Origin of the sequence: Solwaraspora sp. WMMD792 (genome assembly GCF_029626105.1) — a bacterium.
In the GTDB taxonomy this organism is placed as follows: Bacteria; Actinomycetota; Actinomycetes; order Mycobacteriales; family Micromonosporaceae; genus Micromonospora_E.
On sequence record NZ_JARUBH010000009.1, the window covers coordinates 747947 to 1209319 of the forward strand.

At 71.5% G+C, this 461373-nt stretch carries 421 protein-coding genes and 8 pseudogenes (2 of these 429 only partly in view); 255 read left to right on the forward strand and 174 right to left on the reverse strand.

What is annotated here, in order from left to right:
* The 3 genes and pseudogenes from O7629_RS04905 to O7629_RS04915 form a co-directional block, all read left to right on the forward strand.
* Positions 1–417: the 3' portion of a DUF4262 domain-containing protein gene (locus O7629_RS04905; protein ID WP_278167753.1), read on the forward strand. Its footprint begins 114 nt before the window's first position; the window shows 417 of its 531 coding nt (coding positions 115–531); its start codon lies off the left edge, out of view; it ends in the stop codon at positions 415–417.
* Positions 418–708: 291 nt separating this feature from the next.
* Positions 709–891: pseudogene (locus tag O7629_RS04910) on the forward strand (DUF397 domain-containing protein); the annotation flags it as partial.
* Between the two features lie 211 nt (positions 892–1102).
* On the forward strand, positions 1103–2206 hold the full coding sequence (locus O7629_RS04915) for a D-alanine--D-alanine ligase family protein (protein WP_278167754.1): 1104 nt from the start codon (positions 1103–1105) through the stop codon (positions 2204–2206).
* Positions 2207–2268: 62 nt separating this feature from the next.
* Here the strand turns inward: O7629_RS04915 and O7629_RS04920 are convergent, their stop codons facing one another.
* Together O7629_RS04920 and O7629_RS04925 are read right to left on the reverse strand one after the other, a co-directional pair.
* A complete protein-coding gene (locus tag O7629_RS04920) occupies positions 2269–2955 on the reverse strand; it encodes a DUF3515 family protein (RefSeq protein WP_278167755.1) in 687 nt (228 codons plus the stop codon).
* The gene (locus tag O7629_RS04925; RefSeq protein WP_123600471.1) at positions 2952–3185 is read right to left on the reverse strand and encodes an Lrp/AsnC ligand binding domain-containing protein; all 234 of its coding nucleotides are present in this window, start codon (positions 3183–3185) and stop codon (positions 2952–2954) included. Before O7629_RS04925 ends, O7629_RS04920 begins: the two co-directional genes overlap by 4 nt.
* A gap of 112 nt (positions 3186–3297) precedes the next feature.
* Here O7629_RS04925 and O7629_RS04930 point away from each other — a divergent pair, with 112 nt between their 5' ends.
* Together O7629_RS04930 and O7629_RS04935 are read left to right on the forward strand one after the other, a co-directional pair.
* Positions 3298–4236 (forward strand): thiamine-phosphate kinase, encoded by a 939-nt coding sequence (locus O7629_RS04930; RefSeq protein ID WP_278167756.1) that lies wholly within the window; start codon positions 3298–3300, stop codon positions 4234–4236.
* Positions 4237–4299: 63 nt separating this feature from the next.
* Positions 4300–4785 carry a GNAT family N-acetyltransferase gene (locus tag O7629_RS04935; RefSeq protein WP_278174408.1) on the forward strand — a complete coding sequence of 162 codons (486 nt, stop codon included), beginning with the start codon at positions 4300–4302 and terminating at the stop codon, positions 4783–4785.
* 96 nt (positions 4786–4881) lie between these two features.
* On the opposite strand, the gene rpmB is transcribed toward O7629_RS04935, so the two are convergent.
* Positions 4882–5076 carry a 50S ribosomal protein L28 gene (gene rpmB, locus O7629_RS04940; protein ID WP_123600473.1) on the reverse strand — a complete coding sequence of 65 codons (195 nt, stop codon included), beginning with the start codon at positions 5074–5076 and terminating at the stop codon, positions 4882–4884.
* 196 nt (positions 5077–5272) lie between these two features.
* On the opposite strand from rpmB, the gene O7629_RS04945 reads away from it, so the two are divergent.
* Together O7629_RS04945 and recG are read left to right on the forward strand one after the other, a co-directional pair.
* Positions 5273–6997, forward strand: coding sequence for a DAK2 domain-containing protein (locus O7629_RS04945; protein ID WP_278167757.1), 1725 nt, complete (start codon positions 5273–5275; stop codon positions 6995–6997).
* A gap of 22 nt (positions 6998–7019) precedes the next feature.
* Entirely contained in the window at positions 7020–9233 is a 2214-nt protein-coding gene (recG, locus tag O7629_RS04950) for an ATP-dependent DNA helicase RecG (protein ID WP_278167758.1), read from the forward strand.
* A 191-nt stretch (positions 9234–9424) separates the two neighbouring features.
* On the opposite strand, the gene O7629_RS04955 is transcribed toward recG, so the two are convergent.
* Positions 9425–10582, reverse strand: a complete 1158-nt coding sequence (locus O7629_RS04955; protein WP_278167759.1) for a cell wall anchor protein — start codon at positions 10580–10582, stop codon at positions 9425–9427.
* Between the two features lie 400 nt (positions 10583–10982).
* Here O7629_RS04955 and rsmD point away from each other — a divergent pair, with 400 nt between their 5' ends.
* The 8 genes from rsmD to mutM all read left to right on the forward strand — a co-directional run bounded on the left by rsmD (position 10983) and on the right by mutM (position 16504).
* Entirely contained in the window at positions 10983–11546 is a 564-nt protein-coding gene (gene rsmD, locus O7629_RS04960; RefSeq protein ID WP_278167760.1) for a 16S rRNA (guanine(966)-N(2))-methyltransferase RsmD, read from the forward strand.
* A complete protein-coding gene (gene coaD, locus O7629_RS04965; RefSeq protein ID WP_278167761.1) occupies positions 11543–12037 on the forward strand; it encodes a pantetheine-phosphate adenylyltransferase in 495 nt (164 codons plus the stop codon). Before rsmD ends, coaD begins: the two co-directional genes overlap by 4 nt.
* 218 nt (positions 12038–12255) lie before the next feature.
* Entirely contained in the window at positions 12256–12753 is a 498-nt protein-coding gene (locus tag O7629_RS04970; RefSeq protein ID WP_123604406.1) for a hypothetical protein, read from the forward strand.
* Between the two features lie 159 nt (positions 12754–12912).
* Positions 12913–13476, forward strand: a complete 564-nt coding sequence (locus O7629_RS04975) for a YceD family protein (protein ID WP_123600479.1) — start codon at positions 12913–12915, stop codon at positions 13474–13476.
* A 5-nt stretch (positions 13477–13481) separates the two neighbouring features.
* Entirely contained in the window at positions 13482–13655 is a 174-nt protein-coding gene (gene rpmF / locus O7629_RS04980) for a 50S ribosomal protein L32 (RefSeq protein WP_123600480.1), read from the forward strand.
* A 133-nt stretch (positions 13656–13788) separates the two neighbouring features.
* Positions 13789–14751 (forward strand): phosphate acyltransferase PlsX, encoded by a 963-nt coding sequence (locus O7629_RS04985; RefSeq protein ID WP_278174409.1) that lies wholly within the window; start codon positions 13789–13791, stop codon positions 14749–14751.
* A complete protein-coding gene (gene rnc / locus O7629_RS04990) occupies positions 14748–15608 on the forward strand; it encodes a ribonuclease III (RefSeq protein ID WP_278167762.1) in 861 nt (286 codons plus the stop codon). Before O7629_RS04985 ends, rnc begins: the two co-directional genes overlap by 4 nt.
* A 41-nt stretch (positions 15609–15649) precedes the next feature.
* Complete coding sequence (gene mutM, locus O7629_RS04995; RefSeq protein WP_278167764.1) at positions 15650–16504, forward strand: bifunctional DNA-formamidopyrimidine glycosylase/DNA-(apurinic or apyrimidinic site) lyase; 855 nt, start codon at positions 15650–15652, stop codon at positions 16502–16504.
* Between the two features lie 11 nt (positions 16505–16515).
* Here the strand turns inward: mutM and O7629_RS05000 are convergent, their stop codons facing one another.
* Positions 16516–18123, reverse strand: a complete 1608-nt coding sequence (locus tag O7629_RS05000; RefSeq protein WP_278167766.1) for a CAP domain-containing protein — start codon at positions 18121–18123, stop codon at positions 16516–16518.
* Between the two features lie 417 nt (positions 18124–18540).
* On the opposite strand from O7629_RS05000, the gene O7629_RS05005 reads away from it, so the two are divergent.
* Positions 18541–18735, forward strand: a complete 195-nt coding sequence (locus O7629_RS05005) for a hypothetical protein (RefSeq protein ID WP_123600485.1) — start codon at positions 18541–18543, stop codon at positions 18733–18735.
* A gap of 292 nt (positions 18736–19027) precedes the next feature.
* A pseudogene (smc, locus tag O7629_RS05010) lies at positions 19028–22588 on the forward strand (chromosome segregation protein SMC); the annotation flags it as partial.
* A gap of 94 nt (positions 22589–22682) precedes the next feature.
* On the opposite strand, the gene O7629_RS05015 reads toward smc, so the two are convergent.
* A complete protein-coding gene (locus tag O7629_RS05015; RefSeq protein WP_278167767.1) occupies positions 22683–24512 on the reverse strand; it encodes an alkaline phosphatase D family protein in 1830 nt (609 codons plus the stop codon).
* A gap of 250 nt (positions 24513–24762) precedes the next feature.
* On the opposite strand from O7629_RS05015, the gene ftsY reads away from it, so the two are divergent.
* The 20 genes from ftsY to O7629_RS05115 all read left to right on the forward strand — a co-directional run bounded on the left by ftsY (position 24763) and on the right by O7629_RS05115 (position 43337).
* Entirely contained in the window at positions 24763–25974 is a 1212-nt protein-coding gene (gene ftsY, locus O7629_RS05020) for a signal recognition particle-docking protein FtsY (protein WP_278167768.1), read from the forward strand.
* 6 nt (positions 25975–25980) lie between these two features.
* A complete protein-coding gene (locus tag O7629_RS05025; RefSeq protein ID WP_199757471.1) occupies positions 25981–26811 on the forward strand; it encodes an aminoglycoside phosphotransferase family protein in 831 nt (276 codons plus the stop codon).
* A gap of 357 nt (positions 26812–27168) precedes the next feature.
* On the forward strand, positions 27169–28422 hold the full coding sequence (locus O7629_RS05030; RefSeq protein ID WP_278174410.1) for an ammonium transporter: 1254 nt from the start codon (positions 27169–27171) through the stop codon (positions 28420–28422).
* Between the two features lie 24 nt (positions 28423–28446).
* Entirely contained in the window at positions 28447–28785 is a 339-nt protein-coding gene (locus O7629_RS05035; protein WP_199757473.1) for a P-II family nitrogen regulator, read from the forward strand.
* A gap of 34 nt (positions 28786–28819) precedes the next feature.
* A complete protein-coding gene (locus tag O7629_RS05040) occupies positions 28820–31075 on the forward strand; it encodes a [protein-PII] uridylyltransferase (RefSeq protein ID WP_278167769.1) in 2256 nt (751 codons plus the stop codon).
* Positions 31076–31274: 199 nt separating this feature from the next.
* Positions 31275–32834, forward strand: coding sequence for a signal recognition particle protein (ffh, locus tag O7629_RS05045; protein WP_278167770.1), 1560 nt, complete (start codon positions 31275–31277; stop codon positions 32832–32834).
* Positions 32835–32854: 20 nt separating this feature from the next.
* Positions 32855–33934, forward strand: coding sequence for an amidohydrolase family protein (locus O7629_RS05050; RefSeq protein WP_278167771.1), 1080 nt, complete (start codon positions 32855–32857; stop codon positions 33932–33934).
* 81 nt (positions 33935–34015) lie between these two features.
* Positions 34016–35422, forward strand: a complete 1407-nt coding sequence (gene proS / locus O7629_RS05055; protein WP_278167772.1) for a proline--tRNA ligase — start codon at positions 34016–34018, stop codon at positions 35420–35422.
* A gap of 139 nt (positions 35423–35561) precedes the next feature.
* Complete coding sequence (locus tag O7629_RS05060; RefSeq protein ID WP_278167773.1) at positions 35562–36212, forward strand: DUF402 domain-containing protein; 651 nt, start codon at positions 35562–35564, stop codon at positions 36210–36212.
* A gap of 230 nt (positions 36213–36442) precedes the next feature.
* Positions 36443–36940: a 30S ribosomal protein S16 gene (gene rpsP, locus O7629_RS05065; RefSeq protein WP_278167774.1), complete on the forward strand. Its 498-nt coding sequence runs from the start codon at positions 36443–36445 to the stop codon at positions 36938–36940.
* A complete protein-coding gene (locus O7629_RS05070; RefSeq protein ID WP_199757474.1) occupies positions 36915–37175 on the forward strand; it encodes an RNA-binding protein in 261 nt (86 codons plus the stop codon). Before rpsP ends, O7629_RS05070 begins: the two co-directional genes overlap by 26 nt.
* Positions 37176–37177: 2 nt before the next feature.
* Positions 37178–37744 (forward strand): ribosome maturation factor RimM, encoded by a 567-nt coding sequence (gene rimM / locus O7629_RS05075; protein ID WP_278174411.1) that lies wholly within the window; start codon positions 37178–37180, stop codon positions 37742–37744.
* Between the two features lie 29 nt (positions 37745–37773).
* A complete protein-coding gene (gene trmD / locus O7629_RS05080) occupies positions 37774–38547 on the forward strand; it encodes a tRNA (guanosine(37)-N1)-methyltransferase TrmD (protein WP_278174412.1) in 774 nt (257 codons plus the stop codon).
* A gap of 171 nt (positions 38548–38718) precedes the next feature.
* Positions 38719–39075, forward strand: coding sequence for a 50S ribosomal protein L19 (gene rplS, locus O7629_RS05085; RefSeq protein WP_278167775.1), 357 nt, complete (start codon positions 38719–38721; stop codon positions 39073–39075).
* Between the two features lie 320 nt (positions 39076–39395).
* Positions 39396–40244: a signal peptidase I gene (lepB, locus tag O7629_RS05090; RefSeq protein WP_278174413.1), complete on the forward strand. Its 849-nt coding sequence runs from the start codon at positions 39396–39398 to the stop codon at positions 40242–40244.
* Positions 40241–40882: a signal peptidase I gene (gene lepB, locus O7629_RS05095; RefSeq protein ID WP_278167776.1), complete on the forward strand. Its 642-nt coding sequence runs from the start codon at positions 40241–40243 to the stop codon at positions 40880–40882. The genes lepB (O7629_RS05090) and lepB (O7629_RS05095) overlap by 4 nt, the downstream gene beginning before the upstream one ends.
* Positions 40883–40967: 85 nt before the next feature.
* Positions 40968–41468 (forward strand): NUDIX domain-containing protein, encoded by a 501-nt coding sequence (locus O7629_RS05100; protein ID WP_278167777.1) that lies wholly within the window; start codon positions 40968–40970, stop codon positions 41466–41468.
* Positions 41462–42334: a ribonuclease HII gene (locus O7629_RS05105; protein ID WP_278167778.1), complete on the forward strand. Its 873-nt coding sequence runs from the start codon at positions 41462–41464 to the stop codon at positions 42332–42334. Before O7629_RS05100 ends, O7629_RS05105 begins: the two co-directional genes overlap by 7 nt.
* Complete coding sequence (locus O7629_RS05110; protein ID WP_123604412.1) at positions 42331–42654, forward strand: DUF2469 domain-containing protein; 324 nt, start codon at positions 42331–42333, stop codon at positions 42652–42654. Before O7629_RS05105 ends, O7629_RS05110 begins: the two co-directional genes overlap by 4 nt.
* A gap of 125 nt (positions 42655–42779) precedes the next feature.
* Complete coding sequence (locus O7629_RS05115) at positions 42780–43337, forward strand: M23 family metallopeptidase (protein WP_278167779.1); 558 nt, start codon at positions 42780–42782, stop codon at positions 43335–43337.
* Here O7629_RS05115 and O7629_RS05120 read toward each other — a convergent pair.
* From O7629_RS05120 to O7629_RS05140, 5 genes are all read right to left on the reverse strand, one after another.
* Positions 43320–44522, reverse strand: coding sequence for an aminotransferase class V-fold PLP-dependent enzyme (locus tag O7629_RS05120; protein WP_278167780.1), 1203 nt, complete (start codon positions 44520–44522; stop codon positions 43320–43322). The two genes, O7629_RS05115 and O7629_RS05120, sit on opposite strands and share 18 nt — an antisense overlap.
* 424 nt (positions 44523–44946) lie before the next feature.
* Positions 44947–45948: a tyrosine recombinase XerC gene (locus tag O7629_RS05125; RefSeq protein WP_278167781.1), complete on the reverse strand. Its 1002-nt coding sequence runs from the start codon at positions 45946–45948 to the stop codon at positions 44947–44949.
* A complete protein-coding gene (dprA, locus tag O7629_RS05130) occupies positions 45945–47201 on the reverse strand; it encodes a DNA-processing protein DprA (protein ID WP_278167782.1) in 1257 nt (418 codons plus the stop codon). Before dprA ends, O7629_RS05125 begins: the two co-directional genes overlap by 4 nt.
* Entirely contained in the window at positions 47201–48718 is a 1518-nt protein-coding gene (locus O7629_RS05135) for a YifB family Mg chelatase-like AAA ATPase (protein ID WP_278167783.1), read from the reverse strand. The genes dprA and O7629_RS05135 overlap by 1 nt, the downstream gene beginning before the upstream one ends.
* A gap of 238 nt (positions 48719–48956) precedes the next feature.
* Positions 48957–49319, reverse strand: coding sequence for a YraN family protein (locus tag O7629_RS05140; protein ID WP_278167784.1), 363 nt, complete (start codon positions 49317–49319; stop codon positions 48957–48959).
* A 206-nt stretch (positions 49320–49525) separates the two neighbouring features.
* Between O7629_RS05140 and O7629_RS05145 the strand changes: the two genes are divergently transcribed.
* From O7629_RS05145 to O7629_RS05180, 8 genes are all read left to right on the forward strand, one after another.
* Positions 49526–50401 (forward strand): hypothetical protein, encoded by an 876-nt coding sequence (locus O7629_RS05145; RefSeq protein ID WP_278167785.1) that lies wholly within the window; start codon positions 49526–49528, stop codon positions 50399–50401.
* Between the two features lie 223 nt (positions 50402–50624).
* Positions 50625–51473 (forward strand): 30S ribosomal protein S2, encoded by an 849-nt coding sequence (gene rpsB, locus O7629_RS05150; RefSeq protein ID WP_123600508.1) that lies wholly within the window; start codon positions 50625–50627, stop codon positions 51471–51473.
* A gap of 39 nt (positions 51474–51512) precedes the next feature.
* Positions 51513–52343, forward strand: coding sequence for a translation elongation factor Ts (gene tsf, locus O7629_RS05155; RefSeq protein WP_278167786.1), 831 nt, complete (start codon positions 51513–51515; stop codon positions 52341–52343).
* A gap of 208 nt (positions 52344–52551) precedes the next feature.
* Complete coding sequence (pyrH, locus tag O7629_RS05160) at positions 52552–53307, forward strand: UMP kinase (RefSeq protein ID WP_123600510.1); 756 nt, start codon at positions 52552–52554, stop codon at positions 53305–53307.
* 82 nt (positions 53308–53389) lie between these two features.
* A complete protein-coding gene (gene frr, locus O7629_RS05165; RefSeq protein ID WP_123604413.1) occupies positions 53390–53947 on the forward strand; it encodes a ribosome recycling factor in 558 nt (185 codons plus the stop codon).
* Positions 53947–55350: a phosphatidate cytidylyltransferase gene (locus O7629_RS05170; RefSeq protein WP_278167787.1), complete on the forward strand. Its 1404-nt coding sequence runs from the start codon at positions 53947–53949 to the stop codon at positions 55348–55350. The genes frr and O7629_RS05170 overlap by 1 nt, the downstream gene beginning before the upstream one ends.
* A gap of 84 nt (positions 55351–55434) precedes the next feature.
* Positions 55435–56562: a 23S rRNA (adenine(2503)-C(2))-methyltransferase RlmN gene (gene rlmN, locus O7629_RS05175; protein ID WP_278167789.1), complete on the forward strand. Its 1128-nt coding sequence runs from the start codon at positions 55435–55437 to the stop codon at positions 56560–56562.
* Positions 56563–56599: 37 nt separating this feature from the next.
* Positions 56600–57745, forward strand: a complete 1146-nt coding sequence (locus tag O7629_RS05180; protein WP_278167791.1) for a DivIVA domain-containing protein — start codon at positions 56600–56602, stop codon at positions 57743–57745.
* Positions 57746–57801: 56 nt separating this feature from the next.
* Here O7629_RS05180 and O7629_RS05185 read toward each other — a convergent pair whose 3' ends face one another.
* Positions 57802–58023: a DUF2631 domain-containing protein gene (locus O7629_RS05185; RefSeq protein ID WP_278167793.1), complete on the reverse strand. Its 222-nt coding sequence runs from the start codon at positions 58021–58023 to the stop codon at positions 57802–57804.
* 231 nt (positions 58024–58254) lie between these two features.
* Between O7629_RS05185 and O7629_RS05190 the strand changes: the two genes are divergently transcribed.
* A complete protein-coding gene (locus O7629_RS05190) occupies positions 58255–59847 on the forward strand; it encodes a Rieske 2Fe-2S domain-containing protein (RefSeq protein ID WP_278167795.1) in 1593 nt (530 codons plus the stop codon).
* A gap of 37 nt (positions 59848–59884) precedes the next feature.
* On the opposite strand, the gene O7629_RS05195 is transcribed toward O7629_RS05190, so the two are convergent.
* Entirely contained in the window at positions 59885–61495 is a 1611-nt protein-coding gene (locus O7629_RS05195) for an NAD(P)/FAD-dependent oxidoreductase (RefSeq protein WP_278167797.1), read from the reverse strand.
* Positions 61496–61549: 54 nt separating this feature from the next.
* Here O7629_RS05195 and O7629_RS05200 point away from each other — a divergent pair, with 54 nt between their 5' ends.
* The gene (locus O7629_RS05200) at positions 61550–63745 is read left to right on the forward strand and encodes an MMPL family transporter (protein WP_278167798.1); all 2196 of its coding nucleotides are present in this window, start codon (positions 61550–61552) and stop codon (positions 63743–63745) included.
* On the opposite strand, the pseudogene O7629_RS05205 reads toward O7629_RS05200, so the two are convergent.
* Positions 63732–64559: pseudogene (locus O7629_RS05205) on the reverse strand (YhjD/YihY/BrkB family envelope integrity protein); the annotation flags it as partial. The gene O7629_RS05200 and the pseudogene O7629_RS05205 sit on opposite strands and share 14 nt — an antisense overlap.
* Before the next feature lie 163 nt (positions 64560–64722).
* On the opposite strand from O7629_RS05205, the gene O7629_RS05210 reads away from it, so the two are divergent.
* The 5 genes from O7629_RS05210 (at position 64723) to O7629_RS05230 (ending at position 71489) form a co-directional block, all read left to right on the forward strand.
* Positions 64723–65346 (forward strand): Uma2 family endonuclease, encoded by a 624-nt coding sequence (locus tag O7629_RS05210; RefSeq protein ID WP_278167801.1) that lies wholly within the window; start codon positions 64723–64725, stop codon positions 65344–65346.
* Positions 65347–65439: 93 nt separating this feature from the next.
* Entirely contained in the window at positions 65440–66633 is a 1194-nt protein-coding gene (dxr, locus tag O7629_RS05215) for a 1-deoxy-D-xylulose-5-phosphate reductoisomerase (RefSeq protein ID WP_278174414.1), read from the forward strand.
* Positions 66633–67880, forward strand: coding sequence for a site-2 protease family protein (locus O7629_RS05220; RefSeq protein WP_278167803.1), 1248 nt, complete (start codon positions 66633–66635; stop codon positions 67878–67880). Before dxr ends, O7629_RS05220 begins: the two co-directional genes overlap by 1 nt.
* Positions 67881–67886: 6 nt before the next feature.
* Positions 67887–69059 (forward strand): flavodoxin-dependent (E)-4-hydroxy-3-methylbut-2-enyl-diphosphate synthase, encoded by a 1173-nt coding sequence (gene ispG, locus O7629_RS05225; RefSeq protein ID WP_278167805.1) that lies wholly within the window; start codon positions 67887–67889, stop codon positions 69057–69059.
* Between the two features lie 285 nt (positions 69060–69344).
* Positions 69345–71489 carry a cellulase family glycosylhydrolase gene (locus O7629_RS05230; RefSeq protein WP_278167806.1) on the forward strand — a complete coding sequence of 715 codons (2145 nt, stop codon included), beginning with the start codon at positions 69345–69347 and terminating at the stop codon, positions 71487–71489.
* A gap of 153 nt (positions 71490–71642) precedes the next feature.
* Here O7629_RS05230 and O7629_RS05235 read toward each other — a convergent pair whose 3' ends face one another.
* Positions 71643–72152 (reverse strand): MerR family transcriptional regulator, encoded by a 510-nt coding sequence (locus tag O7629_RS05235; RefSeq protein WP_278167807.1) that lies wholly within the window; start codon positions 72150–72152, stop codon positions 71643–71645.
* Between the two features lie 87 nt (positions 72153–72239).
* Here O7629_RS05235 and O7629_RS05240 point away from each other — a divergent pair, with 87 nt between their 5' ends.
* Complete coding sequence (locus O7629_RS05240; protein ID WP_278167808.1) at positions 72240–72776, forward strand: DinB family protein; 537 nt, start codon at positions 72240–72242, stop codon at positions 72774–72776.
* 47 nt (positions 72777–72823) lie between these two features.
* On the opposite strand, the gene O7629_RS05245 is transcribed toward O7629_RS05240, so the two are convergent.
* Both O7629_RS05245 and O7629_RS05250 read right to left on the reverse strand, forming a co-directional pair.
* A complete protein-coding gene (locus tag O7629_RS05245) occupies positions 72824–75268 on the reverse strand; it encodes a low temperature requirement protein A (RefSeq protein WP_278167810.1) in 2445 nt (814 codons plus the stop codon).
* Positions 75269–75350: 82 nt separating this feature from the next.
* On the reverse strand, positions 75351–76073 hold the full coding sequence (locus O7629_RS05250; protein WP_278167811.1) for a GntR family transcriptional regulator: 723 nt from the start codon (positions 76071–76073) through the stop codon (positions 75351–75353).
* Between the two features lie 238 nt (positions 76074–76311).
* Between O7629_RS05250 and O7629_RS05255 the strand changes: the two genes are divergently transcribed.
* Genes O7629_RS05255 through O7629_RS05265 form a run of 3 tightly spaced genes read left to right on the forward strand, consistent with a single transcriptional unit; the run spans position 76312 to position 79012 of the window.
* The gene (locus O7629_RS05255; RefSeq protein ID WP_278167813.1) at positions 76312–77316 is read left to right on the forward strand and encodes an ABC transporter substrate-binding protein; all 1005 of its coding nucleotides are present in this window, start codon (positions 76312–76314) and stop codon (positions 77314–77316) included.
* Positions 77317–77353: 37 nt separating this feature from the next.
* Positions 77354–78136, forward strand: a complete 783-nt coding sequence (locus O7629_RS05260; protein ID WP_278167814.1) for an ABC transporter permease — start codon at positions 77354–77356, stop codon at positions 78134–78136.
* 51 nt (positions 78137–78187) lie between these two features.
* A complete protein-coding gene (locus tag O7629_RS05265; protein WP_278167816.1) occupies positions 78188–79012 on the forward strand; it encodes an ABC transporter ATP-binding protein in 825 nt (274 codons plus the stop codon).
* Positions 79013–79124: 112 nt separating this feature from the next.
* On the opposite strand, the gene O7629_RS05270 is transcribed toward O7629_RS05265, so the two are convergent.
* The 3 genes from O7629_RS05270 to O7629_RS05280 form a co-directional block, all read right to left on the reverse strand.
* A complete protein-coding gene (locus O7629_RS05270) occupies positions 79125–80606 on the reverse strand; it encodes an IS1634 family transposase (RefSeq protein WP_278167817.1) in 1482 nt (493 codons plus the stop codon).
* A gap of 418 nt (positions 80607–81024) precedes the next feature.
* On the reverse strand, positions 81025–82710 hold the full coding sequence (locus tag O7629_RS05275; protein ID WP_278167818.1) for a sodium:solute symporter family protein: 1686 nt from the start codon (positions 82708–82710) through the stop codon (positions 81025–81027).
* The gene (locus O7629_RS05280; protein WP_278167819.1) at positions 82707–83048 is read right to left on the reverse strand and encodes a DUF4212 domain-containing protein; all 342 of its coding nucleotides are present in this window, start codon (positions 83046–83048) and stop codon (positions 82707–82709) included. Before O7629_RS05280 ends, O7629_RS05275 begins: the two co-directional genes overlap by 4 nt.
* 390 nt (positions 83049–83438) lie before the next feature.
* On the opposite strand from O7629_RS05280, the gene O7629_RS05285 reads away from it, so the two are divergent.
* Together O7629_RS05285 and O7629_RS05290 are read left to right on the forward strand one after the other, a co-directional pair.
* Positions 83439–83852, forward strand: coding sequence for a hypothetical protein (locus O7629_RS05285; RefSeq protein WP_278167820.1), 414 nt, complete (start codon positions 83439–83441; stop codon positions 83850–83852).
* Between the two features lie 108 nt (positions 83853–83960).
* The gene (locus O7629_RS05290; RefSeq protein ID WP_278167821.1) at positions 83961–84362 is read left to right on the forward strand and encodes a hypothetical protein; all 402 of its coding nucleotides are present in this window, start codon (positions 83961–83963) and stop codon (positions 84360–84362) included.
* A gap of 82 nt (positions 84363–84444) precedes the next feature.
* Here the strand turns inward: O7629_RS05290 and O7629_RS05295 are convergent, their stop codons facing one another.
* The 5 genes from O7629_RS05295 to O7629_RS05315 form a co-directional block, all read right to left on the reverse strand.
* Positions 84445–85059 (reverse strand): hypothetical protein, encoded by a 615-nt coding sequence (locus O7629_RS05295; protein ID WP_278167822.1) that lies wholly within the window; start codon positions 85057–85059, stop codon positions 84445–84447.
* Complete coding sequence (locus tag O7629_RS05300; RefSeq protein ID WP_278167823.1) at positions 85056–86468, reverse strand: hypothetical protein; 1413 nt, start codon at positions 86466–86468, stop codon at positions 85056–85058. The genes O7629_RS05295 and O7629_RS05300 overlap by 4 nt, the downstream gene beginning before the upstream one ends.
* Before the next feature lie 346 nt (positions 86469–86814).
* On the reverse strand, positions 86815–87615 hold the full coding sequence (locus tag O7629_RS05305) for an ABC transporter ATP-binding protein (RefSeq protein WP_278174415.1): 801 nt from the start codon (positions 87613–87615) through the stop codon (positions 86815–86817).
* A 110-nt stretch (positions 87616–87725) separates the two neighbouring features.
* Positions 87726–88535: a zf-HC2 domain-containing protein gene (locus tag O7629_RS05310; protein ID WP_278167824.1), complete on the reverse strand. Its 810-nt coding sequence runs from the start codon at positions 88533–88535 to the stop codon at positions 87726–87728.
* The gene (locus O7629_RS05315; protein WP_199757477.1) at positions 88532–89083 is read right to left on the reverse strand and encodes an RNA polymerase sigma factor; all 552 of its coding nucleotides are present in this window, start codon (positions 89081–89083) and stop codon (positions 88532–88534) included. Before O7629_RS05315 ends, O7629_RS05310 begins: the two co-directional genes overlap by 4 nt.
* Positions 89084–89284: 201 nt before the next feature.
* Here O7629_RS05315 and O7629_RS05320 point away from each other — a divergent pair, with 201 nt between their 5' ends.
* On the forward strand, positions 89285–90754 hold the full coding sequence (locus O7629_RS05320) for an SDR family NAD(P)-dependent oxidoreductase (RefSeq protein WP_278167826.1): 1470 nt from the start codon (positions 89285–89287) through the stop codon (positions 90752–90754).
* Here O7629_RS05320 and O7629_RS05325 read toward each other — a convergent pair.
* Both O7629_RS05325 and O7629_RS05330 read right to left on the reverse strand, forming a co-directional pair.
* Positions 90733–92163, reverse strand: a complete 1431-nt coding sequence (locus O7629_RS05325; protein WP_278167828.1) for a hypothetical protein — start codon at positions 92161–92163, stop codon at positions 90733–90735. The two genes, O7629_RS05320 and O7629_RS05325, sit on opposite strands and share 22 nt — an antisense overlap.
* Positions 92163–92594: a hypothetical protein gene (locus O7629_RS05330; RefSeq protein WP_278167829.1), complete on the reverse strand. Its 432-nt coding sequence runs from the start codon at positions 92592–92594 to the stop codon at positions 92163–92165. The genes O7629_RS05325 and O7629_RS05330 overlap by 1 nt, the downstream gene beginning before the upstream one ends.
* 116 nt (positions 92595–92710) lie before the next feature.
* Here O7629_RS05330 and O7629_RS05335 point away from each other — a divergent pair, with 116 nt between their 5' ends.
* Both O7629_RS05335 and O7629_RS05340 read left to right on the forward strand, forming a co-directional pair.
* A complete protein-coding gene (locus O7629_RS05335) occupies positions 92711–92893 on the forward strand; it encodes a hypothetical protein (RefSeq protein WP_278167830.1) in 183 nt (60 codons plus the stop codon).
* A 236-nt stretch (positions 92894–93129) separates the two neighbouring features.
* Positions 93130–93588 (forward strand): DUF5980 family protein, encoded by a 459-nt coding sequence (locus tag O7629_RS05340; RefSeq protein ID WP_278174416.1) that lies wholly within the window; start codon positions 93130–93132, stop codon positions 93586–93588.
* 177 nt (positions 93589–93765) lie between these two features.
* On the opposite strand, the gene O7629_RS05345 is transcribed toward O7629_RS05340, so the two are convergent.
* Positions 93766–94608, reverse strand: coding sequence for an enoyl-CoA hydratase/isomerase family protein (locus O7629_RS05345; protein ID WP_278167832.1), 843 nt, complete (start codon positions 94606–94608; stop codon positions 93766–93768).
* Positions 94609–94691: 83 nt separating this feature from the next.
* Positions 94692–95708 (reverse strand): Lrp/AsnC family transcriptional regulator, encoded by a 1017-nt coding sequence (locus tag O7629_RS05350; protein ID WP_278167833.1) that lies wholly within the window; start codon positions 95706–95708, stop codon positions 94692–94694.
* A 154-nt stretch (positions 95709–95862) separates the two neighbouring features.
* On the opposite strand from O7629_RS05350, the gene O7629_RS05355 reads away from it, so the two are divergent.
* The 8 genes and pseudogenes from O7629_RS05355 (at position 95863) to O7629_RS05385 (ending at position 103857) form a co-directional block, all read left to right on the forward strand.
* Positions 95863–97167 (forward strand): amidohydrolase family protein, encoded by a 1305-nt coding sequence (locus O7629_RS05355; RefSeq protein WP_278167835.1) that lies wholly within the window; start codon positions 95863–95865, stop codon positions 97165–97167.
* A 117-nt stretch (positions 97168–97284) separates the two neighbouring features.
* Complete coding sequence (locus tag O7629_RS05360) at positions 97285–98643, forward strand: MFS transporter (protein WP_278174417.1); 1359 nt, start codon at positions 97285–97287, stop codon at positions 98641–98643.
* A pseudogene (locus O7629_RS33590) lies at positions 98609–99028 on the forward strand (RidA family protein); the annotation flags it as partial. The gene O7629_RS05360 and the pseudogene O7629_RS33590, both read left to right, overlap by 35 nt.
* A 75-nt stretch (positions 99029–99103) precedes the next feature.
* Positions 99104–100045 carry a threonine/serine dehydratase gene (locus O7629_RS05365; protein ID WP_347403716.1) on the forward strand — a complete coding sequence of 314 codons (942 nt, stop codon included), beginning with the start codon at positions 99104–99106 and terminating at the stop codon, positions 100043–100045.
* Between the two features lie 68 nt (positions 100046–100113).
* Positions 100114–100647 carry a hypothetical protein gene (locus O7629_RS05370; protein WP_278167838.1) on the forward strand — a complete coding sequence of 178 codons (534 nt, stop codon included), beginning with the start codon at positions 100114–100116 and terminating at the stop codon, positions 100645–100647.
* Positions 100647–101237 carry a thiamine pyrophosphate-dependent enzyme gene (locus O7629_RS05375; RefSeq protein ID WP_278167840.1) on the forward strand — a complete coding sequence of 197 codons (591 nt, stop codon included), beginning with the start codon at positions 100647–100649 and terminating at the stop codon, positions 101235–101237. Before O7629_RS05370 ends, O7629_RS05375 begins: the two co-directional genes overlap by 1 nt.
* A gap of 5 nt (positions 101238–101242) precedes the next feature.
* Positions 101243–102640, forward strand: a complete 1398-nt coding sequence (locus O7629_RS05380; RefSeq protein ID WP_278174418.1) for an aldehyde dehydrogenase family protein — start codon at positions 101243–101245, stop codon at positions 102638–102640.
* The gene (locus tag O7629_RS05385) at positions 102637–103857 is read left to right on the forward strand and encodes a pyridoxal phosphate-dependent aminotransferase (RefSeq protein ID WP_278167842.1); all 1221 of its coding nucleotides are present in this window, start codon (positions 102637–102639) and stop codon (positions 103855–103857) included. Before O7629_RS05380 ends, O7629_RS05385 begins: the two co-directional genes overlap by 4 nt.
* 25 nt (positions 103858–103882) lie before the next feature.
* On the opposite strand, the gene O7629_RS05390 is transcribed toward O7629_RS05385, so the two are convergent.
* Positions 103883–104524 (reverse strand): TetR/AcrR family transcriptional regulator, encoded by a 642-nt coding sequence (locus O7629_RS05390; RefSeq protein ID WP_278167844.1) that lies wholly within the window; start codon positions 104522–104524, stop codon positions 103883–103885.
* A gap of 122 nt (positions 104525–104646) precedes the next feature.
* On the opposite strand from O7629_RS05390, the gene O7629_RS05395 reads away from it, so the two are divergent.
* The 4 genes from O7629_RS05395 (at position 104647) to O7629_RS05410 (ending at position 108021) form a co-directional block, all read left to right on the forward strand.
* Positions 104647–105420, forward strand: coding sequence for a hypothetical protein (locus O7629_RS05395; RefSeq protein WP_278167845.1), 774 nt, complete (start codon positions 104647–104649; stop codon positions 105418–105420).
* 76 nt (positions 105421–105496) lie between these two features.
* The gene (locus tag O7629_RS05400; RefSeq protein WP_278167846.1) at positions 105497–106447 is read left to right on the forward strand and encodes an ABC transporter ATP-binding protein; all 951 of its coding nucleotides are present in this window, start codon (positions 105497–105499) and stop codon (positions 106445–106447) included.
* Positions 106444–107199 carry an ABC transporter permease gene (locus O7629_RS05405; protein WP_278167848.1) on the forward strand — a complete coding sequence of 252 codons (756 nt, stop codon included), beginning with the start codon at positions 106444–106446 and terminating at the stop codon, positions 107197–107199. The genes O7629_RS05400 and O7629_RS05405 overlap by 4 nt, the downstream gene beginning before the upstream one ends.
* A 204-nt stretch (positions 107200–107403) precedes the next feature.
* The gene (locus tag O7629_RS05410) at positions 107404–108021 is read left to right on the forward strand and encodes a hypothetical protein (RefSeq protein ID WP_278167849.1); all 618 of its coding nucleotides are present in this window, start codon (positions 107404–107406) and stop codon (positions 108019–108021) included.
* A 134-nt stretch (positions 108022–108155) separates the two neighbouring features.
* Here O7629_RS05410 and O7629_RS05415 read toward each other — a convergent pair whose 3' ends face one another.
* The 3 genes from O7629_RS05415 to O7629_RS05425 all read right to left on the reverse strand — a co-directional run bounded on the left by O7629_RS05415 (position 108156) and on the right by O7629_RS05425 (position 109938).
* A complete protein-coding gene (locus tag O7629_RS05415) occupies positions 108156–108353 on the reverse strand; it encodes a DUF397 domain-containing protein (protein ID WP_278167851.1) in 198 nt (65 codons plus the stop codon).
* Positions 108350–108571 carry a DUF488 domain-containing protein gene (locus tag O7629_RS05420; protein ID WP_278167853.1) on the reverse strand — a complete coding sequence of 74 codons (222 nt, stop codon included), beginning with the start codon at positions 108569–108571 and terminating at the stop codon, positions 108350–108352. The genes O7629_RS05415 and O7629_RS05420 overlap by 4 nt, the downstream gene beginning before the upstream one ends.
* Positions 108572–108678: 107 nt before the next feature.
* A complete protein-coding gene (locus O7629_RS05425) occupies positions 108679–109938 on the reverse strand; it encodes a hypothetical protein (protein WP_278167855.1) in 1260 nt (419 codons plus the stop codon).
* Between the two features lie 97 nt (positions 109939–110035).
* Here O7629_RS05425 and O7629_RS05430 point away from each other — a divergent pair, with 97 nt between their 5' ends.
* Positions 110036–112927, forward strand: coding sequence for a tetratricopeptide repeat protein (locus tag O7629_RS05430; protein WP_278167857.1), 2892 nt, complete (start codon positions 110036–110038; stop codon positions 112925–112927).
* A 40-nt stretch (positions 112928–112967) separates the two neighbouring features.
* Here the strand turns inward: O7629_RS05430 and O7629_RS05435 are convergent, their stop codons facing one another.
* Together O7629_RS05435 and O7629_RS05440 are read right to left on the reverse strand one after the other, a co-directional pair.
* Positions 112968–114032, reverse strand: coding sequence for a glycosyl hydrolase (locus O7629_RS05435; protein WP_278167859.1), 1065 nt, complete (start codon positions 114030–114032; stop codon positions 112968–112970).
* Positions 114033–114097: 65 nt separating this feature from the next.
* Complete coding sequence (locus O7629_RS05440; RefSeq protein ID WP_278167861.1) at positions 114098–115219, reverse strand: hypothetical protein; 1122 nt, start codon at positions 115217–115219, stop codon at positions 114098–114100.
* 284 nt (positions 115220–115503) lie between these two features.
* Between O7629_RS05440 and O7629_RS05445 the strand changes: the two genes are divergently transcribed.
* Positions 115504–116961 (forward strand): hypothetical protein, encoded by a 1458-nt coding sequence (locus tag O7629_RS05445; protein ID WP_278167862.1) that lies wholly within the window; start codon positions 115504–115506, stop codon positions 116959–116961.
* A 90-nt stretch (positions 116962–117051) separates the two neighbouring features.
* Here the strand turns inward: O7629_RS05445 and O7629_RS05450 are convergent, their stop codons facing one another.
* Positions 117052–118116, reverse strand: a complete 1065-nt coding sequence (locus O7629_RS05450; protein ID WP_278167863.1) for a cellulose-binding domain-containing protein — start codon at positions 118114–118116, stop codon at positions 117052–117054.
* A 211-nt stretch (positions 118117–118327) separates the two neighbouring features.
* Here O7629_RS05450 and O7629_RS05455 point away from each other — a divergent pair, with 211 nt between their 5' ends.
* Complete coding sequence (locus O7629_RS05455) at positions 118328–119212, forward strand: PaaX family transcriptional regulator C-terminal domain-containing protein (RefSeq protein ID WP_278167864.1); 885 nt, start codon at positions 118328–118330, stop codon at positions 119210–119212.
* Between the two features lie 102 nt (positions 119213–119314).
* Here the strand turns inward: O7629_RS05455 and O7629_RS05460 are convergent, their stop codons facing one another.
* From O7629_RS05460 to O7629_RS05470, 3 genes are all read right to left on the reverse strand, one after another.
* Positions 119315–120925, reverse strand: coding sequence for an arabinogalactan endo-1,4-beta-galactosidase (locus O7629_RS05460; protein ID WP_278167865.1), 1611 nt, complete (start codon positions 120923–120925; stop codon positions 119315–119317).
* On the reverse strand, positions 120922–122520 hold the full coding sequence (locus O7629_RS05465) for an arabinogalactan endo-1,4-beta-galactosidase (RefSeq protein ID WP_278167866.1): 1599 nt from the start codon (positions 122518–122520) through the stop codon (positions 120922–120924). The genes O7629_RS05460 and O7629_RS05465 overlap by 4 nt, the downstream gene beginning before the upstream one ends.
* A 157-nt stretch (positions 122521–122677) precedes the next feature.
* Positions 122678–124720 (reverse strand): beta-galactosidase, encoded by a 2043-nt coding sequence (locus O7629_RS05470; RefSeq protein ID WP_278167867.1) that lies wholly within the window; start codon positions 124718–124720, stop codon positions 122678–122680.
* A 180-nt stretch (positions 124721–124900) separates the two neighbouring features.
* Between O7629_RS05470 and O7629_RS05475 the strand changes: the two genes are divergently transcribed.
* The 6 genes from O7629_RS05475 (at position 124901) to O7629_RS05500 (ending at position 131178) form a co-directional block, all read left to right on the forward strand.
* On the forward strand, positions 124901–126199 hold the full coding sequence (locus O7629_RS05475) for an extracellular solute-binding protein (RefSeq protein WP_278167868.1): 1299 nt from the start codon (positions 124901–124903) through the stop codon (positions 126197–126199).
* A 7-nt stretch (positions 126200–126206) separates the two neighbouring features.
* A complete protein-coding gene (locus O7629_RS05480) occupies positions 126207–127178 on the forward strand; it encodes a sugar ABC transporter permease (protein ID WP_278167869.1) in 972 nt (323 codons plus the stop codon).
* On the forward strand, positions 127178–128062 hold the full coding sequence (locus O7629_RS05485) for a carbohydrate ABC transporter permease (RefSeq protein WP_278167871.1): 885 nt from the start codon (positions 127178–127180) through the stop codon (positions 128060–128062). Before O7629_RS05480 ends, O7629_RS05485 begins: the two co-directional genes overlap by 1 nt.
* A 16-nt stretch (positions 128063–128078) precedes the next feature.
* Complete coding sequence (locus O7629_RS05490; RefSeq protein WP_278167873.1) at positions 128079–129107, forward strand: LacI family DNA-binding transcriptional regulator; 1029 nt, start codon at positions 128079–128081, stop codon at positions 129105–129107.
* 57 nt (positions 129108–129164) lie between these two features.
* On the forward strand, positions 129165–130004 hold the full coding sequence (locus tag O7629_RS05495) for a DUF4081 domain-containing GNAT family N-acetyltransferase (protein ID WP_278167875.1): 840 nt from the start codon (positions 129165–129167) through the stop codon (positions 130002–130004).
* 259 nt (positions 130005–130263) lie between these two features.
* On the forward strand, positions 130264–131178 hold the full coding sequence (locus O7629_RS05500; RefSeq protein WP_278167877.1) for an alpha/beta hydrolase: 915 nt from the start codon (positions 130264–130266) through the stop codon (positions 131176–131178).
* Here the strand turns inward: O7629_RS05500 and O7629_RS05505 are convergent.
* From O7629_RS05505 to O7629_RS05515, 3 genes are read right to left on the reverse strand one after another with little or no spacing between them, the layout of a single operon-like run.
* Entirely contained in the window at positions 131167–132819 is a 1653-nt protein-coding gene (locus O7629_RS05505) for a hypothetical protein (protein ID WP_278167879.1), read from the reverse strand. The genes O7629_RS05500 and O7629_RS05505 overlap by 12 nt on opposite strands.
* Positions 132816–133901, reverse strand: coding sequence for a glycosyltransferase (locus O7629_RS05510; protein WP_278167880.1), 1086 nt, complete (start codon positions 133899–133901; stop codon positions 132816–132818). Before O7629_RS05510 ends, O7629_RS05505 begins: the two co-directional genes overlap by 4 nt.
* Complete coding sequence (locus tag O7629_RS05515) at positions 133880–135025, reverse strand: FAD-dependent oxidoreductase (RefSeq protein ID WP_278167881.1); 1146 nt, start codon at positions 135023–135025, stop codon at positions 133880–133882. The genes O7629_RS05510 and O7629_RS05515 overlap by 22 nt, the downstream gene beginning before the upstream one ends.
* Before the next feature lie 55 nt (positions 135026–135080).
* Between O7629_RS05515 and O7629_RS05520 the strand changes: the two genes are divergently transcribed.
* From O7629_RS05520 to O7629_RS05530, 3 genes are read left to right on the forward strand one after another with little or no spacing between them, the layout of a single operon-like run.
* Positions 135081–135899 (forward strand): hypothetical protein, encoded by an 819-nt coding sequence (locus O7629_RS05520; protein ID WP_278167882.1) that lies wholly within the window; start codon positions 135081–135083, stop codon positions 135897–135899.
* Positions 135899–136729, forward strand: coding sequence for a sugar phosphate isomerase/epimerase family protein (locus tag O7629_RS05525; protein ID WP_278167884.1), 831 nt, complete (start codon positions 135899–135901; stop codon positions 136727–136729). The genes O7629_RS05520 and O7629_RS05525 overlap by 1 nt, the downstream gene beginning before the upstream one ends.
* On the forward strand, positions 136726–137577 hold the full coding sequence (locus O7629_RS05530; RefSeq protein WP_278167887.1) for a glycosyltransferase family 2 protein: 852 nt from the start codon (positions 136726–136728) through the stop codon (positions 137575–137577). The genes O7629_RS05525 and O7629_RS05530 overlap by 4 nt, the downstream gene beginning before the upstream one ends.
* A gap of 56 nt (positions 137578–137633) precedes the next feature.
* Here the strand turns inward: O7629_RS05530 and O7629_RS05535 are convergent, their stop codons facing one another.
* Genes O7629_RS05535 through O7629_RS05555 form a run of 5 tightly spaced genes read right to left on the reverse strand, consistent with a single transcriptional unit; the run spans position 137634 to position 141040 of the window.
* Positions 137634–139178 carry a serine hydrolase domain-containing protein gene (locus tag O7629_RS05535; protein WP_278167889.1) on the reverse strand — a complete coding sequence of 515 codons (1545 nt, stop codon included), beginning with the start codon at positions 139176–139178 and terminating at the stop codon, positions 137634–137636.
* The gene (locus tag O7629_RS05540; RefSeq protein WP_278167891.1) at positions 139175–139732 is read right to left on the reverse strand and encodes a helix-turn-helix domain-containing protein; all 558 of its coding nucleotides are present in this window, start codon (positions 139730–139732) and stop codon (positions 139175–139177) included. The genes O7629_RS05535 and O7629_RS05540 overlap by 4 nt, the downstream gene beginning before the upstream one ends.
* 10 nt (positions 139733–139742) lie before the next feature.
* On the reverse strand, positions 139743–140375 hold the full coding sequence (locus O7629_RS05545) for a DUF998 domain-containing protein (protein WP_278167893.1): 633 nt from the start codon (positions 140373–140375) through the stop codon (positions 139743–139745).
* A gap of 43 nt (positions 140376–140418) precedes the next feature.
* On the reverse strand, positions 140419–140736 hold the full coding sequence (locus O7629_RS05550) for a hypothetical protein (RefSeq protein WP_278167894.1): 318 nt from the start codon (positions 140734–140736) through the stop codon (positions 140419–140421).
* Complete coding sequence (locus O7629_RS05555) at positions 140729–141040, reverse strand: hypothetical protein (RefSeq protein ID WP_278167895.1); 312 nt, start codon at positions 141038–141040, stop codon at positions 140729–140731. Before O7629_RS05555 ends, O7629_RS05550 begins: the two co-directional genes overlap by 8 nt.
* 141 nt (positions 141041–141181) lie before the next feature.
* On the opposite strand from O7629_RS05555, the gene O7629_RS05560 reads away from it, so the two are divergent.
* Both O7629_RS05560 and O7629_RS05565 read left to right on the forward strand, forming a co-directional pair.
* Positions 141182–141985 carry a Scr1 family TA system antitoxin-like transcriptional regulator gene (locus O7629_RS05560; RefSeq protein ID WP_278167897.1) on the forward strand — a complete coding sequence of 268 codons (804 nt, stop codon included), beginning with the start codon at positions 141182–141184 and terminating at the stop codon, positions 141983–141985.
* Positions 141982–142164, forward strand: coding sequence for a DUF397 domain-containing protein (locus tag O7629_RS05565; RefSeq protein WP_123600565.1), 183 nt, complete (start codon positions 141982–141984; stop codon positions 142162–142164). Before O7629_RS05560 ends, O7629_RS05565 begins: the two co-directional genes overlap by 4 nt.
* 82 nt (positions 142165–142246) lie before the next feature.
* Here the strand turns inward: O7629_RS05565 and O7629_RS05570 are convergent, their stop codons facing one another.
* The 5 genes from O7629_RS05570 to O7629_RS05590 form a co-directional block, all read right to left on the reverse strand.
* Positions 142247–147805, reverse strand: coding sequence for an NACHT domain-containing protein (locus tag O7629_RS05570; protein WP_278167898.1), 5559 nt, complete (start codon positions 147803–147805; stop codon positions 142247–142249).
* Between the two features lie 104 nt (positions 147806–147909).
* On the reverse strand, positions 147910–148260 hold the full coding sequence (locus tag O7629_RS05575; RefSeq protein ID WP_278167899.1) for a hypothetical protein: 351 nt from the start codon (positions 148258–148260) through the stop codon (positions 147910–147912).
* Between the two features lie 24 nt (positions 148261–148284).
* On the reverse strand, positions 148285–148512 hold the full coding sequence (locus tag O7629_RS05580) for a hypothetical protein (RefSeq protein ID WP_278167900.1): 228 nt from the start codon (positions 148510–148512) through the stop codon (positions 148285–148287).
* Between the two features lie 188 nt (positions 148513–148700).
* Positions 148701–150110 (reverse strand): MFS transporter, encoded by a 1410-nt coding sequence (locus O7629_RS05585; RefSeq protein ID WP_278167901.1) that lies wholly within the window; start codon positions 150108–150110, stop codon positions 148701–148703.
* Entirely contained in the window at positions 150107–150856 is a 750-nt protein-coding gene (locus tag O7629_RS05590) for a glucose 1-dehydrogenase (protein WP_278167902.1), read from the reverse strand. Before O7629_RS05590 ends, O7629_RS05585 begins: the two co-directional genes overlap by 4 nt.
* Positions 150857–150926: 70 nt before the next feature.
* Between O7629_RS05590 and O7629_RS05595 the strand changes: the two genes are divergently transcribed.
* Positions 150927–151838, forward strand: a complete 912-nt coding sequence (locus O7629_RS05595; protein WP_278167904.1) for a LysR substrate-binding domain-containing protein — start codon at positions 150927–150929, stop codon at positions 151836–151838.
* Between the two features lie 31 nt (positions 151839–151869).
* Here the strand turns inward: O7629_RS05595 and O7629_RS05600 are convergent, their stop codons facing one another.
* Positions 151870–152865: an aldo/keto reductase gene (locus tag O7629_RS05600; protein ID WP_278167915.1), complete on the reverse strand. Its 996-nt coding sequence runs from the start codon at positions 152863–152865 to the stop codon at positions 151870–151872.
* A 113-nt stretch (positions 152866–152978) separates the two neighbouring features.
* On the opposite strand from O7629_RS05600, the gene O7629_RS05605 reads away from it, so the two are divergent.
* On the forward strand, positions 152979–153818 hold the full coding sequence (locus tag O7629_RS05605) for a helix-turn-helix transcriptional regulator (RefSeq protein WP_278167917.1): 840 nt from the start codon (positions 152979–152981) through the stop codon (positions 153816–153818).
* Here O7629_RS05605 and O7629_RS05610 read toward each other — a convergent pair.
* Positions 153811–154587, reverse strand: coding sequence for an NADPH-dependent F420 reductase (locus O7629_RS05610; protein ID WP_278167919.1), 777 nt, complete (start codon positions 154585–154587; stop codon positions 153811–153813). The genes O7629_RS05605 and O7629_RS05610 overlap by 8 nt on opposite strands.
* A 95-nt stretch (positions 154588–154682) precedes the next feature.
* Between O7629_RS05610 and O7629_RS05615 the strand changes: the two genes are divergently transcribed.
* Complete coding sequence (locus O7629_RS05615; protein WP_278167921.1) at positions 154683–155063, forward strand: MerR family transcriptional regulator; 381 nt, start codon at positions 154683–154685, stop codon at positions 155061–155063.
* A gap of 29 nt (positions 155064–155092) precedes the next feature.
* Here O7629_RS05615 and O7629_RS05620 read toward each other — a convergent pair whose 3' ends face one another.
* From O7629_RS05620 to O7629_RS05630, 3 genes are all read right to left on the reverse strand, one after another.
* Complete coding sequence (locus O7629_RS05620) at positions 155093–156466, reverse strand: hypothetical protein (RefSeq protein ID WP_278167922.1); 1374 nt, start codon at positions 156464–156466, stop codon at positions 155093–155095.
* Between the two features lie 92 nt (positions 156467–156558).
* Complete coding sequence (locus O7629_RS05625) at positions 156559–156909, reverse strand: hypothetical protein (protein ID WP_278167923.1); 351 nt, start codon at positions 156907–156909, stop codon at positions 156559–156561.
* Between the two features lie 125 nt (positions 156910–157034).
* Complete coding sequence (locus tag O7629_RS05630) at positions 157035–157694, reverse strand: TetR/AcrR family transcriptional regulator (protein WP_278167924.1); 660 nt, start codon at positions 157692–157694, stop codon at positions 157035–157037.
* 81 nt (positions 157695–157775) lie between these two features.
* On the opposite strand from O7629_RS05630, the gene O7629_RS05635 reads away from it, so the two are divergent.
* The gene (locus O7629_RS05635; protein ID WP_278167925.1) at positions 157776–159185 is read left to right on the forward strand and encodes an MFS transporter; all 1410 of its coding nucleotides are present in this window, start codon (positions 157776–157778) and stop codon (positions 159183–159185) included.
* A 144-nt stretch (positions 159186–159329) separates the two neighbouring features.
* Here the strand turns inward: O7629_RS05635 and rnhA are convergent, their stop codons facing one another.
* From rnhA to O7629_RS05690, 11 genes are all read right to left on the reverse strand, one after another.
* Positions 159330–159842 (reverse strand): ribonuclease HI, encoded by a 513-nt coding sequence (gene rnhA, locus O7629_RS05640; protein ID WP_278174419.1) that lies wholly within the window; start codon positions 159840–159842, stop codon positions 159330–159332.
* Positions 159839–160456, reverse strand: a complete 618-nt coding sequence (locus O7629_RS05645; protein ID WP_278167927.1) for a hypothetical protein — start codon at positions 160454–160456, stop codon at positions 159839–159841. Before O7629_RS05645 ends, rnhA begins: the two co-directional genes overlap by 4 nt.
* A gap of 61 nt (positions 160457–160517) precedes the next feature.
* Positions 160518–161324: an IclR family transcriptional regulator C-terminal domain-containing protein gene (locus tag O7629_RS05650; RefSeq protein ID WP_278167928.1), complete on the reverse strand. Its 807-nt coding sequence runs from the start codon at positions 161322–161324 to the stop codon at positions 160518–160520.
* A 29-nt stretch (positions 161325–161353) separates the two neighbouring features.
* The gene (gene pcaC, locus O7629_RS05655; protein ID WP_278167929.1) at positions 161354–161833 is read right to left on the reverse strand and encodes a 4-carboxymuconolactone decarboxylase; all 480 of its coding nucleotides are present in this window, start codon (positions 161831–161833) and stop codon (positions 161354–161356) included.
* Positions 161811–162629, reverse strand: coding sequence for a 3-oxoadipate enol-lactonase (gene pcaD / locus O7629_RS05660; RefSeq protein ID WP_278167930.1), 819 nt, complete (start codon positions 162627–162629; stop codon positions 161811–161813). The genes pcaC and pcaD overlap by 23 nt, the downstream gene beginning before the upstream one ends.
* Positions 162629–164056, reverse strand: coding sequence for a 3-carboxy-cis,cis-muconate cycloisomerase (pcaB, locus tag O7629_RS05665; RefSeq protein ID WP_278167931.1), 1428 nt, complete (start codon positions 164054–164056; stop codon positions 162629–162631). The genes pcaD and pcaB overlap by 1 nt, the downstream gene beginning before the upstream one ends.
* On the reverse strand, positions 164031–164618 hold the full coding sequence (gene pcaG / locus O7629_RS05670) for a protocatechuate 3,4-dioxygenase subunit alpha (protein WP_278167932.1): 588 nt from the start codon (positions 164616–164618) through the stop codon (positions 164031–164033). Before pcaG ends, pcaB begins: the two co-directional genes overlap by 26 nt.
* Positions 164615–165361, reverse strand: coding sequence for a protocatechuate 3,4-dioxygenase subunit beta (gene pcaH, locus O7629_RS05675; protein WP_278167933.1), 747 nt, complete (start codon positions 165359–165361; stop codon positions 164615–164617). Before pcaH ends, pcaG begins: the two co-directional genes overlap by 4 nt.
* A 35-nt stretch (positions 165362–165396) precedes the next feature.
* Complete coding sequence (locus tag O7629_RS05680) at positions 165397–166122, reverse strand: CoA-transferase (protein ID WP_347403717.1); 726 nt, start codon at positions 166120–166122, stop codon at positions 165397–165399.
* 38 nt (positions 166123–166160) lie between these two features.
* Positions 166161–167000: a CoA transferase subunit A gene (locus O7629_RS05685; RefSeq protein WP_278167935.1), complete on the reverse strand. Its 840-nt coding sequence runs from the start codon at positions 166998–167000 to the stop codon at positions 166161–166163.
* Between the two features lie 36 nt (positions 167001–167036).
* The gene (locus tag O7629_RS05690; protein ID WP_278167936.1) at positions 167037–168260 is read right to left on the reverse strand and encodes a 4-hydroxybenzoate 3-monooxygenase; all 1224 of its coding nucleotides are present in this window, start codon (positions 168258–168260) and stop codon (positions 167037–167039) included.
* Positions 168261–168414: 154 nt separating this feature from the next.
* Between O7629_RS05690 and O7629_RS05695 the strand changes: the two genes are divergently transcribed.
* The 7 genes from O7629_RS05695 to O7629_RS05725 all read left to right on the forward strand — a co-directional run bounded on the left by O7629_RS05695 (position 168415) and on the right by O7629_RS05725 (position 176301).
* On the forward strand, positions 168415–169377 hold the full coding sequence (locus O7629_RS05695; RefSeq protein WP_278167937.1) for an ABC transporter substrate-binding protein: 963 nt from the start codon (positions 168415–168417) through the stop codon (positions 169375–169377).
* Positions 169374–170243 carry an ABC transporter permease gene (locus O7629_RS05700; RefSeq protein WP_278167938.1) on the forward strand — a complete coding sequence of 290 codons (870 nt, stop codon included), beginning with the start codon at positions 169374–169376 and terminating at the stop codon, positions 170241–170243. Before O7629_RS05695 ends, O7629_RS05700 begins: the two co-directional genes overlap by 4 nt.
* Complete coding sequence (locus tag O7629_RS05705) at positions 170240–171022, forward strand: ABC transporter permease (protein WP_278167939.1); 783 nt, start codon at positions 170240–170242, stop codon at positions 171020–171022. The genes O7629_RS05700 and O7629_RS05705 overlap by 4 nt, the downstream gene beginning before the upstream one ends.
* Positions 171023–171085: 63 nt before the next feature.
* On the forward strand, positions 171086–171883 hold the full coding sequence (locus O7629_RS05710; RefSeq protein ID WP_278167940.1) for an ABC transporter ATP-binding protein: 798 nt from the start codon (positions 171086–171088) through the stop codon (positions 171881–171883).
* Between the two features lie 30 nt (positions 171884–171913).
* Complete coding sequence (gene pcaF / locus O7629_RS05715) at positions 171914–173119, forward strand: 3-oxoadipyl-CoA thiolase (protein ID WP_278167941.1); 1206 nt, start codon at positions 171914–171916, stop codon at positions 173117–173119.
* A gap of 195 nt (positions 173120–173314) precedes the next feature.
* Positions 173315–174136 carry an SAM-dependent methyltransferase gene (locus tag O7629_RS05720; RefSeq protein ID WP_278167942.1) on the forward strand — a complete coding sequence of 274 codons (822 nt, stop codon included), beginning with the start codon at positions 173315–173317 and terminating at the stop codon, positions 174134–174136.
* A 2-nt stretch (positions 174137–174138) separates the two neighbouring features.
* A complete protein-coding gene (locus O7629_RS05725; RefSeq protein ID WP_278167943.1) occupies positions 174139–176301 on the forward strand; it encodes an EAL domain-containing protein in 2163 nt (720 codons plus the stop codon).
* Here the strand turns inward: O7629_RS05725 and O7629_RS05730 are convergent.
* A complete protein-coding gene (locus O7629_RS05730) occupies positions 176252–176770 on the reverse strand; it encodes a DUF309 domain-containing protein (protein ID WP_278167944.1) in 519 nt (172 codons plus the stop codon). The genes O7629_RS05725 and O7629_RS05730 overlap by 50 nt on opposite strands.
* A gap of 35 nt (positions 176771–176805) precedes the next feature.
* Positions 176806–177747: a hypothetical protein gene (locus O7629_RS05735; RefSeq protein WP_278167945.1), complete on the reverse strand. Its 942-nt coding sequence runs from the start codon at positions 177745–177747 to the stop codon at positions 176806–176808.
* A 201-nt stretch (positions 177748–177948) separates the two neighbouring features.
* Between O7629_RS05735 and O7629_RS05740 the strand changes: the two genes are divergently transcribed.
* Positions 177949–178503: a pyridoxamine 5'-phosphate oxidase family protein gene (locus O7629_RS05740; protein WP_278167946.1), complete on the forward strand. Its 555-nt coding sequence runs from the start codon at positions 177949–177951 to the stop codon at positions 178501–178503.
* A 161-nt stretch (positions 178504–178664) separates the two neighbouring features.
* A complete protein-coding gene (locus O7629_RS05745) occupies positions 178665–182393 on the forward strand; it encodes a SpoIIE family protein phosphatase (protein WP_278167947.1) in 3729 nt (1242 codons plus the stop codon).
* On the opposite strand, the gene O7629_RS05750 is transcribed toward O7629_RS05745, so the two are convergent.
* Complete coding sequence (locus tag O7629_RS05750; RefSeq protein ID WP_278167948.1) at positions 182350–182736, reverse strand: STAS domain-containing protein; 387 nt, start codon at positions 182734–182736, stop codon at positions 182350–182352. The two genes, O7629_RS05745 and O7629_RS05750, sit on opposite strands and share 44 nt — an antisense overlap.
* Positions 182737–182864: 128 nt before the next feature.
* Here O7629_RS05750 and map point away from each other — a divergent pair, with 128 nt between their 5' ends.
* On the forward strand, positions 182865–183725 hold the full coding sequence (map, locus tag O7629_RS05755; protein WP_278167949.1) for a type I methionyl aminopeptidase: 861 nt from the start codon (positions 182865–182867) through the stop codon (positions 183723–183725).
* On the opposite strand, the gene O7629_RS05760 is transcribed toward map, so the two are convergent.
* From O7629_RS05760 to O7629_RS05770, 3 genes are all read right to left on the reverse strand, one after another.
* Positions 183712–184239, reverse strand: coding sequence for a PadR family transcriptional regulator (locus O7629_RS05760; protein WP_278167950.1), 528 nt, complete (start codon positions 184237–184239; stop codon positions 183712–183714). The genes map and O7629_RS05760 overlap by 14 nt on opposite strands.
* 128 nt (positions 184240–184367) lie before the next feature.
* The gene (locus O7629_RS05765) at positions 184368–184781 is read right to left on the reverse strand and encodes a ferritin-like domain-containing protein (protein ID WP_278167951.1); all 414 of its coding nucleotides are present in this window, start codon (positions 184779–184781) and stop codon (positions 184368–184370) included.
* A 33-nt stretch (positions 184782–184814) separates the two neighbouring features.
* Positions 184815–185420: a hypothetical protein gene (locus tag O7629_RS05770; protein WP_278167952.1), complete on the reverse strand. Its 606-nt coding sequence runs from the start codon at positions 185418–185420 to the stop codon at positions 184815–184817.
* Between the two features lie 290 nt (positions 185421–185710).
* On the opposite strand from O7629_RS05770, the gene rimP reads away from it, so the two are divergent.
* The 16 genes from rimP (at position 185711) to dapB (ending at position 202744) form a co-directional block, all read left to right on the forward strand.
* Positions 185711–186358: a ribosome maturation factor RimP gene (gene rimP, locus O7629_RS05775; protein WP_278167953.1), complete on the forward strand. Its 648-nt coding sequence runs from the start codon at positions 185711–185713 to the stop codon at positions 186356–186358.
* Positions 186355–187392, forward strand: a complete 1038-nt coding sequence (gene nusA / locus O7629_RS05780; protein ID WP_278167954.1) for a transcription termination factor NusA — start codon at positions 186355–186357, stop codon at positions 187390–187392. The genes rimP and nusA overlap by 4 nt, the downstream gene beginning before the upstream one ends.
* A 42-nt stretch (positions 187393–187434) precedes the next feature.
* Positions 187435–187734, forward strand: coding sequence for a YlxR family protein (locus tag O7629_RS05785; RefSeq protein WP_278174420.1), 300 nt, complete (start codon positions 187435–187437; stop codon positions 187732–187734).
* 93 nt (positions 187735–187827) lie between these two features.
* Positions 187828–190788 carry a translation initiation factor IF-2 gene (gene infB / locus O7629_RS05790; RefSeq protein WP_278167955.1) on the forward strand — a complete coding sequence of 987 codons (2961 nt, stop codon included), beginning with the start codon at positions 187828–187830 and terminating at the stop codon, positions 190786–190788.
* A gap of 189 nt (positions 190789–190977) precedes the next feature.
* Positions 190978–191271 (forward strand): DUF503 domain-containing protein, encoded by a 294-nt coding sequence (locus tag O7629_RS05795; protein ID WP_278167956.1) that lies wholly within the window; start codon positions 190978–190980, stop codon positions 191269–191271.
* A gap of 100 nt (positions 191272–191371) precedes the next feature.
* Positions 191372–191905, forward strand: coding sequence for a 30S ribosome-binding factor RbfA (rbfA, locus tag O7629_RS05800; protein WP_278167957.1), 534 nt, complete (start codon positions 191372–191374; stop codon positions 191903–191905).
* Positions 191902–192936 carry a bifunctional oligoribonuclease/PAP phosphatase NrnA gene (locus O7629_RS05805; RefSeq protein WP_278167958.1) on the forward strand — a complete coding sequence of 345 codons (1035 nt, stop codon included), beginning with the start codon at positions 191902–191904 and terminating at the stop codon, positions 192934–192936. Before rbfA ends, O7629_RS05805 begins: the two co-directional genes overlap by 4 nt.
* A gap of 122 nt (positions 192937–193058) precedes the next feature.
* Entirely contained in the window at positions 193059–193466 is a 408-nt protein-coding gene (locus O7629_RS05810) for a hypothetical protein (RefSeq protein WP_278167959.1), read from the forward strand.
* Positions 193463–193681, forward strand: a complete 219-nt coding sequence (locus O7629_RS05815; protein WP_278167960.1) for a DUF6186 family protein — start codon at positions 193463–193465, stop codon at positions 193679–193681. Before O7629_RS05810 ends, O7629_RS05815 begins: the two co-directional genes overlap by 4 nt.
* Before the next feature lie 420 nt (positions 193682–194101).
* Positions 194102–195466, forward strand: a complete 1365-nt coding sequence (locus O7629_RS05820; protein WP_278167961.1) for an MATE family efflux transporter — start codon at positions 194102–194104, stop codon at positions 195464–195466.
* A 68-nt stretch (positions 195467–195534) separates the two neighbouring features.
* Positions 195535–196419 carry a tRNA pseudouridine(55) synthase TruB gene (gene truB, locus O7629_RS05825; RefSeq protein WP_278167962.1) on the forward strand — a complete coding sequence of 295 codons (885 nt, stop codon included), beginning with the start codon at positions 195535–195537 and terminating at the stop codon, positions 196417–196419.
* 62 nt (positions 196420–196481) lie between these two features.
* Entirely contained in the window at positions 196482–197444 is a 963-nt protein-coding gene (locus O7629_RS05830; RefSeq protein WP_278167963.1) for a bifunctional riboflavin kinase/FAD synthetase, read from the forward strand.
* Positions 197445–197650: 206 nt separating this feature from the next.
* Complete coding sequence (gene rpsO / locus O7629_RS05835) at positions 197651–197920, forward strand: 30S ribosomal protein S15 (protein WP_123600601.1); 270 nt, start codon at positions 197651–197653, stop codon at positions 197918–197920.
* Positions 197921–198159: 239 nt separating this feature from the next.
* Positions 198160–200505: a polyribonucleotide nucleotidyltransferase gene (locus O7629_RS05840; RefSeq protein WP_278167964.1), complete on the forward strand. Its 2346-nt coding sequence runs from the start codon at positions 198160–198162 to the stop codon at positions 200503–200505.
* Positions 200506–200516: 11 nt separating this feature from the next.
* Positions 200517–201884: a pitrilysin family protein gene (locus O7629_RS05845; RefSeq protein ID WP_278167965.1), complete on the forward strand. Its 1368-nt coding sequence runs from the start codon at positions 200517–200519 to the stop codon at positions 201882–201884.
* 95 nt (positions 201885–201979) lie between these two features.
* Entirely contained in the window at positions 201980–202744 is a 765-nt protein-coding gene (gene dapB / locus O7629_RS05850) for a 4-hydroxy-tetrahydrodipicolinate reductase (RefSeq protein WP_278174421.1), read from the forward strand.
* Between the two features lie 50 nt (positions 202745–202794).
* Here the strand turns inward: dapB and O7629_RS05855 are convergent, their stop codons facing one another.
* Entirely contained in the window at positions 202795–203373 is a 579-nt protein-coding gene (locus O7629_RS05855) for a GNAT family N-acetyltransferase (RefSeq protein ID WP_278167966.1), read from the reverse strand.
* 31 nt (positions 203374–203404) lie between these two features.
* Between O7629_RS05855 and O7629_RS05860 the strand changes: the two genes are divergently transcribed.
* A complete protein-coding gene (locus O7629_RS05860) occupies positions 203405–204649 on the forward strand; it encodes a glycosyltransferase 87 family protein (protein ID WP_278167967.1) in 1245 nt (414 codons plus the stop codon).
* Positions 204650–204712: 63 nt separating this feature from the next.
* Here the strand turns inward: O7629_RS05860 and O7629_RS05865 are convergent, their stop codons facing one another.
* The 8 genes from O7629_RS05865 to O7629_RS05900 all read right to left on the reverse strand — a co-directional run bounded on the left by O7629_RS05865 (position 204713) and on the right by O7629_RS05900 (position 210699).
* Positions 204713–205360, reverse strand: coding sequence for a GNAT family N-acetyltransferase (locus O7629_RS05865; protein WP_278167968.1), 648 nt, complete (start codon positions 205358–205360; stop codon positions 204713–204715).
* On the reverse strand, positions 205357–206121 hold the full coding sequence (locus tag O7629_RS05870) for a GPP34 family phosphoprotein (RefSeq protein WP_278167969.1): 765 nt from the start codon (positions 206119–206121) through the stop codon (positions 205357–205359). The genes O7629_RS05865 and O7629_RS05870 overlap by 4 nt, the downstream gene beginning before the upstream one ends.
* On the reverse strand, positions 206118–206366 hold the full coding sequence (locus O7629_RS05875; RefSeq protein ID WP_278167970.1) for a hypothetical protein: 249 nt from the start codon (positions 206364–206366) through the stop codon (positions 206118–206120). Before O7629_RS05875 ends, O7629_RS05870 begins: the two co-directional genes overlap by 4 nt.
* A complete protein-coding gene (locus O7629_RS05880) occupies positions 206363–206497 on the reverse strand; it encodes a hypothetical protein (RefSeq protein WP_278167971.1) in 135 nt (44 codons plus the stop codon). Before O7629_RS05880 ends, O7629_RS05875 begins: the two co-directional genes overlap by 4 nt.
* Positions 206498–206814: 317 nt before the next feature.
* Complete coding sequence (locus O7629_RS05885) at positions 206815–207345, reverse strand: GNAT family N-acetyltransferase (RefSeq protein WP_278167972.1); 531 nt, start codon at positions 207343–207345, stop codon at positions 206815–206817.
* A 391-nt stretch (positions 207346–207736) separates the two neighbouring features.
* Complete coding sequence (locus O7629_RS05890) at positions 207737–208762, reverse strand: hypothetical protein (RefSeq protein ID WP_278167973.1); 1026 nt, start codon at positions 208760–208762, stop codon at positions 207737–207739.
* A 183-nt stretch (positions 208763–208945) separates the two neighbouring features.
* Entirely contained in the window at positions 208946–209521 is a 576-nt protein-coding gene (locus O7629_RS05895) for a GNAT family N-acetyltransferase (RefSeq protein WP_278167974.1), read from the reverse strand.
* Between the two features lie 110 nt (positions 209522–209631).
* On the reverse strand, positions 209632–210699 hold the full coding sequence (locus tag O7629_RS05900) for a DUF2855 family protein (protein ID WP_278167975.1): 1068 nt from the start codon (positions 210697–210699) through the stop codon (positions 209632–209634).
* A gap of 138 nt (positions 210700–210837) precedes the next feature.
* Between O7629_RS05900 and O7629_RS05905 the strand changes: the two genes are divergently transcribed.
* From O7629_RS05905 to O7629_RS05940, 8 genes are all read left to right on the forward strand, one after another.
* The gene (locus tag O7629_RS05905) at positions 210838–211731 is read left to right on the forward strand and encodes an alpha/beta hydrolase (RefSeq protein WP_123600609.1); all 894 of its coding nucleotides are present in this window, start codon (positions 210838–210840) and stop codon (positions 211729–211731) included.
* A 148-nt stretch (positions 211732–211879) separates the two neighbouring features.
* Positions 211880–213103 carry an acyl-CoA dehydrogenase family protein gene (locus O7629_RS05910; RefSeq protein ID WP_278167976.1) on the forward strand — a complete coding sequence of 408 codons (1224 nt, stop codon included), beginning with the start codon at positions 211880–211882 and terminating at the stop codon, positions 213101–213103.
* A complete protein-coding gene (locus O7629_RS05915) occupies positions 213100–214287 on the forward strand; it encodes an acyl-CoA dehydrogenase family protein (protein ID WP_278167977.1) in 1188 nt (395 codons plus the stop codon). The genes O7629_RS05910 and O7629_RS05915 overlap by 4 nt, the downstream gene beginning before the upstream one ends.
* 214 nt (positions 214288–214501) lie before the next feature.
* On the forward strand, positions 214502–215344 hold the full coding sequence (locus tag O7629_RS05920; protein WP_278167978.1) for an ABC transporter ATP-binding protein: 843 nt from the start codon (positions 214502–214504) through the stop codon (positions 215342–215344).
* 4 nt (positions 215345–215348) lie between these two features.
* Entirely contained in the window at positions 215349–216071 is a 723-nt protein-coding gene (locus O7629_RS05925; RefSeq protein WP_278167979.1) for an ABC transporter ATP-binding protein, read from the forward strand.
* A 40-nt stretch (positions 216072–216111) separates the two neighbouring features.
* The gene (locus tag O7629_RS05930; protein ID WP_278167980.1) at positions 216112–216990 is read left to right on the forward strand and encodes a branched-chain amino acid ABC transporter permease; all 879 of its coding nucleotides are present in this window, start codon (positions 216112–216114) and stop codon (positions 216988–216990) included.
* On the forward strand, positions 216987–218039 hold the full coding sequence (locus tag O7629_RS05935; RefSeq protein ID WP_278167981.1) for a branched-chain amino acid ABC transporter permease: 1053 nt from the start codon (positions 216987–216989) through the stop codon (positions 218037–218039). The genes O7629_RS05930 and O7629_RS05935 overlap by 4 nt, the downstream gene beginning before the upstream one ends.
* 164 nt (positions 218040–218203) lie before the next feature.
* Positions 218204–219481, forward strand: coding sequence for an ABC transporter substrate-binding protein (locus O7629_RS05940; RefSeq protein WP_278167982.1), 1278 nt, complete (start codon positions 218204–218206; stop codon positions 219479–219481).
* 17 nt (positions 219482–219498) lie between these two features.
* On the opposite strand, the gene O7629_RS05945 is transcribed toward O7629_RS05940, so the two are convergent.
* A complete protein-coding gene (locus O7629_RS05945) occupies positions 219499–220707 on the reverse strand; it encodes an acetyl-CoA C-acetyltransferase (protein ID WP_278167983.1) in 1209 nt (402 codons plus the stop codon).
* Positions 220708–220855: 148 nt separating this feature from the next.
* Here O7629_RS05945 and O7629_RS05950 point away from each other — a divergent pair, with 148 nt between their 5' ends.
* The 6 genes from O7629_RS05950 to O7629_RS05975 all read left to right on the forward strand — a co-directional run bounded on the left by O7629_RS05950 (position 220856) and on the right by O7629_RS05975 (position 228399).
* The gene (locus O7629_RS05950; RefSeq protein ID WP_278167984.1) at positions 220856–221626 is read left to right on the forward strand and encodes an SDR family oxidoreductase; all 771 of its coding nucleotides are present in this window, start codon (positions 220856–220858) and stop codon (positions 221624–221626) included.
* Positions 221623–222531 (forward strand): SDR family oxidoreductase, encoded by a 909-nt coding sequence (locus tag O7629_RS05955; protein ID WP_278167985.1) that lies wholly within the window; start codon positions 221623–221625, stop codon positions 222529–222531. The genes O7629_RS05950 and O7629_RS05955 overlap by 4 nt, the downstream gene beginning before the upstream one ends.
* Entirely contained in the window at positions 222524–223603 is a 1080-nt protein-coding gene (locus O7629_RS05960) for a phosphotransferase family protein (protein ID WP_278167986.1), read from the forward strand. Before O7629_RS05955 ends, O7629_RS05960 begins: the two co-directional genes overlap by 8 nt.
* Positions 223603–224829 (forward strand): acyl-CoA dehydrogenase family protein, encoded by a 1227-nt coding sequence (locus tag O7629_RS05965; RefSeq protein WP_278167987.1) that lies wholly within the window; start codon positions 223603–223605, stop codon positions 224827–224829. Before O7629_RS05960 ends, O7629_RS05965 begins: the two co-directional genes overlap by 1 nt.
* Positions 224830–224922: 93 nt before the next feature.
* Entirely contained in the window at positions 224923–225543 is a 621-nt protein-coding gene (locus O7629_RS05970) for a TetR/AcrR family transcriptional regulator (RefSeq protein ID WP_278167988.1), read from the forward strand.
* Positions 225544–225591: 48 nt separating this feature from the next.
* Positions 225592–228399 carry a LuxR family transcriptional regulator gene (locus O7629_RS05975; RefSeq protein WP_278167989.1) on the forward strand — a complete coding sequence of 936 codons (2808 nt, stop codon included), beginning with the start codon at positions 225592–225594 and terminating at the stop codon, positions 228397–228399.
* A 91-nt stretch (positions 228400–228490) separates the two neighbouring features.
* Here the strand turns inward: O7629_RS05975 and O7629_RS05980 are convergent, their stop codons facing one another.
* From O7629_RS05980 to O7629_RS05990, 3 genes are read right to left on the reverse strand one after another with little or no spacing between them, the layout of a single operon-like run.
* A complete protein-coding gene (locus tag O7629_RS05980; RefSeq protein WP_278167990.1) occupies positions 228491–229609 on the reverse strand; it encodes an alcohol dehydrogenase catalytic domain-containing protein in 1119 nt (372 codons plus the stop codon).
* Positions 229606–231024, reverse strand: coding sequence for an aldehyde dehydrogenase family protein (locus O7629_RS05985; protein WP_278167991.1), 1419 nt, complete (start codon positions 231022–231024; stop codon positions 229606–229608). Before O7629_RS05985 ends, O7629_RS05980 begins: the two co-directional genes overlap by 4 nt.
* A gap of 42 nt (positions 231025–231066) precedes the next feature.
* The gene (locus O7629_RS05990; RefSeq protein ID WP_278167992.1) at positions 231067–231732 is read right to left on the reverse strand and encodes a TetR/AcrR family transcriptional regulator; all 666 of its coding nucleotides are present in this window, start codon (positions 231730–231732) and stop codon (positions 231067–231069) included.
* A gap of 95 nt (positions 231733–231827) precedes the next feature.
* Between O7629_RS05990 and O7629_RS05995 the strand changes: the two genes are divergently transcribed.
* Genes O7629_RS05995 through O7629_RS06015 form a run of 5 tightly spaced genes read left to right on the forward strand, consistent with a single transcriptional unit; the run spans position 231828 to position 236992 of the window.
* On the forward strand, positions 231828–232997 hold the full coding sequence (locus O7629_RS05995) for an acyl-CoA dehydrogenase family protein (protein WP_278167993.1): 1170 nt from the start codon (positions 231828–231830) through the stop codon (positions 232995–232997).
* Positions 232998–233010: 13 nt separating this feature from the next.
* Positions 233011–233769: a 3-oxoacyl-ACP reductase FabG gene (gene fabG / locus O7629_RS06000; RefSeq protein WP_278167994.1), complete on the forward strand. Its 759-nt coding sequence runs from the start codon at positions 233011–233013 to the stop codon at positions 233767–233769.
* A 24-nt stretch (positions 233770–233793) separates the two neighbouring features.
* Positions 233794–234966 carry an acyl-CoA dehydrogenase family protein gene (locus O7629_RS06005; protein ID WP_278167995.1) on the forward strand — a complete coding sequence of 391 codons (1173 nt, stop codon included), beginning with the start codon at positions 233794–233796 and terminating at the stop codon, positions 234964–234966.
* Complete coding sequence (locus O7629_RS06010) at positions 234963–235427, forward strand: MaoC family dehydratase (RefSeq protein ID WP_278167996.1); 465 nt, start codon at positions 234963–234965, stop codon at positions 235425–235427. Before O7629_RS06005 ends, O7629_RS06010 begins: the two co-directional genes overlap by 4 nt.
* The gene (locus O7629_RS06015) at positions 235424–236992 is read left to right on the forward strand and encodes a long-chain fatty acid--CoA ligase (RefSeq protein ID WP_278167997.1); all 1569 of its coding nucleotides are present in this window, start codon (positions 235424–235426) and stop codon (positions 236990–236992) included. The genes O7629_RS06010 and O7629_RS06015 overlap by 4 nt, the downstream gene beginning before the upstream one ends.
* 51 nt (positions 236993–237043) lie before the next feature.
* Here the strand turns inward: O7629_RS06015 and O7629_RS06020 are convergent, their stop codons facing one another.
* Positions 237044–237322: a YggT family protein gene (locus O7629_RS06020; RefSeq protein ID WP_278167998.1), complete on the reverse strand. Its 279-nt coding sequence runs from the start codon at positions 237320–237322 to the stop codon at positions 237044–237046.
* A gap of 163 nt (positions 237323–237485) precedes the next feature.
* Between O7629_RS06020 and O7629_RS06025 the strand changes: the two genes are divergently transcribed.
* From O7629_RS06025 to O7629_RS06065, 9 genes are all read left to right on the forward strand, one after another.
* A complete protein-coding gene (locus O7629_RS06025; protein ID WP_278167999.1) occupies positions 237486–238733 on the forward strand; it encodes a crosslink repair DNA glycosylase YcaQ family protein in 1248 nt (415 codons plus the stop codon).
* An 89-nt stretch (positions 238734–238822) separates the two neighbouring features.
* Complete coding sequence (locus O7629_RS06030; RefSeq protein ID WP_278168000.1) at positions 238823–239401, forward strand: DUF2752 domain-containing protein; 579 nt, start codon at positions 238823–238825, stop codon at positions 239399–239401.
* An 82-nt stretch (positions 239402–239483) separates the two neighbouring features.
* Positions 239484–240239 carry an FAD-dependent thymidylate synthase gene (gene thyX, locus O7629_RS06035; RefSeq protein WP_278168001.1) on the forward strand — a complete coding sequence of 252 codons (756 nt, stop codon included), beginning with the start codon at positions 239484–239486 and terminating at the stop codon, positions 240237–240239.
* 60 nt (positions 240240–240299) lie between these two features.
* Positions 240300–241223 (forward strand): 4-hydroxy-tetrahydrodipicolinate synthase, encoded by a 924-nt coding sequence (dapA, locus tag O7629_RS06040; RefSeq protein ID WP_278168002.1) that lies wholly within the window; start codon positions 240300–240302, stop codon positions 241221–241223.
* Positions 241220–242908: a ribonuclease J gene (locus O7629_RS06045; protein WP_278168003.1), complete on the forward strand. Its 1689-nt coding sequence runs from the start codon at positions 241220–241222 to the stop codon at positions 242906–242908. The genes dapA and O7629_RS06045 overlap by 4 nt, the downstream gene beginning before the upstream one ends.
* 92 nt (positions 242909–243000) lie before the next feature.
* Positions 243001–243918 carry a helix-turn-helix transcriptional regulator gene (locus O7629_RS06050; RefSeq protein ID WP_278168004.1) on the forward strand — a complete coding sequence of 306 codons (918 nt, stop codon included), beginning with the start codon at positions 243001–243003 and terminating at the stop codon, positions 243916–243918.
* A 92-nt stretch (positions 243919–244010) separates the two neighbouring features.
* Positions 244011–244205: a DUF397 domain-containing protein gene (locus tag O7629_RS06055; RefSeq protein WP_278168005.1), complete on the forward strand. Its 195-nt coding sequence runs from the start codon at positions 244011–244013 to the stop codon at positions 244203–244205.
* A gap of 176 nt (positions 244206–244381) precedes the next feature.
* Entirely contained in the window at positions 244382–245959 is a 1578-nt protein-coding gene (locus O7629_RS06060; protein WP_278168006.1) for a S1 family peptidase, read from the forward strand.
* A 130-nt stretch (positions 245960–246089) separates the two neighbouring features.
* Entirely contained in the window at positions 246090–246464 is a 375-nt protein-coding gene (locus O7629_RS06065) for a DUF2784 domain-containing protein (RefSeq protein WP_278168007.1), read from the forward strand.
* Here the strand turns inward: O7629_RS06065 and O7629_RS06070 are convergent.
* The 3 genes from O7629_RS06070 to O7629_RS06080 are packed head-to-tail and all read right to left on the reverse strand — an operon-like array spanning position 246421 to position 250291.
* The gene (locus tag O7629_RS06070) at positions 246421–247992 is read right to left on the reverse strand and encodes a YbjN domain-containing protein (RefSeq protein WP_278168008.1); all 1572 of its coding nucleotides are present in this window, start codon (positions 247990–247992) and stop codon (positions 246421–246423) included. The two genes, O7629_RS06065 and O7629_RS06070, sit on opposite strands and share 44 nt — an antisense overlap.
* On the reverse strand, positions 247989–249815 hold the full coding sequence (locus O7629_RS06075) for an HSP90 family protein (protein ID WP_278168009.1): 1827 nt from the start codon (positions 249813–249815) through the stop codon (positions 247989–247991). The genes O7629_RS06070 and O7629_RS06075 overlap by 4 nt, the downstream gene beginning before the upstream one ends.
* A gap of 5 nt (positions 249816–249820) precedes the next feature.
* Positions 249821–250291, reverse strand: coding sequence for a YbjN domain-containing protein (locus O7629_RS06080; protein WP_278168010.1), 471 nt, complete (start codon positions 250289–250291; stop codon positions 249821–249823).
* A gap of 236 nt (positions 250292–250527) precedes the next feature.
* On the opposite strand from O7629_RS06080, the gene O7629_RS06085 reads away from it, so the two are divergent.
* The 7 genes from O7629_RS06085 to O7629_RS06115 all read left to right on the forward strand — a co-directional run bounded on the left by O7629_RS06085 (position 250528) and on the right by O7629_RS06115 (position 258573).
* On the forward strand, positions 250528–253041 hold the full coding sequence (locus O7629_RS06085; RefSeq protein ID WP_278168011.1) for a DNA translocase FtsK: 2514 nt from the start codon (positions 250528–250530) through the stop codon (positions 253039–253041).
* Positions 253042–253129: 88 nt separating this feature from the next.
* A complete protein-coding gene (rimO, locus tag O7629_RS06090; RefSeq protein ID WP_278168012.1) occupies positions 253130–254641 on the forward strand; it encodes a 30S ribosomal protein S12 methylthiotransferase RimO in 1512 nt (503 codons plus the stop codon).
* Positions 254642–254645: 4 nt separating this feature from the next.
* On the forward strand, positions 254646–255248 hold the full coding sequence (gene pgsA / locus O7629_RS06095) for a CDP-diacylglycerol--glycerol-3-phosphate 3-phosphatidyltransferase (RefSeq protein WP_278168013.1): 603 nt from the start codon (positions 254646–254648) through the stop codon (positions 255246–255248).
* Between the two features lie 104 nt (positions 255249–255352).
* Entirely contained in the window at positions 255353–255850 is a 498-nt protein-coding gene (locus tag O7629_RS06100; protein ID WP_278174422.1) for a CinA family protein, read from the forward strand.
* A gap of 166 nt (positions 255851–256016) precedes the next feature.
* Entirely contained in the window at positions 256017–256541 is a 525-nt protein-coding gene (locus O7629_RS06105; RefSeq protein ID WP_278168014.1) for a helix-turn-helix transcriptional regulator, read from the forward strand.
* A 232-nt stretch (positions 256542–256773) separates the two neighbouring features.
* On the forward strand, positions 256774–257655 hold the full coding sequence (locus tag O7629_RS06110) for a PspA/IM30 family protein (protein WP_278168016.1): 882 nt from the start codon (positions 256774–256776) through the stop codon (positions 257653–257655).
* 132 nt (positions 257656–257787) lie between these two features.
* A complete protein-coding gene (locus tag O7629_RS06115) occupies positions 257788–258573 on the forward strand; it encodes a hypothetical protein (RefSeq protein WP_278168018.1) in 786 nt (261 codons plus the stop codon).
* Here the strand turns inward: O7629_RS06115 and O7629_RS06120 are convergent.
* The 4 genes from O7629_RS06120 to O7629_RS06135 all read right to left on the reverse strand — a co-directional run bounded on the left by O7629_RS06120 (position 258476) and on the right by O7629_RS06135 (position 265506).
* Complete coding sequence (locus O7629_RS06120) at positions 258476–259321, reverse strand: DNA-formamidopyrimidine glycosylase family protein (protein ID WP_278168019.1); 846 nt, start codon at positions 259319–259321, stop codon at positions 258476–258478. The two genes, O7629_RS06115 and O7629_RS06120, sit on opposite strands and share 98 nt — an antisense overlap.
* 98 nt (positions 259322–259419) lie before the next feature.
* Positions 259420–260151 carry a DUF4142 domain-containing protein gene (locus O7629_RS06125; RefSeq protein ID WP_123600648.1) on the reverse strand — a complete coding sequence of 244 codons (732 nt, stop codon included), beginning with the start codon at positions 260149–260151 and terminating at the stop codon, positions 259420–259422.
* A gap of 336 nt (positions 260152–260487) precedes the next feature.
* Positions 260488–260727: a CPCC family cysteine-rich protein gene (locus O7629_RS06130; RefSeq protein ID WP_278168020.1), complete on the reverse strand. Its 240-nt coding sequence runs from the start codon at positions 260725–260727 to the stop codon at positions 260488–260490.
* Between the two features lie 138 nt (positions 260728–260865).
* Entirely contained in the window at positions 260866–265506 is a 4641-nt protein-coding gene (locus tag O7629_RS06135; protein ID WP_278168021.1) for an ATP-dependent helicase, read from the reverse strand.
* A 261-nt stretch (positions 265507–265767) separates the two neighbouring features.
* Here O7629_RS06135 and O7629_RS06140 point away from each other — a divergent pair, with 261 nt between their 5' ends.
* The 10 genes from O7629_RS06140 to O7629_RS06185 all read left to right on the forward strand — a co-directional run bounded on the left by O7629_RS06140 (position 265768) and on the right by O7629_RS06185 (position 275663).
* Positions 265768–266055: a hypothetical protein gene (locus O7629_RS06140; protein WP_278168022.1), complete on the forward strand. Its 288-nt coding sequence runs from the start codon at positions 265768–265770 to the stop codon at positions 266053–266055.
* A gap of 165 nt (positions 266056–266220) precedes the next feature.
* Positions 266221–266667, forward strand: coding sequence for a hypothetical protein (locus tag O7629_RS06145; RefSeq protein WP_278168023.1), 447 nt, complete (start codon positions 266221–266223; stop codon positions 266665–266667).
* 180 nt (positions 266668–266847) lie between these two features.
* On the forward strand, positions 266848–269745 hold the full coding sequence (locus tag O7629_RS06150) for a Na+/H+ antiporter subunit A (protein WP_278168024.1): 2898 nt from the start codon (positions 266848–266850) through the stop codon (positions 269743–269745).
* A gap of 1 nt (position 269746) precedes the next feature.
* On the forward strand, positions 269747–270232 hold the full coding sequence (locus tag O7629_RS06155) for a Na(+)/H(+) antiporter subunit C (protein ID WP_278168025.1): 486 nt from the start codon (positions 269747–269749) through the stop codon (positions 270230–270232).
* Positions 270229–271893: a Na+/H+ antiporter subunit D gene (locus tag O7629_RS06160; RefSeq protein WP_278168026.1), complete on the forward strand. Its 1665-nt coding sequence runs from the start codon at positions 270229–270231 to the stop codon at positions 271891–271893. The genes O7629_RS06155 and O7629_RS06160 overlap by 4 nt, the downstream gene beginning before the upstream one ends.
* Entirely contained in the window at positions 271890–272492 is a 603-nt protein-coding gene (locus tag O7629_RS06165; protein ID WP_278168027.1) for a Na+/H+ antiporter subunit E, read from the forward strand. The genes O7629_RS06160 and O7629_RS06165 overlap by 4 nt, the downstream gene beginning before the upstream one ends.
* Entirely contained in the window at positions 272489–272779 is a 291-nt protein-coding gene (locus O7629_RS06170) for a monovalent cation/H+ antiporter complex subunit F (protein ID WP_123600656.1), read from the forward strand. Before O7629_RS06165 ends, O7629_RS06170 begins: the two co-directional genes overlap by 4 nt.
* Positions 272776–273159, forward strand: a complete 384-nt coding sequence (gene mnhG, locus O7629_RS06175) for a monovalent cation/H(+) antiporter subunit G (protein WP_278168028.1) — start codon at positions 272776–272778, stop codon at positions 273157–273159. The genes O7629_RS06170 and mnhG overlap by 4 nt, the downstream gene beginning before the upstream one ends.
* 105 nt (positions 273160–273264) lie before the next feature.
* Complete coding sequence (locus tag O7629_RS06180; protein WP_278168029.1) at positions 273265–274602, forward strand: hemolysin family protein; 1338 nt, start codon at positions 273265–273267, stop codon at positions 274600–274602.
* Positions 274599–275663 carry a hemolysin family protein gene (locus tag O7629_RS06185; RefSeq protein WP_278168030.1) on the forward strand — a complete coding sequence of 355 codons (1065 nt, stop codon included), beginning with the start codon at positions 274599–274601 and terminating at the stop codon, positions 275661–275663. Before O7629_RS06180 ends, O7629_RS06185 begins: the two co-directional genes overlap by 4 nt.
* Positions 275664–275747: 84 nt before the next feature.
* On the opposite strand, the gene leuE is transcribed toward O7629_RS06185, so the two are convergent.
* Both leuE and O7629_RS06195 read right to left on the reverse strand, forming a co-directional pair.
* Positions 275748–276422, reverse strand: a complete 675-nt coding sequence (gene leuE, locus O7629_RS06190; RefSeq protein WP_278168031.1) for a leucine efflux protein LeuE — start codon at positions 276420–276422, stop codon at positions 275748–275750.
* 43 nt (positions 276423–276465) lie between these two features.
* The gene (locus tag O7629_RS06195) at positions 276466–277161 is read right to left on the reverse strand and encodes a pyridoxamine 5'-phosphate oxidase family protein (RefSeq protein ID WP_347403658.1); all 696 of its coding nucleotides are present in this window, start codon (positions 277159–277161) and stop codon (positions 276466–276468) included.
* 38 nt (positions 277162–277199) lie between these two features.
* On the opposite strand from O7629_RS06195, the gene O7629_RS06200 reads away from it, so the two are divergent.
* The 7 genes from O7629_RS06200 to rny all read left to right on the forward strand — a co-directional run bounded on the left by O7629_RS06200 (position 277200) and on the right by rny (position 285393).
* Entirely contained in the window at positions 277200–278549 is a 1350-nt protein-coding gene (locus tag O7629_RS06200; RefSeq protein ID WP_278168032.1) for an aminotransferase class I/II-fold pyridoxal phosphate-dependent enzyme, read from the forward strand.
* A gap of 71 nt (positions 278550–278620) precedes the next feature.
* On the forward strand, positions 278621–279316 hold the full coding sequence (locus O7629_RS06205) for a UdgX family uracil-DNA binding protein (RefSeq protein WP_278168034.1): 696 nt from the start codon (positions 278621–278623) through the stop codon (positions 279314–279316).
* The gene (locus tag O7629_RS06210) at positions 279313–280629 is read left to right on the forward strand and encodes an MFS transporter (RefSeq protein WP_278168035.1); all 1317 of its coding nucleotides are present in this window, start codon (positions 279313–279315) and stop codon (positions 280627–280629) included. Before O7629_RS06205 ends, O7629_RS06210 begins: the two co-directional genes overlap by 4 nt.
* A 10-nt stretch (positions 280630–280639) precedes the next feature.
* Positions 280640–280840, forward strand: a complete 201-nt coding sequence (locus O7629_RS06215; protein ID WP_278168037.1) for a DUF3046 domain-containing protein — start codon at positions 280640–280642, stop codon at positions 280838–280840.
* 521 nt (positions 280841–281361) lie between these two features.
* Positions 281362–282408 (forward strand): recombinase RecA, encoded by a 1047-nt coding sequence (gene recA / locus O7629_RS06220; RefSeq protein ID WP_278168039.1) that lies wholly within the window; start codon positions 281362–281364, stop codon positions 282406–282408.
* A 5-nt stretch (positions 282409–282413) separates the two neighbouring features.
* Positions 282414–283115: a regulatory protein RecX gene (locus tag O7629_RS06225; protein ID WP_278168041.1), complete on the forward strand. Its 702-nt coding sequence runs from the start codon at positions 282414–282416 to the stop codon at positions 283113–283115.
* 499 nt (positions 283116–283614) lie between these two features.
* Positions 283615–285393, forward strand: coding sequence for a ribonuclease Y (gene rny / locus O7629_RS06230; protein ID WP_278168043.1), 1779 nt, complete (start codon positions 283615–283617; stop codon positions 285391–285393).
* 36 nt (positions 285394–285429) lie between these two features.
* Here rny and O7629_RS06235 read toward each other — a convergent pair whose 3' ends face one another.
* The 4 genes from O7629_RS06235 to O7629_RS06250 form a co-directional block, all read right to left on the reverse strand.
* Positions 285430–286458 carry an amino acid ABC transporter permease gene (locus O7629_RS06235; RefSeq protein ID WP_278168045.1) on the reverse strand — a complete coding sequence of 343 codons (1029 nt, stop codon included), beginning with the start codon at positions 286456–286458 and terminating at the stop codon, positions 285430–285432.
* Between the two features lie 49 nt (positions 286459–286507).
* Entirely contained in the window at positions 286508–287215 is a 708-nt protein-coding gene (locus O7629_RS06240; protein ID WP_278168046.1) for an amino acid ABC transporter permease, read from the reverse strand.
* Between the two features lie 99 nt (positions 287216–287314).
* On the reverse strand, positions 287315–288205 hold the full coding sequence (locus O7629_RS06245; RefSeq protein WP_278168047.1) for a glutamate ABC transporter substrate-binding protein: 891 nt from the start codon (positions 288203–288205) through the stop codon (positions 287315–287317).
* Between the two features lie 101 nt (positions 288206–288306).
* Positions 288307–289059: an amino acid ABC transporter ATP-binding protein gene (locus O7629_RS06250; RefSeq protein WP_278168048.1), complete on the reverse strand. Its 753-nt coding sequence runs from the start codon at positions 289057–289059 to the stop codon at positions 288307–288309.
* Positions 289060–289223: 164 nt separating this feature from the next.
* On the opposite strand from O7629_RS06250, the gene O7629_RS06255 reads away from it, so the two are divergent.
* Both O7629_RS06255 and miaB read left to right on the forward strand, forming a co-directional pair.
* On the forward strand, positions 289224–289721 hold the full coding sequence (locus O7629_RS06255; RefSeq protein ID WP_278168050.1) for a hypothetical protein: 498 nt from the start codon (positions 289224–289226) through the stop codon (positions 289719–289721).
* A gap of 37 nt (positions 289722–289758) precedes the next feature.
* The gene (miaB, locus tag O7629_RS06260) at positions 289759–291258 is read left to right on the forward strand and encodes a tRNA (N6-isopentenyl adenosine(37)-C2)-methylthiotransferase MiaB (protein WP_278168052.1); all 1500 of its coding nucleotides are present in this window, start codon (positions 289759–289761) and stop codon (positions 291256–291258) included.
* Between the two features lie 84 nt (positions 291259–291342).
* Here the strand turns inward: miaB and O7629_RS06265 are convergent, their stop codons facing one another.
* Together O7629_RS06265 and O7629_RS06270 are read right to left on the reverse strand one after the other, a co-directional pair.
* Positions 291343–292704, reverse strand: coding sequence for a cellulose binding domain-containing protein (locus O7629_RS06265; RefSeq protein WP_278168054.1), 1362 nt, complete (start codon positions 292702–292704; stop codon positions 291343–291345).
* 286 nt (positions 292705–292990) lie between these two features.
* Positions 292991–294199: a DUF349 domain-containing protein gene (locus tag O7629_RS06270; RefSeq protein WP_278168056.1), complete on the reverse strand. Its 1209-nt coding sequence runs from the start codon at positions 294197–294199 to the stop codon at positions 292991–292993.
* Positions 294200–294464: 265 nt separating this feature from the next.
* On the opposite strand from O7629_RS06270, the gene O7629_RS06275 reads away from it, so the two are divergent.
* Positions 294465–295358: a hypothetical protein gene (locus O7629_RS06275; protein ID WP_347403659.1), complete on the forward strand. Its 894-nt coding sequence runs from the start codon at positions 294465–294467 to the stop codon at positions 295356–295358.
* A complete protein-coding gene (gene miaA, locus O7629_RS06280) occupies positions 295355–296311 on the forward strand; it encodes a tRNA (adenosine(37)-N6)-dimethylallyltransferase MiaA (protein ID WP_278174423.1) in 957 nt (318 codons plus the stop codon). Before O7629_RS06275 ends, miaA begins: the two co-directional genes overlap by 4 nt.
* Positions 296312–296494: 183 nt before the next feature.
* On the opposite strand, the pseudogene O7629_RS06285 reads toward miaA, so the two are convergent.
* Positions 296495–297880: pseudogene (locus tag O7629_RS06285) on the reverse strand (NAD-dependent malic enzyme); the annotation flags it as partial.
* Between the two features lie 385 nt (positions 297881–298265).
* Here O7629_RS06285 and hflX point away from each other — a divergent pair.
* Together hflX and O7629_RS06295 are read left to right on the forward strand one after the other, a co-directional pair.
* Positions 298266–299669 (forward strand): GTPase HflX, encoded by a 1404-nt coding sequence (hflX, locus tag O7629_RS06290; protein ID WP_278174424.1) that lies wholly within the window; start codon positions 298266–298268, stop codon positions 299667–299669.
* 94 nt (positions 299670–299763) lie between these two features.
* Positions 299764–301581 carry a hypothetical protein gene (locus tag O7629_RS06295; RefSeq protein WP_278168058.1) on the forward strand — a complete coding sequence of 606 codons (1818 nt, stop codon included), beginning with the start codon at positions 299764–299766 and terminating at the stop codon, positions 301579–301581.
* Positions 301582–301624: 43 nt separating this feature from the next.
* On the opposite strand, the gene lexA is transcribed toward O7629_RS06295, so the two are convergent.
* Entirely contained in the window at positions 301625–302338 is a 714-nt protein-coding gene (lexA, locus tag O7629_RS06300; protein WP_278174425.1) for a transcriptional repressor LexA, read from the reverse strand.
* A gap of 582 nt (positions 302339–302920) precedes the next feature.
* On the opposite strand from lexA, the gene nrdR reads away from it, so the two are divergent.
* The 5 genes and pseudogenes from nrdR to O7629_RS06315 all read left to right on the forward strand — a co-directional run bounded on the left by nrdR (position 302921) and on the right by O7629_RS06315 (position 309925).
* Complete coding sequence (gene nrdR / locus O7629_RS06305; protein ID WP_278168059.1) at positions 302921–303418, forward strand: transcriptional regulator NrdR; 498 nt, start codon at positions 302921–302923, stop codon at positions 303416–303418.
* 329 nt (positions 303419–303747) lie between these two features.
* Positions 303748–304161 (forward strand): annotated as a pseudogene (locus tag O7629_RS33595) (vitamin B12-dependent ribonucleotide reductase); the annotation flags it as partial.
* An 18-nt stretch (positions 304162–304179) separates the two neighbouring features.
* Positions 304180–305043, forward strand: a pseudogene (locus tag O7629_RS33600) (LAGLIDADG family homing endonuclease); the annotation flags it as partial.
* A gap of 123 nt (positions 305044–305166) precedes the next feature.
* Complete coding sequence (locus O7629_RS06310; protein ID WP_347403718.1) at positions 305167–308892, forward strand: vitamin B12-dependent ribonucleotide reductase; 3726 nt, start codon at positions 305167–305169, stop codon at positions 308890–308892.
* Positions 308893–308986: 94 nt separating this feature from the next.
* On the forward strand, positions 308987–309925 hold the full coding sequence (locus tag O7629_RS06315) for a DUF2332 domain-containing protein (RefSeq protein WP_278168060.1): 939 nt from the start codon (positions 308987–308989) through the stop codon (positions 309923–309925).
* A gap of 10 nt (positions 309926–309935) precedes the next feature.
* On the opposite strand, the gene O7629_RS06320 is transcribed toward O7629_RS06315, so the two are convergent.
* The 4 genes from O7629_RS06320 to O7629_RS06335 all read right to left on the reverse strand — a co-directional run bounded on the left by O7629_RS06320 (position 309936) and on the right by O7629_RS06335 (position 312563).
* Positions 309936–311159 (reverse strand): MFS transporter, encoded by a 1224-nt coding sequence (locus O7629_RS06320; protein WP_278168062.1) that lies wholly within the window; start codon positions 311157–311159, stop codon positions 309936–309938.
* 99 nt (positions 311160–311258) lie between these two features.
* Positions 311259–312002, reverse strand: a complete 744-nt coding sequence (locus tag O7629_RS06325) for a hypothetical protein (protein ID WP_278168064.1) — start codon at positions 312000–312002, stop codon at positions 311259–311261.
* Between the two features lies 1 nt (position 312003).
* Complete coding sequence (locus tag O7629_RS06330; RefSeq protein ID WP_278168066.1) at positions 312004–312318, reverse strand: type II toxin-antitoxin system PemK/MazF family toxin; 315 nt, start codon at positions 312316–312318, stop codon at positions 312004–312006.
* Positions 312315–312563, reverse strand: coding sequence for a hypothetical protein (locus O7629_RS06335; RefSeq protein ID WP_278168067.1), 249 nt, complete (start codon positions 312561–312563; stop codon positions 312315–312317). The genes O7629_RS06330 and O7629_RS06335 overlap by 4 nt, the downstream gene beginning before the upstream one ends.
* Positions 312564–312629: 66 nt before the next feature.
* On the opposite strand from O7629_RS06335, the gene O7629_RS06340 reads away from it, so the two are divergent.
* The 7 genes and pseudogenes from O7629_RS06340 to O7629_RS06370 form a co-directional block, all read left to right on the forward strand.
* Positions 312630–313595: a helix-turn-helix domain-containing protein gene (locus tag O7629_RS06340; RefSeq protein ID WP_278168068.1), complete on the forward strand. Its 966-nt coding sequence runs from the start codon at positions 312630–312632 to the stop codon at positions 313593–313595.
* Between the two features lie 85 nt (positions 313596–313680).
* Positions 313681–314688, forward strand: a complete 1008-nt coding sequence (locus tag O7629_RS06345; protein ID WP_278168069.1) for a helix-turn-helix domain-containing protein — start codon at positions 313681–313683, stop codon at positions 314686–314688.
* A gap of 119 nt (positions 314689–314807) precedes the next feature.
* Positions 314808–315647, forward strand: coding sequence for an alpha/beta hydrolase (locus tag O7629_RS06350; protein ID WP_278168071.1), 840 nt, complete (start codon positions 314808–314810; stop codon positions 315645–315647).
* On the forward strand, positions 315647–316483 hold the full coding sequence (locus O7629_RS06355; RefSeq protein ID WP_278168072.1) for an alpha/beta hydrolase: 837 nt from the start codon (positions 315647–315649) through the stop codon (positions 316481–316483). The genes O7629_RS06350 and O7629_RS06355 overlap by 1 nt, the downstream gene beginning before the upstream one ends.
* Positions 316484–316521: 38 nt before the next feature.
* Positions 316522–317316: an alpha/beta hydrolase gene (locus O7629_RS06360; protein ID WP_278168073.1), complete on the forward strand. Its 795-nt coding sequence runs from the start codon at positions 316522–316524 to the stop codon at positions 317314–317316.
* Positions 317313–318158, forward strand: coding sequence for an MBL fold metallo-hydrolase (locus tag O7629_RS06365; protein WP_278168074.1), 846 nt, complete (start codon positions 317313–317315; stop codon positions 318156–318158). The genes O7629_RS06360 and O7629_RS06365 overlap by 4 nt, the downstream gene beginning before the upstream one ends.
* A 212-nt stretch (positions 318159–318370) precedes the next feature.
* Positions 318371–318829, forward strand: a pseudogene (locus O7629_RS06370) (sigma-70 family RNA polymerase sigma factor); the annotation flags it as partial.
* Between the two features lie 221 nt (positions 318830–319050).
* On the opposite strand, the gene O7629_RS06375 reads toward O7629_RS06370, so the two are convergent.
* Together O7629_RS06375 and O7629_RS06380 are read right to left on the reverse strand one after the other, a co-directional pair.
* Positions 319051–320133: a TauD/TfdA family dioxygenase gene (locus O7629_RS06375; protein WP_278168078.1), complete on the reverse strand. Its 1083-nt coding sequence runs from the start codon at positions 320131–320133 to the stop codon at positions 319051–319053.
* Between the two features lie 290 nt (positions 320134–320423).
* Complete coding sequence (locus tag O7629_RS06380; RefSeq protein WP_278168079.1) at positions 320424–320552, reverse strand: hypothetical protein; 129 nt, start codon at positions 320550–320552, stop codon at positions 320424–320426.
* A 481-nt stretch (positions 320553–321033) separates the two neighbouring features.
* Here O7629_RS06380 and O7629_RS06385 point away from each other — a divergent pair, with 481 nt between their 5' ends.
* The 7 genes from O7629_RS06385 to O7629_RS06415 all read left to right on the forward strand — a co-directional run bounded on the left by O7629_RS06385 (position 321034) and on the right by O7629_RS06415 (position 326042).
* Positions 321034–321999 (forward strand): ABC transporter substrate-binding protein, encoded by a 966-nt coding sequence (locus tag O7629_RS06385; protein WP_278168080.1) that lies wholly within the window; start codon positions 321034–321036, stop codon positions 321997–321999.
* Positions 322000–322044: 45 nt separating this feature from the next.
* The gene (locus tag O7629_RS06390) at positions 322045–322905 is read left to right on the forward strand and encodes an ABC transporter permease (protein WP_278168081.1); all 861 of its coding nucleotides are present in this window, start codon (positions 322045–322047) and stop codon (positions 322903–322905) included.
* Positions 322902–323747: an ABC transporter permease gene (locus O7629_RS06395; RefSeq protein ID WP_278168082.1), complete on the forward strand. Its 846-nt coding sequence runs from the start codon at positions 322902–322904 to the stop codon at positions 323745–323747. Before O7629_RS06390 ends, O7629_RS06395 begins: the two co-directional genes overlap by 4 nt.
* Positions 323748–323808: 61 nt before the next feature.
* Positions 323809–324654 carry an ABC transporter ATP-binding protein gene (locus O7629_RS06400; RefSeq protein WP_278168083.1) on the forward strand — a complete coding sequence of 282 codons (846 nt, stop codon included), beginning with the start codon at positions 323809–323811 and terminating at the stop codon, positions 324652–324654.
* Between the two features lie 111 nt (positions 324655–324765).
* Positions 324766–325002: a hypothetical protein gene (locus O7629_RS06405; RefSeq protein ID WP_278168084.1), complete on the forward strand. Its 237-nt coding sequence runs from the start codon at positions 324766–324768 to the stop codon at positions 325000–325002.
* 96 nt (positions 325003–325098) lie between these two features.
* The gene (locus tag O7629_RS06410) at positions 325099–325371 is read left to right on the forward strand and encodes a hypothetical protein (RefSeq protein ID WP_278168086.1); all 273 of its coding nucleotides are present in this window, start codon (positions 325099–325101) and stop codon (positions 325369–325371) included.
* A 17-nt stretch (positions 325372–325388) separates the two neighbouring features.
* Positions 325389–326042, forward strand: a complete 654-nt coding sequence (locus tag O7629_RS06415) for a response regulator transcription factor (protein ID WP_278174427.1) — start codon at positions 325389–325391, stop codon at positions 326040–326042.
* Positions 326043–326113: 71 nt separating this feature from the next.
* Here the strand turns inward: O7629_RS06415 and O7629_RS06420 are convergent, their stop codons facing one another.
* Positions 326114–326683: an ImmA/IrrE family metallo-endopeptidase gene (locus tag O7629_RS06420; RefSeq protein WP_278168087.1), complete on the reverse strand. Its 570-nt coding sequence runs from the start codon at positions 326681–326683 to the stop codon at positions 326114–326116.
* Between the two features lie 21 nt (positions 326684–326704).
* Positions 326705–327175 carry a hypothetical protein gene (locus tag O7629_RS06425; protein WP_278168089.1) on the reverse strand — a complete coding sequence of 157 codons (471 nt, stop codon included), beginning with the start codon at positions 327173–327175 and terminating at the stop codon, positions 326705–326707.
* A 189-nt stretch (positions 327176–327364) separates the two neighbouring features.
* Between O7629_RS06425 and O7629_RS06430 the strand changes: the two genes are divergently transcribed.
* Genes O7629_RS06430 through O7629_RS06450 form a run of 5 tightly spaced genes read left to right on the forward strand, consistent with a single transcriptional unit; the run spans position 327365 to position 331134 of the window.
* Positions 327365–328339: an AAA family ATPase gene (locus tag O7629_RS06430; protein ID WP_278168090.1), complete on the forward strand. Its 975-nt coding sequence runs from the start codon at positions 327365–327367 to the stop codon at positions 328337–328339.
* A 26-nt stretch (positions 328340–328365) separates the two neighbouring features.
* A complete protein-coding gene (locus O7629_RS06435) occupies positions 328366–328806 on the forward strand; it encodes a hypothetical protein (protein ID WP_278168092.1) in 441 nt (146 codons plus the stop codon).
* Complete coding sequence (locus O7629_RS06440) at positions 328803–329321, forward strand: hypothetical protein (protein ID WP_278168094.1); 519 nt, start codon at positions 328803–328805, stop codon at positions 329319–329321. The genes O7629_RS06435 and O7629_RS06440 overlap by 4 nt, the downstream gene beginning before the upstream one ends.
* Complete coding sequence (locus O7629_RS06445; RefSeq protein ID WP_278168095.1) at positions 329321–330217, forward strand: CBASS oligonucleotide cyclase; 897 nt, start codon at positions 329321–329323, stop codon at positions 330215–330217. Before O7629_RS06440 ends, O7629_RS06445 begins: the two co-directional genes overlap by 1 nt.
* Entirely contained in the window at positions 330214–331134 is a 921-nt protein-coding gene (locus O7629_RS06450; RefSeq protein ID WP_278168096.1) for an S-4TM family putative pore-forming effector, read from the forward strand. Before O7629_RS06445 ends, O7629_RS06450 begins: the two co-directional genes overlap by 4 nt.
* A 54-nt stretch (positions 331135–331188) precedes the next feature.
* On the opposite strand, the gene O7629_RS06455 is transcribed toward O7629_RS06450, so the two are convergent.
* On the reverse strand, positions 331189–331725 hold the full coding sequence (locus O7629_RS06455; protein ID WP_278168097.1) for a flavoprotein: 537 nt from the start codon (positions 331723–331725) through the stop codon (positions 331189–331191).
* Between the two features lie 2 nt (positions 331726–331727).
* Positions 331728–333002: a helix-turn-helix transcriptional regulator gene (locus O7629_RS06460; RefSeq protein WP_278168099.1), complete on the reverse strand. Its 1275-nt coding sequence runs from the start codon at positions 333000–333002 to the stop codon at positions 331728–331730.
* 415 nt (positions 333003–333417) lie between these two features.
* Between O7629_RS06460 and O7629_RS06465 the strand changes: the two genes are divergently transcribed.
* On the forward strand, positions 333418–333804 hold the full coding sequence (locus O7629_RS06465) for a hypothetical protein (protein WP_278168101.1): 387 nt from the start codon (positions 333418–333420) through the stop codon (positions 333802–333804).
* Positions 333801–334565 carry a GPP34 family phosphoprotein gene (locus tag O7629_RS06470; RefSeq protein WP_278168103.1) on the forward strand — a complete coding sequence of 255 codons (765 nt, stop codon included), beginning with the start codon at positions 333801–333803 and terminating at the stop codon, positions 334563–334565. Before O7629_RS06465 ends, O7629_RS06470 begins: the two co-directional genes overlap by 4 nt.
* A 77-nt stretch (positions 334566–334642) precedes the next feature.
* On the opposite strand, the gene O7629_RS06475 is transcribed toward O7629_RS06470, so the two are convergent.
* Both O7629_RS06475 and O7629_RS06480 read right to left on the reverse strand, forming a co-directional pair.
* Entirely contained in the window at positions 334643–335791 is a 1149-nt protein-coding gene (locus O7629_RS06475) for a glycoside hydrolase family 11 protein (protein WP_278168104.1), read from the reverse strand.
* 304 nt (positions 335792–336095) lie between these two features.
* Complete coding sequence (locus O7629_RS06480; protein ID WP_278168106.1) at positions 336096–337106, reverse strand: DUF1152 domain-containing protein; 1011 nt, start codon at positions 337104–337106, stop codon at positions 336096–336098.
* A 411-nt stretch (positions 337107–337517) separates the two neighbouring features.
* On the opposite strand from O7629_RS06480, the gene O7629_RS06485 reads away from it, so the two are divergent.
* The 5 genes from O7629_RS06485 (at position 337518) to O7629_RS06505 (ending at position 341852) form a co-directional block, all read left to right on the forward strand.
* Positions 337518–339122, forward strand: a complete 1605-nt coding sequence (locus tag O7629_RS06485) for a ricin-type beta-trefoil lectin domain protein (protein WP_278174428.1) — start codon at positions 337518–337520, stop codon at positions 339120–339122.
* Between the two features lie 45 nt (positions 339123–339167).
* Positions 339168–340520, forward strand: coding sequence for a cellulose binding domain-containing protein (locus O7629_RS06490; protein ID WP_278168107.1), 1353 nt, complete (start codon positions 339168–339170; stop codon positions 340518–340520).
* Between the two features lie 200 nt (positions 340521–340720).
* Positions 340721–341143: a DUF2089 domain-containing protein gene (locus O7629_RS06495; RefSeq protein WP_278168108.1), complete on the forward strand. Its 423-nt coding sequence runs from the start codon at positions 340721–340723 to the stop codon at positions 341141–341143.
* The gene (locus tag O7629_RS06500) at positions 341140–341400 is read left to right on the forward strand and encodes a hypothetical protein (RefSeq protein WP_278168110.1); all 261 of its coding nucleotides are present in this window, start codon (positions 341140–341142) and stop codon (positions 341398–341400) included. Before O7629_RS06495 ends, O7629_RS06500 begins: the two co-directional genes overlap by 4 nt.
* A gap of 20 nt (positions 341401–341420) precedes the next feature.
* A complete protein-coding gene (locus O7629_RS06505; protein WP_278168112.1) occupies positions 341421–341852 on the forward strand; it encodes a hypothetical protein in 432 nt (143 codons plus the stop codon).
* A 177-nt stretch (positions 341853–342029) separates the two neighbouring features.
* Here the strand turns inward: O7629_RS06505 and O7629_RS06510 are convergent, their stop codons facing one another.
* Entirely contained in the window at positions 342030–342740 is a 711-nt protein-coding gene (locus O7629_RS06510) for a DNA alkylation repair protein (RefSeq protein ID WP_278168113.1), read from the reverse strand.
* A 12-nt stretch (positions 342741–342752) separates the two neighbouring features.
* Positions 342753–344945 carry an RNA polymerase recycling motor ATPase HelR gene (gene helR / locus O7629_RS06515; RefSeq protein ID WP_278168114.1) on the reverse strand — a complete coding sequence of 731 codons (2193 nt, stop codon included), beginning with the start codon at positions 344943–344945 and terminating at the stop codon, positions 342753–342755.
* Positions 344946–345153: 208 nt separating this feature from the next.
* On the opposite strand from helR, the gene O7629_RS06520 reads away from it, so the two are divergent.
* A complete protein-coding gene (locus tag O7629_RS06520) occupies positions 345154–345558 on the forward strand; it encodes a hypothetical protein (protein ID WP_278168115.1) in 405 nt (134 codons plus the stop codon).
* Positions 345540–345974, forward strand: coding sequence for a PIN domain-containing protein (locus tag O7629_RS06525; RefSeq protein ID WP_278168117.1), 435 nt, complete (start codon positions 345540–345542; stop codon positions 345972–345974). The genes O7629_RS06520 and O7629_RS06525 overlap by 19 nt, the downstream gene beginning before the upstream one ends.
* A 103-nt stretch (positions 345975–346077) precedes the next feature.
* Here O7629_RS06525 and O7629_RS06530 read toward each other — a convergent pair whose 3' ends face one another.
* The 7 genes from O7629_RS06530 to O7629_RS06560 form a co-directional block, all read right to left on the reverse strand.
* A complete protein-coding gene (locus O7629_RS06530) occupies positions 346078–347490 on the reverse strand; it encodes an MFS transporter (protein ID WP_278168119.1) in 1413 nt (470 codons plus the stop codon).
* A complete protein-coding gene (locus tag O7629_RS06535) occupies positions 347487–348647 on the reverse strand; it encodes an AMP-binding protein (protein WP_278168121.1) in 1161 nt (386 codons plus the stop codon). Before O7629_RS06535 ends, O7629_RS06530 begins: the two co-directional genes overlap by 4 nt.
* Positions 348644–349669 (reverse strand): hypothetical protein, encoded by a 1026-nt coding sequence (locus O7629_RS06540; protein ID WP_278168122.1) that lies wholly within the window; start codon positions 349667–349669, stop codon positions 348644–348646. The genes O7629_RS06535 and O7629_RS06540 overlap by 4 nt, the downstream gene beginning before the upstream one ends.
* Before the next feature lie 73 nt (positions 349670–349742).
* Positions 349743–350567: an alpha/beta hydrolase gene (locus tag O7629_RS06545; RefSeq protein ID WP_278168123.1), complete on the reverse strand. Its 825-nt coding sequence runs from the start codon at positions 350565–350567 to the stop codon at positions 349743–349745.
* Entirely contained in the window at positions 350564–352042 is a 1479-nt protein-coding gene (locus tag O7629_RS06550) for an AMP-binding protein (RefSeq protein WP_278168125.1), read from the reverse strand. The genes O7629_RS06545 and O7629_RS06550 overlap by 4 nt, the downstream gene beginning before the upstream one ends.
* The gene (locus O7629_RS06555) at positions 352039–352707 is read right to left on the reverse strand and encodes a class I SAM-dependent methyltransferase (protein WP_278168127.1); all 669 of its coding nucleotides are present in this window, start codon (positions 352705–352707) and stop codon (positions 352039–352041) included. Before O7629_RS06555 ends, O7629_RS06550 begins: the two co-directional genes overlap by 4 nt.
* A gap of 267 nt (positions 352708–352974) precedes the next feature.
* The gene (locus O7629_RS06560; RefSeq protein WP_278168129.1) at positions 352975–354102 is read right to left on the reverse strand and encodes an SAM-dependent methyltransferase; all 1128 of its coding nucleotides are present in this window, start codon (positions 354100–354102) and stop codon (positions 352975–352977) included.
* Between the two features lie 79 nt (positions 354103–354181).
* Here O7629_RS06560 and O7629_RS06565 point away from each other — a divergent pair, with 79 nt between their 5' ends.
* On the forward strand, positions 354182–354430 hold the full coding sequence (locus O7629_RS06565) for a DUF5522 domain-containing protein (protein ID WP_278168130.1): 249 nt from the start codon (positions 354182–354184) through the stop codon (positions 354428–354430).
* 124 nt (positions 354431–354554) lie between these two features.
* A complete protein-coding gene (locus tag O7629_RS06570) occupies positions 354555–355166 on the forward strand; it encodes a hypothetical protein (protein WP_278168132.1) in 612 nt (203 codons plus the stop codon).
* A gap of 76 nt (positions 355167–355242) precedes the next feature.
* On the opposite strand, the gene O7629_RS06575 is transcribed toward O7629_RS06570, so the two are convergent.
* On the reverse strand, positions 355243–355974 hold the full coding sequence (locus O7629_RS06575) for a metal-dependent transcriptional regulator (protein WP_278174429.1): 732 nt from the start codon (positions 355972–355974) through the stop codon (positions 355243–355245).
* A gap of 101 nt (positions 355975–356075) precedes the next feature.
* On the opposite strand from O7629_RS06575, the gene O7629_RS06580 reads away from it, so the two are divergent.
* The 3 genes from O7629_RS06580 (at position 356076) to O7629_RS06590 (ending at position 360791) form a co-directional block, all read left to right on the forward strand.
* The gene (locus tag O7629_RS06580) at positions 356076–356930 is read left to right on the forward strand and encodes a sulfurtransferase (RefSeq protein ID WP_278168134.1); all 855 of its coding nucleotides are present in this window, start codon (positions 356076–356078) and stop codon (positions 356928–356930) included.
* Positions 356931–356991: 61 nt separating this feature from the next.
* The gene (locus O7629_RS06585; protein WP_278168136.1) at positions 356992–358230 is read left to right on the forward strand and encodes an acetoin utilization protein AcuC; all 1239 of its coding nucleotides are present in this window, start codon (positions 356992–356994) and stop codon (positions 358228–358230) included.
* 2 nt (positions 358231–358232) lie between these two features.
* Positions 358233–360791, forward strand: coding sequence for a bifunctional GNAT family N-acetyltransferase/acetate--CoA ligase family protein (locus tag O7629_RS06590; protein WP_278168137.1), 2559 nt, complete (start codon positions 358233–358235; stop codon positions 360789–360791).
* Between the two features lie 163 nt (positions 360792–360954).
* On the opposite strand, the gene sigB is transcribed toward O7629_RS06590, so the two are convergent.
* From sigB to O7629_RS06605, 3 genes are all read right to left on the reverse strand, one after another.
* Entirely contained in the window at positions 360955–361932 is a 978-nt protein-coding gene (gene sigB, locus O7629_RS06595) for an RNA polymerase sigma factor SigB (protein WP_278174430.1), read from the reverse strand.
* A 195-nt stretch (positions 361933–362127) separates the two neighbouring features.
* Positions 362128–362574, reverse strand: a complete 447-nt coding sequence (gene dtd / locus O7629_RS06600) for a D-aminoacyl-tRNA deacylase (protein WP_278168138.1) — start codon at positions 362572–362574, stop codon at positions 362128–362130.
* A gap of 103 nt (positions 362575–362677) precedes the next feature.
* Complete coding sequence (locus O7629_RS06605; protein ID WP_278174431.1) at positions 362678–364162, reverse strand: methyltransferase; 1485 nt, start codon at positions 364160–364162, stop codon at positions 362678–362680.
* Between the two features lie 111 nt (positions 364163–364273).
* Here O7629_RS06605 and O7629_RS06610 point away from each other — a divergent pair, with 111 nt between their 5' ends.
* Positions 364274–364849: an HhH-GPD-type base excision DNA repair protein gene (locus tag O7629_RS06610; protein WP_278168140.1), complete on the forward strand. Its 576-nt coding sequence runs from the start codon at positions 364274–364276 to the stop codon at positions 364847–364849.
* 94 nt (positions 364850–364943) lie between these two features.
* Positions 364944–365306, forward strand: a complete 363-nt coding sequence (locus O7629_RS06615; RefSeq protein WP_278168141.1) for a DUF3099 domain-containing protein — start codon at positions 364944–364946, stop codon at positions 365304–365306.
* Here the strand turns inward: O7629_RS06615 and O7629_RS06620 are convergent.
* Positions 365274–366224, reverse strand: a complete 951-nt coding sequence (locus O7629_RS06620) for a carbohydrate kinase family protein (protein ID WP_278168142.1) — start codon at positions 366222–366224, stop codon at positions 365274–365276. The genes O7629_RS06615 and O7629_RS06620 overlap by 33 nt on opposite strands.
* 11 nt (positions 366225–366235) lie before the next feature.
* Entirely contained in the window at positions 366236–367237 is a 1002-nt protein-coding gene (locus O7629_RS06625) for a pseudouridine-5'-phosphate glycosidase (protein WP_278168144.1), read from the reverse strand.
* A 90-nt stretch (positions 367238–367327) separates the two neighbouring features.
* Between O7629_RS06625 and O7629_RS06630 the strand changes: the two genes are divergently transcribed.
* Positions 367328–367552: a DUF3039 domain-containing protein gene (locus O7629_RS06630; RefSeq protein WP_123600724.1), complete on the forward strand. Its 225-nt coding sequence runs from the start codon at positions 367328–367330 to the stop codon at positions 367550–367552.
* Between the two features lie 162 nt (positions 367553–367714).
* On the forward strand, positions 367715–369427 hold the full coding sequence (locus O7629_RS06635) for a DEAD/DEAH box helicase (RefSeq protein WP_278174432.1): 1713 nt from the start codon (positions 367715–367717) through the stop codon (positions 369425–369427).
* Positions 369428–369443: 16 nt separating this feature from the next.
* Here the strand turns inward: O7629_RS06635 and O7629_RS06640 are convergent, their stop codons facing one another.
* The 4 genes from O7629_RS06640 to O7629_RS06655 form a co-directional block, all read right to left on the reverse strand.
* Positions 369444–369947, reverse strand: a complete 504-nt coding sequence (locus O7629_RS06640; RefSeq protein ID WP_278168147.1) for an SRPBCC family protein — start codon at positions 369945–369947, stop codon at positions 369444–369446.
* Positions 369944–370330 (reverse strand): metalloregulator ArsR/SmtB family transcription factor, encoded by a 387-nt coding sequence (locus O7629_RS06645; protein ID WP_278168148.1) that lies wholly within the window; start codon positions 370328–370330, stop codon positions 369944–369946. Before O7629_RS06645 ends, O7629_RS06640 begins: the two co-directional genes overlap by 4 nt.
* Before the next feature lie 170 nt (positions 370331–370500).
* Complete coding sequence (locus O7629_RS06650) at positions 370501–370731, reverse strand: hypothetical protein (RefSeq protein WP_123604458.1); 231 nt, start codon at positions 370729–370731, stop codon at positions 370501–370503.
* A gap of 242 nt (positions 370732–370973) precedes the next feature.
* Complete coding sequence (locus O7629_RS06655) at positions 370974–372662, reverse strand: RNA polymerase sigma factor (RefSeq protein WP_278168149.1); 1689 nt, start codon at positions 372660–372662, stop codon at positions 370974–370976.
* Between the two features lie 360 nt (positions 372663–373022).
* Here O7629_RS06655 and O7629_RS06660 point away from each other — a divergent pair, with 360 nt between their 5' ends.
* Positions 373023–373835: an inositol monophosphatase family protein gene (locus O7629_RS06660; protein ID WP_278174433.1), complete on the forward strand. Its 813-nt coding sequence runs from the start codon at positions 373023–373025 to the stop codon at positions 373833–373835.
* Positions 373836–373866: 31 nt separating this feature from the next.
* On the opposite strand, the gene O7629_RS06665 is transcribed toward O7629_RS06660, so the two are convergent.
* Positions 373867–374385, reverse strand: coding sequence for a LytR C-terminal domain-containing protein (locus O7629_RS06665; RefSeq protein ID WP_278168150.1), 519 nt, complete (start codon positions 374383–374385; stop codon positions 373867–373869).
* Between the two features lie 435 nt (positions 374386–374820).
* Between O7629_RS06665 and O7629_RS06670 the strand changes: the two genes are divergently transcribed.
* Positions 374821–375117: a DUF4193 domain-containing protein gene (locus O7629_RS06670; RefSeq protein ID WP_123600728.1), complete on the forward strand. Its 297-nt coding sequence runs from the start codon at positions 374821–374823 to the stop codon at positions 375115–375117.
* A gap of 95 nt (positions 375118–375212) precedes the next feature.
* Positions 375213–376037, forward strand: coding sequence for a hypothetical protein (locus tag O7629_RS06675; protein ID WP_278168151.1), 825 nt, complete (start codon positions 375213–375215; stop codon positions 376035–376037).
* Positions 376038–376047: 10 nt separating this feature from the next.
* Here O7629_RS06675 and O7629_RS06680 read toward each other — a convergent pair whose 3' ends face one another.
* Entirely contained in the window at positions 376048–376605 is a 558-nt protein-coding gene (locus tag O7629_RS06680) for a DUF3093 domain-containing protein (RefSeq protein WP_278168152.1), read from the reverse strand.
* 97 nt (positions 376606–376702) lie between these two features.
* Between O7629_RS06680 and dut the strand changes: the two genes are divergently transcribed.
* The 4 genes from dut (at position 376703) to O7629_RS06700 (ending at position 379168) form a co-directional block, all read left to right on the forward strand.
* Positions 376703–377200: a dUTP diphosphatase gene (dut, locus tag O7629_RS06685; protein ID WP_278168153.1), complete on the forward strand. Its 498-nt coding sequence runs from the start codon at positions 376703–376705 to the stop codon at positions 377198–377200.
* Positions 377201–377231: 31 nt separating this feature from the next.
* Entirely contained in the window at positions 377232–377870 is a 639-nt protein-coding gene (locus O7629_RS06690) for a DUF3710 domain-containing protein (protein WP_278168154.1), read from the forward strand.
* A gap of 184 nt (positions 377871–378054) precedes the next feature.
* On the forward strand, positions 378055–378435 hold the full coding sequence (locus O7629_RS06695; protein ID WP_278168155.1) for an OB-fold nucleic acid binding domain-containing protein: 381 nt from the start codon (positions 378055–378057) through the stop codon (positions 378433–378435).
* A gap of 49 nt (positions 378436–378484) precedes the next feature.
* Positions 378485–379168, forward strand: coding sequence for a DUF3159 domain-containing protein (locus tag O7629_RS06700; protein ID WP_278168156.1), 684 nt, complete (start codon positions 378485–378487; stop codon positions 379166–379168).
* Between the two features lie 37 nt (positions 379169–379205).
* Here O7629_RS06700 and O7629_RS06705 read toward each other — a convergent pair whose 3' ends face one another.
* Together O7629_RS06705 and O7629_RS06710 are read right to left on the reverse strand one after the other, a co-directional pair.
* Positions 379206–379940 carry a TrkA family potassium uptake protein gene (locus O7629_RS06705; protein ID WP_278168157.1) on the reverse strand — a complete coding sequence of 245 codons (735 nt, stop codon included), beginning with the start codon at positions 379938–379940 and terminating at the stop codon, positions 379206–379208.
* Positions 379940–380605, reverse strand: coding sequence for a TrkA family potassium uptake protein (locus tag O7629_RS06710; RefSeq protein WP_278168158.1), 666 nt, complete (start codon positions 380603–380605; stop codon positions 379940–379942). Before O7629_RS06710 ends, O7629_RS06705 begins: the two co-directional genes overlap by 1 nt.
* Before the next feature lie 175 nt (positions 380606–380780).
* Between O7629_RS06710 and O7629_RS06715 the strand changes: the two genes are divergently transcribed.
* Positions 380781–382907 carry an APC family permease gene (locus O7629_RS06715; RefSeq protein ID WP_278168159.1) on the forward strand — a complete coding sequence of 709 codons (2127 nt, stop codon included), beginning with the start codon at positions 380781–380783 and terminating at the stop codon, positions 382905–382907.
* A 22-nt stretch (positions 382908–382929) separates the two neighbouring features.
* Positions 382930–384249: a TRAM domain-containing protein gene (locus tag O7629_RS06720; protein ID WP_278168160.1), complete on the forward strand. Its 1320-nt coding sequence runs from the start codon at positions 382930–382932 to the stop codon at positions 384247–384249.
* Here O7629_RS06720 and O7629_RS06725 read toward each other — a convergent pair.
* Positions 384227–384361, reverse strand: coding sequence for a hypothetical protein (locus O7629_RS06725; protein ID WP_278168161.1), 135 nt, complete (start codon positions 384359–384361; stop codon positions 384227–384229). The two genes, O7629_RS06720 and O7629_RS06725, sit on opposite strands and share 23 nt — an antisense overlap.
* A 93-nt stretch (positions 384362–384454) precedes the next feature.
* On the opposite strand from O7629_RS06725, the gene dxs reads away from it, so the two are divergent.
* Positions 384455–386446 carry a 1-deoxy-D-xylulose-5-phosphate synthase gene (gene dxs, locus O7629_RS06730; RefSeq protein ID WP_278168163.1) on the forward strand — a complete coding sequence of 664 codons (1992 nt, stop codon included), beginning with the start codon at positions 384455–384457 and terminating at the stop codon, positions 386444–386446.
* Positions 386447–386748: 302 nt separating this feature from the next.
* Here dxs and O7629_RS06735 read toward each other — a convergent pair whose 3' ends face one another.
* On the reverse strand, positions 386749–389286 hold the full coding sequence (locus O7629_RS06735; RefSeq protein WP_278168165.1) for a non-reducing end alpha-L-arabinofuranosidase family hydrolase: 2538 nt from the start codon (positions 389284–389286) through the stop codon (positions 386749–386751).
* Positions 389287–390062: 776 nt separating this feature from the next.
* Positions 390063–392183 (reverse strand): cellulase family glycosylhydrolase, encoded by a 2121-nt coding sequence (locus tag O7629_RS06740; protein WP_278168166.1) that lies wholly within the window; start codon positions 392181–392183, stop codon positions 390063–390065.
* Between the two features lie 479 nt (positions 392184–392662).
* Here O7629_RS06740 and O7629_RS06745 point away from each other — a divergent pair, with 479 nt between their 5' ends.
* From O7629_RS06745 to O7629_RS06765, 5 genes are all read left to right on the forward strand, one after another.
* Entirely contained in the window at positions 392663–393718 is a 1056-nt protein-coding gene (locus O7629_RS06745; RefSeq protein WP_278168167.1) for a LacI family DNA-binding transcriptional regulator, read from the forward strand.
* A 74-nt stretch (positions 393719–393792) separates the two neighbouring features.
* A complete protein-coding gene (locus tag O7629_RS06750) occupies positions 393793–395196 on the forward strand; it encodes a hypothetical protein (RefSeq protein ID WP_278168168.1) in 1404 nt (467 codons plus the stop codon).
* Positions 395197–395277: 81 nt separating this feature from the next.
* On the forward strand, positions 395278–395964 hold the full coding sequence (locus O7629_RS06755) for a response regulator transcription factor (protein WP_278168170.1): 687 nt from the start codon (positions 395278–395280) through the stop codon (positions 395962–395964).
* 68 nt (positions 395965–396032) lie between these two features.
* Complete coding sequence (locus tag O7629_RS06760; RefSeq protein ID WP_278174434.1) at positions 396033–397208, forward strand: HAMP domain-containing sensor histidine kinase; 1176 nt, start codon at positions 396033–396035, stop codon at positions 397206–397208.
* A 412-nt stretch (positions 397209–397620) separates the two neighbouring features.
* Positions 397621–397923 (forward strand): DUF6342 family protein, encoded by a 303-nt coding sequence (locus O7629_RS06765; RefSeq protein ID WP_278168171.1) that lies wholly within the window; start codon positions 397621–397623, stop codon positions 397921–397923.
* Positions 397924–398018: 95 nt separating this feature from the next.
* On the opposite strand, the gene O7629_RS06770 is transcribed toward O7629_RS06765, so the two are convergent.
* Both O7629_RS06770 and O7629_RS06775 read right to left on the reverse strand, forming a co-directional pair.
* Positions 398019–400091 (reverse strand): 3-hydroxyacyl-CoA dehydrogenase NAD-binding domain-containing protein, encoded by a 2073-nt coding sequence (locus O7629_RS06770; RefSeq protein ID WP_278174435.1) that lies wholly within the window; start codon positions 400089–400091, stop codon positions 398019–398021.
* Positions 400088–401299 carry a thiolase family protein gene (locus tag O7629_RS06775; RefSeq protein WP_278168172.1) on the reverse strand — a complete coding sequence of 404 codons (1212 nt, stop codon included), beginning with the start codon at positions 401297–401299 and terminating at the stop codon, positions 400088–400090. The genes O7629_RS06770 and O7629_RS06775 overlap by 4 nt, the downstream gene beginning before the upstream one ends.
* 262 nt (positions 401300–401561) lie before the next feature.
* On the opposite strand from O7629_RS06775, the gene galE reads away from it, so the two are divergent.
* The gene (galE, locus tag O7629_RS06780) at positions 401562–402563 is read left to right on the forward strand and encodes a UDP-glucose 4-epimerase GalE (protein ID WP_278168173.1); all 1002 of its coding nucleotides are present in this window, start codon (positions 401562–401564) and stop codon (positions 402561–402563) included.
* Between the two features lie 66 nt (positions 402564–402629).
* Here the strand turns inward: galE and O7629_RS06785 are convergent, their stop codons facing one another.
* Entirely contained in the window at positions 402630–403934 is a 1305-nt protein-coding gene (locus O7629_RS06785) for an HRDC domain-containing protein (RefSeq protein WP_278174436.1), read from the reverse strand.
* 248 nt (positions 403935–404182) lie between these two features.
* Between O7629_RS06785 and O7629_RS06790 the strand changes: the two genes are divergently transcribed.
* Entirely contained in the window at positions 404183–405271 is a 1089-nt protein-coding gene (locus tag O7629_RS06790; RefSeq protein ID WP_278168175.1) for a S1C family serine protease, read from the forward strand.
* Positions 405272–405276: 5 nt separating this feature from the next.
* On the opposite strand, the gene O7629_RS06795 is transcribed toward O7629_RS06790, so the two are convergent.
* Positions 405277–405852 carry a DUF3000 domain-containing protein gene (locus tag O7629_RS06795; RefSeq protein WP_278168176.1) on the reverse strand — a complete coding sequence of 192 codons (576 nt, stop codon included), beginning with the start codon at positions 405850–405852 and terminating at the stop codon, positions 405277–405279.
* 190 nt (positions 405853–406042) lie between these two features.
* On the opposite strand from O7629_RS06795, the gene hemE reads away from it, so the two are divergent.
* The 4 genes from hemE (at position 406043) to O7629_RS06815 (ending at position 409844) form a co-directional block, all read left to right on the forward strand.
* Positions 406043–407149 (forward strand): uroporphyrinogen decarboxylase, encoded by a 1107-nt coding sequence (hemE, locus tag O7629_RS06800; protein WP_278168177.1) that lies wholly within the window; start codon positions 406043–406045, stop codon positions 407147–407149.
* A gap of 63 nt (positions 407150–407212) precedes the next feature.
* Positions 407213–408643, forward strand: coding sequence for a protoporphyrinogen oxidase (gene hemG / locus O7629_RS06805; RefSeq protein WP_278168178.1), 1431 nt, complete (start codon positions 407213–407215; stop codon positions 408641–408643).
* The gene (hemQ, locus tag O7629_RS06810) at positions 408640–409347 is read left to right on the forward strand and encodes a hydrogen peroxide-dependent heme synthase (protein WP_278168179.1); all 708 of its coding nucleotides are present in this window, start codon (positions 408640–408642) and stop codon (positions 409345–409347) included. Before hemG ends, hemQ begins: the two co-directional genes overlap by 4 nt.
* Before the next feature lie 116 nt (positions 409348–409463).
* A complete protein-coding gene (locus O7629_RS06815) occupies positions 409464–409844 on the forward strand; it encodes a hypothetical protein (protein ID WP_278168180.1) in 381 nt (126 codons plus the stop codon).
* 108 nt (positions 409845–409952) lie between these two features.
* Here O7629_RS06815 and O7629_RS06820 read toward each other — a convergent pair whose 3' ends face one another.
* The 3 genes from O7629_RS06820 to msrB all read right to left on the reverse strand — a co-directional run bounded on the left by O7629_RS06820 (position 409953) and on the right by msrB (position 411266).
* Positions 409953–410423 (reverse strand): GNAT family N-acetyltransferase, encoded by a 471-nt coding sequence (locus tag O7629_RS06820; RefSeq protein WP_278174437.1) that lies wholly within the window; start codon positions 410421–410423, stop codon positions 409953–409955.
* A 38-nt stretch (positions 410424–410461) separates the two neighbouring features.
* Positions 410462–410722: a Prokaryotic metallothionein gene (locus tag O7629_RS06825; protein WP_278168181.1), complete on the reverse strand. Its 261-nt coding sequence runs from the start codon at positions 410720–410722 to the stop codon at positions 410462–410464.
* Positions 410723–410843: 121 nt separating this feature from the next.
* Positions 410844–411266 (reverse strand): peptide-methionine (R)-S-oxide reductase MsrB, encoded by a 423-nt coding sequence (gene msrB / locus O7629_RS06830; RefSeq protein ID WP_278168183.1) that lies wholly within the window; start codon positions 411264–411266, stop codon positions 410844–410846.
* Between the two features lie 69 nt (positions 411267–411335).
* Here msrB and ligD point away from each other — a divergent pair, with 69 nt between their 5' ends.
* Positions 411336–412373: a non-homologous end-joining DNA ligase gene (gene ligD, locus O7629_RS06835; protein WP_278168185.1), complete on the forward strand. Its 1038-nt coding sequence runs from the start codon at positions 411336–411338 to the stop codon at positions 412371–412373.
* 60 nt (positions 412374–412433) lie between these two features.
* Here ligD and O7629_RS06840 read toward each other — a convergent pair whose 3' ends face one another.
* From O7629_RS06840 to O7629_RS06850, 3 genes are read right to left on the reverse strand one after another with little or no spacing between them, the layout of a single operon-like run.
* On the reverse strand, positions 412434–413978 hold the full coding sequence (locus O7629_RS06840) for an alpha/beta hydrolase (protein WP_278168187.1): 1545 nt from the start codon (positions 413976–413978) through the stop codon (positions 412434–412436).
* Positions 413975–415060 carry an ATP-dependent DNA ligase gene (locus O7629_RS06845; protein WP_278168188.1) on the reverse strand — a complete coding sequence of 362 codons (1086 nt, stop codon included), beginning with the start codon at positions 415058–415060 and terminating at the stop codon, positions 413975–413977. The genes O7629_RS06840 and O7629_RS06845 overlap by 4 nt, the downstream gene beginning before the upstream one ends.
* 59 nt (positions 415061–415119) lie before the next feature.
* On the reverse strand, positions 415120–416133 hold the full coding sequence (locus O7629_RS06850; protein ID WP_278168189.1) for a class I SAM-dependent methyltransferase: 1014 nt from the start codon (positions 416131–416133) through the stop codon (positions 415120–415122).
* A gap of 142 nt (positions 416134–416275) precedes the next feature.
* Here O7629_RS06850 and O7629_RS06855 point away from each other — a divergent pair, with 142 nt between their 5' ends.
* Positions 416276–416806, forward strand: coding sequence for a DUF1990 domain-containing protein (locus O7629_RS06855; RefSeq protein WP_278168190.1), 531 nt, complete (start codon positions 416276–416278; stop codon positions 416804–416806).
* A 57-nt stretch (positions 416807–416863) separates the two neighbouring features.
* On the opposite strand, the gene O7629_RS06860 is transcribed toward O7629_RS06855, so the two are convergent.
* The 11 genes from O7629_RS06860 to O7629_RS06910 form a co-directional block, all read right to left on the reverse strand.
* Complete coding sequence (locus tag O7629_RS06860) at positions 416864–417844, reverse strand: DNA-3-methyladenine glycosylase 2 family protein (RefSeq protein WP_278168191.1); 981 nt, start codon at positions 417842–417844, stop codon at positions 416864–416866.
* A gap of 118 nt (positions 417845–417962) precedes the next feature.
* Positions 417963–418871 carry a hypothetical protein gene (locus O7629_RS06865; RefSeq protein ID WP_278168193.1) on the reverse strand — a complete coding sequence of 303 codons (909 nt, stop codon included), beginning with the start codon at positions 418869–418871 and terminating at the stop codon, positions 417963–417965.
* Between the two features lie 276 nt (positions 418872–419147).
* Positions 419148–419858: a hypothetical protein gene (locus O7629_RS06870; protein WP_278168194.1), complete on the reverse strand. Its 711-nt coding sequence runs from the start codon at positions 419856–419858 to the stop codon at positions 419148–419150.
* 346 nt (positions 419859–420204) lie between these two features.
* Complete coding sequence (locus O7629_RS06875; RefSeq protein ID WP_278168195.1) at positions 420205–421074, reverse strand: zf-HC2 domain-containing protein; 870 nt, start codon at positions 421072–421074, stop codon at positions 420205–420207.
* Positions 421071–421766: a sigma-70 family RNA polymerase sigma factor gene (locus O7629_RS06880; RefSeq protein WP_278168196.1), complete on the reverse strand. Its 696-nt coding sequence runs from the start codon at positions 421764–421766 to the stop codon at positions 421071–421073. Before O7629_RS06880 ends, O7629_RS06875 begins: the two co-directional genes overlap by 4 nt.
* Before the next feature lie 78 nt (positions 421767–421844).
* Positions 421845–422702, reverse strand: a complete 858-nt coding sequence (locus O7629_RS06885; protein WP_278168197.1) for a fused MFS/spermidine synthase — start codon at positions 422700–422702, stop codon at positions 421845–421847.
* 16 nt (positions 422703–422718) lie between these two features.
* Positions 422719–423738 (reverse strand): hypothetical protein, encoded by a 1020-nt coding sequence (locus tag O7629_RS06890; protein ID WP_278168198.1) that lies wholly within the window; start codon positions 423736–423738, stop codon positions 422719–422721.
* On the reverse strand, positions 423735–426224 hold the full coding sequence (locus tag O7629_RS06895) for an SMC family ATPase (protein ID WP_278168199.1): 2490 nt from the start codon (positions 426222–426224) through the stop codon (positions 423735–423737). Before O7629_RS06895 ends, O7629_RS06890 begins: the two co-directional genes overlap by 4 nt.
* Complete coding sequence (locus O7629_RS06900; protein ID WP_278168200.1) at positions 426221–427378, reverse strand: exonuclease SbcCD subunit D; 1158 nt, start codon at positions 427376–427378, stop codon at positions 426221–426223. Before O7629_RS06900 ends, O7629_RS06895 begins: the two co-directional genes overlap by 4 nt.
* 43 nt (positions 427379–427421) lie before the next feature.
* The gene (locus O7629_RS06905) at positions 427422–429167 is read right to left on the reverse strand and encodes an ATP-binding protein (RefSeq protein ID WP_278174438.1); all 1746 of its coding nucleotides are present in this window, start codon (positions 429165–429167) and stop codon (positions 427422–427424) included.
* 173 nt (positions 429168–429340) lie between these two features.
* Positions 429341–430204, reverse strand: coding sequence for a pyrimidine reductase family protein (locus tag O7629_RS06910; RefSeq protein ID WP_278174439.1), 864 nt, complete (start codon positions 430202–430204; stop codon positions 429341–429343).
* A gap of 85 nt (positions 430205–430289) precedes the next feature.
* On the opposite strand from O7629_RS06910, the gene O7629_RS06915 reads away from it, so the two are divergent.
* The 10 genes from O7629_RS06915 (at position 430290) to O7629_RS06960 (ending at position 443566) form a co-directional block, all read left to right on the forward strand.
* Positions 430290–430835 carry a plasmid pRiA4b ORF-3 family protein gene (locus tag O7629_RS06915; RefSeq protein WP_278168202.1) on the forward strand — a complete coding sequence of 182 codons (546 nt, stop codon included), beginning with the start codon at positions 430290–430292 and terminating at the stop codon, positions 430833–430835.
* A gap of 367 nt (positions 430836–431202) precedes the next feature.
* Complete coding sequence (locus tag O7629_RS06920; protein ID WP_278168204.1) at positions 431203–432504, forward strand: extracellular solute-binding protein; 1302 nt, start codon at positions 431203–431205, stop codon at positions 432502–432504.
* A gap of 140 nt (positions 432505–432644) precedes the next feature.
* Positions 432645–433631 (forward strand): sugar ABC transporter permease, encoded by a 987-nt coding sequence (locus tag O7629_RS06925; protein ID WP_278168205.1) that lies wholly within the window; start codon positions 432645–432647, stop codon positions 433629–433631.
* Between the two features lie 6 nt (positions 433632–433637).
* Positions 433638–434537, forward strand: coding sequence for a carbohydrate ABC transporter permease (locus O7629_RS06930; protein WP_278168206.1), 900 nt, complete (start codon positions 433638–433640; stop codon positions 434535–434537).
* Positions 434534–435955 carry a GH1 family beta-glucosidase gene (locus tag O7629_RS06935; RefSeq protein ID WP_278168207.1) on the forward strand — a complete coding sequence of 474 codons (1422 nt, stop codon included), beginning with the start codon at positions 434534–434536 and terminating at the stop codon, positions 435953–435955. Before O7629_RS06930 ends, O7629_RS06935 begins: the two co-directional genes overlap by 4 nt.
* Positions 435956–436039: 84 nt before the next feature.
* Complete coding sequence (locus tag O7629_RS06940; RefSeq protein ID WP_123600762.1) at positions 436040–437086, forward strand: LacI family DNA-binding transcriptional regulator; 1047 nt, start codon at positions 436040–436042, stop codon at positions 437084–437086.
* 226 nt (positions 437087–437312) lie between these two features.
* Entirely contained in the window at positions 437313–438167 is an 855-nt protein-coding gene (locus O7629_RS06945) for an amino acid-binding protein (protein ID WP_278168208.1), read from the forward strand.
* Between the two features lie 135 nt (positions 438168–438302).
* Entirely contained in the window at positions 438303–439370 is a 1068-nt protein-coding gene (locus O7629_RS06950; protein WP_278168209.1) for a GNAT family N-acetyltransferase, read from the forward strand.
* A 500-nt stretch (positions 439371–439870) separates the two neighbouring features.
* Positions 439871–442225, forward strand: a complete 2355-nt coding sequence (locus O7629_RS06955) for a glycoside hydrolase family 9 protein (protein ID WP_278174440.1) — start codon at positions 439871–439873, stop codon at positions 442223–442225.
* 156 nt (positions 442226–442381) lie between these two features.
* Positions 442382–443566 carry a low temperature requirement protein A gene (locus tag O7629_RS06960; RefSeq protein ID WP_278168210.1) on the forward strand — a complete coding sequence of 395 codons (1185 nt, stop codon included), beginning with the start codon at positions 442382–442384 and terminating at the stop codon, positions 443564–443566.
* A 96-nt stretch (positions 443567–443662) separates the two neighbouring features.
* Here O7629_RS06960 and O7629_RS06965 read toward each other — a convergent pair whose 3' ends face one another.
* Together O7629_RS06965 and O7629_RS06970 are read right to left on the reverse strand one after the other, a co-directional pair.
* Positions 443663–444457, reverse strand: a complete 795-nt coding sequence (locus tag O7629_RS06965; protein ID WP_278168211.1) for a lysozyme — start codon at positions 444455–444457, stop codon at positions 443663–443665.
* A gap of 30 nt (positions 444458–444487) precedes the next feature.
* On the reverse strand, positions 444488–445627 hold the full coding sequence (locus O7629_RS06970; RefSeq protein ID WP_347403719.1) for a S8 family peptidase: 1140 nt from the start codon (positions 445625–445627) through the stop codon (positions 444488–444490).
* 306 nt (positions 445628–445933) lie between these two features.
* On the opposite strand from O7629_RS06970, the gene O7629_RS06975 reads away from it, so the two are divergent.
* The gene (locus O7629_RS06975; RefSeq protein ID WP_278168213.1) at positions 445934–450133 is read left to right on the forward strand and encodes an AAA family ATPase; all 4200 of its coding nucleotides are present in this window, start codon (positions 445934–445936) and stop codon (positions 450131–450133) included.
* Positions 450134–450187: 54 nt separating this feature from the next.
* On the opposite strand, the gene O7629_RS06980 is transcribed toward O7629_RS06975, so the two are convergent.
* Both O7629_RS06980 and bioB read right to left on the reverse strand, forming a co-directional pair.
* Positions 450188–450388 carry a hypothetical protein gene (locus O7629_RS06980; RefSeq protein ID WP_278174441.1) on the reverse strand — a complete coding sequence of 67 codons (201 nt, stop codon included), beginning with the start codon at positions 450386–450388 and terminating at the stop codon, positions 450188–450190.
* Complete coding sequence (bioB, locus tag O7629_RS06985) at positions 450385–451380, reverse strand: biotin synthase BioB (RefSeq protein ID WP_278168214.1); 996 nt, start codon at positions 451378–451380, stop codon at positions 450385–450387. Before bioB ends, O7629_RS06980 begins: the two co-directional genes overlap by 4 nt.
* 41 nt (positions 451381–451421) lie before the next feature.
* On the opposite strand from bioB, the gene O7629_RS06990 reads away from it, so the two are divergent.
* Both O7629_RS06990 and bioD read left to right on the forward strand, forming a co-directional pair.
* Positions 451422–452561, forward strand: a complete 1140-nt coding sequence (locus O7629_RS06990) for an 8-amino-7-oxononanoate synthase (protein ID WP_278168215.1) — start codon at positions 451422–451424, stop codon at positions 452559–452561.
* The gene (gene bioD / locus O7629_RS06995) at positions 452549–453283 is read left to right on the forward strand and encodes a dethiobiotin synthase (protein WP_278168217.1); all 735 of its coding nucleotides are present in this window, start codon (positions 452549–452551) and stop codon (positions 453281–453283) included. Before O7629_RS06990 ends, bioD begins: the two co-directional genes overlap by 13 nt.
* A gap of 25 nt (positions 453284–453308) precedes the next feature.
* On the opposite strand, the gene O7629_RS07000 is transcribed toward bioD, so the two are convergent.
* Both O7629_RS07000 and O7629_RS07005 read right to left on the reverse strand, forming a co-directional pair.
* The gene (locus O7629_RS07000) at positions 453309–454511 is read right to left on the reverse strand and encodes a cytochrome P450 (protein WP_278168219.1); all 1203 of its coding nucleotides are present in this window, start codon (positions 454509–454511) and stop codon (positions 453309–453311) included.
* 4 nt (positions 454512–454515) lie between these two features.
* Positions 454516–455208: a 50S ribosomal protein L11 methyltransferase gene (locus O7629_RS07005; protein WP_278168221.1), complete on the reverse strand. Its 693-nt coding sequence runs from the start codon at positions 455206–455208 to the stop codon at positions 454516–454518.
* A 143-nt stretch (positions 455209–455351) separates the two neighbouring features.
* Here O7629_RS07005 and O7629_RS07010 point away from each other — a divergent pair, with 143 nt between their 5' ends.
* Positions 455352–456395 carry a hypothetical protein gene (locus tag O7629_RS07010; RefSeq protein ID WP_278168223.1) on the forward strand — a complete coding sequence of 348 codons (1044 nt, stop codon included), beginning with the start codon at positions 455352–455354 and terminating at the stop codon, positions 456393–456395.
* Here O7629_RS07010 and O7629_RS07015 read toward each other — a convergent pair.
* The 4 genes in view from O7629_RS07015 to O7629_RS07030 are tightly spaced (at most 1 nt apart) and all read right to left on the reverse strand, a layout consistent with a single transcriptional unit that may run on beyond the window.
* A complete protein-coding gene (locus O7629_RS07015; RefSeq protein ID WP_278168224.1) occupies positions 456318–457799 on the reverse strand; it encodes a rhamnulokinase family protein in 1482 nt (493 codons plus the stop codon). The two genes, O7629_RS07010 and O7629_RS07015, sit on opposite strands and share 78 nt — an antisense overlap.
* Positions 457796–459952 (reverse strand): bifunctional aldolase/short-chain dehydrogenase, encoded by a 2157-nt coding sequence (locus O7629_RS07020; protein WP_278168225.1) that lies wholly within the window; start codon positions 459950–459952, stop codon positions 457796–457798. The genes O7629_RS07015 and O7629_RS07020 overlap by 4 nt, the downstream gene beginning before the upstream one ends.
* A 1-nt stretch (position 459953) precedes the next feature.
* Positions 459954–461114: an L-rhamnose isomerase gene (rhaI, locus tag O7629_RS07025; protein WP_278168226.1), complete on the reverse strand. Its 1161-nt coding sequence runs from the start codon at positions 461112–461114 to the stop codon at positions 459954–459956.
* A protein-coding gene (locus O7629_RS07030) for an L-rhamnose mutarotase (RefSeq protein WP_278168227.1) crosses the window boundary here: on the reverse strand, positions 461111–461373 show its 3' portion. The gene runs 196 nt beyond the window's last position; only the last 263 of its 459 coding nucleotides appear in the window; its start codon lies off the right edge, out of view; its stop codon occupies positions 461111–461113. Before O7629_RS07030 ends, rhaI begins: the two co-directional genes overlap by 4 nt.

Below are 461373 nucleotides of genomic sequence, written 5' to 3' on the forward strand. Positions count from 1 at the left end.
GGGTTTCATAAAGTGGGTGTGTTTTCTGAGATTCCGGAAGAGCCAAGCTTCTCATATTCGATCGGATTATACCACACTCGCGGCCATCCCGAGATCATTATCTTGGGCTTAGATATTGAGACGGAATTTGCGATTCTGGATACAATCGCAGGACTCATCAAAGAGGGTGGCGAGTTTCGGCATGGATCTGAATCGTCTGATATATTGAGTAATATGGCAGTCAAGTTTGTGGAATTTTCAAGATCTCATTATGGGGATTACTTGGGGCAGGCTGAGAACTTTTATCTGACGGACAACTTTCCGGTCCTGATGGTTGCTTGGCCTGATCGTGATGGGGTGTTTCCGTGGGCAGAGGGAAGTCCGGAATGGCTAATGCGGAGGCAGCCAGCCTTGTGGTCTAGATTGCCGAGTGTGTAGTGGTCGTCATGGCTGGTGCTCCAAGTCCTGGCTGCGGTCCCCGACCCACGTCCCACAGTGGAGGTCGTTCGGAGTCCAGGACCGGCCGGTGACCCGGGCTAGAGGTTGTCTAGTAACTCGGTGATACGTTGCCGGTCAACGGTGTCGACATCATCCCGCCAGGATGATGTTGTGGAGGTGGGCGATCCCAGAAGCGGTGTCGGTCAATGTGTGGGCGGCGCAGGCAATCAGGGACGCGGTGAAGGAGATCGACAAGTGAACGCTGGCGTGATTCCCGCCGCTCGGTAGTTCAGGTCGAGCCGGAGCAACGGGCAGAACAACTGTGTGGAGGCCGCGTTACTGAGGGACGGCAGTGTGGCGCTACGGGACAGCAAGGACATGTCCGGTCCGGTGCTGCGGTTCGACCCGGGCACGTGGTCGACCTTCGTCGACGGTGTGAAGGCGGGCGGGCTCGCCTGCACATGGCGCCGGTAGCCCGCCGCCCGACGAACGCGGGTCCCGGGTCCTCAGCTACTCGGCGGTTACTCCTTGCATCATCAGGAGGATCCCGGGCCGGTCAGGGCACGGTGGGCGGGTACGCAGAGTAGGGTCAGCCGCGTGAGCGCGAAGACGTGAACCGCGTACCGCCGGGCTCCCCCGACCATGCCCGGCGGGCGCGTGCAGGCCGCGAACGAAAGGCACCCCTGTGACCAGCCCAGCCAAGACCCGCGTCGCCATCGTCTTCGGCGGCCGCAGCACCGAGCACGCGATCTCCTGCGTCAGCGCCGGCAGCATCCTGGCCGCCCTGGACACCGACGAGTACGAGATCGTCCCGGTCGGCATCACCCGCGCCGGGCGGTGGGTGCTCACCACCGGCGACGGCAGCCAGCTGGCCATCACCGACCGGCAACTGCCGGAGATCACCGACCGGTCCGGCTCGGCCGTGGTGCTGCCCGCCGACCCGACCGGCAACGGGATCATGGTGCTCGACCCGGCGGACGGCCCGGCCGCCGCCCTGGCCGGCGTCGACGTCGTCTTCCCGGCGCTGCACGGCGCGTACGGCGAGGACGGCACCATCCAGGGGCTGCTGGAGATGGCCGGCATCCCGTACGTCGGGGCCGGGGTGTTCGCCTCGGCCGCCGCGATGGACAAGGAGTTCACCAAGAAGCTGGCCACCGTCGAGGGCATCCCGACCGGTCCGTACGCGGTGCTGCGCCCCGGGGTGAGCCTCAGCGACGCCGACAAGGAGCGCCTCGGCCTGCCGGTGTTCGTCAAGCCGTCGCGGGCCGGTTCGTCGTACGGCATCACCAAGGTCTCCGACTGGGCCGACCTGGACGCGGCCGTCGCCACCGCCCGGGAGATCGACCCGAAGGTGCTGATCGAGGCGGCGATCGTCGGCCGTGAGGTCGAGTGCGGGGTGATCGAGGGTGAGGCCGGCGGCGGCCCCGAGGCGTCCCTGCTGGCCGAGGTACGGGTGGTCACCGACCACGAGTTCTACGACTTCGAGGCCAAGTATCTCGACAACTCCTGCGAGTACGACATCCCGGCCGGGTTGTCGGAGCAGGTCACCCGGCAGGTGCAGGACTACGCCTGCCGCACGTTCACCGCGCTGGACTGCGCCGGGCTGGCCCGGGTCGACTTCTTCGTCACCGACGACGACCAGATCTACCTCAACGAGATCAACACGATGCCGGGGTTCACCCCGACGTCGATGTTCCCGCGGATGTGGGCGGCCGCTGGCCTGGAGTACCCGAAGCTGGTGGACCGGCTGATCCGTACCGCCCTGAGCCGGGGCACCGGGCTGCGCTGACCGACCGCCGGGACCCCAGACCGGACCCGACCAGACCGGATTAGACCGGACCGGACCCAGAGTCAGGCGCGGCAGCCGCGCGGGGCGGCGTCCGCGTCGCTGGGCACCGTCTCGATCAGCGGGTCGGCGAACGCGGTCACCCACTGGCCCGGTTCGTCGTAGGAGCCGGGCACGCTCACCCGCACCGGGATCTCCCGGTCGACGGTGGTCCAGACGGTGGCGTCGGCCTGCTCGGCGGCGTGCCAGCAGACCCCGTCCAGCGCGTACACCAGGTCGGTCGGTGGGAACTGCGCCGCCGGCACCCCGCAGGCGACGGTGATCGGTGGTTCGCCGTACGCGGCGTTCTGCTCGGCGCCGTCGGTGACCCGCCGCTGCGGCAGGTCGCGCAGCGTACCCGGCAGTTGGGAGACCAGCGCCCGGCAGACGATCTCGGCGCGTTCGTCCAACGCCGGGGCGGCGATCTGCACCGGCGTGGTCGGCACCGGCGCGACACCGGCGGACGCCGACGCCGACGGGTCTGCGGCGGCCCCCGGGTCGTCGTCGGACCCGGCCGGGGCGAGCCGGCTGAACGCGGCGAGCGCCACGATCACGGTCAACGGCAACGCCACCACGGTCGCCCAGATAGCCGCCTGCCGGGTCGTCCGGTCCGGCCCACCCGGAGCCGGCCTGTCCGGAGACCGTCCGCCCGGAGCCGGGTCGCCGGCTGCCGGCGACCCGGCGGCAGAGACGTCCACCTGCTCAGTTGTCACAGTCGTACCACCGAACACGTCAGGGTCCGGGTGATGCCCGGCACCATCTGGACCCGGCTGACTATCATCGTCCCGAGTTCGTCCACGGTGTGCGCCTCGGTGAGCACGACCACGTCGTACGGCCCGGTCACCGCGTCCACCCGGACCACGCCGGAGATGTCCGCGATCGCGTCGGCGACGTCGCGTGCCTTTCCGACTTCGGTCTGGATGAGGATGTATGCCTGGACCACGACCCGACTCCTATCCGCCGCCCGGGAGCGGCTCGAACGTGAAACTACCGTACGGAGCAGGCCGGATTCATGACGGTGCCCGAGTGGAGACGACAATGATCGAGGTGGACCGGTGAATGTGGCACAGGCCGGTGAATTCGGGCTCATCTCCCGGGTCACCGCGCGGCTGCACCCGGGGGCCGCCACCCTGCTCGGCCCCGGCGACGACGCGGCCGTGGTGGCCGCCTCGGACGGCCGGGTGGTCGCCTCCACCGACGTGCTCGTCGAGGGCCGGCACTTCCGGCGGGACTGGTCCAGCGCCGTCGACGTCGGCCACCGCGCGGCCGCCGCGAACCTCGCCGACATCGTGGCGATGGGGGCGGTGCCGACCTCGCTGCTGGTGGCGCTCTGCGCCCCGCCGGAGACCGACGCCGGCTGGGCCGAGGACCTGGCGGTCGGCCTGTCCGACGAGGCGGCCAAGGTCGGCGCGAGCGTGGTCGGCGGCGACATGTCGGCCAGCCCGACCCTGACCATCGCGGTGACCGCCCTCGGCGACCTGCACGGCGCCACCCCGGTGCTGCGCAGCGGCGCGCACGCCGGTGACGTGCTGGCCATCGCGGGCCGGCTCGGCTACGCCGCCGCCGGCTACACGGTGCTGTCCCGGGGCTTCCGGTCACCGAAGCTGCTCGTGGAGGCGTACCGACGCCCCGAGGTGCCGTACGCCGCCGGCCCGGCCGCCGCGAACGTCGGCGCCAGCGCCATGATCGACATCTCGGACGGGCTGATCGCCGACCTGGGCCACGTCGCCACCGCCAGCCGGGTCGGTATCGACCTGCGCCGGGCCGCCTTCGAGGTGCCGCCGCAGATGCGCGACACCGCCAACGCGCTCGGCGTCGACCCGTACCAGTGGATCTTCGGCGGTGGTGACGACCACGCCCTGGCCGCGACGTTCCCCGAGGATCTGCCGCTGCCCAAGGGCTGGCGGCGGGTCGGCCACGTGGTCAAGGGCGCCGGGGTCACCGTCGACGGCCAGCCCTACCAGGGCGTCGCCGGCTGGGAACACTTCCAGTGAAGCCGCGCCGGTCACCGCTGAGCCACCGCCGGTGACCGCACTACGCTTTACCGCGTGACTGATCTGCTTCAGGCCGGCGTCGAGATCCGCCGGGTCCGCTACACCGACGCGGTGGCGCAACGCCTGGTGGCCGCCGCCATGGCCGATCTGGGTGCCCGCTACGGCGGCACCGGCGACGACACCCCGGTCGACCCGACCCACTTCGACCCGCCCGGCGGTGCCTTCCTGATCGCCCACCTGGACGGGGCACCGGCCGGCTGCGCCGGCTGGCGCAGCCACGGCAGCTCCGGCGAGGACGCCGAGCTGAAGCGGATGTACGTCGCCGACGCCGCCCGCGGTCGCGGGGTGGCCCGCGCGCTGCTCGCCGCCGTCGAACGCTCCGCCGCCGGCCAGGGCCGCCGCCGGGTCATCCTGGAGTGCGGCGACAAGCAGCCCGAGGCGATCGCACTCTACAGCAGCTGCGGGTACGCCCGGATCCCGAACTTCGGCTACTACCGGGACTCGCCGGGCTGCCTGTCCTTCGGCCGGGTACTCACCGCCGACTGGTGACGGATGCTCACCGCCGGCTGGTGACCGTACACAGTCAGCCGCCGGACCCGATCGGGTCCGGCGGCTGCTCAAACGTCGAGGTCGTGGGCGGCGCGGTCAGGCGCCCCGGACCACCTTGCCGGCCTTGAGGCAGGAGGTGCAGGCGTTCACCTTGCGGGTGTTGCCGCCACCGGCCGGGGTGCGAACGGTCTGGATGTTCGGGTTCCAACGGCGGTTGGTCTTCTTCTTCGACCACGGCACGTTGTGACCGAAGCCCGGCCCTTTGCCACAGACGTCGCACACGCTAGCCACGGGATACTCCTGGGGATTTGTCGTTCATCAGGTCGCCGGTCGCCGGGACACACCACGCCCAGACAACCTGGCCAGGCTACCCGATCGACCACCCGGGCGGCCAATCGCCCTGCCCCGACCGTCAAGCTGCCGCCGCCCGGCCGCGCGCGGGTCGTCTTCACGGCGGCTGTCGGCGTGCGCCAGTAGGCTCATCGCCGTGCTGGACACCCTTGACGCCGCCGCCGTGCGCCGGTGGTGTTCGGGTGCGCTGGCCGCGCTGCGCCGCCACCAGGGCGAGATCGACGCGCTCAACGTCTACCCGGTGCCGGACGGCGACACCGGCACCAACCTGGTCCTCACCCTCACCTCGGCCCAACATGCCCTGGCCCTTGACCTGGACAACTCCTCGGAGGGGGAGCAGACCTCGCACGGGCGGGTGCTGCGGCTGATGGCCCGAGGCGCGCTGCTCGGCGCCCGGGGCAACTCCGGGGTGATCGTCTCGCAGATCCTGCGTGCCCTGGCCGACGCGCTCACCGACACCGCCGTGGTGCGTGGCCGGGCCCTCGCGTCGGCGTTGACCGCCGCCACCGACGCGGCGTACGCGGCGGTCGCCCGCCCGGTCGAGGGGACCGTGCTGACCGTGGTCGCCGCCGCCGCGCGGGCCGCCGACCGGACCGGCTCCGACGACCTCGCCACCGTGGTACGGGCCGCCGCCTCGGCCGCCCGCGACGCCCTCGCTGCGACCCCCGGCCAACTGCCGGTGCTGGCCCGCGCCGGGGTGGTCGACGCCGGCGGCCGCGGCCTGTGCCTGCTGCTCGACGCGCTGGCCGCCGTGGTCGGCACCCCGCTCACCGACAGCACCGACAACCCTGACAACGCCGACAGCCCTGACAACCCAGTCGGCCGCGCCGCCGACCCCGACGGCGCCGACCCCGACCCCGACGGCGCCGGTTCCGCCGTCGACTCCCACAGTGGGGCCGGTTCCGAGGGGTACGCCTACGAGGTGCAGTTCCTGCTCGAAGCGCCGGCCGGGGCGGTCGACCGGATGCGGGCCGCACTCGCCGAGATCGGCGACTCGCTGGTCGTCGTCGGCTCCGACGCAGGGGGCGATGACGACAGGGACGATGACGACGGGGACGGCGACAAGGACGCTGACGCCAGGAACGGTCCGGTGTGGAACGTTCACGTGCACGTCGACGACATCGGCGCCGCCATCGAGGCCGGCATCGCCGCCGGTCGCCCGTACCAGATCTCGGTCACCCGGTTCGCCGACCAGCCGGCACCGCCGCTCGCCGGCCGGGCCGCGGTGGTGGTCGCCGCCGGCACCGGCCTCGCCGCCCTGTTCACCGGTGAGGGCGCCGACGTGGTCGGCGGCTCCCCGTCCACCGCCGAGCTGCTCGACGCCATCCGCCGCACCGGCGCCGCCGAGGTGGTGGTGCTGCCCAACGACCCGGACACCCAGGCCGTCGCCGGTCTCGCCGCCCGGGAGGCCGAGGCCGTCGGCGTCACCGTCGCCGTCGTGCCGACCCGGTCACCGGTGCAGGCCCTCGCCGCGCTCGCCGTCCGTGACCCGCGACGCCGCTTCGACGACGACGTGATTGCGATGGCCGAGGCCGCCGGGGCCTGCCGGTACGCCGAGGTCTGCCACGCCGCCCGGGAGGCGCTCACCGTCGCCGGCCGCTGCCGCCCCGGCGACGTGCTCGCCCTGGTCGAGGGGGAGGTGCTGCTGATCGGCACCGACCTGGCCGGCACCTGCCGCAACCTGCTGGACCAGCTGCTCGGCGGCGGCGGTGAACTGGTCACCCTGATCGTCGGCGGGCAGGCACCGGACGGCCTGGGCGACGCGGTGGCGGCGCACGTCGCCCGCTGCTGGCCGTTCGTCGAGGTGCACACCTTCGTCGGCGGGCAGCCGCACTACCCGCTGCTGGTAGGGATCGAATGACGCAGTCGTTGTTGGAGGCCGGATGACGCAGCCGTGCACGATGGACACTCCGCTGAAGGTCAACCTGGGCGCAAAGACCGCCAAGGCGATGGCCGACCACCTCGACCTGCACACCGTCGGGGACCTGCTCTACCACTTCCCGCGCCGCTACGACCAGCGCGGCGAACACACCGACATCCGTTCGCTGGAGGTGGGGGAGCAGGTCACCGTCCTGGGCCAGGTGCGGCGGACCACCGTACGGCCGATGCGGCAACGGCGCGGCAAGCTGCTCGAAGTAATCGTCGAGGACGGCACCGGCGGCACCCTGACGTTGACCTTCTTCGGCAACCAGGCATGGCGGGAACGGGACCTGAAACCGGGCCGCTGGGGGCTGTTCGCCGGCAAGGTGACCGAGTTCCGGGGCCTACGCCAGCTCAACGGCCCCGAGTACGTGCTGCTCGGCGACGGCGCCGCCGACGGCGAGGTGGCCGCCGAGGACCCGGTGGAGGAGTTCGCCGGTGCGCTGATCCCGGTCTACCCGGCCGCCGCCGCCGTACCGACCTGGGTGATCGCCCGCTGCGTACGGACCGTGCTGGACGTGCTCACCCCACCCGAGGATCCGATGCCGGCGGCGGTCCGGGCCAGCCGCAACCTGCTCGGCCTGCACCCGGCGCTGCGGCAGATCCACCGCCCGGCCGACGAACCCGAGCTGTTCCAGGCCCGGCGGCGGCTCAAGTGGGACGAGGCGTTCGCCGTACAGCTGACGTTGGTGCAGCGCAAGCTGCGCGCCGCCGACTGGCCCGCACGGCCCCGGCCCCGCGCGGACGCCGGCCTGCTGGCCGCGTTCGACGCCCGACTGCCGTACGAGCTGACCGACGGCCAGCGGCGCATCGGCGAGGAGATCGCCGCCGACCTGGCCACCGCGCATCCGATGCACCGGCTGCTGCAGGGCGAGGTCGGCTCCGGCAAGACGGTGTGCGCGCTGCGGGCGATGCTGCAGGTCGTCGACGCCGGCGGGCAGGCGGCGCTGCTCGCCCCGACCGAGGTGCTGGCCGCCCAGCACCACCGGGGCATCCAGGAGCTGCTCGGCCCGCTGGGGCGGGCCGGTGAGCTGGACGGCGACCCGGCCGGCACCCGGGTGACGCTGGTCACCGGGTCGCTGGGTGCGGCGGCCCGCCGGGCCGCGCTCGACGAGGTCCGCGACGGCCGGGCCGGCATCGTGATCGGCACCCACGCCCTGCTGTACGAGGGCGTCGACTTCGCCGACCTGGGTCTGGTCGTCGTCGACGAGCAGCACCGGTTCGGGGTGGAGCAGCGCGACGCGTTGCGGGCCAAGGCCGAGCAGCCGCCGCACGTGCTGGTGATGACCGCCACCCCGATTCCGCGGACGGTCGCCATGACCGTGTACGGCGATCTGGAGGTCTCCGCGCTCACCCAGCTGCCCGGCGGCCGGTCGCCGATCACCTCGCACGTGGTCCCGGCGGCGGAGAAGCCGGCCTTTCTGGAGCGGGCCTGGCGGCGGGTACGCGAGGAGGTGGCCGCCGGCCATCAGGCGTACGTGGTCTGCCCGCGCATCGGTGACGCGACCGGAACCGGTGCCGACGAGGAGCCCTCCGGCGACGGCGACGATCCCGGGGCGCGGCGGCCGCCGCTGGCGGTGACCGAGGTGGCGCCGCTGCTCGCCGACGGGCCGCTGCACGGGCTGCGGATCGAGGTGCTGCACGGTCGGCTGCCGGCCGACGCCAAGGACGCGGTGATGCGTTCCTTCGCCGCCGGTGACGTCGACGTGCTGGTCGCCACGACGGTGGTCGAGGTCGGGGTGAACGTGCCGAACGCCACCGTGATGATCGTGCTGGACGCCGACCGGTTCGGGGTGTCGCAGCTGCACCAGCTGCGTGGCCGGGTCGGTCGGGGCTCGGCGGCCGGGCTGTGCCTGCTGGTCACCGACGCCGCCGACGGTACGCCGGCCCGCGAGCGGCTGGACGCGGTCGCGTCGACCACCGACGGGTTCCGGCTGGCCGAGCTGGATCTGGAGCAGCGCCGCGAAGGTGACGTGCTGGGCGCGACCCAGTCGGGTCGCCGGTCCCACCTGCGGCTGTTGTCGCTGCTGCGCGACGCCGACCTGATCGGGCAGGCCCGGGCCGAGGCGATCGACCTGCTCGGCGACGATCCGGAGCTGACCCGGCATCCGGCGCTGGCGGCATCCGTCGGCACTTTGGTCGACGCCGAACGCGCCGAGTACCTGGAGAAGGGCTGAATCCGCGGCCGGGAGCGGCTGAGGCGGGCCGGGGAACGGGGCTGCGGCGGACCAGGGAACGGCTGCGGCGGACCGGGGAACGGCTGCGGCCGGACAGGCGGAAGGGCGCCGACCGGGGGGATGGTCGACGCCCTTCCAGGGGTGGTGCGGGGGGATGACTTGTCAGTCAGTCACGACCCAGGGTGGCTGACTCAGGCGGTGAAGGTGACCCGCCGACGACGCGCCAGGTAGAACAGCACGCCACCGATGGCCAGCAGCGCGACGGCGCCAGCGGCGAGACCGCCAGCGGCGGCACCGGTGACCGGCAGGGAACCGCCGCCCTCGCCACCGGTGTCACAGTCCTCCGGCAGCTCCCAGGCGAAGGCCTCGGACTCGTCCTCGAAGCCCTCGACGACCGGGGTGACCTCAAGGCCCTCGAACGCGTCGAACTCGGCCACGCCCGACTCACCGGGGCCGACGGTGACGGTGAGGGTGTCGCCCTCGTTCGGCACGAAGTCGACGGTGATGGTCTCGCCGTCCTCCGGGTTGTTGATCGTGAAGATCAGCTGGTCGCAGGTGGACTCGATGATGCCCTCGGGCTCGGCGGGCTCGACGCAGTCCTCCGGCTCGGTCCAAGCGCTTTCGGCGAGCGGCTCCTCGGAGCCTTCCTCGGTCACGACGATCGAGGAGGCGTTCTCCGCCGGAACGGTGACGGTGGTGCTCTCTGCGGGCTGCACGGTCACGGACTCGGTGAAGTCGGCCGCGCCGGTGACCGTGAACTTGGCCGGTGCGGTGCCGCCCTCGCCGTTGACCAGGGTGACGACGACCGAGCCGTCACAGGCCGACGCGAATGTTGCGGACGGGTTGGCCGTGGGCTTGTTGCACTCACCGTCGAAGGTCACCGAACCGACGGCCGTCCGTTCGACCTTCCCGCCCACCCGGAACTTCCACTTGGCGGTGACCGACAGGGTGGCCTCGGTCGCGTCGCCCGGCACGACCTGGGTACCGGTCAGTTCGCCTTCGCCGGCCGTCGGGATGACCGCTCCCTTGGCGAACCCGTCCAGGGTGGTGGCGTCCGGGGAGAGACTCATCTCTTTGACGGTCGCGTCCCGCTTCACCTGGAAGTCCTGCTTGGCGAGCTCCTCACGCTCCAGCTTGTTCTGGCTCACGGTCCAGCCGACCAGCCAGTTGCCGGTTTCCGCGTCGCAGGTTGCCTCGCCGGTGACGGTCACGACGAACAGCTTGAAATTTTCCTTGTGGTTGCCGGTGGCAGCCGCAGGCGCGCCGAGGGCGGCGATGCCGGCCAGACCGATCGTCGCGCCGGCCGCGATGGCCAGGGCGCGCCGAAGCGGAGACTTCAGACGGTTCACAGGTACTCCCGAGTGAGGGGTTCAGGGGCCCGGCGCGGTCGTGCGCAACCTGACTGGTGAGGTGCAGTCGATGATTGGTGCGACAACGACCCGCGTCGTGCGTCGTGTCCGGCGTTGTCCCACCGGCACAGCGCCTGACCTTAGCTGTTCCTGAACTGACGTGGTGACCCACAGGTCCGGCTAAGGATGATGTTGTCGTTCCGAGACAATTCATAGACGCAACGTGTTCGCCGTCCGCTTTGCGGGTGGCCGTTCTTGCCTCGGGTGTCTCTCCGGCACAACAGATGCCCCTGGTCACGCGAGGGCGGATTAAGCCGTCCGGGTCGGCATTCGACCGGTTTGGCTGATCGCGTAGCGTGCCGGGGATGAGCGAACCGGCCGCCGTTGGGGTCCGCCGCCGATGACCCGGATCATCTCCGGCCGGCTCGGCGGCCGGCGGATCGCCACGCCGCCCGGCGCGAACACCCGGCCCACCTCCGACCGGGTCCGCGAGGCGCTGTTCAGCACCCTCGGCACGATGACCGATCTGGTCGGGGCGCGGTTCGCCGACCTCTACGCGGGCAGCGGCGCGGTGGGTCTGGAGGCGCTGTCCCGGGGCGCCGACCACGTCCTGCTGGTCGAGTCCGACGCGCGGGCCGCCCGTACCGTCCGGGCGAACATCGCCACGCTGGGAGCCGGCACCGGTGCCCGACTGATCACCGCCAAGGTCGCGACCGCGCTGGCCACGCCGCCGGACGGCGGCGGCTACGACGTGGTCTTCGCCGACCCGCCGTACGCGGTGACCGACGCCGAACTCCGGACCGTCCTGGACGGTCTCGTCGTCGGCGGCTGGCTTGCCCCGCACGCCGTCGTGGTGATCGAGCGGTCCGCCCGGGGACCGGCGTTGACCTGGGTGGAAGGCGTCACTGCCGAACGCGGGCGGCGTTACGGCGAGACCATGCTTTGGTACGGTCGGCGATCATGAGACGAGCGGTGTGCCCTGGCTCTTTCGACCCGGTCACCAACGGACATCTCGACATCATCGGCCGGGCCAGCCGGCTGTTCGACGAGGTCATCGTGGGTGTCCTGATCAACCAGTCCAAGGCTGGCCTGTTCACCATCGACGAGCGGATATCGATGCTCCGCGAAGTGACTGGGTCGTACCGCAACGTTCGGGTCGCGTCGTTCCGTGGCCTGCTGGTGGACTTCTGCCGTGCCCAGGAGGCGGCCGTCGTGGTCAAGGGCCTGCGGGCGGTCAGCGACTTCGACTACGAACTGCAGATGGCGCAGATGAACATCGGCCTGGCCGGGGTGGAGACGCTGTTCATGCCGACCAACCCGCTCTACTCGTTCCTCTCCTCCAGCCTGGTCAAGGAGGTCGCCAAGTGGGGCGGTGACGTCTCGGCGCACCTGCCCGAGGCGGTCCACGACCGGCTGCTCGCCCGGGTCACCGCGCCACCGACCCAGCAGGTGTGAACCGGGCCGGCCCGGCAGCTCCGGGCGGGCCGACCGAGCCGCGATGAACCGCCCGGCGCGTCGCGACTCGCCCGGACTCGGGGTGGGATGGACCACATGTCGTCCGGGGTCGCATCATGATGGAGCGCCGACCGGTCCGGCAGTTGGGATGATGACGTTCTGGCCCGGCCTTGCCATCATGGTGGGTCGACCCTCCGACAACAGGGAGTGAGATGCCGGTGGATCCATTCGACCGCATCGACGAGATCATCGCGATGGTGGAGACCGCGCGGGCCGTGCCGATGTCCCGGAACAACTGCATGATCGACCGGGCCGAGATGATCGGTGTCCTGGACCAGTTCCGGGCCGAGCTCCCCGCCGACCTGCGCCGGGCGGCGGCGCTGCTGGAGGAACGCGACAAGATCATGGACGCCGGCAAGCGCGAGGCGGACCGGATCATCAGCGAGGGCGAGGCCGAGCACGCCCGGCTGGTGTCGGTGAACGAGATCACGGTCTCCGCCGAGCATGAGGGCGCGCGGATCGTCGCCGAGGCCCGCGCCGAGGCGCAGCGGCTGCGCGCCGAGGTCGACGACTACGTCGACACCGCGCTGGCCAACTTTGAGCAGTTCCTCACCCGGGCGTTGGCCTCGATAGAGCGTGGCCGGGACAAGATGCACGCGCTGCGGGAGATCGGTACCTTCTCAGGTGAGGAGAATGAACGCCCGCTGCCGTTCTGACCGACCGCGGGCACCGTCCCGCTGACCGACCGCCCCTGACCGACCGCTCGCCCTGCTGACCCGCCGTCGTCCGCCTGGCCGACCGGTGCCCCGGTTCGACGCCGTCGCCGCTGCTCGGGTAACCTGTTTTGTCGGCCTCTACCAGGCCGGAGTCCAACTATGCGCAATCACTCGTCGAAGACACTCAACCCCAGGTCGCCGCTGGTTCTCGATACCCGGGAACTGCCGCGTCGCCCTGGCGCGTTGCGTACGGTGAGCCGGGTGGTGCCCGCGCCGGCGGACCTCGGGCTGGAGCTGAACGGCGTACCGGAAGGTGCCGACCTGAGCCTCGATCTGCGGCTCGAGTCGGTCTCCGAAGGGGTGCTCGTCTCCGGGACGGTCTCCGGACCGGTCTCCGGCGAGTGCGGGCGGTGCCTGCGCCCGATCAGCGAGTCGCTGACCGTCCCGATCCAGGAGCTGTACGCGTACGAGAACAGCACCACGGACGAGACGACCGACATCGACGAGGTGGGCCGGTTGCAGGGCGATCTGATCGACCTGGAGCCGGCACTGCGGGACGCGGTGGTGCTTGCACTGCCGACCACCCCGCTGTGCCGCAGCGACTGCCCTGGGCTGTGCCCCGACTGCGGGGTGCACTGGGACGAGCTGCCGGACGACCACAACCACCAACAGGTCGACCCGAGGTGGGCCGGCCTGTCGCAACTGACCCGCCAAGAGGAGTAAGAGCCGTGGCCGTTCCCAAGCGCCGGATGTCCCGCAGCAACACCCGTTCCCGCCGGTCCCAGTGGAAGACCACGCCGGTAGTGACCGTCGAGTGCCCGCAGTGCAAGTCCGCGAAGCTGCCGCACACCGCGTGCACCGTCTGCGGCACCTACAACGGCCGCCAGGTCATCGAGGTCTGATCCGGTCGTCGTGACGCCGCCGGTCTCCGACCGGGCGGCGCGGACCTCCCGGCGAACGCCGGGTGCCTCGTCCCAGGAGCCGGCCGGTCGGTCGGCACCGGCCGGCGCTGACTCCGGGACCGGCACCTCGCGGATCGCCGTCGACCTCCTCGGCGGGGATGGGGCACCCGCCGTCGTGGTTGACGGCGCTCTGCGCGCCTGCCGCGCCGATCCCGATCTCCAGCTCCTGCTCGTCGGCCCGCCGGACGCGGCGGACGACGTTCGCGCCGCGCTGCCCGACGACCAGCGCCGGCGGATCACCGTACGCCCGACTGGCGCGCCTGGCGGGACGGCGGCCGGTACCGCCGCAGAGTCCGGCACCGGCCGGGCCGACGATTCGATCCAAGCCGGCATGGCCGCGGTCGCCGACGGCGCGGCCGACGCGTTCATCTCCGCCGGGTCCAGCGGCGCGATCGTCACCGCTGCCGCGCTCGGCCTCGGCCGGTGGCCGACCGTACGCCGGCCCGCCCTGGTCGCCACCCTCCCAGCGGTCGCCGGCCCGGTGGTGCTGCTCGACGTCGGCGCCACGGTAGAGGCGCGCCCGGCCACCCTGACCCAGCACGCCCTGTTCGGGGCCGCGTACGGTGCCGTGCGGCTCGGCCTGGACCGGCCCCGGGTCGGACTGCTCTCGATCGGTGCCGAGCCAGGCAAGGGCGACCGGGTCCGGCGTACCGCCGACACTCTGCTGCGGAGCCTCACCCTGCCCGCCGACGGCCGGTACGTCGGCCTGGTCGAAGGACACGACGTCACGCTCGGCGACGGCATCGACGTGGTGGTCACCGACGGCTTCACCGGGAACGTACTGCTCAAAGGCATCGAAGGTGCGTACGCGATGGCCGGCGGCCCGGAACCGGGCCGGGTCGCGCCCCGGGCGGCGGCCCTGCTCGGCGTCGCCGGGACGGTGGTCGTCTGCCACGGTGCCGCCACCGGCGCCGACATCGCCACCGGTATCACCCTCGCCGCCGGACTGCACCGTGGCCGGGTGACCTCGACTGTCGCCCGGATGCTCGATGACATCACCCGGCTGATCGCAGAACAGGACGAGGTATCGCCATGAGTAACAACCAGTTCCGTCGTCCGCCGGTTGCCCACCTGGAGGCCGCGTTCGGGGTGGCGTTCGAACCGGACCTGCTGGAACGGGCGTTGACCCACCGGTCGTACGCGTACGAGAACGGCGGTCTGCCCACCAACGAGCGGTTGGAGTTCCTCGGCGACTCGGTGCTCGGTGTGGTGATCACCTCGGCGTTGTTCCACAGCCACCCTGACCTGCCGGAAGGGCAACTGGCCAAGCTTCGGGCCAGCGTGGTCAACATGCGGGCGCTCGCCGAGGTGGCCCGGTCTCTCGGCCCGCAGGGGCTCGGCCCGTACCTGCTGCTCGGCAAGGGGGAGGAGAGCACCGGCGGGCGGGACAAGGCGAGCATCCTGGCCGACACCCTGGAGGCGCTCCTCGGCGCGATCTACCTGCAGTACGGGCTGGACACCGCGTCGATCGTGATCCGCCGGCTGTTCGACCCGTTGATGGCGGACTCCGCGAGCCGGGGTGCCGGGCTGGACTGGAAGACCAGCCTGCAGGAGCTGACCGCGACGCTCGGGCTGGGCGTGCCCGAGTACCGCATCGACGACGCCGGTCCGGACCACGCGAAGACCTTCACCGCCTGGGTGGTGGTCGCCGGGCAGCGCTACGGCGGGGCCGAAGGCCGCAGCAAGAAGGAGGCCGAGCAGCGGGCCGCCGAAGCCGCGTGGCGTACCCTCTCCGCGCAGATGGTGGACTCCACCGCGGTCGCCGGCACCGCGGCGGCCGTTGACCAGCCGGGTCCGGCTTCCGACGCCGACGTCGGTCCGGCGGACGGGGTCGCTGCCGGTCCGGCGGAGCCCGAGGACGGGCCGCCGGCCAGCCCGCCCGCCCAGGTCTGAGTACGAGAACACCACCGGCACCGGTCGGAGAAAGGCCCGTCATGCCAGAGCTGCCCGAGGTCGAGACGGTCCGGCAAGGGCTGGCCGGCTGGGTGATCGGCCGGCGGCTGGACACCGTGGAGGTGCGCCATCCCCGGGCGATTCGCCGGCACCTGCCCGGCCCGGTGCACTTCGCCGCCGTACTCGCCGGCCGGCAGATCATCGACGTACGTCGCCGTGGCAAGTACCTGTGGCTGCCGCTGGACAGCGGCGACGCGGTGGTCGGCCATCTCGGCATGTCCGGACAGCTGCTGCTGCAGCCGGCCCACGCCCCGGACGAGACGCACCTGCGGGTCCGCTTCCGGTTCGTCGACGGTGACCCGCAGCTGCGCTTCGTCGACCAGCGGACGTTCGGTGGGCTCGCCGTCTCGGCCGGTGGCGCCGAGTTACCGGCCGAGATCGCGCACATCGCCCGGGATCCGCTCGACCCGGACTTCTCCGACACCGCGTTCGTCGCGGCGGTACGCCGACGTCGCACCGAGATCAAGCGGGCCCTGCTTGACCAGTCGCTGATCTCCGGGATCGGCAACATCTACGCCGACGAGGCGCTGTGGCGGACCGGCCTGCACGGCACCCGACCGACCGACCGGCTGCCGGCCGCGACGGTCACCAGGCTGCTGGCACACGTACGGGACGTGCTGCGGGCGGCGGTCACCGAGGGCGGCACCAGTTTCGACGCGCTCTACGTCAACGTCAACGGCGAGAGCGGCTACTTCGACCGGTCACTCAACGTGTACGGGCGGGAGGATCAGCCCTGCGCCCGGTGCGGGGCGCTGATCCGCCGGGAGTCGTTCATGAACCGGTCGTCGTTCAGCTGCCCGCGCTGCCAACCTAGGCCGCGGGCCGTCCGCCGCTGACCGACGTCAGCTCAGCGCTCCGACCCGAACATCTGCGTCCAGTAGAGGGTCCCGTTCGACGAGGTGGCCGTGCCGACCCCCATGGCGACCGCGTCGCAGTTGAGGATGTTGGCCCGGTGGCCCGGGCTGTTCATCCAGCCCTCCATGACCGCCTCGGCAGTGGGGTAGCCGGCCGCCACGTTCTCGCCGATCGCCTGCTCGTAGCCGGCCCGCTTGGCGCGTTCCCACGGGTCGCTGCCGTCGCTGCCTTGGTGCGACATTTCGTTGTTGGTCGCCTGGTCCTCGCTGTGCAGCCGGGCCGCCTCGGCCAACTGGTCGTTGATTGTCACCGTGCCGCACCCGTTGTCGTCGCGCGCCGCGTTGACCAGCGCCAGGACCTGCTGCTGCTGGCTGGTGTCCCCGGTGGCGGTCTGCTGCGGCGCGGCACTGGTCTTCGCCGGCGCGGCGGTGGTGCGCTGCGGCCGGGAGTTTTCCGGGGCGGCGGTGCTACGGCGTGGGCTCGGGGCAGCCGAGGTCGGCGGTGGCGGTGCGGGGCTCGCGGCCGGGGTCGGGGCGGCACCGAGTTCGGCGTCGAGCACCTCCGGCTCGCCGATCTGCGGATCCTCCGTACCAGCGGACTGTTCGGTGAGTGGATCGGTGACCGAATCGACATCCGTTGCCACGACGGTGTCGTCGGTGCCATCGGTTGAGTCGTCGCCGAACCCGGCGCGCAGCATCGCGCCGCCGCCACCGATCGCCACCAGCAGCACGACGACCAGCGTGGCCAGGGTGACCGGCCCGACGGCGAGCCGGCGCCGTCGGCCGTCGGGCGCCTCCGGGTCGGAGTCGTCGCGCGCGTCGGACCGCCGTCGACGGGCGACGCGGGTCAGCGACCCGGTGTCGGTCGGGTCCTCACCCGGCCCCCGGTCGTCGTCGGTCCAGCGATCGTCGCCGCTGGCCCAGCCGTCGTCACCACCGGGCCAGCCGTTGACGTCGCCGGGCCCGTCGGCCAGGTCCCGCAGCACGCCGTACCGGTGCGTCTCGGTCTCGTCGTGCCGGGCGTCGCTGCCGGCCCCGTCGGACCCGTGCGGAGCGTCGGCGTAACCCGGCCCCTCGGCGTACCCCGGTCCGTCGGCGTACCCCGGTCCGTCGGCGTACCCCGGTCCGTCGGCGTACCCCGGTCCGTCCGGGCGGGCGATCAGGTGGGTGTCGTACCCGTCGTCGGTGGGCCGGCCGTACGGCTGCGGGTGGTATTCCGCCCCGCCGGGGAGCTGCCCGGTCGGGTCGGCGGGGTAGCCGCCGTGGTCCACGCCGTCGTACGCCGGGTGCCCGTCGTACGACAGGTGCCCGTGGCGGTCCGCTCCGTACGCTGGGTGACCGCCGCCGCCGTAACTGCCGAGGTCGTAACCGCCGTCGCCGGGGAACCGGCCGGCGGTCGGGTAGTCGTCGGCCGTCGCCGGGCCGGAGTAGTCGTCGGCCGACGAAGGGCCGGGTCGCCAGCCGGCGTCGAGGTGGTCACGCCAGGAACTCTGCTCGAACCGGTCGGTGTCCCAGCCGGTATCACCGGATGCGGTGTGGCCGGCGGGCGGCGTCGGATCGCCGGGGATGGATCCATCGACCCGGTCGTTGCGCCGGTACAAGGTCGTTGCCTCCGCAGGTGGGTGGTCGGCCCAGCGGGCCGCGTCCGGTGGGACCGGGGGCGCTGTGCCGGGTGCGACGCTAAGGCGTCCGGCCGCGCCCGGCAACGCCGCTAAGACAAACCGGCGATCCCGCTAAGGAAGAGATAAGGCGGACAGCTGTCCGGCTGAGGTTCTGCCGTTGACACTGTGATCTGTGCCGCTAAACCGCCGCTCTTCGTACCTTTTGGGCGATAGATTCGGTGGAGGAGGTGGGGATCCTCGTCTGGTGGAACTTGACGAAGCGGCGACTTCGGCGGACCATGGGGGTGTCGCCAGTCGCGCCCAGTCGCGCCCCCGCATGCCCGGGGGTTGACCGACACGAGGGTTCACGGGCGCGCGTTGGCCGGCCTTTCCGGCAGCGCATTACAAGGAGACGAAATGGCGAAGGCCCTCTACGGCCACGTTGGTGCAGCACCCGACCGGCGCCTGCTCGACGAGGTCACCCGATTGCGTGCCACGGTACAGGCACTGGAGTTCGAGATCACCCGACTGCGGGCGGAGAACGACCGGCTCGCCGCAGCGGTCGCCGAAAGCGACGACCTGCTGCGGATCCCCGAGCCTGCGCTCACCTGATCTCCACGGGCGCCGGTGCAGGCCGGCGCCCGCCGCCAGTGACCGTACGTACCGCTGATCGCACGCACCCCGCGCGCCGACACTCAAGTGCCGGCGCGCAGCTTTTTGTCCGGCCCCGTCCGTGGCCCCGTTCACGTCCCGTCCGTCTGCGGCCGCTGTGGCCCCGTCCGGGCCCCGGTGACGGTGCCCCAGCCGCGTCGGATCCGGTGACCGTCCGACCGACGGGTTAGCCTGTGCCGTACTGACCAGCACTGACGGCCGCACGGCGACCCGTCGGACGAGGAATCGGACCGTGCATCTCAAAAGTCTGACGGTGAAGGGCTTCAAGTCCTTCGCCTCCGCCACCACCCTGAAGCTGGAGCCCGGGATCACCTGTGTGGTCGGCCCGAACGGCTCCGGCAAGTCCAACGTCGTCGACGCCATCGCCTGGGTCCTCGGCGAGCAGGGCGCGAAGGCGCTGCGGGGCGGCAAGATGGAGGACGTCATCTTCGCCGGCACCGCCGGCCGGGCCCCGCTCGGCCGGGCCGAGGTCACGTTGACCATCGACAACACCGACGGCGCGTTGCCGATCGAGTACACCGAGGTGTCGATCACCCGCCGGATGTTCCGCTCCGGTGAGAGCGAGTACGAGATCAACGGCAACCACTGCCGGCTGCTCGACATCCAGGAACTGCTCTCCGACTCCGGCATCGGCCGGGAGATGCACGTCATCGTCGGCCAGGGTCAGCTCGACGCCGTACTGCACGCCAAGCCGGAGGACCGGCGGGCCTTCATCGAAGAGGCCGCCGGGGTGCTCAAGCACCGCAAGCGCAAGGAAAAGGCGCTGCGCAAGCTGACCGCGATGCAGACCAACCTGGACCGGCTGACCGACCTGACCGGCGAACTGCGCCGCCAGCTCAAACCGCTGGGCCGGCAGGCCGAGGTGGCCCGCCGGGCCGCCGGGATCCAGGCCGACCTGCGCGACGCCCGGCTGCGGCTGCTCGCCGACGACCTGACCACCCTGCGAACCACCCTCGACAAGGAGATCGCCGACGAGACGGCGCTGCGGCAGCGTCGCACCGAGGTGGAGTCCGAACACGCCGAGGTGCAGTCCCGGCTGGCCGAGCTGGAGTCGGCGCTGGCCGAGGACGCGCCGCTGCTCGCCGCCGCCCAGGACACCTGGTACAAGCTCGCCGCCCTGCAGGAACGCTTCCGCTCGACCGAGCAGCTGGCCGGTGAACGGCTGCGGCACCTGTCGGGCGTGCCCGACGACGAGCGGCCCGGGCGTGACCCGGACCAGCTCACCGACGAGGCGCACCGGGTCCGCGAGCAGGAGGAGGAGCTGCGGGCCGCGCTGACCGAGGACCAGATCCGCCTCGCCGAGGCGGTGGAGGGCCGCCAGCAGCTGGAGGCGCAGCTGGCCCAGGCCGAGCGGGCACTGGTCGCCGCCGCCAAGGCGATCGCCGACCGGCGGGAAGGGCTGGCCCGGCTCACCGGTCAGGTCAACTCGGCGCGGGCCCGCACCTCCAGCGCCGCCGACGAGATCTCCCGGCTCACCGCCGCGCACGCCGACGCGCAGGCCCGCGCCGATCAGGCCCAGCAGGACCTGGACGCGGCCGCCGAACTGTCCACCGAGGCCGACCGGGACAACGCCGACCTGGACGCCCGGCACGCCGAGGCGGTCGCCGCGCACGACGCCGCCGCCGCCCAGGTACGGCAGCTGTCCGACGCCGAGCGCCGGGCCGAGAAGGAGGCCGCCACCTGGCAGGCGCGGGAGGACGCGCTGGCGATGGGGCTGCGCCGGGGCGACGGTGCCGGGGCGCTGCTGGCCCGGGCCGATCAGGTGCCCGGCCTGCTGGGCAGTCTGGCCGGCCTGCTCACCGTCGCGCCCGGACACGAGGCGGCGCTGGCCGCCGCGCTGGGCGGTCTCGCCGACGCGGTGGCGGTCACCGGCGTCGACGAGGCGGCCGAGGCGATGCGGCTGCTCAAGATCCAGGATTCCGGCCGGGCCAGCCTGCTGGTCGCCGGACCCGCCGGGCCGGGGATGATCGGCTCGCCGGACACCCTGCGGCCGGCCATGCCGCCCGGGGCGACCTGGGCACCGGACGCGGTCAGCTGCCCCGATGAGCTCCGCCCGGCGCTGCACCGGGCGCTGCGGGACGTGATCCTGGTCGGCGACCTCGCGGCGGCCACCGCGGCCGTCGCCGACCATCCGCAGCTGCGGGCGGTCACCCCGGACGGCGACATCGTCGGCGCCTACGCCGCCGCCGGCGGGTCCGCCAAGGCACCCAGCTTCATCGAGGTACAGGCGGCGGTCGAGGAGGCCCGCAGCAACCGGCTCACCGCCGAAGCCACTGTCGCCGAGCTGCGCGGGCAGCTCGACACCGCTCGGCAGGCGGCGGCCGGCCTCAAGGAGCAGGTCGCGCAGGCCGCTGCCGAGCGGCGACAGGCGGAGGGGCAACGCAACGCCGCCGCCCGCCGGCTCGCCGAACTCGGCGCGGCGGCCCGGTCGGCACGGGCCGAGGCGGAGCGGCTCGGCGCCTCCCGGGACAAGGCCGCCGAGGCCCGGGACCGCGACCTGACCGCGCTGGAGGAGCTGGAGGAGCGGCTCCGGCTGGCCGAGGCGACCCCGATCGACGAGGAGCCGTCGACCGCCGAACGGGACGAGCTTGCCGCGATGCTGCCCGGTGCCCGGCAGAACGAGATGGAGGTCCGACTCGCCGTCCGTACCGCCGAGGAGCGGGTGTCGTCGATCGCCGGCCGGGCGGACTCGCTGCTGCGGCAGGCGGCGGCCGAGCGGGCCGCGCGGGAACGCGCCGCCGCCCGCCGGGCCGCCCGGGCCCGGGGCGCGCAGATCGCCCGCGCGGTCACCGCCGGGGCCCGGTTCGCGCTGACCAGGCTGGCCGACTCGATGGTCGACGCGGCCGCCGCCCGTGACGAGATCGCCAGCGCCCGCGCCGCGCGGGAGGCCGAGCTGCAGGAGGTACGCGGCGCGGCAAAGCGGCTCGGGGCCGAGCTGGAGCGGCTGACCAGCGCCGTGCACCGCGACGAGGTGGCCCGCGCCGAGCAGCGGCTGCGCATCGAGCAGCTGGAGGCGAAGGCGGCCGAGGACTTCTCGCTGGACGTGGAGACCCTGCTCGCCGAGTACGGCCCGCACCAGCCGGTGCCGCCCACCCAGGCCCAGCTGGCGGCGGCGGCCGCCGACGGCAAACCGGAACCGCAGCCGGTGCCGTTCGACCGGGCCACCCAGGAGAAGCGGTCGGCGAAGGCGGAACGGGAGCTGGCCCTGCTCGGCAAGGTCAACCCGCTGGCGTTGGAGGAGTTCGCCGCGCTGGAGGAGCGGTACAAGTTCCTCTCCGACCAGTTGGAGGACCTGAAGGCGACCCGCAAGGACCTGCTCACCGTCGTCGCGGACGTGGACGACCGGATCCTCGAGGTCTTCTCCAGCGCGTACGCCGACACGGCCCGCGAGTTCGAGCAGGTGTTCACCGTGCTGTTCCCGGGTGGCGAGGGGCGGCTGGTGCTCACCGACCCGGACGACCTGCTGACCACCGGGGTGGAGGTGGAGGCCCGGCCACCGGGCAAGAAGATCAAACGGCTGTCGCTGCTGTCCGGCGGGGAGCGGTCGCTGACCGCCGTCGCCATGCTGGTGGCCATCTTCCGGGCCCGGCCCAGCCCGTTCTACATCATGGACGAGGTGGAGGCGGCGCTGGACGACGTCAACCTCGGCCGGTTGATCACCCTGATGGCCCAGCTGCGGGACCGCAGCCAGCTGATCATCATCACCCACCAGAAGCGGACCATGGAGGTCGCCGACGCGCTGTACGGGGTCACCATGCGCAACGGTGTGACCCAGGTGATCAGCCAGCGGCTCAAGTCGACCGACGAGTCAGCGGTGTCGACCGGGCCGGAGTCGGCGGAGCCGGAGTCGGAGTCGGCGGGGCCGAGCGCGCCGGGGCCGAGCGCGCCTACTGCGCAAGCCCCGCAGCCTGCTGAGGAGGCTGCGGCGTCGGCTGCGCCGCCGCCGAATCGGTGAGCCGGCGGCGGGCCACCTCACGCAACGCGCCGTCGGTCGTCGTGCCCTCCAGCGTCACCTCGGCCGTCGCGCCGTCGTGCAGCAGCGTGCTGACCGCGTTGCCGAAGTACGGGCCGTCCAGCTTGCGCCAGCGCACCGACGGCCTTGGCAGTCCGGCGGAGCGGGCCAGCGCCCGCAGCGCCGCCGTCGGCCCCCGCCACCAGCCCAACCGCATCAACGGCCGCATCAGCGCCGGCACCTGGTTGTGGATCGGTGAGCAGGTGAGCTGGTGCACCGGGGTGCGAACCCGCCCCGGCAGCACGGCCCGCGCCACGTACGAGTGGTGCACGTCGCCGGAGAGCATGCTGATCGAGGCCGGCGGCGGATAGCCCGGCCCGGCGCCGACCCGGTCCGGTTGCGTCCCGTCGACGGCAGCCGGCCCCGCGCCGACCCGGGCGAACAGTTGCCCAAGGTCGTCGAAGGAGCGCCGGAACGCGGCCCAGTGCTCCAGGTCCAGGGCCTGGCGCAGCCACTCCGACGCCGCCGCGACCCACCGCCGGGGCGACTCGGCCAGCCGTTCGTTCCACGACTCGAGGTGGTGGATGCCGGGCGGCATCAGCCAGGGCAGCGACGCGCCGACCACCAGATGGTCGTAGCGGCCGTGGGCCCGGTCGGTGAACCAGGCCCACTCACCGGCCGGCAGCATGCTGCGTGCCCCCGGCCGCAGTACCCGGCTGCACCGGTTGTCCAGCACGATCACCCGGGTCCGGCCGATGCCCAGCGAGAAGCTCCACTGGTACTGCACCTGCGACCAGCGCTGCGGGTCGTGCGCGACGTCCGCCTCGGCGTCCACCCGGGCGCCGAACTCGCGCAGCACATCGGTGGCGTCGTCGGCGGCGGTGACCGCCCGGAACACCGGGTCGGCGGCGACCTCGTCCGGGGCCAGGTTGCCCAGGTGCTGGTAGACCCAGTAGGAGGCGAGTCCGCTGCTGATCCGCTCCGGCCACCAGGGCTCGCCGAGCATCCGCGCCCGCCAGGCGGCCGAGGTGTTCCAGTCGTCGATCACCTCGTGGTCGTCGAAGATCATCACGCTGGGGACGGTCGACAGCAACCAGCGGATCTCCGGGTCCCGCCACGACTCCAGGTACAGCCGGGTGTACTCGGGGAAGCTGACCACCTGGTCGGCTGGGGCACCGGGCGGCAGCCCACGATGTCGGCGCCGCCGCCGCAGGAACCGTCGGATCACCGGCGACGTCTCGTCGGCGTACACCTGATCGCCGAGCAGGAGCAGCAGGTCGGGCCAGTCGCCGCCGGCCGGGTCCAGGCCGGCCAGCCGCCGGGCGTACGCGTCGAGCGCGTCCGGCGGCAACCGCCGGGCGGTGGAGTGCTGGGTGGTCTCCCGGCAGGAGCCGAAGATCAACCGCACCGGCTGGGCGCCGTCGTCGGCCCGCCGGGTCCGGATCACACTGCCCGGGTACGGCGAGTCCGGTTCCGGCCAGACCCGCCGGTCGTCGAGGAAGACCTCGTAGCGGTGGCTGGAGCCGGGGGCCAGCCCGTCGACCACCACGAGCGCGTAGTGGTGCCCGAACGCGCTGAAGGTGCGGGCCGAGCCGCCCGCCGTGCCCGTCGTCGCGACCCGTACCGTGGCTGGTGCGTCGGTCTCCACCCAGATGGTGGCCTGCCGGCCCACCACCCGCCGCAGCAACGGCCCGATCAGTAGCCGGGGGCCGGCCGCCGGCCGGTGCTGCGGGTCCGGTCCACCGGCGGTTGTGCCGTCGGTCACCGGTGGTCCCTGCCGAACTGGTGTGCAGACATGGTCGACCTTTCGCGAGGGACGCGGGACGGCCTCTTTTGTACCCCGCAATCAGGCCGTCACCCAGTTCCCCGACCTGTCCCTGAGGGGTGTGGTCGCCGGCCGGCGACACTGTTCGCGGGGGGTTGGTCGCCGGCCGGCGACACTGTACCGGGGGGTGGGTGTCACCGATGGGTGCGGTGGGCGGGACGCGGTCGCGGCCATCTGTCAGGATTTCCGCATGGATTACCTCGTCCTCGCCGCGATCCTGCTCGGTGTGCTGCTGCTCGCCGGTCTGGGGCTGGTGGTGCCCCGGTTGCGCCGGCAGCCTCCGCTGCCGCCGGCACCGCCGACCCCGCTCGGCGGCGAGCAGCCGCAGGAGCGCCCACCGGCCGACGCCGACGGCGAGCGTCCGGTCGGCGTCGCCGTCGAGGAACGTCCGGTCGCGCCACCGGCCGAACCGGAGCAGGCGCCTGCGGAGCCGGTGGCGCCGGCCCCGCCGACCCTGGAACGCCCGGAACCCACGGCCGGACGGCTGGTCCGGCTGCGGACCCGGCTGTCCCGGTCGCAGGGCCTGCTCGGCAAGGGGCTGCTGAACCTGCTCTCCCGGGACCGGCTGGACGAGGAGGTCTGGGAGGAGATCGAGGAGAGCCTGATCACCGCGGACGTCGGCATCGAGCCGACCCGGGAGATCGTCGACCGGCTGCGGGAGCGTACCCGGGTCCTCGGCACCCGCAGCGCCACCGAGCTGCGGACGCTGCTCACCGAGGAGCTGGTCGCCGCGCTGGACCCGCAGCTCGACCGGGCGTTGAACACCGGCGGCGAGCCGAGCGTGGTGCTGGTCGTCGGGGTCAACGGGGCCGGCAAGACCACCACCTGCGGCAAGATCGCCCGGGTGCTGGTCGCCGACGGCCGTACCGTGCTGCTGGGTGCCGCCGACACGTTCCGGGCCGCCGCCGCCGACCAGCTGACCACCTGGGCCTCCCGGGTCGGGGCCGAGGTGGTCCGCGGCCCGGAGGGCGCGGACCCGGCCAGCGTCGCCTTCGACGCGGTGAAGCGGGGCATCGACACCAAGGTCGACGCGGTGCTGATCGACACCGCCGGCCGGTTGCAGAACAAGATCGGCCTGATGGACGAGCTCGGCAAGGTCAAGCGGGTGGTGAGCAAGCATGGTCCGGTGCACGAGACACTGCTCGTGCTGGACGCCACCACCGGGCAGAATGGGTTGGAGCAGGCCCGGGTGTTCACTGAGGCGGTGGAGGTGACCGGGGTGGTGCTGACCAAACTCGACGGCACCGCCAAGGGCGGTATCGTCATCGCGGTGCAGCGCAAGCTCGGCATTCCGGTCAAACTGGTCGGTCTCGGCGAAGGTCCGGACGACCTCGCCCCGTTCGATCCGGCGCAGTTCGTCGACGCCCTGATGGGCGCCGATCCACGTGGAATGGATGCGTAGCCTCGGGTGACGTACCGCAATCAGGAGCCACGTCTCGGGAGACCGTACGTGACCCAGCAGGAGATCCCACTGCGTGGCGGCAACGTCAGCACCGTGGTGCGGGTCGGAGACACCGTCCGGCGCAATGTCGGCCCGTGGACGCCCTCGGTGCACGCGCTGCTGCGGCATCTGGAGTACGTCGGGTTCACCGGCTCGCCCCGGGCTCTCGGCATGGACGAACGCAACCGCGAGGTCCTCTCCTACGTCGAGGGGGAGTGCGGCGAGTATCCGCTGGCGCCGCACTGGGTAAGCGACGAGGCGCTGGTCACCGTCGCGACGATGTTGCGGATGTTCCACGACGCCCAGTACGGGTTCAATCCGCCGCGTAGCGCGGTCTGGCGTTCGTTCGGCCCGCCGCCGCCGGACACCGAGGTGATCTGCCACCACGACGCGGCCCCGCACAACGTGATCTGGCGTCCGGACGGCACTCTCGCCCTGATCGACTTCGACCTGGCGTCGCCGGGGGCGCGGATCTACGACGTCGCGTACGCCGCGTGGACCTGGGTGCCGCTCTTCTCCGACCGGGACTCCTACACGCTGGGTTGGCGGCACCCGGACCGGCCGCGCCGGCTGCGGCTGTTCGCCGACGCGTACGGGCTGATCCCCCGCGACCGGCACCGGCTGGTCCGGACCATCCGTAAGCGGGTCGTCGACCACGTGGAAGGGATCCGGCGGATGGCCGCCGCCGGAGATCCGGCGTTCGTCCGGATCGTGCACAAGGGCCATCTCCGCCGGCCGATGCGGGACCTGCGGCTGCTCGACTACGAACGGCACATCCTGGAGTACGCGTTGCGCTGACGGGCGGCGAGTACCAGTTGCGCTGACCGGCGGCGGGCCGGGGCGGCAGTGGTCCGGGGACGGGTGACGAGTTCTGTCGTCTTCCGGACAGCCGGCGGTGGCTATTCGGTTGATATGACCCTGCCTGATCTGGCGATAGTGAAGTGTTCTTCACATGTTGGAAACAACCCGTCACGTGTTGGAAACGGCACGGGCACCCTGCGTGAAACAGCTGCCCAGCAAGCTTCGCGCAACCGGCGAGCGGGCGATGCTGCCTCTTGGAGCCGGTTATGTTTCCAACTGAGAGGAGGCAGCGTGCCGGAACTAGATTCTGGTGCCACCGCCTGGATTTTGACTTCAGCCGCCCTGGTGTTGCTCATGACGCCCGGATTGGCGCTGTTCTATGGTGGCATGACGCGGTCCAAGTCCGTGCTCAACATGATGATGATGAGCTTCGGCGCGATCGGCCTGGTCAGCCTGCTGTGGGTCTTCTACGGCTACAGCATCGCCTTCGGCGAGGACGTCGGCGGCGTCACCGGTGACCTCTCCATGGCCGGCCTGCGCGGCATGCTCGAGTCGGGCTCCGAGGGCGGCATCCCGGACCTGCTGTTCGTCGTCTTCCAGATGATGTTCGCGATCATCACCGTCGCACTGATCAGCGGTGCGATCGCGGACCGGGCGAAGTTCGGCGCCTGGCTGCTCTTCGCCGGCCTGTGGGCCACCCTGGTCTACTTCCCGGTCGCGCACTGGGTGTGGGGCGGTGGCTGGATCTTCGAGCTCGGCGTCCTCGACTTCGCCGGTGGTACCGCGGTGCACATCAACGCCGGTGCCGCGGCGCTTGCGCTGGCCCTGGTGCTCGGCAAGCGGGTCGGCTGGCCGAAGGACAAGTTCAAGCCGCACAACCTGCCGATGGTCCTGCTCGGCGCCGGCCTGCTGTGGTTCGGCTGGTTCGGCTTCAACGCCGGATCCGCGGTCGCCGCCAACGGCACCGCCGCGGTCGCCTTCATCAACACCCAGGTGGCCACCGCGGCCGCCGTCCTGGGCTGGATCGTCGTCGAGTGGTTCCGCGACGGCAAGCCGACCACCCTCGGCGCCGCCTCCGGTGCGATCGCCGGTCTGGTCGCCATCACCCCGGCCTGTGCCTTCCTGGAGCCGCTCGGGGCGATCGCGCTCGGCATCATCGCCGGTGTGGTCTGCGCCCTGGCGGTCGGCCTGAAGTACAAGCTTGGGTATGACGACTCGCTCGACGTGGTCGCCGTGCACATGATCGGCGGCATCATCGGCTCGCTGCTGATCGGCTTCCTGGCCGTCGAGGTGGTCGCCGGAGAGGGCAACGCCGGACTCATCTACGGCGGTGGCATCGACCTGCTCGGTCTGCAGGCGCTCGGTGTGGTCGCGGTGCTGGTCTACTCGTTCGTCGTCGCCTACATCATCGGCTTCGCGATCGAGAAGACCATCGGCTTCCGGGCCAGCGCCGACGCCGAGGTCGAGGGCATCGACACCGCCGAGCACGCGGAGAGTGCCTACGAGTTCGGTAGCACCTCGGGTGGCGGGTTCGCCGCCGCCGGCATCGGGAAGGCGCCCGCCGGTTCGGGCGAGTCCGCACCGGTCAGCGAAAAGGTCGCCGGTTAACGTTCCCTGATGGAGGGGTTAGACATGAAGCTGGTGACCGCGGTCATCAAGCCGTACCAGCTCGACGCGGTCAAGGAGGCCCTGCACGCCCTCGGCGTCGCCGGCCTGACCGTGAGCGAGGTCCAGGGGTACGGACGTCAGAAGGGCCACACCGAGGTGTACCGGGGTGCCGAGTACACCGTCGAGTTCCTGCCGAAGATCCGGATCGAGGTGCTGACCGACGAGATCGACGTCGAGAAGGTCGTCGACGCGGTCGTCACGGCGGCCCGTACCGGAAAGATCGGCGACGGCAAGGTCTGGGTGACGGCCGTCGAGGACGTCATCCGGGTCCGCACCGGTGAGCGCGGTCTCGACGCGCTCTGAGCCGGCGAGCCCACCGAACCGGTAGGGAGAACACATGACCGACGGAGTCGGGGTCCGGCAGCGCCACGCGGCCGGCCCCGGCCCGTCGCTGTCCGACGGCATCGGTGCCGCCGCCCGCGTGGACCGGGCGGCGGCACTCGATGTCTGGCTTACCTCGCTGATGCCGGCCGGGCTGACCGGTATCGCCCTGGTGGCGGTCGGCGGACTCGGCCGGCTGCAGTGCTCCCCGTACAGCGATCTCGACCTGGTGCTGCTCCATCGTGGCGTCGCCGGCATGAACGAGATCGCCGCCCGCCTCTGGTACCCGATCTGGGACGCCCGCCTCGGGCTGGACCACTCGGTGCGTACCCTGCCGGAGGCGCTGTCCGTCGCCCACGACGACGTCAAGGTCGCGCTCGGCCTGCTCGACGCCCGGCACGTCGCCGGCGACCGGGAGCTCACCGCCGAGCTGCAGTCCGCCGCGACCGACCAGTGGCGGCGCACCGCCGTCCGCCAGTTGCCGGCGCTGCGCGAGGTCACCGAGGCCCGCTGGCGTACCCACGGCGAGCTGGCCTTCCTGCTGGAAGGCGATCTGAAGGAGGCCGCCGGCGGGCTGCGCGACGTCGGCATCCTGCGCGGCATCGCCCTGGCCGGCATCGCCGACAGCATGCGTCCGGCCGCCCGCGCGGCCCACCTGCGGCTGCTGGACACCCGCGACGCGCTGCACGTCGCCGTCGGCCGGCGGGTGGACCGGCTGGTGGCCCAGGAGCGCGCCACCGTCGCCGGGCTGCTCGACCTGGACGACCCGGACACCCTGCTGCGCCGGGTCGCCTCCGACGCGCGCACCATCACCCACGCCCTCGACGACGCCTGGCGCAGCGCCGACCGGCTGCGCTCGGGCCGGCGGCGCGGCGGCGGCCCGCCGGTGCGTCGGCCGGTGGCCCGCGACGTCGTCGAGCACGACGGTGAGCTGGTCCTCGCCCGGACCGCGATCGGGGCCCGCCCGGACCCCAGCCTGTCGCTGCGGGTCGCCGCGGCCGCCGCCACCAGCCGGCTGCCGATCGCCCGGGCGACCTGCGAGTGGCTCGCCGCGTACTGCCCGCCGCTGCCGGCGCCGTGGCCGGACGCGGCCCGGGCCGCGCTGATCACTCTGCTCGGCGCCGGTCCCGGTCTGGTACCCACCTGGGAGACCTGCGACCGGTACGGGCTGGTCGACGGCTGGTTGCCGGAGTGGCCCCGGATGCGCAGCCTGCCGCAGCACAACCCGGTGCACCGGTTCACCCTGGACCGGCACCTGGTTCAGGCGGCCCAGGAGGCGACCGCGTTCACCCGCGAGGTGGACCGGCCCGACCTGCTGCTGCTCGGCGCCTTCCTGCACGACGTGGGCAAGGGGCTGCCCGGCGACCACAGTACGGTCGGCGCGCCGGTCGCGGCGCGGATCGCCGCCCGGACCGGGCTGCCGCCGGCCGACGTCGACATGATCGACAAGCTGGTCCGGCTGCACCTGCTGCTGCCGGAGGTGGCCACCCGGCGTGACCTCAGCGACCCGGTGACGATCTCCCAGGTCGCCGCCGCGGTCGGCGACACCACCACGCTCGGCCTGCTGCACGGGCTGGCCCGCGCCGACGCCCTGGCGACCGGCCCGGCGGCCTGGTCGGACTGGAAGGGACGGCTGATCGCCGAACTGGTCCGCCGGGTACACACCGCGCTGGACACCGGGGTGCTTCCCGAGCCGCCGCGACCCGATCCGGCGCTGGTGGCGGGTCCGCTACCGGCCGTACATATCGACGGTGACGACCGGGTCGCGGTGGCCGCCGCGGACCGGCACGGCCTGCTCGCCGCAGTCGCCGGCTGCCTGGCCCTGCACCGGCTGGACGTGCTGACCGCCGACGCCTCCACGGTCGACGGGCGGGCGTTGGTCGAGTTCCGGGTCCAGCCCCGGTACGGCACCCCGCCGGACACCATCGCGCTCACCGCCGACCTGCGGCGGGCGGTCACCGGTGACGTGTCGGTCACCCAGCGGCTGCGGGGCCGGGCGCTCGCCGCCCGCCGGGCCGGGGCCGACCCCCGGGTGGTGTGGCACCGGGAGGCCGCCACCGACGCGGTGGTGCTGGAGCTGCGGGCGGCCGACTCGGCCGGCCTGCTCTACCGGGTGACCAGCGCGCTCGACGAGGCCGGCGCCCAGGTGCGGGCGGCCCGGATCTCCACCCTGGGCGGCGATGTGGTCGACGCTTTCTACCTGGTGGGGGCCGGCCCGGACGACGCCGAGCGGGCCCGACTCGAAGCCGCGGTGCTGGCCGCCGCCGGATGACCGGGCGGCGCAGCGGCGGAGCCGGGTGCCGGAGCGGCGGAGCCGGGTGCCGGAGTGGCGGAAGCGGTCGGCTGGCGCGGGCCGTGGAGTGGCGGAAGCGGGCGGTACGGACGGCGGCTAGGCTTGCCAGGTCGGGCGGAGTCACGTCCCGACACCGCCGTGAGTTGCCCTGCCGGATCGACATACAGGATGTTGCGTCGTGTTTGACACTTTGAGTGATCGACTGTCCGGGATCTTCGGCAAGCTCCGGGGCAAAGGTCGGCTCACCGACGCCGACATCGACGCGACCGCCCGGGAGATCCGGCTGGCGCTGCTGGAGGCGGACGTCGCGCTGCCGGTGGTGAAGGCGTTCATCGGCCGGGTCAAGGAGCGCGCCCGCGGCTCCGAGGTCTCCCAGGCGCTCAACCCGGCCCAGCAGGTCATCAAGATCGTGCACGAGGAGCTGGTCGGGGTCCTCGGCGGCGAGCAGCGCCGGCTCCGGTTCGCCAAGCAGCCGCCAACGGTGATCATGCTGGCCGGGCTGCAGGGTTCCGGCAAGACCACCCTCGCCGGCAAACTGTCCAACTGGCTCAAGGCGCAGGGGCACCAGCCGCTGCTGGTCGCCGCCGACCTGCAACGCCCGAACGCGGTCGGCCAGCTGCAGGTCCTCGGCGGGCGGGCCGGGGTCGAAGTGTTCGCCCCGGAGCCCGGCAACGGGGTCGGCGACCCGGTGGCGGTCGCCAAGGCGTCGATCGAGCACGCCCGCCGGTCGGCGCGCGACGTCGTCATCGTCGACACCGCCGGCCGGCTCGGCATCGACGCCGAGATGATGGCCCAGGCGGCCGCGATCCGCGACGCGGTCGACCCGGACGAGGTCATCTTCGTCATCGACGCGATGGTCGGGCAGGACGCGGTCCGTACCGCCGAGGCGTTCCGCGACGGCGTCGGCATCACCGGCGTGGTGCTGTCCAAGCTCGACGGCGACGCGCGCGGTGGTGCGGCGCTGTCCGTCCGGCAGGTCACCGGCGAACCGATCCTGTTCGCCTCCACCGGGGAGAAGCTGTCCGACTTCGACGTCTTCCACCCGGACCGGATGGCCAGCCGGATCCTCGGCATGGGCGACGTGCTCACTCTGATCGAGCAGGCCGAGCAGGCCTTCGACGCCGATCAGAAGGAGAAGATGACCGCCAAGCTGATGGGCGGCGAGCAGTTCACCCTGGAGGATTTCCTCGACCAGCTCATCGCGGTGCGCCGGATGGGGCCGATCGCCAACGTGCTGGCCATGATGCCCGGCATGGGGCAGATGAAGGACCAGCTGGCCGAGGTCGACGACAAGCACTTCGACAAGGTCACCGCGATCATCCGCTCGATGACGCCCGGGGAGCGGACCAACCCGAAGATCATCAACGGGTCGCGCCGGGCCCGGATCGCCAACGGCTCCGGGGTCACCGTGATGGACGTCAACCAGCTGCTCAACCGCTTCGCCGAGGCGCAGAAGATGATGAAGCAGATGGGCGGGATGATGGGTCTGCCCGGTGGCGGGCGGCGCAAGGCGACCAAGTCGCCGAAGAACAAGCGCAAGGGGAACAAGGGCGGTAACCGTGGCGGCGGTGCCCGCCAGCGCGGCGGCGGCGGGGTGCCGGCCGGCTTCCCGGGCGGGATGCCGCAGCTGCCGCCCGGCCTCGACCCGAACGCGCTGGGTGGCGGCGACGGTCTGCCGCCCGGCTTCAAGCTTCCCAAGATCGACTTCAACAAGTTGAACAAGCGGGAGAAAGGCTGAGCGCCGTCGACCCCGCGCCCGTGCCGCTGCACGTCCGCGGGGTCGTGCTGCCCGAGGACCGGACCCGGGACCTGTGGCTGGTCGGCGACCGGGTGACGCTGCACCCGGTGCCCGGCGCGACCACCGTGGTCGACGGCGGCTTCATCCTGCCCGGCCTGGTTGACGCGCACTGCCACATCGGCATCGCCCGGGGCGGGACGCCGATCGGCTCGCTCGACGACGCCCGCCGGCTGGCCGGGGTCGACCGGGACGCCGGCGTACTGGCGCTGCGCGACGCCGGGTCGCCGTACCCGTACCCGCAACTCGACGACGAACCGGACCTGCCCCGGCTGGCCCGCGCCGGCCGGCACGTCGCGCCGCCCCGGCGCTACCTGCGCGACATCGGCGTGGAGGTGTCGGCAGAGCAGTTGTCCGACACGGTGGCCGAGCAGGCCAGGGCGGGCAACGGCTGGGTCAAGCTGGTCGGCGACTGGATCGAGCGGTCCGCCGGGGACCTCGCCCCGGCCTGGTCGGCGGAGGCGATGACCGACGCCATCGCCACCGCGCACCGGGCCAACGCCCGGGTCGCCGCGCACACCTTCGACGAGGAGGCGGTACGGATCCTGGTCCGGGCCGGGGTCGACTCGGTCGAGCACGGCACCGGGCTGAGCCCTGACCTGATCGACGAGATGGCCCGCCAGCGGACCGCGCTGATTCCGACGATGATCAACATCGCGACGTTCGGCGGGATCGCCGACCGGGCCCGGGAGAAGTTCCCCCGGTACGCCGCCCACATGATCAGCCTGCGGGACGGGTTCCCCGAGGTGGTACGCGCCGCGCACGAAGCCGGCGTACCGATCTTCGTCGGCACCGATGCCGGTGGCGGCATCGCCCATGGCCGGGCCGCCGACGAGATGCTCACCCTGCACACCGAGGCGGGCATGCCGGCCGAGGCGGTGCTGGCCGCCGCCTCCTGGGGTGCCCGGGACTGGCTCGGCTTCCCTGGCCTGGTCGAGGGCGGGCTCGCCGACCTGGTCGTGTATCCGGTGGACCCGCGTGCCGACCTGCGGGTGGTCCGCGCACCCGAGCGGATTATCCTGCGCGGGCGGGTGCTGCGCTGACCCGGTGGCCGGGGCGGCCCTGAGCCGGCTGCGGCGGGTGCGTCGCGCAGCCGCCACCGCTGGCGCATAGGATGTCCGGTCATGGCCCGCGTGCTCACACCTCGTGCGGAGGACTTCCCCCGCTGGTACCAGGATCTGATCGCCAAGGCGCAGCTCGCCGACAACGGACCGGTGCGTGGCACCATGGTGATCCGGCCGGCCGGGTACGCCATCTGGGAGCGAATGCAGTCCGAGATGGACAACCGGATCAAGGCGGCTGGCGCGGAGAACGCGTACTTCCCGCTGTTCATCCCGGAGAGCTACCTGCGCCGCGAGGCCGAGCACGTCGAGGGCTTCTCCCCGGAGCTCGCGGTGGTCACCCACGGCGGCGGCAAGCAACTCGCCGAGCCGGTGGTGGTCCGGCCGACCAGCGAGACGGTGATCGGCGAGTTCATGGCCAAGTGGGTCGACTCCTACCGGGACCTGCCGCTGCTGCTCAACCAGTGGGCCAACGTGGTGCGCTGGGAGCTGCGCCCCCGGGTGTTCCTGCGGACCAGCGAGTTCCTCTGGCAGGAGGGGCACACCGCGCACGCCGACGAAGCCGACGCACGGGCGTACGCCCGACGGATCCTGCACGAGGTCTACGAGGACTTCATGGTCAACGTGCTCGGCATCCCGGTGCTGGTCGGGCGCAAGACCGCCCGGGAACGCTTCGCCGGAGCCACCAGCACGTACACCCTCGAAGGGATGATGGCCGACGGCAAGGCGCTGCAGCTGGGCACCTCGCACGAGCTCGGGCAGAACTTCGCCCGCGCGTTCGACATCACCTACACCTCCGCCGAGCGGGCCGTCGAACACGCCTGGACCACCTCATGGGGGGTCTCCACCCGGATGCTGGGCGGGCTGATCATGGTGCACGGCGACGACAACGGGCTGCGGGTGCCGCCACGGCTGGCCCCGGTCCAGGCGTACGTCATGGTGGTCAAGGCCGGCGATGGGGTCGCCGAGGCGGCGGCCAAGTTGCGCGACGCGTTGCGTGACGCTGGCGTACGGGTCGGCCTGGACGACCGGGTGGACACGCCGTTCGGCCGCCGGGCCGTCGACGCCGAGCTCAAGGGATACCCGGTACGCGTCGAGGTCGGGCCGCGCGACCTGGCCGCCGGCAACGCGGTGCTGGTCCGGCGTACCGACGGGTCGAAGACCCCAGTGCCGGTCGCCGACGTGGTCGGCGCGGTCCGCGACGCCCTCGCCGCCGACCAGCAGCGGCTCTACGACCAGGCGCTGGCGCTGCGTCAGGCGCGTACCGTCGAGGTCGGCACCCTCGCCGACGCCGTCGCCGCCGCGGCGACCGGATGGGCCAGGGTGCCGTGGTCGGTGGTCGGCCCGGCGGGTGAGGCCGAGGTCAACGCGCAGGGCGTCACCGTACGCTGCCTGCTGCGTCCGGACGGCTCGGTGCCCGACTCCGACGACGAGCCCGACCTCGTCGCGGTGCTGGCCCGCTCGTACTGACGCCCTGCCCTGCCGTCGGTGAGCGGCGCCGCCCGTCGGTGGGTGGTGTCGCTGTCGGGCCGTTGGTGGGTGGTGTCGCCGTCGGGCCGTTCGTGGGCGGTGTCGCTGTCGTTGGGCATGGTGAACGAGGGAGATGAGCATGCGGTTTCAGCCCGGTCAGTTGATCATGCATCGGAATGTGCGGCGCGGGCGTCTCGGCTGGGTCCGTCCGGCCCGGGTCGTCGTCGACGACGAGCGGGGCCTGCTGGTCTGGGTCGACCGGGGTTCGCCGGTGGTCAACGAGGTGGCCGACGACGGCCGTGGCATGCGGGCGATGCCGTTCACCGAGTGGATCACCCGGTCGTACCGGATCAAACACGGCCGCTGGCTCGGCCCCCCGGTGCTGAAGTTCCTGCCCGCCGGGGCCGCCCACTCGGTGTGGTGGTTCCGCGACGACGCCGGGAACTTCCTCAACTGGTACGTCAACCTCGAAGAGCCCGGCGTGCGCTGGGCCGACGGCGACCTCGCCGGGGTGGACGTGGTCGATCAGGACCTGGACGTGGTGGTCCGCCCGGACCGCAGTTGGGTCTGGAAGGACGAGGAGGAGTTCGCCGAGCGGCTCGCCTTCCCGGAGCACTACTGGGTGCGTGACGAGGCGGCGGTACGGGCCGAGGGACGGCGGGTGATCAAGATCGCCGAGGCGGGTGACTTTCCGTTCGACGGCACCTGGTGCGACTTCCGACCGGACCCGGCCTGGGCGCCGCCGGCCGAGCTGCCGCCCGGCTGGGACCGCCCGCCGGCAGCCGGCTGACCGCCGGGCACCGGACCGGCCGGCGACCCACCGGGGCCACCGGGTGTGGCGGTACGCCGCGGGTCTGGCACAATAGCGTGTTGGTATCCGGTACGTGTTCGGCGCCCTCTACCCGGGCACGTCGCCAGTCCACCCGAGCTGCCTCTGGCCCAACCCCACTGTGCCGGTCGGCGTTCACCCGCGCACCGCCCTCGGGGGCCGGTGAAGATCGCAACAGGAGCGAACAAACCGTGGCCGTAAAGATCCGGCTTCTGCGGATGGGCAAGATCCGCAACCCGCAGTACCGCATCGTCGTCGCCGACTCGCGTACCAAGCGCGACGGGCGGGCGATCGAGTTCGTCGGGATCTACCACCCGAAGGAAGATCCGTCGGTCATCGAGGTGACCTCGGACCGTGTCCAGTACTGGCTCTCGGTCGGCGCCCAGCCGAGCGAGGCCGTCCAGCGTCTGTTGGAGAAGACCGGCGACTGGCAGAAGTTCAAGGGCCTGCCCGCCCCGCCGCCGCTGCTGGTGGCGCCCGAGCGGGCCGACCGCAAGGCGGCGTACGAGGCGGAGGCCAAGGCCGCTGCGGGCGTCGCGGACACGCCGACCAAGCCGGCGAAGAAGGCCGAGAAGAAGGCCGAAGCGAAATCCGAGACGAAGGCCGAAGCGAAGTCCGAGCCGGCGGCTGCCGAAGCGCCGGCCAAGACCGAGGAGCCCACCGGTGCCGGCTCCGGCGAGCAGGCCTGACATGGTCCTCCGGCCCGCGCTGGAGCACCTGGTCAAGGGGATCGTCACCCACCCCGACGACGTACGGGTCCGGCTGGTCGACTCGCGCCGGGGCAAGCGCCTGGAGGTACGGGTGCACCCGGAGGACCTCGGCACCGTGATCGGCCGCGGCGGGCGCACCGCCAAGGCGCTGCGTCAGGTGATCGGTTCGATCGGCGGGCGTGGTGTGCGGGTCGACATCGTCGACTCGTACTGATGCTGTTGATCGTCGGTCGGATCGGCCGACCACACGGAATCCGTGGCGAGGTCACGGTCGAGGTCCGGACCGACGAACCGGAGATCCGGTTCGCCGCCGGATCGGTGTTGATCACCGATCCGGCGGCGGTGCCGGCCGCCCGCGAACCGCAGCAGCCGCCACCGCCCGGCGCGACCCTGGTCCGCGTCCCTGACCGGTTGACCATCGAGGCGGTCCGCTGGCATCAGGGCCGACCGTTGGTGCAGTTCGCCGGGGTTGTCGACCGCGACCTTGCCGAGGCGTTGCGGGGCGTACTGCTCTGCGTGGACAGCAGCGACATCGCCACCCCGGAGGATCCGGACGAGTACCACGATCACCAGCTGGTCGGCCTGTCGGCGGTCACGCCGTCCGGCGAGGCTCTCGGCGAGGTGGCCCGGATCGACCACGCGCCCGCATCCGATCTGCTGGTGCTCCGCCGGCCCGGCGGCGGGTCCGCCCTGGTGCCGTTCGTCCGGGCGATCGTGCCGGAAGTGGATCTCGCCGGTGGACGGGTGGTCGTCGACGCCCCACCCGGCCTGCTCGACCTGTGAGCGCCCCGATGCCGTCCGGCGCGGCGGCGCTGCAGGTGGACGTCGTCACCATCTTTCCGGACTATCTGGCGCCGCTGGACCTGTCGCTGATCGGCCGGGCGCGCCGGGCCGGCCTGCTCAGTGTCGAGGTGCACGACCTGCGCCGCTGGACGCACGACGTGCATCGGACGGTGGACGACACTCCGTACGGCGGTGGCGCCGGAATGGTGATGCGTCCGGAGCCGTGGGGCGCGGCGTTGGACGAGTTGGCTGCTGCCGGACGGCCGCCTGCGCGGCTGGTGGTGCCGACCCCGGTGGGGGAGCGGTTCGACCAGGCGATGGCGCAGCGGTTGGCCGCCGAGCCCCGACTGATCTTCGCCTGTGGCCGCTACGAGGGGATCGACCAGCGGGTGATCGACGAGGCGGCGGCAGCGCTGCCGGTGACCGAGGTGTCCCTCGGCGATTTCGTCATCTTCGGCGGCGAGGTCGCCGTGCTGGCCATCCTGGAGGCGGTGACCCGGTTGATTCCCGGAGTGCTCGGCAACGCCGGATCGCTCGTCGAGGAGTCTCACTCGGACGGGTTGCTGGAGGGGCCGGTCTACACCAAGCCGCCGCAGTGGCGGGGACGCGAGGTGCCGGAGATACTACGATCGGGCGATCACGGCCGGATCGCCCGATGGCGGCGAGATCAGGCGCTGCTCCGTACGGCGTCGCGTCGGCCGGATCTGATCGCCGGACTGCCCGCCGGGAAACTCGACAAAAAAGACATTGCGCTGCTGGTGGCGGCCGGATTTCAACTGCCGGCCGGTGATGTGGCAGAGTAGTGGGGTTGCCGCAGACGGGCATGCGTGTCCGGCTGCGAGGATCCCGCCAGCGGGAAGGCGTCGAACGTTGCGGCATCGAATGCTGCGGCGTCGAGCGTTCCGGCCCGGGATCAGAATCATCCATCCGCGCACCGCGAGACGGTGCGCCTTGAGTAGCCCAAGGATGCAGCGATGAACACGCTGGACGCTCTTGACGCCCAGTCGCAGCGGACCGACCTTCCGGACTTCCGCGCCGGTGACACGCTCAAGGTGCACGCCCGGGTCGTCGAAGGTAACCGTTCCCGGGTGCAGGTCTTCCAGGGCGTGGTGATCCGCAGGCAGGGTGCCGGCCTGCGGGAGACCTTCACCGTCCGCAAGGTCAGCTTCGGTGTCGGAGTCGAGCGGACCTACCCGGTCAACAGCCCGGCCATCGACCGGATCGAGATGGTGACCCGTGGTGACGTCCGTCGCGCCAAGCTGTACTACCTGCGGGAACTCCGTGGCAAGGCCGCCAAGATCAAGGAAAAGCGGGAGAAGCAGGTCAGCTGAGCCCGCTGATCCCGGTTCCCGATCTCGGGACTGCCGCTGGGAGCTTTCGCCAACTACCCTTGCGGTAGTGACCGATGGGGAGCGCTACGTCCGCGGCGATCGTCGCGGCGGCGGGAGTCAACTGTGCTACCGCTCGTGGCGCCTGACGAGAGGCGCCGTGGGCGGTAGCGCCGTGTCTCGGGACCGGGGAGATGCGTAGCGTGTATCCACAAGGAGACCAGGATCAGTGGCAGCGGCGCGGCGCGTCGGGCGCGCGCTCGCAGCGCAACCGTCGGGACGGCCGGTCGGTGGCACGCCCGCGTCGGTCGGGCCGGTCCGGCATGCAGATGGTGCAGCGCAGGCGTCGGCAGATGCCACTGTGGCAGGAGTTGCCGCTGTTGCTGGTGGTGGCCTTCTGTCTGGCCGTGTTGATCCGCTCCTTCCTGCTGCAGGCGTTCTTCATCCCGTCCGGCTCCATGGAGGACACGCTGCTGGTCGGTGACCGGGTGTTGGTCAACAAGGTTGTTTACGACGTCCGGGATCCGGTGCGCGGCGAGGTCATCGTCTTCCGGGGCACCAACGACTGGGCACCGGAGCACACCGACGACCCGGACCTCGGTTTCGTCGCCAAACTCGGCCGCACCGTTGGCGATCTGGTCGGGGTTGGTCGACCGGGTGAGAAAGACTTCATCAAGCGGGTCATCGGCGTGCCGGGTGACCGGATTCGTTGCTGCGACGACCAGGGCCGGCTGACCGTCAACGACCAGCCGTTGGACGAGGCCGGCTACGTCCTGGAGGACTCGCCGCTGGACGTCCCACCGAGCCCAGGCGAGTGCCGATCCCGGCAGTTCGCTGAGGTCGTGGTCGAGCCTGGACACCTGTTCGTGATGGGCGACCATCGACTGGTCTCACAGGACTCCCGCTGCCAGGGCCCGGTGCCGATCGACAACGTCATCGGCCGGGCCTTTGTGATCGTCTGGCCCCAGGACCGCTGGGACGGACTGTCCGTGCCGGACACCTTCGACAGCCTGCCGCCGACGGCTCCGACCCCGGCGGCGGTCGACCAGCCGGCGGACGTTCCGGAGACCTCCGGTGACCTGGTGATCGTGCTACCGGTGATGATCCCGCTACTTTTTGCTTCGCGCTCCGTGCCGCTGTTCTCAGCCAGACGTCGTAGGCTCCGGTTGTGATCGACGAGCAGACCGAGAAGAAGAAGCCCAATTCCTTCTGGCGCGAACTACCGATCCTGTTGGGTGTGGCGGTCCTCGTCGCGGTCCTGGTCCGGGCGTTCGTCCTGCAGACCTTCTACATCCCGTCGCCGTCGATGGAGCACACCCTCGACATCAACGACCGGGTGCTGGTCAACAAGGTCGTCTACCACTTCCGATCGCCCGAGCGCGGCGAGATCGTCGTGTTCCGGGCGCCACCGGAGTGGAGCAGCAACCCGGACGGCGAGGACTTCATCAAGCGGGTCATCGGGGTCGGTGGAGACCGGGTCGAGTGCTGTGACGCCGAGGAGCGGTTGATCATCAACGGCCAGCCGCTGGACGAGCCGTACATCTACTCCGAGGGCGGGATCAGCGATCCCGCCGCGGTCGGTCCGTTCGACATCACCGTGCCGGACGGACGGCTCTGGGTGATGGGCGACCATCGGTCGGCCTCGGGCGACTCGCTGGAGCACTGGGACCGCAGCGGCGACATCGACTACGCGACCATCTCCGAGGACGCCGTGGTCGGCCGAGCGTTCACCGTCTTCTGGCCACTGGACCGGGCCACCTGGCTCACCGTGCCGGAGCCGTTCGAAACCGTTCCGAGTTCGGGACCGTGACCGGTCGGTTCACGCCAACCCGGGCGGTGCGGTCGGCTGCGGCCCACCTGTCGTGCCGGTCGGCTTGTTCTCCTACTCTGGTCGGGTGACCGACGCGGAGCTGACGGTGGACCGCGCGCCGGAGCCGGCGCGCAACCGGCACGCGGCCAGGGTCCTGCTCGTCGACTCGGCGGGTCGGGTGTTGCTGCTACGCGGGTACGACCCGGCTCGTCCCGGACACCGGTACTGGTTCACCCCCGGCGGTGGACTGGAGCCCGGCGAGACCCCGGTCGACGGCGCGGTCCGCGAGTTGGCCGAGGAGACCGGCCTGCGCGTGACACCTACCGAGTTGGGCGCGCCGGTCTGGCGGGAAACCGTCGAGTTCCCGTTCGACGGCCGGTGGTACCGCCAGGAACAGCACTTCTTCCTGCTGCGGGTGCCCAACTGGCAGGTCGACACGAGCGGGTTCGACGACATCGAACGCCGTACCATCGACGCCCACCGGTGGTGGCCGGTCGGTGAGCTCGCGACCACCCCGGAACGGGTCTATCCGCCGGAGCTGCCGACCCTGCTGCGCCGGCTGACGGGAGAGGCCGAACCGTGCTGACTCCACCGCGTACCGTGGTGCGCCGCGACGCCGGGCTCTACGCGTTGGAGCAGGCTCTGCGGCGGCGCGGATTCGCCCACGTGGCCGGCGCTGACGAGGCCGGCCGGGGTGCGTGTGCCGGGCCGCTGGTGGCGGCCGCGGTGGTGCTCGCGCCGGGCCGGCGGGGCGAGATCGACGGGCTGGCCGATTCGAAGCTGCTCACCCCGGCGGCGCGGGAGCGGGTCTACGCCTCGGTCCGTGACCGGGCACTCGCCCACCGGATCGTGGTCGTCTCGGCCGACGAGATCGACCGTCGGGGCCTGCACGTGTGCAATCTCGCCGCGATGCGCCGGGCGCTGGCCGGGCTCAGCCCCGCACCTGAGTACGTGTTGACCGACGGGTTCGGCGTTGACGGGCTCGGTGCGCCCGGGCTCGCGGTGTGGAAGGGCGACCGGGTGGCGGCTTGCGTGGCGGCGGCCAGCGTGCTCGCGAAGGTCACTCGGGACCGGCTGATGGTCGAGCTCGACGGGCGGTTCCCGGGTTACGGCTTCGCCGAGCACAAGGGCTACGCCACCGCCGAGCATCAGGCCGCGTTGAGTCGGCAGGGGCCGTGTGTCGAGCACCGGTTCTCGTACGTCAACGTGGCAGCCGCCTCGGGCCGGTCCGCGAGTCCGCCCCGCTCCCGCCGACCGGTCGCCGAAGCTGGCCGGACTGACGTCGCGGGAGCCGACCCGACGGTCGGGGCCGGCTCGGCCGACATCGGCATCCGTGAGCCGATGGGGCGTCCGGACCCCATCCGGGGTACCGTCGGCGTGGCGTTGGACGAGCAGCTTCGCCAACCGGCGCTACTGGGGGAAGATGTGGTCATGGAAGGCGGATGGCGATGAGCGCCGAGGATCTCGAGAAGTACGAGACAGAGATGGAGCTGCAGCTCTACCGGGAGTACCGCGACATCGTCCGCCAGTTTTCGTACGTCGTCGAGACCGAGCGTCGCTTCTACCTGGCGAACCAGGTCGACCTGCACGTGCGCAATTCTGACGGCGAGGTGTACTTCGAGGTCGAGATGCACGATGCCTGGGTGTGGGACATGTACCGTCCTGCCCGTTTCGTGAAGAACGTCAGAGTAATGACGTTCAAGGATGTAAATGTGGAAGAGTTGGACAAGCCGGAAATCTCACTACCGGCAGATTCCGGGTTCAGCGGCTGACTTCAATGGCCGGTCCATAGCAGATCGACTGCGGCGAAATTCCGTTTTCCACAGCTTGAACCAGCATCCACAGCCTGTCGTCCGCCCGTCGAGGCCGTACCCCGGTCGGGTGCCAGCCTGTCGGCATGAGATTCCTGCTCCTGCCGATGCTGGTCGCGGCGATCCTGTTCAGCACTGCGCCCGCAGTCCCCGCCACGGTGTCGGTCGCCGCCCCCGGACCACAACCAACCGGGTCCGCGCGCCCAGCCGCAGACCCGCGTTTCCACCCGCCACTGGCCGGCGCCGTCACGCTGAGCCGCCGATTCGACCCGCCCCCGGTGCCCTGGGGGCGCGGACACCGGGGCGTCGATCTCACCGCTGACGTCGGTGCCACCGTGTACGCCGCCGGAGCCGGCACGGTCAGCCACTCCGGTCGGATCGTCGACCGGGGCGTGGTCAGCATCAGTCACCCGGGTGGGTTCAGGACCACCTACGAACCCGTGGACGGCTGGCTCGCCGTCGGCACTGCGGTCAGCGCCGGCCGTCCGATCGGCGCCGTCACCGAAGGCCATCCGGGTTGTCCTGCCGACGCATGCCTGCACTGGGGCCTGCGGCTGACGGACGGCAGCTACCTCGATCCGTTGCTGTTGCTCGGCAACGGACGTGTCCGCCTGCTGCCGCTCGGGTCAGCCGCCCCGGTGTAGCAGCGCGGGCAGCAGCTCCGCGAGCCGGTCGTAGTCCGCTGCCCGGTTGTAGACCTGAGCGCAGATTCGCAACCACGCCCGATCGGACCACCAGGCGACCGACACCTCAGTGGCCAGGTCGTCGGCGATCCGACGACGCAGCGTGGCCGCTGCGACAGCGCTGTCGGCCACGCCGGCCGGTAGCGGGACCAGCCGCATGGCCAGCTGGGCCGACTCCGGTCGGTGCGGATCGGGTACCGGCAGCCGCTGCGGCGGGACCCCTAGCGCGTCGGCGATGGTCCGCTGGCCGTAACCGACCAGTGCGGCGTTGTGCGCTCGGACCCGGTCCAGGCCGAGGCTGCGCAACGCGTACAGGCCAGCCGGCGCAGCCAGCCACGCGGTGTAGTCGCGGGTGCCCTGCCACTCCACCCGCGACGGGAACCCGGATTCCTGCTCCCAGGAGACCCCCAGCGGCTCAAGCCGTTCCCGCCACCGGGGCGCGACCGCCAGCAGCGCCGTGCCGCGCGGCGCGAACGCCCACTTGTGCAGGTTGCCCACCCAGAAGTCGGCGCCGATCCGGTCGACCTCGACCGCCAGCATCCCCGGGACGTGGGCGGCGTCGACCAGGACCGGTACGCCGGCGTCACGGGCCACCGTGACCATCTCGGCGACCGGGAACACCTGCGCGGTCGGCGAGGTGACCTGGTCGACCACCAGCAGCCGGGTCCGGCCCGGCCGGAGCGCGGCGCGCAACCGCTCGACGACCTCCTCGGCCGGTGCCCCCAGGGGCACCGCTACGACGCGTACTGTCGCGCCAGTACGCCGGCACTCCCGCTCGACCGAGAGCGCGACCGCGCCGTACCCGTGGTCGGTCAACAGCACCTCGTCGCCGCTGCCCAGACGCAGCGTCTGCAGCACCGTCGCGGCGGCGACGGTGACGTTGTCGACCAGTGCGGCGCCTTCCGGGTCGGCACCGAGGAAAGCGGCCAGATGGCGGCGGGTGTGGCCGATCCGATCCAGCAGACCCTGGGTGAAGAACCGCTGCGGGTCGGCCTCCATCTCGTCGCGTAGCCGCTGCTGCACCCGCTGTACCGAGACTGGGACCGCGCCGAACGCGCCGTGGTTGAGGTGGGTGACCGCCGGGTCGAGGGAGAACAGCATCCGTGCGCCGGGTAGCGGTTCGGGTGGGACCAGGCCGCCGCTCATCAGATGCCTTCCGTGGATACTCCGGCGTTGCGGCCGGGGAGGAAACGGACTCCTGCGGAGCAGGACAGGGAAAGTCGATTCGCCGCCGGGGCGGATCGACGTCCAGTACCCGCGCACCGGGACATCCGGCGTGCGGACAGGTGTGCTAACGTGACGTTGCCCTTCCGGTGACGACCAAGCCGGTCGGGCCTACCGCCGGGCTGGTGGGAAGTGACGTCTGTGGAGACTGTGTAAGACCGATGGGCGGTACTCCGTCCCTTGCCGTTGATTCGGGTCGGCTGTGGTCGGCGAAGCAGAAAACTCGACCCGTGAGGGTCGAATCTCCCTGCTTCAGCAGGGGGAGATGTCAACGGCACATTTTAGGCGAGCCGCCGCCCCGGAACGCTCCGGGTGCGCGGCCCGTCCGCCGGGCCGGCCGGCAGCCTCAGGCCCGCGGATGTGCCTGCCGGTACGCCGCCCGCAACCGCTCCACCGACACGTGGGTGTAGAGCTGGGTGCTGGCCAGCGAGGCGTGCCCGAGCAACTCCTGGACCGACCGCAGGTCGGCGCCACCCTCCAGCAGGTGGGTGGCCGCCGAGTGGCGCAGCCCGTGCGGGGTGACGCGGGGTACGCCCGCGTCGCGGGCAGCTGCGGCGACGATCCGGCGGACCACCGTGGCCTGGAGCCGGCCGCCCTTCGCGCCGAGCAGGAGCGCCTCGCCGGAGCGGGGCGACGCGAGCGCCGGTCGCCCCCGGGCCAGCCAGTCGTGGATCGCCGCCCCGGCCGGCACCCCGTACGGCACGGTCCGCTCCCGGCCGCCCTTGCCCAGCACCCGGAGTACCCGTCGGCCCGGGTCGAGGTCGGCGAGGTCGAGCCCGCAGAGTTCGCTCACCCGGACCCCGGTCGCGTACAGCAGCTCCAGGACCAGCCGGTCGCGCAGCCGCAGCGGTTCGTCCGGACCGGTGCCGGTCGGTTCCCGGGTCTGTTCCCCGGCCGGCTGAGCTTCCGAGTCGGTGCCGTCGCCGTCCGGCATCAGCTGTGCGGCCTGCTCGACGCGCAGCACCGCCGGCAGCGTCCGGTGCGGTCGAGGGCTGGCCAGGGCCGCACCGGGATCGGCGCTGGTCAACCCGCTGCGGTGCGCCCAGCCGCTGAATGCGCGGGCGGCCGCCGCCCGCCGAGCCAGCGTGGCGCGGGCGGCGCCGAACGTCCGTTGCCGGGCCAGCCAGCTGCGCAACACCGTGATGTCGAGTCCGGCGGGGGAGTGGACCCCCATCCGGGCGGCGTGGTCGAGCAGCGACACGACGTCACCGACGTACGCCCGTACGGTGTGGGCCGAACGGTTGTCGACCAGGGCGAGGTGCCGCGCGAAGGCGTCCACGGCGTCGCGCAGGCCGGACGGCAACCCGGCGTGCCGCGCGGCGGTGCCCCGGCTGCCGTCGTCGCTCATTCCCCGACCGTCGGCCCGGCGGCCCGATCGGTCAAGCCGCCACGCCGGCCGACCCCGGTGGCGGACCGGGGCGGCAACCGGTAGCGCCCGTCCGCGCCGGTGAGCAGGCCTCGGGCCTGCAGAGCGGAGACCGTACGCATCGCGGTGCGAATGTCGACGCCGGCCCGGCCGGCCAGCTCGTCCAGGTCGACCGAGCCGCGTCCGGGAACCGCTTCCAGGACCCGCGCCGCCTGGGGGTCGAGCGAGTCACGGGGACGCTCGGGCCCGCGTGGTGGTGGTGCGAGGTCGATACCGATCCGGCCGATCTCCTCCTGCACGTGGGCGACCCCGGCGACGAGCCGGGCCTGCGGGTGGTCGCGCAGAATCTCGTGACAGCCGACTGACACGGCGGAGGTGATCGGCCCGGGCACCACCATGGTCGCCCGGCCCAGGGCCAACGCGCGCCGGACCGTCTGGGCGGCCCCGCTACGGGCACCGGCCTCGACCAGCACGGTCCCGGCCGTCGCGGCGGCGATCAACCGGTTGCGGGTGAGGAACCGGTGCCGCAGCGGCTCGGCGCCGGGCAGCCACTCACTGACCAGCAGCCCGGACTCGGCGATCTGGTCGAACATCGCGGTGTTCCCGGCGGGGTACGGCCGGTCGATCCCGCAGGCCAACACCGCTACCGTGCAGCCGCCAGCGGCGAGCGCACCGCGATGGGCGCAGGCGTCGATGCCGTACGCACCACCGGAGGCGATCGTCCAACCCTGCTCGGCAAGGCCGTGCCCGAACTCCATGCTGACGTGGCGTCCGTACTCGCTGGGTGCCCGGGAACCGACCACGGCGACCGACCGGGCCAGCGCCTCGGCGAGCGGCCACGGCCCACGGATCCACATGGCCAGCGGTGGCGCGCCGCCCCGGGAACCTCCGGAACCGGCACCGCCCGACCCGCCGTCGGGGCGACGGGCCAGCCGGGTCAGGTCCTCGACCTGGCGCGGCCAGTCCGGATCCTCCGGCGTCACCAGCCGGGCGCCGACCCGCGCCGCCCGGTCGAGAGCGGCGGCGGCCACCTGCAGCGGATCGGCGGTCGCCAGCCGCGCGGAGCTCGCCGTCCGGGTCGGGTCGTCCGGACTCCGCCCGCCGCGTAGCCGGGCCAGCGCCTCGACCGGGCCGACCGCCGCCACGAGCCGGTGAACGGCTTCGTTTCCGGGCTCGGCGAGCCAGGTCAACGCGATCCGGGCCAGCCGGCTGCCGGCCGGTTCGGTGCCCGGCATCACAGCTCGCCCGTCCGCAGCTGGATGGCTTCGTCGATGTCGGCCGAGTCCGGCCGGGACCGTCCGTCCAGGTCCGCGATTGACCAGGCGAGTCGCAGAATGCGGTCGAAGCCCCGGGCGGAGATCGCCCCGACGTCCAGCCGCCGCCGCAGTGCGGCGGTCTCACCGGCGGGCAGCCGCCACGGCGGGCGTCGCAACGCGGGTCCGGGGACCACCGAGTTGGTCCGCCAGCCCTGGCCGGCCCAGCGCTGCCGGGCGGCCTCGCGGGCGGCGGCCACCCGGGCGGCCACCGTCGCGGTCGGTTCCGCCGGCGTCTGGTTCGTCATCAGGTCCACGGCCCGCAGCGCGGTGAGGCTCACCTGCAGGTCGATGCGATCCATCAGGGGACCGGACAGCCGGCTACGGTAGCGGCGCCGTACCACGGGCGGGCACTCGCAGAACTGATCGCCCGCCGGCCGGGCGCATGGGCACGGATTGGCCGCGAGCACGAGCTGGCACCGGGCGGGGTACTCGGTGACCCCCAGGGCGCGGGTGATCAGCACCCGCCCCTTCTCCAGCGGCTGCCGCAACGAATCCAGCACCCGGCTGTGGAACTCGGGTGCCTCGTCGAGGAACAGCACGCCGTGGTGGGCCAGTGAGACCGCGCCGGGGCGGGCCAGCCCGGAACCGCCGCCGACCAGCGATGCGACGGTCGCCGAGTGGTGCGGGGCCTGGAACGGTGGTCGGCGTAGCAGCGCGCTGCCCGGTGGCAGCACTCCGGCGATCGAGTGCAGCGCGGAGACCTCCAGCGCCGCCGGGTCGTCCAACGGCGGCAGCAGACCGGGGAGCCGTTCCGCCAGCATGGTCTTGCCGGCACCGGGCGGCCCGATCAGCGCCAGGTGGTGGCCGCCGGCGGCGGCGATCTCCAGGGCCCGCTTGCCGAACGCCTGCCCGGCGACGTCGGCGAGGTCCGGGCCGGCCTGGACGGCTCCTGGCTTCGGTGGCGGGGGATCGAGCAGCTCGTCGGCGCCGCGGATGAACGAGATCAGCCGGTGCAGCGTGTCGACGGCCTTGACCCGCACCCCCGGCACCACCGCCGCCTCGGCCGCGTTGGCGGCCGGCACCACCACCTGGGTCACCCCGGCCCGGGCCGCCGCCACCACCATGGGGAGCAGCCCGCGCACCGGTCGTACGGTGCCGTCCAGGCCCAACTCGCCGAGCAGCGCCACCCCGTCGACCGGGGCGAGCGGCAGCTCTCCGGTGCCGCCGAGCAACGCGGTGGCCACTGCGAGGTCGAACCCAGAACCGACCTTGGGCAGCGTCGCCGGTAGCAGGTTGACGGTGATCCGCCGGTTCGGCCAGTGCTGCCCGGAATTGACGATCGCGGCGCGCACCCGGTCCCGTGCCTCGTGCAGGGTGGTGTCCGGCAACCCCGAGATGATCACTGCCGGGAGCCCGGCGGCGAGGTCGGCCTCCACCTCCACGAGATGCCCGGTGACGCCGACCAGGCCGACGCAGAGCACCTTCGCGTAGCTCATCGTCCGGTCTCCAGCGGTCGGCCATCCTCCGTGGATGGTGGTGGTCGGTCGTCGGCGCGCGGCGGGCGGTGGATGTCGTTTCTCATGGCACGACGGTGGCTGTCCGCGACCCGGGCCGCCGGGCCGGGCCGGGGCGCGCCTGTGGACGAAGGTCCCGCTGTGGACAACGCGGCGACCGGTTGACGCCAGGTGCTAGGCGGCGGCTGCCGGGCGGCGCTGACGGGTCGGGCGACAGTGGTCAGAAGGCCGCCGTCAGGTGCCGGACCTGGGCCGCGCCGGACCGACCGACGGTCACGCAGATCAGATCGAATCGCACCGGCCGCCGGCGATGTCCCGGGTTGGCGGCCAGCCAGCCGGCGGCCAGCCGGCGGATCCGCCGGGCCTTGGCCGCGGTGACCGCTTCCTCCGGCGCGCCGTAGCGGCCACTGCGTCGGGTCTTCACTTCGCAGAACACGATGGTGTCGGCGTGCCGGGCGATGATGTCGATCTCGCCGACGGCGCAGCGCCAGTTGCGTTCGACGACGATGAGCCCGGCGTCAACGAGGTGCCGTACCGCACAGCGTTCGCCGTAGGCGCCGACGGCCTGCCTGATGTTGGTCATGTCCGGCAACGTGCCCGGCGGTGCTGGCACATGCCCGGTGCGGTACGCCGTGGTTGTGGACGGCGGGCTTGCTGTGGACGCCGCGACGGCACCGGCCGCCGACCTGCTAGCGCCGGTCTGACCAGCACCGGTACAAGATCGCCCGAGACGTCGGTGGAGCGGACCCGAGTGGCGGCGGCGGTTGCGGTGACATACGGTCCCTGTCCGTGGACCCGAACCGAAACTATCCGGACGACCCCGATCCCCGGTGGTACTCCGAGCGCACCTACGTCGATCCGTCCTGGCAATCCACCGAGTCGAGCAGCGACCGGTTCGGTGACGACCCGTTCGGCGGCACCAGCCGGTACGCCAGTGGCGACGGTACCGGTGAACTGCGGGCCGCCCGGGCAGCCCGGGCGGATACGACGGAAGGTGGCCGGCGGCGCGCGGCGCCGGAACCGGCGTCGGCACCGCCGTACGGGGCTCCGGCGTCGGCACCGCCGTTTGCTTCGCCGTCGTCGGCACCGCCGTTCGCTCCGCCGTCGTCGGCACCTCCCGGGCCGGCGAGCGGTCCACCGTTTGCGACCCCGGAGCCCCGGCCGGAGCCGGGTCCGGCGGTCGATGCCGGCCGGCGGTCCGAGTCCGGTCGGCGGTCCGACCAGGCGCGGCCGGACGAGTCGGCCAGTTCGGTCGACATTCCCACCGGGCTCATGCCGCCGGTCACCCCCCGTCCGGCCGGTGATCCGCCGTCGATGGGGGAGTACGGCGGCCGGCGGGCACCGGTGGGCAGCGTCGTCAGCGACGGGGTGTACCGCAGTCGACGTCCTGCGCTGGGGATCCTGTTCGCCGTCCTGGTGATGATCTTCGAGGTGCCGGCGTTGCGGCTGTTGCTGGACGGAGCGCTGGCCGATCCGGCCGAGGTCGGCGCGGTGGTCGCCGGTACGGCGCTGATGATCGGACTGCCCGCGTTCGGTATCGGTCTCTACGCGCTGGCCACCGGGGCGACCAAGGTGGGTTCCCCGGTCGAGGCGTGGCTGCGTCCGCCGACCGCGCATCTGCTGGTCGGCCTGCTGCTGTTCGTGGTGGCCGGACTCGCGGGCTGAACCATGCGGGCTGGCCGGGTCGCGACCCGGCGCAGGGCGTACACTTGACAACCGGCGACCGCCTCGCGCGGTCGACCTCGCGCGCCCTTCTCCCCGGCGACAGCCGTGGGGGCGACGGTCCCCTGGTCCTGATCACTCAGGCCCACCATGACCGCCGACCGGGCGCCAGGACGCCCGGCCGCCGGCCGGCGTGACAACCAGGGACATACAGGGAGAAGACACCATGGCCGTGGTGACCATGCGTCAGCTGCTGGAGAGCGGTGTGCACTTCGGGCACCAGACCCGGCGCTGGAACCCGAAGATGAAGCGGTTCATCTTCACTGAGCGTAACGGCATTTACATCATCGACCTGCGCCAGACCCTCGACTACATCGAGAAGGCGTACACCTTTGTCCGTGACACGGTGGCCGACGGGGGCAACATCCTGTTCGTCGGGACCAAGAAGCAGGCGCAGGAGGCCATCGCCGAGCAGGCGACCCGGGTCGGTCAGCCGTACGTCAACCACCGCTGGCTCGGCGGCATGCTGACCAACTTCCAGACGGTGTACAAGCGACTGCAGCGGATGAAGGAGCTGGAGGCGCTGGACCTGACCGGCACCGCGCAGGGCTACACCAAGAAGGAGACCCTGCAGCTGTCCCGGGAGAAGGACAAGCTCAGCCGTACGCTTGGCGGCCTGCGGGACATGCAGAAGGTGCCGGCGGCGATCTGGGTCGTCGACACCAAGAAGGAGCACATCGCCGTCGACGAGGCCCGCAAGCTGGGCATTCCGGTGATTGCGGTGCTCGACACCAACTGCGACCCGGACGAGGTCGATTTCCCGATCCCGGGCAACGACGACGCGATCCGCTCCGCTGAGCTGCTCACCCGGGTCGTCGCGGCCGCCGTGGCGGATGGTCTGATCGCCCGTTCCGGCAAGTCGCGCGGTGCCGAGGAGAAGCCGGAGCCGGGCGCCGTCGCCACCGACGAGCCGCTGCCCGAGTGGGAGCGCGAGCTGCTCGAGGGGCCGGCCAACAAGGAGAACGAGCCCTCGGCCGGCAAGGAAAACGAGCCCGCTGCCGCCGCTGCGGAATGACGACCACCCAAGCCGTCTGACGAGACTGAAGAGAGAGTCATGTCCAACTTCACCGCCGCGGACGTCAAGAAGCTCCGCGACCTCACCGGCGCCGGCATGATGGACTGCAAGAAGGCGCTGCAGGAGGCCGAAGGCGACTTCGACAAGGCCGTCGAGATCCTGCGGATCAAGGGTGCCAAGGACGTCGGCAAGCGGGCCGGCCGCACCGCCGCGAACGGCCTGGTGGCCCACGCCGGGTCGGCGCTGCTGGAGCTCAACTGCGAGACCGACTTCGTCGCGAAGAACACCGACTTCATCGATTTCGCGCAGTTGCTGGTCGAGCACGGCGAGCAGATCAAGGCCACCGACGCGGAGGCGCTGCTCGGCTCCACCCTGCCGGACGGCCGGCCGGTCGCCGACGCGGTCCAGGAGCAGTCCGCCAAGATCGGCGAGAAGCTGGTGCTCAACCGGTTCGCCCGGCTCGACGGCACCGTCACGGTCTATCTGCACCGCAAGGCGCAGGACCTGCCGCCGCAGGTAGGCGTCCTGGTGGCGTACTCCGGCAAGGAGGACGAGGCGGCCGACGCCGACGCCCGCGGTGTGGCGATGCAGATCGCCGCGATGCGGCCGCGCTTCCTCACCCGTGAGGAGGTGCCGGCGGAGACGGTCGAGTCGGAGCGCCGGATCGCCGAGCAGACGGCCCGCGAGGAGGGCAAGCCGGAGGCGGCCATGCCCAAGATCATCGAGGGCCGGGTGAACGCCTTCTTCAAGGACTTCGTCCTGCTGGAGCAGGCCTCGGTGGCGGACAACAAGAAGACGGTCAAGAAGGTGCTGGCCGAGGCCGGCATCGACGTGACCGGGTTCGTCCGGTTCGAGGTCGGCCAGGCCTGACCCGGTCCGGGCCGGGTGTCCGGCGCGTCGGCCGGTCGGCGGCCGACGCAGACAGGTCCCCGGTGAGGATCGAGACGATCGATCGACAGAGGAGGCCGTTGGTGTACGTGACAGGCACCACGGCCTCCTCGTTCCGTAGTGTGGGCACGAGGGTGAGTACGGCGGCGCTGAGGGCAGCTAGCGAAGGGCGGGTCGGATGACGCAGGTAATGAGTGGACACACGCTGGCGGCGGACGACCCGACCGCGCCCCCACCCGGGCGGTCCCGGCGGGTGGTGCTGAAACTGTCCGGTGAGGTATTCGGCGGTGGAGCGATCGGCGTCGATCCGGATGTGGTGCAGGACATCGCCCGGCAGATCGCGACTGTCTCCCGGCTCGGGGTCCAGGTTTCGGTGGTGGTCGGCGGCGGTAACTTCTTCCGCGGTGCCGAGCTGCAGAAGCGCGGCATGGACCGGGCCCGGGCCGACTACATGGGCATGCTGGGCACCGTGATGAACTGCCTGGCCCTGCAGGACTTCCTGGAGAAGGAAGGCGTCGAGACCCGGGTGCAGAGCGCCATCACGATGGCCCAGGTCGCGGAGCCGTACATCCCGCTGCGTGCGATCCGGCACCTGGAAAAGGGCCGCGTGGTGATCTTCGGCGCGGGTGCCGGTATGCCGTACTTCTCCACCGACACCGTCTCGGCGCAGCGTGCCCTGGAGATCCACGCCGACGTGGTGCTGATGAGCAAGAACGGCGTGGACGGGGTGTACACCGCCGATCCACGGACCGACCCGACCGCCAGCAAGCTCGACACGGTGACCTTCGCCGAGGCGCTGCGGCGCGGGCTGCGGGTCGCCGACGCCGCCGCGTTCAGCCTCTGCATGGACAACGACCTGCCGATGTTGGTCTTCGGGGCGCAGGGCGACGACACGATCGTGCGCGCGGTCGCCGGCGAGCGCATCGGTACCTTGATCACGACCTGACCGGTCCGGGCCGCGCACGGCGGATCCGTATCGGCAGGTGCCAGCAGGGACACCGGACCATCAGAAGGAGGCGACGGAACAGGTGATCGAGGAGACTCTGCTCGAAGCAGAGGAGAAGATGGAGCGCGCCGTCGAGCACGCCAAGGAGGAGCTGGGCGCGATCAGGACCGGTCGGGCCACTCCGGCGATGTTCTCCCGCATCGTGCTCGACTACTACGGGACCCCGACGCCGATCACCCAGATGGCATCCGTCGGGGTGCCCGAGCCGCGGATGGCCATCGTCAAGCCGTACGACATGTCGCAGCTCGCCGCGATGGAGAAGGCGATCCGCGACTCGGACCTCGGAGTCAACCCCAACAACGAGGGGACCCAGCTCCGGATCCTGCTGCCGCAGATGACCGAGGACCGCCGGCGAGAGATGATCAAGGTGGCGCGCGGCAAGGGCGAGGACGCCAAGGTCGCCATCCGCAACGTCCGTCGCAAGGCCAAGGAAGAACTCGACCGCATCGTCAAGGACGGCGAGGCCGGCGAGGACGAGGGACGCCGGGCCGAGAAGGAACTGGACGATCTCACTCACCGGTACGTGTCCAGCGTTGACGATCTGGTCAAACACAAGGAAACCGAGCTGCTCGAGGTCTGATGTCCTACCCCGAGACCGCTGGCGGCGATCAACCGGACGCTCGAACGAGGGCGCGGCACCCCGGCGCCGCGCCCGAGCCGTCAGCTCCGGAGACCCGTAACGGCCACCCGCTGGCCGAGCGGTCCCAGCCGTACGGCGGCCCGAACGGAGTGCCCGGCGCCGGTTACGGCACCGCCGGTTACGGTGGCGCCGCGTACGGGGGTACGGCCCATGGCGGTCCCGTTCCCACCGGGCCGTACACCGGTACCGGGGAATTCCCGTACGCCGGTTCCCGCCTCGGCAACGGCGGTCTGCCCCCGGCCGGCGCGCCGACCGGCAACGGTCACGGCAGCGGTCACTGGTCGACCGGGTACCGGGACGGCGAGCAGGCAGAGCCGTCGACGGACCCGGACCCGCAGGCCGGGCCCGACAGCTCGGCAGCGCGTCGGCGGGCCGGCGCGCGACGCCGTCGATCCGGCCGGTCCGGTCCGGCCCGGCCGGCGACCGAGCGCTCCGACCCGGATCAGCCGCTGCCGGAGCCGATCGGCTCTCGTCGGGCCGGTCAGGATCCGCCCGGCGAGGCCGGGAACGCGTCGCCGGCCGCCGACCGTCGGCCGTCGGCCGGTCGAAATCTGCCGGCCGCCATCGGCGTCGGCCTCGGGCTGGTCGTCGTGGTGCTCGGTTCGTTGTTCCTGTGGCGGCCAGCCTTCCTGGTCGTCCTACTGGCCGCCGTCAGCCTGGGCACCTGGGAGATGATCCGAGCGGTGCGCACCAGCGGCGCCCGCCCGCCGACGACCCCGTTGCTCGCCGGCGGCGCACTGATGTCCGTGCTGGCCTGGCGGATCGGCCCGGATGCTCTGGCGCTCGGGCTGCTGGTGACGGTCCTGGCGATGCTGATCTGGCGGCTGGGCGACGGACCGTCCGGGTATCAGCGGGACGCGGCCACGGCCACGCTGATCGCGGTCTACGTTCCGTTTCTGGGTGGTTTCGCCGCGTTGCTGGCCAGTCGGCCGGACGGCGACCTGCAGATTCTGGTCACCCTGGCTGCGGTGATCCTCTCCGATACCGGTGGCTATGCCGCTGGCGTCTTCTACGGCAGGCACCGGATGGCACCGACGATCAGCCCGAAGAAGTCCTGGGAAGGCTTCGCCGGATCGGTGGCCGCCGCCGGGATCGGCAGCGCGGTGCTGCTCTTTCTGCTGCTCGACGTCATGCCGCTGTGGGGGGCGCTGTTCGGCGTGGCGGTGTCGGTCGCGGCTGTGCTGGGGGACCTCGGCGAGTCCATGCTCAAGCGGGATCTCGGGGTCAAGGACATGAGCAACCTGCTACCCGGACACGGCGGGCTGATGGACCGGCTCGACTCGATCCTGTTCGCGTTGCCGGTCTCCTACCTCGTGCTGTCGCTGATCGCGTTGGCCGGCTGAACGGTCGTTCAGAAGGGGGTGGCCGGTCGATCCGCCCACCGTGGCGAGCCGGCCACGGCGGGATCGTGGGAGACTGGTCCTGCCATGAGAAGCCTGCCGCTGACCCCGAGTCGTCCGGTGACCGCCGCGTCCGACGGTCGCCCCGCCCTGCCGCCCCAGCACCTGGCCGATCTCGATCTCGGCCAGCGGCAGACGTTGCTGGCCGGGCTCGGCCAGCCCGCGTACCGGGCGAAGCAGGTCTCGACGCACTACTTCGGCCGGCTGACCCGGGACCCGCAGGCGATGACGGATCTGCCGGCCGCCGTCCGGGCCGGGGTCGCCGAGCGGCTGTTGCCGACCCTGCTCACTCCGGTGCGCGAGGACGCGTGTGACAGCGGTGCCACCCGCAAGGCGCTCTGGCGGTTGCACGACGGGGCCCTGGTGGAGAGCGTGTTGATGGGTTACCCGGACCGGGTGACCGTCTGCGTGTCCAGCCAGGCCGGGTGCGGGATGGCCTGTCCGTTCTGTGCCACCGGTCAGGCCGGGCTGACCCGAAACCTGTCCACCGCGGAGATCGTCGACCAGGTCGTCCACCTCGCGGGAGTGGCCGCGGCGGGTGGCGTCACCGGGTCACCGCCCCGGCTGTCGCACGTCGTCTTCATGGGGATGGGCGAACCGTTGGCCAACTACGGCCGGGTGATCGCTGCCGTCCGCCGGCTCTGCGCGCCACCACCGGAAGGGCTGGGCCTGTCGCAGCGGCATGTGACCGTCTCGACCGTCGGACTGGTGCCGGCGATGCGCCGTCTCGCCGGGGAAGACCTATCGGTGACTCTTGCGCTGTCGTTGCATGCGCCCGATGATGATCTGCGCGACGAACTCGTGCCAGTCAACCAACGGTGGAAGGTCGCCGAAGTCCTGGACGCCGCGTGGGAATACGCGGACCGTACGGGCCGGCGGGTGTCCATCGAGTACGCGATGATCCGGGATGTGAACGACCAGCCATGGCGAGCCGATCTGCTGGGTCGATTGCTGGCTGGTCGCATGGCCCATGTGAATCTCATTCCGCTCAATCCGACTCCGGGCAGTCGTTGGGACGCCAGTCCCAAGCCGGTCGAGCGGGAATTCGTTCGTCGGCTGCGTACAGCCGGTGTCGCGGTGACCGTCCGCGACACCCGGGGCCGGGAGATCGACGGAGCATGCGGGCAGCTCGCGGCCGCTGAGACGGCGTCATGAGCTACCGGTGTGATCAGCGAGTGAATCAGGAGACGTAGTGGCGAGTCAGGGACAGCGCTTCCGGCGCCGGGCGCTTCGTCGGGGCTACAAGGTCGACGAAGTGGATGCCTTCCTCGACCGTGTCGAGGCCACACTCGCCGGCGAGCCGGTGGGGTCACCGGTTTCCGCACAGGAAGTGCACGATGTCGTATTCAGAGTCCGGTTCAACGGCTACGACGAATGGCAGGTCGACCTGCACCTGGACCGGGTGGAACGACAGCTCGTCGAGCTGGAGGAGCGTGGCCCAGCCGGTCGTGGCGCGGACACCCGTGCCGGCCGGCCCGACCGGCTGACCCCGGCCGGGCGGGACGATCGTCCGATGCGTGACGACCGTCCGGTGCCGTCGGCCGCCGCCGCGCTGCCGCCGCGGCCGATGCCCGGTCAGCCTGGGCCGATGCCCGGTCAGCCCGGGCCGGCCCCCGATCCGTACGGCCACTATGCCGACCAGCCGACCGGAAGTTACGGCCGCTACGAGGACCCCCGGGGCAGCTACCCGCCGGGCGCTCCGGCAGGCGGCCCGCCGGTCCCGGCTCCGGGCGGGCCTCACCGCGGCTTCGGCCCTGGCCCGGACGGTCGGTTCGACGGCTTCGAGCAGGGCCGGCACGGCAAGGCCGACATGACGGCCGAGATCTACTTCCCGGATCGGCGATCTGGCCCGTCCGGTCCGCCGGCGGGCGGACACCCCGGCCATCCCGGCATGGGTGGTTCCCCCGGCGGCCACCCTGGGATGGCTGGCGGCCACCCCGGCATGGGCGGCCCTCCCGGCGGTGGCCACCAGGGCATGACGGGCGGCCACCCGGCGATGCCGGGTCAGCCCGGCGTCGCCGGCTACCCGGGTGGGCTGGGCAGCCCCGGCCACCTGCCGGGCGGACCGGCGGGACCGTCCGGCGGTGGCAGTCTGCAGCGGGTGGACCAGATCCGGCGGACCTTCCAGGTCCGCCGGTTCGGCAGCGGTTACGACCCGGCACAGGTGGACCGGCTGTTCGAGGAACTCCTTACCGCGATGGCCGGCCGGGGACCGATGCCGGTGGACACGGCGGAACTCGACACGGTGCAGTTCGGGCTGGTCACCGGCGGCTACTTCGAGGCCGAGGTCGACGCCGCGCTGAAGGAGGTACAGGACATCCTGCAGCGCGGCCGGTGACCGCCGGCTGCGGCCGCCCCGGCCGGATCAGCGCCAGCGGTGCGGCCCGGGCCCGGTCAGGAACGCAAGCCGTTGCGTCGTAGTACGGCGTCGCCGACGACGATGGCCAGCAGTCCAACGGCCAGGCCGATCAGCCAGATGTCCTCGACGCGGCCCTCATGGTTGCCGATCAGCATGGCGAGCAACACCAACGCCGAAACGACAGCACCGATCCGCCCCAACTTGCGATGGCCCGGCTTGTGCTGGTCGGGTGAGGTCACCGGCTCGGTTCCGGCCACGGCTGGTCCTCCTTCTCGAACCGGCCCGTTCCGATGAACGGAGCCCGGTCACTCGCATGGATCCCGCCCAGTCTGGCATGGTGCCGGCGGGCGCGGCATCGCGACCCCGCCGTGGGATCCGGGCAGGCAGCGCCGGGAGCCAGCGGATCCGGACGTCGCCAGCCGGGGCGACTGCTGCCTCCGGTAGCGTTTCCGGCGTACACATCGCTTGTGACCGAGGGGGTCTGTACGGTGCGACTGACGGGAACCGGGCACGCCAGTATGCGGATCGACACGGCTGCGGGCAGCATCCTGTGCGACCCTTGGGTCAACCCGGCCTACTTCGCCTCATGGTTTCCCTTTCCGGACAACTCCCAGCTGGACTGGGAATCCCTCGGACAGGTCGACTATCTGTACGTCTCCCACCTGCACCGGGACCACTTCGACGCGGCCCACCTCAAGCGCTTCGTGTCGAAAAAGGCGACCGTGCTGCTGCCCGAGTACCCCACCTCGGAGCTGGAGAACGAGCTGCGTGAGCTCGGCTTCACCAGCTTCCTGCGGACGAAGACCAACGAGGTGGTCGAGCTGGACGGCGGCCTCAACGTCATGATCCAGGCGTTGACCAGCCCGACCGACGGCCCGATCGGTGACTCGTCGTTGTGGGTCGAACACGACGGCATCCGCCTGCTCAACCAGAACGACGCCCGTCCCACCGATCTGTCGGTCTTCGCCGCGCTCGGCCACGTGCACGCCCACCTGCTGCAGTTCTCCGGCGCCATCTGGTACCCGATGGTCTACGAGCTGCCCACCAACGCCAAGACCGCGTTCGGCAAGCAGAAACGGGAGCGCCAGTTCGATCGCACCTGGCGGTACATCGACGATCTGAAGGCGTCGTACGTCTTCCCGATCGCCGGGCCGCCCTGCTTCCTCGACGACGCGCTGTGGCAGTTCAACGACATCCACGGCGACGAGGGCAACATCTTCCCCGACCAGCAGGTCTTCCTGTCCGAGTACGCCAAGGTCGGCGGCACCAACGGAGTGGTGCTGCTGCCCGGTTCGGTCGCCGAGGTCACCGCCGACGACTGCCGCACCACGCACCCGCAGCCGGTCGACGAGTTCTTCGCCAACAAGCAGGCCCACCTGGTCGAGATGCGGGAGCGCAAGCGCCCGGTCATCGAGGCCGAGAAGGCCTCCTGGCGGCACCCGGAGATCGACGTACTGGGCGAGATGAAACGTCGTATCGAGCCGTTGCTGGAGGAGTCGGTCTACCTGGCCAAAGGGGTCGGCGGCCCGGTCCGGTTCGACCTGGTCGACTACGACGGCGAGTCGGTCGAGTCGATCGTGGTGGACTTCCCCGGCAAGCAGGTGCGGCCGTACGCCGACGAGAAGGTCCGCTACCGGTTCCGCACCGACCGGGCCCTGGTGGAGCACCTGCTGCACACCGGCGAGGTCGACTGGGTCAACTCGCTCTTCCTGTCCTGCCGGTTCTCCGCCGCGCGGATCGGCCAGTACAACGAGTTCGTCTACGCCTTCTTCAAGTGCCTGTCCACGGAGCGGCTGCAGTACGCCGAGGGCTGGTACGCCGAGCAACGCCCGGACGCCGAGGACGTCAAGATCGGTGACTGGATCGTGCAGCGCCGCTGCCCGCACCTGAAGGCCGACCTGACCCGGTTCGGCATCATCGACGGCGACCAGCTCACCTGCCAGCTGCACGGCTGGCGGTTCGACCTGACCAGCGGGCGGTGTCTGACCAGCGTCGGGCACGAGATCCGGGCCCGCCGGGCCGGCACCCCGGCACCGGCGGAGTCCCAGACCCCGGCCGGCGAGCCGGCGGCGCAGGCCTAGCGCCTGCCTGGCGCCGGGGGCCTGGGGACCGGCGCGCCTAACGTCCGCCGCGCCCCAGGTCGGTGAGGATCCGCCGGGCGGCGTTGTGCCCGGCGGCGCCGATCACACTGCCCGCCGGGTGACAGCCGGCGCTGCCCGCGTACAGGCCGGGCAGCCCGGTGGCGTACGGCATCCGGTCGGTGAACGACACGGTGTTGTCCATGTGGTGGATGTGCCCGCCGGTGATGCCGAAGTGCGCCTCGATGCCGGGTGGGGCGAGCGGCACCGCGTCGGCGACCAGCGCGCTGGTGCCCGGCGCGTACCGGTCGCAGACGGCCAGCAGTTGTTCGACGTACCCGGGCAGCTCGGTCGACCACGACGAACCCGCCGGCTGCCACGGCACCGACTGGACGAACAACGCCGACGAGTGATGCCCGGCGGCGTCGCGCAGCGACGGGTCGACGGTGGTGTGCAGGTACCACTCGATGGTCGGCTCGGCCGGCAGCCGGCCGGCCCGCACATCGGCCCACATCGCCCGCAGTGCGGTCATCGGCGACTCGCCGCCGCCGGGCAGCAGCGACGCCGACCCGGGCAGCAGATGGATCGTGGCCCCGAACGGGCTGGGCGCGGCGTCCGGCAGGCAGCTGAACCGGGGCAGCCCGGTCAGCGCCAGGTTGACCTTCAACGTGCTGCCCGGCCGGCGGGTGGCGGCCATCCGGTCGGTCAACTCGGCCGGCAGCGCGCCGTCGGGGGCCAGCTCCAGCAGCCGGTACGGGTCGCAGGCGCCGAGCACCACCTCGGCGGCGACCGACCGGCCGTCGGCGACGACGACGCCGCTGGCGTTGCCGGCGTCCACGGTGATCCCGGTGACCGGTGTGTCGGTGACGATCCGCGCCCCGGCGGCCCGGGCGGCGTCGGCGAAGGTCCGCGACACGGTGCCCATCCCGCCGGCGGCGATCATCCAGGTGCCGTCCGAGCCGGGCAGCCGGCACATGTTGTGGGCCAGGAAGTTGTGGCCGGTGCCCGGGTCGTCCGGCCCGGCGGTCAGCCCGCTCAGCCCGTCGGTGACGGCGTACATGGCGACCAGCAGCTCGGAGCGGAACTCGAAGCGGGCCAGGTAGTCGGCGACCGAGCCGCGGACCAGGTCGACGAAGACCTGCCGCAGCGCCGGGCGGACGTAGCGCTGCGCGGTCTGCTCGACCGGCAGCGGCTCGGCCAGCCAGGCCGGCGCCAGGTCGTCGCGTAGCGCCGCCAGTTCGGCCTGCATGGCGTCGTCGGCGGCCACGTCGGCGGCGGAGAAAGTCGCCGCCATCTGCGCCCGGGTCGCGGCCCGGTCGGTGCCGAACAGCAGGTACGGCGACCCCGGCCCGCCCGGGGTGGGCAGGAAGTAGTGCGGGTCGCGGCGCAGCACCGGGATGGTCACGTCGAGGGTGGCCAGCAGTTCCGGCGGCATCAGCCCGAGCAGGTACGACCCGGTCGAGTGGCGCAGCCCTGGCACCCGGGTGAACGGCTGCTCGGTGCGGGTGGCGCCGCCGATCACCTCGGCCGCCTCCAGCACCAGCACGTCCAGCCCGGCCCGGGCCAGCAGGACCGCCGCGACCAGACCGTTGTGCCCGGACCCGATGACGACCACGTCGGCCCGGGCCGGCAGAGAATGTGACGTACCCATGTCCCGACCCTAGTCGCCGTGCGGCGTCCAAGATGGGCCTGCGATAGTCGAGACGTGTTCGCATGGTGGGGACGGACCGTGGTCCGGTTGCGATGGGTGGTGCTGGCCGCAGCCGCGTTGCTGGTCGTCGTCGGAGTGACCTGGGGGACCGGCCTGTTCGGGGCGGTCTCCGGTGGCGGTTTCGCCGACCCGGCGGCCGAGTCGACGCAGGCCCGGGAGCGGATCAACGCCGAGCTGGGCAACCAGAACGTCGACGTGCTGGTGCTGTACCGCAGCGACGCGGCCACCGTCGACGACCCGGCGTTCCGCGAGCCGGTCACCCAGACCCTGGAGTCGCTGGCCACCCGGCCGGAGGTGACCAGTGTCACCAGCTACTACGACACCGAGTCGCCGGCGCTGGTCGCCACCGACCGGCGGGCCACCTACGCCCTGGTCCAGCTCGCCGGCGACGACGAGGACGCCAAGACCGCCGCCTTCGAGCAGATCCGGCCGCTGCTGGACGCACCGGGGCTGGTCACCCGGGCCGGCGGTGCCGTGCCGTTCCTCGACCAGGCCAACGAGCAGACCATCCGGGACATCACCCGGGCCGAGCTGATCGCCCTGCCGATCCTGCTGGTGCTGCTGGTGCTGATCTTCGGTGGGCTGGTCGCGGCGTCGATGCCGCTGCTGGTCGGCGTGCTCGCCATCCTCGGTGCGTTCGTCGCGGTCCGGGCGCTGACCCTGGTCACCGAGGTCTCGGTGTTCGCGATCAACGTGATCACCCTGATCGGGCTGGGCATGGCGATCGACTACGCGCTGTTCGTGGTCAGCCGGTTCCGGGAGGAGTTGGCCGCCGGCCACCCGACCCCGGAAGCGCTGGTGCGCACGGTCGCCACCGCCGGGCGTACCGTCGCTGTCTCCGGTCTGATCATCGGCACCTCGCTGATCAGCCTGCTGATCTTTCCGCAGCCGTTCCTGACCGGGATCGGCTTCGGCGGGATGGCCGCGGTGCTGGTCGCCATGCTCGCCTCGGTGACCGCGCTACCCGCCCTGTTGGCGGTGCTCGGCCCGCGGATCAACGCGCTCACCGTACCGTTGCCGTGGCGGCGCCGGGCGGTGCCGCCACCGCCGGGGGAGGCCGCCCGGGCCGGCGCCTGGGCCCGGATCGCCCGCAGCGTGATGCGGCGTCCGGTGCGGTACGCCACCGTCGTGGTGGTCGGGCTGCTGCTGCTGGCCACCCCGTTCCTGCGGGCCGAGTTCGGCGGCTTCGACGAGCGGGTGTTGCCGGCCGGTGCGCAGTCGCGGGTGGTGGCCGAGACGATCGCCGAGGAGTTCCCCGACGGCGCCAGCATCGGCCCGATCGAAGTTCTGGTCTCCGGCGCCGGCCCCGACCTGGCGCAAGCCTTCGCCGAGGACATCGCCGGGCTGCCGGGCGCCACCGGTGCCCAGATCGCGGCGGTACGCGACGCCTCGGCGTTGATCCGGGTCAGCTACGTCGGCGAGCCGACCGGCGACGAGGCCGAAGCACTGGTGCGGGCCATCCGGGACCTGCCGCCCCCGGCCGGCGCCGAGGTCCTCGTCGGCGGCCGCACCGCCGCCGACATCGACATGCTGGACAGCCTCGGCAGCTACCTGCCGTGGATGGCGCTGCTGATGGCCACCGCCACCATGGTGCTGCTGTTCCTGGCGTTCGGCTCGGTGGTGCTGCCGGTCAAGGCGGTGCTGATGAACCTGGTGTCGATCGGCGCCTCGTTCGGCGTGGTGGTCTGGGTGTTCCAGGACGGGCACTTCGCCGACTGGCTCGGCTTCACCCCGACCGGGTTCATCGATCCGACCAACCCGATCCTGATGCTGGCGGTGCTGTTCGGCCTGGCCACCGACTACGAGGTGTTCCTGCTGTCGCGGGTGCGGGAGGAGTGGGACCGCACCGGCGACAACACCGCGTCGGTCGCCGCCGGGCTGCAGCACACCGGGCGGATCATCACTGCCGCCGCGTTGCTGCTGATCGTGGTGGTGGCCGGCTTCGCCACCGGCGGCATCTCGTTCATCAAGCTGATCGGGGTCGGGATGATCGTGGCGATCGTCGTCGACGCGACCCTGGTGCGGGTACTGCTGGTGCCGGCGACGATGCGGCTGCTGGGTCGGTGGAACTGGTGGGCGCCGGGTCCGTTGGGCCGGCTGTACCGCCGGTTCGGCCTGCACGAGACCCCGGCGCAGCCGCAGTTGGCGTCGGTCGGCTCCGGCCCCGGTGCCGACGGCGCCACCGGCTGAACGCCAGCGTGGCGGAGTAGCCGGCTAGCACGATCACGTGCAGCAGGTAGAGCCAGAGCAGCACCGCGACCGCCGCGCCGACCTGGTCGAGCCCGCCGAACGGCACCCCGAGGTCCAGCGGCAGGGAACAGAACAGGATGAACCCGTGCAGGAATCCGGACAGGTTGGCGGCGGTGAACGAGCCGACCGCGACGGTGGCCAGCCAGTCCGGTTTGCCCGGCCCGACCACCCGGAAGACCCAGACCAGCACCGGGCTCAGCCCCAGCCAGACGGCCAGGAACGACACCACCACCCCGAGCGCGCCGGCCCAGCCGCCCCGGGCGAACAGCCCAGCGGCCGACGGTAGGGCCAGCAGCACCAGCAGCATCAGCGCCGGTGCCGCGCCGAGCAGCGGCAGCAGCAGCACCCGGCCCCGCCAGCCGACCATCGACTCGGCCGGCTCCGGCGGTGGCGCCACCGACACGAACGCCCGGCGCAGCCCTTCACCGTACAGCGAGGCGGGCAGCAGCGCGGCCAGCGCCAGCACCGGGGTGAGGTGCAGGCCGGCGTCGATCAGGGCGGCGGCGGCCCGGTCGGCGCCGATCTGTCCGGGCAGGGTGTCGATCGCTGGGTCGGTGAGCCGGCGGATCCGGCCCGCACCGGCGAACAGCCCGGTCAGCCAGATCGCCAGCAGCACCACCGGGACGACCGCGATCGCGCCGAAGAAGGTGATCGAGGCGGCGTGCAACGACAGGTCCCGCCCGCGCAGCGGCCGGAACGCTGCCCGGACCAGCCGGGACGCTGCCCGGACGAGCCGGCGACCTCGGGAGACCATGTCCCCTAGCTTTCCCCACCGGGGCGGTCACCACTCCCGTACGGCGGTGGCCCCGTACGGTCCGGCGCAGTCGGCTAGCCGACATGGCCCGGTGCGCCGCCGTGGCGGGGCGGCGCGGCTAGTCTGGTCGGTGCATCATGTCCCGCGGAAAGGGGTGAGCACGTTGGCACAGCCGGCATTCGTGCCCGATCCGGAGCCGCCGCGTGAGCCGTCGTTCGACGTACTCGGCGATTTCGACGAGCCGTGGACCGCGCAGCTCGCCCTTGACCTGTTGCCGGAGACCAATGGTCCCAAGGTCGAGGTTCTCAGCGGGAGCGTGATCGTGACACCACATGCCGGGTACGACCATCAGACGATCGAGCTGGATCTGGCGTACCTGTTGAAGCAGGCAGCGCGCCGGGCGAAGCTCTGGCTGTACCACGAGGTCAACGTCGTCTCGGGCGACGACCTGTACATCCCCGACATCGTGGTGCTCCGCTCACCTGGTGGAGGACACGTATCGATGCCGATCTCGGAAGCCGTGCTGCTCGGCGAGATCGTCTCCAAGGGCAACCGGCGCAAGGACGTGATCGACCGGCCCCGGCAGTACGCCGCAGCCGGTGTGCCCTTCTTTCTCCGGGCGGACTTCCGGAACCGGGTGCCGGCGCTGGCGTTGCACGAGCTGAGCGACGGGGAGTACCGGCCGGTGGCGGCGGCCGCGGCCGGAACCACGTTCGTGATGAAGGAGCCGTTCGAGTTCACCATCGATCCGGCTGATCTGCTCGACGAGGCCGACGACGCACGGTGACGCGGTGTGCCCCGGTGACCCGGCGGCGCGCCCGGCGGCCGGGCGGCTGCGGCGCTGCGGGACAATGGGTCGGTGACTTCCTCCCCACGGGATATCGTCCTGCTCGGCTCCACCGGCTCGATCGGCACCCAGGCGGTCGACATCGTCACCCGCAACCCTGACCGGTTCCGCATCGTCGGGCTCGGCGCCGGCGGCGGCAACGTCGAGTTGCTCGCCGTACAGGCACTGCAGTTGCAGGTCGAGGTGGTGGCGGTGGCCCGGGCCTCGGCGGCGCAGGACCTGCAGCTCGCCTTCTACGCCGAGGCGTCCCGGCGCGGCTACCCGACCGGTGGGTTCCGGATCCCGAAGATCCTGGCCGGCCCGTCGGCGATGGCCGAACTCGCCGAGTGGCCGTGCGACGTGGTGCTCAACGGGGTGGACGGCTCCCGAGGGCTGGCCCCGACGTTGGCGGCGTTGCGGGCCGGCCGGACCCTGGCGCTGGCCAACAAGGAGTCGCTGATCGCCGGCGGTTCGATCGTGCGGGCCGCGATTCAGCGCCCGGACCAGATCGTGCCGGTGGACTCCGAGCACTCGGCGCTCGCCCAGTGCCTGCGCTCCGGCACCGCCGACGAGGTGCGCAAACTGGTGGTGACGGCGAGCGGCGGTCCGTTCCGGGGGCGGCCGCGTGCCGAGCTGACCGAGGTCACCCCGGAGCAGGCGATGGCCCACCCCACCTGGAACATGGGCCCGGTCATCACGATTAACTCGGCGACGCTGGTGAACAAGGGCCTGGAGATCATCGAGGCGCACGAACTGTTCGGCATCCCGTACCCGCGTATCGAGGTGGTGGTCCACCCGCAGTCGGTGATCCACTCGATGGTGGAGTTCGTGGACGGTTCGACGGTCGCCCAGGCCAGTCCGCCGGACATGCGGCTGCCGATCGCGCTGGCCCTGGGCTGGCCGGCCCGGGTGCCGGCGGCGGCCGCCCCGGTCGACTGGACCCGGGCGCACAGTTGGGAGTTCGCCCCGCTCGACGAGACGGCGTTCCCGGCGGTGGCGCTGGCCAAGCAGGCCGGCGCGGACGGCCGCTGCCGGCCGGCGGTCTACAACGCGGCGAACGAGGAGTGCGTGGCGGCGTTCGTCGCCGGCAGGCTACCGTTCCTCGGCATCGTCGACACGGTGGACCGGGTGCTGCAGTCGGCACCGGACTTCGGCGAACCGGGTACGGTCGACGATGTGCTCGCTGCGGAATCCTGGGCGCGGGCCCGGGCGCAGGAGCTGATCGGTGCGTCGGCGGAGGGAGCTTGATGGCGTACCTGCTCGGGGTGGTTCTCTTCGCCCTCGCGATTCTCATCTCGGTCAGCCTGCACGAGGCCGGTCACATGGTGACGGCGAAGAAGTTCGGGATGAAGGTGACCCGGTACTTCGTCGGTTTCGGCCCGACCATCTGGTCGTTCCGCCGCGGCGAGACCGAGTACGGTCTCAAGGCCATCCCGCTGGGTGGCTTCTGCAAGATCGTCGGCATGACCCCGCAGGACGACGACGTGGCACCCGCCGACGAGTCCCGGGTGATGTGGCGCTTCCCGGTGTGGAAGCGGACGGTGGTGATGTCCGCCGGGTCGGTGACCCACTTCGGGTTGGCGATCGTCGCGCTCTGGCTGGCGGCGGTCTTCATGGGCCTGCCGAACCCGGATTTCCCCGCCACCGAGGAGCAGGCCCGCCAGGAGCCGGCGGTGGTCGCGGTCACCGACTGCGTGGTCGTCGAGTACGTGGCCCGCGCCTGCGAGGCTGGCGACCCGGCCAGCCCGGCCGCGCAGGCAGGCCTGCGCGACGGCGACCGGATCCTCGCGGTGAGCGGCACCCCGGTCGACACCTGGGGTGACATGCTGGAGGCGATCCGGGGTGCCGATCCGGGGCCGGCGACCGTCCGGTACGAGCGGGACGGGACGACCGGCACGGTCGAGGCGGAGCTCGCCGCGGTGCAGCGCCCCGAGCTGGGCACCGACGAAGGCCCGCTGAGCACGGTCGCCGCGCTCGGCGTCGGGCTGCGGATCGAGAAGCCGGGCATGGTGACGTACGGGCCGATCGAGGCATTCGGCGCGACCGGCGACTACCTGCGCCAGATGGCGGTCGGCACCGTCGAGGCGATGATGCGGATCCCGGAGAAGATCCCGGCGCTGTGGGCGTCGATCACTGGCGCGGAGCGCGACATCGACACCCCGATCAGCGTGGTCGGTGCCAGCCGGCTCGGCGGGGAGGCGGTGGCCAACGACGCCTGGGAGCTGTTCGTGCTGCTGTTCATCTCGCTGAATTTCTTCGTCGGGGTGTTCAATCTGCTGCCGCTGCTGCCGCTGGACGGCGGGCACATCGCGATCGCCTGGTTCGAGAAGGCCAGGTCCTGGCTGTACGCGGTGCTCGGCCGGCCCGATCCGGGCCGGGTCGACTATTTCAAACTGATGCCACTCACGTACGCGGTTCTGCTGATTGGTGGCGCGTTCACGCTGCTGACCATCACCGCGGACGTGGTCAACCCGATCACGCTGTTCTCGAGGTGAGTTGAAGTGACCGCAGTCAGTCTGGGCATGCCCGTGGTGCCGCCGCCGCCGTTGGCGCCGCGCCGGGCCAGCCGGCAGATCATGGTCGGTCCGGTGCCGGTGGGTGGCGGTGCGCCGGTGTCCGTACAGTCGATGACCACCACGGTGACCTCGGACATCAACGCCACCCTGCAGCAGATCGCCGAGCTGACCGCGTCCGGTTGCCAGATCGTGCGGGTCGCCGTGCCGTCGCAGGACGACGCGGACGCGTTGCCGACGATCGCCCGCAAGTCGCAGATCCCGGTGATCGCCGACATCCACTTCCAGCCGAAGTACGTCTTCGCGGCGATCGACGCCGGCTGCGCGGCGGTACGGGTCAACCCGGGCAACATTCGGCAGTTCGACGACAAGGTGGCCGAGATCGCCAAGGCGGCGTCGGCGGCCGGGACCCCGATCCGGATCGGCGTCAACGCCGGTTCACTGGACAAGCGGTTGCTGGCCAAGCACGGCAAGGCGACCGCCGAGGCGCTGGTCGAGTCGGCGCTGTGGGAGTGCTCGCTGTTCGAGGAGCACGACTTCCGGGACATCAAGATCTCGGTCAAGCACAACGACCCGGTGGTGATGATCCGGGCGTACCGGCTGCTGGCCGAGCAGTGCGACTACCCGCTGCACCTCGGGGTGACTGAGGCCGGCCCGGCGTTCCAGGGCACGGTGAAGTCGGCGGTGGCGTTCGGCGCCCTGCTGGCCGAGGGGATCGGCGACACGATCCGGGTGTCACTGTCCGCGCCGCCGGTGGAGGAGATCAAGGTCGGTACGGCGATCCTGGAGTCGCTCGGGTTGCGTGAGCGTGGTCTGGAGATTGTCTCCTGCCCGTCCTGTGGCCGGGCGCAGGTGGACGTGTACACCCTGGCCGACCAGGTGACCGCCGCGCTGGACGGGTTCCCGGCGCCGCTGCGGGTGGCGGTGATGGGTTGCGTGGTGAACGGGCCGGGTGAGGCTCGGGAAGCCGACCTCGGGGTGGCGTCCGGCAACGGTAAGGGCCAGATCTTCGTCAAGGGCGAAGTGATCAAGACGGTGCCGGAGTCGCAGATCGTGGAGACCCTGGTGGAGGAGGCGCTGCGGATCGCCGACGAGATGGGTGCCGAGTTGCCGGCGGAGATGCGTGAGCTTCTTCCCGGGCCGACGGTCACGGTGCACTGAGGCGTACCGCATACCGGCCCGGGGCCGGCTGTCGTTTCTGATCCCGTTGGCGGACGTCGGTCCGCCAACGGGATCGTCTTTGTGCCGGTCAGGGGGCGTTTGCCGGCAGCGGCGGATTGGTCGGGGTGCACCTCCGGCGGCCGTCAACATCGGCGTACGCCGATTGACAAAGTTTAGACTCCCGACTTAGTCTGCGGCCACTTCGCTGGTGCTGGCTGCTCGTTGCGACCGCCGGTGCCCGTCCCTCCGTGCCTGACCCGCAGGCACCCCACGGCGAGGAGCGACATGACTCAACAGACAACGACGGCTCGCGGCAGACGGTGGCGTGCCGGCCTGATCGCCGGCGGTGTGACCGCCGCACTGGTCGGCGGTAGCGTCGCCGTCGCGGCCAGCGCGCACGCGGCCGCCGGCTGCCGGGTGGTCTACTCGGCACCCGCCCAGTGGCCCGGCGGCTTCACCGCCAGCGTGAACGTCACCAACCTGGGCGACCCGCTCAACGGCTGGCAGCTGACCTGGGCCTTCCCGTCCGGACAGCAGGTCACCCAGGCCTGGAACGCCACCGTCACTAGCTCGGGCAGCCAGGTAACCGCGACCAACGTCAGCTACAACGCCAACCTCGGCACCAACGCGACCGTCTCGTTCGGCTTCAACGGCTCATGGTCGGGTAGCAACACCGCGCCGAGCTCGTTCGCGCTCAACGGCGTCACCTGCACCGGCAGCGTGGGCCCGACCACGCCCCCACCGACCGACCCACCGTCGCCGACGGTACCGCCGACCACCGCGCCGCCGTCCCCGACGCCGACCACCACCCCGCGTCCGCCGGGTGACCCGCAGGACGTCGTCGACGCGATGCAGCCGGGCTGGAACCTGGGCAACACCCTCGACGCGACCGGCGACAACGTCGGCGGCAGCGGCGAGACCTCCTGGGGCAACCCGCTGGTCACCCAGGACCTGATCCGCACCATCAAGTCGCAGGGCTTCAACAGCATCCGGATCCCGACGACCTGGACGCACCACCACGGCGGCGCGCCCAACTACACGATCGATCCCACCCGGCTCGCCCGGGTGAAGCAGATCGTCGACTGGGCCCTCGCCGAGGACCTGTACGTGATGATCAACCTGCACCACGACTCGTGGCAGTGGATCAACACGATGCCGAGCAACCGCACCGGCGTCCTGGCCCGCTACTCGGCGCTGTGGACCCAGCTGGCGAACACCTTCCGCGACTCGTCGCCGAAGCTGCACTTCGAGAGCGTCAACGAGCCGCAGTTCAGCAACAGCTCCGGCGATGCCCAGAACGCCCAGCTGCTCGACGAGCTGAACCGCAGGTTCCACCAGATCGTCCGCAACTCCGGCGGCAACAACGCCACCCGGCTGCTCATCCTGCCGACCCTGCACACCTCGTCCGACCAGGCCCGGCTCGACGAGCTCGCCAGCACCTTCACCGCACTCGACGACCCCAACCTGATCGCCACGGTGCACTACTACGGCTACTGGCCGTTCAGCGTCAACGTCGCCGGCGGCTACCGTTTCGACGCCACCGCCCAGCAGGACGTGATCGACTCGCTCAACCGGGTGCAGAACACCTTCGTCTCCCGGGGCATCCCGGTCGTCATCGGCGAGTTCGGTCTGCTCGGCTTCGACCGGCACACCGGCACCATCCAGCAGGGCGAGAAACTGAAGTTCTTCGAGTTCTTCGGCTACCACACCCGGACCCGCGGCATCGCCACCCAGCTGTGGGACAACGGCCAGCACCTCGGCCGGACCAGCTTCCAGTGGAGCGACCCGGAGCTGATCGCCCAGATCAAGTCGGCCTGGACCACCCGCTCCGGCACTGCCGCCAGCGACATGATCTTCGTGCCGCGGACCGGCGGCGTCACCGCGAAGACCCTCGCGTTGAACCTCAACGGGCTGACCTTCCAGGGGCTGCGGCAGGGCAACACCGACCTGGTCCGGGGGACCGACTACACGGTCAGCGGCAATCAGTTGACGCTGCCCGCGTCCACCGTCACCCGCCTGGTCGGCAACCGGGCGTACGGGGTGAACGCCACCCTGCACGCCCGCTTTTCGTCCGGCGTACCGTGGCGGATCAACATCATCTCGTCGGATCCGCCGGTACTGGCCAACGCGAGCGGCACCACCTCGTCGTTCAACATTCCGACGACCTTCCGCGGTGACCAGCTGGCCACCATGGAAGCCCGGTACGCCGACGGTTCCAACGCCGGCCCGCACAACTGGACGTCGTACAAGGAGTTCGACGTCACCTTCCGGCCGAACTACGCCGCGAACACCATCACCCTGACGTCGGAGTTCTTCGCCGAGGTCAACGACGGTGCCCCGGTGACGCTCACCTTCCATTTCTGGAGCGGCACGACGATCACCTACACCGTCGTACGTAACGGTTCGTCGGTGACCGGCACCACCTCGTAACATCTTCCCAGCACCGGTGGGTGCCGCCGACACACCCGGCGGCACCCACCGGCCCGGTACCCACCCGGCCCTGAGGGCCGACTGGTCAGCAGCAGTCCGGCCCGCAGCAGTCCGGCTCGCAGTCGCAGCGCGTGGTCAGCTCCAGCATCGTGATCACCTCCCGTCCCCATCCGGTGGGCACCATCGCCCCGGTTCCGGCGGCGGGCAGGCCGCCGTCGGCAGCTTCTCGGCCATCTCCGCCATCTCCGCCCGTAGCGCGGTCAGCCGGGCCAGCTCCACGTCGACCTCGGCGATTCGGCGGCGCAGTAGCTGCTCCGCCGGCTCACACGGGCAGACACCGGTGTCCCGGACGGCGAGCAGATCGGCGATCTCCCGCAGCCGGAGCCCGAGCCGCTGACAGCCCCGGATGAACCGGAGCCGGTCGACCGCAGCGGTGCCGTACACCCGGTAACCGGTGGGGGTCCGCTCCGGCGGGTGCAGCAGCCCGGCCCGTTCGTAGTAGCGGACGGTGTCCGGCGACACGCCGACAGCGGCGGCGAGCGCGGCGACCCGCAGGCCGTTCCGCTCGGCAGCGGCCCCGGATCCACCGGTCCCGGACGCGTCGCCCGCCCCGGCGGCGCAGCTGGTGCGGTCGAGAATCTCGACTCTGGTGCCCGTGGTCATGATGACGACGGTAGACCTCGGAGTGCACTCCAAGGTCAAGCCGAAATTTGCTGGCCGTGCCGGAGCGGCCCGTCGATGATGGCCGACATGACGATCGACATGTTTACCGACCCGGACGCCGATCCGCGTGCCATTCCGCCCCGGCTCGGCGACGAGCGGGCCACCCTCGCCGGGTTTCTCGACTGGCACCGCCGGACCCTGGAGCTCAAGTGCGGCGGACTCGACCCGCAGCAGTTGGCCCGCCGGTCGGTGCAGCCGTCGGGGCTGTCGCTGCTCGGGCTGGTGCGGCACCTCGCCGACGTGGAACGTTACTGGTTCCGACAGGTGATGGCCGGCGAGGACGCCCCGCCCCGCTTCTACTCCCAGACCGCACCCAATGACGACTTCGACGGTTCCGTCGCCGACCCGGCGGCCGTCACCCGGGCGTGGGCGGCATGGCGGGAGGAGGTCGAGTACGCCGAGCGCTTCGTCGCCGACGCCGCCGGACTGGACGTCACCGGCTCCGACCGGCGCGGCCCGATCTCGCTGCGCTGGGTGCTGACCCACATGATCGAGGAGTACGCCCGGCACAACGGCCACGCCGACCTGTTGCGGGAATGCATCGACGGGGCGGTCGGCCAGTAGAACGCGCCGATCCACCGCTGGCAGCCCGCCGGCCGCCCCGTCGAACGTCAGCGGGTCGGCTGAGGCGGCCGGGTCCGCAGGTCGCCGACCCGCAGGAACTCGGCCGCCGCGGAGATCAGCCCGAACACGGTCAGCGCCGGCAGCGTCCAGACGGCAGGCAGCGCGGCGGTCGGAAACGCCAGCACGATGACCACGACGGCGCTGACGATCCGGTACCAGCTGAGCGCACGCCAGGTCCGCCACCAGTACACCTGGTTGGCGAGCAGATAGAACCCCACACCCCAGTAGAAGGCGTAGTGGCCGAACCGGATGCCGGTCTCATCGTGCGGCACGACGGCCTGGTGCAGGCCGTACGCGATCAGGATGATGCAGGCGACCATCGGCAGATGCAGGTAGGTGAACCCGTCGCGGGCGAGTTTGGCCCGGTCGACGCCGGTCCGCGCCTCCAGAGCGAGCCGGGCCGAGTCGATCGTGGTGAAGTATGGCCACCAGAGAGCCCCGACGGCGACCGCCGCCGTGACGACGATGACCATGACTGTGGTGGAGACCGGCTGGTCCGCGACGGCCAGACCAACCGAGATGATCGCCTCGCCGAACGCGATGAGCATGATCAGGGCGTACCGGTCCACCCAGTGCCGGGTGGAGCGGGGCCGCCAGGATTTGACCCCGGTGGGGTAGCTGCCGACGAGTTGGATGGTGAGCGCGGCGACCCAGAGCAGCGTGACAGCCGGGATCCCGGCGAGTCGGTCGGGCGTCGCCAACTCCACCACCGCGAACCCGGCGAGCAGCAGCAGTGCGGTGGTGGACGGGACGGCGTTCTGCCGGGCGAGCGCTCGGAGCACCGGTTCGGTACGCGACGCCTGCAGGATCAGTACCGTCTGGATGAGCTGGGTGGTGAGGTAGGCGGCGACGATGATCAGCGAGCCGGGCAGACTGCCCGGGGCCGGCTCGAACGCCTGCGGGGTGGCGATGCCGATCACCAGGATCGAGGCGGCGATGCCGATCGTGGTGAACCGGACCAGGACCGTCTCGGTGCGGACCGCGTTGGTGAGCCAGGAGAAGGAGGTCCAGGCCCACCACAGCAGCGCTAGCAAGGTCAGCCCGCGGACGATGCCCCAGATCGAGGCGTGGCGGGTCATCAGGGTAGTGACCTGGATGAACGCGAAGACGAAGACCAGGTCGAGGAAGAGTTCCCGGGGGGTGACCCCGTGCAGCCGGGACGTCTCGGATTCGGTCAGCCGGTGCAGTTGGGTGTGCCGGCGGTGGAACAGGGTCCGGTCGGCGATCAGCATCGCCACGACGCCGACGGCCAGCAGCGCCAACGCGCCCAGCGCCGGGACCTGAGTGGCCACCGGGAGCAGACCCAGCAGTAGGGCGATGCCGAGGATCGGGCTGCGGCCGAGCAGACGTCCGGACAGCCATTCGAAGGCGACCAGCGCCAGCAGGTAGAGCAGCACCCCGCCGTACATGATGACCACCTCGGCGGTGGTCCAGGGATGTTCGGAGCCGCCAGGCATGGTGATGATCGCATGCTTGAGACCGAGGGCGAAGAAGATCAGCCCACCGATCATCGGCAGGTGCAGCCCGCTGTACACGTCTCGGGCCATCCGGGTCTGGTCGACGCCGGAGCGCCGGGAAAGGGCGTGTTCGGCGAGGATCTTGGCGAGGTCGAAGTAGGTCCACCACAGGGCGGAAACGACGACCAGGCCGAGCGTGGCGGCGGCGAGCAACTGCCAGGTGACCGGGATGTCGGCACCGACCCCACCGCCGGTGCCGATCGAAATGATCGTTTCGCCCAACGCGATCAGGACGATCAGCGCGTGCCGTTCGGACAGGTGCCACGGCGAGACGATCTGCCAGCTGCCCCGGCCGACCGCGGTCAGCACCACGAAGTCGATGGCCAGGGCCAGGGCGAACAGCACCAGCCGTACCAGGTCGGCGTCGAACCGGGCCGGCAGGTGCGGCGGCAGCAGCGCGGCGGTCAGCAGCGCCGACGCGGACGCGGCGAGCGTCAACCAGGCGATCGCGGCCGGCCGGCGGCCGGCCGGCCCTTCCGACCACCGGGACCGGGTGAGGACCGCGAGCACGCTGACCCGGATCGCCAGGTAGCCGACCACCACGATGACCGGTCCCGGCAGCCTGCCCGGCGTGTCGACGAACGTCTCGGGCACGGACACGCCGATCACCAGCAGGACGGTGGCGATGCCGGCCATCATCAGCGGCATACCGCCCCGGTCCAGGTGGACGACGTTGCCGAGCCAGACGCACGGGGTCCAGCAGTGCCACAGCAGCAGGATCACCAAGACCCCGCGGAGCATGCCGACCGCAGTCAGATCGGCCGCCATCAAGGTGGTGATCTTCAGGAACGCGAACACGAAGAACAGGTCGACGAACAGCTCCATCCAGCTGACATCGCCGGTGACCAGCGGATTCCGGCGCACCAGGCGGAGGCCGCCGGCGGTCGGATGCGGGTGCGGGCTGTCGTCGTGCACACCCCAACTCTGGCAACCATCGCCTCGCACCGGAGCGGATCGCCGGAACCTCGACCGCCGGGCGGGTCCCGCCCGGCGGTCGTCAGCCGGGTGCCGTAGCGGGGTCGCCGCGTAGCGCCCGGAGCACGTCAGCGCGGGTGTGGAAAACGTGTTCGTGGGCGATACGACCGGCGGTGGCCGCATCGCGCCGCCGGATCGCGTCGATCATCTCGCCGTGTTCACGCAGCGAGTCGTCCCGGCGTTGCGGGGCGACGGTGGCGAAGTAGAACCGGGTCCGGATGCTGAGGGTCCGGACGAAGTCGATCAGGAACTGGTTCTGGGCACACTCGGCGACCGTTACGTGGAAAACGGCGTTGATCTCGCCGAGAGCGAACGGATCGACGGCCGCCCGCTGCCGGCTGAGGATGCCGTCGAGCTGGTCCAACTGGGCGGTGGTACGTCGTTCCGCGGCCAGCACGGCGGCGTGTGACTCCAGTTGCAGACGTAGCTCGAACAGGTCGGCGAGTTCCTGCTCGGTGCGTGCCCGAACGAATGCGCCGAGGTGGGGGCGGGTGTCGATCCAGCCGGCGGCGTGCAGCGACCGTAGTGCCTCGCGGACCGGGATGTGGCTGACGCCGAGCTGTTTGGCCAGCGCCTCGGCGTTCAGATGGGTGCCGGGTGCCAGGACGCCGGCCAGGATCGCTTCTTCCAGCAGGTCCCGCACCTGGTCACCGGTGTGTCCGGCCCGCTCGGTGCGGCGCAACCGCGGCAACGCGGCTATTCCGCCCGGCTCCGGGTGTCCGCCCGGTTCCACGTCAACGGTCACGGATGCTCCTCACGGCTGTGGGCCCCGTCGGGCGCCCGGTGCTGCCCAGATCCTATAGGAACGTCCGAGGCTTCTTCCTTCTGCTCGGTCCGGTACCGGCCCCGATCTCCGGTCATTGTCGCGCCTTCTGGCCCCTCGAAACGAGGTCTGACCGGCCCGTAATGGGGTCGATACCTTGCGGAAACACCTCGGTCGTCCTATAGGACGCAACAAGTTGCCTCATGATTGGGGAGCCGATATGCGCCTCTGGACACCCGTACCCCGGCGACTGGCGTTGGTCGCGGCGGCCCTGCTCGCGCTCACCGCCTGTGGCGACGGCGGCGGTACGGCCGGCGGGCCGGTCGATCCGGCCGACCTTGTCGCGCTCGAGGGCGAACAACGAAGCGTCACGGTCGGGGTGCTGCGCCAGCCGCACCTGTCCCACCCGCTGTTCTACGACCGGTTCCTCCCGGAGAACGTCACCCTGGACATCGTCCCGTTCGCCAACTCCACCGAGATCAAGAACGCGGTGGTCAGTGGGGATCTCACCTTCGGTGTCACCGGCATCACCGCTGCGCTGCAGGGGGCGGCGAACGCCGAACCGGTCGTGGTGGTCGCCGCGGCGGCCGACGGTGGCTCGGCGATCGTCGCGGGCGAGGAGTCCGGCATCGGCGACGTCGCCGACCTGCGCGGCAAGCGGATCGGCTACGTACCCGGATCGGCCCAGGACATCCTGCTTCGGCTCACTCTCACCGACGCCGGCATCGACCCGGCGACCGACGTCGACCTGGTCAACGTGCAGTTCGCCGACATGCCGGCGGCGCTGGCCCGGGGCGACATCGACGCGTTCTCCGGTGCCGAGACCGGTCCGTCGGACGCCCTGGTACGGGGCGGATCAGTGGTGGTGACCAAGCCGTACGACACCGCCATGGGCAAGATCAACATCATCATGGCGACCAGTGAATCGGTGATCGCCGCCGATCCCGAGCTGGTTCAGGCCATGGTCGAGGTGCACGCCAGGGCCACCGACTACATGCGTGACAACCCGGACGTCTGGGCTGAGGCCGTCGTCGACAAGTACGGATTCAGCGCCGAGTCCCTCGAACTCGCCGTGCCCAACATCGAACTGCGCTGGCAGATCGACGACGACTACCAGGCACAGACCCGGGTCCTCGGTGAGCAGCAGCTCCAGCTCGACCAGATCCAGGACGAGCCCGACTACGACCGCTTCATCGACCCGTCGTTCGTCCAGGAGCTGATGTGAGTACCGGGCAACGACCGAACAGCACTGGAGGCAACCCGTGAACCAGCTGCGGAACTGGCGCACCGTCGCGCTGGCGATCCCCGTACCGGTGCTGTTGCTGATCCTGTGGGAACTCGTGGTGCGCGGTGATCTGGTGGCCAACCTGCCCGGCCCGGTCGAGGTCTTCACCCAGTTCGGCGAACTTCTCGGTGGCCGACTCGCCTTCGATGCCCCGCTGGGTGAGCACATCTGGCAGAGCGCCCGCCGAGTCCTTACCGGCTTCGGCATCGCCTGCCTGATCGCCGTACCGCTGGGTGTGCTGATGGGACGGTCACCGCGACTGTCGTCGCTGCTCGACCCCACCGTCAACCTGCTACGACCGATCCCGGTCACCGCGTGGGCGCCGCTGATGGTGGTGATCGTCGGCATCGGTTCGAAGAGCGCCATCGTCCTGATCGTGATCGCGACGTTCTACCCGGTGCTGCTGAACACGATCGCCGGGGTACGGAACGTGCCGCCGCGACTGTTGGAGGCCGCCGCGATGCTCGGCACCGCCCGACACCGGGTGCTCTGGCAGGTGGTACTTCCGGCGGCCCTGCCCAGCGTCTTCGCCGGCATGCGGATCGGGCTCGGGTTCGCCTGGGTGATCGTGGTCGTCGGTGAGACCGTCGGCGTCCAGACCGGACTCGGCGCCCTGATCACCCAGGCATGGCAGGTCAGCCGGACCGATCTGATCATCACCGGGATGCTGGTGATCGGACTCGCCGGGTTCCTGTCCGACAAGGGCATGTCCGCACTGTGGCGGCTGGCCCTGCGCAACCGGCCGCTGGGTAGCAGCTGAGCCGGCCATCCACCAGCGACGCCGGCCATCCACCAGCAACGAGGAGGAATCATGCCGACAGCCACCGACCCGGTGACCGCGCCGGTCACCACGGCGGTCTCCTGCCGGGGACTCGGCAAGACGTACCCCGGTAGCCGCGGCCGGACGGTCGAAGCCCTGCGGGACATCGACCTGGATATCGCCGAGGGTGAGTTCGTCTGCATCGTCGGTGCCAGCGGCTGTGGCAAGAGCACGCTGCTGCGGCTGGTCGCTGGCTTCGAGCCGGTCACCGCCGGGTCACTCACCGTGCGCGACCGGCCGGTCCGGGCTCCGGGACCCGACCGGGGAGTGGTCTTCCAGGACTACGGGCTGTTCCCCTGGCTGACAGTAGCCGGCAACATCGGGTACGGCCCTCGGCAACGCGGCGTCAGTCGCACCGAGACGCGCCGCGTCGTCGAACGCTACTTGGAGCTGGTGCAGCTGGGAAAGTTCGCCGACCGATTCCCCCACCAGCTCTCCGGCGGGATGCAGCAGCGGGTGGCGATCGCCCGGGTGCTCGCCAACGATCCGGCCGTGCTGCTGATGGACGAGCCGTTCGGCGCGCTCGACTCGCTCACCCGGGAGAAGCTTCAGCTGTCGCTGCTGCAGATCTGGCAACAGGTCCGGTCGACCGTGCTGTTCATCACCCACAGTGTTGAGGAAGCGGTACTGCTCGCCGACCGGGTGGTGGTGATGAGCGGCGGCCCCAACCACGGCGTACCCGGCCATGTCGCCGAAATCAGCTCGATCGACCTGCCGCAACCGCGGGACGTCACCTCACCGGAGTTCAACCAGATGAAGCGGCACCTGCTCGACGTGGTGCATCGGGAGGTCGCGGCCGGCGCCGCCGAAACCTGACGTCCGCACCGGAACTGACGGCCAGATCGGCCGGAGGGCCGGCCACCCGCCCTCCGGTCGGGTCTGGCCGCAGGGCGGGCCCCGACGTCGTTGTCGCCCGAGTCTTATCAAATTAGTGCGCACCTGGGTGGGCGTGGATGGTCTTGAGGGCGTGGCGGAGGTCGTCGGGTAGGGGGTCTGCTGCGGTGAGGGTGTGGTCGCCGGCCTGGATGCGGATGGTGCGGTAGCGGCGGGCGGTCCGGACGAACTTCCTGATCGACCAGCCGGTGCGGTCCTCGATCCATCTGGCGACGGCCAGGGCGGCGAACACGATCGTCAGGTGCGCCTCGATGGACTCGCGTTTGTGGTGGTAGATCGGCCGGGCAGCGAGGTCGTGCTTGGACATCCGGAACGACTTCTCGATCTGGAACAGCCGGTGGTAGGCGTCGATCACGAACCCAGCGGTGACCGGTGCCCCGTCAGGGCTGGTCGTGAGGTTGGTGGCATAGCCTTTCAGCCCGGCCAGGGCGCGGGCCTTCGCCTCCAGGGTCCGGTTGACGGTCCTGGTCTCCCCGGCCAGGTGGATGAACCGGTTGCGTTTCACCGGGGCCTTGCCCGCCACCGCCTTGACGGCCTTCGCGACCTGCTCGTCGATGCCGCGCAGGGTGCGTCGGGCCCGGTCCGCCTTGTACTGGTAGTAGATGACCTGGTCGCGGCGTCGGTCGCCGGGGCCGGCGGGCCACGGCTGGCAGAACACGTGCCCGTCACCGATCTCCTGGCCGGGGTGCTCACGCCGCCACTCGGACACCACGTAGGGAACCTCGGCGATACGGGCGCCGAGGATGAACGACAACCCGGCGTCCTCGATCGCGCGCTGGTTCGCCGCCGAGATCATCCCCGCGTCGGCCACGACCGTGACATCGGGCAGCCGGTGCGCGTCCATGAACGACCGGATGGTCGGCACCATCGTCAACGTCTCGGCCTTGTTGCCCTCGAACGCCTCGACCATCAGCGGGAACCCGCCCGCGTCGGTCAGCAGCCCGATCGTGATCTGCGGTTCGAGGCGGCGTTCCTTGGAGAACCCGGACTCGCGGAACCCGTCACCGGTGTCGGTCTCGAAGTACAGGGTCGACACGTCGTACAGCACCAACGACGCCGGTCCCAGCCGGGCGTGCGCCGCGCACGCCGCCGACAGGCGTTGACGCCAGCCGGCCTTGGCGTACTGCGGCAGGCGGCGGTTCACCGTCGGATACGACACCGCGTCGACGCCGACCTCGTCCAGGACCCGCAGGCTGTCCTGCTTACTGGTCGGCTCGATGATCCGGGCCAGGACCAGCTGCCGGAACACCTCGTCACCGCCGGTCGCCTCGGCGAACCCGAGCTGGTCGTAGCCGCGGCACAACGCGTCCCACAGGTGCCCCATCCGCGAACTCGTGATCTCCAACGGACCGCCCGCGTCCGAACTGTCGTCCAGCCCCAGGTCGAGCTCGCCCTGACCCGCCGCCAACCGCTGCCGCGCGACCGACTTCAACACCGCGAGCTGCGTCTCGTCGTGCGCCGACCCGATGTGCTCGATATCGCGTGACCCCCGCCGCGAGGAGTGCACGATCTGCACGGCCCTCGCACCCGAAGCCGTCTTCACAGTCCGGACGTACGGCGACACACCCGACAGCCTAGACGCCACGGTTTAGTGCACATCCACCACACCAAAACCCCAGGTCAGCGAACTACGGTCCGCCAAAACCCAGCCCCGTGATAAGAGTCAGGCCGAAATCAGCTCGATCGACCTGCCGCAACCGCGGGACGTCACCTCACCGGAGTTCAACCAGATGAAGCGGCACCTGCTCGACGTGGTGCATCGGGAGGTCGCGGCCGGCGCCGCCGAAACCTGACGTCCGCACCGGAACTGACGGCCAGATCGGCCGGAGGGCCGGCCACCCGCCCTCCGGTCGGGTCTGGCCGCAGGGCGGGCCCCGACGTCGTTGTCGGGGCCCGCCCTGCGGGGCGGTCCGGGATCGGAAAGACGGTCCGGATCAGGCCGAGTCGCCGGTGGAGCCGGCCGGCACGGCGCGGCGGGCCGCCGGGTAACGGATGCTCTCCACCATCTCGGAGATCTCCTCCGGAGGCGGTGCCGTCATCTTCGACACGACGATCGTGACGATGAAGTTGACGATCGCACCGATGGTGCCGATGGCCTCCGGGCTGATGTCGAAGATGTGCGGGTTCGCCGAAGTGCCGAACACCTCCAACGTGTAGATCATGTACGCGGCGGTGAACGCCATGCCGGACACCATGCCGGCGGCGGCGCCGGTGGCGTTACATCGTTTCCAGAAGATGCCGAGCACGATGATCGGGAAGAAGCTCGCTGCGGCGAGACCGAACGCGAACGCCACCACCTGGGCCACGAACGCCGGCGGGTTGATGCCGGCGTACACCGAGATCAGTACCGCCAGGCCCATGGCGATCCGGCCGGCGAGCAGCCGCTGCTTGTCCGTCGAGTCCCGCTTGACCCGGCGGAAGTACAGGTCGTGCGAGAACGACGAGGAGATGACCAGCAGCAGACCGGCGGCGGTCGACATCGCGGCCGCCATGCCGCCGGCGGCCACCAGGCCGACGATCGGTGCCGGCAGGCCGGCGATCTCCGGACTGGCCAGCACCAGGATGTCGTTGTTGACGATCAGATCGGCCCCGGACGTCGGACTGTTGCTGACCGTCTGGATCGTCTGCGCGTTCTCGTTGACCGTGACCAGCCCGGTCGCCGCCCAGTTCTCGATCCATCGGGGCAGCGAGTCCGCCGCCACCCCGTTGACGTCCTGCAGCAGGTTCAGCTTGGTGAACGCGCCCACCGCCGGAGCGGTGGTGTAGAGCAGCGCGATGAAGAACAGCGCCCAGAACGCCGAGTAGCGGGCGCCCCGGACCGTCTTCGTCGTGTAGAACCGGATGATGACGTGCGGCAGACCGGCGGTACCGATCATCAGTGACATCGTCACCAGGAACACGTCGATCTGCGGTCGGGCGGAGAACGCCTCGGTGAACTGACTCAGCCCCATCTGGGTGCTGAGTGCGTTGAGTTCTCCGAGGATCTGCCCGAAGGTGACCTGCGGGATCGGCAGCCCGGTCATCTGCTGCGCCACCGCGATCGCCGGGATCAGGTAGGCGATGATGAGCACGGTGTACTGCGACACCTGAGTCCAGGTGATGCCCTTCATGCCACCGAGCACCGCGTACGCGAAGATGATCAGCGCCGCGACGATGACACCGCCGGTGATGTCCAGCCCGAGGAACCGGCTGAACACGATGCCGCCGCCGCGCATCTGTCCGACCACGTACGTGAAGGAGATGATGATCGCGGCCACGGCGGCGATCGTCCGTACCGTCTCCGAGTAGCGGTCGCCGACGAACTCCGGGACCGTGAACTTGCCCCACTTACGCAGGTACGGGGCGATGAGCAGAGCCAGCAGCACGTAGCCGCCGGTCCAGCCCATCAGGTAGATGGAGCCGTCCGAACCGAGGAACGCGATCAGACCGGCCATCGAGATGAACGACGCGGCCGACATCCAGTCGGCGGCGACGGCCGCACCGTTGGCGACGGTCGGGATTCCCTGACCGGCCACGTAGAAGCCGGTTGTTTCCTTTACCCGGCTGCGCCAGGCGATGCCGAGGTAGAGGGCGAAGGTGAGGATGATGAAGCCGAGCGTCCAGCCCTGGATCTGGGTCACTTCTCTCCCCCTTCCGCCGGTCGCTCACTGACACCGAACTGGTCGTCCATCCGGTCCATCATCTTCGCGTAGACCAGAATCAGGATCACAAAGGTGTAGATCGATCCCTGCTGGGCGAACCAGAACCCCAGTGGGAACCCGAGAATCTCGATGTTGTTCAACGGCTGGATCAGCAGGATTCCGCAGACGAACGAGACGACGAACCAGATGGCGAGCAGGATCACCATGAGGCGCAGGTTCTTGCGCCAGTACTCCTGGCGCCAACCGTTGTCCGGTGGTGACGTCGTCGGTGGCGGTTCCCCGCCACCGACGTTCTTATCGGGGGTTACGTCAGTCACTGTGGGGCCTCCTAGTCGTTATGGGAACGGCAGGTGACGGGCCGTGGCGCGGCGACCGGCAGGCCACCGTGCCGCGACTGTGCCGCTGTCCGATCCGCACCTCCGCTGGTCAGTCGGGACCGCCCGACGGCTTGTGCGGTCGGTCACACCCTTAATCTGGGAAGAGAACGTGACCCGGCCCGGACAGGCAATAGTTGATCTGCCTTACGCCGGGTTGGGGCGGTGAACGGTCTACCCGGGCCTGTGAGCGGTCGGCGGTGGTGGACAAGCGGAGGGGCGTCGCCCGGTTCGTGCGTTTTGTGGTGACTATCTGGCCGTCCAGCGGCCCCGCCCGACCACTCACCGATTGCCGGCTGGGTCACACCAGGGATCCCGGCCTAGCATCCGGACATGGCTGACACCGCATCCACCGCCGCCCCTGCCCGTCGGCGCATCCTGCACGCCGGCAGCCTCGGCATGATCATCGGCGGCCTGCTCGCGCTGGTCGGCTCGTTGCTCCCCTGGGTGATCACCCCGTTCGGGTCGCTCTCCGGCACCGCCGGTCCCGGGCTGTGGACGCTGTCCGCCGGCTTCATCGCCGTCGCCGGCGCGCTGCTGCCGTACCGCAAGGTAGCCATCGCCCACGCCCTGCTACCCGGGCTCGCGGTCGCCGTCATCATCGGCTGGCAGGCTGCCCGGCTGGTCTACCTCAGCTCGACCACCGGCAGTTGGGGGCAGCTGATGCCCGGGATCGGGATGGTCATGGTGGCTGGCGCCGCGGTCGTCCTGCTGCGTACCGCGATCCGGCTGATCTCGATCCGCTGACGACCCGGTCTGCCGGCCGCCGGCTGGCCGCTGAGCAGCGACGGAAGACCGGCGGCGGACGACCGAACGTACGGTGTTGATCTCTGCGGGAGCTGGGAGACTGAGCCGGTGACCTACCAGAACCCCTACCAGTCGGGGCCGCAGCAGCCGATGCCCACGTCGGGGCAGCCGTACCAGGGGCAGCCGTACCAACCGGGCGGCTACGCCCCCGTCCCGGGCCAGGGCCCGGCGGTGCCGAAGTCTGCCGGCGCGGCGGTCGCCCTGGAACTGGTGCCCGGCCTGTTCGGGATCTTCGGGATCGGCAACATCTACGCCGGCAAGATGGCGACCGGCATCGTGCTGATGGTCTCGTTCTGGGTGTTCTTCTGGATCAACGTCCTGCTCACGTTCATCGTCATCGGCTGGATCACCCTGCCGATGACCTGGGTGGCCTATCTGGTGGCCGGCCCGGTCCTGGCGCTGCGGGCGACCGAGAGGTACAACTCGCGGCTGCTGTCCGGCCACCACTGACCGGCGGCGGGAAACCGCCGCCGGTCAGTGGCCGGTCGCTCGCTGGTCGAGCCGCCCGTCCGTCGTTGGTAGACGCTGCCGGTCAGTGGTCCGGCAGCGTCTCCGCTGCCGGCCGCAGCGGGCAGCCACGCACCGTGTACGCCACCAGCCCGGCCACCGCCAGCAGCGTCGCGCAGACCGTGGCGGCGGTGGTCCCGGCCGGCTGGATCAGCCAGGCGCCCACCTGCATCCGCAGCTGCCCACTCGGCCCCATCCACGGCATGATCGAGATCAGGGTCCAGGTCAGCGGCGCGATCCAGGACAGCGCCGCGCCGAACAGCGTGGCGCCGAGCGCGGTCAACCCGACCAGACCGGCCGTGTTGCGTACCACCACGTCGAGCGGCTCGAACCGGGCCTCGGTCACCGTGGTGACCAGGAGCAGCGCGATGAGCGTGGCAGCGGTGAGCAGCAGGTGAACGGCGCGGCGGACCGGCCAGCGGGCCGAGGCGGAGTGGTCCAGGGCGTCGTCGGCGCCGCTGAGCGTGGTGCCGAGCGCGACCGCCGCGATCAGCACGACGACACTGATCATCCGGGTGTTGACGGTCTGTCCGTCGGAGAAGTACGGCCAGGCGACCCAGGTCAGCGCGACGGCGCCGATCGCGATGACCGCGGCGAGGGGTAACCGGCGCGACCGCAGGTAGAGACTGACGAACCTCACTGGTCGCCCGCCATCAGGAGCGCTTCGAACTGGTCGTAGTCGCAGGCGAGGGCCGCCGCGTAGGCCTGCCCGACGAGCTGGCGCTGCTGATCCGCCGGCAGCGCGGTCAGCGCCTGGTACGCCGCATCGATTTTCTGCTGGTCTTGGGGCCGCCACCAGTCCTGCGGCTGCGGCGGCCCGCCGGTCAGCCAGGCCGTCGCCACCGCCTCCGGCTGGAAGGGCGCATAGTCGATAGCGAAAGCCACCTGGCCGGTTGCGCCGCCGCTGTCGCGGCACTCCTGCGACCATAACGACGCCAGCAAGTCCGTCCGGAAGTCTCCGTCGCTGAGATCGGCCTTCCCACTCGAGGTGATGCTGGGGAACCTGAAGACCAGGGTGTCCGCGTCGTGCCGCACCGCTGGCTGCTCCGGTGCCGCGTACGCGTCCATTCGCGCGGTCTCCTCCGCGCGTACCGGCGGGTTGGGCAGCTTGGCCGCCGCGAGCGCGAGCACCTCGCGGACCGGCCCGACGATGTCGGGTAGCAGCGCCGCATGCACCTTCCGGACACATACCGGTGGGCCGTCGTCGTCGCAGACCAGCTCGGCGGCGGCGGGGTCGACGACAGCCGCGCCGTAGTAGCCGCCGGTGGGCAGCAGCGGCACCGCCACCGTGGCGGCGAGGACCGCGGGCAGCACCGCTACGGCGAGCACGCTGCGGCGTACCGCGCCGATCAGCAGCAGCGCGGTGCCGGCCAGCGCCGCCAACCACACAGCCTGCAGCATGCTGACCGAGGCCGGGAGGGTCTGCAGGTCGTCGAAGCCGCCAGGAAAGGCGGGAGTGAGCAGCAACGCGGAGGGATCCGGGCGGGCCTTGACGAAGTTGGCGTCGTAGCCCGACATCGAGACGAAATCCGGCAGCAGCGCCACTACGGCGAACCCGACGACGGCGAGCACCGGCGCGGTGACGATCCGGGGCACGGCCCGACCCGCGGCCATGCCGAGCCAACTGGCGGCGACCATGCCCAGCGCACCGACCGCAATCATGCCGAACACGGTGGGGGAGAGGTAGGCCGCGGTCGGTGCCACCCAGATCGCCCCAACCGCGGCGGCCAGCAGGTACACCACCACCATGGTGGCGGCGAACCCGACGGTGAGCGGAAGGATCCGCTGCCAGCGCGGGCGCACCGTGGTGGCGAACAACTCACCGACGCGACTGCGCCGGTCGCGGCGGCCGAGCCAGGCGCCGCCGGCCAACGCCAGCGGGATCAGCAACAGCAGCGATCCCCGGCTGTAGAGGGCCAGCTGGGTCCACCGTCCCGCGAAGAACTCGGTCGACGTCAGCGTGAACACCGCGCCGACCACCAGGAGCAGGAGAGCGATGCCGGGTACCGCCGACCGGCGTAGCTCCGTCTTCATGATTCGCCCGGTCATCAGATGCCTTCCGTTGATACTCCGGCCTTCCGGCCGGGGAGGAAACGGACTCCTGCGAAGCAGGACAGGGAAAGTCGATTCGCCGCCGAGGCGGATCGACGTCCACTACCCGCACGCCGGGACATCCGGCGTACGGACAGGTGTGCTAACGTGGTGTTGCCTTTCCGGTGACAACCAAGCCGGTCGGGCCTACCGCCGGGCTGGTGGGAAGTGACGTCTGTGGAGACTGTGTAAGACCGATGGGCGGTACTCCGTCCCTTGCCGTTGATTCGGGTCGGCTGTGGTCGGCGAAGCAGAAAACTCGACCCGTGAGGGTCGAGTCTCCCTGCTTCAGCAGGGGGAGATGTCAAGCTGGCACCTTCCCTCGGTACGCGCGCAGCAGCGCCGAGTAGCCGCGTTCGGTGGCGCTGTCCCCGGCGTCGTCGGCACTGCCCTGCGCGGCCAGTTCGCCGCTGGCGCCCTGCCAGACCAGCTGGCCCTCGTTGACCAGCACCACGTCGGTGCAGGCTGCGGCGACGTCCTCGACCAGGTGGGTGGAGACCAGCACACAGCTGTCCGAGCCGATCTCGCGCAGCAGCTCCCGGAAGTCCAGGCGCTGTTCCGGGTCGAGCCCGACGGTCGGCTCGTCGAGCAGCAGCACCTCCGGGTCGTTGACGATCGCCTGGGCGATCCCGGCCCGGCGCAGCATCCCGCCGGAGAGCGTCTTCAACTTGGAGTCGGCCCGGCTGGTCAGCCCGACCCGGTCGACGGCCCGCTGCACGGCACCGGGAACGGCGGCCTTCGGCATCTCCTTCAGCCAGGCCATGTACTCGACGAACTCCCGCACCGTGAAGCGCGGGTAGAAGCCGAAATGCTGCGGCAGGTAGCCCAGCCGCTGCCGAACCCGACGCAGGTCCGCCCGACCGGTCACGTCCTCGCCGAGCAGGGTCAGCCGGCCGCCGGCCGGCTTCAGCACCGTCGCGAGGGCCCGCATCAGGGTCGTCTTCCCGGCGCCGTTCGGGCCGAGCAGGCCGTGCACGCCGGTGCCCAACGCCAGGTCCAGCCCGTTGACGGCAAGGTGCCGGCCGGCCCGGACGACCAGACGTTCGGCGTGCACCGCCCACGCGTACGTGGGGGGTGCGGTCTCTGCCGCGCTGACCGCACGCATCATCAATCTCTCCTTCGGTGGAAACTCATGGCGCCTGGCGGACCACCGCCAGGTGGGGAAGATGTGAGCCGACCGGCCGACCGTGTGTCCGACCGGCCGGCGTCGCGGAGTCAGGACCGGTCGGACGAGATCCGGCCGAGGCGCAGCCGGTTGTGGTCGCTGGCCCGTACGGCCGTAACGGCCACCAACGCCACGGTGGCCACCGCCCAGCCGGGCCAGCTGCCGGACTCCAGGATGACCGGGAGTTGCCGGCCGACCAGACTGGGCAGGATCACCCCTATCGACCAGAGGACCGTCAACCCGAGCGCGGCCCGGTCCACTCCGACCAGCCCGCCCAGTGCCAGCGCGCCAGCGGTGAAGGCCAGACCGGGCAGGAGCCACAGCGCGGGGGACTGCCCGGTCGACCAGCCGGCCGCCGCGAGCACCGGCACGACCGTGGTCAGCACCGCGAGGGTGCGGCGCAGCAGCAACGGCAACCCGGTCCGGGGCATCGTCGCCATCAGTTCCCAGGCCGGGTCGGTACGGCGGCTCCACGCAGCGGCCACCGGCAGCAGGGGAGCCACCGGAGCGACCAGCAGGACCAGCGAGGGCAGGCTGGCGAAGGTGGTCTCGAACAGGACCGCGATCAGCATCAACGCGACCGCCGTGGCCAGCCAGGGGAGGATCCGGGCGGCGACCCCGGAACGCCGCAGCCGGCGGCGGCGTACCGGTGCCGGGCCGGCCTCGATCCCGGCTGCGACACCGACGGCCACCCGGTCCAGCAGTTGCCGGTCGGCCGGGCCGACGCTGTCGGACAGCTGCATCCGGCAGGGCGCGCAGGACTCCAGGTGGGCTTCGACTGCCCAGACGGTCGCGTCGTCGACCCGGGGGTCACCGGACGCGTAGCGGGAGATCAGGGTCGGGGTGGGGTGGGTGGTCATGACAACGCCTCCCGTAGCGCGATCCGGGCCCGCCGCGCGTACGTCTTCACGGTTCCTTCCGGCATGCCGAGCAGCACCGACGTCTCCCGGGTGGTCAGACCGTCGAGCACCATGGCGCGCAGTACCTGCCGCAGGTTGGCCGGCAGGGCCAGCAGCGCCTGTTCCAGGTCGGCGTTCATCCGGCCGGCCAGCGCCTCGTCCTCGGCGGCCGGGGCGACGGTGGCGGCGGTCTGCACCGCCGGGACCCGTTCCCGGCGGGCCCGGGCGCGGAACGCGTCGACCAGCCGGCGGGCGGCGATGGTCCACAGCCAGCCGACCGCGCTGCCCTTCGCCGCGTCCTGGGCCTGGCTGCCGGCCGAGCGCCATACCGCCAGGTAGGTGTCCTGCAGCACTTCGGCGACCATGTCGTCGTCGGCGCACCTGCGGCGTAGCCGCGCGGTCAACCAGGGCGACGTCCGGCGGTACAGCTCGTCGAAGGCCCGCCGATCGCCCCGGGCGATGCGGCGCAGCAGCTCACCCTCGTCGAGTGCGTCCAAGCTCCGTCTCACAACAGGCAAGACGATCCGCGCCCCCACGATGGTTTTCCATCTCGAGTGACCTGGGTCACGTGACGCGTCGATGCCGGACCGAACGGCGCACGGGAACGTCTGTTGCCGTCACCCGGTGCAGCGCTCTCGCGGCAAAGGCGGCCCGGTGCGTAGAGTTTCAGGTCGCATCGGTGGCGATCCAGGGACGAGACGGGTACGGACATGACGGTGGACGACGTACGGCCGCTTGGTGAGTCGGCCCCGGCCGGGGTCGACCCGGCGCAGCTGGCGGTCTGCCTCGATGTCATCGAGGCGCTGTCGGCGCTGCCGTCCGATCATCCGGACGTGGTACGGGTGCAGCGGGCCACCGCGAAGCTGTACAAGTCGGTGAAGCGCCAGCGGCGGGCCGAGCGCCGCGACGCCGTCCTCTCCGCCGACCGGGCCGTCACCGCCGCGACCGCGACCGGGGCACCCGGGCGCATCGACGACGAGACCAGGGGCATCCCGCTGGTGTCGTCGACCGTCGGCGCCACCGCCGGCATCCTGCGCCAGCCCCGCGCCTGCTACATCTGCAAGGAGCGTTACCGCGAGGTGGACGCGTTCTACCACCAGCTCTGCCCGCCGTGCGCCAAGCTCAACCACGAGCGCCGGGACGCCCGTACCGACCTGACCGGCCGCCGGGCGCTGCTCACCGGCGGCCGGGCCAAGATCGGCATGTACATCGCGCTGCGGCTGCTGCGCGACGGCGCGCACACCACGATCACCACCCGGTTCCCGCAGGACGCCGCCCGCCGGTTCGCCGCCATGGACGACAGCGACCAGTGGCTGCACCGGCTGCGGATCGTCGGCGTCGACCTGCGCGACCCGGCCCAGGTGATCGCGGTCGCCGATTCGGTGGCCGCGCAGGGTCCGCTGGACATCCTGATCAACAACGCGGCGCAGACCGTCCGGCGCAGCGCCGGCGCGTACGCCCAACTGGTCGCCGCGGAGTCGGCGCCGCTGCCCGACGGGCCGCTGCCGGAGATCGTCAGTTTCGCCTCGGTCGGTGGCCGGGGCACCGCCGCGACGGCGATCGCCGGACCGTCGCAGCCGTCGGCGATCACCCCGCAGGCGCTCACCGCGTTGGCGTTGACCAGTGGCTCGGCCACCCCGGACCGGATCGCCCTGGCCACCGCGATCGACGCCGGTGGGCTGGTGCCGGACCTCGACCCGGTGAACAGCTGGGTGCAGCGGGTGCACGAGGTCGACGCGGTGGAGCTGCTGGAGGTGCAGCTGTGCAACTCCGTCGCCCCGTTCATCCTGATCAGCCGGCTACGTCCGGCGATGGCCGCCGCGCCGGCCCGGCGCAAATACGTGGTGAACGTGTCGGCGATGGAGGGAGTGTTCAGCCGCGGCTACAAAGGGCCCGGTCACCCGCACACCAACATGGCCAAGGCCGCGCTGAACATGCTGACCCGCACCAGCGCGCGGGAGATGCTGACCGATGGCATCCTGATGACCGCCGTCGACACCGGCTGGATCACCGACGAACGGCCGCACCCGACGAAGATGCGGCTGGCCGACGAGGGCTTCCACGCGCCGCTGGACCTGGTCGACGGCGCGGCCCGGGTGTACGACCCGATCGTCCGTGGTGAGCAGGGCGAGGACCTGTTCGGCTGCTTCCTGAAGGACTACGCGCCGGCCGCCTGGTAGGCCGCAGCCGCAGGCGGGTGGTCACCGGCCGAGGACTCTCCCGACCGCTCCGGCGTACCGGCCGGCCCGTCGCGGTCGCTCACGGCTGCCAGCAGCCACGACACGGCGCTCAGACAGGCGAGCATGGCGATCGGGACGGTGACCCGGTCCGCCGACGCGCCCAGCCACCAGTCGACGTCCGACGGCCCGGTCACATAGGTGGCCACCAACGTCGTCGCGTACCCGCAGCTGAGCAGCCAGATCCAAAGGTCCGACCCGGTTCCGAGCGCGGCACGTCGCCGACGGACCAGCATGGCCCCGGCCAGCGAACCGCAGGCGGCCACGGCCACCAGCGGACCGACCGTTTCCCACATCGCGTCGAGGGTGGGGGGCAGGCGGCTGGTCAGGCGGGCGGTGTCGCCGAACAGGCTGCCCAGCGGCTCGGCCTGCTCGATGTCCGATGTCGAACCCACCAGGCGGGACAGCCCGACCCAGGCCAGGCCCGACCCGACCGGCAGCCAGACCAGCCACGCCCGGCCGAGGTCACGGCGTTCCCGGACCGTCACCAGGGCGGCGAGGATGCCGCCGGCCACCAGCCCTTCGTTCTTGCTGAGGACGGCGGCGGTCAGCAGCACCAGCCCGAGAGCGGGACGGACGAACGGATCGCGGCCGAGTAGCAGAGCCGCAGCGGCACCGACCAGACACGCCGACCACAGGGCGTCGGCGTAGCCGGCGGCCACGTACTCCGCTCCGGTCGCCCAGGTCGCCAGTCCGACCGCGACCCCGGCGGACCAGGCGAGCCAGGGCCGGCTCCGGGCGAAGGCGCTCGCGACCGCCACGACGGTGGCGGCGACCGCCGAGAACGTGGTCACGGCCGACACCAACTGCGCGGTCCGGTAGCCCTGGCCGAACAGGGTCCAGGCCGCGGCGACCGGGGCGGAGGCCAGCGGCGGGTAGTCGGTGTGCGAGAAGGCGAAGCCGGGGCTGGCCATCGCCGCTCGGGCGATCTCGCCGTCGTAGGTGAAGTACCCGGCGTGCAGCCACCAGATCGAGTGTGCGTCCCAACTTGTCGGCGGGTGCAGGACAAGAAGGAACGGTACGGCGAGAACGCCGGCCGTGACGCCGAAGGCCAGCCACGGTGCGCCGGCCGGCCATGGTACGGCGGGCGGAGCCGGCTGTTTCCGGCACAGCCACCAGGTCCGGCGTAGCCACCAGCCGCAGACCGCCCAGGTGATCATGAAGGCTACCGCCAGCCAGCTGCGGAAGCTGGCGCCGAAGACCAGCATCAGTACCACCGCGACCGTGCTGACCAGCGCCGTGGCGAGCGGAGCGAGCAGCAGGGCGACAGGAACGGACCGGACGATCGCGAACGCCAGCGGCAGTCCGGCCGCCACGATGAGCGCGACCGTCAGCAGGTGAACGACGGACATCAGTCGAGCACCGTCGGCAGTGGCACCATCGGCTGGAGCACCGTCAGCTCGACGTCGAACCGGCGTCCCACCGTGGTGTCCCGGTGGACGAGGCTGGCCCGGTAGTCGGCGTCCCGGCGGTTGGTGACCACGGTGCCGCCGGCCAGCGCGGTGAACTCACTGAACCGCTGCAGCCAGAGATGCTTGAGCGGCGGATCGATGAGCACCCGACTGCCCGGCGGCACGGTCGCGACGAACTCGCGGCGGATCTTCTCGAAGTCGTGGTGCAGACGTCGGTCCGGCGCCAGTTGACCCGGTGACCGGGCGTATCCGACACCAGTGACCCCGGCGTCGTAGGCACCTCGGCCGGCGAGCACCACACACAGCAGGGCGAGCATGACCACGAGCACCTGAGCCAGCTGCCGGCTCGGGCGTGATCGTCGTAGTTCCACCGGTGCTCCTGTTCCTGGTCCGCGAGGCAGGCGACAGGTAGGTAAACGCTCAGCCGGGCCGACGGGTAACTCGGTCGGCGTGATCATGGGCGGGCGAGGTCAGGGCACCGTGCCGGATGAGGACGCGCCTCACGAGGATCGCCGTCGGGCTGCTGGCGGTCGCCGCCCTGACCTTCGGCCTGCCACCGAACCCAGCCATGGCCGTCAACCAGGTCGGCTGCGGAAACCGGACCGACTTCCTGCTTCGCCGGGGCCCGGGTCCGGGTGTACGAGGTGCGGATCTGGTGACCAGCGACTGACCGCCTGCCGCCGGCCCGCCCTGCCGCGTCCTGCCTCCCCGTGGTGGGTGGGCCCCACGGCGACGGAGCCGGGCGTTTCCGACGGACAGGTGGGTGATCCCCGAGGGATTCCTGGCGGTCGATCAACGCGGTGGTAATACTCCGTTTACAAGGGGCGGCGCCCTGGACGAGACAGCGGGTGCTGGGGTCGGAGGCTGCCCAAAGTAGAAGATCAAAGGAGACTCGTCGTGAGATCGATGTCCCGTACCGTCCGACTGATGCTCGCCGTGGCGACCGGGCTGGCGCTGATGGCGACCGCCAGCCCGGCGGCCGCAGCACCCACCGACACCGCCGCGTCGGGGTCCGTCACCGCCGGCGCGGCGGCGACCTGGGACCTGTCGGACTACCAGCAGCGGGCCTGCATTCCGGCGAATGCTCCGTACTGGACGTACTTCGTCGGCTTCATCGCCGGCAGTTGGTCGACGCCGCTGCAGGTCGACGTGCAGGGTCTGCCCGAGGGCACCGTCACCAGCCTGCCGCACCCGCCGATCGCCCCGAGGGACAACGGCGACCGGTACATCGGCACGGCCTGGGTCAGCGTGGACCTGCCGCCACTGGACTACGGCGACTACCCGGCCGTGATGACGGTGACCGACGGGTCAAGCACCCAGACCATGCCGATCCTGATCCGGGCGCAGGAGCGCTGGGGCTGCTGAGCCGACATCCGCTGCCCGCCCGCCACGGGTGGTGACCCACCGGGCGGGCAGCGACTCGGCGATCGCGGTCGCGATCCGGCCCCGCCGGGGCCAATGTCAGTCCCCTAGGGACCGTGTGCGGGGTTTGCGCTGGCCCGGCTACGTGGGGTCTCCGGAGCCGCTGCGCGGGCCGGCCAGCTACGGCACGGTGTCGGCGAGCAGGTTCGGGTCGGGCACCACCGACTTGCTGGCGACGTTGGCGAGCATCTGGTGCGCCATGTGGAAACCGAAGTCCTCGGTGACCGCCTTCTTCCAGTGCCGCGACACGATGTTGTGGGTGGCCCATCGGGTGTAGCGGGGCCGCTTCATGATGAACCGGGCCAACTCCCAGGCGCGGTCGAGGAGCTGGTCACGGGGGAGAACGTCGCTGACGATCCCCCATTCGAGGGCCTTGTCCGCAGGGATCGATTTGGCTGCATAGATGTGGTACGCCGCACGCTTGGCGCCCATCAGCGCCTCCAGCGCCATGCCCTGACCGTCGCCGGGCGGGGAACCCAGCCAGAAGTGCGGGTCCAGGAAATCGGCGTCCGGCGCGGCGAAGGTGACATCGCTCATCATCGCGAACTCGGTGTGTACACCCGGACCGTTGACTGCGGCGATCGTCGGGATGTCGATGCTGTTGACGAAGCTCTCGATGAGCTTCCAACCGTCGTACATCCGCTGGTAGATGTGGTCGGGGTCCAGGTCGGCGGCGGGGACGGGGTTGAGCCCCTTCGGGTTGCCGGTCATCCACTTGTCGCCGGTCCCGGTGATGATGAGCACCTGGTTGGCGGGATCGTTGCCGACGTCCTGCCACACTCGTTGCCACACGTTGTGTGCCGCGTGGGAGTGCTGGTACGGCCCGTCGTCGGTGTGTAGCCGGACCTCGATGATGCCGTCCTCGCGCCGCATCCGGAAGAAGTCCGCGTAGCGCGCCGAGTACTCGGCGAATGTGGGCGGCGCGAGGTAGCCCTGCCAGTGCTCGGCCGGATCGAATGCCATCTGCCCGTACCTCCGTGTGTCGTGGGGATGACCTGGGCCCGTAAGCTACACCACTCGGTGTGCTTTTGAGGAGGGGTGTCGACCTACCGGGTGGCCGCCGCGTCCGGGTAGAGGGGCACCGAGCGGACCGACCGGCCCTCGGAGTCCAGGACCCGGCCGAGCAGTTTGGTCATGTTCAGCACGACCGAGCGGTCCTGGACGCGCAGTGCCGGCAGTTGTTGACCCATCCGCCACTCCAGGTCGTGCACCTCCGCGATCGACCGTAGCGACGCGTCGACGATCACGTTGAACGGCCCGGCGACGAACGTCGAGGCACGGACCCCCGGCAGGGTGCGGATGCGCTCCTCGGCGGCCCGCAGATCCTGCACGTCGAGCGACCCGAAGTACACCGCCGAGACCGAGCGGCCGGACAGGTGGCGGGAGACGTCGCACCGGAAGGTGATCAGGCCGGCCTCCTGCAGCCGGGACAACCGTCGGCGGACGGCCACCGGCCCGACGCCGGCGTGCCCGGCGAGCTGTTCGAACGACATCCGGCCGTCGGACTGCAGCGCCCGGATGATCCGGATGTCGGCGGCGGCGAGGACCTCGGCGTCGTCGGAGCGCTGTGCCGTCCGTACGTCGAGCCGGCTCCGCTGCTCCGACGTCAGCGCGCCCTCCCGCCACCGGCTCGCCTCCAGCGTCGAACGGGTGACGACGTGGCTGCGGACCCGGACGATCCCGCTGGTGCCCCGGACCAGGTTCAGCAGGTAACCCGACAGTGAGTCGAGATCCGGGGCCTGCGCCAGCATCAGCACGTCCCGGGCGCCGCTGGTCACCTTCACGGTCGCCGCCTGGTTGTCCTCGGCGAGGATCCGCGCGACCTCGGTCGACCGTCCCGGGGCACAGTCGATCTCCACCAGAGCGCAGGCCGGGGTCGCGGGCCCCGAGGGATGCGCGGTCACCCAGGCGACGCCCTCGGACTCCATCCGCGCCCAGCGCCGGCTCACCGTCGCCGGGTCGACGTTGAGTACGTCGCCGAGGTCCCGCCAACTGGCCCGGGGAGCCGACCGCACCGCGTCGACGATTGCGACATCGAGCTCGTCGAGGGGCGAATGCGCCATTGTCCACCGATCCTTTCTTGCAACCAAGAGATGGGAGATGGAGATTTCATGCAGTTCGGAGGCGAGAAGGAAGGATCAACCTATCTTGGCGATGGTCACACGAAACGAACGGTCACTCGGCAGCTAACGAGAGACGAACGAGGAAGGTCGGCGGGTGGGACTCCACGACGGCGCGGCACTGCGGGTGCACAACGTACGGCTCATCGACGGCATCAGCCCGGGAGCCGTGGACGACGCGGTGCTGGAAGCCGGCGACGACGGCCGGATCACCTACGCCGGACCGGCGGCAGGCGCCCCTGCTGCCCGCCCCGGCGTACGCAGCGTCGACGGCCGGGGCGGGACGCTACTGCCCGGACTTTTCGACTGCCACACCCACCTCGGTGTCGCCTCCGACCGGTCACTTGTCGATGTGGCGATGCTGACCGACCCGGTCCTCGGCGTTCTGCGCACGAGCGAGCGGCTCCGTCGCACGCTCGACGCCGGGATCACCTCCGCACGCGACCTCGGCGGCCTGCCCGCCGGCTTCCGCGACGCTGTCGCGGCCGGGCTCATCGCCGGTCCCCGGCTGCAGACGTCGGTCGGCGTGATCAGCCACACCGGCGGCCACGCCGACGGAACCTTGCCGAGCGGCCGGGATCTCGCGCTCGACTACTGCGAGATCGCCGACGACGTGACCGGCGTACGCAAGGCCGCGCGCCGGGTGCTGCGGGCCGGTGCCGACCTCATCAAGATCTGTACGAGTGGCGGGATGAGCAGTGCCCACGACGATCCCGACGATCAGGACCTGCTCGACGAGGAGATCGCCGCAGCCGTCGACGAAGGGCGCCGGCACCGTGGGCGCCCGGTCGCCGCCCATGCTCAGGGACGCGCCGGCGTGCTCGCCGCCATCCGCGGCGGAGTCCGGTCGGTCGAGCACGGCTACGGCATCGACGACGAGGGGTGCGACCTGCTCGGCGAGTATGGCGCGTTCCTCGTACCCACCCTGTCCACCGTCTTCCAGCCACTGGATCCGGGCCGGACCGTGCCGTGGCGGTACCAGAAGAAGCTGCGCTGGAACGAGCAGACCAAGGCCAACATCGCGCAGGCGATCGCGCGGAAGGTGACCATCGCCGTCGGGACGGACGCCGGTATCAGTCCGCACGGGCAGAACCCCTTCGAGCTGTGGTGTCTCGTCCAGCTCGGTATGTCACCGATGGACGCCATCCGGTCGGCGACGTCCACCAGCGCCCAACTCCTCGGCGTCGGCGACTCCCTCGGCGCACTACGACCCGGGTACGTCGCCGATCTGGTCCTGTGCACGCAGGACCCGCTGCGGGAGATCGCCTGCCTGTCGACGCCCGAGAACATCGCGCTGGTCGCCCAGCAAGGGGTCATCCGCAAGCTCACGCTATCCGATCATTCCGTGTCCGAGGAGGGGACCACACCCGGTCCGAGGAGCGAGACGACAGAGGAGACATAGATGCAAGACACCGCCACCGACACAGACACCGACACAGACAGACCGAGAACCGATCTGCACACCGGCTGGACCGGGCGGGTCGTCGGCTACGTCGTGATCCTCATTCTGGTGAACGTCATGGTCGACAGCGTGATCGCGTCGCCGACATTCGTCCTGCCGCAGCTGAGCGCCGCTTTCGACACCACGCAGTTCGCCTGGCTCGGCTCCAGCGCGTTGCTCGCCGGGGCGATGTGGGCGCCGCTGCTCGGCAAGAGCGCCGACATCTACGGTAAGCGCAAGGTCCTGGTGATCACCCTGCTGGTCGCCGGTGCTGGCGGTGTCGTATGCCTGTTCGCGCCGCACATCAGCGTCTTCGTCCTCGGACGGGTCCTGCAGGGCGCCGCAGTCGGCGCGCTGTTTCTCACGGTCGCGCTGATCCGCGACATCTGCGCGTCGAAGTTCGCGATGGTGGTGACCGGCATCGTCACCTCCGGTTCGGCCGTCTTCGGCATCGTCACCCCGTTCATCCTGGAACCGGCGCTGCATGTCTTCGGCTGGCGGGTGGTGTTCGTCATCTCCGCGACATTCGCCGGCCTGGCCACGGTGCTGGTACGCACGGTGCTGCCGAAGACCCCGAGCACCACTCCGGGCACGGTGGACATCGTCGGCGCACTCGTGCTCGGTGGCGGCATCGCGGGCGTTCTCGTCTACGTCAGCCTCGGGCAGGTGTTCGGATGGCTGGGTATCTTCCCGCTGGCCGTCCTCACCGCCGGTATCGTCGCGCTGTTGACCTGGTTCTTCGTCCTGAGCCGCAAGCCGGAACCGGTGATCGACATCCGGGGCATCTCGCTGCCGCTCGGGCTCGGCCTGCTGGTGGTCGTCATGGGCACGGGCGCGTACCAGAGCATGCTGCAGCTGTTCAGCCTGCTGATCGAGGTCTCCCCGGACGAGGGTCTCGGTTACGGGATCTCCGCGCCCGCCGCCCTCGGCCTGATGTTCGGCATCCCGTCGATCGGCATCATGCTCGGCGGCATCCTGGCCGGCTCGATCGCCACCCGCGTCGGCCCGGCCTGGACCCTGGCGGCCGGGGTGGTGACGGGTACGACAGCGACGGTGATCATGTTCCTCGCCGGTGCGGCGAACCTGCCGATCGCGGTGGTCTGCTCGTTCATGCTGAGCTTGACCGCAGGGTCGCTGGTCACCTCCGGATTCAACCTCGGGTCGATCCTCGCGCCGCCGCAGCGGCAGGGCACCGTGTCGAGCATGGTCATGGTGATGGTCGCGGTCGGCGCGGTGACGATGAACTTCATCGGCTCCGCGATTCTCGGCGCGACCCGCATCGTCGTCGACGGTGAATCCGTCAACTCCTCGCTCGGCGTGCACTCCTACATCGCCGTCGCGGCCGGGGCGTTCGTCCTGGCCGGCATCCCGACCGTTTTCCTTGTCCGCCGGCTGCGCGGCCATGTCGTCAGTGGCGTCCCGGTCAGTCACATCTGACGACCGACCGGCTACATCGAGGAGGACGACGGTGACCGACACCGCACCCACCAGCCCCGCCCAGGCGCGGCACCCGTACAGCCCGGTGCGGCAGACCCCGGCCGGACTCGTCTTCGTCTCCGGCCAGCTGGGGATCGCCGACGGTGCACTCGCCCCAGGGGGCATCGCCGCCGAGACCCGGCAGGCCTTGGCGAACCTGCGGGACAAGCTGGCCTCCGCCGGGCTGGACTTCAGCCACCTTGTCAAGGTCACCGTCTACCTGGCGTCGATGGACGACCGCAACGCCATGGACGCGATCTACCACGAGACGCTGCCCGAACCACGCCCGGCCCGTACCTGCATCGCCGTCGCGGAGCTGCCGTACCGGGCCCGGGTCGAACTCGACGCGATCGCCGTGCGGGACGGACAGCGGCCGGGCGCCGCGTCCCGCACAGCGGTCGAGACGGCGTCGGGTCTCGCGGTGACGATCGGCGACGTCGTCGCCGCGCGGACCCGGATCGCCGGCGACGTCGTGCGGACACCGCTGCTCCAGGCCACCTGGGCACCCGGCGACCTCTGGCTCAAGGCCGAGAACCTGCAGCCGACCGGGGCGTTCAAGTTGCGCGGCGCGCTGAACGCGATCGGTCGGCACGATCCGCAGGTACGGGCCCGGGGCGTGCTCACCCACTCCAGCGGCAACCACGGCCAGGCCGTGGCCTGGGCCGCCCGGGCGGCCGGCGTGCCCGCCGTGATCGTCATGCCGCGAACCGCCACCGAGGTCAAGGTGGCGGCGACCCGGGCGTTGGGCGCCGAGATCATCTCGGTCGCCGCCGACCAGCGCGACCTGACGACCGCCGACCTGCGGGCGCGGCGCGGCTTGACGGTCATCCCGCCGTACGACCACGTCGACGTGATCGCCGGGCAGGGCACCCTCGCCATCGAGATACTCGACGACCTGGCCGACATCGACACGGTGCTCGTCCCGGTCGGCGGAGGCGGGCTGATCTCCGGGGTGGGCGTCGTGGTCCGGGCGCGCTCGCCGCGCACCCGGGTGGTCGGGGTGGAACCCGAGCTGGCGGCCGATGCCCGCGATTCGCTCGCCAGCCGGCGTCGAGTCGAGTGGGACGCCGGGGCCACCAGCCGTTCGGTCGCTGACGGGACTCGCGCGTCCGTCCTCGGCGAAGTCACCTTCCCGCTGATCCAGGCGACGGTCGACGAGATCGTCACGGTGAGCGAGGACCAGATCTTGGACGCGGTGGCGACCCTGGCGTGTCGGGGTCACCTGGTCGCCGAACCCAGCGGTGCGCTGAGCACCGCCGCCTACCTCGCCGACCCGCACCGGTACGGCCGCACGGTCGCCATCGTCTCCGGCGGCAACATCGACCCGGCCCTGCTCTCCCGTGCGCTCGCCCGCTCACCCTGAACCCGCTCACCTCCCGATCCGCTGTCCACACTAGATCACCCAACCGTCCTGGAAGGAACAATCATCAGATGTCATACGCAGCAGCCGTCGCCGAGGGCATCTGGGCGGCGGGCGCGACGCGGGTCGGCTACGTCCCCTCGGTGACCGTGGCGCCGATCATCGGCGCGCTGGTCGCCACCGACGGCGGGGCGGACGGGATCTCCCCGCGCGTCACGCCACTGTCCCGGGAAGAGGAGGCGATGGGGGTGCTGGGCGCCGTTGCCCTCACCGGCGGGCTCGGCGCGGTCGTGATGCAGGACAACGGCTTCGGCAACGCGCTCACCGCCCTCACCACGTTCCCACTGGCCTACCACCTGCCGCTGCTCGTCTTCGCGAACACCCGGGGCAGCCTCGGCGAGTACAACTCGATGATCCACGCCATCAGCCAGCCGGTGCCGGCGATCCTGCGCGCGGTCGGCGTACCCGTGATCGAACTGGACCGGCGCAGTGGCGCCGACGACTGGCGCGACACCGTGCGGGAGGCCGGGGTGCTCGCCGTCATGACGTATCGACCCGTGGTGGTCCTCGGGTCCTTCTGGAACACCGACGGGAAGGTCGCCTGATGAGACGGATCGACGCACTCGACGCACTCGCGGAGCTGACCGACCGGCATCCGGTCGTCGTGACGTGCGCGGCGACCAGCCGCGAGTTGGCCGCGGTGAAGGACAGCGACAACCACCTCTACCTGCTCGACGCGATGGGCCTCGTCGGGTCGGTGGCGACCGGGCTGGCACTCAGCCTGGCTCCGGCGGCGCCGAAGGTCGTCGGCATCGAGGGGGACGGCTCGCTGCTGATGAACCCGAACGTGCTCGCCACCGGCGGTTACCTCGCCCCTGCCAACCTGCTGCTGGTGCTGCTCGACAACGGCGTGTACGGGTCGACCGGCGCGCTGCCGACGTACTCAGCCAAGATCGATCTCGAGCGGCTGGCCGCCGCCGCGGGATGGACCACCCGTACGGCGGACACCGTCGCCGGGATGACGGCCGCCTTCGCCGAACTGCTCGCGGTGCCCGGACCGGGATTCCTGTACGCCCGGATCGAGCCGGGCAACGCCCAGGGTGTCGCCAAACTGCTGATCGATCCGGTGTCGATCACCAATCGGTTCACTCGCTGGCTGCGCGAGACGTACCCAGCCGCCGAGGTCGCGGCGTGACCGGCATGACCGGCATGACCGGCGCGGACGCCGGCGTCGTCACGGTGAATCCGGCAACCGGCGAGGAGTTGGACCGCTATCCGTACACCAGGCCTGAGGACATCGACCGGGTACTCGACACCGCCGCCGGCTCGCCCTGGGGCCGGTCGAGTGTCGAGCGGCGGTGTGCGGCGATCCATCGGCTGGGCGACATCCTGGCGCACCGGCGGGAGTCCCTTGCCGCGCTCGTCACCCTTGAGACGGGCAAGCCCATCCGGCAGGCGAGAGCCGAGATCGACAAGTGTGTCGGCGCCTGCCGCTTCTACGCCGACCAGCTGCCCGAAATGCTCCGGCCGGAGACCTTCGACATCGACGGCGACACCGCCGTCGTGCGGGTCGCGCCGATCGGCGTCGTGCTCAGCATCCTGCCCTGGAACTACCCGTGGTGGCAGGTGATCCGGGCGATGCTGCCGGCGATCGGGGCGGGCGACACGGTCGTGCTCAAGCACGCGGAGTCGGTCACCGGCAGCGCGATGGCGGTCGCGCAGGTGTTCCAGGATGCCTTCGGCGCCGGCGTCCTGCAGACCGTCGTCGTCGACCCGGCGACCGCGTCGGAGCTGATCGCCGACCGGCGAATCGCCGCCGTCACCTTCACCGGCAGCGACCGGGTCGGGGCGTTGGTCGCTGCCCGCGCCGGTGCCGCGATCAAGAAGTGCGTGCTCGAACTCGGCGGATCCGACCCGTTCATCGTCCTCGCCGACGCCGACATCCCGGCGGCGGCAGCGGCGGCGGTCGAGTCGCGGTTTCTCAACAACGGCCAGAGCTGCATCGCGGCGAAGCGGATCCTCGTCCACCGCGACGTGTACGACGAGTTCGTGGCCGCGCTGGTGCCGCAGGTCATGCGGTTGGTCGTCGGGGATCCGGCCGACGAGCGGACCGACGTCGGTCCGCTCGCCCGGAACGACCTGCGCGACCTGCTGCGCGAGCAGCGCGGCCGGGCGCTGGCGGCCGGCGGCCGGATCCTCGCCGAGGTCGCCGCGCCGGAGACTGCTGCGGGCGCCTGGTTCTCGCCGTCGGTGATCGAGGTGGACAGCGACTCGGTCCTGCTGAGCGAGGAGACATTCGGGCCGCTGGGCGCGCTCACCGCCGGCGCGGACGACGACGAGCTCGTCGCCTGCGCGAACTCCTCCCGGTACGGGCTCAGCAGCAGCGTGTGGAGCGCCGACGACGACCACGCCGGGGCCGTGAGCGCCCGGATCCAGGCCGGCGCGGTCTTCGTCAACACGATCTCCGCGACCCACCCGCGGCTGCCCACCGGCGGTGTCAAGGCCAGCGGGTACGGACGCGAGCTCGGCCGGTGGGGGGTGCACGAACTGGCGAACGTGCAGGCGCTGCGTATCCGTACCGGGGGAGGTACGCGGTGACGGCGCCACTCGCCGCGACCTCGTCGCTCACCCGGCCGGCCGACCGGTTGGCGGGGATCGTTCCATCGCGTATCCGGGTGGTGTTCGACCTGGCCGCGGAGCTGGAGGCGCGCGGGCACCGCGTCATCCACCTCGAGATCGGCCGGCCCGACTTCGACACCCCGCAGGTGGTGAAGGACGCCACGGGCGCGGCGCTCGCCGCCGGGCGGGTGCACTACGGACCGAACGCCGGTTCGTGGCAACTGCGTGCGGCGGTTGCGGCGACGCTGGCAGCCTCCGGTGGCCCACGCTACGACCCTGGGTCGGAGATCCTGGTCACCATCGGCGCGAGTGAGGCGGTGTTCCTCGCCGTCATGGCGTTCTGCGAACCGGGTGACGAGGTCATCGTGCCTGTTCCGGCGTGGCCGGCGTACGAGGCATGCGTGCGCCTGGCCGGAGCGACGCCGGTGTTCCTCCCGCTCGACCCGGACGACGACCACGTCCTCGACCCGGCGCGGGTGCGCCGGCTGCTGACGTCCCGGACCCGGATGGTGGTGGCGTGCACGCCGCACAACCCGACCGGCGCGGTCGTCGACCCCGGTCGGCTCGCGCACCTCGCCGGCATCCTGCGTGGGAGCCGGGTGCTGGTCCTGGCTGACGAGATCTACCGCGAGCTCGTTTACGACGGCACCCGGCACGTTCCCGTCGCGACGGTGGCCGACCTGGCCGAGCGGACGATCACCGTCGGCGGGTTCGCGAAGGCGTACGCGATGGACGGGTGGCGGCTCGGCTGGCTCGCCGGGCCGTCGGGGCTGGTGGCGCCGGCGCTGCGGGTCCGGCAGTTCACGACGACCTGCCCGCCGACCTTCCTGCAGGACGCGGCGATCGTCGCGTTGCGCGATACCGCGACCGAACGCGAGCAGATGCGCCGGGCGTTCGCGGTCCGTCGCGCGGGCGCCCTGGAGCTGCTGGGGCGGCAGCGAATCCTGCGGGTCGGGCGGCCGTCGGGGGCGTTCTACCTGTATCTCACCTATCCGGAACAGCTCGGCCCGGCCGACGAGTTCACTCTGCGGCTGCTCGAAGACGAGCACGTGGCGGTCGTGCCGGGGACCGCCTTCGACCCGACCGGGCGGGGCAGGCACGCTATCCGGGTGTCGTACGCGGCGTCGCTGGACGACGTACAGGAGGGGATCCGGCGTCTGATCGACTACGCGACCGTGCGCGCCGACGGTGCGTGACCGGCGATCGGTCAGCGGGCGTCGGTCAGCGGTAGGCGCGCAGGAAGGCGTCGACCCCGTCGGTGATGATCGCCGACAGCTCCGCCGATTCGGCCGCCTGCGCCTGCTGCCACCGGTCCGCGACCATCTCCAGCGCAAGGCTGACGGTGAGGGCGGTGAAGTGCCGCGCCGCGAGGCGGGGGTCCGGGGCCCGGATTTCGCCCGTGGCGGCGAGCCCGGCGAACCGATCCTCGAGCATCCGTTCGGGGCGGTCACGCACCGTCTCCGGGAGGCGCGGAACCGACCGCTGTTGGGAGACCAACCGGCGGAAGGCGACATAGTCGGACGAGGGGAAGGTCTGGTTGACGATGCGGTGCCCGAAGGCGGTCAGTGCCTCACGCAGGTCGCGCCCAACCGTCAGCTCCTCGTCGATCGCGGCACGAACGGTGCTCACCAGCGCGTCGCTCACCCGTTCGAGCACCCGCAGGAAGACGGTCTCCTTGTCGCCGAAGTGGTCGTAGACGGTCCGCTTGGACACCTGGGCGCGCGCCGCGACCGCGTCCACGCTGGTGCGCTCGTACCCCTCGGTGATGAACAGGGTCTCGGCCGCGTCCAGGATCGCGGCCTTCTTGCCCTCGGACCGCCGCCGGCGGCCGGGGGTCTGCACGTCCGCGATAGCCCTCGACACGGTCACAGCGTACGCCCAGCCGGGCGCTATCCACACCGGCAGGTGCACTTGCCGGGCAATAAGTAAACTATTTAGTGTGTTTTGTCTCAGGGGGTGGGGCTATGGACAACAGGTTCAGGCGCGTGGCGTGCCTGGTCGACAGCATGCCGGCGGAGGTCGCCGCGGACGAGCCCTGGATCGTCGTGGCGACGGCGCCCGCGACATCCGGCGGCGGGTCACCGCGCCCCGTCGCCCTGACCGGCGACGAGCTGCAAGTTTGGGTGCGACGCCAGGTGGCGGTCTGGCCGGCACCCATTCCGATCGGCGTCGACCAGCCGCAGTCGCGGTCCGGAGGTGTCACCTTCGCGTCGGCACACCTGACGGCGGGACCAGCGGGCCGGTACCACTGCGCGTTGGAGGCGGACGGCTCGTCGCTGTTCGCGCTCGCGGTGGGCGCGCTGCGCGACAGTCCAGATGACGGCGCACAGGTCTGGGCGCTCGGGGAGGGCGCGGTGGCCTGGCTCACCGTCGCGACGCTGCGGCTGGCGGCAGCTTACGCCGAGTACGTGGGCGCCCTCGGCAACGCCGTGGTCCAGCTGGGCATCGCCTCGGGCAGGCCGGGCGGCGGCGCCGTGCCGTACGAGGTGTGGCGCCACGGCGATCACGGTTACGCGCCGGCGGGGCGTCGGCTGGTCCGCGTCGAGCCCGCCAGCCGGCCGGTCGACCTCGCCGCCTGCCTGTCCGCCGACCTGACGAAGGTCTCCCGGGCGTTCGTGGTCGAGGTGCTGCGGCAGTTCGGGCTCGCCGGATCCCGGCACTTCACGCCGGCTGGAGCGCTTCGCTGCCGCAACTTCACCGGGTACGACGAGCGGATCCGGGCCTGGGCCGAGGCGATCGGGGTGCCGTTCGAGTCCTGAGTCCGACCGAATTCGCCGTCGCCGCCCCGACTTACTACACTAAACGGTGTAGTTTAGTTTTCGGAGGGGGAGGCACATGCCAGCGAACAGGTCGAGATCCCGAGAGACGCCGGCCGTCGGCATCCGGGCGTACCGACTGACAAAGAGGTACGGCACCAGGGTCGCGGTGGACCAGTTGTCCTTCACCGCCCAGCCCGGGGTCGTCACCGGGTTCCTCGGCCCCAACGGGGCGGGCAAGAGCACGACGATGCGCATGCTGCTCGGCCTGACCGCGCCGACCGCCGGCACCATCACCATCGGCGGCCGGCACATCACCGACCTCGACGACCCGGCGCGCACCGTCGGCGCGCTGCTGGACGCCCGGGCGGTGCATCCGCACCGCACCGCGTCCGACCACCTGCTGGCCTTCGCCCAGACCATGGGCCTGCGCCGCGAGCGGGTCGACGAGGTGCTCGACCTGGTGGGGCTGACGCATGCCGCCGGGCGCCGGACCGGCGAGTTCTCCCTGGGCATGAACCAACGGCTCGGCATCGCCACGGCTCTGCTCGGCGACCCCGGCGTCCTGGTGCTCGACGAGCCGCTCAACGGCCTCGACCCGGAAGGAATCCGCTGGATCCGTACCTTGATGCGCGATCTCGCCGGGGAGGGACGTACCGTCCTGTTCTCCAGCCACCTCATGTCGGAGATGGAGCTCACCGCCGACAACCTCGTCGTCGTCGGGCAGGGCCGCCTGATCGCCGAGGCAGCCCTCGACGACTTCGTCCGGGCCAACACGACGCAGGCGGTCACCGTCCGGGCCGTGTCACCGGCCGAGCTCGCCCGAGCGCTGGACCGGGTCGGGATCAGCTACACCCCCGGGCCGGCGTCCTCGTTCGTCGTCACCGGGGCGGACACCGCGACGGTCGGCAAGGTCGCTGCGGCGGAAGGGATCGTCCTCGACGAACTCACCCGGGTGCGCGAATCGCTGGAAGACGTCTTCCTCCGGCTCACCCACGACGTCACCGAGTACGAAGGACATGCGGCATGAACCTGCTCCGCTCCGAATGGACCAAGCTCCGTAGCGTCCGCGGCACCTGGATCGCGGCGGTGAGCACCGTTGCCTCCGCAGCGGTCCTCGGCGTTCTCGGGATCTCCGATCTGCTCGGCGGGTCGCCGGCCGACCTGCCCGACGGCTGGGACCCGACCGCGACGAGCCTGCGGGGCTTCCTCTTCGCGCAGCTGATCATCGGCATGCTGGGCGCGCTCAGCGTCACACCCGAGTACGGCACCGGCATGATCGGAACCAGCCTCGTCTTCGTCCCCGCCCGGTCGCGCCTGCTCGCCGCCAAGGCCACCGTGGTGGCTGCGGTCGCGCTCGTCGTCGGATTCCTCACGACGGTGCTCAGCTTCGGCGTCGTGCAGGTGGTACTCATCGGTGCGAGCCTCCCGGCGGCAGGTCCCGGCGACCCGGGTGTCGTCCGCGCACTCGTCGCCGGCACGCTCTATCTGACGCTGATCAGCCTGCTCGGGGTCGCCGTGGGCAGCCTGACCCGGTCGACCACCGCCAGTCTCGCGGCGCTCGTCGGCGCACTCCTGCTCGTGCCGGCGCTCGGGCCGGGACTGCCGGGGGCCCTCGGAGACTTGTTCGCGCGGTACTGGCCGGTCACCGCCGGGCAGGCGGCGTACGCCGTCGTCCCGGTCGACGGCGTCGCCCCCGGACTCGGACTGGGGCTGCTGGCACTCGCCGCTGCCGGCACCGGCGTCGCCAGCCACGTGGCGCTACGCGTCCGCGACATCTGACGGCGCCGGTGCCGTGGTCGCGGGCCGCCGTGAGATCGACGTCCCGTACCGTCCGGCTGCCATTGCCTGCGGCTCGGACCTGACCGGGCAACGGATTACCCGTCAGCCGGAGATACTTGAGTCGTCACCGATGGTCCTGACGGTCTGGGAGCGCCCAACATGTCCGTTCCACCTCGGGTGTGGTCAGCCACGCTGCTCAGCGCAGTGGTCATCGCCGCCCTCGTCGCCTGCTCTGCTCCGGGCGACGACGACCTGGACGACGGTCCGTCTGAGCCCACCAGGAAGGCCCTTTCGTTCGCTGCCGTCGAGGACCTCGGTCCGGCGTGTGAAGACATCGAGGGCGGCTATCCCGACGCGCCCGAGTACGTCGGCGACGGCCCACATCCCATGGCGGTCCTGGTCAACGAGTTCGACACCGACGTCCAGTTCAACGATCCGGACTATCGAGAGTGGAAGCTGATGAACAATGTGTCCACCGGTGACCCGCTGGACAAACCCGACTCGCCTTCAGAAGTCACACTGCTGGCCTGCGGCTTTACCCGACCGGGCGACGATCTGATTGACAAGTGCTCATACAAGGCGCCCCTCGGCCTCACCGCGTCGATCGAGTACCCCTTGTACAACAAGCACTACACGATGGTCGTCTACGAGCTGCACACCGGCCGGGAGGTCGCCAGGGCAGAGCTGGACGCGCGGTTCCGACAGTCGACCCCGACCTGCCCGTTCACGGTCGAAGGCAACTTCGAAAAGATCTACGCGAGGTCACTGAACCTGCACCTGTACGAGCCCTTTCGCGACCTGGTGACGGAGCCCGCCACGTGACAGCTGGCAGGCTGCGGCGGAGCGACTCCCGCGCCCGGCACCGCATCCGGTCAGCGCTCCAGCTTGGGGAGCCCCGGACCCGTGACGCGGTGGGCCGAGGGCTCCCCGCAGCGGTACGGCGGGTGCGGGCAGGGTCAGTGGGCCGGGGCGGGCGGGGCGGCGACGAACGCGTACCAGGCACCAGGGGAGAAGATCAGGGTCGGCCCGCCGGTGTCCTTGCTGTCACGGACCAGCACCCGCCCCGGCAGGTTGTCGGCGACCTCCACGCAGTTGCCGCCGTTGCTGCCGCTACGGCTCGACGTGCGCCACTGCGGCGCGCTCTTCATGCTCATCGATCACCCTTCAGTTCCCGCCGGTGCTCGTAGGCGATCCCGGCCGCGTTCAACGCCTTCGCCAGTGCCGATTTGCTGAACCCCGGCTTACGGGAGATCGGCGTCAGTCGTACATCCACCAGGCGACTGACCCCGGCCGCGCGCAACTCCGCGATCAGCCCGTCGACACTGCGGCCTTCGTACCCGATGCCGATCAGTCCGGCTGCTGGCGAGATCACTTCCTCACCCTGCCACATTCGGTGCTGCGGTAGGTGCCCAGCGTGCCGGTGTGCCGTCGAGGCGGGCGCCTCGACGGCACACCGGCGAACGATCCGGCTCGACGTGGTCAGACCACCCGAACCTCGAACGTGTCCATGTCCAGCACGCGGAACTTGTAGTAGAAGTCGCCGAGGTCGCTGCCGCCAAGAGTGTTCTGGGCGGACGGGATCATGCAGGCACTGAACCCACCGGAATCGCCCTGTGCCCGGGTCGGCAACCAGTGTGCCTGGCAGCTGAAGCCCTGACCGGTGTTCCAGTTGATGAAGAAGAACTGCCGGCCGTACGGCTGCATCGACGCGCCCTGGTAGGTGGACGCGAACGGGTACTCGTCGCACTGCATGCCGGCCGGCCGGGGATAGTTGGCCCCGGTCGGACAGGCCGCCGCCCGGTTCGCCTCCCGCAACGCGTCGCTCTGGGTCCTGGTCAGGACCCGCGGCAGGCCGTAGTTCAGGGACAGCCGGATGTGGTAGGCGTAGTCCGGGTAGCGCGAGGACGGGATGTCCAGCACCGGGCGCACCGTGTCGTAGACGCAACCCGACGGGTAGCCGCCGAGCGCGATGTCGCAGCGGTGCGCTCCCGGCGTGGTGATCAGGGAATTGCTCGTCCCGTTGACCCACAACGAGTTGGCGAACCAGAACTTGATCCCGCCCTGTGCGGCCCACCGGACACCACTCATCGGGCTGGAGAAGTAGCCGGCGGCCGAGTGGGTGACACCCGGCATCGCCGTCCCACCGATCGGGGTGCTGCCGGTCACCGTACAACTGGCCAGACACTGCGGTTCGGCGTACATGTAGGTGCCGGTCACGGCCGCGCCGGCGTTCTGCCCGGTGACGTAGTCGGCCCGGTAGTGGAACGACTGCGACCAGCGAAGCGACGAGTAGTCGAGCGTCGTCAGGCTCGACACGGTGTAGCCGATCGTGCCGATGATCTGGCCACTGGGCACCAGGAAGATCAGCAGTACGCCGTCCTCGACGACGCACGAGGCGACCCGGGTCTTCGTGGTGCTCCCGCCACAGATGTCGACGGCGAGCGACCGGCCGCTTCCGTCCGTACGGTCGGCGGAGGCGTCCTTGCGTACGGTCGTCCTGCGCAGGCAGGTCGCTGGCCCGGACGCGCCGGCGGCCGCCAGCCGCGTCGCGGTGCGCACGATGTCGTCGCCGCACTCCGACGTGCCCGCGTCGACCGTCCCGGCCGCCGCGACGGTCGACGCCGACGGCACGGCCCCGCCCGTCTCCGACACCGGTACCGCCGACGCCGATGTCACCGGCAGGACCGCCGCCACCAGCCCCAGTACCACCCCGGCGATCCCGATCCTTCTTTTGTCCACCTTAGATTCTCCCTCCACCACGGCGTTGGGTGAGGATAGGCGCACATCTCTGGACATTCTCTGGTCAATCGATGGCCGGCATCCCTACACTTCCGGCGTGCTGGTGGTCCGGGTGCTCGGCCGACTACGCGTGTGGCACGGCGCAAGCGAGCTGGACATCGGCCCACCGGCCCGCCGCCACATGCTCGGCCTGCTGGCGCTCAACGCCGGCCGGCTGACCACCCGGCGTGAACTGGTCGAGTCGATGTGGGGCGAGCGGCCACCGTCCAGTGCGATCAACGTGCTGCACACCCAGGCCAAGCACCTGCGGCGGCTGCTCGACCCGCAGCGCGTCCCGCGTGACCAGGACGGCGTGCTGTCGACCGTCGGCGACGGATATCTGCTGCGTCTGCCGGAGGACGCCCTGGACCTGCACCGATTCCGACGCGCGGTGCGGGCCGCGCAGGCGGCGGCCGACCAGGGTGATCCGGGGCGCGCGGTGACGCTGCTGCGCGACGCGCTGCGGCTGTGGGAGGACGATCCGCTCTGCGACGTGCCGGCGCTCGACGACCATCCGACCGTCTGGGGAATCAAATCGGAACGCCGCCAGGCCCAACTGTCCTACTGGGAGCTGTCGCTCCGGTCGGGCGGCGCGGCAGAGGTGGTCGCCGCACTGACCGCCGAGGCCGCCGCACATCCACTCGACGAGGCGGTGCAGGCGATGCTGATCCGGGCGTACCAGGCCACCGGTCAGCGGACACTCGCGTTCGAACGCTACGCGGCGACCCGGCACGCGCTCGCCGAGGAACTGGGCGTCGAACCCGGGGCGGAGCTGACGCAGGCACACCGGCACCTGCTCGACGGGTCCGGCGACAGTCCGACGCTGACCGTTCCGCGCCAGCTGCCGGCGCCGGTGCCGGACTTCGTCGGCAGGACCGGCGAGCTCGGCCAGCTCGACGCCGTGCACGCCGCCGGCACCTGCGGTGTCGTGGTGATCTGCGGTACGGCGGGGGTGGGCAAGACCGCGTTCGCCGTGCACTGGGGCCACCGGCGCCGGGCCCGGTTTCCCGACGGCTGGATCCACCTCGACCTGCGGGGCGACGAGGCGGAACACGCGGTGACTGCACACGAGGCGCTGGGGCGGCTGCTCGCCGCGCTCGCGGTGCCCGACGCCGAGATCCCGTCCGACACCGGCGCGCGGGCCGCCCGCTGGCGGACCGCGACCGACGGCCGCCGCCTGTTCGTGCTGCTGGACAACGTCGCCTCGGCCGACCAGGTCCGACCGTTGCTGCCCGGTAGCCGCGCCGCCCTGGTGGTGGTCACCAGCCGGGACCGGCAGGCCGCACTGGTCGCCCTGCACGGGGCGTACCGGATCGAGCTCGACCTGCTGCCGCCGTCGGACGCCGCCGGGCTGCTCACCAGGCTGCTGGACGACCGTGCCGGCACCGATCCGGCCAGCGTCGACTCGCTCGCCGCGATCTGCGCCCGACTGCCGCTCGCGTTGCGGCTGGCCGCCGAGTACGCCGCGGCGCAGGCGCACCTGCCGCTGGCCGGGATCGTGTCGCAGCTGCGTCAGGCCAGCCCGCTGGACCTGCTGGACGCGGGCGGTAGCGCGGCGATCCGGCACGTCTTCGGCTGGTCGTACCAGCGGCTGGACGCTGCGACACAGCGCCTGTTCCGGCTGCTGAGCCTGCACCCCGCACCGTACTGCACGCTCGCCTGCGCGGCTGCCCTGTCCGGTGCCGACGAGGTCGCCACCGGACAGCTGATGCGCCGACTGACCAGCGCCCACCTGATGCGGTGCGATCCGCTGGGCCGCTACGCCTTCCACGACCTGCTTCGGGCGTACGCCGCCGAACTGAGCCTCACCGCCGATGAGCCGGCGGACCGCGACGCGGCGGTCGACCGGCTGCTGACCCGCTACGTCGACACCGCCGTGGCCGCGAGCGACGCACTGCACCCGGAGTGGAGCGCGAACTGGCAGCGCGCCGGGCTCGCGCTCAAGCCCGGTGGCGAGCGGCTCTCCCCGGACGCCGCGTTGGCCTGGTTGGACGGCGAACTGCTGTCGTTCGCCGCGATCTGCCGGTTCGCCCGCCGGCACGGGCGGCCGGAGTACGCGGTGAAGCTGGCCGCCGCCGTGTACCGCTACCTGGAGGCGGGGTACGGCGTCGAGGCGACGGCGATCCACGAGCAGGCCATCGACGCCGCCCGCGAGCTCGGCGACCTGGCAGCGGAGGCGCATCTGCGGACCAACGCGGCCGTCGTCGAACGGCTGCTCAGCCGCTATGCATCGGCGGCCGCTGAGCTCGGTCGGGCGTTGGAGCTGTGTCGCCGGACCGGCAACCGGCACAGCGAGGCACGGATCCTGTCCAACCTGGGCATCGTCGAGGAGCGGTTGGGTGAGCTGGCCTCGTCGGCTGCCCGGCACCACGAGGCGGTCGCGATCTACCAGGAGATCAACGACGCGCACGGCCAGGCCTCGGCGCTGACGAACCTCGGCAACCTCGAGTCCGCCGCTGGCGATCATGCCTCGGCAGCGGAGCGGTTCCTGGCCGCGCACGACATCTTCGCCGCCCTCGGCGCGCGGACCGGTCAGGCCATCGCGTTGACCAACCTCGGTGACGTCCACATCGCGCTCGGCGAGGACGTCCACGCCGCCGGCCGGCTATGGGAAGCACTCGTCCTGTTCCGGGAGATCGGGCACCGTGACGGCGAGGCGACCGCCCTGAGCAACCTCGGGACCGCGCTCAGCCGGCAAGGGCTGCACCAGGAGTCGATCGGATCCCTTCAGGAAGCGCTGGGGATCTTCCGTGACACCGGGAACCGGTACGGCGAGGCGAGCGTGCTGAACGCGATGGGCGACGCCCTGTCCGCCCTGGGGCGCGACGACGACGCGGTCGAGCGGTACCGGTCGGCGTTGGCGATCGCCGGCGAGACCGGCGACTCCGACGAGCGGAACCGGGCGGTCGCCGCGCTCGACAGGATCGGCACGGACCGACCGACGGCCTAGTCGGGCCCGGCGAACGTCGCGCCTGTTCAATCCGGCCCGGTCAAGGAGCGGACTGGAACGCCCGTCCGATCGCGGTCGGCTGGCTGCCGCTGCTGAACAGTCCCGTGCGGTCCCGGTCGGTGGCGGGCAGCCCGAACCACGCGTACCGCTGCAGGTAGGGCAGGCCGGCGAGCATCTCGGTCGCTGCGCTCAGGAACGCGGCCTGCTGCTGCTCGCTCGGAAACTGCGCACCGCCAGCGGCGAACCGGATCAACGCGAACTCGGTCAGCCAGATCGGCTTGCCGTACCGCCGGTGCACCGCCTCGATGTACTGCCGCAGCTGGTTCACCGCGTTGGCGGTGGTGAAGTCGCCGCCGTACCAGTGCAGGGCGATGAAGTCGACCCGCAGCCCGCGCTGGCGCGCGCCGGACATGAACCGGTCCAGCCATCCGCCAGCGTCGGCACCGCCCCACGCCACCGCCGGGCTGCCCAGAACGGCGCCGGTGGCCTCCAACTGCGGCCACAGGTCGAGCGCCTGCTCGACGTCCATGTTCGACTGCTCGGCCAGGTCCGGCTCGTTGAAGCCGAGCAGGTAAGGCCCAGCCGCCTTGGCCCGGGCCAGCTCGGTCGGGGTGACGCTGCCAGGACCCCAGATCATCGGTACGAAGGTGACGCCGGGTGAGGTCTTGATTCCGGGGTGCTGCGTACTCCAGGTGTAGTACCAGCCGGCGTTCGAGCTGGCCAGCGCCTTGCTGACCCCGGCGAAGTTCCACACCCCGACGCCCTTGCGCGCCGACGACACCGCGGTCGCCGGCCCGGCCGATGCCTGCCGGCCCGGGTCGCGGGTGCTTCCAACTGGCGCCGCCGGGTCCGGTGCGCCCGGCTGCGCCGAACCGTCCTGGCCCGTTGGCGAGCCGGAGGCAGACGGTGCAGCCGGGGCCGGCCCGAGCTGACCGGCACCGTCCGGTGTGACCACGTCGTCCGAGGATTCGCTGGTCGGCCCCGGCGCGCCAGCTGCCGGATCCTGCCCGGCGGGCTGGCCGGCGCAGCCGCCGAGCAGCAGCGCGCCGGACAGCAGGAGCGCGATGACCGACCGGAAATCCGTACGGCTGGCGGACAGTGCCATTGGCGACCTCCTCGTACCGCGACGCACCTTACGCGAGGTCGTGCCCGAACGGCACCCGTGATGCGTCAGTCGGTGACCGGCGGGGCGGTCCGGGCCGCCTCGGCCAAGGCGGCCGCCGCGCTGGCGTACGGGTTGTGGGTGTACGCGCGGGCCAGCCCACCGGGGACGGTGAAGTACTCGGCCGACAGCTTCGCCGGATCGGTGGCGATCTCGCCGCGGCCCGGCAGGTCGTCGCTGTCGTCCCAGCCCCACGGGGCGTTCGCCGAGTTCGTCGAGCAGGCCCAAGTGCCCCGCCCGCAGTCGCCGGACGCGTCTCCGGCGAAGGTGCCCAGCTGGGCGAAGAGCTGTGGGTTGTCACGTTGGGCCCACAGGCCACCCGGCTCGAACAGGTCGATCAGCCGGTAGCGTACATCCCGGTCGTTCGGGTGCTCCGGGGTCTCGGCCACTGTGGTCGACGGGTAGTAGGTCACCCCGTCGCCGACGATCCGGTACTGCGGGTGGGCCTTGAACCCGTGGCCCTTCGCCTCCTGAGCGGTCACCGGTCGCGGCAACGAGTCGTGCGGTGACGGCTGCAACTGCAGCGTCCCGTCGACCGTCTCGCGCCCCGTCGACCAGGTGCTGCCAGTCGGGACGTACGAGAAGTAGTCGCTGTGCGCGACGGTGACCGCCGCCCGCAGGATCCCGTACGTCGACCCGTCCCGCTCGACGGCGAGCAGCATCCCTTCGCCGTCGTTCTCGTGCTCGGTCTCGAAGAACGGGTGGTCCGTCCAGTCCCGGGGGTGGAAGAAGAAGTAGGTGATGAACCAGTGACTGGCCGTCTCCAGCACGCTGTAGTAGGCGTACGCGTCGAACGACACCCCGGCCCGGGCGGCGTTGTCCCAGTTGTTGCGCCCGTCGAGGTCTGCGTCGAAGTCGACCCGGGTGATGTAGTCGGAGCGTCCGCCGAGGGCGTGGCTGCCGGTGACGTCGACATCCTGGTGGTGGATGGGCGCCCAGCGGAAGGCGAGCTCGGCCCGGCTGGCCGCAGCCGCAGCCGGCGTGGCGGTCGCCGTTACCGCGAGGCCGGCGGCGGCCGGAATGAGCAGGGCTGCCGCTAGGCGACGGACGGCCCGACGGACGGGCCGGTGGACGATGCGGTCGACCTGGCTGTCGACGAGGTGACCGTGGCGGGTGTCGAGATCGGACATGTGTGCTCCCGATGCCGAGCGGCAATAGATGTCGGCAAATGTACGTGATCAACCGGACGTTGTGGGTGTCCAGTGGGCGAAGCGGGGCTTGCCGACAGCTGAAACCGCACCCGCCGCACCGGCAGTTCCCCCGCGTCAGCCGCCACGATCGCCCGCTGGAGTGCCCGCGCCCACCGGCGCTGCTCGGCAGTGGCAGCATCCGCCGGGCGACGTGCGCCGGCCTGCCGGCAGCGGCCACCACAACGGCACGTCCAGGCATTGCCCGGGATGCGTACTGTCGCCGCGTGGTCAAAGCACAACCACTGCACTGGCTGACGCGGCCGGGCAACGAACGGTGGCTGCTGCCGGCCACCGCCGCCGCGATCATCGCCGTGGTCATCGTCGCCGTACCGGACCCACCCTGCAGCGAAACGTCGCCGTGCGGCCCGGACGCGCCCGCGAACCTGCTGCTCGGGATGTTCACTGTGCTGCCGCTGCTGCACCGGATCCAGCCGGGCTTCGCCTCGGCGGTGACGGTCGGTGCCCCGGTGGCGCTGTTCGCGTACGACCTGTCCCGGCCGGACGGGGACATCGCGCTCTGGGGCTACCTGCTGCTCGTCGCTCTCGTCGCCGGCTACCTGCGGCTCGCCGCTGCCGCCGCCGGCCACGTACGGCTGCCCGGGAGCGCACGACGGCCCCGGCCGACGGGATGGCGTCGGCCGGCGCCGTCGGCGGTGTTCGTCGTCATCGTGCTGATCGGCGCTGCCGTGGCGTGCGTGGCCTTCAGCGTCGAACGTCAGGCACGGGCCGACGCGCAGCAGCGCGCCGCCCAGATCGTGTCGGCGACCGTACGGTCGCATCTCAGCTCCACCGAGATCGAGCTCGACCTGCCCGGCGACCGGCCGTCGGTCCTGGTCATGGTCTACGACGCCGATGACTTTCCGGTGGGCTCGACCACGCGGATCGCGGTCGACGATCGCGGGCTGCGCCAGCTGGTCGCCGAGCCGTACGACGCGAGCCCGTGGTTCGCGTTGGCCTCGATGCTGGCGATCGTCGGTGTCGGCCTCGGCTGGCGCGCCGTCCGCCCGGCGGAGCCGCCCGTGGGTCGCCACAGCGGTCCCGGGCGTCGGCGAGCCGATCGGGACGACGCCGACCGGGACGGCATCTGGGCCATCCTGTCGTCGCGGTCGGCCCGACACGCGTGGGGGGATCTGGGCCGCTGGGAGCCGGCCGTCTTCGCGGCGCTCATCGTCGGGGCGCTGCTCGTCGGGATCAGCCGACGCGAGGCGCTGCTCGTCGGCCTGCTCGACCTCGGCTGCTCCGACACCGGCTGCCGGCCCACGGTCCTGGCGGCGCTCGGCTGGGCGATCGTCGGAGGGCCGATGCTGGTGATGGTCACCGCCTACCTGCTGGGCGACGTCAGCCGGGTCACCGTCCGGGTGTGCGTCGCCGCGCTCACTGTCCTCACCGGCGGGCTGACCGTCATGCTCGCCGAGACCGACGGGTCGGCCGACCAGGCCGGCGTCGACGCCATCGGTCCGGGGCTGGAGTTGCTGCACCCGGGGTTCGGCGCGGCGCTGTTCGCGTTGATCCTCGGCTCGTCGTTGGCACGGTTCGGCACCGACCGGGACGGACGTCTCGCCCGGCTGCTGCGGGTCGACAGCGGCCGGCTCGGCCAGGCCGGGTTCACCTTCCTGGCCATCGCCGGCTGCCAGGTGGCGGCACTGCTTGTCGCGCTCGGCGGGGTGGCCCTGGCCGGCTGATCCGGATGGTGCTTCTGTTGCTGTGGGCTACCGGGGCGGTGCCTCGGCACCGCCCCGGTATGTGTGCCGAGGCACCGCTGTGGCCGCCGACTAACCCCAGTACGCCAGTGCCTGCCGGCCGAGGGACTGCTGGCCGGCGGTGTTGGCGTGGCAGCCGTCGGAGACCTCGTTGCTGCGTAGGTGGAAGGTCCCGACGTAGTCCACGTTCTGCGACGCGTCGTTGCCGGCCTGCCGGGCCAGGCTGTCGGTCAGCTCCGGGCCGTTGGCGCCGGCCAGGAAACAGGTCTGGCCGGGGTCGTAGAGCGGCTGCCCGGAGATGTAGATCGTTGCGCCGGGGGCCGCGTGCTGACGGGCGTTGGTGATGAGCTGGCGCACCTCGTTGTAGGTCGCCCCGGCCTGGGCGAAGATGCAGATCTGCACCCATACGGCGGTCGGCTGGCCGTACTGGGCGGCCTGCCGGTCGAACGCCTGCCACGAGCTGGAGTTGGTGTTGGTCCAGGACTGCACGACCGCGCCGCCGGTGCCGTATGGGCCCCACATGCGTTGGCCGCCGATCGCGACGTAGCCCTGCGATACGTTCTCCGCCATCGAGCAGCCGATGAAGCCCATCGAGCGGGCCGCCGGTGGCCCGCCGGTCGGGCTGACGCTGGGGCTGGGCGTCGGGCTGGCGCTCGGGCTCGGGCTGGGTGTCGGGCTGCCCGTCGGACCGACAGTGGGCGACGGCTGGGTGGTGCCGTTGCAGACGGTGCCGTTGAGCGCGAAGTTCGTAGGTGCCGGGTTGCTGCCGGTCCACGAGCCGTTGAAGCCCATGTTCGTGCTTGCGTTGGTGCCGAGGCTGCCGTTCCATGCCGCGTTGCGGGCGGTGACCTGGGATCCGCTCTGCGAAACGGTCGAGTTCCACGCCTGGGTCACCTGCTGACCCGCGCTGAACGTCCAGGTAAGGGACCAGCTGCTGAGTGGGTCGCCGATGTTGGCGATGTCGATGCTGCCGGTGAAGCCGCCGGGCCACTGTGAGCTGACGGAGTAGGTGACGCGGCAGCCGGGGGCGGCAGCTGCCGGTGCCGCCACGGCCGCGCTGACGGCGGCGGTGACCGCTATGGACATGGCGACCGCGACGAACAGGCGGACTCCTGCTCTGTGGGGGTGCGAACGCACAGCTAGCCTCCTGGGAACTCATCAATTGATGGATGCCTGTCGATGTAAGCATGTGACAGATGTGTGCCGTAGGTCAATGGCTTTGTCAAATGACGCCGGGTTGGGCGGGTGCCGGTGCGGCCGCCCAGCCGGCCCCGACCGGGCCGGCCATACAATCGCCCGATGCGAAGCGCCGTCGGCCGCCGCTGGATCAGCGAATCACGATTCAGGCATGACTGAACCGGGAGCGGACGACGCCACACCCAGTCCGTTCGGCAGCGCGTCCCGGGAGCGGTTCGTGCTCTCCCGCCGGTACGCCGCCGGCACCGGTGGGGTCCGGGGACTGCTGATCACCGTGCTCGGCGACTACGTCCGTCCGACCCGGCACGCCGCACCGACGTCGGCCTTCATCGACGTGCTCAGTCGGCTCGGCGTCGCCGAGGCCGCCTGTCGGCAGTCGCTGGTGCGGGCGGCGGCGGACGGTTGGCTGACCTCCCACCGCGATGGCAGATACACCTGGTGGCGACTCAGCCCGGCGTTCGCACGGTTCCTCGACATCGGTGCCGGCCGGATCCTCGGGTTCACCGGTGCCCAGGACGACTGGGACCGCCGCTGGCTGCTCCTGCTGGCCCGCGTTCCGGAAGGCGACCGGCCGGTGCGGCACCTGCTGCACACCAGGCTCGGCTGGCTGGGCTTCGGACGGCCCGCACCCGGGGCATGGATCAGTACGCACACCGGACGGGTCAAGGAGGTCGAGCTCCTCCTACGCGAGGCCGGTGCCTACGAGCAGGCGCAGATTTTCCTCTCCGAGCATCTCGGCGGGGGCGACCTGCCGAGTCTGGTCCGCCAGTCGTGGGACCTCGCCGGCATCGAACGGGCCTATCAGGAGTTCATCGACGAGTTCACCGACCCGCCGGCGGACGACCCGATCGTGCGGTTCACCCGGCTCGTCCACACCTGGCGTCGGCTGCCGTTGATCGACCCGGTGTTGCCGGCGGAACTGCTGCCCGCACCGTGGATCGGCGAACGCGCCGTGCGGTTGTTCCACGATCGGCACGGCAGATGGGAACCCACGGCGATCCACGAGTGGGAACGGATCAGCCAGGAAGCGTCGTAGCGTCGGACGTCGCTTGGCGGTCCGGGTCCCGGACAGTCGAGCGGCCGGGACCCGGACCGGTGCGGCGACGTCGGCCCGACGAAACAGTCGGACCGGTGCGGGTCAGACCTGGCCGAACACGGCCAGCGCCGGCAACGCCCGACCGGAGTAGTCGAACACCGCCTGGTTCTCCCAGCCGTTGCCCGACGACGGGTCATCCGGATCCCAGCCGGCACCGGATACCGCCGTCCAGGTCGGCTCCCAGTAGAAGACGCCCAGCCCGCGCCCGTTCGGCACCGCCTGCACCGCGTCGAAGACGGCCCGCAGCGCGTCGGCCTGGCCCTGCGAGCTTGCCGGATAACCGCCGGCCGAGGCGAGCGACGCGTTGAAGATGTTCGGCTCGTGGTCGTGCTGCGCCGTGGTGAACCCGTACGCGGTCTCCACCACCACGACCGGCCGCTGGTAGCGCGACGCCAGGTCGTTGAGGTTGGTGCGCAGGCTGGTGGTCGAGCCGTGCCAGTACAGGTAGTGCGACACCCCGATCACGTCGAACGGCACCCCGCGCGAGGTGGCCTGGTCGAACCACCAGCGGTGCTGACTGTTGTTGCCACCCTCGGCCAGGTGCAGCATCACCTGAGTGGAGCCGTCCACCGCCTTGACCGCCTGCGCCCCGGCGGTCAGGAACGTCGCCAGGTTGGCCCAGTTGTTGCTGCGCCCCTCCGGCCACAGCATGCCGTCGTTGATCTCGTTGCCGACCTGCACCATGTCGGCGGTGGTGCCCTGCGCCTGCAGCGCGCTCAACACGTCGTACGTGTGGCTGTAGACCGCGTCGCGCAGTTGGTTGACGCTGTAGTTCGCCCAGGCCCGTGGTTTGTACTGCTTGCCCGGGTCGGCCCAGGTGTCGGAGTAGTGGAAGTCGACCAGCAGCCGCATCCCCTGCGCCTTCGCCCGAGCGGCCATGGTCAGCACCCGGGCCTTGTTGTTGTAGCCGTCGGTCGGGTTCACCCACACCTTCAGCCGGGCGTAGTTGACGCCGGCCGAGCGCAGCAACTGCACCGCGTCGCGCTGGTTGCCGGCCGCGTCGCGGTAGACAGCACCCCGGTCCTCGTTCTTGGCCAGCGTCGAGAAGTCGGCGCCGACCATGAAACCGCCGGGTACGCCCGGATTGCCGGTAGACCCGCCGGTGAACTCCACATCGTCCACATTGATCCAGTTCCCGGCGCGGGCGTTGGAGACGAAACTGACCGTGCACTGCCCGTTGGTCACCGTCGTGGAGACCGAGATCTGCGTCCAGTTGCCGGTGGTCGGGATGGCGACCCGGGCCTCGGCGCCGCCGCAGTTGCGCAGCGCCATGAACGCCTCGTACTGCCCGCCGCCGGAGCGCACCCAGGCCCGTGCCGTGTAGGTGCCGTTGGCCAGCCCGGACAGATACTGGTACGTCTCGACCTGGTAGGCGCCCGACGCCCAGTGTGCCAGCCGGTAGTTGCCGGAGCGTCCGCCCCACTCGGTGTAGCTGGCGCTGGTGTGCCCGGACCACGAGTACTCGCCCCAGCCGGACGGGGTCTGGGTGCCGCCGGTTGCCTCGAATCCGCCGTTGGTCAACGTCGCGGCGGCGTGCGCGGCTCCGTGCGTACCGCCAGCCAGGCCGACGCCGAACGCGGCCGCGCCGGTCGCGGCCACCGTGAGCAGCGCGAGCGCCGCGCGTCCCAAGAATCCACGGGTACGGATGGTCATCGGTTGCCTCCCTTGTCACGTGCCACGACGTCGGCGAAGACCCGTAGCCCGGGCAGCGCCGTGCCTGAGTAGTCGAACAGTGCCTGGTTCTCCCAGCCGTCGCCGGAGGTCGGGTCGGCCGGGTCCCAGCCGGCGCCGTCGACCGCGGTCCAGGTCGGTTCCCAGTAGAAGACGCCCAGCCCTCGGCCGCCCGGTACGGCGGCGACCACGTTGGTGATGTCGCGCAGCGCCTCGGCCTGGCCCTGCGGGGTGGCCGGGTAGCCGCCGGCCGAGGCCAGGTCGGCGGTGAAGATATTCGTTTCGTGGTCGTGCTCGTCGAGGGTGAAGCCGTACGCGGTCTCTACCACCATGACCGGCCGGTTGTAGCGGGCGGTCAGGTCGAACAGGTTGGCCTGCAGGTAGCCCAGCGGCCCGTGCCAGTAGGTGTAGTGCGACACGGCGATGACGTCGAACGGCACCCCGTACGCGACGGCGTTGTCGAACCACCAGCGGTGCCCGCCGTTGTTGCCGCCCTCGGCCAGGTGCAACGCCACCTTGGTACGGGGTGAGGCGTCGGTGACGGCGGTCGAACCGGCGGTCAGCAACTGCGCCAGGCCCGGCCAGTTGTCCCAGCGGCCGTCCGGCCAGAGCATGCCGCCGTTGATCTCGTTGCCGACCTGCACCATCGCCGGCGGGGTGCCCTGGCGGTGCAGCGCGGCGACCACGTCGTAGGTGTGGTCGTAGACGGCCTGCCGCAGTTCGTCGAAGGCCAGCCCTTCCCAGGCGGCCGGTTTGAACTGCTTGCCCGGGTCGGCCCAGGTGTCCGAGTAGTGGAAGCCGATCAGCAACCGCATGCCCTGCGCTCGGGCCCGTTTCGCTTTGGCGAGCACGTCGGCTTTGTCGCTGAACCCGTCGGCCGGGTCGACCCACACCTTCAGCCGGGCGTAGTTGACGCCGTTGTCGGCGAGGATCCGCAGCGCGTCGCCTGGGCGGCCCCGGGCGTCGCGGTAGACGGCGCCGGACGCCTCGTTCTTGGTCAGGTGCGACACGTCGGCGCCGCCGATCGCCACCGGCAGTCCTTCGCTGCCGTCGGTACGGGTGAAGCTGACGTCGTCGACGTTGGCCCATTGGCCGGCGGCCGCGTCCGAGACGACGCTGATCGTGCAGCGGCCGGAGCCGACCCGGACGCTGAGCGCCAGCTCCGCCCACCACTCGTCGCCGGTGCGCGGCAGGTCGGCGCGCTGCGCCGGGCCGCGACCGCAGCCGGCCAGTTCGAGGTACGCCGAGCGTTGGCCGCCGCTGGAGCGCACCGCCGCGCGCAGCGTGTACGTGCCCCGGGCCAGCCCGGTCAGCTGTTGGCGGGTCTGCACCCGGTACGCCGCCGCCGACCAGTGGCTGAGCCGTTGGTCGCCGGTGCGTCCGCCGGGCTCCACGTAGGAGGCGTCGCGGTCACCGGTCTCGGTCCAGCCGACCGGGGCCGCCAGGTCGGTGGTGTCCTCGAAACCGGCGTTGACGAGTGCCGGTGCCGGGCGGCCGGCGGTGGACGCGCCCGGCGTGATGATCACTATGGCAGTCGCCAGGGCGGCCGCGGCGGCCAGGGTTCTGCGGATGCGCATGTCTGCGCCCTCCTCGACAGGGACAAGCTCTGGGAGCGCTTACGGCCGCACCGGTCCGCTGTGGAGTGGTAATGCGCCCGATGTGAGCCCGTCACAACGATGTAATGCTGGGAGCGCTCACAGAATCATCACCGCCGATCCCTGTCAAGAGGTGTCGTCACCCCCGGCGTACCACCCGCACCTGTCCGGCCGGCACCGTCACCGTCCCGGCGCAGCTCGCGCCGGTGATCAGCTCCACCCCGGTGCCCGGCAACTCCGCCCCGGTGCCCGGCGGCTCCGCTGGGAGCGGCACCCTGGCGTCGGCGGCGGAGTGGTTGATCGCGATCAGGTAGTCGGCCGCCGGCCCGGTCCGGCGGACCAGCTCCACGCCGTCGGGGACGCCGGCCGGCGGTGCGATGCCCGCGTCGGCGTACACCTGGGTCATGACCGGGGCGAGCGTGGCGGCGCCGAGGCGGGTGGAGACGTACCAGGCGGTGCCGGCGCCGTAGGAGTGCCGGGTGACCGCCGGCCCCCCGGCCGCCGGACCGTCGGTGTAGCGCAGCACCGCCTCGGCCCCGGCCAGCTCCACCGCCTCGGCCCAGACGTCACCGGTCAGACCCTCGTCGAGGGTCACGGTCTCGCCGGCGCGCAGCGGCAGGAACTCGTCCACGGTCAACCCGAGCAGGTCCCGCAACGCCCCCGGGTATGCTCCCGGGTGGACGGTGTCGGTGGCATCCACGATGCCGGAGAAGTACGACACCAGTAGGGTGCCGCCGCCCGCGACGTAGCGGCGCAGGTTCTCCGCCGCCGCCGGGGTGGTCAGGTACAGGCTCGGCACCACCACCAGGGGATAGCCGTCCAGTGCCGTCTCGGGGTGGGCGAAGTCGACGGTCAACCGGTCGCGCCACAGCCGCTCGTAACAGGCCTCGACCCGTTCCCGGAAGTCCAGGTCGACCGAGGGACGCCACTCCAGCTCCACGGCCCACCAGGACTGCCAGTCCCACAGAATCGCCGCGTCGGCGACCACCGTCGTGCCGCGCAGCTCGTCGAGGCGGGGCAGCACCTCGGTGCCGAGCGCGACCACCTCACGCCAGATCCGGGTGCCGGTGCCGCCGTGCGGCACCATCGCCGAGTGGAACTTCTCCGCCCCGAATCGGGCGGCCCGCCACTGGAAGAACAGCACCGACTCGGCGCCGCGCGCCAGGTGGGCGAGGCTGTTGCGGGCCAGCTCGCCGGGGCGTTTGGCGATGTTGCGGGGCTGCCAGTTGACCGCCGAGGTGGAGTGCTCCATCAGCAGCCACGGCCGGCCGCCGGCCACCGAACGGGTCAGGTCGGCGCACATCGCCAGCTCGATGGCGTTGTCGGCCCGCTCGGCCTGCAGGTAGTGGTCGTTGGCGACCACGTCGACCTCGTCGGCCCACCGCCAGTAGTCCAACGTCTTGCAGTTGGCCAGCATGAAGTTGGTGGTCACCGGCACCTCGGGGGTGTGCCGGCGCAGGATGTCGCGCTCGCGGCGGAAGTTGGCCAGGTGCGCGTCGGAGGAGAACCGCAGAAAGTCCAGCTGCTGGGCCGGGTTGACCGCGGTCGGCGCGGCGGTCGGTGCCTCGATCTGCGCCCAGTCGCCGTAGCGCTGCCCCCAGAAGCTGGTGCCCCACGCGGTGTTCAGCGCGGCCAGGTCGTCGCCGTAGCGCTCCCGCAGCCAGTCGCGGAACGCCTGCGTGGAACCGGCGCAGTAGCAGAGGGCGTTGGCGCCGCCGTACTCGTTGTGCACGTGCCACAGCGCCAGCGCCGGGTGGGCGGCGTACCGGGCGGCGACCGCTTCGGTGATCCGGGTCGCGGCCTGTGCGTACGCCGGTGAGCTGGGGCAGAACGACTGCCGGGCACCGCCGCCGAGCACCGTGCCGGTGCGGTCGACCAGCCGGGTGTCCGGGTGCGCGCGACGCAGCCAGGCCGGCGGTACGGCGGTCGGGGTGGCCAGGTCGACGGCGATCCCGCCGTCGTGCAGCAGGTCCAGCACCTCGTCCAGCCAGCCGAAGTCGAACTCGCCGGGGGTCGGCTCCAGCAGCGCCCAGGAGAAGATCCCGACGCTGACCAGGTTGACCCCGGCGGCGCGCATCAGTGCCACGTCCTCGGCCCAGACCTCGGCCGGCCACTGCTCGGGGTTGTAGTCCCCGCCGTACGCCAGCCGGTCCAGCCGGGGGATCGGTGGTCTCTGCACCATGTGACGCTCCGAAACTGTACGCGCTCCCAATAGACACCGGCATGATTTCACATGTCACAGCAGCGATTGCAGCCCCGATGTGGCTCTTGACACACGATTGACCGGCACCAAGACTGTGAGCGCTCACAGCTGTTTCCTCCTGATCACCATCCGATGACGGGCGAACGATGAGAGGTGGAGATGAGACGCTCACTCGGCGCGAAGACAGTGGTCACGACACTTGCCGCCGGCCTTGCCGCCAGCGTGCTCGCGGCCTGCGGGGCCGACTCCGGTGACGGCGGCCCGGTCGAGTTGACCTTCTGGTCCTGGGCCCCGAACATCGAGAAGGTCGTCGACGCATGGAACGCCGACCACCCGGACATCCAGGTCACGTTGAGCAAGCAGGCCGGCGGCGGCGACATCGTCACCAAGCTGCTCACCGCCAACCGGGCCGGCAACCCGCCGGACCTCGCCCAGGTCGAGTACCAGTCGCTGCCCACCCTGGTCAGCAACGACGTGCTCGCCGACATCGCCGAGCTGGCCGGTGACGCGCAGAGCGCGTTCGCCGACGGCGTCTGGCAGCAGGTCACCCTCGGCACCGACGCCGTCTACGCCATCCCGCAGGACGCCGGTCCGATGATGCTCTACTACCGGGCCGACCTGTTCGAGCAGTTCGGTCTGACCGTCCCGGCCACCTGGGACGAGTTCGCCCGCACCGCCCGGGACCTGCGGACGCAGACCACCGACCACTACCTGACCACGTTCTCCGCCAACGACCCCGGCTGGTTCGCCGGGCTGGCCCAGCAGGCCGGTGCCGCCTGGTGGGCGATCGACGGCGAGGCGTGGCGGGTCAGCGTCGATGACCCGGCCACCCGCCAGGTCGCCGAGTTCTGGGGTGGCCTGGTCGGCGAAGGTGTCGTCGACGACCAGCCGATGTACACCCCGGAGTGGAACCAGGCACTCAACGACGGCACCCTGCTGGCCTGGCCGAGCGCCATCTGGGGGCCGGGTGTGCTGGCCGGCAACGCCGCCGACACCGAGGGCCGGTGGGAGATGGCCCCGCTGCCACAGTGGACCGAAGGGGCCAACGTCACCGGCAACTGGGGCGGTTCGTCCACCGGTGTCACCGAGGCCTCCCCGCACCGGGAAGCCGCCGTCGAGTTCGCCACCTGGATGAACACCGACCCGGCCGCCACCGAGCTGCTGGTCCGCGAATCCGCCATCTACCCGGCCGCCCGCGACGCCCAGACCGGCCCGGCGCTGGCCGACCCGCCGGCGTTCTTCGCCAACCAGCCCGACTTCTACCCCCTCGCCCAGGAGATCGCCGACACCGCCGCCGGGTTCACCTGGGGGCCGAACGTCAACGTCACCTACCAGACGTACATGGACTCGTTCGCGGCGGCGATCACCGACGGGACGCCGTTCGTCGACGCGGTCGCCGCGATGCAGACCGCCACCGTCGATGACATGCGCGACAACGGCTTCACGATCGCCGAATGAGCGCCGAATGAGTTCAGTGACGCCATTGGCCACCCGCGCCCGCAGCGGTGCGCCGCTGGCCGCCCGTTGCGGCGGCCGCCGGGGAAGGCGTACGGCGGTGCCGTACGCCTTCCTCACCCCGGCGGTGGCGCTGTTCGTGCTGACCTTCCTGCTGCCCATCGGGTACGCCGTCCATCTGAGCCTGCACAAGGTGCAGGTCTCCGGCCTCGGGCTGGGCCGGGGCTCGCGCAGCGAGGTCTTCGCCGGCCTGGCGAACTATCGGGCCGCGCTGGCGGATCCGACGCTGCTGACCGGGGCGTTGCGGGTCCTCGGTTACGGCGCGCTGCTGGTGCCGGTGATGCTCGGCCTGGCGCTGCTGTTCGCCCTGCTGCTGGACCGCCCCCGGGTCGGCCTGCAACGCTTCAGCCGGGTCGCGATCTTCCTGCCGTACGCCGTCCCGGCGGTGATCGCCAGCCTGCTCTGGGGGTTCCTCTACCTGCCCGCGACCAGCCCGCTCAACGACATGCTCGACTGGCTCGGCGGGCCGCAGCCCGACCTGCTCGGCACCGGCACGGTCTTCTACGCGGTGGTCAACATCGCGCTCTGGGGTGGCGTCGGTTTCAACATGATCGTGCTGTTCACCGCGCTGCGGGCGATTCCGCCGGAGCTGTACGAGTCGGCCCGCATCGACGGCTGCTCGGAGCTGCAGATCGCCTGGCGGATCAAGATCCCGCTGCTCACCCCGGCGTTGGTGATGACCACTGTCTTCACCATGATCGCCACCTTGCAGGTGTTCAGCGAGCCGATGACGCTGCGCCCGCTGACCAACTCGATCTCGTCGACCTGGACCCCGCTGATGAAGATCTACCGGGACGCGTTCGCCACCGACGACCGTTACGCCGCCGCCGCGACCTCGGTGATCGTCGCCCTGGTCACGCTGGTGCTGTCGTTCGGCTTCCTGCGGCTGGTGCAGCGGCGGGCGTTCGGACCGGAGCGGTGATGGCGAGCGCCCATCCGCAACCGGCGGCGGCCGCCGGCCGCCGCCGACCACACCGGCCCCGACCGCAACTGGTGCCGACGGCCGTGCTGCTGGTCGGCGCGGTCTACTGCCTGCTGCCGGTGGCCTGGGTGCTGGTCGCCGCCACCAAGAGTGGATCGAGCCTGTTCAGTACGTTCACCTTCGCCCCTGGTGACGCGCTGTTCGCCAACATCGCTGAGCTGTCGGCGTACCGGGGTGGGCAGTTCTGGCGCTGGGTGGCCAACACCGCGCTGTACGCCGGGGTCGGCGCGGCGGCCTCGGCGGCGCTGTCCGGGCTCAGCGGCTACACGCTGGCCAAGTACGACTTTGTCGGCCGGTCGGCGACCTTCAACATGCTGCTCGCCGGGGTGCTGGTGCCCGGGGTGATCCTCGCCGTGCCGCAGTACCTGCTGTTGGCCAAGATCGGGCTGGCCGACACCTACTGGTCGGTCCTGCTGCCCAGCATCATCAGCCCGTACGGCATCTACCTGGCCCGGATCTACGCGGCGGCGGCGGTGCCGGACACGGTCATCGAGGCGGCCCGCACCGACGGCGCCGGCGAGTTCCGGATCTTCCGCAAGGTGGCGGTGCCGATGATGATCCCCGGCCTGATCACGGTGTTCCTCTTCCAGTTCGTGGCGATCTGGAACAACTTCCTGCTGCCGTTCATCATGCTCGCCGACGACGACAAGTTTCCCGTCACCCTCGGCCTGTACACCCTGCTGAACCAGGGTTCGACCACCCCGGCCCTGTACAGTCTGGTGATCACCGGATCGCTGTTGTCGATCATCCCGTTGGTGGCGCTCTTCCTCTCCCTGCAGCGGTACTGGCGGATCGACCTGCTGTCCGGATCGATCAAGGCCTAAGGAAGACAATGTGACCGTGGCCGGAACCGAGCGTAACCGGGCCCGCCCCGAGCGGGCCCGCCCCACCATGGACGACGTCGCCGCGGTCGCCGGGGTGTCCCGGGGCACCGTGTCACGGTGGCTCAACGGCGGGCACAACGTCAGCGGCCCGGCCGCCGAGGCCGTCGAGCGGGCCATTCGCAAGACCGGGTACGTGGTCAACCAGCACGCCCGCAGCCTGGTCACCCAGCGGTCCGACTCGGTGGCGTTCATCCTGTCCGAGCCGCAGGACCGGCTCTTCGAGGACCCGAACTTCAACGCCCTGCTGCGCGGCTGCACCCAGGCGCTGGCCGAGCGGGACATCACCCTGCTGCTGACCATCGCCGGCACCTCCGAGGACCGCAAACGGGTCGGCCGCTACGTCACCGCCGGCCACGTCGACGGCGCGCTACTGGTCTCCACCCACGCCGGCAGCCCGCTGATCGACGAGCTGAAGGGGCGCGGGCTGCCGTTCGTGGTCTGCGGCAAACCGCTCGGTCACGAACGCGACGTCAGCTACGTCGCCGCCGACGACCGCGACGGCGCCCGGCAGATGGTCTCCTATCTGCGCTCCCGGGGACACCGGACGATCGCCACCATCACCGGCCCGCTGGACACCCCGGGTGGGGTCGAGCGCCTCGCCGGCTACCACGACGTGCTCGGTGACACCGAGCCTCGGCTGGTGGTCACCGGCGACTACACCCGGGCCGGGGGAGAGGCGGCGATGGAGCAGCTGCTGCGCCAGGCCCCCGACCTCGACGCCGTCTTCGTCAGCTCCGACCTGATGGCCGCCGGGGCGATCGCCGCGCTGCACCGGGCCGGCCGCCGGGTGCCGCAGGACGTCGCCGTCGGCGGCTTCGACGACTCCGAGGTGGCCACCGCGTCGCTGCCACCGTTGACCACCATCCGCCAGCCGCTGGGGCGGATCAGCGCCGAAATGGTCCGGCTGCTGCTCGGCCACCTGGCCGGCGACTCACACGCCGCAGTGATTCTGCCGACCGAACTGGTGGTGCGCGGCAGCGCCTGACCATCGGTGCCCGGATCGGGTCTGCCGGGCGGCATCGCATCTGGCAGGCTGGTAACTGTGCTGACGGTGCCGGTGCGGCAGCTCGGGGAGACCGAGCGTGGGGCGGTGGAGCGGATCCTCGACCTCGACCCCTATGCCGCGCCGCAGGTCGCGGAGCGGATCGCCGCGCGCGGACTGGCCTGGTGGCGTACGGACGGCCGGGTCTTCGGCTACGGGCCGCGCCGCCAACTCGAGTCGCTGTGCTGGCTCGGCGGGCATCTGACCCCGGTGCACGCCTCGCCGGCCGCGGTCGCGGCGTTCGCCGACCGGCTCGCCATCGAGGAACGGGTCTGCTCGTCGATCGTCGGTCGGGCCGACGCCGTACTCGGGCTGTGGGAGCGGATCGGCGGGCAGTGGGGTCCGGCCCGGGAGATCCGCGCCGACCAGCCGCTGCTGATCGCCGACCGGCCGCCGGCGGTGCCGGCTGACCCGGGGGTACGCCTGGTCCGGCCCGACGAGATCGACCTGCTCTTCCCGGCGGCGGTGGCCATGTACACCGAGGAGGTCGGCGTCTCCCCGGTCGCCGAGGACGCCGGGCGCGGCTACCGGCGGCGGGTCGCCGAGCTGGTCCGGGCCCGTCGCACGTACGCCCGGATCGTCGACGGCACGGTGGTCTTCAAGGCCGAGTTGGCCGTCGTCACCCGGCACACCGCGCAGGTCCAAGGGGTCTGGGTCGATCCGGTCTGGCGCGGCCGGGGGCTGGCCACCCCGGCGATGGCGGCGGTGGTCCGCGACGCGCTGCGCCGGGTCGCCCCGACCGTCAGCCTGTACGTCAACGACTACAACATCGCCGCCCGCCGGGTCTACGACCGGTGCGGGTTCCGCCGGGTCGGCTCCTTCGCCACCGTGCTCTTCTGAGCCCTGCCGTACCCGGCGTCGGCACGGTCCGGCCACGCCGACCCGTCCAGCCCGCCACGCCGACCCGTCCAGCCCGCCACGCCGACCCGTCCAGCGGCCACGGAACCGCGTCAGACAGTGGTGCTACTCTGTTGGGCATTCGTCCAGGACGAACGCCCAACAGGTTGGGAGGCTGGGCGGCCGGGGCGGCTCAGCACGCACCGCCTGGTGCGGCCAGTCAGCCTGCCAGGCGGATCCATCAGCGAAAGGCGACCCGATCGTGGTACACGGTTACCGGGAATTCGTCCGTCGCCAACGCGCCGAGTTGCACGCCGGCAGCACCCTGGTCACGACCCGGGCCGGTCTCGTGGAGTACGGGGAGGCCGGTCCACCCGCTGGCCGGGCGGTGCTGCTCTTCCCGGGCGGTGGTGGCGGCTACGAGCAGATCCACCTGCTCGACTCACTACCCGACCTCGGCTGCCGGGTGATCGGTTGGTCGCGACCCGGCTACCTGCGCACCCCACTCGATGTCGGACGGACGTTCGTCGAGCAGGCCGACGCCGCGAAGGCACTACTCGACGAACTCGAAGTCGGCACAGTAGTCGTCTACGGCATCAGCGGTGGCGGACCGATCGCCATCGAATTCGCCCGCCGCTATCCCGAACAGGCCGAGGCGCTCATCCTCGAATCCGCCGTCACCCGCCACTACGCACCCGCCATATCGCCCATCATCAAAACGATCTATCTGAGCCCGCTCGGGACCTGGCTGACCGCCCAACTCGTCCAACGCCTCCCCCGTGCGGCCCTGCACGACTTCGTCCGCCAGGAGTCCACCCTCGACCGGCAGGCCCGCCGCGCGACCGTCGACTGGATCCTCGCCGACGACCGACGTCTGGCATACGCCAAAGCCGTCATGGCGGCACTCACCCCGTTCGAGGACCGCGCTGCCGGGCTGGACAACGACCTTCGGCAGTGGGCCAGGCTGGACGACTCAACCACCGCCGGCATCACCTGCCCAACGCTGATCCTGCACGGCACCCACGACGGTGACGCCGACCCGGCCCACGCCCGCCACGCCGCCACCACCATCCCGCAAGCCACCCTGCACCTGGTCCCCGGCGGCTGGCACCTGCTGCCTTTGTCGATCAACGGCACGACCACCCGACAAGCCAGGTCCACGTTCCTAGCCGAGTGACACCTGGTAGAGCCGGCCCGCCGTGGCGCACGGGTCCGGGGTCACCCGGGCGGCGGTGGCGAGCAACGAGCGTGGCTCGTCGTGTCGCCGGACGGTCCCCGGATCGGCGTCCGGCGGCAGCGGCAGCAGGTAGAGCTGGTTGATTCCCCAGGTGGCGATCCAGTCGCGCCGTTTCGCGACCGGGATGTCGGCGAAGTTGTCCGGGAAGAACGCCGTCCGCCGGCCGGTCAGGGCGCTGTGCCGGCCGACCTCCGTGCTGGTGACGATGGTCAGCGTCCCGTCGCTGCGGCAGCGCCGCAGCTCCTGTTCGACGACGCCGCCGGTGAGGCTTTCCGGGTCCGCCGGCACGGTGGTGAGCTGGTATCCGAGCGCCCAGCCGACCGGCAGCGTCAGCAGCAGCACGCCGACGGCATGCCCGGTCCGCCGTCCGGACAGCCAGGCCGGGACCGGGGCCCGGAGGATCAGCACGACGGCGGTCAGCAGCGTCAGCAGCACGGCCAGGCTGAGATAGCGTCGGCTCAGGTACCCGGTGCTGAGCTCGGAGAAGGCGACCTGTGCGGTGAATACGGCCAGCGCGGCCAGGCCGACCAGCAGCCATCGCGGCCCACCGCGCAGCGGTCTGCGGCTTGGGCGCGGCTGTAGCCTGCGGCCGCGGCGCAGCAGCAGGCCGGCGGCGACGGCGGTGGCCACGACGGTGGGTGCCCAGACCGCGGCCTTGGCCGCCTGCAGGACCGCCGCCGGCGCGTTGCCGGCGAGCCGGGCCAGCCAGCCGATCGGGTCGTCGGTGGCGGTCGGAAGCTGATCGACGTCGATCACGTCGGTGACGTACAGCTGTGGCACGGCCAGCGCGATGATGCGGTTGTCCGCCGGGAACGGCGTACCGAAGTGGGCCAGCCCGTAGACCGCCCACGGTGACATCACGAGGGTGAAGACCAAGCCGGCCGGCACCAGCCAGCGCCAGTCCCGGCGGCGGATCACGACCAGCAGCACCGCCAGGAGCAGCACCGCCGGCAGGGTGTCCGGCCGGGTGAGCACCAGGCCGCCAGCGGCGGCCCCGGCGGCCGGCCAGGCCAGCGCCGCTCGCCGATCGGTGCTGACCAGCGCGAGGACCAGCAGGCTGAGCAGCAGCCCGGCCAGCGGGAAGGTCCGCGCGGTGAGAATCTCGTCGAGGAACGGCACGAAGCCGAGCAGGCCCACGGTGACGACCGGCCCGAGCCCGGGTACGCCGACGCGTCGGCCGAGCACCGACAGCACCGCCGCCATGGCCAGCACGCAGCCGGCGGCGGCCAGCAGACCGGCCTGCGGCCCGGTGCCGGTCAGCGCGGCGGTGATGCCGACCAGGATCGGCCAGAGCGGACCACAGCCCATCGAGTACGGCTCGGGCGACTGGTAGCTGTGCCGGGAGGCGATCCGGAAGAAGTCGCCGCCGAGGGTCTGGGACAGTTCGTAGTAGCGCCACGAGTCCGGGTTGTACGGCGGACCGTCCCAGTAGTAGAGCAGCAGGAACGCCAGTACGCCGACGAGCGTCGCCCAGCCGGCGGCGGGCAGCCAGTCGGGCACCGACAGGGTCCGCCTGGCGTCGACCGCGTCGCTGGTCGGGTCGTCGGTCGGTCGCCCGGTGAGCCGGGTGAGCGTGCTCACGCCCCCGCCCCGATCGTCGCCGCAGGATCGTCCGACGCGGCCGGACGGGCCGATGCGGCCGGCCGGGCCGATGCGGCCGGGCGATCGTCCGGTGCGCCGGTCACCTGTTCACGCAGGTACGGCCCCGGCGGTCCGGCGGTACGCCCCGGTGCCTCGGCCGGTTGGCAGACCACCACGTCGCGGACCGCGTACATCGGCCGGGCCCGCACCTCGACCAGGATCCGGGCCAGGTACTCACCGAGCACCCCGAGGATCAGGAACAGACCGGTGAATCCGCCGGACACCAGGATCGCCAGGGTGGTCCACCCTTCGATGGGGTCGGACTTGACGAGGAACACCGCGACCGCGTACGCGATGCCGGCGAGCGACAGGGCGCCGAACGTCAGGGACAGCCGGTGTGCCACCCGTGGCCCGAAGTCGGAGAACGACAGCAGGATGTCGAAGGCCAGGCTTGACGTCTCCCGGTCCAGCCGCCGGCGCCCGGCGGTGTCCACCGTGGTCCGGGTGTACCGCAGGTGTTCGTGCCGGTGCCCGAGGATCGCGTACAGGGCCTTGCGGTAGCGGACCTTCTCCCGCATGGCGAGCATCGCGGCCAGCGTGCGTCGGGAGGTCAGTCTCAGACGCTCGGTACGCAGTGGGGTGTCGAGGTCGCTGTACCGGTTGACCAGGCGGTAGAACACCCGGCTGCGCAGCGGCCCGTCGTCGCCGCTGGCGGTGACGATGTCGCAGCCGCCGGTGGTGGCGCGCTCGTACATCCGGGCGAGGATGTCCAGCGGGAAGTCCACTGTCGGGCTCTCCAGTTCGAAGACCCAGTCGCCCATCGCCCGGTCCAGCCCGGCCTTCATCCCGGCCTCCACACCGTGTCGCCGGGCCAGCCGGACCACCACCGCGTTGAGCTGGTAACGGTCCGCGTACTCGCGCACCAACGGGGTGGGGTCGGTGGTGGAGTTGTCGTCGACCACCACCAGTTCGTGCAGGTCGAAGTGCTCGCTGAGCCAGGGCCCCAACTGCGCCAGGAAGCGGTCCAGATCCGGGTCGTCGCGGCAGTAGAGCACGAAGCTTACGAAGGTCTGGTACGCCACAGCGCCTCATCCAGGTCGTAGATCGTGTTGACTTTTCCGCTGAACAACGTGGTGAACGGAGGGTGCACGCTCTCGGTCCGGATCAGGGTCGGACGGGAGTCGTCGACCTCTGCCGTCCGCAGCACGGTCTTGACCGTGCAGAGGCTCTCGACCTGGCGTAGCTGTCCGGCTGTCGGCAGGAATCGGCGGGTCAGGGTGTGCATGTACGGGTAGCCGCCGGCCGGCCGGGCGGGGCAGGTCCCGCAGTTGGCCAGGGCGGCCGGCGCGCAGTCCGGCGTCCGGCGCTGGCAGGGAAAGGTCGGCAGGGTGTCGGTGCTGGTCAGCCGGGGGGTGTAGGCCACCGCGCTGAGGCTGTGCCAGGGGGTGTGCCCGAACGGCATCAACGAGAAGAACGGACCGTCCAGCACGGTGACCGCAGTGTCCCGGTGGGCCGGGGCGTCGACCAGCACCATCTCGCACAGCTCGTACTTGAGCGGCACCGGCGGCAGGCCGAACGTGGCGAGCAGGGCGTTGGTGCCGGCGTAGGTCGCGTTGACGACCGCGCCGGCTTCCACCTGGGTGCCGGACCGCAGCGTCGCCCGCCAGACCGTACCGTCTCGTCCGGCCTCGACCACGGTGTCGCCGAGGAACCACCGCAGCCGGTCCGCGTGGGCGTCGAGGCGGGCGAGCAGCGCGGTGCGCAGCGCCGGTGCATCGAAGCTGAACTCGTCGGTCTCGTACGCCGCCTCCACAGCGCCGTGCAGGAAGAACTCGGCCGGGTCGATCCGGCTGGCCGGCACGCCGACGGTGGTACAGAACTTCTCGAAGTAGGCGGCGTCCACGAAGGACCCTTCCGTCGCGATCGCGTACACGCTGCGGAAGCGGTGGTTGACCGCGGTGGGGAAGTCGCGCAGGAACCGTTCGTAGTAGCTGGCTGACCGCAGGGCCGTGTACACGCTGCGTGGGTAGTGGTAGCCGTTGTGGCCGCGGGCCTGGTTGATCAGGCTGGCCCGCACCAGCGGGCGCCGGTCGATGTCGACCACCGCGACGGACCCGCCGTGGGCGAGTTGTCGCCGGGCGGCCCACAGCCCGAAGACTCCTGCGCCGAATATGAGCGTATCAACAGAAATGCCCCCTCTACCCACGGCAGAAAGCTAGCATCCATCTTGTCCCGATTTGTCGCTTAGTGAGAGGTGAGTCATGCTCACAGGTTTGGTCGGCCACACCGGCTTCGTCGGCGGCAACCTGGCCCGACAACGCGCCTACGATCTCAAGGTCAACCGGGCCACCGTCGCGGCCATCGACGGGCAGCGGTTCACCCGGCTGGTGATCAGCGCCGCCCCCGGCGTCAAATGGCGGGCGAACGCCGACCCGGACGCCGACCGCGCCGCGATCGACGCCCTGACCAGCCACCTGCGCACCACGATGGCCGACGAAGCCGTCCTCATCTCCACCATCGACGTCTACCCGCAGCCGCAGGGCGTGGACGAGACGACGTCCGTCGAACCGGCCGACCACCCGCAGGCGTACGGCCGCAACCGGATCCGACTGGAACGCTTCGTCCAGCGGCACTACCCGCGCAGCCTGGTGGTCCGGCTGCCGGCCCTGTTCGGGCCGGACCTGCGCAAGAACCTCGTCTACGACCTGGCCACCGGACGCACCGAGGAGTTCTGCCACCGCGACTCGACGTTCCAGTTCTACGACCTGCGGCGACTCACCGCCGACCTGGACCGGGCCGCCGCCGCCGGGCTGAGCCTGGTCAACCTGGCGACCGAGCCGCTCGCCGCGCAGACCGTGGCACAGCAGGTCTTCGGACGTACCCTGACCTGCGACACGGTGGCCCGGGTCGACTACGACATGCGTACCCGGCACGCCGCCGTCTTCGGTGCCGACGGGCCCTACGTCAGCGGCCGCGACGAGACGATCACCCGGCTGCGGGAGTTCGCCGACGACCAGGCGGCAGGTGCGCGCCCGGCCGGAGAAGGCGTGCGTCCGGCCGGAGAGCGGGTGGCGGTCTGATGTCCGAGTCGACCATCAAGGTGGCGGTGAGCAACATCGCCTGGCAGCCCGCCGACGACGAGAAGGTCGCCGACCTGCTGCGCCACGCGGGAGTGGCCGGCGTCGAGGTGGCACCGACGAAGATCTGGCCGGACCTGACCGAGGTCTCCCTCGACCAGGCACGCGGGTACGGGCGGATGTGGGCCCGCGCCGGCCTGCCGGTGGTCGCCGCCCAGTCGCTGCTGTACGGACGCCCCGAGCTGACGGTGTTCGGGCCGCGCCGGGAAGACCTCGTCGCGTACCTGTGCCGGGTGATCGACCTGTGCGCCGCGATGGGTGCCACCGCCCTGGTCTTCGGCAGCCCGCGCAACCGGCGACGCAACGGCCTGCTGGACGAGACGGCGGACCGGATCGCCGCTGACGTCTTCGGCCGACTGGCCCGCCGGGCACACGCCGCCGGGACGAGCCTGTGCCTGGAGGCCAACCCCGCCGAGTACGGCGCCGACTACCTGGTCCGGGCGGAGGAGGCGGCGAGGCTGGTGGCGGCGGTCGACTCGCCGGGGCTGCGACTGCACCTGGACACCGCCTGCATGGCGCTGGCCGGCGACGACGCGGCGGCCTGCGCCCACAGTTTCGCTCCGCTGCTGCGTCACGCCCATCTCAGTGAGCCCGACCTGGCGGCGGTCGGCACCCCGGCCCGCGCCCACGCCGACTTCGTCGCCGCGCTGCGGGCCGTCGGCTACGACCGGTACCTCAGTGTGGAGATGCGTCCGTCGGACGGCGACCCGCTCGCCGCCGTCGATCGCGCCGCCCGGTACGCCGTGGCACTGTGCGGTGGTGAGCGGCCATGACCGGCACCCGACAGCTCGACGTCCCGGGCGACCAGGTACCAGGCGACCAGGTACCGGCACTGTCCCGGGACCACGACCGGCGGATCCCGCGCCACGACCGACGCGACTTCGCCCCCCGGCGCAGCCGGTACGCGGTGGTGGTGCCGGTGCTCAACGAGGGCGACCGGCTGCGGGCGCAGCTGCGCCGGATGCACGACCACGGGCACGGCCTGGACGTGCTGATCGCCGACGGGGGCAGCACGGACGGCTCCCTCGCCGACGACTTCCTGGCCGCCCAAGGCGTACGGTCGGTGCTGGTCAAACGCGGTCCGGGCCGGCTCAGCGCGCAACTGCGGATGGCCTTCGCCGCAGCCCTCGACGACGGCTACCACGGAGTGGTCACCGTGGACGGCAACGGCAAGGACGGCGTCGAGGCGATCGGCCGGTTCCGGGACCGGCTGGACGCCGGGTACGACTACGTGCAGGGTTCCCGGTTCGTCCCGGGCGGCGTGGCGGTCAACACGCCCTGGGCGCGGTACCTCGGCATCCGGCTGCTGCACGCGCCGTTGCTGTCGGCCGGCGCCCGCACCTGGTACACCGACACCACCAACGGCTTCCGGGGCCACTCGGCCCGGCTGCTCGCCGACCCCCGGGTCGGCGTGTTCCGCGACGTGTTCGACGCGTACGAACTGCTGGCGTACCTGCCGGTGCGGGCGGCCCGGCTGGGGCTGCGGGTCTGCGAGGTGCCGGTGACCCGGGCCTACCCGGCGGGAGCGGTGCCGACCAAGATCAAAGGCTGGTCCGGGAACCTGGACCTGCTGGCCGTCGCCGCCCGCGCCGCAACCGGCCGCTACGACCCGGTACCCTGACCGGCCGCCACGACCCGGCACCTGACCCGGTCCGGCGGCGCAGCGCCCGGTTGAGCTCAGGCCAGCAGCAGGGTCAGGGTGAGCACGACGGCGGTGACGGTGACGGTGGCCACCAGCCCTGTCCAGCGCAGCCACGGCCGGCCGGACCCGGTCACCGGCAGCCGTCGCCAGCGCAGCACACCGGCCGCGACCCCACCGACGGCGAGCCCGGCGGCCACCGCCCACCAGCCGGCCCACACGTCGTGCCAGGCACCGGCGAGGTACCCGATCAGCAGGTAGAGCAGCGCGGTCGACGCCGAGCCGATCACCTTGAGCCGGTCGGTGACCGGCAGCCACCGACGCCGGCCGCCGAATGCGGTCGCCGCCGGGGTGACGGCGGCGGCGAGCAGCAACACCACGGTGACGCCGATCAGCAGCGGCCCGGCCCCGGCGGCGTCGCTGTCGCTGGCCACCCCGAGCAGCGCCAGCCCGATCGGTTCGACACCCTTGTCGGTGTTGCCGAGCACCACCACACCGTCGCCGGTTGCCGGGTCGAAGCCCACGTACGAGCGGAAACCGCCGGTCGCGCCGTTGTGCCAGGTGATCGCCCGACCGTCGTACGTGGTGGTGAACCAGCCGTAGCCGATCCGGCGGTCGTCGTTGTCGACGGTGAACCGGGGCTGGGCGGCGTCCGCGCCGGGCGCGGAGCCGTCGAGCAACGCGGTGACCAGCCGGGCCAGGTCCGGCGCGGTGGACCACAGGCCGATGCCGGCACCGGCCAGCCCGGAGCCCTGCCACGGATCGGCGGCGCGCCCGCCGGCGGTGGATCCGGTCGCCGCACCGGCCGGCAGGTCGGCCCCGTCGAGGAAGTAGCCGGTGTCGCCCATGCCGAGCGGGTCCAACAGCCGCCGCTCGACCAGCGCCGGGTAGGAGCCGGCGTCGGCCTCTCCAACACTCCTGGTCTGCTCAGCCAGCGCGATGCCGAGCAGCGCCGCCCCGAAGTTGGAGTAGTGTACCTCGCCTCGGCCGTCGCCGACCTGGGCGCGGGCCAGCGCCGCGCGGATCCGGTCGACGTCCAGACCGGCGTACGGGTCGGTGCCGCGCAGCGCCCCCAGCGTCATGGTGAGCGTCGCGGTTGCGCCGACTGTCGGCAGCCGGGGCAGCCCGGACCGGTGGCTGGCCAGCTCCGCCAGAGTGATTTCACCGACCGCCGGGTCGGCGAACTTCTGACCGGGCAGCGCTTCGGCGAGCGTCGTGTCGCCGTCAACCTGCCCGGCGGCGATCTGGTCGGCCAGCAGCATCCCGGTCAGCGTCTTGCCGATCGAGCCGATCTCGAACGGGGTGTCCGGCCGTACCGGCTGGCCGGCGCGGCCGGCCAGACCGGAGGTACGGTCGCCGAGCCCGGCGACCCGTACCTGCCCGTCGGCGATCCGGGCCACCGCCAGACCTCGGTAACCACCGGGGTCGTCGATCACCGCGCGGACCTCGGCGGCGAGCGCCAGGTCACCGCTGTCGGCGTCGCCGAGGCGGGCCGGCCAGGGCGCGATCAGCGCGGCGAGCAGCCCGCCGACGACGGCGACGGCCGCCGTGACGATAAGAGCGCGGGTACGGACCGGGGTCACCGGTGTGCTCCGGAGAGGACGATCAGCAGGGGGACGACCCGTTCCGGCGGTACGGCGTACTGCCCCCGGGTCGACGTGCGCAGCCAGCCGGCGCTGACCAGCTGCCGCAGATGGTGGTAGAGCTGGCCGGTGGTGCCGAGCCCGTCGACCTCGGCCAGGGCGGCGACGGTCCGGGTGCCGGCCAGGATGTGCCGGACCAGCAGCAGCCGCACCGGGTGGGCGAGCGCGGTGAGGGTGTCGGCGTACCCGGTCCAGTCGGCGTCGAGCAGGTCGTCGACGGTGTGCCCGTACTGCCAGTCGTAGTGCTCGCCGGTCGGCAGGGTGACTGTGCCGGTGTAGAGCACCGCCCCGGGGGTGCCGCCGACCTGGGCCTTGAGCCCGTCGAGCGCCCAGAACGGGTTGCCGGTGTCTGGTCCGACGGCGTTCGGTCCGGTCGACGCGTCGCCGACGGCTCGGTCGGCGTCAACGGCTCGGTCGGCGTCGAGACGCGCGACGAGGTCCTGCACGGTCCGTTCCAGGGCGGTGACCCGCTCGGTCAACTCCGGCTCAGTCATCACCCCACTATTACGTAGTTACGTAATTTCTGCAATCAGGGTGGGTCGGATCGCGGGCCACCTGTCCTGCCGTCGCCACGCACCACACCACGATCAGCAGCAACAGCAGCCGCTCCAGCGTGCCGACCAGCAGCCCGCCACCGACCAGCAGCATGCCCAGCCCGACCGCGGCGGACAGCGGCAGCGCGGCGGCGGCCCCGAACAGCGCCAGCCGACGCAGCCGGTAGGTCGACACCGGCGACCAGAACACGGCGATCATCGCGAAGACGCAGCAGGCGACGGCGACGATGCTGGCCCCGCCGTGCACCAGGTCGGTCGCGGTGACCGGATCGTGCGGCGGCAGCGGGCAGCCGTCCCGGCAGGAGACGGTCGCCGACACCGTCGTCGCGCCGGCCCCCGCGACCAGCAGCCAGGCGGCGGCGCGGACCGGGCGCAGCGCCCCGGCGAGCAGCAGCAGGCTCACCGCCAGGGCGAGCAGCCCCGACTGGTACGCCACTACGGAGCCGCCGTCGCCGACCCCGGACTCGCTGACGTACCCGCGCAGTCCCGGACCGGGACCGGCGACCACCGCGACCGTCACGGTCACCGCCCCGCCGACCGCGCCGACCGCCGCCCCGACCGCCCACCACCTGGTACGCCTCACCTGCCTACGGTGTCACGTGGTCACGGCTCACGTGGCTGCGGTGTCACGTGCGCCAGCCCGGGTCGGTGTCCCCGCTCGCCGGATGTGCCGGTGGTGCCGGCCGGTGGTGCCGGACCGGCCGGATCACCGCCCCCGGCCGCAGCAGCGCCACCAGCCGCGCCTGGATGTGTCGGGTGACGCCGTCCCGGCCGTCGAAATTGATCTGCGCGCCGATCAGTTGCACCCATCGGATCCCGTCTTCGATCGACACGTCGCCCACGTGCTGCACCCGCAGTCGGAGTGCGCCGATGCCGTACCGGTAATCGGTTTCCGACATCTTGATCACGTCGCCGACCTCGACCGGAAGATCACTGTTACTCATTGCCGTCCATCCTTTCCGGCACCATTTCCGGTGGTTGCAGGCCGTGTAGTTGCAGTACCGCGCGGACTCTTCTGGCCGCCGGGTCCCGGTGCCGGTCGAGGTAGGCCAGCGCCTTGCGGAACGGCCGGCAGTACACCTGCCCGCACGGCAGGCAGCCGTCATTGCGGCGGGGCATGTGCCGGGTGACCAGCCGTCGGGCGTGAGCGATCACGTCATCGTGTGCGGTGGTGTACTGCGGGCCGGCGTTGCCGGGCAGCCGGCGTAGTTGCCGCGGTAGTCCGCCGATCCCGTCGTTTCTTGGCATCCGTTCACCTCCCTGGTGGAGTGTCGAGCCGAATTTCCATCCACTCCACCCTGGACTTCTCCAGCTGCTCAGCGGAAGATAGGTCAGCGGCAATCCGCACCCATCTACCGGACAATCACCTGTATCCGAAAGGTGTGCACCGTGAATACACTTCCGGAAATCCTCCGTCAGCTGCGCAGCGAGCGCTCCGTCACCCAGGATCAGGTCGGTGAGGCGATCCTGGTCTCCGGTTCGCTGATCGCCGCCTTCGAGCAGGGCCGGCTGGTCCCGCAACCGGACACCGCCGCGCGGCTGGACGAGTTCTTCGGCTCGGGCGACCGGGTCCGCAAGTCGGCGGCCGAGGCAGCCGAGGCCCGTGAGCTGGAGCGGGAGCGGCGCCGGATGGCCCAGGCGGTGTGGTTCCGCCCGTGGGCCAAGCTGGAGGAGTCCGCCACCGCCCTGCGGTACTACGAAGCGTCACTCGTCCCCGGCCTGCTGCAGACCGAGGAGTACGCCCGGTCGGTGCTGGACAGCGGCCTGCGCAGTCAGCGCGAGGTCGACGAGCTGCTCGCCGTCCGGATGGAGCGCCAGTCCGTCGTGCTGGGCCGCGAGGATCCGGCGATCTGCGTGTTCATGATGGACATGGCGGCGCTGCGCTCGGCGCACCCGGCGATGGCAAAAGCACAGTTGGAGCGGCTGCTGGTCGACTCGGAGCGCCACCGGACCTTCGTGCACGTGGTGCCGGACGGGGTCGGCATGCACATCGGCCGGTCGGTGTCGTTCGTGCTCGCCTCGCTCGACAACGGCGCACTCGCTGGATACATGGAGGATATTTTCGAGGGCCGGCTTGTCACCGAGCCGGCGCGGGTGACCGGGCTCGATCGGGCGTGGCACACTGTCAACGCGCTCGCCCTGAACGCGGCCCAGTCCCGGGATCTGATCCGGCAACAGTTGAGGGAGCTATGACCACCGAGCCGATGTGGCGCACGTCCCGCCGCTCGAACGCCTCCGGCGGCAACTGCGTCGAGGTCGCCGACAACCTGCCCGGCCGGGTGCTGGTCCGCGACTCCAAGGACCGCACCGGCGGCACCCTGGCCTTCGACCCGCCTGCCTGGTCCGCTTTCGTCGCCACCGTCAAGCGCTGAGCCGCACCCCGCCGCCGCCGGGCGTACCTCCGAGCCCGCCGCCGTTCTCCGGCTACCAGGCAGCAGGCCGGGCCCGGGTGGGCTAAGACTGGCCTCCCTGTTGGGGAATCCAGTCTGAGCCGTTGGAGATGGAGGCTACGGATCGGTGCAGCCGGCGGCGGGCGCGCGGGTCGAGGTGGTCGCCGTCGAGCGTCTGGAGCGCGTCGCGGGCGGTGCGCTGGTGTGAACGCGCTGTCTTGCCCAGGGCTTCGGCCGCCCATCGCCGGTGATCTAACGGGCTTTCGTCGTCGATAATCACCTTCAGCAGGCGGCGGGCGCATGTGCCCGCCTCCGCGAAGTCCATCTCGGGGATCGCGGCCAGCGCCATGAACCGCACGAACGGATGTGCTGCCGGGTTGTCGGCCAGCTGGCGCATCGTCGTCGCGGCGGCTGCGCGGTCCGCCCAGACTCCCGTGCCGCCGAGCGCCCGCGCGGCGGTCAGGATCGTGTACGGCTTGGCACCCGGCAGCGCCAGCAGCTCTCGCATGCGCATGGACGCCGACGGCTCCCGTGGGCATAGGCGAACGGCCGGCTCCGGACCGTCGGTGCGCAGCACCGCGACAGCTGCCGCCAGGCGATCGTCCGGGGCGGCGTCCAGCTCCAGAAGGCGTGCCCGGGTCTCCGAGCGCCGTGGTCCGGGCGCGTCGAGCAAGGTCTGACCGGCGAGCACCCGGAGGTAGCCGGGCGTGCCTGGCTTGTCCAGCAGGTCGTGGAGCACGTCGTGTGCCGGCCGCGCGGCGGCGCCCGATCCGAGGCCTAGCAGGATGGTGGCCGCTCGGATTCGGACGAACGGGGGCAGGCTGGGGTCGGCGGCGATGCCGGTCACCTCGGTCACCACTCTGTGTACGGTGTCCGGAAGCATCTGCGCCAGCAGGGCGAGCAGCGCTGCCCGGCGCACTGGAGTGATATCTGAACGTTCGAGGATCTCTTCTGTCGCCAGGCCAGCGCGAAGTCGCTGAACGGGCGTGCCCGTAGCCAGCGTTTGCGTGATCTCGATGACGGTGCCGAAGGGGGTGTCGCTGGCGGTCAGCATTGCGAGGAGTTCGGTGAAGGGCTCGTCCTGCTCGGGATCGACAGTCACTATGGCCAGTTGGACGGCGGTCCGGGTAGTAATGCTGTCAGCGGCGGTCAGCATGCTGCGGAGCCTGTCAAGGGTGTCGGCTAGGGTGCCAGGCACCTCGTCTGCTCGCCGCACCAGGGCGGCGCAGCGGTCAGGCAACGACAGCTGGTCGTCGCCCGACTCCGTGAGGAACGACAGGTCGGCGTGCCGGAGTCCGCGCTGGCCGCCTTCCTTCGCCAGGATGGCTCGGGCCTCGCGGCGGCGGCGCCAGGTCTCCTTGCTGTCGCCGGCGACCGTCGCGAGCGCTGCGCCGGCCTCCGCTCTGCTGTGGACGACCTGGTAGAGCAGCCGGGCGGCGTCGATCGGATCGATCGGTGGTGGCACCGGTCCGTCGTCGGGCCGGCGCAGTGCAGCATGGAGTACTTCTACTGCGGGTACGCGGTGTGCCGGTGACAGGTCGAGTTGCAGTTCCAGAACCTGGGCCCGGTCTTCTGGCGTCGCGGCGGGTTCGTCCAGGATCCGCCGGATCCCGGCCACCGCTGCGGATTCCTCCTCTGGAAGAGCTATGGCGGCGGTGACTACCGCCGTCGTTGTCGGCGGCTGGGCTGCCAGGGAGGCGCGGACCGCCGTCATGGCACCGTCGATGCGATCCAGTCGACGGCCGGTCTCGGGCGGGACATAGCCGCCGAGGGGATATGGCCGCGCCAGCGATCGAAGAAGTAGGTCACCAATCGCTTTCTCCAGGGCCGTGTCGCGCCCCCACCCCGAGCGGTACAGGAGCTCAGCTGTGCGTTGGGCGTCGTAGACGGAAGGAACATTGGTCCACAGCAGATCGTCTGTCAGCTGCAGTGGGGGAACGTGCCGGTCGTCCCCGTGGCGCAGGAGTACCTGGAGTGCCTGTACCCGGTACTCGATTGGCTCGTGCCGGTCGGAGAAGAACGACAGCAGCCCAGCGCGGTACCTGCCGGTTCCGTTCGTCTCGGTCTGCGCCAGCCAGGCAAGGGCGTTGACGCGTTCCTCGTCCAGGGCGTAAGCGTCGGATGCGGCCGGCTCCAATACCTGAGCGGCATCGGCCACCGCCCGGTTCTCCGCGAGCATCATTGCGATCCAGCGGCGATCTTCGAGGTCGTTGGTCCGCTCCGACAGCATGTCCCGTAACAGTGCCAGCCACTCGGCCGCCCGCTGTGGAGCGCGCTTGATGAGTAGTGGGATCACGTCGACTCGCCATGTCGGACTTATGTGTGGATTTCGAGCATATGACTCCAGGACCTCGAGGGCGGAAGCGTGCCGGCTGACCAGCTCGCTGTATGCATTGAACAGCCACCGCCGCTGCGAGGGCGGGACGTGGACATCGACAATAGCTTTCGTCGCTGCGGCACTGTGCGTGGGATGGTCTATCAGCTCAAGTGCCGCATCGAGACGTGCTCGCACCCGTGTCGACGACCCGACCATCAATCCGTGGAGCAACGACTCGACAACCGGGTCGGGGCGATACGCGCGTATATAGCGCGCCGTGGCGCGCACGGTCTCATCGGGCAGATCGACCTCAGGGCTCGCAACAAGCCGTTTCAACTGCCGATCGAACTCGGCGGCGACTGGCAGAGAACAGTCGCTGGACAGTGCGATGAGGCTTGTTGTCTCCTTGAAGGTCCATGAGCGGCCGGCGGCGACCCGCAGGACGTCGTCCGCATCGGGCTGGAAACGAGGGTCGAGGTCGACGGCTGAAGCTCGGATGCGGGACACCTCGGCGGTGTCGAGCGTTGATTCGTCGGTCAGCGCCTCGATCGCATCCGCGATCCGATCCCTTAGGTCACGTTCGATCCCCGGCAAACGCCAATATGGCACGAAACCTCGGGTCGACCTGCCGCTGTCATACAGCGCGCGACATATCGCTTCGACCACCTCGGGCCAGTGCTCCTCGCCTACTCGTGCCAGGCTTACGGCAGCCTGTATGCGTATGTCAGGATCGACGTCGTCAGCGGATGACAGGTGGCGCAGGCACCGGATCCCGTCCGGGCGATACTCTGGCCCCAGTTCGGTCAACAGTCGCGCGGCCTGGATTCGTTCGCCGTCATAGATGTATCTTTCGGAAAGAAAATACGCGCAGCGACCAGCGATCTCGGCCCGGCAGGTTCGATCGACGGCGAGCATGGTCTCCGCTACCCCGGTCAGCTCGGAGACGTTGAGGTCCGGCTTGTCGAGGGTGAAGCGAAGCTCGGCGAGGATCAGCTGACGGGATGCGTCGTCCCACTCGGCCAGGGCCTCCGCCGCCACCTGTCGTTGGGACGGTTGCGCGGCGACATCGCCGAGGGTTTCCCGCATGACCTGGAGCGCCCGGTCCCTCGGATCGCCTTCCCGGTCGATGAGGTGGCTCGCGACGGCGACCCGCTGCGAAATGGTGCCGCCGGCCGTTGTCAGAGTGTCTGCCAGGAGCCGGGCGAGCTCCGCCTCCTGGTCCGAGCCGATGTTCTCTAGGGCGATCACCGAGGCCAGCCGTGCGGCCAACGAATCGCCCCCGCCAGCCTGGGCCAACAGTTCTGCCTCCAGGGCCGGCCGTCGAGAACGATCCCGGTCGGCGAGCAGGGCAACGAGGGCGGCCCATGCCGCTGAGCCGGGCTCCGCGATCTCGACGTGTCGGGCGAGCCAGCCGACGAGGATCGGCGTGACCGGAAATCGGCGTAGTGGGGCGACCAGTTCGACCGCCCCAAGCGGCGAAGCCCTCCACAGCCGGTCGGAAAGCGAGTCCAGGCAGGCGGCGAGTTGCCGGTCGGAGGCCGCGGCGCCTTCGGCGACCAGCCGCACTGCGGTGGCCCGGTCGGCTGCTCCACCGCTGAGCAGCCAGCTCAGCAGGTCCCCGTCGCCTGGATGGAACTTGGTCCATCTGATTAGTACCGCCATCGCGCCCGGCTCGTCGCGGACCGCGCGGTGCAGCGCGCGGCGCCATCCCGTGTCGTCCGCGTCGAAACGGTCCGGCAGCTCGGCTGCGAATCGTCGGGCGGCGAAGTGCTCGGCGAACGTCAGGTGGATGAAGTCCGGTCCTGCGTCCCGGAAGCTGAGCAGTCCCGTGCTGAGCAGCACCTCGGAGACGAGTTCCGCCATGTCCTCGGGCGGTCTGCCGCTGACCGGACCGGCCTCGCGGCGCAGCCAGTCCATCGCGGTCAGGATCAGCGAGCGGCGGCTGCGCACCCGTACCACCGCGAGTTCTTCGACCAGATCGTCCGTGCGGTCGCAGAGCGCGGCGACCAGTTCGGAGTTGTTGCTGTCACCGTCCAGCGTGGCCGTCAGCGCGGTGCGCGCCGAGGCACGGCGGGCCGCGTTGTACTGCCGGAGCCAGTGCAGGTAACGCTCGTAGAGGTCGTGGCGGTTGCGCGGCAGGCGGGAGTCGGGATCGTCCGCGTACACGGTGATCGCGATGGTCGCCATCAGCGGCACCGCCGCCACTTCGTGCAGGCCGGCTGATGCGACCTGAGACAGGAAGCCAGTGGCCTGATCAGCGCCCTCCGGCGACGGACCGAACCAGCGGTGGGCGAAGTCGGCGAGCATCCGCCGGTCGAACGGTAGCAGTGTGTAGTGGCCGATCGTTCCGGCGCCGAGCATTGCCGTGGCGTGCCCGGCCAGCGGCCGGGTGGTGATCAGCAGACGCCACGGGCGGTCGTCGGCGGCCGTCCATCCGGACAGCACCGCCATGAAGGTCTCCCGCTCATCGCTGGGGACCTCGTCCAAGCCGTCGATCACTATCAGCCACTCGGCGCCGTCGACCGGACCGGCGAGCAGCGCCGGATCGACCGAGTCGCGGGCAGCCATGCCGAGGCCCTGTGACGCGGCCGCCGCCAGTGCCTCTGGCCACTTCTGGCCAGCGTGGGCGGCCAGCGATCGCGCCGTGACCAGCAGCGGCAGCAGCGGCTTCGCCGACAACCGACGCCCGTGCTCGTCGGCGTGCAGCCAGGCCCTGGCCAGCTGACGACAGATCTGCGCCGCCGTGGTCGACTTGCCGGTGCCGGGCCCGCCCTCGATCAGCAGATGATGGTGCTGGTCGAAGACCTTCTCCAGCGGACGGCGCACCGGGATCACCCGAGGGCGCTCGTCGAACGGAAGGAACAGCCGCTCGTCGGCGAAACGGCTCAGCCGACGCCGCCGATCGTCGGCGCGGCTCTCGGCGGACTGTGGCTGTTCCACCCGCTGCTGAACGTAGACGGTGGACACCTCGTTCCGCCGGTTGCGCAACAGCCGGCTCGGCGACCGGTCGGCGGCGGCCTCGATGTCCTGGAGCAACCGCCACACGTCGTCGCGCAGCGGACGGCGACCCCAGGCAGTCCGCTGCCTCCGCGTCCGCACCGGTGACGTAACCGTCCTGCCCTGACGCACAGCGATCACGGCCGCGCCGAAGGCGAGGACCCCGATGAACATCGCGACGACGCTCGCGAGCTGATCGGCGCGTTCCAGGCCGAGGCGGCTGAGGATTACGGCGAGGCCGCCCAGGAGAAGTGCGGTGAGGGCCAGGATCCCGGCGGCGATGAGTCGTCCGGACGAAGGGGTTCGCACTCGGTCATCATCCCAAGCGAACGCACCCATCAGTGTCCGTCACTCAGCAACAGTGCGGACCGTACAAATGATCCACTCCATCAGCCGTATAGCGGCGGCGGCGATCAGCGACCTTTATCCTGGCGGCTGCGCGCCAGGAGGTAGCCGGCGTAGGCGGCCAGCGCCACGGCTGCCAGCGCCGCAGGCGGGCCGATCAGCGCGCCGGCCCGCTCACGAGAGCCCATCACGGCTCCGACGGAGCGGTCAGCCATCATCGACCAGCGGGACCGCCAGGACAGGGCCGACCCGATCGAGAGCGCGGAGCCGACCGACAGCACCGATCCTGCGGACCCGACGCTGCCGACGGAGGCGATCGAGCCGACGCTGCCGATCGACAGCACCGAGCCATGGGATCCGATCGACAACAGCGAGTCGGTGGACCACAACGACAGCCATGACGAGCCGGTAGATGTCATGGGGAGAGTATGCGCCCCCTGCTTTCACAGGTCGTCGGGCAGAACCCGGAACGCCGTGCGACTGCTCAGCGGACGGATGGCCCGAAAATCCCGCTGGTCCAGTGTCAACACCGCATCCGTCTCGTACTGCTCGGCCAGCACGACGTTCGTGGCGTCCGTGAGATCCAGGCGCAGTGCCGCGTACCGCGACGGGACGGTATCACTCACCGGCCGGCCGAAGCCGAATTCCGGAATGTCCAGTCCTTTGGCCAACGACGTGCCCGTAGCGCGGCGATATGGAGCGCCTCCCGGAAGTACTCCGACTCCGGACGCCCCTCCCTCGCGGCAGCCTCCTCAGCGCTGTACGACCCGGACATTCTGACGGTGTGACATGCGGTCCACCCAGCCGCCTAGTTCGACGGGCGGTCCTGCCGATGCGCGGATGCGGATGCTGTCAACGGCTACTGACGGCTGGCCGGACCGGTGTCGACGCGGGTCCGGGTGTGGCTACCAACTGCGGCGATGAGGGCGCCCGCCACCGCGACGAACGCGCCGAGACGCAGTCCGGTTCCGTAGCTCGACGCCAGAATCTCCGGTCGGGTCGAGTTGACGGCGGTAGCGCTGACGAGCACGGAGACCCCGAGGGCGATCCCGAGCTGCTGGGCGGTGTTCAGGATGCCGGAGGCTCGGCCCTTGTCCGCCTGGGCCAACCCGGCGGTACCGGCGATCGTGGCGGCGACGAACGCGGTGCCGAGCCCGAGCCCGAACAGCAGCAGTCCGGGCAGCAGGTCACGGAGGTAGGACCCGTCGACCGGCAGGCGCCCGAGCAGCATCTGCGCTGCGGCGACCAGTAGGAGCCCGGCCACGGCGAGGGCGCGGGCCGGGATCCGACCGGCGAGCCGTGCTGCGGCTGTGGTCGCGACGAGCGCGGCCAGGGCGCTGGGCGCGATGGCGAGCCCGGTTGCCGTCGAACCGAGACCGATGATTCGCTGCAGGTACAGCACGAGGAAGAATCCCTGACTGCCGACGACCGCCATCAGGCACGCGATCACGACGGCGGCGACCGGCACGGGCCCACGGGTGAGCGCCGCCAGCGGCAACAGTGGATCAGATGAGCGCGCCTCGACGATCCCGAAGGTCGCAAGCAGCACGGCGGTGCCCGCGAGGAGCAGCGCAGTGCCGGGCTCGGACCATCCCACAGTCGGTCCGCGAGTCACGGCGAACAGCAGTGTCGCTGTGCCCAGCGTCGCGGTGATCGCGCCGGGCAGGTCCAGTTGTACGGCCCGTGCGGGGGCCGCGGGCGGTGTCGGTCGCAGCACGCGGCTGGCGAGCGCGACCGCGGCGGCTCCCAACGGCACGTTGACGGCGAACACGAGGTGCCAGCCGCCGAGGTCGGTGAGGACCCCGCCGAGGATCAGGCCGGTCGCCGCGCCGGATGCGCCGAGGGCGGCCCAGATCCCGAGTACCCGGTTGCGGCCCGGTCCCTCGGGATAGAGGTCCAGCAGGAGGACGAATGCGGCTGCGGATGCGAACGCGGCTCCGGCACCCTGGACCGACCGGCCGGCGAGCAGCGCCGGCATCGTCGTGGCCACCGCGCACAGCAGCGAGGCGCCGGTGAAGGTGACGGCGCCCGCTACGAACACCCGGCGTCCTCCGGCGAGGTCGGCGACCCGGCCGGCGAGCAGCAGCAGGCCGCCGAACGCTGCCGCGTACAGGGAGAGCACGTACTGCAGGGTGTGCTCGTCGGTGGCCAGGTCGACGTGGATGGCTCCGATGGCCACCGTCGTGATCGTGCTGTCGAGCACCACCATGAACTGAACGACGCACAGTGCCGTGACCGCGGCCCTGCGTTGGGTGGCGTTACCGGTCACGCGGTCAGGCCGCCGTCGAGCGGGACGATCACGCCGTTGAGGTAATCGGCACCTGGGCCGGCGAGGAAGGTCACGACGGCGGCCACATCCGCTGCGGTAGCCAGCCGGCGGGCCGGGATCGTCGGCAGCACTTCGCGTTCGATGTCGAGGAACGCCTGGGCTGGTGCGGACATAGGGCCGTCGATGACGATGCCGGGATTCACCGCGTTGACGCGTACCCCGTCCGCGCCGTGCTCCAGCGCCCAGGTGCGGGTCAGGTTGTCCAGCGCGGCCTTGGACGAGTTGTAGATCGCCGCACCCCAGAAGGTCTTGATCGTGCCGATCGAGCTGATGTTGACGATCCGTCCGGCGCCGGACGCGACGAGGGCCGGGAGCGCGGCCTGGGTCAGGAAGAAGGCGGCCTTGTAGTTGAGCGCGACGATGCGGTCGAAGTCCTCCTCGGTGCCCTGGATCGCCGGTCCGCTGGTGTGTGCGGCGGCGTTGTTGACGAGGATGTCGAGCCTGCCGAAGCGGTCGATCGTGGTGTTGACGAGGTGGCGGTGCGTGTCGTGGTCGGTCAGGTCCGCGGCGACGAACGACGCCCGCGGCAGGTCCTTCACGACGGCCTCACCGGCCTCGGCGCGGCGGCCGACGACGGTGACCGCCGCGCCGGCCTCGGTGAGGGCGCGGGCGATGACAGCGCCGATGCCGCCGGTCGCGCCGGTGACGATTGCTACCTTGCCGTCCAGGTTTGTCGTGGCATCCATGTGATCGACCGTAGGAGCCACAGTTCATAAGGTCAAAGACCAGGATTCGATGACTTGATAATGTACGCGCATGAAGTTCGACCTGCGACACCTGGAGGCGTTCGTCGCCGTCGCCGAGGAACTGCATTTCGGCCGCGCTGCAGCCCGGCTGCACGTGGCCCAACCGGCACTCTCCCAGCAGATCCTGCGACTTGAGTCGGCTCTCGGGGTCGATCTGCTGGTGCGCGAGCGCCGCCGCACGAAGCTCAGCGACGTCGGCCGGCTCTTCCTAGCGGAGGCGCGGCGAACCCTGGAACAGGCCCGGACGGCGGAGTCGGTGGCCGAGCGGGCGCGGCACGGAGAGCTGGGCAGACTCCGCGTCGGCTACCACCCGACCGCCTCGTCCCAGCCGTTCCTCACCGCGCTCTCCGTCTTCGAGCGGGTCGTTCCCGAGGTGGAGCTGAGCCTGCGGGAGCTGCCGATGGGCGTCCTCGGCCAGCCACTGCACGACGACGTGGTGGACGTCGCGTTCCTCAGTACCCTCGGCGATGTCGACTGCGGGCAGCCGCAGCTGCGGCTGCGGACCTTGTCGACCGAGCGTTTCCTCGTCGCCGCGCCAGCCGGGCACGCGTTGTCCGCACAGGACAACGTCTCGCTGCGCGACCTCGACGGGGAGACGCTTGTCATGCTGGGCCGCGACGTCTGCGCATTCTGGCACGACGATCTGGTGTCGATGTGTGCGCGAGGCGGCTACACCCCCCAGTCGATCCGGTACGCCGGGGAACTCGGCACGCAACTCACCCTGGCTGCGGCCGGGCTCGGAGTGGCCCTGGTGCAGGAGTCCTGCAAGCTGATACGCACCGAGGGCCTCGACTACATTTCCATCCGGGACGCCGACCGTCCGGTGATCTCCGCGGCAATGTGGCGGGCGACCGACACCTCGCCGGTGCTTACCCGGTTTCTGGACCTGTTGCCGGCAGCCCCGGCGCAGCGTGACGGTTAGTCGACCAGGCGACGTGCTTGCGTCGTCGGGGTCAGTTGCCGGTGCCGAGGTTTGCCATCATCGCGGCCGGGTAGCGGTCGCCCCGTGCCGAGCCGGCCGGCACAGCCTTCTCGATCTCGGCCAGGTCGTCCGCGGAAAGCACCAGGTGGGCGGCGGGCAGGGCCTCGGTCAACCGATTGCGGGTACGGGCGCCGACGAGCGGGACGATGTCGCCGCCCTGGGCTGCCACCCACGCGATAGCCAGCTGAGCCACGGTGCAGCCCTTCGCCTCGGCCACCCGCCGCAGCGCCGCCACCAGAGCCAGGTTGTGTTCGACATTGTCACCCGAGAACCGTGGCATCCGGCTGCGGTGGTCACCCGGTCGCGCTCCGGTGTTCTGCCAGTGGCCCGAGATCAGGCCTCGGCTCAGGACACCGTACGCGGTCATCCCGACTCCCAGTTCCCGCAGCGTCGGCAGCACGTCGGCCTCCACCCCGCGCGAGATCAGCGAGTACTCGATCTGCAGGTCGGCGACCGGGTGCACGGCGTGCGCCCGGCGGATCGTCTCGGCACCCACCTCGGACAGTCCCACATGCCGCACGTACCCGGCTTCGATCATGTCCTTGATCGCGCCCACCGTATCCTCGATCGGCACGTCCGGGTCCAGTCGTGCCGGCCGGTAGATGTCGACGTAGTCGACACCCAGCCGGGTCAACGAGTGGATCAGGAAGTTCTTCACCGCCGCCGGCCGGCTGTCCTGCCCGAGGAAACCGCCGCCCGGCGCGAGCAGCGCCCCGAACTTGAGGCTCAGCACGTAACTGTCCCTCGGCCGACCGCGTAGCGCCTCAGCCAGCAGCATCTCGTTGTGCCCGGTGCCGTAGTGGTCGCCGGTGTCGATCAGCGTGAGCCCCGCGTCCAGCGCCGCATGTACCGTCGCGACGCTCTCGGCGCGGTCGGAGACGCCGTACACGCCGCTGGTCAACCCCATCGCACCCAGACCCAGTGCACCGACGGCCGGACCAGTCGTTCCCAAGGTTCGTTTCTGCATGTGCCCACCTTGCTTCCACGAGCGGACGGCCGGTAGCGGAGCGTTCATCGTGGGAGCGCCGCTCCCTGTCTCGACCCTCGCGCGCGGGGCAGCCGCCGAGGAGTATGGGGACCATGCAGCGTGAGCAGCTCGCCGACTTCCTGCGCCGCCGCCGCGAGGCAATCCGCCCCGCCGAGGTGGGCATCGCCGTCGGCCCGCGCCGCCGCATCGCGGGCCTGCGGCGCGAGGAGGTCGCGATGCTGGCCGGCATGTCGGTGGACTACGTCGTACGCCTCGAGCAGGGCCGCAGCAGCCAGCCCTCCACCCAACTGCTCGGTGCCTTGGCCCGCGCCCTGCGCCTGTCCGAGGACGAACGCGACCACCTGTTCCACCTGGCCGGCCACCAGCCCCCGCCCGCCGACGGCGTGGCCCGCCTCGCCCGCGCCGGCCTGGTCCGCATGCTGGACCTGCTGGGTGACACGGCGGCGATGGTCGTGTCCGACCTGGGGGAGGTGCTGGCGCAGAACGCGACCGCCAAGCTGCTGACCGGCGACCACACCGGGTTCACCGGTGATCGGCGGTATCTCGCCTATCGCTGGTTCGCCGAGCCCGACTCCCGCCCGGTCCACCCGCCCGTGGAGCAGGAGCGCCATTCCCGCCAGCTGGTGGCCGACCTGCGTGCCGTCGCGGGCCGACGTTGTGACGATCCGACAGTGACGGGTCTGATCGCCCGGTTGCAGGTAGCAAGCTCCGAGTTCCGCCGGCTGTGGGCCGAGCACGAGGTCGGCGCACGGCGGGCGGATCGCAAGACGTTCGTGCACCCCCGCGTCGGGCCGATCGTGCTGGACTGCGAGACCCTGGTGACCCCGGATCTGGGTCAGGAGCTGGTGGTGTTGACGCCGGCCGACACCGAGTCCCGCGAGCGCCTCGACCTACTGCGGGTGCTGGGCGTCGAAGAGTTCCCGGTCAGCTGACCGGCCGGGTCGCCACCGGCTGGGCCGAGGGCGTGAGCTGGAAGCCTGCCGGCTGGCGCTCGGTCGTGGCGGCCAGTTCGGCGACCGTGGCGGCCGGGAGGGGGATCATCGGGGTGGTGGCCAGCCAGGCGTAGATTTCCGGCAGGCTCAGGCCCGGCGGAACCGCTCCGACGAATGCCTCGAAGTACAGCGGAGTGTTGGGGCCGATGCGCCAGCTCTCGGCGAGGCCGCCGACATCGACGGTGTCGAAGCCGAAGTCGTCGATCAGCTCGGTGACCTGCGCTTTGGCGGCGAGGTCGTCGCCGGTGATGGGCAGGGCAGTGCGGTCCGGGGCGTCGGCCGGGCGGGCCAGTTCGCGCAGCAGCCTGCCGTTGACGTCGTGGAACGCCTTGACCACCGAGGAGCTGGACAGGAACCGTTGCACGAGTTCGCTGGAGGTGAGTTCGTCGGCGTCGAGTTCCGGGCGCGCCCAACCCGTCACGGCCGGTGCGTAGTTCATGGTGTCGATCACCGTCCTGCCGGCGAGCGCCTCCTGTGGCAGTTGCTCGTAGTTGGCCAGGGGAATGGTCGCGACCACGAGGTCGCCCGCCTGCGCCGCCCCGGTCGGGGTGGCGGCGCGGGCGAGCGGGCCAAGCTCGGCGACCAGGTCGCCGAGGCTCTCCGGCCCGCGCGAGTTGCTGATCACCACGTGCCAACCGGCGCCGACCGCGCTGCGGGCGATGGCGGAGCCGATGTTGCCGCTGCCGATGATGCCGAGCGTTCCTGCCATGTGACGACTCCTCTGCAAGGGGATGAAAGGGCTGCCGTGGCTACGCTAGGAGCTGCCATTGATGTGAGGTCTCGACGATGTGGTGGTGGTCATAGGTGCGCATCGGGGAGCTGGCGGCCCGCACCGGTGCGAGCGTGCGGTCGCTGCGCTACTACGAGGAGCAGGGCCTGCTGGCGGCCGACCGGGACTCGGCGGGCCGCCGCCGCTATGCCGAGACGGCCGTCGCCCGGGTGGCGCTGATTCGGCGGGGGTTCTCGGCCAGCCTGTCCAGCCGGGTGATCGCCGATCTGCTGCCGCTGCTCGAGGCCGAGTGCGTACCTCGGTCACGAGCCCTGCTGGACGCCGAGCGGGAGCGGCTGGAGGCGCAGATCGCCGCGATGACCCAGGCCCGGGTCCGCCTCGACGAAGTCATCGCCATCGCCACAGACCCCACCTGGAGATGCGACGCACCCCCACGACATCACCAAAGGGCTTGATAGACCACATTGCGGGTGTTCGAAGCTGGTCAGTGGTTCCTCCGGACCGCATGCCACGCCGCGCCGAGCAGCGCGAGTATCCGGTACAGCGTGTACAGCGCCCACAGCACGGCCAGAAGAACACCGGTGAGGACGACCGCGCCTCCCAGGTAGCGCGTGCTCTCCACCATCCAGCCGCCGGCCAGCAGGACGGAGCCCACGACGACGGCCCAGACCAGGACGCGGCCGGCTTTGGTCAGCGAGACCCACATGCGGGCGATTCCGGCACCGCCTGGCTTTGTCAAGTCGTCGACCTGGGACTGCGGGGCGATGCTGTCGATGTCTCGGGCGGCGGCTCGGTCGGTCTCATGCGGCGACTCGCGCAGCACCGCCGACAGGGCGCGCAGGTCGGCCGCGTCGCGAAGCCGTCCGGTTCGCGGATCGCCGAGCAGCACCACGGCGCGCGGGAACCCGAGCAGCCAGGCCTTGCCGTAGCCTCGTGTCGCTCCCGGTGGCCGCACCACGGCTTTGCCGCCGTGCATGTCGTCGCGTTGGGTGCGATCACCGATCGCCCGAACGAGTTCCGTACCGGCGATCGTTACCTCGGCGTCAACGAGGTCGGTGGCATGGGTGAACAGCGTGACGAACTGGGCGTACGCGGCGACGACCGCGAGTAGACCGAGTACCGCAACTGCGGTGCCGAGCAACTCGTGCAGCCGGGCCGCGAAGCCGGTGAGCAGCAACGCGGGGACGACAGCGAACAGGTACCAGCCGACGAACAGCGGGAAGCGCCGCCGGTTCAGCCAGCGCTGCGTCCGCACGCCCGCTACGCCAGGAGGGAAGGCAGGAAGTGTTCTCCCGCCGCTCGACGGTTGCCGGGCGTCCTCGCTCGGCAGCATCAGATTGAGGCGGTGGACCCGAATCTGGAGGCGGTCACCGGCCAGACCTGCCAGGTCGCGGATGAACTGCTTCTCCTCGATCTTCGGTTCGGCCAGGTCGAACAGCCGTACCGCTGGTCGTCCATCCACGGTGGCCTGAAAATCACCTGGAGCGTCCAGGCTGACGCCCGGGTCCGGCACCAGGTAGAGCGCGGGAATCGGCATACGGTGACTCTGCCCGTCGACCTCCCGGTTCTGGGTCACCACCATCGAGATCTCGGCCCACCGCAGGTCATGTCGGTACCGGCCGATCCGCACCGTCCAGCCGTCCCGGTCGACATCGACCCGAAACTCCTGCGACGCGTACTGAAGAAGGAAGGCCGCCATGAGCAGGGCGATCAGCGAGGTCACCCCGGTACAGAGCCGACCGGACACCGGAACGCCGGCAGCGAACTGCAGGCTCACCAGGTAACAGCCGAGTCCACCCAGCGACGCGGCGAGAACCACCTCAAGCACCCGGGAGCTGATTGGACGGCGCAGATTCACCCATTCATCATCATCCACCCGGCAACTCGCCGATCGCAGCTGGGCTGCCGCAGGGCGGACCGCCGGACGTGCCGATGAGCGTCCGTCAGCGGTCAGTCCTCGTCGTCGGCGTACGGATCGTAGTCAAGGTCGTAGTCCGGGTCGAGGCCGTGATCGGCCATGTAGGCCTTGGCATCCTCGGCGCGGCCCTGCGCCAGCAGGCTCCGTGCGACGACGATGAACGCTTCCCAACGATCGTCGCCTTCGACCGCGAGGGGCGCCGCGAGGGCCTCGGCGTCGACTGGACGGCCTGTCTTGAGTGCCAGCCAGGCCCGGTGCAGACGGTGCTTGCCTGGCTCTTCCACGTCGGCTGCGGCCAGGGCGGCGGCCGTGCGCTCCGCGCGTTCCGATGCCGCCGTTGGATCGCCGGCCCCGGTGAGGGTCCGGCCGACGTGTAGTGACACCTGTGCCACACCAATGGCGAGATCACTGTCGCCGACGCCTCGGGAAAAGGCCTGCGCGTAGCGGCGTGCTCAGGATCGTCGATGTTGAACGCGGCCGCTTGGCCCGGAGGTGTTTCCGATCAGGATCATGAAGTGTGGCCGGAGGAGCCGGACTTACGATTCTCCGTCACCGCAGCCCGCCCATCGTGATCGAACAGGCGATCGAGGTGGTAGTGCAGCACTGCGGTGGCAACTTCCGGGGTGCGTTGGCCGACCAGGAGACTGGTGCCGAGACCATTGGCCAGGGCGATCAGCCGGCTCGCTTCGAGGGCGGGGTCCGCGTCGGGTGCCAGGAGGCCGGTGGTGCGCGCGCGGGTCAGGGTGTCGGCGAGTTGTTGCTCCAGGCGGTCGACGCCCCGGATGAAGGGTTGTTCGGCGACTTGGGGGTCAGTCATCGCCAGGACGGCGTAGGACGTGCCGACCAGGTGGAAGACGCGGCTGGGTTCGTCGGTCGGCAGGGCCTCGATCAGGAACGCTTCGACGACCGCTCGTGGCGGTGGCGGGTCGGGTAGCCCGGCAAGGCGCTGCGCCCAACGGTGGTGGCTCTGCCGTTCCAGGTGTCGCAGGGCGCCGATCAACAGGTGTTCCTTGTTCTGAAAGTAGTACTGCACGAGTCGGAGTGACACGCCTGCCTCGGCGGCGACCGAGCGCATGGTCACGGCGTGCAGGCCTTCCCGGCCGGCGATCCGGACGAGGGCGTCGGCGATTTGTGCCCGCCGCACGGCGTGGTCGGTGGTCCTGGGCACCGCGGTCCCTCTCGTTGTGTTCGGTCTGGCTACCCTATGCTGACCTCTTTCTTGATACGGTTGTATCACTACGGGAGGGGCATGACGCAGAACAGCATTGTCGGTGCCGGTCGTAGCGGGGTAGCAGCTAAGACCGTGCTGGCGGTGGCGTGTGTCGCGCAGTTCATGGTGGTGCTCGACATCTCGGTGGTGAATGTCGCGTTGCCGTCGATCCGCGACGCGCTGCGGTTCGACGAAGCCAGCCAGCAGTGGGTGGTCAACGCCTACGCGTTGACGTTCGCCGGGTTCCTGCTGCTCGGCGGACGGTTGGCCGACTCGTTCGGGCACCGTCGTATCTTCCTGATCGGGCTGGTGCTGTTCGCCGGAGCAAGTCTCGTCGGGGGCCTGGCCGGCTCGGCGACGTTGCTGGTCGCCGCCCGCGCCGCGCAGGGGCTGGGGGCGGCGGTGCTGGCGCCGGCGACGCTGACGATTCTGACCGCTTCTTTTCCCGAAGGGCGGGTGCGGACGCAAGCGTTGGCGGTTTGGACCGCCGTCGGTGTCGCCGGAGGTACGGCAGGCAACCTTGCCGGCGGCGCGCTGACGGAGTACCTGTCGTGGCGGTGGACGTTGCTAATCAACGTGCCGATCGGGGTGGTGGTGGCCTTCCTCGCTGTGCGTCATGTGGTCGCCGACCGCCCCGGGGCCGTACGTCCACGACTGGACGTGACCGGGGCGGTGCTGGCCACAGCAGGACTGGGAGGGCTGGCGTTCGGAATCGCCGAGGCGGCGGACGCTGGGTGGTCCTCGCCGTCGGCGGTTGCCGGCCTGGTGATCGGCTCGGTGCTGTTGGCGGCGTTCGTGGCGGTCGAGGCGCGGTGGGCGGTGTCGCCGTTGATCCCGTTGCGGTTGTTCACTAACCGCTCGGTGTCGGTGGGCAACGTGGCAATGCTGCTGGCGGGGGCGTGCCTCAACCCGATGTGGTTCTTCCTCACGCTGTCCATGCAGAACGTGCTCGCCTACAGCCCGGCGCGGACCGGGCTGGCGTTCCTGCCACACACGGTGGTGACGGTCGTGGTGGGCGCTCTCGTGACGCCGTGGCTGATGCGCCACGTCGACGGGCGGATCCTCATCGCGGCGGGGTCGTCGCTGGCGGCAGCGGGGTTCTGGTGGCAGTCCCACCTGACGGTGCAGAGCAGCTACCTCGCGGGGATCCTCGGCCCAGCCGTCGTGTTCAGCATCGGTAGTGGACTGCTGAACACCCCGATCACCACTGCGGTCACCTCCGGCGTGCCGACGTCGGACGCAGGTGCGGCGTCCGGGTTGATGAACACCACCAAACAGGTCGGCGGTGCGCTGGGGCTGGCGGCTCTGGTCACTGTCGCGACCGGGTCCGGCACCGGCCCGGCCGCACAGATCGACGCCTACAACCGCGCGTTCTCCGCAATCGCCGTGATCATGATTGCCGTGGCGGTCGTCGTACTGGCGCTGCCCGCCCAGCGTGATCGACAATGATCTCCGCCTCGCCTGCGCGCGGCGGTAGCGGATCAGCAGCCGACCGTCATGATGCTCGGCGGCTTGATGCCGGAGATGAATCAAGATGCACCTGTGGCATCACGTCATCGAACGCACCCTGGTCTCCCGACCGGCACGCGGCGGTCAGCTGCGGCGCGGTGCGGCGCGGCGGCGCGGCTGCGGCAACGGCGGCACCGGGAGGCCGGCGGCCTCCAGCGCCTCCCGCTGACCGCGCGCGGCGAGCCGGTCGGCGCGTTCGTTCTCCACGTGGCCGGCGTGGCCCTTCACCCAGTGCCAGACGACCTCGTGGTGGCGGGTGACGGCCGCGTCGAGCTCCCGCCACAGGTCCTCGTTCTTGACCGGCTCGCCCGCCTTGGTCCGCCAGCCGTTGCGTTTCCAGTTCGCCATCCACGACATGACGCCGTTACGGACGTACGTGCTGTCGGTGTAGAGGTCGACGCTGGATGCCCGGGTCAGTGCGGCCAGCGCCCGGATCGGGGCGGTGAGCTCCATCCGGTTGTTCGTCGTCGCGCCGGCCTCACCGCCGCACAACTCCTTCTCGGCGTCGCCGTAGCGCAGCAGGGCACCCCAACCGCCCGGCCCCGGATTGCCGCTGCACGCGCCGTCGGTCCAGATCTGTACCCGTGTCGTCCTCAGCCCCGCCACCCGGACAACCTACTGGCCGGCTTCACCGCAGTCGTCCCGGCATGGACGTTTTCCTCCAGTCGGAGAGTCCGCTCCGGCGCGGCCCGCCGTACTTGCTGACCGGGCACGACGTCCCGGTCCGGGGTCAGCGCCAGCGAGCGCCGCAACGACGCGGTCGAGCACAGCCCGACGAGCCCGGCCGCCAGGGTGCCGTAGAGCGCCTCGATCACCGACCGCTGCGGCAGCAGGACGACCTCCAGCAGGATCCACCCGCCGAGCGCGATCCCCACCAGTGCGGTGGCGGCCCACGACCAGTGCCGGCCGGTCGCCCGTTGCACCGGGGCGAGCCAGCGCCACCGTGGTCTGCGCAGCAGCCCGAACGCGCTGACCAGCGAGCCGAGCCCGAGACCGAGCCCCAGCACCAGCCCGGGTAGCCGCCAGGTGTCGACCAACGGCAGGTCACGGAGCCATTCCGTACGCACGAATTCGTTGCCGTACGGGTACAGCCACATCTCCACGCCACCGGCGACTGCCGTGACGCCGACGAAGATCAGCGTGCCGGCCGCCACCCGTACCGTCCACGGGTGGGACCTGGTCGGCCCGGAAAGCTCGGTGGTTGAGCCCATACCTCAACAGTGGCCGCCCGACCCTGCGCCGGCATCGGGCCGAAGGTCCCGGACGCGGCGGTCAGGCGCCGGGCAGTCGGGTGGCGCGGCTCGGAGCGGCGATTCGCAGATCGGCTTCGATCTTCGCGGCGGTGGCCAGCAGGTGCGGCAGCAGTTCGCGGCGGATCGACTCGACGGTGTTGCGGCTGGCGTGCACCGAGATGTTCACCGCGGCGACCACCTTGCCGGCCCGGTCCCGGATCGGTGCCGCGACCGACCGCAGGCCTTCCTCCAGCTCCTGGTCCACGATGGCGTACCCCTGGGCGCGGACCCGGTTCAGCTCCGCCCGCAACGCCGGCATGGTGTGGACGGTACGGCCGGTGAGCCGGTCCAGCCGGCTGCGTTCCAGCCGGGCGACCGCCTCATCTTCGGGCAGGTGCGCCAGCAGCACCCGGCCGACCGAGGTCGCGTACGCCGGGAACCGGGTCCCGACGTTGATCGACACCGTCATGATCCGCGACGTCGGCACCCGGGAGACGTAGACGATCGAGTCGCCGTCCAGCACGCACACCGACGACGACTCGTGCACCTGGGCGACCAGCCGTTCCAGGTGTGGTTCGGCGACCTCGGGCAGCGAGATGCTGGACAGGTACGCGTAGCCCAGCTCCAGCACCCGGGGGGTGAGCGAGAACATCCGTCCGTCGGTGCGGACGTAGCCGAGGTCGACCAGGGTGAGCAGGAACCGGCGGGCGGCGGCGCGGGTCAGGTCGCAGATCCGGGCCACCTCGCTGAGTGTCAACTCAGGATGCTGGGCGTCGAAGGCACGGATCACGGCCAGGCCACGCTCCAACGACTGCACGAAATGAGCTTCCCGCCCGTGCTCGGTCATGATTCTCCTGTGGTGATGGTCGCCGAACCCTAACCGGGTTCCACGGTGCCCGGATCCGACGATGATCTTGCTTCGCTGTCGGAGATCCGACCATCCGGTCCCGGGTTCTCGGCCAGCACCCGCTGTGCCACCGCGTACGCGCTGTTCGCGGCCGGCACACCCGCGTAGACCGCGGTGTGCAGCAGCACCTCGTTGATCTCCTGCGCGGTCAACCCGTTGCGCAGCGCGGCCCGCACGTGCATCGCCAGCTCGTCCGTGCAGTGCAGGGCGGTCAGTACGGCGAGCGTGACGCAGCTGCGGGTCCGCCGGTCCAGCCCGTCGCGGGTCCAGACGCTGCCCCACGCGTACCGGGTGATGAAGTCCTGGAAGTCGGCGGTGAACTCGGTCGTGTTGGCCACCGCCCGGTCCACGTGCGCGTCGCCGAGGACCGCCCGGCGTACCGCCATCCCGGCGTCGTACCTCGGATCCGGCGACGGGGTCGTGGCGTCAGCCGGCGGATCGGTCGGCATCGCCGGTCACCTCCTGTCCGGTGAGATGCGTCAGGATCAGCTCGGACACCTGATCGGCCTGCTCGACGCTGGCCAGGTGCGCGGCGTCGGCGACGATCCGCAAAGTGGCGTCGGGGATGCCGGCGACGATCGTCTCGCTGTGCGACGGCGGGGTGGCCGGGTCGTCGGCGCCGGCGATCACCAGGGTCGGCGCGGTGATCCTCGGCAGCAGCCCGGTCAGGTCCATCTGTCCGATAGCGACGCAGCAGCCGGCGTACCCTTCGGCCGGGGTGGCAGCGATCATCGCGCGGGCAGCGGCGAAGACGTCGGGGCGCCGCACGGCGAACCCGGGGGTGAACCAGCGGGCCGCCACCGTGTCGGCCACCACCCCGGTGCCCTCGGCCCGCACCGTGGCCGCCCGGTCGGCCCACGCCTGCGCCGGGCCGAGCAGCGCCGAGGTGCAGCAGAGCACCAGCCGGTCGACCCGGGCGGCGGCGTGTCCGGCCAGCCACATTCCGGTCATCCCGCCGAGGGACACCCCGGCCACGTGGACCCGGTCCAGCTCCAGGCGGTCCAGCAGGGCGAGCACGTCGGCCCCGAGATCGTCCAGACTGTACGGACCGGGCGGTACCGGGGAGCGGCCGTGCCCCCGGGTGTCGTAGCGCAGCACCCGCAGCCCGGCACCGGTGAGCACCGGCACCTGCGGATCCCACATCGCCCGGGTGCTGCCCAGCGAGTTGGCCAGCAGCACCACCGGCGCACCGTCGGGTCCGACGATCTCGTGGTCGACCTCCACCGGGTGGCGGTCGGTGGTCATCAGCGGTCCTCCTGAGTCGGTCGGCTGCGGTGGGCGCGCAGCGCCCGGTCGATCAGTTCGCGGTACGCACCGAGGTAGCCGGCCGGGTCGAGCAACTCGTCCAGCTGCGCCCGGGTGAGTACCGCGCTGACCTGTGGGTCGGCGGCCAGCCGTTCGGCCAGCCCGGCGGCGGGCCCGCCGGTGACCGCCGCCTTGACGATCTCGTTGGCCCGGTGCCGGCCGAGCTGCCCGGCCAGTGCCCCGCTGACCCGTTCGGCGAGCAGCGCCCCGCCGGTCAGGTCGAGGTTGGCCCGCATCCGTACGGCGTCCACCCGCAGCCCTTCCAGGCAGGTACGTAGCCAGTAGGCGGCCGAGCCGACCGACTCCAGCAGGTTGCGCAGCGCCCGCCACTCGGCGTGCCAGCCGCCGGCCGCCCGCTGGTGCTCCTGGGTCATCGCGGCCAGCAGGGTGGCGACCAGGCCGGGCGCCTGGTCGGCGCAGGCGACGGCGGTGACGGCCGCGACCGGGTTGCGTTTGTGCGGCAGGGTCGACGATCCGCCGGGACGTTCCTCGGCCAGCTCGGCGACCTCGGTCTGGGCGTGCAGCGTGACGTCGCGGGCGATCTTGCTGATGCTGCCGGCGGTGCCGCCGAGCACGCCGGCCAGGTCGGCCAGCCGGCTCCGGTCGGTGTGCCAGGGCAACTGCGGGGCGATCAGGTCGAGCTCGGTGGCGAGCAGGTCGACCAGGGCCGGGCCGTCGGCGCCGAACGCGGCGAGGGTGCCGGCGGCGCCGCCGAGCTGAACGGCGGGGACCTCGTCCCGGACGGTGCCCAGCCGGCGGGCGGCGGTGTCCAGCGCGGTCAGCCAGCCGGCGGCGACCAGCCCGAAGGTGGTCGGCAGCGCCTGCTGCAGCAGGGTCCGGGCGGGCAGCAGGGTGTCCCGGTGCGTCTCGGCCAGCCGGGCGGCGGCTGCGGCGGCCCGCCGTACGTCGTCCAGCATCGGCCCCAGCGCCCGGCGGACCACCAGCATGGCGGCCGTGTCCAGGATGTCCTGACTGGTGGCACCGGCGTGCACGTACCGGGCGGTGTCCGGCCCGACGGCGGCGCGCAACGCGGCGACCAGCGGCACCACCGGGTTGCCGGCGCTGGTGGCACCCGCGCCGATCGCCGCCGGGTCGAACCGGTGGTCGCGGGCGGTGCCGGTGATCGCCTCGGCGGCCGCTGCCGGCACCGAGCCGCAGGCCGCCTGGGCGCGGGCCAGCGCCGCCTCGGCGTCGAGCATGGCACGCAGCCAGGCCCGGTCGTCGACGGCGGCCCGGACCCCGCCTGCGGCGAGCAGCGGGTCGAACAGACCGACCGGCGCGGGATCGTCGAGCGGCGCCTCGTTGTCGACGACCCGCCGACCGTCGACGGTCGACTCCGAGTCAGACGGCGAAGAAAACGGTTTCATGGTCGCCCTGTAGCCGGATGTCGAACCGGTAGCCGTCCGGCTCGGCGGTCGCGATCAACGTATCCCGTCGGGCCTGCGGCAGCCCGACCAGCACCGGGTCGGCGGCGTTCGCGTCGACCTCGTCCGGGAAGTAGATCCGGGTGACGACGCGGTGCAGCAGCCCACGGGCGAACACCGACACGGCGACGTGCGGGGCCTGCGGCCGCCCGTCCGGGCCGGGCACCGGCCCCGGCTTGCGGGTGCGTACCGCCCACCCGCCGGTCTCGTCGGTGGGGCAGCGGCCGAAGCCGCGGAACCCGGTCACCGCGCCGCGCGGATCGTCCGGGTGGTCGAACCGGCCCTGCGGGTCGGCCTGCCAGGTTTCGATCAGACCGTCCGGCACCGGGTCGCCGGCGCCGTCGAGGAGCCGACCGCGCAGCCAGATGGCCGCCGGGTCGGTCTCGTCGACCACGAACGGCCCGTCCGGCCAGGGCAGGCCGATCCCCAGGTAAGGCCCGACGGTCTGCGCCGGGGTCAGCCCGGTCTGCCGGTCCCAGTCCGACGCGGGCACGCTGGTGGTCACGATTCCTCCATCGGGGTCGCCTCGGTGCCGCGCAGCACGATGTCGAACCGGAAGCCGAGCGCCCATTCCTCGACCGTGTTGGCCAGGTCGAAGCTGGCGATCAGCCGTTGCCGGGCGGCCGGGTCGGGGATCGAGTTGAAGATCGGGTCGTAGGGGAACAGCGGGTCGTCGGGGAAGTACATCTGGGTGACCAGCCGCTGGGTGAAGGCCCGACCGAACAACGAGAAGTGGATGTGCGCCGGCCGCCACGCGTTGAAGTGGTTGCGCCACGGGTACGCGCCGGGCTTGATGGTGACGAACCGGTAGCGGCCCATCGAGTCGGTCACCGCCCGGCCGACGCCGGTGAAGTGCGGATCGAGCGGTACGTCGTGCTGGTCGAGCTTGTGCAGGTAGCGCCCGCCGGCGTTGGCCTGCCAGACCTCCACCAGGGTGTCCGGCACGGGCCGGCCGTCGCTGTCGCGGACCTGGCCGTGCACGACGATCCGCTGCCCCTGCGCTTCGCCGTCGCCGCTGCGGCTCAGGTCGGCGTCGGCTGCGGTGACCCGGCCCTCGCCGAGCAGCGGGCCGGTGATCTCGGTGAGCGTCTGCGGGAGCAGCACCGGCGACTCGGCCGGGGCGCGCAGCACGGTGGACTTGTAGCCGGGGGAGAGCAGCGGCGGGTGCACGGCGGTGTCGTCGCGCCGGTAGCGGGGCAGGAGCAGCCCGCCGGGGCGGTCGGCCCGTACGGGCGTGGTGTCGGGCATGGCGGTGCCTCCTTGGTCAGCTCTACCCGCCGGGGTCAGGGGTTCAGCAGTTGGCGCAGGGTGGCCAGCTCCTGCGGGGTGGGTTCGTCGGTGGTGGTCAGGTCGGCGGCGACCTTCAGCGGCCAGCCGGTGGCCGCCACGGCCTGCTCGACGCCCACGCCGGGGTGCAGCTGGGTGAGGGTCAGCTCGCAGGTGTCCGGGTCCGGGCGCAGCATGCCGAGGTCGGTGATGACCAGGGTGGGACCCCGGCCGCGCAGGCCGAGGCGTTGCCGGTCGCCGGGGCCCGCGCCGAAGCCGACGGAGGTGACGAAGTCGACCCGGTCGACGAACGTGCGCCGACTCTGCGGCACGATGACGATCACCTCGCCGCACGAGGCGGCGATCTCCGGTGCTCCGCCCGCGCCGGGCAGCCGTACCTTCGGGTCGGTGTAGTCGGCGCCGATCACCGTGGTGTTGATGTTGGCGTACCGGTCGATCTGCGCGGCGCCGAGGAAGCCGACGTCGATCCGGCCGGGCTGCAGCCAGTAGTTGAAGATCTCCGGCACCGACACGACCGTGTCGGCGGTCTCGGCGAGCACCCCGTCGCCGATGGACAGCGGCAGCCGGCCGGGCTTGGCGCCGATGGTGCCGGACTCGTAGACCAGCACCAGGTTGGGGGAGTGGGTCCGCCGGGCCAGGTTGGCCGCGGTGCTGGGCCGGCCGATGCCGACGAAGCAGCGGGCGTCGTCGCGCAGCGCCCGGGCGGCGGCGACGGTCATCATCTCGTCGCGGGTGAACCCCTCGACGGCCGGTTGCTCGTTCACTCGGCACCACCGTACGTCGCGTCGGTCCCTGCCGTGGCCAGGACGTGTTCGTCGAGCCAGCGGGTGAAGGTGTCCCGGTCCCGGCTGATCTCGTCCCACTGCTGGTAGTAGTCGTTGGCCCGGTCGCTGTAGTCCATCGCGTACGACGGGTGCGCCCCGCCGGGCACCTCGGCGACCCGGGTGACCGCCCAGCCGGGCAGCACCACGGCGCCGGGTCGGGGGGTCAGCTCGTCGACGATCTCCTCGACGGTGACCAGGGACCGTGCGGACGCCAGTACGACCTCCTTGTGGACCCCGGTGATGCCCCAGATCTGCACGTTGCCGTGCCGGTCGGCGCGTTGGGCGTGCACGATGCCGACGTCGGGATTGAGCGCCGGTACGGCGGTCAGCACCTCGCCGGTGAACGGACAGGTGATCGGGGCGATGGTCGGGGTGCGGTCGACGAGGTCGGTGCCGACGTAGCCGCGGAGTACGGCGAACGGCAGGCCGGCGGCGCCGGCGACGTACCGGTTGGCCATCCCGGCGTGGCTGTGCTCCTCGATCTCCAGCGGCCGGGGCCAGCCGCGCTGCACCGCGTCGCGGAACCGGTGCAGCGAGCCGACGCCGGGGTTGCCGGCCCAGCTGAAGATCAGCTTCTTGGCGCAGCCGGCGCCGATCAGCTGGTCGTAGACGACGTCCGGGGTCATCCGGATCAGCGTGAGGTCGCGTCGGCCCTGCCGGATGATCTCCTGCCCGGCCGCGGTAGGGATCAGGTGGGTGAATCCCTCCAGGGCGACGCTGTCGCCGTCGTGGACCAGGTCGGCGACAGCGTCCGCCAGCGAGGAAATTTCAGCCATGCATCATTCCCGGTGCGTGTGATGAACAAAAGTTCGCTAAGCGAACGGTACGGCCGGGGTTACCGGCCTGTCAACGCGGCTGCTCCAGTCCAGCGGCAGCCCCACGTAGTTCTCCGCCAGCGTGGTCGCCGCCGCGGTGGAGGTCGTCACGTACTCCAACTGGGCCACCTGGAGCCGGTGACTGAACTCGTCGGCGTCGGTGGGTCGGTGCAGCAGCCCGGTCATCCAGGAGGAGAAGTGCTGGACCCGCCAGATCCGGCGCAGGCACCGGGCCGAGTACTCGTCCAGCCCGGTCCCGCGTCCCTGACGGAACCAGGTGGTCAGCGCCTCGGCCAGGAAGCGGACGTCGGCGACCGCCAGGTTCAGGCCTTTCGCGCCGGTCGGCGGCACGATGTGTGCCGCGTCGCCGGCCAGGAACAGCTGGCCGTAGCGCATCGGTTCGGTAACGAAGCTCCGCATCGGGGTCACCCCCTGCTCCAGGATCGGGCCCTCCTTCAAGGTGAAGCCGTCGTTGGTCGCCAGCCGGGTGTGCAGCTCGTCCCAGATCCGCGCGGTCGGCCAGTCGCTCAGCTCGGTCCCGTTGGGCACCTGCAGGTAGAGCCGGGTCACCTCAGGGCTGCGCATGCTGTGCAGGGCGAACCCGCGTTCGTGCTGGGCGTAGATCAGCTCGTGCGCCGAGGGGGTGGCCTGGGCCAGCACCCCGAGCCAGCTGAACGGGTAGGTGTGCTCGACGGTGCGCCGGGCCGAGGCGGGGATAGTGCCCCGGGAGACCCCGTGGAAACCGTCACATCCGGCAACCACCAGGCAGTTCAGTTCGCGTATCGTGCCCTCGTGCGCGAACCGGATGACCGGGGCATCGCTGTCGATCCCGGCCAGCTCGACGTCGGTGACATCGAACAGGATCTCACCGCCGGCCGCCAGCCGGGCGGCGATCAGGTCCTTCACCACCTCCTGCTGACCGTAGACGGTGATCCCTCGACCGCTGGTCAGCGCGGCCAGGTCGATCCGCCGGCTGACGCCTTCGAAGCGCAGCTCAAGGCCGGTGTGCACGAGTCCTTCGCGGCGCATCCGGGCGCCGACGCCGGTGTCGGCGAGCAGTTGCGCCGTGTCGTGTTCGAGCACCCCGGCCCGGACCCGGCTCTCCACGTACGCCCGCCCGCGGGTCTCCAGCACGACCGAGTCGATACCCTCCAGATGCAGCAGGTGGGCGAGCATCAAGCCCGCTGGTCCCGCTCCGATGATGCCAACCTGGGTTCGCACGACGCTCCCTCCACCTGCCGGATTGGCAGGGACTTTTCCGATATGTGACATTGACGCGGGCCCTCGTCGGGCCGTACGTTCATCATAAGAACCACCGTTCGGTTAGCGAACACCCCTGACCGACTCAACCTCGAACCCATCCCCTGGAGGTCCCATGCGACGGCCCCTCGTCGCCCTCACCCTGGCTGCCGCGCTGCTGGTCACCGCCGCCTGTGGTTCCGACTCGTCCACCGACGAGGCCGGCGTCACCGACGACGTCACCGACGTCACTGTCGGCATCATCCCGATCGTCGACGTCGCACCGATCTACCTCGGTGAGGAGAAAGGCTTCTTCGCCAAGCGCGGCATCAACCTGACCATGGAGAGCGGCCAAGGTGGCGCCGCCATCGTCCCCGGCGTGGTCAGCGAGCAGTTCCAGTTCGGCTTCAGCAACGTGACCTCGCTGCTCACCGCACAGACCCGCGACGTGCCGGTGCAGATCGTCGCCAACGGCGTTGCCTCGACCGGCAACCCCGAGGGCGACTTCGGCGGCGTGGTGGTCCGCGAGGACAGCCCGATCCAGACCGCCGCCGACCTGGCCGGCAAGAAGGTCGCGGTGAACACGCTGAAGAACATCGGCGACACCAGCGTCCGCGAGTCGGTGCGCAAGGCCGGCGGCAACCCGGACGACATCGAGTTCGTCGAGATGGCGTTCCCGCAGATGCCGGCCGCCGTCGCCAACGGCGACGTCGACGCCGCCTGGATGGTCGAGCCGTCGCTCGCCATCGCCAAGGACGCCGGCGGCCGGGTCGTCGCCTGGAACTTCGTCGACACCGCCCCGAACCTGACCGTCGCGGTCTACTTCACCAGCACCAAGCTCGCCCAGGAGAACCCCGAGCTGGTCGAGAACTTCCAGGAGGCGATGGCCGAGTCGCTGTCCTACGCCAACGCCCACCCCGACGAGGTGCGCACCGTGCTGCGCAGCTACACCGACATCGACCAGGCGATCCTGGACGCGATGACGCTGCCGATGTGGCCGGCCGAGATCAACCGGGCGTCGATCGAGCGGGTCGCCGAGCTCGGTCTCGCCGACGGTGTCTTCGAGTCCGAGCCCGATCTGGACGCCCTGCTGCCGTGACAGCGGTCGACAACACCCCGGTCGGGGCCGGCTCCGCCGGCCCCGACCGGGGCACGTCATCAGCAGCCCACCGGGCCGCACCCAGCCGACGCCGTCGGCCGCCGACGGCGCTGCTCGGCGTCGCCGGCCTGGCCGGTCTGCTGGTCCTGGTGCAGGTCCTCCCGTCGACCCCGCTCGTCTCGGCGCGCTACCTGCCGCCGGCCACCGAGATCCTCGCCGCCCTGGTCGAGCTGCTCGGCGACGGTGCCTTCTGGTCGGCGCTCGGCGACACGCTGACCGGCTGGGCGATCGGCCTGGCCATCGCGGTCAGCGCCGGCATCGCGCTCGGCGTGCTGATCGGTTCGGTGCCGGCGCTGCGCGCGGTCACCGCCTCGACGATCGAGTTCCTGCGGCCGATCCCGTCGGTCGCGCTGATCCCGCTCGCCGTGCTGCTCTACGGCACCGGCCTCGAATCCACCCTGCTGCTGGTCGTCTACGCCGCGTTCTGGCAGGTGCTGGTCCAGGTCCTGTACGGCGTACAGGACGTCGACCCGGTCGCCGACGAGACCGCCCGCAGCTACGGCCTCGGCCGGTGGGCCCGAATCCGCCACGTCATCTGGCCGACCTCGTTGCCGTACGTGATGACCGGCGTGCGGCTCGCCGCCGCCGTCGCCCTGGTGCTGGCGATCACCGCGGAACTGGTCATCGGCGCACCCGGGCTGGGCAACCGGATCGCCGTCGCGCAGACCTCCGGCGCCGTCGACCTGATGTACGCCCTGGTGGTGGTCACCGGACTGCTCGGCGTCGGGATCAACCTGATCGCCCGGGCGGTCGAGCGGCGGGCACTGTCCTGGCACCAGTCGATGCGCGGCGAGGTGATCGTGTGAGGGCGGCCGGGGTGCTGAAGCGGGCCGGGCTGGTCGTCGCGCTGCCGGCCGTACTGCTCGCCGTCTGGTGGTTCAGCAGTGCCGGCAGCACCAGCTTCTACGCGCCGCCGCTGAGCAAGATCCTCGGCACCTTCGCCGAGACCTGGACCGTCGAGCGCCTGCGGGCCGACGTGCTGCCCAGCCTGCTGCGGCTGGCCGCCGGCTACGCGGTGGCGGTGCTCGTCGGCGTCGCGCTCGGCGTACTGGTCGGCAGCATCCGCACCGTGCGGGCTACGTTGGAACCGGTGCTGGAGTTCTTCCGGGCCATCCCGCCGCCGGTGCTGGTGCCGATCATCATGCTCTTCGCCGGCATCGAGAACACCATGAAGATCGTGGTGATCGCCGCAGGCTGCGTCTGGCCGATCCTGCTCAACACCGTCGAGGGCGTGCGCGCCACCGACGAGGTGCTCTCCGACACGGCCCGCTCCTACGGCCTGACCGGCCCGGCCCGGCTGCGGCACCTGGTGCTGCCGGCGGCCAGCCCGCAGATCGCCGCCGGCATGCGCCAGGCCCTGTCGATCGGCATCATCCTGATGGTGATCAGCGAGATGTTCGCGGCTAGCAACGGTCTCGGGTTCACCATCGTGCAGTTCCAGCGCACCTTCGCGATCCCGCAGATGTGGACCGGCATCCTGCTGCTCGGTCTGCTCGGCTTCGCCCTGTCGGTGCTCTTCCGCTTCGTCGAGATGCGGGCGTTGGCCTGGTACCACGGCCTGCGCCAGGCGCAGCGAAGCTCATGACCCGCTGCCCGGCGCGGCCGGCCGGCGTGGCGGCGCCGGAAACGATAGAGAGGTAACGAGCCCATGCTCGATGTCCAGGGCCTGCGCAAGGTCTACGACGGGCGGCAACGCCAGGTCGAGGCGGTGCGCGACCTCACCTTCACCATCGACGACGGCGACCTGGTCTGCCTGGTCGGCCCCTCCGGCTGCGGCAAGACCACCCTGCTCAAGTGCATGGCCGGGCTGCTGCCGCCGACCTCCGGCGAGGTCCGGCTGCGCGGCAGGCCGATCACCGGGCCGCCGCCCGGCATGGCGGTCGTCTTCCAGGAGTACGGGCGCAGCCTGTTCCCGTGGATGAGCGTGCGGGACAACGTCGAGCTGCCGCTGCGGCAGAAGCGCATCGCCCGGGGCAAGCGTCGGGAACTGGTCGACGAGGCGCTCGCCGCCGTCGGTCTGGCCGACACCCACAACGCCTACCCGTGGCAGCTGTCCGGCGGCATGCAGCAGCGGGTGGCGATCGCCCGCGCGGTCGCGTACCAGCCGGACGTGCTGTTGATGGACGAGCCGTTCGCGGCGGTCGACGCCCAGACCCGCGCGGACCTGGAGGACCTGATCCGCCAGCTGTGGCAGCGGCTCGGGGTGACCATCCTGTTCGTCACCCACGACATCGACGAGGCGGTCTACCTGGGGCAGCGGGTGCTGATCCTGTCCTCGTCGCCGACCGTGGTGCAGGAGAGCCTGCGGATCGACCTGCCGGACACCCGCGACCAGCTGCACACCCGCGCCGAGCCGCGCTTCACCCAACTGCGCGGGCACGTCTACGAGCAGATCCAGGCGGCCAAGCGGGGGCAGCGACCGCCCGCCCAGGCCGGCCGGCCCTGACCCTTTCCGCCCTTTCCGAGGAGGACCGAGATGCCCGCCGCCTATCTCGTCGCCGGGGTGCGCACGCCGTTCGGCCGCTACGCCGGGGCGCTCGCCCCGGTGCGTCCGGACGACCTGGCCGCCCACGTGATCCGCGAACTCGTCGCCCGGCACCCCTCGGTCGACTGGGACGCCGTCGACGACGTGGTGCTCGGCTGCGCCAACCAGGCCGGCGAGGACAACCGCAACGTGGCCCGGATGGCGGCGCTGCTGGCCGGCCTGCCGACCCGGACCAGCGGCACCACGGTGAACCGGCTCTGCGGCTCCGGGCTGGACGCGGTGGCGATCGCCGCCCGCTCGGTGGTCGCCGGCGAGGCGGACCTGGTCGTCGCCGGCGGGGTGGAGAGCATGAGCCGGGCGCCGTTCGTGCTGCCGAAGGCGGCCACGGCGTACGCGCGCACCGCGGAGATCCACGACACCACGATCGGCTGGCGGCTGGTCAACCCGCTGATGCGGGCCGGCTGGGGCACCGACTCGATGCCGGAGACGGCGGAGAACGTGGCCGCCGAGTACGGCGTGGAGCGGGCCGCGCAGGACGCCTTCGCGCTGCGGTCCCAGCAGCGGGCCGCCCAGGCCCAGGCGAGCGGCCGGTTGGCCACCGAGATCGTGCCGATCGAGGTGCCGCAGGGCCGCAGGGACACGGTGACCGTTTCGGTCGACGAACACCCCCGACAGACGTCGCTGGAGAAGCTGGCCGCCCTGCCGACACCGTTCCGTGCCGGCGGTACGGTGACCGCCGGCAACTCCTCCGGGGTCAACGACGGCGCGGTCGCGCTGCTGGTGGCCAGTGACGCGGCCGTCCGGCGGTACGGTCTCACCCCGCTGGCCCGGGTGGCCGGCGCGGCCACCGCTGGCGTCGAGCCCCGGGTGATGGGCATCGGCCCGGTACCGGCCACCCGCCGATTGCTCGGTCGGCTGGGCGTCGAGCTGTCCGAGGTGGACGTCGTGGAGCTCAACGAGGCGTTCGCCGCGCAGGCGGTGGCGGTGCTGCGGGAACTGGGCCTGCCGGCCGAGGCGGAGCACGTCAACCCGAACGGCGGGGCGATCGCCCTCGGGCACCCGCTCGGGGCCAGCGGGGCGCGGCTGGCGCTGACCGCTGCGCTGGAGCTCGGGGTCCGCGACGCCGACCGGGCGCTGTGCACGATGTGCATCGGGGTCGGGCAGGGCATTTCCCTGCTGCTCGAGTCGGCCAGCTGAGATAGTGCCGATCTGCCGATCCGGTGGGCGGGTGTCGGGCCGGATCAGGGCAATGTCGTGAACCTGCCAACGGTGCACATTCCACCGTCGTGGCGTTAGCATGGGCCGGCGCCCGGTGCGGACGGCTGGTGCCCGTGCCGACCCCGCCCGTCACGCCAGGGCCGACGCGGACGTCGCGAACGAGCTGGAGGCAGGATGGCGGAGCAGGCCAGTGGAGTCCCGGCCGGAGTAGACCTGAGCCGCCCCAGCGCCGCGCGGGTCTACGACTACTTCCTCGGCGGGGCCCACAACTTCGACGTGGACCGGCAACTCGCCGAGCAGATCGCCGCGATGACGCCGCACCTGGCGGAGACCATGCGGGCCGGTCGGGCGTTCCTGCGTCGGGCGGTGCGGGCGCTGCTCGCCGACGGCGTCGACCAGTTCCTGGACATCGGCTCCGGCATCCCGACGGTGGGCAACGTCCACGAGGTGGCCCACGCGGTCAACCCGGCGGCCACCGTGGTCTACGTGGACATCGACCCGGTGGCCGTGGCGCACAGTCGGAGCATCCTGGCCGAAGTGGAGCGGGCCGCGGTCCTGCAGGCCGATCTGCGCGAACCGGAGGCGATCTGCGCGCAGGCCGCCGCGACCGGTCTGATCGACTTCACCCGTCCGGTCGGCATCCTGCTCGCCGGGGTGGCGCACTTCGTGCCCGACGCCGACGATCCGCAGGGCGTACTGCGGCGGCTGCGGTCGGCCGCGGCGGTCGGCAGCTACCTGGTGATCTCCCACGCCACCTACGAGGACCAGCCGCCGGAAGTGCTGGCCGCGCAGCGGTTGTCGGCCCGGACCGACACCGAGATCACGTTGCGCTCGCGAGCCGAGGTGACCGCGATGTTCGGTGACTTCGCCATCGTCGACCCGGGAGTGGTCCATCTGCCACTGTGGCGGCCGGACCCGGACGCCGACGTGGACGCGCACCCGGAGCGGTTCGGCGCCTTCGGCGGCGTCGCCCGCCTGGACGCCGCCGCGGTCTGACCATGGCGACGTCCGAGACGGGCGATGGCGGTGCCGATCCCGAGGGTGTGCGACGCTTCGCCCGGAACTGGGCGACCGCCGCCGCCGGGCTCGGCTATCTGCCGTTGAGCCACGCCGAGACCGCCGACATCCTGCACGGGCACACGCTGCGGCTGGCTGCGGCGGTGCTGGCCGGGACGTTCGACGGCCAGGCCGGCCGGGACGTCGGGCGCTGGCTGGTGGAGGGCCACCTGACCGAACCGGCCGTGCTGGGCTGGACCGTCCAGGCCCTCGGCGAGGACTTCCTGCCGCTGGTGCTGCCGCAGCTGGCGACGTCGGCACCGGCCCGGGAACGGATCAGCCACCTGCAGGGCGCGCTCGCTGAGGGGTACGCCCGGGCGCTGCGTAACCGGACCTTCGCGCAGCAGTCCAGCATCCGGCAGGCGGCCTGGTCCGCCCGGGACGCTGCCGAGCAGGCGTTGCGCGACAGCGAGGTCCGGTTCCGGGCGGTATTCACCGGCGCGGCGATCGGCATCGGGCTGGCCGACCTCGACGGGCGGATCATCGACGTCAACCAGGCGTTCGCCGACATGCTCGGCTACACCATCGCGGAACTGCGGGAAATCAACGTCGGGCAGCTGTTCCACCCGGACGACGCGCCCGGCATGTACCAGTTCTACCTTGAACTCATCGAGGGTAAGCACGACCGCGCCCGGGTGGAGAAACGCTACTACCGCAAGGACGGCGCACCGATCTGGACGGACCTCGCGGTGTCGCTGATCCGGCACGACGACGGCCGACCCCGGTTCACCGTCGCGATGGTCGAGGACATCACCGACCGGTACGAGCTGCAGGAGCGGCTGCGTTTCCAGGCCGAGCACGACCCGCTGACCGGGCTGCCCAACCGGGTGCTCTTCTTCGACCGGCTCGCCCTGGCGCTGGCCGACCCGGACGGTCAGGTCGGCGTCTGCTTCCTGGATCTCGACGGCTTCAAGTCGATCAACGACGGGCTCGGTCACGACGTCGGCGACCAACTGCTCGCCGTGGTGGCGCGGCGGCTCGCCGACAGCGCCGCCGACTCCGGGCACCTGGTCGCCCGGATGGGCGGCGACGAGTTCGTGATCCTGGTGACCCGCTGCACCGGCACGCCGCAACTGGTCGGTGTCGCCCAGGCCGCCCTGGCCGCGCTGGCCGCCCCGGCCCAGGTCGACGGGCATCAGCTGACCGTGTCGGCGAGCATCGGCGTCGTCGCGTCGCCGACGGCCGGCACCACCCCCACCGAGGTGATGAAGGCCGCCGACACGACGCTGTACTGGGCCAAGGCCGACGGGCGGGGCCGGTGGGCGGTCTTCGATCCGGTACGCGGCGCGCGCGACGTCACCCGCTCGGCGCTCGCCGCCGCGCTGCCGGCCGCGCTGGACCGTGGCGAGTTCGTCGTCGAGTACCAGCCGATCACCCGGCTGTCCGACCGGACGGTGTCCGCCGTCGAGGCGCTGGTCCGTTGGCAGCATCCGCAGCTCGGCCGGCTCGGGCCGGACCGGTTCGTCGCCCTCGCCGAGGAGACCGGGCTGATCGTCCGGCTCGGCCGGTGGGTGCTGGAACAGGCCTGCCGGCAGGCCAGCCGGTGGCGGGCCGAGCACCCGCAGGCGCCGATCGTGGTCAGCGTCAACATCTCCGCCCGCCAGGTCAGCGACCCGCAGCTCGTCGGGGAGGTGGCCGGGGTGCTCACCCGGACCGGTCTGCCACCGGAGCTGCTGCAGCTGGAGCTGACCGAGAGCGCGGTGATGGCCACCGGCGGCGAGCCGCTGCCGGCACTGCGTCGGCTGGCCGGGCTCGGTGTCCGGTTGGCCATCGACGACTTCGGTACCGGCTACTCCAACCTCGCCTACCTGCGGCGGATGCCGATCCACGTGCTGAAACTCGCCGGTCCCTTCGTGGAAGGGATGCGGGTGGCCGGTCCGGAGGGCGACCGCGACGAGCGGATCGTCGACGCGCTGGTCCGGCTGGCTCACGCGCTCAACCTGACGGTCACCGCCGAGGCGGTGGAGACCGGTGAACAGGCGGACCGGCTGGTGGCACTCGGCTGCGACCAGGCCCAGGGCTGGCATTTCGGCCGTCCGGTGCCGGCCGGGGAGATCACCGAGCGGTTGTCGCGTGGCCCGGACCGGCCCGTAACCGGACCGTGAGGTCGACGGCTGCGTCGTGGGCGAGCCGGTCGGCCGTGTCCCGGCCGAACCGCACCAGATCCGGCACGGGTACGCCGTACGGCCGCTGCCCGGCGTACGGCGCGATCCGGTCCGCGGCCCTGGCCAGCAGCCGCGCCGCGCCGGCCAGGTTGCCCCGCCGCGCGTGGGTGAGCCCGACCGCCAACTGGGCCAGCCCGCGCCAGAACTCACGCTCCACCGGCGGCGCCGCCTTCCAGGCCGACTCCAGCACCTCGTGGGCGTGGAACGGCCGGCCGGCGTCGAGCAGCCGCTGCGCCTCGTCGAGCGCGTCGTGCGGGGTGAGCGCCAGGTCGTCGGGCATGGTCGGTACGCCCGACGCGCCCGGCGGCAACGGCCGACCCAGTTCGTCGCGCGGCCGGGCGTTGCGTGGCCGACCCGCGGGGTCTCGGTCCCGCTTTGGACGGTGGTCACCTGGCGACGGACGGGCCATCGGTCAACAGTAGTGCGGGCGACGGGGCCGGCCGGTCAGCGGGTGCCGGCCACGGGCAGTTCGCCGAATCTGGCGCTGCCCTTGCGTACCAGGTCCGCTGGCAGCCGGCCACCCCAGCGCGGATCGAGGACGACGGCGAGGGCCTCCTGGCCGGTCAACGCCGTCGGTAGCGGAGTGCTCCGGGCCGGGCCACCGCGGCATCGGGCCAGATCCAGCTGGATCAGGGTGCCGTCGGCTCGGTGGTACCGCACCGAGCGGCCACCGAGGCAGGCGTCGGAGACATCGTCGAAAATCACCGTGCCGCCGTTGGCCAGTGGGTAGCAGATCTGGCCGGCGGCGCAGCCCGCCGCCAGCACGTCGTCCGGCAACTGGTCGGCCGACAACGAGAACCGGATCAGCAGGGGGCCGTCTCCCCGGTCCAGTTGGAGCTGCACGGCCACCACGCCAGCCGACCCGGCCGGGTCGACCTTGGCGTACCCGCTGATTCTGCCGGCCGGCAGCAGCCGGGTGAGCAGTTCCAGCGCACCCTCCGCCGTGACCGGTGCGGTGTCGCCGATGGTGACCGGCGGGATGTCGAGGTCCCACACGGCGACCGGGCAGTTGGCCACCTCGGTGGGCGCGGCCGGCAGCGCGGTGACCGTGGCCGTGCCGCCGTTGACGTCGCACCCGGACCGGACCGTCGGCTCGCCGGTAGCCGGCGACACGGGTGCGATGCTCGTCGATCCGGCCGGTGCCGCCGGCTGACCGACGCCCGGCGCACCGACGTCGGGCGGTCCACCGCCCGGTACCGGCAGCCCGACCCCCACCACCGTCGGAACCAGCAGTACGGCACCGGTCGCCAGGGCGGCGGCGATCCCGACGCCGGCGGCCCGTCGGTTGCGGCGGCGCCGCCGCCCGAGGCGCACCGACTCGGCGACCAGCTCCCCGATTGGTGGGGCCGGCCGAGCGGCCAGCTCCTGTTCCAGCAGTCGCCTCATCTCACCTGCCACGGTGACCGCCTCTCCGGTGCCGCTGGCTATGTCCGCCGGCGCCGGTTCGGCGCCCGTACCCGGCATGACGTCCCGGCCGGGCGGTCCGGTGACAGACCGCGCCGGACCGCTTCCAGCCATCGGCGGTGCGCCGTCGCCTCGAGCACACGCCAAGTCAACGGCCGATTCCGACGTGCGACGATTGGTGGCATGGGCAGACTGCACGCCGGGATCGACGGTCGGCTGCGCGAATTCATCGAAGCTCAACCGATGTTCTTCGTGGCCACCGCGCCCTCCGGCGGGGCCGGGCACGTCAACGTGTCGCCCAAGGGGATGCGGGGCGCGTTCGCGGTGTTCGGTGAGCATCAGGTCGGGTACCTCGACTACCACGGCAGCGGTGTCGAAACCGTGGCACATCTGCGGGACAACGGCCGCATCACGGTGATGTTCTGCGCCTTCGACGGTCCGCCCCTGGTCGTCCGGTTGCACGGCGTGGGCACGGTGGTGCCCGTCGACGACCGGCGCTTCGCCGCGCTGGCCGGTGCCTTCGGCGACGCGCCCGACCGACACGGGGTGCGAGCGGTGATCGTCGTCGACGTGCAGCGGGTCAGTGACTCCTGCGGGTACGGCGTCCCGCTGATGGACTATCGCGGGGATCGCGACCTGCTGGTCCGGGCGCACTCCCGGCGGACCGCCGAGGACCTCGCCGAGTACCGGGCGACCCGCAACGCGGCCAGCATCGACGATCTGCCCGCCTTCTCCTGACCGCCCGGTCGACCACACGTTACGTTCGTGCGGCGCCGGGGTAGGAGGCGACCCACGCCGCACCACCGGGCCCGGCCCGGCCGGCGGACGTTGCGGGACTCCGCAGATGGAGGCGGTCGCGGCGGCCGGGTGACGGGTTCGACGAGCGAGGGTGACCAGCGATGACAGAGGGTGAGCGACCGGTCGGCGCCCCGACGGTGCCGGCTCCGCGACCGGCCGTCCCCGCCTTGCTCGCCGCCGCCCTCGACCGGGCCGGCGAAACCAACCGGCTGATCCGGGAGCGCGACTGGAGCCGCACCCCACTCGGCGCGCTGGACGGTTGGCCGGCCAGTCTGTGCCAGGCGGTCGGCATGATGCTCTCGTCGCAGGCCCAGATCGTGCTCTACTGGGGGCCGCAGCTGCGTGCCTTCTACAACGACGCCTACCTGCCCACCATCGGCGCGAAGCATCCGGCCGCCCTGGGTGAGCCCGCCGCCGAGCACTGGTCGGAGCTGTGGGACGTGCTGGAGCCGCTGTTCGCCGGGGTGGTCGAGAGGGGGACCGCCTACCGTGGCACCGACCATCCGTTCCTGCTCGAGCGGCACGGCTTCCTCGAGCAGACCTACTTCGACGTCTCCTACGACCCGCTGCGGGTCGAGGACGGCAGCGTCGGGGGTGTCTTCTGCATCGTCAGCGAGACCACCGGACGGGTGCTCGGCGAGCGTCGGATTCGCACCCTGGCCGGGCTGGGCAGCCGGTTGTCCGACCTGCAGAGCCAGGCCGACCTGCGCCGTGGTGTGCTGGAGGTGCTCGACACCTGCCGCGATGACATCCCGTTCGCCCTGCTCTACCTCGGATCGGACGCGGACTCCGCACGGCTGGCCGGCTGCACCGGCATCGCGGCGCAGACCGTCACCGCGCCGCCGCAACCGAGCCCGGGAGATGCCCCGTCCGCGCTGCTGGACGCCTTGCACAGCGGTACCGCGCGGACCGCCCGGGCGGCGGACTTCGTCGCCGTACCACCGGACACGGCGGCGCCGGAGGTGCTCGTCCTGCCGATCAGCGCGGCGACCGAACCGGTCGGTGCCCTCGTCCTCGGCCGCAGCCGGCACCTGCCGTTCACCAGTGACTACCGCGACTTCTTCGACCTGCTGACCACCCAGATCTCCAGTGCGGTGACCAGCCAGCGGGCCTATCTGCACGAGCGGGCCCGGGCCGCCGAACTCGCCGTGATCGACCAGGCCAAGACCGACTTCTTCGCCAACGTCAGTCACGAGTTCCGGACCCCGCTGACGTTGCTGCTCGGCCCGATCGAGGATCAACTCGCCGACGTGGACCTGCCGGTGCCACATCGCGAGCGGGCCGAGATGATGCACCGCAATGCCCTGCGCCTGCTCAAGCTGGTCAACACCGTGCTGGACTTCTCCCGGCTGGAATCCGGTCGGGCGCGAGCGGCGCTGCAGCCGGTCGACCTGGCCGACTTGACGAACCGGTTGGCCAGCACGTTCCGGTCGGCTGCCCAGCGGGCCGGGCTGGACCTGGTCGTGCATTGCCCACCGCTGCCCGGGACCGTGCAGGTGGACCCGGATCTGTGGGAGAAGATCGTCCTCAACCTGCTGTCCAACGCGGTGAAGTTCACCTTCGACGGCACCATCACCGTGCGGTTGCGGGCGCTCGACGCGTCGGTCGAGCTCACCGTCGCCGACACCGGGGTCGGTATTCCCGCCGCCGACCTGCCGCACCTGTTCGAACGGTTTCACCGGGTAGCCGGCACCCGGGCCCGCAGCCACGAAGGCACCGGGATCGGGCTGGCGCTGGTCCGTGAACTCGTCCAACTGCACGGCGGGACAGTCGCGGTCCGCAGCGAACCCGGTCAGGGCAGTGTCTTCACCGTCGAGATCCCGGTCGGCACCGGGCCGACCCCGCCGGCCGGCCAGGACCCTGAACGCCCAGCCGGCCAGGACCCTGACCGCCAAGCCGGGCGCGACGAGGTCGGCGACACCAGGCAGCTGTACCTGGCCGAGACGCAGCGGTGGAGCGTCGGGCCGGCGCGGGAAGTGATCGAGCAGCCACGGGTCGACCAGCCCGTCGGACGGGTCCTGGTCGCCGACGACAACGCCGACCTGCGGGACCACGTGACCCGGTTGCTGGCACCGCACTGGCAGGTGGTCGCCGCGGCCGACGGTGCCGCGGCGCTGGCCCTCGCCACCCGTACCCCCTTCGATCTGATCCTGACCGACGTGATGATGCCGGAACTGGACGGTTTCGGCCTGGTCACGGCGTTGCGTGCGGACCGGCGGACCCGGCATGTGCCGATCGTCGTGCTCTCCGCCCGGGCCGGGCCCGAGGCCGCCGTGCAGGGCCTGTCCGCCGGTGCCGACGACTACCTGGTCAAGCCGTTCGCGGCGCAGGAACTCGTCGCCAGGGTGCGGGCCAACGTCGAACTGGGTCAGCTGCGCGGCCGGATCATCCACCAGCTGCGGGCGCTCGCCGACGCAGCCGTCGCGGTCAACACCGCGCAGACCACCAGCGAGGTGCTGCGGGTCGCGGTCGAGCACATCCAGCAGCTGGTCCGGGCGTCGAAGGTGGTCGCCACCGCCCCGGGTGCCCGCTACGAGGCGGACGGTGGCGGCCAGCCCTCCGCCGACCCGGCGACGGTCACCCCGTTCATCGGTGCCGACGGGGAACGGCTGGGCGAGTTGTCGGTCTGGCCCTTCGACGGCGCCGGCGCCGACCCGGACACCGACGAGGCGGCGCTGGCGGAGTTCGCCCGGATGGTCGGGCTGCGGCTGGGCAACGCCCGGCTGTACGAGGCGGAACACCGCATCGCCAGCACACTGCAGCACAGCCTGCTGCCCCAGACGCTGCCCCGGGTGCCCGGCGCGCTGATCGCCAGCCGCTACCTGCCCGGCAACGCCGAGGCAGAGGTCGGCGGCGACTGGTACGACGTGGTGGAGGTCGGCGGTGGCCGGCTGGTCCTGGTGATCGGCGACGTGGTCGGCAAGGGTGTGAACGCGGCGGCCACCATGGGTCAGCTGCGCAACGCGCTGCGGGCGTACCTGCTGGAGGGGTTCTCGCCCGGTGACGCCCTCACCCGGCTGAACCGGCTGGTCACGACGATGGGCCGGCGTTCCCTCGCCACCGTGGTCTGCCTGTGGTTCGAACCGTCGAGCGGTGTGCTGCGCTACGCCAGCGCCGGCCATCCGCCACCGGTGGTGGCCGACGGCGCAACGGTGGGGCTGCTGCACGACCGGGCGCTCGGCCCACCGATCGGGGCGATCCGGGGCAGCCGCTACGACACGTCGACCGACCGGCTCGCCGTCGGCAGCCGACTGATCTGCTACACGGACGGGCTGATCGAGGACCGCACCGTGGGCATCGACGCCGGTCTGGACCAGGTCCGGGCCGACGCCAGAGCCGGCGGTGACCACGTCGAGGAGCTCGCCGACCGGCTGCTGCGCCGGGTGGCCCGCCGGCCCCGTCGTGACGACGTCGCGGTGCTGGTGCTGGAGGCGACCGACCTGGACCGCCTCAGGATGCGGCTGCCGGCGCAGGCGCGGGCACTGGCGCTGCTGCGTCGACGGCTGGCGGACTTCTTTGCCGCGCACCGGATCGGCGACACCGACCAGTTCGATCTGACCGTGGCGATCTCCGAGGCGGCGGCCAACGCGATCGAGCACCCGGTCACCCCCGCGCAGCCGGACATCTGGCTGGAGGTCGGTATCGACGGGGACGACCTGGTCGCAAGCGTGCGGGACAGCGGCGGTTGGCGGGAGGCCTCCGACACCGGGTTCCGAGGTCGGGGACTGGCGTTGATCGCCGCCCTGGCCGAACTGCGGATCGACCGGGACGGGCAGGGCAGCGAGGTTACGTTGCGCCGTCGACTGGCTCCCCGACCGGATCCGGCCTGACCATCCGGGCCGGGCTGCCGGCCCGGATCGCCTCGGCGGCCAGCCACGGCTGCCCGCCGAGGCCGGAGATGTCCAAAACCCGGCGGACCTGCCGGGACGGCAGCACCGTCAGCGCCTGCGGGTAGCGGTCGGTGAGCTGGAGCAGCGCGTGGATGGCCGCCGAATCGAAGAACGAGACCGTACGCAGATCGAGGGTCACCTTGCCGGCGTCCTCGTGGATCGCGGCCTGGTACATGTGCTCGGCGGTGGCCATGTCCACCTCGCCGTTGACAGTGACGGTCAGGTGGTCACCGTCCAGGTCACTGGTGGCGGAGAAGAGCTGCTCCGGACCCTGCTGATCCACGAACGTAAAGATGGCACAACTGTGCGGATCCAGCAAGATTCGGCGGTAAACGGTCGGTCGCTCAGCGTGTGGGTGGCGGCCCGGTCGCCGGCCGGTCGGGTCGGCACCGACGGCGCTAGGCTGGACGCATGACCTCCGTCCGCGCTCCGCTGACCCCTGGAAAGATCTCACCGTGGCGGCCGGTGCCGGCGCACATCACCCGGCCGGAGTACGTCGGTCGCAAGCAGCCCGCACCCTGGCGCGGCTCGCACGTCCAGTCCCCGGACACCATCGAGCGGATGCGGGTGGCGGGTCGGCTCGCCGCCCGGGCCGTGCAGCTCGCCGGTGAGCACTGCAAACCGGGGGTCACCACCGACGAGATCGACGCGGTGGTGCACGACTTCCTCTGCGACAACGGCGCCTACCCGTCGACCCTGGGCTACAAGGGGTTCCCCAAATCCTGCTGCACCAGCCTCAACGAGGTCGTCTGCCACGGCATCCCCGACTCCACGGTGCTGGCCGACGGCGACATCGTCAACGTCGACGTGACCGCCTACATCGGCGGGGTGCACGGCGACACCGACGCGACCTTCTGCGTCGGTGAGGTCTCGCAGGAGGCCCAACTGCTGGTCGAGCGGACCCACGAGGCGATGATGCGGGGCATCCGGGCGGTGGCCCCGGGGCGGCAGATCAACGTGATCGGCCGGGTGATCGAGTCCTACGCCCGTCGGTTCGGCTACGGTGTGGTACGCGACTTCACCGGCCACGGCATCGGTGAGGCGTTCCACAGCGGGCTGTACGTTCCGCACTACGACAGTCCACGGCCCACGGACGTGATGGAACCGGGAATGACGTTCACCGTCGAGCCGATGATCACGCTCGGCACGCACGAGTACGACATGTGGCGGGACGGCTGGACGGTGGTCACCAAGGACCGCCGGTGGACCGCCCAGTTCGAGCACACGATCGTGGTCACCGAGGACGGCTTCGAGATCCTCACCCTGCCCTGACCGGACCGGGGCCCAGCAGACTGGTCTCACAGTGGTCGAGCCAGCGGATCTCCGCCTCAGCCCGGAACAGCATCGCGTCGAGCACCAGTCGGCCGACGCGGTCGACGTCGGCCGACCTCGCTCTGGCGCGGGTCAGCTCCCGTACCGCGTCCAGGGTTGCCGCCCGTTGCGCCGCGACCACCCCGCGTACGTCCGCCCCTGGCGTGCTCAGCGCGAGGGCGATCTTCACCGTCAGTTCGTCGCGGCCTTGGCCGACGCGGTCGACCGGGCTGCTGAACCAGGTGGCCAGCGCGTCCCGGCCGGCGGCGGTGATGGCGAACGGCCGCTGCCCGGCCGCGTTGCCCGCCAGCGCACGCACCAGCCCGTCGCGTCGCAGCCTGGCGAGCGTGGTGTACACCTGTCCGATGTTGAGCGGCCACGCCCCACCGGTGGTCTCCTCGAAGGCCGCTCGGAGCTGGTACCCGTGCATCGGGCCCCGGTCGAGCAGCGCGAGCAGTCCGTGGCGGATCGACATGCCAGCTGAGTATGCATACCGGGTAGGTGGGCGGCAACCGGGATCATGAATCGCGGTTCCGGTCACGCTTGCGCCGGGCCGGCCCGGCCAGGTCGCGCTTGCGCCGGGATGGACTGGCCAGGTCACGCTCAGCCGGGCCGGCCCGGCCAGGTCGGCACAGCCGGTGTGACGCCGGCCGCCTGTCGCCAGCGGGTCGCGCGGACCGCGTACTCGATCAGGACGGTGAGCGCTGCCTCGCGCTCCGTGCCCGAGGTGACCGGCAGTACCGCCCGCCAGACGGCCGCGACCCGCTCCTCCACCTCGGCGGCCAGCCGCATGGCGCTGGTCGCGTCGGTGACCGGGAACGGCAGCTGATAGGCCGGGTCGACCGGCGGCGCGGCGGCACCGACCCGCAGGATCAGCTGGTCGCGCCGGTCCCGGTGGGCGGCCTCGGCGTCGTGTGCCCGGGCAGCGGCGTCGCCGTCGAGATGGACCCCGAGCACGCCGTAGGCGAAGATCGCCGCGTACTCGGCGGTGAGTGCCTGCTCCCATCCGTCAGCCACGGTCGGCGCTCCTTCTGATCCGGTGGTCCACGTTTATCGGAGCACCTCGAGGTGGCAGGCGCGGGCCGCGGCGATCGAGCCCAGTAGTGCGGCCCGGTCGGCTGCGGCGGTGTGGCACGCCGCGGCGGCCTCGGCTGCGGCGGCCTCCTCTGCGGACCGCAACGCGGTGAGTGCGGCGGCCCGGTCGACTGGCGGGGCCGAGGTGCCGGTCCCCGGCGTGGCCGTGCCCGACGGTACGGCGGAGCCCGGGGCGCTGGGCTGGCCGCCCGGGTCGGCGGTCGTCGGGGCCGGTAGGGCGATCCCGGTCAGCCGGCTGAGCTCCTCGGCGTGCGTCCGGTGGGTGGCGACGACCGGGGCCAGCAGCGGGCCGAGCTCTGCTGTCGTGGTCATCGCGGCGTCGTACCGCGCCACCAGGTCCAGGGTGGCGGCGAGCAGTCCGGCGAGTGGATCCGGCTCCGGTTCGGGCTCCGGCTCACCGCCGAGCAGGCCGCATCCGGCCAGCCCGGCCGGGACGGCGACGGCGACCGCGGCACCGACGGCACCCCGGATCACTCCGCGTCGGCTGCAGTGGCCGGCCGGAGGAGTGGCCGGGTGCGCGGTGCTGCCGATCGCCCGCCGGCCTGGTTGGTTCGCGAACACCGGACCAGTCAACACCATCGGCGCCGCAATCGGTCCGCGCCTCCCGGGGATCGGTCCGCGAGAGCCTATCCGGAAAGTCCTGCAGTAGCGACTCAGTGTGGTCGTCGCTGTCCCGATGGCTACCCGTGTCGGCTTGCGGTCGGGTGTCCGGTTTCCCTCGGTGCGCCGGGGGGTCGATCGCCTCGGCCGCGCGTTACGCTCTGCCCAGTCGCGTCGGAGTAACATCCGACGGCACTGCTGGTGTCGCCTCGAGCGGCCAACGAAGAAGATAACGGTGGAAGGGTGCGGAGATGACACAGCGTGACCGTGCCGGTGGCAGGTCACCCGGTTCCCGCGCCCGCCGGGCCGCTACCCCCCGGCCCCGTCCGGACGGCGCCCAACGGCCCCAGGTCGCAGCTGCGGCCCGGCGCGACCGGTTGCGGGCGATCGTCGAGCCGGTGGTCCGGGCGGCCGGCTTCGATCTGGAGGACGTCTCGGTCTCCCGGGTGGGTCGTCGACACCTGGTCCGGGTGATCGTCGACGCCGACGGCGGTGTCGGGCTCGACTCGGTGGCCGAGGTGTCCCGTGCGGTCTCGGCGGCCCTGGACGAGGCCGAGTCGGTGGCCGGTGCGGAGCTGATCGCCGGCGAGTACCAGCTCGAGGTCAGCTCGCCCGGCGTGGACCGGCCGCTGCGGTTGCCCCGGCACTGGCGCCGCAACGCCGGCCGGCTGGTGCGGGTGACCGCGGCGCAGCGCCAGGTGACCGGCCGGATCGTCACCGCCGACGACGAATCGGTGCAGTTGGACGTTGACGGTGGCGTCCAGCGGTGGCCCTACGACGACCTCGGCCCCGGGCGGGTCCAGGTGGAGTTCAACCGCCTCGACGAGGTCGTCGACGACGACCCGGCGGATGTCGACGACCCGTCCGACGACGACGAAGTGGAGGACGAGGAGAGGTGAACATCGACCTCGCGGCGCTGCGCGCACTGGAGCGCGAGCGGGAGATCCCGTTCGACACGATTCTCGCGGCGATCGAGGCCGCGTTGCTGACCGCGTACCGGCACACCGAGGGTGCGCAGACCCATGCCCGGGTCGAGATCGACCGGCGCAGCGGGATGGCGCTGGTCTACGCCCAGGATCTCGACGCCGAGGGCGCGGTGCTGCGCGAGTGGGACGACACACCGCATGATTTCGGGCGGATCGCCGCGATGACCGCCAAACAGGTGATTCTGCAGCGGTTGCGGGAAGCGACCGACGAAGTTCACTTCGGGGAGTACGCCGGGCGCGACGGTGACCTCGTCACCGGAGTGATCCAGGCCCATGAGGCCCGTACCGAGAAGGGGATCGTCACCGTCGACCTGGGCAAGTTGGAAGCGGTGCTGCCGGCCGCCGAGCAGGTGCCGGGTGAGACCTACCCGCACGGCCAGCGGATCCGGTGCGTGGTGGTGCACGTGGCCAAGGGATTCCGAGGGCCGCAGATCACCCTTTCCCGGTCCCACCCCAATCTGGTCAAGCGGCTGTTCGCGCTGGAGGTCCCGGAGATCGCCGACGGCACCGTGGAGATCGCGGCGATCGCCCGGGAAGCGGGCCATCGGACCAAGATCGCGGTACGGTCGACCGCTTCCGGGGTCAACGCCAAGGGTGCCTGTATCGGTCCGATGGGCCAGCGGGTGCGGGCGGTGATGAGCGAACTGCACGGCGAGAAGATCGACATCATCGACTGGTCCGACGACCCGGCCGCCTTCGTGGGCAACGCGCTGTCGCCGGCGAAGGCGTTGCGGGTCGAGGTGGTCGACGCGGCCACCCGTACCGCCCGGGTGACGGTGCCGGACTTCCAGCTCTCGCTGGCCATCGGCAGGGAAGGGCAGAATGCCCGGCTTGCTGCCCGACTGACCGGCTGGCGGATCGACATCCGGCCGGACACCGAGGCCGGTTCCGCCGGTCGGGATCCGGCCCCGGAACCGGGCGGCGCGGTCTCTGGCGCGTCGGGGTAGACTTTTCTCGTGGTACGACGTGCGTTGCCGGTGCGCACCTGTGTGGGCTGCCGACGACGTGCACCGGTTCACGAGCTGCTACGGGTTGTCGTAGTTGGAGGCGAGGACGTGTCGCGCCTGCGACCTGATCCGATCCGTGGTCTGCCGGGGCGGGGTGCGCACCTGCATCCCGATCCGGCATGTCTGGAGCTGGCGCAGCGGCGTCGCGCCTTCGGGCGGGCGCTGCGAGTGTCCGGTGTCGTCGACACCGGCGAGCTGGCCGAGTACATCAGCACGTCAACCGCTACGTCCGGTCATCCGGCCGGACGAGGGTCGCACAGCAAGGTAGGACGACCGACATGAGCACACGATGAAGTCCCAGCAATGAGCAGGCTTCTAGTGCACGAGTGAGGTCGCTGCGGGTGCTGCCCGCACGACCTCGGAGTGAGGAGTGCAGTGGCAGGCAAGGCCCGCGTACACGAGCTCGCCAAAGAGCTCGGGGTCGAAAGCAAGACCGTTCTCGCCAAGCTCAAGGAGATGGGCGAGTTCGTGAAATCCGCGTCGAGCACGGTGGAAGCACCCGTCGCCCGACGCCTCCGTGGTGCGTTCGCGGCGGCTTCCCAGTCGTCGCCGTCGGCACCGGCCCGACCGGCCGCGTCGCCGACGAACAGCACCGAGCCGAGAGTCTCCGCCAAACCGGCGCCACCGCGCCGGCCGGCGGCGCCGTCGTCGATGCGCCCCAAGGGCCCGGTGCCCGGTCCGCCGCCGTCGGCGGCCCCGGTGGCCAAGCCAGCGAGTGCGCACGACATCGAGGTGGCCGCCGCCGAGGCGCGGGCGGCAGCGCTCAAGGCCGAGCAGGAGGCCAACGTCAAGGCCGCCCAGCAGGCGGCGAAGCAGCGGGACACCGGCCGGCGGGAGCCCCCGGCGGACGGCGGTCCCCGACCCAAGCCCGGGCCGGGGTCGGTGCCGCCGCGTCCGGGTAGCCCGGCAGCCGGTCGCTCGGCCGGTGGTCGGCCGGCGACGCCCGGTGCGCCGTCGCCTGGGGCACCCGGCCGGCCGGGTGCCCGCCCGCCGGCGCGGGGCGGCAACAATCCGTTCGGCATCAGCCAGGGTGGCGGGCAACGACCCGCCGCCGGTGGCGGGCAGCGGCCCAACCCGGCGTCGATGCCCCCGCGGCCGAGTCCGGCGTCGATGCCCCCGCGGCCGAGTCCGGCCTCGATGCCGTCGCAACGCCCGGGTCGCCCGGGTGGTCCCGGTGGCGCCGGTCGTCCCGGCGGTCCCGGTGGCGGCGGCCGCGGCGGCGGTGGTGGCGGTTACCGTGGCGGTCCCGGTGGCGGCGGTGGCGGCGGCGGTTACCGTGGCGGTCCCGGTGGCGGCGGCGGTGGCGGCGGTTACCGTGGCGGTCCCGGTGGCGGCGGCGGCTTCCGTGGCGGTGCCCCTGCCGGTGGCGGCGGTCGGCCCGGTGGCGGCGGTCGTGGCCGTGGCGGCGGCACCGCGGGTGCCTTCGGCCGGCCGGGTGGCCGTCCGACCAGGGGCCGCAAGTCCAAGAAGCAGCGCAGACAGGAATTCGACAACCTCTCCGCGCCGACGATGAGTTCCGGTGCGCCGCGTGGCCAGGGCCAGACGGTCCGGCTGTCGCGTGGCGCGTCGCTGTCGGACTTCGCTGACAAGATCAACGCTAATCCGGGGTCGCTGGTCCAGGAGATGTTCAACCTGGGCGAGATGGTCACCGCCACCCAGTCCTGCTCGGACGAGACGTTGCAGTTGCTGGGTGAGCACCTCGGGTTCAACGTACAGATCGTCAGCCCGGAGGATGAGGACCGCGAACTGCTCGCGCAGTTCAACATCGACCTCGACGCCGAGGTGGACTCCGACCGGCTGGTCACTCGCCCGCCGGTGGTGACCGTGATGGGTCACGTCGACCACGGTAAGACCAAGCTGCTCGACGCGATCCGGCAGACCAACCTGGTCGAGGGCGAGGCCGGCGGCATCACCCAGCACATCGGTGCCTACCAGGTGCACGTGCCGCACGACGGGGTGGACCGCGCGTTGACCTTCATCGACACCCCGGGTCACGAGGCGTTCACCGCCATGCGTGCCCGTGGTGCGCAGGTCACCGACATCGTGGTGCTGGTGGTCGCGGCCGACGACGGAGTCATGCCGCAGACCATCGAGGCGCTGAACCACGCCAAGGCGGCCGACGTGCCGATCGTGGTCGCGGTCAACAAGATCGACAAGCCGGAGGCCAACCCGGACAAGGTTCGCCAGCAGTTGACCGAGTACGGTCTGGTCGCCGAGGAGTACGGCGGCGAGACCATGTTCGTCAACGTGGCGGCCAAGCCCGGCACCGGCATCGATCAGTTGCTGGAGGCGGTGCTGCTGACCGCCGACGCGGCGCTCGAGCTCACCGCTCCGGTCGACGGCCCGGCGCAGGGCATCGCGATCGAGGCGCACCTGGACAAGGGCCGGGGCGCGGTGGCGACCGTACTGGTTCAGAAGGGCACCCTGCGTACCGGCGACTCGATCGTGGCGGGCGGCGCGCACGGCCGGGTCCGGGCCATGCTCGACGAGAACGGCAAGCAGGTCGCCGAGGCGGGTCCGGCCCGACCGGTGCTGGTGCTCGGCCTCACCGCGGTGCCCAGCGCCGGCGACACCTTCCTCGCCGCGCAGGACGACCGGACGGTGCGGCAGATCGCCGAGCAGCGGCAGGCCCGACGGCGGGCGGCGAGCTTCGCCAACTCGCGCGGCCGGGCCACCCTGGAGACGCTCATGGAGCAGATCAAGGAGGGCGAGAAGACCTCGCTCAACCTGATCCTCAAGGGCGATGTCTCCGGCTCGGTCGAGGCGTTGGAGGACGCGCTGTTCAAGCTCGACATCCCGGACGAGGTCCAGCTGCGGATCCTGGACCGGGGTGTGGGTGCGATCACCGAGAGCAATGTGATGCTCGCGAGTGCGTCCGCCGAGGCGGCGACGATCATCGGCTTCAACGTCCGGGCCTCCAACAAGGTCCGGGAGATCGCCGACCGCGAAGGCGTGGAGATCCGGTACTACACCGTCATCTACCAGGCCATCGAGGAGATCGACGCGGCGCTCAAGGGCCTGCTCAAGCCGGAGTTCGAGGAGGTCGAGCTGGGCAGCGCGGAGATCCGCGACGTGTTCCGTTCGTCCAAGATCGGCAACATCGCCGGCTGTATGGTCCGTTCGGGCATCATCCGACGCAACGCCAAGGCCCGGTTGCTGCGCGACGGCGCGGTGGTGGCGGACAACGTCACCATCAGCTCGCTCAAGCGCTTCAAGGACGACGCGACTGAGGTCCGGGAGGGCTTCGAATGCGGTCTGACCCTGGGGAACTACAACAACATCCAGGTGGGCGACATCATCGAGACCTTCGAGATGCGGGAGAAGGTACGTACCTGATCCGCGCGGCGTAGGGCTCGCAGTACGCCGACAGGCGGTCCGCGACCGGTGCAGCTCACCGGTTGCCGGCCGCCTGTCGGCGTCGGTGCCGCCCTGCCGGTCGGGTGCCGCCTGTCGGCGTCGGTGCCGCCGGCCGGTCGGCGTCGGGTGCCGGTTGAGTCCGCCGGTCACCGCGTATCCTTCGGGACGATGTTCACCGGAACCGCCACCTTCGACATGCTGCTGCCGGGCGACTCCCAGTCGCTGAAGGCGAAACGCTCCTACGTACGCCCGATCGTCGCCGCGCTGCGCCGCTTCGAGGTCTCCGCCGCCGAGGTCGGCGCGCTCGACCGGCACGGCCGGGCGGAGATCGCGGTGGCCGTGGTCGCGGCCGACGCGGCGCACGTACGTGAAGTACTGGACAACTGTGAACGGACGGTGGCCGGTCGGCCCGAGATCGAGCTGCTCTCCGTCCGGCGCCGGCTCTACGGCGCCGACGACTGATCTACGACACCGACCGGTCCGGCACGCAGGCGCACCGACCGGTCCGGCGTACGGCGCACAGGTAGGGTCGACACGTTGACCGGACACCGCGGAGGTAGAGATGACGGACCCGGCGCGGGTGCGCAGGCACGCGGAGCGCGTGCGCGAGCTGGTGGCTTCGGTGGTGCGTACCCAGATCAAGGACCCCAGACTCGGCATGATCACCATCACCGACGCGCGGATCACCGCTGATCTGCGCGACGCGACGGTCTTCTACACGGTCCTCGGTGACGCCGCCGCCCAGGCCGGCACCAAGGCGGCGTTGGACAGCGCGAACGGGCTGCTGCGCAGCACGGTCGGCAAGGCGCTCGGGCTGCGCCATTCACCGACGCTGACCTTCGTCCTCGACGACGTGCAGGAGCACGCCAAGCACATCGACGATCTGCTCGCCGCTGCCCGCAGCGCCGACGCCGAGGTGCAGCGGCTGGCAGCAAACGCCGAGTACGCCGGTGACGCCCAGCCGTACCGGGCCGAGTCGGACGACGACGAGGACGCAGCGGACGACGAGGACCCGGCGGAGGGGGCCTCGAAGGGCGCGGCGACCGCCGAGGCAGCCGGGTCCGGCCAGCCCCATCCGGACGGGCGACCTCGATGATCAGCGTTCCGTCCCCGGTCGGCCCGGTCGCCGACCAGGCGACCGGGCCGACCGGGGACGAGTGGGCGGCCGCGGTCGCCGCAGTCCGTGCGGTCCCGCCCGGCGGGAGGGTCCTGCTGCTGTGCCACGTCAATCCCGACGGTGACGCGCTCGGCAGCATGCTCGGCTTCGGGCTGGGCCTGACCCGGCTCGGCGGCTGCGCGGTGCAGGCCGCGTTTCCCGGCAACCAGGAGCTGCCGCCGTCCCTGCGTGGAATGCCTGGCTCCCACCTGCTGGTCCAGCCGGACGAGGCGTGGGCCGATCCGGATCTGGCGCTCTGCTTCGACGTCGCGAGCGCGTCCCGGCTGGACACCCTCGCCGATCGGATGACGGCCCGGACGGCGATCGTGGTCGACCACCATGCCTCCAACACCCGGTTCGGCGGTATCCATCTCGTGGACCCGACCGCGGCGGCCACCTCGGTGGTGGTCGACCAGTTGCTCGGCCGGCTCGGCGTACCGCTGGACCGGGAGATCGCCGAGTGTCTCTACATCGCGCTGATCACCGACACCGGTTCGTTCCGGTTCGACATGACCACCCCGGCGGTGCACCAGTTCGCCGCCCGGTTGCTGGCCACCGGCATCAGCCCGGCCGAGGTCTCCCGGCGGGTCTTCGACAGCCGACCCTTCGGGGCGGTCCAGCTCTTCGGCGCGGTGCTGCAACGTAGCGTCCTGGAGCCGGCGGTAGCCGGGGGCCAGGGTCTTGTCTGGACCCATGCCACCCTGGCCGATCTGGAACGTTACGACCAGCCGCCGTACGTGCTTGAGGCGTTGATCGATTCGGTCCGGTGCACGGTCGAGGCGGACGTGAGCTGCGTGCTCAAGCAGGTGAGCGAGACCGGCTGGGCGGTCTCGATGCGCAGCAAGGGCGGCGTCGACGTGAGTGCGGTGGCGGTGGCGCTCGGCGGCGGTGGGCATCGGCTCGCCGCCGGCTTCACCGGCGTCGGCAGTGCCGACGAGGTCATCGCCGCCATCCGCGCCCAGCTTGGCTGAGTGACCTCGACGCTGAACCGGGGCGTGGGCCGGTGTCCACGGGTCGCCGGATCTCGCCAACCGAGCTTTGACCGCCCGCCTAGACACTTCACTCGTCGTCACCGACCAGGGACAATCGAGTGATGGAGCAGTCGTCTGAGCTCACCGCGGAGGTGCCGCGGGCCTGGGACCGACCGGTCGTCTCGATCCCGGTCATTGCCGTGTTGTCGCTGGTGGGCGGGCAGTTGCCGTCGTTCTCGACGGCGGCGAACCTGTACACCATCGGCACCGGCGGGGCGCTGATCTGGTTCGGTCTGTCGCACCGGGTGCCACGGCGGCCGACCCCGCGTCGACTCGGTGACGGCGCGGTGTGGTGGATCGTGCCGGTCGCGATGTTCACCGTCGTCGAGGGCGCCACGTTCGCGATGGGCTCGACCGACGACTTCCCGACCTTTTCCAAGCTGGCCGATCCGGTGCTGGACGGTCAGGCGGCCCGGTCGGCGGCGTACTTCGGCTGGCTGGCCGCGTTCTGGGTGCTGGTGCGGCGATGAGCGCCACCCGGGCGTCGGTGATCGGCGGTTTCGTCGTCGCGCTGGCGCTGTTGGGGGTGCTGGAGCTGCTCGCCCGGCGGCCGGGCTCGCGGATTCCGACGTTCGGTGACGTCTGCGCGTACGTGATGCAGTACGAGGTGGGCAGGGTGCCGGTTGGTCGGATCGGGGTCTTCGGGTTCTGGTGGTGGGTCGGGTGGCACTTCTTCGCACGGTGATCGACGTGGCCAAATATAATCCTCTCGCATTCTGGGAACAGTGCGCAGGATGTGGACCTGAACGATAACTTGGGTGTGGTGCGGGCCACACCTGCCCGCCGCTTGTCCGCCTGGTCACGGCCCCGGTGATCCCGGAAGTGTCGTCGTCGGCAATCCGGTGTCAACCTGTGGGAAGGTCGTGGCGTCATGCCCAGCAAGCCCAAGCCCGAATCCGCCGACGAAGCGCGCGAGCAGGCCCGGCGGGCGTTGCAGATGTCGATGGATACCCGCCAGTAACGTCTCTGGGCCGCCGCCGGCCGCGCCGTCGCACGAAACCGCACGGCCTGGGCCGGTGCCGTCGCCTCGGTGTGCGGTGATCCGCCTAGGTAAGTGACCCAGGCAATAGCACTCCTTACCAATCGGCTGTCAGGCTGTACCTCGATGGCCACCTCCCGCACGGCGCCCCCATCTCCACCGTCAGGCCCGGGGCCCGAACCACAGTCGGCGTCCACCCGACGGATCGTGCGCCTGGCACTGCCCGCTTTTGTCGTGCTGGCGGCCGAGCCGATCTACGTCCTCGTCGACACCGCCGTCGTCGGCCGTCTCGGGCCGGTGGCCCTCGCCGCCGTCGCGGTGGGCGGCACCGTGATGTCGGTCGCCGCCTGGCTCGGCACCGTCGCGGCGTACGGCACCACCGGCCGTGCCGCCCGCCGTTACGGCGCCGGCGACCGGTCCGCCGCCCTGGCCGAGGGAGTCCAGGCGTCCTGGCTCGGGGCGTTCGCCGGACTGCTGCTCGCCGTGGCGCTGCAGATCCTGGCCGGTCCGATCACCGCTGGGCTCGCCGGGCAGCACAGCCCGGTCGCCGACGCCGCCGAGCAGTGGCTGCGGATCGCTGCCTGGGGCGCGCCGGGTCTGCTACTGGCTGCCGCCGGCAACGGCTGGATGCGCGGGGTGCAGGAGACCCGCCGTCCGGTGCGGTACGTGCTGGCGGCCAACGTCGTCTCCGCTGTGCTCTGCCCGGTGCTGGTCTACCCGCTGGGTCTGGGGCTGACCGGATCGGCGGTGGCCAACGTCGTCGCGCAGACCCTGGGCGGTCTGCTCTTCGTCCGGGCGTTGGTGACGGCCGGGGCACCGTTGCGCCCCCGGCCGCACCTCCTGCTGACCCACCTCACCGTCGGACGTGACCTGCTGATCCGAGGTGCCGCGTTCCAGGTGAGCTTCCTGTCCGCCACCGCAGTCGCGGCCCGGTACGGCACCATCCAGGTCGGTGCCCACCAGATCGCCATCCAGCTGTGGTTCTTCACCGCGCTGGCGATGGACGCGCTGGCGATCGCCGGGCAGTCGCTGGTCGGCGCGGCGCTGGGCGCCGGAGACGCGGCGGGCGCCCGGCTGCTCGCCCGCCGGCTGGTGCTGTTCGGCGCCGTTGCCGGCGTCGGGTTCGCGGTGCTGTTCGCCGTCGGTGCCCCGGTGATTCCCGGCTGGTTCAGCCCCGACCCCGGGGTGCACGACCAGGCGATGGTCATCTGGCCGTGGTTCGTGGCGTTGCAGCCGGTAGCCGGGGTGGTCTTCGCTCTCGACGGGGTCTTCATCGGGGCGGGTGATCTGCGTTACCTGCGTGACCTCACGATCGGTGGCGCGCTCGGCGGATTCCTGCCGGTCATCTGGGCCGGCTACCTGCTCGACCTCGGTCTGGCCGGCATCTGGGCCGGGCTGGCGGTGTTCATGCTGGTCCGGCTGGTCGGGCTGGTCCACCGGCTGAAGTCGCCGCGGTGGACGGTGCTCGGCGTGCCGGCCGGCCGGACCTGATCGCCACGGCCGTCGGCCGGCCGGACCTGATCGCCACGGCGCATCGGGATCTGGCAGGCTTGGCAGTCGTGAGTACGCACGGACTGATCGTGGTCGACAAGCCGGCCGGGATGACCTCGCACGACGTCGTCGCCCGGATCCGGCGGTTGGCCGGCACCCGGCGGGTGGGCCACGGCGGCACCCTGGATCCGATGGCGACCGGCGTGCTGGTGGTCGCGGTGAACCGGGCCACCCGGCTGCTCACCTACGTGCTCGGCGTCGGCAAGACCTACACGGCCACCATCCGGCTCGGCGTGTCGACGGTGACCGACGACGCCGAGGGGGAGGTCACCGACCGGTCGTCGGTGGACGGTGTCACCGAGGAGCGGATCCGGGCCGGCCTGGCGGCGCTGACCGGGGAAATCGACCAGGTGCCCAGCGCCGTGAGCGCAATCAAGATCAACGGACAGCGGGCGTACCGGCGGGTCCGCTCCGGTGAGCAGGTCGAGCTGGCCGCCCGCCGAGTGACCATCTCCCGCCTCGACGCGGTCGCCGTCCACCCGCCGACCGACGGCAGCGTCGACGTCGACGTCGAGGTGGCCTGCTCGTCCGGCACGTACATTCGGGCCATCGCCCGGGACCTGGGGGCCGCGCTCGGCGTCGGTGGGCACCTCACCGCGCTGCGCCGGACCGCGGTCGGCGGGTTCACGGCGGCCGAAGCCGCCACCCTGGCCGAGCTTGAGCAGCGGGCACCGGACGTGGTGCAGTTGCCCATGGCGGCCGCCGCTGGTCGGCTCCTCACCAGCCGTGAGGTCGGCGCGGAGGAGGCCCGGGTGCTCGGCCACGGTGGTCCGATAACGCCGGTCGGCCGGCCCGGGCCGTACGCGGTCTACGCCCCGGACGGCGAACTGCTCGCGGTGGTGTCGGAACGCGACGGCCGGGCCCGGGCGGAGATCGTGCTCGCGCCGGCGTGACAGCATCGAACCCGGCCGGTCACCCGGTTGGGCAAACCTTGGCGGCACAGGCGGGAGGCATCATGCAGCGGTGGCGGGGAGTGGAGGCGGCCGGTGGCGGCTGGGGCCGCGCGGTGGTCACCATCGGGGTGTTCGACGGCATCCACCGCGGGCATCAGGCAACCATCGGGCACGCCGTCAAGCGGGCCCGTGACCTCGGTATCCAGTCCGTGGTGGTGACCTTCGACCCGCATCCGGCAGAGGTGGTGCGGCCCGGTAGCCATCCGGCGGTACTCACCGGGCCGGCCCGCAAGGCCGAGCTGATCGAATCGCTCGGCGTGGACGTGCTCTGCGTGCTGCCGTTCACCGTCGAGTTCTCCCGGCTGACCGCCGAGCAGTTCGTCCACGACCTGCTGGTCGAGCACCTGCACGCCGCCGTGGTGGTGGTGGGGGAGAACTTCCGGTTCGGGCACCGGGCCACCGGCGACGTCGCGCTGCTGGCGCGGCTCGGTCGCCGGTTCGGGTTCGCCGTGGAGGACGCCAGCCTGGTCACCGACAGCGGTACGGTCTTCTCGTCGACGTACATCCGGGCCTGTATCGACGCCGGGGACGTGACCGCCGCCGCCGCCGCACTCGGCCGGCCGCACCGCCTCGAAGGGGTGGTGGTCCGCGGCGACCGTCGCGGCCGGGAGATCGGCTTTCCCACCGCGAACCTGCTCACCCCGCGGTACGCGGCGGTGCCGGCGGACGGCATCTACGCGGCCCGGCTGGTGCGCTCGGACGGCCCGGTCCGCCCGGACGGGCTCAGCGGAGGAGGCCCCGGGCTGCCGGCCGCGGCCTCCATCGGCACCAACCCCACCTTCGCCGGCCGCGACCGCCGGGTGGAGGCGTACGTCCTCGACTTCGACCGGGACATCTACGGCGAGCAGGTGGCGATCGACTTCGTCGCCCGGTTGCGGGAGACCCGCCGGTTCGACGGGGTCGGTCCGTTGGTCGCCCAGATGAACGAGGACGTCGCCCAGGTCCGGACGGTGCTCGGGGCCTGACCCGAGCCGACGAGCGGGGCCTGGCACCCCGGCGTCGGCAACCCCGGTGGGCAGCGGCGATACGACGCACCGTGGCCTTGCCAGCCCCCGTGCCGACCGGCTGGTAGCCTGAACACAGCGTCGGACCACCGACGATTCGTCTCGCCTGCCTGCACGACGCCGCGGGTGCGAGGCGAGGGACGACCCCACACAGATTCAGGGAGACCATGGCGCTCGATCAGGAAGCCAAGCGCAAGATCCGCGAGGAGTACGCCACCGCCGACGCGGACACCGGTTCGCCGGAGGTCCAGGTCGCGGTGCTCACCAAGCGGATCGCCGACCTCACCGGGCACCTCAAGGTGCACAAGCAGGACCACCACAGCCGTCGTGGTCTGCTGCTGCTGGTCGGCCGGCGCCGCCGGCTGCTCAACTACCTGCAGAAGAAGGACATCAACCGCTACCGGTCGCTCATCGAGCGGCTCGGCCTGCGGCGGTGACGTAGCGGCGCGGCGGCGGTCGTCCGCGACCCCGCCGCGCCGCACCACCACCATTCGACACACCGGGCACCACGACCCCACCCGTCGAAGGGAGCCGGTCAACGTACCGGTCCTCGGTAGTGGCCCCCGGGCCAGCCGGCCATCACGCCGGCTCCCCCGGGCGCTTCGATCGATGACCGGCCGGTTGAGCAGCTCCCCGAGGTCGTGGCCCACGACGCGTAAAGGAGCGCGACCCGACCATGACCGAGCAGCACAATCTCGGCACCCAACGCAGCACCGCCGTGATCGACAACGGAGCCTTCGGCACCCGCGAGGTCACCTTCTCCGCCGGACGGCTGGCCCGCCAGGCCGCCGGCTCGGTGATCGCCCAGCTGGGCGACACCGTGGTGCTCTCCGCGACCACCGCCAGCAAGCAGCCGCGTGAGCACCTCGACTTCTTCCCGCTCACCGTCGACGTCGAGGAGCGGATGTACGCCGCCGGGCGGATCCCCGGCTCGTTCTTCCGCCGCGAGGGCCGGCCCAGCGAGGAGGCGATCCTCACCTGCCGGCTGACCGACCGGCCGCTGCGCCCGACGTTCGCCAAGGGCCTGCGCAACGAGGTCCAGGTGGTGGCCACCGTGCTGGCGCTGGACCCGGCCCACCCGTACGACGTGATCGCGATCAACGCGGCGTCGATGTCCACCAAGCTGTCCGGCCTGCCGTTCTCCGGCCCGATCGGGGCGACCCGCGTCGCCCACGTCGACGGCGCGTGGGTGGCCTTCCCGACCCTGGACGAGCTGTCCCGGGCCACCTTCGACATGGTGGTCGCCGGCCGGGCCCTGCCGGACGGCGACGTGGCGATCATGATGGTCGAGGCCGAGGCCACTCCGCACGCGGTCGGGCTGATCGCCGGTGGCGCCACCGCCCCCACCGAGGACGTGGTGGCCAGCGGGCTGGAGGCGGCCAAGCCGACCATCCGCGAGCTGTGCCGGGCGCAGAGCGAGCTGGCCGAGGTGGCGGCGAAGCCGGTCGCCGACTTCCCGGTCTTCCTCGACTACGGTGACGACGTCTACGACGCGGTCGTGGCCGCCGGCCGCGACGAGGTCGCCGAGGCGTTGAAGATCGCCTCCAAGGCGGAGCGTGAGGACGCGCTGGACCGGATCAAGGACAAGGTCGCCGGCGAGCTCGGCGAGCAGTTCGAGGGCCGGGAGAAGGAGGTCGGCGCGGCCTTCCGGTCGCTGACCAAGTCCGAGGTCCGGTCCCGGGTGCTGCGCGAGCAGGTACGCATCGACGGCCGTGGCCCGCGGGACATCCGCCCGCTCACCGCCGAGGTCGGGGTGCTGCCCCGGGTGCACGGCTCGGCGCTGTTCGAGCGCGGCGAGACGCAGATCCTCGGGGTCAGCACACTCAACATGCTCCGGCTCGAGCAGACCCTGGACACCCTCTCCCCGGAGAAGTCCAAGCGCTACATGCACAACTACAACTTCCCGCCGTACTCCACCGGCGAGACCGGCCGGGTCGGTTCGCCGAAGCGGCGGGAGATCGGCCACGGCGCGCTCGCCGAGCGGGCCCTGGTGCCGGTGCTGCCGACGCGTGAGGAGTTCCCGTACGCGATCCGTCAGGTGTCCGAGGCGCTCGGCTCCAACGGTTCGACGAGCATGGGCTCGGTCTGCGCTTCCACGCTGTCGCTGCTGTCGGCCGGGGTGCCGCTGAAGGCCCCGGTGGCCGGGATCGCGATGGGCCTGATCTCCGACGAGGTCGACGGGCAGACCCGGTACGTCACGCTGACCGACATCCTCGGCGCCGAGGACGCGTTCGGCGACATGGACTTCAAGGTGGCCGGCACTCCCGAGTTCGTCACCGCGCTGCAGCTGGACACCAAGCTCGACGGCATCCCGTCGGACGTGCTCGCCGGTGCCCTGCAGCAGGCCCGTGAGGCCCGGATGACCATCCTGGAGGTCATGCGCCAGGCGATCGAGGGCCCGGCCGCGATGAGCGAGCACGCTCCCCGGGTGACCACGGTGAAGATCCCGGTCGACAAGATCGGTATGGTGATCGGCCCGAAGGGCCAGACCATCAACGCGATCCAGGACGAGACCGGCGCGGACATCTCGATCGAGGACGACGGCACCATCTACGTCGGCGCCACCAACGGGCCGGCCGCCGAGGCCGCAGTCGAGCGGATCAACGCGATCGCCAACCCGACGCTGCCGAAGGTCGGCGACAAGTTCCTCGGCACGGTCGTCAAGACCGCCGCGTTCGGCGCGTTCATCTCGCTGCTGCCCGGCCGCGACGGCCTGCTGCACATCTCCAAGGTGGGCGACGGCAAGCGGGTCGAGCGGGTCGAGGACCACCTCAACGTCGGCGACAAGGTCGAGGTGCAGATCGCCGACATCGACGCCCGGGGCAAGATCTACCTGGACAAGGTCCGCCCGGAAGGCGCGGAGGCGCCGGCCGCGTCCGACGGCGGCGAGCGTCCCGGTGGCCGCGACCGTGGCGACCGGGGGCCGCGCGATCGCGGTGACCGCGACCGTGGCGACCGGGGCCCCAGCCGGGGTGACGGTGGCGAGGGCGGCGAGCGCCGCCGACGTAACCGGCACAGCTGACGCCGGCCAAGATGGCCCGGACCGAACCGGTCACCGGCCGGGGCCTGTCCCGGCCGGTGACCCGGACACTCACCGCCGACCCGTTGGGCGGCACGGTACGCCGTACCGTGCTGCCCAACGGGCTGCGGGTGATCACCGAGGCGATTCCGGCGATGCGCAGCGTCTCCTTCGGCGTGTGGGTCGGGGTCGGCTCGCGCGACGAGACCCCGGCCCGATCCGGTGCCTCGCACTTCCTGGAACACCTGCTGTTCAAGGGGACGAAGCGACGTACCGCGTGGGAGATCTCATCGCAGATCGAGGCCGTGGGCGGCGAGACCAACGCCTTCACCACCAAGGAGTACACCTGCTACTACGCCCGGGTGCTCGACGAGGACCTGCCGCTGGCCGTCGACGTCGTCTGTGACCTGGTGGCCAACTCGGTGATCGACCCGGCCGACGTGGAGACCGAACGTGGCGTGATCCTCGAAGAGATCGCCATGCACGACGACGAGCCCGACGACGAGGTCCACGACCTGCTCGCCGAGGCCGTCTTCGGCCCGCACCCGCTCGGCCGGCTGATCTCCGGCACCGAGGCGACGATCTCGGCGTTGACCCGCCGGCAGATCCACGACTTCTACCGGCGCCGATACACGCCGGGGGCGATGGTGATCGCCGCCGCCGGCAACCTCGACCACCGGGCGGTGGTCCGCCAGGTACGGGCGGCGCTGCGGGGCAGCCCGTTGGACGCCGAACGGCCCGGTGCGCCGGCACCGCTGCGCCCGGCCACCCCGGCGGTGCGCACCCGTCGGCCCCGCACGGTGCTGCGCCGTAAGGAGACCGAGCAGGCCCATCTGGTGCTCGGCGGCCCGGGTATCAGTCGCGGCGACGACCGTCGGTTCGCGCTCGGGGTGCTGAACAACGTCCTCGGCGGTGGCATGTCCAGCCGGCTGTTCCAGGAGGTGCGGGAACGCCGAGGGCTGGCGTACTCGGTCTACTCGTACGCCAGCCAGTACGCCGACGGCGGGACGTTCGCCGTCTACGCCGGTTGTGCGCCGAGCCGGGTCGACGAGGTGCTGGAGCTGGTCCGGGCGGAGCTGGCGGCGGTCGTCGAGCACGGGCTGAGCTCCGACGAGCTGGCCCGGGGCAAGGGCATGAGCCGGGGCGGGTACGTGCTGGGCCTGGAGGACACCGGGTCGCGGATGGGTCGGCTGGCCAAGGGGGAGCTGCTCTACGGCGAGCAGTTGACCGTGGACCAGCTGCTCGCACGGGTGGCGGCGGTGACCGCCGAACAGGTCGGCGCGGTCGCCGCCGAGCTGCTCACCCGGCCGATGTCCCTGGCGGTGATCGGCCCGGTGGAGTCCGCGACGTTGGCCGGCGCGCAGCCCTCGCCGGTGGGGTAGGGGCGCTGGCCGGACCGCCGTCCCCGCCGGTGGGATAGGTTGTGCCGGTGAGCGAAGACGGTACGAATGTGACAGTTTCCCCGGGCGGGTCCGGGGTGGCCGCCCCGTCGTCCGACGGGCTGGTCCGGGTCGGCGTGCTCGGAGCCCGCGGCCGGATGGGCGTGCAGGTCTGCCGGGCGGTCGAGGGGGCCGACGGACTCGCCCTCGTCGCCGCGATCGACGAGGGAGACCGGCTGTCCGACGCCTCGGACGCCGCCGCCGAGGTGGTCGTCGACTTCACCAACCCCGACGCGGTGCTGGACAACCTGCGCTGGTGCATCGACCAGGGGATCAACGTGGTCGTCGGGACCAGCGGGTTCACCGACCAGCGCCTCGACCTGGTCCGCTCCTGGCTGTCCGACAAGCCCGAGATCGGCGTGGTGATCGCCCCCAACTTCGGCATCGGCGCGGTGCTGATGATGCAGTTCGCGGCGAAGGCGGCACGGTACTTCGAGTCCGTCGAGATCATCGAGCAGCACCACCCGGCCAAGGTGGACGCGCCCAGCGGCACGGCCGGGCACACGGCGCGGGTGATCGCGGCGGCCCGGGCCGCCGCCGGGTCGGCCGCGATGCCGGACGCCACCACCGCCGAGGTGCCGGGCGCGCGGGGCGCGGACATCGACGGGATCCGGGTGCATTCGGTACGGGCGGCCGGCCTGGTCGCGCACCAGGAGGTGCTGTTCGGCACGGCGGGGGAGACCCTGACGATCCGGCACGACTCCTACGACCGGGCGTCGTTCATGCCCGGAGTGCTGCTGGCGGTACGGGCCGTGACGCGCCGCCCCGGGCTGACCGTCGGGCTGGACAGCCTGCTCGACTGAGCCCTACCGGGTCCCCGGCTGGCCAGGTCACTTCTCCTCGGCTGGCCGGGTCACTGCTCCTCGGCGGCCGGTGGGACCGCCACGTGCAGCCGTAGCTGCGGCACCAGCATGTCGGCCACGTCCAACGCCCGCGTCGCCCCGTCCGGCTCCCAGCCGGCCGAGCCGAGGAACTTGCGGGTCGCCGGGTCCCGTTCGTACGCCCAGGCGAGCGCGGTGTCGAAGCCGTCGGTGCGCCACAGGTCCACGGCGGCGGCGAGCAGCCGGCTACCGTGTCCCCGCCGACCCCAGCGCGGCTCGACCAGCAGGTCGGTGACGGCGGCGACCCGGTCACCGAGCGCCTCGGCCGGTTCCTCGGGGGCCAGGGCCTGCTCGTCGGCCGGGCCGGACGCGGTGAAGCCCACCAGATAGGATTGCTCGGCCTGCTCGACGGCGACCAGCACCCGGTGCCGCTGCGACGGCGGATCGTTGATCGCGGCGTCCCACCGCTGCGCCAGCCAGTCCTCGTCCACCTCGTCGAGCACCTGCCGGGGCAGCAGCCGCCGGTAGGCGACCCGCCAGGTGGTCAACTGGATGCGGGCGATCTCACCAGCGTCGCCCGGTCGGGCAGGACGGACATATCCGAGCGCCATGAGTGGTCAGCGTACGGACAGGGGGGCGGCCATGCCGCAGCGGGCCGCCGGGGGCACCGGTCGGCGGGTGGCGATCGTCGCGGTGCTGGCGGTCGTCGTCGCCGGCTTCCTCGCCGTCGCCGCCGAACGGCACGGCTTCTTCGACCTCAAGGTCTACTACGGGGCGATGCACCACTGGCTGCGCGACGGCGGCCAGCTCTACGACCACATGAAGCCGTTCAGCCAGTACGGGTTCACCTACCCGCCGTTCGCCGCGCTGGTGATGTCGCCGATGGCGGTCCTGCCGTGGCATCTGGCGATCGTGGTGAGCGTGACGCTCGCCGTGGTGACCAGCGCGCTGGTGCTGTGGTGGCTGGTCGACCCGATCTCCCGCCGCGAGGGCTGGACCCGCTGGTTCGCCTTCGCGGTCGCCGGCTGCCTGGTGGCCGCGTACGAGCCGATGCGTGAGACGGTGAACTTCGGCCAGGTCAACACGCTGCTGCTGGTGCTGGTCGCGGCCGACCTGCTGTGGCTGGTCGCGGCCGGGTCGCCGGTGCCGGCGCGCTGGCGCCGGTTCGCCGGGGTCGGGGTCGGCCTGGCGACGGCGATCAAGCTGACCCCGGGCATTTTCATCGTCTACCTGCTGGTCACCCGGCGGTGGCGGGCGGCGGTCACTGCCGCCGGTACGGCGACCGTGGCGACGCTGGTCGCGGCGGCGGTCGCCCCGGACGCGTCCCGGGAGTTCTGGACGCAGGCGCTGTGGAACACCGACCGGGTAGGTGCGTTGGACTTCGTCTCCAACCAGTCGTTGCGCGGAGTCGTCGCCCGGATCGATCCGCTGCATCCGAGTACCGTCGCCTGGCTGGTGCTGGTGCTGGTCACGTTGATCTGGTGGGCGTGGCGGTGCCGCCGCGCGGTCGCCGCCGGCGACGAGGCGACCGGGCTGGCGTTGACCGGCGTGGTCGGCTGCCTGGTCAGCCCGGTCACCTGGGTGCACCACCTGGTGTGGTTGCTGCCGGCGCTGATCCTGCTGGTGGACAACGGGCTGGCCGCAGCGCGGGGCAGTCGGCGGCGGCGGGCGTTGCTCGGCTTCGCCGTGGTCGGCTATCTGCTGCTGATCAGCCGGCTGGTGTGGATCTGGCGCGAATCCGACGCCGCGAACGTGGCCGGCTTCGTCGGCAGCAACGCGTACGTGTGGGTGAGCCTGGGGCTCCTGCTGTTCCTGCCGGTGCGCCAGCTGGACCGGTCCGCCCGCTGGCCGGCGCCGGCCGCCGGTCGACCGATCACATCGAGGTGAGGCTGACGCACGTCATCTTCGAACTTGACGTGCGTCAGCCTCACCTCGACGCCGGATGCCGGGTCATCGTGCGGCGGTGCCGGTGGTTGGGCTGGTCGGCTGCGGCTGCCGCCACATCGGCCACAGCGGCGGGCCGTTGTCGGGTAACGCCAGCGGGTGTCGGGTGGTGGGTCGGTAGCCGTGGCGTAGGTAGAGGTCGCGGGCGGCGGGGCTGGTGGCGACGAGGTAGCTGGCGATGCCGGCGGTATCGCAGATCCGGTGTCGGTGACGTAGTAGCGCACCGCCGATGCCATTGCGCTGCCGGTGCGGTGCCACCCCGAGGTACGCCAGGTAGGTGTGTGGTTGGCGCGGCGCGTGGGTGTGGAGCAGGGCGGCGAGTTGGAGGAACCGGTCGGCGTGGCGGCCGCTGATGCGTCGTAGCCGGGCGGTCTGCCGGTCGGTGGTGGTGTGGGCGATCGGGTACGGCAGCCACAGCGCCGCTGCGGCCCGGTCGATCGTCGTGTGGACGGTGCCGTCGGTCATCGCCTGGGCCAGCAGGCCGGGGCAGAGCCGCTGGTAGACGTCCCGCCGCCGTGCCGTGCCGGGGATCAGCCAGCGGGCGTCGGGGGTGTCTACGAACGCGTCGACCAGCACCCGGGCCAGGCGCGGTACGTCGTCCACCCCGGCCCGCCGCACCCGCACCGTGCCGGCGGGGCCGGCGGTCGCGGTCACCGCCGGCCCTGTCGGTCGTGCCGGCTCCGCCGGTCGTGCTGGCTGTGCCGGCTCTGTCCGTCGGCGGCGGCAAGATGCCGCACCAGCTCGTCGATCCCCGGCGGTACGGGGGTGAGCAGCTGCCGCAGCTGCCGACGGGCGGTGAGGGTGTCCACGCCGAGGATGTGGCCGTCGAGTCCGGTCGCCAGGCAGAGTCGGGTCAGCGTGCTGTCGTGCGCGCTGAGGCGGGTGCGGCGGCGTACCCGCATCGTCAGCCGCGCCCATGGCCAGGCGGCGGCGTTCGTGTCCACCGGCGGGTATGCGGTGTCCCGACGCCACCACCAGCGGCGGACCGTACGCGGCCGGACCACCCCGGCGATGGTGAGCCGGTCGGCGACCGTGCGGTACGCGTGCCCGGCGAGCCGGTCGATCCAGGCGGCCGGCGGGTGCGGTGGGTCGGTGTCGATCCAGCGCAGCACCGTACGCCCCCACGGGTCAACGGCACCTGGCGCGGCCGTGCCGGTGACGACCATGCCGGTCGCGGCGACCGTGACCGCGCCGACGAGGGCCAGGTCGGCGAGCATCGCGGCGGCCAGCCCACGCCGAATGGTCCGGGCCGGCACGCGTAGCGCGCCGGTGACGTCGTCGTGGGCGATGAGGAACAGTTCGTCGGCGAGCCACCCGGTCGACGGCAGCGGTACGGCCGGCTCCGCCAGCACCGCCGGTGCCGCTGCGGGTGATGGCGTTGACCAGTCGCGGGTGCAGGTGCGGTAGACGGTCACCGGCGGGCCCGCCTCGTCCAGGCCAGGAACCGGGTGAACAGTTCCCCCGGCGTCGCCTCCTCGGGTAGGTCGGTGATCGCCTCGACCATCCGCTCGGCCGCGTACATGCTGCGGGAGATCGGGTCCAGGTTTGCGGTCAACTCGGCCCGCGCGTACTCGCAGGGCCAGTCGACCTGCGGCCCGCACCCGGAACAGGACCAGATTGGCCGTACGGGCACGTGCAGCCCGTCGTCGCGGCCGGTCACCGGTGCTGCACCCCGGCCTGGTTGCGCCACCGCCGCCCGCGTGGGCCCGACTGCGGTGGTGGTGGCGTGGTGCCCCAGGCCCGCTCGATCGGGGCGGTGCAGTCCGGGCAGGTCAAGGTCTGCCCGCACACCGGACACCACCGGTGCCGACACCGACACAACACGAACCCACCCACCACGCCAACGAGAAAACCGGCCACGGTCGCAAAGAAAATCCACAACGCTCCTCCAAGAGCAGACGCGAATTCGGTGTTTGATCGTGCGATCCGTTCACCTTGCGACGGCGTCGATGATGTGAGAGCGGGTCGCAGATTCAGTCGACCAGTATCGAGACGATCTGGGAATGCGCCCGAGCCGTGAACACCGGGAATGATTGGAGTAGCGGGTGAACTACGTGAACTTCAAACGCGGCGATTTGCTCAACCGGGAGGAGGATGATGAGTGATCGCTATCGGGAGGTGACTCGCTCGACTGCCGGCTCGGAGACCGGAGGCAAACACTTCATAAAGGCCCTGTTGATCGCCGGATCGCGGCCAGCAACGTACGCATCAATTGGCTGATAACCGCGCTCGGCGAAAAACGTAAGCGCGTCGGTGTTGCGTACGCCGGTTTCGAGGACTGCTCGCCGCGCACCCCACCTGGCCGCCTGATCTTCGAGGCAGGTCAACAGCGCTTTTCCGATCCCGAGGCCGCGTGCCTCGGGAAGGAGGAACGTCTTTTTGATCTCGACCGTGCCGGTGTCCCGCTCGTACCAGCGGCAACCACCACAGCCGACCGGGCCGCCCGGCCCGTAGGCGACGAGGAAGATGCCGTTCGGAGCAGCGAACGCCGCCGGGTCAAGAGTCACCGGCTCAGCGAAGCCGTACCGGCCAACCTGCTCCTGGTAGAAGCTGCGCAGCAGGAGCGCCGCGTCCGGGTGTTGCACGCTGCGTTCGAGCAGAGCAAACCCGGCAGGGAGCGCGGTGTGACTGTTCCTCACATCCTCGATAATGCCGCATCGAACTCCGGAAGGAATTCAGCTACCGGTGCGGAGCGGGACCGACGGGCCAGCATCGGGCGGAGCCCTCGGAGCTAGCTCCGCCCGCGTGGCGACTGCACCAGCGGCAGCAGCCCCAGGCCGGCCCGCATGACCGCCACGGCTTCCGGCGCGTCGCCGCGGAGGAGGTGCGCCCTGGCGAGGAACGTGAGGTGCAGCAGGCCGGACCGTGCATATGGAGGCGCACCACCGGCCCGGCGTGGAGTGATCATGGTGGTGACGGCACCCGTCAACAGGTTGATCCCCTCGTCGAGGAGCCGGCTGCGATTCGCGGTGGTCCGCTCCGCGAGGACGACCAGTCCCTGCCCGGTTTCGGCAGTGAGCTGCTCGGGATTCAGGTAGTACAGGAACGACGCTTCCGCCGAATCCTGACCATGGTCGAGCGCTTCGATAGCCCGATCAGCGGACCGACGAACCTGGACAGGTCCCCGTCAGCTGCCGCAGCGGTGGCTTCTCGTCCCAACAGTCGAGCCCGCAACCGCCGGTACGGGGAACGCCCCTCAGCGGCGGCAGCCTCCGCCAGCCGGACAGCGTGCGCGCCGTGGCCGGCGAAAGCCGACACGTAGCTCAGCATCCCGATGGCGTTGGCCGCCCGGTCGCTCGCGCCGGACGCCCGGCACACGCCGACGCTCAGCAGCAGATACCGCTCGGCAGAGCCGTAGCGACTGGAATCGAAGTGCAGCCAGCCCAGGAGCTGTGCCAGATCGGCGACGATGGCCAGCAGTCGCCGGCCGGTCGCCGCGTCATAGTTCGCGTGATCGACGAGATCAACCACGTTGCGCAGCTCTGCCGTGACGTATCGAAGACTCAACGTGCCGCCGCCCTGGCGGTCGTCGAGTTGGCGCAACGCCGCGACGTGCGCTTCGATCAGGTCCACCTGCTCCGCGAGCACGTACTCATGGCCGGCGCGATTGCGCGCCGCGAGGACAGCTCCCCGGAGCTGATCGAGAATCACAGCCGTCAGGTCAGCGCCGGACGCATCAGCGATCGGGCTGCTCGGCGCGGGTGTGGTGACGGCGAGTCGGCCGAGTTCACGCAGCAGATCGTCAAGATGCGCCATCGAGCCGAGGTCATCGACTGCCGATTGTCGCCGGGTCGCCATGCCGCCTCGCCCTGGCCACAGTTGAGCTACGGAAACCGGGTAGCCGAGCCGGTCGGAGAGCACAGCCGCAGCCAGGTCCGGAATGGGCTGCCGAGGGCAGAACCCGCGTCGTACCCAGGCGTATCCGGCAGTCGGGTCGAGCCGGAGTCGATCCCGCCCCTGACTGGAGAGCCTTGCATTGATCGCCGCCACAAACTGTCGTGGCCCCCACTCCGCAAGCTGCAACAGCTCGACCAGCGTTGCCGACGCCCTGTCCACCAGAACCTCCGCGTGTCGGTGTCCCCACCGCAAGCTACCGAGTGAGCGGTGCCGGCGGCTGTCCGCAAGCGACCACCCGTCAAAGTTCACGAGATTCACGGACGGGACTGCGGTGGACCGGCCGGCCGCTGGCGGGCTCTCGTGGCCCTCGTAGGGCGGATGACGAACTCTTCCGATCACATGTCAGCCGGCCAGGGTGAGGATCCGGTCGCCGGCGATCCGGGCCAGGTAGCGCACCTCGTCGAGCCCGACCGGGGTCTGGCCGGGTGAGCGGGGCACCTGGTAGACGCTGCGTTCCCCGTCCGGGCGCAGCCCGGCTGCCTGGTAGAACCGCCGGGCCCGCTGGTTGCCGTCGAGCACCCACAGTCGCATTGTGCGCCAGCCCTGCCCGGTCAGGCCGGCGATCGATGCGGTGAGCAGGAGCCGACCGACTCCGGTGCCCCAGTGGACGGGGTCGACGTACATGCTGACGATCTCGCCGTACGTCGGATCGAGCTGGTCCCGGTCCTGGTCGATCCGGTACGGGCCGAAGGTGCTGAACCCGACGATCTGCTCGCCTTCGGTGGCGACCAGGGTGCGGAATGGCTGCTCCGGGTCGGCGGTGCCGACGTCGCGGCGGCGCTGCGCCCAGGCGGCGACATTGAGCCGGTCGAGCACGTCGGCGGGGATCAGGCCCGCGTAGCCGGCCTGCCACGCGCGCACGTGGACCCCGGCGATCGCGTCGGCGTCCTCCGGGGTCTCCTGCCTGACTTCTGGCATATGGGGATTTCTATCCTGTTTCACAACCGACGTCCAGCAGCGCCGGCCGGGTGTCGGCCGGCGCCGGACGCGGTGCGGCCAGAGGCGGTTATAGCGCGGTCGGAGCGTGGCTAGAGCTGGACCACCTGGCCCACCCGGGGCGGGGTGCGACCGGCTAGGACCTCCAGCCAGGCGCTGCGCAGGGCATCCGGCCCGTGGCCGACCCTGATGTCGACCCATCCGGTGACGCTGGTGGCGAACCGCCGCCAGGCGTCGGCGAAGCGCCGGTCGAGGCCGTCGCGACCCCAGTCGACGGTGCGTTTGCGCATCTGGGCCGGGGCGAAGAAGACCTCGCCGGCGGCATCGGCGTTCGGGGTCTGGTTGGTCAGACCCACCGCCACGTCCCGGACCAGCCGGTCGCCGAGGTGCGCGTGCAGGGCGGCGCGGGTCGCCGGTACGCCGGACAGGTCGAGATAGACGGTCGGGATCCGGTCGAGCGCGGCCACGCCGTTGTACGGCAGCACCTGGTCGTAGCAGCCGAGTGACTCGGTGAAGGCGACGTTTCCGGGTGAGGTGAGGCCGACCAGTCGCGGGCCGCGGCCTCGCAACTCGAACGCGGCGGCGTACGCGGTCTTGCTGGAGGCGGAGGAGAGCACCACGGTCGAGGCGCCGTGGCAGTCGTTGTCGACGAGACGGTCGGCGAGCATGAACGAGGTGAAGAAGAGCGGCCGGTAGAGGATCAGCAGATCCTCCTCGTCGGCGCGGTACGCTTCGTCGCCTGTGGTCAGCCGGTACGCGTTGTAGGGCGACGGGAGTTCGCTTCGGTGTTCGCTGACGTCGCGGAACCCGGTCGGGTCCAGCCGGCCGGGACGCACGACCAGGTGGCGGGCGGGCGGCAGGTAGCCGTAGAGCCGCTGGCCGGCGATCACCCCGGTGACCCTCGACGCGACCACCTCGGCGAATCCCCAGAGCGGAACGAGCCCGTGGTCCGGCCCCAGCCCGTGCGGCTCGGGTGGGAAGAACCGCCAGTATCGCAGGGCGTCGCCGAGTACCGCGTACGTCACGTTGTTCGCGGTCACCCCGACCCGGTCGACTCGTAGCACCGCTTCGCCGTCGGCGGGGTCGGGTGCCGGCCTGTCGACCAGGACGGTTCGGGTGAGGTCGTCGCGCGCGACCGCCAATGTCCAGCTGGGAGCCATGCCGCGACGCTAGGGCAGGTGGCGACGACCGCACAACGTTCCAGCGGGCAGGCCGGTGATTCTACCGATGCGGTACGCGGACGGCGCCACAGAGACTGATGTGTGTCGATAGCCTTCCGTCCTTGAGGAGGATCTGGCATGCGTCCCACCATCATGAGCGGTGCGCGTCCCGTCCCGGGCTTCGTGACCCGGCTCTGCCTGACCGTCGCGTTGGTTGCCGTCGCGGGTGTCGCGGCGGCCGCCCCGGCGCAGGCGCAGACCAATCCGTACCAGCGCGGCCCGGCACCCACGCACGCGATCCTGGAGGCCAGCCGCGGCCCGTTCGCCACCAGCCAGCAGTCGGTCTCGTCGCTGGTCAGCGGCTTCGACGGCGGGGTCATCTACTACCCGACGACCACCAGTGAGGGAACCTTCGGCGCGGTCGCCATCTCGCCCGGCTACACCGCGAGCTGGTCGAGTCTTGCCTGGCTCGGCCCGCGGATCGCCTCGCATGGTTTCGTGGTCATCGGCATCGAGACCGAGAGCCGGTTCGACCAGCCGGGCAGCCGGGGTCGCCAGCTGCTGGCCGCGCTCGACTACCTGGTCGACCGGAGCCCGGTGCGGACCCGGATCGACCCTGACCGGCTCGCGGTGGCTGGTCACTCCATGGGCGGCGGGGGCAGCCTGGAGGCCGCCGTCGACCGGCCGTCGCTGCGGGCCGCGGTGCCGATCGCACCGTGGAACACGGACAAGACCTGGACCACCGTCGCAGTGCCGACGCTGATCGTCGGCGGCGAGTACGACACGATCGCCCCGGTCTACAGCCACGCGAAGCCCTTCTACGACTCGATCCCGGCCTGGACGGAGAAGGCGTACCTGGAGCTGAACGGCGAGGGGCATCTCTTCCCACAGGTCCCGAACACCGAGCTGGCCAAGCAGGGGGTGGCCTGGCTGAAGCGCTTCGTGGACGACGACACCCGGTACACGCAGTTCCTCTGCCCGGGGCCGTCCGGTCTGGCGATCGAGGAGTACCGCAGCACCTGTCCCTTCTGATCCGGCAGGTAGGCAGGCAGGCGGGGTGCGGGGTGGTCGCCGACCGGGCGACCACCCCGCACCGTTCCGTCACCCCGTGCTGCTTCCGTGTCCGCGACCTGTCGGCTAAATTGCAGTCAGAGTGCAGAAACAATTCTCGGAGGTTGCCGTGCCGGACACCGACACCGACACCGACACCGACCAGCTCCGTGACTCGGACCAGCCCGGCGACCCGGATCGGCTCCGCGACCCGGATCAGCTGCGTGGCGTGGTGGCCGGGTTCCTCCGCCGGCACGACCGGACCGGGGACCGGACCGCCTTCCTGCGGGCCCGGTTCGATGCCGGGCTGGCCTGGGTGCATCATCCCGTCGGCCTCGGCGGGCTGGGCCTGCCCTGGCATCTGCAGGCGGTCGTCGACGACGAGTTCACCCGGGCGGGTGCCCCGGACAACCGCCCGCGCCGCAACAGCATCGGCCTCGGGATGGCTGCGCCGACGCTACTGCGCCACGGTACGCCACAGCAGCAGCGGCGCTGGCTGCGCCCGCTCTGGACCGGTGAGGAGATCTGGTGCCAGCTGTTCAGCGAGCCCGACGCCGGCTCCGACCTGGCTGCGGTGGCGACCCGCGCCGAGCGGTCCGGCGACGGTTGGCTGGTCGACGGTCAGAAGGTCTGGACGTCGCTCGCCCACCGGGCCCGGTGGGCGATCCTGCTCGCCCGCACCAGCTCCACCGGCCGGTGCCACGCCGGGTTGACCTACTTCGTCTGCGACATGACCGCACCGGGAGTGCAGGTTCGTCCGCTGCGCCAGCTGACCGGTGAGGCCGAGTTCAACGAGGTCTTCCTCACCGGGGTCCGGCTGCCCGATGCCATGCGGATCGGCGAGGTGGGCGAGGGCTGGCAGGTCGCCCGTACCACGCTGATGAACGAGCGGGTCGCCATCGGCGGCCGGCCGCTGGCCCGCGAAGGCGGCATGATCGGCGTTCTCACCGACGTGTGGCGCCGGCATCCGGAGGTTCGGCGTACCGGCCCGCACCAGGATCTGCTGCGGCTGTGGGTCCGGGCCGAGGCGGCCCGGCTGACCGCGCTGCGCCTGCGTCAGCAGCTGGTCGCGGGACAGCCCGGACCGGAGGGCTCCGCGGTGAAGCTCAGCTTCGCCGAGCTGAACCAGCTGATCAGCGGCCTGGAGATCGAGGTAAGTGGCGCGGCCGGCCTGCGGCACGACGACTGGACGATGCGCCGCCCCGAGGAGCCGGACCTGCTCGGCCGGACCGCCACCTACCGCTACCTGCGGGCCCGCGGCAACTCCATCGAAGGTGGAACCTCGGAGATCCTGCGCAATGTCATCGCCGAGCGGGTGCTCGGCCTGCCGAGCGAACCCCGGGTGGACCGATGACGAATCTGCTCTACGACGAGACCGAAGAGGCGCTGCGGGCGAGTGTCCGCGCGTTGTGTGCGGCGGTCAGCCCGACCGGGCGCGTGCTGGCCCGGTTGGCCGCCGACGAGCCGTACGACCCGCGACTCTGGCAGCGGCTCGCCGACGAGCTGGGCGTCGTCGGGCTGGCGGTGCCCGAGGAGTACGGCGGTGCCGGCGCCGGTCTTCGGGAGGTCGCCGTGGTTCTGGAGGAGCTGGGCCGGGCCGTGGCGCCGGTGCCCTATCTGGGCAGCGCGGTGGTCGCCACCCGGGCCCTGCTGCGCTGCGGTGCGACCGAGCTGCTCGCCCCGGTCGCGGCCGGTCGTACCCGCGCGGTGCTGGTGGTGCCGGTGTCGACCGCACCGGGAGACGACTGGCCGACGGTCGAGGCCGGGCCAGCGGCGGCACCGGGCGCGGGCTCCGGCGCGGCGACCGTTCCCGGCGCGGCGACTGTCTCCGGCGCGGCTACCGTTTCCGGCGCGGTGACCAGTGTCGCCGACGCGCTCCCCGCCGATCTGCTGCTCGTCCCGGCCCGGGACGGGCTCTACGCGGTCCGGGCCTCCGACCCGGGAGTGCGGATCTCCCCGGTGGTGTCGCTGGACGGCACCCGGCCGCTCGGCGACGTCGACCTGACCGCCGCCCCGGCGGTCCGGCTCGCCGGCGGTTCGGCGGCGGTCGTGGCGGTACGCGACGGGCTGGTGGCCGGTGCGGCGATGCTCGCGTCGGAGCAGGTGGGGGTCGCCGAGTGGTGTCTGGACAGTACGGTCCGCTACGTCCGCGAGCGGTTCCAGTTCGGTCGCCCGGTCGGCTCGTTCCAGGCGGTCAAGCATCGGCTGGCCGATGTCTGGGTGGGTATCGCCGAGGCCCGGGCGGTGGCCCGGTACGCCGCTGACCGCGTCGCGGCTACGCAGCCACCGGGCCCGGCACCCGTTGACGCCGAGACGGAGCTGGCGGCGGCCGTCGCCGCGGCGCACTGCTCGGCGGTCGCGGTCACCGCGGCGGAGACCTGCGTGCAGTTGCACGGCGGAATCGGGTTCACCTGGGAGCACCCGGCCCACGTGTTCCTGAAACGGGCCAAGAGCAACGCCGTCATGTTCGGTACGCCCGACCGGCACCGCGCGGCGCTGGCCCGGCTGGTCGACCTGCCCGGCCCGGACGTGGCCTGACCGGTCGTGCCCGGCCCGGTCGGCCGGCCCGCGTCCGCCATCGAGTCAAAGATCATGCATCTGTAATGCATGATCTTTGACCCATCCTCTGATGACCGCCCGAGTCTTCAATCTGGTTCCAAGCAGGTTACACAGTTGCTTCGCGGGTGTTGACCTGGTGATCCAAAAACGTACACTGTCAGTGTAATTAATGCCCCCGGCCAAGGGACGGGCGATGGGACGAGGACTCGGACTGCGAAACGTCGGGGTGCGCTTCGGTGGGCTCACCGCCCTCGACGACGTCTCCCTCGACGTGCCGCCCGGCACCGTGATCGGGGTGATCGGCCCGAACGGCGCAGGTAAGACCACCCTGTTCAACGTCGTCTGTGGATTCGTGTCGCCGGACGTCGGCACGATGACCCTGGACGGGCAGCCGTTCCGGCCCCGCCCGCACCGGCTCACCCGACTCGGGATCGCCCGCACCCTGCAGGGCACCGGACTCTTCGCCGGGCTCACCGTCCTGGAGAACGTGATGACCGGGGCCAACCACCGCGCCCGGACCGGCTTCCTCGCCGCCCTGTTCGCACTGCCCCGGGCCGACCGTGACGAACGGCGGCTGCGTGCTGAGGCGCTCGACACCCTCGACCGGCTCGGCGTCGCCGCACACGCGGCACGGCTGCCGGGCACCCTGCCGTTCGCGGTCCGCCAGCGGGTGGCGCTGGCTCGGGCGCTCGTCGCCCGGCCCCGCCTGCTGCTGCTCGACGAGCCGGCCGGCGGGCTCGGCGACGAGGACGTCAGGCAACTCGCCGACCTGATCCGCGACCTGCCCGGTCAGGCCGTCGACCCCTGCGCGGTGCTGCTCGTCGAGCACCACATGGACCTGGTCATGTCCACCTGCGACCAGGTCGTCGTGCTGGACTTCGGCCGGGTCGTCGCGACCGGCACCCCTGAGCAGGTCCGCGCCGCTCCCGCGGTCGTCGAGGCGTACCTCGGCGCGGCGGTCGACGACCCGGCCCTCACATCCGGGCCCCGCTCGGCCGCGGCACCGCAACCGCCCGCGACAGCGGACGGGCGGTGACCCCGTGACCGCCGAGGAGCTGCTCACCGTCCGGGACCTTGCCGCCGGGTACGGGGCCGTGCCGGTCCTGCGGGACGTCGACCTGACCATCCGCGCCGGCACCATCGTCGCCGTGGTGGGTGCCAACGGCGCCGGCAAGACGACGCTGCTGCGGACCCTCTGCGGCATGGTCCCGGCGAGTGCGGGACGGGTGGTGCTCGCCGGCGCGGACCTGCGCGGCGTACCGGTCGAGGAGGTGGTCCGGCGGGGCATGGCGCACGTGCCGGAAGGGCGTGGGGTGATCGGCGAGCTGACCGTCCACGAGAACCTGCGACTCGGTGGGCTCTGGCGGCGCGACCGGGCCGACGCGGCCCGTGCCCTCGACGAGGTCTATCAGCTCTTCGAACCGCTGGCCCGGCGGCGCCGATGGCACGGCCACCAGCTCTCCGGCGGGGAGCGGCAGATGCTCGCCCTCGGTCGGGCGCTCGTCGCCCGTCCCCGGCTGCTGCTGCTCGACGAACCGTCACTCGGCCTGGCGCCCCGGGTGATCACCCAGATCATGGCGCTGCTCCGGCGGCTGCGGGACGAGACCGGACTGACCGTCCTGCTCGTCGAGCAGAACGTCCACGGCGCACTCTCCGTCGCCGACGAGGCGGTGGTCATGTCCCTGGGCCGGATCGTCGTGCGGGCTCCCGCCGCGCGACTGCGCGACGACGAATCGCTGCGCCACCACTATCTCGGCTTCTGACCGCCGAATCCCGGATCTCCGACCGCACCAGGAGGCCCCGTTGGACCGCTTCCTCTTCCTCACCCTCGACGGGCTGTCGCGAGGCGCGGTCTACGCCGCGTTCGCGCTGGCCCTCGTCCTGATCTGGCGGGCCGCCCGGGCGGTCAACTTCGCCCAGGGCGCGATGGCCGCCGCCACCGCGTACGTCGGCTACGGCGTCGCCGCCGCGACCGGCTCGTACTGGATCGGCTTCCTGACCGCGATCGCCGCCGGTCTGCTGCTCGGCGCCGCCGTCGAGCGGATCGTCATGCGGCACGTCGGGCACGCCTCCCCGCTCAGCCCGGTGATCGTGGCGCTCGGGCTGGTCCTGGTCATCCAGGCCGCGCTGGGCATCGTGTACGGCAACGAGTTCCGCCCGGCGCCGACGCCGCTGTCCCGCTCCGCCGTCACGGTCGGCGGGCTGCGCCTGCTCTCCCCGTACGATCTGTTCGTCTTCGGCGCCGTCGGGGTCGTCGTGGTCGCGCTGGCGTGGATCTTCGCCCGGACCGCCGTCGGCCTGCGGATGAGGGCGGCGGCCTTCGCCCCGGACGTGGCCCGGTTGCTCGGGGTACGGGTCGGCGGGATGCTCACCCTCGGCTGGGCGCTCGCGTCGGCCGTCGGGGCGCTCGCCGCGATGCTGATCGTCCCCACCGAGCTCGGCCTGCACCCGAACGCGATGGACCTGGTCTTCGTCTCGGCGTTCACCTCGGCCGTGGTCGGTGGTCTGGAGAGCCCACCCGGGGCGGTGGTCGGTGGCCTCGCCGTCGGTCTGGCCCTGTCCTACGTGGGCGGCTACGTGGGCAGCGACGTCACCCCGCTCGCCGTCCTGACACTGCTGCTGGCGGTGCTGCTGATCCGACCGGGCGGACTGTTCGCCACGACGACGGCGAGGCAGGTGTGAGCGCCTACACGTTGCCCCGTCACCTCGGCCTGCTCGCCGTCGGCGTACTGGCGGTGTTGGCGACCAGCTACCTGCTGGAGCCGTACCGGCTGTTCCAGGCCGCGACCGTGGCCGCCTTCCTCTGCGCCACCGCCGGCCTGACCATCCTCACCGGCCTGAGTGGGCAGCTCTCCCTCGGCCACGGTGCGCTGATGGCGGTCGGCGCCTACAGCCTGGCGCTCAGCCAGCGTGCCCTCGCCGAGCGCGGCCTGACCGGCGGCGGGGCGCTGCCGATCTCGCTGCTGGTGGCGGTGCTGGTCACCACCGCCCTCGGCGCGGTGATCGGGGTGGCGGCCGCCCGCATCCGGGGGCCCTACCTGGCGGGCGTCACGCTGACCGTGGCGATCGCGGTGCCCGCGCTGACGGTCACCTTCAGTGGGGTCTTCAATGGCGAGCAAGGGCTCGCGGTGCCGCTCGCGCCACCGCCGGGCGTCCTCGGGCCGTACTTCCCGTACGAGCGGTGGCAGCTCTGGCTGGCGGCGGCGGTGACCCTGCTCGCGTTGCTGCTGCTGACGAACCTGGTCCGGAGCCGGTACGGCCGGCTGCTGCGCGCGGTCCGCGACGACGAGGTCGCCGCCGGCCTGGCCGGCCTGCCGGTGGCCGGCATCCGGGTGCTCGCCTTCGTGGTCAGCGCCGCCGCCGCCGGACTTGGCGGGGCGCTGCTCGCGTTGCTGACCCAGAACGTCTCCCCGGGAGCGTTCTCGCTGGCCCTGTCACTCTCCCTGCTGACGGCGGTGGTGGTCGGCGGGCTCGGCCGGCTCGCCGGAGCAGCCTGGGGCGCGCTGCTGCTGGTGGCGTTGCCGGAGCTGACCCACAGCCTCGCCGAGGCGCTGCCGTTGACACCGGCGTTGGCGCACCGGATGGAGGGCAACCTGCCGTTGGCGATCTTCGGGCTCACCCTCGTCCTCGTCGTGATCGTCGCACCCGGTGGGGTGCAGGGACACCTGTCCCGGCTGGCCCATGCCGCGTGGACGCGGCTGCCGCATCGGGCGGCACCACCGACCACCTGACCACCCGACCGCCGCACCCGTACCGACCCGCACCCGTACCGACCCGCACCCGTACCGACCCGCACCTGTACCGACCCGCACCTGTACCGACCCGCACCCGTACTGACCCGCACCGATCAAGCACACCGTCACGACCACGCCAGCATCGAGAGAGGTGTCCGTCGATGTCACCCACCCTTCGTCGCGGTCTCGCGTCCGCCGCGTCCCTGACCCTGCTCCTCGGTCTCGCCGCCTGCGGCGCCGATCCCGGTGACGATTCCGGCGTCGCGACGCCCGGCGTCACCGACACCGAGATCCTGGTCGGCACCCACATGCCGTTGACCGGGCCGGCCTCGGCCGGATACTCCACGATCGCGCCCGCCACCCGGGCGTACTTCGAGCACGTCAACGAGGCCGGTGGGGTGTACGGCCGGAAGATCAACTACAAGATCATGGACGACGGCTACAACCCGGCCACCACTCAGCAGGTGGTGCGGGAACTCGTCCTGCGGGACGGCGTCTTCGCCGTCCTCAACGGGCTCGGCACCCCTACCCACACGGGCGTGCTCGACTTCCTGCACACCAACCGGGTCCCCGATCTGTTCGTCGCCTCGGGCAGCCGTACCTGGGACCAGCCGCAGAAGTATCCCGGCACCTTCGGGTTCAACCCGGACTACATCGTCGAAGGGAAGATCCTGGCCAGCCACGTGGCGGAGAACTTCGCCGGCAGAACGGTCTGCTTCTTCGGCCAGGACGACGACTTCGGCCGGGACAGCCTGGTCGGGGTGGAGAAGATCCTGGGCCCGGTGACCGACAAGCAGACGTACGTCACCAGCAACACCAACGTGGCACCACAGATCGGTGCGCTCAAGGCCGCCGGCTGTCAGGTGGTGATCCTGGCGACGGTGCCCGGTTTCACCGCGCTCGCCATCGGCACCGCCGCCCGGATCGGCTTCCAACCGCAGTGGGTGGTCTCGAACGTCGGCGCAGACCACCTGACCCTGGCCAGCCAACTCGGTGAGGCGGCCGGGCTGCTGGAGGGCCTGATCGGCGTCAACTACCTGCCGATGCACAACGACGAGACGAATCCGTGGATCGTGCTGTTCCGCCAGATCCACGAGAAGTACAACGCGGACGCGCCGTTCGACGGCAACACGGTGTACGGGATGGCGGTCGGCTACGTCTTCGTCCAGGCGCTCCAGGCGGCCGGACCCGATCTGACCCGTACGGCGCTGGTCGAGGCGGTCGAGCGGGGTGGCTTCGAAGGCCCGGGACTGGCCCCGCTGCGCTTCTCCGCCACCGACCACTCCGGGTACGGCGGGCAGCGGCTGACCCGGGTCAGCGGTGGGACGCAGGAGTACTTCGGGCCGACGTACGAGACGGATCCGGCCGATGGTCCGGTGAACGAGTACCCCGGCGAGTCGGCCACCCCGCCGGCCGACGGGATCCCGTCGGCGCCCTGAGCCGCCTTCGGCGGCGGTCAGGCCAGCCGTTCGATGATCAGGGCCATGCCCTGGCCGCCGCCGACGCACATGGTCACCAGCCCGGTCTGCCGGTCGTGCCAGCGCAGCGAGTTGATCATCGTGGTGGTGAGCCGGGCACCGGTCATGCCGAACGGGTGTCCGACCGCGATCGCGCCGCCGTTGACGTTGAGCCGGTCCCAGTCGACCCCCAACTCCTCGGCGCTCGGCACCACCTGCGCGGCGAACGCCTCGTTGATCTCCACCAGGTCGATGTCGTCGATGGACATGCCGGCCCGGGCCAGCGCCCGCCGGGACGCCTCCACCGGCCCCAGACCCATGATCTCCGGCGAGAGTCCACTCAGACCGGTGGCGACGATCCTGGCCAGCGGCCGGATGCCGAGGTCGCGGGCCCGGGTGTCGGACATGATCACCAGAGCGGCGGCCCCGTCGTTGAGCGGGCAGGCGTTGCCGGCGGTGACCGTGCCGTCCGGACGGAACCGCGGGGCCAGCGCGGCCACCGCGTCCAGGGTGACGCCGGGCCGTGGTCCGTCGTCGGCGGTGACCACCGTACCGTCGGGCACGGTGACCGGGGTGATCTCCCGGGCCCAGAAACCGGTCGCGGCGGCCTGCTCGGCGCGGTTCTGCGAGCGGACCGCGAACTCGTCCTGGCGTCGCCGGCTGACCCCGCGCAGCCGGGCCACGTTCTCGGCGGTCTGCCCCATGGCGATGTAGACGTCGGGCAGCGCGCCGTCGTCGCGCGGGTCCCGCCAGGGCGGGGTGTCGGCGCCGGCCCGCTCCGCGGTACGGGCCCGTGCCCCGGCGAACGCCGGGTTGGTGACGTCCGGCTGCCCTTCGGGGTACCGGGACACGCACTCCACGCCGGCGGAGATGAATGCGTCGCCCTCGCCGGCCCGGATGGCGTGCAGGGCCATCCGGGTGGTCTGCACGGACGAGGCGCAGTACCGGGTGACGGTGGTGCCGGGCAGTTGGTCGTGGCCGAGCAGGGTGGCGACCACTCGGGCGAGGTTGTGTCCCTGCTCGCCGACGGGCTGCCCGCATCCGAGCATCAGGTCGTCGAGTTGGTCGGCGGGCAGTTCGGGGACCTGGTCGAGTGCGGCCCGGACGATGGCGGCGGCCAGGTCGTCCGGGCGCAGGTCCCGCAGCGAACCCTTGGCGGCCCGCCCGATCGGTGAGCGGGCGGCGGCGACGATCACTGCGTCGGGCATGGCAGACTCCTTCGCGTGGCGCTATTTATGCACTGACAGTGCTTCTATCTTGTCTAGAAGTCAATGCGTCTGGCGGCCGCTTAGTGGCTGTACAGATGGGATATCTCATTGTTGACGAGGTGAAGGTCCCTCTCGTACTATACGCACTATGAGTGAAGCTTGCGGCAGGCTTTCCGGGCGGGTCGCGCTGGTGACCGGGGCCAGCCGCGGGATCGGGCTGGCCATCGCCCGCCGGCTGGTCGCCGAGGGCGCCCGGGTCGGCCTCACCGCCCGGCGGGCCGGCGCCCTGGACGAGGCGGTCGCCGCCCTCGGTGGTCCGGATCACGCCGTGGCGGTCCCCGGCGGAACCGACGATCCGGACCACCGCGCCGCCGCGGTACGCCAGGTCACCGAGACCTTCGGGCCGGTGGACGTCCTGGTCAACAACGCCGGGATCAACCCGGTCCACGGCCCGCTGGCCGGGCTCGACCTGGCGGCCGCCCGCAAACTGCTGGAGGTCAACCTGCTCGGCGCCCTCGGCTGGGTGCAGCAGGTCTGCGCCGCCGGGATGACCGACCGGGGCGGCTGCGTCGTCAACGTCTCGTCGATCGCCGGGCTGCGGCCGTCGCCGGGCATCGCGTTCTACGGCGTGACGAAGGCCGCCGTCAACCACCTCACCGCCAGCCTTGCCGTCGAACTCGCCCCGTCGGTGCGGGTGAACGCCGTCGCCCCCGCCGTGGTCCGGACCCGGTTCGCCGCCGCCCTCTACGAAGGGCGGGAGGAGGAGGTCGCCCGGGCGTACCCGCTGCGTCGGCTCGGCGAGCCGACCGACGTGGCCGGTGCCGTCGCCTTCCTCGCCTCGGCCGACGCGGCCTGGATCACCGGCCAGACCCTGGTCGTGGACGGCGGGATCTCGCTGGCCAGCCGGACCACCGGGTGAGCGGACCGGGACTGGCCGTCGCCGGTGCGCGGGTGGTGGTGACCGGTGCCGGGTCCGGCATCGGTGCCGCGTTGGCCGCCCGGTTCGTGGCCGGCGGCGCCCGGGTCGTCGTCAACGACATCGCCTCCGACGCCGTGCGTGCCGTCGCCACCCGACTCGGCGCGGCAGCCTTCCCCGCCGACGTGGCGGAGCCGGCGGCGGTGTCCGCCCTGGTCGGCTATGCCCGACGACATCTCGGCGGCATCGATCTGTACTGCGGTAACGCCGGTGTCGCCGGGAACGGCCCGGGGGAGCCGACCGACGAGGTCTGGCACCGCGCCTGGCAGGTCAACGTGATGTCCCACGTGTACGCCGCCCGGGAGTTGCTCCCACACTGGCTCGCCGCCGGCCGGGGCCGACTGCTCGTCACCGCCTCCGCCGCCGGCCTGCTCACCATGCTCGGCAACGCTCCGTACTCGGTGACCAAGCATGCCGCCGTCGGCTACGCGGAGTGGTTGCGGGCCACCTACGCGCACCGCGGTGTGACCGTCCAGTTGCTCTGCCCGCGTGGGGTGCGCACCCCGATGCTGGCGGCCGGCGGGGACCGGGCCGCCGCCCAGCTCGACGACGACGCCGTCACCCCCGAGCAGGTCGCCGACGCTGTCGGAGAGGCCCTGACCGACGACCGGTTCCTGGTCCTGCCACATCCGGAGGTCGCCACGTACCACGCCCGCCGGGCCGCCGATCCGCAGCGCTGGCTGCGGACGATGAACCGTGCGCAGCGGGAGCTGGAGCGACGCGGCGACCTGCCCGGTGCGGTGCCGCGACCGGCGGACGGTGCGGTGCCGCGACCAGCGGACGGTGTGGTGCCGCGACCGGCGGACGGTGTGGTGCCGCGAGTAGCGGACGGCGCGGCCGATGACTGAGCTGCCGGGCCTGGACCTGACCCGGCTCGCCGCCCACCTCGACCGGGCCGGGCCGGGGTTGTTCGGCGGGGCGCTGACCGGCGAGGTGATCGCGGGCGGTCGGTCCAACCTGACCTATCGGGTCAGCGACGGGCGACGGACGCTGGTCCTCCGTCGTCCGCCGCTGGGACACGTCCTGGCCACCGCGCACGACATGGGGCGGGAGGTCCGGGTGCTGCGGGCACTCGCGACCACCGCGGTGCCGGTCCCCGCGATACTGCACCACTGCCCGGATCCCGGCCCGGTCGGTGCGCCTTTCTACCTCATGGAGTTCGTGCCGGGGCCGGTCCACCGCACCGCAGCGGAGCTGGCCCGGCTCGGGCCGGCGGGGGTCCGCACGCTGGCCCTGGCACTCGTCGACACCCTGGCCGACCTGCACGCGATCGACCCCGCCGGGGTGGGGCTGGCCGGCTTCGGTGTCCCGGTCGGCTTCGCCGCCCGGCAGGTGCGCCGCTGGAAGCGGCAACTGGACGCCTCCCGCAGCCGGGACCTGCCGGGCGTCGACGAACTGCACGCCCGGCTGGCCGCGTCCGTACCGACCGCCGGGCCCGGCACCGTGCTGCACGGCGACCTGCGGGCGGACAACGTGGTGGTGGGCGATCTGCGGGCGGACGTCGGTCCGGCCGGCGGACACGGTCCGGGCGGGGGGCACGGTCCGGGCGGGGGTCACGGTCCGGTCGGGGGTACGCCGGGCGGTCGGCGTCCGATCCGGGCCGTGCTGGACTGGGAGATGTCCACCCTCGGGGACCCGCTGACCGACCTCGGGCTGACCCTGGTGCACGCCGGGCGGGTCCGGGTGCCGGGGCAGCCCGGCACCGACGAGCTGGCCGCCCGGTACGCCCGACGCAGCGGCCGGTCCCTGGACGACCTGCCCTGGTACCTCGCCTTCGGTGCGTACAAGCTCGCCGTCATCCTCGAGGGCGTCCACTACCGCTACGTACGCGGCCAGACCGTCGGCGAGGGATTTGACACGGTCGGTCAGCGGGTGCTTCCGCTGGTCGCCCAGGGACTACGCGAGTTGGCGAGGCGCTGATGGACTTCGGCTACGACCAGACGACCGCCCGGCTGCTGGCCGAGCTGCGCGACTTCATGACCGGGTGGGTCCACCCGGCGGAGGAGGAGTTCGAGCGTCAGGTGCGGGAGGCACCCGGGCGGTGGGAGCCGCCGCCGGTGCTGGACCGGCTGCGGGCCGAGGCCCGGCGCCGTGGGCTGTGGAACCTGTTCCTGCCCGGCGAGTACGGGGCCGGCCTGACCAACTTGCAGTACGCCCCGCTGGCCGAGCTCACCGGATGGTCGCCTTCGCTGGCACCGGCCGCGCTCAACTGCGCCGCGCCGGACACCGGCAACATGGAGCTGCTGGCCCGGTTCGGCACCCCGCAGCAGCGCGAACGCTGGCTGGTGCCGCTGCTCGACGGTCGGATCCGGTCGGCCTTCGCGATGACCGAGCCTGCGGTGGCCTCGTCGGACGCGACCAACATCGCCACCCGGATCGAACGCGACGGTGAGACGTACGTGGTCAACGGTCGCAAGTGGTTCGTGACCGGGGCGATGGACCCGCGCTGCGAGCTGTTCATCGTGATGGGGCGTACCGATCCGGCCGCGCCCGTGCGGCGGCAGCAGAGCCAGCTGCTGGTGGAGCGGGACACCCCGGGCGTCACGGTCCGCCGGGGCATGTCCGTCTACGGGTACGAGGACCGGGAGCACGGCGGCCACGCCGAGATCGACTTCGTGGACGTACGGGTGCCGGCGGCGAACCTGATCGACGTGGAGGGCTCCGGTTTCGCCATCTCCCAGGCCCGGCTCGGGCCGGGCCGGATCCACCATTGCATGCGGCTGCTCGGGATGGCCGAGCGGGCGTTGGAGCTGATGTGCCGGCGGGTCGCCGGCCGGCGGGCGTTCGGCGGGCCGTTGGCCGACCAGGGAGTGATCCGGGACTGGATCGCCGAGGCCCGGGTGCGGATCGAGCAGGCCCGGCTGCTGGTCCTCAAGGCCGCCTGGTTGATGGACACGGTCGGCAACCGGCAGGCGCACACCGAGATCCAGGGGATCAAGATCGTGGTGCCGGCGGTGGCCGAATGGGTCGTCGACCGGGCGGTGCAGGCGCACGGCGCGGCCGGGGTCAGCCAGGACACCGTACTGGCCCGGTTCTGGGCCCGGGCCCGGACGCTGCGGCTGGCCGACGGCCCGGACGAGGTGCACCGGCAGTCGTTGGCCCGGCGCGAACTACGGCGCCACGGCGGCGACGCGCGGCGTGTCTAGACTCGGCCGGGGAAGCCCACCGGGCGCCCGGCCGGTTCCGACGGGCGTGACGCAGTGCCGGGTGGTCCGGCGGCGGGTGTCGAAGGAGGCGTGATGGGCAGGGGCGCCGAGGCGCCGGGCCGGGTCGACGGGCGCAGCGCCCGGGCGGAGCGGACCCGGGCGGCGATCGTCGAGGCGCATCTGGCGCTGATCTCCGAGGGCGACCTGCGGCCCACCGGGGAACGGATCGCGGAACGGGCCGGGATCTCGCTGCGGACCCTGTGGACCAACTTCAAGGACATGGAAACCCTCTTCGAAGCCAGTGGCGAGGAGGTGCTGCGGCAGCAGGAGGCGGCGTACCGGCCGATCTCGCCGAACCTGCCGTTGGCCAAGCGGGTGGACGCGTACTGCCGGCAGCGGGCCCGGTTGTTGCAGCTCATCGCGCCGTCGGCCCGGGCGGCGCAGATGCGTGAGCCGCTCTCTCCGCAGCTGCACCGGAACCGGCTCAAGCACATCGACCGGGTCCGGGCGGAGGTCGAGCAGCTCTTCGCGGTGGAGCTTGACCGCGCGGGGGCGGGCCGCGAGCAGCTGGTGCAGGCCGTGACGGTCGCCAGCATGTGGTCGGCGTGGTCGATGCTGCGCGACGGGCTCGGACTCGGGGTGGACCAGGCCCGGGCGGTGATGACCCGGACGGTCGGCGCGTTGCTGTCGACCGGCTCCGCCGATTCACCCTGATGTTTCCCGGCTCTTTCCTGTTGGTTACACATCAGCGACACTGACCTCATGTTCACTGCATCCCCAGTGCAAAAATCTGGGTTGTGGGGGCGGGTCGAGGAATGTCGCGCTCTCGACCGCCTGCTGTCGGCGGCGGCCGGGCACCAGGGGACGGCCGTCCTGTTCCACGGTGAGCCGGGCTCCGGCCGCAGTTCGCTACTACACGAGGCCGTCCGGCGGATCCGCCTCCGCCGCTGGCACCTGCTGATCTCGGCCGGTGTCGCCGACGAGGCCACGCTGCCGTACGCCGGACTGCACCGCCTCCTCGACCCGGTCCGGGACCAGGTGGCCGCCCTGGCCGACCGGCACCGGCTGCTGCTGCGGGCGGTGCTAGCCGGTGACGGCTGTCCGCCGCAACGACGACTCGCCCTGGCGATAGCCGTACGCGAGCTGCTGACCATGGTGGCGGCCGACGGTGTCCTGCTCTATGCGTTCGACGACCTGGATCTGGGCGACCCGGGCACCGCCGAGGTGCTCACCGCGGTCGCCCGCCGGCTGGCCGGCCGCCCGGTCGCCGGAGTGCTCACCGGGACCTGCGGTGTCGCCGGTGTCCCCGGCCACCGGCTCGGGCCACTCGACGACGACCAGAGCCGGGCCGTCCTCGCCGACCGCCTCCCCGTGCCGGTACCGCGGCACGTGCTCACCGCCCTGGTCACCGCCGGCGGCGGCAACCCACAGGCACTGGTGGACCTGGCCGCCGCCCTTGGCCCCGGCCAGCTGCGCGGGGACGAGCCGGTGCCGGACCTGCTGCCGGCCGACGGCGGCCTCGGCCGTGCCTACCGTGCCCGACTGGCGAACCTGCCGGACCGGACCCGTCGACTGCTGCTCGTCGCGGCCCTCGACGAGCGCCCGGATCAGCAGCTGCTGGCCCGGGCGGCGGCGGCGACCGGCACCGGGGTCGGCGATCTCGCACCGGCCGAGCACGCCGGCCTGGTCCGGGTCGACGGTGAGACGGTGACCTTCCCGCAGCGGTTGGCCCGCGCCATGATTGTGGCAACCGCGCCGTTGGCCGAACGGCACGCCGGGCACCAGCTGCTCGCCGGGCTGCTCGACCGACCCGAGCACCGGCTGCGCCGGGCCGTCCACCTCGCCGACGCGACCACCGGGCCGGCCCCTGACCTCGCCGACGAGCTGGAACGCGCGGCGTTCGCCGGTGGCGAGGACCGGGCGAGCGCGGCGTACGCGCTGCACCGGGCCGCCCGGCTCGGTCCTGAGCCGGCCCGCAGTGCCCGGTTGGTGGCAGCCGCGGGCTTCGCCTGGGCGGCGGGACAACCCGCGCGCGCCCGTCAGTTCCTGCGTGACCTGCCCGGATCCACCAACCCGTTGGCGTTGGCCGGCCGGGAGGCAGCGGCCGGCCGGGCGGATCTGCTCCGCGCGGAGATCGAACTGCGGTGCGGCGCGCCGACGCGGGCGTTACCGGATCTGCTCGCGGCGGCCCACCGGCTCGCTCCGTACGACCGCGCGTCGGCCGTCGCGGCACTGTCCGGGGCGGGCGAGGCGATCGGCTACCTCGGTGACCAGTACCGCTACGTCGACCTGGCGCGCCGGGCCGAGGCGCTGACCAGAGCGGACGACCCACCCGAGGTCGAGGTGATGGCGGCCCAACTCGTCGCGACGGCGGCGACGCTGAGCGGCGCGCACGACCACGCGGTCCCCGCGTTGCGCCGGGCGGTCGACCTCGGGATCCGGCTCACCGGGCCGCAGCGGACTCCAGCCGCGTTGAACTGCGCCGCAGCCGCCGCGCACCTGCTCGCCGCAGACCGTGAGGCGCACCGGCTGGCCGACGACGCGGTCGAGGTGGCCCGTGGCCGTGGGGAGCACTCGGGTCTGCCCCGGGCGTTGGAGCTGCGGGCCTGCGCCGAATACTGGCTCGGCCGGCACGGCGCGGCGGCCGCGAGCGCCCGCGACGGGCTGCGGACCGCGCGGTCGACCGGCCAGCAGAACTGGGCCGCGATCCACCTGGGTCTGCTGGCCGTGTTGTCGGCGGTACGCGCGGACCGGGCCGGCTGCCTGGACCGGATCCGGGAGCTGGGCGAGCTGACGGAGGGCCCGGATCCGGGCAGCCGGCCGCAGGCTCTGGCCCAGTGGGCACTGGCCGTGCTTGAACTGACCGCCGGGCACGCCGAACCGGCCCTGGCCCGGCTGCTGAGCCTGGCTCACCCCGGCACCGGCCGGGGACAGGTGCTGGTGCAGGTGATGGCCGCCCCGTATCTGATCGAGGCGGCCGCGCAGCTGCCCGGGCAACGTCGGACGGCCCGCAACGTGTTGGCGGTGTTCGACGCCTGGGCGGCCAGCACCGCCAACCCGGTCCGGCGGGCGCTGTCCGCCCGCTGCCACGCACTGCTCGCTCCGCGCGGTGGCGAGTCCGCGCAGGACTGGTACCGGACGGCGCTGCGGCTGCACCCGGTGGGCGCCGCAACGTTCGAGCGGGCCCGTACGGAGCTGCTGTTCGGCCGGGAACTGCGTCGATCCCGGCACCCCCGGGCCGCGCGTGAACATCTGCACTGGGCCCACGACACCTTTTTCGGGCTGGGCCTGACCGACTGGGCCGACCAGGCGGCCGCCGAGTTGCGCGCGGCAGGCGAGTTGCGCGTGCCAGGCGAGTTGCGCGCGGCAGGGCTGCTCACCGGGCAGCAGCTGCGGGTCGCCGAACTGGTCGTCGAGGGGGCGACAAATCGGGAGATCGCCCGCCGGCTCTTCCTGTCCACCCGGACCGTCGACCACCACCTGCGCAACGTCTACGTCCGGCTCGGCATCCGGTCCCGTACCGAGCTGGTCCGCGCCCTGACCGTCCCGGCCCGGCCGGCGCCGGCATGATCATGGCCGGCGCCGGCACCGGCGTGATCAGGGCAGGCACCGCTGCGGTCAGGGCAGGCACCGCTGCGGTCAGGGCCGGCACCCGCTGCGGTCAGGGCAGGACCACGGTGCGGGCGCCCTCGCCCCGGGCCATCCGGGCGAACGCCTCCGCGGCGCCGTCCAGGTCGGTGCGATCGGTGATCAGGACGGCCGGGTCAAGGTCGCCGGCGAGGAGATCCCGGGCCAACGCGGGCAGATCGCGGTCCGGGTCGGAGGAGCCGTAGACCGAGGAGCGCAGGGTACGGGCCGAATGGAAGATCTCCAGGGCGGAGAGCCCGACGGTGTCGTCGGCCGACCCCATCCCGACCACGGTGACCTGGCCGCCGCGCCGGGTGGCGCGCCAGGCGGCCCGGATGGTGCCGGCCCGCCCGACGCATTCGATGGCGTGGTCGACGCCCCGTCCGTCGGTACGGGCCCGGATCGCCCGGGTCAGCGCGGCGTCGGCGACCAGGAAGTCGGTGGCACCGGCCGCGACGGCCAGGTCCGCCTTGGCGGCGGCGAGGTCGACGGCGATCACTGGTGCCGCGCCGGCCGCCCGGGCCGCCCCGACGACCGACAGGCCGACCCCGCCGAGGCCGATCACCGCGACCGACTCGCCGGCCCGGACCCCGGCGGTACGCCGTACCGCGCCGGTTCCGGTCAGCACGGCGCAGCCGAGCAGCGCGGCCACCTCGTACGGCAGCCCGACCGGCACCCTGACGACGGCCTGCTCGCCGACGACCACCTCCTCGGCGAGCGCCCCGAGGCCGAGGGTGACGTGCAGCTGCTCGCCGGCCGCGGTGCGTCCCCGGGGGACCGAGGCGGCACCGGCGCGGTCGCACAGCCATGGTTCGTCGCGCTGGCAGTACCAGCACCGTCGGCACGGTGGTGCCCAGTTGAGCACCACCGGGTCGCCGGGCGCGACCCGGTCGACCCCCGCCGCGACCTCGAGCACCGTGCCGGCCGCCTCGTGCCCCAGTACGAGCGGGTACTCCGGCGTGATGGTGCCGTTCATCATGGACAGGTCGGAGTGGCAGACACCGGCGGCCCGGATACCGACCCGGACCTGACCGGGGCCGACCGGCGGTAGCGTGATCCGCTCGACCCGGGGCGGCTGCCCGGGAGCCCGGGCCACCACCGCCCGTACCGGGGATCCCGACGTCGCCACGTCGCCGGCCGGACCGGCGCTCATCGCTGGATCGCCTTGGTCTGCAGGAACTCGTCCAGCCCGTAGGTGCCGAATTCGCGGCCGAGACCGGACTGCTTGTAGCCGCCGAACGGGGCGAGCGGGTTGAACGCGCCCCCGTTGATGTCGACCATGCCGGTGCGGATCCGTCGGGCGACGCGTACCGCCCGTTCCTCGTCGGCCGACCAGACCGCGCCGGCCAGCCCGTACCGGGAGTTGTTGGCGACCGCGACGGCGTGTTCGTCGTCGTCGACCGGCAGGATCGCCAGCACCGGCCCGAAGACCTCCTCCTGGGCCAGATGGGCGTCCGGGTCGACGTCGGCGATCACGGTGGGGGCGACGTACCAGCCGCGCTCCGGCAGCGGGGCGTCCGGCCCGCCGGCGACCAGCCGGCCGCCGTCGGCGAGGCCGCGTTCGACGTGGCGGCGGACCCGGTCCCGCTGGGTCGCCGAGACCAGTGGACCCAGCCGCGTCCGGGGGTCGAACGGGTCGCCGGTCCGGTAGCCGTCCGCGACCCGGGCGGCCTCGTCGACCGCCTCAGCGTACCGGTCCCGGTGCACCAGCATCCGGGACCAGGCGGTGCAGGTCTGTCCCGAGTTGAGCAGGGCGTTGCCGACTCCGACCCGGACGGCGGTCGGTAGATCGGCGTCGGGCAGGATCACGTTGGCGGACTTGCCGCCCAGCTCCAGGGTGACCCGGGCGATCCGGTCGGCGGCCAGGTGGCAGATGTGCCGGCCGACGGCGGTCGAGCCGGTGAACGAGACCACGTCCACGTCGGGATGTGCGGCGAGTGCCGCGCCGGCCTCCGGACCGGTGCCGGTGACCAGGTTGACCACCCCGGGCGGGAAGCCGGCCTCGTCGATCGCCTCGAAGAGCAGGTACGCCACCATCGGTGTCAGTTCGCTCGGCTTGAGCACCACCGGACATCCGGCGGCGAGCGCCGGGGCGAGTTTGGCCATCATCTGGTGCAGCGGGTAGTTCCACGGGGTGATCGCCCCGACCACCCCGGCTGGTTCCCGCAGCACCAGCGAGTTGCCGACCGTCTCGGGCCGGGGCGGCTGGGCGGCCAGCTCGACGTAGCCCGCGAGCACGGTCAGCGGCAGGCCGACCTGGACGCGGGCGGCGACCCGCAGCGGGGTGCCGACTTCCCGGACGACCGTGTGCGTGATCTCCTCGGTGCGGGCGGTGAGCGCGGTGTGCAGCCGGCGCAGGCAGGCGGCCCGCGTCTGCGGTGCGGTGTCGGCCCAGCCGTCGAAGGCGGCGCGGGCGGCGGCGACGGCCCGGTCCACGTCGGCTGCCGTGCCGCCCGGCACGGTGGCGATCAGTTCCTCACTGCTGGGGTCGTGCACCGGTAGGCGTTCCCGGGTCGCGGCGGTGACCCAGCGTCCGGCGAGGTACAGGTCGGTCCGTTCGTCCACCATCGTGACCTCCGGAGCAAAAACTAGCGCTGCAAGTTTTTGACTCTAGTACGTCTCGTCGATCGGCGACAGGGGCGGCAGCGGGCCGACGGTGCGCTCGTAGGTCCGGGCAAGGCCATCGATCAGCGCCTCCAGGCCCAGCGCGAAGGCGCCCTCGTCGACCTGCTTCTGGTGTTCGGGGAGCCGGTGGGCCTGGCCGAGATGCGGGTACTGCTCGGCGTAGAACGCCGGGTCCTCGCCGAAGCCGCGCGCGAACGAGCCGAGTGCCGAACCGGTCACGAAGTAGCGCATCAGGGCACCGATGTGGGTGGCCCGGGCGGGCGGCCAGCCGGCCGCGACCAGGCCACCGTAGACCGCGTCGGCCATCGCCAGCGAGGCCGGCCGACGGCCGGGCCCCTGAGCCAGGTGCGGCACGATGTTCGGATGGGCGGCGAGCGCCGCCCGGTACGAGTACCCCCACCGGCGCAGCGCTTCCCGCCAGTCCAGCGTGCCGAAGAACGAGACATCCACCCGGGTCGTGACGTTGTCCACCACCGCGTCGATGATCTCGTCCTTGGTGGCGAAGTGGTTGTAGAGCGACGGACCGCGTACCCCCAGCGCGGCGGCGAGGCGGCGGGTGGAGAACGCGGCCAGCCCGTCCGCGTCGATCAGCGCCGCTGCCGTCTCGATGATCCGTTCCCGACTCAGCAGCGCCTGCCGTGGCCGTGGCATGGGTGATCTCCTCGGGCGACGGGTTCCTGATCGACTACGAACTCTGCCACAGCAGGTCTGGACGGAATAAAACTTGCAGCGCTAGTTTAATGCCCATGGACCTTCGCCTCTCCGCCGAACAGGCCGCGCTCCGCGAACTCGCCGCGCGGTTCGCCGACCGCGAGGTGGCGCCGTACGCCGCCGACTGGGACCGCCGGGAGGCGGTCGACCCGGCGATCGTCGGCAAGCTCGGCGAGGTCGGCTTCCTCGGCCTCACCATCGACGAGCCCTACGGCGGATCCGGCGGCGACCACCTGTCGTACTGCCTGGTCCTGGAGGAACTGGGTCGGGCGGACGCCGCCGTTCGTGGCATCGTCTCGGTCACCCTCGGCCTGGTCGCCAAGACCATCGCCAGCCACGGCAGCGACGAGCAGCGGACCCGGTGGTTGCCCCGGCTGTGCGCCGGAACGGCCCTGGGCTGTTTCGCGCTGACCGAACCGGACGTCGGCTCGGACGCCGCGTCGCTGACCACCCGGGCCGTGCGCGACGGCGACGACTGGTTGCTGACCGGCAGCAAGATGTTCATCAGCAACGGCACCACCGCCGACGTCGCCCTGGTGTTCGCCCGCAGCGGCGGGGCCGGCCCGCGGGGCATCACCGCCTATCTGGTCCCCACCGACGCCCCCGGCCTGCAGCGCCGCGAGATCCACGGCAAGCTCGGCCTGCGCGGACAGGCCACCGCCGAGCTCGCCCTCGACGGGGTCCGGGTGTCCGACGCCGACCGGCTCGGCCCGGTCGGCGGCGGCTTCCGGATCGCCCTCGCCGCCCTCACCAAGGGCCGGATGTCGGTCGCCGCCGGCTGCGTCGGCCTCGCCCAGGCCTGCCTGGACACGGCGGTACGGCACGCGGGCCAGCGGACCCAGTTCGGCCGGCCGATCGCCGGACACCAGCTGGTCCAACGGTTGCTCGCCGGGATCGCGGTCCGGACCGATGCCGCCCGGCTGCTGGTCTGGCGGGTCGCCGACCTGATCGACCGGGGCGAGCCGTTCGCCACCGAGGCGTCCATGGCCAAACTGTTCGCCAGCGAGGCGGCGGTCGACGCGGCCAACGACGCGATCCAGGTGCTCGGCGGGTACGGCTACATCGACGAGTACCCGGTCGGCAGGTACCTGCGCGACGCCCGGGTCACCACCCTCTACGAGGGCACCAGCCAGATCCAGGAACTGCTCATCGGCCGCGCCCTCACCGGCGTGAACGCCTTCTCGCACCCACCGTCCACCAGCTGAACCAGGGAGCACCATGTCCAGATTCACCGACCGTACCGCCGTGGTGACCGGCGCCGCCCAGGGCATCGGCGCGGCGACCGCGCGCCGGCTCGCCGGCGAAGGAGCCGCCGTGGCCGTCGTGGACCTCGCCGCCGACGGCGCCAGGACCGTCGCCGACGAGATCACCGCAGCCGGTGGCCGGGCCGTCGCGATCGGCTGCGACGTCACCGACGCCGACGCGGTGGAGGCGATGACCGCGCAGGTCGTGGAGACCTTCGGCGGCCTGCACGTACTGGTCAACAACGCCGGGATCACCCGCGACAACCTGCTGTTCAAGATGCCGGTCGAGGAGTGGGACGCGGTGCTCGCCACCAACCTGACCAGCATGTTCCTGTGCTGCCAGGCGGCCCAGCGGCAGATGGTCACCGCCCGGTACGGCCGGATCGTCAACCTCAGCAGCCGGTCCGCGCTGGGCAACCGGGGCCAGGCCAACTACGCAGCGGCCAAGGCCGGGGTACAGGGACTCACCGCCACCCTGGCGCTGGAACTCGGCCCGTTCGACATCGCGGTCAACGCGGTCGCGCCGGGGTACGTGGCGACCCCGATGACCGCGGCCACCGCGGTCCGCACCGGCAGCGACCCGGCCGCCCACCAGCAGCGGGCCGCCGAGCAGATCCCGTTGCGCCGGGTCGCCCAGCCGGCCGAGATCGCCTCGGTCATCGCCTTTCTGGCCAGCGACGACGCCTCGTACGTCACCGGGCAGACCCTCTACGTCAACGGCGGCGCCCGCTAGACCCGGCGCAGCGAAGGAGCGGACATGGACTTCGGACTCTCCACTGAGGAACGGGCGATCCGGGACACGGCGCGGGACTTCATCACCCGGGAGGTGGTGCCGCTGGAGTCGGAGCTGCTGCGCCGCGAGCGGGCGCACCAGCCCGGGCTGACCCGCGACGAGCTGCGCGAGCTGCAGCGCCGGGCCCGCACGTTCGGCTTCTGGGGCCTGGCCACCCCCGAGGAGTACGGCGGGATGGACCTGCCGGCCGTCATGCAGTCGCTGATCTGGACTGAGATCGGCCGGACGGTGGTGCCGTTCCGGTTCGGCGGCGAGGCGGACAACATCCTGTTCCGGGCCGACCCCGACCAGCGGCGCGAGTACCTGCTCCCGACCATCGAGGGGGAGCGCGCCAGCTGTTTCGCGATCACCGAGCCGGGCGCCGGTTCCGACGCGGCGAACATCAGGTTCCGCGCCCGCCGCGACGGCGACGACTGGGTGCTCAACGGGGAGAAGACCTTCATCACCGGGGGCAACGACGCGGACTTCGCCATCGTCGTCGCGGTGACCGATCCCGAACGCGACGTACGCGCCGGCGGGGCCACCGCGTTCCTGGTGGACCGGTCGATGGGGTGGCGCTCGGAGTTCATCCCCACGATGGGCGAGGGCGGCCCGGCGGCGTTGATCTTCGACGACGTACGGGTCCCGGGCCGCAACGTGCTCGGCGCGGTCGGCGAGGGGTTCCGGCTGGGCATGGAATGGATCGGCAAGGGGCGCTACACCATCCCCTCACACGCCGTAGGCATCGCCGAACGGGCCCTGCGGATGGCGATCGACCACGCCACCACCCGGCACACCTTCGGCCGACCGATCGGGGACAACCAGGCGATCAGCTGGATGATCGCCGACTCGGAGACCGAGCTGGAGGCCGCCCGCTGGCTCATCCTGCGGGCCGCCTGGACCGTCGACGCGGGTCTCGACCCACGCCACGCCTCCTCCATGGCGAAGCTCTACGGCGCCGGGATGGTCAACCGCGTGGTGGACCGGGTGCTGCAGATCCACGGCGGCATGGGCTACACCCGTGAGCTGCCGATCGAGCGGTGGTACCGGCTGGTCCGGCTCTACCGCATCTTCGAGGGCACCGACGAGATGCAACGGCTGATCATCGCCCGCGACCTGCTGCGCGGCTACACCATGTTGGGAGGGCATCTGGCATGAGGACCTTCGCCACCACCGAGGAGCTGGCCGCGGCCGTGGGTGACTCGCTGGGCCCGGGGGACTGGTTCCCGGTCGACCAGACCCGGGTCGACGGGTTCGCCGACGCCACCGACGACCATCAGTGGATCCATCTCGACCCGCAACGGGCGGCCGACGGGCCGTACGGCGGCACGATCGCCCACGGCTTCCTCACCCTGTCGCTGATTCCGGCCCTGATGCGCCGGCTCTACCAGGTGGACGGAGTGCGGATGGCCGTCAACTACGGGCTCAACAAGGTCCGGTTCCCAGCTCCGGTCCGCACCGGTTCCGCCATCCGGGCCGAGGCCGTCATCGCCTCGGTCGACCCGGTGGACGGCGGCGTTCAGGTGGTCATGGCGGTGACCGTGACCGCCGACACCGCAGGCAAACCGGTCTGCGTCGCCGAGACGGTGAGCCGGCTGCTGACCGGAGCGACCCGGTGACCGCCCTGTCGCTGGCCGCCGTGCTGGCCGAGAGCGCGCGGCGGCACCCGGACACCGTCGCGGTGGTGGACGGGGCGTCCCGGATCACCTACGCCGAGCTGTGGCTGGAGGCCCGCTGCCACGCCGCCGCCCTGGCCGAGCTGGGCGTGCGACCCGGCGACCGGATCGCGCTGTTCGCCCCCAACGTGGCCGACTTCCCCCGCGTCTACTACGCGGCGTTGGCGGCCGGCACGGTGGTCGTGCCGGTGCACCTGCTGCTCACCCCGGACGAGGCCGGGTACGTGCTGCGCGACAGCGGCGTCACGTTGGTGGTCTGCCACACCGCGCTGCTGGCGCTCGGTGCCGCCGCGGCCACGCTCGCCGGGGTCGAGGTGGTGACGGTCGGACCGGCGGCGCCCGGGTCGGACCTGCGGCGGCTGGAGGATGTCGGGGACGGCCTGGCACCACTGCCCTCGTACCGGACCCGGTCCGCGGCGGACCCGGCGGTGGTCCTCTACACCAGTGGGACCACCGGTACCGCCAAGGGTGCCCTGCTCACCCATCTCAACCTGGTGATGAACGCGACGGTCAACGCCTTCGACGCCAACGAGGCCCGGGCCAGCGACGTCGTCCTCGGCTGCCTGCCGCTGTTCCACAGCTTCGGCCAGACCGTCGCGATGAACGGCACCTTCCGGGTCGGCGCGACCCTGGTGCTGCTGAGCCGGTTCAGTGGCCCGGCCGCGCTCGACCTGATGGTCCGGGAACGGGTGGACGTCTTCCACGGCGTGCCGACGATGTACATCGCGTTGCTGGAGGCCGCCCGCAACCGGGAGGTGCTGCCGAGCCTGCGGCTGTGCATCAGCGGCGGGGCGGCACTGCCGACCACGGTCCTGGACCGCTTCAACACGGCGTTCCGGACGACCATCTACGAGGGGTACGGGCTTTCCGAGACCTCCCCGACCGCCACCACCAACCAGCCGTGGTCCGGCACCCGGGCGGGCAGCGTCGGGCACCCGGTCTGGGGGGTCGAGGTGGAGATCGCCCGCGCGGAGGTTGCGGACCGGATCGAACTGCTGGGCGTCGACGAGCTCGGTGAGATCGTGATCCGGGGACACAACGTCTTCGCCGGTTACCTCGGCCGTCCCGAAGCCACCGAGGAGGCGATCGTGGACGGCTGGTTCCGCAGCGGCGACCTCGGTCGCAAGGACGCCGACGGGTTCGTCTTCATCGTCGACCGGAAGAAGGAGATCGTGATCCGGGGTGGCTTCAACGTCTATCCCCGGGAGGTCGAGGAGGTCCTGGCCCGACATCCGGCGGTCGGCCAGGTCGCGGTCGTCGGCGTACCCGACGCCCGGCACGGCGAGGAGATCTGCGCGGTGGTCGTGCCGGACAGCACCGCCGGCCCGGTGCCGACCGAGGCCGAGCTGGTCGACTGGGCGCGTGGCCACCTCGGCCGGCACAAGTATCCCCGGATCGTGCGGTACGTCGACTCGCTGCCGCTCGGACCCAGCCTCAAGGTGCGCAAACGCGAGCTGCGGGAGTCGATGCGCCAGGAGATGGCGGTCGACCGGGCGGACCAGGGCTGACCGGTACGGCGGTCCCGGTCGCCGACCGGGACCGCCGTACCGGTGGCCGGGTCAGGGCAGCAACGCCCGGATCAGCGCGATGGCGACGAAGACGACGATGAAGGAGAGGTCGATGGCGGCGCCGCCGACGCGCAGCGGCGGCAGCACCCGTCGGACCGGGGCCAGCACCGGCTCGGTCACCGTGTGCAAAGCGGCGGTGGCGCGGGAGCGGAGCGAGTCACGCGGGCTCGGCCCGGCCAGCACGGTGCTCCAGTCGAGGATCGCGCGGGCGATGAGCAGCAACTGGAAGACCAGCAGTAGCAGACTCAGAAGTGCGAGCAGGGGACCCATCGGGGCAGACCTCCAGGACGACCGGTGAGCGTTCCACTATGCCTGGCGACCGTGTGTGGTCGCTGAGAATCGCCGGGGCGGACGAGGCGATCAACCGCGCTTGGCTGCCGGGCCATCCGGCACCGCCGGCAAATGTCGTACCGGGGCGGTAGCTTGCCTGGCGATGCCCGCACCAGACAGTCTCTCGCTCGCCCAGGCCCGCCGGATCGCCCTGGCCGCTCAGGGCTTCGCCGATCCCGCGCCGACCGGGGTGCCGACCCGTCGGCACCTGCGCCGGGTGCTGGACCGGGTCGGTCTGATCCAGATCGACTCGGTCAACGTCCTGCAGCGCGCCCACTACCTGCCGCTGTACAGCCGGCTCGGTCCGTACCCGACCGACCTGCTGGACCGGGCCGCCGGTCACGCCCCCCGGGAGCTGTTCGAGTACTGGGGCCATGAGGCGTCGTTGATCCCGGTCGATCTGCAGCCGGCGCTGCGCTGGCGGATGGCCCGCGCCCGCGACGACGCCTGGGGCGGCATCCGACGCATCGCCGTCGAGCAGCCGGAGCTGGTCGACCGGGTGCTCGCCGAGGTTCGCGCGCGCGGCCCGGTGACCGCCGCGCAGCTCGAGCAGGACGCGACACGGCCGAGCGGCAACTGGGGGTGGAACTGGTCGGCGGTCAAGACCGCCCTGGAGTACCTGTTCTGGGCCGGTGAGATCAGCTCCGCCGGGCGGACCAGCACCTTCGCCCGCCGCTACGACGTGCCGGAGCGGGTGCTGCCGCCCCGGGTCGTCGCCGCGCCGACGCCGACCGAGGCGCAGGCGCACCGGCAGCTGGTCGAGATCGCCGCCCGTTGCCTCGGCGTGGCCGCCGAGCCGGAGCTGCGTGACTACTTCCGGCTGTCGGCGGCGGCGGTCCGGCCGGTCGTCGCCGACCTGGTCGCCGACGGCATCCTGCGCCCGGTCCGGGTGCAGGGCTGGTCGCAGACCGCCTACCTGCACCACCAGACCCGGCTGCCGCGCTGGATCCGCGCCGCCACGCTGCTCAGCCCGTTCGACCCGGTGGTGTGGGAGCGGGCCCGCACCGAGCGGCTGTTCGGGCTGCGGTACCGGATCGAGATCTACGTACCTGCCGCGCAGCGGGTGCACGGCTACTACGTACTGCCGTTTCTCGAAGGCGACCGGCTGACCGCGCTGGTCGACCTCAAGGCGGACCGGGCCGCCGGGGTGCTGCGGGTGCCGGCCGCCTGGCCGGTGCCGGACGCCACCACCGATCCGGAGCGGACCGCGACCGCCCTGGCCGGCGAGCTGACCCGGCTGGCCGGCTGGCTCGGCCTGTCCGAGGTCGCGACACCGGCCGCCGGCGACCTGGCCGGCCCGCTGACCCGGGCGTTGCCCGCCGCCGGTACGCGCGGCGTGGTCGTTGGCTGACCGGGCGGGTGCGCGGCGTGGTCGTTGGCTGAGCCGGCGGGACCGGCCCGTGTACGGTGGGACGATCGGCATCGAGGGAGGCATGACGGATGGCGGGTCCAGACGGCGTGGCGGTGCAACGGCCCGTCGGTGACGGTCCGGCACCGCCCGGCGACGCCGGTCCCTACCCGGACGATCACTCCCACTATCACCAGCAGTACGCGTACCAGCCGCAGGCCCAACCGGACCGGTTCACCCGCCTGGTCAACCGGCTCTGGGCCCGATCGCCGCGCTGGCTGGCCCCGCTGGCGGTGCTCGGCTGTATCGGCGCGGCCGCCGGTTACACGGTGATCACCGATCCGACGACCAGCAGCGCGGAGGCGGCGCCCAGTTGTCTGCTGAAGCTGACCACCGGACTGGACTGCCCAGGCTGCGGCGGGACGCGGGCGGTCTGGTACCTGCTCAACGGTGATCTCGGCGCTGCCGCCCGGCACCACCTGCTGGTGGTCTTCGCCGTTCCGTTCCTGCTCTACGTCTACCTGGCCTGGGTCGGCCAGCAGCTGTTCCGCTGGCGGCTGCCGCAGCTGTCGCTCAGCCCGACGGCGGTCGGCTGGTCGCTGGGCGTCTGGCTGGCGTTCTCGGTGCTGCGCAACCTGCCGTGGGAGCCGTTCAGCTGGTTCTACGTCTGACCACCGCGGCCTGCCCAGCGGGCCGGCCCGAGCGGGAGGGCTGTGTTTGCCCGTGGTGCCGGCCGCAACTAGAGTCCGAGAAATGCCGGAAATCGTGTCGCCGCAGGTCACGCTGATCGCCTGGACCCAGTTCCAGCCGCCCGCCGACGTCGACTGGTCGACCGACGCCGACGGTGGTCAGGCCTTGGCCGAGTTCGCTGGCCGGGCCTGCTACCAGTCGTGGCGCAAGCCCAACCCGGCGACCGCCACCAACGCCGGCTACCTGCGGCACATCCTGGACAGCGGGCACCTGTCGGTGCTGGAGCACGGCAGTGTCACGTTCTACCTGACCGGGATCTCCCGGTCGCTGACCCACGAGCTGATCCGGCACCGGCACTTCTCCTACTCCCAGCTGTCCCAGCGGTACGTGCCGGAGCGCGACGCGGCCATGGTCGAGCCGGCGGTGATCGCCGAGGATCCCGAGCTGCACCAGCAGTTCGTCGCCGCCGCCGAGGCGAGCGTGCGGGCCTACACCGAGCTGCTGGAGGGTCTGGAGAAGCGGTTCGTCGACGAACCCAACCCGACGCTGCGCCGTAAGCAGGCCCGCCAGGCGGCCCGGGCGGTGCTGCCGAACGCCACCGAGACCCGGATCGTGGTCACCGGCAACTACCGCGCATGGCGGCACTTCATCGGGATGCGGGCCACCGAGCACGCCGACGTGGAGATCCGCGACCTGGCGGTGGAGTGCCTGCGGCAGTTGCAGCGGGTGGCGCCGAGCGTCTTCGCCGACTTCGAGATCAGCCGGTTGCCGGACGGCAGCGAGGTCGCCGCGAGCCCGTACACCCGGCAGGGGGAGTAGGCCGCCGGCCCGCACCACCAGCGCTGAGAACGCGATGCGGCCGTCCGATAGGTTGTCCGTATGACGCAGCACCACCTAGCCGGTCCCGGGGCGGGGACACCGACCCCGTTCGGGCGACTCCTGACCGCCATGGTCACCCCGATGAACGACGACGGCTCGCTCGACCTCGACGGCGCCGCCCGGCTGGCCAGCTACCTGGTCGACGAGCAGGCCAACGACGCCCTGGTGATCAGCGGCACCACCGGCGAGTCGCCGACCACCACCGATGCCGAGAAGGAGCAACTGCTCCGGGTCGTCATCGACGCGGTCGGGGACCGGGCCCGGGTGGTCGCCGGTGTCGGCACCAACGACACCCGGCACACGGTCGAGCTGGCGGTCGCCGCCGAGAAGGTCGGCGCGCACGGGCTGCTGGTGGTCGCGCCCTACTACAACAAGCCGCCGCAGGCCGGGGTGGTCCGGCACTTCACCGAGGTCACCGACGCGACCGGGCTGCCGATCATGGCGTACGACATCCCGCACCGCACCGGCATCGCGATGAGCAGTGAGACCCTGGCCCGGCTCGGCGAGCACGAGCGGATCGTCGCGGTCAAGGACGCCAAGGGTGACCTGGCCGCCACCTCCTGGGTGACCGGCCGCACCGACCTGGCGTTCTACTGCGGCGACGACGCGCTCACCCTGCCGACGCTGGCGATCGGCGGCGTCGGGCTGGTCGGCACCTCGACCCACCTGACCGGTGCGTTGACCAAGCAGATGATCGAGGCGTACGTCGCTGGCGAGCACGCCGCCGCGCTGGCCCTGCACCGCCGGTTGCTGCCGCTGTTCACCGGCATCTTCCGCAGCCCCGGCACGATCCTGGTCAAGGCGGCGCTCGGGGTGCTCGACCTGCCCGCCGGTCCGGTGCGCTCGCCGCTGGTCGAGGCCACCGACGCCGAGCTGGACCAGCTGCGGGCCGACTGCGCCGACGCCGGACTGGAGCTGCCGTGAGCCAGGCACACGTGGAGCTGGACCTGCCGCCGCAGCTGCCGCCGGGCGGGCTGCGGGTCATCCCGCTGGGCGGTCTCGGCGCGATCGGTCGCAACATGACCGTCTTCGAGTTCGACGGCAAACTGCTGGTGGTGGACTGCGGGGTGCTCTTCCCGGACGTGGAGCAGCCCGGGGTCGACCTGATCCTGCCGGACTTCGCCCCGATCCTGGACCGGCTCGCCGACGTCCAGGCGATCGTGCTGACCCACGGCCACGAGGACCACATCGGCGCGGTGCCGTACCTGCTCGCCCACAAACCGGACATCCCGTTGGTGGGCTCCCAGTTCACCCTGGCGCTGGTCGAGGCGAAGCTGGCCGAGCGGCGGATCGAGCCCTACACGTTGACCGTGCGCGAGGGTCAGCGGGAGCGGATCGGGCCGTTCGAGTGCGAGTTCCTCGCGGTGAACCACTCGATCCCGGATGCGCTCGCGGTGGCGATCCGCACCCCGGCCGGCCTGGTGCTGCACACCGGTGACTTCAAGATGGACCAGCTGCCGCTGGACGGGCGGATCACCGACCTGGCCGGCTTCGCCCGGCTCGGTGCCGAAGGCGTCGACCTGCTGCTGTCCGACTCGACCAACGCCGAGACCCCCGGCTTCGTCACCCCGGAACGCGACATCGGGCCGGTGCTCGACTCGATCTTCGGCAAGGCCACCGGCCGGATCATCGTGGCGAGCTTCGCCTCCCATGTGCACCGGGTGCAGCAGGTGATCGACTCGGCGTACGAGTACGACCGCAAGGTCGCGCTGATCGGCCGGTCGATGGTGCGCAACATGGGCATCGCCCGGGACCTCGGTCTGCTGCGGATCCCGGCCGGCCTGGTGGTCGGGCTGGACGAGGCGACGGCGCTGCCGCCGGACCGGATCGTGCTGATGTCCACCGGGTCGCAGGGCGAGCCGATGAGCGCGTTGGGCCGGATGGCGACCGGTGACCACCGGCACATCACCGTCGCGCCCGGCGACACCGTGGTGCTGGCCAGTTCGCTGGTGCCGGGCAACGAGACCTCGGTCTACCGGGTGATCAACCAGCTGGCCCGGGCCGGGGCGACCGTGATCCACAAGGAGACCGCCAAGGTGCACGTCTCCGGTCACGCGCCGGCGGGGGAGTTGCTCTACCTGCTCAACGTGGTGCGGCCGAGCAACCTGCTGCCGGTGCACGGCGAGTGGCGGCACCTGCGGGCGCACGCCCGGCTCGGCATCGAGTCCGGTCTCGACCCGCAGCGGGTGGTGCTCTGCGAGGACGGCGACGTCGTCGACCTGGTGGACGGGCACGCCACCCTGGTCGGGCACGTCAAGAGCCGGTACGTCTACGTCGACGGTCTCGCGGTCGGCGACGTCGGCGAGTCGCTGCTGACCGAGCGGCGGATCCTCGGCGACGGCGGGTTCATCGCGGCGACCGTGGTGGTCGACTCGGTGACCGGCAAGGTGGTCGGTGGGCCGACGGTGTCGGCGAAGGGCTTCTCCGAGGACCCGGAGGCGTTCAACGCGGTCGTCCCGTTGATCACCGAGGCGTTGGGTCGGGCCGCTGCCGACGGCATCACCGATCCACACCAGCTGCAGCAGGTGGTCCGCCGGATCGTCGGCCGCTGGGTCAACGACGCGTACCGCCGCCGGCCGATGATCGTACCGACCGTGGTGGAGGTTTGAAGACGTCCTGAGGCCCGCCGGGGCTGACCGGGCGGCCGGTCGACGGGCATACTGGTCGGACAGTTACCCACTGTCGTGACGAGAAGGCTGGCGTGCCAGGCGATCCCGGCTCCGGCGAGTCCCCTGCGGCGGCGCGGCGCAGGCTCCGACTCGCGCTGCGTCGCGCCCGGGAGTCGGCCGGGCTGACCCAGGGCAAGGTAGCGGACGCCCTCGACTGGTCGGTCTCCAAGGTCAACCGGATCGAGAAGGGCAGCGTCTCCGTCTCCACCACCGATCTGCGGGCCCTGCTGGAGCTGTACGGCGTGGTGGACGCCGACCGGGCCGAGCGGCTGCTGCGCGACGCCCGTACCTCCCGGTTGCGGGGCTGGTGGGACGAGCCGCGCTACCGGGAGCACCTGACTCCGGCGATGCTGCAGTTGCTGCAGTTGGAGGGCGAGGCCAGCGCCATCCGGGTGTTCCAGCCGACGTTGATCCCGGGGCTGCTGCAGACCCGCGAGTACGGCGAGTTCGTGTTGAACTTCTGGCGCAGTGAGCTGCCGGAGGCCGACCGGGCGCTGCGGCTCGAGGCCCGGCTGCGTCGCCGTGACCAGGTGCTGGACCGACCCGATCCGCCGGAGTTCCACCTGGTGTTGGACGAGTCGGTGCTGTGGCGCACGATCGGCGGGCCGCGGGTGATGGCCGGGCAGTTCGCCGCCCTGCTACGGGTGGCGCGGCGACCGAACGTGCGGGTGCGGATCGTGCCGTTCGCCGACGCGGCGATCATGGCGATGCTGGCGCCGTTCACGCTGCTCGACTTCGGCGACGAGGAGAACGCGCTGCTCTACCGCGAGGGCATCCTGCTGGACGAGATCGTCCACGCGGCGCAGCGGATCAGCCGGCACCGCGACTACTTCGCGCACATCTGGGACTCGGCCCACGACGAGGCGACCTCGGCCCGGTTGATCACCGAGCGGACGGCGGCGTTGACCGCCGATCTGCCGGTCGCGCAGGCCCCGTCCGTCGGTGGGTGAGTTCCGGTCGCGTATCGGCCGGGCCAGCTGCCGCGTTAACCAGGCAAATGCCGAATAATCGGCATTAAGTCTGAAGCGGAGGAAAAGCTATGATGCGGACATATCGCGGCTGGTGGCGGAGCAGCCGGTGCGACACCAACGCGTGCCTGGAAGCCACCGTGACCGCCTCCGGCGACGTGGCGCTGCGCGACTCGGCCGAGCCGGACGGGCCCTGGCTGGACGTCGACCGGCAGCAGTGGCGACGGTTCCTGCGCGGGGTCAACCGAGGCGACTTCGCCGGCCGGTAGGAGGCGGGTGGAGGCCGCCTCCCACCGACTCGGCCAAGGGTTCATACGCGGCGCTGCCCCGGGCGGTTCACCAACCCGGCTGTGACATTCGGCATCCGTACGGGTCGATCCATCGACCGGTGTCCTCCGTACCACCTGCCGGCGTCTACCCGACGCCAGCCGCAGAGGAGGTACGGATGCGTCGCCGCCGGATCGTCACCGCCGGAATCACCGTCGCCGCGGTCGGGCTGCTCGCCGCGGTGACCCTGCCGGCCGTTGCCGGCGACGACCCGACCGACGGCGACCCCGGCACCGGTCAGCCGGCCGGCACCGACGGTCAGCCGGCCGGCGCGCACGACGACCTCGTCGACGCGCTGCGTCGCGACCTCGGCGTCAGCGCGGCGGACGCCCGGACCCGGCTGGCCACCGAACGCTGGGCCACCCGTACCGTCGACGTTCTGCGGGCCGACCTCGACGCGGCGTACGCGGGCGCGTGGATCAGCCGCGACGGCGCCGACCTCGTCGTCGCGGTGACCGACCCCGCACAGCTGGACCGGATCCGCGCCGCCGGTGCCGAGGCCCGCCTGGTGGCCCGCAGCCAGCAGCAGTTGACCGGCGTGAAGGAGAGCCTGGACCGGGTGGGCGACGCCGCCAGCCCCGACCTGGCCGGCTGGTACGTCGACCTGGCCGACAACACCGTGGTGCTGCTCGCCCGGCCCGGCGCCCAGGCCGCCGCCCGGGACTTCGCCGCCGCCGCCGGAGTGCCGGCCGACGCGGTCCGGGTGGACGCCTCCGACGAGGCGCCGGTGCCGCTGTTCGACGTGCGCGGCGGCGACCCGTACTTCATCGGTGCCGGTGGCCGGTGCTCGGTCGGCTTCTCCGTGGTAGGCGGCTTCGTCACCGCCGGGCACTGCGGCCGCCCCGGCGACACCACCACCGGGTTCAACCGGCAGGCGCAGGGCGTGTTCCAGGCGTCGTCGTTCCCCGGCGACGACTGGGCGTTCGTCGCGGTCGACGACGACTGGACGCCGCAGCCGGTGGTCAACGACTTCAACGGCAACAACCTGCCGGTCGCCGGCAGCGTGGAAGCGCCGGTCGGGGCCAGCATCTGCCGCTCCGGGTCGACCACCGGGACCCGGTGCGGCGTGATCCGGGCCAAGGACGTCACGGTCAACTACCCGGAGGGTGCGGTCAGCGGGCTGACCCGTACCGACGTCTGCGCCGAACCCGGCGACTCCGGCGGTGCCTGGCTCTCCGGCGACCAGGCGCAGGGCGTCACCTCGGGCGGCTCCGGCAACTGCCGCACCGGTGGCGTCACCTTCTTCCAGCCGCTGGCCGAGATCCTGCAGGTCAACAACCTGACCCTGGTCACCACCGAGGACGGTGCGGCCCCGCCGACCGGCGCGCCGACCGCCGTACCGACGTCGGCGCCGACCCAGCCGGCGGACCCGCCGCAGAGCCCGTGCGCCGACCACACGGTGCTGCGTGACGGCGAACTGACCCGGGCCGGTGGCCGACAGATCCAGCCGGACGGACGGTTCTTCCGGGCCGGTGCCGGACGGCACAGCGCCTGCCTGCAGGCACCGGCCGGCACTGCCTTCCGGCTTACGCTGCAACGCTTCACCGCCGACGGCTGGCGTACGGTCGCCCGGGGCGACCGCGCCGGGGCCACGGTGACCCGGTTGAGTTTCTCCGGACCCGCCGGTGCCTACCGGTACCGGGTGCAGTCCGGTCGAGGCGTGGGTGGCTACCTCCTCGGGTTCTCGGTGAACTGACCGCCACCCGCCGCGCCGTCCCCGGGGACCGCCCTCCCCGGGGACGGCGCACTCCCCGTCGCACCGCTGAGTACGCGTACCCTGTCGGCCGTCGACCGGCGCTCGTAGCCTGGCCTACGGGGAGGTCACCATGGGCTACGAGCTGCTGACCGTCGTCATCCTGACGGCACACTTCGGGTTCCTCGCCTACCTGGCGGTCGGCGGGTTCCTGGCCTGGCGGTGGCCGCGGACGATCTGGCTGCACCTGACCGCGGCGGGTTGGGGAGTGCTGGTGGTGGCGGCCAACCTGAGCTGCCCGCTCACCGTCGCCGAGCACTGGTCCCGCCGCCGGGCCGGCCAGGTCGGCTTCGACGAGGGGTTCGTCGAGCGCTACCTGACCGGGGTGATCTACCCCGACCAGTACGCCTGGGCGGCCCGGCTGGTGCTGGCCGGGGTCGTCGTGGTCAGCTGGGCCGGGGTGCTCAGGGCAGTTCGGCGACGGCGTCGGCGAACTGCGCCCCGGTGATCACCGCCGCGTTCACCAGCGCGGCGAGCTGCGCCCCGCTGACCCCGTACGCCAGGTCGGTGCTCACGTCGCCGGCCAGGATCAGCTCGCCGGACCCGGTGTCGTGCACATAGGCCTTCGGCAGCAGCCGGTCGTGGTTCCACGAGTTGCAGAACCGGTACGCCTCGGCCAGCCGGTCCGCCGGCAGCCGCCGGTCGGCCAGCACCCGGCTGTGCAGCACCCGCTGCTGCTCGCCGAGTCGCTCGAAGTGGATCACCGCGTGTCCCCACTTGCCACCGACCACCCCGTTGTCGTCGACGAAGTACCGGTCGCCGCGTTCGTTGAGCGCCGCCGTGATGCCCTCCAGGGTCAACGGCGAGACCACGTCCGGGGTGCCGCCCGCTGGCGGTACGCCGACCTCGCCGCCGGTGGCCGGCTGATCGGCCGGCAGCTCGACGGCGTCGGTCAGCGGCTCGGCGGCCAGCCAGCCGGCGATCCGCCGCGACTGGTGGTCGGTGCCGTTGCGGGCGTCGAACCGGCCCGCCAGCTCGGTGGCGGCGGCGGCCAGCTGCGCGCCGAGCGTGGCCACCGGTAGGTCTGCGGCCGGCCGGTCACCGTACTCCTGCCGGTGGACCGTCTCGTCGCCGTGGCCGGCAGCGGCCGCCAGCCGGCAGACCAGGGCACCGGCGGCGGCGAACTCCATCGCCGAAGCGTCGTCGTAGGGCCGGTCGAGCCACTCCAGATGCTCCCCGAGGATCGCCAGGCCACGCTCATGCTGACCGACCGCCGCGCAGAACCGCAGATGCTCGGCCAGGTAGGGGAAGGCGTCGCGTTCGTGCCGGTGCCGCCGGTACGCCCGGACATGCGCCTGCGCCGCGTCGGCGTACCGGCCCAGCCGCAGGTACGGCATGATCACCGCGACCAGCGCCTTCTCCGGCTGCTCGGTGCAGCCGACCGCACCGCTGAGCACCGGTTCGGCGATCGCCAGCGCCGCCTCCCACTCACCCCAGCCGGCGAGCAGCTCGGCCTGGCGGGACGGGTCGCAGCCGGCGCAGTCGCTGTTCTCGTCCCGTGGGGCCGTGCGCCACCGGTCCAGCCACTGCCGGGCCTGGGCCTCGTCGCCGACATGGTCGGCGATCTTGCAGCGCAGGTTGTACACCGCCTGCAGGCTCTGCCCACTGGCGGTGAACCGGCGCTCCATGTCGTCCAGCGCGGCCCGGGTCTGCGCCAGACCCACCCGGGGCGTGCCGCGCAGCGTGGCGACCGCCCACTTGTGGTACCAGCGCAGCAGCTCGGCGTCCCACGGCTCGAACAGCTCCGGATAACGGTCGAAGGTGCTCAGACACCAGCCGAACGCCGGCAGCATCCGCCAGCGTTCGGTGTGGTGGTTGTACGTCTCGATCAGCGCCATCCGCGCGTCGAAGCCGATCCGTGCCTGCCCGGCCGCGTCGGCGTGCGCGGCGATCCGTTCCAGCTCGGCGATCTTGCCGTCGCCGTCGGGCAGGTCGGTGGCCTCGTCCAGCGCCTGGACCAGCTCCTCGGCGGTCACGGGGTCTCCTCGGTGGGGGTGCCCGGCCCGGCGGCCGGATCGGTGAAGGCCCGGTCCAGCAGGGCCAGGAAGGACCGGTTGAGCGCGGCGCTGTCCACCGCCCGCAACGGATGGTGACCGGCGAGCAGCGCCTGGCCGTACAGCGCCTCGACGGCGTTGCGCAGCGCCGCTCCCGCCGGTTGCCCGGCGAGCCGGCGGATCAGCGGGTGCCGCCAGTTGAAGACCAGCTCCGGGCGGTGGTCGACGTCGACATCGGCGAACGCGGACAGCACCTCCGACCACAGCTCGTCGGAGCCGGCCACCGCACGGCGCACACTGTCCTGCTCGCGGGCGGCCTGGCCGAGGACGTACAGGGCCGGCACCGTGACCGGGTCGAACTGCCGCAGCTGCGGTACGCAGTCCAGCTCGGCCAGCACCGCGCGGGCGGTGGCCAGGAAAGTCTCCGCCACCGCCAGCTGCCCGGGCGAAAGACTCTCCAACCGGGCGGCCAGCTCGCCAGGGTCCAGCCGGCGGGTACGGATCGCCGGGTCCAGCCGGGGCAGGCGCTGCAGGATCTCCGCGTCGTAGGCGTAGCCGGCGTTGACGATCGGCGTACCGGCGGCGGACGCGATCGCGGCCAGTGACCGGAACTCGTCGACCGTCTCCACGTACCGGATCATCGCCAGATGCTGGCGGAACAGCCGCAGCGGCATCATCCCCCGGCTGGTCTCGAACGGCAGCCACGAGTCGACCAGCCGCAGCATCTCGTCGTCGCGGACGGCGAGCGCCTTGACCCCGAGGTGGTGCACCCGCAGGAAAGCGGCGAGCCGTTCCGGCTGGCTGACCGACAGCTCCAGCAGCCAGCTGCGGATCTGCTCGCCGAGCCCGTCGCGGACCGCGCCGAGCAGGTCGTCCTCGTAGAGGGCCTCGCGGCTGGCGGTGGGGCGCAGCACGGAGGTGTCGACCACGCACCGGACGAAGAACGCCCACTCCGGCAGCAGTTTGCTGGCGTCGTCGCTGAGCAGCATCCGTTTCAGGTAGACCCGGTGGCCGCCCTGGCCGACCGTCGACGCCGACGGCAGCACGAAGCCGACGCCGACCAGCCCGGCTTCCGGCACCCGCAGGTCGATCACGTCCATCGGTCGGGCACCGAGCAGCGTCGCGCCGTAGTCCAGCAGCGCCTCCCGGCGGGCCGCCGGGTCGGCGTGGACCACCTCCCACGGGGCCTGCGGCTCGGTCAGCCGGACCGGCTCGCCTCCGGGCGGGCAGAACAGCACCGGGACGTCCAGCAGCCGGGCGTAGTCGCGGACCAGGTCGCGGACCTGGTCGGCGGCCAGCCAGTGTCCGGCGTCGGCGCGGGGACGCAGCGTGACGGTGGTGCCGACCGGTCCGCGTGCGGCGTCGTCGACCTCGGTGGTGTAGCGCCCGTCGGCGTACCCAATCCAGCGCACCGCCGGTCCGCCCCGGGCCGAACGGGTCACCACCTCGACGGTGTCGGCGACCATGAAGCACGACAGCAGGCCGATGCCGAACTGGCCGAGGAAGTCCTGCCGGGCGAAGCCCAGGTCGTCCCGTTTGGAGGTACGCCCGACGCTGGCCAGGAAGGTGTGCACCTGCGGTTCGGTCAGGCCGATGCCGTCGTCGTGCACCCGCAGGCCACCGTCGGCGGTGGGCTCGATCCGGACGGTACCGCCGGCCCAGTCGGGCTCGGCCTCGCGCCGGGCGGTGATCGCGTCGGTGGCGTTCTGCACCAGCTCCCGGGCGAACACCCGAGGGCTGGCGTACAGGTGGTGGCTGAGCAGGTCGACGATGCCGCGCAGATCGACCTGGAAACGGCGTTCCATCCGGGTCAGCCCGCCAACTCGGCGACGGCGTCGCAGACCTGGCACCCGGTGGCGATCCCGCAGTCGAGCAGGTGGTCGAGCTGCGGGGCGCTGACTCCACGTTCCAACGCGGTGATCAGCTCACCGCAGACCCGGGCGGTGCCGTCGTCGTCGACGTGGACGAAGGTCTTGGGCCACAGCCGGTCGTGGTTCCACTCGTTGCAGAAGGCGTACAGCGCGGGTACGTCGTCCACGGTGAACAGGGTCGACGCGATGGTCCGGACCCGCAGCACCTCGCCGTTGGGTCCGAGCCGGGAGAACACGATCAGGTTGTCGTTCCACCGGCCGACCAGGTCGCCGTCGGAGTCGGCCTGGAAGTGGTAACCACGGGAGGTGAGGGTCTCGGCGATCATCGCGGTGGTCAGCGGCCGCAGCACCTGCATCGCACCACCGCCGGAGGGCGCGTCGGGCAGGTCGTCTGGGTCCGGCGGGGGCATGCGGTGGTCCTTTCGGTACGGCACGTCGGACGGCGGGCCTCGCGCTCCGGCCGGCAGCCGGCGCGCGGACGGGCCGGCGATGTCCGGACGGGGGTCCGGCGATGGACGGCGTCGTCGTGGCCCGGGGGACAGTAGGGGCCGTTCGGAATGGTGGCACAGCCGCGCCGCCCCGCGTGGTTCGGACACGACCCGGAAAAGCGAGGGTTTGTATGCCGGTGGGGTTACCGTGGGACTCTATGGCCGGCCGAACCTCCCAGGCGAATCGGCGGCGTGGCGGGTCGACCAGCCGCGGCGCCGCGACCGGTCGTGCCCGGACCCCGGCCCGCAAGCGCCCGACGGCCCGTCGGCGCCCGGCCCGCAACTCGCCGGCAGTCCTGGTCGGTCGCGCGGTCGGCGCCACCTGGATGGGGCTGGCGCACGGCGTCGGCTGGGCGGTGCGTACCGCCGGTCGTCGGGCGGCCACCGCGCGGGAGCTGAGCCCGGAGCACCGGCGTGACGGTGCCGGGCTGTTCGTACTCGGCCTGGCCATCCTCACCTCGATGGCGATCTGGTTCGGCGCGGCCGGTCCGTTCGGAGTCCGCGTCGCGGACATGATGCGGCTGTTCGTCGGCGCGATCGCGGTCGCCGTGCCGTTGCTGCTGCTGATCGGCGCGGTCCGGCTGATGCGTGACCCACCGGAGGAGCCGGAACCCCGGGGCCGCGGGCTGGTCGGCTGGTCGGCGATGCTGGTCGCCACGGCGGGGCTGCTGCACATCGGCCAACGCCCCGACGACGACCTGCAGCGTGACTACGCCGGCGGGCTGATCGGGCTCGGCGTCGGTACGGTACTGGAGCGCACGGTCAGCTACTGGGTCGGCGTACCGCTGCTGATCCTGCTGCTGATCTTCGGTCTGCTGGTCGTCACCGCCACTCCGATCAACCGGATCCCGGAGCGGCTCGGGCTGCTCGCCGGGGTGGTGACCGGGCGAGGGCCGGAGTCCGGTCCGACCTCGGCCGACGCCAGTGACGACGCCGGTGACGACGAGACCGCCGGCGACGAGCGGGCCCGCCGCCGACCGCCGCGCCGCCGGCAGGCCAGCCGGACGGCCGACGCCCCGCCGGCACCGTCGGCCGGTGACGACGGTGCCCCGGCCGAGCCGCTCGATCTGCAGGAGACGATGGAGCTGCCGCGCCGGCCGGCGGCGAAGGTGCCGACCACCCGCACCCCGCCGGAGCCGCCGGAGCATTCCCCGACCCCGACCCGCGCCGAGCAGTTGGCGATCACCGGGCTGTCCGGGGATTATCGCCTGCCGCCGGCCAAACTGCTGCGGACCGGGCCGCCGGCGAAGACCCGCAGCAAGGCCAACGACGAGGTGATCGCCGCGCTGCAGGGGGTGTTCGAGCAGTTCGACGTCGACGCGGCGGTCACCGGGTTCACCCGTGGCCCGACGGTGACCCGCTACGAGGTGGAGCTCGGCCACGGGGTCAAGGTGGAGCGGATCACCCAGCTCTCCCGCAACATCGCGTACGCGGTGAAGTCACCGGACGTGCGGATCCTCAGCCCGATCCCAGGCAAGAGCGCGGTCGGCGTGGAGATCCCGAACACCGACCGGGAGGACGTGTCGCTCGGCGACGTGCTGCGCTCCCGGGCCGCCAGCGCCGACCACCACCCGATGCTGGTGGCGCTCGGCAAGGACATCGAGGGCGGCTTCGTGGTGGCCAACCTGGCGAAGATGCCGCACATCCTGATCGCCGGGGCGACCGGCGCCGGCAAGTCGTCCTGCCTGAACTCGCTGCTCATCTCGATCCTCAGCCGGGCCACCCCGGACGAGGTACGGCTGCTGCTGATCGACCCCAAACGGGTCGAGATGACCGGGTACGAGGGCATCCCGCACCTGGTCACCCCGATCGTGACCAACCCCAAGAAGGCGGCCGAGTCGCTGGAGTGGGTGGTACGCGAGATGGACATGCGCTACGACGACCTGGCCGCGAACGGCGTCCGGCACATCGACGACTACAACCGCAAGGTACGGGCCGGGGAGATCACCGCTCCCCCCGGCAGCGAGCGGGAGATCCGGCCGTACCCGTACCTGCTGGTGATCGTCGACGAGCTGGCCGACCTGATGATGGTCGCCCCCCGGGACGTGGAGGACTCGGTCGTCCGGATCACCCAGCTCGCCCGGGCCGCCGGCATCCACCTGGTGCTGGCCACCCAGCGGCCGTCGGTGGACGTGGTGACCGGCCTGATCAAGGCGAACGTGCCGTCCCGGCTGGCCTTCGCCACGTCGTCGCTGTCCGATTCGCGGGTCATCCTGGACCAGCCGGGCGCCGAGAAGCTGATCGGCCGGGGCGACGGCCTGTTCCTGCCGATGGGGGCGTCGAAACCGCTGCGTATCCAGGGTGCCTGGGTCAGCGAGAAGGAAATCGACGAGATCGTCGCCTTCTGCAAGAAGCAGCGCGAGCCGGAGTTCCGCCCCGACGTGCTCACCACCGCCCAGGAGAACAAGAAGAAGATCGACGAGGACGTCGGCGACGATCTCGACCTGCTGGTCCAGGCGATCGAGCTGGTGGTGACCTCGCAGTTCGGGTCGACCTCGATGCTGCAGCGCAAACTGCGGGTCGGGTTCGCCAAAGCGGGCCGGTTGATGGATCTGATGGAGACCCGGGGCATTGTCGGGCCGTCCGAGGGTTCCAAGGCCCGCGACGTCCTGGTCAAGCCGGACGAGCTGGAGGACGCGCTGACGAGTCTGCGGGCCGTCGAGGCGAGCTGACCGCACTGGTACGGTCGGCTGACCGATCGGATCGTCCGGCACCGCGCCGCCCGGCCGCCGTACGCCGGTGGCCCGGTACCCTCGTCAGGTGTCTGCTTTTCCCCCGCCTCCCGCCCAACCGCCCGGCCGGCGCGTCGCCCTGCTCACCCTGGGGTGCGCCCGCAACGAGGTCGACTCGGAAGAGTTGGCCGCCCGGCTGGACGCCGACGGCTGGCAGGTGACCACCGACGCCGACGGTGCCGACGTGGTGCTCGTCAACACCTGCGGCTTCGTCGAGAAGGCCAAGCAGGACTCGGTGCAGACGCTGCTCGACGCCGCGGACGGCGGGGCCAAGGTGGTGGCCGCCGGCTGCATGGCCGAACGGTACGGCCGGGAGCTCGCCGAGCACCTGCCTGAGGCGCAGGCCGTCCTCGGGTTCGACGACTACCCGGACATCTCCGGCCGGCTGCGGGCGGTGCTGGCCGGCGAGCAGCTGCCCGCGCACGCGCCCCGGGACCGCCGCACGATGCTGCCGCTGACCCCGGTTTCCCGGCAGCGCTCCGGTGTCGTCGTGCCCGGTCACGCGACGGTCGACGAGCACACCCCCGCGCACCTTCGCGCGGTCCTGCGGCGTCGGCTGGCCAGCGGCCCGGTGGCGTCGCTGAAACTGGCCAGCGGCTGTGACCGCCGGTGCGCCTTCTGCGCCATCCCGGCGTTCCGGGGGGCGTTCGTCTCCCGCGTTCCCGAGGAGCTGCTGGCCGAGGCCGAGTGGCTGGCCGGCACCGGCGTTCGGGAACTCGTGCTGGTGAGCGAGAACTCGACCTCGTACGGCAAGGATCTGGGCGATCCGCGGCTGCTGGAGAAGCTGCTGCCACAGCTGGCCGCCGTCGACGGCATCGTCCGGGTGCGGGTCAGCTACCTGCAGCCGGCGGAGACCCGTCCGGGCCTGATCGAGACGATCGCCACCACGGCCGGCGTGGCACCGTACTTCGACCTGTCCTTCCAGCACGCCAGTGAGCCGGTGCTGCGCCGGATGCGGCGCTTCGGCTCCACCGGGCGGTTCCTCGACCTGCTGGCCTCGGCCCGGTCACTGGCGCCGCAGGCCGGCGCGCGAAGCAACTTCATCGTCGGGTTCCCCGGCGAGACCCGGTCGGACGTCGACGAACTGGTCCGTTTCCTGTCCGCGGCCCGGTTGGACGCGATCGGGGTGTTCGACTACAGCGACGAGGACGGCACCGAGGCCGCTGGACTGCCCGACAAGGTACGGGCCGCCACGGTGAAGCGGCGCTATGACCGGATCTGTGCGCTGGCCGACGAGTTGTGCGCGCAGCGGGCCGAGGAACGGGTCGGCACGACGGTGGAGGTGCTGGTCGACAGCGTCGACGACGGGCTGGTGGAGGGTCGGGCCGCGCACCAGGCACCGGAGGTGGACGGGTCGACGACGCTGGTGGCCGGCGCCGCCGCCGCCACCGGAGCCGGGGTCGACCTCGCCATGCTGCGCCCCGGCGACCTGGTCCGGGCGACGGTGACCGGGACCGAAGGGGTCGACCTGGTGGCAGTGCCGAGTGACGTGCTCTCGTCCGGTACGGCCGACCGGCCGCTCTCCACCGCGGTCAGGTGAGCCGATGACCGAGCCGGGCGGCTCCGCCGGTCCGCGTACCGCCGTCGCCGCGGTGCCGGTGGTCAACGCGGCCAACGCGCTCACCGGGCTACGCATGGTGCTGGTGCCGGTCTTCGTGGTGTTCGTGGTTCTCTCCGAGATGACCCATCCGGGCTGGCGGATCGCCGCCTGCCTGACGTTCGTCGTCGCGTCGGCGACCGACCTGATCGACGGCTGGATCGCCCGCCGGTACGCCTTGGTGACGTCGTTCGGCAAGGTCGCGGACCCGATCGCCGACAAGGCGCTGACCGGCACCGCGCTGGTACTGCTGTCCTGGTACGACCTGGTGCCCTGGTGGGTGACCGGGCTGATCCTGGTGCGTGAGTGGGGAGTCACGCTGATCCGGTTCTGGGTGCTGCGGCACGGGGTGATCGCGGCGAGCCGGGGCGGCAAGGCGAAGACGGCGCTGCAGATCACGGCGATCGTCTGGTACCTGCTTCCGCTGCCGTCGGTGCTTGCCGCGGTCGCTCCGTGGATCATGGCGGCTGCGCTGCTGGTCACCGTGGCGACCGGGCTGGACTACCTGGTCCGTGCGTTGCGGCTGCGCCGTACCGGGCCGGACCGGTGACCTCGGCCGGGTCGGAGCGAGTGCCTCCGGCCGGGTCGGACCGGGTGCCTCCGGCCGGCCCGCCAGCGGGCGGGCGGCCGGCGCCGGACGGCGGCGATCTCGGCATGGGGCGGTCGGCCAGCGGTAGCCCGGCGGCGGCGGTCGTGCACGCCCTGGCCGAGCGGGGCGAGACGCTGGCGGTCGTCGAGTCGCTCACTGGTGGCTTGCTGGCGTCCGCCCTGGTCGAGGTTGCCGGGGCGAGCCTGGTCTTCCGCGGTGGGCTGGTCGTGTACGCCACCGACCTGAAACGCACCCTGGCCGGCGTGCCGGAGCGGTTGCTCGCCGACCGCGGACCGGTCGACCCGGACGTCGCGGTCGCCATGGCCCGGGGTGCCCGGGTCCGGTGCGCCGCCGAGTGGGCGCTGGCGACTACCGGGGTGGCCGGCCCACAGCCGCAGGGCGGCAAGCCGGTCGGGCGGGTCTACGTCGCCCTGGCCGGTCCGGCTGGCGTGCATCAGGTCCGGCGGTTGGACCTCGGCGGCGGTCGAGATGCGGTACGCAGGTCGAGCGTGACCGCTGCCCTGCGGCTGTTGACGACGCAACTACACGCCACGCGGCCCTGAGCGGGGGACACCCGGGACGCCGAGCGGATATAACTGACATCTGACTCTGATCGCCCTGCCCGGCCCGATTCGTGCTCTCGGGTGGGGTGTCGATCGGGTGACGAACGGATAAGGTTGCGGGAAGCCTCCGGCACTCGCCGGCCGGTCCCGGACAGGGGGAGGTGCGATGGTCCTGCTACGCCGCGTTATCGGTGACGCGCTGCGTGCCCGCCGGCAGGGTCAGCGCCGGACTCTGCGCGAGGTCTCCACCGCCGCGAACGTCAGCCTCGGCTACCTTTCCGAGATCGAGCGCGGCCAGAAGGAAGCCTCGAGTGAGCTGCTCGCTGCGATCTGCGACGCGCTGGGTGCTCAGTTGTCCGAGGTGCTGCGTGACGTGAGCCACACCGTCGCCGTCGCCGAGCAGCGGCAGGGCCTGCTGGTTCCGTTTCCCGAGCAGTCCCCGACGTCGCCCGCCGCGTCGCCCGAGCGGCCCCTGGAGGAGCGGCCGAGCCGCAGCGAGGTTCTGCGCTCCGCCCCGGACGGCGCCGTCGGCACCGCCGAGCGGGGCGACGCTTCGGTGCACCAGGTCGCCACCGAGGGCGGGGTGACCGTCTCGGTCCGCAGCGACTCGCCGCTCAAGACGACGCTGCGGGCCTCCCGGCGGGTGCCGAACACCGGCGGTCGGGACCGTGACGTCGTCTGCGCCGCCTGAGCCGCGGCCGATCGAGCGGCAGCGTGCTGCCGGATCCTGGGCTCGCCACCGCTGGATCCGGGACACTAAGGTTGACCCTCAACCGGCCCACCCTGCCGGATCCCACCGACGGCGGCTTACGCGGTGGCGACGGCCTGGGACGATGGTAGGGGTGCCGGCGCACCGTACCGCCCGGGTCGGGTCGCCGTGACCGCCTGACCGTTCGCGCCGATAGTGAGGGGATACCGCAGAGATGGCGAACCCGTTCGTCAAGGGTTGGCGCTACCTGATGGCGCTGTTCGGCGCCAAGATAGATGAGCACGCCGACCCCAAGGTGCAGATCCAGCAGGCGATCGAGGACGCCCAGCGCCAGCACCAGGCACTGGTTCAGCAGGCCGCCGCGGTGATCGGCAACCAGCGACAGCTGGAAATGAAACTCTCCCGGCAGATGAGCGAGGTCGAGCGGCTGCAGGGGATGGCCCGGCAGGCGCTGGTGCTGGCCGACAAGGCCCGCGCCGAGGGCGACGAGGCGGAGGCGAACAAGTACGAGCAGACCGCCCAGACTCTCGCCACCCAGTTGGTCGCCGGCGAGCAGTCGATGGAGGACCTCAAGACCCTGCACGACCAGTCGTTGGCCGCCGCTGCTCAGGCCCGTCAGGCGGTGGAGAACAATCAGATGATCCTGCAGCAGAAGCTGGCCGAGCGGACCAAGCTGCTGAGCCAGCTCGAGCAGGCCAAGATGCAGGAGACCGTGGCGTCGTCGCTGGAGTCGATGTCGGCGCTCGCCGCGCCGAAGAACACGCCGTCGCTCGACGAGGTGCGGGACAAGATCGAGCAGCGCTACGCCACCGCGATGGGCCGGGCCGAGCTGGCCGGCAACTCCGTCGAGGGGCGGATGCTCGAGGTGCAGAAGTCCACCCTCGACATGGCTGGTTCGTCGCGGCTCGATCAGATCCGGGCCAGCATGGCGGGAGAGAAGCTCGCCGGGGCACAGCCGGGGCCGGCGGTCGAGCAGACCCCGGCGGGTGCGGACAGCACGGCCGGCGCGGACAGCGCCAGTGTCGCCCGCCTCGACCAGCTCCGTGCCTCGATGGCGAAGGACAAGAACACCGGTGACGCCTCCGCCGCCGGCTGACCATCGGGCTGGGCACGTGGTGACCGGCCCGGTTCAGCCGGTGCCGTAGGCAGGGGGCACGGGACGGCCATCCCCGGCCGGGGTGGTGTCGCCTCGAGGCGGCGGCGTCCGAGGGGGCGGGAAGGAGCAACGGTGGTGGATCCACGGACCCGCTACTTCCGCAGGCTGCGTCGCCTGCGTCGGGGTGCCCGCCGGTGGACCGTGCTCGCTGGCGGCTTCGGTGGCGCGGCGGCGGTCCTGCTGCCGTACGCGGGGGTCAGCCCGGTCGACGCGGTGTGGGCGGCGGCGGCCGGTGCCAGCACGGCGTTGGCCTTCTGGCGCTGGTCCGATCTACGGGCGCTGACCGCGCAACCGCCGCCCCCCGCGCCGGATCCGGCCATCGCCGCCGAGCAGGCCCGGCTCAAGCTGGTCGCCACCGTCGAGCGGATTCCGCTCGGCCGGGCCGCCGTCGGCGAGGTACGCCGACAGCAGGCGCTGCTGGCGTTGCGCGGAACGGCGGCGGCCGACATCTGGACCCGGCTGGACCGGGCCGCGCGTACCCTCGCCGGGCTGGTACCGCGGCTGACCGGGCCGGGCGAGTCGGCGCAGCTCGAAGCGGCGGTGGCCGAGCAGTCACTGCGCGACCTGGCGTACCGGGTGGCCAGCGTGGAGAAGGCGGTACGACTGGCTCCGGCCGACGCCGGGCTGGCCAACTCGCACCGGGTGCTCGTCGAGCAACTGGAAGCCGGCACCGTCGCTTACGAAGGTCTGGTCGCGGCGGCCGCCAACTACGTCGCCGAGGACGGTCGGGCGGTCGGGCAGCACCCGTCGGTGAGCCGGCTCACCGAGGCCGGTGACCTGCTGCGGGGGGTTGCCGCCGGGCTGGCGGAGCTGCGCCAGCCACCGGACCCGGCTGGCACGTCGGGCACCAGTAGGTGACCCGCCCCACCGCCGGCTCGACGCGACGCACCGCCGTGCCGCAGCGGCGGCACGGCCGCCGCCAGCGGCCATACACGTAGGTGGCCTCCCCGGGCAGGCCGGTGATGCTGCGGCTGGCCCGCCCCCGGTTGGCGACCAGCAGCCGGCGTGCCAGGTCGACGACGGCGGCCAGGTCCGGCACCTCGCGGACCGGTGTACCGGGCGCGACACCACGCAGGAACAGCAACTCGCAGGCGTAGACGTTGCCGATCCCGGCGAGATTGCGCTGGTCGAGCAGCGCCTCGACGACAGGCGTCTCGGGTCGGGCGGCGAGCCGGCGGACCGCTTCGGCGGCGTCCCAGTCGGCACCGAGCAGATCCGGCCCCAGCCCGGCGGTGAGTTCCGACTCCCGCTCCGTGCTCACCAGGGCCAGCTCGTGCAGGTGGTAGCCGACGGCGCAGGATTCATCGGTGCGCAGCACCACGCGGATCAGGTGTGCCGGCCGGGCCGTCCAGCGTTGACCGACCCGGTAGGTACGCCAACTGCCGTCCATCCGCAGGTGCGAGTGCAGGGTGTACCGCCGGTCGTCGGGTGCCGCGAGCCGCAGCAGCAGGTGCTTGCCACGGCTCACGCAGTCCAGCACCGTCCAGCCGGACAGGTCGGTGGTCGCGAGCCGGGGGATCCGGAAGTCGCTGCCGGTGAGCCGCCGGCCAGCCAGCACTTCGCGCAGCCGGTGGGCGGTGTTCCAGACGGTGTCGCCTTCAGGCACGACGACAATCCTGCCGCAGGTCGCGACCGAATGGGCCCGGGTAGCCGACTGCCTGGGCCGGAGACATCCGGCCCAGGCAGTCGGGGTGACGACAAGGGTCAGTACCGTCGTCGGAACACGGCGAAGGTGGCGGCGGTGCCGAGCGCCAGCGCGCCGATCAGCACCACCCAGATCGCCGTCGAGTTGACGCCGTTGTTGAGCTCCGCGTTGGCCTGGACCGCAGCGAAGAGGCTGTCGTCAGCCGGTGCCGGCACGGCCACCGGGGGAAGCTCGCCGTACCGCACCAGACCGGTGCTCTCCAACAGCGACATGTGGGTCTGGACGAAGCCGTTGGCGTCCTGTGCGAGCTGCCGGACAACGTCGTTGCGGGTGCTCGCCCGGACCGCACCGATGACCGGGAAGATGTTGCCGTGGGCGGCGCGGAGCCGCTCGACGAAGATCCGGTCGAACCGGGCACCCTCCGAGGTCTTCATCTCGTTGACCCAGCCCTGCTGGGTGGGGGTCGGGTCGGTGGGCAGCTCCACACCCAGCTTGTTCGCCGCCTCGACCACCAGCAGGTCGAGCTCGACGTGCTGTTCGGCGATCGCGGCGCCGACCTCGCGCACCCGTTGCGTGCTGCCCTTCTCCGCCGCCAGCTGACCGGCGGGAATCTCCCACAGTCCGGCGAGCCGGACCCCGTTGAGCAGCTGAATGTCGGTGGCGGCGAGCTGGGTCGCCCCGGAGGGCTGGGCGAGCGCGACGCCGGGCAGTGCGAGCAGCCCGGCGACGAGACCCACCAGGACCACTGTCAGCCGGCGTGGGGTGTGTGCCGCAGATCGTGCCCGGGCCATAGTGTCTCAACCTCCGAGTGGGGTCGACAGAGCGGTTGATGATCGATCAGAACGTTATGTCGAATACCGCCCGCGCGTCAATGCTGCTGGCTTGGAATCCGCAGAAAAAAGAAGCATTTAATCGTTTCCTGTGGCTAATCTGACTCAACTCGCCGGCATCGGCCGTTCGGCTGATGTCCCCGGTTCAACATCGAGGTCAAGGGGTTGTTCACCCAGTGCGAATCTGGCCGCTTGACATACCGTGGCAGGAGTGCGGTTTGTGGCGTCGCGGTAACAGGGTGCCGACACCGTAGCAGAATGTCGGCCCATTCCTGACCCGGCGGATCACTGGAATCGCTACGGATACTCGTCGGGACGCGGGGGTCGGACGATGTCGGCGTACCGCAGGTGGCTGGCACCGTAGATCGCGAAGTTGAGCCGGGCATGGGACAGGCTCAAGTCGCCGTTCGGCCCGCCACGCACCACCTCGGCGTCGTCATCGCCCTGGCCGTCGTCGGTCCAGAAGCAGACGGGGCAGGTGGTGCATCCGGTCCGGTAACCACAGCAGGGGCATCTGTCGACGGAGTACGGGACCACCCGCTAAGCCTTCCACAGGAACGTTTCGGGCATGTGCCTGAGGTACCCCGTCGACGGTCCGCCGGCAGCGCACCGCCGACGGCGGTGCACGCCCGGCGGACCTCGCCGTGGCGGCGGTGCCCCAGCCGACGTCGTCGATCAGCCGCGTAACCGCAGTCCACGCGGGGTGGTCCGGAAGCCGGCGGCGGCCAGCGCCGTCCGCAGTGGGGAGCTGTGCACCCGCTCCCCGTCGGCGCGTTCGACCGAGATGGTGCCGAGCGCCCCGGCGCTCACCGCGCCGGCCAGCGCTCGGGCCGCCGCCTCGAGCCGCTGTCCGTCCTGAGTGAAGCAGAGCAGACTGCGACCGCCGCGTTCGACGTAGAGCGCCGCCTCCGCGTCGACCAGGACCACCAGCGCCCCGGCCTTGCGCCCGGGTCGGTGCCCCGCCGTCGACTCGTCGGCGCTGTCCACCGGGCGCTGCGGCCAGGGCAGTGCCGCGCCGTACGGGTTCGCCGGATCGGCTGCCGCCAGCACCACTGTCTCGGGCTGCCGGCGGGGCGCCGGATCGGAGCCGGCGAGTTCCCGCAGCCGGTCCACCGCACCGGGTACGGCGAACTGGGCCGCACCGAGCCCGTCGATGAAGTAGCCTCGGCGGGCCGCGCCGCGTTCCTCCAGTGCGGCCAGCACCGGGTACACCGCGGCGAACCCACCCGGCTGTCCCTCAGCGGCGACCGCTCCCCGGGTCACCACCCCGTGCCGTTCGAGCAGTACGTCGGCGGCGAGCGCCGCCCGTCGGGTCGGGTCGGGGTCACGTGGTGGCAGCAGCGACCACCGACCGGCCAGCTGCGGCGCGGCGGTACGGGCGACGAACTCCCGACCGACCCGCCGGGCCCGGCCCCGCGGCCCAGCGGCGGTGCGCACCCGCTGTGTCGGTCGTGGACCGAGTACGGCCCGCAGTGGCGCCAGCGTGTCGTTGGTCAGCCAGCCGGCCCACACCAGGTCCCAGATCGCCGTCTCGATCCGCCCGGCCGGATCGGCGTCGACGGCGGGCGTCCCGCCAGCGGTGTCGGCGGGGGGTGCGACGCCAGCGGTGTCGGCGAGCGCCGCGCCGGCCCGGTCGGCCAGCTGCCGGAAGAACAATGCCTGCTCGTCGGCGAGGGCGGCGAGCACCGCCTCGTGCACCGGAGTCAGCGTGAGCGCCGGGTCCGGCGGCGGCAGCAGCAGCGGTGCGGTCTCCGTGAACACCAACCGGATCCAGCCGTCACCGGAGCCGACCGCGCCGGCACCGGACCAGGTGACCTCACCGGAGGCGCAGAGCTCGTCCAGGTATGCGGGGGAGTAGTCGGCCACCCGGGCGGGCAGGATCAGCCGTTCCACCGCGCCGGCCGGCAGGGCCGCTCCCTGCAGTTGCTCGACGGCGGCCGCCACCCCGTCGACCCCGCGACCCGGGCCGGCGACCTGCTGCCACCGGGGAAGGAACCGGACCAGGGCGGTGGCCGGCACCGGCTCGATCTCGCGGCGCAGCGCCGCGAGCGAGCGGCGCCGCAGCAGCCGCAGCACGTCGGCGTCGCACCACTCGGTGCCGGCCCGGTCCGGGGTGAACTCACCGGCCACGATCCGCCCGGTCGCGGCGAGCCGCCGCAGGGTCTGTTCGACGACGAAGGCGCCCAACCCGAACCGGGCGGCGCACCCGACGGTGTCGAACGGCCCCCGGGTACGGGCGTAGCGGGCGACCAGGTCGCCGAGGGGGTCGGCCACCGGGGCGAGGTACGCCGCGGCGACGCCCACCGGCAGCGCGACACCGAGCGCGTCGCGCATCCGGCTGGCGTCCTCCACCGCGATCCACCGCTCCTGCCCGGCGATCCGCACCCGCAGCGCGCGCCGGGCCTGGGCCAGCTCGGCCGGCCAGCCCGGGTCGATCTGCCGGGCCCGCAACTCGGCGTCGGACAGGTCGCCGACGACCCGCAGCAACTCGGCCAGGTCCTCGGCGTCGCGTACCCGGCGGTGTCCGTCCAGCCACTGCAGCTGCCGGTGGGTCTCGTCGAGCACGGCCGGGTCGAGCAGTTCCCGCAGCTCGACCCGGCCGAGCAGCTCGCCGAGCAACGTCGAGTCGAGGCTCAGCGCGGCGGCCCGGCGCTCGGCCAGCGGCAGGTCCCCTTCGTAGAGGAACGCTCCGACGTAGCCGAACAGCAGGGAACGGGCGAACGGCGACGGTCGGGGTGTCTCGACCTCCACCAGCCGCAGCCGCCGTGCCGCCAGGTCACCCATCAGCCCGGCCAACGCCGGCATGTCGAAGACGTCCCGCAGACATTCCCGCGCCGCCTCCAGGGTGATCGGGAAGTCGGTGAACTCGCGGGCCACGTCGAGCAGTTGGGCGGCGCGTTGCCGCTGCTGCCACAGCGGCTGCCGCCGTCGCGGATCCCGGCGCGGCAGCAGCAGCGCCCGGGCGGCGCATTCCCGGAACCGGGCGGCGAACAGGGCCGACCCGCCGACGGCTGTTTCGACGAGCTGGCTGAGCTCGTCGCTGTCGAAGGCGACCAGATCGGCGCCGGGTGGGGTGTCGGCCATCTCGGGCAGGCGGACCACGATGCCGTCGTCGGCGGGCAGCACCTGGGCGTCGACGCCGTACCGCTCGCTGATCCGGTGCCCGATCGCCAGCGCCCACGGGGCGTTGACCTGGGCACCGAAGACGCTGTGCACGACCAGCCGCCAGTCGCCGAGTTCGTCGTGGAACCGTTCGACGACGACCGTCCGGTCGTCCGGCAGGCTGCGGGCGGCGGCGCGCTGGTCGTCGAGGTAGCGCAGCAGGTTGTCGGCGGCCCAGTCGTCCAGACCGGACGACAGCAGCCCGGCGCGGGCGGCGGTCGGGTCCTGCCGGCTGACCTGGCGCAGCCGGGCGCCCAGCGCCCGGCCCAGCTCGACCGGGCGACCGGGTTGGTCGCCTTTCCAGAACGGCATCCGGGCCGCCTGGCCCGGGGCGGGGGTGACCAGCACCCGGTCCGGGGTGATCTCCTCGATCCGCCACGACGTCGCACCGAGCAGGAAGACGTCGCCGACCCGGGACTCGTAGACCATCTCCTCGTCGAGCTCGCCGACCCGCACGGGTCGTTCGGCCCCGGCCAAAAAGACACCGAACAGGCCGCGGTCCGGGATCGTGCCGCCACTGGTGACGGCCAGCCGCTGCGCGCCCGGCCGCCCGGTGAGCAGGTCGGCGTCGCGGTCCCAGAGCAGCCGGGGCCGCAGCTCGGCGAACGCGGTCGACGGGTACCGGCCGGAGAGCATGTCCAGCACCGCGTGCAGCGCCGAGTCGGGCAGTTCGGCGTACGGGGCCGCGCCGCGCACCAGCGTCGCCAACGCGTCGACCGGCCACGGATCGAGCGACACCATCGCGACGATCTGCTGGGCGAGTACGTCGAGCGGGTTGCGCGGATACCGCAGCTGCTCGATCGCGCCGCGGACCATCCGCTCGCTGACCACCGCACAGGCCAGCAGGTCGCCACGGTGCTTGGGCAGGATCACCCCGTGCGACAGCGCGCCCACCTGGTGCCCGGCCCGGCCGATCCGCTGCAGGCCGGCGGCGACACTCGGCGGTGCCTCGATCTGTACGACAAGGTCGACCGCACCCATGTCGATGCCGAGCTCCAGGCTGGAGGTGGCGATCACCGCCGGCAGTTGGCCGGACTTCAACGCCTCTTCGATCTGCTGCCGTTCGGAGCGCGACACGCTGCCGTGGTGGGCGCGGGCGATCACTGCCGGGGCGCCGTGCGCGGTGTCCGACTGGGCCATGATCTCCGCCGGCATCCGGGTACTGGACCGCCGGTCGCTGTCGCGGTCGCCGCCGGGCGGGCCGGACTGCTGGTCCGTGCCGTCCGCCCGGCCTGCGGCGAGTTCGTTGAGCCGGGCGCAGAGCCGTTCCGCCGAGCGCCGGGAGTTGGTGAACACGATGGTCGACCGGTGCCGCCGGATCAGGTCGAAGACGCGTTCCTCGACCGCCGGCCAGATCGACCGGCCGGCCGGCGGCGGACCATCGGGGTCGTCCTGCGCCGACTCGCGTTCGTCCAGCTGGTCGAGATCCGGCACCGGCACCTGGACGCTGACCTCGATGGTCTTGGTCGTGGCCGGGGCGACCACCTGCACGGGCTGACGGCCACCGAGGAACTGGGCGGTCTCCTCGATCGGCCGGACCGTGGCGGACAGGCCGATCCGCTGGGCGGGTGCCGGCAGCAGCGCGTCCAACCGCTCCAGCGACAACGCCAGGTGCGCGCCGCGTTTGGTGCCGGCGACCGCGTGCACCTCGTCGACGATGACCGTACGCACGCCGCGCAGCGACTCCCGGGCGGCCGAGGTGAGCAGCAGGAACAGCGACTCGGGAGTGGTGATGAGGATGTCCGGCGGTTGCCGGAGGAAGGCGCGTCGCTGATCGGCCGGGGTGTCGCCGGTGCGGATGCCGACGGTCACCTGCGGCGCCGGAGCACCGATGCGGGCGGCGGCCTGGCCGATGCCGACCAGCGGGGTACGTAGGTTGCGGTCGACGTCGACCGCGAGTGCCTTGAGCGGGCTCAGGTAGAGCACCCGGCACCGCAGCCGCGGATCGTCGGGAGCGGGCGAGCGGGTCAACTGGTCCAGGGACCAGAGGAACGCGGCGAGGGTCTTGCCGGATCCGGTGGGTGCGACCACCAGGGCGTGCCGGCCGTCGCTGATCGCCTCCCACGCGCCGGTCTGCGCGGCGGTCGGCGCGGCGAAAGCGGCGGAGAACCACTCCCGGGTGGCCGCCCCGAAGCGCTCCAACACCGCGGTCATCGCTGGAACACCGCGGTCATCGCTGGTCCCTCCATCGGTACATCCGGCTGCCGGCGTGAACCATCCTGCCCGCCGGGTACGACGAAGCTGGGCCGCCCGGGCGACCCGGATCCACAAATTCGAGTGGAACCGGCAGGTCTGGCTTGCCCGACTTAGTAGTTATGGAGTAACTTTCCGTCATCGTCCGATCTCTCAAGGAGTACCTCCATGCCCGTTGTCGAGCGCGGCCTCCACCACGACACGGAGGTTCTACTCCGGAAGGTGGACGGACTGGTGGCCCTGCTGCGGCTGCGGCACCACCGGCTCGACCCGGCGGCGGTGGACCGGTTCGCCGACACCCTGCGGGCCCTGGTCGTCGACAGCGGATCGGCGAGCGCCGCCGACCGGGCGCGGGTACGCGCCACCGTGCACTACCACATGCTGCTGGCCAGCCGACGAGGTCTGCTGCCGCTCGCCGACGTGCCCGCACCCGCCGGACCCGCGACGCCGGCCCGCCCGGCGATGCCCGCCGCGACGGCGACGGCTCCCACCGAACCAGCCGGCACATGACGGTAACCGTACGGTAATCACCGAATCTGCTTTGATCGCTTACCATCCAAGCTCCGGGAACCGGCGACGTCCAGGCCCGGCCACCGCCCGGCGGGCCCGGCCAGCCAGGCGGCCGGCACCGGGAGACCGGTAGGCTGGCGGGGATCGACAGCGGAGGGGGCACGGATGGCACAGCTGCGCCACCTCCCGGCTCCGCGCAGGATCGCCGTCGTTCTACTCGTCCTGCTCACCGTCACCGCCGTGCACGGTGCCGCCTCGGTCGCCGTACCAGCCGTCGCCGTCGCCGCCGGGCCGGCCTCCATCGGAGCCGCGCTGCTGCACCAGACCGTCTCGCCCGGTGGTCGCAACTGCGTTGACGACGCCGACCACCGGCAGCAGCAGAGCGTGTCGGCCCGGCCCGGCCCGGCCGGCGACGACCACGGCACTCCGACCGGTGCCGTCGCCACGCCAACCTGGTCCGCCGCGCCAGCCGCCACCGGCCAGGCGGCCCGGTCGTCGGCCGCCGGTCCGCTCCTGCACCACGGCACCCGACCCTGCTCCAGCCGGGCACCACCCGACCAGCTGGCGGCGCAGCTGACCACCGTGGCCGCACACCTGCCCATTCTCGACTGAACCGGGCCACCGAACCGGCGGAGTCCGAGGCCGGACGTCCCGAGCCTCCGCCAATTCCACGTCACCCCCCGCCACGGCCGCGACGCGCCGTCCGGCGTTCCTCTCCCGCCGGGCGGGCAAGCCCGGCAACGGACCCGTGCCGACGCGTGGGCCCGCGACGACACCTACCTGGAGCCGTGCGTGCTGGTATTGCTCATCGTCCACCTGGTGACGGCGCTCGTGGCGCCGGTGCTGGTCCGCTGGTGGGGTCCGCGTGCCTGCTACCTGCTGGCCGCCGCGCCCGGTGCCGCCGCCGGCTGGGCACTGGCCAACACCGGTGCGGTTCGCGACGGTGCCACGCTCGACGAGACGTACCGGTGGGTGCCGCAGCTCGGCCTCGACCTGACGTTTCGGGTCGGCACCCTGTCCTGGCTCATGGTGCTGCTGGTCGGCGGCGTCGGAGCCCTGGTCCTGATCTACTGCGCCCGTTACTTCGCGCCGGGTGAGCCCGGCCTCGGCCGATTCACCGCGAACTTCGTCGGATTCGCCGGAGCCATGCTCGGTCTGGTCCTCGCCGACGACCTGATCCTGCTCTACGTCTTCTGGGAGCTGACCACCGTCTTCTCCTACCTGTTGATCGGCCACCACCCGGAGAAGCGGGCCAGCCGCCGGGCCGCGGCCCAGGCGCTGATCGTGACCACCCTGGGCGGCCTGGCGATGCTCGTCGGGTTCATCATGCTCGGCGAGCAGGCCGGCACCTACCGCTGGTCGCAGATCGCGGCCAGCCCACCGCCGGAGGGCGGCTACCTGGCCGTCGCGCTGGTGCTGGTCCTCGTCGGTGCGCTGGCCAAGTCGGCGATCTTCCCGTTCAGCTTCTGGCTGCCCTCGGCGATGGCCGCGCCCACCCCGGTCAGCGCCTACCTGCACGCCGCCGCCATGGTGAAGGCCGGCATCTACCTGGTGGCCCTGTTGTCACCGGTGTACGCGGGCAACCCCTGGTGGTACTGGTTGATCGTCACCACCGGCACCGCCACCATGCTGGTCGGCGGCTGGGCGGCGCTGCGCCAGACCGACCTCAAGCTGCTGCTGGCGTACGGGACCGTGAGCCAGCTCGGTCTGCTGGTGGTGGTGACCGGCGCGGGTGAACGCGGCCCGGCGCTGGCCGGGGCGACGATGCTGCTCGCCCACGCCCTGTTCAAGGCGACCCTGTTCCTGGTGGTCGGCATCGTCGACCGGTGCGCCGGCACCCGCGACCTCACCGAGCTGAGCGGGCTGGGTCGACGGATGCCGGCGGTCGCGGTGGCCGCCACGCTCGCCGCCGCGTCGATGGCCGGGGTGCCGCCGCTGCTCGGCTTCGTCGGCAAGGAGGCGGTGCTGGAGGCGTTCGCCCCGGACCCGGTCGTGTTGGCGCTGATCGTCCTCGGCTCGGTGCTCACCACCGCGTACAGTGCCCGGTTCATCTGGGGCGCGTTCGCCGGCAAGCCCGGTCGGGAGCCGACCGCCGCCGCGCCGGTCGGCCCGGTGTTCGTGCTGCCGGTCGGCGTACTGGCGCTGCTCGGTCTGCTGCTCGGGCCGGCGGCCGGCGTCGTCGACACGGTGCTCACCCCGTACGCCGGGCTGTTCGGTCCGGGTGACTACCACCTGGCGCTGTGGCACGGGTTCACCCCCGCGCTCGGGCTGTCCCTGGTCGCGCTCGTCGGCGGCGCCGCGCTGTTCCTGGCCCGGGAACGGGTGGCCGCCGTGCAGCGGCGGCTGCGGGCGCCGACCGACGGGGCGACCAGTTACGCCCAGGCGACCCACCTGCTGGACCGGATCTCGGTGGAGGTCACCGGTGCCACCCAGCGCGGATCGCTGCCGCAGTACCTCGGCATCATCCTGCTGGTGCTGGTCACCGTGCCCGGTGGAGCGTTGCTGGTGACCCGGCCGTGGACCGGGCAGTGGCGCTGGTACGACACGCCGGTGCAGATCGCGGTGGCCGCTGTCCTGGTGGTCGCCGCGATCGCCACGGTCCGGGCGCAACGCCGACTGAAGGCCGTCATCCTGGCCGGAGTGACCGGGTACTGCACCGCGTTGATGTTCGTCCTGCACGGCGCACCCGACCTGGCGCTCACCCAGTTCCTCGTCGAGACGATCACCATCGTGGTGTTCGTCCTGGTGGTCCGTCGGCTGCCGATCTACTTCTCGGAACGTCCACTGCGTTCCAGCCGGTACGCGCGGATCGCCCTCGGCGTCGTCGTCGGCGTGGTGATGTCCGGCATGGCGATGGCGGCGGTCGGCAACCGGGACGCGGCACCCGTCTCGGCGGCCTACCCCGAACAGGCGGTGGAGTACGGCGGCGGGCGCAACGTGGTGAACGTGACGCTGGTCGACATCCGGGCCTGGGACACCATGGGGGAGATCTCGGTGCTGGTCGTCACGGCGACCGGCGTGGCCAGCCTGGTGTTCCTGCGGCCGCGTACCGGTCCGGGCCCACGCCGGGTCGGCGCCGCGACCGCGGCCGGCCACGGTGGTCGGCCGGGCGGCCCGTCCCCGCCGGCCCGGTCCCGGCGCCAGCGGATCTGGCTACGGGGCGGCGCGACCCAGACCCCGCGGGGCCGGTCGATCATCTTCGAGGTCGTCACCCGGCTGCTGTTCCACGCCATCCTGGTCTACTCGATATTCCTGCTCTTCTCCGGCCACAACGCGCCCGGTGGCGGGTTCGCCGGCGGGCTGGTGGCCGGGCTGGCGCTGGCGGTGCGCTATCTCGCCGGTGGCCGCCACGAACTCAACGAGGCGGCACCGGTGGACGCCGGGTTGGTGCTGGGCGTCGGTCTGTTCCTGGCGATCGGGGCCGGGCTGAGCCCGATCCTGGTCGGCGCCGACGTGCTGCAGAGCGCCATCGTGGACCTGCACCTGCCGGTGATCGGCGACGTCCACCTGGTCACCTCGCTCTTCTTCGACGTGGGCGTCTACCTGATCGTGGTGGGTCTGGTCCTGGACATCCTGCGCAGCCTCGGTGCCGAGGTCGACCGGCAGATCGCGCGGTCCGCCGAACCGGACGTCGAGGTGGACGACACCCCGCAGGGCAGGCTCGACCGGGTCGCCGGAGGAAGGAGCTGACATGCCGCCCAACATCGTGCTCGTCCTGACCGTCGGGGTGCTCTTCGCCGCCGGCGTCACCCTGTTGCTGGAACGCAGTCTCACCCGGGTGGTGCTCGGGGTGGTCCTGCTCGGCAACGGGGCGAACCTGCTGATCCTGCTGGGTGGGCGGCCCGGCGGGGCACCCATCGCCGAGGTGACCGCCGACGAGGAGATGAGCGACCCGCTGCCGCAGGCGCTCATCCTCACCGCGATCGTGATCACGCTCGGGCTCACCGCGTTCCTGCTCGCCATGGCGTACCGCAGTTGGCTGCTCTTCGGCCACGACGAGGTCCAGGACGACCTGGAGGACCGGCTCATCGTGCAGCGCGCCCTCGCCGACCAGGGACCTAACGCCGAGGACGACGCCGAGGACAGCGACGACCACGACACCGACCCGATCGACGCGATCGGTGCCCCCCGTACCGCCCCGGCCCGCGCCGGCGATCTCGATCGGAGCGACCCGTGAGTTTCCTGGTGCCGTTGCCGGTGATCGTGCCGCTGCTCGGCGCGGGGATCACCCTGGTGCTGGCCCGGCATCCGCGTGCCCAGCGGACCACCAGCGTCGCCGCCCTCACCGTCACCTTCGGCGTCGCGCTCGCCCTGTTGATCACCGCCCACATCGAGGGACCCCAGGTGGTACGGGTGGGTGGCTGGCCGGTGCCGCTGGGTATCGTGCTGGTCGCCGACCAGCTCGCCACCCTGATGCTGGTGGTCTCCACCGCGGTGACGCTCTGCGTACTGCTGTATTCGATCGGTGAAGGCCGCGCTGACGGCCGGGAGAGCACACCGGTGGCGATCTACCACCCGACGTACCTGATTCTCACCGCCGGAGTGACCAACGCGTTCCTCTCCGGCGACCTGTTCAACCTGTACGTCGGGTTCGAGATCCTGCTCGGTGCCAGCTACGTGCTGCTCACCCTCGGCGGCACCGAGGTACGGATCCGGGCCGGCACGACGTACGTCGTGGTCAGCATCCTCTCCTCGGTCATCTTCCTCACCGCGATCGGGCTGGTCTACGCCGCCACCGGCACGGTGAACCTGGCGCAGCTGGCCGACCGGCTCGACGGACTCCCCGACGACCTGCGGCTGGTGCTGCAGCTGATGCTGCTCCTCGCGTTCGGCATCAAGGCCGCGGTGTTCCCGCTGTCGGCCTGGCTGCCGGACAGCTACCCGACCGCGCCGGCTCCGGTCACCGCCGTCTTCGCCGGTCTGCTGACGAAGGTCGGCGTCTACGCGATCATCCGTACCGAGACGTTGCTGTTCCCCGGCGGACGCACCCGCGACCTGCTGCTGGTGGTCGCGCTGCTGACCATGGTGGTCGGCATCCTCGGTGCCGTCGCGCAGTCGGACATCAAGCGGCTGCTCTCGTTCACCCTGGTCAGTCACATCGGCTACATGCTGTTCGGGATCGCGCTCGGCACCGCCGCCGGACTGGCGGCGGCGATCTTCTACGTGGTGCACCACATCACCGTCCAGACCACGCTGTTCCTGGCGACCGGACTGGTGGAGCGTCGGGGCGGCAGCACCAACCTGGAACGTCTCGGCGGACTGGCCCGGGCCGCGCCGCTGCTCGCCGCACTGTTCTTTCTGCCGGCGTTGAATCTGGCCGGCATACCACCGTTCTCCGGGTTCCTCGGCAAGCTCGGGTTGCTGCAGGCCGGAGTCGCCGACGGCGGCCCGCTGGTCTGGGCGGTCGTCGCCGGTGCCGTGCTGACCAGCCTGCTCACCCTGTACACGGTGACCCGGGTGTGGAATCTCGCCTTCTGGCGCAAGACCGCCCCGCAGGCCACAGCGGGCGGTCCGGCTACGGTACCGGCGACTGCTGCGGCACCGGCACCTGCTGCGGCCACCCAGCCGGCGACGACGCCGTCCGCGACCCGGGCGGTGTCCGGTGTCCGGGTGCCGTCCACCGACTCGGCCTCCACCCCGCTCGCCGCCGACGGCCCGGGTTCGGTGGAACCGATGCCGCCCCTGCTGGTCGGCGCGACCACCGCACTGGTGCTGCTCGGTCTGGCGCTGACCGTGCTGGCCGGACCGTTGTTCCAGATCGGCACCGAGGCGGCGGCCAACCTGGTGAGCCGGACGCCGTACGTCGACGCGGTCTTCCCGCCGGGAGGAGCCCGATGAGTCCGGTGTCCAGGGCCGCGCGCTGGCGTACCCAGATCGTCGCGGTCGCCGCTCTGGTGGTGCTGTGGAACCTGTTCTACGGGCGGTTCTCCGTCGGCAACCTGCTCGGCGGGACGGTCGTCGCGCTGGTGGTGGTCACCGTCTTCCCACTGCCGCCGGTCGCCTTCGAGGGCCGGATCCGGCCGCTGGCTGTGCTGCGCTTCCTCATCCGGTTCGTCGTCGACCTGTTCACCGCGAGCGCGCAGGTGGCCTGGACCGCCGTCCGGTTCGGGCACACGCCGCGCAGCGCGGTCATCGCGGTGCGGCTACGGGTCCGGACGGACCTGAACCTGACCCTCACCGCGGAGGCGTTGTCGTTGATCCCGGGCAGCCTCATCGTCGAGGCCGACCCGGCCAGCGGCACCCTCTACGTTCACGTGCTCGACGTCGTCGATCACCGTGACGTCGAGCGGGCCCGGCGGAAGGTGCTGGCGTTGGAGGAGCGGATCGTCCGCGCCGTCGGCTCGGCGGACGACGTACGGCATCTCGACGATCCTCGCCCGGCCGACCATCCCCTTTCCGAAGACGATCCCCGCCCAGGGAACGGAGAGAATCGATGACCTTCGTAGCCGTTGTGGTGACCGTCCTGTTGGCCGTGGCGGCCCTGCTGACCGTCGGGCGGATCATCCGTGGTCCGACACTGCTCGACCGGGTGGTGGCCGCCGAGGTGCTGATCGCCATCATCGTCGGTGGGCTCGCCGCCGAGGCGGCGGTCAACCGGCACGCCACCACCCTGCCGGTGCTCGTGGTGCTGTCCCTGCTCGGGTTCGTGGGCTCGGTCAGCATCGTCCGGTTCGTCGCCGCCCGCCCGCCCGCGGTCGCCGCCGCCGAACGGGAGCAACGGTGAACGGGGTGCTGACCGTACTGTCCGGCACGCTGCTGATCGGCGGCGCGCTGCTCAGCCTGGCGGCCAGCATCGGTCTGCTGCGCTTCCCCGACGTCGCCGCCCGGATACACGCGGCGACCAAGCCGCAGGTTCTCGGCCTGCTACTGGTCCTCAGTGGGCTGGCGCTGCGGCTGCAGAGCGGCACCGAACTGGCCACTCTGCTGATGGTGGCGGTCTTCCAGATGGCGACCGCGCCGGTCGCGGCCCACATCATCGGCCGGGCTGCCTACCGGGCCGATCTGGTCCGGCGCGACCTGCTGGTCACCGACGAGGCGGACGGAATGGCGGTCGACGGCACCGGCGGCGACGGAACCGGTGGGCAGCGGCGGGCCACTATATAATCCGGCCATGACCGACGCTCCTGCCCAGGAGGGCAGCAGTAGCCAGCCGGGTAGCACCCGGCTGCCGACATTCCGGCCGCCGGTCGCCGGAGCGCTGAGCCCCCGGTGCTGATCGTCTTCGGTCTCTTTCTGATCACCGTGTTGACGGTCGCGACCGGGTACTTCGTCGCCCAGGAGTTCGGCTACGTCGCCGTCGACCGGGGTCGGCTGCGGACCCTGGCCGACCGGGGCGACCCGGCCGCCGCCCGGGCGTTGCGGGTGACCAGCCGGCTGTCGTTCATGCTCTCCGGCGCCCAGTTGGGGATCACGGTCACCGCGTTGCTGGTCGGCTACGTCGCCGAGCCGTACCTCGGCGCCGGACTGTCCGAGCTGCTCGGTGGGGTCGGTGTTCCGCCGGCCGCCAGCCTGACCATCTCGGTCGGGCTGGCGCTGATCATCTCGACCGTGGTGCAGATGGTCCTCGGCGAGCTGGCCCCCAAGAACCTCGCCCTCGCCCGGGCCGAGACGTTGGCCCGGGCGCTCAGCCGGTCGACCCTGATCTACCTGGCCGTCGCCGGACCACTGATCCGGATGTTCGACATCGCGGCGAACCGGTTGCTACGGCGGGTCGGCATCGAGCCGATCGAGGAGCTGCCCAGTGGCGCCACCGCCGAGGACCTCGGCCAGATCATCGCCGAGTCCCGCCAGGAGGGGCACCTCGACTCGGCGATGTCCACGCTGCTCGACCGAGGGCTGCACTTCCGGCAGCTGACCGCCGGCGAGGCCATGGTGCCGCGGGTCGACGTGCACACGGTACGGGTCGACGCGCCGCTGACCGGGCTGGTCGAGCTGCTGGACACCGGGCACTCCCGGTTCCCGGTGCACGGCTCGGACGGCGTCGACGACCTGGTCGGCATCGCCAGCATCGCGGACGTGCTCACCGTACCGCCGTCGCGACGGGCGGTGACGACGGTCGCGGCGGTGATGGTCCCCCCGCTGCTGGTGCCCGAGACCCTGCCGCTGCCGGCGGTGCTGGACCGGCTGCGTAAGGGGCACCGGCAGCTGGCCTGCGTGGTCGACGAGTACGGCGGCTTCGCCGGGGTGATCACCCTGGAGGACATCGCCGAGGAGCTGGTCGGCCCGATCCGGGACGAGGACGACCCGCCGGAGCCGGCCCCGGCCCGCCAGCCGGACGGCTCCTGGCTGGTGCCGGCCCGCTGGCGAATCGACGAGGTCGCCGACACCACCGGTGTCGAGCTGCCGACCGCCCCCGAGTACGACACCCTCTCCGGCCTGGTCATGCGGGAACTGGGCCGGGTGCCGGAGGTTGGCGACCAGATCTCGATCAGCCTGGACGAGATGACCGCCGGCAACGGCCACCATCCGGCCCGGCGGGCCGTACTGCACGTGATCTCCGTCGACCGGCACGTGCCCGACTCGGTACGGCTGGAGGTGATCGGGTGAGCACCGGGTGGGCGTTGCTGACCTCACTGGTGCTGCTCGCCCTGAACGGGTTCTTCGTGGCCGCGGAGTTCGCCCTGGTGGCGAGCAAGCGGTACCGCCTGGAACAGGCCGCGGCGGGCGGCTCGCGGGCGGCCCGGGCGGCGCTGGACGGCTCCCGCGAGCTGTCGCTGATGCTCGCCGGGGCGCAGTTGGGCATCACCGTCTGCACCCTCGGCCTGGGCGCGTTGGCCGAGCCGGCGGTGGAGCGGCTGATGGCGCCGCTGTTGGAACGGGCCGGTCTGCCGTACGCGGCCAGTCACCTGGTCGCGTTCCTGTTCGCCCTCGCCCTGGTGGTCTTCCTGCACCTGGTGGTCGGCGAGATGGCACCGAAGTCGTGGGCGATCACCCACCCGGAGCGGTCGGCACTGCTGCTGGCGCTGCCGTTCCGGGCGTTCGCCCGGGTGTCCCGGCCGGTCCTGTCCGGGTTGAACGCGATCGCCAATGCCGTGCTGCGGGCGTTCCGGGTCGAACCGCAGGACCAGCTCGCCCAGGTGCACGGCCCGGACGAGCTGCGCATCCTGCTGGAACAGTCGCGGGAGCACGGCCTGCTGCCGCCGGACCAGCACGAACTGCTGGCCAAGATGCTCCAGCTGGAGCGCACCACCGTCCGGGACGTGATGCAGCCGGTGGACCAGGTCGTCGCGGTGGCCCGGACGGACACCGCCGAGCGGGTGGAGGAGCTGTCCCGGGGCAGCGGCCGGTCCCGTCTGGTGGTCTGCGGGGAGGCCGGCGATCTGATCGGCATCGTGCACGTACGCGACGCGGTGCGGGCGAACACCTGCGACGGCGCGCCGACCGCCGAATCGCTGATGAGCCGGCCGTTCCTGCTGCCGGCGACGGCCACCGTCACCGAGGCGGTGGCGGCGATGCGCGCCGACCAGGTCCAGCTGGCGCTGGTCACCAACGGTGCCGGGGCCGACCGGCCGATCGGTTTCGTGGCGTTGGAGGACCTGCTGGAGGAGGTCATCGGCGAGTTCGACGACGAGACCGACACCGTACCGAGAGGCCGGCGGATGCGCTGACCAGCGCGCCGCCGGTGGCGGTTGGCCGCCCGGCGGTCAGGCTGTTCCTACGGTCAGGCTGTTCCGGCGGTCATGCTCCGGCGGTCAGGCCGCTCCGGCGCTGGCGGTGGCCAGCTTGATCCCGAAGCCGAGGAACAGAGCGCCCACCCCGCTGGTGACCGTCGCGGCGAGCCGGCGCCGCTGCCGGAACTGCATCGCCAGGTACGTCCCGGTGAAGATCAGCACGGTCAGGTAGATGACGCTGAACAGCTGAGCGATCGCGCCGAGCAGCAGGAACGACAGCGCCGGGTACGGGTACGCCGGGTCGACGAACTGGATGAAGAATGACACGAAGAACAGGATCGCCTTCGGGTTCAGCAGGCTGATCACCGTCGCCCGCCGGAACGGGTGGCGCACCGCCGCCGGCTCGGCGGCGTCCACCAACCGGGGCGCGGCCGGGTCGTCGCGCCGCCGCCAGCGCCGCCAGGCACCACGGAACATGGTGACACCGACATAGCCGAGGTAGGCCGCCCCGGCGTACTTGATCACGGTGAACATCGCCGGATGGGTCTTGAGCAGGGAGGCGACCCCGGCTGCGGAGAGCACCATCAGCACCGTGTCGCCGAGGAAGACGCCGCCGGCCGCCCGGTAGCCGTGCCGCACGCCGCGTCGGGCGGCGGTGGACAGGACGAACAACGAGTTCGGCCCGGGCAGCAGGACGATCGCCACGGTGCCCAGAACGTACGTCCAGATGTCGGTGATGCCCAGCATGGGGGACATCCTGCTACCTGGACCAGCGGTCGGGCGAGAGATATTCGGCTGGTCAAGGTGTGCGCTGCGGCACCGTGTCCGGGTGTGCCGGGGCGGTGGCCGCCACCGGGGCTGCGGCGGTGAGGTAGCTCGGCGCCGCCGAGGTGACTCCGGCGGCGGATTGCGGCGGGTCGGCGACGGTGCGCAACGGCAGCACCCCGGCCCAGTACGGCAGCGCGAGGTCGGCCGGCTCGTCGACGGGGTCACCGGTGCGGGCCTTGACCGACACCTCGTCGAGAGCGACGGCGAGCACCGCTGTCTGCGCGAGTTCCCGGCTCGTCGGTGGCCGGCTGTCCGCGGCCCGGCCCGGTGCCGCCTTGTCGATCAGGGCGTCGAGTGCCCGCCGCTTGTCGGCCGGGTCGCTGACCAGCCGGGCGGTGCCGTGCACGACGACTGACCGGTAGTTGGCGCTGTGGTGCGCCTGGGCGCGGGCGTAGACCAGGCCGTCGAGCAGGGTGACGGCCACACAGACGGCGAGCCCTTGTGGGTCGCGGGCGGCCAACAGGGGGGTGCTCGCGGTGGAGCCGTGCAGGTACAGGGTCTCGTCGACGCGTACGTGCAGGGTGGGCAGTGCCCGGGGCGCACCGTCGGCGACGAACGCCAGGCAGCAGTGGTACGCCTCGTCGAGGATGCGGTGCGCCTCGGTGCGCTGGTAGGTGACCCGGCTGGGGCGTCGTGCGGCGGTGGTGCGGGCGGTGGCGGGGTACATTTGATCTCCCGAGATTGTGCTAGTACAATTCGGTTATTGTGTCAGAACAGTATCAGCCGACCGGTGCGACCGCGACCGAGATCTCGGCCAGCGTCGAGACCGGTGTCCGCACCGGTGCGTTGGCACCTGGCGCCCTGCTGCCGGCGGTGCGTGCGCTCGCCGACGCCCTCGAGGTCAGCCCGGCCACCGTCGCCAAGGCGTACCAGGCGCTGCGCCAGCGGGGGATCGTCGACACCGACGGCCGACGGGGCACCCGGATCCGCGCCCGCCCACCGGTCGCCGTGACCCGGCCCGGTCCGTCCGCGCCGGCCCCGCCGGGCACCCTGGACCTGTCCACCGGCGAGCCGGATCCACGGCTGTTGCCGCCGCTGGCGACACATCTCGCCGCGGTCGCCCGGCAGTTGGCCGACACCTCGTCCGGGCAGGGTTACGCCGACGCCGGCCTGCTGCCCGACCTCGCCGCGCTCGCTGCGGTCCGGTTGGCCGACGACGGCCTGCCGGCTGCCGGTCTCACCGTCACCAGTGGCGCGCTGGACGGGATTGAACGCCTGCTCACCAGCAATCTGCGCCCTGGCGACCGGGTCGCGGTGGAGGACCCCGGCTGGGCCAACCTGCTGGACCTGATCGCGGCACTGGGCCTCACCCCGGTGCCGCTGCCGGTGGACGACCGTGGCCCCACCGAACCCGGCCTGCGGGCGGCGCTGTCCGCCGGTGTGTCCGCCATCGTGGTCACCACCCGGGCGCAGAACCCGACCGGCGCCGCCCTGGACGCCGACCGGGCCGACCGGCTGCGACGGCTGCTGCGCGAGACCGACGACGTGCTGCTCATCGAGGACGACCACGCCGCCGAGCTCTCCGACGGCCCACCGCACGTGCTGGCCGGCGCGACATCCCGATGGGCGTTTGTCCGCTCCGCCAGCAAGCCGTACGGCCCGGACCTGCGGATAGCGCTGTTGACCGGCGACGAGACCACACTGAGCCGGGTTGCCGGTCGAATGCGTATCGGTTCCGGCTGGGTCTCCACGGTCCTGCAGCGGCTGCTCGGACAGTTGTGGCGCGACCCCTCGGTCTCCGCCTCGGTGACCGAGGCTGGCCAGGCCTACCAGCGCCGCCGGGAGGCGCTTCGGGCCGCGCTCGCCGGCCACGGCGTGGCCAGCCACGGCGGCAGCGGGCTCAACGTCTGGGTGCCGGTGACGGACGAGACCCACGTAGTGACCGCGCTGCAGACAGCCGGATTCACCGTCTCGGCCGGAGCCCGCCACCGGCTACGCAGCGCGCCGGGTATCAGGATCACCGTCAGCGGTCTCGACGAGGACCGGGCCGGCGAGCTCGCTGCGGCGGTACGCGACGCACTGCGTCCAGCGGGACTTGCCGGGGTCGGCAGGTGAGGTACGCGGGCCGTACCCGGACCGGTCGACCCAGGCGCACCGGTCAACTCGCAACCGGGTAGGAAGGAGCCGTGACCGCGCACGAAACCACCGTCGGAGCCGATGGGTACGTCCCCACCGGTGCCCGTAGCCTCGCCGACCTGCGCGCTGCCGCCCCCGGTTGCCGGGGATGCGAGCTGCATCAGCCTGCCAGCCAGGTGGTCTTCGGTCGGGGCAACCCCGATGCCCGGGTGGTGATGGTCGGCGAGCAGCCCGGGGACGTCGAGGACCGCCAGGGTCTGCCGTTCGTCGGCCCGGCCGGCCGGCTGCTGCGCCGGGCGGTGGACGACGCCGGCATTCCGGTCGATCAGATCTATCTGACCAACGCGGTGAAGCACTTCCGCTTCGTGTCGCGCGGCGGTCGACGGATCCACCAGACCCCGGACCGGGTGCACATCGTGGCCTGCCGGCCCTGGCTGGTCGCCGAGTTCGCGATGCTGCGCCCGGAGGTCGTCGTGGTGCTCGGCGCGACCGCGGCCCGGGCGCTGCTCGGCCCGGCGTTCCGGGTGACCCGCTCGCGTGGCGTACCGCTGCCGTGGCCGGCCTCGGCCGAGCGGCCCGAGGAGTTCCCGGTGGGCCCGGCGCAACTGGTGGCCACCATCCATCCCTCGGCGGTGCTGCGCGCCGACGACCAGCAGATCGCCTACCGAGGGCTGGTCACCGACCTCGGCGTAGTCCGCGGACTGCTCGCCGGTCGCGGCAGTCCGACCCCGGCGGTACGCCGATGACCGCACTCACCGCACCGCCATCGGTGACCGATCCGCCGCCACCTGGTGACGTCACCCGCATCCAACGCCGTACGCTGCGGCTGCTCGCCGGTACCCAGATGATCGGCGGCGTAGGCGTCACCATCGGGATCTCGGTCGGTGGCCTGCTCGCCGCCGAGCTTGGCGGGGTGACCGTCTCCGGCCTGGCGCAGAGCGCCGCGGTGGTCGGCGGGGCGCTGCTCGCCGTACCCGTGGTCCGGATCATGAACGGGCACGGCCGCCGACCCGGCCTGGTCTTCGCCTACCTGACGGGTGCGACCGGGGCGGTGCTGGTGGTGGCCGCCGCGGCGGTGCGCTGGGTGCCGCTGCTGTTCGTCGGCATGGTCCTGTTCGGCGGCGCGACGACCGCCGGGCTCCAGGCCCGGTACGCGGCGGTCGACCTCGCCGAGCCGCGTCGTCGGGGCCGGCAACTGTCGCTGGTGGTCTGGGCGACCACGGTCGGCGCGGTGACCGCCCCCAACCTTGCCGGGCTGGCCGACCGGTCGGCCAGTGGGGTCGGGCTGCCGCCGCTGGCCGGTCCGTTCGCCGTCAGCACGCTGGCGTTCCTGCTGGCCGCGCTGCTGGTGCTGGTGTTGCTGCGACCGGATCCGTTGCTGACCGCCCGGCGGATCGCCGGCCCCGCCGCGGCGACCGCCCCGGTGCGGTCCGGCCGGGGTCTGCGGGCCGGGTCCGGCCGAGGCCTGCGGGCGGCGTTCGCGGTGGTCATGGCCCGACCCGCCGCCCGGCTAGGGGTCTGCGCTGTCGCTGTCGGCCACCTGGTGATGGTGGGGGTGATGGCGATGACGCCGGTCCACATCGGGATGGGGCACTCCGGCGACGACCTGCTGCGCACCGTCGGGCTGGTGCTGAGCCTGCACATCGCCGGGATGTACGCGCTGTCGCCGGTGGTAGGTTGGCTCACCGACCGGGCCGGTCGTCGGCCGGTGATCGTCGGTGGGGTCGGGCTGCTGCTGGCCGCGTGCGCCGTGGCGGGCACCGCCGGCCACGACCCGGTACGCCTGGTGATCGGGCTGGTGCTGCTCGGGCTCGGCTGGTCGGGCACCATGGTCGCGGGCTCGACCCTGCTGTCGGAGTCGGTGCCGGTCGACGTCCGTCCGTCGGTGCAAGGCCTGTCGGACCTGGTGATGGGGCTGGCCGGCGCATCCGCCGGCGCGGTCAGCGGGATCATCGTCGGGCTGTCCGGTTACGGCGTCCTGACGTTGCTGTCGGCGCTGGCCACGGTGCCGCTGCTGGGGTTGGTGCTGCGCCCGGTGCCGGCTCCGTCGAAGCAGTAAGGAGGCAGGGATGCGGTTGACGGACTTCTGGGGCCGGTTGGACGAGGCGTTCGGGCCGGCGTACGCCCGCAGCATCGCCACCGATCAGGTGCTGGCCCAGTTGGGTGGGCGCACCATCGCGCAGGCGCTCGCGGCGGGTGAGGAGACGGCGGTGGTCTGGCGGGCGGTCTGCGCCGCGTATCCCGACCGGGTTCCCGGCCGGTTGTGCTGACTCCCGCGCCGGTTGCGTGAGCGGACGGCGAGTGCCGGTCGAGCTGGGATCCTCGATCTGTCGATTACGGAACGCCTCAGTCGATGCGCATCGTGTCACCGTACTGGTTGCGGGGTGCTGGTTCGGTTTGATGCCACAGGTGCATCAGGATGCACCTGTGGCATCAAACCTGGAAAGCATCTCGGGTGTCCGGGAGTCGGCCTGAGTGCGTCGCTGGCCGGCCGGTCGTACCTCCGCTTGGTCGTACCTCTACTTGACGGTTGTACCTCTGCTCGACGGGCGTAGGTCCGCGTAGCCGCATCTACTCTGTGCGGTCGAATGGCTGCTTTGAGTGGTGAAATTCGTGGGCGTGTCTGGTTTTCCACTCGTACATCTGTTCGGCTATTGTCCACAGCTAGGCGCTCATCCACAGGTTGCGGCCCGTCGGCTGTTTTCTGTCGGACCCAGCGCCTAGCGTGACCCGGGTGACGAGAAGCTCGGCCAGGACGCCTGGGAAGTCGGCGAACGTAGGGGTGGCAGCAATGGCGGCAGTGCCAGACAAGGAAAAGGCGCTCGATCTGGCGCTGGCTCAGATCGACAAACAGTTCGGCAAGGGCTCGGTGATGCGGCTGGGTGAGCGGCCGGTGATCCAGACCGCGGTGATCCCCACCGGCTCCATCGCGCTCGACGTGGCACTCGGCGTCGGTGGCCTGCCCCGGGGCCGGGTGGTCGAGGTCTACGGCCCGGAGAGCAGCGGTAAGACCACGGTCGCCCTGCACGCGGTGGCCAACGCCCAGCGTTCCGGCGGCATCGCGGCGTTCATCGACGCCGAGCACGCGCTCGACCCGGATTACGCCAGGGCGCTCGGCGTGGACACCGACGCCATGCTGGTCTCCCAGCCGGACACCGGTGAGCAGGCGCTGGAGATCGCCGACATGCTGATCCGCTCCGGCGCGCTGGACATCATCGTGATCGACTCGGTCGCGGCCCTGGTGCCCCGTGCCGAGATCGAGGGCGAGATGGGGGACAGCCACGTCGGTCTGCAGGCCCGGCTGATGAGCCAGGCGCTGCGCAAGATCACCGGTGTGCTGAACAGCACCGGCACCACCGCGATCTTCATCAACCAGCTGCGGGAGAAGATCGGCGTGATGTTCGGCTCGCCGGAGACCACCACCGGTGGCCGGGCGCTGAAGTTCTACGCCTCGGTGCGGCTCGACGTGCGACGGATCGAGAGCCTCAAGGACGGCACCGACGTGGTCGGCAACCGGACCCGGGTCAAGGTCGTCAAGAACAAGGTCTCTGCGCCGTTCAAGCAGGCCGAGTTCGACATCATGTACGGCAAGGGCATCTCCCGGGAGGGTTCGCTGATCGACGTCGGCGTCGAGCAGTCGATCATCCGCAAGTCCGGCGCCTGGTACACCTACGAGGGCGACCAGCTCGGCCAGGGCAAGGAGAAGGCTCGGGAGTTCCTCCGGGAGAACCCGGACGTGGCGGCTGAGATCGAGAAGAAGATCCTGGAGAAGCTCGGCGTCGGTGCGCTCGGTGCCGACGAGGCCGGCGGGCCTGAGTTGCCGCCGGTCGACTTCTGATCCGGATGGCTGGGCGACGACGCGGCGCACGGACGGGCCGGGGCTGGGATGCGGCTCCGCCCCGTCCCCGCGCCTCCCGTGCCGGCCGCTCCGCCGAGGCGGCCGGGTCCGCCGACCATGTCACCGGGTCCGCTGCCGCCGGCCGGCAGCCGGTGGACGAGGCGCAGCAGGCCCGCGACATCTGTCTGCGGCAGCTCGCCGTCCGCCCCCGGACCCGGGCGGAGCTCGCCGCCGTGCTGCGGCGACGCGGCATTTCCGAGGCCACGGCCAGGTCGGTCCTCGACCGGTACGACGAGGTTGGGATGATCGACGACGCGTCGTTCGCCCAGGCCTGGGTGACCAGCCGGCACCACGGCCGAGGGCTGGCCCGGCGCAACCTCGCCGCCGAGCTGCGTCAGCGTGGCGTGGATCCGCAGATCGCCCGGGACGCGCTGGACGGGCTGGACGAGTCGACCGAGCGGGCCACCGCGGCGGAGCTCGTCGAGCGCAAGCTGCGTACCGCCCGGGGTGCTCCGGACGTGGTGTTCCGGCGGTTGGTCGCGATGCTCGCCCGCAAGGGCTACTCGGCGGGGGTGGCCGTGCCGGTGGTCCGGGAGGCGTTGGCCGCCCGGTCCGCCGAGGCGGCCGAGTTCACCGACACGGTGGATGCAGAGGCACTGATCGGCGAGGTTCCCGACCCGGATGCTGAGCAGCCCTGGTCCACCTGACGGGACGCCATCCCCTGCGGGATGTGCCAAATTTCCGACTCATCCCGACGCGTCCTGAGCGCGATATGCTGCCTGTGAGCGCGCCGATGCCCTACGTTCCGTTGTCGGTCTGATCATGACTTCTTGACCGAACGGCCCCTCGCGACCTAGCCTCGCGTTACAGACGAACAACCGACCCGTCGCAGGCTAACCGCACAACATAGATCGCATAACAGTACGGCATCACTTCGCAGCAGCAGTTCAGTAGCCAGACATGCCGCAACCGGACAGGCCGGTCCGGCGGCGACAGCACGCACAACGGCCGTTTCGCCGTGGTCGTGTCCGCACCCACGTGGGTGCTGTCTGGTCGTTGGTCAGCCGCCACGGTCGGGCGTTCCCATAGCCGTGGCCGGCCGGAGCGAGAAGCCTCCGGGAAGGCCGACGGCGGACTGGAGGCGGTCGTGGCGCAGCGCAGGAAGCCGGCGGGACACGCGAGTGTCGGTAGGCCCGGAGGGTCGGCATGACCGGGCTGGAGTGGATGCTCTTCGCTGCGGTCCTCGTGCTCGCCGGCCTGGTGCTCGCCGGCCTCGCGCTCGGCACCCGCGCGCTGCGCCGGCTCACCACACCGGCGGCCGCGACGCCGGTCGAGGAGGACCCGGCTTTCATCGCCGCCCGCGACCGGCAGGAACGCTCCCTCGCCGCGCTGCGTACCGCGGCCGACGAGGCGTCCTCCGCCGTCGAGCAGGCCAAGGCCGCCGCCGCTGCGGCCCGTACCGACGCCGCCGCCGCCAAGGCCGAAGCGACCGCCGCCCGGGCCGAGGCCCGTCGGGTGCTCGACGCCGCCCGGGCCGAGGCGGACACCATCCTGGAGCGGGCCCACCGGCAGGCCGAGACCGAGGCCGAGCAGGTCCGGGCAGCGGCCCGGCGCAGCGGCGAACGGGAGATCGCGATGCTCTCCCGGACCGTCAAGGAGCAGTCCGCCGAGCTGGACCGGCGCGGCCAGCGGATGGACGAGCGGGAACGTCAGCACGCCGAGGAAGCCGACCGGGTCGCCGAGCGGGACCGCCGGTTGACCGCCACCGCCGCCGAACTCGCCGAGCGCAAGGCAGCCCTGGCCGCCCGGGAAGCGGACCTGGCGGCCGCCGAGGAGCGATGGCAGCGCGAGCTGGAACGGGTCGCCGGGCTGACCGCCGAGGCGGCCCGGGGTGAGCTCGTCGAGGCGATCGAGGGCCAGGCCAAACGGGAGGCGGCGATCCTGGTCCGCGACATCGAGGCCGACGCCCGCAACACCGCCGACCAGCGGGCCCGGCACATCGTGGTGGACGCGATCCAGCGGGTCGCCAGCGAACAGACCGCGGAGAGCGTGGTCAGCGTCCTGCATCTGCCCGGCGACGAGATGAAGGGCCGGATCATCGGGCGGGAAGGCCGCAACATCCGGGCGTTCGAATCCGTCACCGGGGTCAACCTGATCATCGACGACACACCCGAGGCGGTCCTGCTGTCCTGCTTCGACCCGGTACGCCGGGAGACCGGCCGGCTCACCCTGGAGAAGCTGGTGCTCGACGGCCGGATCCATCCGCACCGGATCGAGGAGGTCTTCGAGACCGCCCGGCAGGAGGTGGAGCAGTTGTGCCACCGGGCGGCCGAGGAGGCGCTCGTCGACGTCGGTATCACCGAGATCCACCCTGAGCTGGCCACCCTGCTGGGCCGGCTGCGCTACCGGACCTCGTACGGCCAGAACGTGCTCAAGCATCTGGTGGAGACCGCGCACATCGCCGGGGTGATGGCCGCCGAGCTGCGTCTGGACGTCCCGCTGATCAAGCGGTGCGCTTTCCTGCACGACATCGGCAAGGCGCTCACCCACGAGGTCGAGGGCAGTCATGCGCTGATCGGCGCCGACCTGGCCCGCAAGTACGGCGAATCCGAAGAGGTGGTGCACGCCATCGAGGCGCACCACAACGAGGTGCCGCCGCAGACCGTCGAGGCGGTGCTCACCCAGGCCTCCGACGCGTGCTCCGGTGGTCGTCCCGGCGCGCGGCGGGAAAGCCTGGAGGCGTACGTCAAGCGGCTGGAGCGCATCGAGGAGATCGCCGCCGGCAAGATCGGGGTGGAGAAGGTCTTCGCCATGCAGGCCGGCCGGGAGATCCGGGTGATGGTCAAGCCGGACGACGTGGACGACATCGGTGCCGCGGTGCTGGCCCGTGACGTGGCCAAGCAGATCGAGGAGGAGCTGACCTACCCGGGGCAGATCCGGGTGACCGTGGTCCGCGAGTCCCGGGTCACCGAGATCGCCCGTTGACCGGCCGGACGGCCGGTCAACGGGCGGGCCGTCCGGTCAGCTGTTGTCCGACGTAGCCGTGCCGGTGGCGCTGCCGCCGGTGCCGGCGGCGGTCTGCTGGCCGGCCAACGTCGACGCCGGCGGTGGCGTCGGCGGCTGGGCCGCGGTGCTGGTCCGCCGGCCCTGAGCCAGCCGCCGCTGCACCGACTCGGCGAGCTTGGACAGCGCGTAGTTGACCGCGATGAAGAGCACCCCGATCACCAGGTACACCTGGATCGGGTTACGCAGGTTCTGGATGATCGTCCGGCCGACCAGCAGCGTCTCCTGGTAGCCGATGATGAAGCCCAACGAGGTGTCCTTGAGCACCACGATCAGCTGGCTGATCAGAGCCGGCAGCATGATCCGGAACGCCTGCGGCAGCAGGATCATCCGGGTGGTCTGGAACGACGTCAGCCCGATCGCGGCGGCCGACTCGCGCTGCCCCGACGGCAGACCCTCCATGCCGGAGCGCAGGATCTCGGCGATCACCACGCCGTTGTAGATGGTCAGACCCAGCACCAGGTACGGCAGCATCTCGTGGCCGAACGGGAGGACGATCTCCAGGCCGAGGTCCGGCAGGCCCCGGGCGACGAAGAAAATGGTGATCACCACCGGCAGGCCGCGGAACACCTCGACGCAGAACCGGGTCACCAGGTTCAGCAGCCAGCTCAGCGCCCGCAGCGCCAGCGCGAAGGAGGTGGCCAGCCCGGTGAACCGGCGGCGCAGCAACGCCTTCAGCTGAATCCGCAGCACCGCCAGCGCGGTGCCGAACAGCAACGACAGCACGATCGCCAGGCCGGCGGCGGTCAGCGTGGCGGTGACCCCCTCGCCGAGCAGTGTCCAGACCTGACCGAACACCTCATTGCCGGGGTCGATCAGCGGACCCCACTTGTCCATGGTGAACTGCTCGCGTTCGGCCAGCGGCCGGTAGACCAGGAAGTAGCCGGCGGTGACGGCGGCGAGAGCCGACAGCACACTGACGATCAGCGTGACCCGCCTGGCCCGAGGTCCGGGGGCGTCGTACAGCACGCTCTGCTGCTGGCTCATGGTGCGGTTCCTCCGGTGACGGCTGCAGCGCTAACGGGGATCCGGGCGGTCATCTGGCCACCGCCCGGCGGGCCTCGACCCGGTCGAGCAGCAGCCCGAGCGGCACGGTCATGATCAGGAAGCCGATCGAGATGCCGACGAAGACCGGGATGATCGGCTCGCCGAGGGCGCTGGTCAGGTTCTGCGCCGAGTTGGACAGGTCACCGACCACCCCGAAGAAGCCGGCCAGCGCCGAATTCTTGATCATGGCGATGATGACGCTGCCCAGCGGGACGACCGCGGCCTTCCACGCCTGGGGGAGGACCACGTACCGGAGGTTCTGGGTGAAGGTCAGGCCGATCGCGCGGGCGGCCTCCGCCTGACCCGGTGGCACCGCGTTGATCCCGCTGCGGATCGCCTCACAGACGAACGCGCCGGTGTAGACGCTCAGTGCGATGATCGCGAACCGAAAGTACGGCAGGTCGATGCCGAGCCGGCTGAACACGGTGCTCAGCCCGGGGATCCGCAGGAAGTCGGCGTTCGACCCGAGCGCCGGCAACCCGAAGGCCGAGAAGAACATCACGACGGTCAGCGGCACGTTGCGCAGCACCGTCACGTACGCCCCGCCGAGCCAGCGCAGCGGCGGCACCGGCGAGATCCGTAGGATCGCGACCAACGTGCCGATCAGCAGGGCGCCGGTCGCGGACAGCACACACAGCTGCAGGGTGAGCCAGAAACCTCCGACGAACACGTCGAAGTGGTCGACGAGCACTCTCACACGAAAGACCCTTCTGCGAACCGTCCGCCTGGGCGACCGGCCGGCCCGGAGCTGACTGCGCCGGGCCGGCCGGGATCGATCAGGTGCGACCGTCGACGGTCAGTAGCGGTCGACCGCCGGACCGGTCGGGGTGTTGTCGTCGAACTGACCTGCGGTGGACTCCCACGCCTGCGCGTACGAGCCGTCCTCGTAGATCTTCTCCAGGGTGTCGTTGATGAAGTCGCGGAACGCGTCGTCGCCCTTCTTCACCCCGATGCCGTACGGCTCGTCGGTGAACTTCTCACCGGCCAGCTTGAAATCGCCCTCGTTGTCGGCGATGAAGCCGAGCAGGATCACGTTGTCCGTGGTGACCGCGTCGACCTGACCACCGCGCAGCGCGTCCACGCACTTCTCGTAGACGTCGAAGAGCACCAGCTGCTCGCCGGCGTCGGCCAGGTACTCCTGGATGTTCTCCGCCGGCGTCGAACCCTGCACCGAGCAGACCTTCTTGTCCCCGGCCTCGAACGACTCCGGCCCGGTGATCGAGTCGTCGTCGACGCGGACCATGATGTGCTGGCCGGCGACGTAGTACGGGCCGGCGAAGTCGATCCGCTCCTTGCGGGTGGGGTTGATCGTGTAGGTGGCCACCACGATGTCGACCCGGTCCTGCTCCAGCAGCTCCTCGCGGACCGCGGACGGCGCCTCGACGTACTCGATGTCGTCGGCGCCGATGCCCAGCTCGGCCGCGATCAGCTTGGCGATCTCGACGTCGAAGCCGGCCGGCTCGCCGTCGAGGCCCAGCAGGCCGAAGCCGGGCTGGTCGAACTTGGTGCCGACGGTGATCGTGCCGGCCTCGCTCAGCTCGGCCATCGTGGTGCCGGCCTCGAAGCTCGGCGTCGCCACGTCGGGGTTCTCACTGCCGGTGCCGTCCCCGCCGCTGTCGCCACAGGCCGCCATGGACACCGCCAACGCGGCCGATGCGGCTACCGCCGCCATGCGTGAGATACGCATTGCTCAGTGTTCTCCTTTAGGATGGGAAGCCCGCCGGGTCGTGGCCGGCTCCACGGTGGATGAAACTCGTCTCCGAGCGGGATGTTCAGTGGGTCGGGATGTCAGTGGGTGAGGATCTTCGACAGGAAGTCCTTCGCCCGGTCGCTGCGCGGGTTGGTGAAGAACTCGGTCGGCGGGGCGTCCTCGACCAGCTGCCCGTCGGCCATGAAGATGACCCGGTTCGCGGCGTGCCGGGCGAAGCCCATCTCGTGGGTGACGACGACCATCGTCATCCCCTCGGCGGCCAGCGAGGTCATCACGTCCAGCACCTCGCCGACCATTTCCGGGTCGAGCGCGCTGGTCGGCTCGTCGAACAGCATCGCCTTGGGCTGCATCGCCAACGCCCGGGCGATCGCCGCCCGCTGCTGCTGGCCGCCGGAGAGCTGGGCCGGGAACTTGTCCGCCTGGTTGGCGATGCCGACCCGGTCGAGCAACTGCAGCGCCCGTTCCCGGACCACCGACGCCTTTTCCCGGCGTACCTTCACCGGGCCGAGCGTCACGTTGTCCAGGATCGTCCGGTGCGCGAACAGGTTGAACGACTGGAACACCATGCCGACCTCGCTGCGCAGCCGGGCCAGGGCCCGGCCCTCCGCCGGCAGCGGCCGGCCGTCGAACAGGATGGTCCCGGAGCTGATCGGCTCCAGACGGTTGATCGCGCGGCACAGTGTGGACTTGCCGGAGCCGGACGGCCCGATCACCACCACCACTTCACCACGGTCGACCGAGAGGTCGACGTCGTCGAGTACGTGCAGCGGACCGAACCACTTGTTGACCCCGCTGAGCACGATCAGCGGCTCACTGGCTGTCACTGTCATGCACCGTCCCTGTCCATGCACCGACCTTGTCGTGACGATCGGTCGAGGTCACCTCACGTCCGTCCCGCCACTTTAGGCGGGGCGATGTGTCGGAAGGCAACTCGAATGGTCACGGAGCGGTAACACACCCCACGTGCTGTCGGCTGTCCGGGCAACATGATCGTATGGCGATTGCACCGTTCTGCACCACGCTGTGGAACTGGTCCGTCGACGGACCGCTCGCCCCGGGCCAGATCCGAGCCACCCTCGCGGCCATCATCGGCCGTCCGGTGGTGACGCTCGGTGGTGTACCCGCGGAGCGGTTCCCGGACGGCGTGGTGCTCTGCGACGTCTGGCACGGGGCCGGGGACTTTCCGGTGAACGTCGACTGCTACGCCGCGCCGGTCGACCCGCCCGAGCACCGGGTGCTCGCCGCGTTCGCCCGCCGGACCGGACGTCGCTGCGTACTCGCCGACGACACGCTGGACGCGACCCGCCACCTGCTGGTGTCCCCGGACGGCACGGTCCGCCCGGTACACCTGGACATCGAACCGACCAGCGTCGGGGACCGCCGCAGCAACCTGCGGCTGTGCAGCCTGACCGACCCCGCCTGCCGTGCCGGGCTGTTCTGCGGCGGCTCGCGGTGGGGGCCCGACTCGGTGGCCCCGACACTCGCCGCGTGATCCCGGCGGCGGGCGGCCGGCTACGCTGTCTGTTGTCATGACTACCAGCGCAGCAGACGCCCGCCACCCGCGTACCTATCAGGTGCGCACCTACGGCTGCCAGATGAACGTGCACGACTCCGAACGGATCTCCGGCCTGCTGGAATCGGCCGGCTACGTCCGGGCGGGGGAGTCCGACGATCCGGACGTCGTCGTCTTCAACACCTGTGCGGTGCGGGAGAACGCCGACAACCGGCTGTACGGCAACCTCGGTCATCTGCGACCGGTCAAGGAGAAGCGGCCGCAGATGCAGATCGCGGTCGGCGGCTGCCTCGCGCAGAAGGACCGGGGCGAGATCGTCCGCCGGGCCCCCTGGGTCGACGTCGTCTTCGGCACGCACAACATCGGCGCGCTGCCGACCCTGCTGGACCGGGCCCGGCACAACTCCGCCGCCGAGGTCGAGATCCTCGAATCGCTGGAGGTCTTCCCCTCCACCCTGCCGACCCGGCGGGAGTCGACCTACGCCGGCTGGGTGTCGATCTCCGTCGGTTGCAACAACACCTGCACCTTCTGCATCGTGCCGTCGCTGCGCGGCCGGGAGAAGGACCGGCGGCCCGGCGACGTCCTCGCCGAGGTGCGGGCCCTGGTCGACGAGGGTGTGCTGGAGGTGACCCTGCTCGGCCAGAACGTCAACTCCTACGGCGTCGAGTTCGGCGACCGGTTCGCGTTCGGCAAACTGCTGCGCGCCTGCGGCGGGATCGACGGGCTGGAACGGGTCCGGTTCACCAGCCCGCACCCGAAGGACTTCACCGACGACGTGATCGCCGCGATGGCCGAGACCGGCAACGTCTGCCACTCGCTGCACATGCCGCTGCAGTCCGGTTCGGACGCCGTGCTGCGGGCGATGCGCCGCTCCTACCGCGCCGACCGCTACCTCGGCATCATCGACAAGGTACGGGCGGCGATGCCCGACGCGGCGATCACCACCGACATCATCGTCGGCTTCCCCGGTGAGACCGACGCCGACTTCGAACGCACCCTAGACGTGGTACGGGCCGCCCGGTTCTCCTCGGCGTTCACCTTCCAGTACTCGAAACGCCCCGGCACGCCGGCCGCCGACATGCCCGGCCAGCTGCCGAAACCGGTGGTGCAGGAGCGCTACGACCGGCTGATCGCCTGCCTGGAGGAGATCACCTGGGCGGAGAACCGTCGGCTGCTCGGCCAGACCGTCGAGGTGCTGGTCGCGGTCGGCGAGGGCCGTAAGGACGGGCGGACCGGGCGGCTGTCCGGCCGGGCTAGGGACGGCCGGCTGGTGCACTTCGACGCCGGCCGGCTCGCCGGGCGCGTCCGCCCCGGCGACCTCGTCGAGGTGGTCGTCAGCTACGCGGCACCACACCACCTCAACGCCGACGGCGAGCCGGTCGCCCACCGCCGGACCCGGGCCGGTGACGCGTACGAGGCGGGACAGACGCCGCGTACCGCCGGGGTGCTGCTCGGTCTGCCGACGGTGGGCGCGCCGCCACCGGCACCGCTGACCGCCTCGGCCTGCGACCGCTGATCCTGATCCGTCCCGCCGGCCGGCCTGCCCCACGCGGCTCGGGCCGGCCGCCGCGCGACGGCCGGCGGCCGGCCCCAATTCGACCTACAGACCGATCTTGCCGGTGCCGGCGCCGTTGGTGACGACGGATTTGACCTGGCTGGGTGTGGTCAGTGTGTAGCCGTAGGGGATGGCGGCGACGCTGCCGCCGGTCTGTCCGTTGCCGGAGTTGACGAAGTGGTTGTTGCGGGCGACGAGGCTGCCGGGTCCGGAGGAGCCTTCGCCGAGGTGGTAGGGGTCGTCGGTGTTTTCGAAGTAGTTGCCTTCGACGAGGACACCGGCGTTCATGGTGGAGGCGACGCCGTAGCCGGTGACGCCGTCGTAGTAGTTGTTGAAGACGTGGACGGGGTTGCCGAACCGGACGCGGGGGTGGCGTTGGTTGGAGCCGTCGAACCAGTTGTGGTGGTAGGTGACGCGCAGGTGGCCGACGTCCTGGCCGGCGTTGCTGTCGGAGTGGCCGAGGAGCATGGACTTGTCGTGGCCGAAGATGCGGTTCCAGGAGACGGTGATGTAGTCGGAGCCGCGTTTGATGTCGACGGCGCCGTCGTAGCCGTTGGTGAAGTTGTTGTGGTCGATCCAGATGTTGGTGGCGGATTCCTGGACGTTGATGGCGTCGTCGTTCCAGTTGCGGAAGTTGATGTTGCGGATGATGACGTTGCGGTCGCCGTTGATGTTGAGGCCGCAGCCGGAGATGGTGGCGGAGGTGCCGGCGCCGAGGATGGTCTTGTTGGAGCGGACGCGGAGCATGCCGGAGCAGTTGATGGTGCCGGAGACGCGGATGACGGCGGCGCTGGAGGAGCCGACGGCGGATTCGAGGGCGGCGGCGGTGGTGACGGTGGTGGTGCCGGCGTTGCCGCCGCCGGTGGTGCCGCCGTTGTGGGTGGCCCAGCCGACGATGCCGGTCGGGGTCGGACCGGGCGGTGGCGTGGTCGGGTCCGGTGGCGGCGTCGTCGGGTTCGGTGGCGGGGTGGTCGGGTCAGGATTGGTGCCGCCGGTGCAGGCCGCGCCGTTGAGGGTGAAGTCGACGGGTGCCGGGTTCGCCGAGTTGTTCCACGATCCGTTGAAGCCGATCGACGTGCTCGCGTTGGTGCCGAGGTTGCCGTTCCAGCCGGCGTCGCCGGCGGTCACGGTGCTGCCGCTCTGCGACAGCTCGGCGTTCCACCCCTGGACCACCTGCTGGCCTGCGGTGAAGTTCCAGCGCAGGGTCCAGCCGGACAGCGGGTCGCCGAGGTTGGTGATGCTGATGTTGCCGGTGAAACCGCCTGGCCACTGGGCGCCGACGGTGTAGTCGACCCGGCAGCCGGTGGCGGCGTGCGCCGCGGTGGCGATGGCGGTTGCCGCGCCGGTCAGCGCGATCGTGGTGACTGCGGCAGTGACCAGGGTCAGTCTGCGTCGTGTTGCGGGCACTGTGGACTCCTAGCGACAGAGCAGGCGCGTACGCCGGTAGCCGAGCCGTGCCCGGAGCGGCTCGGGTGTGCGTCGTACCGGGCGACGCGGTCCCGCCGGTTGACGTGACGGGGCCCGCTTCCGACAAGGGACGGGGAAGCGGTTCTCCGTCCCGCCAGGAAATCATAGAAGCGCTTCGATGACAATGGGTCGCGGACGACCGCGGGCCGCTGCGCGTCACGCAGCGGCCCGGTCACCCGAGTCCGGTGCCGGAGCGGCGGACGTCCGCCGCTCCGGCACCGTCCGGCTATCCCGCCTTCTCCGCCAGCTCCAGGAACTGCCGCTTGCCGGCGAGCGCCTTCTCCGCCTCGCGGATCCGCTTGGCGTCACCGGCCGCCCTGGCCCGCTCCAGCCGCTGCTCGGCCTCGGCGACCTGCTCGCGCATCTGGGTCAACAGAGGATTCGCCGACGGCTCGGTACGCCGCCAGGCCGAGTCCATCGTTTCCCGTACCCGGTCCTCGACCGCCCGCAGTCGACGGTCCAGCCCCGCCGCCGCCTCGCGTGGCACCCGGCCGATGTCGTGCCACTGGCCCTGCACCTCGCGCAGCTTCGCCTGCGCGGTACGCGGATCCGCGTCGATGTCGACGGCCTCCAGCTCGGTCAGCAGCGCCTGCTTGCGCTCCAGATTGGCGCGCTGCTCGGCATCGCGGGCCGAGAAGACCTCGCTGCGGCGGGTGAAGAAGGTGTCCTGCGCCGAACGGAACCGTTCCCACAGCTTCTGCTCCGCCTCCTTCGAGGCGCGTGGGGCAGCCTTCCACTCTGCCATCAGCTCCTTGAGCCGGCTCGCGGTGCTGGCCCAGTCGGTCGACTCGGCCAGCGCCTCGGCCTCGGCGACCAGCTCGTTCTTGGCCGACTGGGCCTGCTTGCGCTGCGCGTCGAGGGTGGCGAAGTGCGCGCCCCGCCGACGGGTGAACCCGTCCCGGGCGGCGGCGAACCGCTTCCACAGCTCCCCGTCGGTCTTCTTGTCGACGCCACGGATCGTCTTCCACTCGTCGAGAATCTCCCGGAACCGGTCGCCGGTGCTCTTCCACCCGGTGGACTCGGCCGCGAGCTGCTCGGCCTCGACCACCAGCTCGGTCTTGCGGGCCAGCGCGGCGGCGCGGGCAGCGTCGCGGGCCGCTCTGGCCTGCGCCGCCTTCTCCTCGGCGAGGGTCGCCAGTTTGTCCAGCCGGTCGGCCAGCGAATCGAGATCGCCGACCACATGGGCCTCGGCCAGTGACCCGCGCAGTCGTCGGATCGTGCTGAGCGAATGCGTCGCGTCGGCGGCGCCGGACTGCAACCGGGCCTCCGTCAAATCGACCTCGGTGACCAGGTCGGCGAACCGGCGGGCGAAGTGTGCCAGGCCTTCCTCCGGCGCTCCAGCCTGCCAGGACCCGACCGCGCGCTCTCCTTCGGCAGTCTTGACGTAGACCGTGCCGTCCGCATCAACCCGTCCGAAGGAAGTCCAGTCGCTCATGTGCCCATCCTCGTTCTCCCGGCGTCGCAGGATCGAGATGTCCCGATGGACGCCGCCACGGCGCAGTTAGGTTGCGGGTAAGTTTCCCCCGCGCATTGTCACAGGTCCAACCCTGCCGGCGTCGAGCGCCTGTCGCCGACCGTGACCATACGGTGTCCTTGTCGGTGGTTGGCCCACGAGTCGGTGCCAAAGGGGCCAAATTTCGACACTGAAGGTGATCGGTCGACTGCGCGGCGCAACAGGGCTACGGGTTACCGTGGAAGCCGTGCCCCCGCTGCGTGTCGCCTTCTGCCCACACCCGCCGGTGATCGTTCCCGAACTGGCCGGCGGGGCCGCCGCAGAGCTCGACGAGCTGCGGCGCGCCGCCACCGACGCCGTCCGGTCACTGGTCGACTGCCCCGCCGAGCGAATAGTGGTCATCGGCACCGACGATCCGTCCTCCGATCCCGATCCGTCCTCCGATCCCGATCCGATGGAGCGGGTCTGGCGGCCACCGTTGTCCGCCAGCTTCCGGCCCTGGGGGGTGGCGGTCGACGTACCCTTGGCTGCGGCGCCGCCCGGTGCCGCACCTGACGCCACACCGGCCCCCGGCACCGCGTCGACCGGTGCCGGCCGCCGCCTGCCGCTGAGCCTGACCGTCGCGGCGTGGTTGCTCACCCGCTCCGGCGTCGACCCCGCCCGTACAGCGGTCGAGATGGTCGCGGTCCCCGCCGGTACGCCACCCGAACAGTGCCTACGGCGTGGGCGGCTGCTCGCCGGGTCCGCCGCAGCGGGACCCCGGACCGCCGTCCGGCCGTGGGCGGCCCTGGTGATGGGGGACGGCTCCGCCTGCCGGGGTATCTCCTCACCCGGCTACCAGGACGACCGGGCGGAACCCTTCGACGACGAGGTGGCCGCCGCCCTGGCCGCGGCCGACCACCGGACCCTCGCCCGTCTCGACCCGGCCCTGGCCGGTGCGCTGCGGGTCGCCGGCCGGGCCGCCTGGCAGGTGGCTGCCGGCACCGTCGCGGACGGCACTGTTGCGGACGGCACCGAAACCCCCGGCGCTACGAACGGCGGTGCGGCGGCCGGCGATGTGATCGACTGGACCGGCCGGCTCACCTACTACGCCGCACCGTACGGCGTCGCGTACTTTGTCGCCTCGTGGGACCGGAACTGACCAACGGGCGCGGTACCGGGCCGCGCCGACCACCGACCATCCGCCCGGACCGGGTGGTGGCGGTGATCGGCCCGACCGCAGCCGGCAAGTCCGCGCTGAGCATCACCCTCGCCGAGCAACTCGGTGCCGAGGTGGTCAACGCCGACTCGATGCAGCTGTACCAGGGCCTGGACATCGGCACCGCCAAGCTCACCGTCGACGAACGGGCCGGCGTACCGCACCACCTGCTCGACATCTGGCCGGTCACCGCGCCGGCCAGCGTCGCCGAATACCAGCGGCTGGCCCGCGCCGCCATCGACGACATCCTGCGCCGGGGACGGCTGCCGCTGCTGGTCGGCGGCTCCGGCCTGTACGTGCGGGCGGTGCTGGAGAAGTTCGATTTCCCCGGCACCGACCCGGCGCTGCGTGACCGGCTCGAAGCCGAGCTCGCCGAGACCGGCCCGGGTCCGCTGCACGCCCGGCTGGCCGCCGCCGACCCGGCGGCCGCCGCCGCGATCCTGCCCGGCAACGGGCGGCGGATCGTCCGGGCGCTGGAGGTGATCGAGCTGACCGGGCGGCCGTTCACCGCCGCGCTGCCGGAGCCGGTGCCGTACTACGACGCCGTACAACTCGGAATCGATCTGCCCACCGGGCCACTCGACGAGCGGATCGCCCGCCGGGTGGACCGGATGTGGGAGCAGGGCCTGGTGGACGAGGTCCGCGCGCTGCTCGGGCAGGGCCTGCGGGACGGCCGTACGGCCAGTCGGGCGCTCGGCTACCAGCAGGTGCTGCGGATGCTCGACGGCGAGTACGACGACGAACAGGCCCGAGCGGAAACAGTAAGGGCGACCCGCCGGTTCGTCCGCCGGCAACGTTCCTGGTTCCGCCGCGACGCCCGGGTGTGCTGGCTCGACGGCGCCGACCCCGACCTGGTCCGGTCGGCGCACGCCGTGTTGCGCGCTTCGCGGCGCTGAGCGCCGCGCGGCTGGTGCCAACCCGGTCCGGATACCGCGCCAGAACCCGGTCCGGATACCGCCAGCCGCCCAGGGTCAGTTGTCGGCTGCCGCTGACCGTTGCTGGATGGTGGTCACGCCGGCCGGGGCGGTGGCCACGGCCGGCTGTTCGGCCACGGCCGGCTGCGCGGCCGCGTCCGAGGCCTGCGCCGCGGCTCGGACCGCAGCGGCCACCGCCGGTGCCACCCGGGGATCGAACACGCTCGGCACGATCACCGTCGGGTTGATCCGATCCTCACCCACCACATCGGCGATGGCCCGCGCCGCCGCCAACGCCATATCGTCGGTGAACGACTCCGCGTGGGCGTCGAGCATGCCCCGGAACACGCCCGGAAACGCCAGTACGTTGTTGATCTGGTTCGGCTGGTCGGAACGCCCCGTCGCGACCACCGCCGCGTGCCGGCGGGCCTCGCGCGGGTCCACCTCGGGGTCCGGGTTCGCCAACGCGAACACGATCGAATCCGGTGCCATGGCGGCGATGTCGTCGCCGGTCAGCAGGTTCGGCGCGCTCACCCCGATGAACACGTCCGCGCCGCGGAGCGCGCCGGGCAGATCCCCGGTGTACCCGGTCGAGTTGGTGTGCTCGGCCAGCCACTGCCAGGTGGGGTTCAACCCGCTCAGTCCCTGGTGCAGCGCCCCCGGCCGGTCGTAGGCGATGACGTCCCCGACGCCCTGACGCAGCAGCAGCTTGATGATGGCGGTGCCGGCCGCGCCCGCCCCGGAGACCACCACCCGTACGTCGCTGAGCTGCTTGCCGACCACCCGCAGCGCGTTGGTCAGCGCGGCCAGCACGCAGATCGCCGTGCCGTGCTGGTCGTCGTGGAAGACCGGGATGTCGAGCAGCTCCCGCAGCTTCGACTCGATCTCGAAGCAGCGCGGCGCGGCGATGTCCTCCAGGTTGATCCCGCCGTAGCCGGGGGCGATCGCCCGTACGATCGAGACGATCTCGTCCGGATCCTGGGTGTCCAGCACCACCGGCCAGGCGTCGACGTCGCCGAACCGCTTGAACAGCGCCGCCTTGCCCTCCATCACCGGCAGCGCGGCCGCCGGACCGAGATTGCCCAGCCCGAGCACTGCCGAACCGTCGGTCACCACCGCCACGGTGTTGCGCTTTATGGTCAGCCGGCGCGCGTCGGCCGGATTGTCGGCGATCGCCAGACATACCCGCGCCACCCCCGGCGTGTACGCCCGGGACAGTTCGTCCCGGTTCCGTAGCGACACCTTAGGGGCTACCTCGATCTTGCCGCCCAGATGCAGCAGGAACGTCCGGTCAGACACCTTGCGGACCTCGACGCCGTCGAGCGCCTCGAGCTCCTTGACCACGTCGTCGGCGTGCGCCGCGTCGGCCGTGTCGCAGGTCAGGTCGACCACCACGCTGACCGGGTCGGAGTCGACCACGTCGAGAGCGGTGACGATGGCACCAGCATCGCCGACGCAGGTGGTCAACCGGCCGATCGCGGACGCGTCGGCGGGAATGCTGATCCGGATGGTGATGGAGAAGCCGGCACTGGGCAGGCGGGTGGTCGCCACGGGATCCCTCCGTCGTTGGTGGGGGCGGCCGGACCGGGCCGCTGCACCATTCTTGCGCGTGATCCGCACCGTGCCCGCTCCGCCCCGCGTACGGCGTGCCGTAGCCGTTCAGCCGCAGGTCGCGGCGCGGTCACCCGGCCCGGCGTCGGCTGCGAACGGACCGGCGCGCGGCCGCGACCCGACCAGTTACCGGCCGTGCGGGCAGCCCGCGTCCTGATATGTAGGTGCGGCGCGGCCGTCGGCGTGTCACGATCGAATCCTGAGGAGGCAGCTTTTGCGTACATATCGTGCCGAGGAGACGGTTCACCCGCCGTTCCACCTGTCGACCGCCGCCGACCCGGACGGTGAAACCGGTCCCAACGGTCAAACCGGCCCGGACGGTCCGATCGAGCCGACGGACGACGACACCACCGTCGGCGACCTGGAGCTGGCCGACCGGCACGCGCTGCGCCGCGTCGCCGGGCTCTCCACCGAACTCGCCGACATCACCGAGGTCGAGTACCGCCAGCTGCGGCTGGAGCGCGTGGTGCTGGTGGGAGTGTGGGAGAGCGGGACGGTGACCGACGCGGAGAACTCGCTCACCGAGCTCGCCGCGCTCGCCGAGACCGCCGGGTCCCAGGTGCTGGAGGGCCTGATCCAGCGCCGCGACCGGCCCGACCCGGCCACCTACGTCGGCCGGGGCAAGGTCGGCGAACTCGGCGACGTGGTGCTCGCTTCCGGCGCGGACACGGTGATCTGTGACGGCGAGCTCTCCCCGTCGCAGCTGCGCAACCTGGAGCAGAAAGTCAAGGTCAAGGTCATCGACCGGACCGCACTGATCCTGGACATCTTCGCCCAGCATGCCAAGAGCAAAGAGGGCAAGGCCCAGGTCGAGCTGGCCCAGCTGGAGTACCTGCTGCCCCGGCTGCGCGGCTGGGGCGAAACGCTGTCCCGGCAGACCGGCGGCAGCGGCCGTGGCGGCGGCGCCGGCGGCGGCGTCGGCCTGCGTGGCCCCGGTGAGACCAAACTGGAAACCGACCGGCGCCGGATCCGCACCCGGATCGCCCGCCTGCGGCGGGAGATCAAAGGCATGCGGACGGTACGCGAGACCAAACGCGCCCGGCGCACCCGCAACGCGGTGCCGGCGGTGGCGATCGCCGGCTACACCAACGCCGGCAAGTCCAGCCTGCTGAACCGGATCACCGGTGCCGGGGTGCTGGTCGAGGACGCGCTGTTCGCCACTCTCGACCCGACCACCCGCCGGGCGCACGCCGCCGACGGCCGGGTCTACACCCTGTCGGACACCGTCGGCTTCGTTCGGCACCTGCCGCACCAGATCGTCGAGGCGTTCCGCTCCACCCTGGAGGAGGTCGCCGAGGCCGACCTGGTGGTGCACGTGGTCGACGGTGCCCATCCTGACCCCGAGGAACAGGTTCGCGCGGTCCGCGAGGTGCTCGCCGAGGTCGGCGCCGACCGCCGCCCCGAGTTGCTGGTCGTCAACAAGATCGACGCCGCCAGCGAGGAGGAGTTGCTGCGGCTCAAACGGCTCTGGCCCGACGCGGTCTTCGTCTCCGCCCGGCAGGCCCGGGGCATCGAGGACCTGCGCGCCGCGATCGAGCAGCGCCTGCCGCGACCGGCCATCCAGGTCAGCGTGATGCTGCCGTACCACCGGGGTGACCTGGTGTCCCGGGTGCACCACCGGGGTGAGGTCCTCGGTACCCGGCACACCGCCGCCGGTACGCTGCTGCAGGCACGCGTCGACGAGGCACTCGCCGCCGAACTCCAACCGTTCCTGACTCCGGGCGAGTGACATTCTTCCCGCAAACTCAGTGATCCACCGAAGACTTCACGTGATTGATCACGGTGTAACAGTCGGACTGAGGCCGGCGTGCGACACTCGTCGGATGCGTCGGCTCCTGACCCCGGCCACGATCGCCGTCGGACTACTCACGATCCACCTCCTGGCTTCGGCCGGCCCCGCCATGGCCCTGCCCGCCCAGGACCCGTCCCCGCCCGCTGCCCAGCAGGTGACACCGGGCGAGCCGGTCTGCGAGATCACCGACGAGCGGCTTCGGGAGCTCTCCGGTCTCGTCGCCACCGCCGACGGCTACGTCGTGGTCAACGACAGCACCGAGATCGACAGTAACGAGCGGGTGTTCTTCCTCGACTCGTCCTGCGACGTCGCCAACGCTGTCCAGTACCCGACACCACCGCTGGACCCGGAGGACCTGGCGATCTCCCCGGACGGGCAGACGCTCTGGATCGCCGATGTCGGGGACAACCCGACCGCCGACGAGCGTCGCGAACGAATCGCGCTGTGGTCCCTGCCAATCGACGGCTCCGCTCAACCGGTCATCCACCGGGTGAGCTACCCGGACGGCCCGCACGACGCCGAGGCGCTGCTGATCGCCAACGACGGCACCCCGCTGATCATCACCAAGGAGACCGGCCCGTCCGGCCTGTACCGCCCGGTCGAACAACTTCGCAGCGACAACGACGACCCGGTGCCGATGGAGCGGGTCGGCGAACTCGAACTGCCCACCACCAGCACCCCGAACCTGTTCGCCGCGGCCGGCCGGCTCACCGTCACCGGCGCGGCCCGCTCCCCGGACGGTAGCCGGGTCGCCGTCCGCACCTATGCCGACGCCTTCGAGTGGGACCTGCCGGCCAACGGCGACATCGTCGCGACGCTCACCAGCGAACGCCCCCGGGCCACCCCGCTCACCGACCCGTTCGGCGAGTCGATCGCCTACTCCCCGGACGGCACCACCTTCCTCACCGTCTCCGACGTCGCCGCCCTCGACGAGGGGACCCCGGTGGAGATCCTGCGATACACCCCGAGCACCGAGGTCGCGGCGGAGGCCGACGATGCCGGTGGCGGCAGTGACCGGGACGGACCGTCCTGGCTCAACCGGATCAGCCTGCAGGAGATCAACCTGCTGATCGCGGCGGTCGGTGTGCTGGGCGCGCTGCTGGTCGGGCTCGGCATCTTCGGCATCGTCCGGGCCCGGCGGTCGGCGCGGGCGGCCCGGTCGGCGGTGGTCGGCGCACGCGGCGTGGGCCGCGTCGGCCGCGACCCGGACCGGTCCGACCGCGACCCGGGGGACCGGGACGGCGCGGCGGCCTACGCCAGCGATTCGCTGGGCAGCGGTGCCTACGCCAGCGGGGCACTGGGCAGCGGTGCCCTGCCCGGTGGCGGACCGGCCCCGGCCGGCCGCAAAGCCGGCGGCGTCTACGGCGCGGCGAAACCCGCCGCCGGGTCCACCGCGCCGGGTGGCGGCGTCTACGGCGCGGCGGCGGCAAGACCGCCCGCCGCCGACGGCGGCACGTACGGCGCAGCCAAGCCCGCCACCGGTGGCCGGGCCGGCGTCTACGGGGCCGCAGCACCGCCGCCGGACACCGGCGGCTACCGCCCGGCCGGCGGGGTCGATTCCGGAGCGGTGTACGGGGCAGCGAAACCGGCGCCCCCGGCTCGGCCCGGCGCGGGCGGCGTCTACGGCGGGACCGGGCACTCCGGCCGATCACGCGAGCGCGGGGACGCACGCGACCCAGGCGGATCCTGGGATCTCGGCGGCGACTACCCGGGCGACGGCTACCCAGCCGACCGCTACGACCAGCCACGAGCCGGCAGTGGGCCGCGCCCACCCGCCGGCCGCAGCGAGCGGGAACCCGGCGTTTACGGCCGGTCCGCCCCCGAACACCCGGACGAATGGCGCGGCTGACACCCTGCGGCTGGCGCCCTGCCGAGGTCTGGTGCGCGCCGGGTCAGACCCGACGCAGCACCGCTACCACCCGGCCCATGATGGTGGCCTCGTCACCGGGGATCGGGTCGAACGCGGCGTTGTGCGGCATCAACCAGACGTGCCCGTCGCGCCGCCGGTAGGTCTTCACCGTTGCCTCGCCGTCGATCATCGCGGCGACGATCTCCCCGGAGTCGGCGGTCGGCTGCTGACGTACCACCACCCAGTCGCCGTCGCAGATCGCCGCGTCGATCATCGAATCGCCCTTGACCTGCAGCATGAACACCTCACCCTCGCCGACCAGCTCGCGGGGCAGCGGGAAGACGTCCTCCACCGCCTGCTCGGCCAGGATCGGCCCACCGGCGGCGATCCGACCCAGCATCGGCACGTACGCCGGAGCCGGCCGCAGCGCCCGCTCGGCCTCGTCGTCGGCGGCGTCGTGCGGCGGACGCACGTCGACCGCCCGGGGGCGGTTCGGATCCCGGCGGAGGAAGCCTTTGCGCTCAAGCTCCTTGAGCTGGTAGGCGACGCTGGAGGGGGAGACCAGGCCGACCGCCTCGCCGATCTCCCGCACGCTCGGCGGGTAGCCGTGCCGGTCCACCCAGCTGCGGATGAATTCCAGGATCCGGCGCTGCCGGGCGGTCAACTCACCGTTGACCGGCTCGGGGAAGGCGCTCACCACCGGCGTCACGGCGCGCAACCGGGACTCGCCGGAGCGGCTGCCCCGCCGTCCACGTATCGACGCACCGGCGTTGACCGTCGTCGCGCCGCCGCTGCCGCTACTCTGCTGAGGCGGGCCCGCCCTGTCGTCGCTCGACACATCCGTCCTCTCCCCGGCCGTCAGATCGCGTCCTGATCGGCACCATTGGTGTCGACCAAGACGGTAACCAGAGATCCGGTCAGGTTCAAACATCTGTACGAGATGTCGTCGCGTGTCGCATCGGCGCATGCCGTGTCGTGTCGGTGTGTGTCGTTCCGGTGCGCCGTCGCGGCGTCGGTCGTGACGGAATCTGTGGTAGAAAACCATCGTACACACGTTCGATCAGATTTCGGTGGCGGCATGGGCGGTAACCCTCGGGCAGGGATCGGTGTTGGCAGAGTGACGACGCGCCGAAGGGCGCCGGTCAACTTGACCGGACCCCGGTTGCGGCCTACCGTCGACCCCAACATCTAGTAGTTACAAGGGCGTAAGTTGTCCACAGGTTGGGTCTCCTGACTGAGAGCAATGTCTCCAGCAGGCCGGCCCCGCGTACCCGCGACAACCTGCGGTGACCACTGCGCGCCCATTTCGACCCCGCGACTCGACGGAAGGGACATCGGCATGCGCTGCCCGTACTGCCGGCACGCCGACTCGCGCGTGGTCGACTCGCGGGAAGCCGACGACGGCCAGCTCATCCGCCGCCGCCGGTCCTGCCCGGAGTGCGGCAAACGGTTCACCACCGTCGAGGAGGCGGTGCTCGCCGTGGTGAAACGCAGCGGCGTCACCGAGCCGTTCAGCCGTTCCAAGATCATGGGCGGGGTGCGCAAGGCCTGCCAGGGCCGACCGGTGGACGACGACGCGATCGCCCTGCTGGCCCAGAAGGTCGAGGAGACCGTCCGGGCCAAGGGCGCGGCCGAGATTCCCAGCCACGACGTCGGGCTGGCGATCCTCGGGCCGCTGCGCGAGCTGGACGAGGTGGCGTACCTGCGGTTCGCCAGCGTCTACCGGTCCTTCGATTCGCTGGACGACTTCGAACGCGAGATCGAGACGCTACGGGCCGCGGCCGGGGCACGGGAGGCCGAGACGAGCCCGGCGGCGGCCGGGGCCGGGCCCGGCTGACCGGCCCGCCGCGACTCGGGAAGAGCAAGGCGTACGGCCGACCGCCGGTCCCGGCGGGTACGGCCGGAGAAAAAGCTGAACGGCAAGACGGAAACGACCGCGTGGCGCGACGCTGCGCGAGAGCCTGAGGGGGCGATCAGATGGCGGGGGATGGTGTGACCGCGAAGACAGGCGGTAGCGGTAGCGGCGGCACGGCCAAGGCCAACGGTGCGGCAGGCTCGGCCAACGGCGCGGCGAAGGCCAACGGCAAGGCCGGATCGGCCAACGGCAAGTCCGGTTCGGCCGCGGGCTCCAACGCGCGGGTACGGGCCAAGGCCGGCGCGGCTGGCCTGACCATCGAGCGGGTGTGGACCACCGAGGGCGTGCACCCGTACGACGAGGTGACCTGGCAGCGCCGCGACGTGGTGATGACCAACTGGCGCGACGGCACGGTCAACTTCGAACAGCGCGGCGTGGAGTTCCCGGAGTCGTGGAGCGTCAACGCGGCCAACATCGTCACCACCAAGTACTTCCGTGGGGCGGTGGGGACCCCGCAGCGGGAATGGTCGCTCAAGCAGCTGATCGACCGGGTGGTGAAGACCTACCGGGCAGCGGGGGAGCAGCACGGCTACTTCGCCACCCCGGGCGACGCCGAGATCTTCGAGCACGAGCTGACCTGGATGCTGCTGCACCAGGTGTTCAGCTTCAACTCGCCGGTCTGGTTCAACGTCGGCACCGCCTCCCCCCAGCAGGTATCAGCGTGCCAGCCGTACCACTCGCTCGTGAGCACGCCGGCCGGCCTCGTCCCGATCGGCAAGCTGGTCGAGGAAAACGCCGTCGGAGCCAAGGTCTACGACGCACACGGGCTGACCCGAATTCTCGCGGTCCAGGCCAATGGCATCAAGGACGTATTGCGCCTGCACACCAAAGCCGGCTACACCCTGGACGTCACCGCAGACCACCTGGTCTGGAAATCGACCGGCGAGGGCACCGGTCGGTTCGTCGAAGCCGGCACCTTGGTCGCTGGCGACACTCTCGAATGGCACCGGCGGGGCAGCGACGGCGAGGCGGAGTTCCACCCCGGCGACGTCCACGAGGCCGCGCTGGCCGGTTGGCTGCAGTCAGACGGCTTCGTCGGCCAGTACGATCAGGGCACCAACCGGTCGCTGACGATCGAGGCGATGACCGTCAACGACGACGAACTCAGCTGGGTCGTCGCCGCGATCGACCAGGTCTTCCCTGGCGCGCACCGCCATGAACGCCGCGTCGTCACCCAGGACGTCACCCTCGACTGCCGGCGGACCCGGTTGTACGGGAAGAACCTGCGCCCGTTCATCGAAAAGTGGGGCCTGCTTGCCCGGGGCACCGAGATGGAGGTGCCGGCAACGCTGTTCACCGCGCCGTTGCCGGTCGTCGCCGCCTATCTGAAGAGCATCTTCCAGGCAGAGGGCTATATCTCGGCGCGTGAGGCGTCCACCTTGGTCGGCGTGGACATGATCGGCGAGCGGTTGATTCGCGGGCTGCAGCGGCTGCTGCTGCGCTTCGGGATCTTCGCCCGGGTCGGTTTCAAGGCCGACCCGCGACCGAACCGGCACGGCACCTGGTCGTTGCGCATCCAGAACCACGGCGACCGGGACACCTTCGCCGCGGAAATCGGGTTCGTCGACGCCCGCAAGTCCGGCAAGCTGGAGGAGAGCTTTGCCAAGGTGGGCCGGTCCGCCAAGGCGACGAAACGCCTCGTCATCGACCGGGTCGAATCGCTCGGGGCGATGGAGGTCTACGACATCCAGACCGAGTCGGGGGAGTACCTCTCCGACAACCTGCGAGTGCACAACTGCTTCATCCTCGCCGTCGACGATTCGATGGATTCCATCCTCGATTGGTACAAAGAGGAAGGGTTGATCTTCAAGGGTGGTTCCGGGTCCGGGGTGAACCTGTCCCGGATCCGCTCCTCCAAGGAACTGCTGTCCAGCGGCGGCACCGCCTCCGGCCCGGTCAGCTTCATGCGCGGCGCCGACGCCTCGGCCGGCACCATCAAGTCCGGCGGCGCCACCCGCCGGGCCGCCAAGATGGTCATCCTCGACGTCGACCACCCCGACATCGAGGAGTTCGTGCAGACCAAGGCCCGCGAGGAGGACAAGATCCGGGCGTTGCGCGACGCCGGGTTCGACATGGACCTCGGCGGTGCCGACATCGTCAGCGTCCAGTACCAGAACGCCAACAACTCGGTCCGGGTCTCCGACGAGTTCATGCGGGCGTACGAGGACGGCGGCAACTTCGACCTGCGGGCCCGGCTCGACGGCTCGGTGATCGACACCGTCGACGCCAAGAAGCTGTTCGGCACCATCGCGCAGGCCGCCTGGGAATGCGCCGACCCCGGTCTGCAGTACGACGACACGATCAACGACTGGCACACCTGCCCGGAGAGCGGACGCATCACCGCGTCCAACCCCTGCTTCACCGGCGACACCCTGGTCCACACCGACAAGGGGCTGATCCGGTTCGACGCCCTAGTGGACCGGAGCCGCCAGGGCGAGTCGTTCGGCGTCTACACCCACGACGCCACCAACCCGGATGCGCCCGCTGACCAGGTCGTGCTGACCAGCCCCGAAGCGGTCATGATCACCGGGACGAACGAGATCACCCGGCTCGAGTTCAGCAACGGCATGGTGCTGCGCTGCACCCCGAACCACCGGATCTGGACCACCAACCGGGGGTACGTCGAGGCCAAGGACCTCACCCCGGACGACCAGATCCTGCCGCTCAACCAGCCCACCCCGGCGACCGCCGCGTCCTGGGAGTTCCGCATGCGCGCGGACGCCAGGGTGTCACCCGGCGACGTCGTGCCGACCAAGTGGCAACGCGAGTCCCGACTGCCGGAGAAGTGGACCGAGGACTTCGCCCACCTGCTCGGCTGGCTGGTCGGCGACGGCTCAGTCCGGGAAGGCACCCCGGGCGTACGCGGCAACGGACCCGGTGCCAGCTGGGTCTACAGCCAGTCCGACCCGGAGGCCATCGTCCAGCGGCACCAGACGGTGCTGGAAAGCATCGTCGGCCTGCGATTCGATCCGGTGCAGATGCCCAATGGCACCCTGCAACTGCGCAGCAACCGTACTGCCGTCGTCGACTTCCTGACCGGACTCGGCGTGAGCACCGCCCGCGCCGTGGACAAGCGGCTGCCGTCGTCGGTGCTGGAGGCGCCGCCCGAGATCCAGGCCGCCTTCCTACGCGGGCTGTTCGACGCGGACGGCTGCGCCGCCGAAACCGCCAACGGCACCCGTTACGTCGGGCTCGGCGCGGTCTCGATCGAACTGCTCCGCGAGGCGCAGCGTCTGCTGAGCGGGTTCGGCATCGGCAGCCGGATCTACGCCACCCGCAAGGCCGGTGACACCACCTTCCGGTACACCACGAACGGTGGCGACGAGCGCGAGTACCACGGCAAGCAGCTCTACGACCTGCGGATCAGCGGGGAGAACATCGGCCTGTTCGCCAGCCGGATCGGGTTCGACCACCAGGCCAAGGCCCAGCGGGTGGCCGGTTGGCTCGAACAGCACCGGTTCTACCGGACGGATCAGACGGCGAGGTTGGTCAGCCGCGAGTTCGACGGTTTCGAGACCACCTACAACCTGTCCGAGCCGCGCAACCACTCGTACATCGCCAACGGCGTGGTCGTCCGGAACTGCTCGGAATACCTGCACCTTGACAATTCGTCGTGCAATCTGGCGTCGCTTAATCTGATGAAATTCCTGCGGGCCGACGGCGGCTTCGAGGTGGAGAAGTTCGTCCGCTCCGTCGAGTTCGTCATCACCGCGATGGACATCTCCATCTGCTTCGCCGACTTCCCGACGCAGAAGATCGGCGAGACCACCCGGGCGTACCGGCAGCTCGGCATCGGCTACGCCAACCTCGGTGCGCTGCTGATGGCCTCCGGCCTGCCGTACGACTCGGAAGCCGGCCGGTCCTACGCCGCCGCCATCACCTCGGTGATGACCGGTACGGCGTACCGCCGCTCGGCTGAGCTGGCCGGTGTGGTCGGCGCCTACGACGGCTACGCCCGCAACGCCGAGGGCCACAAGCGGGTGATGCGCAAGCACGCCGCCGCCAGTGACGAGATCCGTCCGACCGGCCCGACCGCCACCGCCCTGGCCCGCGAAGCCGCCCGGCAATGGGAAATGGGCAACAAAATTGGCGAGAAAAACGGCTGGCGCAATTCTCAGGCAAGTGTATTGGCGCCCACTGGGACAATAGGCTTGATGATGGATTGCGATACCACCGGCGTCGAGCCGGATTTGGCGCTGGTCAAATTCAAGAAACTGGTCGGCGGCGGCTCGATGCAGATCGTCAACCAGACGGTGCCGCGCGCGCTGCGCAGCCTCGGCTACCCGGAGGAGCAGGTCGAGGCAATCGTCGAGCACATCGCCGACCACGGTCACGTGGTCGACGCGCCGAGCCTGCGCACCGAGCACTACCCGGTGTTCGACTGTGCGATGGGGGAGCGGTCGATCGCGCCGATGGGGCACGTGCGGATGATGGCGGCGGTGCAGCCGTTCATCTCCGGGGCGATCTCCAAGACGGTCAACATGCCGGAGGCGGCGACCGTCGCCGACGTCGAGCGGATCTACTTCGAGGGCTGGAAGCTGGGCCTCAAGGCGCTGGCGATCTACCGGGACAACTGCAAGGTGGGCCAGCCGCTGTCGGCGGCCAAGTCGGACAAGGCCAAGGAGACCGCCGCCGCCGAGCAGGCCAAGGTGATCGAGAAGGTCGTCGAAAAGGTCGTCGAGTACCGCCCGGTGCGCAAGCGGCTGCCGAAGAAGCGCCCGTCGGAGACGGTGTCGTTCTCAGTCGGCGGTGCCGAGGGCTACCTGACCGCCTCGTCGTACCCGGACGACGGCCTCGGCGAGGTCTTCCTCAAGATGTCGAAGCAGGGCTCGACGCTCGCCGGGGTGATGGACGCCTTCTCGGTGGCGATCTCGATCGGCCTGCAGTACGGCGTACCGCTGGAGACGTTCGTCGCGAAGTTCACCAACATGCGCTTCGAGCCGGCCGGCATGACCGACGACCCGGACGTGCGGATGGCCGCGTCGGTGATGGACTACATCTTCCGTCGCCTGGCGTTGGACTTCCTGCCGTACGACCGGCGGGCCGAGCTGGGCATCTTCACCGCCGCCGAGCGGACCGCGCAGATGCGGGCCGAGGCGGAGGCGGAGAACGCGGCGTCGGAGCTGTCGGAGATGGCGGTGTCCGCGCCGGTCGAGCCGAAGCATCCGGAGGCGAAGGCACCGTCGTCGGCCGACTCCGGCAGCGGTACGGCGATCGAGCCGGCCGCCGCGAGTACGCCGGCTCCGGCGTCGGTGCACTCGTCGACGGAGCTGCTGGAGGCGGTGATCGGCAAGGCGGCCGACGCGCCGCTCTGCTTCACCTGCGGCACGAAGATGCGCCCGGCCGGCAGCTGCTACGTCTGTGAGGGCTGCGGTTCCACCTCCGGCTGCAGCTGATCGAACACGTGTCACGGGGAGCCGGATGTGATCCGGCTCCCCGTTCGCGGTCTGGCTGATGACGGCACCGCCCCGGCGGGGTGATCATCTGGCGGTGGGGACCGCTGACGTGTACGTCGACTTCGCCCGCCGGCAGGCACGCGGGGTGTCGCCCAGCTACGAGCGGCTGGCGTACGCGGTCGCCCGCGACGACGATCTCCTCGCTCTGCTGGACTCGTTGCCGCCACCGACCCGGCAGCCGAATCTGCTGTTCGGCGTGGTCCGGCTGCTCGGCGGGCCGGTCGACGACCCGGCCGCGTTCCACGACTTCACGGTGGCGCGCTGGCCGGCGGTCGAGGCGCAGATGCGTCGCCGGCTCACCCAGACCAACGAGGCCGGGCGGTGCGCCGTACTGCTGCCGGTGCTGGCGGCGTTGCCGCAGCCGCTGGCGCTTCTCGAAGTCGGCGCGTCGGCGGGCCTGTGTCTCTACCCGGACCGGTACGCCTACCGCTACGACGGCGGGCCGACCGTGGGGGACGGTGAGCCGCTGCTCGACTGCGCGACGGCCGGGCTGACGCCGCCGCGTACCCGGCCGGAGGTGGTGTGGCGGGCCGGGCTGGACCTGAGCCCGCTGGACGTCACCGACGCCGCCGATGTCGCCTGGCTGGACGCGTTGATCTGGCCGGAGCAGGAGCATCGGCGGGCCCGGCTGGCGGCCGCGGCGGCGGTGGCGGCGGCCGATCCGCCGCTGCTGGTCCGGGGCGACCTGGTCGACGACCTGCCGGCGCTGGCCGCGTCGGCACCGTCGGAGGCGACGCTGGTGGTGTTCCACACCGCCGTGCTCTACCACGTGCCGGCTCCGCGCCGGTCGGTCCTCGTCGACCTGGTACGCGGCCTGCCCGGCCACTGGGTGGCGAACGAGGGGCCGGACATCCTGCGCCACGACGCGTTGCCGCCGCCACCGGACGACACGTTGCACAACGTGCTTGCCCTGGACGGCCGGCCACTGGCCTGGACCCGACCACACGGCCAGGGGATGACCTGGTTTGGCTGACGGCCTGGCTTCAGGGCTGTTCGGTAAGCGTTTCCGGTCTCGGGGCCTGCCTGATCTGCCGGCTCGTCGTCGATGCCGTCGCGACGATGGCGAGCCACGTCGCCAGGGCGGCGAAGGTCGGCACCGCACCCAATGCTTCCAGGCAGATGCCGCCGATGAGGGCGCCAACGGGGCGGGCGCCCCAGCCGATCATCCGGGAGGCGCCGTTGACCCGGCCCTGGAGGCGGTCGGGGGTCAGGGCGTAGCGGTAGGCGGCGTTGGTGGTGTTGAAGATCGGGCCCATCAGCGCGCCGACGGTGTATACCGCGCCCAGCGCGAACACGGTCGGGGCCAGGGCCAACGCCGCCATCTGCGCGACCCACCACCACAGCGCGCCGATCATGATCACGTTCGGGGCGACGAGGCGCTGCACCGGCGGGGCGACCAGGGCACCGGCGATCGCGCCCACGCCGAAGAGGCCGAGCAGCACACCGACGCCGGTCGGGGATGCGCCGAGGTCGGTGGCGCGCACGATGACGGCCAGGCTGAGGGCGCTGAAGGCCAGGTTGCCGGCCGACGCGATCGCCACGAGGGCGCGCAGGAGATGCTGACGCCACAGCCAGCGGACGCCTTCGGAGATCTCCGCCAGCAGGTGACGGCGCTGCGCTGCCCGCTTCTCCTCCAGGTTTCGCCGGATCGGGGCGACCAGGGCCAGGCCGATCAGGTACGACACGGCGTCGGCGGCGAACGGCACCGCGTGGCCCAGCCCGAACAGCAGCCCGCCCAACGGCTGGCCGGCCAGGTCGGCACCCTGGTCGCGGGCCTGGTTCTGGGCGATCGCCGTCGGCAGTTGGGGTTTCGGCACCACATGCGGCAGGGCGGCGGTCTCGGCGAGCAGGAAGAAGACGTACAGCGTCCCCTCGACGAAGGCCACGACGATGAGGTGACCGATCGTGATCCGTCCGAGCGCGACGGCCACCGCGACCGACGCCAGGGCCACCGCCCGGCCGGCGTCGGCGGCGAGCATGATCCGCTTGCGGGGCCAGCGGTCGACCAGGGCACCCGCCGGCAGGAACCAGATCAGGAACGGGGTGGCCTGTGCGGCCGCCACCAGGCCGGCCTGCGCCGGTGAGCCGGTGACGGCCAGCACGAGCAGCGGGTACGCGAGGCCGCTGATCCGGGTGCCGAGCGTCGATACGACCTGGCCGCTCCACAGTAGGAGGAAGTCACGGTTTCGCCAGAGCGGGACCGGCACCGGACCAGTCTGGCAACCGGCCGAGGTTAGGCACAACCATGATCACTTGATGCTCTGCTGGGATCGTGTCGGCGTGTCGGCCGGTTTTTCGTCAAGTGATCATGGCTGGCCGGGCTGGTGCAGCCAGATCCGCAGCGCGCCGATCGGGACGAAGCCGTGCGCGAGGGCGAGGGCGAGATCGTCGCCCTGCTCGTAGCCGACGAGGGGCAGCCCGGGGAAGTGGGCGGCTGCCTCGTTGATGGCGGCTGCCCAGAGGCCGGACTGGTGGTCGGTGTCAGTAGCGAACAGGTTGGACAGACCGACGACGTCACCGGCGCAGGTCAGGACGAAGCCGCCAGCGAGCGCGCTGTCGCCGCTGGCGTGCAACGAGAAGATCTCGATGGCCGGCTCGCGCAGCAGCGCCGGTCGGAAGATGTCGACCGGTGTGTCCTCGCCGTGCCAGGCGGCCTGCCAGTCGTGCAGCTCGGCGGCGGTGGTGACCTGCCGGACCGTCAGGACCGTCAGAGCGGGCTCTGCCGGTGCGGGGAGTCCCGCCTGCCGGTGGATCCATTGGGCGGTGAACAGCTCGACGAAGCCGTACGGGCCGAGGTCGAGCGAGGCGAAGCTGTCCTTGACCGAGCAACCCGGTGGCGTCGTGTCGATCCGGGCGAGGATGTCTGCGGGCGTCGCATCGGGCCGCAGGGTGACCGCGTCGGGGTAGTACGGCGGTGTCCGGCGGGCGCTGCACCAGGCGGCGTCGTCGACGGTGTCGGGACAGCCGTGCGAGCGGGAGACCGCCGCGCACCAGGCGGCATTGTTGCGGGCCGCCGCGCTACGCATCCCGGACTGCTCGACTTCTGGCATGTCAGGGCAGCTCCAGGAACTCCCGCACCGCGTCCTCCACGGCGAGCATCGTGGCGGGCGAGACGAACCCGTGGTTGTCGCGCAACGCGCTGCGGTCGAGGATCTGTACGACACTGTGGATCCGGACGAACGCGCCGCTGAGCGGGTCGCCGTCGCCCAGGCGTACCGCCAGTTGGTTGGGGTGTGGCACGTCGCGCACGACGACGAGTGCCCAGACCGCCAGCTCCTCGACGGCGTTGTACTCGTCGTTGCTGATGACCAGTACGCGGTGCTGGCTGCCGCCGCGCAGAAGTGTCCAGATCTGTCCGCGTTTCACCACTGCGAGTCGCGGAGTGCGACGTCGTTGCTGGCCTCGATCAGGTCCCGCTCGTCGGCGCTCTGTTCGGCGGTCCGTTGCCGTAGGTACTCGCCGTACGCCTGGGCGGCCGCGCGCTGACGGGCACGTCGGGCCTCGGGCAGCACCCGGCGGACGGCCTCGGTCACGGCGGCGGACACGTTGCCCTGCTGCTGAAGGTAGGCGGCCACCTCGTCTGGAACGCTGATACTCAGCTTGACGGTCATACTTTCATCCTACTCGTCCGGCGGCCTATATTCGGGGCAGGCGCGCACCGAGTAGAGCGGACTTCGATGCCGTACGTTCTCGACACCACGGATGTTCCGCCCCCGGACCGCATCGAAGCCGTCTACCTGGCGATGATGTACGCCTCGGCACCGTGCCACGTCATCCACGAGGAACCCGATGGCGACATCCACTGCCGGATGGAGCTGTGGGATCTTGGCGGCGCCAACATCTTCATCAGCCGATCCTCCGGGATCCGACTGCTTCGTACCGCCAAACAGGCCAAGCAGGACGCGATGCCGGTAGTCGCGCTGTCCGTCCAGCGGCAGGCCCACGGCCACCTCGAACAGCACCGTCATCTGCAGGTCGTGCCGCCGGGCGAGCTGCTGGCCGTCGACCTGTCCGGCCCGTACGACTACTCGTGGTCCGGCGACGGCGCGGCCGGCTGCATCCAGATTCCCAGCGACCAGCTCGGCCTGCCGATCGACATCATCCGGCAGGCCATCCACCGGCTGCGGGCCAGCCCGCTGTACGACATGGTCACCGATCACATCGCGAACCTCGTCCGGGATCCGGCTCGGATCACGACGGACCCGGCGGCGGCGTCGGTCACCACGGCAAGCATCGAGCTGGCCCGGGCACTGCTGGCGTCGGCCGCCCACACCGATCGGCTGACCAGCCAGGTGCTCGCCGAAACGCTGCTCACCCGCGTCCGCACGTACGTCCGGCAGCACCTGGCCGACCCGGACCTCACGCCCAGCCGCATCGCCGCCGCGCACAACGTCTCGCTGCGACACCTGTACAAGGTGTGCGCGCAGGCCGACATCAGCCTCGAACAGTGGATCATCAGCGAACGGCTGCAGAACGCGTGGCACGACCTGCGCCGGCCGGAGAACCGGCACCGACCGGTCGCGGTGATCGCCCACCGCTGGGGGTTCCGGGACCCGACCCACTTCACCCGCCGGTTCAAGGCACGCTACGGCATCTCGCCGGGGGAGTGGCGGCGCTCCGCCGAGGAGACGGCCCCGCCCTGATCGTGCACTGTGGGCAAAATCGGTGCACGCAGGGCCCCTCAGCGCAGCCGGGCTCCGACGCTACGTTTCCGCTGTCGGAGCTCGGATGAGGAGTGCCATGCTCGTTCTCGACACGCGGTCACTGCCGGCCGCCGAACGCGCCGAGGCGTTCCAGGCCACGGTGAGCACGAACTGTTCCGCGAGCATGGCGACGTTCGAGGACTCGTCCGCGATCCACGCGAAGATGACGGTCTCCGACTTCGCCACCGCGAAGGTCTTCAACATCGACGCGTCGGGCACCACGCTGCGCCGCACCCCGGCGATATCCCGGTCCAGCACCGAGACGTCGATCGTGCTGGCCCTGCCGATGCGCTCCGACAACCACCTGAGCTGGGCCCGCGAGGAACGGCTGTACGGCCCCCGTGACCTCATGCTGGTCGACCTGTCCCTGCCGTACGTCTACGGCTGGAAGGGCGGGGGTGCCTCGTACGCCCTGCACGTCGACGTCGACCAGCTCGGCCTGCCCCGCGACATGATCCACGCCGCCGCCCGTGAACCGCGCCGCAGCCCGCTCTACGACCTGGTCCGCGACCACGTCGCCCGGGTGACCGCGCAGGCCGAGCAGCTGGCCGGCGGCCCCGGCGCGGCCGAGCTCGGGGCAGCGTCCGCCGAGCTGATGCGGGCACTGGTGGTCTCGGCGGCCGGCGACGGCCGGCAGCTCAGGGACACGATGCAGTCGTCGATGCAGGCCCGGGTCCAGGCGTTCGTCCGTAACAACCTGCGGGACCCCGACCTGACCCCGGCCCGGATCGCGGCGGCCAACGCCATCTCGCTGCGCGCCCTGTACAAGCTGTACGAAGCGATGGGGCAGAGCCTGGAACGGTCGATCATCGAGCAGCGCCTGCAGGGTGCCCGGACCGATCTGACCGCGTCGCACCGCCGGTACACCTCGATCGCCGCCGTCGCCCGTGCCTGGGGTTTCGCCAACCCGAGCTTCTTCTCCACCAAGTTCCGCGAAACCTTCGGCGTGACACCCCGGCAGCTCGTGGCGGCGGCGTCCACAGCGGATCGGCGCGCCCCGGTGCCCGTGCGCGGCGACGACCGGCCCGGCTGACACCGAAGTGTGCAACGTGGCGAAAGTGCTGTGCGTCGTCAGAAAACCCCGGCAGCAGCGACGGTGCGAGATTGCTCGCATCGCCGGCCCGAGGGTGGCCGGCGTCGTGAGGAGTTTCGATGTTCAGATTCCTGCGGAGCTGGCGGTTGTCACGCCTGGCTCTGGCGGCAGTCGTACTGCTCGGAGTGAGCGGTGCGGCGGCGGGGAGCGCGCCCGCCGCCGTGAGCGGTGCGGCCGCGTTGGCCGGTGGCCCGCACGGCCCCAAGCCGACCGTCGTGCTCGTGCACGGCGCGTTCGCCGATGCGTCCGGCTGGACCGACGTCGCCCGCAACCTGCACCGCAAGGGCTACCCGGTGATCGCCCCGGCGAACCCGCTGCGCGGCGTCGACTCCGACGCGGCGTACCTGCGCAGTGTGCTGGACACCATCGACGGCCCGATCGTGCTGGTCGGCCACTCGTACGGCGGTTTCGTCATGACCACCGCCGCGACCGGCGACCCGGACGTGAAAGCGCTGGTCTACATCGCGGCGTTCGCCCCGGACGCCGGTGACACCGTCGGCGGCCTGTCCGGCCAGTTCCCCGGCAGCCGGCTCGACCCGACCGCCCTGGACATCCGCCCCTACCCGGGCGGCGCCGACGGCTACATCAAGCTGTCGGTGTTCCGCTCGGTGTTCGCCGCCGACGTACCGGCCGGCACCGCCGCGATCATGGCCGCCACCCAGCGCCCGGCGGAACTGGCCACCCTCGGCCAGCCCGCCGGCGCACCCGCCTGGGCGACGATTCCGTCGTGGACGCTGGTCGCCGCCGACGACCAGGTCATCCCGGCCGCCGCCCAGCGGTTCATGGCCCAGCGGGCCGGTGCCCGCGTCACCGAGGTCACGGCATCGCACGCCGTTCTGGTGTCCAGGCCCGGCCCGACCACCACCGTCATCCTCGCCGCGATCAAGGGAGTGTCCTGATGCCGTACGTGACCACCGTCGACGGTGCCGAGATCTTCTACAAGGACTGGGGACCCGGCACGGGCCGCCCGGTGGTGCTCAGCCACGGCTGGCCGCTCAACTCCGACAGCTGGCAGATCCAGGCGCTGTTCCTGGCGGAGAACGGGTTCCGGGTGATCGCCCACGACCGGCGCGGCCACGGCAGGTCGACCCAGACGTGGGACGGCAACGAGATGGACACCTACGCCGACGACCTGGCCACTCTGATCGACACCCTGGACCTGCGGGACGTCACCCTGGTCGGCTTCTCCACCGGCGGCGGCGAGGTGGCCCGGTACGTGGGCCGGCACGGCACCGGCCGGGTCGCCCAGGTCGTCCTCGTCTCGGCGGTGCCGCCGATGATGCTGCGTACGCCGGACAACCCGGGCGGCGTACCGGTCGAGGTGTTCGACGGCATCCGGTCCGGGTCGCTGGCCGACCGCTCGCAGACCTACCGGGACCTGGCCGACGGGCCGTTCTTCGGCAACAACCGGCCCGGCGCGGCCGTGTCGCAGGGCATCCGCGACGCGTTCTGGCTGCAGAGCATGGCCTCCGGGCACCGCAACGCGTACGAGTGCATCGCCGCGTTCTCGGCCACCGACTTCCGGCCCGACCTGGACGCGATCGACGTACCCACGTTGGTCATCCACGGCGACGACGACCAGGTGGTCCCGTTCGCGGTGGGTGGGCAGGCATCGGCGGCCAGGGTCAAAAACGCCCGGCTGCTCGTTTACCCCGGTGCGCCGCACGGCATCACCGACACCCATCCCGAGCAGCTCGGCCGGGACCTGCTCGACTTCCTGACCTCGATCTCCTGACCTCGACCTGCTGACCATGACCGGAGAGGACGCCTGACATGGCACCCGACACCATCGTGCTGATCCACGGATTCTGGGTCACCCCGCGCAGCTGGGAACACTGGATCAGCCACTACGAGGCCAAGGGCTTCCGGGTCCTGGCCCCCGCCTACCCCGGGTACGAGGTGGAGGTGGAGGCGCTCAACGCCGACCCGACCCCGATCCTGCAGTCCACCGTGCCGCAGATCATCGCCCACTACGAGGCGATCATCGGCGAGCTGGCGAAGCCGCCGATCATCATCGGCCACTCGGCCGGCGGCGCGTTCACCCAGATCCTGCTCGACCACGGCTTCGGCGCGGCGGGGGTGGCGATGAACTCGGCACCGACCGAAGGTGTCCGGGTGGTGCCGCTGTCGCAGGTGAAGTCGACGTTCCCGGTGCTGAAGAGCCCGGCGAACCGGCACAAGGCGGTGCCGTTGAGCTTCGAGCAGTGGCAGTACGCCTTCACCAACACGTTCACCGAGGAGGAGGGCCGGGCGCTGTGGCAGCGGTACGCCATCCCGGCCAGCGGCGGCATCCTCTGGGGCAGCGTGCTGGCGAACTTCCAGCCCGGTCACCAGGACACCTGGGTCGACTACCACAACGACAACCGGGCGCCGCTGCTGTTCGTCTCCGGCAGCGAGGACCACATCATGCCGCCGGCGATCCAGGCGTCCAACGCCAAGCACTACAAGTCGAACACCATCACCGAGCGGATCGAGTACGAGGGCTACGCCCATCTGCTGCCGGCCCAGAAGGGCTGGGAGGCCATCGCCGACGAGGTCCTCGACTGGGCGCTGCGGCACGCCCGGTGAGCGATGTCCGGATTACCCACATCGGCGGTCCCACCACGCTGATCGAGGTGGCCGGTTGGCGGATCCTCACCGATCCGACGTTCGACGACCCCGGCCGGACCTACCGGTTCGGCTGGGGGACGGCGTCACGCAAACTGGCCGGCCCGGCGGTGCCGGCGCAGACGCTGGGCCACATCGACGTGGTCCTGTTGACCCACGACCACCACGCCGACAACCTCGACGACGCCGGCCGGGCGCTGCTGCCGTCGGCCGACCGGATCGTCACCACGACGGCCGGCAGCCGCCGCCTCGGCGCTGCCGCCCTCGGGCGCGCGGCGGTGGTCGGCTCCGCGTCGGTGGTCAGTACCGGCTCGGTTATCGGGCTGGCGCCGTGGGGTGGCACCGAGTTGACTGCGCCGGGCCGCCCGACGATCGAGGTGACCGCGACGCCGTGTCGGCACGGGCCGCCGCTGAGCCGCCCGGTCGCGGGTGAGGTGACCGGGTTCGCGCTGCGCTGGCCTGGTCAGCGGTACGGCGTACTGTGGATCACCGGGGACACGGTCCTCTACCCCGGGGTACGGCAGGTGGCCGACCGACTCTCCGTCGGCACGATGGTGCTGCATCTGGGGGCGGTGCGGTTCGGTCTGACCGGGCCGCTGCGGTACACGATGACCGCCGCCGACGGTGTCGAGCTGTGCACCCTGGTCCAGGCCAACACGGTGGTGCCGGTGCACTACGAAGGCTGGGGCCACTTCACCGAGGGCCGCGCGGCGGTCGAGGCCGCGTTCACCGCCGCCCCGGAGCCGGTACGGCGCAGCCTGCACTGGCTCACCCCCGGCGTGGCCACACCCCTGTCGGTCTGACCGGACACCGCCGGTGCCGGATGCCAGCCGATCGCCAAGATCAGATGACGAAAATTCGGGTGACACGCCGACGAACTCCCGCATTTTCGTTATCTGATCTTGCGGCTGCGGTCGGCTCCCTGGTGATGAGTTTCCGCTCCCGCACCCGTCACACCTACGACAGGACACGACGAGGCGTAAGGATGACGTGATGGGTAGGGAGATGTGGCTGCCGGATGCTCGGGTCGTTCGAGGACGCCGAGGACACGGTGCAGGAGACGTTCCTGCGGGCCTGGCGGCGACGGGAGACCTTTGAGGGGCGGTCGACGGTGCGGGCCTGGCTGTACCGGATCGCCACCAATGCCTGCCTGGATCTGCTGGCCAAGCGCCGTCCGGAGCCCGCCACCGGTGGTGAGGTGCCGTGGCTGCAGCCGTACCCGGACCGGCTGCTCGACGAACTGCCCGCAGATGACGCCGACGAGCCGGAGGCCGTCGCTGTCGCGCGGGAAACGATCGAGCTGGCGTACCTGATCGCGGTCCAGCACCTCGCGCCGCGTCCACGGGCCGTACTGATTCCGCGAGACGTGCTCGACTGGTCGGCGAAGGACGTCGCCGAGCTGCTCGGGGACTCGGTCAACTCCGTGAACAGCGCACTGCAGCGGGCCCGCGCCGGCATGCGAGGCCACCTGCCCGCCGACCGGCAGGACTGGACCGGCAGCCCGCCATCGGGTTCTACCTCTGGCGGGAAGGGGACGGGGCGTACCTGCCGCTGACGATCGACGTCCTGCGGGTCACCGGCGGAGCGATCACCGAGATCGTCACCTTCCGCGCCGACCAGTTCGCGCGGCTCGGGCTGCCGGAGCGCCTGCCGGCGGACGGAAAGCAGTAGCTCCGGAGTGGGCTGCCGGGACTATCAGACGCCCCAGTCTCGCCGGGGCACCGCCGCCTTGGCGATCGTGAAGTGTCCCGACCCGCTCGACGTCGCGTCGTCCCGGGTCTCGGTACGGTCCATCACCACGTGCCGTCCGAAGTTCGGCACGAGTGGGCGGTTGGTCTCCCGCTTGAGCCACAGCCGGAGCAGGTGGCGTTGCCGCCCCGGCTCGGGGTGGTCGACGAACTCCGTCCGCGAGTGCAGCGCGGCATAGTTCAGCAGCCACTGGATGTCACCGGGTTGGAAGTCCATGTCCAGGGCCACGCCGGGCTCCTGGCTGATGTCGTCGAGCAGGGTCAGCACCTCAAGCTGCTTCGGGGTCAACGGCGGCACATCCGGATAGTCCTGGGCAGCCTTGATCATGCCGCTGCCCGCGTACATGCTGAACACGCCCTCGGTCCAGCTGACGATCGGCGAGGTGTACCAGTCGGCTGGCGCGTCCGGGTCCTGCCGACGCCAGTCGAAGTACCACGGCTCCAGCAGCAGTGGGGCCAGGTCGGGGCGCCGACGCAGCACCTCGTTGAACAGGGTGGCTCCGCTGACCAGGCTGCTCGCGCCGCCTTCCTTCGCGGGGCGCAGGCACATCAGGGCGACCACGTCGGAGCTGTCGGAGTGGAAGGGCAGCCGGTCCCGGACGCGCGACGGTAGGGCGCTGCGGTCCTGCAGGGTCTTGTCGGAGGTGGCGAGCACGTGATCGACGAGGTCGCCGAGTTCGTTCTGCCGCATCGGTACGCCGAGATGCAGACCCATCAGGTAGAAGATCGCTGCGGCGAGAGCGTCGTCGTAGCGGTCCATTCGTAGACCTCGTACCAGGACGAAGCCCCGGCCGGTGTCCATCGCCCGGCCGAACTCGGTGATCGCCCCGGCGGTGACCGGGAGCGGGTATTCGGCGGCGGTGACGGTGCGCAGGTCCGGGTCGTCGGCCACGAATCGCCGACCAACCTGCTCAAGTTCGTCGATCTGTGCGTCGTTCAGGTGGTGGATCCACTCTCGGGTGGCGGAGAGCTGGTCGCCCCGCCAGGCGCAGGGTGCGGTGACTGGGGTGAGTGCGGGCGCAGAGGCCATCGTCGGGTGCTTCCTTTCAGATGCCCGGACAGGTGCTCCGCCGAGGCCGGTCGCCACGCGCTGGGGTACGAGCATCGCTTCAGCTGCCCGGCTGGGGTGCGGGAGTGAAGTCGAGCTCGTGCGTCGGGGCCGTCTCGAACTGGAGGAGACAGGAATGTGAGTCGCCGCGTCACGTGGGCCTTTGGCCGCCATCGATGAAGCGGATCGCGATCCGTGGATGGGCCGAAGGCGGTGGCGCCACCACCGCGCCCGATTTCGGGCAGAGTGGGGCCTGCGGCGGAGGGTGCGACCTAGAAGGGTACGAGGGCCTTGCCGGCACCGGTGCCGGGGCGGATCGCGGGGAACTCCGGGCCCTTCCAGTGACCGATCGGCGCACGGGTGATGGCTGGTACGGCCGCGACGGGCTTCTCCCAGCTCATGTCCACTCCCGGGTCGACGGATTCACGGCGCAATCTGTTGGCGAAGCTAGCCGCCGGTACCCGTCTTGTCAACAGGGATGGCGTATCGCTGTGTGACACGCATGTTAATCGACAACGGCGGTTCCCTCGACCCTGCGTACCCCACTAAGCGAGATCACATCCCGCATCTTGACATGGGTTTTGTTGGCCCGTACCTTCGCTGCAAGTCGGCGAGAGCGTCAGGCGCTGCTGGGGTGCAGCCGGACGCCGGGCCGGACCGAATGACGGCCACGCCAACTCGGCGATGCCATGAACCTGCGGGCCAGACCGACTGCGTCGGCGGGGCCGGCGTGACGATTTTTCCGGGCACCGGGCGGACAGGTCCGCCAGGGTGAACCCTCACAAACACCCCATAATCATCGATTCCTTTCGTTGTACAGCCCTGTCACCGGCTCCGGTGCCAGGCGACCTCAGCTGCATACACAAGATCAGGAGTGGTGACATGAGCACACGACGTCTGGGCGCGGTGGCGGTCTCCGCCGCGCTGCTCCTCGTGAGCGCCTGCGGTGGAAGCGACGAGTCCGCCGACGCCGCCGGTGGCGACACCAAGGTTTCCGTCACCAGTTTCGGCTGCGAGATCTGGAACACCTGGGCGATCGACAAGGGCATCTACGCCGAGCACGGACTGGAAGTCGAACTGGTCCGGGCCGGCGGCGGGTCGGCGGCGGTGGCCGCCGTGCTCTCCGGAGCCGCCGATTTCGGTTACGTCAACGGCTACACGGCGATCAACGCCTACAACACCGGTTTCCCGATCCAGATGGTCTCCGGTGCGAACGTCAACGCACTGCCGCCGGCCGAGCCCGCGCAGGGCGTCTTCGTCGGCAACGACTCACCGATCGAGTCGCCGGCCGATCTTGTCGGCAAGAAGATCGCCGTCAACGAGATCAACGGCATCAACCAGATCGTGACCTCGAACTGGCTGAAGGCCAACGGGGTGGAGCCGGACAGCGTCAGCTTCGTGGCGCTGCCGTTCTCCGAGCAGATCCCGGCCGTGCTCAACGGCCGGGTGGACGCGGCGCAGCTGGGCTACTCGCTGCTGGGCGACAACAACGACACCGTACGGAGCCTCGCCGACCCGTTCGCCAGCATCGAGAAGACCTACATCGCCACGTACGTGTCCTCGAAGGACTTCGTGGCCAACAGCGACGCAGCCGAGCGCTTCCACGAAGCCCTGACCGAGACCATGCAGCAGCTTGAGGACCCGGCGAACACCGACGAGTCGTTCCGGTTGCTGTCGGAGTGCCAGAAGGTGCCGGCGGAGACCCTTGCCGCGCAACCACAGAACAAGCTGGAGCCGGCGGTCGACATGGCCGCGTTGGAGCAGATGGCCCAGCAGATGGTCGAACTCAAGCTGATGCCGGAGACGCCCGACCTCGGGGCACTCGTCGCCGACTTCGCCAAGTCCTGACCCGATTCCCGAGCAAGGACGCAGCGTGCGGAAGGAAGACCTGAAATGGCGCCTGGCGTCGGTGTGACCCAGACAGTCGAGTCGACGGTCCGTCCCTCGCCACCCTCCGGCGGGCCGGCCCCGGCCCGCCGGAGGCGCCCCGTACCCGATTGGGTCATCGGGCTGGCGGGCGCGGCGACGATGCTCGTGCTGTGGGACCTGGTGGTCCGCAGCGGTGCGGTGTCCCCGGACTCCCTGCCGTACCCCGGCACCACGATGCTGCGGGCCGGTGAGCTCCTCGTCGACCTCACCTTCCTGACGGAGGTGGCGCACACCCTGTGGGCCTGGCTGATCGCGATGGCCGCCGCCAGCGCCGTCGGGATCCCGTTGGGTCTGACACTCGGCTACTTCTCCGCGCTGAACCGGCCCGCGTCCTCGGTCGTCCACGCCGGCCGGTCGATCCCCTCCTCAGCGTTCCTCCCGATCGCCATCCTGCTGTTCGGGCTGGGCACGCAGATGAAGGTGTCGCTGGCGATCTACGCGATCTTCTGGCCGATCCTGCTGAACGCCATGTACGGCGTCCGCGACACCGAACCCCTGATGCTGGCCACCGGGCGGAGCATGGGCTGGGGACGGCTGCGGCTGCTGCGCCGGGTGGTGCTGCCGTCGGCAGCCCCGTCCATCGCCACCGGCCTGCGGGTCGCCAGCTCGACGGCGCTGATCGTGGTGCTCTCGGCCGAGCTGCTCGGTGCCACCAGCGGCGTGGGAAACGTGATCACCACGTACCAGCAGGCGCAACGCCCGGACTTCGTCTACGCGGGGATTCTCCTCGTGGGGGTGCTCGGAATGCTGCTCTATTACGGCTTCAACCTGGCCGAACGCCTCATCGTGCCGTGGGGCCAGGCGCAACGGGAGGGCGGAAAATGAGCACCAACGACGCGACGCGGTCGAGCCTGGTCGGCTCGGCGCTGGCGGTGGGGCGTGGCGTGCAGTCACTGTGGCTGCTCGCCCTGCTCCTGGTCGTCTGGGAGATCGCCGCCCGACTCGCCGGCTCCCTGTTCATCCCACCGGTGTCGCAGATCTTCGTCGCCTTCGTCGACACCTGGCTCTCCGCCTCGCCTACCTCACTTTTCCTCAGCGAACAGTTCCGGACCGACGTGCTGCCCAGCCTGGCGCGACTCGGCCTCGGCTACGGCACAGCCGCCGCGATCGGCATCTGCGCCGGCATCCTGATCGGCGTGTGGCGGCCCGCCGGCGCGTTCTTCAACCCGCTGATCCGGTTGGGCATGTCGGTGCCGGTGACCGCGCTGCTGCCCATCGCGATCGTGGTCTTCGGCATCACCAGCGGGATGAACGTCTTCCTGATCGGGCTCGGCTGCCTGTGGCCGATCCTGATCAACACCTACGACGGGGTACGCGGACTGGACCGCACCGCGGTCACCGCCGCGAAGAGCCTGCGATTGACCCGGCGTCGCTACTTCCTCCAGGTGCTGCTGCCCGGCGCCAGCCCGGCGATCTTCGCCGGTCTGCGGATCAGCATCGGCATCGCGCTGGTCCTCATGGTGGTCTCCGAACTCTACGCCGCGACCGCCGGGCTCGGCTTCTACATCGTCAACCAGCAGCGGCTGTTCCGGTTCCCGGAGCTGTGGTCGGCGATCGTGCTCCTGGCGTTGTTGGGAATCCTCTTCAACGCCGTCTTCGCCCTGGTCGAGCGCCTGCTGCTCGGCTGGCACCGCAACGTGCGCCCGGACGGCGCGGAACGCCACTGACGGCGCGGAACAGCACTGACGGTCGGTCGACCACACCAGGCACAACGCAGAGGAGGACCGGATGGAACCGGTGACGATCCCGCACCACCAGCAGGACCCGGGCAGCGCGACACCCGTGCTCGACGTCCGCGAGGTGGGCAAGTCCTACCCCTCGCGCAAGGGGGACGTGCTCGCCGTACGCAGCATCGAGTTCGCGGTACACGCCGGCCAGTTCGTCTCGGTCGTCGGCCCGTCCGGCTGCGGCAAGACGACACTCATGATGTGCATCGCCGGGCTCCTGCCCATCTCCACCGGGGAGGTCGTCTTCCGGGGCGAGACCATGTCGGGTCCCCAGGACGGCGTCGCGGTCGTCTTCCAGGACTACAGCCGGTCGCTGTTCCCCTGGTTGACGGTCGAGAAGAACGTCGCGCTTCCGCTGCGGGACCGGCGGCTGCCCCGTGCCGAGATCCGCGATCGGGTACGGCAGTCGCTGGAGATGGTGGGTCTGGCCCACGCCGCCGGCCTGTATCCGTGGCAGCTCTCCGGCGGCATGCAACAGCGGGTCGCGATCGCGCGCGGACTCGCCGTACGCCCCGAGATGCTGATCATGGACGAGCCGTTCGCCTCGGTGGACGCCCAGACCCGGGCGAGCCTGGAGGATCTGCTGCTCAAGATCTGGGCGGAGACGGGGACGACGGTGCTGTTCGTGACCCACGACATCGACGAGGCCGTGTACCTGTCCGACCGGGTGATCGTCCTGTCGCAGGGGCCGTCCACCGTCGTCGCCGACCTGCCGGTCCCACTCGACCGGCCCCGCGACCAGATCGCCACCAAACAGACGGCGACCTTCGGCGAGCTTCGGGAAGAGGTCTACTCGCTCGTCATGTCCTCCCAGCGGCGCACCTCCCTGTCGGCCGAACCGACCTGACCGCCTGCGGCTGCGGTCGGTCAGGCCGGGTCGTCGGCCAAGTGCGGTGGCTTCCGCGTACGGACGCCGGCCGTTGCCGCCGCGCCCGTGAGCAGCAGGCAGGTGACGCCGATGCCGAGCAGCGGGAGCCACGGGATCGTGATCGGCGCGTCGATGCCGGCGGCCAGGCCGTGGTGGCGCGGCGTACCAGCCAGCCCAGTAGCGCCATGGTGGCACCGCCCAGCACCCGCCGGACTCGACCTGCCCGCCGGCCCCGGCCTCGACCTCGTCCGCGAGGCGCACCAGCAGGCCGAACAGGCCCTCGCCGACCTGCGCACCACGATCCGGGGCATCCATCCCCGGTACTGACCGACCACGGGCTCGCCGCGGCCGTGCACGAGATCGCCGGCCGGTCACCACTCCCGGTCCACCTCCAGCTCGCCCGTCAACGGCCGGCTCCCGCCGGTGGTCGAGGCCGCGGCCTACTTCTTCGTCAGCGAGAACCTGACCAACGTCGCCCGCCACGCCCGTGCCCGATCGGCACAGGTGCACGCGTGGATCGAAGACCACACGCTGATCGTCTCGGTCGTCCACGACGGCGTCGGCGGCGCCGACCCACGGGCCGGCACCGGTCTCGCCGGACTGCACGCTCGGCTCGAGGCCCTCGACGGCGAACTCGACATCAGCAGCCCCACCGGGGGCCCGACCCAGGTCAGGATGACGTGCCCGATCCACTGACACCGCCACAGAACGCGCTGCGGATCGTGGTCGCCGAGGACGCGGCCCTGCTCCGGGAAGGGCTGGTGCGGAACCTCGAACGCGCCGGCCACGAAGTCGTAGCGGCCGTCGCCGACGCGCATGCTCTGCTTACGTACGCCGGAAACTGCCGCCCTGACCTTGTCGTCACCGACATCCGCATGCCACCCACCCACATCGACGAGGGACTGCGCGCGGCGGCGACGATCCGGGTCGCTCAACCCGACATCGCGATCATGTTGCTGTCGGCCTACGTCGCCGATGCCTACGTCGGTGAGCTGTTCGACCCAACCCCCGGCGGGGGGATCGGCTACCTGCTCAAGGACCGGGTCGGCCACGTACGCGACTTCCTGGACAGCATCGACCGGGTCGCCGCAGGCGGCACGGTCGTCGACGCCGAGGTCGTCCGCCAACTCGTCAGACTGCGGCGGGCCGACGGCCCGCTCGCCAACCTCACCGAACGCAAACGCGAAGTGCTCGCGCTCATGGCCGAAGGCCACACCAACCGCGCGATCGCCGGCAAACTGTTCGTCAGCGAGACAGCGGTACGCAAGCACATCGGCAACATCTTCGCAAAGCTCCCGCTCGACCCGCACTCGGACCGCCGGGTCTCCGCCGTCCTCACCTACCTGCGCGGCTCACCGAGCACGTGAGACCCCTGACTATCGGTACCCTCGGGGCAGGCGCGCGTACAGAGTAGAGCGGACATCGATGCCCGTGCGTACTACCGCGCGGCTCGACTGACGCGCGAGCGTTTGACTTGCAGGAGGACGCCGCTTGCATTCAGACGATATCTGGCCATAGGAACGCTTACGTCATGGTTTTTGGCGATGAGTTCAGGAGTGGAGTCGGCGTACGCCTCTCGGAGTAGTAGCGGCCTGGGTAGAAGGAGGCAGCCGGCGAGCCAGTTCGCCTCGTCTTCCTGTTCGGGGTTGCAGGTGAAGAAGGTGTGACCGGCGAGTTGTTGGATCTCCCGGATTTCATGATTGAGGAGCACATGTGCGATCTCGTGCGCGATGTCGCTGTTGGTCCGTCCGGTGTCGCTGAGTGGATTGCAGACGATGACGGTCCGGCCGCCGGACAGGTGGAATGTCGCCGCCGAGAACGCGCCCGGCTGTAGCTCGTCGAGTTCTTCGAGGTCCGCCCGGTCGACGAGGTGGTCGGCGGGACAGACCTCGATGTCTAGATGTGCCGCGAGTTTTCGGATCGGCATGTGGGCGTGCGGCGAAAGCCCGAGCTCGCCCCGGGTGCGGTCAGCCAGTCGTTCGGCCTCGGTCTTGAAACCTCGTCGCATCGGAGTGTCCGCCTCGTCCGCCTAGTGTCCTGCCTGCGGCGTGGATTCCAGCTTCCGCTGCATCTGCTCAAGCAGGCTGGATAGCTTACGCGAGGCCTCTGGCTTGAACGTTGCCGAGGCTCGAAGGTGCACGCGTACCGGGTGCCCCGTGCCGGCGAGGCTGGTGTACAGCTCGCGGACAAGCCCAGCGATCTTCTCGGCGGCGGCATCGGTCAGGTTCGGGTCGCGGGCGAGGTGGTGTGCAATCAGCTCGGGGGTGTTCTCGGTCCTGATCCGTGGTGGCTGGAAGAACCGCTCGGGCGGCAGGCCGAGCCAGTGCACGATGCGCCGGAAGTTCGCCAGGTCGGGAAGGTCGCCCTTCTCTACTCGCGCCAGCGTGTTGAACGGCACCTCGGCCTGCTCGGCTGCGACGCGGAGGCTCAGGCGTCCGCGTTTGAGGCGCTCGGCGCGCACGAGCCGGCCCAGTAGCTCGATGTCGATCGGTTCGCTCACCTGCACCTCCATCGCCAGATCTGGACTGACCGTTGAGATCAAAATATCTCTTCTGCGAACTTGTGCGTACGCGAGGGCGGGGGCCTGTACGACCCCCCCGCCCGCCTCCGTTTGTACCTCGATCGGTACTTGCCGTACAGTCCTCGACGTCAAGCTTAGCTCGACGCGTCCGTGCGTTGGGCTGTGTCCATGCGCGAGTCGACGCGGGAGGGGCGTCAACCTGCGCCCAAGACAGTCTTTGGGGGAACTATGAGGCAAGGTCTTCACGGGTCTGCGCTTCGGCGACTGCCAGATGGCTCGGCACCAGGGGTAGCCGACGCGCGACTGTTGCCGAACGACGACTTCGCTGCCGCGTGGTCGGCGATCGTGCTGCCGGATGGGATGAAGCAGCGGTTGCTGCGGACGGCGGTCGCCGAAGCACACCTGCGTGCGGCAGTACCGTTTGACGCGTTGCCGTTGCACGGGGTCATCCTGCTGACCGGCAAACCGGGTGTCGGTAAGACCACCGTGGCGCGGGGACTGGCTGACCGAGTGGCCCGCACCGTCCCGAACGCGACCGAGTGGTTGTTCGTGGAGGTCGATCCGCATAGCCTGGCCAGTTCGTCGTTGGGGCGCAGCCAGCGCGCGGTGGAGCAGTTGTTCGGCACCCTGCTGGACGAGCACGCCGCCGCCGGCCCAATGGTCGTGTTGCTCGACGAGGTCGAGACGCTGTTCACCGACCGGGCGGCGCTGTCGATGGATGCAAATCCTGTCGACGTGCACCGGGCGGTAGACGCCGCGCTTGTCGGGCTCGACCGGCTCGCACGTCGCCATCCCCAGATGCTGATCGTCGCAACGACTAACTTCAGCGACGCGCTCGATCCGGCGTTGGCCTCGCGCGCGGACTGGATCGTCGAAGTGCCGCCGCCGGATCCCGCCGCCCGTCGACTGATCCTCGAGCACACCATTGCGGCGGTCGCGGCAGCCTTCCCGGGGGCGGGATCGCTGCTGGAGCCGGCGTTGCTGGACGCGGCGGCCGAGGCGGCGGACGGGCTCGATGGCCGCCGGCTCCGCAAAGCCGTCGCTACCGCCTGCGCCTACCGGCAGGAGGCGCAGGGCGATCCCGACCGGGTCACCGGCGGGGATCTGCTGGCGGTACTGCGCGAAAAGGGCGGTCAACGGTGAGCGTCGTAGCACGCCAGGTGCCGTCTGTGCCCGTACGCACGTCGGTTGCAACCTGGGATGTGATCATCAACCTGCTTACCCCGGCGGGTACCAGCGCTCGCGCTGAACTTGAGGCGGTCACGAGCACCGTCGCCATGCTGATCGCCGAGGAGTACACCAGCGAGGCACCGATCGTGGTGATGCCGGTTGCGGGAAGCCGTATACGGATATACACCCTCCACGGTGCCGCTGCGGTCGAAGGCGAGGACCCAGCGGCACTGGCGACCTGGCCGTTGGCCGAGGCTGGCTGGCGGATCTCTCTGCCGTGTAGCGCAGCCGACCTCGACGAGGTCCGTACTGCGTTGAAGCCTCACCCATACCTCCAGGTTCGCGATCTCACCGAGGGCATCGTCACAGCCAGCACGGAGCCACAGCACGGTGCCAGCGGTCGCATCTTGATCGACTATTCCGAACTGGAGCGATCGTGACCACCGCCGTCCGCGTCAATGCCCACACCCACGCGACCACTCACGTCGCGACGAACATGCTGCGCGGGATGAAGCAGATCATCCAGCAGAGCGGCCTCAGCATCAGCAAGATCCGAGATCAGTGGGAGGTACTAGAGGCCGGCATCGCCGCATGGCTCAACTCGGGACACCTCAAGGGCCTGGTACTGGAGGTGTACGACCCGGGCAAGCACACCGGTGGCGACCTGGTAGGCCGCTTCGACTTCACCATCGACTACACCTACTACGGCGACGGTGACGGCGAGTTGTGGCTGGACCCGGACACCGTCTCCTACACGGTCCTTAAGAACGGCTCGTACCCGTCGCGCTGCACCTACCGACTGCTCGCCGACACCACCCCCGGCCACCCGCCTGTGAACGGCTGGTCCACAGCCACCCTCCGCTCGACCGCCGGGTTCACCCGGCACTCCGTCGGCACCGCCATTGGAGGTGGCAGCCTCGGCGCCGGCCTGCACTACTACACCAGGAGCAACTGATGATCAGCGTCAACGAGGCGTTCTACAAGTTCCGCAGCAAACTGGAGACCACCGACACCGAGGATGCATCCGCAAGCGCGCGGCAGAAACGGATCCGCGAGCAGCTCGACGCCGACGAGACCCTCGACATCATCAGGGATTTCCTCACCGGGGCATACCGCCGGCACACGAAGACCAAACCGCTACGTGACGTTGACATCATGATCGTGCTGGGCAACACCGAATACCTCGACCGACACCCCCACGACATCCTCGAAGTCGTACGGACCGCGCTGGTCCCCTACTACGGTGAGGCCCGCGTCTGCTGCGACCGGCGTGCGGTCCGGGTGGACTTTGGGGTCCGGATCGTTGACGACGTCAGCGACGCCGACGAGGTTGTGTCCTTTGACGTCGTACCTGCCTTCCTCAACGACGACCACTATCTGATTCCGGACGACGTCACCGGAGAGTGGGTCCACACCAACCCCGAACTGCACTACGACGCGGCAAGGGACGCTAACCAGGGCTTCGCGGACCAGTGGAAACCACTCGTCAAGATGATCAAGAAGTGGAACGAGATCGCCGGCCACCCTGTCGAGCCGTCGTTCCTTATCGAGGTCATTGCCCTAAAGTTGATTAGCGGCCCGTGGACCGGCAGCCACCCCCGCGAGCTACGGCAGTTCTTCGCTAGCGCCGCCAGCCGCATTGATGAGGGCTGGCCGGACCCGGCCAACATCGGGCCCGACGTCTCCGACGTCGTGGACAACGATCCAGTGCAGATGGACACCGCCCGCAAGGCGCTCCGAGCCGCCGAGGCTGCCTGCACCGCAGCGATCAATCTCGACCGAAGCGGGCGCACCGCCGAAGCCCTCAACGCCTGGCGTGCCTTGTTCGGCCCCCTGTTCCCGCTCTCATGATCAGCATCCCTGCAGGGCGGCCGGTGCCCGAAGGATCTTCCGCCCACATCTCCCAACGCCAGAACGAGCCCCAGCACCTCAAACGGCTGCACGCCTACAGCCGCGACTACCAGGTCGCTCTCCGGTGGCGGCGCGGCCGCGCCCTCGGCACGTTCGCGCTTGCCGCAGTCGGCCCGTTCATCTCGTTGTTCATCCCGGCCACCACTGACCTGATCGCCGCCATCAGCGCCGGATGGCTCGTGCTCGGCCGCACCCTGCTGACCGGAATGGAACAGCGAGCCACCCAGCACGCCGCACGAGTACAGGAGCTCTACGACACTAACCTCTTCCATCTACCGTGGAACGCCGCGCTCGCCGGCCGCAAACCCGCCCCCGAAGACGTAGCCGCCTCTGCCCACCACATCACCGACGACAGCAAATACCGCAACTGGTATAGCATCGATCTCGGGACCACACCCTGGCCCGCCGACGTATTGCTCTGTCAACGCCAAAGCATGGTGTGGAGCCGCCAAGAACACCGCGCCTACAGCGCAACCGTCCTGACCACTGGCGTGATCTGGTTCATCATCGGACTCGTCATCGCGCTCGCACGCGACCTGAGCCTTGCCGACTATCTAATCAAAATTTTCCTACCAAGCGCTCCAGCGTTCCTCGACACCATCGAGCTTGCCCGGCAGCATTGGCAACACGCCAACCTCCGCCAGCAGGCCGAACACAAGATCGACGATCTCTGGCATGCCTACATCACTCAGCCCGGAACGCTCGCCGTCAGTGACTGCCGGGAGGTCCAAGACGCCGCCTTCTTGCTTCGCCGCGACGGACCCCGCGTACCGAACCTGTTCTACAGACTCCGTAGAGCAAGGTCAGAAGCTAACACCAAAGCTGGAACCGCAGCCCTACTGAGCGGAGGTTCATAGCCATCGTGTACATCCAAGTGATGCTTTTCCCGCTCCGATGACCACGAGAGGTCTCTATCGAAGGGGGTGCCTAGTCGTACGAAGCGCTCTGGTGATGACGTCCCAGCGGAACTGCCCGCCCTCATGCTCAGGCTTGAGGGCCTCGGTCTCGGTGAACTGGACGCCGAGATCCGTCAGGGTCCGGACGGATGCTCGGTAGGCGGGATGCTGGGTGAGGGCCGGCTTGGCGTACGGCGAAACGATCATCGGCAGCCGGGCACCGAGAGTCTCGTTGAGTACGCCCAGCGCCAAGTTGTCGCTGATCCCGCTGGCCCACTTGTTGATCGTGTTGAACGACGCCGGGGCCACCACGACGGCGTCGGCGTGCGGCAACGTTCCCTGCTCGTCAGGGGCGCGAAGTCGTGACGCGACCGGAAAGCCTGTCTGGGATGCAAGCCTGTCCGTGTCGATCCAGGTCGCCGCAGTAGGTGTGACGATCAGGCATACCGACCATCCATCGGCCTGCAACAGGGCGACGCACTCGTCGATGTTGCGAATCGGCGGAGCAGCGGAGGAGATCAGGTACAGCGTCGGTTTTCCGGTGCCAGCCATAATCAGTTGGTATCGATCCTGGCGCGCACTGCCAAGGCGCGCAGACCGGGTGTGGCGGCGCGACGTTCCCTGGCCAGCATCGTGGTGACAAGTGTGCGGGCCTGATCGTGCACCTGGAAGATCTGAGGTGCGGTGCGCTCGGCTGCCAGAAGGTGCAGCAGAGCTGACGGGTCGCCGCCCGGCTGCGCGGTGAACGCCGCAGCGAGGTCGAGGTGGACCTGAGCCCGCCGGCTCACCAGTGATGGCGGCAGGGTCGACGTGTCGATGCGTTCACCGAGCTCGACTGCAGTGTTGAACTGGCGAACGTTGACGGCGGTGGTCACCCGGTGGATCAGCACGTTCGTCGGACCGAATCCGGTCCAGAAGTAGTTCCGGTCCTTCCCCAACTGGTCGGCCAGAACCGCTGCGTCGTCCAGGTGACCGAGCGCAATCTTCGTCTTGCCGCGCCGTGCGGCGACGAGCGCCAGTAGCAACGTCAATGATCCGCTCACCGACAAGGCTGCAGGGCTGGACCGGTCAGGTATCCGGGCGAGCCCCTCCGCCGCTGCGTCTGCTGCGTCCGCGACGTGCCCAGGGGAGGCCAGCAGAGCGCACGCCACCGAATAGACGGCGGCTGCTGCGAGGTTGTCGGCACCGGCCTGTTCCGCACTGCGTAGCGCTCGGTCAGCCGCCACCCAGGCGAGGCCGGGATCACCAAGTTTGAGGGCCAATTTCGACACCGCCAGATGAGCTGCCCCGAGGATGCCGAGTGCGCGGTGCTGCTCCACACCGCGCCGGGCGGCGCCGTCCGCTCGGTGCGCGAGGTCGGGCAGCAGTCTCACCAGGTCGGCATACTCCGCCCGTTGGTAGGCCAGGTGCGCCGCACCAACAGCGTTTCGCAACTGCACAAGATCCACTCCGCCGCTACCCGCCGCTTCGGCGGGGGTGAACATCTGTCGCCGTCGCAGCTCAGCCGCCAGCTGGCTGGTGGGTGTGGAGAACGCTGCCGGGCCACGTGATCCCCCTGCCGATGTGCTGCCACTGTTCGGCAATCGGCGGTGCGGGCGAAAGCCCAGCTCCTCGTCACTGTTGACCCTGAGCACGCTCCGCAAAGCGCGCCTCAGCTCGTTGTCCGGGTAACGCACTCTGCCAGTCTCGATCTTTCCCACGTGGTTGGCGTTAAAAGCTGCCCGAGCGGCCCGCTCAGGATCGCCGTGCCGAACAACGTTGACGGCATCGGCAAGCTCCCGGCGTGACAGCCCTTGCCGTTCCCTCGCGGCGCGGAACAACTCGTTCATCGGCGTGCCCCCATCCGGACGATCGGCCCACCGCCCAGCGTAGAGGCATTGACCCGATCCGTCACGACCAGCCGAGTGCACTTTGACCTGACTGAGGCTCACGGCCCGAGTGGGAATCCCTCATCCGAATTCTCTTCCCGGGAACGCGTATCAGTTCCCCTCCCTTACCGCTTCTGCCAGGGCTACCGAGACGTCCACTGTATTCACGGTTCGATCGGCGTCCGCCCAGCGCCACGAACCGCTTGCCGCCGTCGGTGTCCCCCCGTCGCTGGCGGCGGCAAGCCCAAACCCGTACGGAGATTGGAGAACCTTCTTGTGCCTTCTCCTCACAACAGTGGTCGGCGTGCTGGCTGGGCTGGGTTGGCGTGGTGGGTGGGTTCGTGTTGTGTCGGTGTCGGCACCGGTGGTGTCCGGTGTGTGGGCAGACGTTGACCTGCCGGGACTGCACCGCGCCGATCGAGCGGACCTGGGGCACCACGCCACCACCACCGGCTCCGCCGCAGTCGGGCCCACGCGGGCGGCGGTGGCGCAACCAGGCCGGGGTGCAGCACCGGTGACCGGGCTGGACGACGTGCTGCATGTGCCCGTACGGCCGGTCTGGTCCTGTTCGGGGTGTGGGCCGCGGGTCGACTGGCCCTGCGGGTACGCGCGCGCCGAGCTGACCGCAAACCTGGACCCGATCTCCCGCAGCATGTACGCGGCCGAGCGGATGGTCGAGGCGATCGCCGACCTGCCGGCCGAGGCGACGCCGGGGGAGCTGTTCACCCGGTTCCTGGCCTGGACGAGGCGGGCCGGCCGGTGACCGTCTACCGCACCTGCACCCGCGACTGGTCCACCACGTCACCCGCAGCGGCACCGGCACCGCTGGCGGAGCAGGCCGTACCGTTGCCGCCGTCCGGTTGGCTCGCCGACGAGCTGTTCCTGATCGCCCACGACGACGTGACCGGCGGGCTGCGGGTGCCGGCCGGGGCCATTCGGCGTGGGTTGGCCGCCGCGATGCTCGCCGACCTGGCCTTCGTCGGCGCGGTCACGGTGGCCGCGTCCGGCATGGTGGTCACCGGTACGGCCGCGCCGGGTGCCGTCGACCCGTGGGGGCGGACGGTGCTGCGCTGGATCGAGACTGACACACCGCACCCGCCGGCCGCCTGGCTCGACCGGCTCGCCGGGCACGCGTACCGCAGTGTCGCCGACCGGCTGACGGTCGCCGGGGTGGTCCGGCCGCGTACGGTCCGCCGCTGGTGGTGGCGTCGGGACACCGCATACCCGGCGGTGGACACGAACGTCGCCGCCTGGCCGTGGGCGCGGCTGACGATGCGGGTACGCCGCCACACCCGCCTCACCGTGCACGACAGCACGCTGGCCCGACTCTGTGTGGCGACCGGACTCGGCGGCCACGTCCTCGGCGCGGACACCCTCCCCGCCCGACGACAACTCCGGCAACTGCTCACCCCCGTACCGCCGGGGATCGACCAGCTGGTGCGGCACCTGGCCGCCGCCGACCGACGAAGCCGGCACAGCCAGCACGACCGACGGAGCCGGCACGGCCGACAGGGCCGGCGGTGACCGCGACCGCCGGCCCCACCGGCCCAGGCGCCTGCCTCGGGGCCAGACCCGTCAGTGCCTGACCCCGAGGCGAGGGGTCAGTTCCGGAGACTCCACTGCTGGTTGGACCCACCCCAGCAGCTGTACAGCTGGATCATTGCCCCGTTACCGCTGCCGCCGGCGTCGAGACACAACCCGGACTGCGCGCTGGTGATTCTGCCGTTGGACACGTTCCACTGCTGGTTCGCGCCGCCGTGGCAGTCATAGATGATCACGGGTGTGCCGTTGCTGGTTCCGCCACCTGAGGCGTCCAGGCACTTGCCGTTGACCGTCAGCTGCCTGCTCGAGGTCTGGGTGAACCGCTGGTTGGCACCACCCCAGCAGTCGTACAGCTGCAGCTGGGTGCCGTTGGTGGTGCTCGCGTTCGGGACGTCGAGACACCGGCCGGACTGCTGACCGACGATCATCTGGCCGGAGCCGGACGGTGGGTTGGTGGGGCCCGGGTTGCCGGGGTTGCCGCTGCCGCCTTCCCAGACGGTGATGTCGGAGCTTCCCTGGCTCTGGTAGCCCTCAGTCGCCATGACCTGGTAGGCCCAGCTGCTGCCGAGGTTCAGGCCAGCCCGGGCCCAGGCGTCGAAGTGGTTGGCGGTGGTGATGGTGCCGCCGGTGCGCTTCTGCTGCCGGACGCTCCAGTACTGCCAGAACGTCTGGGTGCCGTCGATCGACGGCGCGTTGACCCGCTGGCTGCGCAGGATGTCGTAGGTGCCGCCGTCGGTGGTGACCGTACCCATCCGCTGCGCGCCGCTGCTCGGGTTGTAGCTGCCGAAGTTCTCGACGACGTAGTACTCGATGAGCGGGTTGCGGGTCCACCCGTACAGGGCGAGGTAGGTGTTGTTGTTGCCCGGGTTGTAGCTGCCCGAGTAGCTGATGGTCCGGCGACTGCCGGTGGCCCAGCCCTTGCCGCCGACCCAGTTGTTGGTGCTTCTGCCCCAAGAGCTGGAGTACCGGCCGTTCTCGCGCAGCACCATGCAGGCGTCGCCGCTGTCTTTCCAGAACGAGAAGTAGAACCCGTTGTGGGTGCCGGTGGTGTTCGAGCAGACCTGCCGGTCGGCTTCGGCGTGGGCGGGGCTGGCCAGGAGCGCGGCGGTGCCGGTCGTGACCAGCGCTACGGCGCAGGCACCGCTGATGAGCATTCTGCGGAGCCGGCCGCGTCGGCGGCTCTCAAGTTGCGGGGGGACGTTCTTCATTTCGCGTGTTTCTCCCTGTGCGAGGCGGCGCGAAGCAACCGGCGGGGTGGGTGCGGTCGAGGGACGACCGCCACCACGCGCCGGTGCCGCGCCAGGGTGGACGGAACTGCCAGACCGCTGGTTGTGGGTGCGCCACTGCTGCTTCACGTCGTCGAGGCGGCCCTGGAGCAAAGTCAGCATCTATATTTACCAACATCGTTATCTGGTGGTACGGCATCAGTCAAGACTTCTTGCCCGACCGGCGCCACCGACCAGCCAGAACGACGCCGGCACCTGGTCCGTGCGGGCAGGGCGGGCAGCGCGTTCAGTGCGGGTACGCGCGAGGGATGCGGGTGGCAACCTCGTCGCGGAACGCTTCGATGCGCGTGATCACCTGCCGTCTGCCGTAGGTGTTCTCGATCCGGTCGAGGTAGAGGCACCGGGCGGCGAGCGCGTCGAGGCCGACGGTGAAGTAGACCGCCATCAGCGGGTTGACGAACAGCGCGCTGCCGCTGGTGCGCCTGGTGAAGTGCACGTCGCCGAACTCGCCGGCGGTGGCCGCCGCGATCTGCCCGTTGACGATGCTCGGCCGCTGCGGTGTCGCTGCCTGGGCGTCGGCGACCGCGTCCCGGTAGAGCGTGGCTTCCCTGCTGGTGCGGGGGATCGACAACGCCCCGAGGTACCCGCCGTCGCGGTCCAGCGCGGCGATGTTCTCCAGCACCTGCACGTGGTTGACGCCGTGGTAGGCGTCGATGCCGAAGCCGAGGCAGGTCACCAGCTTGACGGGGAGGTCGATGCCGGCTACGGCGGCGACGCTGGTGAGGTCCTCGACGGGGGTGCCGAGTGCGCTTTCGTCGCCGCGCAGCAGGATGTCGGTGCCGCCGTCGACCAGGACCACCGCGTCGATGTCGTGCCGGTCGATCAGGAAACGGTACGCGTCGCGCAGCGGCTGTACGCCGAGCGGTGGCAAGGCGTACACGGTGGACGGCAGGTCGTGGGCGGCCAGCCACCGGGCGAGGGTGCCTTCGGGGAAGTACCAGTCCGGGCTGGTCGTTTCCGGTGTGACGGCGACGACGTGTTCGGCCACCCACGCGTCACGGTTGACGAGTTCGAGTTCGGAGAACGACAGGTTGGCCAGGTGGACCCGCACGCCGCTGTGCCACAGCGCGAAGGCCAGCGGTAGTCCGGCGTACACGTCGAAGCCGCCGCCGGCACCGGCGATCAGGACGTTGCGGGCCGGGGCCAGCGCGGCGAACAGCGGCGGGGTGGTCAACGAGTACGGCGTCGGGCTCGCCGACGACGCGGCGGGGTTCGTCACCGCCTGATCATCGGTCATCGTGGCAAATGTGATCGCTAACCACGGTACGGCTGCCGGGCCCGGGTGGCGCGTCGCGCGGGCCGGCGCACCGGGCAGAAACAGTTCGACGAAGGCGCGAATCGGTTCTAAACGATGTCGGCAGCGACAACTCATTTACACCGACCGATGTCAGCGTTAACATTGCTGACACCTTCGTGACGTCGCCCGGCATCCGTACCACGGGAGCCGACCGGACCCGCCCCGACGGGACGGCCTGCAGGTCACCGGCCGCACCACCGGCCGAACGCCGGAGACGGCCGTCCCGCCTCCGGTGCCGGCTGCCCGACCGCCGTGGCGATGTCCATCCGCCACCGGTCGATACCGGTAGACAAGGAGATGCACGTGTGGAAACCCAAGAAGTGGCTGACTGCGGTCCTGGGCGTGCTCGCGATGACGCTCGCGACGACCGTGGCGAGTGAAGGCGTGGCCCCCACGCCGGCACAGGCGCTGGACAACGGGGTCGCCCGTACGCCGCCGATGGGGTGGAACACCTGGAACACCTTCGGCTGCAACATCAACGAGACGCTGATCCGCCAGATGGCCGACGCCATCGTCAACCACGGGCTGCGCGACCTCGGCTACAAGTACGTCGTCGTCGACGACTGCTGGTTCAACCCGAACCGGGACGCGCAGGGCAACCTGCAGGCCCACCCGCAGCGGTTCCCCAGCGGCATGAAGGCTCTCGGTGACTACCTGCACTCCCGTGGCCTGCTGTTCGGCATCTACCAGGTGCCGTTGGACCGGACCTGCGCCCAGTACTTCGGCTCCTTCCCCGGCGCCACCGGCAGCCTCAACCACGAGTACCAGGACGCCCGGCAGTTCGCCGCCTGGGGCGTCGACTACCTGAAGTACGACTGGTGCTCGCCGACCGGCACCATCAACGACCAGGTGGCCCGGTTCAGCATCATGCGCGACGCGCTCGCGTCCACCGGCCGGCCGATCGTCTACAGCATCAACTCGAACAGCATCCACGAGAAGACCGGACCGCAGCGCAACTGGAGCGACGTGGCCAACCTCTGGCGCACCACCGAGGACATCACCAACACGTGGGACAGCGGCCAGACAAACGGCTACCCGATGGGCGTCAAGAACATCGTCGACGTCAACGTGCCACTGGCCGGCTACGCCGGACCCGGCGGGTTCAACGACCCGGACATGATGGAGATCGGCAACGGCGGCATGAACGACACCGAGATGCGCAGCCACTTCGCGCTCTGGGCGATCATGGCGGCCCCGCTGATGATGGGCAACGACCTGCGCTCAGCCAGCACGGCGACGCTGAACATCCTGCGTAACCAGAACCTGATCGCCATCAACCAGGACTCCCTCGGGCTGCAGGCGGTCCAGATCTCCCATGACGGCACCCGTCGGGTGCTGGCCAAGCGCCTGGCCAACGGCGACGTCGCGGTCGCCCTGTTCAACCAGGGCAACTCGACCACGACGGTCTCCACCACGGCGGCGGCGATCGGCAAGTCCGGCTCCTCGTTCACCCTGCTCGATGCCTGGACCAACGGCACCTCGACCACCTCCGGCAACATCTCGGCGAGTGTCCCTGCGCATGGCACGGTGGTCTACCGGGTCAGCGGCGGCGGCACCGTCGACCCGCCGACCCCGACCACCTTCCGGCTGCGCAGCGAGTCGTCAGGCCGCTGCCTCGACCTGGACAACTCCAACACCGCCAACGGCACCGGCACGCTGATCTGGGACTGTCACAGCAACCCCAACCAGCAGATCACCCAGAACGGCCAGACGCTGCGGGTCCTCGGCAAGTGCCTGGACATCCCGAGCAACGCGACCAACGGCTCCCGGGTCGTGGTCTGGGACTGCCACGGTGGTGCCAACCAGCAGTGGACGCTCAACGGCAACGGCACGGTGAGCAGCGTCCAGTTCCCGTCGCTGTGTCTGGACGTCAACGGCAATGCGACCGCCAACGGCACGGCGGTAATCGTCTGGTCCTGCCACGGCAACGCCAACCAGCGCTGGGCCCGCGCGTAGCCGGACGCGTCCGTCTCCACTCACGGCGTCACTGGGAGATTCCTGATGCGTAGACCCAGATCCTTGTTCCGGCCGGTCGGCGTCGCGGCGGCGCTGGTCGCGGCGCTCACCGTCACCACCGTGGGCGCGGCGGCTGCCGCCCCCCGCACCTCCGCCGCCGACCCTGTCGGTATCACCGCCGCGTCCGACGACGCGGTCGGCATCACCGCCGGGACGGCCGGTTGCGGCCGCGCGCCGGGGCTGGCCAGCGGCACCCGTACGGTCCAGAGCGGCGGCCGGACCCGCAGCTACATCCTGCGGCTGCCGGACAACTACCAGCAGAATCAGCCGTACCGCCTGGTCCTCGGTTTCCACTGGTGGGGCGGTACGGCGGTCGACGTCGACACCGGACAGACCGTGCAGCGGGACGTCTGGTCCTACTACGGGCTGCGCCGGCTGGCCAACAACAGCACGATTTTCGTCGCCCCGCAGGGCATCGACAACGGCTGGGCCAACACCGGCGGCTCCGATGTCACGTTCGTCGACGATCTCCTGCGTCAGCTCGACGCCAACCTGTGCATCGAGACGACGCAGCGGTTCGCGCTCGGCTTCAGCTACGGCGCCGCGATGAGCTACGCCCTGGCCTGTGCCCGGGCCGACGTGTTCCGCGCGGTGGCCCTGTACGGTCCGCCCCGCGAACTCAGCGGATGCAGCGGCGGCACCCAGCCGATCGCGTACTTCGGGGCGCACGGCGTCAGCGACGTCATCGCCAGCGGCCGGGCGATGCGGGACCGGTTCGTCCGCAACAACGGCTGTACGCCGCAGAACCCGCCGGAGCCGGCGGTCGGCAGCCTGACCCACCGCACCACCACCTACTCGGGTTGCCGCGCCGGCTACCCGGTGGTGTGGGCGGCGTTCGACGGCGGCCACATCGCCGCACCGCAGGACGGTGCTCCCGGTGACAGCGGTACCCGGACCTGGCTGCCGGGGGAGACCTGGGACTTCTTCACCCAGTTCGGTGCCCCACCGGGTCCGGACCCGACGACCCCGCCGCCAGGGCCGACCACTCCGCCGCCCGGCCCGACGACCCCGCCACCGGGGCCGACCACCCCGCCGCCCGCGACCGGTGCGTGCACCGCGACGTACCAGACCATCGGTTCGTGGCCGGGCGGGTTCCAGGGCGAGGTGACCGTCCGGGCCGGTAGCGCGGCGATCAATGGCTGGACCACCCGGTGGACCCTCGCCGGTGGTCAGGGCATCAGCCAGAGCTGGAACGGTGCGCTGAGTGTCAGCGGGTCGACCGTGACCGTCCGGAACGTCGATTACAACGGCTCACTGCCGGCCGGCGGTACGGCGACCTTCGGGTTCCTCGGCACCGGCTCCGCGTCGAGCCCGACGGTGACCTGCAGCAGCCCGTAACCGTCCAGGGGCTTCGCCCCGCTCCCCGTGACTGGCGGCGGATCCCTCACCTGTCGACGCGTCCTGCGCGTCCGACAGGTGGGTGGGTCCGCCGCCAGTGGCATGTGTGGGCTGCTGGGCTGGCGAAATAAGAAAACTCAAGATCAACATCAAGAAAATCAAGATCAAGATGTGGTACGGACGAGAAAAGTGAGGTACAAATGAGTGGCGAGCACATCGCCGAGAGCAGGGGGAGCCGAGCAGTGGACTGGCAGGAGTTGACCGACCTGACCCGCGGGCAGCCGTTCGTGGTCGAGCGGGTGCGGCTGGCCGACAGCGGCGTCGCCGTCGAGGGCCAGTTCGACCCGCCGCAGCTGGCCCAGCTCGGCGCCGACGACCAGGTTTTCGTCGCCGCGTTCGTCCGGTCGCACGGGTCGATCAAGGAGATGGAGCGGATCTTCGGGGTGAGCTACCCGACGGTCAAGTCCCGGCTCAACCGGATCGCCGAGCAGCTCGATTTCGTCGAGCAGCTCGACATCGCCGACACCGGCCCGGCATCGGCCAGCGCCGAAGTCGTCGACCGGCTGCGCCGGGGCGAGATCACCGTCCGGCAGGCGCTGGCCGAGCTGGACGGTCCTCGATGATCCCGCAACTGGTGACGGTGCGCTGGCGTCAGGGCGACGGTCGCCGGCGGCGGCTGTGGGTCCCGGTCCTGCCGGTGCTGCTGATGCTGTCGCCACTGCTGGCGATCGCCGTCCTGGGCGGACTGGTCGCCTGCCTGGTCTACCGGATCAGCCCGACCGGTGCGCTGCGCGCCGCCGGAGGTCTGCTGTGGGCGCTGCCCGGCGCCCGTGTCGAGTTCGTGCAGGGCCGCACGGCCCTGCTCGTGATTGTCAGATGACAGCAAAGGAGAAGCCCGAGATGGACGAACAACGCCGCCAGATCCTGGAGATGCTGGCCGAAGGCAAGATCACCGCCGCCGAGGCCGAGCAGCTGATGGACGCCCTCGACCGGGAGCAGCCCGAGCCGGCAGCCAGCGGCCTACCCCGCCCGAAGGCCCGACCGAAGTACCTGCGCGTCCTCGTGGACTCGGCCGAAGGCTCCGGCGGTGACGGACCGGCCCGGATCAACGTACGGGTCCCGTTGCAGCTGCTGCGCGCCGGTGTCCGGCTGACCAGCCTGATCCCGCCGCAGGCGCTCGCCCACGTCAACGCCGAGCTGGGCAAGTCGGGGGTGCCGATCGACCTCACCCAGCTCAAGCCGCAGCACATCGAGGATCTGGTCGAGCAGCTCGACGACCTCACCGTCGACGTCGACCAGCCCGACGCCAAGGTGAAGGTCTTCTGCGAATGACGTCGCCGCGATCGCGTCGGCTGCCCGCCCGGACCACGGGGTCGGGCGGGCAGCCGCAACCGGCGTGAACCGCGTCGAGGTGAGGGCTACGCACGTCATCCCTGCGGTGTGAGGTGCGTGCGCCTCACCTCGACGCGATCGGACGATTCGTCGCGGTACGGAAGCCGGACCGGGCGGTCAGGCCGTGCCGGCGAGGTACGCCGCGCGGCGCTGCGGCTCGAACTTCTCGATGGCGTAGCGCAGCATCACTCGCGGCATGTCGCGTTGGTGCCGGGTCAGGAACGCCTCGGCCACCGTACGATCGCGGTTGCCGACCTCGCGCAGCATCCAGCCGACCGCCTTGTGGATCAGGTCGTGCGGGTCGTGCAGCAGCCGCTCGGCCAGCCGCAACGTCCAGTCGAAGTCCCCGACCCGGATGAAGGCGAACGTCGCGATGATCGCGATCCGCCGGTCCCAGACCAGCTCCGAGGCGGCCAGCCGGTCCAGCACCGTCCGATCCTTGTCGATCAACCAGGGCCCGACGATGTACGGGGCGCACGAGTCGACCAGGTCCCAGTTGTCGATCCGGTCGGTGTGGGCCAGCACGGTGTCGAAGATGGCGGCCCGCTGCCGCTGCCTGCCCTTGTCGAACATGCGCACCAGGATGAAGATCGCGGTCAGCCGCTCCTCGTGCACCTCGCTGGTCAGCAGCCGGATCGTCTCGGCCAGGGACAGGTCACGCCAGTACCGGCCGGCCACCCGGCGTTGGTCCGGCACGGGTACGCCGAGCGCCCGGTCACCCTCGCCGTACCCGCCGGGTTGCATCTGCAGGGACCGGTGCGTCTGCTCGGCGCGACGCGGGTCGGCGAGGTCGGCGAGTGCCCGGCGGACATCGTCACAGGTGGCCATCGACCGCCGAATCTACCGCTGCCCGTCGCCGGACAGCACGACGAGCTGACCGGTGGCGCGGGTCATCGCCACGTACCGGTCGACCGCGCCGGTGACGCCGTCGCCGAACGACGCCGGGTCGACCACCACCACCAGGTCGAACTCCAGCCCCTTGGTCAGCCCGGGGGTCAGCGACCGGACCCGGGGCGTCGCCGGCAGGGCGGCGACATCGACCGGCGGTACGCCGATCACGCAGACCGTGCCGTCGACGTGGTCGGCCAGCCAGCCGTCCAGGATCTGCCGCAGGTCGGCGACCGGCCGCTGCATGACCGGGACGCCGCCGTGTCGGATCGAGGTCGGCACGTTGGCGTCCGGCAGCGCGGCGCGGATCACCGGTTCGGCGTACGCCATGATCTCGGCCGGCGTCCGGTAGTTGACCGTCAACGTGGCGACGTCGACCCGGTCCAGGCCGACCCGGGCGAGCCGGTCCGGCCACGACTGCGTGAAGCCGTGCCGGGCCTGGGCGCGGTCACCGACGATGGTGAAGCTGCGCGACGGGCAGCGGCGCAGCAGCATCTGCCACTGCGCGTCGGTCAACTCCTGCGCCTCGTCGACCACGATGTGCGCGAACGGGCCGGCCAACGCGTCCGGGTCGGCGTCCGGCCCGCCCGTCTCGTCGATCAGCGTTTCCTGCAGATCCTGGTGGCGCAGCATCGCCAGGACGCCTTCGCCGTCGTCGTAGCTGTGCGCGTCGAGCAGGTCGTCGATCACCCGGGCCCGGTGGACCCGTTCGACGGCCACCGCCGCCCGGTGCCGCCGCTCGCGGTCGGACGCCTGTGCGTCGCCGAGGCGCAGCCGGGCCGCGTCCAGCAGCGGCAGATCGTCGACCGTCCAGGCCCGAGGGTCGGCGCGCTGCAGCGTACGGATATCGGCCGGGTCGAGCCACGGCGCGCACCGGCGCAGATAGGCCGGGACCGACCACAGGTCGGCGACGATGTCGGCCGGGTCGAGCAGCGGCCAGGCCCGGTTGACCGCCGTACGCAGCGCCTGGTTCTGTTCCAGTGCGGCGCGGACCTGGTCTTCCGGCTCGTCGCCGTCGTAGCGGCCGACCAGAATGGTCAGCAGTTCGTCCATGATCTGGTCGCGGGCCTCGTTGTGCGGCACACCCGGCCCGGGTGCGGCGAACGCGTCGGCCCAGTCGCCGGGAGTGAGGGTCAGCTCGGTCCAACCGGTGGCCACCGTCGTCGCGGTCTGCGGCGGCTCCTCGTAGAACCGGACGGCCGCCTCGACCGCCGCCTCCCACCGCGCCGACGACTTCAGCCGGGCTACCTCAGGGTCGGGTTCGGCCGCTGCGCCTGCACCCTCGGCGACCAGGCCGGCCAGGGTGCAGGTCTGCACGTCGTCCTCGCCGAGGTTGGGCAGGACGTCGGCGACGTACGCCAGATAGGGCTGGTGCGGTCCGACGAACAGCACCCCGCCGCGACGCTGGCCGAGTCGGGGGTCGTGGTAGCGCAGGTACGCGGTGCGGTGCAGGGCGACGACGGTCTTGCCGGTGCCGGGTCCGCCGTCGACGACGAGCGCACCAGCCGAGCCGGCGCGGATGATGGCGTCCTGGTCGGCGGCGATGGTGGCCAGCACGTCGCGCATCCGGTCCGACCGGTGCCCGCCGAGGCTGGCGATGAAGGCCGACTGGTCGTCGAGGGCGGCGTGCCCGTCGAGCGCGTCGGCGCTGAACACCTCGTCCCAGTAGTCGCTGATCCGGCCCATCGTCCAGCGGTAGCGGCGGCGGCTGGCCAGGCCCATCGGGTTGCCGTGGGTGGCGCCGAAGAACGGCTCGGCGGCGGGGGAGCGCCAGTCGAGCAGCAGTTGACGGCCGGTGTCGTCGGTCAGACCCCGCCGTCCGACGTACACCGGGTCTGAACGGTCGTCGGGGACCATCCGGCCAAGACACAGGTCGAGGCCGAACCGGCGCAGCGCCCGCAGCCGTACGGTGAGCCGGCGAACCTCCTGGTCGCGGTCCACCGCCCGCCGGCCCTTGCCGGCCGGTGCCTTCCGGGCCGCGTCGAGCCGCTGCGACAGGTCGGTGGAAAGCTGGTCGAGGCGGTACGCGATCGCCGCGAAATGCCGTTCGTCGTCGGCGATCAGTTTCGGGTCGGCCTTGGCGTGCAGCCGGTCGGGGAGATCGAAAGCGCTGGTGGTCAGCGGGCGCACCTCGATCAGCTCCATTCTCGGGTCGGCGAAAAAGCGCAGCGTCCAGCGGCCGGCGAAAATGCCGGAGAACTGGCGTAGGAATGCGATTGTGCGCGACGACCCGGGTCTTGCCGCAAGACCCCCTATGCGCTATATGTTGATAGTGGCGGCAGTAAGGGAGCTGACCCGTCGTCCGCTTCGATGGTGACGGCGCGAGGTTCCTACCGCTGGTAGCATTGGCCGTATGGCTGTCGAACCGCTCCCGCCGGGCGCGGGTGACCCCGCGGATCGCCTGCGTCTGATGCTCCCGGAGATCCTGGAGGCGATTCGTGACCCTGGGGCAGCGTCGCCCGACCTGCTGGCTGAGTTGGAAGCAGCCGTCGTGGGCGAGGCGTCCGGCGCTGGCCGCAGGCTCCGGCTGGTCGGCCGCGCACGCAAGGTGAGTGTGTCGATGCCGGAAGACTTGACTATCGCCGTGCAGCAGCGGGTGGGCCGGGGGGAGTTCAGCCAGTACGTGACCGAAGCGGTCGCTCGACAGCTTGAGTTGGATCTCATCGGGGAGCTTTCGGATCTCCTCCGCTCGGAGCACGGACCTGTGCCACCTGACGCGTTGGACGAGGCGAGGGCGTCATGGCCAGACGGGCGGTAGGAACAGGTGGCACGCTGGTACTCGACAGCGAAGGCCTGGTAAAGCTCTCACAGGGCGACAACAAGTCGAGGGCCTTCCTGGAGGCGGCCCGGGAACGCGGCGCCAGAGTCGTGGCGAGTGCTGTCACGCTGACGGAGGTCCTTCGAGGTGGGCCGCGTGATGCCCGCCTCCACAGGGTGCTGTCGAGGATCGTGGTGCAGCCGGTGAGCCCGCAGATCGGCAGGCGGGCAGGTGAACTTCTCGGAGCGACCGGGCTGTCGGGGCACCGTTGTGCCATCGACGCGGTGGTTGCCGTTACCGCTCTGGAGATGCCGCGTCCCGTCGTGCTGCTGACCAGCGACCCGGACGACATGAACCGCCTCGTCGAGGAGCTGGACCGGCCGAAGGCGCAGCGGGTCGTGGTGATGCACGTCTGACGGCTCACGTCGCGCCGCGGATAGATCACCTGGGCTCCGCGCGCCGAGGCGTCACGCCGGTGGCGAAGTCAGTGGGCCACGGTCAGGCCGGCGACGACCGCCGTCACGGTTGCGATGTCGTCCTGGTCAGGTTCGGGCCGGCGACCAGGCAGGCGATACCGCCCAGCACCGCCACCCCGGCCAGCAGCAGCATCGCCGCGCGGGCCGCCCCGACGGTGACGACCTCGCCGATCTGACTGTGCAGCAGGGTGCCGACGGCTGCGGCGCCCAGCATCGAACCGATCTGCAACGAGGTGATCAGCACCCCGGACGCGGCGCCGGCCTGCTGCTGTTCGACGTCGGACAACGCGACCACCGCCAGCGGGGTGAACAGGAACGCGTTGCCGACACCGATGACGCACATCGGGGCGACGAACGCCGTCCACGTCGCACCGTCGCGCATCTCGATCGCCGCCCACGCCATGCCGGCGACGGTGGCCGCCGCCCCGACCAGCAGCAGGTAGCGGCCCTGGACGCGGTCGGCGAGTCTGCCGGCCACCGGGTCGAGCAGGGTGGAGAACAGCGACGCCGGCACGATCATCAGCCCGGCGGCCCACGCGTCGAGGCCGAGCACCTGCTGGAAGTACAGCGACAGCACCAGCACCAGGCCGATGACGGTGCCGGAGGTGGTCAGCGAGAAGCCGTTCATCAGCGGGAAGTTGCGCCGCCGGAACAGCGCGAACGGCACCAGCGGCTCCCGGTCCTGGCGGCGGCGCTGCTGCGTGAGGAAGGCCACCACGAACAGCCCGGACACGCCGAGCGTCGCCCAGATGCCGGCGTTCCAGCCGTACCGTTCGCCCTGACTGATGCCGAACGCCAGGCAGAACAGCGCCGCCGAGGCCAGCACCACCCCGGGCACGTCGAGCCGGCGGCGGACGCGTTGCGCGACCTCGGGCAGCACGAGCCGGCCGACCACGAGCATCAGCAACCCGAGCGGCAGGTTCAGCCAGAAGATCCACCGCCAGTCGAGGGTGCTGACCAGCACCCCGCCGGCGGCCGGTCCGCTGATCGCGGCGATCCCGCCGACCGCGCCCCGGATGCCGAACGCCGTGCCCCGGCGGTCCGGCGGGAAGGCCTCCATCAGCAGGGCGAGGGTCTGCGGGGTGAGCAGCGCCGCGCCGAGACCCTGCACCGCGCGGGCGGCGATCAGCTGGCCGGGCCCTTGGGCCAGGCCGGCGGCGACACTGGCGGCGGTGAAGACGGCGACCCCGAGCAGGAAGATCCGCCGGCGGCCGTAGAGGTCACCGAGCCGGCCGGCGGTGATCAGGGCCATCGCCAGCAGGAAGATGTAGGCGCTCAGCGACCACACCACCTGGTCGGCCGACGCGTCGAGGTCGGCCATGATGCTGGGTACCGCGACGGCGAGCACCGCCACGTCGAGCTGGGTGAGGAAGTACGCCAACGACAGGACGGCCAGCACCGCCCACGGGTTGCCGCGCAGTCTCGTCAGCAGCTTCGGCTCGCTCACGGTCGTCATCCGGTCGGCTCCAGCCAGATCATCGGGGGGATCTTGTTGGTGCGGTCCACCCGGCGCAGCCGCGGCACCTGTTCGACGGCGACCGCCGTCGGGTGGTGCTGGGCGACGACGCCCAGGTCGTAGAACTGGTGCAGCAGCCGGGTGCGTACCGCCGCCGGGTCGGCGTCCCCGGTGTAGTGCACGGTCACCGCGCTGACCGAGTGGCGCTCGCCGGCGGCCCGCCGCAGCAGCAGCTGTGCGTCGCGTACTCCTGGTGCGGCGCGGACGATGTCCAGCACCGTACCGATGCCGACCAGCGCGCCGTGCAGCTTGATCGCGTCGTCGGCGCGGCCCAGCACCCGCAGCGCGTCCGGTCGGCCGCAGCCGCAGGCCGCCGCCGCGACCCGGTCGCCGAGCCGGTACCGCACGGTCGGCACGGTCCAGCCGTCACCCACTCTGGACAGCAGGGCGCCGGCGTCGTCGGGCTCGAGCACCTGGTCGGGCATCAGGTGCAGCACCGAGGTGTCGCACGCCGGGGTGTTCGTGGCGATGACGTACGTTTCGACCGAACCGTAGTTGCCCCAGAGCTGGACCTGCGGGAACGCCTTCCGCACGATGGTCGCCTTCTCCTCGGTCCACGGCTCGGCCATCCAGATGATCTTTTCGATCGGGGTGGCCGCGCCCGCGTCGAGTACGCCCCGGGCCAGGTCGGCCAGGGCCGTCGGGGTGCCGGCGACCGCGTTGACGCCGAGCCGACTCAGGGTCGGCAGCCAGCCGTCGACCTCCTCCGGGGTGATCGGACCGAACGGTGCCACGTCGGCACCGCAGCGTCCGGCCAGCTCCTGCATGTAGTAGTGCGACGCCCACAGCCGGCCGGGGGTGAACAGGTTGAGCAGCAGGTCACCGCCGACCAGCGGTCGCCACTGCCGCAGCAGCCGGTCGATGGCCTGGTGGTACGCCACGTAGGTGAGCTTGGGCTGCCCGGTGGTGCCGCCGCTGGACAGCAGCAGCGCACCGGTCCGCCGGGTCACCGCGTGCGATACGGCGAAGATCTCGTCCGGTCCGGTGACCGGCAGGTCGGCGAGTCCGGTGGCGGTGTCCGGCACGGCCGGGGCACCGGCGGCGGCGTTGCGTCGGGCCTGGTCGCGCAGCGCGTCCCAGGGCACCGCGCCGATCATCCCGGCCGCCGACGCGACTGGTCGTCACCGGCGGCGTGCCACCGGGCGAATCCGGCCAGGTACGCCTCGAACCGGGCCCGCACGATCGCCCGGGCGGCGGCGTCCTGCTCGGGAATGCCGTTGAACGCGACCGCGCCGTCGAGTTCGATCTCCGACACCCAGTGCCGCTCGCCGTCGAAGAGGAAGTCCAGAGTGAAGTACGGCGTGGGCAGCCGTTCGGCGACGTAGGCGACGGTGTCGGCGAGCTCCGGCGGCAGAGCGGAGTAGCCGCGTTCGTGCCGGCCGCCGCTGGCCTTGGTCACGGCCAGGCAGTAGCCGTCCTTGTAGCCGTACAGCACGGTGTGTGCCTGCCCGTCGACGACATACACCCGCTGTTCGCGTACCACCTTGAGGTAGGGCTGGGCGACCAGCGCGGTGTCCGAGCCACCGGCGAGTCCGATGAGACCTTTCAGGTCGTTCATGTTGTGTACCACCGAGATGCCCAGGCCCATGCCCCAGTAGGCGGGTTTGACGATCAACGGGAACGGCAGCGCGGCGAGCGCGGCGTCGCTGTGACCGGCCATCGCCTCCCGGCCGCTGCCCACCCGGATCGTCGGCAGCAGCGGGATCGGACTGCCAGCCAGGTGCACCACGCTGGCCAGCTTGTCCTCGCCGATGTAGGACAGTGCCGGTGGGATCGGCAGGTAGAAGCCGAGCCGTTCCAGGATGGTGAACAGGAACACCTGGTTGCACACGTCCTGGGTCTGGTGCGGCAGGGAGTACAGCGAGGTGACGAAGATGGTGTCGGTCGGGGTGACCGGCTCACCGTTGAGCCAGACTTTGGGCTGGCCCGGGTCGGTCGCGTCGACCGCGACCTCCTCGGGCTTGTTCACCGTGAACTCCAGGCCCAGGTCGGCGGCGATCTCCTGGTACGGCCCCCAGACCGCCTCCTGCTCGGCCTGCCGTACCCAGGCGGTGCCCCGGTCGGGGTAGATCCAGCTGAGGCGCCGCGCCGTACTGGGCGCGGCCGTGCGATCGGTCAATGCCCTCTCCCTTGCGGTGTGGTGCGGGTCCTCGGCCGGTGGGTCCGCGTCGGCGGGGTCCCGGGCGGGTGGCTCAGGTGGCCACCGGGTGGTCGACGAAGGTCGACACGAGTTCCGCGAACCGGTCAGGTTCCTCGACGAACGGCAGATGGCCGCTGCCGGTGAACACCTCCAGCCGGGACGCCGGTATCGCCGAGCGCAGCCACCCGCCGACGTCGCCGGGGTAGACCTGGCTGTGCGCTCCGTGGACGAGCAGTGTCGGTACGCTGATCCGGCGCAGCCGGTCGCGCCAGTCCACGGTGAGCGCCTCGGCGAGCAGTGCCCGTACGGCGTCCGGATCGCACCGGCGGGTCTCGTCGATGAGGCCGGCCAGCGTCGTCGGGTCGGCGTCGGTGCCGGCGGCGAACGAGCCGCGGACCAGCCCGGCGGCGAAGGTGGGGTAGTCGTCGGTCACGCTGGCCAGGACGGCGTCGGCCCCGGCGGCGTCGAGGTTGCCGAAGGCCGCGTACGGCCAGTCGTCGTCGCGCAGCAGCCGTGGGGTCTGCTCGACCGACACCAGGGCCCGGGTCCGGGCAGCCCCGAACTGCTCCAGGTAGCCGTAGGCCACGGTCGCGCCGAGCGACCAGCCCAGCAGGGTGACGTCGGTCAGGTCGAGCTTCTCGATGGTGGTGTGCAGATCCTCGGCGGCGCGGGTGAGGCTGGCCGGACGGTCGGCGGTGGCGTTGTCGCCGTGTCCGGGCAGTTCGACGACGACCACCCGGTGCCGGTTGGCGAGCCGGGCCACCGCCTCGGAGAAGAACGCGGCGGTGGCGGCCAGCCCGGGCACCATGACCAGGGCCGGTCCGTGACCGCGCGTGGCCAGGGCCGGTCCGTGACCGTGGTCCGGGTGCCGGGTCATTGGCTGCCCCCGGCCAGCCCGAGTCGCGTGCGCAGCAACGGTTTGTCGATCTTGCCGACCGGGGTACGGGGCATCGCGGCGACGAGGTGCACCGAACCGGTCAGCCCGTGCCGGGCGAGCAGTTCCTCGACGGCCTTGACGGCCTCGTCGTCGGAGTGCCCGTCTGCCGGGGCGACGGCCACGGCGACCACGTCGCGGTAGTCGCCGGGGTGCACGGCCAGACTGACGGCCTGTACCACTGCCTCGGCCGCGCCGAGTTCGGTGTCGAGCACTGGCGCCGGCAGCGGCCCGGCGGGGGTGGCCAGCGTCTCGGACACCCGGCCCAGGATTCGGTAGCCGCCCTGTGCGTTGCGTTCGGCGACGTCCCCGGTCCAGAACTCGGGCCGGCGGAAGGTACGGGCGTTGGCTTGCGGCGCGTCGACGTACCCCTCGCTGGTGCAGTCCGAGTAGAGGACCAGCTCCCCGACGTCGGGGTGGCCGGGCACGAAGGGTTCCAGCCGGGTGCCGACCCCACGGACCGGGACCATGGCGGTGTCGGTCTGCGGTACGTCGTCCATGTTGCCCAGCGCCAGGCCGAACTCGGTCGAGCCGTAGATCTGCCGGATGTGTACGCCGAGCACGTCGGCGGCGTCCCGGACGATCGCCGGGCTGAGATAGGCGCCACCGCACAGGGGGCGGCGCAGCGCCGGCAGCGGGAACCGGCCCTGGCGCCGGGCGGCGGCGACCAGGTCGGCGTAGTGCTGCGGCAGGGCGCTGGTCACGGTCGCCTGGTGGGCGGCCAGTTGGGTCAGCAGTGTGCCGGCCGGCGCGTGCGGGTCGGCGAGCACCAGTTGCGCGCCGGACAGCAGCGCCGCGAACACGTGCAGGTCGGTGGCGTGCGCCACGTCGAGGGTGTGGCGGCAGAAGAAGATGTCGTCGGGGCGGATCCCGGTGTCGGCCAGCCAGCGGCGTCGTTCGGTGACGAAGCGGTCCTGCCGCCAGGCCATCATCTTCGGGAAGCCGGTCGAGCCGGAGGTCCATAGTAGCCGGAATATGGCGGTGGCCGTCGAGGCGGTGGAGTCCGCGGTGGGCTCCGGCCGGGGCGTCGAGGCGGTCAGCTTGTCGAGGTCGACAGCGGCCGGGCCGTCGGCGGGGATCCGGCGGTGCCCGTCGGTGACCAGCAGGGCGGGGCGTGCCCGGTCGAGAGCGGTCCGCACCCCGGCGTCGTCGAAGTTCGCCATCAGCGGTACGTAGCGGGCACCGAGCCGGGCCACCGCCAGGATCAGGCAGACGTACCCGATGCTGTTGCGCAGCACCACGGCGACGGTGTCGCCAGCCGCGACGCCGTGCGCGGGGAGGCCGGCGGCGACCCGGTCGGTCGTCTCGACGAGTTCGCGGTACGTCACGGACGCACCGTCGGTGGTGCGTACCGCCACGGCGTCGGGTCGACGGCCGGCCACCTCGCGGACGGCCTGGTAGAGCCCGGCAGCGGTCACGACGCCAGCCACCCGGCGTAGGTGGCGAATCGCCAGTCCTTGGCCAGGCAGTCCACGGTGTCGAAGCCGGCGGCGCGGAGCCAGCCGAGTTGAGTTTCGACGTCGATGCAGATGTCGTGCTTCATCCGTTCGCGGCCGGCCGCCCATTCGTCGGCAGGCGTTCCGGCGGCGTGTACGTGGCCTTCGTGCTGCCGGTCGTACATCTCCTCCAGTCGCGGTGTGGGCGCGAGGACCTGCTCGACGTTGACGAAGATCCCACCCGGCCGCAGAATGTCGGGTAGGCGACCAAACAGCGTTTGTTTCTCGTGATGCTCGAGGTGGTGGATAGCTAGGCCGGAAACAACTGCGTCGTACGGCCCCGCCGGCAATGGATCCATCAGTCCCTGAACAGCGAAACTGACCCGATGGACACTGTCGAACCGTTGTTTGGCCTGTGCGAGCATCCGTTCGGAATGGTCGACGAGAGTGATCGTTGCTTCGGGGATGCGGGCGATCAGCGCTGCGCTGAGCAGCCCGGTCCCCGCGCCCAGATCCAGGATCCGTGCGTCGCCCGGCACCGACATCTGCACCGCGCTGGACGCGCTGCCGTACAACAGGTCGAACGACGGGATGAGTTGACGCCGCAGTGCATCGTAGGTAGTGGGATTCCACAGCTCGAAGGTCACGATAATCCCCCCGTGGGTCACCGGTCGGCGCTTTTGTGGCACTGGCGTCGGATGCTGGACAAACTGCGGTTTGCTGAGCCGACGCATTGTCGGATGGTGATTCCTGTGGTGCGCGCATCTGCTTGCCGGCATGTGCTATTCAGAAAGTATCAAGGAGCGGCAGAGCAATGAAGAGAGCGGTCGATATCGAAGTGTGATGCTGGTCACATTGTCGATCATGTTGTCCGTTTTCGACGAACTGTCGATCGTGTCAGGAATTGGCGTTTGTCAGGCTCTTTGGGTCACGATCAGGTCCCGGACGATCGCCTGGTCGACCCGGTGGGCGAAGCCGCCGTACCCCGGACCGTCGGCCACTTCCAGGCCCGCCTTGACCAGCAGCGCGGCCAGATCGTCGCGGGCGGCGACCAGGGTGTTCCAGGAGATACCGAGCGCCCCGCCGGGGCGCAGCAGCGCCACCCACCCCGGCAACGCCTCAGCCAGCAGACCCAACGGATCGCGGGTCAACCGGTCCGCCTGACCGCGGGTGCCGTGCTGCACCCCGTACGGCGCGTCGGTGACGATCGCGTCGAAGCTGCCGGCCCGGAACACCTCCCGGCTGCGGCGGGTGTCGGCGTGCACCATCGTCAGGTCGACGGTCCGCCCGGCCCGGTGGTCGTCCTTGCTGGCCGCCAGGGTGACCGCCAGCCGTCGGCCCAGTACGGCCCGGTTGCGCCGCACCGGGGCGATCTCGGCCGAGTGCTTGAGCCGCTTGTGCTTCAACCAGGTACGGATGAAGTTGGCGTACACCTCGAAGTCCTTGCCGTCGATCTCCACCCCGGCGGCGTGCCAGCCGTACATCATCGCCTGGTTGAGCGTGGTGCCCCGGCCGCACATCGGGTCGAGGACCCGCAGCGGCGGCGAGTCCGGGCCGAACGGGCCGGCCGCCGCCCCGCCGGTAACGGCGGTCCCGCTGGTCCCGCCGGTAACGGCGGTCCCGCTGGTCCCGCCGGTCCCAGCGGCACCGGCCCGGTCGGTCGTGGCCAGCGCGGTCACGTTCAACAGCAGTTTGGTGAACTGCTCGTTGGTCTTGCCGGCGTACTTCGGGATGGTGATCAGGTCGCTGTCGAAGCGGTCCCGGCCGGTCACCTCCAGCGGCCGCAGCAGATCGCCGTCGCGGGCGAAGAACGCGTACCGGGCGGACAGGTTGGCCAGCACGGACAGGTCCCGGTCGGTCAGGTCGACGCCGGTGAAGGTGACGTACGGCAGCCCGCCGATCGTGGTGACCGCGACGTCGTCCACCCGGCCGCCGAGGGCCCGGTCGCCGAAGACGGTCAGCTCGGCGGTGGCCAGCCCGACCGCCGACTCGGCGTACACCCGGTTCGCCGACGGGTGGATCAGCAGGGCGTACGCGGTCATCGGCGGTCCATTCGGTCAGGCGGGTGCGGGTGGGACCCACGAGTGTTACCACACCGGCGGCCTGCGTAAGGTCACCGGCATGGCACGGCAGCGGGGGCGGCGTCTGCCGCTGGCGGCCCGCCCGCTCACCGAACCGCATCCGGCGCGACTGCCGGCCGACCACCCGCACCGGGCGGCGGTGCTGGCCGCGCACGCGGCGGCGCTCGACGCCGGCGAGGCCGGCTACCTGGACCCGGGCACCGGGCTGTTCGTGCTGACCGCGGCGTTCCTGGCCCGCCGGGGCACCTGCTGTGACCAGGGTTGCCGGCACTGCCCGTATCTGGGGTGATTCCGGGGATTTCCTACGCGGCGCGGTCGGTGCGGGTGGCGGGCTTTCGCGGCGGCGGCGGAACCCGTACGGTGTGCGACGAACAATCCGCCTTTTTCGACCGGCCTGACCGTGGGAGGTCACTGTGGGCGTTCGGCTGCGTGTGTCCGGCGCCGGGCTGATCCTGCTGCTGTTCGCCGCCGGCTGCTCCGACCGGGCGGTGGCCACCGAGAACCCCGCCCCGGACGACCCGGCCCAGGCCAGTCCGTCGCCGAGCCCGGTTGAGCCGTACCCGGAGGTGCCCCGTCCGCCGGCCGCCGAGTCCGGCGGGGCATGCCGGGTGTTCGACTTCGACGTGGTCGAGCAGACCGTCGGGTTCCGGTTCGAGGTGGCGGCGGCCAACAAGCACGACAAGACGCAGTCGTGTGTGCTGCGGCCGGCCGAGGAGCCACTGCCCGACCTGATGGTCTCCATCTCGGACACCAAGGCGAGCGCGTCGGTCTTCGCCGACGACGTCGCCCCGGTCGGTGCCAAGGAGATCAAGGATCTCGGCAAGGCCGCCTACTGGATTCCGGTCAAGCCGGACCCGGACACTGGGTACGGGGCGGCGCTGGAGGTCAACTGGATCACCGGGGACCCGAAGCTGATCAGCCTGCGCTGGACGTTCGCCCCCGGTGACGACGAACTGTCCGCCGTGGAGCTGGCGCCCAAGATGGTCGAGCTGGCCCGGGTGGTGCACGACAACCGCAAGAAGTGACCGGCCGGCTGTGCCGGGGCACCGCCGGCCGGGTCGCGTCCAGGGCGGTCGCGCCGACCGGCGGAGCGCCGGTGACTCAGGCGGCCGCGCCGGCCAGCGACCGTCCGTGGTCGGCGGCCGCGACGAACACCCGGGACGCGACCTCGCGCGGCAGGTGGATCTTGTCGCCGGACCGGTCGATGGTCACCCCGTCGCGTTCCTGCGCGACGGTGACCGTCGCCCCCGGGTCCACCCCGGCGGCGTGCAACTGGCGGAGCACGTCGGCGTTGGTCTGCACGCTCTCGCAGATCCGACGGACCACGACCGTGCCGGTCAGGCCGGGGAACGCCAGGTTGCGCTCGGTGTCCGGGCTGATGTCCGGATTCGCCAGCTCCGCCGGTCCGTCACCCAGCGCGTCCAGGCCGGGAATCGGGTTGCCGTACGGCGACCGGGTCGGCCGGTTGAGCAGGTCGTAGACCTTCTTCTCGACCGCGTCGCTCATCACGTGCTCCCAACGGCAGGCCTCCTCGTGGGCCTCCTCGTAGGGCATGCCGATGACGTTGACCAGCAGCAGCTCGGCGAGCCGGTGCTTGCGCATCACCGAGACCGCTTGGGCCCGGCCCAGCTCGGTGAGTCGTAGGTTACGGTCGTCCTCGATGGTGAGCAGCCCGTCGCGCTCCATCCGGGCGACCGTCTGGCTGACGGTGGGGCCGCTCTGGTGCAGCCGCTCGGCGATCCTGGCACGCAGCGGCGGCACCGACTCTTCCTCGAGCTCAAGTATGGTGCGCAGATACATCTCTGTGGTATCGACAAGATCATTCACGGTCAGCTGCCCTCCAGTGTTCAATCCTACCTTGCAGCACCGATAACCAGCCGGAACGGACGATCGGCAAGGGACAGGCGTAGCCCCGCATGGTGTTGACTGGGATGGTGTTCGATACCGCAGACCCTACCGTCGCCGTCCCCGGGCTCGCCGCCGCGCTGGCCGGTGGGCAACCGCCGACCCTGCTGGACGTACGCTGGCGGCTCGTCGGCCCGCCGGGCCGCGACGACTACGTCGCCGCCCACCTGCCCGGCGCGGTCTTCGTCGACCTGGACGCCGACCTGTGCGGCCCACCGGGCGCCGGTGGCCGGCACCCGCTGCCCGACCCGGCGCCGCTGCAGCGGACGCTGCGCCGGGCCGGGGTGCGCACCGGGTGGCCGGTCGTCGTCTACGACGGTGGCGACGGTCTCGCCGCCGCCCGCGCCTGGTGGACGCTGCGCTGGGCCGGGCACCGGCCGACCTGGGTGCTCGACGGCGGCTACCCCGCCTGGCTGGCGGCCGGCCGACCGGTCACCGCCGACGTGCCGGCACCGCCGCCCGGCGACGTGACCGTACGCCCGGGAGGTATGCCGGTGCTCGACGCCGCCGCCGCCGGCCGGCTACCCCGGCAGGGTGGGCTGCTGATCGACGTCCGTGCCGACGCCCGGTACCGGGGCGAGCATGAGCCGGTCGACCCGGTGGCCGGGCACATCCCCGGCGCGGTCAACCTGCCGACCACGCTGCACCTCGACGACGCCGGGCTGCTGCGTGACGCCGGGACGCTGCGGGACCGGTTCACCGGTGCCGGGCTGCGCCCGCAGGCCCCGGTGGCGGCGTACTGCGGGTCGGGGGTGACCGCCGCGCACACGGTGCTCGCCCTGCACCGCGCCGGCCGCACCGACGCGGCGCTGTATCCCGGATCGTGGAGCGAGTGGATCACCGACCCGGCCCGGCCGGTCGCCACCGGCGCGGACCCCGGCTGACCCGGGGCCCGTTGCCGGCCGGGCTGGCCCGGGGTCGGCAGGTGCGTGCGACGATGGCCAGATGTCGGACGGGACGAGTCAGCTGCCGAACGGGACGAACCAGGCACGGGCGGCGGGCGGTACCGACGCGACGCTGGTGGTCTGGGACGAGCGCCTGCTGACGTACGACCTCGGTGACCATCCGCTGGACCCGGTACGGGTCGAGCTGACCATCGCGCTGGCCCGCGAGTACGGACTGCTGGACCGCCCCGGTGTGCGGCTGCTCGCCCCGGCGCCGGCCGACGACGCGGCGCTCACCCGGGTGCACCGGGCCGACTACCTCGACGCCGTCCGGGTCGCGCACGACGACCCGTTCTTCTCCGGGTACGGCCTCGGCACCCCGGACAATCCGACCTTCGCCGGGATGCACGACGCCAGCGCGCTGGTCGCCGGTGCCACGATGGCCGCCGCCGAGGCGGTCTGGCGCGGCGACGTACGGCGGGCGGTCAACGTCTCCGGCGGGCTGCACCACGCGATGCCCGGCCGGGCCGCCGGGTTCTGCGTCTACAACGACCCGGCGGTGGCGATCGCCCGGCTGCTCGACCTCGGCGCCGAACGCATCGCGTACGTGGATATCGACGTGCATCACGGCGACGGGGTGCAGGAGATCTTCTACGACGACCCGCGGGTGCTCACCGTCAGCCTGCACGAAACGCCGCTGGCGCTGTTCCCCGGCACCGGATTCCCCGACGAGGTGGGCGGCCCCGGCGCGCAGGGCAGCGCGGTGAACGTCGCGTTGCCGTCCGGCACCGCCGACCAGGGCTGGCTGCGTGCGTTCCACGCCGTGGTGCCGTCGCTGCTGCGCGCCTTCCGGCCGCAGCTGCTCGTCACCCAGTGCGGGGCGGACGCGCACCGGCTCGACCCGCTGGCCGACCTGGGGCTCAGCGTCGACGGCCAGCGGGCCGCGTACCTGACGCTGCGGGCCCTCGCCGACGAGCACTGCGGCGGCCGCTGGGTCGCCACCGGTGGCGGCGGGTACGCCCTGGTCGAGGTGGTGCCCCGGGCCTGGACCCATCTGCTGGCGATCGCCACCGGCGCGCCGATCGACCCGGCCACGCTGACCCCGCCCCGGTGGCGGGAGCTGGCCGCCGCCCGCTGCCCCGGCCGACAGGTCCCGCTGCGGATGACCGACGAGGCCGACCTGGACTTCCAACCGTGGCAGCCGGCCGGTGACCCGGACCCGATCGACCGGGCGATCATGGCGACCCGCCGGGCGGTCTTCCCCCTGCACGGACTCGATCCGCACGACCCCCGGGACTGACCATGGACCGATCGGCTGACGTGCTGCTGCGCGACGGCACCACTGTCCACCTGCGGCAGATCCGCCCGGACGACGCCGACGCGATCGTCGCGATGCACGCCCGGTTCTCCGACCGCACCCGCTACCTGCGGTACTTCTCCCCGTACCCGCGGATCCCCGACCGCGACCTGGCGCGCTTCGTCAACGTCGACCACCACGACCGGGAGGCGTTCGTGGTGGTCTCCGGTGACCGGATCTTCGCGGTCGGCCGCTACGACCGGATGGGTCCGGGCTCGCCCGAAGCCGAGGTCGCCTTCGTCGTCGAGGACGCCCACCAGGGCCGGGGCGTCGGTTCGGTGCTGTTGGAGCATCTCGCCGCCGCCGCCCGGTCCGAAGGCGTCACCTCGTTCGTCGCCGAGGTGCTGCCGGTCAACGCGCCGATGCTGCGGGTCTTCGCCGACGCCGGCTTCCAGGTCCGCCGCCGGTACGCCGACGGCGTGGTCCACCTGAGCTTTCCGATCGCCCCGACGGAGGCGTCCCTGCAGGTGCAGTGGAGCCGGGAACACAGCGCCGAGGCCCGGTCGATCGCCCGGCTGCTGACCCCGCGGGGAGTCGCCGTCTACGGTGCCAGCGCCACCGGCCAGGGGGTCGGCGCGGCCGTCCTCGGTCACCTGCGCGACGGCGGGTTCACCGGGGACGTGGTCCCGGTACATCCGGCGGTGGACCGCATCGGCGGGCTGCCCGCGTACCGTCGGGCGGCCGACGCCGGCCACCCGGTCGACCTGGCGGTCGTCGCGGTGGCGCCGGACGCGGTGCCGGCCGTGGTCGCCGACGCCGCCGCGGCCGGCGCCCACGGCGTCGTGGTCATCTCGGCCGGGTTCGCCGAGTCCGGCCCGGCCGGCGCCGCCGCCCAGCGGGAACTGATCCGTACCGCGCACGTGGCCGGGCTGCGGGTGGTCGGACCGAACTGTCTCGGCGTGGCCAACACCGACCCTCGGATCCGGCTCAACGCGACGCTGGCGCCGCAGCTTCCGCCGGCTGGCCGGGTCGGCTTCTTCAGCCAGTCCGGTGCGCTCGGCGTGGCGTTACTCGCCGAGGCGGACCGGCGTGGGCTCGGGTTGTCGACGTTCGTGTCGGCCGGCAACCGGGCCGACGTCTCCGGCAACGACCTGCTGCAGTACTGGCAGGACGACCCCGGCACCGACGTGATCCTGCTGTACCTGGAGACGTTCGGCAATCCCCGCAAGTTCGCCCGGCTGACCCGCCGGATCGGGCGCACCAAGCCGGTGGTGGCGTTGGCCTCCGGCGCCGGCCCGGCCGCACCCGTCGAGCAGGGCCCGGACGCCGCCGCGGTGACCCGGCTGTTCGCCCGGTCCGGGGTGATCCGGGTCGACACGGTCGCGGAGATGTTCGACGTCGGTACCCTGCTGGCCAACCAGCCGCTGCCGGTCGGCCGGCGGGTGGCCGTGGTCGGCAACTCGTCGGCGTTGACCATGCTGGCTGCGGCGGCCTGCCGGGCACAGCGGCTCGCCGTGGCGGCCGACTACCCGCGTACCGTCGCGCCCGAAGCCGGCGCGCACGAGTTCGCCGACGCGCTCGCCGACGCGCTCGCCGACGCCGCCGTCGATGCCGCCGTGGACGCCCTGGTGGTGGTGTTCGCGCCGCCGCTGCCCAACCAGTTGGCGGACGAGGACGCCGACTTCACCTCGGCGTTGGCCAGCGTCGCACTCGCCGGTGACAAGCCGACGGTCGCGACGCTGCTGGTCGGCCGGCCGCCGGCCGGGGTGCCGACCTACCCGTCGGTGGAGGAGTCGGTCCGGGCGCTGGCCCGGGTCGCTGACTACGCCGACTGGCTGCGCGAGCCGCCCGGTACGGTGCCGGACCTGGCCGGGATCGACCCGGCTGCGGCCGGTGCCGCGCTGACCGTCGACCCGGTCGACCCGGTCGGGCTGCTCGCCGGGTACGGCATCGAGGTGGTCGACTCGATCCCGGCCGCCTCGGCCGACCAGGCGGTGGCCGCCGCGCGGCGGCTCGGCCTGCCGGTCGTGCTCAAGGCCGCCGCGGACGGACTGCGACACCGGTTGGACCTCGGCGCGGTACGGCTCGATCTGGCCACCGTGGACGCGGTGGAACGGGCGTACCGTGACGTCGCGGCCCAGTTCGGCGCGCAGGTGCTGATCCAACGGATGGTGCCACCCGGCGTCGCCTGCGTGGTCGAGTCGACCACCGACCCCACCTTCGGCCCGGTGGTCGGTTTCGGGCTGGGCGGCGTAGCGACCGATCTGCTGGGTGACCGGGCCTGGCAGGCCGCGCCGCTGACCGACCGGGACGCGGCCGGGCTGGTCGACGAACCCCGGGCGGCACCGCTGCTGTCCGGCTACCGGGGAGCCGGCCCGGTGGACCGGGCCGCTCTGGTCGATCTGCTGCTGCGGGTGGGGCGGCTCGCCGACGAGCAGCCGCAGGTCCACCGGTTACGGCTCAACCCGGTGCTGGCCCGGCCGGACGGGCTGGCGGTGCTGCACGCCAGCGTCGTGGTCGGTCCGCCGGATGCCCGCCCGGACACCGGCCCGCGCCGGCTGTGACCGTACCGAACGGCCGCGCCGGCGGTGACCGTACCGAACGGCTGCGCTGGCGGTGACCGCACCAGACTGGCCGCGCCGGCGGTGACCGTCTTGACGTCGCGCGGCCGGTCGGAGCCCCTGCTCCGACCGGCCGCCGCCCCCGATCCGCCGGCTGTCCCCCCGGTCAGCCGGCGTACGTCTCCAGCCGCTGCGCCCGCGACGGATGCCGCAACTTGAGCAGCGTGACCTTCTCGATCTGCCGGATCCGCTCCCGGGACAGGCCGAACTCCCGGCCCACCTCGTCGAGGGTGCGCTGCCGGCCGTCGTCCAGCCCGAACCGCAGCCGGATCACCGCCTGCTCCCGCTGGGACAGGGTGGACAGGACGATCTCCACCTCGTTGCGCAGCTTGCCCTCGGACGCGGATTCCCCGCCCTGCTCGCGCGGGTCGACAGCGGCGACGAAGTCGCCGAGGGCGCTCTCGCCGTCCTCGCCGACGGTCTGGTCCAGGCTGACCGGCTCCCGGTCGTAGGAGATGAGCTCGATCACCTGGAACTCGGGCACCGACATGGCGGCGGCGATCTCGCCGATCGTCGGCTCCCGCCCCAGCGTCGCCGACAGGTCACGGCGGGCCCGTACCATCCGGTTGACCTGCTCGACCATGTGTACCGGGATCCGGATGGTGCGGGCCTGGTCGGCCATGGCACGGGTGATGGCCTGGCGGATCCACCAGGTGGCGTAGGTGGAGAACTTGTAGCCCTTGGCGTAGTCGAACTTCTCGACGGCGCGGATCAGGCCGAGGTTGCCCTCCTGGATCAGGTCGAGGAAGGCCATCCCCCGACCGGTGTACCGCTTCGCGATGCTGACCACCAGCCGCAGGTTCGCCTCCAGCAGGTGGTCCTTGGCGGCGCGGCCCTCGGCGGCGACGACGGCCAGGTCGGCGCTCAGCTGCGCGGACAGCCGGTCGGGCCCGGCGAGCTTCTCCTCGGCGAACAGCCCGGCCTCGATCCGCTTGGCCAGCAGCACCTCCTGGACGGCGGTGAGCAGCTTGGTGCGTCCGATCCCGTTCAGGTATGCGCGGACCAGATCGGCCGAAGCGCCGCGGTCGTCGGTGGCGTCAAGGTCGTGCTGACCGTCGGTGGTGACCTGGACGGTGGTGTCGATGTCGTCTTCGATGGTACGCGTGACCACTCTCAGTCGCCTCCCCGCGTCGACAAGTGGTAAGCCAGCAGCGGAGTGCCGCTGGTGACAACCAGCTTGCCGGGTAGGGCGTGAAGTCACGGTTAGCCGGGGGCCAGGTGGCATGAATTTGGGACCTGACCGTTGCCGCACACCGCATGGCGGTTGCTGACAGTGACGTCACAGTTCCAGAAGGATGGTCTGCGGTCCGATGTTGACGCTCTCCACCTGCATGTGCGCCCGGAACCGTCCGGTGCGTACCGTCGCGCCGCGCGCGGCCAGTGCCTCGACCACCGCCGTCACCAGCGGCTCGGCCAGTTCCGCCGGGGCGGCGGCGGACCAGCTCGGCCGTCGTCCCCGGCGCGCGTCGCCGTACAAGGTGAACTGGCTGACCACCAGGACCGGCGCGGCCAGCTGCGCGGCGGAGCGCTCGGCGGAGCTTTCGCCGGCCGGATCCGGCGGGAATATCCGCAGCTCGTAGACCTTGCGGGCCAGCTCGGCGGCGGTCGTGACCGTGTCGGTGTGGGTCACCCCGAGCAGCACCAGCAGACCGGGGCCGATCGCCGAGACCACCTCGCCGTCGACCGTCACCGAGGCCCGACCGACCGTCTGCACCACCGCCCGCATACCGGCCAGCCTGCCACACCGGCCGGCCGGTCAGCCCGCCGTGTCAGCCGGCCGGTCAGCCCGCCGTGTCAGCCGGCCGGTCAGCCGGTCACCCCTCCGCCGGTCACCCCGGCAGCAGGATGCCGCGTTCGACCAGCCGGGCCAGGACCGGCACGGCGGCCTCGGCGAGCTCCTGCTCGGGTACGTCGTGCGCGAGCGCCAGCAGCGACAGCTGCTCGCGCATCGGCAACCGGCCGGTGCACCCGCCGACCACCGCCAGCACCAGCGGATCGATCTCCTCGGTCCAGCGCAGCCCACCGGTCAACGTGACGGTCTGCCGGTCGACCGCCCAGCCGTCGTCCCCGATGCCGGCCTCCTGCTGCAGCCGCAGCCCGTCGGCGGCCCGGTAGCGGGCGTCGAGCAGACCGGCGGCGTCGCGGGCGCGCAGCCAGTCCTGCCGGGCGAACCACTCGTCGACCCGGTCGCCCAGCGGCGGGGTCACCTGCTGGCGCAGCTCCTCGACCCGGACCACCGGGTCGGCGTGTCCGCTGCGGCGCAGGGTGACCAGGCCGAAGCCGACCGCCTCGACCTTCTGCGCGTCGAACCAGTCGAGCCAGGCGGCGGCCCGGTGCGCGTCCGGGCCCTCGCTGGCGTCGGCCAGCCAGAGATTGACGTAGGAGACCGGGTCGGCCACCTCCCGCTGGATCACCCACCCGTCCAGCCCGGTGCCGGCCAGCCAGCCCGCGACCCGTTCGGTCCAGTCCTCCCCGGCGACGTGCATCCAGTTCGCCAGGTAGTGCATGGTGCCGCCGTCGGTGAGCAGATCCGGGGCGGCGGCCGCGAGCTCGGCGCAGATTCCGTCGCCGATCCGGCCCGAGTCGCGGTAGGTGTGGGTGGCGGTGCCCGGTCCGACCACGAACGGCGGGTTGCTGACCACGAGGTCGAACCGGCGACCGGCGACCGGCGCGGTCAGGTCACCGTGCAGCAGCTCCCACCGTTGGCCGTTGAGGGCGGCGGTGGTGGCCGCGAACCGCAGCGCCCGGGCCGACAGGTCGGTCGCGGTGACGCTGTCGGCGTGGCCGGCCAGGTGCAGCGCCTGTACGCCGCAGCCGGTGCCGAGATCCAGCGCCGCGCCGACCGGCCGCCGGTGCACCGCACCGGCCAGGGTGGTCGACGAGCCCCCGATGCCGAGGACGTGATCGGCGGCGAGCGGCTGGCCTGCCCGCAGGTGCGACGGCACGTCTGAGATCACCCACCAGGCGTCGCCGTACGGCTCCAGGTCGACGCCCTGCCGCAGTCCGGGTCCGTCCGGTGACTGCTCCACCAGTCCGGCGGCGAGCGCGTCGGCCAGCGGCAGCGGCGCCAGTGCGGCGGCGACCGTGTCGGCCGGCTCGGTCTGGGCGCAGACGAACAGGCGAATCAGGGTGGCGAGCGGATCACCGTCGGCGGTGCGCCGCAGCGCTTCCCGATGATCGTTGCGGGCCACTGCGGAGGTGGCCTGCGGCCCCAACCGCTCGGCGATCCCGGTCGAGGTGAACCGGGCCGCGGTCAGCGCGGTCCGCAACTGGTCGATCCCGGCCGCGTCGAGCAGCGCGGGGTAATCGGTCATGTCGTCGGTCACGTTGCCATCCTGCCCGGTCAGCTGACTAATCCTGGCCCATCCTGCCCGGCGGGGCGGGTCGTCGCCGGGCGATCTGCTCCGATCCGGCAGGATACGCGGATGAGCCTTTCGCTGCCCATCGACGCGGACGCCAACGAGTTGCTGCGGCGCAGCCCACTGGCGCTGGTCGTCGCGATGGTCCTGGATCAGCAGGTGCCGCTGGAGCGCGCCTTCTCCGCGCCGTACGACCTGGGTCTGCGGCTGGGGCACCAGCCGGACGCCCGCGAACTCGCCGAGTACGACCCCGACGAGCTGATCGCGGTCTTCGCCCAGCGGCCGGCGCTGCACCGGTTCCCGAAGGCGATGGCCACCCGGGTGCAGCAGGTCTGCCGGATCGTCGTCGACCGGTACGACAACGACCCGGCCCGGATCTGGACCGACGCCCCGGACGGGCCGACCGCGTTGGCCCGGATCAGCGAGCTGCCGGGCTTCGGCAAGCAGAAGGCGCAGATCTTCCTGGCGCTGCTCGGCAAGCGGTACGGCGTACAGCCGACGGGCTGGCGGGAAGCGGCCGGTGAGTTCGGCCGGGACGGGGTGCACGTCTCGGTGGCCGACATCGTCGACGAGGACTCCCTGGTCCGGGTACGCGAACACAAGCAGCAGATGAAGGCGGCGGCGAAGGCGGCCAAGGGCTGAGCAGCCGCGTCTCGCCGGTCACGTCTGCGGCTGGGCGTTCGGCGACGTGCGCCGGCAGGTGCGACGATGGCGGTACGCGACACGAGGAGGCACGGTGCGACGGACCGCTGGGCAACCGACCGTGATCACCGACGCCGAACCGAGCCCGGGAGACCAACTGCGCGGCCGACAACGTCGGTACGTGCTGATGATGTCGATCCGGGGCATCTGTCTGATCGTCGGCGCGGTCCTGGTGACCAGCGAGGCGCCGCTGCTCTGGCTGTGGCTGCCGATCTGCGCGGTCGGCATGATCCTGGTGCCGTGGCTGGCCGTGCTGCTCGCCAACGACCGGCCGCCGAAGGACCGGCACCGGATGCGCAACCAGCGGCGCCAACCCACTCCACGGGGCGGCCCGGCGCAGGTCGGCGCGGTGCCGACCACGCCGTCACCGGTCCGCGTCATCGACGTCGAGCCCTGACCCGCCTCGGCGAATTGGCCGGGCACCGACCACCCCGACCGCCGTCGCGCCCGCCCGCCCGGCGGCGGCCAGTGCGGTCACCGGATCATCGCCGGCGAGCCAGGCGGCGAGTAGCCCTGCGGCGAAGGCGTCACCGGCACCGGTCGGGTCGACCACCGGCACGGTCGCAGCCGCCGCCGACACCACCGTCGCCGGCGACATCACCGTTGCCGGCTCGTGCCAGACGGCTCCGCCGGAGCCCCGCTTGACCACCAGCCGCCGGACCGGTGCCGGGGTCGGCAGTCCGTCGGCCAGCCCCAGCGCCGTGGCCTCGTCGAGGTTGGCCAGCAGCAGGTCGGTCCCGCGTACCCAGTCGAGGAACCTCGCCGGTCCGGCGGCCAGCAGCGGAGCCGCCGACGCCGCGTCGACGCTGGTCGACATGCCGTGCGACCGGGCGGCGACCAGCGCGTGCCGGCCGGCCTCCCGGCTGCCCGGGTGCAGCAGCGGGTAGCCGGACAGGTGCAGGTGTGTCGCGTCGGGGTACAGCGCCACGGCGTCGTCGACGTCACCGGCCCGCAGCGACAGGTTGGCACCTCGGTCGGCGACCATCGACCGCTGCTCACCGTGGGCCAGCACGATCACCGTGCCGGTCGCCGTGCCCGGGCAGCGCCGTACCGCGAGGTCGACCCCGGCCTCGGCCAGCTCGGCCAGCCGGATGTCCCCGAGGTCGTCGTCGCCCGCCGCCGCCACCAACGTCACCGGTACGCCGTGCGCGGCCAGCCAGGCTGCGGTGTTGGCGGCCTGGCCGCCGCCGGTGAACCGGATCCCGCCCGCCGTGTCCGTGCCGGCCGCCAGTGGTGTGGTGAGCACGGCCACCACGTCGGTGACCAGGTCGCCGACGACCAGGACCCGGCCGGGGCTCGGCCGACTGAGGGCCATCCCGTCGCCGGTCACCCCGCCGTGCCGGTGGACTCCGCGGCGCCGGCGAACTCCGCCGCGTGGGCGGCCTCCGCCTCCGCCGCCGCCACGGCGATCCGCCCGGCGAGCTCGGCGTTGCGCAGGATGATCCGGATGTTCACCGCCAGGCTGGCACCGGCGGTGGCCGAGTGGAAGTGCGCCAGCAGGAACGGGGTGACCTCCTTGCCGGTGACGCCCGCCTCGGCCATCCGGGCCAGCCCGGTGGCCAGCGTGGTGTCGTGCAGACCCGGATCCAGTTGCTCCTGCGGCGGCAGCGGATTCGCCACCACCAGCGCACCCCCGCCGAGGCCGTGCCGGCGCCGCGCCCGGATCACCTCGGCGACGCGCTCCGGCGAGTCCAGCGACCAGTGCAGGTCGTGGCCGCTGTCGGTGACGAAGAAGCCGGGGAACCGCCGGCTGCGGTAGCCGGCGACCGCCACGCCGAGGGTCTCCAGCCGCTCCAGGGTGGCCGCCACGTCCAGGATCGATTTCACCCCGGCGCAGACCACGGTGATCGGCGTACCGGCCAGGGTGACCAGGTCCGCCGACTCGTCGAAGGTCTGCGCCGCCTCCCGGTGCACCCCGCCGAGCCCGCCGGTGGCGAACACGCCGATCCCGGCCGCCGCCGCGACCACGCTGGTGGCGGCGACCGTCGTCGCCCCGTCCACGCCGCTCGCCGCGGCCAGCGCCAGGTCCCGGGCGGAGAGCTTGGCGACGGTGTCGGAGCCGGCCAGCCGGGTGAGCTCGGCGTCGTCCAGGCCGACCACCAGCCGACCGCCGAGCATGCCGATGGTGGCCGGCACCGCGCCGGTGGCCCGTACCGCGGCCTCGATCTCGCGGGCGACCCGCAGATTGTCGGGTCGGGGCAGGCCGTGTGCGATGATGGTGCTTTCCAGGGCGACGATGGCCCGTCCGTCCCGGCGGGCGTCGGCCACCTCGGCGCCGTACTGGATGTCGTAGTGCAACGGCCCGGTGCGGCCTGCGGATTCTGCCATGATCACCACGGTACGGGGCGGGGGTCGCGCCGGACGTTGGACCCGTACGCCACAAACTGCCAAACTCTCAGCCTGGAGGTGGGAGACGACGTGACTACCGAGGTTCTTGAGCGTCCCGAGGTCAAGGATGCCGACGCCGACAACGGCCCGGAGATGTTCCACTACGTCCGCAAGGACAAGATCGCCGAGAGCGCCGTCATGGGCACCTTCGTGATCGCACTGTGCGGCGAACGCTTCCCGGTGACCCGTACGCCGAAACCCGGATCACCCGTCTGCCCCCGGTGCAAGGAGATCTACGAGTCGATGACCGGCTGAGCCGGACTCCGATCGGCCTTCGCGTCCACCGGCCGCGAGGGCCTTTTCGTGGCCGTCGACCGCACTCCGGTCACGGCCGCCGGACGAGCGGGTAGACGGTTCCGTGATCGCCGGCTGGTCCGGGCCCGATCACGGGGGAAAGGGGTTGGCGTGCCGACCACCATGCCGACGGTCGACACGTTCCCGGCGCTGCGCGGTTGGCAGCGCCGGGCACTGGTGGAGTATCTGCGCCGGCGCAGCGAGGACTTCCTCGCCGTCGCCACGCCGGGTGCCGGTAAGACCACGTTCGCGCTGCGGATCGCGGCCGAGTTGCTGGCCGACGGCACCGTCGAGGCGGTCACCGTGGTCGCACCGACCGAGCACCTGAAGACCCAGTGGGCGGCGGCGGCCGGCCGGGTGGGCATCCAGCTCGACGCCGCGTTCCGCAACGCCGACCTGCACTCGGCCGCCGACTTTCACGGCGCGGTGGTCACCTATGCCCAGGTCGGGATGGCCCCCCAGGTGCACCGGCGGCGCACGATGACCCGGCGGACGCTGGTCATCCTCGACGAGATCCACCACGCCGGTGACTCCCGGTCCTGGGGCGACGGGATCAAGGCCGCGTTCGAGCCGGCCGTCCGCCGGCTGATGCTCACCGGTACGCCGTTCCGCTCGGACGACAACCCGATCCCGTTCGTGCGTTACGAAGCGGGCGGCGACGGCCTGCCGAGGTCTCGGGCGGACAGCATCTACGGCTACTCCGACGCGCTGCGCGACGGAGTGGTCCGGCCGGTGCTGTTCCTGGCGTACTCGGGGGAGACCCGGTGGCGGACCAGCGCCGGGGACGAACTCGCCGCCCGGCTGGGCGAGCCGATGACCCAGGACCTCATCGCCCAGGCCTGGCGGACCGCGCTGGATCCGGCCGGGGACTGGATGCCGGCGGTGCTGCGCGCGGCCGACGCCCGGCTGACCTTCCTACGTGACGGCGGCATGTCCGACGCCGGTGGTCTGGTCATCGCCAGCGATCAGGCGGCGGCCCGCTCGTACGCCCGGCTGCTGGAGCGACTGACCGGGGAGAAGGCCGCAGTGGTGCTCTCCGACGACGCCGGCGCGTCGGCCCGGATCGCCGCGTTCGCCCGGTCCGAGCAGCGCTGGATGGTGGCGGTCCGGATGGTCTCCGAAGGGGTGGACATCCCCCGGCTGGCTGTCGGCGTGTACGCGACCAGCGCCTCGACGCCGCTGTACTTCGCCCAGGCGATCGGCCGGTTCGTCCGGGCCCGCCGGCCGGGGGAGTCGGCGACGGTGTTCCTGCCCAGTGTCCCGCACCTGCTCGGGCTGGCCAGTGAGATGGAGGCCGAGCGGGACCATGTGATCGGGGCGGCCAAGAAACGGGAGGGCTTCGACGACGATCTGCTGGAGCGTGCCCAGCGCAACGAGCAGGCCAGCGGGGAGCTGGAGAAGCGGTTCGAGGCGTTGTCGGCCACCGCCGAGCTGGACCAGGTGATCTTCGACGGCGCCTCGTTCGGTACCGGGGCCCAGGCCGGCACCCTCGAGGAGGAGGAGTACCTCGGCCTGCCCGGCCTGCTCACCCCCGATCAGGTCACGGTACTGCTGAACCGTAGGCAGGCCGAGCAGGTCGCGGCGCAGCGGCGGGCCCGGTCGGCGGATCAACCGGTACCCGCCGCCCGGCCGGCGGAACGGCCACCGACCGCCGGGGAGCGGCGGATCACCCTGCGCCGTCAGCTGAACGCCCTGGTCGCCGCGCACCACCACCGCACCGGGCTGCCGCACGGCAAGATCCACGCCGAGTTGCGGCGGCGGTGCGGCGGCCCACCGAGCGCGCAGGCCACCATCGAGCAGCTGGAGGAGCGGATCGCGATGGTGCAGACGCTGTGACCCGGGTAGGTGCCGGTCAGCCGGTCGCCAGCAGGTGGTCCAGCTTCTCGTACCCCTCGCGGACGCCGTGCTCCATCCCGCTGGCCAGCATCTGGTCGCGAGCGACCAGGTTCTCGACCAGCGACAGTACGGTGACCCGGGTACCGCCGTCCGGCAGGTCCTCGAAGGTGGCGGTGTCCAGGCTGACCCCGTCGGGCACCCCGTCGTAGGTGAAGGTCTGCACCAGCCGCTCGTCGGGGCGTACCTCGTGGAAGGAACCGTAGAATCCGGCGATCTGCTCGCCGTCGCGCCAGTTCGCGTAGCGGTAGCTGCCGCCGGTGCGGCCGTCCCAGTGTTCGATCCGCAGTTCCAGGTCCTTCGGGCCGAGCCACTGGCTGACCAGGTCGGGGTCGATCCAGGCGCGGAACACCCGGGTCCGGGGCGCGGCGAAGTCGCGGATGATCCGGATCCAGGGCAGGTCGGGGTGCGCCTCGATGCGGGTACGGGCGGTCGGGTCGTCGGTCGTGGTCGTGGCTTTCACGCTGCTCCTTGCTGTTCGGGGTCGACTCCGTGGGTGCTGTGCCGGTCGGTGGTCGGCTGGTCGTCGTCCAGCGCGGCCAGTACGGCGTCCAGCCGGCTGAACCGCTCCTCCGCGCGTTGGCGGTACCGGTCGAGCCACCGGGACACCAGGTCGAAGACCTCGGCTTCCAGGTGGCAGGGCCGCCGCTGGGCGTCCTGGCTGCGACTGACCAGGCCGGCGTCCTCAAGCACCTTGATGTGCCGGGAGACCGCCTGCACGGAGATGTCGTAGGGCGCGGCCAGTTGGTTGACGGTGGCGTCGCCGTCGGTCAGCCGGGTGACGATGTCCCGGCGGGTCGGATCGGCCAGCGCCGCGAACACCCGCGACAGCTGGTCCTCGCTCACCCGGCACCTCCCTGTTGTTCAACCTTCTGGTTGAACAAGAGGGTATGCTGATCCCGGGCAGCTTCGCAACAACTTGGTTGAATAAGCAGCTGGCGCGGCCAAAAAGAAGGGCTGGGCCCCACCGTCCGGTGGGGCCCAGCCGTCGTCGCTGTCCAGGTGGTCTCGTCGTGTCAGTTGGCCATCAGATCGGCGCCACGCCAAGTGAACTCAGGGTCGGCCTTGAACTGCACCGCGATCTTGACGAGATCGTCGGCGTACTTGTTGGCGTGGTGTCCGCAGAACACCAACTCGCTGCCGCCCGCCAAGGTCACCCGTAGTTTGCCGGCCGCGTTGCACCGGTCGCACCGTTCATCGGCGCCTAGGGCATCCACCGTCTCCGGAGGCGTGAGAGTCGGGGTCATCGCCTTCCTCCTCTGGTCGTCACCGATGAACACACTCTTCGGTCTGTCACCCATCGTCCAACACCGGCGGGGGTCCCCGCCTTCCCGATGTGCCCCCGGGGGACCGGGCTCACACCTGGTAGGCACAGTGTGCCGTGAACCAAGGGTGCCACGTCAACGATCACCGCCGGGTAACGCCGTGATGACCTGGGCTTGGTAGACGCCAAGTGACCAAAGTTACACATTGGGTTGTCCTGAACCGGTCAGTCCAAGTAGTCCCGGAGCACCTGTGAACGTGACGGGTGTCGCAACTTGGACATCGTCTTGGACTCGATCTGGCGGATCCGTTCCCGGGTGACCCCGTAGACCTGTCCGATCTCGTCCAGCGTCCGCGGCTGCCCGTCGGTGAGACCGAACCGCAACCTGACCACCCCGGCCTCGCGTTCCGACAGGGTCTGCAGCACCTGCTGCAGCTGGTCCTGCAGCAACGAGAAGGAGACCGCGTCCACCGCCACCACGGCTTCGGAGTCCTCGATGAAGTCACCGAGCTGGCTGTCGCCCTCGTCGCCGATGGTCTGGTCCAACGAGATGGGCTCCCGGGCGTACTGCTGAATCTCCAGCACCTTCTCCGGTGTGATGTCCATCTCCTTGGCCAGCTCCTCCGGCGTGGGCTCCCGGCCCAGGTCCTGCAGCAGCTCGCGTTGGATACGACCCAGCTTGTTGATCACCTCGACCATGTGCACCGGGATCCGGATGGTGCGGGCCTGGTCGGCCATGGCACGGGTGATGGCCTGGCGGATCCACCAGGTGGCGTAGGTGGAGAACTTGTAGCCCTTGGTGTAGTCGAACTTCTCGACGGCCCGGATCAGGCCGAGGTTGCCCTCCTGGATCAGGTCGAGGAAGGCCATCCCCCGACCGGTGTACCGCTTGGCCAGCGAGACCACCAGCCGCAGGTTCGCCTCCAGCAGGTGGTTCTTGGCCCGCTCCCCGTCCCGGGAGATCCAGCCCAGGTCCCGGGTCAGCTGGGTGGGCATCTTCTGGTCGCTCTCGTCGGCGGCCCGCAGTCGCTCCGCCGCGTACAGCCCGGCCTCGATCCGCTTGGCCAGCTCGACTTCCTGCTCGGCGTTGAGCAGCGGCACCTTGCCGATCTGCTTCAGGTACGCCCGGACCGAGTCGGCCGAGGCGGTCAGCTCGGCGTCCCGGCGGGCCTGCTTGAGCGCCTCGGACTCCTCGTCGTCCCACTCGAAGTCGTTGTCCCGGGTGGCGTCGGCCTCGGCCGCCTGGGCGAGCTCGGCCGGCTCCTCCACCACGACGTCCTCGATCTCTGCCGCGAGTGTCTCCGGATCGATCTCCTCGTCCGGCGTGTCCGGGTTGTTGCCGTCCTTCGCTGTGGCCTTGCCCGCCTTGGCCGGGGCCTTGCCGGCCGGCGTGGCGCCGGCGGCCTTGGCCGGGGCGGCACCACCGGCCGCCTTGGCGGCCCGGGTCCGGGTGCTCTTCGGCGCGGGCTTCGCGGCGGGCTTGGCCGCCGACTCCTCGGCCGGGGTGCCGTTCTGCGCTGCGGCCGGCACCGCCGCCGTGGTGGCCTTGCGGGTGGTGGCCTTTTTCGCCGGCACAGCCACCGCCGGGGCCGGCTCGTCGGGGCCCGGCGCCTGTTTCGGGGCGGTCGGGGCCCGACGGGTGGTCTTGGCCGTGGTGGCTTTGGACGCCGGGGTGGCGGACCGGGCCGCGGCGACCCGGCGTCGGGTACTGGCCGAGCCGTCCACCACGACGGTGACGCCGGCGTCGGCGAGCGCGCGGAGAATCTTCTTGGCTTGGGCCGGAGTCACTTCGGCGGACTCAACCGTCCGTGCGACCTCGGCCGACGTTAGCTGACCGCCGGCCTGTTCGGCATGGGCGATCAGGGTGTCGGTTAGCGAGCGTACGTCGGCGCCGGTGTGGCGGAGTTCTGTCACGAATGACCTTCCGGAGGCGATGAACGAGCACGGCCGGACCGGCCACCGCAGCGCGGAGCGACGTGCCGGTTGTGATTGTGTCCCCCCGCGACCGCTCCACCGGCCGGACCGGCTGACCGTGACACGAGGGCAGGCGTGAATTGTAACGCCGTTTGTGGGGATCATCCCGCCACGCGCGAGCCAGCCGCCGGTCGGGGGCCACCGACATGGAACGAACGTGGACTTTGACAGGATGTTACCCCTGCCGTACGGGTGATTGTCGCTGACCACCCGGCCGAGGCGGCCACCCGGTCCCCGGCCGGCCCTCGCGGGTCCGTCAGCGGGGCCGGCGACCGGGCGTACGGCGGAGAAGGGGAGACGATGGCGGAGCGGACACCCGAACCGGACCACCTGTTGGAGATCGCGGTCGACGTCGCGCGGGCGGCGGCGCGTACCGCGGCCGAGATGCGCCGGGCCGGGGTCTCCGGGCTGGCCACCAAGAGCACCGCGACCGACGTGGTCACCGCCGCGGACCGAGCGGTCGAACGGCAGGCCGTCGCGGCGCTGCGCGAGCGGCGCCCGACCGACTCCGTGCTGGGCGAGGAGTACGGCGACTCCGCCCCGGCCGGGGGCCGGGTGCGCTGGATCCTCGACCCGATCGACGGCACGGTGAACTACCTGTACGGGCTGCCGAACTACGCCGTGTCGCTCGCCGCTGAGGTGGACGGCGAAGTGGTCGCGGGAGTGGTGCGCAACGCCGCCACCGGGGCCGAATGGACCGCCGTGCGGGGCGGCGGTGCCTACCGCGACGGGCGACGGCTGGCCGGCTCCGATCAGTCGGAGCTGGCCCAGGCCCTGGTCGCCACCGGGTTCGGCTACGACTCGGCGCGTCGGGTACACCAGGCGCAGGTGCTCGTCGGCCTGATACCGCACGTGCGGGACATCCGCCGGTTCGGCGCGGCGGCGATCGACCTGTGCCTGGCCGCCGAGGGCCAGGTCGACGCGTACTTCGAGAAGGGGCTCAACCCCTGGGACCACGCGGCGGGGGGTCTGGTGGCGGCGGAGGCGGGTCTGCTGGTCGCCGGACTGGCCGGGGCTCCGGTCGGCCCGCAGATGGTGGTGGCCGCCCCACCGGCGCTGTTCCCGGCGCTGCAGGGGCACCTGATCCGGTTGGACGCCGCCGGTGGGCCGTGACGCCCGGGTCGGTCAGTCCAGTCGCGGTCGGTCAGTCCTCGGGCGCGGCGCAGGTCTGCGGCGGCAGCACCGGCTTGCCCAGTGCCGCCAGTGACTGGTTCACCTCGGTGGTGGTCGCCAGTTGCCGGAAGGCGTTGCCGATGACCACGTCCACGATGTCGTCCTCGCGGGCCGGGTCGTACTCGGTCCTGGCCTGGTCGAGGAAGTAGGCGCGCATCAGGTGGGCGGAGCCGACCGCCTCGGGGCCGTACCGCAGTACGGCCACGTCGTCGATCCGCCGGCCCTCCGGGTCGTTGGCCGCCTCCTCGATCTGGAAGTTGCGGTTGCTCAGATCGTCGGCGATGTTGGTGGCGAGCCCGCTGGTGTCGGTCGCATTGTAGACATTGAGCCGGACGTCCTTGGCCTCCCGTAGCTGGACGTCGGCCAGGGCCCAGCCGTCCGGGCAGGCGGTCGCGGTGGCCTCGCCACCCTGGCTGTCGCGGACCATCGCGACGATGACGAAGACCAGGGCGAACACGACAAGTCCACCGATGACGACGAGCGCTCGCACGCGCGCAAAGCTCATGGATCTGGCCCCCTGCGAGGTGTGGCGGTGCCGGGTGTCGGCCCGCCGCACTGGCGAGTACCGAGTATGCCCGCCGAGGTTAGCGGTTGTCCGGACGGCACGGTAAACAGCTCGCCGTCCGGCCGGCGTGCCGGCGCCGATCGGCCGGCGGGTACCCCTATCTTCGTGTCGCCTGAGTCACACTGGGAACAACTTCCGGCGTCTGGGCGTACATCAGTCCCACAAGGGCGGTATACATGCGTCGGCCAGAGAGGGGTAAGGTACCGCGCTCGCGGGGGGAGTTTCCTGCGGCAACCGCAAAACGGCGCAAAACGGGACGTTTCGCCGGGATGTGGTCCCACCAAGGCTCGCATGGGAACCGAAATACCGTCGTCCGGCGTTATCACCGGAAGCGACTGAACGATACGGGAGAGTGAACCGATGGCCACCGACTACGACGCTCCGCGTCGCGACGAGGTCGACCTCGGCGAGGACAGCCTGGAGGAGCTCAAGGCACGGCGCGTCGACTCACAGTCGGGCGCCGTCGATGTGGACGAAGCCGAGGTGGCCGAGAGCTTCGAGCTGCCCGGTGCCGACCTGGCGGACGAGGAACTGACGGTGAAGGTGCTGCCGATGCAGTCGGACGAGTTCCGCTGCGCGCGCTGCTTCCTGGTCCACCACCGCAGCCAACTCGCCGTCGAGCGCAACAACGAGCTGATCTGTCGCGAGTGCACCTGACGACAAACGGGGGGAAGAGGGGGACACGCGGCGACCTCGACACGAGGTCGCCGCAGTCGCCGTGACCGCGTCCGGCCGTCGGCTCTGGAGGCAGCATGACCGATCCCGACCGTTCCGCGCCGGACGGCGACCGGGCCGGGACCGACCGGTTCGCCGCCACAGTGGCCGAACTGACCGGGGACGCGACTCCGCCGGTCGACCGGCGACGCCTGCTCGGGCGGCTCGTGGAACAACTGCGTCGGCGCGGCGTGACCGAGCTGTTCAAGCCGGCGGCGGCGGGCCGGTGGCTGGTCCAGGCGGTGGCCGACGTCGCCCCGTACCTCCCGGTCCGCGACCTGGCCACGTTGCGCCGGCACCATCCGGGCCTCGACGACGAGGAACTGGCCGAGCGGTTGATCCGCAACGCCAGCCGGGTCAGCGCCGGGATCGGCGCGGCGGGTGGCGGCGTCTCGGCGGTCCAGTGGACCGTCACCCCGACCCTGCTGTCCGCGCCGGTACTGCTGGCTGCCGAGACGGTCGCCGTCGTGGCCGTGGAGCTCAAACTGGTCGGCGAGCTGCACCAGGTGTACGGCGTACCGGTGCCCGGCGCCGGCACGGAACGCGCCGTCAACATGATCCACGCCTGGGCCAACCAGCGGGGCGTCAACCCGATGGTGCCCGGTGTCGGAGTGGGCGCGGTGCTCGGTACCGCGGCCCGTCGCGAGCTGGGCGAGCTGCTGCTCCGCCGGTTCGGCCGCAACCTCACCACCCTCGGCCCGTTCCTGACCGGCGCGGCGGTGGCCAGCTACCTCAACCGTCGGGCGACCCGGGCTCTCGCCGACCGCGTCCGCGCCGACCTGCGCAGCCAGCGGCGGGCGCTCGGTCTGATGCATCCGCCGGCTCCACCGGCGATCGGGGGCGTGCGCCCACGGCCCGAATGATCCGGGCGTCTCAGCTGGCCGGCGGGTCGGCAGTGGCGCCGCCATCCGTCGCGCGGTCACCGGTCGCGCCGGCTGCCTGGCTCTGCTGGGCGGCGCGGATCTCGCCGGCCAACCGGACCGGGTCCCGGGTGCTCACCACCCAGTACGGCGTGGGGTCCGCCGGATCGTCCAGTACGACCTGTACGGCGCCGGCGATCCACGGCCGTTGGATGACGAACGCCAGTGGGTCGGCGCCTACTCCGAGCAGTTCCCGGCGCCCGTCCCCGTCCAGGGCGACGACCTCGGCGACGTACCGCAGGGGAAGTCGGGCGTCGTCGACCTGAAGTTCGTCCGAGGTGACCCGGATCGGGATTCGCCCCAGCCACCACAGGCCGGCGACGGTCGACGGCAGCAGCACACTGAACGGCAGCCAGGCCCGGACCCCGGAGGTGCCCATCCAGACCTCGGCCGCCAGGAAGGCCGCGAGCGCCGACCCGCCCACCCAGAGCCACCACGGCAGGCGGAGTCGCTCCCGGTAGTGCACGACGGCCCGGTACGGTGTGTCGGGTTCGGCGGAAGCGGGTGCCACGTCGTCCGAGGGTACGGGCCCGGCAGCGGGGTGTGTTCGGCGGCCTGTGGTCTGCAGAGGTCGTCCCGGTCGGCGGTGGCGGAGAGGGTGGGGGTCCATGTCTGACACGGTGCGGGTGGCGGTACGCCGGCTCGATCCGGGTCTGCCGGTGCCGGGCTACGCCCATCCGGGCGACGCCGGAGCCGATCTGTACGCCGCCGAGGACGCCGAGTTGGCGCCCGGCGCGCGGGCGCTGGTGCGTACCGGGGTGGCGGTCGCGTTGCCGGCCGGGTACGTCGGGCTGGTCCACCCCCGCTCCGGCCTCGCCGCGCGGCTGGGCGTCACCGTGCTGAACGCCCCCGGTACGGTCGACGCGGGCTACCGCGGTGAGATCCTGGTGAACCTGATCAACCACGATCTGTCCCGGCCGGCCCGGATCTGTCGAGGTGACCGGATAGCGCAACTTGTGATACAACGCGTCGAAACAGCAGAGTTCTCTGTCGTTGACGAGTTGCCCGACTCGGCGCGAGGTTCCGCCGGGCACGGCTCGACCGGCGGCCATGCCGGCCTGTCCGTCGTGGCCCAGCCGACCCCGGCCGAACCGGCAGCCCGCTGACCAACGACAGCACATACGGAAGGTTGGCATCGTGGTCTTCTCCCGCGGCCGCGGGCGCGGCCGGCACGCGCAGGACGGACCCGTCGGTCCCGAGACCGACGACCTGGCGCCCGGCAACCCGACGCAGGGCCCGTACGACGTGACCGAGGCCCCGACCGGCGTCCGCCGGCTCGACCTGGGCAGCCTGCAGATCCCCGCGATCGAAGGGGTCGAGGTCCGGGTGCAGGCCAACCCCGACGGGGCGATCCAGCAGGTGGTCCTCGCCAACCGGGGCAGCGCGCTGCAGCTCGGGGTCTTCGCCGCACCGCGTACCGAGGGCATCTGGGACGAGGTGCGCGTCGAGATCACCGAATCGCTGCGCCGCGACGGGGCGACCGTCCGGGAGACCACCGGCGAGTACGGCCCTGAGCTGCTGGCCCAGGTGCGTACTCCGGACGGCGGCACCGACCTGCGGTTCGTCGGCATCGACGGACCACGCTGGATGGTGCGGGCGCTGTTCCAGGGCCCGGCCGCCGTGGACCCGGCGGCCGCCGCGACGCTCACCGAGGTGCTGCGCGGGTTGGTCGTCGACCGCGGCCAGGAGGCGAAGCCGGTACGCGAACCGCTGCCGCTGCGGCTGCCCCGCGAGCTCGCCGAGCAGGCGCGGCAGTCGCCGCCGGCCACGCCGTAGCGCGCCGCCGCCATGCCGTAAGCCGTCTCCGGCCATGCCGTAGCGGCACCGGCGGGTCGGGCGCACCGATGGCCGGGCGCACCGGCCAGTTGGCCGGTGCCGGTCGCGGCGTACCCTGGTGGGGCGGTCCGCACCCGACGTGGATCCGCGCCGCACCGGCGACGTCGAGGAGGGGCAGACGGTCATGGCGATCGATGAACGCCGTCCGTCGCTGCGCCGGTTCCTGCGCCGGCTCGCCGCCACCGAAGCCGAGCTGGACGCCGAACAGCTACAGCGGGAGAGCGCCGAGTGCGGAGCTACCCCCGCCGGGCAGTGTCACCGCGGCGAGGTTGTCTCGGTCTCCGGTCGGCTCCGTACCGTGGTCTACTGCCCTCGGACCAACCTGCCGAGCCTGGAGGCCGACCTCTACGACGGTAGCGACGTCGTCACCCTGGTCTGGCTGGGCCGGCGACGGATCGCCGGTATCGAACCGGGTCGCCAGCTCACCGCCCGCGGCCGGGTCGCGGTCCGCGACGACCGTAAGGTGATCTACAACCCGCACTACGAGTTGGAATCCCCCCGGTGAGCCGGCCGGTCACGTCCGGCGCCGCCACCAACAAAGGAAGGCGGTGCCGATGACCTCTGGACAGCACCCCCCGGCAGCCGGCAGTGACGACGAGGAACGCCTGCCGAGCATCACCGAGCAGATGGCCGAGCAGCTCGGCGGCTGGCGCGGGCTCGTCGAGTCGAGCGTGCCGATCGCCGTCTTCGTGGTCTGCAACGTCATCTGGGACCTGTCGGTGGCGCTGATCGCCGCGGTGAGTGTCGCGGTCGGTATCGCGGTGGTCCGGCTGCTGCAGCGCCGTCCGATCCGGCACGCGGTCAACGGGCTGTTCGGCATCGGCATCGGTGCCCTGCTCGCCTGGCGGACCGGCGAGGAACGCGACTTCTACCTGCCGGGCATCCTGTACGGCATCGGCTACGGGCTGGCCCTGCTCGGCTCAGTGGTGATCCGCCAACCGCTGGTCGGCTGGATCTGGTCGGTGCTCGCGGCAGGTGGCCGGTCCGAGTGGCGCGCCGACCCCGTGCTGATCCGCACCTTCAACCGGCTGACCGTGCTCTGGGGCGTCGTCTGGCTGCTCAAGGTCGGTGTGCAGGCCGGCTTCTACCTGGCCTCGATGGAGACCGCGCTGGGCGTCTCCCGGCTGCTGCTCGGTTATCCGCCGTACGCGGTGCTGCTGGCGATCACCATCTGGGTGGTCCGCCGGGTCAACCGTGAGCGCCACGACTCCGGACCGGTGCTGGCCGCCTCGAACTGACGCCCGCCCGCTCGTCCGTCCGCTGGCTGGCTGGGGCTTAGTCCTGCGGTGCCGGTTGCCCGTCGCGGACCGGCGCCGGCGGTTGGTCGCCGCGCCGGGTGCGGGCCACGCTGTCCGCCCCGAGGACCACCGCCCGGACGTCGTCCTCCACCTCAGCGGTGCAGACGAAGACGAGTTCGTCACCGGGTTCGAGCGGGTCGTCCGGGCCCGGGGTCAGCACCCGCTTGCCCCGGACGATCGCCACCAGGGCGGAGTCGCGGGGCAGCGGCACGGTGCGGACGGCGTGCCCGACGTACGGGGCGTCGGTCGGTAGGGTGATCTCCACCAGGTTCGCCTCACCCTGCCGGAAGGTCATCAGCCGGACCAGGTCGCCGACCGTCACCGCCTCCTCGACCAGCGCCGCCATCACCCGTGGCTTGCTGACCGCCACGTCAACGCCCCACTGCTCGGTGAACAGCCACTCGTTCTCGGCCCGGTTCACCCGCGCCACCACCCGGGGGACGCTGAACTCCGTCTTGGCCAGCAGCGAGACCACCAGGTTCACCTTGTCGTCACCGGTGGCCGCGACGACCACGTCGTACAAGCTCAGCTCGACGTCCTCCAGGCTGGCCACCTCGCACGCGTCGGCCAACACCCAGTCGGCCTCCGGCACCCGGTCCGGCAGGAACAGCGCGGGATTACGTTCGATGAGGGTCACCTGATGGCCGTTGCCGATCAGTTCCTGGGCGATGGAGCGGCCGACGTTGCCGGCACCCGCGATGGCCACCCGCATCACCGGGCTCCTTCCGGCAGGCTGCTGGCGGTCAACGTGACGGCGTCGGCGATGTCGTCGGTGACCAGCATGAAGACCTGATCACCCTCCTGCAGCACGGTGGACGGGGTCGGCAGCGTGCCGATTCCGAACCGCATCAGGTACGCCGCCCGGGTGCCGGCCGCCCGCTCCAGCGCCTGCAGCGGCCGCCCGATCCACTCCCGGTGCAGTGGCACCTCGACGATCGAGACCGTGCTGGTCGGGTCCCGGAAGATCTCCACGTGCCCCTCGGGGACCAGGTGACGCAGCATCCGGTCGGCGGTCCACCGTACGGTCGCCACCGTCGGGATGCCGAGCCGTTCGTAGACCTCGGCCCGCCGCTGGTCGTAGATCCGGGCGGCGACCCGGGACACGCCGAACGTCTCGCGGGCCAGCCGGGCCGAGATGATGTTGGAGTTGTCGCCGCTGGAGACTGCGGCGAACGCGTCGGCCTGCTCGATCCCGGCGGACTGCAGCACGTCGCGGTCGTAGCCGGAGCCGGTGACCCGGGTGCCGGCGAAGTCGTTGGGCAGCCGCCGGAACGCGTTGGCGTCCTTGTCGATCACCGCGACCGAGTGGCCGCGGTCCTCCAGGTTGTGTGCCAGGGTCGAGCCGACCCGGCCGCAACCCATGATCACGACGTGCACCTGCGCCCTCCCGCCGGGCGATCCGCCGGACACGTGCCGGTACGGTCGCCACGTTCACCTGCCAGCCTGCCACGCGGCGGCCGGATGACGCGCCGACCGTACCGTGCCGGCGGGCGGGCCGCGTGATCAGCCACCCGGATTCGTCGGGAGCCGGACGGCCGTACCCTTAGCGCTTGTGGCCAGTCCGACCTCCCTGATCAAACGGCTGCTGCTGGGCCGGCCGTTCCGGTCCGACCGGCTCCAGCACACCCTGCTGCCCAAGCGGGTGGCGCTGCCGGTCTTCTCGTCCGACGCGCTCTCCTCGGTGGCGTACGCGCCGGACGAGATCCTGCTGACCCTGTCCATCGCCGGGGCGGCCGCGTTCGTCTACTCGCCGTGGGTCACTCTGGCGGTGGCGGTGGTGATGGTCACCGTGGTCGCCAGCTACCGGCAGAACGTGCACGCCTACCCGTCGGGCGGCGGCGACTACGAGGTGGCCAGCGTCAACCTCGGCCCTCGGTTCGGCGTCGGGGTGGCCAGCGCCCTGCTGATCGACTACGTCCTCACCGTCGCCGTCTCGGTCGCCTCCGGGGTGGCCAACCTGGGCTCGGTGCTGCCGTTCGTGGCCGAGCACAAGGTGCCGGTGGCGGTGGCCGCCATCGTCCTGCTCACCGCCCTCAACCTGCGCGGGGTGCGCGAGTCCGGGCGGATGTTCGCCGTCCCGACGTACGGCTTCGTCATCGTGATCACCGCGGTGATCGCCACCGGCCTGATCCGGATCTTCATCCTCGGGCACGACCTGCGCGCGCCCAGCGCGGACCTGGTCATCGCCGCCGAATGGGTCGACCTGACCGGCTTCGCGATGGCGTTCCTGCTGCTGAGGGCCTTCTCGTCGGGCTGCGCGGCGTTGACCGGGGTGGAGGCGATCTCCAACGGGGTGCCGGCGTTTCGCCCACCGAAGAGCCGCAACGCGGCCACCACCCTGGTGCTGCTCGGCGCGCTGTCGGTGACCATGATCGCCGGGATCATCTGGTTGGCCCAGCTCACCGGGCTGCAGTTCGTGGAGAACCCGGCGCTGCAGATCGAGTCCGGCCCGGACGGCTACGTGCAGAAGACGGTGGTGGCCCAACTGGCCGAGACCGTCTTCGGCTCCGGTGTGCTGCTCTTCGTCGCCGCCGGGGTGACCGCGCTGATCCTGTTCCTCGCCGCGAACACCGCGTTCAGCGGTTTCCCGGTGCTCGGCTCGATCCTCGCCCAGGACCGGTACCTGCCCCGCCAACTGCACACCCGGGGCGACCGGCTGGCGTTCAGCAACGGCATCCTGTTCCTCGCCGGCTTTGCGATCGTGCTGACCGTGGTGCTGCAGGCCGAGGTGACCCGGCTGATCCAGCTCTACATCGTCGGGGTGTTCGTCTCGTTCACCCTGTCCCAGGCCGGCATGCTGCGGCACTGGAACCGGCGGCTGCGTACCGAGCGGGACCCGGCGGTCCGCCGTCGGATGCACCGGGCGCGGGCGATCAACGGATTCGGCATGACGCTGACCGGCGCCGTCCTGGTCGTCGTGCTGGTCACCAAGTTCGCCCTCGGCGCGTGGATCGCGATCGCCGCGATGGCCGGCGTGTACGCGCTGATGCTGGGCATCCGTCGGCACTACGACACGGTGGCCCGGGAACTCACCCCGGCCGAGGGCCGGCCGGTGCTGCCCGCCCGCAACCACGCCGTGGTGCTGGTCAGCAAGGTCCACCTGCCGACGCTGCGGGCGGTCGCGTACGCCCAGGCCACCCGCCCGGACTCGCTGGCCGCGCTCACCGTACGGGTGGACGACGCGGACACCCGCGCGGTGCAGGCCGAGTGGGACCGCCGTGAGCTGCCGGTGCCGCTGACCGTGGTCGACTCGCCGTACCGGGAGATCACCCGGCCGATCATCGACTACGTCAAGTCGGTGCGCCGCGACGCGCCGCGCGACGTGGTCACCGTGTTCATCCCCGAGTACGTGGTCGGCCACTGGTGGGAGAACCTGCTGCACAACCAGAGCGCGCTGCGGCTCAAGGGCCGGCTGCTGTTCGAACCGGGGGTGATGGTGACCAGCGTCCCATGGCAGCTGGCATCGAGCGTGGGCCGGGACCTGAGCCGGTACGACGAGTCGCTCAGTCGCGGCCCGGCGCGCGGTCCGCGCCCGATGCCCACTGATCCGATCGACCCGGTCGACCCGGACGATCTGGCTGTCGCGTCCGATCCGGCCGGGCCGACGGCGCCGGCGGATCCCGCCGGGTCGGGCGGCCAACGGCCGGCGTCGGAGGGGCAGGTACGCGGTGACCGGTGACGCCGTGAGTTCAGCAGGGGCCGTGAGTTCAGCACGGGCCGACCTGGCGGAAGGCGATCGGACGACGGTACGGGTGGGCGCTGTGGCGCACGGCGGGCACTGCGTCGCCCGGGTCGACGGCCAGGTGGTCTTCGTCCGGCACGCCCTGCCGGGCGAACTGGTCACCGTCGAGATCACCGAGACGCACCGGGGCTACCTGCGCGGTGACGCGGTGACCGTGCACGAACCGGCCCCGGACCGGGTCGAGCCGCCCTGCCGGTACGCCGGCCCTGGCCGCTGCGGCGGCTGCGATCTGCAGCACGTCACCGTGGCCGGTCAGCTGGCCTGGAAGGAGGCGGTGGTCCGGGAGCAGTTGCGGCGGCTCGGTGGACTGACCGAGGCCGAGGTCGACGGGTTGGCGCCGCAGGTCCGGGCGCTGCCGGGCGGACCGCTCGGCTGGCGGACCCGGGTGCGCTACACCGTCGACGCCGCGGACCGGGCCGGCCTGCTCAAGCACCGGTCACACGAGGTGGTGCCGGTGGACCGCTGCCTGATCGCCCACCCGACCGTGCAGGCGGCACCCGTGGTGCCGGCCAGCGGACGTCGGTGGCCGGGTGTCGACGCGGTCGAGGTGGTCGCCTCGGCCGCCGGCGAGGTCGTCGTCACCCCGGTCGGCGGGTCGGCACCCCAGCCGGCGGGGACGTCCGGCGCTGGGTCCGGTGCGCAGTCGGACCTGCCCGACGCGATGTCCGGCGTGGTGTCCGACACGCTGCCCGGTCCGGTGACGCAGATCACCGAATCTGCCGCCGGCCGCCGCTGGCGGCTGCCGGCCGGGGCGTTCTGGCAGGTGCACCCGGCGGCCGCCGATACCCTGGTCACCTCGGTGCTGGACCTGCTGCGTCCCCGTCCCGGCGAGTCGGCGTGGGACCTGTACGGCGGTGCCGGTCTGTTCGCCGCTGCGGTGGCCGGCCGGACCGGGCCGCACGGGCGGGTCACGATGGTCGAATCGTCGCCCGCCGGGGTGGCTGCGGCCCGACTCAACCTGGCCGACCTGCCCCGGATCGAGGTGGTCGCGGCCCGGGTGGAGACGGCGCTGACCCGCCGCCGGATCACCGGACCGGTCGACCTGGTGGTGCTCGATCCACCCCGGGCCGGTGCGGGCGCAAGGGCGGTCGCCGGGATCGCAGCGGCCACCCGGCGGGCCATCGCCTACGTCGCCTGCGACCCGGCCGCGCTCGCCCGGGACGTGCGCACCTTCCGCGACCTCGGCTGGTCGCTGACGGCGTTGCACGGCTACGACTGCTTCCCGATGACCCGGCACGTCGAGTGCGTCGCCCTGCTCACCCCGGCCGCCGGTCGATGACCCCGGTCGGACGGATCCGCCGGCCGGCCGCGCATCGGCCCGCCGGCAGGCCGCACGTCGACTGGTCGGCGGCGCTGCGCAGCGGCGCGATCCCGATAGACTCTGCGGTCATGGGCGGACGCCGTACGCGGGCCGGAGCGTACGCCGCCGCCGGGTAGCCGCCCAGCGCCGCACATTGACGCGCGCCGGGCAGTTGGGAGCGAAATTGAGCCAGGTAGAGGCAGGATCCGACGGCCGCTTGCTGGCCACCGTCCGCACACCTCAGGACGTCAAGCGGCTCTCCGCCGACGAGTTGGCGGTGCTGTCCGCCGAGATCCGTGACTTCCTGGTCGCCAAGGTGTCCCGCACCGGCGGGCACCTGGGGCCCAACCTCGGTGTGGTGGAGCTGACCATCGCCATGCACCGGGTCTTCGACTCACCTCGGGACCGGTTCCTGTTCGACACCGGTCACCAGGCGTACGTACACAAGATTCTGACCGGCCGGCAGGCCGCCTTCGACCAGCTCCGCCAGCGCGGTGGCCTGTCCGGCTATCCGAGCCAGGCCGAGAGCGAGCACGACCTGATCGAGAACTCGCACGCCTCCACCGCGCTGTCCTACGCGGATGGTCTGGCCAAGGCGTACGCGTTGCGCGGCGAGGCGCGCAGCGTGGTCGCCGTCGTCGGCGACGGGGCACTGACCGGCGGCATGTGCTGGGAAGCGCTGAACAACATCGCCGGTGCCCGCAACCCGCTGGTCATCGTGGTCAACGACAACGGCCGGTCGTACGCGCCGACCATCGGTGGTCTGGCCGACCACCTGGCGGCGCTGCGGCTGAACCCGGGCTACGAGAAGGTCCTCGACCTGGTCAAGGACACCCTCGGCGCCACCCCGATGGTCGGCCGGCCGATGTACGAGGTGCTGCACGCGGTCAAGAAGGGCATCAAGGACGCGGTCGCGCCGCAGACCATGTTCGAGGATCTCGGCATCAAGTACGTCGGCCCGATCGACGGGCACGAGCTGGCCGCCGTCGAGTCGGCGTTGCAGCGGGCCAAGGGTTTCGGCGGGCCGGTCATCGTGCACGTGGTGACCCGCAAGGGGTACGGCTACCGGCCGGCCGAGGAGGACGAGGCCGACTGCCTGCACGGTCCGAGCAGCGCTTTCGATGTGGAGACCGGCAAACTGCTGGCCGCCCCGGCGGTGAAGTGGACCCATGTCTTCGCCGACGAGCTGGTGGCGGTCGCCGACGAGCGGCCCGACGTCGTCGGGATCACCGCGGCGATGGCCGAACCGACCGGTATCGCGTCGCTGGCCCGCAAGTACCCGCACCGGGTGTACGACGTCGGTATCGCGGAGCAGCACGCCACCACCTCGGCCGCCGGCCTGGCGATGGGCGGGCTGCACCCGGTGGTCGCGGTCTACGCGACGTTCCTCAACCGGGCGTTCGACCAGGTGCTGCTGGACGTGGCGATGCACAAGCTGCCGGTGACCTTCGTGCTGGACCGGGCCGGGGTGACCGGCCCGGACGGGCCCAGCCACTACGGCATCTGGGACATGTCGGTCTTCGGGGTGGTGCCAGGGCTGCGGATCGCCGCTCCTCGGGACGCGGCGACCCTGCGTGAGGAGCTACGCGAGGCGGTGGCGGTCGACGACGGCCCGACCCTGGTGCGCTTCCCGACCGGTTCGGTCGCCGCCGACCTGCCGGCGCTACGTCGGGTTGGCGGGGTGGACGTGCTGGCCGAGTCCGACCGGCGCGACGTGCTGCTGGTCGCCGTCGGCGCGTTCGGACACCTCGGCGTCGACGTGGCGGCCCGGGTCGCCGAGCAGGGCTACGGGGTGACCGTGGTCGACCCGCGCTGGGTCCGTCCGGTCGCCGCCGAGCTGGTCGAGCTCGCCGCCGCGCACCGGCTGGTGGTCACCGTCGAGGACGGGGTACGTACCGGCGGTGTCGGGGACGCCGTTGCCAAGGCGCTGCGCGATGCCGACGTGCCGGTGCCGCTGCGTGATCTTGGCGTACCGGCCGACTGGCATCCGCACGGCAGCCGGACGCAGATCCTCGCCGATCTGCGGCTGACCGCGCAGGACGTGGCGCGCGACGTGACCGGCTGGATCTCCGGGCTGGACGATCCGGACAATGATCCGCCGGCCGGCACGGGCTTTGTCGGTGACGTTCCCGGCGAAAGGTCCACCACTCGACGTGGTGCCGGCCGGCGCAGCTGAGCGTCGAGTCAGTCGCTCGCGCACCGGTTCCCGCGAGCTCAGTCTGACGAAGCCTGACGGCGTGGGAACCCGCATGACCCTCACCCGGCCGGTATGACGGTCATGCGGGTTCGCTCGACAGCCGCGCCTGGGGATCCCAGCGAACGGCTGTCGTCCGGGGTTGATCCACTACGCCCTATCGACTCGACACGCCGACACTGAGTCAGCTGGGCCGCATCCGATCACGCCTCACCGTGCGGCATGACGGGCGGGCCCGGCGTGAATGCCGGGCCCGCCTTGTCATGGTGTGGTGTGGGCGTCGGTCAGCGTTGCAGGGTCAGCACGCCCGGCCGGTAGGGCAGCAGGCCGTAGTCGCCGCCGGAGTTGGGGTCACGTCCTTGGTAGAGCATTTGGAGGTTGCAGGGGTCGATGGTCATGGTCTGGTCGGCGTTGGTGCGGATGAGTTCGCCGTGGCTGATGTCGTTGGTCCAGGTGGCGCCGCTGTTGGCCTTTCCGGCGAAGGGGTTGTTTTCGCTGGTGGCGTTCGGGGTCCAGGTGCCGCCGAGGTTGGTGGCGGTGAAGGAGCGGAAGTAGCGGCCCTGGGAGCCGATGGCTTCGACGATCATGAGGTAGCGCTGTTGGCCTTGGAGTTTGTAGACCTGGACGCCTTCGAAGAGGTTGTTGGTGCTGTCGGTCATGATGGTGGTGTAGTTGGAGCCGAAGCTGCCGGGGAAGTTGCCGATGGGCATGCTGGCGCGGTAGATGCGGCCGTTGTCGCCGGCGAAGAAGAGGTACATGTTCTGGTCGTCGCCGATGAGTGCTTGGTCGATGGGTCCGGTGCCGGAGTTGCTGATGCTGCCGGTGAACAGGGTCTGGTGGGCGGACCAGCTGTTGACGTCGGCCGGGTTGGTCGACGTCCGGTAGGAGAAGGCGGGGCCGCCCCACTGGTAGGCCAGGACCCACACGTTGCGCGGCGCGAAGTAGAACAGGCTGGGTGCGACGGCGGAGAAGGGCATGGCGTTCTGGCTGGCGGAGCCCATCTGGTTCCAGTTGGAGAACAGGCCGAAGTTCATCGAGCCCCAGCTGGTGCCGTAGTCGTGGTTGGTGGCGTAGACGAGGTGTTGGCCGTTGTAGGGGGCGTGGGTGAAGTCCTTGAGGGACACCCAGCCGGAGCGGGGTTGGGCGAGTGCGCCGGTGGAGGTCCAGCGGTACGTCGACGGCAGATTGCAGGCCGGCGGTGCGGTGGTCGGTGGCGGGGTCGTCGGCGGCGCGGTCGTCGGCGGAGCGGTGGTCGGGTTGGGGTTCGGATTGCCGCCGACCCGGATCAACTGCCACTGCTGGTTGGCGCCGCCCCAGTCGTCGTACTGCACGACGGCGCCGCCGTCGGCGGTCGACGCGCCCTGGACTTCGAGGGCCTTGTTGCTGTGCCGGCTGATCAGCCGGATGTAGCCGCCATCGGAGTTGGCCACCCGCCACTGCTGGTTGGTGCCGTTGAGGTCGCTCCACTGCACGATGGCCGCGCCGTTGGCGGTGGACCAGTTGTAGACGTCGAGCACCTTGCCCGAATGCCGGGCACGTAGCCGGTAGTAGCCGCCGCCGGAGTCGACGAACTGCCACTGCTGGTTGTTCCCACCCGACCTGGCGTACTGCTGGATGCAAGCGTTGTCAGCGGTAGACACCCCACAGACGTCCAGCGCCTTGCCGCTGTTGCGGTTCACCACCTCGTAGTACGCGCTCGGATCGATCGGTCCGCTCGGTGGTGGCGTGGTCGGTGGTGGCGTGGTCGGCGGTGCGGTGGTCGGCGGCGCGGTGGTGGGTGCCGGGGTGCCGCCGGCGTTGAGCGCGGACAGGGTCGCGTCGTACGCCTGCTTCTTGTTGCCGTTGTTGTCGAACAGTAGTGGGGTGCCGTAGCTGCGCCAGGAGTCGCTGTCGCGGATGCCCCAGACGGTGATGCCGGTGCAGCGGGCGATGGCGAGGCAGTCGTTGACGACGCCGCGGAAGGCGTTGGCCTGGCTGCTGCCGGAGCCTTCGATGTCGAGTTCGGTGATCTGTACGTCGACGCCGAGGGCGGCGAAGCTGGACAGGGTGGTGCGGTAGTTCGAGGGGTAGGGGGACTGGGAGTTGAAGTGTGACTGCAGGCCGACGCAGTCGATGGGTACGCCGCGTTGTTTGAAGTCGCGGACGAGGTTGTAGGCGGCCTGGGTCTTGGCCCAGGACCAGTTGTCGATGTTGTAGTCGTTGTAGCAGAGTTTGGCGCCGGGGTCGGCGGCGCGGGCGGCGCGGAAGGCGGCTTCGATCCAGTCGTTGCCGGTGCGTTGGAGGTTGGAGTTGCGGCGGGCGCCGGAGTTGCCGTCTTCGAAGGCTTCGTTGACGACGTCCCAGGAGTGGATTTTGCCTCGGTAGTAGGAGGCGACGCGGGTGACGTGGTTGAGCATGGCCTGGCGGAGGGCGTTGCCTTCCATCTGTTGCATCCAGCCGGGTTGCTGGGAGTGCCAGGCGAGGGTGTGGCCGCGGACGGCCATGCCGCGGGAGAGGGCGTGGTTGACGATGCGGTCGCCGTTGGTGAAGTTGAACTGGTTCTGTTGTGGTTCGGTGGCGTCGAGTTTCATCTCGTTTTCGGCGGTGACGCTGTTGAACTCCCGGTTGAGGATGTTCACGTAGGTCGAGTCGCCGAGTTTGTTGGCGGCGACGGCGGTGCCGAAGTAGCGGCCGGACTGGGCAGCGGCCGCCCCCAGGGTGCTTTCGGCCGCGCTGGCGAGATTCGGCATCAACGACACGGTCAGGACGACGACAAGCGCGGCGATGGTGGATGCCCAGAGAGTTCGGAACCGACGTCGGGCAGGACGGGTCTGGGAGATCATGCTGATCCTCCGACAGAGAAGTAGGACAATGTGTCACTCTTCAGGTGAGAGCTGGCCAGCGGCGATGCGTGTCCGTGGCCGGCGGGGGACGTTTGGTGACGCTAAGCGGACGGCCAACCACACAGGTGGCGCGGAGAGTGCCGACTGCCGTCGGCGTCGGCGTCGGCGTCGGGCACCTGAGCTAGTTGGGGGAGCCGGTGTGGGTGTTCGGGTGCCTCGGTGCTGAAGCACCATGCCGGTGAATCGGTCATATCTGCACTGTTTCGAACATGTCCTCCAAAGCCGGCTAAGTGTTAGCGTTAACACGCCAATCGATGTATCTAGATTTTCAGAAACTTCCGGAGTTGGCAAGCGGTGGATTCCGGCCATGACTGCTCGTGGTTGTCGACCGCGTTGCCCGGCCTGTCGGCCCGTGGTGCGCTCCCTGGGCCTCCTCGATCGGATCGGTGGCCTGGCTGTGCTCTCTTCTGAGCTGGACCTTCCTATCCAGCCACAGTGGATACAAGTGGCTGTTGAGGGTGTCGGCGGAGGCAGCCGAGGTGCCGCGCGGCTCTGCCTTCTCATGGGCACGCTGCCGGCGGCATTCGTCGCGCGACCCCGTCGCACTTCGAGAAAACGGCTCGAGTTACCGGAAACGTTGCGGACAGTGCGCCCGCAGTGACTGGTCAGCCGTGGGCGCCGGGCCATTGACGCCGGCAACGGGCAGACAACGGCAGGCGACATGCATCGACGGGGCCGCGACGATCCGTCGCGGCCCCGTCGAACTACGGATCAGGTCAGCTGGCCTGCCCGGTAACCGAGCTGCCGTCCTTGGTGAGGTGGTAGGTGACCTGGGTGCCACTCCAGAAGTGGAAGGTGAGGGTGACCGGGCCGTCGGTCACCTCGGCGAAGAACTCGGGCTTCAGGATGATCGTGTTCGCGTCGTAGTCGGGTTGGAAGTGGGTCCAGAACTCCTTGTACGGGGTCCAGTTGGCCGGCCCGGCGGGACTGCCGTCGGCATACTCGGCCTCCATCGTGGCGAGTTGGTCACCGTGGAACTCGGTGGGAATCGCGAACGAGTTGGTCGTGCCGGTGGCCGCTGCCTGGGTCGGTGGGTCGTAGCTGATGATGCTGATCTGCCACGGCACGCCGGCGGAGAACCGAGCCTCGATGGTGGCGTTGACCCCCTGGGTGCGGTCGCCGACCAGCCGGTTCATCGCCGGCCGGGTCAGGGTGAGGGTATCCCCGGAGACCGTGTAGTCGGTGCCGTCGACCAGTCGGGTGTCGCCCTGCCACAGGCTGCGGAACGAGAGGCCGTTGCGGTTGAGGGTGAGCGTCCTGCTGGTGACGGCGCCGGCGCGGTCCACGTAGATCTGGTCCGAGGAGGCCGTGGCGGATCGGGTCGTCAGGTTCGCCATCATCAGCTGGTAGATGCCCTGGTCCCGCCACCGCAGCTCGGGGCGGTGCAGGAAGGAGCCCGCGTCCCACAACATGGTGGTGAGGTTCCTGATCCGAGCGTGGTATCCGACGGCCTCGAAGAACTTCAGCAGTTCGCCCCGCTCGATGATGCCGGGCCGGGTGTAGTCGTAGCTGAGCAGGGCCCACTCGCCGATGACCACCGGGATGTCGCGGGAGATGAAGGTGTCGTACGCCCGATCGAAGGTGTTGAGAATGTCCTGCTCGACGTTGCTGTCGTACCGGGTGCCGCCGGCGATGTTGACGCTGAACGGCCACCAGCCGTAAAAGTGGATGGTCGCGGCGAGGTTGGGGTCGTCCAGTTCGTCGAACGTGCCGAGGAGGGCGTCCATCCGGGCCTGCTCGCCGCTGGTGTGCAAGGTGGGCAGCACCAGCAGCCGGGTGGCGTTGTTTCCGTCGGTCTGCCGTACGAGGCGGACGAATTCGACGTTGAGCTCGTGCAGTAGCTGGTCGCTCTCGGTGTCGCCGGACGTGCCGGCGAACTGCGGCTCGTTGATGCTCTCGAACACGAGCTTCCGCGAGTGGCCCCGGAAGGAGGTGGCGACCTGGGTCCAGAGGGCGCGGTACCGGTCCATGACTCCGGCGCGGTCAGTCGGGTAGGTGTTGATCCACTGCCAGGAGTCGTGATGCAGGTTGATCATCACGTAGAAGCCCTCCGCCAGTGACCAGTCCACCACCTCGTGGATGCGGTTCAGCCAGGCGGGGTCGATGGTGTAGTCAGGCGCGGATCCGTGGTGGTTGCTCCAGGTGATCGGGATCCGGATGCTGTTGTACCCCTGGGTGCGTAGGTGGTGCAGCATCGCCCGGGTCGTTCGTGGATTTCCCCACGAGGTCTCGTCTGGGATGGCGTCGAACGTGTTGCCCAGGTTCCAACCGGGCTGCATCGCGGCCACCATCGCCATCGGGTCGCCCGGCTGCGGCGTCGGCGAGACTGACGGCGAGACCGATGGCGAGACCGATGGCGAGACCGACGGCGACGGGGAGATGCTGGGGGTCGGTGTCGCGGTGGGGCTGACGTTCCCTGTGCAGGCGACGCCGTTGAGTGAGAACGCGGTGGGCGGGGTGTTGCTGGTCGACCAGGCTCCGTTGAAGCCGAACGAAACCGTCGCGTTGGTGGCGATGGTCGCGTTGTAGCTCATGTTGGTCGCGGTGACCTGGCTGCCCGCCGAGGTGACCGTCGCGTTCCAGGGATGGGTCACCCGCTGGCCGGACGGGAACGTCCAGGCCAGATCCCAGCCGTTGATCGGGTCACCGAGGTTGGTGACGTTCACGTTGGCGGTGAAGCCACCTGGCCACTGGGCCGAGACGGCGTAGGCCACCCGGCATCCGGCCGCGGCCTGCGCGCTGGTGGTCACCACCACCCCGGCCAGCAGTAGTGCGGCCATTCCACCTGCGACGACGCTGGCCCGCCAGGGGATCTTCCGGACGCTGTGCGAACTCATCAGGAAACTCCATATCGCTGTCGATGTATCTCGCTGGGGAGGAGCCAGGGCGTAGGGCGGTGTCGACGGCCCAACCCATGGCGGGGTGCCTGTCGGACGGTGCGCAGGCGGCCGGAGGCGGCCTGTCGGACGGTGCGCAGGTGGATGAGGCGGTGTACGGAGGTTGCCCTGCCTCCGCGACAAGCGTGAGCTCCCGCCGGAAACTATCGGTCATCAGAGCTCGAAAGTTTCCTTGGCGAACGTTACAGTTTCTACTGATCGGCGTCAACGGTCGTCGATGTCATTGGCTTCGGGTGGGGGCGCCATCCGCCGAGCGGCCAGGGACGGATCGTGGCGTCCTGCGGCTACGACGCGGGTCGATGCCCGATGGCGCCGAGGCTATCCTTACGCTGAGCGGAGACCCGGCCGCGCTGGCGGCGGCGTGGCTCGGGTGAGGCGGCTCGGGCGGTGACCGCCCGGTTGGCAGGAGAGGGGCCAGGTTGGCAGACGTCGAGTCGGGCGAACCGGTCACCGAACTGGGCCAACTGCTCGGCGACCCGTCGCGACCGGTGACGATCGCCGCGATCGCCGAGTCGGCCGGGGTGTCGATCCCGACCGTCTCCAAGGTCATCAATGGTCGGTCCGGCGTCGCGGCGGACACCCGGGCCCGGGTCGAGGCATTGATCAGCCAGTACGGATACCGCCGGCCGTCGCCGGTCACCCGGAGCAACACGATGGAACTCGTCTTCGACCAGATCGAGGACATGTGGGGGCTGCAAATCATCCGCGGTGTCGAACGGGCGGCCCGGCAACAGCGCGTCGGTGTCGTCCTGACCGAGTTCGGCCCGGAGCGCAACGCGATCCGATACTGGATCGACGGCACTCTCGCCCGCCGCCCGGACTGCCTGGTCAGCGTTGCCCAACTGGACGAGGAGCAGCGCAGCCAGCTACGGGCCCGGGGGATTCCGTTCGTGGTGTTCGACCCCACCACCGCGCTGCCCGACGACGTACCGTTCGTCGGCGCGACGAACTGGGCCGGCGGCCGCTCCGCCACCCGCCACCTCATCGAACAGGGGCACCGCCGGATCGCGATGATCGCCGGCCCGGAACGGGTTCTGTGCTGTCGTGCCCGGCTGGACGGCTATCGCTCCGCCATCGACGCCGCCGGTCTGCCCGCTCAGCCGGACCTGATCGTCCATGCCGGGCTGAACCGGGAGGACGGCGAGGCCGCCGCGCGGGAGCTGCTGGGGCGTCCCGACCGCCCCACAGCCGTCTTCGCCTGCAACGACCTCCAGGCACTCGGTGTGTACCAGGCCGCGCGAAAGGCCGGGCTGCGCATTCCGTCGGATCTCAGCGTGGTGGGCTTCGACGATCTGCCGTTGGCTGAGCTGGTGGATCCTCCGCTGACCACCATCCACCAACCACTGGTCGAGATGGCCACCACCGCCACCGAGTTGGCTCTCGCGCTGGCCCGTGGCGAAAAGACCAGGCAGATCGGGCTGGAGCTGGCGACGACCCTGACGGTACGGCAGAGCACCGCACCGCCGGCACCCTGAACCTGTGCACGTAGGCTCGGCCCAGGTGCGAGCAGGGTGGCACCGGGTGGTTACCGAAGGCCGCGAGGGTACGGATGGACAAGGGCGAGAACAACCTTGGCGACGGACCACTGATCGATCTCGGCGAGGTCGGCCGTGCCGGCCGGTCCCAGCCATCGACGGCGGACCGCTGGGCGGTCGGGGCCACCACCGTCACGGGGGCACCGGCGGCGCGCCGCTGGCGCTCCGCGGCAATCCTGACCATCGCCGTACTGGCCACGGTCGCCGGCGCCGGGCCGTTTCCCGCGCTGCCGGACCCGGCCTACCTCGAGGTCGGTTTCGAAGCCCAGCTGGTGCTCGACGGCGACCTGCTGTTCGTCTTCGACGGTGCGCTCGGCGGGGACCCGGCCGACAGCAGCACCGGCGGTCAGTCGATCGCCGCCTACGAGGTGCCCGGCGGCGACCTTCGCTGGCAGGTCCCGGTACCGGAGCACGGTGACGGGCTGCTTCGCCGCGAGGTGATCGGTATGCAGCCCGTCGGCGACCTGCTGCTGGTCGGCTCCGTCGACCTGGCCGGAGTGCTGCGCACCGTCGCCGTCGACACCGCCGACGGGTCGGTGCGCTGGTTGGCCGACGGCCAACTGGTGGGTGCCACCTCGGACGGCTCGGTGGCCCTGTGGAGCCTGCTGAGTGTGGTCGACCCGGAATCCCAGGAAGCGGTCCGGGCCGGGGTGACAGTGCAGGTCGTCGAGACCGGTTCCGGGCGTACCCGCTGGGCCGCGACGACCTCGGCGCAGGGTGAGTTCGTCTACCGATTCGACGGCGACCGGCTCGCCGAGGTGATCGAACTCGAGTCCGGCGACCGGGTCCGGGTCCGCGACGCGCGGACCGGGCAGGTGCATACCGCCGGGAGGATCGAGACGGAGCAACCGGTGGAGCCGTGGCGCAGCTGGGCGGTGGCCGACGTGCTGGTGAGGGCGACCGACGACACCCTGTCGGCCTTCGACCTGGACGGATTGACCCTGCGATGGTCGGTGCCGGCAGCACCGCCCAACGGCATCACCTCCTGCGCGTCGCTGCTGTGCGTCACTCATCCGGGTGGCGGGGTACGTGGGCTGGAACCGACCGACGGTGTGACCCGGTGGGTCAACGACGACTGGGACCTGGACTCCGCGTTCGGCCGCTACCTGCTGATCGCCCCGGGCCGACAGGCCGGACTGCCGTCGACGCTGCGGCTGGTGGTCGATCCGGCCACTGGCGAGCCGGTGACATCCGACCCGTACTGGGTGCCGTTCGCCGTCACCGGCGACGGCTGGCTCGGCCTGCGGCACGATCGCTTCCAGCCGGCGGTGTGGGTGGCCCGGATCACCCCGGGCGCACCGCGCCCACGGGTGGTGCTCCGGTTGGCCGACGCGAGGGACAGTTGCCAGGCGAGCGCCGAGGCGCTGGTGTGCCGACATGTCAGTGGCGGACTCGGCATCTGGCGGTTGCCCGACTAGTTTCGGCGTCACCCCTGCGGTTTCACGCAGGCTTAACACCGTGGCACGCAGGGTGGGAACCGACGTTGACAGGAGGCGGTCGTGCGGGTACTGGTGGTCGAGGACGAGCGGAACCTCGCCGACGCGATCGTCCGTGGGCTGCGTCGGCAGGGCATGGCGGTCGACGTGGCGTACGACGGCTCCGCCGGACACGAGATGGCCTTCGTGACCCGCTACGACGTGGTGGTGCTCGACCGCGACCTGCCCGGCGTGCACGGTGACCAGATCTGCGCGGACCTGGTCGGCTCCGGCGCTCTCACCCGGGTGCTGATGCTGACCGCCAGCGGCACCGTCGCCGACCGCGTCGAAGGTCTGCAGTTGGGCGCCGACGACTACCTGCCGAAGCCGTTCGCGTTCACCGAGCTCGTCGCCCGGGTGCAGGCCCTCGGCCGGCGGGCCACCCCGGCGGCCCCGCCGGTGCTGACCATCGCCGACCTGACCGTCGACCCCGCCCGCCGGGTGGCCACCCGGGACGGCCAGCCGGTCGACCTCACCCGCAAGGAGTTCGGCGTGTTGGAGGAGCTGGTCAAGGCGCGCGGCGCGGTGGTGTCCAGCGAGGAGCTGCTGGAGCGGGTCTGGGACGCCAACACTGATCCGTTCACCACCACCGTACGGGTGACGGTAATGACGCTGCGCCGCAAGCTCGGGGAACCTCCGCTGATCGAGACCGTGGTCGGTGCCGGGTACCGGGTCGCCGGACCGGAGCTGCCCGACGAGGCGTACCAGTGAACCGGCTGCCCGGATCCGCCGCCCCGGCGGCGTCGACGGCGGGTTCGCCGGGTCGACGCTGGCCGACGCTGCGCACCCCCCGGCCGACCCTGCGGCTGCGGCTCACCCTGTTCAACGCCGTCCTGTTGGTCGGCTCGTTGGCCGTCTTCGTCCTGCTCGCCTGGCTGCTGGTCACCGACGCGCTGCGCCCGGCGGACCAGCTCGTGCCCGGGACCACCGTGGTGCTCGCCGACGGTCGCGAGCTGGACGCGGCCGCCTGGCAGGACGGGATCGTCGAGCGGGCGTCCCGTGAGCTGCTGGCCAAGGCGCTGGTCGCGCTGCTGGCGATCAGCGTGGTCGGGGTGGTCGGTGCGTACGCCGTCGTCGGTCGGGCGCTGCGCCCACTGCAGCAGGTGACGTCGACCGCCCGGCGGCTCGGCGAACAGACCCTGGACCAGCGGATCGGCTACTCCGGCACCGGTGACGAGGTGGCCGAGCTCGCCGCGACCTTCGACGACATGCTGGACCGGCTCAGCGCGTCGTTCGAGGCCCAGAAGCGGTTCGTCGCCAATGCCTCCCACGAGCTGCGTACCCCACTGGCGGTGATGCGCACCGAGATCGACGTGACGATGGCCGACGACACCGCCGACCTGGCCGAGTACAAGCGGATGGCGACGGTGGTCCGGGACGCGTCGGAGCGGGCCAACGGGCTGTTCGACGCGTTGCTGGTGCTGGCCAGCAGCGAGGCGCAGTCCGGCCGGCGGCTGGTCCGTAAGGTGCCCCGGGACCTGGCCGAGGGGGTCTGCGCGGCGTTGTCGGCCGTCCAGGCTGAGACCCGCCGGTTGAAGCTGGACGTGCGTACCGCCCTGGATCCGGCAGTGGTGGTGGGTGACCCCAGCCTGCTGGACCGGTTGGCCGGCAACCTGATCGAGAACGCGGTGCGCTACAACCACCTGCACGGCCGGCTGTGGGTGCGTACCGGCAGCCACGGCTCGCACGTCTACCTGCTGGTCGGCAACACCGGCTTCGAGGTGGACCAGGCCGACGTGCCGGGCCTGTTCGAGCCGTTCCGCCGGGGCGGCCGGGAACGGACCGGAGCGCGCGGATCCGGCCTGGGCCTGTCGATCGTGCGGGCAGTGGCCGACGCACACGGCGGCACCGTGTCCGCGGTGGCCCAGCCCGGGGGCGGGCTTGAAGTCACCTTGATGTTGCCGGCTGCTGACACGCCACTGCCGGTGGCTGCCTCGCCGGTACGTCGGAACTGACCTGCCACCGCGCCCTGACCCTGCGGCCCGCTTGCCGGGGCCCGGTGTCAGCAATGTTCACTTGACTCCATCGGTTTGACTTTGGGTTCGACAAATATGATTGCCGGAACCGGTTATGTGAATCATCTTCTCGAATCAACAGGTGTTGCGGTGCTGGCCGGTCATTTGGGGCGAAGTGGTCGGTTGGTGGGGTCGGGCGTCGTGGAAATTGCATCGGGGTGAAGATGTTGGTCGGCTTTGCTGACAAATTTTGTGTCTAGCCAAGGTGGTTGGGGTTGTCCTACCATTGAATTGGCACCGGATCGGGTGGGATAAATAGGTCGCGTCGATGGCTGAAGTGCGTCGACTCCGATTCGGTCGTCCAGGGGAGTCGACCTACCGGAGGGATTCCGGGCAAACGAAAGGAGATCCGATGCCCGACGTCGATCTTGGACTCGCAACGGATTGGGACGAGGGTGACACTCACGGACGCATCCGGCTCCGGCAGAACCAGGTCTACGAGAGCTCGCCCAAGAAGGACGTCCTGATCAGTTCGCCGGTCAGCATCGAGCTTTCGGTCAACACGAACTACTCGACCTCGCAGGAAGCGGACAAGATCTACTTCACGACCCATCTCGGGAGTCAAAAGAAGATCATTGCGGTTCTCGACTCGAATGGCGATCTGTACATCGCCGGCCGGGTGATCGAGGGTCAGACGAACTTGTCCTACAGGTAGGTCTGGAATTTGTCCTGTAGGTAAGCCAGCTCAGGCGGCAAACGGGATGTCGAGGCCAAGGTGGCGGCCTCGACATCCCGTTCCGTTTCGTCCGGTCAATCGGCGGCTGGGCTGCTGGCCACCCCGGCGGGTAGGAACCGCCGGCCGGTCACCCGCTGCGCGGTGCCGGTCCGGTCCAGGTACGGGGTGATCCCGCCGAGGTGGAACGGCCACCCCGCGCCGAGGATCATGCACAGGTCGAGGTCCTGTGGTTCGGCGACCACACCCTCGTCGAGCATCAGCCGGGCCTCCTGCGCCAACGCGTCGAGGGCCCGTTGCCGGACCTGCTCGGCGGTCAACGGCTGCGACCCGACCTCCAGCAGCTTGCCGATCTCGGGGTTTATCTCGTCGTCCACCATCAACGGCAGCCCGGACTCGGCGATCCGCCGCAGGTTGTCGCTGACCGTGAACCGGTCGGGGTAGGCGGCGTGCAACGTACCGCCGACATGGTGGGCCACCGGCGGGCCGACCAGTTGCAGCAGGGCCAGCGGCCGCATCGGCAGGCCGAGCGGGTCCAGCGCGGCGTCGGCGACCTCCGGCGGGGTGCCGGCGTCCACCGCGGCGAAGATCTCGCCGAGGAACCGGGTCAGCAGCCGGTTGACCACGAAGGCCGGGGCGTCCGACACCAGCACGCAGGACTTGCGCAGCTGCTTGCCGATGGCGAACGCGGTGGCCAGGGCCGCGTCGTCGGTCCGCTCCCCGCGGACGATCTCCAGCAGGGGCAGGACGGCGACCGGGTTGAAGAAGTGGAAGCCGACCACCCGTTCGGGGTGGGCCAGGTCGGCGGCCATGTCGGAGACGGACAGCGACGAGGTGTTGGTGGCCAGGATCGTTTCGGGGCCGACGATCGACTCGACCTCGGCCCACACCTGCTTCTTGACCTTGAGGTCCTCGAAGACGGCCTCGATGACGAAATCGGCGTCGGCGAAGGCGCTCTTGTCGACCGACCCGCTCACCAGCGCCAGCAGCTTCGCCGCCGTTCCGGTGTCCATCCGGCCCTTGCCGACCTGCTTCTCGATCTCGGAGTGCACGTAGCTCAGCCCGGCGTCCACCCGGGCCTGGTCCAGGTCGGTGAGCACCACCGGCACCTGCAGTCGGCGGGCGAACAGCAGCGCCAACTGGGAGGCCATCAACCCGGCCCCGACGACGCCGACCTTGGTGACCGGCCGGGCCAGGTCCGCCGAGGGAGCGCCGGCCGGCCGCTTGGCGCGTCGCTGGACCAGGTCGAACGCGTACAGCCCGCTGCGCAGTTCCTCGGACAGGATCAGGTCGGCGAGGGCCTCGTCCTCGGCGGCCGTGCCGTCGGCGAACGGGGTCTCCTTGGCCAGCGCGAGCAGGTCGAGGGCCCGGTAAGCGGCCGGTACCGCACCGTGTAGCCGCTGGTCGAGCAGCTGGCGGGCGAAGTAGAGCACCCCGTCCCACATGTCCCGGTCGACCTCCGGGCGGTCGACGGTGACCTCGCCGGTGACCACGCCGGCCGCCCACTGCAGGGACCGCTCCAGGAAGTCGGCCGGTTCGAGCAGGATGTCGGCGATGCCCATCTCCGCGGCCTGCTTCGGCTTGAGCATCTTGTTCTGGGTCAACGGATTCTGGATGATCACCTGTGCGGCGGCCGGGATGCCGATCAGGTTCGGCAGCAACTGGGTGCCTCCCCAGCCCGGCACCAGACCGAGGGACACCTCCGGCAGGGCCAGCGGACCCGCTCCGCCGGACAGCGTCCGGTAGTGGCAGTGCAGGGCGAGTTCCAGCCCGCCACCCATCGCGGTGCCGTTGACGAAGGCGAAGGTCGGCACCGCGCTGTCGCGCAGCCGGGCGAAGATCCGGTGGCCCGTCCGGCCGATCTCCAGCGCCTGCTCCCGGTCGACGAGCTGCGGCATAGCGGTGAGGTCGGCGCCGACGCAGAAGACGTACGGCTTGCCGGTGACCGCCACGAAGGCCGGCTCGCCGGCCAGTGCCTCGGTGATCGCCGCGTCCAGGCCGGCCAGCCCGGCCGGCCCGAGGGTGTTGGGTCTGCGGTGGTCCAGGCCGTTGTCCAGGGTGATCAGCGCGGCGGGCCGGTCCAGTCCGGGTACGTTCACCTGCCGGACCAGCGCCCGGGTGACCACCTCGTCGGGGTTGTGCAGCATCAGTTCTCGTCTCCCTGCTGTGCCGGGCCGGTCCAGGCCGGGTTCTCCCAGATGACCGAGCCGCCCATGCCGATGCCGATGCACATGGCGGTCAGCCCGTAGCGCACCTCGGGATGTTCGGCGAACTGCCGGGCCAGCTGGGTCATCAGCCGTACGCCGGAGGAGGCCAGCGGGTGCCCGATGGCGATGGCGCCACCCCACGGGTTGACCCGTGGGTCGTCGGCGTCGACGCCGAAGTGGTCGAGGAAGGCCAGCACCTGGACGGCGAACGCCTCGTTCAGCTCGAACAGGCCGATGTCGTCGATGCCCAGCCCGGCCAGCCGCAGGGCCTTCTCGGTCGCCGGGATCGGGCCGACGCCCATCACCTCCGGTTCGACGCCGACAAAGCCGTACGAGACCAGCCGCATCGCCACCGGTAGCCCCAGCTCGCGGGCCACGTCCTCGGCGGCGACCACGCTGGCGGTCGCGCCGTCGTTGAGCCCGGCGGCGTTGCCGGCGGTGACCCGCCCGTGCGGCCGGAACGGGGTCTTGAGGGTGGCCAGCTTCTCCAGGGAGGTCTCCCGGGGCGCCTCGTCGACGACTGCCAGCCCCCAGCCGGCCTCCGGGTCGCGGACCGCCACCGGGACCAGGTCGGGCTGCAGCTTGCCGTTGGCGTACGCCTTGGCGGTCTTGACCTGGGAGGCGAGGGCGAAGGCGTCGGCGCGTGCCTTGGTGATGCCGGGCAGCCGGTCGTGCAGGTTCTCTGCGGTCGCGCCCATGATCAGCGCGGACGGGTCGACCAGCTTCTCGGCCAGGATGCGCGGGTTGGGGTCGACGCCTTCGCCCATCGGGTGCCGCCCCATGTGTTCGACGCCGCCGGCGATCGCCACGTCGTAGGCGCCCATCGCGATGCCGCCGGCTACCGAGGTGACCGCGGTCATCGCGCCGGCGCACATCCGGTCGATGGCGAAGCCGGGCACCGTCTTGGGTAGCCCGGCCAGCAGCGCGGCGGTGCGACCGATGGTGAGCCCCTGGTCCCCGGTCTGGGTGGTCGCCGCGATGGCTACCTCCTCGACCCGGTCGGGGGGTAGTTGCGGGTTGCGCCGCAGCAGTTCGCGGATGCAGCGGATGACGAGGTCGTCGGCGCGGGTGTGGGCGTACATCCCGCCGGCCTTGCCGAACGGGGTACGGACGCCGTCGACGAAGACGACGTCCCGGACTTCACGCGGCACGATGGGGCCTCCTTGCCGGCCTGGGTACGCGGGGCAGGCCTCCATGCTACTTGTCGGTAACAATGGTCGACCGGTGCCCCTGGTGTGGCCCGGGCCACACCAGGGGCACCGGTCGGGGTCTCCTCCGGCGGATCGGTCCGATCCGGCTCCGGTACCGTGATTGTCAATCGTGCGCCACCGCCCGCACCGGACATTCGCGACCCGCCGGACGGGCGACGGACGACCAACCCCAGACGGACGACAACCCAACAGAGGAGACACGGTGAAGGTTCTGATCGCCGGAGGCGCGGGCTTCATCGGCAGTACGATCGCCTCCGCCTGCCTCGACGACGGCATCGAACCCGTGGTGCTGGACAACCTGAGCACCGGGCGGATCGAGTTCACCCGCGACCGGATCTTCTACCAGGGCGACATCGCCGACGGTGCCCTGATCGACCGGATCTTCGCCGAACACCCGGACATCAGCGCAGTGGTGCACGCCGCGGCGCTGATCGTGGTGCCCGAATCGGTCGCCGAACCGCTGCGCTACTACCGGGAGAACGTCGCGAAGTCGATCGACTTCATCGATCATGTGGCCCGCAACGGAGCCGAGCGGTACCTGTTCAGCTCCTCGGCGTCGATCTACCGGCCGGGTGAGGACTTCTCCGTCGACGAGTCCTCACCGCTCGAGCCGACCAGCCCGTACGCGCGGACCAAGGCGGTGATGGAGATGCTGCTCGCCGACTGCGCCGCCGCCATGCCGCTGCGGGCGCTGTCGCTGCGCTACTTCAACCCGATCGGCGCTGACCCGCAGCTGCGCACCGGCCTGCAGATCCGCCAGCCCACCCACGTCCTCGGCAAGCTGATCACCGCCGTGCAGACCGGGGCCGAGTTCACCATCACCGGGGTCGACTGGCCCACCCGTGACGGCTCGGGAATCCGCGACTACATCCACGTCTGGGACCTGGCCCGGGCGCACGTCCAGGCGCTGCGCCATTTCGACGAGATTCTGCCGGTCGGCGCCGACCGCCGCTACGAGGTGCTCAACCTCGGCACCGGCGACGGCACCACGGTGCGTGAGTTCGTCGAGGCCTTCCGCTCAGTGGTCGACCAGCCGCTGCGGGTCCGGGAGATTGGGCCCCGCCCCGGCGACGCCGCCGGCTCGTACACCCGCAGCGTACGGGCGCGTCGGCTGCTCGACTGGAAGCCCGAGCTGTCCATCGCCGACGGCATCCGGCACTCGCTGGCCTGGTCGGCGCGGCGGGACCAGGTGCTCAACGACTGAGCACGGCCTCCGGCCGCGTCGACGGTAACCTTCATCGTGACGTTTCTGGCGACCCGCCGCAGCGGCCTACCGCGGCGGGTCCCGCAGCGCGGCGCTCAGCTCCGCCACGATCAGCGACACCTGCCAGGAGCGGGCACCGAACCCCTGCAACGTCGCCGCCACCGACTCCTCGCTGATCTCCTCCGGCGGAGTCCAGGCGAGCCGGCGGACCGAGTCCGGCGCGATCAGGTTCTCCGGCGGTAGCAGGTTCGCCGCAGCCGTCCGGATCACCACCTCCCGGCACCGGGCCAGCCGTGCCGCGGCCGCCGGATCCCGTTCCGCCCAGCGGTGCGGCGGGGGAGGGCCGTCGACCGGGGGCGTGGTCGGCAGGGCGTCGTCGGGCAGGGCGCGGGCGACGTCCAGCGCGTCCAGCCAGATCCGCGCCAACCGCCGGACCGAGCGGCCGTTGAAACCAGGCAACGCCAGCAGGGCCCGCTCGTCCCGGGGGTCGAGTTCGGCCGCCGCGATGATCGCCGAATCCGGCAGCACCCGGCCCGGTGCCGAATCGCGGCGGGCGGCGACGTCGTCCCGGGCCTGCCACAACGCGCGTACCCGGGCCTGGGCCCGCGCTCCGCGTACCCGGTGGATGCCGGAGGTCCGCCGCCACGGCTCCGGCCGCACCCGGGTCGGCTGGCTGCCCCAGGCGACCAGGGCGGCGAACTCCTCGGCCGCCCACTGCTGCTTGCCCTGGCGTTCCAACTCCAGGGCGAGCACGTCCCGCAACTCGACCAGCAGTTCGACGTCGAGCGCCGCGTAGGTCAGCCACGACTCCGGAAGCGGGCGGGTCGACCAGTCAGCGGCGGAGTGATGCTTCTCCAGCGAGAAGCCGAGCAGCGCCTCGGTCAGCGCGGCCAACCCCACCCGCTCGTAGCCGGCCAGCCGGGCGGCCAACTCGGTGTCGAACAACCGGCGTGGGCGCAACCCGACATCGGCCAGGCAGGGCAGATCCTGGCTGGCGGCGTGCAGCACCCATTCGGCATCGGCGATCGCGGCGTCGAGCGTGCCCAGCTCAGGCAGCGGCAGCGGGTCGATCAGCGCCGTACCGGCACCCGCCCGGCGCAGCTGCACCAGATAGGCGCGTTGGGTGTAGCGGTATCCGGAGGCGCGCTCGGCGTCGATGGCGACCGGACCGGAGCCGGCAGCGAACCGGGCAACGGCCTCGGCGAGAGCGTCGTCGTCGGCTACCGGTGCAGGGGTGCCGTCGCGGGGAGCGGTCAGCGCAACGGGCCCGCCGGGCGAGGAGTCGGACCCCACGACATCGGACGCCGGCGGCTGCGCCAGCGGGTGGTGCGGCTCGCTCCCTGCTGGGCGTTGCGCGGTCCGACGGCGCAGGGGGGATTCGTCGGTCACCTGACAACCCTAGTGCCCGGCCTGCCGCCGGCCGCACGAGGTGTCACCGGCGCGTCGGCTCCGAGCCGGGCCGAGTTGACCGGCGACACCCCGGTGATGTGTCCAACGGGTGGCAATCGTGTGATCACCGGGCGAGAGGTGACGACAAACACCGTACTGCCCGGTACGGTCGTATCGCCGCTCAGCGGCAGGTGGGCCGGCTGCCGCGTTGAAGGAGAGGCTGCCACGATATGACCAGTGGGTACGACGATCCGCGCTCCACCAATGGGTACGACGATCCACGCTCCGTCGCTGCCCCCGACATCGCGGGCCCGCGACATGCCGCGCCGGAGGCGCATACGCTGCCGGCGGCCCACACCGTCGAGGACGCCTACGCCGCCGATAAGGATCATGCCGACGCCTACGCCGCTGAGCAGGCTCATGCCGCCGGCGAGCCGCCCTCTGCTCCAGAGACGTCGACGTCCTGGTCGCCGGCCGGCGCGACCTCGGACCGCCCGGGCTCGTGGGCGCCGCCGGCCGACCAGCTCCGCCGGGTCACCCCGGTCCGGCGGGGATGGCCAGGGGTGACCGCGCTGCTGCTGGTCCTGCTCCTGGCCGGCCTGTCGGGTTTCCAGACGCACCAGATCCGCCAGTTGACCACCCGACTCGCCGAGGTCGACCAGCGGCTGGCCCGGGCGCAGGGAGCCGACGCCGATCGCTTTGAGCTGGTCGAGGCGCGCGCCGCCGAGCTGGAACGGCAGGTCGGCGCGGCCTTCGACCCCGAGGCGATCGCCACGGCGGTGCTGCCCAGCGTCTTCCGGGTCAGCGCCGGGCGGTTCACCGGCACGGCCTTCGCGGTGGGCGAGTCAGCCGACGGCGGCACCAATCTGCTGACCAACTACCACGTCGTCGAGCCCAGCTATCTGGCCGGCAACCGGCGCGTCTTCCTGGAGCGCGACGGTGAACGAATCGAGGCCGCAGTCGTCGCGGTGGACGAGGACAGCGACGTGGCGCAACTGCGGACCGACCGTTCCTTCCCCGGCCTGCCGCCAGCTCCCGACGAGGTCAAGTCCGGTCAGCAGATCGTGGTCGTCGGGGCCCCGCTCGGGCTCGTCGACTCGGTGACCACCGGGGTGGTCAGCGCGTTGCGGGACGCCGACGACAGCACCGGCCCGGTCATCCAGTTCGACGCTCCGATCAACCCCGGCAACTCGGGCGGGCCGGTGATCAACAGCGGCAAGCAGGTGGTGGGCATCGCCACCGCGAAGGCCCGCGACGCCGAGGGGATCGGGCTGGCTGTGCCGATCCGTACCGCCTGCGACGTGTTCGAGATCTGCTGACCGGGTCAGGCCGTGCCGGCCGACCGCCGCCGGCCCGGCAGCACCGTCACCCCCGGCGGCGGCAGACCGGCGGTCGACGCCAGTAGGTCACACCAGGCCCTCAGATGGGCGTCGAGCCCAGTGGTCGACGGCGTCCACGAGGCGCGGATCTCGATGTCGCCACCCGCGGGCGGGCCGGCCAGCTCGCCGAACCGGGTGGAGCAGGTCTGGGTCACCGTGCCGCCCAGCGCGCCGTAGGCGGCGCCGTGCACCTCCAACGCATCGGTCAACCAGGTCCAGCCGACGGTCGGCAGCAGTGGGTCCGCGACCAGGTCAACCTCCAGGTCGGCGGTGACGTAGGTCACCAGGCGCAGGGTGCCCTGCCAGGCGTCGTGTCCGTCCGGGTCGTGCAGCAGGACCAACCGTCCGGTGGCCACCTCGTCCGAGCCACGCAGCACCGTGGCGCTCAACGCGAACGCGTAGGGGGCCAGCCGCTGGGGGGCGCCGACCTCCTCGATCTGGATCTCCTCCCGGGGGGTCACCGCGCGCAGTCCGGCGACGGCGCGGTGGAACGCCTCGGGCAACGCGGTAAGGGGGGCCATGGCCAAAAGCCTAGGCCGCGCTCCCACCAGATGGGGATCGGCGCGCCGGGGCCCAGTGGCGGTGACCGTGACGACAGCGCTTCGCCGGCGAAGGACCGGATCGGGGCGGCCCGCGACCGACCGGGGCGACCGGACCGGATCGGGGCGGCGGCTGCCGACCAGCCGTGCAACCGTGACACCATAGGCGCCGATGACCACGACGACGCCGGGCAACGCCGCCCACGACGCGACACCCGACACACCCGCGCAGGCCCCGGCCCCGGTGGGACCGCTGGCCACCTCCGCCTTCGTCCGGGCCTGCCGCCGGGAACCGGTGCCGCACACGCCGGTGTGGTTCATGCGCCAGGCCGGTCGTTCGCTGCCCGAGTACCGCCAGCTGCGCAGCGGCATCGGCATGCTGGAGTCCTGCCGGCGGCCGGACCTGGTCGCCGAGATCACCATGCAGCCGGTACGGCGGCACGGCGTGGACGCCGCGATCCTGTTCAGCGACATCGTCGTCCCGGTGGCGGCGGCCGGCGTCGAATTGGACATCGTCGCCGGCACCGGGCCGGTCATCGCCGAACCGGTCCGCAGCGCTGCCGACGTCGGTCGGCTTCGTCGGATCACCCCGGACGACGTCGGCTTCGTCGACGAGGCGGTTCGGCTGCTCGTCGCCGCGCTCGGTGCGACTCCGCTGATCGGGTTCGCGGGTGCGCCGTTCACCCTGGCCAGCTACCTGGTCGAAGGCGGACCGTCACGTACCCACGGGCGGACCAAGGCCCTGATGTACGGCGATCCGCAGACCTGGCACGCGCTCTGCGCCCGGCTCGCCGAGATCACCCTGGAGTTTCTCCGGGTGCAGGTCGCGGCGGGCGTCGCCGCGGTCCAGCTGTTCGACTCCTGGGCCGGGACGCTCTCCGAGGCCGACTACCGTCGGCACGTCCTGCCGCACTCCGCGGCGGTGCTGCACGGCCTGGCCGACGCCGGAGTGCCCCGGATCCATTTCGGAGTGGGGACCGCCGAACTGCTCAAAGCGATGGGCGAGGCCGGCGCGGACGTGGTCGGGGTGGACTGGCGTACCCCGCTGGACGCCGCGACCGCGCGGATCGGTCCGGACCGTGCCGTGCAGGGCAACCTCGACCCGTGTCTGCTGCTCGCGCCGTGGCCGGTGGTACGCACCGAGGTCCGGCGGGTACTGGCCGACGGGCGCGCCGCCCCCGGACACGTGTTCAACCTCGGTCACGGGGTGCTGCCGGAGACCGACCCCGACGTGCTGACCAGGGTCGTCGAGTTGGTGCACGAGACGTCGCAGCGCTGACCCGCGTCACACCCGGGTAGGCCCGGCCGGCCGGGCCTACCGCCCGGGTGGCAAGGTGACGGTATGCAGCAACCGTGGCGGATCGCCGTGGTGGGTGGCGGGATCGCCGGGCTGGCCGCGGCGTTGCGGCTGCGCGACCGGGCACCCGCAGGGACCCGGATCACGGTCTACGAGCAGTCCGACGAGCTGGGCGGCAAGCTGCGTACCAGGGAATTCGCCGGGCTGCCGGTGGAACGCGGCGCCGAGGCGTTCCTGATGCGGGATCCGGCCGGCGGCGACTCCGCCGCAGTCGCGCTGGCCCGTCGAGTCGGCCTCGGCGACCACCTGCGGCACCCGGCGGTCGGCCAGGCGGCGCTGGCCCGGGACGGACAGTTCGTCCCGCTACCCGCCGGGACGCTGATCGGCGTGCCCGGCGACCTCGCGGCGGTGGCCCGGGTGGCCCGCGCCGAACCGGAGCGCGACGCCGACCAGGGCCGGCCGTTGCTGCAGCCGGACGAGGACGTCGCCGTCGGTGAGCTGGTTCGTCGGCGGCTGGGTGACGAGGTCGTCGAGCAACTGGTCGACCCGATGCTCGGCGGGGTGTACGCGGGTCGGGCCGACACCTTGTCGTTGGCCACCACCATCCCAGGGCTGGCGACGGCGGCCCGCACGGAACACACCCTGGTCGCGGCGGTCCGCGCGGCGCTGGCCGCCCGGCCACCGGCCGCCGGCGCGCCGGTGTTCGCCACCGTCGACGGCGGGCTGAGCCGACTGGTGGCGGCGGTCCGGGCCGCGTTGTCGGCCGCCGACGGCGCAGCCGAGGTCCGGCTGCGGACCTCGGCGGTGGTGCGGGAGTTGGTCGCCTCGGCGGGCGGCTGGCGGTTGACCGTCGGTCCGACCCGCAGCACCGAGCGGGTGGACGTCGACGCGGTGGTGCTGGCGGTGCCGGCCCGACCGGCAGCCCGGCTGCTCGCCGCGGTGGACGCCGCCGCGGCGGTCCGGGTCGGCGCGCTCGAGTACGCCAGCATCGCCCTGGTCACCCTGGCGGTGCCGCGGCCGCAGCTACCGGAGATCTCCGGCTTCCTGGTACCGGCGACCGAGCGGACCATGACCAAGGCTGTCACCCTGTTCAGCACCAAGTGGACCCAACTGCGACGGTCGGACGGGCTGGCCGTGGTCCGTGCCTCGGTCGGCCGCCACGGCGACGAGCGGCTGCTGCAACGCTCCGACGACGAGCTGGTCGACGCCGTGCGTACCGAGCTGACCCGGCTCACCGGTGTCCGGCCACCGGCCGCCGTGCAGTCGCACGTGCAGCGGTGGGGTGGCGCGCTGCCGCAGTACCCGCCGGGGCACCTGAGCCGGGTGGCGGCGGCCCGTCGGTCGCTGCGGGCCACGGGGCGGCGGCTGGCGTTGGCCGGCGCGGCCTACGACGGTATCGGCATCCCGGTGTGCGTGCGGTCCGGCGAGAACGCCGCCGATGAGATCCTGACAAACCTGGAAGGGGTACGCCGATGAGCGGCGACGAGCAGACCAACGCGGCGCGGTTGCGTGAGCTGAATTCGACGATCCGGTACACCATGTGGTCGGTGTTCCGGGTCGCCGAGCGGCTGCCGGCGCTGCGCGACGACCTGATCGGTGAGGTCGAGTCGCTGATCGGCGAGCTGACCGCCAAGGACGTCACGGTCCGGGGCACCTACGACGTCGCCGGGCTGCGGGCCGACGCCGACATCATGATCTGGTGGCACGCGGCGGACAGCGACGAGCTGCAGGACGCGTACGGGCGGTTGCGCCGTACGGCGTTGGGTCGTCACCTCGCCCCGGTCTGGTCCCAGCTGGCGCTGCACCGCCCGGCCGAGTTCAACAAGAGCCATGTGCCGGCGTTCCTGGCCGGCGAGCCGGCCCGGGCGTACATCTGCGTGTACCCGTTCGTCCGCTCGTACGAGTGGTACCTGCTGCCGGAGGCGGAGCGGCGGGCGATGTTGGCCGAGCACGGGCAGATGGCCCGGCCGTATCCGGACGTCCGGGCGAACACCGTCGCATCCTTCGCACTCGGCGACTACGAGTGGATGCTCGCCTTCGAAGCCGACGAACTGCACCGGATCGTCGATCTGATGCGCGACCTGCGGGCCTCGTCTGCGCGCCGGCACGTCCGCGCGGAGGTGCCGTTCTTCACCGGACGGCACCGTACCGTCGCCGACCTGGTCGCAAATCTGCCCTGACGTTTCCGGGGTGCCGGCCCGGGTACCCATCCACTGCCCCCCGAGGTTGACCGGTCAGCCCGACCGGGTCGACCGGACCGGAGAAGGACCACTCATCTGATCCGGAGGAGGGTGTGATGAGTACGCAAGCTCCGACCCGCAACACCACCGCCGTGAACCGGCCGATGGCCGGCCAGCCGATGGCCGACGGCCAGACACACCAGATGGACATGAACGCCGGGATGCGCCCGGCGATCACCCCGGGCACCGAGACGAAGTCGGCGTTCCGCAGCACCGAGTTCTACGTCTACCTGATCGCGGTCGCCGGCGTACTGCTGGCCTCCCAGGTGATCAACCCGGACATCGACGGCGTGCAGGGTACCGCTGGTGGCGGGGACCCCTTCCCGGCCAGCACCGCATGGCTGTACGTCGCGCTGCTGACCATCGGTTACGTGGTCAGCCGAGGGCTGGCCAAGGCCGGCAGCGCCTGGCGGAACTCGGGTGAGCGACAGCGCTGACCCGTGAAAGCGCCGCCGACCCGGTGACGGGTACGGCGGTCCGGGCCGGCGGCCGCGATGGACACGTCCATCCGGTCGCCGGTCTCTCGCACGGACCGCCCCGGTGGGTCAGGTCCCGCCGAGTGCGCCGTCCGGACCTGCCGGACGGCGCATCGGCGCGTGCCAGATGCCGTCCTCAAGGTATTCCGGTCCGACGACGACGAACCCGTACCGCGCGTACAGCCCGGTCAGGTGGGCCTGGGCGTCGAGCACGCAGGGCCGTCCCGCGGCGAGCCGCAGCGCCGCCTCGACGAGCCGGCCGGCGTGACCCCGGCCGCGTTCGGCGGCGGCGACGGCCACCCGGCCGATCCTGGCCGTGGGCTCCGCGCCGCCGCCCGGTTCGTCGAGCAGCCGTAGGCAGGCCACCACCGTGTCACCCCGGGTCAGCCACAGTTGGCGGGCGTCCGGCTCGACGTCGCGGCCGTCCAGCTCCGGGTACGCGCACCGCTGCTCCACCACGAACACGTCGACCCGCAGCTTGAGCAGCTGGTACAGCACCAACGGCGGCAGTTCGGCGGTATGCGCGACGTGCTGCGTCAGGCCAGTTTCGGGGGGCACGCCGACGGATGATACGCGGCTCAGCCCGGCCGGCTGCCGACCGCGTCGCGGACCTCGGCACCCTGCTCCTGGTCGACTGCCCGGGCACAGTGGGCGCAGCAGAAGAACCGTCCGGACACCTCGACCCCGTGCCCGACGATCTTGCACTGGCAGTGCTCGCAGATCGGCGCGAGCAGTTGGATCGCGCACTCGAACGAGTCGAAGGTGTAGGTGTCCCCGCTGACCGTCCGGATGTCGAACGCCAGCCAGTAGTCGTTGCCGCAGACCTCACAGGTCGCCATCGTGCTTCTCCCAACGTCAGCCTCATTCGCAGGGTGCGGCATCGGGGAGGCCCGGAACGGGCGAATCGCCGAAATGATGTGACCGAAATGCTGGGAAATGCGCGAAAAGCGGGGTGGGTCGTCAGCTCCGGGTGGCGTCGGTCGCCGGCTCCAGCCGCAGCGCTACCGAGTTCATGCAGTAGCGGGCGTTGCGGGGGGTGTACCGCTCGCCGTCGAACCGGTGCCCGAGGTGCGAGTCGCAGGTGGCGCAGCGCACCTCGGTGCGGACCATGCCGTGTGAGCGGTCCTCGATGTAGCGCACCGACCCGGGCAGCGCCTCGTCGAAGCTCGGCCAGCCACAGTGCGAGTCGAACTTGGTGTCACTGGTGAACAGCGGCGTGTCGCAGGCCCGGCAGTGGTACGTGCCGACCGTCGTGGTCTCGACGTACTCGCCGGACCAGGGCGCCTCGGTGCCGGACTGACGCAGCACCCGGAACTCCTCGGGGTTGAGCCGCGCCCGCCACTGCTCGTCGGTACGGGGCAGGGACGTCATCTCGTCTGTCATGGTCACTACGGTACGGCGGTACGGCACCGCCGGCCGCCGATCACCGGCCGGCTGGCCTAAGGTCGAGGGGTGACAGGGCAGAGCCGGAGTTCCCGGGCCGCGACCACCGTCGAAGTGGCCGGCCACCAGGTGCGGCTGAGCAGCCCGGACCGGGTGTGCTTCCCCGGGCCGGGGTACACCAAGCGGGACGTGTTCGACTACTACCTGGCCGTCGGCGACGGCATCCTGCGCGCGCTGCGCGACCGCCCCACCACGCTGCAGCGGTTCCCGGACGGCGTCGACGGCGAGATGTTCTTCCAGAAGCGCGTGCCGGCCCGGGGCGTGCCGCCGTGGCTGCGTACCGCCCAGATCAAGTTTCCCAGCGGCCGTACCGCCGACGAACTCTGCCCGGCGGATCTGGCCCACGTCGCCTGGGCCGCGCAGATGGGCACCGTGGTGTTCCACCCCTGGCCGGTCCGTTCCGGTGACGTGGACCGGCCGGATGAGCTGCGGATCGATCTGGACCCGCAGCCGGGCACCGACTTCGCCGACGCGGTGGCGGCGGCGGGCGAAGTCCGGGCGATTCTCGACGAGCTCGGCGCCATCGGTTACCCGAAGACTTCCGGCGGCCGCGGGGTGCACATCTATCTGCGGATCCAGCCGCGCTGGCTGTTCACCGAGGTCCGTCGGGCGGTGATCGCGTTCGCCCGCGAGGTGCAGCGCCGCCGGCCCGACCTGGTCACCACGTCCTGGTGGAAGGAGGAGCGGGGGCGCAAGGTCTTCATCGACTACAACCAGATGGCCCGGGACCGGACCATCGCCTGTGCCTACTCACTGCGGGCGAACGCCCGCGCCACCGTCTCCACCCCGGTCACCTGGGACGAGTTGACCCGGGTCGAGCCGGATGACTTCGACCTGCGCACCGTACCGCCCCGGCTGGCCGCCGTCGGCGACCCGCACGCCGGGATCGACGACACGCCGTGGGACATCACTCCGCTGCTGGAGTGGGCCGACCGGGACGACCGCGACGGCGCCGGTGACATGCCGTACCCACCGGACCATCCGAAGATGCCCGGCGAACCGATGCGGGTGCAGCCGTCCCGGGCCCGTCCGGTGCCCGGCGACTGACCCGCCCAGGCCCGGCGACTGACCCGCCCGGAGCCGAGGGCAGTCCGCCCGGGGCCGAGGTCAGGACGAGCAGGTCAGGCCGTCGTCGGGCACCGTCAGATCGATCAGGTACGCGTCCACCACGTCGGCCACGCAAGCCACGTGCGGGTACGCCGTGTGCCCGTCGCCCTCGTGGGTCACCAGCACACCGGTGCCGAGCGACTCGGCCAACCGCGGTGCCTGCTCGTACGGGGTGGCCGGATCACCGGTGGTGCCGACGACGAGGATCGGCGCGGCACCGACCGCCGGCCCGACCGGGTACGGGTCGGGCGCGACCGGCCAGTTGGCGCAGGCCAGCAGGCCGACGGCGAGCGCCGGACCGAACGTCGGATGCTGCCGGCGCCACTGCTGCTGCAACTGCCGGATCTCGTCGGTGCCCAGCGGCACCTCGGCGTCGGCGCAGTTGACCGCCAGGTTGGCGGCGAACAGGTTGCCGTACCGGCCGTCGTCGCCACGACCGGTGTAGCCGTCGGCGAGGTCGAACACCGGACCAGGGTCGCCGTCGCCCAGCTCGGCCAGCGCCCGGCCCAGCCGTGGCCAGCCGCTGCGGTCGTACAGCGAGGCGACCACCGCGTAGAAGATCCAGCCGGCGGTGGCCGCCCGGCCGTCCGCCCCGGTGACCGGTGCCTGCCGGGCCCGGTCCATCGCCTCAGTCAGCGTGCCGGCCGGGTCGGCACTGATCGGGCAGTCGGCCGGCGCGCCGGAACACCACTGCCCGAAGGCGGCGAACGCCCGTTCGAAGCCGGCGGCCTGGCTCAGCGAACCGGCGACCGGGTCCTGCCCGGGGTCGATCGCACCGTCCAGCACCAGCGCGCGGACCCGGTGCGGGAACAGATGCGCGTAGGTGGCTCCGAGTAGGCTCCCGTACGAGTAGCCGAGGAAAGTCAGCCGGTCGTCGCCGACCGCCGCCCGCACGGCATCCAGGTCACGGGCCGTCTGATGGGTGGAGTACGCGGTGAGCCGCTCGCCGTAGCGCGCCGCGCAGCCGGCCGCGATTCGTTGACCGAGCGCGGCGGCTTCGGCGAAGGCTGCCGGGTCACGGGGGTCCGGGTCCGCCCCGAAGGTGGCGTCCCAGTCGCTGTCGTCGACGCAGTCGACGGGGTCGGAGCGGCCCACCCCACGCGGGTCGAAGCCGACCACGTCGAACCGGCGCAGCACCGCCTCCGGCAGACCGCCGAGCCGTTCGCCCAGCGCCAACCGGGCGGCGGCGTCCACCCCGGAGACCCCGGGTCCGCCCGGATTGACCACCAGGGTGCCGATGCGATCCTGCTGCCGGGCCGATCGGGCCCGGATCAGCGCAACGGGGAGGGTGCCGGCGGTGGGACCGGCGGCCCAGTCGACCGGTACGTCGATCGTGGCGCAGTCGTAGCGCAGCCCCTCGGGCGGCTGGCCGTACCGCTGCCCGGTCGACTCCGGGCAGGGCTGCCAGTGCGGCGACGGGTCGGATCCGCCAGGCACCCCGGGGCCGGGCGGCGTCGCCGTACATCCGGTCAGGCCGACCAGCGCGGCCGCGACGGCAGGCAGCCAGCGGCGCCGGCTCGTGGGCAGCCAGCGGCGTCGGCTCACTGCTGGCTGGTCGGGTCGCCGGCCAGCACCCGGTCCACGTCGAACCGGACCGGCCGGTCCAGCTGGTCGTACCGGCAGGAGGCCGGCTCCCGGTCGGTACGCCAGCGTTGGAACCGTGCGGTGTGCCGGAACCGGTCGCCCTCCATCGCGTCGTAGGCGACCTCGGCGACCAGTTCGGGCCGCAGCGGCTGCCACTCGAGATTCTTGCCGCCGCTCCACCGGCTCGGCGCGCCCGGAATCCGCTGGCCGGAGCCGTCGTCACCCGACCCCCACGGGTGGTCCGCTGCAGTGGTGCGCAATGGCGCCAGCTCGTCGACGAGCTCCGCGCGCCGGGCGGCGGTGAACGACGCAGACACGCCGACGTGGTGCAGCACCCCGGCATCGTCGAAGAGCCCGAGCAGCAGTGACCCGACCACCGGGCCGGACTTGTGCCAGCGGAAGCCGGCGACGACCACGTCGGCGGTCCGCCCGTGCTTGACCTTGAACATCGTCCTTTTCCCGGGCTCGTAGCGCAGCTCGGCCGGCTTGGCGATGACGCCGTCGAGGCCGGCGCCTTCGAAGATCTCGAACCAGCGGCGGGCGGTGTCCGGGTCGGTGGTCACCGGGGTCAGATGAACCGGTGCGGTGACCGCCGCCAGCGCGTCGGTCAGCCGGGCCCGGCGGGTGGTGAACGGCTCGTCGAGCAGCACCTCGTCGCCCAGCGCCAGCAGGTCGAAGGCGACGAAGGAGGCCGGGGTCTGCTCGGCGAGCAGCCGCACCCGGGAGGCCGCCGGATGGATCCGCTGGCCGAGCAGGTCGAAGTCGAGCCGGGACCGCCCGGTCTCCGGCCGGATCACCACCAACTCGCCGTCCACCACGATCCGGGGCGGCAACTGCTGCCGGGCCTGCTCGATGACCTCGGGAAAATACCTGGTCAGCGTCTTTCCGCCGCGACTGGCCAGCTCGACCTGATCACCGTCACGGAAGATGACACAGCGGTAGCCGTCCCACTTGGGCTCGTAGCTCATCCCGGCGGCGACCGGCAGCGTCGCGACCGGTTTCGCCAGCATCGGCTCGATCGGTAGGGCGATCGGGAAAGTCACTCACCCAGTGAACCATCCCGGTCCGACGATCCGCCGGACCGCCGGCCGGCCGAGGACGACTAGCGGGACCGCCGGACCACGGCACGGACCCGGCGCAACACCGGCCGGACCGGGCGAACCAGCCACGGGAGCCGGCGTGCCGCGCGCCGGTACAACGGCTGGGCCGCCGTCCGCAACTGCTGGCGGGTCGCGTCGAGCTGGCGGCGCGTCCTGTCGAGCTCCGCCCGGGCGGAGCGCAGTTGCTGTTCGAGCTCGGCGAGCCGGGCTGCGGTGATCGTCGCCATCAACTCGTGACCGGTGACCGGTTCGCTGCGGCCGTCCTCGCCGCGTACCAGCCAGGGGCGGTCGCCGTAGACGTCGATCTGATGGCCGGCCAGCGGTACGTCGGCCTTCTCCAGCCCGTCCGGGAACTGCTCGGCGAACATCGCCCGGCAGTGTTTCGCCTGGTCGGTCGAGGTGGCCAGGATCAGCTTGTTGGGCACCAACACGGCGGGCACCAGGCTGCCGCCGTCGCCGAGGTAGCTGAACAGGCCGGTGATCACGCCGAGCCAGTGCCGGTTGAGTACGTCGTCGAGTACCACCAGCCCGTGGTCGACCACGGTCCGCTCGGCGATTCGCAGGTCGTTCACCGTGATCTGGTCGGTGTGGCCACCGTCGATGGAGAAGATCCGGAAGCGGCGCCCGGCGGCGACGAAGCCGGCCTGCTCCAGGTCGAGACTCGACGACTGCACGATGTCGACGTTGTCGCCGGCGCCGTAGGTCGCGAGATTCTGCTCGAAGATGTCCCGGTCACCGCGTCCGGACTGGTCGAGGTTGGCAGCCTGGTCGTCGAAGACGTCGATGGCGACCGCCCGCTGATCCGCTGGCAGATCCAGGGCGAGGCACAGGAACGACTTGCCGTGGTGAATGCCGATCTCGGCCACGTCGCCGCTCACCCCGGCCCCGCGCTGGGCGGCCTCCACGCCACTGAGGTACACGGCGGTCGAGACGTTCAGCCAGCCCTTGACCTGGTGCAGACCGGTCCGCAGGTAGCCGGCGGTCAGCTCGGGCAGGACCGGTGTGAACGCTGTCATGGTGGCAGACCATACCGCTGATTACCGCAGCGACAAACGGTTGATCGGAGGACAATCCAGGTGACCGGACCGGCCGTTTTGGCCGGTGTCCTGCTCCGCTCGTCGGCGCCGTCCCGGCGACCGTACGGGGAAGGCGGATCGCATGCCCAGCTTCACCTACCCGCAGACCGGTGCCACCGCCGTGTTGCGCCACCAGGCCGGATCGGTCCGGCAGGCCGTACCGCCGCTGCCGGCGGGCTACCGCCACCTGCGGTCCCGTAGCCGGCTACGGCCGGGCAGCTTTCCGGCGGCGGCCGAGGCGGTGCTCACCTGGCGGATGCACCGGGCCGCCGGTGCCCGGGTGACGGCGTCGGCTCCCCGGGCCGAGGCCGGTGTGCTGGTGACGGTCGGCCTCGGCGTGGGGCCGCTGCGGATCACCGCGCCGTGCGCGGTGGTGTGGGCGGTCGACGAGCCGGACCTTGCCGGATTCGCGTACGGCACCCTGCCCGGCCATCCGGCCAGTGGCGAGGAGGCGTTCCTGGTGCACCGCGACGGCGACCGGGTGTGGCTGTCGGTGGTGGCGTTCAGCCGGCCGGTGGCGCCGATCATGCGGCTGGCCGGCCCACTGGGTGCGCTGGCGCAGCGGGCCTACGCCCACCGGCTGGGCACCGCGCTGCGCCGGCTCACCCGCTGACCGCCGGCAACCCGGTTTAGAGCCAGCCCGGTGTAGAGCCAGCCCGGTGAGAGCGGGTCAGTAGGTGGTGAAGGAGCGGACCGGGGCCCGGGGCCCGAACCGGGGCGCCCGTACCCCGGCCAGCTCCAGCAGCAGACAGACCCGACCACGGTGCCCCCGGAACGGCTCCAGCAGTTCGAGCATCCGGGCGTCCGTCCCGCGGGCCTCGCCGGCCAGCGCCCAGGCCACCGTGTTCGGCAGGTGGTAGTCGCCGACGCTCACCGCGTCAGCCGCGCCGAACGCCACCCGGACCACCTCGGCGGCGGTCCACGGGCCGATCCCGGGCAGCGCGGTCAACCGCCGGGTGGCCGTCTGCGGGTCGCCGCTGTCCGACAGCCGGTCGGCGACCGCCGCCGCGCCGCACAGGGCCTGCGCCCGTCGTTGCTCGATGCCCAGCGGATGCAGCGACCAGTACGGTGCGGCGGCGAGGGCCGCCGGCTCCGGGGGGACCCAGAGGCCGGTGACCGGGCCGGGAGCTGGTACGCCGAACCGGCGGACCGTCGCGGCGTACCCGCGGTACGCCTCCGCGCCGGTGACCTTCTGCTCCAGCACGGCCCGCAGCAACCGGGCGAACACCTGCCTGGTGGCCGGGAGCCGGACGCCGGCGTAGCGGCGGACCACCGCCGCGACGACCGGATGCCGGCGGGCCAGGGGCAGGAAACCGGACACGTCGTCGCGGAGCCCGGCGACCGCATCGGCGATGTCGCAGATCTGGCTGGCGCCGGGTCCGTAGCCGGCGGCGACGAGGTCGCCGCCGTGTCGGCGTAGCGCCAGGGTCGCCGGCCCGGCCGGGGTACGGGCGGTCCACCAGAAGGTGTCCGCCAGCCACCGGGCGCACGGGTCGTGTCGGCCCATCGCCAGCGTGCGTACCGAGCCGGCCAACTGGTAGTCGTTTGGTGGCCGCAGCACCCGGACCCGCGCCGGTGTGGCACCGGTCAGCTCCGGTGCGGCCCTGGCCGGCTCCGGCGTGCCCTCGGACGTCCGTCTTTCCACGACCATGCCGGTCACTGTGCCAGCAGCGGCGGACAGCATCGACGCCGGGACGAGTCTGCTGCTCGTCCCGGCGTCGGTTGGCTGGACCCGGGTCACCGGCGGTCACCGCCGGTGCCGGCCGACCTCATCGGGTGACGACAACCCGGACCACGTCGAAGGCGGGGATCTGGTTGGCCCGCTGCATCATCGGCACCCGGTGCGAGCCGTCGCCGGCCCACGACGCGCACTGGGCGATGCCGGGGCCGGGCAGGCCGGGTACCTCGACGGTGACCTCGTCGGCGCCGGCGCCACCCCGACCGTCCTCTGTGGCTACGAAGAACGCCGGTACCGGGCCAGGTTCGGGAGCGGTGCGGTTGCTGGTCAGCATCCGGCACGCGGTGTGGAAGTGCCCCCGGGTCAGGCCGTCCTCGGTCAGGAACGAGCTTTCCAGGTAGTAGCCGCCCTGCCCGGCCGGCAGGAACCGGTCGCGTACCAGGTTGCGGGTGCTGATCCGCAGGGTGAACGGTTGGTTCGCGCGGACCCGCCTCGGCGACGAGATGATCATCAGCTGCGGGTTGGTGTCCGCGTCGCCGACCTCGCCGAACGCCGTACTGACACACCGCTCACCGTCCTGGAAACCCTCGTGCGGGGCCAACGAACTGTCGGTGCAGTCGTCGCCGAGGATCTCCAACCCGGCCGGCGCGTCGGTCGGATCGCCGGGCGCGGGGGAGTCCTGGCACTGGTCCGGGCCGCGCTGGCCGTCACCCCAGTGGTGCCGTACGCCGTTGCTGTCCACGGTGGTCCCGGTGTCCGCCGGGTCGACCGACTCGCTCGGGCTTACACAGACCGCGGCGGCCCGGTCGCGACCACGGTCCCGGTCTCGGTCCCGGTCGCCGCGGGTTCCGGCAGACGAGATCTGGGTCACCGCCACCACGCCGCCGAAGACCGCCAACATCGTGGTCACCGCGATGACGCGGTTGCGGGTGCTGCCCGCCGATCTGCCCCGGCGTGTCGGCTGGTCGCTGGTACGCCTGCGGCGCTGTGAGCTGTTCACGTGGTGCCACCTCTTTCGTCGAACGCCAATTGGTCGTCCGGGTGCAACGCAGTTGGTGATGGCTGTGGTTCGCCACTGCCGTCGACCGTATGGATGTCACTCCACAACAGTCAACAATCCTTGGAGCAACTACGGAACACTTAGGAGGCACTTAATGCGGGCTTCAAGAACCGGCTCGAGGCGCCGGTGGCGGATCCACCGTAAAACGTGGCGACGGCCGGCCGCGCCCTCCCTGGCAACGACCGGCCGCCGCGATTCACGGGCGCCCTGAAAGAGTCAGTAGTCGTAGTCGCCCGAGTCCTCAGAGTCACTGTCGAAGCTGTCCGAGTCCTCGCTCTGTGAGTCCTTGCTGTCGTCGAGGCCCTTGATGTTGTCGCGGCCGTCACCGTCCGGCACCGCAATCGGCTTGGGGGTGCCTTCCGGCAGGCACTCCAGGTTCTTCGTGCCGTCCGGCTGCACGACGTACCAGGTGCCGCCGACACCCTGGCCCTTCCAGTCACCGGGCTTCTCGTCACCGGCGTAGTAGTAGATTGGCCAGCCGTCGATGGTCAGTTGCCGGGTGCCGTCCGGCCGGTTCACCGTGCCGACCAGCTCCTCGTCCACCCCGGACAGAATGGGGTCGCCGTCGGTCAGCGCCGGCGGCCAGATCTTGGCGCAGTCACCCTCGCAGTTCGAGGTCGCCGGGTCGTTGGAGTCCTCCTCGAAGCGGTAGAGCAGCCAGCCGTCCTCGTCGGTGACGACGTCACCCATCTTGTCGACGGCCTTGCCGACCAGCTCCTTGGTGAGGTCCTCGTCGGCGACCTCGACCGCGATGTCCTCGGTCTCCACCGGCTCGGGCGCGGCCGACGCCGCGTTCGCCGCGTTGACGACCGGCTGGGCCTGAGCGCCGCCAAAGTCGTCCGGGTTGTAACCTGCCGGGGCGCAACCCGGCAACACGAGTGCCGCCAGCGCGCCTGCGACTATGACGGTCCGCTTTCCCAGTGCCACGTGCCCTCCCTCATTCGTCCACATCGGGCTTCATCAAGGAGTACGCAGCGCATCCCGGATTGGATCGGTAATGCCGAGTGCATAATTTCACAGCCCGGCGTTGAACCGGGTCGTCGTGTCCTGCGTGCGGCCGGCCGACGTCATGCCGATCAGGAGCAGAATGCACCGGTCACGGGTTAGCGGCAAACGCGTGATGACGACCAGAGACAGAACAGCCCGTGGGTATCCGTTAATTCGGACACCCACGGGCTGCACGTACGTCGGATCTGCTGGCGCAGATATCGCGACGCCCGTTCGTGGCGTACGTCAGAAATGGACGTCGACCCTCCGTTCAGACCGGTACTGTTCAGACCGGTACGGTAACGATCGCGGTGGCGACCCCGGACTGGTCGACCGCCTGGAACTGGATCCGTTCGATGTCGTCCCGGGGTGCCGCCGTCGACGTGCTCAGCAGCAACGGCGCGGGTTGCTCCGCGGTGCCGTACCCGGCCTCGGGCACCGTCCAGGTGGAGAGCACCTCGGCGGTGCCGGAAGCCCGCAGCACCACGATCCGGCACTGCATCGGACCTGGCACCCGGCGTAGCGCGAACGACACCTGGGTGCCCCACGCGGCTTCCTCCAGCACCACGTCCGCCTCCACCCCGGTGGTGGGGTCGACCGCGTTGAACTTCTCGCCGGTGACCTCCGGACCACCGACCCCGGACTGCGGATCGACCGGTGACGGGCTGGCCGAGACCGACGTCTGCGGCCCGGCCTGCGGTGTCGCCGAACCATCTGACCAGGCCGACCCGGCGAAGAACGAGAAACCGGTGAGCGTCGCCAGCAGCACGAACCCGGCGGCGATCTGTAGCGGGCGGCCCGCGAACAGCCGTCGGGACCTACCGGCGTGGCCGAGCGGACGGACCTGACCGTGGTCGCGACGCTGGTCGGCGTCGGACCGCACGGTCGGCCGGATCGGTACCGGCGCGCCGCTGTCGCCGTCGTCCGCCCCACCAGCCCGGTTCACACCGGTGGGGCCGGACTGAGGGAGGACGGGGCTGTCCTCCAACTGGTCGATGTCTACGGTGGACATCAACCCGACGATCGGAATGAGTGACTCCAGCTCTGCCGCGCAGGCCCAGCAGCCGGCGAGATGCTCCTCGAACCGCTCGACGTCGTCGGCATCGAGTGCGCCGAGCGCGTACGCTCCGACGTCCCAGTGGGCGGACCGTGTCATTCTGTAACCCCCCGCTGTTGCAGCGCCGTCCGCAGCGCTCGTAGCGCGTAGTAGACCCGCGACTTGGCGGTACCCAGTGGCAGCCCTAGCTCCGCGGCCGCCTCCGGGACCGTGCGGCCGCGGAAGTACGTCTCGACCAGGATCTCCCGGTGCGGCTGGCTGAGCGTGCGCAACGCGTCGGCGACGGTCATCTGCCGCAGCACCTGATCGGTGCCGTCGGACTCGGCGAAGCTCTCCAGATCCCGGTCGTACTCCTCGGTCGGTCGGGCCTTCTCGCTGCGGTGGTCGTCGATCGCGATGCGTCGGGCGACGGTCACCAGCCACGGTCGCAGCGACGCCTGGCCCTGCGCGCCGAGCCGGTGGGCGTTGCGCCACGCCCGCAGCAGTGTCTCCTGGACGATGTCCTCGGCCCGTTGCCGGTCCCCCCCGGTGAGCCGTAACACGAATCCCAGCAGCGGCCGGGCGTGCTCTGCGTACAGTGTGCGGACGAGATCGTCCCCGTGGCTGGACTCCGCTGTCCCGGCCTGCTGCCGGCTCCCTGCGGTCCGTGGCGTCACCGGCTCATCATCGCGCTCGGCCGCCCTCCCGTCGATGCTCTGCCAACGTTGCGTACTGCGGGCCGTGGCCGAACCGTTGCCGGTCGCCCCCGGCCGGATCCTCTCCGCCTGCCAGCCGCTGGCGACCGCGTACATCGCAGGACCTCCATCCGACGTCGACATGGCCCGCGGCTGGGGGCCCACCCCGAGGTACGGAGCCGCCCGGCGGACGGATCAACGTCCGCCGGGAAAAATTCCGTCCGGTGGCGGCGGCGACGGCTGCGCGGTCGCGTCGGCGATCGGCGACGCCGTCCCGATCAACCGGTCCAGCGCCGCAGTATGCAGCACCCGGCTGGGAAACCAGTCACCGGCGGCCCGCCGGGTCAGCTCTCCGACGTCCGGCGCGGCGCGTCCGGCGACCACCACCAGATTGCCGTACCGGCGCTGGCGCAGCACCGCCGCGTCGGCGATCAGGCAGATGCCGGGCAGCACCTGCCGTACCGACGCCAGATGCTGGCGGGCCCAGCCCAACGGCGGGCCGTCCGCCACGTTGGACAGCAGCTGACCGCCGGGTGCGAGTACCCGGGCGACCTCGGTGACGAACTCGACCGAGGTCAGCCGTGCCGGAGTGCGGGCACCGGCGAACACGTCCGCGATCACCAGGTCGTAGCTGTCCGTACGAGCCTGCTCGACGGCGGACCGCGCGTCACCGACCCGGACCCGCAGATTGCGGTCGGCCGGCCAGGGCAGTTCGCGGCGGACCAGCTCGGTCAACGCGGCGTCGATCTCCACCACCCGCTGGCTCGACCCGGGACGGGTGGCGGCCAGGTAGCGCGGCAGGGTCAGCCCACCGCCGCCCAGGTGCAGCACCCGCAGCGGGGCACCGGCCGGGGCGGCCAGGTCGATCGCTGCGGCGATCCGGCGGACGTACTCGAACTCCAGGTGTGTCGGATCGTCGAGATCGACGTGTGACTGCTGGGTGCCGTCCAACAGCAGGGTGTACGCCCGCCGCCGGTCCGGGTCCGGGACGAGCCGCGCGGTGCCGGTGTCTACCTGGACCGCGGGCGGCGCTGTCCTGCGGGTACGGCCCATCGGCACAGTATGCCGGTCACCGCCACGCCGGACTCTCCTGCCCGGCCGCCGAGAGGCTGAGCGCCCGGTGCAGCAGCCGGGCGTCGCCGAGCATCGCCCGCAGCCGTCGCTCCAGCCCGGCGATCGGCACCAGGTTCTGCGGTGCCCGGGGGTCCTTGTACGGAGCCGAGGCGAACCGGGGCAGCGTCGCCAGCGTGAGGTCGGCCAGCGCGATCGCCGCCTGCGGCGTCAGGTCTGGCCGGCACTCCACCCGGACGATGCCCGCCCACGGCGCGCCCCGCGGTCCGGGCAGCCGCAGATACCACGAGTAGCTGCGCCACCGGGTGCCGCGCAGGAAGACCGGGCTGCGTTCCGCCGGTTGCAGCGCGGTCACCACCGGGATCAGACTCGCCGGCAGGTACGGCTGGCGCTGCGACTTGACGTAGCCGACCGTGTTCGGCAGCCGGCGCCCGCGCAGCGGACCGTCCACCACCAGCAGATCCGCCGGGTCGTCCGCGCCGTCGGCGCGGGCCTGCTCGGAGACGGCGATCTCCAGCGCGGCCAGCGCCGGCTGCACCGCCTGCGGCAGTACGGCCGGATCGGCGTCGTCGACCCGCCGCGCCGGATAGCGCACCCGCCCGACGACCAGGTCGGTGGCGGCGGTGCTCGGCGTGAACAGGCCCCGCTCGGTACGGGCTCCGGCCAACCGGGCAGCCCCGCGCCGCAGGTCACAGCGCACCACACCGGCGGCGTACGAGGCGGCCAGCGCCGGGTACGAGACTCCGTCGGGCTCCTCGCTCCACAACGAGGCGTCGATCCGACGCACCCCGTCGACCAGCAGCACCACGTCCGGTGCGCGCACGTCGGCCGGCTGGCGCAACGGCCGCCACGCCGCCGGATCCAGCTCCACGGCGAGGTCGGCGGCGTCCTGACCGTCGTCGGCGGCGCCGGGGCCACCCGGGTCGGCGGCCTCGAACGACGTGCCGTAGCCGGGTTGCCAGCCCTCGACGAACCAGCGGACCCCGGTGGCCGGCCGGCCCGTCACGGTCGCGGTCACAGCCCGCTCCGCCGGACCCGGGCCGTACGGGCGTCCTTGCTGACCTCGAACCGGACCGGTACCCGCTCGGCTAGCGCCGGGACGTGGGTCACCAGGCCGACCATCCGGTCACCTCGGGCGGCGAGCCCTTCCAAGGTCGCGGCGACGGTGTCCAAGGTGGCCGCGTCCAGTGAGCCGAAGCCCTCGTCCAGCACGATCGACTCCAGACTGGCGGCGCTGGCCGACATCCCGGCCAGTTGTTCCGACAACGACAGGGCGAGCGCCAGCGACGCCTGGAAGGTCTCCCCGCCGGACAGGGTGCGTACCCCGCGGCGCAGTCCGGCGTCGTGGTGGTCGACGACGAAGAACTCACCGGCGTCGTGCACCAGCTCGTACTGACCGCTGGAGAGCTCCCGCAGGATCCGCGACGCGCCGTCGACCAGCAGGTCCAGCGCCTCGACCAGCAGCCACCGCTCGAAGTTGTTGGCCCGCAGGTGCCCGGCCAACGTCCGGGCCAGCTGGGCCTGCCGCTCCTGGTCGGCCCGCCGGCCGCGCAGCTCACCTGCCTGGGCGAACCGTTCGGTGATCCGTTCGTGGTCGGTCTGCGCCCGCTGGACCGCCAGCGCGGCCGCCTGCCGGTAGCCGGCCGGATCGGCACCGGCCGGCGGTGCCAGCTCGGCGGCGACGAACAGCGCGTCGATGTCGGCGGCGACGCCGCTGGCCGCTGACCGGGCCGAAGCCAGCCGAGCGTCCGCCTCCGCCCGCGCCGTGCGGCGCTCGGCGAGCAACTGGTGCGCCCAGTCGGTCAGTAGCGTCCACGCTGCGGCCAGATCGGTGCGGTCGGCGGCCGGTGGCGCCAGCCGGGCGACGGCGTCCCGGCCGGCGTCGAACTCCCGCCAGCCGGCCTGCAGCCGCTGTTCGCCGGTCACGGCGGCGCGTTGCGCCTGACGGGCCGCCTCCCGGGCCCGGCGGACCTGGCCACCGGCGTCGTCGAGGGCGCGCTGTAACCGGTCGACCGTGGCCAGATCGGTGCGCAACGCGTCGGCGCCGGGCGAGTCGGACAACCGGGCGTCGAGTTGCGCCAGCCGGGCGGTCAGCTGCTCTGCCCGTACCCTGGCCCGGTCGACGGCCCGCTCCACCCCGCGCAGCGACTGCTCGGCCTCGGTGACCGCCTGGCGGGCCTGGTCGGCGGCGGCCCGGGCGGCCTGACCGGCGGACTTCGCCTCGGCGACCCGGGACCCAGCCGGCACCGGCGGCACCGTGCTCACCGGCTGCGCGCAGACCGGACAGTCCGCCCCGGCGACGAGCTCGTGGCGTAACGCGGCGGCCAGGTCGGCGGACTGCGCCTCCTGGTACGTCTGCCGGGCGCGGTCCAACTCGCGGTCCGCCGCCTCGGCGGCGGACCGGGCCGACCGCAGCGCCGCCTGGCTGGCGACCTGTTCGGCCTGCGCGGCGGCGAGCGCCGGAGCCAGCTCGGCCGATTCGGCGGCGACCCGGTCCCGTTCGGCGTGTGTCTGCAGCAGCAGCCGCCGGTCGGCCGGGTCACCGATGGCGGCCAGTTCGGCGCGGACCTTCTCCTCGCGTTCCTCGGCGTCGGCGACGGCCCGGTCCGCGTCGACGGCGGCGACCCGGGCGGCCGCCGCCTGATCGGCCAGCCGGGCGGCAGCCGCCGGTGCGGCGACGCCGGCCAACAGCCCGACCTCGTCGTCCAGGGCCGTCACCTGGTCGGCCGCGGTCGCCACCGCCTGCTGGGCCTGCGCCAACCGGGGCAGCGCGGCGTCGACCGCGGTCGCCAACGCCCGCATCGCGTCGACCTGACCCGCCGCGGCCGCCACCGCCGCCTCGTCGGCGTCGGCGAGGCCGCCGAGCAGCTGGTCCACCGCCGCCACCGCCGCCTCGGCGGCCCCCGCCCGGGCGGTGGCCCGCTCCCGGACGCGTTCGTAGACGTGCAGCCCGAGCAGGTTGACCAGGATCTGCTGGCGGGTGGCCGGCTTGGCGTGCAGGAAGTCGGCGAACCGGCCCTGCGGCAGCAGCACGCAGGTGGTGAACTGCTCGTACGGCAGCCCGACCGCGTCCAGCACGGCCTGCTCCATCTCGGCAGGCGTGCCGGCCAGCACCTCGCCGAGATCGTCCGGGCTCATCCCGGTGTCCAGCCGGGTCACGTCGAACCCGGGCGGCATCAACTGCAGGCCGGCGTTGCCGGTCTTGACCGCGCCCCGCGAGTCGCGGCGGATCACCCGGGTGGCGACGTAGCGGCTGCCGGCGCTCTCGAACACCAGCCGCACCCGGGCCTCGGTGGCCGACGGTGCCAGCGCGGAGGCGATGCCCCGGCTGCTGCCCCAGCGCGGCACCACGCCGTACAGGGCGAAACAGATCGCGTCGAGGATGCTGGACTTGCCCGACCCGGTCGGCCCGACGAGGGCGAAGAAGTCGGCGTCGGTGAAGTCGACCGTGGTCTCCTCCCGGAACACGGTGAATCCGGCCAGGTCCAGCCGTAGCGGCCTCACGACGAGGTCACCTCCTCGTACAGCGTGTCGAACAGGGTCCGTACGTCGTCGTCGCCGTGCCCGCGCGCGTCCAGGTAGTCGGCGAACAGTTGCCCGGGTGCCCGGCCGGCCCGCTGCGGGGTGCGCGTCGCACCGGCGGCGGACGCGGACCGGGCGAACTCCGGGTCGATGCGCACGTCCAACGCCCGGGGCAGCAGTGCCTGCACCTCCTCACGCAGCCCGGCCCGGGGTGTCTCCCGGATGAACACCCGCAGCCAGGCGTCGCCGTACTCGCCGGCGGCCAGTTCGTCGAGGGTGCCGCGGACGGTACGCAGCGGGGTCGCGGCGTCCACCGGTACCTCGCGTACCCGGGCGGCGGTGCCGGCGGTGACGTCGACGATGCTGACCGACCCGACGTTGTCCTCCTCGCCGAAGTCGATGGGCAGCGGACTGCCGCTGTAGCGCACCGGGCAGGGCGCTTCGAGCTGCTGGGCGCGGTGCAGGTGGCCGAGCGCCACGTAGTGCGCCCCGGTCGGGAAGACGGTGGCCGGTACGGCGTACCCGAGGACGGTGTGCACCTCCCGCTCGCCGCCGCCGGACCGCCCACCGACCACGGTCAGGTGGGCGGTGATCAGATCGACCACACCGGGCTCACCGAACCCTTCGGTGAGCCGGGCGAGCACCCGTCCGATGTGGTCGGCGTACGTCTGGTTGGCCTCGGCCGCGGTCAGTTGATACATCTCGGTGGCCCGGACGGCGTACCGCTGGGACAGGAACGGCAGCGCGACCAGCCGCCACCGTTCGCCGTCACCGGTGGTGCCGGTGATCACGTGCTCGTCCGGGGTGTCCCGGACGGCGCCGCGCATGGTGATGCCGGCGGCGTCGGCCCACGGCCGCAGCGCGTCCAGCGCGGCCCCGTTGTCATGGTTGCCGCCGATCGCCACCACGTCGGCGCCGGTGCCGCGCAACGCGGTCAACGCCCGGGTGACCACCCGGGTGGCGTCCGGTCCGGGAGCGGAGGTGTCGTACAGGTCACCGGCGACGATCACCAGGTCCGGGCGTTCGGTACGGGCGATCTCGACCACCCGGGCGAGCACCTTGATCTGCTCGGGCAACCGGGCCTGTCCCTTGAGGACCTTGCCGACGTGCCAGTCGGAGGTGTGCAGGATCCGCATCCGGGGGAACCTCCTCGACCTCAGGGTCAGAACGGCAGAACGGTTAGAACGGGATGTCGTCGTCGCCGGTGGACCGGCCGCCGACCACCGCGAACGGGTCAGCGGCCTGCACGATCGAGCGCAGTGTGCCCGACGGCGCGTCGCCGGCCTCCGACGAGCGGGTGGCCCAGGCCGGGAACGGGAACTCCAGGCACAGCGGGACCGGGATGTCCGGCTGGTTGACGAACATCGTGCCCGGCTTGGCCAGCAGCACCCGCTGCCGCTGCACCGCCGGCAGGAAGCCGTACTCCGGCCGGGACGCCTCGGCCGGGTCGAGCCGGCCGACCACCCGGACCGCCGAGTTGGTGACGATCCGCCGCTCCACCTCGCTGGCGGTCTGCTGGGCACCGATCAGGATCACCCCGAGCGAGCGGCCCCGCTCGGCGATGTCGAGCAGCACCTCCTTGATCGGCGACGACCCGTCCCGGGGGGCGTACTTGTTGAGCTCGTCGAGCACGACGAACAGCAGCGGCTTGGCGGTGCCGGCCCGCTCCTTGCGCTCGAACTCGCCCTTGAGGGTCACGCCGACCACGAACCGCTGTGCCCGGTCCGGCAGGTTGTGCAGGTCGACGACGGTGACCTGGGCGCTCTCGGCGGTGTTGATCTGGTGCGGGCGACGGGCGGCCAGATCGCCGCGAATCAGCCGGGCCAGGTCGCGTTTGCTGCTGATCAGCCGGCGGGCGAAGGCGTTCACCGTGCCCATGCCGACCGCCGAGCCGGCCCACGCCGCCCGGGTCTCCTCGTCGCCGAGCTGGTCGACGATGTGGTCGACCAGATCCCCGTACGAGCCGATCCGTCGGCCGTCGATGCTGATGCCGCCGTCGGCCGGCTGCGCGTGCCGGTGCAGGTACGCGGTGACCGCGTGCACCACCATCGTGTACTGCTGGCGTTCGTCGTCGGCGTCGGCGAACACGTACGGCAGCAGCCGCTGGTCGCAGAACTCGGCGACCGTCCAGTAGAAGCTGTCCACGCCGGTGAGCCGGCTGGTCACGTCGGGGGTGCCGGAGGCGTCGCCGGCGCGCGGCGGGGCGTACACCCGTACGTCCGGGAAGGCGCCGGCGGGCAGGCCGAGCTTGGCGTACGCGGCGGTCGTCGCCTCGTCGAGCCGGACGTTGGGATGGTCGAGGAAGAGCAGGTCCTCGCCCTTGACGTTGAAGATCAGCGCCTTGGCGTTGACCGCGTCGCCGCCGAGAGTGCCGGAGCGGAACACCGAGTAGAGCAGGAACGTGGCGAAGCTGGTCTTGGTGGCGACGCCGGAGATGCCGGAGATGGACACGTGTGCGCCGCGCTGGCCGTCGAGGAAGTCGGCGTTGAGGTAGACCGGCACCCCGTCGCGGCCGGTGCCCATCGGGATCCGGCGCTCCATCCGGTCGAAGTGCAGGGCGCGGGCGCGGGCGTCGCCTTCGGCCCGCCACACCGGGGCGCCCGGCTCCGGCGGTACGTAGATCTCCGGATCGACCCGGGTGGCGGTGATCTCGGCGGCCTCCTGCACCTGGGCGGGCAGGGTGCCGTCGGCGATGGCGAACACGTCGGAGTCGAACTGCGCCCCTTCGTGGCGGGCCCGGACCTGGGTGACCACCCCGGCGATGGTCACCGGCTCGGTGCCCGGCAGCTCGCGGCGGGTCACCACGACGTCGTCCAGTTGCAGATAGCTGCCGGGGCCGACCGCGGTCCAGAACTGCAGTGGGGTGGCGTCGGCGGTACCCAGCACCCGGCCCACCGGCGCACCCTCCGGTGTTGTGTCACTCATGGTGATGGACTGGTCGCTGAAGTCCGGTTGCGTCGTGCCCACGGGTTGCATCCTGCCCCACGGGTACGACCAGTACGGCATCCGACTCGGCGCGGCCGGCTGAATTCGCCGACGGTGGGTTTCGGTCGACCCGATCCGCTGCCCTCAGGTGATCATTGCCTGACTCACAGTGACTATCCGGTGGTGGTCGGGTCGGGCCGGGTGTAGCGGAGCAGCAGCGTGCCGTCGTCGGCGGCCAGCACCTGGCCCAGCCGTAGCTGCCGCACCGGGCTGGCCGGACCCGCGCTGATCCGGCCGGCACCGGCACCGGCGAGCAGCGGGGATACCGTCAGGCAGAGTTCGTCGACCAGGTCGGCGGCGGTCAGCGAACCGAGCAGCATCGGACCACCCTCGCAGAGCAGCCGACGGTGGCCACGGGTGCGCAGCTGGCTCAGTCCGGCGGTCAGATCGAGGGTGCGCTCGCCGGCCGGGACGATCTCCGCGACCCGGGCCAGTCGACGTCGCCGTTCGGCCGGCGCGTCGGTCGTGGTGAGCACGATCGGCCGCGTCGGTGCGTCGGCCAGGGCCGGTTGGTCCGGGTCGAGATCGAGCGAGGCGGAGACGACGACCAGGGTGGGATGGGTGGGTAGGCCGTGCTGCCGGCGCCAGCGGCGGCGCCGGTCGTCCAGCCGCAGCGCCCGGTACTGCTCCTGGCGCAGGGTGCCGGCACCGACCAGCAGCGCGTCGCAGAGCATCCGTAGTACGCCGAAGACCCGTTTGTCCGCGCGTCCGGACAACCCGGCGGACCGGCCGGCCACCGCGACCGCCCCGTCCACGCTGGTCACGAAGTTCACCCTGAGCTGGTCGTGAGGCGCGACGGCGTACGCCTCGATCAGGGCCGGGTCGTCCAGCACGGACCCGGCCGGCTGTGGCCCGAACCGGCGGACCGGCGGGTCCGGGGTCCGCGCGTCCGGGGCCGGTGGGTGGTCGGTCATTCGCCGGCCGGACCGGTGACCGGTGGAGTCGGAGCGGGGGTACGGTGCTGACAGTCGCACCAGTTACCACCCCGACACCCATCGTGCTGGCCTCTCCGGCACGCAGCGCAGATCATGGGTTCGAGCCTAGGTCAGAGAAAGGGCGGCCATGCCCCGTCAGATCTTCCACCTGCTGGTCACCCTGTCCGACATCGCGCCGCCGGTGTGGCGCCGCGTCCAGGTGCCGGGCGGGTACACGCTCGACCGGGTGCACCGGGTGATTCAGCACGCGATGGGCTGGCGCGACTGCCACCTGCACTCGTTCGAGATCAACGGAGCGCAGTACGGCGAGCCGGATCCGGCCGGGGAACTGCTGCTGCGTGACGAACTGGACACCCGGTTGGACGCCGTGGCCACCAAGGGGGCCCGGTTCCGCTACACGTACGACTTCGGTGACTGGTGGGAGCACGACGTCGTCGTCGAGGACGTCACCGCGCCCGAACCGGACGTGCGCTATCCGCTCTGTGTCGACGGGGACCAGGCGTGCCCCCCAGAGGACGTCGGTGGTGCCTTCGGGTACACCGAGTTCCGGGCCGCGATCGCCGATCCGGCGCATCCGCGTCACGCCGAGATGGCCGACTGGGTGAGCGCGACGTTCGATCGGTTCGGGTTCGACCCGGCGCGGGTCACCACCCTGCTGCGCCGGCTGACCTGACCACCCGGTCGGCCTGACCACCCGGTCGGCCTGACCACCCGGCTGACCTGACCACCCGGTCGGCCTGACCGCCGGGCCGGCCGGGCCGACCTGAATCTGACCCGGGAGCGCCCGGGATTCGGCAGTAACGAAATGGGAACGCTCCCATCGGCCTCTTGACACCTCCGAAACCTCCCGGCAATCTCATGGGAGCGCTCCCGGCCGGGGTGAGTGAGATCCACGTCACTTGCTTGACCAACCGCGGAGTGCGGTCGTGCAGTGCCCGCTCCCCGGCGACGGACCCCTTTCGCCAACGCAGTTCCCGTTGTCGCGGCGGACACCACACGGTTACCCCCCACCACAGAAAGCGACCTTGAGAGGGGTCAGGATGAGCGTCACGCTCCGGCGGTACGCCGCGGTCGCACTCGCCTCCGCTGTCATGTTGACGGCCACGGCCTGCGGCTCCGACGACGCCGATTCAGATCCGGACGGCCCGATCACCCTGGTCGTCGACATCTTCGGCGACGCAGGCTTCGGATACGACGAGTTGATCGAGCAGTACGAGGCCGACAACCCGAACGTCACCGTTCAGCAGCGAGGCATCGGCCTCGGCCTCGGCGACTACAACACCCGACTCACCCAGCAGATCACCGCCGGCTCCGGTGCCGGGGACGTGGTGGCGATCGAAGAGGGCACGATGTCGCAGTTCTTCGCCCAGGCCGACAAGTTCGTCGACCTCGGTGAGCACGGCGCCAACGAACTCGAGGGCAACTTCCTGCCGTGGAAGTGGGAAGCCGGCGTGCTGCCCGACGGCAAGGTGCTCGGGCTCGGCACCGACGTCGGCGGGATGGCCCTGTGCTACCGCTCGGACCTGTTCGAGGCGGCGGGTCTGCCGACCGACCGGGATGAGGTCGGCGCGCTCTGGTCGAGCTGGGACGACTTCATCGCGGTCGGCCAGGAGTTCAAGGAGGCCACGCCGGACAAGGCGTTCGTCGACTCGGCGACCAGCTTCTACAACCTGGTGCTGAGCCAGATCGCCGGCGAGGGCACCGGGTACACCTACTACGACACTGAGAACCAGTTCGTCATGGAGAGCAACCCGGACGTGAAGGCCGCGTTCGACCTCACCACCGACATGATCGAGGCAGGGCTGTCGAACAACCTGCAGTCGTTCTCCAACGAGTGGAACGCCGGCTTCAAGAACGCCACCTTCGCCACCATCGCCTGCCCGGCCTGGATGACCGGTGTCATCGAGGGCCAGGCCGGCCCGGAGGCCGCCGGCAAGTGGGACATCGCCAAGGCGCCGGGCAACGGCGGCAACTGGGGCGGTTCGTTCCTGGCGGTGCCGACCTCCAGCAAGTACCAGGCCGCCGCCGCCGAGTTGGTCAAGTACCTGACCAGCCCGGAGGGCCACGTCGCCGCCTTCGAGGCGGTCGGCAACCTGCCGTCGTCGCCGCAGGCGCTGGCCGACCCGAAGGTCGCCGAGGCGGTCAACGAGTACTTCTCCGACGCCCCGACCGGCGAGATCTTCGCCGCCGGTGCCAGTGAGCTCAAGCCGGTCTACCTCGGCCCGAAGAACCAGGCGGTCCGTACCGCGGTGGAGAACGCGCTGCGGGCGGTCGAGCAGGGCCAGTCGCCGGAAGAGGGGTGGCAGGACGCCATCACGAACGGCACGGCCGCCGGCCGATAACGCGGTGTCACAACCCGGGTGAGAGATGGCGCCGGCAGGACCTGCCGGCGCCATCTCTCCCGCCGCGTCGCGGTGCCAGCGGCGCGTTGACCTCCCTGGCCGACGTCGGCCGGCCGCCGTACAACTGAAGGACTTTCCCGATGAGCCTGGAGCTAGACACCCCCGCGTCGGCGCAGCCACGCGGCCACCGGGCGGGTCCGGCCGGCGGTGGGGCGGCCCGGCGCCGCTCGCTGACCCGACTGGACCTCAAACTCTCCCCCTACCTCTACGTCCTGCCGTTCTTCGTGATCTTCGCGATCTTCGGCGTCTATCCGATCGTCTACACCGTCTGGATCGCGCTGACCGACCGGTCGCCGCTCAACGCCGAGATCAGCTTCGTCGGCCTGGACAACTTCGTCCGGCTGATCACCGACGACCCGCAGTTCTGGAACGCCGTCTACAACACGTTCGGCATGTTCCTGATGTCCACCGTCCCGCAGTTGCTGATCGCGCTGATGCTGGCCAACGCGCTGAACCGGCGGATCAAGGGACAGACGTTCTTCCGGCTGGCCATCGCCATGCCGATCATCACCTCGACCGCGGTCGTCGCCTTGATCTTCTCCATGATCTACGCGCGGGACTTCGGCCTGGTCAACTGGCTGCTGTCGCTGTTCGGCATCGAGCCGATCGACTTCCGGGCGAGCAAGCTCGGGTCCTGGTTCGCCATCTCCACCATGGTCGACTGGCGGTGGATCGGCTACAACGCGCTGATCTACCTGGCCGCGATGCAGGCGATCTCGAAGGACATGTATGAGGCCGCCGCCCTCGACGGCGCGTCGCGGACCCGTCAGTTCTGGTCGATCACCGTGCCGCAGCTGCGACCCACCATCATCTTCACCCTGATCATCTCGACGATCGGCGGACTGCAGCTGTTCACCGAGCCGCTGCTGTTCACCAGCGGACCCGGCGGCATCTCCGGCGGTTCCCAGGGTCAGTTCCAGACGATCACCATGTACCTGCTCGACGTCATGAACCAGCGGTTCCAGTGGGGCTACGCAGGCGCCGTGTCGCTGCTGCTCTTCCTGCTCATCGCGTTCATGTCGCTGGTCAACTATCTGCTGGCCCGCCGGATCAGCTCGGACAAGTGAGGCGCGATGACCACCGCAACCCTGCAACCCGTGGCCAACAAGCCCAAGCGCGGCAAGGGCCCGTCGTCGACCTCGGAGCGGCTGTTCAAGGCGAGCCCGTTGACCTGGTTCGGCCTGATCCTCGGCGTGCTCCTGTCGTTCTTCCCGTTCTACTGGATGATCGTCATCGCGTCGCGGACCAACGACGCCGCCAACGCCTGGCCGCCGCCGTTCCTGCCCGGCGGCAACCTCGGTGAGAACATCGGCCGAGTGCTGGCCAACCAGGACGCCAACATTCTCAAAGGGCTGATGAACTCGGTCCTGGTGTCCGGCACCATCACCGTGGCGACCGTCTTCTTCGGCTCGCTCGCCGGCTTTGCCTTCGCCAAACTGCGTTTCCGAGGCAAGAACGCGCTGCTGCTCATCGTGCTCGCCTCGATGATGATCCCGATCCAGCTCGGCGTGCTCCCGCTCTACATTCTGATGTCCGAGCTCGGCTGGCTGAACCGCATGCCGTCGGTGATCGTGCCGTTCCTGATCGGTGGCTTCGGGATCTTCATGATGCGGCAGTACGCCGAACAGGCGGTGCCCAACGAGTTGATCGAGGCAGCCCGGGTGGACGGCTGCTCCACCTGGCGGATCTTCTGGCACGTGGTCGTGCCGGCGCTGCGCCCGGCGGCGGCGGTGCTCGGTCTGCTGACCTTCATGGAGCAGTGGAACCAGTTCTTCTGGCCGTTCGTGGTCCTCGCCGACCCGACCAACCCGACGGTGCAGATCTCCCTGCGCAGCCTGAACTCGGCGTACTTCGCCGACAATTCCCAGATTTTCGCGGGAACGCTGATCGCGACGCTCCCGCTGTTCGTTGTTTTCATCCTCTTCGGCCGCCAGATCATCGGCGGCATCATGGAAGGCGCCGTCAAGTCGTGACCAAAGCAGCAACTCCGCAGACCGCCGAGTTCCGCGAAGGCTCCGGGCAGCTACTCTTCCCACCCGGGTTCCTCTGGGGTGCCGCCACCGCGGCGTACCAGATCGAGGGCGCAGCGAACATCGACGGCCGCAAGCCGTCCATCTGGGACACCTTCAGCCACACCCCGGGCAAGGTGCTCGGCGGGGACAGTGGGGACGTGGCCTGCGACCACTACCACCGTTACCGCGAGGACGTCGGGTTGATGGCCGAGCTCGGCCTCAAGTCGTACCGGTTCTCAGTGTCCTGGCCACGGGTGCAGCCCGACGGGTCCGGCGGGGCCAACCAGGCCGGGCTGGACTTCTACCGTCGGCTGGTCGACGAGCTGCTGGCCCAGGGCATCGAGCCGTGGCTGACCCTCTACCACTGGGATCTGCCGCAGCCGCTGGAGGACGCCGGCGGGTGGCCGGCCCGGGACACCGCGGCCCGGTTCGCCGACTACGCGGAGCTGGTGCACGGGGCGCTTGGTGACCGGGTGCGGTACTGGACCACGCTCAACGAGCCCTGGTGCTCGGCCTTCCTGGGTTACGGCTCGGGCGTGCACGCCCCCGGGATCACCGACGGCGCCGACTCGGTCCGGGCCGCCCATCACCTGATGCTCGGCCACGGTCTGGCGGTGCAGGCGATGCGTGCGGCCCGGCCGGACCACGACTTCGGCGTCACGCTCAACCTGTACGCGGTGTCGCCGGAGACGGACTCGGCGGTCGACGTCGACGCGGCCCGGCGCATCGACGGTCTGGCCAACCGGATCTTCCTGGACCCGATCCTGCTCGGGCGATACCCGCAGGACGTCGTGGCGGACCTACAGCCGGTGACCGATTTGGCCCACGTCCGTGAGGGTGACCTGGACGTCATCGCCACTCCGCTGAACGTGCTCGGCATCAACTACTACAGCCGGCACGTGGTCAGCGGCGCGCCGGCTCCGGACGCGGCCGACGAACCGTCCTGCTGGCCGGGTAGCGAGCGGATCCGATTTGTCACCCGCGGGCTCCCGGTGACCGACATGGGGTGGGAGGTCGACGCCCCCGGCCTGGTGGAGGTGCTGCGCCGGGTCAACGGCGAGTACCCCGAGGTGCCGATCTACATCACCGAGAACGGCTCGGCCTACGTCGACGACGTCGTCAACGACAAAGTCGATGATCCGGACAGGTTGGCCTATTTCGACGCTCACCTGCGCGCCTGTCACGAGGCGATCTCGCACGGAGTGCCGGTACGGGGCTACTTCGCATGGTCTTTGATGGATAATTTCGAATGGGCCTGGGGCTATTCGAAGCGCTTCGGCATGATCCACGTCGACTACGACACCCAGCTTCGGATCCCCAAGTCGAGCGCCAGGTGGTACGCCGATGTGATCCGACGTAACGGTCTGGCCGCACAATAGGCGTGGTCAGCCAGCAATAACGGGCCGCGCGGCGCCGGTTCCCTGCAACCGGCGCCGGCGGCCCAAGGGTCGGAGGAACAGACGATGACAACCCAGCGCACCCGGTCACTCGGGCGGCCCACCCTCGACGCGGTTGCCGCGCGTGCCGGGGTCGGCCGGGGCACGGTGTCCCGTGTCGTCAACGGGTCGCCACAGGTCAGCCCCGAGGCGCGGGCAGCGGTCCAGCAGGCGATCGCCGAGCTGGGGTACGTGCCGAACCGGGCAGCCCGGGCGCTGGTCACCCAACGGACCGACTCGGTCGCGTTGGTCGTCTCCGAATCGGAGGAGCGGGTCTTCGGCGAACCCTTCTTCGCCGGGATCGTCCGGGGCATCAGCTCCGGGCTGCTCGACACCCCGATGCAGCTCTGGCTGGCGATGGCCCAGTCACCCGCCGAACGGGAGCGGGTCGAGCACCATCTGACCAACCAGCACGTCGACGGCGTACTGCTGCTGTCGCTGCACGACGCGGATCCGCTGCCTACCCTGCTCGAACAGCGCGGTCTGCCCAGCGTCCTGGGCGGGCGGCCGGCCCGGATGCTGCATCCGGACGCGCGTCCGGCCTACTTCGTCGACGTCGACAACGCCGGGGGCGCCCGGTTGGCGGTCGAGTACCTGCTGGCCGGCGGCCGGCGGCGAGTCGCCACCATCGCCGGCCCGCAGGACATGGGGGTCGGCGTCGCCCGGTTGACCGGCTACCACGAGGCGATCCGGCACAGCGGCCCGCCGGGTGGCGAATCCCTGGTGGCGTACGGCGACTTCAGCGAGGGCAGCGGCACCGCTGCGATGCGCCAGCTGCTGGAGCGCCATCCCGATCTGGACGCGGTGTTCGTCGCGTCCGACCTGATGGCCTGCGGCGCCCTGCGGGCGTTGCGCGAGGCCGGCCGTCGGGTGCCCGACGACGTGGCCGTGGTCGGGTTCGAGGACGCCCCGATCGCCCGGCAGTCCGATCCGCCGTTGACCACCGTCTTCCAGCCGGTGGAGGAGATGGGCCGGCAGATGGCCCGGCTGCTGCTGTCCCGGATCCGGCACGATGAGCTGCAGGTCCCGTACGTCCTGCTGGAGACCCACATGGTCGCCCGCGACTCGGCCTGACCGTGCGTCGGCCTGACCGCGACTCGGCCTGACCGTGCGTCGGCCTGTCAGCGACTCCGCCTGACCGGGTGAAGATCATCCGAACGGGTGATGGTGCAGCATGTCCAACCCTGTTCTCCAGGGGTTTTCCTGCCGAGTCATGTCATCGCAACAGGGATGAAATGGTCATCGGGCAGGCTGGTTCTCGACCGGGGGAGGGGCCGGCCTGCGTTACGGGAGGACTGACATGTTGCTGAGGGTTCGCGTGACCCTGCCGGACCGGCCCGGTGCACTCGGCCAGGTGGCCCGCACACTCGGCGTCGCGGGCGCCGACATCGTCCAGGTGACCGTCCTGGAGCGGCTGGGCGGTCGGGCGGTGGACGACTTCACCGTGGTGTGGCCGGGTGCCGCCCGGGTCGACCGGCTGCTCGCCGGCCTCGCCGCGATTCCCGGCGTCCAGGTCGACGGCGTCTGGCGGGCGATCGGCACTCCGGTGACCGGAGGTCAGGACGCCGAACTGCTCGCCCAGGTCGCCGCCAACCCGGTTGACGGCCTGGCCACGCTGGTCGACGCGGTGCCGGGGCTGCTGGCAGCCGACTGGGCGGCCGCGGCCGTGGTGCCGGCCGACTGGGCGATCCGCAGCGCGTCCCGGCCGCCGGCCGGTGCCGCCACGGCGCAGTCCGCCGGGCTGGCCGGGCCGGCTCCGACGCCCGGCGCGGAGTCGCGGTTCGACGGTGGTCAACTGCCCGACGACGACTTCATGACCGGCCTGACCGTGCCGGTGGACGAGTCTCCTACGGGCGGCGAACCGGCCGTCGCCTACGCGAGTTGGCGCGCGCCGGTGCCGCTGCGGCTGCCTGAGGTCACACCACTGCGTGCCCGGCCGATGGACGGCCCGGACGGGGTGCGGTACGCCTCGGTGCCGTTCGGCCGGGCCGGCCTGGTGCTGATCGTGTCCCGGGTCGACGGGGACGGTCTGCCGGCAGCCGCGTTCCACGTCACCGAGGTGGACCGGATAGCGCAGCTGGTCCGGGCGGCGACGGTGATCCTGGGCGACCGGTTGGATCTGGTGACCGCCGATCCGGTCGCCGCCAGACGGTGAGACGCAGGTCGCAGACGGCACCGCGAGAAGTCACCGCCGGGCAACCTGAGGGAAACAGCGCGGCGGCAAGGTAGGAAGCGGGCGCAGTGCGGCGCTGACCAAGCGGGCACCGAGCACCTGGGGAGAGGAGCAGCCATGGCGCTGTGGCGGATCAGAGCGACGGTCGACGACCGGCCGGGCTACCTGGCCGTGCTGACCGCCAGCCTGGCCTTGCGCGCGGTCAACATCCTCGCCGTCCAGGTGCACACCACCGAGGCCGGGGCGGTCGACGACTTTCTCGTTGACGCGCCCGACTCGATGACCGAAAAGGATCTCGTCGCGGCAGTGGAGCGTGGCCGGGGCCGGGACGCCTGGGCCACTCGGGCCGAGGCCCGAGGGCTGGCCGACCAGCCCACCCGGGCGCTCGCCCTGGCCAACCGGCTGGTCCGCGATCCGGAGGCGCTCGGTGACGTGCTGCGTACCCTGCTCGGTGCCGGCTCGGTGACCTGGCGGCCGGCACCAGCTTCGCAGGTGGCTGCCCGGTCGACGGACACGATGCGGCTGCCGGATCCGGCCGGCGGCTGCTACGACGTCGTCCGGCGGGAGCCGAGCTTCACCCCTGCCGAGTTCGCCCGAGCGCAGGCCCTGGTCGAGTTGGCGGCGGCGGTCAACCGACGGACCGGCGATCAGGTGACGCTGATGATGCCGGACGGTGCCGAGTTGCTGCTGCGGCCGGCGGTCTCCGACGATCTCAACGCGCTGCACGCGATGGTGGTCCGGTGCTCGCCGGAGAGCCGCACGCCCGGTCTTCTCGGTCGACCGTCCGAGGTCATCGCCGCCCGGCTGCGGCGGATGCTGGAACAGCCCCGGGGGGTGCTGCTTGTCGCGGTCGACTCCAGCGCGGCGGCGGACCGGATCGTCGGTGCCGGGCAGTTGATCGTCGAGGGTGCCCTCGGCGAGGTCGGACTGCTGGTCGAGGACGGGTGGCGCCGACGTGGGGTCGGTACGGCGCTGCTGCGCAGGCTGGCCGGCCACGCCGGTCGGACCGGGCAGGCGGCGTTGGTGGCACACGTCGCCGCCGATGATCTCGGCATGCTGCGTACCCTGGCCCGGCTGCACCGGCCGGGTCCGGTCGAGCGCGACGGGGAAATGATGAGCGTCACGGTGCCGTTGGTCGATCGGCCGGTCGACATCTCGGCACCGACTCCCGCCACCACGACCTAGGCGGTTGCCCCGACGTCCCGGTCCTGGTGCGGGTCCGGTGCGTTGGACGCGAGGTCCCGGGTGGCACGGCGGGGTCTCCTCCTGTAGGACGGCAGGAGGAGACCCCGCCCCTTTGCCTGGCCGGTTGGTCGCGGTTACGGGCTTCCCAAAGCCGGTCCGAGGCGGTTAAATCATCGGTACGCGTGACGATCGTTCCCTGTCGATGGGAGCGCTCCCATTGCGTCGGTGCCGGCTGGCACCGTGACCCCTGTGAACCAACAGCCGAGAACCATCAACCGTCATCTACCGGCTGGCCCCGCACCCCACCGGCGGGCCGGCCGCTGACCGCCGCGACAGCGCGACCAGCATGAGGCGAGGGGCGGATGCGCCCACATCCGCCCCTCGGTGTCCTCCACGACGCGTTGCCGCGCGCGGCTCCACGGACAGGAGCGAGTGTAGTGCGCGCAGACAATCGGCCGGCCGGCCGGACCCGTTGGCGGCGCAGGCTGGCAGCCACCGGCATGGCCATCCTGCTTACCGCCGCAGCCGCGACAGCTGCGGTCCCGCGACCCGGTGCCGCTGCAGCGCCACCGTTCAACTACGGGGAGGCGCTGCAGAAGTCGCTGCTGTTCTACGAGGCGCAGCAGTCCGGCCCGCTGCCGCAGTGGAACCGGGTCTCGTGGCGGGCGGACTCGGCACTCGACGACGGGGCAGACGTCGGCCTCGACCTCACCGGCGGCTGGTACGACGCCGGGGACCATGTCAAGTTCGGATTCCCGATGGCCTTCACCACCACCATGCTGGCCTGGGGTGCGGTCGAATACCGGGCCGGCTACGCCAGCTCCGGGCAGCTGCCGCACCTGCTGAACAACCTGCGGTTCGTCAACGACTACTTCATCAAGGCGCATCCGTCGCCCAACGTGCTCTACGGCCAGGTCGGCAAGGGCGACGACGACCACAAGTGGTGGGGTCCGGCCGAGGTGATGCCGATGGCGCGTCCGGCGTACCGCATCGACGCGACCTGTGGTGGCTCGGACCTGGCGGCGGAGACGGCGGCCGCGATGGCCGCGTCGTCGATGGTCTTCCGGCCGACCGATCCGGCGTACGCCGACACCCTGGTCAGCCACGCCCGGCAGCTCTACACTTTCGCCGACACCGTGCGTAAGGCGTACCACGAGTGCATCACCGACGCGACCAGCTTCTACCGGTCATGGAGCGGATACCAGGACGAACTGGTCTGGGGCGCGATCTGGCTGCACCGGGCCACCGGCGAGGCGTCCTACCTGGCCAAGGCCGAAGCCGAGTACGACGACCTGGGCACCGAACCGCAGACCGACACCCGGGCCTACAAGTGGACCCTCGCCTGGGACAACAAGCAGTTCGGCGCGTACGTGCTGCTGGCCAACCTGACCGGCAAGCAGAAGTACATCGACGACGCCAACCGGTGGCTGGACTACTGGACCGTCGGCGTCAACGGCGAGAAGGTGCGCACCTCACCGGGCGGGATGGCGGTTCTCGACACCTGGGGCGCGCTGCGCTACGCCGCGAACACCGCCTTCGCCGCGCTCGTCTACAGCGACAACATCACCGACCCGACCCGCCGGACCCGCTACCACGACTTCGCCGTCCGGCAGATCGACTACGCGCTCGGCGACAATCCGCGCAACTCCAGCTACGTCATCGGGTTCGGGGCGAACCCGCCGCGCAACCCGCACCACCGCACCGCGCACGGTTCCTGGTGGGACAGCATGCAGGTGCCCGAGGAGACCCGGCACGTGCTGTACGGGGCGTTGGTCGGCGGCCCGTCAGCACCGGACGACGCCTACACCGACCGGCGCGACGACTACGTCATGAACGAGGTCGCCACCGACTACAACGCCGGCTTCACCTCCGCGCTGGTCCGGCTGCACCAGGAGTACGGCGGCACGCCGCTGCCGGACTTCCCGCAGCCGGAGACGCCGGACATCGACGAGATCTCCATCGAGACGACGATCATGCAGAACGAGACCCGGTCGACCGGGGTCAAGGTGATGATCTACAACAAGTCGGCCTTCCCCGCCCGGGCGTTGACCGGCGCGACGTTCCGGTACTACTTCGTCCGCGACGGTGCGGGTGCGCTGCAGGTGAGCAGCCCGTACAGCCAGGGGTGTCCGAAACCCACCGAGGCCCGGCAGCACTCGGGTGACCTGTGGTACGTCGAGGTCGACTGCTCCGGCCAGACCATCGCGCCGGCCGGTCAGTCGGCGCACCGGATGGAGGTGCAGTTGAAGATCGGGGTGGCCGAGGGCGGCACCTGGGACCCGGCGAACGATCCGTCCTACCAGGCGGCCGCCGGACCGAACCGGGCGGTCCCGCTCTACGAGTCCGGCACCCTGATCTGGGGACAGGAGCCGGATGGTCCGTCACCGTCGCCGACCCCCACGCCGTCGGTCTCACCGACCCCGTCGCCGTCACCGTCCGTCTCGCCCACCCCGTCACCGTCCGTCTCGCCGACCCCGACCCCGTCGCCCACCCCGACCGGGTCACCGTCGCCCACCCCGACCGGCGGCCCGCCGGTACTTGGCTGCCGCGTCGACTACACCACCAACGACTGGTCCACCGGGTTCACCGGATCGGTGACGATCACCAACACCGGTGCGTCGACGATCGACGGGTGGACGCTGCGGTTCGCGTTCCCGGGCAGCCAGCAGGTGACCCAGGGCTGGTCGGCCAGTTGGTCGCAGAGCGGCAACCAGGTCAGTGCCGGCAACGCGGCTTGGAACGGCAGGTTGGCGCCCGGTGCGAGCACCAGCATCGGCTTCAACGGCACCCACTCCGGCAGCAACCCCCGGCCGACCTCGTTCACGGTGAACGGCCTGGCCTGCACGGCCGGTTGACCTCGGCTGGTTGACCTGCGGTGACCGGCCCGGCCCTGGCCGGGCCGGTCACCGCGATCGGGCCGGTGACAGCCGACCGAGGCCGTACGATAAGACCGATATGTCGCCCAGTTTGTCTACCGGCGCAGACCGGTCGGCCCGTTACCCGGTGCGGTCGTGACGGCGGCCGGCGACCCGCGCGGCCTGCTCCGTGGCGAGCAGGCACCGCGGCGCGCCACCTTCCTGGAGCTGTACTTCGACCTGGCCTTCGTGGTCGCACTCGCCCTGCTGTCGGAGACCCTGGCCCGGCGGCTGAGTCCGTTGGGCGTCGTCGAGGCGGCGATCCTGCTGCTCGCCGTCTGGTGGGTATGGGTGGTGACCACCCTGGTCACCGATCTCTACAACCCGCAGAGTCGGTCCATCAGGGTGGTCACGGTCGCGATCATGTTCGGCGTGCTGCTGATGACGGCGGCGCTACCGGCAGCGTTCGAGGACCGTGCGGCCATTTTCGTCGGCGCGTACGTCGCCATCCACCTGGGCCGCGGCCTGTTTTTCTTCTTTGCGCTGCACGACCAGATGGCCCGGCAGCGCGCGGTGCGAATCTGGGCCTGGTTCGCCGTATCGGCGGTTCCCTGGCTGGCCGGCATCCTGGTCGACGAGACCACTCGGGTGGTGTTCTGGGGTCTCGCGCTGGCCATCGACTACACGGTCTTCGCGCTCGGCTATCCCGTTCCTCGCCGAGGGCGGATCCCAGCAGCCCAGTTCAACCCGACCGCCGAGCACATGGCGGAGCGGTACCACCAGTTCTTCATCATCGCCCTGGGCGACATCATCCTGGTGTCCGGGCTGGCGTCGAGCCGCAGCGAGGTCACCCCGGGCAGCGCCGCCGGGTTCGTCGTGGCCTTCGCCAGCGCGACCATCCTGTTCCGGATCTACGTGCACTGCGCTGGGGCACGGCTGACCGAGGCGATCGAGGCCGCCCGCGACCCGGGGCGGTTCACCCGTTCCGCGCCGTACACCCATCTGCTGATGATTGCCGGCGTGGTAGCGACCGCGACCAGCGCGAAGTTCATCATCGAACACCCGACCGACCCGGTCCCGGTCAACTGGCTGACCATCATGATCGGTGGACCGGTCATCTTCCTGCTGGGCCGCAGCAGGCTCGAGTACGAGGTCTTCGGCCGGGTCGCCTGGCCGCTGCTGGCGGGCGTGCTCCTGCTGGCGTTGACCGTACCGCCGCTGCTGGCGGGCCCGGCGTTGCTGGTCGCGATCTGCGCCAATCTGGTGCTGTTGGTGATCATCCTGTTCGACCTGGCGCTGCATGGCCGACGCAACCCGGTGCCGCCCGCTCCGCCGCTGTGACCACCGGATGCCGACAAACCGGCGACGGCTGCCGGGCCGGGCAGGTCGCTGGCCCCGGCCGGACCGCATGGTCCATGCCGGGGCCAGCGAGCAGGGTCAGCCGTTGTTGGCCAGCGCCACCAGCCGGGCGCGGGTGCCGTTCCAGTGGTTGCGGTCGACCGCGCCGGAGACGCCGGGGACGCTGCCGCTGGCCGTGTACTGCCAGAACGACCAGTACGGTGCGCCGGCCGGCAGGGTGCCAGGGCTGCTCGCCCACCTGGCCAGCCACAACGGGTGGTTGCTCCACGGTCCGGTCCAGTTGCCGGTGCAGCTGCTCCACCAACTGGTGGTGGTGTAGATGACGGCGTAGCGTCCGGTGCGCGACCGGTAGGTGTTCAGGAAGCTGCTGATCCAGTTCCGCATCGCCGACTGGCTCAGCCCGTAGCACATCGCGCCGTACGGGTTGTGCTCGATGTCCAGCGCGGCCGGCAGGGTCCGGCTGTCCGCCGACCAGGCGCCGCCGTTGCTGGCCAGGTAGTTGGCCTGGACCGAGCCGGAGGACCGGTCCGGCAGCGCGAAGTGGTACGCACCCCGGATCACCCCGGCGTTGTACGCGGCGACGTAGTTGGTGTTGAACCGGGGATCCTTGTAGCTGGTGCCCTCGGTGGCCTTGATGTAGGCGAACTCGATGCCGCTGTTGCGCACGCTGGTCCAGTTGATCGAGCCCTGCCAGTGCGAGACGTCGATGCCCGGGGTGGTCGCCGCCTGCGCCGGTGCCGCGGTGCCGGCGACGAGCGCGGCGGTGGTCAGGATCAGCGTCAGGCCGGTGGCCAGCAGCCGGCGGGGGGTGCCGCGGCGGCCGGTGGCGTTGCCGGTACGGGTGGGCGGATGCGAGCTGACGGTCGTTGCCATCGTTGAACTCCTCGGCGGTCGGGCCGGCGGTCAGCCGGCGCAGTAGACGAGACGGTTCGGGCTGCCCGCCCCGGGGTTGGTGACGACGCCGGTGGTGGCGTTGCGGATCAGGTAGTTACCGACCTGCGCCGCACTCCACGACGGGTTTCTGGCGGCGACCAGCGCCGCACAGCCGGTGACGTGGGCGGTCGCCATCGAGCTGCCGCTGAGCACCCGGACCGCGGAGTTGTCGGTGTGCCAGGTCGAGGTGATGCTCATCCCGGGCGCGAACAGGTCCAGGCAGGGGCCGTAGCTCGCCGAACTCATCCTGGCGTCGGTGATCGTCGTGCCGGCGACGGTCAGTGCCTCCGGCACCCGGGCCGGTGAGGTGTTGCAGGCACTGGTGTTGGAGCCGCCGGCGGCCACCGCGTAGGTGACGCCGGACCGGATCGAGTTGACGACTGCGGCGTCCAGCGTGGTGCTGGCACCGCCGCCGATCGACATGTTGGCGACGGCGGGCTTGATCGCGTTGGCGGTCACCCAGTCGATTCCGGCGATCACCCCGGAGATCGACCCCGAGCCGCTGCAGCTGAGTACCCGTACCGGCACCAGTTGGACCGCCTTCGCGACGCCGTACGCCCTGCCGCCGATCGTTCCCGCGACGTGCGTGCCGTGGCCGTTGCAGTCGTCGGCCGGGCCACCGTCGATCACGTCGAAACCGGTGCTGACCCGACCGGAGAAGTCGCTGTGCGTCCGGTGGATCCCGGTGTCGATGACGTAGGCGTGCACGTTGGGCGCGGTGGTGGGGTAGGCGTAGCGGTTGTCCAGCGGCAGGTTGCGCTGGTCGATCCGGTCCAGTCCCCAGGACGGCGGATTCAGCTGTACGCCGGCGGCCAACGGCGTGACGGTGTGGTCCTGCTCGACGTAGGCGACGGCCGGGTGGGCGGCCAGCCGGCGGGCGGCGGTGGCGCTCATCCGGGCGGTGAAGCCCTCGATGGCGGTGTCGAACACGTGCTGCACGGTGGCGCCGTACCGGTCGGCGAGCCGCCGGGTCGTCGGCGCGGTGGCCGCGTCGTCGTCCAGCACCACGATGTAGCTGTCCGGGATGGCGGTGGTGCCACCGGCCCGGCGGATCTCGCCGAGTGGTCCGGCGGCCTGGGCCGCTGCCGGCCAACTGACCAGCGCCAGCAGCGCGGTCAGCCCGGCGGTGAGAGTTTTCCGGGTTGCGGAAATGGTCACAGGACGTCCCCTTCGACAGGTCTGGCCCGCCCCACCCGCGTCGACGTCGGGTGGGCCGAGCTTCACCCCCTACTCTCTTGCTAGGAGTAGCCGTCTAGATACCCATCATCATGGATATCTAGTTGACGTTATGGTGCCGTCCGGGTGCGTGGCGCGGCGGGCGATGGTCGGCGGCTGCCACGCTGCGGCGCGTCTTCGCCGCCCGCCGGTCCGGCTGCTGTTCACTGTGTAGCGACGCATCGGGCGAGGAGGACGGGCATGGCCGATCAGGACGGCGCCGCTGCGGACGATGCCGCCGGCTCCGACGGTGCCGGCTCCGACGGTGCCGGACGGGCCGGCGACGCCACGGCACGGGCCCGACGCGGCGTACGTGACTGGGTCCGCGCCGCCGCACGGCGTTCCGGGGCACGACTGAGCGACGCCACCCCGTACGGCATCCTCGCCTTCCTCACCGCCTCGGCGCTGGCGCCGATCGCCGCCGGGATCGGCTCCGGCGGGCTGCTCGCCGCAGCCGTCGAACAACTCGGCCAGATCGGCGGCGGCTACCTGTCCGAGGCGCTGATCGACACCGCCGACCGGATGCGCGGCCGGCGGGCCACCGAGGCACAGTGGCGCGACGCGCTGGCCGAGGAACTCCTGGCCCGACTCGCCGACGAAGGGGAACAGTCCCAGGCGATCCGCGCCGAACTCGGTGAGCTGCTGCGGGGCATCGACGCGGTCGAGGTGGCGCTGGCCGCCGCGGCCGAGACCGACGCGCAGCTACGTGACGACCTCGCCGCCACGTTCCAGGCCCTCGGCCACGACGTCGGCGCGCTGCGGTGGATGCTGACCGACGTCCACCGCGTGCTCGGCGAGGTCCGCCGCGAACTGGCGAAACGCAGCCATGAGCAGCGCGTCGAGATGGATCGGGTACGCCGGCAACTGCTCACCATCACCCAGCTGAGCAGCCGGGTGCAGGTAGCCGCCGAACCGCAGGTCGCACCGGACCGGCCAGACCCCGTACCGGCCGGCGACGACCCGGTGTGCCCGTTCCCCGGGCTGGCCGCCTTCGAGCCGGAGGACGCTCCCTGGTTCCACGGCCGGCAGGAGCAGATCGCGCAGGTGCTCAGCCGCCTCGCCGAGCAGGCGATGGGCGGTCCACCGCTGATCGTCACCGGGGTGTCCGGGGTCGGCAAGTCGTCGGTACTGCGCGCCGGGGTGCTGCCGACGATCGCCGCCGGTGCGCTCGGCCCGGCGGACCGGTGGCCGTGGCTGCTGATGACCCCGGGCACCCGGCCGCTGGACGAGCTCGTCGACCGTACGCTCGTCGCCGCCGGCGCGGACGCCGCGGACCTGCCTGCGGCGCGGGTGCACGCGGCCCCGGAGCTGTTCGGTGCGCTCGCTGCCCGAGCCGCGCCCGCCGACGGTCGGCTGGTGATCGTGGTGGACCAGTTCGAGGAGCTGTTCACCGAGTGCACCGATCCGGCCCACCGGCTGGCCTTCGTGACCGCGTTGGCCGCCGCCGCGCCGGCCGTCGTGGTGATCGCGGTCCGCGCCGACTTCTACGCCGACTGCGCCGAACTGCCGCCGCTGGCGCATGCGCTGGCCGCCGGGCATCTGGTCCTCGGTCGGATGGACGCCGACCAGCTGCGTCGCGCGGTGACCGAGCCGGCGGCGCGGGCCGGTCTGGAGATCGAACCCGGGCTGGTCGAGTTGCTGCTCGCCGACCTGAACGCGACGGCACCGGCCGGCTACGACCCGGGGGCGCTGCCGCTGCTCGGTCACGCCCTGCGGGCGACCTGGCAGCGGCGCGACGGGTGGCGGCTGACCGTGGCCGGCTACCGGGCCACCGGCGGGATCCGCCGCGCCGTCGCCGAGTCGGCCGAGCGGATCCACCTCGACCTGGACCCGGCGGGCCGGGTGGCGCTGCGGACCGCGATGCTGCGCCTGGTCACCGTCACCGACACCGGGGCGGTGGCCCGTCGCCGGGGCGCCAGCCGGCTGTTCGACGCCGACCTGCTGGCCCGGCTGGTACGGGCCCGGCTGGTCACCGTCGCCGCCGACACCGTCGAGATCAGCCACGAGGCGCTGCTGACCAACTGGCCGCGCCTGGACAGCTGGCTCGCCGAGGCACGGGACGAACTGATCCGGCGGCAGCGGCTGACCGTCGCCGCCGAGGACTGGCGGACCGCCGGCCGCGACCCCGACCTGCTGTTGCGCGGCACCCGGCTGGCGCTGGTGCGTGACCAGGTCGACCGCAACGACCTGTCCGCGACGGAGGTGGACTTCCTGTCCGCGAGCGTGGCCGCCGCCGAGGCCGCCGAACTGGCCCGGCTGCGCGGCGTACGGCGGCTGCGCCGGCTGACCGTGGGCCTCGCGGCGGCGCTGCTGCTCGCCGTCGCCGGCGGGCTGGTCGCGCTGAACCAGCAGGCGGCCGCCGAGGACCAACGCCGGCAGGCGATTTCCCGACAGCTGGCCGCCGAGTCGCAGATCGCCGCGGCCGCCGACGACGACCTGCTCGCCGTCGGCAGGGCGCTGGACGCCTGGGACCAGGCGCCTACCGTCGAGGCGTACGGTGCCCTGCTGTCGGCGCAGACGGCGGGGACGATCGGGCCGCTGGGCACCGCGCCCGGCGGGCTGTCCACCGCCGTCAGCCCGGACGGCACGGCGGTGGCGGTGGGACACCAGGACGGTCTGGTCCGGCTCTGGGACGTCGCCACCCTGCGCCAGCGCGACGTCGAGCTGCGGCACGCCACCGACGCCGGCGTGGTGGCGCTGGCCTTCTCCCCGGACGGCCGCTTCCTCGCCTCCGGCTCGTTCAGCCGCGACGGTGTCCGGATCTGGGACGTGTCGACCGGTCAGCTGCGGCACACCCTGCCGGCGGTCGGCGCGCTCGGCTGGCTGCCCACCGGTGCCACGGTCGTCGCCGGTCGACTCGGCACCGACCTGTCGCCCGAGTTGCAGGTCGGCGGCTGGTCGGCGGCGACCGGCGAACTGCAGTGGTCGCTGCCGACCGGGATGCTCGGCTACGACCTGACCGTCAACGCCGACGGTACGCTGCTGGCCGTCGCCAACCCCACCGATGGTGACGTCCAGGTCTGGCAGTTGACCGACCAGACCCTGCTCCGCAGCCTGCCCGCCGCCCAACAGGTGGCCTTCGGCCCGGACGACGTGCTGGTGACCAGCGGACCCGACGGGGCGTTGCACAGCTGGTCGGTGTCGTCCGGCGAGCGCACCGCCCTGCCGGTCGGGCCGTTTCGCGCCGCGGTGTCGCTCGCCGTCACCCCGGACGGCTCGCTGCTGACCACCGGCGGGTGGCGTACCGGTCGGATCGACAGTTGGGCGTTGACCACCGGGGTGGTCTCCTCGGCCTTCACCGGCTACGTCGGCCGGGTCGTCGCCGACGTGGCGGTGGCCGCCGACGGCCGGACCGTGGCCGTCACCGGACCGGACGCCCCGACCGTGCTGTTCCGGCGCACCGGCGTGCTGCTGCGGCATCCGCAGTCGGTCCAGTTCGTCGCGGTCGACCCGGCGGCGGAGCGGGTCGTCACCGCCGCCGGCGACGACGTGGTGCGGATCTGGGATCTGGGCACCCGCGCCGTGCGGGCGACCGTCCGCGCGTCGGACACTGTCACCGGGGTCGCGGTCGCCGGTGACGGCACGTTCGCGGTCAGCACCACCAGCAGCGGCGTGCTGCGCTACACCGTCGCCGGTGAACTGGTCGGGCACGACACCGCCGCCGGGCGGGACGGCTGGACGACCAGACATCCGGCGTACTCGCCGGACGGACGGCTGCTCGCCGTCGCCGTGCTCGACCCGGCCGGCGAGGACGGCGGGGTGCTGGTCTGGCGGCTCGACCGGGACGCCGAACCGACCTTCCTGCCGACCGGTGGCGCGGTGAGCGCGCTGGGATTCGGCACCGACGGGACCACGCTGTTGGCGACCGCCAACCACGGTGTGGTGAGCGGCGACGAGACGGTGACGCGGGCCGAGTTGAGATCCTGGCACACCGCCGACCTGTCCGGCATGGACCGAGCGGTCATCGCGGACCTTCAGCTGACCGACCTCGCGGTCAGCCCGGACGGACACCTGGTCGCGGTGGCCCGCAGCAACGGTCAGGTCGAGCTGCGCACCGTCGCCGGACTGGACCTGGTCGGCACAGTGGACACACCCACCACCAGGCTGTCCGCGGTGGCCTTCAGCCCGGACGGCGAACGGCTGGTCACCACCGCCGTCAGCGACGACCTGGCCCGGGTGTGGCAAATCGACAGCGGCGAGCTGACGGCGGTGCTCGTCGGACACGTCGACAACGTCAACGCGATCACGTTCACCCGTGACGGGCTGCTGGTCAGCGGTTCGACCGACACCTCGGCCCAGGTGTGGGACCTCGACCCGGACCGGGTCGTGGCCCGGCTCTGCGAGGTGGCGACGCCAGCCGCCCGCGCGGTCGGCGACGAGCCGCCGCGTCGGTGCCGCTGACGGCACGGCCAGGCCGCCGCCGGTCAGGCCGGCCGGGTGGCACAGCCGGGCCGGTCAGCTCGGCCGGACCTCGCCGTGCTCGACGCACCGCGCCGACCAACCGGCCGGCAGCACCTGCACCTTCATCCGCCGTCGGCACCTGGTACAGAAGCGGGGCGGCTCCCAGGCCCGCGCCGCCGCGCAGCCGTCGTGGTTGCCGGCGCTGATCCCGGCACCGCACCGGTCGCACCAGATCGCCTCCACGCCGACCCTCAGATCGTCGCCGACAGCGCCTTGACCGGCATCTTCAGGTCGTCCAGCAGCGCCAGGTCCTCCGTCGCCGGGCGCCCCAGAGTGGTCAGATAGTTGCCGACGATCACCGCGTTGATGCCGCCGAGCAGCCCGTCCCGGGTGCCCAGGTCACCGAGAGTGATCTCTCGGCCGCCGGCGTACCGCAGAATTGTTCGTGGCATAGCCAGCCGGAAGCCGGCGATGGCGCGCAACGCGTCCCGGGCCTCGACCACCGGACGGTCGCCCAGCGGCGTGCCGGGCCGCGGGTTGAGGAAGTTCAGCGGCACCTCGTGCGGGTCGAGAGCGGCCAGCTGCGCGGCGAACTCGGCCCGCTGCTCGATCGTCTCACCCAGCCCGAGGATGCCGCCGCAGCACACCTCCATGCCGGAGTCGCGCACCATCCGCAGCGTCTCCCACCGCTCCTCGAAGCTGTGCGTGGTCACCACGTTCGGGAAGTAGGAGCGGCACGTCTCCAGGTTGTGGTTGTACCGGTGCACCCCCATGTCGACCAGTTCGTCGACCTGCTCCTGGGTCAGCATCCCGAGCGACGCCGCGACCTGGATGTCCACCTCGGCCCGGATCGCGGCGACACCCTCGCGCAGCTGCCGCATCAGCCGGGCGTCCGGCCCTCGCACCGCCGCCACGATGCAGAACTCGGTGGCTCCGGTCGCCGCTGTCTGCTTCGCCGCCTCGACCAGCGACGGGATGTCCAGCCACACCGCCCGCACCGGTGAGGCGAACAGGCCGGACTGGGAGCAGAAGTGGCAGTCCTCCGGACAGCCGCCGGTCTTGAGCGAGACGATCCCCTCCACCTCGACCTCCGGCCCGCACCAGCGCATCCGCACCTCGTGGGCGAGTTGCAGCGCGGCCGGGACCTGCTCGTCGGGCAGCCGTAGCACAGCGAGGACCCCGGCCTCGTCCAGGCCGACGCCACGCTCCAGGACTTGGGCGCGGGCTAGGTCGAGGATGTCGGACATGGTCGTACCCTACAAGGCGGCGCGAACGACGAGGGGGACCCGTGGCGGACTGGTTGGACGGCCTGCGGCGGCGGGCCGAGCTGCGGGCCAAGGCCGGGCTGGCCCGCGAGCTGCGCCCCCGTACCGCCGACGACCCGCTGACCGACCTGGCCGGCAACGACTACCTCGGGCTGGCCGGCCGCGCCGAGGTGGTCGCGGCGGCGGCAGACGCCCTGCACCGGTACGGCCTCGGCGCGACCGGCTCGCGGCTGGTCCGTGGCTCCACCGACGCGCACGCCGCGCTGGAGACCGACCTGGCCGACTGGCTCGGCGCCGACCGGGCGCTGGTCTTCTCCTCCGGCTACCTGGCCAACCTCGGCGCGGTCCGGGCGCTGGTCCGGCCCCGTACCCTGCTGGTCTGCGACGCGCACAACCACGCCTCGCTGATCGACGGCGGCCGGCTCGCCAGCGCGCAGACCGAGGTCGTCGCGCACGCCGACCCGGCTGTCGTGGACGCGGTGCTGACCGCCCACCCCGGGCGGCCCGCGGTGGTCGTCACCGAGTCGGTCTTCTCCGTCGACGGCGACCTGGCGCCGCTGGCCGCGCTGCACGCGGTCGTCCGCCGGCACGGTGCGCTGCTGCTGGTCGACGACGCGCACGCGCTCGGTGTCATCGGGCCGGCCGGTGCCGGCGGCGTCGCCGCCGCCGGGCTCGCCGGCCAACCCGACGTGGTGGTCACCGCCACCCTGTCCAAGGCGCTCGGCGGTGCCGGGGGCGTGCTGGCCGGGCCGCAGCCGCTGATCCGGCATGTGGTCGACACCGGGCGTACGTTCATCTTCGACACCGCGCTCGCCCCGGCGGTCGCCGCCGGGACGCACGCCGCGCTGACGCTGGCCCGTGACGGGGCGCGGCTGCGGGTCGAACTGGCCGACCGGGTCGCCGCCGCCGTGGGCCGGTTCACCGGGGCCGGTCTCGACGTCGGCGGGCCACCGGCCGGCGGGGTGGTGTCGATCGGCGCGCCCGGGCCGGAGACCGCGCTCGCCTGGGCGCGGGACTGCCGCGACCGGGGGGTCGCGGTCGGCTGCTTCCGACCACCGTCTACCCCCGACCAGCGGGCCCGGCTGCGGATCACGGTCAACGTCGGGATTCCCCGGGCCGACTTCGACCGGGCGCTCGACGTGATCGTGGAGTGCGCGCCGTGACCGGCTGGCACGGTGCGGTGGTCGTCACCGGCACCGACACCGGCGTCGGCAAGACCGTGGTGACCGCGGCGATCGCCGCCGCCGCTCAGGCCGCCGGCCTGCGGGTGGCGATGGTCAAGCCAGGTCAGACCGGCACGGTGACCGGCGAGCCGTCGGACGCCGACGTGGTGACCCGGCTGGCCGACCCGGCCACCGTACGCACCATCGCCAGCTATCCCGAGCCGCTGGCCCCGCTGGCCGCCGCCCGGGTCGCCGCGGCCGAGCCGCTGGAGCTGTACGCGGCCGTCGACGCGGTACGTGAGGAGGCCGACAAGCACGATCTGGTACTGGTCGAAGGGGCCGGCGGGCTGCTGGTGCCGATGGGGCTGCGACCGTCCGGCGAGCCGTGGACCATCGCCGACCTGGCGGTGTCGCTCGGCGCGCCGGCGGTGGTGGTGTCCCGGGCCGGGCTGGGCACCCTCAACCACACCGCGTTGACCCTGGAGGCGCTGGACCGGCGGGCGGTCCCCGCCGGCGTGGTGCTCGGCGCCTGGCCGGCCGAGCCCGAACTGGTGCACTGGGCGAACCTGAGCGAACTGGTCCCGACCATGGTCGGCGCGGTGCCCGATGGCGCCGGCACCCTCGAACCGGGGGTGTTCCGCCGCTCCGCGCCCGGCTGGCTGACCCCGGCGCTGTACGGCGTACTGGACGACTGGCGGGCGTGGGCGGACGAGACCAGTTGACCACCGTGCCTCGCGCGGGTCAGCGTCAGCCCGCCGGGGCGGTGTCCGGCGGCGGCCGGGTGTCCGGCGGCGGCCGCCGGATCACCAGCGCGTCCGGCATCCGGAACGACAGGTTGTCCGGTGACCACGGCGCCCGGACCACCTCGGCGCCGGTGAGCAGCGGCACCGCCTGGCCGACCACCACCGCCGTCTCCATCCTGGCCAGCTGCGCCCCCACACAGCGGTGCGCCCCGGCACCGAAGGCCAGATGCCGGCGGGAACCCGGCTGACCGGGGACGAACTGGTCGGTCCGCGCCACCACGGCCGGATCCCGGCCGGCCGCGGCCAGCCAGAGCACGATGCTCGACCCGGCGGGCACCGGCACGCCGGCCACCGTCGTGTCGAGCGCCGCCCGCCGCCGCCAGGTGACGATCGGCGGCACCAGGCGCAGCCCCTCCTCGACCACGTCGTCGACGTCGATCGAGCCGTCGGCGAGCCCGGCGAGCACCGCCGGCTCACCGGCCAGCCGGTGCAGCAGCAGCGTCAGAAACTGCGAGGTGGTCTCCTGCCCGGCGACCAGCAGGAAGAACAGCGCCCCGACCACCGAGTCGGCCGGCTGCCCGGCGTCGCGCAGCGACTTCGCCAGCCCGCCGCCGGTCGCCGCGAAGTCCCGCAGCACGGTGTGGAACCGGCCCACCGTGTGGGCCAGCTCGTGCTGTCGGTCGGCGTCGACCGGAGCCCAGAACAGCTCCAGTGCGGCGCGGGCGAACCGCTTCACCGTGTCGGTCGCGGCCGGCGGCAACTGCACCAGCCGGGCCAGCACCAGCAGCGGCAGGTCGGCGGCCAGCCCGGCGTACAGGTCGACCCGGCCGCCGGCGGCCAGCGTCGCCGCCAGCCCGGCCACCCGTTCGCGGACCAGCCCGGCCAGCCAGTCCCGTTGGGCGGCGACCCGGGTCGGGTGCAGCGCCTCGGCGACCACCGCCCGGATCGCCGGATGGCTCGCGGTGCCGTTGTTCGCCAGCGTCGGCGGCAGCCGGAAACCGTACGAGGCCAGCACCCGCAGCGCGGTGACCGGCACCGGGGTGACCGCGTCCAGGGCGTTGTCCGGCCGGAAGGTCGCCGGATCGGCGAGCACCTGACGGACCAGGGCGTGTCGGGTCACCAGCAGGTGCGGGGCACCGGTGTGGTCGGCGACCCGGACCACCGGCGGCCACTGGTCGTCGACCGTCTCCCAGTTGCGGAACAGCACCCGGTCACGCTAGCGCCCGCGCCGGGCGGCGGACCGGCGGGCGCAGCTGCCAGACCCGGGTACGCCGGACCCGGACGCTCTCCAGCGCCGGCGGCACCGGCACCTGGTAGTCGGCCAGCTCGGTGAACCGCTCCCGGGGCAGGTACGCCCGGTCCGGGTCACCGACCAGCACCCGGGCTCCGTCGGCGGCGGCGCCCAGCAGGAAGCGCAGCATCCGCGCGGCCATCGCCTCGCTGTAGAACACGTCACCGGCCAGCACCACCTGCGCGTCGCCGTGATCGCCGTCGAGCAGATCGGCGACGGTGACGTCCAGCCGTACCCGGTTGGCGGCGGCGTTGAGGCTGGCGGCGGCGCCGGCCACCGGGTCCACGTCGACCGCGCGTACCGTCGCCGCCGCTGCCCTGGCCGCCGCGATGGCGACCAACCCGGATCCGCTGGCCAGATCCAGCACCCGCAGGCCGGTGACGGTCTGCGGATGGTCCAGCAGGAACCGGGCCAACGCCTGACCGCCGGCCCAGGGGAACGCCCAGAACGGCGGTGGTTGTTCGCTGCGGAACTCGCCCTCGGTCAGCTCCCACAGGCCGATCGGCTCGGCCGCCTGGTAGAGCCGCAGCTCCGGCACGTGGGTCACCGGGGCGAGCCGGGCGTGGGCACGGACGAAGGTCGACAGCTCGGCGCTGGACAGATCAGTGGTCACCATCCGGATTGTGCCCGGTCGGTCCGGCGAGCGCCGGTCGCGGCCAGCGGTTACCGGTTCACCACAGGTGGTGAATTAACCCGTTTCAGTTCGCACTGGGTGAGAAGAACGGACCCTGTCCGGTCCACCGGTACGGCCGTACCGTGGCCAGTGGACACGGCGACGGCCGTACCGGTGGGCACCGGATACGGACGATCGACACGGCAACGCTGGGACGGATGCCGGGTGGCAACCCGGAGAAGGTGGTGAGCTGGGTGGGGCGAATCGCGGCCCGGGTCGGGGTCGGGCTGGCCGCAGCGGCCGGACTGGTGCTGACCGCGGCGACACCGGCGTTCGCCCAGGGCGGCTACCGGGCGCAGGTCACCGAGCTGCCGGACGAGGCGGTCGCGGGTGCCGGGCCGGTCGGGATGACCGTGGTGGTCAGCCGGAACCTCGGCGGCGAGTGCGAGAAGGTCCGCTGGTCGTTGGTGCTGCGCTCGGACGGTGTCGGCCTCGACGAGATCCGGGCGGCCCGGGTCGAGCAGGGCGCGGCGTTCGCGGTCGACGTGCAGACCGACGGTGACGACGCCCGGCTGACCGACGTGCAGCTCGATCCCGGCATCCTCTGCGCCGACCGCACGGTCACCGCGCAGTACCAGTTCAGCTTCGCCGACGACGCCGAGGGCAAGGTGACCTTCACCGTCGAGGCGTACGACGAGAACACGCAGTTGCTGGCCGACACTGCGGCGACCCTGCCGGTGGTCGGCGAGCCCGGTGGCTCGGATCCCGAGCCGTCCGAGTCGGCCGAGGAGCCGGTGGGCAGCCAGCCCGAGGCCGCGGTGCCGGACGGCGACGCACCGGCCGGGGCCGGTGGTGGTGGCCCGCAGCTGGTGGACGCGATCCCGGCCGGCGATGCCTCCGGTATCCCGGTCGCCTGGTTCGTCGCCGGCGGCGCGATGGTCTTCGTCGGCTTCGGCCTGCTGCTGCGGGTCCGGGCCCGGCTGATGCGCGGCCTCGCCGACCCCGACGACGCGGTGCCGGCCGTCGCCGGTGCCGGTGTGGGCGCCGGGGCACCCCCGTTCGGCGGCTGGAGCCCGTCGAGTCGGGCCGGCCGGACCGGTCGCTTCGGCTCAGGCCGGCAGGCCGACCCGGGCGGCCGCCGCCGGCCAGGCCTCGGCGCCGGCCGCCGTGGGCAGATACGTCCGTAACCGGCGACCGCGTCGGATCAACGCCCGCAGCTCGGCGAGTCCGCCCCGGACGGTGCCGGCGGCTCGGGCCTGCACCACGACGTTGCCGAGCGCGGTCGCCTCGACCGGGCCGGCGACCACCGGCAGCCCGCAGGCGTCCGCGGTGAGCTGGCAGAGCAGTTCGTTGCGGGCTCCGCCGCCGACCAGATGCACCACGGTCACCTCGTGGTCGGCGAGTTCGGCCGCCTGACGTACCGCCGACCGGTGGGCGAGGGCGAGGCTGTCGACGACGCAGCGGACCACGGCGGCGGGCGAGTCCGGCACCGGCTGACCGGTGTCCGCGCACGCCCGGGCCAGCCGGGCCGGCATGTCACCGGGTGGCAGGAACGCCGGGTCGTCCGGGTTGACCACCGCGGCGAGCGGCGGCTGGCGGGCGGCCTGCGTGAGTACCGCCGCCAGCTCCACCGGCCGGCCCCGCTCCCGCCAGTGCCGTAGGCATTCCTGCAGCAGCCAGAGACCCATCACGTTACGCAGGTACCGTACGGTGCCGTCGACGCCGGCCTCGTTGCTGAAGTTCGCCGCCCGGCTGGCCGCCGACAGCACCGGTGCGGCCAGTTCGAGCCCGACCAGCGACCAGGTGCCGCACGAGATGAACGCGAACGATCCGTCCACCGCCGGTACGGCGACCACCGCCGACGCGGTGTCGTGCGAGCCGACCGTGGTCACCGGCACCGGCCGGTCGGCACCGATCGCGGACCGTACCTGACGACGCAGTTCGCCGGCCGGCTCACCCGGCCGGCGCAGCGGGCCGAAGAGCCGCTGCGGGATGCCGGCGTCGGCGATCACGTCTGTCGCCCAGCGGCGGGTGCGCACGTCGAGCAGCTGGGTGGTGGAGGCGTTGGTGACCTCGGTGCCGACCTGCCCGGTCAGCCAGTAGGCGAGCAGGTCGGGGATCATCAGCAGCCGGTCGGCGGCCGCCAGCGTCGGCGTGTCGGCGGCGGCGACCAGCTGGAACAGCGTGTTGAACGGCAGTTGCTGCACGCCGGTGGTCCGGTAGAGCCGGTCGGCGCCGAGCCGGGCGACCACCCGGTCGGCGACCCCGTCGGTGCGCCGGTCGCGGTAGTGCACCGGGTTGGCGAGCAGATCACCCCCGCTGTCCAACAGCCCGTAGTCGACCGCCCACGAATCGACGCCGATGCTGGTCAGATCGGCCCGGCGGGCCACCGCCGCCCGCAACCCGGTCACACTCTGCGAGTACAGCCGCAGTACGTCCCAGTACAGGGTGCCGGCCACCTGCACCGCGTCGTTGTCGAACCGGTGCACCTCGGTCAGCGTGACACCGTCCGGGTCGACCTCGCCGAGCATTACCCGGCCGCTGGCCGCGCCGAGATCGACGGCGGCCACCGCCGCCCGGTCGGTGGTCACCGGAGGAAGGCCGCGGGTACGCCGGCGTCGACCGGCAGGTGGGTGCCGGTGGTGTGGGAGAGGTCGTCGGTGGCCAGCACGAAGACGGCGTTCGCCACGTGCTCCGGCAGCACCTCACGCTTCAACAGCGTGCGGCGGGCGTAGAACGCGCCCAGCTCCGCCTCGGGTACGCCGTACACGGCGGCCCGCTGGGCACCCCAGCCGGCGGCGAAGATCCCCGAGCCGCGGACCACGCCGTCCGGGTTGACGCCGTTCACCCGGATGCCGTGTGCGCCCAGCTCGGCGGCGAGCAGCCGCACCTGGTGCGCCTGATCCGCCTTTGCCGCGCCGTACGCGACGTTCTCCGGCCCGGCGAACACCGAGTTCTTGCTGACCACGTAGATGATGTCGCCGCCGAGAGCCTGGTCGACCATGATCCGGGCGGCGGCCCGGGACACCAGGAACGACCCGCGTGCCATCACCCGGTGCTGCCGGTCCCAGTCGTCGTCGGTGGTCTCCAGCAGCGGCCGGGACAGCGACAACCCGGCGTTGTTGACGACCAGGTCGACCCCGCCGAAGACCAGCGCGGCACGCGCCAGTGCCGTCTCGACCGCATTGGCGTCGGTGACGTCCACGGTGACCGCGACCGCCCGGTCCGGCCCGCCGATCCCGCCGGCCACCTCGGCGGCGGCCGCGCCGTCGCGGTCGGCGACGACCACGCTGGCGCCCTCGCCGGCCAACCGGCGGGCGGTGGCCGCGCCGATACCCGACCCGCCGCCGGTGACCAGCGCGACCCGCCCGGCCAACGGCCGGGGCGCCGGCAGCCGGCGCAGCTTCGCCTCTTCCAACGCCCAGTATTCGATGCGGAACTTCTCCGCCTCGCCGATCGGCGTGTACGTCGACACCGCCTCGGCGCCGCGCATCGCCTCGATCGCGTTGCGGTAGTACTCGCCGGCGATCCGGGCCGTCGCGGCGTCCCGCCCGTAGCTGAACATGCCGACCCCCGGCACCAGCACGATCGTCGGATCGGCGCCGCGCATCGGCGGCGAGTCCGGTCCGGCGTACCGCTGGTAGTAGGCCCGGTACGCGTCCCGGTACCGCTGGTGCAGCTCACCGAGCCGGTCGCGGACCTCGGCCAGCGGGGTGTCCGCCGGCAGGTCCAGCAGCAGGGGCCGGACCCGGGTCCGTAGGAAGTGGTCCGGGCAGGAGGTGCCGAGCTCGGCCAGCCGGGGGAGCGCCGTACGGGACAGGAAGTCCAGCACCGCCGGGTCGTCGCTGAACTGGCCGACCTGCCGGCCGTCGGTGCTGACCAGGCCACGGATCAGCGGGGCGAGCGCGGCGGCGCGGGCGGCCCGCTGGTCGGCGGCGAGCGCCGCGTACCCGTCCCGGACCGGCCCGAACGGCTCCGGACGGCCGTGTTCGGCCAGGAACCGGTCGATGCCGGAGATGATCTCCATTGACCTGGCTTCGCACTCGTCGCTGGTCGCCCCCCACGCGGTGATCCCGTGCCCGCCGAGGATCACGCCGATCGCCTGCGGATTGTCCCGGGCCAGGGCGGCGATGTCGACGCCCAACTGGAAGCCGGGCCGCCGCCACGGCACCCACAGCACCCGGTCGCCGAAGCAGCGCCGGGTCAGCTCGGGCCCGTCGGCCGCCGTGGCGAAGGCCAGCCCGGCCTCCGGGTGCAGGTGGTCGACGTGGGCGGCGTCGATCAGGCCGTGCATCGCGGTGTCGATCGACGGGGCCGCGCCGCCCCGACCGTGCAGGCAGTAGTCGAGCGCCGGCACCATCTCGTCCTCACGTCGCGGCCCGACCGGCTTGCCGTGTCGGCGGCCCAGGTAGCGTCCGGCCAGCTCGTGCAGCCGGTCGACCCGCAGCACCGCCAGCCCGGCGTCGGTCAACGTGCCGATGTCGCCGCCGGAACCCTTGACCCACATCAGCTCGACCGGGTCGCCGGTGACCGGGTCGTCGGCGGTGGCCTTGGCGGAGATGTTGCCGCCACCGTAGTTCGTGGTCCGCCGGTCGGCGCCCAGCCGGTGGCCCCGGGCCAGCAGCGCGGCGACCTCGGGATGCCTGGCGGGCTGCGGGTGTCCGGCGGCGGGCTGTGGCTGTCCGGCGGTTTGTGGCTGTCCGGCGGTTTGTGGCTGTCCGGCGGTTTGTGGCTGTCCGCCCATCTCAGGCCCCCCAACCGGCCGGCTGGCCGTCGGCCCGCTCGGCGACGATCCGTTCGGCGTACCCGCTGCGGGCGTAGGCGGCCATCGGATCCGGGTCCAGGCCCTGCTCGGCGCGCAGCTCGCGGAGCAACGGCCGTACGTCGGTGTGATAGGCGTCCATCAGCACGGCGTTGGCGCCCAGCACGTCCCCGGTGGACTGTGCGGCGGCCAGCGCCGCCGGGTCGACCAGCAGCGCCTTGGCGGTGGCCTCCTGGACGTTGAGGACGGACCGGATCTGGCCGGGGATCTTCGGCTCGATGTTGTGGCACTGGTCGAGCATGAAGTTGATGCCGCTGGCCGGGCGCAGCGCGTCCGCCGAGACGATCTCGAACATGATCCGGAAGAGCTGGAACGGGTCGGCGGCGCCGACCATCAGGTCGTCGTCGGCGTAGAACCGGGAGTTGAAGTCGAAGGCGCCGAGCCGCCCGGCCCGCAGCAGGAACGCCACGATGAACTCGATGTTGGTGCCCGGGGCGTGGTGGCCGGTGTCGATCACCACCTGGGCCCGCTCGCCGAGTCGCAGGCAGTGCGCGTACGCGGTGCCCCAGTCCGGCACGTCGGTGGTGTAGAAGGCCGGCTCGAACAGCTTGTACTCCAGCAGCAGCCGCTGATGCTCGCCGAGCCGGGCGTAGGTGACATCGAGCGCCTCGGCGAGCCGGTCCTGTCGGACACGGATGCTGTCCTGGCCGGGGTAGTTCGTGCCGTCGGCGAACCACAGCTTCAGGTCGGTCGACCCGGTGGCGTCCATCACGTCGACACAGTCGAGCAGGTGAGCGACGGCCTTGCGCCGGATCCGGGGGTCGGGATTGGTGACGCTGCCGAGGCGGTAGTCGTCGTCGGAGAAGACGTTGGCGTTGATGGTGCCGATCCGTACCCCCAGGTCGGCGGCGTGCCGGGCGAGCTGGGCGTAGTCGTCGACCCGGTCCCACGGGATGTGCAGTGAGACCGTGGGGGCGATGCCGGTGACCGCGTGCACCTGGGCCGCGTCGGCGATCTTCTCCTCGGGGGTACGGGGGACCCCGGGCTGGCCGAACACCTTGAACCGGGTGCCCGAGTTGCCGTACGCCCAGGACGGCACCTCGATTCGCTGTTCCCGAAGCGCGTCCTTGATCCGGCGGGTCATATCACTCGTTTCTGGTGCGAAGTCGGGTCTTCTGCCGGTCGTGGCGGCCGGCCCAGCCGAGGCGACCGGGCATCGCCGGGGTGCGGGCCGTCGAGCGCGGCGAGTTGCTCGTCGAGGTCGAAGATCTCCTCGAGCAGGACGAAACCCTCATCGGGGCGCCGGCCGTCCAGCTCGGTGAAGAACGGTGCCATCTCGGCCTGCCACCGGGCGTTGACCTCGGTGCGGGCCATCGCCGCCTGTGCGGCGGCCAGATCGTCAG

What these genes read in the sequence shown, in the direction of transcription:
- recG (WP_278167758.1), top strand. Translation starts at nt 7,020, where the DNA reads ATGACGCAGCCGTGCACGATGGACACTCCGCTGAAGGTCAACCTGGGC.
- rsmD (WP_278167760.1), top strand. Translation starts at nt 10,983, where the DNA reads ATGACCCGGATCATCTCCGGCCGGCTCGGCGGCCGGCGGATCGCCACG.
- coaD (WP_278167761.1), top strand. Translation starts at nt 11,543, where the DNA reads ATGAGACGAGCGGTGTGCCCTGGCTCTTTCGACCCGGTCACCAACGGA.
- O7629_RS04975 (WP_123600479.1), top strand. Translation starts at nt 12,913, where the DNA reads ATGCGCAATCACTCGTCGAAGACACTCAACCCCAGGTCGCCGCTGGTT.
- rnc (WP_278167762.1), top strand. Translation starts at nt 14,748, where the DNA reads ATGAGTAACAACCAGTTCCGTCGTCCGCCGGTTGCCCACCTGGAGGCC.
- mutM (WP_278167764.1), top strand. Translation starts at nt 15,650, where the DNA reads ATGCCAGAGCTGCCCGAGGTCGAGACGGTCCGGCAAGGGCTGGCCGGC.
- O7629_RS05005 (WP_123600485.1), top strand. Translation starts at nt 18,541, where the DNA reads ATGGCGAAGGCCCTCTACGGCCACGTTGGTGCAGCACCCGACCGGCGC.
- ftsY (WP_278167768.1), top strand. Translation starts at nt 24,763, where the DNA reads ATGGATTACCTCGTCCTCGCCGCGATCCTGCTCGGTGTGCTGCTGCTC.
- O7629_RS05030 (WP_278174410.1), top strand. Translation starts at nt 27,169, where the DNA reads ATGACGCCCGGATTGGCGCTGTTCTATGGTGGCATGACGCGGTCCAAG.
- O7629_RS05035 (WP_199757473.1), top strand. Translation starts at nt 28,447, where the DNA reads ATGAAGCTGGTGACCGCGGTCATCAAGCCGTACCAGCTCGACGCGGTC.
- O7629_RS05040 (WP_278167769.1), top strand. Translation starts at nt 28,820, where the DNA reads ATGACCGACGGAGTCGGGGTCCGGCAGCGCCACGCGGCCGGCCCCGGC.
- proS (WP_278167772.1), top strand. Translation starts at nt 34,016, where the DNA reads ATGGCCCGCGTGCTCACACCTCGTGCGGAGGACTTCCCCCGCTGGTAC.
- O7629_RS05060 (WP_278167773.1), top strand. Translation starts at nt 35,562, where the DNA reads ATGCGGTTTCAGCCCGGTCAGTTGATCATGCATCGGAATGTGCGGCGC.
- rplS (WP_278167775.1), top strand. Translation starts at nt 38,719, where the DNA reads ATGAACACGCTGGACGCTCTTGACGCCCAGTCGCAGCGGACCGACCTT.
- lepB (WP_278174413.1), top strand. Translation starts at nt 39,396, where the DNA reads ATGCAGATGGTGCAGCGCAGGCGTCGGCAGATGCCACTGTGGCAGGAG.
- O7629_RS05110 (WP_123604412.1), top strand. Translation starts at nt 42,331, where the DNA reads ATGAGCGCCGAGGATCTCGAGAAGTACGAGACAGAGATGGAGCTGCAG.
- O7629_RS05115 (WP_278167779.1), top strand. Translation starts at nt 42,780, where the DNA reads ATGAGATTCCTGCTCCTGCCGATGCTGGTCGCGGCGATCCTGTTCAGC.
- O7629_RS05120 (WP_278167780.1), bottom strand. Translation starts at nt 44,522, where the DNA reads ATGAGCGGCGGCCTGGTCCCACCCGAACCGCTACCCGGCGCACGGATG.
- O7629_RS05125 (WP_278167781.1), bottom strand. Translation starts at nt 45,948, where the DNA reads ATGAGCGACGACGGCAGCCGGGGCACCGCCGCGCGGCACGCCGGGTTG.
- dprA (WP_278167782.1), bottom strand. Translation starts at nt 47,201, where the DNA reads ATGCCGGGCACCGAACCGGCCGGCAGCCGGCTGGCCCGGATCGCGTTG.
- O7629_RS05135 (WP_278167783.1), bottom strand. Translation starts at nt 48,718, where the DNA reads ATGAGCTACGCGAAGGTGCTCTGCGTCGGCCTGGTCGGCGTCACCGGG.
- O7629_RS05140 (WP_278167784.1), bottom strand. Translation starts at nt 49,319, where the DNA reads ATGACCAACATCAGGCAGGCCGTCGGCGCCTACGGCGAACGCTGTGCG.
- rpsB (WP_123600508.1), top strand. Translation starts at nt 50,625, where the DNA reads ATGGCCGTGGTGACCATGCGTCAGCTGCTGGAGAGCGGTGTGCACTTC.
- tsf (WP_278167786.1), top strand. Translation starts at nt 51,513, where the DNA reads ATGTCCAACTTCACCGCCGCGGACGTCAAGAAGCTCCGCGACCTCACC.
- pyrH (WP_123600510.1), top strand. Translation starts at nt 52,552, where the DNA reads ATGAGTGGACACACGCTGGCGGCGGACGACCCGACCGCGCCCCCACCC.
- O7629_RS05170 (WP_278167787.1), top strand. Translation starts at nt 53,947, where the DNA reads ATGTCCTACCCCGAGACCGCTGGCGGCGATCAACCGGACGCTCGAACG.
- rlmN (WP_278167789.1), top strand. Translation starts at nt 55,435, where the DNA reads ATGAGAAGCCTGCCGCTGACCCCGAGTCGTCCGGTGACCGCCGCGTCC.
- O7629_RS05195 (WP_278167797.1), bottom strand. Translation starts at nt 61,495, where the DNA reads ATGGGTACGTCACATTCTCTGCCGGCCCGGGCCGACGTGGTCGTCATC.
- O7629_RS05220 (WP_278167803.1), top strand. Translation starts at nt 66,633, where the DNA reads ATGGCGTACCTGCTCGGGGTGGTTCTCTTCGCCCTCGCGATTCTCATC.
- O7629_RS05230 (WP_278167806.1), top strand. Translation starts at nt 69,345, where the DNA reads ATGACTCAACAGACAACGACGGCTCGCGGCAGACGGTGGCGTGCCGGC.
- O7629_RS05235 (WP_278167807.1), bottom strand. Translation starts at nt 72,152, where the DNA reads ATGACCACGGGCACCAGAGTCGAGATTCTCGACCGCACCAGCTGCGCC.
- O7629_RS05240 (WP_278167808.1), top strand. Translation starts at nt 72,240, where the DNA reads ATGACGATCGACATGTTTACCGACCCGGACGCCGATCCGCGTGCCATT.
- O7629_RS05255 (WP_278167813.1), top strand. Translation starts at nt 76,312, where the DNA reads ATGCGCCTCTGGACACCCGTACCCCGGCGACTGGCGTTGGTCGCGGCG.
- O7629_RS05265 (WP_278167816.1), top strand. Translation starts at nt 78,188, where the DNA reads ATGCCGACAGCCACCGACCCGGTGACCGCGCCGGTCACCACGGCGGTC.
- O7629_RS05285 (WP_278167820.1), top strand. Translation starts at nt 83,439, where the DNA reads ATGGCTGACACCGCATCCACCGCCGCCCCTGCCCGTCGGCGCATCCTG.
- O7629_RS05300 (WP_278167823.1), bottom strand. Translation starts at nt 86,468, where the DNA reads ATGACCGGGCGAATCATGAAGACGGAGCTACGCCGGTCGGCGGTACCC.
- O7629_RS05305 (WP_278174415.1), bottom strand. Translation starts at nt 87,615, where the DNA reads ATGCGTGCGGTCAGCGCGGCAGAGACCGCACCCCCCACGTACGCGTGG.
- O7629_RS05310 (WP_278167824.1), bottom strand. Translation starts at nt 88,535, where the DNA reads ATGACCACCCACCCCACCCCGACCCTGATCTCCCGCTACGCGTCCGGT.
- O7629_RS05320 (WP_278167826.1), top strand. Translation starts at nt 89,285, where the DNA reads ATGACGGTGGACGACGTACGGCCGCTTGGTGAGTCGGCCCCGGCCGGG.
- O7629_RS05325 (WP_278167828.1), bottom strand. Translation starts at nt 92,163, where the DNA reads ATGTCCGTCGTTCACCTGCTGACGGTCGCGCTCATCGTGGCGGCCGGA.
- O7629_RS05335 (WP_278167830.1), top strand. Translation starts at nt 92,711, where the DNA reads ATGAGGACGCGCCTCACGAGGATCGCCGTCGGGCTGCTGGCGGTCGCC.
- O7629_RS05340 (WP_278174416.1), top strand. Translation starts at nt 93,130, where the DNA reads ATGTCCCGTACCGTCCGACTGATGCTCGCCGTGGCGACCGGGCTGGCG.
- O7629_RS05345 (WP_278167832.1), bottom strand. Translation starts at nt 94,608, where the DNA reads ATGGCATTCGATCCGGCCGAGCACTGGCAGGGCTACCTCGCGCCGCCC.
- O7629_RS05350 (WP_278167833.1), bottom strand. Translation starts at nt 95,708, where the DNA reads ATGGCGCATTCGCCCCTCGACGAGCTCGATGTCGCAATCGTCGACGCG.
- O7629_RS05360 (WP_278174417.1), top strand. Translation starts at nt 97,285, where the DNA reads ATGGTCGACAGCGTGATCGCGTCGCCGACATTCGTCCTGCCGCAGCTG.
- O7629_RS05370 (WP_278167838.1), top strand. Translation starts at nt 100,114, where the DNA reads ATGTCATACGCAGCAGCCGTCGCCGAGGGCATCTGGGCGGCGGGCGCG.
- O7629_RS05375 (WP_278167840.1), top strand. Translation starts at nt 100,647, where the DNA reads ATGAGACGGATCGACGCACTCGACGCACTCGCGGAGCTGACCGACCGG.
- O7629_RS05380 (WP_278174418.1), top strand. Translation starts at nt 101,243, where the DNA reads ATGACCGGCATGACCGGCGCGGACGCCGGCGTCGTCACGGTGAATCCG.
- O7629_RS05400 (WP_278167846.1), top strand. Translation starts at nt 105,497, where the DNA reads ATGCCAGCGAACAGGTCGAGATCCCGAGAGACGCCGGCCGTCGGCATC.
- O7629_RS05405 (WP_278167848.1), top strand. Translation starts at nt 106,444, where the DNA reads ATGAACCTGCTCCGCTCCGAATGGACCAAGCTCCGTAGCGTCCGCGGC.
- O7629_RS05415 (WP_278167851.1), bottom strand. Translation starts at nt 108,353, where the DNA reads ATGAGCATGAAGAGCGCGCCGCAGTGGCGCACGTCGAGCCGTAGCGGC.
- O7629_RS05435 (WP_278167859.1), bottom strand. Translation starts at nt 114,032, where the DNA reads ATGGCACTGTCCGCCAGCCGTACGGATTTCCGGTCGGTCATCGCGCTC.
- O7629_RS05440 (WP_278167861.1), bottom strand. Translation starts at nt 115,219, where the DNA reads ATGTCCGATCTCGACACCCGCCACGGTCACCTCGTCGACAGCCAGGTC.
- O7629_RS05455 (WP_278167864.1), top strand. Translation starts at nt 118,328, where the DNA reads ATGACTGAACCGGGAGCGGACGACGCCACACCCAGTCCGTTCGGCAGC.
- O7629_RS05460 (WP_278167865.1), bottom strand. Translation starts at nt 120,925, where the DNA reads ATGACCATCCGTACCCGTGGATTCTTGGGACGCGCGGCGCTCGCGCTG.
- O7629_RS05465 (WP_278167866.1), bottom strand. Translation starts at nt 122,520, where the DNA reads ATGCGCATCCGCAGAACCCTGGCCGCCGCGGCCGCCCTGGCGACTGCC.
- O7629_RS05470 (WP_278167867.1), bottom strand. Translation starts at nt 124,720, where the DNA reads ATGGTGCAGAGACCACCGATCCCCCGGCTGGACCGGCTGGCGTACGGC.
- O7629_RS05475 (WP_278167868.1), top strand. Translation starts at nt 124,901, where the DNA reads ATGAGACGCTCACTCGGCGCGAAGACAGTGGTCACGACACTTGCCGCC.
- O7629_RS05480 (WP_278167869.1), top strand. Translation starts at nt 126,207, where the DNA reads ATGAGTTCAGTGACGCCATTGGCCACCCGCGCCCGCAGCGGTGCGCCG.
- O7629_RS05485 (WP_278167871.1), top strand. Translation starts at nt 127,178, where the DNA reads ATGGCGAGCGCCCATCCGCAACCGGCGGCGGCCGCCGGCCGCCGCCGA.
- O7629_RS05520 (WP_278167882.1), top strand. Translation starts at nt 135,081, where the DNA reads ATGCTCACAGGTTTGGTCGGCCACACCGGCTTCGTCGGCGGCAACCTG.
- O7629_RS05525 (WP_278167884.1), top strand. Translation starts at nt 135,899, where the DNA reads ATGTCCGAGTCGACCATCAAGGTGGCGGTGAGCAACATCGCCTGGCAG.
- O7629_RS05530 (WP_278167887.1), top strand. Translation starts at nt 136,726, where the DNA reads ATGACCGGCACCCGACAGCTCGACGTCCCGGGCGACCAGGTACCAGGC.
- O7629_RS05540 (WP_278167891.1), bottom strand. Translation starts at nt 139,732, where the DNA reads ATGACTGAGCCGGAGTTGACCGAGCGGGTCACCGCCCTGGAACGGACC.
- O7629_RS05550 (WP_278167894.1), bottom strand. Translation starts at nt 140,736, where the DNA reads ATGAGTAACAGTGATCTTCCGGTCGAGGTCGGCGACGTGATCAAGATG.
- O7629_RS05555 (WP_278167895.1), bottom strand. Translation starts at nt 141,040, where the DNA reads ATGCCAAGAAACGACGGGATCGGCGGACTACCGCGGCAACTACGCCGG.
- O7629_RS05565 (WP_123600565.1), top strand. Translation starts at nt 141,982, where the DNA reads ATGACCACCGAGCCGATGTGGCGCACGTCCCGCCGCTCGAACGCCTCC.
- O7629_RS05575 (WP_278167899.1), bottom strand. Translation starts at nt 148,260, where the DNA reads ATGACATCTACCGGCTCGTCATGGCTGTCGTTGTGGTCCACCGACTCG.
- O7629_RS05590 (WP_278167902.1), bottom strand. Translation starts at nt 150,856, where the DNA reads ATGGATGCCACGACAAACCTGGACGGCAAGGTAGCAATCGTCACCGGC.
- O7629_RS05595 (WP_278167904.1), top strand. Translation starts at nt 150,927, where the DNA reads ATGAAGTTCGACCTGCGACACCTGGAGGCGTTCGTCGCCGTCGCCGAG.
- O7629_RS05600 (WP_278167915.1), bottom strand. Translation starts at nt 152,865, where the DNA reads ATGCAGAAACGAACCTTGGGAACGACTGGTCCGGCCGTCGGTGCACTG.
- O7629_RS05605 (WP_278167917.1), top strand. Translation starts at nt 152,979, where the DNA reads ATGCAGCGTGAGCAGCTCGCCGACTTCCTGCGCCGCCGCCGCGAGGCA.
- O7629_RS05610 (WP_278167919.1), bottom strand. Translation starts at nt 154,587, where the DNA reads ATGGCAGGAACGCTCGGCATCATCGGCAGCGGCAACATCGGCTCCGCC.
- O7629_RS05635 (WP_278167925.1), top strand. Translation starts at nt 157,776, where the DNA reads ATGACGCAGAACAGCATTGTCGGTGCCGGTCGTAGCGGGGTAGCAGCT.
- O7629_RS05645 (WP_278167927.1), bottom strand. Translation starts at nt 160,456, where the DNA reads ATGGGCTCAACCACCGAGCTTTCCGGGCCGACCAGGTCCCACCCGTGG.
- O7629_RS05650 (WP_278167928.1), bottom strand. Translation starts at nt 161,324, where the DNA reads ATGACCGAGCACGGGCGGGAAGCTCATTTCGTGCAGTCGTTGGAGCGT.
- pcaC (WP_278167929.1), bottom strand. Translation starts at nt 161,833, where the DNA reads ATGCCGACCGATCCGCCGGCTGACGCCACGACCCCGTCGCCGGATCCG.
- pcaD (WP_278167930.1), bottom strand. Translation starts at nt 162,629, where the DNA reads ATGACCACCGACCGCCACCCGGTGGAGGTCGACCACGAGATCGTCGGA.
- pcaB (WP_278167931.1), bottom strand. Translation starts at nt 164,056, where the DNA reads ATGAAACCGTTTTCTTCGCCGTCTGACTCGGAGTCGACCGTCGACGGT.
- pcaH (WP_278167933.1), bottom strand. Translation starts at nt 165,361, where the DNA reads ATGCCCGACACCACGCCCGTACGGGCCGACCGCCCCGGCGGGCTGCTC.
- O7629_RS05680 (WP_347403717.1), bottom strand. Translation starts at nt 166,122, where the DNA reads ATGATGACCGTCGCCGCCGCCCGGGCGCTGCGCGACGACGCCCGCTGC.
- O7629_RS05685 (WP_278167935.1), bottom strand. Translation starts at nt 167,000, where the DNA reads ATGGCTGAAATTTCCTCGCTGGCGGACGCTGTCGCCGACCTGGTCCAC.
- O7629_RS05695 (WP_278167937.1), top strand. Translation starts at nt 168,415, where the DNA reads ATGCGACGGCCCCTCGTCGCCCTCACCCTGGCTGCCGCGCTGCTGGTC.
- O7629_RS05710 (WP_278167940.1), top strand. Translation starts at nt 171,086, where the DNA reads ATGCTCGATGTCCAGGGCCTGCGCAAGGTCTACGACGGGCGGCAACGC.
- pcaF (WP_278167941.1), top strand. Translation starts at nt 171,914, where the DNA reads ATGCCCGCCGCCTATCTCGTCGCCGGGGTGCGCACGCCGTTCGGCCGC.
- O7629_RS05720 (WP_278167942.1), top strand. Translation starts at nt 173,315, where the DNA reads ATGGCGGAGCAGGCCAGTGGAGTCCCGGCCGGAGTAGACCTGAGCCGC.
- O7629_RS05725 (WP_278167943.1), top strand. Translation starts at nt 174,139, where the DNA reads ATGGCGACGTCCGAGACGGGCGATGGCGGTGCCGATCCCGAGGGTGTG.
- O7629_RS05730 (WP_278167944.1), bottom strand. Translation starts at nt 176,770, where the DNA reads ATGGCCCGTCCGTCGCCAGGTGACCACCGTCCAAAGCGGGACCGAGAC.
- O7629_RS05735 (WP_278167945.1), bottom strand. Translation starts at nt 177,747, where the DNA reads ATGAGGCGACTGCTGGAACAGGAGCTGGCCGCTCGGCCGGCCCCACCA.
- O7629_RS05740 (WP_278167946.1), top strand. Translation starts at nt 177,949, where the DNA reads ATGGGCAGACTGCACGCCGGGATCGACGGTCGGCTGCGCGAATTCATC.
- O7629_RS05745 (WP_278167947.1), top strand. Translation starts at nt 178,665, where the DNA reads ATGACAGAGGGTGAGCGACCGGTCGGCGCCCCGACGGTGCCGGCTCCG.
- map (WP_278167949.1), top strand. Translation starts at nt 182,865, where the DNA reads ATGACCTCCGTCCGCGCTCCGCTGACCCCTGGAAAGATCTCACCGTGG.
- O7629_RS05760 (WP_278167950.1), bottom strand. Translation starts at nt 184,239, where the DNA reads ATGTCGATCCGCCACGGACTGCTCGCGCTGCTCGACCGGGGCCCGATG.
- rimP (WP_278167953.1), top strand. Translation starts at nt 185,711, where the DNA reads ATGACACAGCGTGACCGTGCCGGTGGCAGGTCACCCGGTTCCCGCGCC.
- O7629_RS05795 (WP_278167956.1), top strand. Translation starts at nt 190,978, where the DNA reads ATGTTCACCGGAACCGCCACCTTCGACATGCTGCTGCCGGGCGACTCC.
- rbfA (WP_278167957.1), top strand. Translation starts at nt 191,372, where the DNA reads ATGACGGACCCGGCGCGGGTGCGCAGGCACGCGGAGCGCGTGCGCGAG.
- O7629_RS05805 (WP_278167958.1), top strand. Translation starts at nt 191,902, where the DNA reads ATGATCAGCGTTCCGTCCCCGGTCGGCCCGGTCGCCGACCAGGCGACC.
- O7629_RS05810 (WP_278167959.1), top strand. Translation starts at nt 193,059, where the DNA reads ATGGAGCAGTCGTCTGAGCTCACCGCGGAGGTGCCGCGGGCCTGGGAC.
- O7629_RS05815 (WP_278167960.1), top strand. Translation starts at nt 193,463, where the DNA reads ATGAGCGCCACCCGGGCGTCGGTGATCGGCGGTTTCGTCGTCGCGCTG.
- O7629_RS05820 (WP_278167961.1), top strand. Translation starts at nt 194,102, where the DNA reads ATGGCCACCTCCCGCACGGCGCCCCCATCTCCACCGTCAGGCCCGGGG.
- O7629_RS05830 (WP_278167963.1), top strand. Translation starts at nt 196,482, where the DNA reads ATGCAGCGGTGGCGGGGAGTGGAGGCGGCCGGTGGCGGCTGGGGCCGC.
- rpsO (WP_123600601.1), top strand. Translation starts at nt 197,651, where the DNA reads ATGGCGCTCGATCAGGAAGCCAAGCGCAAGATCCGCGAGGAGTACGCC.
- O7629_RS05840 (WP_278167964.1), top strand. Translation starts at nt 198,160, where the DNA reads ATGACCGAGCAGCACAATCTCGGCACCCAACGCAGCACCGCCGTGATC.
- O7629_RS05845 (WP_278167965.1), top strand. Translation starts at nt 200,517, where the DNA reads ATGGCCCGGACCGAACCGGTCACCGGCCGGGGCCTGTCCCGGCCGGTG.
- O7629_RS05855 (WP_278167966.1), bottom strand. Translation starts at nt 203,373, where the DNA reads ATGGCGCTCGGATATGTCCGTCCTGCCCGACCGGGCGACGCTGGTGAG.
- O7629_RS05860 (WP_278167967.1), top strand. Translation starts at nt 203,405, where the DNA reads ATGCCGCAGCGGGCCGCCGGGGGCACCGGTCGGCGGGTGGCGATCGTC.
- O7629_RS05895 (WP_278167974.1), bottom strand. Translation starts at nt 209,521, where the DNA reads ATGCCAGAAGTCAGGCAGGAGACCCCGGAGGACGCCGACGCGATCGCC.
- O7629_RS05900 (WP_278167975.1), bottom strand. Translation starts at nt 210,699, where the DNA reads ATGGCTCCCAGCTGGACATTGGCGGTCGCGCGCGACGACCTCACCCGA.
- O7629_RS05905 (WP_123600609.1), top strand. Translation starts at nt 210,838, where the DNA reads ATGCGTCCCACCATCATGAGCGGTGCGCGTCCCGTCCCGGGCTTCGTG.
- O7629_RS05915 (WP_278167977.1), top strand. Translation starts at nt 213,100, where the DNA reads ATGACGAATCTGCTCTACGACGAGACCGAAGAGGCGCTGCGGGCGAGT.
- O7629_RS05920 (WP_278167978.1), top strand. Translation starts at nt 214,502, where the DNA reads ATGGGACGAGGACTCGGACTGCGAAACGTCGGGGTGCGCTTCGGTGGG.
- O7629_RS05940 (WP_278167982.1), top strand. Translation starts at nt 218,204, where the DNA reads ATGTCACCCACCCTTCGTCGCGGTCTCGCGTCCGCCGCGTCCCTGACC.
- O7629_RS05945 (WP_278167983.1), bottom strand. Translation starts at nt 220,707, where the DNA reads ATGCCCGACGCAGTGATCGTCGCCGCCGCCCGCTCACCGATCGGGCGG.
- O7629_RS05950 (WP_278167984.1), top strand. Translation starts at nt 220,856, where the DNA reads ATGAGTGAAGCTTGCGGCAGGCTTTCCGGGCGGGTCGCGCTGGTGACC.
- O7629_RS05960 (WP_278167986.1), top strand. Translation starts at nt 222,524, where the DNA reads ATGACTGAGCTGCCGGGCCTGGACCTGACCCGGCTCGCCGCCCACCTC.
- O7629_RS05965 (WP_278167987.1), top strand. Translation starts at nt 223,603, where the DNA reads ATGGACTTCGGCTACGACCAGACGACCGCCCGGCTGCTGGCCGAGCTG.
- O7629_RS05970 (WP_278167988.1), top strand. Translation starts at nt 224,923, where the DNA reads ATGGGCAGGGGCGCCGAGGCGCCGGGCCGGGTCGACGGGCGCAGCGCC.
- O7629_RS05975 (WP_278167989.1), top strand. Translation starts at nt 225,592, where the DNA reads ATGTTCACTGCATCCCCAGTGCAAAAATCTGGGTTGTGGGGGCGGGTC.
- O7629_RS05980 (WP_278167990.1), bottom strand. Translation starts at nt 229,609, where the DNA reads ATGAGCGCCGGTCCGGCCGGCGACGTGGCGACGTCGGGATCCCCGGTA.
- O7629_RS05985 (WP_278167991.1), bottom strand. Translation starts at nt 231,024, where the DNA reads ATGGTGGACGAACGGACCGACCTGTACCTCGCCGGACGCTGGGTCACC.
- O7629_RS05990 (WP_278167992.1), bottom strand. Translation starts at nt 231,732, where the DNA reads ATGCCACGGCCACGGCAGGCGCTGCTGAGTCGGGAACGGATCATCGAG.
- O7629_RS05995 (WP_278167993.1), top strand. Translation starts at nt 231,828, where the DNA reads ATGGACCTTCGCCTCTCCGCCGAACAGGCCGCGCTCCGCGAACTCGCC.
- fabG (WP_278167994.1), top strand. Translation starts at nt 233,011, where the DNA reads ATGTCCAGATTCACCGACCGTACCGCCGTGGTGACCGGCGCCGCCCAG.
- O7629_RS06005 (WP_278167995.1), top strand. Translation starts at nt 233,794, where the DNA reads ATGGACTTCGGACTCTCCACTGAGGAACGGGCGATCCGGGACACGGCG.
- O7629_RS06010 (WP_278167996.1), top strand. Translation starts at nt 234,963, where the DNA reads ATGAGGACCTTCGCCACCACCGAGGAGCTGGCCGCGGCCGTGGGTGAC.
- O7629_RS06020 (WP_278167998.1), bottom strand. Translation starts at nt 237,322, where the DNA reads ATGGGTCCCCTGCTCGCACTTCTGAGTCTGCTACTGCTGGTCTTCCAG.
- O7629_RS06025 (WP_278167999.1), top strand. Translation starts at nt 237,486, where the DNA reads ATGCCCGCACCAGACAGTCTCTCGCTCGCCCAGGCCCGCCGGATCGCC.
- O7629_RS06030 (WP_278168000.1), top strand. Translation starts at nt 238,823, where the DNA reads ATGGCGGGTCCAGACGGCGTGGCGGTGCAACGGCCCGTCGGTGACGGT.
- thyX (WP_278168001.1), top strand. Translation starts at nt 239,484, where the DNA reads ATGCCGGAAATCGTGTCGCCGCAGGTCACGCTGATCGCCTGGACCCAG.
- dapA (WP_278168002.1), top strand. Translation starts at nt 240,300, where the DNA reads ATGACGCAGCACCACCTAGCCGGTCCCGGGGCGGGGACACCGACCCCG.
- O7629_RS06055 (WP_278168005.1), top strand. Translation starts at nt 244,011, where the DNA reads ATGCGGACATATCGCGGCTGGTGGCGGAGCAGCCGGTGCGACACCAAC.
- O7629_RS06060 (WP_278168006.1), top strand. Translation starts at nt 244,382, where the DNA reads ATGCGTCGCCGCCGGATCGTCACCGCCGGAATCACCGTCGCCGCGGTC.
- O7629_RS06065 (WP_278168007.1), top strand. Translation starts at nt 246,090, where the DNA reads ATGGGCTACGAGCTGCTGACCGTCGTCATCCTGACGGCACACTTCGGG.
- O7629_RS06075 (WP_278168009.1), bottom strand. Translation starts at nt 249,815, where the DNA reads ATGGAACGCCGTTTCCAGGTCGATCTGCGCGGCATCGTCGACCTGCTC.
- O7629_RS06080 (WP_278168010.1), bottom strand. Translation starts at nt 250,291, where the DNA reads ATGCCCCCGCCGGACCCAGACGACCTGCCCGACGCGCCCTCCGGCGGT.
- O7629_RS06085 (WP_278168011.1), top strand. Translation starts at nt 250,528, where the DNA reads ATGGCCGGCCGAACCTCCCAGGCGAATCGGCGGCGTGGCGGGTCGACC.
- pgsA (WP_278168013.1), top strand. Translation starts at nt 254,646, where the DNA reads ATGACCGAGCCGGGCGGCTCCGCCGGTCCGCGTACCGCCGTCGCCGCG.
- O7629_RS06100 (WP_278174422.1), top strand. Translation starts at nt 255,353, where the DNA reads ATGGGGCGGTCGGCCAGCGGTAGCCCGGCGGCGGCGGTCGTGCACGCC.
- O7629_RS06105 (WP_278168014.1), top strand. Translation starts at nt 256,017, where the DNA reads ATGGTCCTGCTACGCCGCGTTATCGGTGACGCGCTGCGTGCCCGCCGG.
- O7629_RS06110 (WP_278168016.1), top strand. Translation starts at nt 256,774, where the DNA reads ATGGCGAACCCGTTCGTCAAGGGTTGGCGCTACCTGATGGCGCTGTTC.
- O7629_RS06125 (WP_123600648.1), bottom strand. Translation starts at nt 260,151, where the DNA reads ATGGCCCGGGCACGATCTGCGGCACACACCCCACGCCGGCTGACAGTG.
- O7629_RS06135 (WP_278168021.1), bottom strand. Translation starts at nt 265,506, where the DNA reads ATGACCGCGGTGTTGGAGCGCTTCGGGGCGGCCACCCGGGAGTGGTTC.
- O7629_RS06145 (WP_278168023.1), top strand. Translation starts at nt 266,221, where the DNA reads ATGGCACAGCTGCGCCACCTCCCGGCTCCGCGCAGGATCGCCGTCGTT.
- O7629_RS06155 (WP_278168025.1), top strand. Translation starts at nt 269,747, where the DNA reads ATGCCGCCCAACATCGTGCTCGTCCTGACCGTCGGGGTGCTCTTCGCC.
- O7629_RS06165 (WP_278168027.1), top strand. Translation starts at nt 271,890, where the DNA reads ATGAGTCCGGTGTCCAGGGCCGCGCGCTGGCGTACCCAGATCGTCGCG.
- O7629_RS06170 (WP_123600656.1), top strand. Translation starts at nt 272,489, where the DNA reads ATGACCTTCGTAGCCGTTGTGGTGACCGTCCTGTTGGCCGTGGCGGCC.
- leuE (WP_278168031.1), bottom strand. Translation starts at nt 276,422, where the DNA reads ATGTCCCCCATGCTGGGCATCACCGACATCTGGACGTACGTTCTGGGC.
- O7629_RS06195 (WP_347403658.1), bottom strand. Translation starts at nt 277,161, where the DNA reads ATGTACCCCGCCACCGCCCGCACCACCGCCGCACGACGCCCCAGCCGG.
- O7629_RS06210 (WP_278168035.1), top strand. Translation starts at nt 279,313, where the DNA reads ATGACCGCACTCACCGCACCGCCATCGGTGACCGATCCGCCGCCACCT.
- O7629_RS06215 (WP_278168037.1), top strand. Translation starts at nt 280,640, where the DNA reads ATGCGGTTGACGGACTTCTGGGGCCGGTTGGACGAGGCGTTCGGGCCG.
- recA (WP_278168039.1), top strand. Translation starts at nt 281,362, where the DNA reads ATGGCGGCAGTGCCAGACAAGGAAAAGGCGCTCGATCTGGCGCTGGCT.
- O7629_RS06225 (WP_278168041.1), top strand. Translation starts at nt 282,414, where the DNA reads ATGGCTGGGCGACGACGCGGCGCACGGACGGGCCGGGGCTGGGATGCG.
- rny (WP_278168043.1), top strand. Translation starts at nt 283,615, where the DNA reads ATGACCGGGCTGGAGTGGATGCTCTTCGCTGCGGTCCTCGTGCTCGCC.
- O7629_RS06235 (WP_278168045.1), bottom strand. Translation starts at nt 286,458, where the DNA reads ATGAGCCAGCAGCAGAGCGTGCTGTACGACGCCCCCGGACCTCGGGCC.
- O7629_RS06245 (WP_278168047.1), bottom strand. Translation starts at nt 288,205, where the DNA reads ATGCGTATCTCACGCATGGCGGCGGTAGCCGCATCGGCCGCGTTGGCG.
- O7629_RS06250 (WP_278168048.1), bottom strand. Translation starts at nt 289,059, where the DNA reads ATGACAGTGACAGCCAGTGAGCCGCTGATCGTGCTCAGCGGGGTCAAC.
- O7629_RS06255 (WP_278168050.1), top strand. Translation starts at nt 289,224, where the DNA reads ATGGCGATTGCACCGTTCTGCACCACGCTGTGGAACTGGTCCGTCGAC.
- miaB (WP_278168052.1), top strand. Translation starts at nt 289,759, where the DNA reads ATGACTACCAGCGCAGCAGACGCCCGCCACCCGCGTACCTATCAGGTG.
- O7629_RS06270 (WP_278168056.1), bottom strand. Translation starts at nt 294,199, where the DNA reads ATGAGCGACTGGACTTCCTTCGGACGGGTTGATGCGGACGGCACGGTC.
- O7629_RS06295 (WP_278168058.1), top strand. Translation starts at nt 299,764, where the DNA reads ATGCGTCGGCTCCTGACCCCGGCCACGATCGCCGTCGGACTACTCACG.
- nrdR (WP_278168059.1), top strand. Translation starts at nt 302,921, where the DNA reads ATGCGCTGCCCGTACTGCCGGCACGCCGACTCGCGCGTGGTCGACTCG.
- O7629_RS06310 (WP_347403718.1), top strand. Translation starts at nt 305,167, where the DNA reads ATGGAGGTCTACGACATCCAGACCGAGTCGGGGGAGTACCTCTCCGAC.
- O7629_RS06325 (WP_278168064.1), bottom strand. Translation starts at nt 312,002, where the DNA reads ATGCCAGAAGTCGAGCAGTCCGGGATGCGTAGCGCGGCGGCCCGCAAC.
- O7629_RS06335 (WP_278168067.1), bottom strand. Translation starts at nt 312,563, where the DNA reads ATGACCGTCAAGCTGAGTATCAGCGTTCCAGACGAGGTGGCCGCCTAC.
- O7629_RS06340 (WP_278168068.1), top strand. Translation starts at nt 312,630, where the DNA reads ATGCCGTACGTTCTCGACACCACGGATGTTCCGCCCCCGGACCGCATC.
- O7629_RS06345 (WP_278168069.1), top strand. Translation starts at nt 313,681, where the DNA reads ATGAGGAGTGCCATGCTCGTTCTCGACACGCGGTCACTGCCGGCCGCC.
- O7629_RS06350 (WP_278168071.1), top strand. Translation starts at nt 314,808, where the DNA reads ATGTTCAGATTCCTGCGGAGCTGGCGGTTGTCACGCCTGGCTCTGGCG.
- O7629_RS06355 (WP_278168072.1), top strand. Translation starts at nt 315,647, where the DNA reads ATGCCGTACGTGACCACCGTCGACGGTGCCGAGATCTTCTACAAGGAC.
- O7629_RS06360 (WP_278168073.1), top strand. Translation starts at nt 316,522, where the DNA reads ATGGCACCCGACACCATCGTGCTGATCCACGGATTCTGGGTCACCCCG.
- O7629_RS06375 (WP_278168078.1), bottom strand. Translation starts at nt 320,133, where the DNA reads ATGGCCTCTGCGCCCGCACTCACCCCAGTCACCGCACCCTGCGCCTGG.
- O7629_RS06380 (WP_278168079.1), bottom strand. Translation starts at nt 320,552, where the DNA reads ATGAGCTGGGAGAAGCCCGTCGCGGCCGTACCAGCCATCACCCGTGCG.
- O7629_RS06385 (WP_278168080.1), top strand. Translation starts at nt 321,034, where the DNA reads ATGAGCACACGACGTCTGGGCGCGGTGGCGGTCTCCGCCGCGCTGCTC.
- O7629_RS06390 (WP_278168081.1), top strand. Translation starts at nt 322,045, where the DNA reads ATGGCGCCTGGCGTCGGTGTGACCCAGACAGTCGAGTCGACGGTCCGT.
- O7629_RS06395 (WP_278168082.1), top strand. Translation starts at nt 322,902, where the DNA reads ATGAGCACCAACGACGCGACGCGGTCGAGCCTGGTCGGCTCGGCGCTG.
- O7629_RS06400 (WP_278168083.1), top strand. Translation starts at nt 323,809, where the DNA reads ATGGAACCGGTGACGATCCCGCACCACCAGCAGGACCCGGGCAGCGCG.
- O7629_RS06405 (WP_278168084.1), top strand. Translation starts at nt 324,766, where the DNA reads ATGCCGAGCAGCGGGAGCCACGGGATCGTGATCGGCGCGTCGATGCCG.
- O7629_RS06420 (WP_278168087.1), bottom strand. Translation starts at nt 326,683, where the DNA reads ATGCGACGAGGTTTCAAGACCGAGGCCGAACGACTGGCTGACCGCACC.
- O7629_RS06430 (WP_278168090.1), top strand. Translation starts at nt 327,365, where the DNA reads ATGCGCGAGTCGACGCGGGAGGGGCGTCAACCTGCGCCCAAGACAGTC.
- O7629_RS06445 (WP_278168095.1), top strand. Translation starts at nt 329,321, where the DNA reads ATGATCAGCGTCAACGAGGCGTTCTACAAGTTCCGCAGCAAACTGGAG.
- O7629_RS06450 (WP_278168096.1), top strand. Translation starts at nt 330,214, where the DNA reads ATGATCAGCATCCCTGCAGGGCGGCCGGTGCCCGAAGGATCTTCCGCC.
- O7629_RS06455 (WP_278168097.1), bottom strand. Translation starts at nt 331,725, where the DNA reads ATGGCTGGCACCGGAAAACCGACGCTGTACCTGATCTCCTCCGCTGCT.
- O7629_RS06460 (WP_278168099.1), bottom strand. Translation starts at nt 333,002, where the DNA reads ATGAACGAGTTGTTCCGCGCCGCGAGGGAACGGCAAGGGCTGTCACGC.
- O7629_RS06475 (WP_278168104.1), bottom strand. Translation starts at nt 335,791, where the DNA reads ATGAAGAACGTCCCCCCGCAACTTGAGAGCCGCCGACGCGGCCGGCTC.
- O7629_RS06480 (WP_278168106.1), bottom strand. Translation starts at nt 337,106, where the DNA reads ATGACCGATGATCAGGCGGTGACGAACCCCGCCGCGTCGTCGGCGAGC.
- O7629_RS06485 (WP_278174428.1), top strand. Translation starts at nt 337,518, where the DNA reads ATGACGCTCGCGACGACCGTGGCGAGTGAAGGCGTGGCCCCCACGCCG.
- O7629_RS06490 (WP_278168107.1), top strand. Translation starts at nt 339,168, where the DNA reads ATGCGTAGACCCAGATCCTTGTTCCGGCCGGTCGGCGTCGCGGCGGCG.
- O7629_RS06495 (WP_278168108.1), top strand. Translation starts at nt 340,721, where the DNA reads ATGAGTGGCGAGCACATCGCCGAGAGCAGGGGGAGCCGAGCAGTGGAC.
- O7629_RS06500 (WP_278168110.1), top strand. Translation starts at nt 341,140, where the DNA reads ATGATCCCGCAACTGGTGACGGTGCGCTGGCGTCAGGGCGACGGTCGC.
- O7629_RS06505 (WP_278168112.1), top strand. Translation starts at nt 341,421, where the DNA reads ATGGACGAACAACGCCGCCAGATCCTGGAGATGCTGGCCGAAGGCAAG.
- O7629_RS06510 (WP_278168113.1), bottom strand. Translation starts at nt 342,740, where the DNA reads ATGGCCACCTGTGACGATGTCCGCCGGGCACTCGCCGACCTCGCCGAC.
- helR (WP_278168114.1), bottom strand. Translation starts at nt 344,945, where the DNA reads ATGGAGCTGATCGAGGTGCGCCCGCTGACCACCAGCGCTTTCGATCTC.
- O7629_RS06520 (WP_278168115.1), top strand. Translation starts at nt 345,154, where the DNA reads ATGGCTGTCGAACCGCTCCCGCCGGGCGCGGGTGACCCCGCGGATCGC.
- O7629_RS06525 (WP_278168117.1), top strand. Translation starts at nt 345,540, where the DNA reads ATGGCCAGACGGGCGGTAGGAACAGGTGGCACGCTGGTACTCGACAGC.
- O7629_RS06530 (WP_278168119.1), bottom strand. Translation starts at nt 347,490, where the DNA reads ATGACGACCGTGAGCGAGCCGAAGCTGCTGACGAGACTGCGCGGCAAC.
- O7629_RS06535 (WP_278168121.1), bottom strand. Translation starts at nt 348,647, where the DNA reads ATGATCGGCGCGGTGCCCTGGGACGCGCTGCGCGACCAGGCCCGACGC.
- O7629_RS06545 (WP_278168123.1), bottom strand. Translation starts at nt 350,567, where the DNA reads ATGACCCGGCACCCGGACCACGGTCACGGACCGGCCCTGGCCACGCGC.
- O7629_RS06560 (WP_278168129.1), bottom strand. Translation starts at nt 354,102, where the DNA reads ATGACCGCGTACGCCCTGCTGATCCACCCGTCGGCGAACCGGGTGTAC.
- O7629_RS06565 (WP_278168130.1), top strand. Translation starts at nt 354,182, where the DNA reads ATGGCACGGCAGCGGGGGCGGCGTCTGCCGCTGGCGGCCCGCCCGCTC.
- O7629_RS06585 (WP_278168136.1), top strand. Translation starts at nt 356,992, where the DNA reads ATGTCGGACGGGACGAGTCAGCTGCCGAACGGGACGAACCAGGCACGG.
- O7629_RS06590 (WP_278168137.1), top strand. Translation starts at nt 358,233, where the DNA reads ATGGACCGATCGGCTGACGTGCTGCTGCGCGACGGCACCACTGTCCAC.
- dtd (WP_278168138.1), bottom strand. Translation starts at nt 362,574, where the DNA reads ATGCGGGCGGTGGTGCAGACGGTCGGTCGGGCCTCGGTGACGGTCGAC.
- O7629_RS06605 (WP_278174431.1), bottom strand. Translation starts at nt 364,162, where the DNA reads ATGACCGATTACCCCGCGCTGCTCGACGCGGCCGGGATCGACCAGTTG.
- O7629_RS06610 (WP_278168140.1), top strand. Translation starts at nt 364,274, where the DNA reads ATGAGCCTTTCGCTGCCCATCGACGCGGACGCCAACGAGTTGCTGCGG.
- O7629_RS06620 (WP_278168142.1), bottom strand. Translation starts at nt 366,224, where the DNA reads ATGGCCCTCAGTCGGCCGAGCCCCGGCCGGGTCCTGGTCGTCGGCGAC.
- O7629_RS06625 (WP_278168144.1), bottom strand. Translation starts at nt 367,237, where the DNA reads ATGGCAGAATCCGCAGGCCGCACCGGGCCGTTGCACTACGACATCCAG.
- O7629_RS06635 (WP_278174432.1), top strand. Translation starts at nt 367,715, where the DNA reads ATGCCGACGGTCGACACGTTCCCGGCGCTGCGCGGTTGGCAGCGCCGG.
- O7629_RS06650 (WP_123604458.1), bottom strand. Translation starts at nt 370,731, where the DNA reads ATGACCCCGACTCTCACGCCTCCGGAGACGGTGGATGCCCTAGGCGCC.
- O7629_RS06660 (WP_278174433.1), top strand. Translation starts at nt 373,023, where the DNA reads ATGGCGGAGCGGACACCCGAACCGGACCACCTGTTGGAGATCGCGGTC.
- O7629_RS06670 (WP_123600728.1), top strand. Translation starts at nt 374,821, where the DNA reads ATGGCCACCGACTACGACGCTCCGCGTCGCGACGAGGTCGACCTCGGC.
- O7629_RS06675 (WP_278168151.1), top strand. Translation starts at nt 375,213, where the DNA reads ATGACCGATCCCGACCGTTCCGCGCCGGACGGCGACCGGGCCGGGACC.
- dut (WP_278168153.1), top strand. Translation starts at nt 376,703, where the DNA reads ATGTCTGACACGGTGCGGGTGGCGGTACGCCGGCTCGATCCGGGTCTG.
- O7629_RS06695 (WP_278168155.1), top strand. Translation starts at nt 378,055, where the DNA reads ATGGCGATCGATGAACGCCGTCCGTCGCTGCGCCGGTTCCTGCGCCGG.
- O7629_RS06700 (WP_278168156.1), top strand. Translation starts at nt 378,485, where the DNA reads ATGACCTCTGGACAGCACCCCCCGGCAGCCGGCAGTGACGACGAGGAA.
- O7629_RS06705 (WP_278168157.1), bottom strand. Translation starts at nt 379,940, where the DNA reads ATGCGGGTGGCCATCGCGGGTGCCGGCAACGTCGGCCGCTCCATCGCC.
- O7629_RS06725 (WP_278168161.1), bottom strand. Translation starts at nt 384,361, where the DNA reads ATGACCGCAGAGTCTATCGGGATCGCGCCGCTGCGCAGCGCCGCCGAC.
- O7629_RS06735 (WP_278168165.1), bottom strand. Translation starts at nt 389,286, where the DNA reads ATGATCTCCCAGACCCGTCCTGCCCGACGTCGGTTCCGAACTCTCTGG.
- O7629_RS06740 (WP_278168166.1), bottom strand. Translation starts at nt 392,183, where the DNA reads ATGAGTTCGCACAGCGTCCGGAAGATCCCCTGGCGGGCCAGCGTCGTC.
- O7629_RS06750 (WP_278168168.1), top strand. Translation starts at nt 393,793, where the DNA reads ATGGACAAGGGCGAGAACAACCTTGGCGACGGACCACTGATCGATCTC.
- O7629_RS06765 (WP_278168171.1), top strand. Translation starts at nt 397,621, where the DNA reads ATGCCCGACGTCGATCTTGGACTCGCAACGGATTGGGACGAGGGTGAC.
- O7629_RS06790 (WP_278168175.1), top strand. Translation starts at nt 404,183, where the DNA reads ATGACCAGTGGGTACGACGATCCGCGCTCCACCAATGGGTACGACGAT.
- O7629_RS06795 (WP_278168176.1), bottom strand. Translation starts at nt 405,852, where the DNA reads ATGGCCCCCCTTACCGCGTTGCCCGAGGCGTTCCACCGCGCCGTCGCC.
- hemE (WP_278168177.1), top strand. Translation starts at nt 406,043, where the DNA reads ATGACCACGACGACGCCGGGCAACGCCGCCCACGACGCGACACCCGAC.
- hemG (WP_278168178.1), top strand. Translation starts at nt 407,213, where the DNA reads ATGCAGCAACCGTGGCGGATCGCCGTGGTGGGTGGCGGGATCGCCGGG.
- hemQ (WP_278168179.1), top strand. Translation starts at nt 408,640, where the DNA reads ATGAGCGGCGACGAGCAGACCAACGCGGCGCGGTTGCGTGAGCTGAAT.
- O7629_RS06815 (WP_278168180.1), top strand. Translation starts at nt 409,464, where the DNA reads ATGAGTACGCAAGCTCCGACCCGCAACACCACCGCCGTGAACCGGCCG.
- O7629_RS06825 (WP_278168181.1), bottom strand. Translation starts at nt 410,722, where the DNA reads ATGGCGACCTGTGAGGTCTGCGGCAACGACTACTGGCTGGCGTTCGAC.
- msrB (WP_278168183.1), bottom strand. Translation starts at nt 411,266, where the DNA reads ATGACAGACGAGATGACGTCCCTGCCCCGTACCGACGAGCAGTGGCGG.
- O7629_RS06850 (WP_278168189.1), bottom strand. Translation starts at nt 416,133, where the DNA reads ATGACAGCGTTCACACCGGTCCTGCCCGAGCTGACCGCCGGCTACCTG.
- O7629_RS06855 (WP_278168190.1), top strand. Translation starts at nt 416,276, where the DNA reads ATGCCCAGCTTCACCTACCCGCAGACCGGTGCCACCGCCGTGTTGCGC.
- O7629_RS06860 (WP_278168191.1), bottom strand. Translation starts at nt 417,844, where the DNA reads ATGGTCGTGGAAAGACGGACGTCCGAGGGCACGCCGGAGCCGGCCAGG.
- O7629_RS06875 (WP_278168195.1), bottom strand. Translation starts at nt 421,074, where the DNA reads ATGACACGGTCCGCCCACTGGGACGTCGGAGCGTACGCGCTCGGCGCA.
- O7629_RS06880 (WP_278168196.1), bottom strand. Translation starts at nt 421,766, where the DNA reads ATGTACGCGGTCGCCAGCGGCTGGCAGGCGGAGAGGATCCGGCCGGGG.
- O7629_RS06885 (WP_278168197.1), bottom strand. Translation starts at nt 422,702, where the DNA reads ATGGGCCGTACCCGCAGGACAGCGCCGCCCGCGGTCCAGGTAGACACC.
- O7629_RS06900 (WP_278168200.1), bottom strand. Translation starts at nt 427,378, where the DNA reads ATGCGGATCCTGCACACCTCCGACTGGCACGTCGGCAAGGTCCTCAAG.
- O7629_RS06905 (WP_278174438.1), bottom strand. Translation starts at nt 429,167, where the DNA reads ATGAGTGACACAACACCGGAGGGTGCGCCGGTGGGCCGGGTGCTGGGT.
- O7629_RS06915 (WP_278168202.1), top strand. Translation starts at nt 430,290, where the DNA reads ATGCCCCGTCAGATCTTCCACCTGCTGGTCACCCTGTCCGACATCGCG.
- O7629_RS06920 (WP_278168204.1), top strand. Translation starts at nt 431,203, where the DNA reads ATGAGCGTCACGCTCCGGCGGTACGCCGCGGTCGCACTCGCCTCCGCT.
- O7629_RS06925 (WP_278168205.1), top strand. Translation starts at nt 432,645, where the DNA reads ATGAGCCTGGAGCTAGACACCCCCGCGTCGGCGCAGCCACGCGGCCAC.
- O7629_RS06930 (WP_278168206.1), top strand. Translation starts at nt 433,638, where the DNA reads ATGACCACCGCAACCCTGCAACCCGTGGCCAACAAGCCCAAGCGCGGC.
- O7629_RS06940 (WP_123600762.1), top strand. Translation starts at nt 436,040, where the DNA reads ATGACAACCCAGCGCACCCGGTCACTCGGGCGGCCCACCCTCGACGCG.
- O7629_RS06945 (WP_278168208.1), top strand. Translation starts at nt 437,313, where the DNA reads ATGTTGCTGAGGGTTCGCGTGACCCTGCCGGACCGGCCCGGTGCACTC.
- O7629_RS06950 (WP_278168209.1), top strand. Translation starts at nt 438,303, where the DNA reads ATGGCGCTGTGGCGGATCAGAGCGACGGTCGACGACCGGCCGGGCTAC.
- O7629_RS06955 (WP_278174440.1), top strand. Translation starts at nt 439,871, where the DNA reads ATGGCCATCCTGCTTACCGCCGCAGCCGCGACAGCTGCGGTCCCGCGA.
- O7629_RS06965 (WP_278168211.1), bottom strand. Translation starts at nt 444,457, where the DNA reads ATGGCAACGACCGTCAGCTCGCATCCGCCCACCCGTACCGGCAACGCC.
- O7629_RS06975 (WP_278168213.1), top strand. Translation starts at nt 445,934, where the DNA reads ATGGCCGATCAGGACGGCGCCGCTGCGGACGATGCCGCCGGCTCCGAC.
- bioB (WP_278168214.1), bottom strand. Translation starts at nt 451,380, where the DNA reads ATGTCCGACATCCTCGACCTAGCCCGCGCCCAAGTCCTGGAGCGTGGC.
- O7629_RS07020 (WP_278168225.1), bottom strand. Translation starts at nt 459,952, where the DNA reads ATGGGCGGACAGCCACAAACCGCCGGACAGCCACAAACCGCCGGACAG.
- rhaI (WP_278168226.1), bottom strand. Translation starts at nt 461,114, where the DNA reads ATGACCCGCCGGATCAAGGACGCGCTTCGGGAACAGCGAATCGAGGTG.